Genomic DNA, 325355 nt, shown 5'->3' with positions numbered 1-325355 from the left:
GATCTGACTCCCAGCCGCGGGAGGTGTCATAGAGGCTGGGCACCGACAGCTGGGTTTTCGGTGCGACACGCTCAGGGGAGGCGGACGAGGACGGCTTCCCCGTGCCGGTCCGGGGTCCGTGCGACCCTCCCGAGTCATCGCTTCCCGCACCTCCTCCGCAGGAGGTGAGAAGGCCGACAGCCGCCATTGCCGCAAGTACGCACCTGGGCCGATTCACACGAATCCTCCATTCAGCAGAACGCATCGGTCGGTTCGACTGCCGAGATCGCCGCGAAGTTCGGCGACGTTCTCGACCTGAATAGGCCGTGGATCTGGCATGGTCGCTCTCATCAATTGCCTCCCGTACGAACGCGATCAATCCCTGATGGCTGTGACGCACTCGCCACTGGCCGGCCGCAGCACCTGAGCCAGTCGACGGTGCGCCGGTAGGCCTGATCTTCGGCCTTGAGCCCGGTGTGCCAGATGTACCTGTGTCCCCCGCCGCTCAGGTTCCAGGCTTCGGTCCAGTTCCAGACGGGCTTGTTGCCCCAGCAGTAGCCGTGGAACTTGGCGCCCTTCTTGGCACCCGGTAGCCAGAGCTGAGGCTCTTGCGCCTACGGATCTCATGACTGGAAATGTAGGTCTACAGGTGTTGAGGATATGTTGAGAATCCGTTGAGCTTCCTGGACTGGGCCGCACGCTCGAGGAAGACGCCGTCTACACAAGGCTCTAGACGCCTCCGGCCGCACCCGCGCCGACGGACTGGATGCGATGGCGGGCTCAGCCCACGCCATGCTCGGCCCGTCCTGGGCCGAACTCCTCACGGAGAGCCACGGGGGCAGACTCCGCTACCTGTCTTGGTCCGCCGAACGCGGACCAAGATACGCGTTCATCCAGCGGTCCAGCTCGGCGAACACCTGCTTGCGCACCGGCTCCGCCGACAGCACGAGATCGTGGATGCCGTCCGGGATGCGCACGCACGTGACGTGCGGACCCAGCGCGGTGGACCAGCGGGCGATGTGCTGCGGATCGAGCACGACGTCGGCGGAGCGGGCCTCCGGCACGAAGTCGCGTACCCGGAGCCCGTTGGCGGAGGCGAGCACGAGCACCGGCACGTCCACCGCGAGCCCCGCGTGCAGCCGCCGCTGCGCCCTGCGGATGGCGGCCAGCCACATGGCGTGCACGGAGAAGCCCTCCAGCGGCTTGAGCGTCAGGTCGTAGTCCCACTCGCCGCCCTCGCTGCGGTGCAGCGTCTGCCCGTAGACGGTGCTGATGCCCAGCGGGAGCGCCCTCATCGTGTACGACAGCGGCGTCTTGAGCAGGTCGGCGGCCAGGCGCAGCGGGGCGGGCACGTTCAGGTCGAAGAACGGGCTGTTGAGCGCCAGCCCCTGCACCAGCCCCCGGCCGCGGACCCGGTCGGCCCACAGGGAGGCGACGAGGCCGCCGGTGGAGTGGGCGTTGATCGTCAGCTCGTCGTGGTCCTGCCGGATCAGACGGACGGCCTCGTCGATCTCGGGGAAGTAGTCGGTGACGCTCCTGATCAGGCCCCTGGTCTGGTGCGGCAGCAAAGAGCGCCCGTACTTTCGCAGGTCGAGCGCGTAGAAGTCGATGCCGCGCTGGAAGTAGTGATCGGCCAGATGGTCCTGGAAGAAGTAGTCGGTGAACCCGTGCAGGTAGAGCACCGCCCTGCGGGATCCGACCTTCCTGGAGACCAGCGTCGCGACGACCTCGCCCTCGAAGTCGTCCGGCATGGGCAGCACGGTGATCTCGTACATGCTAGACACCATAGGGGCACATGTTAGACATCGTCGGCGTCGGCGAGGTCAAGCGACTCGATCAACTGCCCGCGCATTGCAAAGGTGACGGCGTTCAGCCGCTCCGGACGGTTCAATGTGACGGTGGCGATCTCGGAGATCACTGTTCGGCTACTGATGTTCATCCTCCGATAAAGACATATTTCGTATTTGGTGCATAGGCTGCCGCCTCTATTGATGCCTGAGGTGGGCCTCGCCTAGCGCTGGTAACGGCCTCGATCGGGCCTATGTGGTGGAGCTCGGGGAAACGGGGAAGGCGTGCGGCAGGCGAAGGAACCGGCGAGTGCAGGAGCGGTCCTCGGCTGGCTGGTGCTGGCGGCACTGGCGCCCGGGGCCGCTCATCTGCGTGCCGGTTGGCGCAAGACCGGCCTGGTCCTGCTCTCCTGCTACGTCGCCGGGCTGCTGGCGCTGCTCGCGCTGGCGCTGACCACCGACAACCTGATCGGCTCGCTGACCGAGAACTCCTGGCTGACGGCGATCCTGGTGGGCGCCGCCGTGCTGGGGGTGGCGTGGTTCGCCCTGATCGTGCACTCGTTCGTCGTGCTGCGGCCAGGGCGGCTGCCGCAGTCCGGGCAGATCCTCAGCGGCACGCTGGCCGGGCTGCTCGCCGTCGTGGTGGTGTTCCCGTTCGGCTGGCTGTCGCAGGCCGTGTGGACCTCGCGGCAGACGCTCAACGACATCTTCCAGGAGACGCCGTCCGACTCGCCGTCCGCCGCGGCGGCGGAGAAGCCGGAGGACCCGTGGGCGGGGCGGCAGCGGGTCAACATCCTGCTGCTCGGCGGCGACGCCGACGACCACAGGATCGGCGTGCGTACCGACAGCATGAACCTGGCCAGCGTCGATGTGAACACCGGCAACACCGTGCTGTTCAGCCTGCCGCGCAACCTGGAGAACGTACGCTTCCGCCCTGGCACCCCGATGGCGCAGCAGTTCCCCAACGGCTTCCGGCTCCCGACCGACCCCGGCGGCGGGCGCAGCGACCTGCTCAACAGCGTCTGGGAGTACGCCGACGCGCACCCGGAGATCTTCGGCGGCAAGCAGCACCAGGGCGCCAAGGTGCTGATGGACACGATCGGCTACACCCTCGGGGTCAAGGTCGACTGGTACGCCCTGGTCAACATGTGGGGGTTCGCCCGGCTCATCGACGCCATCGGCGGCATCACGATCACCGTCGAGCAGGACGTGGTGTTCGGCAAGTACAACGAGGGCCTGGTCAAGGCCGGCACGCGCAAGCTCAAGGGCGCCGACGCGATGTGGTACGCCCGCTCGCGCACCTACAGCGACGACTACACCCGGATGCGCCGCCAGCGCTGCGTGCTCGGCGCGCTGCTCGACCAGGCGGACCCGGCGACGGTGCTGTCCAGGTTCAACCGGATCGCGCTGGCCACCAAGGAGCTGATCAGGACCGACATCCCGCGGTCGATGCTCAAGAACCTGGTGCCGCTGGCGCTGAAGGTCAAGAACGCCAAGGTGACGAGCGTGCAGTTCGTGCCCCCGCTGATCAGCACCGGCTATCCCGACTGGGAGAAGATCCGCGTCATCGCCGACAAGGCGATGCGCGACTCGGCTCGTGGGAGCTCCCCGGTCGCCGCCTCCGCGAGCCCGTCACTCTCGCCATCCGCCACCGCCTCGCCCTCGCCGTCGCCCTCGTCTTCGCCCTCGCCGAAGAAGTCGGCCGTCAAGAAGAACGGCCAGAACCCGGCTAAGGGCCTCATGGAAGGCTGCGGCGGCCCACTCTGACCGACCGGATCAGGCCGGCCAGCGCGGACCGGCGGGATCACGCAGGCTTCGCGACGATCCGGCCCACCGGGACGCCGCCGCCCAGCACGTCCACCCGTTCGAAGGCCGCTGCCGGCGCGACGTCGCAGCCCATGCGGCGGAGCACCGCCAGCGCGATGGCCGTGGTGGCGCGGGGGCTGCCGTCGATGACCTTCACCGCGACCGAGTGGCCCGACTCCATGGCCACCACCAGCACCCCCTCGGCGCCTCCCTTCGCCAGGGCGCCGGGGAGGGCTCGCATCAGCTCGGTGTTCTGGTGGCCGGTCCCGCCCACGTACTCGGGTTGCGCGCGCATCGCGTCGGCGACCTGGCGTGGTGCGGTGCCCGGCGCGGCCAGGACCAGGCCTTGAACGGCCCGGGCCAGTCCGGTCAGCGACAGGCCGAACAAGGGCGCGCCGCAGCCGTCCACCGCCACGTGAGCGGCCTTCTCCCCCGCCAGTTCCTCGGTGACCGAACGCACCTGGAGCTGCAGGGGATGGTCGGCCGACAGGTACGAGGGCACGTCCCAGCCGTTGGCCACGGCGGCGGCGAGCATGGCGGCGTGCTTGCCCGAGCAGTTCATGCGCTCGCGGGAGGGCTCCGCGCCCTGCCGGATGAGCCCGTACATGGTGGGGCTGTCCTCGGGCCACGACGGCGGGCAGGCCAGCGCGCCGAAGTCCAGGCCGTAGTCCTCGAGGATCTCCTGCACCAGCCGCACGTGGAAGTCCTCGCCGGTGTGGCTGCCCGCCGCGATGGCCAGCCGCGGCCCGGCCAGGGCCGCGCCCGCGGTGAGGCAGGCCAGCGCCTGGAACGGCTTGGCGGACGAGCGCGGCAGCACCGGCGCATCCACCTTCCCGAGCCTCACCTCGGCACGCCCGGACGGGTCCAGGCCGACGGCGCTGCCGTAATGGACACTCTCCACGAAGCCGGAGCGGATGACCTCGGCTAGCGCGGCGTAGTCAGGCACGTGCGGCTCTCCTTCTCAGTGATGCTGACTGGCGGGCCTCCAGCGTGCGGGCCAGCTTGGACAGCGACGCGTTGACCACCAGGTAGACCAGCGCGACGACGAGGTACGTCTGGATGAGCAGGCCGTTGTAGGCGGCCAGGACCTTGCCGCTGTAGAGCAGCTCGCCGTAGCTGACGACGAATCCCAGCGAGGTGTCCTTGAGCAGGCCGACGGACTGGCTGACGATCGACGGCAGCACGCGGCGGATCGCCTGGGGCAGCACGATGAGGCGCATCGTCTGGAACCGGGTGAGCCCCACGGCCAGGCCCGCCTCGGTCTGGCCGCGTTCGACGGAGTTGATGCCGGCGCGGAAGATCTCGGCGAAGGCGGCCGCGTTCGACGCCGTCAGCGGCACGCACAACTTCCAGAACAGCGGCAGGTCCAGGCCGTAGCGCGGCAGCGCGAACAGCACCACGTACACCAGCAGCAGCGCCGGGATGACCCTGACCACCTCGACGTAGGCGGCGGCCGGGAGGCGCAACCACCGCCGGTCCGAGAGCCGTCCGAGTGCCAGGAGCAGGCCGAACGCCATGGACAGCGCCGCCGACACGACCGCCGCCAGGAACGTGGACCACAGACCTGTCAGGAGATATCGCCACATGGGCCAGGTCGCGTACGGCTGCCAGCGGGCGGCGTCGAGCTGCCCGTTCGCCGCGAACTGCCGCACCGCCAGAGCGACGAGCGCGACGGCGGCCAGCGTGCCGAGCACGGTCGCGACGCGGATGCGCCTGCGCGCCTTGGGCCCTGGCTCGTCGAAGAGCACCGTCATCGGAGGATCACCAGCCTGCGTTCGAGCCTGCCGGTGACGAACCCCGCCACCGAGGCGATCAGCGCGTACGCCAGGCCCGCCCCCACGAAGATCGGGATGGGCTGCGCCTCGATGAGGTTCACCCGGTTGGCGGCGGCCGTAAGGTCGACGACGCCGACCGCGGCGGCGAGCGCGGTGTTCATGGTGGTCGCGATGAAGATGTTGCCGAGCGGCTGGACGACCGTGCGCAGCGCCTGCGGCAGGATGACGTGCCTGAGCGACTGGCTGAACGTCAGCCCGATCGCCCGCGCCGCCTCGCCCTGCCCCTTGCCCACCGAGTTCACGCCGGAGCGCAGAGCCTCGCCGACGTACGCGGCCTCGTACACGGCGATGACCACGATGGCCGTGACCAGCGGCTCGGCCTTGACGCCGATCTCCGGCAGGCCGAAGAAGGCCAGGACGAGCAGCACGAGCAGCGGCAGGTTCTGGAACGCCTCCACGTACGCCGTGCCGATGGCGCGCAGCACCTTTACCGGGCTGACGCGCAGGGCGCACACCAGCGCCCCCAGCACCGCCGCGCCGGCGAACGACGCGGCGGTGAGCTGGAACGTCACGATCAGCCCCTGCCACAGCTCGGGCAGGTGATCGAGCAGTACGGACATCAGGACCCCGGCACGGAGCCGATCTGCGGCGGCTGGGGAGCCTCGCCCGTCACAACGGTGCCGATGGACTTCTTCCAGATCCCCTGCCAGACACCGGCATCCTGGGTCTTCTTCAGCCAGTCGTTGAGGAACTTCTTGAACTGGTCGTCACCGTGCTTGAGCCCGATCCCGTACGGGTCCACGGTGAACGGCTTGGTGACGATCTCGATCGACGGATCCTTCTGGGCGTTCGCGATCAGGAGCGTCTCGTCCTGCACGTAAGCCACGCCCCGGTCCTGCTTGAGCGCCTGCATGCACTCGGGGTCGCTGCCGAACGTGATGATCTCCGCCTGCGGCGCCAGCTTCTTGATCGCGGGGATGGCCGGGGTGTTCGCGCCCGCCAGGACCTTCTTGCCGTTCAGGTCCTCCGGCTTGGCGATGCCCGAAGTGCCCTTCTTCACGGCGATGGTGAGCCCCGAGGTGTAGTACGGGCCCGCGAACGACACCTGCTTCGCCCGCTCCTCCGTGATCGTGTACGTCTGGAAGACCACGTCCACGGTGCCGTTGGCCAGCAGCGCCTCCCTGGTCTCCGACGCGGAGTTGACGATCTTCACCTTGGGCTCGCCCAGGATGTACTTGGCCAGCGCCTTGCCCATGTCCGCATCGAACCCCTCGACCTCGCCGGTCACGGGATTCTGCTGGGAGAGCAGAGGCGCGTCCAGCGAGCCGCCCACGAGGAGCTCACCGCGCTTCTTGATCTTCTCCATGGTCGAGCCGGGCAGGATGTCGGCCGCCGCCGCGACGGGTGCCTTGGCGAGCACGTCGGCGCCCTTCTGGGACGGCTCCCCGGGCACGGCGGGGCTGCTCGACTCACCACAGGCCGCCAGCCCTAAGACCGAGGCGGCGACAACGGCGACAAGTCTCTTCATGAACGGTCACTTCCTTCGATTTCGAAGATAGGCCGGACCGTAGTGGGTGATTTCGTAGCAAGTCAATACGTTGTCGTCGTAAGTCCGGACATGGTAGGTATCTCACATGAATCAGCGGCTGCCCGTGCAGGGGGCACAGGGCGACCTGCTGCGACTCGTCGCCACCGGCAAGGCCGAGTCACGCGCCGACCTGGCCCGCTTATCGGGCCTGGCCGCGTCCAGCGTGTCGCTGCGCGTGGAGGAGCTCATCGACGCGGGCCTGCTCGCCGAGGAGGGCTCGGGCACCTCCCGTGGCGGCCGCCGCCCCCGCCGCCTCCGCCTGTCCCCGGACGCCGGCGTCCTGGCCGTCGCCGATCTGGGCGCCCACCACGTACGGCTCGGCCTCCTGGACCTCAGCGGCACGCCGCTCGTGATCGAGGAACGCGGCTGCGAGATAGCCGACGGCCCGCAGCTCACCCTGGACCGCATCGCGGACGCGTTCGACGAGCTGCTGGCCGCCCACGTCCCCTCCTCCGTCCCGCTCAGGGGGGTCGGCACCGGCATCCCGGGCCCGGTGGACCCGTCCAGCCAGCGCGTGGTGACCCCGTCCCGCATGCCCGGCTGGAACGGCTTCCCGGTCGCCGACCACCTGGCCACCCGCTACGACCTGCCGATCCTCGTGGAGAACGACGCCAACCTGATGGCGGCGGGCGAGGCGAGGTGGTGGCCGGCCAGCGAGAACCTCATGGTCGTCAAGGCCGGCACGGGCATAGGCTGCGGCGTCATCGTCAACGGCCACCTGCACCGGGGACGGGGCGCGGCCGGCGACATCAGCCACGTGCGGGTCCGCTCGGACTCCTCGATCGTGTGCGCCTGCGGCCACCCGGACTGCCTGGAGGCGTACGCGAGCGGCGCCGCCCTGATGTCGGCCCTGCAGGAGTCCGGCCTCGAGGTGAGCCGCCCGGCGGACATCGTCACCCTGGTCGACGACGCCATCCCGGAGGCCACCAGCCTGGTCCGCACGGCCGGCCGCCGCATCGGCGAGGTCCTGACCGTCCTGGTGAACTTCTTCAACCCGGACGTGGTGGTGGTGGGCGGCAGCCTGTCGGCGGCGGAACCGCTGATCACCTCGATCAGGGCCGCCGTCTGGGAACGTTGTCTCCCGCTTGCCACGAGAGACCTGGAGATCGCCCCGGCGCGGGCGGGGCGGGACGCGGCGCTGCTCGGCGCGGGCACCCTCCTCCTGGAGGCCGCCCTGAAGGTCACATCTTGAAGATCGAGGTGTCCAGCTCGAAGTCGACAGGGGCGGGCAGCATGATCGGTGCGCCGATCTGCTCGGTGATCGCCACTTGATAGGCGTCATCTTTGATCTCGCTGAACACGGTCACGCTCGGCTCGTCGGCGATCGGATCGATCAGCACGTAGATGGGCACTCTGCCCAGCGCGTAGGTTCGTCGCTTCTCCACGCGGTCTGTGTAGACGCTGCTGGGTGACACCACCTCCGCCACCATGACCACCCCAGACGCCAACAGCTCCCATTTGCCCCACCGGGGGCAGTCGCTAGGGGCTAGGACATAGTCCGGCGCGGGAGAGTCTCGTGGCCCTTCCACGCAGATGTTCAGGCCCATCGCTCCCCGCCATCCTCGCTGCTTTAGCAGCGGCGAGAGGGCGTTGTGCAGCTCTGTGGCCATCCAGGCGTGCTCTGGACTGCCCATAGGACTCACAAGCATCTTCCCTTCGATGACCTCAACCCGGAGATCCGGGATGGGGGGTAGGGCATCGAACAGCTCACGAGCGGTCATCCCTGTACGCGTGAGCTTCGCGTAGGTGGATTCCGTCTGGTGCTTCTCTTCCGTCATGGCGACCATGACATCTTTCCCTTCGTGTTCGAACGGACACTCTAAGTATCCAATCTTCAAGGAGCGTCCGCCACCAAAAACCAATTGCCGTAACGGGCGCGGCCGGTCGAGGATGGGCGGCGATGAGCAGGACGAAGATGCACGCCGACGAGGTCCAGACCGACACCGAGCTCGTTCGCCGGCTGCTCGCGGGACAGTTCCCGCAGTGGGCCGGACTGCGGATCGAACCCGTCGACTCCTACGGCACAGACCACGACATCTACCGACTCGGCGACCACCTGTCCGTGCGCATGCCGCGCATCGCCTGGGCCACCGACCAGGCGGCCAAGGAGGCGCGGTGGCTGCCGAAACTGGCACCGCACCTGCCGCTGGCCGTTCCGGTGCAGCTGGCGATGGGTGATCCGGCCGAGGGCTATCCCTTCAGATGGTCCGTGTACGAATGGCTGCCCGGCGCGAACGCCAACGGCACGATCGCGGACCTGGAGCAGGCGGCCGTCGATCTCGCCGCGTTCGTGAAGGCGCTGCGGAAGGTCGACCAGACCGGAGCACATCCGCGTCCCCGCGGCGCTCGCGGCGGTCCGCTGACCGAAGGGGACGAGTTCGTCCGCCGGTCGATCGCCCAGCTCGGCGACCGCATCGACGGCGCCGCGGCCCTGCGCTCATGGGAGGAGTCGCTCGACGCGCCCGCGTGGGACGACCCGGAGGTCTGGGTGCACGGCGACCTGCTGCCAGGCAACCTGCTCGTGGTCGACGGCCGCCTGTCGGCGATCATCGACTTCGGCGGGCTCAACGTGGGCGACCCCGCCTGCGACCTCCAGCCGGCGTGGAACGTGTTCGCGGGCGAGAGCCGCCGGCGTTTCCGTGCCGAGCTGAGCGTCGACGACGCGTCGTGGCTGCGCGGCCGCGGCTGGGCGCTCTCCCAGGCCGTGAACGCGCTGGCCTACTACTGGGACACCAACCCGGGGATGATCCGCCAGGCCTCCAACGCGCTGGCACAGGTCCTCGCCGAGAACCCGAAACCCTGAGCCCGGGAGCCTGCCCGAGAACCGGAACCCCAGAATGCCGTCCGGAGTCGAGGAACCACGAGCAGGTCGCCCAGTCTCGCATCGTGCGATGCGAGGGCGATCCCATCCGCAGCCGCACGGCTCCCGGCGGGCGGTTCAGCATCTTGACATGCCGACGGCTGAGTGGATCAATTACGGACTTGTGCGCATCCTTGCCGGAACACTGGTGGTCGCCACCATGGTCGCCGGGTGCTCGAGCGACCCCGTCGACGCGGCACCACCGGTCGCGCTCGCGCTCCCGTCCGCCACGGCCGCGAGCCCCGAGCCGCGTGTGGAGACCTTAACTCCTTCGCCGCGGGCGACGCCGAGCCCGGCGCCGCTGACCCTCGATCAGGCGGCCCGGCGTTATCTGGGCATCGTGCGACCGTACAACATCGCGCTCGAGCGACTCGAGCAGGCGATCAACGGCAGCCAGTCTGTCGCGGTGCTACGCCGCCGAGCAGCGCAGGTCGCCACCTCGAACAGGACGCAGATCGGCCAGTTGACCGACACCGCCTGGCCCAGGGCGCTGCGCGGGCCGATGCGGCAGCTCAAGGCCGAATCGCTCAAGGCGCAACGGCACTGGCTCCTGGCCGCGCGTGCCCGTGACCGCGACGCGCTCATCCAGGAGGTGCTGAACGCCGCCCGCCACGACGGGAAACCGGCGGTGGGAAAGATCCGTACCCTGCTCCACCTGGAGCAGTACGACGAAGACGACTACTCATGATCGTCCCGTGCCCCTGCGCGCATTCGACTGGCCCCAGGCCGGGGGGTCGCCCTGAATCGGATGGACTGACGCGAACGCGAGCAGGGCGGGACCGGCGCCTAATGAGGGCTCCGCAGCTCCCGGTACGCCTCACGAAGCTCTCTTGCTTCGGGGATGTGACGTTCTTCGATGGCGTTGATCACTTCACGCGCTCTCCAGTGGTGGGACGGAACCAGAGACTCACTCGTCAGGGCGGCGAGTGTGACCTGTCCCGCCTCGTCCGGCTGATCGGCAGCGAGCAGGGATAGAGCGAGATCAAGGCGCGCCGTGACCGTCCTTCGCGGCCGGGCCAACCCCTCCGCGGCGGACTCCAGGCGGGCCAGCACCTGCCGGGCGTACCGCTCGGCGGCCGGATCTCCGAGCCAGGAAAGCGTCGTGGCGACGTAGGCGTCTCTCTTGGAGGGGTCGTACCGGTAGTGGTGCTCTGGATGGGTGGGCATCTGCAAGGGGTCCACCAGGCGGTCAACCCGGTGCAGCGCGTCACGGGTTTCCGGCCCGGCACCGAACCGTGCCCATATCCGACCTTCCTGCGCGGTCGCCTGGATGTAGACAGAACTACCGCGCGGTGCGATCCTCTGAGCCCCCTGCGCCAGGGTCAGCGCATGGCGGTAGTCGCCGGTGGTGACCGCCTGCCATGCCTCGGTCTCCAGGCACCATGCCGCGATCTCGGAATGCCCAGCATGGTCGGCCAGTTGGGAGGCCGTCTGCAGCCACGTTGTGGCGGCCGGGAACTGGCGCAGATCGATATGGCAGGTGGAGGCAAGAAGTGAAAGCCAGCCACCCACCGTGAGAAGGCGCCGATGCTCGTGGAGCGTCTTCTTCGCATCGAAAAGCCGGGAGACATACGACAGGTGCCGGCGTATGCGTCCAAGCAGTTCCGCTGGTGGAGTCACCGGATATGCCATCGCGAGGTCGTCGACGGCCGCCTCCAATCGCTCAAGCGTCTCGGCTCCGACATCGCTGGCAGCCACCCGGCGGGCCAATTCCAACGCCCCGATCTCGTCATCGCCAGATGAGGCGTCACGGATGACACGATCAGGGTTCGTACCGAACAGCTCGGTTTCCTCCATCCCGAAGACCCGGCAGTAGAGCACCCGGTACGGATCCTTGGGCTGATGCCTGCCCGCCTCCCAATCTTTGATCATCCGGGTTAGCGATTCCCGCTCGGGGAGCCGGTCGCGGGTCCAGGGGTCGAGGCCGAGGCTTAGGTCGTCGAGGGCGCCGTTGTAGGTGTCGAGGTTGAGGAATCGGTTGAGGCCCGGGTTGTAGTCGCGGAACCCCATGTCGTACATGCCGGTGGAGTTGTCCCAGCGCTTGGCGTTGAAGCGGTAGGGGTTGTACTCCTCCTTGGCGGTGGGGTCGACGGGGTCGGGCTTGTCGACGTTCGGGCCGACGACTTCACCTACCGACGGTCAAGGTCACTGTCGGTAAACACAGCAGGTCACCTCGGCCCGACCGCCGGCTGAGGCATGAGCGACTCCCAGAAAACTCACAGCAATCACTGAGGCACAGCAAGCCCCCTCGACACCACGAAGGCCGGTGCGGGCCAGCGGTTCCTCGTGGGCTCTTGACCGGTGTGACCATCTATGTGTAGATCGAAAAGGTTTGCCGCTGCCCACCCCGCACCCCCAGGAGGACAACCCATGCCCGCGGCCGGAACACCCGCACGGTGACGACCCAGCCTCGCGAGACGATGACGGTGCAGCGGCGCAGCCGTGGACAGGCGATCCGAATCGCCACCGTGCTGGCCGGCTTCCTCCAGCTCGTCCTCGCCGCCCTCCTGATCGGCATCCCCGCCGGCTCCCCCACCCTGGACGAAGTGCCCGCCCCCAAAGGCGACACCACCACGCCATCCCCGGCGGCCCTGGCCGCCCACGCCACCGCCACACCGGTCAGACCGACGCCACACGCGCACCCGGCCACCGGCCCCACCGCTGGTGCCCCACGTAGGACCCCCACCGCACGGCCAAGCCGCGCCACACCGCCCGCTGCGGCCCCCATAACTCCGGCGCGACAAAAGCGAGAAACCGCGGCCGTTGATGCTCCCAAGACAACGAAATCCGCCACCAGCGAAATACCATCGCCGTCACCCAGTGCGTCTCCGGAACCGAGGCGGCAGCATACTCCGCCTGGCCAAACCCTGGAACCACCGAAACAAGTGGAGCAATCACCGCAGGGGTCCAAAGATGAGCACCCTGCTCAGCAGGCAAACACTCCGCCGGGCCAGACGCAGAAATAACATTGCCACGGCACAATTGGCAGGATTTGCGGCACCGCCGCTGGTGCCGCGCTCGGCGCCGCGGCCAGCAGTGATGGTGCCACGGTAAACACCATCGCGAACGCTCGATCTGGAAGGCTTTGATGGATTATCGCTACCTTGCAAGTTCGACATAAATACTGGCGAAGAACTTGCCTCATCTACAAAGTGGCATGCTCTCGCTCGATGGATGCCCGAAAGGCATCCCGGTCCGGGGTGGGCTCCGCAGGCCAAGCCGGTAACCAGTCAACGGGCGGGCTCCGATTGGACGCCGGAGGCGTCGTCGCGCCGGAGGCGCGCCTTAATGAAAAGCGCCTGAGCCACGAGCGCGGAGCGCTCCTGCGGCGAAGCCCCTTTGTTCGGGGCGGGTGTCAGCAGGCCCACCACCCAGATGGGCAACGGGTGGGTGGCTTCGGCTCACCTACTGGCTGCCCATACGGCCGCCGGGGTCAAGGGCATGTCGATGTGGTCCACGTCGAGGGCGTCGCAGACGGCGTTCACGATGGCGGGTGGGATGCCGATGCAGCCGGCCTCGCCTGCGCCCTTGGCGCCCAGAGGTGTGTTGGGGTTGGGGGTGGTGGTCTGCAGGAGGGTGATCGGGGGCATGTCGGCGGCGGTCGGGAGGAGGTAGTCCAGGAGCGTCGTGGCGTACGGCAGGCCGTTCTCGCCTATGACCGCCTGCTCGTACAGGGCCTGGCCGAGGCCCTGGGCGATCGAGCCGTGGCTCTGGCCGCTGACGATCATGGGGTTGACGACCACGCCGTAGTCGTCGACCGCCACCAGCTGGTGCACGTGTACGGTGCCGAGGTCCGGGTCCACCTCCACGACGGCGACGTGCGCGCCGTACGGGAAGGCCTGCGGTGGGGCGACGATCTCGTCGGCACGTAGGGGGCCGGTGCGGGCGACCAGTTCGCCGATGGGCAGCCCCGGCAGCGGCCCCGCCGCGACACCGGCCGTAAAGGCTTCCGCTCCTGGGCTGAGCGCGAAGGCCTCCCCCTCGAAGCCGGCCACAAAGGCCTCCGCCTCGAAGCCGGCCGCGACGTCCTCCGCCTCCGGTCCCGGCGCCCCGGGGACAGGCTCCTCGTCCACCTGGCGGCGGGCGCACGTGTCGCCTCCCACCACCAGGCGGCCCGCCGCGTACGAGACCTCCTCCTCCCCCACCCCGAGGAGCTCCGCGCAGCGGCGGCGGGCCGTGGCGACGAGGGACTCGGCGGCGCGCCACAGCGCCGCCCCGCCCACCTGCATGGAGCGGCTGCCGAACGTGGCGAAGCCGTAGGGCACCTCGCCGGTGTCGCCCTCGACGACGCGGACCCGGTCGACGTCCACGTCCAGGACCGAGGCCACTACCTGCGCGAACGCGGTGAAGTGCCCCTGCCCGGTCGAGGTCGAGCCGACGCGGGCGATGAACGTGCCGTCCGGGCAGGCCTGCACGCTGCCGAACTCGTCGCTGTCCGGCGGGCCGCCCGAGCGTTCGACGTACGTGGCGATGCCCACGCCGATCGGCGGCTCGCCCTCCTCGCGGCGGCGGGCCTGCTCGGCGCGGACCTCGTCGTAGCCGACGGCGGCGAGGGCCTTGTCGAGCGCGGCGGCGTAGTCGCCAGAGTCGTAGGTGCGACCGGTCGGCGTCAGGTACGGGTACTGGCCGGGGCGGATGAAGTTGCGGCGGCGCAGCTCGGCCGGGTCCATGCCGAGCCGGTGGGCCAGCCGGTCCACGGTGCGTTCGAGGGCGTAGGCGGCCTCCGGGCGGCCCGCGCCGCGGTAGGAGGTGGTCGGGGCGGTGTTGGTGAGCACGCAACGCACCCGGGTGTGCACCCGTGGGGTGCGGTACGCGCCGGTGCTCATGGCCCCGGTCATCATGGGGACGAAGGCGCCTGTGTGCGGGTACGCGCCGATGTCGGCGTCTATCAGGAGTTCGTACGCGAGGAAGGCGCCGTCCTCGTCGGCCGCCAGCCGTACCCGCTGGGTCTGGCCGCGACCGCGCGGGCCGGCCAGCATGGCCTCGGCGCGGTCCTCGCACCAGCGGAGCGGCCGGCGCAGGTGTATGGCCAGCAGGGCAGCGACCACGTACTCCGGGCAGGTCTGGCTCTTGGCGCCGAACGCGCCGCCGGTGGCCGGGACGATCACCCGGATCCGGTCGCTGTCGAGGCCGAGCGCCGCCGCGAGCGAGTCGCGCAGCCGGTGCTGGGCCTGGTGCGAGGCGTACACGGTGAGGCGGCCGTCGCGCCCCGGGTCGACCAGTACGGCCCTCGGCTCCAGGGACGTGGGGAGCAGGAGCTGCTCGCGGTAGGCGGCCTCGACCACGACCGGGGCGCTCGCGAACACGTCGTCGGCCGGCGCGCCGAAAGTGCGCTCGACCGCCACATCGTCACGGCCGGCACCGGGGGCGAGGGTGAAGGGCAGTGGTTCGAGGTTCAGGCGGACGGCTTCGGCGCCGTCCTCGGCTTGGGCGCGCGTACCGGCGGCGACCACGGCGAGCGCCTCGCCCGGGTAGCGGACGCGGCCGGTGGCGAGCAGCGGCCACGACGGCACGCCGTCCTCGCCCGGCATGTCATGGGCGGCGAGGTACGGCAGGTCGCCGGCGGACCACGCGCCCGCCACCCCCTCCTCCTTGAGCGCGGCCGCGACGTCGACCCCGCGGATCAGCGCGTGCGGAACCGGGCTACGGGTGAAGGCTAGCTCGAGCGTGCCGGGGAGCTCCAGATCGGCGACCCTGCGTGCCTGGCCGGTGACCAGGTCGCGATCCTCACGCCGCGCGAGCGGCATCCCGATGTACCGCAATGTTTGGACACCCCCGCTTTCGGTACCAACGTCGATATCGGATTCCCGGGATGGGGGACATGAAACCGGCACAATTCGACTACGTCGCGCCTGCCTCCGTGCCGGAGGCGGTGGCCGTGCTGGCCGAGCGCGGGGCGGAGAGCCGGGTGCTGGCCGGCGGCCAGAGCCTGCTCATCGAGCTGCGCTACCGGACCGCGCGCCCGGCTCTGGTGGTGGACGTCAACCGCATCCCCGGACTGTCGGAGGTCACGGTCGAGGACGGCTCCGTCCACGTCGGCGCGCTGGTCCGGCATGCCCAGCTGGAGCGCGCCCGGTTCGACGACCCGCTGGCCGAGCTGTTCCGCCAGGTCGCGCCGTACGTCGCCCACCCGCCCATCCGCGCGCGCGGCACGTTCGCGGGCAGCCTGGCGTGGGCGCATCCGGCGTCGGAGTGGTGCGCGCTGGCCATCGCCATGGGCGCGGGAATCGAGGTGGAAGGCCCGGCGGGACGGCGTACGGTGCCCGCGGACTCGTGGTTCCGAGGGCCGTTCACCACAGCCTGCCTGCCGGAGGAGCTGGTCACCGGCGTCCGGCTGCCGCGCCCGCCCGCCGGGGCGACGGCGGCGTTCGCCGAGCTCCGCCGCACCCACGGCAGCTTCGCCCTGGCCGCCGCCCTGATCATGCTGCGGCTGGCCGGTGGCCGCGTCGACTGGGTACGGATCGGCCTGGCGAACGCGGCGGACGTGCCGCTCCGCGCTGTCGATGCCGAGCGCCTCGTCGCGGGCGAACTCCCGGAGCCCGAACTGCTGGCGGAGACCGCGTCGCGGGCCGCCGCCGAGGCGGACCCGCCCGACGAGCCGCACGCGCCGGCCGCCTACCGCAGGCACGCGCTCGCCACCCTGGTACGGCGCTGCCTCACCCGGGCCGTTCAGCAGGCCGGCACCCCATGAACGTCGAGCTCACGGTCAACGGCCGGACCCACCGGCTCGACGTCGAGCCCCGGACCACCCTGGCCGACGTGCTGCGCGACCGGCTCGGGCTCACCGGGACCACGCTGGGGTGCGAGCACGGGGTGTGCGGCTCGTGCACGGTGCTGATCGACGGCACCGCCATCCGTTCCTGCCTCGCCCTGGCCGTCCAGGCGCAGGGTGCCGGCATCCGCACCGTCGAGGGGCTGGCCGACGGCGACCGGCTGCATCCCCTGCAGGAGGCGTTCGCCGCCGAGCACGCGCTGCAGTGCGGCTTCTGCACGCCCGGCTTCCTCATGCTGCTCGCCGGCGCGCTGGCCGAGGAGCCGGAACTGGACAGGGACGAGCAGCGGCTCGACGAGGTCCTCGCCGCCAACCTGTGCCGCTGCACCGGGTACGCGGGCATCCGCCGGGCCGCGGTACGCGCCGCAGCCCGCCTGCGCGGGGAGACCGGCTGAAGCAGGGAGACCGGCTGAGACGCGGGGAGACCGGCTGAGGCTGAGCCGCTACACGGGAGCGGCGAGGCTGCCCAGCAGTTTCAGCGCCTCCTCAGAAGGACTGCCCGGCTGGGCCAGCAGGGTGATGAGCTGGAGGCCGTCGGAGCCGTTCACCGAGAAGACGTCACAGGTCAGCTCCAGCTCTCCGACCTCCCGGTGGCGCATGCGCTTGACCTCGCCCACCTTGTTCGCGACATCGTGGCGGGCCCACAGCCGCCGGAAGTCGGGACTCTTGACGGAGAGCTCGCCCACGAGCCCGGTCAGGCGGGGGTCGTCGAGATGCGAACCGGCGACCAGGCGCAGGTGGGCGACCTTGGACCGGGCGGACCTCTCCCATTCGGGATAGAACTCGCGGGCCGCCGGATCCAGGAAGATCAGGCGGAGCAGGTTGTCGCGGTGCTGGAACCCGCCGTACAGGGCGTCGGCGAGGGAGTTCACGGCCAGGATGTTCATGAGGTCGTCGCAGATCAGCGCGGGCGTGCCGGGCCAGCCGCCGATCAACGTACGCAGGTCGGCACTGACCCGCCGGGCGGCCGGGCGCCGGGGCTGGAGCATGGGATGGGCCAGCGCGTGCATGTGGGCCGTGGCCTCCGGGGTCAGGCCGAACACCCGGGCGAGGGCCCCGAGCACGCGCTCGGACGGGTGGCGCTCCCTGCCCTGTTCGAGGCGGATGTAGTAATCCGTGCTGACGTGGGCCATCATCGCCACCTCCTCGCGCCGCAATCCCGGCGTCCGGCGTGGGCCCCCGTCCACAAGCCCCGCCTGCGCGGGCGTGGTGACCTCTCTCCGCGCGCGGAGGAACTCCCCCAGCAACTTGTTGCTGTCCATTTCGTCACGATATGTCGGTATTTGATAACCAGGGTGGTTGTGTCACTACCAGCCTGAGACGGCATCGCCGCACCCGTCGGCGTTCCTCCAGGTGTGCGAATTTCCTGGGTGTGACACGTCCACCCTCCTCGCATCGTCCCGCCTTACTGTCGGCATGACAGGAAGGAGACGACGATCGTGATTGCGTACCCCCGATCCATCCGGGCGCGCTCCGCCCTGGCCGCGTCGCTGCTCGCCCTGATCGCGCTCGCGGTCGTGGGCGTCACCTCCTCGCTGGCGATCCGCTACCGCGTCCAGGACGACGCCTTCAACCGGGTCGAACAGGTCGCCAGCCGATGGAGTGCGGCGGCCCGCGCCGGGACGATCCCGGTGGTGATACCGGCCTCGGGCGACGTCGATCTCATCCAGCTGGTGGACGCGCGCGGCCGGGTCCTCGCCGCCAGCCACTCCGCGCGGGCACGCCCGGCGCTGAGCACGCTGCGGCCACCCGCCGACGACCGCGTCCAGCGGCGGACCGACGGGCGCCGCCTCCTGGTGGCCATCCGCATCACCACGGCGGCCGACGCCCCGGTCGTGCTGGCGGAGCGCCGCGAGCCGGCCCTGCTGCGCGGCCACAACCTGGAGTACGCGCTCACGGCGGCGGCGCTGGCGCTGCTCGCCATCGTGGCCTGGACCTCCTGGAGAACGGTGGACCGCACGCTGCGGCCGGTCGAGGCGATCCGCGCGCGCCTGGCCGAGATCACCGTCAGCGACATCAGCCTGAGAATGGCCGTGCCGCCGGGCGACGACGAGGTCGCCATGCTCGTCCGCACCGCCAACCAGACCCTGGACCGGCTCGACGAGGCGGTGGCGCAGCAGCGCAGGTTCGCCGCCACCACGTCCCACGAGCTCAGGAACCCGATCGCGGGCCTGCGGCTGCAACTGGAGGAGGCGCTGCTCCATCCCGGCGAGGTGGATCCGCACGAAACCATCCGCTCGGCCCTGTCGGCCGCCGACCGGCTCGACGCCATCGTCAGCGACCTGCTGGTGCTCGCGCGACTGCGGGCCGGCGACCCGGCGCCGCCCGAGCTGGTCGACCTCGGGCGGCTGGTGAGCCAGGAGGCGCCGCGCGCGGGTCGCGTGCCCGTACGGGTGCACGCGGCCCCGGAGGTCTGGGTCTGCGGATCCCGCATCCAGCTCGTCCGGGTGCTCGCCAACCTGGTGAACAACGCGATCCGGCACGCCGACAGCGCCGTGGACGTCTCCGTGGCCGCCTCGGGCGGGCAGGCCGTGGTGACGGTGACCGACGACGGCGCGGGCATCGCGCCCGCCGACCGCGAGCGCGTCTTCGAGCGGTTCACCCGCCTCGACGACGGCCGCCGCCGCGACGCCGGCGGCAGCGGGCTGGGCCTGGCCATCTCCCGCGACATCGCCCAGAGCCACGGCGGGACGCTCAAGGCCGAGGACTCACCGCGCGGCGCCAGGTTCGTCCTGCGGCTCCCGCGCCTCGACAGCCCTCCCGCCGAACGGGTGGAACGGCTGAGCGCCGTGATCTAGACGCGCCCGCGCGGGACCTCTCCTCCAGAGCACCCTGAGGTCGGCCATCGCGTCCCGCTCCACGCACGCCCCCGCGGGCGCTGGCCGTTCACCGTCCCCCTGATGGTGATCTCATGCGTCACGCGGGCCGGTGGAAGGTGGCGCGCCAGCGGTGGCGCTCGCCGTCGCGCAGGTCCTCGACCTCCACCGTCTCCAGCCCGCCCGCCGCGAAAGCCGCGATCTCGGACGGGGTCAGCGGCCACGGCGGCGCGAACACCGGCCCGCCCTCCTCCCGGCCCGACGCGATCACCAGCAGCGTGCCGCCGGGCCGTACGAACTCCGCGACCGCGGCGATGGCCCGGGCGTGCAGCGGCTCCGGCAGCGCCTGCACGGTCATGACCTCGACCACCAGGTCGAACGCCTGCCGCCACGCGGCGGGCGGATCCAGCAGGTCGGCGGCCTGGTAGCGGACCCTGCTCCCGGGGAAGCGCTCCTCGGCGAGCCGGACCGCCGACTCGCTCACGTCGAACGCCACCGTCTCGTAGCCGAGCCCCGCCACGTGCTCGGCGTCGTCACCCAGCCCCGCGCCCACGACCAGCGCCCGCCCCTGACCGGCGCGGGCCCACTCCACCAGCAGGGGATGCGGGGAACGCGAGTCCCACGGCACGATCGCGTCGCCGCTCGCCGACTCGGCGTAGAGCCGCTCGAACCACCCGGTCGGGTCGCCTTTGCCCAGCGATTCGGCGGCCAGTCTGATCGCGTCGGCATCGGGGTCTCGCTCCGTCATGAGTCCTCCCCCCAGGGTCCATCACCCGCCTGTTGATCGGGTAGGAACCTTACGCGTGGAATGACTCCTTCGCCAGCCTCCGCAGGCGCACCTCGTCGATGTCGTGTCCCAGCCCCGACTGGGTGAGGGGCACGGCGATGACCCCGGCGTTCGCGCCCACGATGGGCTTGACGATCTGGTTCTGGCGGGGCGGCTGTGTCACGTCGCACGGCAGCGTGCAGCCGGGCAGGCTGGCGACCGCCACCGTCGCCGCCCTGGCCAGCCCCGCGCCGTGGCCGCCCGCGCACTGGATGTCCCAGCCCGCCGCCGCGGCGCGGTCGTGCGCCCGGCGGGCCTCCGACAGCGAGCGGAACAAGGCGGGCCGCAGCAGCAGAACCTTCGCCGCCCGCAGCGTCAGGTAGTCGTCCAGCTCGGCGGTGGAGGCGACCTCGACCGCGACCGAGGCGGCCACCTGGTCCTGCAGCGAGGCGTGCGCGTAGGTGTCGCCGGCGGCGAAGGGCCGCTCGATGACCTCCAGGCCGTAGGAGTCGAGGGCGACGAGCTGGCCGAGGTCGGAGTAGGCGTTGCCGCAGTCGACGGCCAGGGTCAGGGCCGGGTACGCCTGCCGCACCGCGCGTACGGGCTCGACGTCCCAGCCGGGCCTGACGTCCAGCGTGACGTGCCCGTACCCGGCGCAGACCTGCTGATTGACCCGGGCCACCAGGCTCTCCACGGACGCGTCGGGGGTCAGCCGCACGGTGGCCATGAGGGAGGTGCGGGTGCCGCCGATCGCCTCGGCGAGCGGCACCCCGCGCATCCTGGTCCACAGGTCCCAGCAGGCCATGTCGACCGCCGGGTCGCCGCTCTGCACGGCGTCGGGATGTTCCCAGTCGACGCCGATCAGCAGCGCGGCCAGCGTCTCCTCCAGCTTCGTCCACGTCTTCGGCCGGGGGGAGGTGGTCTCGCCCCAGCCGGTCATGCCGCCGTGGTCGGTGAGCTTCACGAGCAGGGTCTCCGACCTCCTGCCGTACGGCAGGACCAGCCGGAAGACCTCAAGCTCCCGCACTCGCGGCATGTACCCCCCTTTTATGACGCGGCTCCCTCCATAGTGCCTGCTGCGCGGTGCTGGACAAAACGCGGGGCGATCAGGAAGGCCAGGAGCGCGAGCGCGACGGTGAAGGACAGGCCGACGGCGTAGCTCTCGCCGGTGGCGGTGAACAGGGCGCCGCTGATCGCGACGGCGACCACGGTGAACACCGACTCGCCCACGCCGACTGCGGCGCTGTTCTGGCCCTCCTCGCCCTCCCTGGACATCTCCAGCACCAGCACGGACACCGTCGGGTGCATCGCGCCGATGCCGAGCCCGGCGACGGCCATGGCGAGGTACGCGACCGCGATCGGCAGGGAGTCGACGAGCACGAGCATCACCAGCGCGATGCCGGTGGCGACCATGGCGGCGCCGCCGCGGATGGCGGTCATGTGGCTGATCGTGCCGCGGCCCTTGATCCAGGAGCCGGTGGACCAGCCGAGGGCGCCGATGGTGAGCACGATGCCCGCGCCGGTGGCGGACAGGCCGCGCTCGTTGATCAGCATGAGCGGGATGAGCACCTGGGCCGCCGTCAGCGAGCCGAAGGCCAGGCCGCGCAGCACGGGCGCGGTCGGCAGGCCGGGGGCGGCCCTGAGGGAGCCGGGCAGCAGCAGCCTGGGCAGGGCCACGACCAGCAGGACGACGCCTGCCAGGAGCAGCGGCAGGCCGGCGAGCTTGAGCGCGCTGCCGTACTGGATCAAGGCGGCGGCGACGGCGGTCAGCGTGGCCCAGACCAGCTTGCGGCCGAGGCCCGGCGCGGGCTCGGCGGCGCCGTTCTCCACCTCGCGGCCCGAGGTGCCGCGCCAGAGCAGCAGCGCCGACGGGATGACGATCAAGGCGACGCCGATGAAGACCCACCGCCAGTCGGCGTTCTCGACCACGAAACCGGCGATGGCCGGACCGACCATGGACGGCACCACCCATGCGGCCGAGAACAGGGCGAACACCTTGGGGTGCAGGGCTGCCGGATAGACCCGGGCCACGACCACGTACAAGGAGACCTGGATCAAACCTCCCCCGAGCCCCTGCAGGAACCGGCCCGCGACGAACACCTCCATGTTCGGCGCGATCCCGGCCAGCAGCAGCCCGGACACGAAGCCCGCCACACCTGCCGCGATCGGCTGCAGCGGGCCCCGCACGTCGCTCCACCGGCCGCCCAGCACCGTCGCGATCACGCTGGCCGCCAGGGTGGCGCTGAAGGCCAGGTTGTACAGATGCATGCCGTCGAGCTCGCGGGCCACCACCGGCATCGCCGTGGCCACCGCCATCGCCTCGAAAGCCACCAGCATGACCAGCGCGACCAGCCCGATGCTGAGCGCCCGGTATTGTGCGGACACCACGCCCGCCGTAGATCTCTCAACTGTCGTCGTCATATCCGGCAAGCTATGGCGAACCCGCACGTCACCACATCGGGCGCGGGGCCTAGGCATTTGGGCCTAGGGCATGCGCGCCTCGATGCCGTCGAGGATCAGCTCGAGGCCGTAGCGGAAACGGTCCTCGCCGTCGTCGGCGATCAGCTCGTCCACGTACTTGCTGATGTGCGGGAACCGCTCCGGCGGCAGCGCCCGGTAGTAGCCGGCGATCTGCCCGACGAAGTGCTCGAAGTACTCCCGCGGGTTGTCCAGCCCGGCCGCGCGCATCCTCGCCCAGTGCAGGGAGCCCTCGTACGCGTCGCCGGTGATGTAGAGGGAGAGCCGGTCCATCGACAGCGACGCGTCCCTCGGGGACATGCCGGCCTCGATCAGCAGCCCGAAGACGAACTCGCCCGCGCGGATCGAGTTCTCCCCCGACGGGATGTTGGCCAGCGCCACCCGCGCCACGTCGGCGTGGATGGACAGCACCCGGTGCGACTCCATGGCGTATGCCCGGAGCTGCTCCTTCCAGCGGCTCGGATCACGCTCGGGCAGCTCGATCTCGCCGAGCACCCGTTCGTAGATCAGCTCGAGCAGCTCCTCCTTGTTGGCCACGTGCGCGTAGAGCGAGGCGGGGCCCGTGTCGAACTCCTGGGCGACGCGTCTCATGCTCAGCGCGTCGAGCCCCTCGGCGTCGACGATCCGCAGCCCGGCCTCGACGATCAGGTCCTGGCTGAGCTGCCGCCTGAGCGGTGCCGGTTTGCGTGACTTGCGCCACGGGGGCGTGGGGACGTCCTCCGATCCTGCCATGCCAACCATCATACGAACACTGTACTTGACACGAACACTGTTCGGCCATAAAACAGTGTTCGTAACGAACAGCGTTCGTCCATAGAACACCGTTTTAAGGAGTCCCCCATGACAGTCACCGCCTCAGCGGAGACGACCGAGGCCCAGCCCTATCGCTGGCGCTGGGCCGCCCTGTTCGTGATCCTGGCCGCCGAGGTCATGGACCTGCTCGACGCGCTCGTGACCACGATCGCCGCCCCGAGCATCCAGAAGGACCTGGGCGGCAGCGACAGCATCGTGCAGTGGCTCGGTGCCGGTTACACCCTGGCCATGGCCGTCGGACTGATCACCGGCGGACGGCTCGGCGACCTGTTCGGCAGGAAGCGCATGTTCCTGATCGGCGCGCTCGGCTTCACCGCCGCCTCGCTGCTGTGCGGCGTTTCGACCGGCCCTGAGATGCTGGTCGTCAGCCGGGTGTTGCAGGGCCTGTTCGGAGCCGTGATGCTGCCGCAGGGCCTCGGGCTGATCAAGGAGATGTTCCCGCCGCAGGACCTGGGCAAGGCGTTCGGCATGTTCGGGCCGGTCATGACCATCTCGTCCGTGGGCGGTCCCGTGCTGGCCGGATGGCTGGTCGACGCCGACTTCTTCGGCACGGGCTGGCGCATGATCTTCCTGATCAACCTGCCGATCGGCCTGGCCACCGTGCTGGCCGGGATGCGTTTCCTGCCTGAATACCGCCTCTCCAACGCCACCAGGCTGGACCTCGTCGGCGTCGCGCTCGTCACGACCGGCTCATTCCTGCTGATCTGCCCGCTCATCCAGGGCCGCGAGCTGGGCTGGCCCGTGTGGACGTTCGTGTCGATGGCGGCCTCGCTCGTGGTGTTCGCCGTCTTCGCCCGCTACGAGTCCCGCCGCGCCGCGTCCGGCAAGGACCCGCTGGTCACGCCCGGGCTGTTCCGCAAGCGGGCCTTCACCGGCGGTCTGGTGGCCGGGCTCGCGTTCTTCTCCGGCATGATGGGCCTCGGCCTGGTCTTCAACCTCTACACCCAGCTCGGCCTCGGTTTCACGCCGCTCCAGGCCGGCCTCACCGGCCTGCCGCAGGCGATCGGCGGCGTGATCGGCTTCGGCCTGGCGATGTCCGGGCTGCAGGAGAAGCTGGGCCGCGGCCTGCTGCAGATCGGCACCGCCGTCATGGCGGCGGGCGCGGCCGTGCTCGCCGTGACCATCCACCTCGCGGGGCTCGACGTCAGCGGCTGGCAGCTGGCTCCCGGGCTCGCCCTCGTCGGCATCGGGATGGGGCTGACCATGGCGCCGTTCTTCGACATCGTGCTCGCGGGGGTCGAGCCGCACGAGTCGGGCTCCGCCTCCGGCGCGCTGACCGCGACCCAGCAGCTCGGTGGCGCGCTCGGCACCGCCCTGCTCGGCACGCTCTTCTTCCAGCTGCTCGAGGACCAGTGGGGCTTCGGCCCGTCGATGCAGGTCACGGTGTGGGTCGAGGTGGGGCTGCTGGCGCTGACCTTCGCCCTGTCGTACCTACTCCCGCGCAAGGCCAGGGCAGATGGACCTACCCACTGACCGCGATGTGACGTTCCGCCCACTGTGCGATGTCGCGCCGCTCGATCGCGGCGGCCATCAGGTCGGGGAAGGCGTCGGGTGTGCACGCGAAGGCGGGCACGCCCATCGCGGCCAGCGCGGCGGCGTTCTCGTGGTCGTAGAACGGCGCGCCCTCGTCCGAGAGCGCGAGCAGCACGATCACCTGGACGCCCGCCTGCGTCATCGCGGCCACCCTGCGCAGCATCTCCTCCCTGACGCCGCCCTCGTACAGGTCGCTGATCAGGACGAAGATCGAGTCGGTGGGCCGGGTGATGAGGCCCTGGCTGTAGGCGATGGCCCGGTTGATGTCGGTGCCGCCGCCGAGCTGGGTGCCGAACAGCAGCTCCACGGGGTCGTGCAGCTGGTCGGTGAGATCCACCACCGCCGTGTCGAACACCACCAGGGACGTCTTGAGCGAGCGCATCGACGCCAGCACCGCCCCGAACACGCTCGAATAGACCACCGAGGCCGCCATCGACCCGCTCTGGTCGATGCAGAGCACGACCTCGCGCTGCACCGACCGCTGCCTGCGGGCGTAGCCGACGAGCCGCGAGGGGACGACCGTGTTCCTGTCCGGCAGGTAGTTCTTGAGGTTCGCCCGGATCGTGCGGTCCCAGTCGATGTCGGCCACCCTCTTGGGGCGATGCGTCCTGGCCGAGCGGTCGAGCGCGCCGGTCACGGCCGCCCTGGTCTTCTGGGCCAGCCTGCGTTCGAGCTCGTCCACCACTTTGCGCACCACGGCCCTGGCTGACTCGCGAGCCTGGTCGGGCATGACGCGGTTGAGCGCCAACAGGGTGCCGACGAGGTGCACGTCCGGCTCGACGGCCTCGAGCATCTCCGGCTCCAGCAGGAGCCGGGTGAGGTTCAGCTTCTCGATGGCGTCCTTCTGCATGACCTGGACGACCGTGGAGGGGAAGTACGTACGGATGTCGCCCAGCCAGCGCGCCACCCGGGGCGCGGACGCGCCGAGCCCGCCCTCTTTGCCGCCCTGGTCGTAGACGGCGGACAGCGCGGCGTCCATCCGCGCGTCCACGCCTTCCAGCCCGCACCCGGTGCCCTCGGCGTCGCCGCCGCCCAGCACCAGCCGCCACCTGCGCAGCCGCTCGTCGGTCTCGGTCATCCGTCCGCCTTTCCGAGGATCGTGAGCACCGTCGCGACGGCCGCCGCCGCCCGCCGCTCGTCCACGTCCTGCTCCCCTCGCCGCTCGCCGCCGCCCCCTGCCGAGCGGACCCGCTCGCCGATCGCTCTGCGCTCCGGCGCGGCGAACCCGCCGAACGTGCGGCGCAGCAGCGGCAGCACGTCGGTGAACTGCTGGCCGGAGAGCCCGGTGAGCCACCCGTCCACCAGGCTCAGCAGCCGGGGATCGTGCACCAGCAGCAGCCCGCCGCCCGCCAGGAACCCCTCGACCCACGCGGCCGCCCGCGCCGGGACCTGCCCCCTGGACATGGCCCTGGCCATGCGGTCGCCCGCGTCGTCGAGCTCCCCCGAGTCCAGCAGGATCCTGGTGAGGCGTCCTTCGATGAGGCCGTGCAGGTCCTGCCGGTCGCTGACGCCGCGCAGAGTGACCAGCCACCGGCTGCGCGGCGACGCGCCGCCGTCACTGTCACCGCTGTTGCCGCTGTCGTCGCTCAGGAGGGCCACGGCCGCGTGCACCGCGTCGACGTGTTTGAGCAGGCCGGCCGCCGCGTCGTCGTCCAGCCCCGCCACCGCGACCGGCAGGCCGACGCAGATCCGGTCCAGCATCGAGCGTACGATCACCGCCAGCCCCTCGGCCGAGGTGCCGCGGACGTCGCCGTACCGGTGAGCGCGCACCATCGCGGGCAGCGCCGCCATCAGGTGCGTCACGTCCGTGTCGAGCGCCGCCTTGGCCGACAGCGCGGCCAGCACCTCGGGCAGCGCCTCCGGCAGGTCGGCCAGCAGGCACTGCTCGACCAGCGACGTCAGGTCCGCCAGGGCCGCCTTGTCCGTCGCGGTCAGGTCCCTGGCCCGCTGCGCCGCCGCCCCGGCCACCGTGGTGCCGAGTGCGGCCTGCTCGATGAGCGCCAGGTCGTGCTCGGGCCGCCACTGCAGCGTCCAGATCTCCCTGAAGGTGCCCTTCCCCCGCGACTCGCCCGGCGTGCCCCAGCCGACGCCGAGCAGCCTGAGCCGGTGCAGCAGGTGGCTGCGCTCGAGGTCGAGCGGTTTGCGCAGGTCGAGGTCGATCTCGCGGTCGAGCGCCTCGGGCTTGAGCCGGAGCCGGCGCTGTTGCTCGCGCAGGTCCCGCTGGAGCGGCACCATCGGCGTGCCGTCGGTGACGTGGCCGAGCCGGTCGCCGACGACCATGCGCCGCTGGATCAGCTCGACGGCCAGGTCGTCGCCCTCGCACAGCACGGCCCTGGCCGCCTCGGTGACCTCGCCGAGCCCGGCCAGGGGCCGGCCGCGCAGGGCGGCCAGGCTGTGCGCGAGGCGTACGGACTCGATGACGTGCGCGGACGACACGGCCAGCCCCTCGTCGCGCAGCACCGCGGCGGCCTCGGCCAGCCACCGCTCCACGGGTCGGTCGGGCGCGCCGAACAGGTGGTGGTACCAGCCGGGCGAGGTGATCCCCGCGCCGTAGCCGCTCCACGAGGCCAGCCGCCCGTACGTCCACGGCACCCACGTCAGCTCGGCCTTGACCTTGGGCAGCCCGCGCAGGATCGCGTTGTCCTGCGCGGCGGCCGGCAGCTTGCCCGTCAGCGCCGGGACGTGCCAGGCGCCGCAGATCACCGCGATCCGGCCGTAGCCCTGCTTGACGGCCGCGCGGAGGGTCTTGCGCATGTACGCCTCGCGCCTGGCCTCCCGCCCGTCCGGCTCGTAACCCTCGCGTACGGCTGCCATGGCCTCGGCGATCACGTCGAAAGGGGTGTCGCCCCGGTGTTCGACGACGTCCTCCCACCAGCGTTCGGGATCGTCGTATCCGGCCGCCGCGGCGAGGCTCCCGATGGGGTCGGCCCGCATGCCGTCCTCGTGCTCTTCGTCCTCCGCGGCCAGCGAATGGGCCGCGGGCAGGTCGCAGAAGCTCACCGGGATGCCGGCGGACGTGCCGTACAGGATGGCCTGCCACTCGGGCGAGAAGGCGGCGAACGGCCAGAACGCGGCCCGCGCCGGGGCTCCCGGCACGTGGGCGAGCAGCGCGACGGGCGGCTCCAGCTCGGGCGCGAGCGACACGAGCGCGTCGGCCTCTGGCGGCCCCTCGATGAGGATGGCGTCGGGGCGCAGGCGTTCGAGCTCCCGCCGCACGGCCCTGGCCGAGCCCGGCCCGTGGTGCCGCACCCCCAGCACAAAGACGCCGGCCCCGCCCACGACCAGCGCACTCGCCGCGTCATCTGCCAGGCCGGGCACCGATGACGCGCCGCGGGTCGGAGGGGTGCTCATGAGACCTCGCGGCAGGCGCGGTAGAAGTCGCGCCAGTCGGGACGCTCGCGGACCACCGTCTCCAGGTATTCGCGCCACACCACCCGGTCCGACACCGGCTCCTGCACCACCGCCCCCACGATCCCGGCGGCCACGTCGGAGGGGCGCAGCACCCCGTCGCCGAAGTGGGCCGCCAGGGCGATGCCGTTGGTGAGCACCGAGATGGCCTCGGCCGTGGACAGGGTGCCGCTGGGCGACTTGACCTTGGTACGCCCGTCCTCGGTGACGCCCATGCGCAGCTCGCGGAAGACCGTCACCACCCGCCGGATCTCCGCCGGCCCCGTCGTCGTCTCGGGCAGCTCCAGCGCGCGCCCGAGCTGGGTGACGCGGCGCGAGACGATGTCCACCTCCTCCTCGGCGGTGGCCGGGACCGGCAGGACGACGGTGTTGAAGCGGCGGCGCAGCGCGCTGGACAGCTCGTTGACGCCGCGGTCGCGGTCGTTGGCCGTGGCGATGACGTTGAAGCCGCGCTCGGCCTGGACCTCGCGGTTGAGCTCGGGGATCGGCAGCGTCTTCTCCGACAGCACGGTGATCAGGGCGTCCTGCACGTCGGACGGCATGCGGGTGAGCTCCTCGACCCGGGCGACCCGGCCCTCGGCCATGGCGCGCATCACGGGCGACGGGGTCAGCGCGTCGATCGAGGGGCCCTCGGCCAGCAGCCTGGCGTAGTTCCAGCCGTACCGGATGGCCTCCTCCGCGGTGCCGGCGGTGCCCTGCACGAGCAGCGTGGAGTCGCCGCTGATGGCGGCGGCCAGGTGCTCCGACAGCCACGTCTTCGCCGTGCCGGGCACGCCGAGCAGCAGCAGCGCGCGGTCGGTGGCCAGCGTGGCGACGGCGACCTCGACGATGCGGCGCGCGCCCACGTACTTGGGGGTGATGCGGTCGCCGTCGCCCAGGATGTACGTGGTCACCGCCCACGGCGACAGCTTCCAGCCGGGCGGCCTCGGCCGGTCGTCGTCCTTGGCGAGGACGGCCAGCTCCTCGGCGTACTGGTCTTCCGCGTGCGGGCGCAGAACGGTCATGGGTGAAGCTCCTTGTACATGTCGGCACGGAAACGCAGCAGGGCGGCCACCTGCTGGATGGACTCCATGGGCGAGTAGCTCAGGACCAGGGGGAACAGGGCCGGGTCGATGCGCTCGCCCGCCAGCTTGACCAGCTCCCCGAGATTCCAGGGCTGCGTGGTGGCCACCTTCACGATCTTGCGGAGGACGGCTGTGGCCAGGCCCTCGCGCCAGTGGGACGACACTCCGCCCAACACCATGATCAATTGGCTGTCCAAGTCATGCTTTTTTACGAAATCGGCGGCAAGTTCCTGCTGCTCGTCGGGCGGCAGGGACTCCAGGAGGTCGGCGATCGGGTCCCACCCGAACATCGCCCGCGCCCACTCGGGATCCTTCTGCAGGATGGCGGCACGCACCCAGGCCGCCTTCACCTCGGCGTCCCAGTCGGGGATCCGCATCTCGAGCAGCCGCGCGGGCGGGCGGCCCCAGACCCCCAGCGGCGCGCGGGCGAGGACCTGCTGCAGCCACCAGGCCCGCTCGCCGATGCCCCTGGGCGGTTTGGGGCGGATGCCGTCGCGCTCCATCGCCTTGTCGCAGGCCTCGGGCGCCTCGACGGCGATGACGTTCCCCGCGATGGCGACGCAGGCGCGTGCCCGTTCGGCCATGCGCTGGGACATGCGCGACTCGGGGAGACGGGTGAGGAGGTTGGCGGCAGCCTGGCGCACCTCTCTGCGCCGGTCGTCGAGCGCGTTCTCCAGGAACGGCTCGTCGTCCATGCTCAGCCCGTCGGCCAGCACCTCCACGAACTCGGCTCGATCGTCGGGCGTCTCCCGCTCCCACGTGCTCTCCAGCAACCCCCTGGCCTGGGCGGGATCGGCCTTCCTGAGGGCACGCAGGTGCTCGCGCCGGTCCGCGGCGCCGCCCAGCTCCCACGTCTCCCCGGTCGGCTCCTCGAGGAGGTAGGCCCAGTCGGGGTTGAGGCCGGCCAGCCACCGCCCCCGCTGCCCGGCCAGGACCCCGAGATGCACCCGGATCGAGCGGTCGCGCCGCCCTCTCTCCAGGAGCTCGGGCAGCACGTACGGCGGCACCCTCCTGCCGCTGCCGGCGGCCGCGGCCAGCCATTCGGGGAGCAGCCTCTCGTGCTCGCCACCCATGATCCGCGCCAGCCGCTCGGCCGCCTGCCTGCCCACGGCCGCCCGCTCCTCGGGGGGCGCGGGCTCCTGCCGCTCGGCCTCACCGGCCCTGCGCCCGGCTCTGCGCCGCGCCACCTCGACGGCCGCGGCTTCGAGCAGATCCCCCTGGTACGGCCTGCGATCGGTGCCCACGAGCGCCGCCGAGGCCAACTCCTCCCAGCCGGTCACAGGATCACCGCCGTTCCTTCGTCGTCCCAGGTGGTCAAGGGCCGCAACCCGCGCGGAGTCCATTCGGCGGCGACGGTGAGCGGGCGCCCTCCGGAGACGGCGATCAGCCGCCACGGATCGCGCGCCACCGGATGGAGCGGGAGGCCGCCGAGCGAGGCCCGCCCGGGCACCACCCCGGCCAGCACGAGCGGCCACGACTCGGTCCACGGGTCCTCGGCCAGCGCCCCGGCCACCTCGTCGAGCGCCTCGTCCGGCGACACCCCGGGCGGCGCTCCCTTGGAGACGTCGCCCTCCCCCGCCCGCACTCCCCTCGAGAGCTCGTGCTCACCTGAGTCGTGGCGGGCGGCGACGAGCGCCCTCAGCGGGGCGGCGCCCGGGTAGAAAGCGAGATCGGCGTCGATCGTCGTCCCGGTGACCAGGGAGGCGTCGAGCGGCTGCCCCTGCGGCGCGAACGACAGCACCAGCGCCGGCCGTCCGGTGTGGCGCCCTCGCAGCCACACCCGCCGGGCGGTCAGCCGGTCCTGCACTTCGTCCCGCCTCCCCAGCACGTCCCACTGGTCGCGCACGCAGGCCCCGGCCAGCACCTCTTCCCGGTTGACGGGGAACCCGACCCTGCTCAGCACGGTTTCGGCCAGCGCCGCGGGCAGCTCCGCCCGCCGCCGGTAGGCGACGGCGAGCAGGTGGATCAGCGCGTACTCCGCCAGCAGCCGCCCCGGCCAGTCGTCGTACGCCCGGACCCGGGCCAGCCTGGACACGACCCCCGCCACACCCGGTGCCTGGGCGTCGATGAGCCGCTTGGCCAGCCCTTCCCATTCGTGCTCGGCGGCCCCCGCCAGCCCCTGTCGCACCTGGTCGTCGAGCCACCGCTCCAGCTCGGCCAGCCCGGCGGCGACGCGACCATGCCGCACGGACTCCGGGCGCCCCTCAGCCGCCCCCGCGGCGCGCGAACGCCCGCCTCCGGAGCCGGCGTGCCCGGCCTCGTCCGGATCCGTCCGCTCCGCCGCGGCATCGCTCTCCGCGGCCTTCTTGGCGCGGGCAGCCTCGATCTTGGCCGTCGCCTTGGCGGCCCGCTCGGCGCGCGCCTCCACCCACTCGGTCACCCACTGCGGCATGCCCTCCTCAACAGGCACGTCGTCAGCGGACCACATGAGCAGCAGCCCCAGCGCGTGCTTGCACGGGAACTTCCGGCTCGGGCAGCTGCACCGGTACGCGGGCTCGGTCAGATCGACGCAGGCAAGGTAGGGCCTGGCCCCGCTGCCCTTGCACTCGCCGTACAAGACCGTGCCTGTCGTGCCGCGCAACGACCATTTCCCGGGCGCCGCCACCCCTTGAGCCGCCTTCTGGGACGACGCGTCGGGGGCGAGGGCGAGCACCTGATCACGGCTCCACCGTTCGATCACCTGCCGCAGACTAGCCACCTCGACCGACATTTCGTGTTAGGTCGGCGAGATGCCCAGCAACCATGCAGGCATCACCCACATCGTCCTGATTTATTGGCATAAACTGTGCCAAGTGGAGCTGCGCACGTACCCCGACGGCCCGTCCATAGAGGTGTCCGACGAGGCGGCGGCCCTCGCCAGCCCGCTCGGCGGGCAGCTCGTCCTGGACGGCAACCGCTTCCTGCGCAGAGACGTCACGGGCGCCCCTGTGGCGTTCGTCGAGCGCCCGCCCATCGCCGAGGCCCTCGACCTGCTCCCCCACCCCGAAGGCGGCTGGTTCAGGGAGACGTGGAGGACGGCGGTCACGTTCCAGCCGGACGGGTACGCGGGACCGCGGGCCAGTGCCACCGGCATCTACTTCCTGCTGAACCCTGGCGAGCAGTCGGTGCCGCACATGGTCAGGTCGGACGAGGTCTGGCTGTGGCACCGCGGCGGCCCGCTGAGCCTGACGATCGGCGACTCCACGCTCACGCTCGGGCCGCTCGTGGAGGAGGGCCAGGTGCCGCAGGCGGTCGTGCCCGGCGGCGTATGGCAGTCGGCCCGCCCTGCCTCCGACGAGCCGGTGCTGGTGAGCTGCATCGTGTCACCGGGCTTCGACTACGCCGACTTCACGGCCTAGCAAGGCGTCGTCGCGAACGGCTGAGGTAACGTCGGCTCTCTCCCCGCACGATCAAGCCGCTCGATCAAGGAGAGACCCATGGTCCACAAAGCCGTCATCCCGGTGGCCGGTCTCGGCACCCGGCTGCTGCCGCTGACCAGGGCGCTGCCCAAGGAGATGTTGCCGATCGGCGACAAGCCCGTCATCGAGCACACCATCCGCGAGCTCGTGGACTCCGGCATCGACGAGATCACCATCGTCACCTCACCCCGCAAGGACCTCATCCAGCGGCACTTCGCCCCCGACGCCGACCTCGAGCTGCAGCTGCGCGCCGCCGGCAAGGACGATCTGGCCGACGCGGTCGCGGAGCTGTCGTCGCTGGCCCACATCACGTACCTGTACCAGAACGGCCCGTACGGCAACGGCACCCCCGTGCTCAACGCCGCCCGCGTCATCGGCGACGAGCCGTTCATGGTGCTGTGGGCCGACGACGTGTTCGTGGCCGAGGTGCCCAGGGCCAAGCAGCTCAAGGCCGCGTACGAGGCCACAGGGGCACCCGTGCTGGCCCTGATGCCGATGGCGGTCGAGGACGCGTCGCGCTACGGCGTGCCGATCGTCAAGGAGGACCTCGGCGGCGGCCGGCTGCTGATCTCCGGGCTGGTGGAGAAGCCGTCCCCCGAGGAGGCCCCCTCGCGCTACGCCGCCATCGGCGGGTACGTCGTCACCCCCGGCGTCGTCGAGGAGCTCCAGGAGCAGACGCGCAGGTGGCACCAGAACCCGCAGGGCGAGATCTACCTCACCGACGCCCTGCACAGGCACGCCGCCGGCCACCCGGTGTACGGGCAGGTCATCGACGGCACCTGGTGGGACACGGGCTCGCCGCTCAACTACCTCAAGGCCCAGTTCGCCGCCGCGCTCGCGCACCCGGAGCACGGCCCCGAGCTGCGCAGGCTCGCCCTGGAGAGCGGCTGACGCCTTGGGTTTCTTCCGGCGAGATGATTGTCTGAGCGAAAGAACTACGAGGAGGGCACCGGTGAGCCGTCAGATCGTTTCCATAGTGGGTGGCAAGGAGGCGGGCACCACCGCCACGTACGAGTCGACCAACCCCGCGCGCACCGGCGAGATCGTGGCCCACGTCGGTCTGGCCGACGCCGGCACGTTCGCCGCCGCCTGCCGCGCCGCCAAGGAGGCCCAGCGCGAGTGGGCCAAGGTGCCCGCGCCCGTGCGCGGCCGGGTGATCGCCTCCATCGGGCGGCTGGTCGAGGCCAACGCCGAGCGGCTGGCCCACCTGGTGACCGAGGAGATCGGCAAGCCGTACGCCGAGGCTCTGGGCGAGGTGCGGGAGATCGTGGACACGTGCGACTTCTTCCTCGGCGAGGGCCGCAGGTTGTACGGGCAGACGGTCCCGTCGGAGATGCCGGACAAGAACCTGTTCACGTTCCGGAACCCCATCGGCGTGGCGGCGGTCGTCACCGCGGGCAACTTCCCGGTCGCCGTGCCCTCGTGGTATCTGGTCCCGGCGCTGCTCTGCGGCAACGCCGTCGTCTGGAAGCCCGCCGAGTACGCCGCCGCCTCCGCGCACGCCATGTTCCAGCTCTTCGTGGCCGCCGGGCTGCCCGACGGCGTGCTGAACATCGTCTTCGCCGACGGCGCCGAGACGTTCAAGGGCCTGGAGCAGGCTCTTGAGGAGGGAAGCGTGCAGAAGGTCGGGTTCACCGGCTCCAGCGAGGTGGGCAGGAAGATCGGCGAGCTGACCGGGCGGCACCTGCAGTCGGCCTGCCTGGAGCTGGGCGGCAAGAACCCGATGGTGATCATGCCGGACGCCGACCTCGACCTGGCCGTCGAGGGCGCGCTGTTCTCGGGCTTCGGCACGGCGGGCCAGCGCTGCACGAGCCTGGGCACGGTGATCGTGCATGAGAGCGTGCACGACGAGTTCGTCGAGCGGTTCGCGCGGGCGGTGCGCGAGGCGCGGATCGGTCACCCGGAGCAGGAGGTGCTGGCGGGCCCGCTGCTCGACCAGAAGTTCGCCGACCGGTACGAGGAGTTCCTGACCTGGATCCAGCCCCACCACAAGGTCGTGTCCGGAAATATCGGGAAAATCACGAAGGACAACCCGCACGGCGACTTCGACGGCGAGCAGGGCCTCTACTACCACCCGGTCGTCGTGGACGGCGTGCAGCCCACCGACCGCCTGTTCCTGGAGGAGACGTTCGGCCCGATCGTCGGCGTGACCACGTTCACGACCCTCGACGAGGCCATCGAGCTGGCCAACCTGCCCGGCTACGGCCTGTCGAGCTCCATCTACACCACCGACCCGCAGCACGCCTTCCGCTTCCGCGAGGGCATCTCGGCGGGCATGGTCAGCGTCAACAACTCCACCTCGGGCGCCGAGGCCCACCTCCCGTTCGGCGGCAACGGCAAGTCAGGCAACGGCAGCCGCCAGTCGGGCATGTGGGTGCTCGACCAGTTCACCCGCTGGCAGGCGATGAACTGGGACCATTCGGGCCGCCTGCAGAAAGCCCAGATGGATGTCGCGGAAATCGAGCCCGATCTGGCCTTCCGCCTGCCATAATCGTCTTGTCTCGATGCAAGAACGGGCCCCTCGGAGACGAGGGGCCCGTTCGTTTTCCGAGCGAGGGTCAGACCTGGCCGGCCTTCTCCAGGGCCGCGCAGCAGGTGTTCACCAGCAGGCGGGTGACCACGTACGGGTCGACGTTGGCGTTCGGGCGGCGGTCCTCGATGTAGCCCTTCTTCTCCACCTCGACCTGCCACGGGATGCGCACGGACGCGCCACGGTCGGACACGCCGTAGCTGTACTTGTTCCACGGGGCGGTCTCGTGGGCGCCGGTCAGGCGGCTCTCGACGCCCGCGCCGTACTGCGTGATGTGCTCCATCGGCTTGTCGCCCTCACCGAGCGCCTCGCAGGCGGTGATGATGGCGTCGTAGCCCTCGCGCATGGCCTTGGTCGAGAAGTTGGTGTGCGCGCCGGCGCCGTTCCAGTCGCCGCGGGCGGGCTTGGCGTCGAGCGTGGCCTCCACGCCGAACTCCTCGGCCGTGCGGTAGAGCAGCCAGCGGGCCACCCACAGGTGGTCGGCGACCTCGAGCGGGCCGGCCGGGCCGACCTGGAACTCCCACTGGCCGGGCATGACCTCGGCGTTGATGCCGGAGATCGCCAGACCGGCGGCGAGGCAGCGGTCGAGGTGCAGCTCGACGATCTCGCGGCCGAAGATGGCGTCGGCGCCGACACCGCAGTAGTACGGGCCCTGCGGGGCGGGGAAGCCGCCCTCGGGGAAGCCGAGCGGACGGCTGCCCTTGAAGAAGGTGTACTCCTGCTCGATGCCGAACCAGGAGTCCTGCTCGGCGTACTTCTCGGCGATCGGGCGGAGCAGGGCGCGGGTGTTGCTGACGTGCGCGTCACCGTTGATCTCCTCGACCTCGGAGAGGACGAGGACGTTGTCACCGCCGCGGATCGGGTCGGGGCAGACGAACACCGGACGGAGCACGCGGTCCGACGAGTGGCCCTCGGCCTGGTTGGTGCTGGAGCCGTCGAAGCCCCAGACCGGCGGCTCGGCGCCGTCGGCGAGGATCTTCGTCTTCGAGCGCAGCAGAGCGGTCGGCTCCGTGCCGTCGATCCAGATGTACTCAGCCTTGTAGCTCACGGCGGTCCTTTTCTCGGGGTGTTACACAGCCACGCCGAGTCTTACGGACAGCCGTTTCCCGATTTTTGCCCATATGTGAACGCCGTGTTAATCAGGCCAGATCTGTGTTAACGCTCGACGACGATGACGGGGTGCTGTGGCACCCCGTCATTCTTTCAGGTACGGCCCTCCGTGCCGTTGCCGTCGTAGCCCAGCAGGCGCATGGCCGTGTCCGGGTCCATCGCCGCGGCCAGGAGCTGGGCCCGGGCGTGGGCCTGGTCGCGTTCGCGTTCGGCCTTGGCCTGCGCGGCGCGTACCCCCCTGATCGCGACGAGCGCGAGCCCAGCGCCCACGATCACCGCGACGACCACGACGAACAGCAGGAGCAGCAGCCCGGGCGAGGCCACGGCCGAGGCCGTCGCGTTCGGGCCGCCGCCCGCCACCGTGCCCGTCACCGCGAGCGCCGCGATGATGGCCAGCGCCACCAGCCCCAGCAGGCTCGCGACGACCAGCCAGACCCGGCCCGCGCGCCGGCGCGGGGCGGGAGACGGGGCGGAGGGCGGTGCGGAAGACGGGGCGGGCGTCCCCACGACGACGGGCCGCGCGGGCGGAGTCACCGCCGCCCACGGCACGAACTCGGGCCGGTCGGACGGCTCGGCGTGCCCGCCCTGCGCGGCAGGAGCGGTGGCAGGAGCGGTGGCCGCCGCGGGCGGCGCCTGGATCACCGGGGTCGGCGGCGCCGTCAGCTGGACGGCCTTGACGCCGGGACCGCCGTAGGAGACCGGCGGCAGCTCCACCGGCTCCTCCGCCGGTCCTGGGAGGTCCCGCTCGATGTGGCTGTGCTCCTTGTGCGCCCTGGCCGCGTCGCGATGGTAGTCCTCCAGCTCCTGGTAGAGCTCGTCGGAAGCGTAGATCGTCCCGTCGATGAGCGGGCCGGGCTCCCTACGGATGATCGCCACCACGTCGTCGCCGTTGAGCGTCTTGTGCGTCTCCAGCGCGTGCGCCACGCAGAGCACCTCCCTGCGGTGCTCCTGCAGCAGCTCCTCGGTCTTCTCCAGCAGCCGCACCAGGTTGAACTCGATCCGCTCCCCCAGCACGTCGGGGGTCAGGTCGGGCTCGCGCCTGACCGGCTCCCTGTCGGTGATGCCGATGGCGCCGCCGCCGCCGGGGCGGGACTTGCGCACCGCCTTGCCGCCCATGATCTCCAGCTCCTGGAGCGCGGGCAGCGAGGTGACTCCGGAGCCCATGCCCCAGTACGACTCCATCATGGCGGTCAGGTACGTGGCTGAGTACAGGTCGCCGGAGACCCCGGAGGAGTTGTCCTCGCCGAAGAACATCCGCTCGCCGGCCAGCGAGGCCAGGGAGACCATGATGTCGGCCTCGTGCTCGGACTTCCACCTGGTGAACTGGTCCTCCGGCTTGATCGAGGCGACCATGCCCAGGTAGTCGGCGCCCTTCTCGATCGTGGCGATGTCGATCTCGAGGTGGAAGCGGGTCACGTACGCCACCACGGCGTGGCAGGCCTCGTGCACGGCCACGGCGTGCCGCTCGCGCTCGATGTACTCGACGTCCTCGGGCGGGCCGAGCTGCTTGAGCCGCTTGGCCCGCAGCACGTCCGACCAGGTGATGACCTCGCGGCCGTCCCTGATCGCGGTGATCAGGGACTCGTTGACCAGGTCCTTGATCGTGGCGCCGGTGGCGTACGGGGTGATGGTGGCCAGCTTGTCGATCTGCTCGGGGGTCAGCTCGTGCCACACCTTGTCGAAATAGCCCTGGTACGTACGCACCCGGCCCGCCTTGGACGGGTAGCCGACCTTGTAGATGCGGTCGATGCGGCCCGGCCGCAGCAGCGCCTCGTCGAGCGCGTCGGGCCGGTTCGTGGCCATCATGACGAGGATGCGGTACTTGGGCGGCGGCTTGGGCCGCATGCCGAGCAGCCGTCGTACGAGCCGGTTGAAGAACCCGCGCGGCTTCTTGAGCCCGGACAGCTCGGTGAGCAGCGCCTGCAGCGTGCCGGGGTCGCCGCTGTTCATCATGCCGCCGCCCATGATGAAGCGGTTGCGCCGCCCCGGCTCCTCACCGGCGTCGCGGGCGCCGCGGAAGGCCAGCACCTGGCGGGTCTCCTCGGACAGGTAGTTGAGCCCGTGGCAGCCGTTGAAGCCCGACAGCCCGGAGAAGCCGCCCTGCCCGGGCGGCCCCTGCTGGGCGAGCCGGCCGCGCTTGCCGAGGGAATCGGCCTCGTCGAAGAAGACGATCACGCCGCCGTACCTGAGCGCCAGTTTGCGCAGCTTCCTGAACAGCGACTTGACCTTCAGGATGCCGATGCCCATGAACATGTTCGTGAACGCGCCCGGATCCACGAACACGTACGGCTTGCCGGTCTCGCCGGCCACGGCCTCGGCCATGAGGGTCTTGCCGGTGCCCGGCGGCCCCCACAGCAGCAGGCCGCTGGGGACGTACCCGCCGCGCCGCTCGATCTCGTCGGGCCGCTCCAGGAAGACGATGTTCTCGCGGACGCGCTCGACCACGTGGTCCTGCCCCCACACGTCGTGGAAGCGGGTCTTGATGTCGTCGGGGAAGTACGTCTCCACGCCGCCTCTGGACAGGAACCAGAACAGGCCCACGAACTGGATGATGATCACGAAGAACAGGAAGATGATCTGGATCAGGAACGGCATCGCCTGCCAGAGCAGCGCCGGCGCCTGCATCACCGCCACGAACGGGCTGACGTCCATGACCGCGCCCAGCACCAGCGCGATCAGCACGACGAAGAAGGTCACTTTGAGCGCCCGCGAGAGGCGGTATCTCGTCCAGTCGTCGAAGCGGCGGTGCGTCCAGCGCTCGAAGCCGCCGAAGACCTTCTGGCTCCAGAAGCGGTGGTAGGCCGACCAGTGCTCGCTGACCAAGAAGTGCAGCTGCCGCACGACCTCCACGCCCAGCAGCCAGAAGATCCACTGGTACGCGTTCGCGATCACCAGTGCGGCCTCGTGGAACATGACGATGCCCTGGAAGTCGGCCATCACCTTCCACGTGAGGATGAGGTAGGCGAGCACCAGGGCGATGAGGAACTTGCTCCGGTCCCAGAACTGCATCTTCTTCCTGGTCACGGATTCGGGATCGGAGGGCCCGCTGCCAGGGGCACGCAGCCCCTCGTGGTGAACGGTCGTGGTCAATGGTGCTCCCTCATCCAGGCAGCCGGAGCAGCTTGAACGTACTCTCGATCTTGTCGAACTCGGCGGCGCGCTTCCTGAAGCAGATGGACTGGCAGCCGATGAGCATGACGGAGACCGTGGCGCCCTTCTCGTCGAGGATGGCGGTGTGGTCGAACGTCTGGACGTCGTTGCCGATCTGGTAGTTGAAGCGGACCCGGACCCCTCTGGCGCCGTCGTCCAGGGTCAGCACCTCGTCCTTGAGGAGTTCGAAGTTCCGGAACATCGGCGGCTGGCCCGTCGCCATGGCCTGCTGCGCGTAGAGCTCGCGCACCTGGCTCGTCACCGGCAGCACGAAGTCGCGCAGCCGGTTGAGCGAGATCGCGTCCCGCTGCTCCTCGGTGAGCTGGTGCACGGTGGCGTAGACGAACGGCTCCGCCGAGCCGAGCAGGTGGTTGACCGACGGCTCCGCGGACTGGTCGAAGGCCGTCGACCAGACCCGCTGGGCCCGGAGCAGGGCCGCCTCCGAGTTCGGGTGGTCGCCGGACAGGTACAGCTCGATGGGCTGGGCGTTGAGCTGCGTGAACGAGTACGGCACCTTGAAGTAGGTGGTGCCGGCCTTGTCACGTACGTAGTGGAAATCGGGCTGTCCGACGCACGCGGACAGCATCAGGACCGCGACCGTGACCGCGATCAAACCCCGTGCCGTTTTCACCAGGGCTTACCTCCGCTTTACGGACCAACGGAGTTGTTGTGCCCGCTTTCAGGCGGAATGAGCCCAGCGCACGGTTAAAAATCTTGACCAAATCTTGGCCGTGCATTGGCTTTACTTGTTACAGATCGACTACGGCCGGGTATCGGCGGTGTCGCGCTCCGTGACATGGGGCTACTACAACGTTCATGCAACCCCCATTGGTTCAACTCAGGAAGTAGCGAAAGATATGAGGATCCCTTCCGACCGCCCCGGGAGCGCACAATGTCAGAGCCCGCGATGGAGACCGTCGATTCTTTCGGCATGACTGCGGAGCGGCAGTTCGCCGACGTCTGGTCGAGGCCGGCCCTGTCGATGAGGGAGCGCCGCCTGATCCTGCTCGGGCTGCTCGTCGGCCAGGGACTCCACGAGCAGACGGACGTCCAGCTCGACGCCGCGCTGCGGACCGGCGAGCTCACCGAGACCGAGCTGCGCGAGGTGGTCGTCTTCCTCACCCACTACGCGGGCTGGGCCCGGGGCAGCCAGCTGAACGACCAGGTCGAGAAGCTGATCGAGCGGGTCAGGAAGGCTCGATCCGATAGAGAGGGCCCCTCAGGCTGAGCGCGTACAGCTCGCCGTCGTGGCCCTCGCCGAACGACGAGAGCTGCTCGACCTTCCCGACCTCGGCCGCGTCCGCCGGCCGGTCGGCGCGCGCGGCCTTGATCCATCCGGCGCAGAAGTCGCCGTAGAGGAACCGGCCCCGCAGCCAGGGGATCTTCTTGCCGCGGTAGACGTGTCCGGCGATGACCGAGCAGTTGCCGCCCTCGTTCAGCGGGTAGACGATCGCCGGATCTGCCATCCCGCGCTCCTTCGCGCCCCGGTAGCGGCTCTTGCCCTCGCGGGCGTTCCAGCCGTAGTTGTCGCCGCCCCGCGACCCCGCCGGCTGGTGGTCGACCTCCTCCCACGCGTTCTGGCCGACGTCGCCGATCCACAGATCGCCGGTGTCGCGGTCGAAGCTGAACCGCCAGGGGTTGCGCAGCCCGTAGGCCCATATTTCCGGCTTGGCGCCTTCCTGGCCGACGAACGGGTTGTCCTCGGGCACCTTGTACGGCCGGCCGCCGCGCGGATCGATGCGCAGGATCTTGCCGAGCCAGGTCTTCAGGCTCTGGCCGTTGCCGTGGGGGTCGCCGGCGCTGCCGCCGTCGCCGAGGGCTATGTAGAGGTGGCCGTCGGGCCCGAACGCGAGCTGGCCGCCGTTGTGGTTGGCGTACGGCTGCTCCTGGGTCAGCACGTCGCGCCTGCCCGTGGCCTTCGTGCCGTCGAAGGCCCACTCGGTGACGTGGGTGTCGCCCTGCGCGTCGGTCCAGTCGAGGTAGACCCAGCGGCCTGAGGGATGGAACGCCACGCCGAGCAGGCCCTGCTCGTTGCCGCCGCTCACCTCGCGGGACAGGTCGATCACCGTGTCGCCGTCGGAGGTGCGCAGCCTGCCGGTCTGCTCGGCGACGTAGAGCCGGTCGTCGCCCTTGCGCACGGCGAAGGCCACCGGCTGCTCCAGTCTTGCGATCTCCTTGAACCGCAGCTCGCCACGCTCCGGCGGTGTCGTCTCCGCCGGCTCCGGCGTCACGGTGACGCTCGACTCCGGGGTGTGCGGGGCAGGCGGGGGCCGCTCGCCGGTGCAGGCGGGGAGGGCCACGAGGAGGAGGGCCACGGCCACGACGCGTCGCACGACGCCCATCCTCGCACGGCGCTAGGGTTCAGGCATGCCAACCGCATTGATCACCGGCCCGGCCACCGGCATCGGCGCCGCCTTCGCCCGGCGCCTGGCCGCCGACGGCTTCTCGCTCGTCCTGGTCTCCCGTGACGAGCGCCGGCTCTCCGAGAGCGCCGGCCAGCTCAAGCTCAGGTACGGGGTGGCCGCCGAGGTGCTGCCCGCCGACCTGGGCACCGAGGAGGGGCTCGCCAGGGTCGAGTCCAGGATCGGCGACGGCGTCGACCTGCTGGTGAACAACGCCGGGTTCGGACACGCGGACCGCTTCCCCGAGGTGCCCGTCGAGGACGAGGCACGCATGCTCAGGGTGCACTGCGAGGCCGTGCTCAGGCTGACGCTGGCCGCGCTGCCCGGCATGAGGGAGCGTGACCGGGGCGCGATCGTCAACGTGGCGTCCGTGGCGGCGTTCTTCACGCGGGGCACCTACAGCGCGTCGAAGGCGTGGGTGGTGAACTTCAGCGAGTCCGCCGCGAACGAGGTGGGAAACCCGCGCATCAAGATCATGGCGCTCTGCCCCGGCTTCGTGCGGACCGAGTTCCACCAGCGGGCCTCGATGGACACCTCGGGGATCCCCCAGTTCCTGTGGCTGAAGGCCGACGACGTGGTGCGGGAGGCGATGCGCGACCTGGCGCTGGGCAAGCGGGTGTCCGTGCCCGACCTGCGCTACAAGGCCATCGTCGCGCTCGGCAAGTTCGTGCCGCGCAGCCTGCAGTCCCGCGTGTCGGCGGGCATCGGCCGCTGAGTCCGTAGTCCGTACCGGGGAGTGCGCACAGGAACGGGCCCCCGCCGCGGGAGGGGGTCGCGGTGGGGGCCCGAGCGGCCGTGAGCTGGGCTCACGACCGGGAACCAGGAGACAGTGGCGGCTAGCGGTTGGCCTCGTGGCCGATCGCCAGGCCGCTGGTCGGGTCGAAGAAGTGCAGGTTGTGCGTGTCGACGACCAGGTCGATGTTCTGGCCGGGACGGACGTGGCTGCGGGCGTTGACCCGGGCGGTCCACAGGGACTTGTCGCCCACCAGCGGCAGCGCCGCCTCGTCGTCGTCGTTGTCCTGAGCGGCCGTGGTGTCGGCGTGCTCGACCGGCGGGGCGTCGATCAGGAACAGCACGTTGATCTCGGAGCCCAGCTCCTCGGTGACCTCCGCCTTGACCGGCAGCGTGGCCCAGCCGTTGGCGTGGTTGCCGGCGGAGGCGGCGTCCTCGAAGTCCGACGGGCGGATGCCGAGGATGATCTTCTTGCCGATGTACTGGTCGAGGCCCGGCTTGTCGGAGAAGGTCGAGTCGGGGATCGGCAGCTTGATGTCGGCGAAGGTGACGGCGGCGCCGCCGTCGCGGACGAGCTCGGCGGTGACGAAGTTCATCGAGGGCGAGCCCATGAACCCGGCCACGAAGAGGTTGACCGGCTTGTCGAACAGGTTCTGCGGGGTGTCGACCTGCTGCAGCAGACCGTCGCGCAGCACGCAGACGCGGTCGCCGAGGGTCATGGCCTCGACCTGGTCGTGGGTGACGTACACGGTGGTGACGCCGAGGCGCTCGTGCAGGGTGTTGAGCGAGGCGCGCATGGAGACGCGGAGCTTGGCGTCGAGGTTGGACAGCGGCTCGTCCATGAGGAAGGCCTGCGGCTCACGCACGATGGCGCGGCCCATGGCGACACGCTGGCGCTGACCACCGGAGAGAGCGGCCGGCTTGCGCTTGAGGTACGTCTCCAGGCCGAGCATCTTGGCGGCCTCGTTGACGCGCTTCTGGATCTCCGGCTTGGGCATCTTGCGGAGCTTGAGGCCGAAGGCGAGGTTCTCCTCGACCGTCATGTGGGGGTAGAGCGCGTAGTTCTGGAAGACCATCGCGATGTCACGGTCCTTGGGCGGCAGGTGGTTGACCACCTTGTCGCCGATGGCGATCTCGCCGCCACTGATGTCCTCGAGGCCCGCGATCATCCGGAGAGCGGTCGACTTACCGCAACCGGAAGGGCCGACCAGCACCATGAACTCGCCATCCTTGATCTCAAGGTTGAGCCCGTTCACAGCCTTTACGCCACCGGCGTAGACCTTGTCGACGTTCGTCAGAACGATGGATGCCATGACATTCCTTCGCGCTCCAGGGCGGGGGTGCCCGGATGTTGTTGCCGTGACCCACTCACGTGGATACGTTTTCAAGCATCTCACCCGAAACGGACATCGGTGTCAAGGGTTGCCGCGTGACCAGCCGTTGTCGATTCGGGAGTCTTCCGATTTTCCGGAAACCATGATGGAATCGTTTCCATGGACAAGCGGGCGACCATCAAGGACGTGGCCGAGGCGGCGGGTGTGGGCGTCGCGACCGTGTCCCGGGTGCTGTCGGGCGGCTCGGCCAGCCCGGCGACCAGGGAGCGCGTCCTGGCCGTCGCCGCCCAGCTCGACTACCGCCCCAGCGCCCTGGGGCGCAACCTGCGCCAACGCCGCACGGGCGGCATGGGGCTGCTCGTCCCCGACCTGACCGACACCTTCTACGGCCAGCTGGCGGAGGGCGTGCTCGCCTGCGCCCGATCGGCCGGCGAGCCCGTCATGCTCGGCTCCACGGGCGGCGACCCCGAGCAGGAGGCCGACCTGATCGGCATGCTGCTGGAGCAGAGCGTGGACCGCCTGATAGCGGTGCCGTCGGGGGACGCGGAGACCTGGGCCCCCGCGATCCGCGCGGGCATGACGGTGGTCTTCGCCGACCGCCTCCCGGTCCAGCCGTCCCACGACGATGCCGGGGCGGCGGCCATCGCCGACCTCATGGCCCTCGACGGCCTCTCCCCCGCCCCGCAGACCCGCCCGCTGGACGTGCCCGCCGTGGTGGCGGACGACCGGGCCGGCATCCGCACGGCCGTGCGCTACCTGCGCGGCCTGGGTCACAAGCGCATCGCGTTCCTCGGCGGGCCGGGACACGACCGCCGGGTGGCCGCGTTCAGGGAGGCGGTGGGGTCGCCGGTGGACGAGGAGCTGGTCGTGTTCGGCACCGGCAGCCGCGACTCCGCCTACGCCGCCGCCTCGGGCCTGTTCCAGAGCCGCCCCGACCTGTCCGCCGTGGTCGCCGGGGGCAACGTGCTCGGGGAGGCGGCGGTGCTGGCGGCCAGGGAGCTGGACCTGCGGGTGCCGAGGGACGTGTCGCTGGTGATGTACGACGACGTGCCCTGGGCCGAGCTGTGCTCCCCGCCCCTGACGGTGATCGCCCAGCCGGGGAGGGACATGGGCTACCGGGCGGCTGAGCTCGTGCTCCGGGCGGGCGGCCGGAGGCCGCGGAGCGTGGTCCTGCCGACGGAGCTCATCATCAGGGGCAGCTGCGGCCCACGCCGGTGACCGGGGTCAGCGGTCGAACCACCGTGCCGCCGGCGGCGTGAGCAGCGGGATGACGACCGCCAGCGGGAGGAGCACGCTCAGGGAGAGCAGGCTGGTCCAGCCGAAGTCGCCGTCGATCGCGACAAGCGTGAGGTGAGCGCCGACCGAGGCCACCTCGATGGCGACGACGCCCCAGCGCACCGGCTTCCTCCGCGACATCCAGCGGGAGAGCGACCAACCCTCGAGCGCCGTGATGGCGCCCTGAGGGAGCAGCGGCAGGATGGCCGCCGAGCTGGGTTCCAGAACGCAGCACCCGATCACGAGACCCAGCGGCGGAACCCTCCCTCGGAGTTGATCACCTGCCCGGTGATCCACGCCGCCTCGTCGGAGGCGAGCCAGCGGACCAGCCGGGCCACCTCCTCCGGCTGCCCCCAACGGCCCGCCGGCAGTGCCCGGCCGACGTGCCGGGTGAGCTCGGGATCGGCCCAGCCGGTGTCGACCGGTCCCGGGTTGACCGTGTTGACGGTGATGCCCCGATCCGCGAGCGCGTCGGCCAGGCTGGCCGTCATCTGCTGGATCGCGCCCTTGCTGATCGCGTACGGCAGCTCGTCCGGCATCGGGGCCAGATGCTGGCCGGAGGTGAACAGGATCACCCTGCCGCCCGGACGCCGGTCGTCGTGCTGGGCCGCGAACGCCTGCGTGAGCAGCGCGCTGGCCCGGGCGTTCACGGCCCACGACAGGTCCAGCTCGGCGGCCGTCAGCTCTTCCAGCGACTGCCTGCAGCTGCGCGCGTGGTTGGCGACCAGCACGTCCACGTGCCCGAACCTGGCGACCGCCTGCTCCATCACCCACGCCGGCGCCGCCGGATCGGCGAAGTCCGCCTCGACGTGGTGCAGACGCTCGCCGACGCCGCCCAGGGATTCGAGCACGCCGTCCATGCCCGCGGGATCGCTGCCCCACGGCTGCTCGGCGTCGTGCGGGGTCCACGACTGCACCAGCACTTGGGCACCGGTCGCGAGCAGCTCTCGCGCGATGGCGTAGCCGATGCCGATCCGCCTGCTCACCCCGGTCACCACGGCAACCCTCGACTCCATCCGATCATCTTTCCGGATGGCCGGTTCCCGCGTCGAAGGGTTTTCCTGCGCCGGCAATACAGTGTTCTGTTGTGCTTTACGGCAGAACGGCGGAAATCGCCGCACTCGACGACGTGATCGCCCGGGCGCTCGACGGCCGGGGGGCCGCTCTGGTGCTGCGCGGCGAGGCGGGCGTGGGCAAGACGGCGCTGCTGGATCTGGCGGCCGCACGGGGCGGGGCCATGCGGGTGCTGAGGACCACCGGCGTGGAGCCGGAGTCGGACCTGGCGTTCGCAGCGCTGCACCAGTTGCTGCGGCCGGTGGTGGGCCTGCTGGACACGCTGCCGGAGCCGCAGCGCGAGGCCGTGCGCGGCGCGCTCGGGCTGGCGGCGTCCGGCGACCGGTTCCTGCTGGCGGCCGGGGTGCTGTCGCTGCTGGCCGAGGCGGCGGTGCCGGACGGGCTGATCTGCGTGGTCGACGACTTCCAGTGGGTGGACCGGGCGTCGGCCGACGCGCTGCTGTTCGCGGCCAGGCGGCTGGGCGCCGAGCGCGTCGCGATGCTGCTCGCCGTACGCGGGGACGCGCCGGTGAAGGGCCTGCCGTCGGTGAACGTCGGCGGCCTGGACGACGCCGCTGCCACCGAGCTCCTCTCGGCGCAGGCCACGACGGGCGGCGGCGCCGGGCGGGAGGAGGCCGGCAGGGCGGTCTCGGAGCGGGTCAGGCGCGACCTCGTCGGGCTGACCGGGGGCAATCCCCTGGCCCTGCGCGAGACGGTCAGGCGGATGACGCCCGGACAGCTCGCGGGGCGCGAGCCGCTCCCCGACCCGCTGCCCGGCGGGAGGCAGCTCTTCGGCGAACAGGTGGCCGCGCTGTCCGGACCGGCGCGGCTGCTGGCCCTCGTGGCCGCCGTCGAAGGCGATCTCGATCTCGTGCTCCGCGCCGCCGACCGGCTGGGCACGAGCCGGACGGCGCTGAGCGAGCTGGAGGCCGCCGGACTGGCGACGGTCTCGGGTGCACACGTACGTTTCCGCCACCCCCTCATCCGATCGGCGGTGTACGAAAGCGCGGCCCCCGCCACCCGCCGGGAGGCGCACGCGGCCCTGGCGGAGCTGACGGACGGCGACCGCCGGGCCTGGCACCTGGCCGGGGCCGCCCTCGGCCCTGACGAGGTCGTCGCCGCCGCGCTGGCCGAGAGCGCGACGCGGGCCCGCGACCGCGGAGGCTACGGCGACGCCGCCACCGCCCTCGCCAGGGCCGCCGAGCTCACCCCCGCGCCTGCCACCCGAGCAGGACGCCTCAAGGACGCCGCCGTGAACGCCTGGCTCGGCGGCCGGCCGGGCCAGGCGGAGTCGCTGCTGGCCGAGGCGCGCGAGCACGCGGGCTCGAGCACCGCGCTGGCGATGGAGCTCGCCCAGCTGCGTGGCCGGTTCGAGCTCAATTCCGGCGACGCCGCCGAGGCCGTGCGGATCCTGCGGGCGGGCGAGAGCCTGGGCATGCTGGCCGACGCGGCGGAGGCGGCCTCGTACGTGGGAGACACGGCGGCCATCGTGGAGATCGGGCGGCGGGCGGCGGCGTTCCCCGAGGGCTTCCTGCGCGACGTGCTCGTGGGGATCGGCGCGATGCTCGACGGCACCGGCGGGCACGAGCTGCTCAGGCGGGCGCTCGGGCAGGTGGCCGAGCTGGGCGAGCCGGCGGAGTTCATGTGGGCGTCGGCGGCGGCCAGCTATCTGGGCGAGGCCGACCTGGCGGCCGAGCTGATCGAGCGGGCCGGGCGGCTCGCCAGGATGTCGGGGATGGTGGGACAGCTTCCCGTGGTGCTGGAGTTCGTGGCCACGGCGGAGCGGATCGCCGGACGGCTGGCCGAGAGCCAGGCGATCGCGGAGGAGGGGCTCGAGCTGGCCCGCGAGGCCGGATACACCAACACGGTGGCGGCGCACCTGGCCAACCTCGCGGTCGTGGCGGCGCTGCGCGGCGAGGAGGAGGCCTGCCGCCGGTATGCCCAGGACGCGCTGGCCATCGCCATCCCCCATCGGGTGGGCATGCGCGCAGGGACGGCCGCGTACGCGCTGGCCATGCTCGATCTGGGCCTCGGCCGGTACGCCGCGGCGCACGAGCGCTTCACCGCGATCGCAGCCGCCGGTCCCGGGGCCGGGAATCCGAGCGTGGTGTGGCGTTCGACGCCCGACCGCATCGAGGCCGCCGTGGGCGCGGGCGACCCGGACGCGGCGAAGGCGGCGCTGGAGGCGTACGAGCGCTGGTCGGCGCACGCGGGCACGCCGGAGGCTCGCGCGCTCCTCGCCCGCTGCCGCGCGCTGGCGGCGGACGGCGCCGATGACGGGGCGCCGGCCGCCTTCGAGGAGGCGTTGCGGCTGCACGCCAACCCCTTCGAGTCGGCCAGGACCGGGCTGTTGCTGGGCGAGCGGCTGCGCCGGGCGCACCGGCCAGGGGAGGCACGCGGGCACCTGCGGGCGGCGTACGAGACGTTCCAGCGGGCGGGCGCGGAGCCGTGGGCACGGCGGGCGCAGAGCGAGCTGCGGGCGGCGGGCGAGAGCGCGCAGGCTCCGCACAACGCGGCGCTCGACGCGCTGACGCCCCAGGAGCTGCGGATCGCGGGCCTGGTCGCGGACGGCCTGTCCAGCAAGGAGATCGCCGCCCAGCTCTTCCTCAGCCCCCGGACGGTCGAGTACCACCTGTACAAGATCTACCCGAAGCTCGGCATCGGGACCCGTACTGAACTGGCGCGCCTAGTAGTTCTACGGAAGGCGCCAGTGGCTTCCCAGGACATGCTTTGAGCATGCAACCGAGCATCTGGAGTGAAGAGTTCGGCGCCGCGACCGACGCGCCGATCGTGCTGGTGATGGGTTCGATGTCGCAGGGCGTCCTGTGGCCGGACGAGTTCGTCGGCAGGCTGACCGCCGGCGGGCGGCGGGTGATCAGGTACGACCACCGCGACACCGGCCGGTCCGGCACCGTCGACTTCGAGAAGGAGCCGTACACATGGGACGACATCAAGGACGACCTGCTGCGCGTGATGGACGCGCATGGCCTGGAGAGCGCGCACCTGGTGTGCCATTCGGCGGGCGGGCTGCTCGGGCAGCTGATCGCGGTGGAGCGGCCGGAGCGCGTGCGGACGCTCACCGTCATCGGCTCCTCGCCGCTCGGCGGCGGTGAGGGCGGAGTGCTCATGCGGGCGCTGATGGGCGAGCCTCAGCCGGAAGGCAGCCTGCCGGAGCCCGCCCCGGAGTTCGTGGCGTTCTACCGGGGGCTGTTCACCGCCCCGCCGCCCGGCAACCGGCGCGAGCAGATCGACCGGATGATCGCGGAGCAGCGCGTGCTGCACGGGACCGGGCTGCCGTTCGACGAGGACGCCGCCCGCCGCCTGCAGGAGCGCGTCCACGACCGGGCCCGCGACCTGGCCGCCGTGGCCAACCACCGCCTGGCCGCCATGGCCAGGCGGGACTTCGAGCCGGTGGGCGTGCTGGACCGGGTGAAGGCGCCGACCCTGGTCATCGAGGGCACCCACGAGCCCGTCAAGCCGGGCCACGGGGCGATCATCGCGGACCGGATCCCTGGGGCGCGACTGCTCATGGTGGCGGGGATGGGGCACACCCTCCCGCCGGAGGTGCACGAGGAGCTGGCCGCGGCCGTCCTCGCGCACACGGCGGACTAGCCGCGCGGTGATGGGCGCGCGTGCCCTCAGAGCAGCTTCTCGATGGCCGACGTGATCGCCGGGTCGTCCGGGGCGGTGCGGGGGCGGAAGCGCGCGACCGCCCTGCCCTCCCGGTCCACGAGGAACTTCTCGAAGTTCCACTGCACGTCGCCCGCCTCGCCCTGCTCGTCGGGGGTCTGCGTCAGCTCGGCGTAGAGCGGGTGCCGGTCGGGGCCGTTGACGTCGGCCTTCTCCAGCAGCGGGAAATCCACCCCGTACGTGGCCGAGCAGAACTCCTGGATCTCCTCCGCCGTGCCCGGCTCCTGCCCGGCGAACTGGTTGCACGGCATGCCCACCACGGTGAAGCCGCGCGGGCCGTACTGCTCCTGGAGCTTGACCAGCGCGCCGTACTGCGGGGTGAGGCCACATCGCGAGGCCACGTTGACGACGAGCACTGCCTGGCCGGCCGCCAGCCGGCCCAGGGTGGTGGGGGTGTCGTCGAGGGTGCGGAGCTGGATGTCACTGATGCTCATGTCCCGACCCTACAGAAGGCGCCCACGCGGCGATGTTCGTCACAGACGTCCGGACCCTGTTCACATCAGCGGAGGGTGGAGTTAGCCTGATCTTGGTGTGATTCCAGGTGCGGCGGTGACAGCCCGCCGGTTCCGCCCCCGGCGGAACGACCCGGCGCGATTCCGGGGCCACGCGGTGATACCCCGCCTTCTCTCGGGCCCGTTCTCGGGCCCCTGACGTACCGGCCGCGATGCACGCGGCCGTGCTCGTTGCGGAGAAGGGGTTGATGGCTGGATGTTCAGCGGGCGTGTCCATGAGATCGGGCAGATCGAGTCGGTCCTGGGTGGACGGGTCGTCCTGCGGGCGCCCAAGAGCGTGGCCGAGGTCCGTCCCGGCGGATCGCTGGCCGTGGCCGGGGTGCGCGTCACCGCGGAGGAGGCCGCCGGCGGCGCGGTGAGCGCCACGGTGAGCGAGGAGACGCGGCGGCGTACGACGTTCGACGAGCTGAGCGCGGGGCGCCGGGTCAACGTCGAGCTGCCGCTGACGGTGGGCGACCGGCTGGACGGGCACCTGGTGCAGGGGTACGTCGACGCGGTGGGCAAGATCGTCGGCGTGGAGGACCAGGGTCCGGGCCGCCGGGTGTGGATCAGGCCGCCGTCCCGGTTCATGTCGCGCGTGGTGGCCAAGGGGTCGATCGCGGTCGACGGGGTCAGCGTGACAGTGGCCGAGGTGGTGCGGGACCGGTTCTCGGTGGTGCTGATCCCGGCCACGTTGTCCAGCACGACGCTGGCCGAGCTGGCGGTCGGCGGGCGGGTGAACCTGGAGTCGGACCTCGTCGGGCGGCTGGCCTCGGCCCGGCCCGCGGCGGCGGCCGCAGACGTGGGGCGGGCGGTGGCCGCGCTGGGCTGGGCGGGGCACGTGACCGGGCGCGCCGGCGTGGACAAGGCTGTCACCCAGATCGCCGCCGGCGGGGCGGTGGTGGTCTGGGATCCCGATCGTGAGACGGAAGGCGATGTGATCTTCGCCGGGGCGATGCTGCGGCCGGACTCGTTCACGTTCCTGCTCACCCAGTGCTGCGGGCATACCACCGTCCCCTGCGCTTCCGAGGTGCTGGAACGGCTGGAGATCCCGCCCGTCCCGGGCGCGGGCGACCGCCACGGCACCCGCCCCCACGTCCCCGTGGACCTGGCGGAGGGGAGCGGGACCGGCGTGTCGGCCGCCGAGCGCGCCGCCACCGTACGCAGGCTCGCCCACCCCGAGGCGCGCCCGGCGGACTTCCTGCGGCCGGGACACGTGTTCCCGCTCAGGGCCCGCCCCGGCCTGCTGGGCGAGCGGGCGGGGCACACGGAGGCGACCGTGGCGCTGTGCGTGGCGGCCGGGCTGCCGCCGGTGGGGGTGTGCTGCGAGGTCATGCGACCGGACGGCGCCATGGCCGGACCCGCGGACCTGGAGGCGTACGCGCTGCGCTGGGGCCTGCCCTTGATCGACGTCCGCGACCTGGGTGCCTGGCTCTGACCTGGGCTATCGACTCTTGATCGCTACGTAGCGTGACCGGTTACCCGCTGTTCGCACCTGGCTAAACCTCATACTTTGTCGCGCCTTTCGGCAAGAGAGGCTCAGGTACCGGGCGGGGCGGGCAAGGGCGGTGCAGCGAGAGGGGGTTTTGTGCGCAACGATCACGCAAACACCTCTCCACCGCGTGTCGAGATGTATGACCCACGGTGACCGTCCGTAATAGGAATCGTGCTAGAGGACACGTCGCGGTGCCCTCCGGGCCGCCCAGCGTGATCGGGCGGTGCAAGGTTCCCGGAGGGCCGCGCGGACCCTCCGCGTTCGAGCCACGGACGCGGACCGGCATGGGCGCCATTTGAGAGGCGCCTGTCCGCACGCGACCCGACAGCAAGGATCGACTTGGACAGCAAACGCGCCCTCAGCGGCACAATCATCTTCGTCACCACGTTCACTGTGATCAACGCGATCGACACCCCGGCAGCCTGGGCCAAGCGCCCGCCCGTGGTCAGGACCAAGACGTGGACGACCTCGGCGGAGCCCCGGATCCCGGTGACGACGCCCAACAAGAACAAGAGGATCGCGCTGGACCAGGTCGTCCAGCGGTCGTGGAACCTTCAGGAGTTCCGCTGCCTGGACAATCTGTGGACCAGGGAGAGCAACTGGAACCACCGGGCATACAACCGCTCGTCCGGGGCGTACGGCATCCCACAGGCACTGCCCGCGGGCAAGATGCGGGGCGCCGGCAGCGACTGGAAATCCAACCCGGAGACGCAGATCCGGTGGGGACTCGCATACATCAAGGGGAGGTACGGCAGGCCTTGCGGCGCCTGGGGACACTGGAGATCACACAACTGGTACTGAGCACGAGAACCGGAGGGCAACCGGGCCGTACACTCGCCGGTTGCCCTCCCCTATCCCCCCGTCGTGCGCCGAGGGCGGCTACCGCGTGCCCTCCCGGCGCCCCGTGTGCACCGAGATCGCCTGGATCAGCAGCTCGAGCCCGAACTCGAACTCCGCCTCGTGATCGCACTGGTCCAGCAGCGGCGCCAGCGAGCTGACCTCGGGGAACAGCGCCGGATCGACACTCTCGGCCTTGACCAGCCGGTTGTGGACGGGCGCGAACGTGGGCGTCACCCCGACCTCCCGCAGCAGCGAGCCCACGATGTACGCGATGAACATCCGCAACATCCTGACCGCGTCCGCCCCGTCGAACCCGGCACTGCGCAGCGTCGCCAGCGCCCGCTCGACCGGCAGCAGCCCCGCCGTGGAGTGGAGCTGGCGGCTGACCACGAGCATGGTGGAGCGCGGATGGTCGTGCGCGATCTGCCGGAACGCCCGCGCCTGCACGCGCACCCGATCGGTCCAATGGGCGTCCGGGTCGTCGGTGAACTCGATCTCGCTCAGCACCGCCTCGGCCACCCCGTTGAGCAGGGCGTCCTTGTTGGGCACGTGGTTGTAGAGGGACATCACGCCGACGCCGAGCTCGGCCGCTATGCGCCGCATGGAGACCGCGTCGGCGCCCTCGCGCTCGATGAGTTCGATGGCCGCGGCGACGATGCGGCTCCGCGACAAAGGCTCCGTGGGCATAGCCCATTGTATTGACGCACGTACGGCGTACGTGCAAGTCTCACAACGTGGACGTACGGTGTACGTAGCCCCCCTCGGAGGTCCCCCCATGTCGACGCACGATCTTTACACCATCCCCGCAGAGCTCTCCACCTGGGACGTCGAGATGTCCGGCGCGAGCCGGTTCACCTGGGAGTACGACGACGGCAGGGATCGCATGCTGGCGCTGTACCAGAAGGGCAAGGACAAGCAGTGGGACTCGGCCAAGCGCATCGACTGGGATCTCGAGGTCGATCCGTACAACGTCCTGGGCGTGCCCGACCAGACCATCGCCATCCACGGCACCCCGCTCTGGGAGCGGATGAGCGAGCAGACCCGTAACGAGGTACGCCGGCACGGCGCGGCGTGGCAGTTCTCCCAGTTCCTGCACGGCGAGCAGGGCGCGATGATCTGCTCGGCCAAGATCGTGGAGTCGGTGCCGGACCTCGACTCGAAGTTCTACGCGGCCACGCAGACGATGGACGAGGCCCGCCACGCCGAGACGTACGCGCGGTTCCTGCAGGAGAAGGTGGGCCTGGCGTACCCGATCAACGAGCACCTCAAGGCCCTGCTCGACAGCACGTTGAGCGACTCGCGCTGGGACATGCCCTATCTCGGCATGCAGGTGCTGATCGAGGGGCTGGCGCTCGCGGCGTTCGGGGTGATGCGCGACATCACCACCAAGCCGCTGCCCAAGCAGATCCTCGCGTACGTGATGCAGGACGAGGCGAGGCACGTGGCCTTCGGCCGGATGGCGCTGCGCGACCACTACCGCAACCTGTCGGAGACCGAGCTGCGCGAGCGCGAGGACTTCGTCATCGAGGGCTGCTACCTCATGCGCGACCGGCTGCGCGGCCGCGAGACGTGGGAGAACCTGGGCCTGTCGAAGTCCGAGGTCGAGGAGGCCATGGAGGCCACCGAGCACTCGGAGTACCTGAGGCTGTTCAGGTCGCTGCTGTTCAGCCGGATCGTGCCGTGCGTGAAGGACATCGGGCTGTGGAGCCCCCGGCTGCAGCAGGCGTACGCGGAGATGGGCGTGCTGGAGATGGCCGGCCAGTCTCTGGAGGCGCTGATGCGGCAGGACGAGGAGATCGCCGACAAGCTCGACGCGGACCGGTTCGCGCAGGAGGAGGCCGAGCGGCACGCCGAGGTGGCGCAGACCATCGAGCTCGGCAGGTCCTGAGGTCGCCCGGTGCGTCGCGAGCGCTAGTCGCGGGGCAGTCGCAGGACCATCCGGGTCCTCGGCCCTCCGTCCCCGACTTCCAGGGTCCCGCCGTGGGCCCTGGCGATGTCGCGGGCGATCGGGAGCCCCAGCCCGCTCCCCCCGGCGTCCCGCGACCGGGTCTGATCGAGCCGGGTGAACCGCTCGAACACCCGCTCCCGCATCTCCACGGGAATGCCGGGTCCGTCGTCCAGCACCTCCACCACGGCCTCATCCCCCTGGCCGCGCACGGAGACCCACACCCGCGAGTCGCCGTACCGGTCGGCGTTGGCCAGCAGGTTGGTCAGCACCCTGCAGAGCCGCAGCCGGCTCCCCCGGACGAAGAGCCCCGGCTCCACGTCCATGGTCAGCGGCAGCCGGCTCGGACGCCGCGCGACCTCCTCCTCGACCAGCGCCCCCAGGTCGAGCCGCTCCTTGTCCGTCTCCACCCCCGCATCCAGCCGGGCCACCAGCAGCAGGTCGTGCACGATGTCCGACAGCCGCTGCGCGTCGTCGAACGCCGCCTGCCAGTCGGCCGCGTCCGGGTTCTCCATGCCCGCCTCCAGCCGTACCATGAGGCCCGCGATCGGCGAGCGCAGCTCGTGGGAGGCGTCCGAGACGAAGCGCCGGTTGCGTTCCACGGCGTCCTCCAGCCGCGCCAGGGTGTCGTTGACCGTGACGGCCAGCTGCGCGACCTCGTCCCCCGTGCCGGGCACGTCGACGCGCCGGCTCAGGTTCTGGGCGCTGATGCATTCCAGTCCCCACCGGATCCGCTCCACGGGGGCCAGCACCCGGCCGGTCCCGTACCAGGCGCCCCATCCCAGCAGCGCCACCAGCACCACCGCCGAGCCGGACAGGAGCAGGGGCAGGAACGGCGATCTGAGCAGGAACGGCTCCCGCAGGGCCGCGTAGGCGACGGCGGGCCCGTACACGCTGTCGGGGTGGCTCATCCCCACCACGATCAGGCATCCGTCAGGCAGGCACACCCGGTCCTGGACCCGCGAGTAGCCCTCGGTGGGCCGTGCCCGGGTGAGGGGCGGCCGACCCGTGAGTCCCGCGTTGGCGGCCACCACCCGTCCTTCGCGGTCCATGACCTGCATGAGGAAGACGCCCTTCCTGGGCGGGATCGGGCCGGTGAACCGCTGTCTGCTGATGAGCATGGCGAGGTGGCGGCTGGCTTCGTCGGCCTGGTCGATCAGGTCGGCCCGCGCCCGCGCGGGGTACGTCAGCAACATCATCAGAACCCAGGCGAAGAGGACGGCGCCGAACACCACCACCGTCGCGATGGTCATCCGGGCCCTGATGGAGCGGCCGAACACCATGGTCCGTACTTTGTCACGGACCGAACAAACCGCAGGTAAAACGGCATACGCCGTCAGCTGCGGAAGCGCCGCCTGTGCAGCTCGCGGACCTCCTCGGCCAGCTCCGGCACCGGGCCCTCGACCACCACGCCGGGCGCGACCTCGTGGATCGGGAGCGTGCGTACGGGCGGCGGCGGAGCGCCGAGCTCCGACAGCCACGAGGCGAGCTGCTGCGACGACGACACGTACACGATGCGGCCCAGCCCCACCCAGGCATGGGCGGCGGCGCACATCGGGCAGTGCTCCCCCGAGGTGTAGACGGTGGCGGCGGCCCGCTCGGCGGGCGTCAGGTGCGCCGCGGACCAGCGGGCCAGGGCGAACTCCGGGTGCTGCGTGTTGTCCCCGGAGGCCACCCGGTTGTGGTCCTCGGCCAGGACGGCGCCGTCGCCCGACACCAGCACCGAGCCGAACGGCTCGTCGCCCACCTCCAGCGCCCGGGTGGCCAGCTCGACACAGCGCCGCAGGTGCGGCATTTCCGATTCTGCGATCATGAGGCACTCATCCTAGAGGTGGCGAAGGGGAGCACGGCCGCGCAGACTAAGACGATTCCCGCACAAATCACAACGAACGTAACGGTCCTCCGAAAATTCATGATGTTTCACTGTTTCCGCACGTCACGGACAGAAAACCTCGCGGCGAGGCTACTGAAAATCGGTTGATCCCACGTATTAGCCTAGATGGGATGCCTCCCGATACGCACATACCTCGCCGTCCCCTGCTCTCCTCCAACTCCCTGTGGCGGATGAAGTCCTACCTCCGCCCGTACGCCGTCAGGCTGATCCTCATCTGGCTGACCGCGGTCGTCGGCATCGCAGCCGGCATCGCCATGCCCCTCGTCAGCGAGAAGGTCATCGACGGCCCCGTCCTCCACGGTGATCATGGAGCGTTACTCCCGCTCGGGCTCCTGGCACTGGGCGTGGGCGCCGTCGAGGCGTTCCTGATCTTCCTCAGGCGCTGGTCGCAGATCACGCCCGTGCTGGGGCTCGAGACCCGGATCCGAGACGACCTCTACGAGCACCTGCAGCGCCTGCCGATGGGATTCCACGGCGACTGGCAGTCCGGCCAGCTGTTGTCGCGCGCCACGACCGACCTGTCGACCATCCGCCGTTTCCTCGGCTTCGGCATGCTCTTCCTGGTCATGAACGTGCTCCAGCTGATCACGGTGACCGTGCTGCTGCTGAACAAGTACTGGCCGCTGGGCCTGCTCGTCGCCGCCTCCGCCGTGCCGATCGTGTGGGTCTCGCTCCGCTTCGAGAAGCGTTACATCAAGGTGTCCCGCCAGGTCCAGGACGAGCAGGGCGACCTCGCCACGCTCGTCGAGGAGTCGGCCATCGGCATCCGGACGATCAAGGCGTTCGGCCGCCGCCACCACGTCTACGACACCTACGACGACGCCGCGCTCAAGGTCTACGGCACCTCGATGGACAAGGTGCGCCTGTCGGCGAAGTTCTTCGCCTTCCTCGAGGTGATCCCCAACATCACGCTCGCCCTGGTGCTGCTGCTCGGCGCGCTGGCCGTCGGGTCGGGCGAGCTCACGCTGGGCGGGCTGGTCGCGTTCACGACGCTGATGCTGCAGCTCGTCTGGCCCATCGCGAGCCTCGGCTACATCCTGGCCATGGCCCAGGAGGCCATGACCTCCGCCGACCGGGTCATGGAGGTCATGGACACCGTGCCGGCCATCGAGGGCGGCACGCAGACCATCGACCGGCCGCACGGCCACCTGCGCTTCGAGGGCGTCGGGTTCCACTTCCCCGGCTCCGGCCAGCCGGTGCTGCACGACGTCTGGCTGGACGTGCGCCCCGGTGAGACGGTCGCCATCGTGGGGGCGACCGGCTCGGGCAAGACCACCCTGACCGCGCTGGTGCCCCGGCTGATCGACCCGACCGAGGGCCGCGTCACGATCGACGGCCACGACGTGCGCGACCTGACCCTGCCCGACCTGCGCTCGGTGGTGGCCACCGCGTTCGAGGAGCCCACACTGTTCTCGATGAGCGTGCGGGAGAACCTCACCCTCGGCCGGCTCGACGCCACCGAGGAGGAGCTGGCCGACGCCATCCAGACCGCGCAGGCGATGTTCGTGTACGACCTGCCGTGGGGCCTCGACACCCGCATCGGCGAGCAGGGCCTGTCGCTCTCCGGCGGCCAGCGGCAGCGGCTCGCCCTGGCCAGGGCCGTGCTGAGCAACCCGCGGATCCTCGTGCTCGACGACACCCTGTCCGCGCTCGACGTGGAGACCGAGGCGCTGGTGGAGGAGGCGCTGCGCCACGTGCTGCGCGACGCCACCGGCATCGTGGTGGCTCACCGGGCCTCCACCGTGCTGCTCGCCGACAAGGTGGCGCTGCTGCGCGACGGCACCATCACGCACGTCGGCCACCACCACGAGCTGCTGGCCGACGTGCCCGAATACCGGGAGCTGCTGGCCCAGGACGCCGACTTCGACCCCACGGAAGGAGCGCTGCGTTGACCGCCACCACCACGACGACCTGGCGCGGCGTCGCCTCCGAGGATCAGGACGAGCTGCCGGAGAAGGTCTCCGTCTTACTGCGGGAGCGTTCCCGGAGGCTGCTGGGCGACCTGCTCTCGCCGTACCGGAAGCAGATCGCGCTGCTGACGGCGATCATCGTCGTCTCCAACCTGGCGGGACTCGCGATCCCCTACCTGGTCAAGGTGGGCATCGACGCGGGCATCCCGCCGATGCTGCGCGGCAGCGGCCCCGCCACGCTGCTCACCGTGGTCGGGGTCATCCTGGCCGCCGCGGTGACGCAGGCGCTGACCAGGCAGGCGTTCCTGCGGCTGTCGGGGAAGATCGGCCAGAGCATCCTGCTGGAGCTGCGCAGGAGGGTGTTCGACCACTTCCAGCGGCTGTCGCTGAGCTTCCACGAGAAGTACACCTCCGGGCGGGTCATCTCCCGGCTCACCTCCGACATCGAGGCCATCGCCGAGTTGCTCCAGTCGGGGTTCGACGGGCTGGTGACGGCGGTGCTGACGATGTTCGGCACGGCGGCGCTGCTGCTGGTGCTGGACGTCCACCTCGGCCTGGTGGCGCTGATCCCGCTGCCGCTGCTGCTGCTGTTCACCAAGTGGTTCAGGCGGCAGTCCGCGATCGTCTACCGGCGTACGCGGGAGACGGTGGCCCTGGTGATCGTGCACTTCGTGGAGTCGATGACCGGCATCCGCGCGGTGCAGGCCTTCCGCAGGGAGCCGCGTAACCAGGAGATCTTCCAGCAGCTCAACGACGACTACCGCGACGCGAACGCCCGCAGCATGCAGCTCATCGCGGTCTTCATGCCAGGGATCAAGCTGATCGGCAACATGACGGTCGGCGGCGTGCTGATCTACGGCGGCTACCTGGCCTTCAACCAGGAGGTCACGGTCGGCGTGCTGGCCGCCTTCCTCCTCTACCTGCGGCAGTTCTACGAGCCGATGCAGGAGATCAGCCAGTTCTACAACACCCTTCAGTCCGCGGGCGCGGCGCTGGAGAAGTTGTCGGGCGTGCTGGAGGAGGAGCCCTCCGTGGCGGAGCCGCGCGAGCCGGCGGCGCTGCCGCGGGGAAGGGCGCGCGGCAAGGTGCGCTTCGAGGGCGTCAGGTTCGCCTACGTCGAGGAGATGCCGATCCTGCCCCGTCTTGACCTGACGATCCCAGGCGGGCAGAGCGTGGCGCTGGTCGGGGCGACGGGCGCGGGCAAGACGACCCTGGCCAAGCTGATCTCCCGCTTCTACGACCCCACCGACGGCCGCGTGCTGCTCGACGGCGTCGATCTGCGCACGCTGGACGAGCCGACGCTGCGCCAGGCCGTGGTCATGGTGACCCAGGAGAACTTCCTGTTCAGCGGTACGGTCGCCGAGAACATCAGGTTCGGCCGGCCCGAGGCCACCGACCGTGACGTGCGCGAGGCGGCCAAGGCGATCGGCGCGCACGACTTCATCTCGAGCCTGCCTGACGGCTACGACACCGAGGTGGGCAAGCGCGGCGGCCGCATGTCGGCCGGGCAGCGCCAGCTCGTCGCCTTCGCCAGGGCGTTCCTCGCCGATCCGGCCGTGCTGATCCTGGACGAGGCCACCTCCAGCCTCGACGTGCCGAGCGAGCGGCTGGTGCAGCGCGCGCTGCGGACGATCCTGGCCGACCGGACGGCGCTGATCATCGCGCACCGGCTCTCGACGGTGGAGATCGCCGACCGGGTGCTGGTGATGGACCGGGGCGAGATCGTCGAGGACGGGCCGCCGGACCAGCTCATCGCCGCCTCCGGCCGCTTCGCCGGGCTGCACCGGGCGTGGCTGGAGAGCCTCAGCTAGCCCCTAGTGGTGTGCCACGGCCACGGCGTTGGCGTACAGCTCGTAGCCGACGAACACCGCCAGCGGCACCCCGAGCGCGATCAGCAGCCGGCTGGGCAGGCTCGTCCGCGGCGCGGACAGCCTGCCCGGCTCACCGGCCGCAGGCGCGAAGACCGGCGCGGGCTCCGGCTCGGGATCGGGCAGGAGTTCGGGATGTCGGGGCAGGTATCCCGAGGGGAAGGACGTCGCGTGGTACGCGCCGCAGTGCGGACAGCACGTGTCCGACCAGGGCGGCGGCACAGCCACGCCCGAGCTGAGCCAGATCTCGACCTCGTTGCCGTGGACGTCGGTGAGGTGTCTGACGACGAAATCCTCTTCCCAGACGTACAGGCAACGAAGGCATTCGAAAGGCCACGTCTCGCGGGTCTCGAACCCGTCGGCCACCAGGACCACCCCCGGTTCCCTATCGGCGTTCGATCCCGAGTGTCCGCCCGATCCCGCACGCCCGCAAGACGGGCTTGTGACACTTGTCGCTATTAAATGCTTACCAAGTGTCAGGAAATCCGCTCATAGAAGAGCGGATACTTGACCGGGCTGCGCAGTGGCGTCTCGTCGGGCGCCGGGGGCGTGGCCGGCGGGATCAGCTCCGGATGGTGTGCCAGATAGCCATCCGGGAACGTCGTGGCCTGCTGACTGCCGCAACGCGGGCAGATGATGGCGCCCGGCGACGGCGGCGGCACCGGCAACCCGCCGCGCAACCAGATGTCTCGCTCGTTTCCGTGACGATCGCTGAAGTGCCTGACGACGTATTCCTCTTCCCAGACATGCCAGCAACCGCGGCATTCGAAAGGCACGTTCCTGTGTTCCTCTTCCAACGAGGTCACCCCCTTACCTTCGAGTGTGTGCCCCCTTCTCCGCCTCCCGCAACCTGCGTCACCGAACCACGAACACAAAGGTGAGAGCACCTGCCACCACGCTCAGCGTGCCGAGCCAGGCGAAGAACACGTCGAGCCCGGGGGCCAGGGGCCTGCCGCCGTGCAGGGCCTCCTGCACGCGGCGCCACCGCGCCCTGGTCCTGATGAGCAGCACGCTGCCGCAGAGCGCGGCCAGCGCGAAGGCCGCGACGGCGGGCACGGGCAGTCCCTGCCTGAGTGACAGCCCGGCGGCGCCGAGGCCGCCGGTGCACAGCGCCACGGCCGTGCGCACCCAGGCCAGCCGCGTGCGCTCGCTCTGCAGCCCCCTGTCCCAGATCTTCTCTTCCGGGGCCATCTCGACGCCGCTCAGGCCGCCAGGATGATCAGGATGAGGGCGATCACCGCCACCGCCGCCACGCCGTACCCGAAGACGGCGGCCAGCGCGGGCGGCGGCAGCGGCGCCTGCTGGCGCAGGGCGCGCTGGATCTGGCGCCAGCGCGGGTAGGCCATGCCCGCCGCCAGCGCGGAGAGTGTCACGAGTACGACGGCCAGCGCCGTACGGATCCACGGCACGAACACGTGTGGCGGCACCGCCGCCATGGCCACCCCACCCGCGCTGAGCGCCAGCGCCGTGCTCAGCCAGGTGAGGAAGGTTCGTTCGTTGGCCAAGGTGAAACGCGGGTCCGGCTCCATAGGAAAAACGGTAGTTCGTCCATATTTCCCCTAGAGAAGCCGGGATTCAGCCGGTGCAGGCCTTGGTCACCTTCTCCACGTAGGCCGCGCTCTCGGTGGCGACCTTCTGGGCCGCGTCCACGGCGTCGTTGACGTTCTGGACGTTGATCCCGCTCAGCGTCTTGGCCAGGTCGTCGGAGGCCTGCTTGATCGTGGTGTTGGCGGCCTTGTCGGCGACGTCGTTGAGCTTGGTCGCGGCGTCGTCGAGGGCCTTGTCCATGGCCTTGGGGTCGTCGGTGAGCTTGGTGACCTGCGCACCCAGCTCGGTGACGATCTTCGGGGCCTCGAGGCACGCCTGGGCCTTGTCGATGGTGTTGTTGACCTCGCCACATCCCGCGGCGAAGACGCACACGGCGAAAGCTGTCAGGGGAAAGAACCGGCTCTTGAGGAGTCGCATTCTTCGACCCTACCCGCGCATCCGGCGCGGGCGGCGGTGCCGGCGCCGGCACGGCCGACCGAACGGCTGCAGCGGCGCTGACCTGGCCTCATGACGAAGTAGATATCGCTCCCTTCGCGATATCGCTATTAGACATGACGTGATCACATCTGCTTTGCTCCTTGCCCACTGACGGACGACAGAAGGACCAGACATGCGAAACCGCCGCTTCACGGCAGTGACCACGTTGACGATCTCCCTCCTGGCGGGCGGCGCCCTGCCGGCGAGCGCGGCTCCGGCCGCGACCTCGGTGCAGGTGATCTCGGGCGAGGCCCAGGCCCGCAAGGAGCTGCGCGCGCTGGAGGCGTCCTTCAAGGGCCGCATCGGCGCGTACGCGATCGACACCGCCACCGGCAAGACGATCGCGTACCGGTCGGGCGAGCGTTTCCCGCTGCTGTCCACGTTCAAGGCGATGGCCTGCGCGGCCGTGCTGCACAAGGCCCGCACCTCCGACCCCGGCCTGATGGACAAGGTCGTGCGCTGGACGGCCGACGAGGTCAAGCCCAACTCCCCCACCACCGAGAAGCACGTGGCGGACGGGCTGACCGTCAGCCAGCTGTGCGAGGCGGCCATCACCCTGAGCGACAACACCGCGGGCAACATGGTGCTCAAGCAGCTCGGCGGACCGGCCGGCCTGACCCGGTACTTCCGCACGCTGAAGGACCCGATCTCCCGCCTGGACCGCTGGGAGACCGAGCTGAACGACTGGACGCCCAAGGACAAGCGCGACACCACGACGCCCGCCTCCATCGCCCGCGACCTGCGCGCGGTCACGACCGGGAACGCGCTGGACGCCAAGGACCGGCAGCAGCTCAACGCCTGGCTGCTCGCGTCCAAGACGGGCGGCGCCCGCATCCGCGCCGGCCTGCCCAAGACCTGGACGGTCGGGGACAAGACCGGCACGAACTCCGCGTTCGGCGGCGCGAACGACATCGCGGTCGTCTGGCCCGCCAAGAACGCCGCCCCCATCATCATGGCGGTCTACACCAACCGGGCCGCCGGCGAGGCCGGCGACGACACGGCGCTCGCCCGCACCGCCACCATCCTCGCCCGCGGCCTCGGCAAGCTCTGACGGGCACGCCGCGGACCACCCGCGCTAGGAATCGCGCGAGACAAGAACGGTGGGGTCGATGATCCGGATGCGCGGATCGCCGGGCCCGTGACGCAGCCGGGCGACGAGATCCGACGTGCCGCCGGGCCCGTCGCCAGGCTTGCCGTCCCACACGATGACGGCGCGGGGCTCGGAGTCGAGTCTCAGCGCCTCCTCGATGAGTACGCGCATATCGTTCAGGGCGTCGCGTAATCCGGATGGGCCGGTTGGCGGGCGAGCCAGGTGGTCGGATGCTGGCGAATCTGGTCGATGGAGGTCAGGGCGGCGCCGATGACGGCGGCGTCCGGGCCGAGCAGGGCGGGCCGGACGGTGATGGGCGCCCAGGCGGCCGTCAGGACGCGCCGGTCGATCTCGGCTCTGGCGTTCGCGGTGAGCCAGGACGCCAGGAGGGAGAAGCTGCCGCCCAGCAGGACGGTGTCGATGTCGAGGATGTTGACCATGTCGGCCAGCGCGATGCCCAGCGCGGTGCCTGCGGTGTCGAGCGCGGCGATGGTGGCGGGATGGCCCGCTTCGGCCCGGCCGGTGACGGCGGCGTCGGGAGTGGTGCCGGCGGGCGCGGGCTCGTCGCCGAGGATGGTCTGCAAACTGGCGTACGCTTCCAGGCAGCCGCGCGAACCGCACGGGCAGGCGTCGCCGTCGGGATAGACGCTCACGTGCCCGAGCTCGCCGCTCCAGCCGCGGGCGCCGCGCATGAGCTGCCCGTCCAGGACGATCCCCGCGCCGATGCCGAGCCCGCCGGAGACGTAGACGAAGCTGTCTAGCGTGTTGTCGCTGGCGTAAAGCTCGCCGAGGGCGGCCAGGTTGGCCTCGTTGTCGACGGTGATCGGGAGGTCGAGCGGCTGGATGGCGCCGCGCAGCAGGGCCTGGGCGTCGACGTTGCGCCAGCCGAGCTCGGGTGCGGACTGCACGATGCCGGCCTGCACCGGGCCGGGGACGGCGAGGGTCGCGGTGACGACGGTGAGGTCCTCGGCCACGATGGCGTCGATCGCGACCCGGGCCATGCGCGCCAGGTGCGCGACCACGTCAGAAGCGTCCTGCCCCGGGTACGCCGCGGGGTCGAAGGCCATGTGGCGCACGGTGCCGGTGAGGTCGACGACGCAGGCCGCCAGGCCGTCCGCACGGATGTCGAGGCCGAGCCCGGCGGGCCCTTTCTCGGACAAGGTCAGGCCGACGCGGGGACGGCCCGCGCGCCCGTTGTGGGAGAGGCCGGTCTCGGTGATGAGCTTGCCGGCCAGGAGCTCCTCGGCGATGCGGGTGATGGTGGGGCGGGTCAGGCCGGTGGCCGTGGCGAGTTCGGTGCGGGAGATGGGGCGCGCGGCGGAGACGATGTGGCGGAAGACCAGCTCCAGGTTGAGTGTGCGCAGGTTCTCCTGCCGTACGGGCTGCTCCGGCTGCCGGGGGCTGCTCGGCCGGACATGCGCCGTCATGCGGCCGACCGGGCTCTGTCGGCTAGCTCGGCGGCCGTGGCGGAGGAGATGACGCCGTCGATCACCACGGCGGCGACGTGCCTGCCGACGGTCTCGCCGGGCGCCAGCAGCAGCGGCTCGTCCCAGGCGAGCGATGAGCACACGCCGAGGTAGTCGCGGGCGCGGACGAACCATCTGTCCCGCGCGGTGGTCTCGTCCGCGGGGGTGAAGAGCACCGTCCAGGGGCGGTCGTCGCGGTCGGCGCCGCTGACGGCGACCCAGGCGGCGGGGTGTCCGTGGACGTGCTGGACGTCGGCGCCGACCGGGCTGAGCACCCGGGCGGTCCCGGCGAAGGCGGGGCCGCGCCAGAAGATGCCGCCGTAGCCGGCGCCGACCCGGCCCAGCGCCGCCGGGGTGCGCCACGGCAGCGGCCGGTCGGTGGCGTTGGTGAGCCGGGTGCGGATGCTCAGCGCCCACGCGGTCTCGTTCACCGGCCTGCAGGTGATCGAGCGCTGCTCCCGCAGCAGCGTCGTCTCACGCGGGCCGGTCCATTCGAGGGTGTGCGCCAGCTCGGTGTCAGTGCGGCGCAGCCACCGTTGATGGCGCTGCGTGCCGTGGTTGTCCAGCCAGGCCGGGCCGTGGCCGGCGACGAAGGTGCGCCCGCCCCAGAAGTTGCGCCCGTCGACGTCGGGGGCGGCCACGCTGATGCCGAACTGGTGGGGATGCGAGTCGGGGGCCGCGTCGGTCACGGTGACGCCGGCCAGCGTGCGCACGGGATGCAGGTGGGGGCGCGGGGACGCGGACAGCGGCAGGTCCGGCTCCCACACGTACTGGGCGACGTCGTGCCCGTGCAGCCGCAGCACGGCGACGCCTCGCCGCCGGTCGGCGTGCGCGGGAGGTACGCCGGGGGCGTGCATGGTCGAATCGCCGCCTCTCTTGACCTCGACGAGGCCGAGGATGTCGCTCCAGGATCGCTGCGCTCTTGAGCGTACGACACTTCCCGGCTTCCCCCGTTTCGAGATCGGCACATGCCCGGGCGAGGGGCCTCAACGGGCGCATCGCCGCCCTGGTCCTAGGATTTCTCATATGGCAACTTGCGAACATCTTTCCCAGGCCAACGACCCGGCGGCGAAGACGCCTGAGGGCTGCGAGGAGTGCCTGGCGGTCGGCGGCCGCTGGGTGCACCTGCGGCGCTGCCTGGAGTGCGGCCACATCGGCTGCTGCGACTCCTCGCCGGGCAAGCACGCCACCAAGCACTTCCACGACACCAGCCACCCCGTGATCCAGTCGTTCGAACGCGGAGAGGAATGGCGGTGGTGCTTCGTCGACAGCCAGATGGGCTAGCGCTCCAGAATCGCCTCTTCGAAGTCGAGCTGGGCCATCACTTCGCGCAACACCTCGTCGTCGAGGCGGCGCTCGTCGCGCAGGCGCACGAAGACCTGCCGCTCGGCCTGGAGCATGTCGCGGCGCAGACGGCGATAGAGAGCGCTGGGCGTCTCCGCGCCGCCCGGCCCCTGGCCGCCGCCCAGCCGCTCCCACGCGGTCAGCGAGCGGCGCCACGACTTCTCCCTGAGCTGGTCGATGACCTGCTTCTGGATCTCGTCGGGCTCGCCCTGCTCGCGCACCAGCCGGTCCAGCTCCGCCAGGCCCGCCTCCAGCGCGGCCTGCTGGGCCGCCGCCTCGGCCAGGCGGTCCTCGTACTGCTCCTGCTCGCTCGACACACCCAGCCGCCTGATCAGCGCGGGGAACGTGGTGCCCTGGATGAGCAGGGTGCCGATCACGGTCGTGAACGTCAGGAAGAGCAGCATCGCCCGGTCCTGCTCGGGGACCGCCGGGTCGATGGCGAAGGCGGCCGCCAGCGACACCACGCCCCGCATGCCGGCCCAGCCGAGGATCACCATCTGCGGCACGCTCGGCTGCTCACGGCCCCTGCGCACCAGCTTGGTCAGGTAGGACACCGTGAACACCCACACGAACCTGCTGGCGATCGTCACCGCCAGCACGGTGGCCGCGTACCCCGCGACGGCCCACGGGCTGTAGCCGGAGATGCCCTGGACCACGGTCGCGAGCTGCAGCCCGATCAGGGCGAACACGATCGTCTCGAGGAAGAAGTCGGTGACCTTCCACACCGCGTCCGACACCAGCCGCGTCCCGAACCCCTGCAGGTGCATGCGGTTGCCCAGGTAGAGGCCCACGATCACCACGGCGATCACGCCGGAGGCGTGCACCGACTCCGCCGCGAGGTAGGCGGCGAACGGGATCAGCAGCATCAGCGTGTTCTCGACCAGCGAGTCGCGCGTGTGCCGGAACAGCCAGGCCAGCGCGAACGCCAGCGCCAGCCCGATCGCCACGCCGCCCGCCGCGGAGTACAGGAACTGGCCGACGCTGTGCCACAGGTCCACGGTCCCGCCGACGGCGGCCCCGATGGCCACCCGGTACGCCGTCAGCGCCGTGGCGTCGTTGAACAGGCTCTCCCCCACCAGGATCGTCAGCGTCCTGCGGGGCAGGCCCAGCCGGCGGCCGACCGCGACGGCGGCCACGGCGTCGGGCGGCGCGATGATGGCGCCCAGCGCGAACGCCAGCGCCAGCGGCAGGGCGGGCAGCAGCAGGTGGACGACCAGCCCGACGACGGCCGTGGTGAACAGCACGAGCCCGACCGACAGCAGCGCCACGGGTCGCTTGACCTCACGCAGGCTCAGGTAGGAGCTGTCGAGCGCGGCGGAGTAGAGCAGCGGGGGCAGGAACACGTACAGCACCAGCTCCGGCTGCAGCGGCACCGCCGGCACCAGCGGCGACACCAGCAGCCCTGCGGCCACCAGCAGCAACGGGGCAGGCCAGCCCCTGCGGCGCGCCACGGCCGCGACGCCGATGGCGCCACCGGCCACCAGCAGCAACTGCAGGCCCACGGTCGGATTCACCAGCGCTCCTTTCCGCCTCGGCCCGATACCTCGCCAGAGAGTACCTGCCGGGCTTCAGGAGCGTGTCACCACTCCCTGCGGTCGCTCCGCTCGTGGTAGTCCGGCTGCTGCTCCGGACGCAGGCGCTCGCCCGTGGAGAACATGGGGTCCCCGACGTAGGGGCGGGACAACGGCTCCGGCTGCGGGTGCTCCGGCCGGCCCATGGCCAGCAGCGGATCCACGGGGTTCGGCTGGCCCTGCTGGTAGGAGGCGTAGTCGTCGCGGACCGGCTGGGGCGCGGAGCGGCGCCGGCCCGCGCCCGGGATGCCGTGCATGGGCGTGCCCAGGCCCGCCGCCCCCTGGCTCTGCTGGGGCTGCTGGTAGGCGTCAGGCCGCCTGGCGTAGGGGTCGGAGGGGTACGGGTCGCTCGGGAACGGGTCGGCGCGGTGCTGGGACGGGGCCGCCTGGGAGGGGAAGCCGAGGGGGTCGGTGCTCACCGGCGACGGGCCGCGCTGGTCTCCGGGCATCTGGTAGACGGGCGCGGTGTCGGAGTACTGGGGGCCGGTGAAGGGCTCGGGCTGGGCGTGGCCGGAGTACTGGGGCGACTCGGCGGTGTATTGGGGCCCGCTGAAGGGGTCGCCCGTGTATCGCTGCTGGGGAGCGGTCGCGTCCACGTATTGGGGTCCGGTGAAGGGCGCGCGCTCGCCGTAGGCCGGAGCCTCTCTGGTGGTCTCGCCGTAGACCGGAGCCGCCTCTCTCGGGGGCTCACCGTAGGACGGAGCCACCTCCCTGGGGGGCTCGCCGTAGGACGGATTCGCCTCCCTGGGGGGCTCGCCATAAGCCGGGGACATGCTGTCCCGGGGCACCGTGGTCTCACTGTACGAGGCCACCAGCTTGTCCTGGTGGGCGGCGGGGGCGCCCCTGGCCACCAGGACGTCATTGGGCGACAGGGCGGCCGTGGGCCGGTCGTCGGGCTGGTGCTGCGGCTGCGGAGGCTGCGGCGGTTGCTGTGCGTGCTGGGGCGGCCGGTGGTACTGGCCGGTGCCTGGAATGACCTCGGTTCCCGGGTCGTGCGCGGGCACGGCGGGCTGCTCGCCCGTGGCCTCGGCGAAGCCCTCGTCGAGCGTGTCGAGCAGGCGGCCGACGTCCTCCATCGGCATGCGGAAGCTCGCTGTGCACATCTCCCCGCGCCAGAGGCTGAGGACCAGCGTGCCCTCATGCCACGTGACACGGAGACACCGCTCCTGACCTCGCGCATCGAAGAACACTTCGCCGAACGACGGCAACGGGACAACTTCCGACATGGCAGACATACTGCTTTAACCAGCCTTTATCCGTCCACTCAACCCCGGAAAACCCTCTGGAAACCGGCCTTTCCATCTACACCGGGAACCTCTCTGGTCACACCGCGTGAAGATCTCTCGCCCGGTTGGATTCCCGGTCGCCCAGTGTGCCATGGGAGCCGCCGCGGGCGTCCGGGGAACGCCGGGATGCGTCTGGCCGATCACACCGCGTTCGGCACGGCGGCCCCGGAATGCGGGTAGCGTTTACTGCCGTGCCGGACTCCCATCTCCCGTCAGTGGACGAACTGCTCAAGGTCGCGGTAAACGCTCTCGGAGGGAGCGAACGGCAGGGCCAGCTCACCATGGTCCACGCCGTGCAGCAGGCCATCGACGACGAGGAGCACCTGGCGGTCCAGGCCGGCACGGGCACGGGAAAGTCGCTGGCTTATCTCGTCCCGTCGATCCGCCACGCGATGGACAGCGACTCGCCCGTCGTGGTCTCCACGGCCACGATCGCGCTCCAGCGCCAGCTCGTCGACCGCGACCTGCCCCGGCTGGCCGAGACGCTGGGCAAAGAGCTGCCGCACGAGCCGACGTTCGCGATCCTGAAGGGCCGGCGCAACTACCTGTGCCGCTACAAGGCGACGGCGGGCTGGCCCGAGGAGGACGAGCAGGACCAGCTGTTCGACCCGCGCGAGGTGAGCGCGACCGGCCGCATGGTGCAGCGCATCCAGGAGTGGGCCGAGGAGACCGAGACCGGCGACCGCGACGAGCTGGTGCCGGGGGTGAGCGAGCAGGCGTGGCGGCAGTTCTCGGTGAGCGCGCAGGAGTGCCTCGGGGCCAGTCGTTGCCCGAGCGGGGCCGAGTGCTTCGCCGAGCTGGCCCGCGCCCGGGCGGGCGAGGTGGACGTCGTGGTGACCAACCACGCGCTGCTGGCCATCGACGCCATGGGCGACCTGCCGGTGCTGCCTGAGCACGAGGTCGTGGTCGTGGACGAGGCCCACGAGCTGGTCGACCGGGTGACGTCGGTGGTGACCGGCGAGCTGTCGGAGCTGACCGTGTCGCTCGCGGTGCGCCGGGTGGGCAGGCTGATCGAGCAGGGGATCGCCGACCGGCTCCAGGAGGCGGGCGAGGACCTCAAGGCGCTGCTGGCCGCCGCGCCGCCCGGGCGCATCGACGAGCTGCCGCAGGTGCTCGGGCTGACGCTGGCGCTGGTGCGCGACACCGCCTGGCGCTGCATCACGGCCCTGGGGCCGCGCGGCGCCGACAAGGACGACCCCGACAAGGCGGGGCAGCGCAAGGCCGCGTTCTCGGCGCTGGACGAGGTGCACGACACGGCCGTGCGCATGCTGGAGGCGTACGGCCACGACTCGGAGACCGACCGGGCCGAGGTGGTCTGGCTCGACGCCGGCACCGACCGGCGCCCGCCCATGCTGCGGGTCGCGCCACTGACGGTGAGCGGGATGCTGCGCGACAAGCTGTTCGGGGAGCGCACGGTGGTCCTCACCTCCGCCACGCTGGCGCTGGGGGGCACGTTCGACGGCCTCGCCGCGCAGTGGGGGCTGGGCGGCGAGGGCAAGGGCTGGCAGGGCATCGACGTGGGCTCGCCGTTCGACCACCCGCGCGCGGGCATCCTGTACGTCGCCAAGCACCTGCCCCAGCCCGGGCGTGACGGGCTGCCGCAGCAGTACCTCGACGAGATCGTCGAGCTGATCGAGGCGGCCGGGGGGCGCACGCTTGGGCTGTTCTCGTCGATGCGGGCGGCCAAGGCGGCCACCGAGGCGCTGCGCGACCGGCTGGACGTGCCGCTGCTGTGCCAGGGTGACGACTCGACGATGCTGCTGGTCAAGCAGTTCGCCGAGGACGAGCCGACGTGCCTGTTCGGCACCCTGTCACTCTGGCAGGGCGTGGACGTGCCCGGGCCCTCGCTGCGACTGGTCATCATCGACCGGGTGCCGTTCCCGCGCCCCGACGACCCGCTGACCTCGGCCAGACAGCGCCACGTGGCGGCCAAGGGCGGCAACGGCTTCATGGCGGTCGCGGCTAACCACGCCGCGCTGCTCCTGGCCCAGGGGGCGGGCCGGCTGCTGCGGGCACAGGACGACAAGGGCGTGATCGCGGTCCTGGACCCGCGCCTCGCCACGGCCCGCTACAGCGGTTTCCTCCTGGGCTCCCTGCCCCCGTTCTGGCGCACCACGGACCCGGCGATCCCCAGGGCGGCCTTGAAGCGCCTGGCGGCGGAGTCGGCCGGCTGACGCCATCCTCGCCGCGCGCCCCGCTTCGTGGCGCGTGAGTTGCGGCCCGGAAGCTCTGCGGCGGGCGCGCCATGCACACGGGCGCCACGCACACGGACTCGCCACGCACACGGACGCGGGGCGCACACGGACGCGGGGCGCGTCGCGGGTGAGGACGTTCCCGGGCGCGGGTGCGGCGGGGCTCGGCGCGACGCGTGCGCCGAGCAGGAGGCGCGTCAGCCGAAGTGCGGCCGGAAAGGCGAGGTCAGGACCAGGGCGTGAGCTCGGGGCGCTTGGGAGAGAGCCCGTCGCCGGAGGAGACGCCGCGCAGACGGCGGGACATCCACGGCACCAGGTGCTCGCGGATCCATTGGGCGTCCTCGCGCCGCCGAGCCCGCGGATCGACGCTCTGCGCCGGCCAGTCCTTGCGCCAGTCCTCGAACGGCACCCCCAGCACGTCAAGCACCCGCGCCGCCACCAGCCGGTGCCCGTCCTCGTTCATGTGCAGCCGGTCCGCGCTCCACGCCCGCCAGTCGCGCAACCCCTGCATCGACCACTGGTCCACCAGGCGGCACCCGTACAGGTCGGCGATGGAGCGCACGTGCAGGTAGAAGACGGCGAAGCGGCCGCGCAGCCGGCGCATCAGCGGCGTGTCGCGCGGGTCCACCCCCGTGAACAGCAGCACGTCGGCGCCCCCGGCTCGCAGGTCGCGGACGGCGCGGGCGAGCTGCTTGGCCATCTCGTCGGGGTCGCTGCCCGGCCTGAGCAGGTCGTTGCCCCCGGCGCAGAAGCTGACCAGGTCAGGTGCCATCTCGACGGCCAGGGGCACCTGCTCGGCGACGATCTGGTCGAGGAGCTTGCCGCGTACGGCCAGGTTGGCGTAGCGGAAGCCGGGCTCGTCGGCGGCGAGCCGTTCGGCGACCCGGTCCGCCCAGCCGCGGTAGTGACCGTTGTGGCCGGGGTCGTTCAGTCCTTCCGTGAAGCTGTCGCCGACAGCGACGAAGGACTTGTAGTGCCTCATGAGGTGGTGTTCATCTCCACGATCGCGTGCAGCGCAAGGACGTACGACTGTAGTCCGAAGCCCGCGATCGTGCCCGACGCCACCCCGGCGACGACGGAGTTATGGCGAAACTCTTCCCTCGCGGCGGGGTTGCTGATGTGCACCTCGACGAGCGGGGCCGTGCGCTGCTTGATGGCGTCGCGCAGGGCGTAGGAGTAGTGGGTGAACGCGGCCGGGTTGAGCACCACCGGGATGCGGCCGTCGGCGGCCTCGTGGATCCAGCTGATCAGCTCGGCCTCGTCGTCGGTCTGGCGCACCTCGACGTGCTCGCCGAGCTTCCTGCCCGTGTCGCGGCAGAGCGCGGCCAGGTCGTCGAACGTCTCCGCCCCGTAGACGTCGGGCTCGCGGGTGCCGAGCCGGCGCAGGTTGGGCCCGTTGAGCACGAGGATCATGCCGAGATCTCCTTGTAGGCGGCTTCGAGCAGCTCTTCCGCGGGGTCTTCGAGTCGGCCCGGCTTGGCCAGGCCGTCGAGCACGACGAACCGCTGCTTGGCGCCGCGGTTCTTCTTGTCCAGCCGCATGTGGTCGCGCAGGGACCGCCAGGCGTCGGCGCGGTAGGTGATGGGCAGCCCGACGCTCGTGAGGATGGAGCGGGTGCGCGCCACGAGGTCGGCGCGGCCGGAGAGCCTGGACAGCTCGGCGGCGTAGACCATGCCGATGGCGACGGCCTCGCCGTGGCGGATGGCGTAGTGCTCCTCGCGTTCGATGGCGTGGGCGAGGGTGTGGCCGTAGTTGAGGATCTCGCGCAGGCCCGCCTCGCGCAGGTCGGCGCCCACGACGTCGGCCTTGACCTGGATCTTGCGCTCGATCAGCTCACGGGTGTGCGGGCCGTCGGGCCTGGTGGCGGCCTCCGGGTCGGCCTCGACGAGCCGGAGGATCTCCGGGTCGGCGATGAAGCCGCCCTTGATGATCTCGGCCAGGCCGGCGACGTAGTCCCTTTTCGGCATGCCGGGCAGCGTGGCCAGCTCGCACAGCACCCCGGCTGGTGGCAGGAAGGTGCCCACCAGGTTTTTGCCCTCGGGTGTGTCGATGCCGTTCTTGCCGCCGACCGCCGCGTCGACCATGGCCAGCAACGTCGTCGGCACGAGCACGACCTGCACGCCGCGCAGCCACGTGCCCGCCACGAACCCGGCCAGGTCGGTCGTCGCGCCGCCGCCCACGCCCACCACGGCGTCGGAGCGGGTCACGCCGTGCCGGCCGAGCGCCGACCAGAGCCCGGCGGCCACCTCGACGGTCTTGGCCTGCTCCCCGTCGGGCACGGGCAGCTCGACCACCTCGTAGCCGGCCTCGCGCAGCGCCGCGCCGACCGGGGCGGAGATCTCGGGCAGGGTCTGCGGATGGATGACGGCGACGGTGCGCACGCCGGGCTTGAGCAGCGTCGTCAGCTCGGCCAGCACGCCGGTGCCGACCACCACGTCGTACGGGCTGTCACCGCGTACGGCGATCCTGGTCGCGCTCATGAGGGCAGCCCCTTGATGATCTCGTCGGCGAGCTCCTCCGGCTCCCGCTTGTCGGTCACCACGGTGACCGCCGCCAGCCGCTCGTAGACCGGCCGCCGCTCCTCCATCAGCTTCTTCAGCTGGCTGCGCGGGTTGAGCACGAGCAGCGGCCTGGCAGAGGCGAGGCCGACCCGCTGGACCGCGTCGGACAGCCCCACCTGCAGGTAGACCACGTGGTGGCCGGCGAGCAGGGCCTGCGTCTCCTCGTTGAGCACGGCGCCGCCGCCGAGCGAGAGTATGCCGTCGTGCTCTGCCAGCGCCCGGCGCACGGCCTCGTGCTCCAGCTCGCGGAAACGGGCCTCGCCGTCCTCGACGAAGATGTCGGAGACGGGCTTGCCCACCACGGCCTCCACGTCGGCGTCGGTGTCGCGGAACCCGACGCCGAGCCGCTCGGCGAGCAGCTGCCCGACCGTGGTCTTTCCGGACCCCGGCGGGCCGATCAGCACAGCGAGAGTCATTTGATCACCATCGAAGACAGGTAGCCGGACAGGTTGCGGGCGACTTCCTCGACGGAGTCGCCGCCGAACTTCTCGAGCGCCGCGTCGGCCAGCACCAGCGCGACCATCGCCTCGGCCACGATGCCGGCGGCGGGCACGGCGCACACGTCGGAGCGCTCGTGGTGGGCCTTGGCCGCCTCACCGGTCTTGACGTCGATGGTGGCCAGCGCCCTGGGCACGGTGGAGATCGGCTTCATGGCGGCGCTGACGCGCAGGATCTCGCCGTTGGTCATGCCGCCCTCGACGCCGCCCGCGCGGTTGGTGATGCGTCGCACGCCGTCTTCCGCGGTGTATTCGATCTCGTCGTGGGCTCGGGAACCGGGCCTGCGCGCGGTCTCGAAGCCGTCGCCGACCGCGACGCCCTTGATCGCCTGGATGCCCATGAGCGCACCGGCGAGCCGGGAGTCGAGCCTGCGGTCCCAGTGCGTGTAGCTGCCGAGGCCGGGCGGCAGGCCGTAGGCGAGGACCTCGACGACGCCACCGAGCGTGTCGCCGTCCTTGTGGGCCTTGTCGATCACGGCGACCATCGCGGCGCTGCCCTCGGGGTCGGAGCACCGCACCGGGTCCTCGTCGATCCTGGCCAGGTCGCCCGGGCCTGGCAGGGTCTCGGACGGGTTTTTCGCGCCGCCGATCTCGGTGACGTGGCTGACGATGTCGACGCCCAGCGCCTGCTTGAGGAAGCGCCTGGCGACCTCGCCGAGCGCGACGCGGGCGGCCGTCTCGCGGGCGCTGGCCCGGTCGAGCACCTGCCTGGCGTCGTCGAACCCGTACTTCTGCATGCCTGCCAGGTCGGCGTGGCCGGGGCGGGGGCGGGACCTGGGCGCGTTGCGCGCGAGGCCCTCGAGCTCGGCCGGGTCGACCGGGTCGGCCGACATGACCTTCTCCCACTTGGGCCATTCGGTGTTGCCGACGCGGATCGCGACAGGGCTGCCCATCGTGCGGCCGTGGCGGACGCCGCCCACGATCGTGACCTGGTCCTGCTCGAACTTCATCCGGGCGCCGCGGCCGTAACCGAGCCTGCGGCGGCGCAGGGCCTCGTCGATGGCGGCCGTGGTCACCTCCACCCCGGCCGGGAGGCCTTCGAGGATGGCGACGAGTTCGGGGCCGTGGGACTCTCCGGCGGTCAACCAGCGCAACATGCGTACAAGTCTTCCACGTGCTGCCTAGTGAGATGTCCCGCGTTCACCAGCCGAGACAGAGTGTGGCGAACGCGCCGAGCAGCATGAAAGGCCCGAAAGGGAACTGGGTGTGCCTGTTCCCGCGCCCGGTCAGGAGGAGGGCCAGGCCGTAGAGTGCGCCGAGCAGGTGCCCGCAGAACGCCGCGACGATCCACGCCTGCCAGCCCAGCGCCCCGGCGGCCATCCCGATGAGCCCGGCCAGCTTGACGTCCCCCAGCCCCATCGCCTCCGGTCTGACGAACCAGAGCACCCCGTACACCGCCGTCAGCGCCACCGCGCCGGCCAGCGCCCTGGGGAGCTCTCCCGTGGGCGCCAGCGCCAGGGCCATGATCGGGTACGCCGGGAGCGTGATCGCGTCGGGCAGCAGGCTGGTACGCCAGTCGACGACCGCCAGGGCGGTGCCCGCCAAGGCGAACGGCACGTACGGCAGCCCGACCCGCCAGGCGACGAGCGCGGCCACGGCGGCGCTCACCACCTCCACGGCAGGAAACCACGCGGACAGGCGGTCGTAGTGGACCGGGCCCTCGTCGTAGGCGTCGGCCAGCGCCCCGATGCGGCGTCCGCAGATCAGCCCGGCGAGCGCCATGAGTGCGACCACGAGCCGACCCTAATGCGCCCCTCCCGCGACCGGCGTCGTATTGCGGATGTCAGCGGCCCTTCCTCGAGAACCACCGGCGTCGTATTGCGGATGTCAGCGGCCCTTCCTGGAGAACCACCGGCGACGCCGGGCGGGCTCCACCCTGGCCACGGTCACGCCGCCGAGCCGATCGACGGTCCCCGACTCGACCGCCGCGAGCGCCTCCAGCACCGCTCCCTCGATCACGAACTGCACCGGCCCCGCCACGTCGACCACGACCGCCGCCGCCTTCTCCTGCACGGCGGCCTGGCACACCCGCAGCGCCGTGGCCTGGATCGGCCGGGCGTCGGGCCGCCACCTGGCCAGCGCGTCGGCGCCGGTGAAGGCGAGCACCGCCTGCCTGCCGTCCGCCCCGACGAGCTTGGGCAGCGCCATCTCGCTCTCCTTCTCCTGCCGCAGCCCGTGCGCGCCGACCTCGCTCTCGGTCAGCAGCGCCACCACGGGCACCAGCAGCCTGGCCCCGCTGAGTGCGTTCAGCACGTCGGCGGCGTCCGCCGTGCCCGCCTGGTAGGAGGCGAGCGCGGCCGCCACGGCGGGCGCGGCGCTGCCGTCGTCGCGGGGATCGAGTGGTTGCGGGATGCTCGGCACAGCCCTCGAGCCTACCGGGCGCTACCCCAGGTCCGAGATGGCCGCCACCGGGCCGCCGCCCGATGGGCCCTGGTGGACGGCGGCGACGGAGACGAAGACCGCGGGGTCGCCCGTGACCGAGGCCGCCACCCCGCCGACCGCGGCCTTGATCTGCCGGTGCCAGTGCACGTCGGAGTCGTCGAGCATGATGTTGCGCCGTCCCCGCACCTGCCCTGACGGGTCGGCCTCGCACTTCATGAACACGTTCACCAGCCGCCCCCCGAGGTCCGAGGGGTGCGGGCGCTCCGGCAGCGGCAGGCCGGAGTCCCTGATGGCCGCCCAGATGCCGTCCGCGTCGAGGGCGTCCTGCATGACGCTGTGGCCGATGCGGTAGCGGCCGCCGATGCCGCGTACGTTGCCCACCAGCACGATCTGCGCCCGGTCCAGCTCCACCCCCGACGAGCACGAGGCCACGGACGAGTACAGCGACAGGTCCTTGTGGATCTGGTCGGCGCGCGGCATGTCGATCTCGCCGAGCGCGACGGCGATGCCGAGGGCGGTGGTGGAGTTGGACAGGTCCATGGAGGGGCCGGTCTCCTCGATGGCGGTGTCCTGGCCCCGGCTCTTGGCGTCGGTGATGGTGGCCAGGGTGAGCAGCGGCGTCTTGGTCTGCACGTAGTGGACGTCGCGCGGGTCGTCGATGCCCGCGATCTTCATGGCCTCGCGCACGCCTGCCGCGACCTTCTCCACCATGGCGGGCCTGCCGATGTCCTCGGGCAGGATCACCTCGCTCATCGCCACGCCCACCGACAGCCGCGGCTCGTCGGAGTGCGGCGCGTCGGCCGTGGTGGCGAAGATGGTGGCGTGCGGGCTGAGCACGCCGTCGGTGCCGCCCGACCACACCAAGGGCACGCTGTCCGGCGACGGATGCCCGTGCTCCGCCAGCACCTCGCGGAAGGCCCGGTCGGCGAGGATGCGCGTGTAGTCGTTGACGCCGCCGTTGCCCTCGGTCTTGCCGATGACGGCGAGCACCCGTTCGGCCTCGATCACCCCGTCGGCGATGAGCCGTGACAGGCCTGAGGCGTCGGTGACGCTCTCGATCGGCACTTTGCGCACTTCAATCGGGTCCGGCATGTGACGCCCCTTCTCCGTTACCGGTTGTCCCCGCCTTGGCGACGCTAGCCGAGCCGGTCGGCGGGACACATGGTCAATGTCTGCCCACGAACGCCGCCGACGATGTCAAGGTACGCTCAGGGCGGCCGCTGAGCGGCTGAGCCGCCCGATCTCATCGGGTCGTAACCAGAGTGTCACGTTTGCGGGCCAGGGTAGATGCGTGTTTGACATGCACGTACATCAGCGCCTGAGCAGGCTGCGGCTGATGGCCCCCTCCATCGGCCAGTGCGCGGTCGGCGCCGCGATCGCCTGGCTCGTGGCCAAGGATCTGCTCGGCCACAGCCGCCCGTTCTTCGCGCCCATCGCCGTCGTGGTCTGCATCGGCGTGGGGCTGGGCCAGCGACTGCGGCGGGTGGTGGAGCTGGTCGCGGGGGTCAGCGTCGGCGTCGGCGTCGGTGACCTGCTGGTGTCGTGGATCGGCTCGGGCGCGTGGCAGATCGCGCTCGTGGTGGCGATGGCGATGGTCGCGGCGGTGCTGCTGGACAGCGGCTCGCTGATCGTCCTCCAGGCGGGCTCCTCGGCCGTGCTCGTCGCGACCCTCCTGCCGCCGAGCGGCGCCGGCGGGCTCGCCAGGATGGTCGACGCCCTGGTCGGCGGCCTTGTGGGGCTCGCGGCGGTGGCCCTGCTGCCCGCCAGCCCGTCCGCGCTCGCGAGGCGGCACGCGAAGGGGATGTTCGGCGCGCTGGCCGACGCGCTGCGGCAGATCGCCGAGGCCATCGAGAAGCGCGACGCGAGACTGGCCTCGGAGGCGCTGGACGCGGCACGGGGCAGCCAGACGAAGGTGGAGGAGTTCCTGCAGGCGCTGGAGACGAGCAGGGAGATCGCCACCATCTCGCCGCTGCACCGCTACCGCCGACTCAATCTGGAGGGGTACGAGAAGGCGGCCGTGCCGCTCGATCACGCGCTCAGGAATGCGAGGGTGCTGGCCAGACGGGCCATCGTGGCGCTCGACGGCTCCAGCCCGCTGCCGCCCTGGCTGCCCGACGCGCTGGGCGAGCTGGCGGACGCGACGCTCATGCTGCGCGACGAGCTGGCCGCCGAACGCTCGCCGGACAAGGTCACCAAGGCGATCCTGGCGGTGGCCTCCCGGCAAGGGTCCGAGCGGTGGGGCTTCTCCGCGGACGTGATGATCGCCCAGCTCCGGTCCATCATCGTGGACCTGCTCCAGGCGACCGGCACCGAGCGGAAGGAGGCGCTGGCGGCCCTGCCGCCGCTTGACGTCCAGGCCCGCGGCAGCCGGACAGCCGAGCCGGACTCCGATGAATAGGACCTAGATGGGGCAAATGTGACCTCAACGTCACAAAGATCCGCCAAGGTGGAAGGGTGCGAACCAGGCTCAGCGATCATGTGAAGGAACGACTGGGCACGTTCGGCCTCATGGCGCCCTCCATCGCGCAGTGCGCGGTCGGCGCAGCACTGGCCTGGATCATCGCCATCGAGCTGCTCGGCCACCCACGTCCGTTCTTCGCCCCGATCTCCGTGCTGATCTGCGTGGGCGTCGGGCTCGGCCAGCGGCTGCGCAGGGTCGCCGAGCTGGTGGTCGGCGTCAGCCTCGGGGTGGGCATCGGCGACCTGCTGGTGTCCTGGATCGGCTCGGGCCCGTGGCAGCTGGCGCTCGTGGTGGCGCTCGCGATGACCGTGGCGGTGCTGCTGAACAGCGGGGCGCTGTTCGTCGCGCAAGCCGGGTCGTCGGCCGTGCTGGTGGCCACCCTGGTGCCCAGCGACGGCGCCGGGGGGCTGGACCGGATGGCTGACGCGCTCACCGGGGGCATCATCGGGATCATGGCGGTCGCCCTGTTGCCCGCCAGCCCGTTCACGATCGCGGCCAAGCACCTGTCCGGCGTGCTCGACGCGCTGTCCACGGTGCTGGAGCGGGCCGCGGAGGCGATCGAGAAGCGGAACGTGGACCTGGCGGCCGAGGCGTTGGAGGAGGCGCGCAGCACGCAGGACGCGGTCGAGGAGTACGAGCACGCGCTGGAGACCGCCAAGGAGATCACGCTGATCTCGCCGCTGCACTGGCACCGCAAGGCCAGCCTGGCGCGTTACGAGACCGCCGCCGTGCCGGTGGACCTGGCGCTGCGGAACGCGCGGGTCCTGGCCAGGCGCACCCTGGCCGCGCTCGGCGAGGCCAGCCCGCCGCCCCCGCCCCTGGCGGAGGCGCTGCGCGAGGTCTCGGAGGCGGCGCTGCTGCTGCAACTGGAGCTCGGGGCGGGCCGGGAGCCGACACTGGCACGCCAGGCGCTGCTGGCCGTAGCGGCCCGGGAACGGCCCGAGGGGCTCGGCTTCTCGGCGCACGTGATCATCGCGCAGCTGCGTTCGGTGGTCGTCGACCTGCTGCAGGCGACCGGGATGGAGCACGAGGCCGCCACGGACACACTGACGCCGCTGGACGAGGCGAGCAACGAGAGCAGCCGGAGCTGAGGCTCCGGCGCCCGCGTGTTCGACCCAGGGGTCAGGTGGACAGGTGCTTGAGGCGGGTCACCGCCTCGTCGATGACCTCGTCCTTCTTGCAGAAGGCGAACCGGACGAAGTGGCGGCCGCGTTCGGCGTGGTCGTAGAAGACCTGGGTCGGGATGGCCACCACCCCGGCGAGGTCCGGGAGGCGGCGCGTGAGCTCGAGGCCGTCCGAGAAGCCCAAGGGGCGGATGTCCGTCTGGACGAAGTATGTGCCCGAAGGCCGCAAGACGGAGAATCCTGCGGCCGAGAGGCCCTCCATGAGGCGGTCGCGCTTGTCCTGCAGGCCCGCGCGCAGGGCGGAGACCCACTCCAGCTCGTGCCGCAGCCCGTAGGCCACCGCCAGCTGCCACGGCGCGCTCGCCGTGAACGTGAGGAACTGCTTGACCGTCTGCACCGCCGTGACCAGGGCGGGAGGGGCGCACACCCAGCCGGTCTTCCAGCCGGTGACCGAGAACGTCTTGCCCGCGGAGGAGATCATCACCGTGCGCTCACGCATGCCGGGCAGCGTGGCCAGCGGGATGTGCTCGACCCCGTCGAACGTCAGGTGCTCGTACACCTCGTCCGTCACCGCGACCAGGTCGTGCTCCTGGCAGAGCGTGGCGATGACCTCCAGCTCGGCGCGGGTGAACACGGTCCCCGTGGGGTTGTGCGGCGAGTTGACGAGGATGGCGCGGGTGCGTGGTGTGACGGCGGCGCGCAGTTCGTCCGGGTCGAACGTGAAGCGGCCCTCGACCGGGCGCATCGTCACCGCCACCAGCCGGGCCTGGGCGAGCGCGATCGACGCCGCGTAGGAGTCGTAGTACGGCTCGAAGGCGATCACCTCGTCCCCCGGCTCGCACAGGGCGAGCACGGCCGCCGCGATGGCCTCCGTGGCCCCCACCGTGATCAGGATCTCGCCCGCCGGGTCGTAGGAGAGGCCGTAATGGGCGGCGCGGTGCTCCGAGATCGCCCGGCGCAGCTCCGGGAGCCCTGGCCCTGGAGGGTACTGGTTCGCGCCCGACGTGATCGCCTGGACCGCGCGGTCGAGCATCGCCGCGGGTCCGTCGGTGTCGGGGAAGCCCTGGCCGAGGTTGATCGATCCGGTCTCGACGGCGAGCGCGCTCATCTCCGCGAAGATCGTCGTGCCGAAGGCGCGCATCCTGGCAACAAGTGGTTCGGTCACGACCCCACACTATTAGTCTCGTCCCGTGATCATCCGGGTTGTGCTCGCCCTCGCCCTGGCCGTTCCCCCCGTCGTGACCTCGCGAGGGGCCGGCCTGCCCGCCTGCGCGGTCGACCTGCCGCCCGACACGACCTGCGGTTTCCTCGAGGTTCCCGAGCGCAGGGACGCCCCTGAGAGGAAGATCGAGGTGGGGTACGCGGTCCACACCTCGACCGCCAAGGACCGGAAACCGGATCCCGTCGTCTACATGAGCGGAGGCCCGGCTTCGGCTTCCCTGCAGCTCATGGGGTTTCTGAGCCAGATGTTCCCCGATCGTGACGTGGTGACGGTCGAGCAGCGCGGCAGCAAGTACTCCGAGCCGGCCCTCGGCTGCCCCGAGACGGCCGAGGCGCTGCTCGGGCAGCTCAGGCAGCCGCCCGCCGACCTCGCGGCGGCCGCCGGCCAGTGCCGGGCGAGGCTCCGGGAGGAGGAGGGCGTCGACCTGCGGGGATACAACACGAAGGAGATCGCGGCCGACGTCGTCGCGTTACGCGAGCACCTCGGGTACGACTCCTGGAACCTGTTCGGCGTCAGCTACTCCACCAGGGTCATGATGGACGTGGCCGCCGCCGACCCCGAGGGGGTGCGGTCGGTGGTGCTGGACTCGTACCTGCCGGAGAGCGTCAACTGGTACGACGACGCCGCCAGGAACCTGGCGGACACGGTGGCCGCGCTCGGCATGAAGGACGCGTTCGACGCCGCGACCGCCCGGCTCAACGCGAATCCCGCCCAGGTGACCGTGACCGATCCGATCCTCGGCAAGACGTTCCCGGCGCGCATCAGCGGCGACGACCTGGGCGCGATCATGGCTGAGGCGCTGCACGAGGCGGACGTGGCGGCGGTCGCGCCCGCGATGGTCGGCGCGCTGGCCAAGGGCCACGACGAGCTGCTGCAACCGCTGGCCGACGCTGTGGGCGGGGGGCTGGTGTCGCACGAGTTCGGGCTGTATCACGCGGTGCAGTGCCAGGACGAGGTCCCGTTCAACACATTCACCCCAAAATCCCGACTTTTCACCATAAATGCGGACAAGGCGGTGTGTGATGCCTGGCAGCTGCCCAAGGCCAAGCCCGTCAACGCCACCACCAAGGCCCCCGTGTACGTGCTGGGCGGGCAGTACGACCCGACCACCCCCACCAGGACCAGCAGGCCCGCGGCCGAGGCGCTCCCCGGCGCCCGCTTCGAGGAGTTCCCCCGCGCCTCCCATGCCGTCTTCCTGTCCAGCGCCTGCGCCCGCCGCAAGATCGTCGAGTTCCTCGCCGCCCCGGCGGGCAACGCGGCCTCACCGTGCCTCGACGACACGAGCGGGCAAGTGGGCGACCTGCACGTGACCGCCGCCCCGTACCAGATCTCGAAGTCGCCCTGGCTGGCCGCGCCCTTCATCCTGTTCGCGCTCGTCTCCCTCATCCAGCTGATCGCGGGCGCGCTCAAGGGCAGGGCACTGGCGGCCTTCGGCGGGCTGGCCGGCGTGGCGTTCGCCGGGCTGGTCGGCCAGTCCGTCTACGCCCTGGCCGGCAGGAACGAGACCGCGCTGGCCGTCGGCGTGCCCGGCGCGGTCGTCGGCTACACCTGGATCGCCGCCGCCTCGGCCGTGCTGACCGCCGCGGCGCTCCTTCGCGACCGCCGGTGGCCACAGGGCGCGGCGGCCGCCATCGGCGCCGGATTCCTCGTATGGTGGTTCATCTGGTTCCTGTAGCGCGCATCCGTGAGCTCGACGCCCTACGCGGCTTCGCGGTGGGCGGGATCATGCTGGTCAACACCTGGCAGCACACCGACAAGAGCGCGCGCAACGGGGTCGACTGGACCGTCGAAGCCCTGTTCCAGAGCCGGTTCTACCCGATCTTCTCGCTGCTGTTCGGCATCAGCTTCATGCTGTTCCTGCGCGGCAACAGCCGCCGGGCGCTGGTGAGCAGGCTGTTCTGGCTGTTCTGCCTCGGGCAGGCGCAGCACCTGTTCTACGAGGGCGAGGTGCTGACCGACTACGCCGTCTACGGCGCCGCGGTGCTGCTGCCTGCCTCTTTTCTGGCCGGCGGTCTGCCGGTGCTGCTGCTGGGGCTGGCGGCGACGGCCTGGGGGCTCAAGGTGGGCGGCGGGCCCTATCTGATCCCCGGTCTGTTCCTGCTCGGCATGGGGCTGTACCAGCTGCGTCCGCCCAGGTGGCTGTTGCTGCCCTCGTTCGCGGTCACGGGGCTGGCCACCGTGCTGCTGACGTACGCCTGGGCGAGCATGCGCGCCGAGGAGGCGAGCGGGCACGCCCAGGCGAGCCCGTACGCCTGGATCGTCTACAGCGTGGCGGCGCTGGCGGGCGCGGCGGCGTACTCACTGGGGCTGCTGCTCGTCCTGCGGCCGTGGCTGTCGGCGGTGCTGGAGCCGCTGGGCAGGATGGCGCTGACCAACTACGTGTCGGGCACCGCGGTGATCGCCCTGGCCGCCCCGCTGCTGAACGCCGACCCGACCCGCTGGTCGGTGGTGGCGCTGGCGGCGGTGACCGTGGCCGGGCAGGTGCTGCTCAGCAGGTGGTGGCTGAGCAGGTTCAGGTACGGCCCCCTCGAGTGGATCTGGCGGTGCCTGACCTGGTTCCGGCCGATGCCCAACCGGCTAGAGTCGAGCCGTGACCGCAATCGCCCTCTGCCAGATCCCCGTCTCACCTGACCCGTCCACCAACCTCAAGCGGGCCAGAGAGGCGCTCGCCAGAGCCGAAGGGGCCGACCTGGCGATCTTCCCCGAGGCCACGCTCACCCGTTACGGCAGGCGCATCACGGACCTCGCGGAGCCGCTGGACGGCCCGTTCGTGTCCGGTCTGGCCGAGGCCGCCAGGCAGCACGGGCTGTCGGTGATCGCCGGGGTCTTCGAGCCGGGCGAGGGCCGGGTGCACAACACGGCGGTGGCCATCGACGCCCAGGGCGCGGTGCGGGCGGCATACCGGAAGATCCACCTGTTCGACTCGTTCGGCGCGAAGGAGTCCGACCTGGTCGCGCCCGGCGCGGAGCCCGCCGTGGTCGAGCTCGCGGGGCTCAAGATCGGCCTCATCACCTGCTACGACGTGCGCTTCCCCGAGCTGGCCAGGGCGCTGGTGGACAAGGGCGCCGAGCTGTTCGCGGTGATCGCCGCCTGGGGCTCGGGGCCGCTCAAGGAGGACCACTGGGTCACCCTGGTCAGGGCCCGGGCGCTGGAGAACACGATGTGGACCGCCGCCGTCGGCCAGGCGCCCAACCCGGCCGAGTCGTCCGACGGCTTCGGCGTGGGCCGCAGCATGCTGGTCGATCCGCTGGGCGTGATCCGGGCCGATCTCGGCACGGCGCCCGGCACGCAGGTCGTGCGGGTGGACCACGAATGGACGGCCGCCGCCAGATCCACCCTGCCGTGCCTCGAACACCGGGTCCTCTGAGGGTCAAGCGATCGTAAAGTAGTACCGTGAGCGGAACGCAGATGCAGAAGGTTGTCCCACCCCGTCTGCTCGTGCCATATCTGTCGGGCAAGCGCACGGTCATCTCGGGTTACGTCTACCGCGTGCAGGACTGCGTCAGGCTGACCACGCCTGAGTCGCTCTACTTCGGGCTCGACCTGTCGTTCGACGGGTCGGAGCTGTTCGCCGAGGTGCCGGAGCTCTACGTCATGCGCTGGTACGCCCGCGACGTCGACACCTACGCGGTGCCGTACGGGCCGCACATGGGTGGCGACTGGAGCGACGCGGCTCCGTTCGCGGGCAACGGTTTCACGACGTCGTCGGATCACGTGGTGCCGCAGTTCCACACCGTCCCGATGCCGATCCCGGCAGGGGCGGAGATCGTGCACGTCACCGCCGACGGCGAGCGGCCCTTCGCCGAGTACGACGGACTGACTTGGCGGCGCGCGGCATGAGTGAAGAGATCACCCCGGTTGCGTCCGGCTTCGTGGCCCGCTTCGGCGATCGCACGCTGCCCGCCGCCCTCGGTCCCGACAGCGACCAGGTGGTGCTGTTCAGCGAGGCCGAGCTGGAGGGGTTCGAGCCCGCGTCGGGCTACTGGCGGCGGGTGGTGGCCAGGTCGCAGGTCGAGTGGCTGGTGCTGATCCGCACGGTGGGGGCGTTCGGCGGCGAGCCCTGCATCGTGCTGGACGAGGACGACGACGGGCTGCACATCGCCTACACCGGCCACAGCGGGATGAAGGCGGAGGCGCTGGGCTACTGGATGGTCGACCACGGCGCCTACGAGGTCGTGGTGCCCCGCGAGGAGGTCTTCTCGATCCGCGTCGAACGGATTCCGGTCCCCTAGTCAACCGGCCGCCGTTCCGGGTGTCTTCTATGGCGTGACCGAAACAGCGACCATGGCGCAGCCGTCGTTCGCCGACCTGTTCGCGGCCCAGTACCAGTCCCTGGTACGCCTGGCCGGGCTGCTCGGCGCGGACGACCCCGAGGACATCGCCCAGGAGGCGTTCGCCCGGCTGCACACCAGGCGCCTGCGCGAGGACAGGGCCGCCCTGGCCTACCTGCGCGCGACCGTCTGCAACCTCACCCGTAACCGCCTGCGCCATTTAAGGCTCGTACGGCTGCGCCGCCCCGACCCCCCGGAACCGGCCCGCAGCAGCGAACACGCGGTCATCGTCTCCGAGGAGCACCGCGAGCTGCTGGCCGCCGTGGACCGCCTGCCGCGCCGCCAGCGCGAGGCCCTCGTCCTGCGTTACTGGCTGGACCTGTCGGAACGCGAGATCGCCGAGGCCATGGGGGTCTCGCCTGGATCGGTGAAGACCCACGCCAGCAGGGCGCTGGCCGCCCTGGGCAAGGCGCTGAAGGAGGAGGACGCGTGAACGACCTGGAAGAGCGCCTGCGGGCCGCGCTCGACGCCCGCGCCCGGACCTTCGAGGCCGGCCCGCACGCCTGGACGCGTGTCATGGAGCGCAGACCGCGCCGCCACCCGGCCCGGTGGCTGCTGGCCGCGCTGCCGGCGGCGCTGGTGGCCGCGTTCGTTCCTGTCCTGCTCAACGGGGGCCTGGGCAGGAACACCGCGACCGACCCGACCGGGATCTACCAGCAGCTCATGAAGGAACGGACGCCCCTCGGCAAGGAGGTGACCGTCGACAACCCCTCCGAGGGCAGGCCGCTGCGGATCTGGTTCGCCAAGGCGAAGCTGGGCCATCCCGAGGTCTGCTACGCGGTCGAGCAGGCCACGGCCGAGCCGTACGGGGCCTGCGTCAACGCCGTCGACTGGCTGCACGCGGACGCCTGGTTCGTGGGCAGCACGCTGCGGGACGGTGCGGCGACCGCGATGGACTGGGGGCTGGCGCGCCAGGACGTGGGCGCGGTGGCCGGGGTCACGAAGGGCGGTCAGGAGTTCCCCGGCACGGTGCGGAGCCTGGACGGCGCGCCGTACCGGCTCTGGACCGTGACCTACCCGGCTCAGGAGGCCATGTCCATGATCCGAATCGCGGATGTGAAGGGCAAGAGCCTCGGACAGTGGTCCCGCGACGGTATGGCGCCGCCGACCGGGCAGCCCATCAGCGCGCCCATGGAGCTGCCGCAGGGCGTCTCCGTGCGGCCCTACCGGTCGAAGGAGGGACCTGAGCTGATCTGGTCGCGCCACGGTGCGCAGGTCGGCCAGCACGTGCTCACCGCGGCGGGCCCGGTGGTGGGCACGACCATGCAGGAGGGCCTGATCATCGGCTCCGCCCGCAAGGACGTCGCCAGGATCGAGCTCTCGTTCGACGGCGGGAGCACGGCGAGCATCGGGACCAGGCCCGATCCCTGGAACCTGGGCGTCACGCTGTTCGCCGCCGCCAACCCGTCCGACGACCCGGCCGAGGGCTACCGCATCGCCGCCTATGACGCGTCGGGCAAGGAGGTCTGGCGTCACGACGAGCCGGCCAAGAGGCGGCCGGACGAGGCCGATCAGGTGGTCGGCGAGGTGATGACCGTGCCGGGCACCGAGGGCTCCGGCCGCCCTGTGCGCGTCTGGTTCAGTCAGAGGTCCGGCGAGGAGAGGGCGTTCTGCTATGCCGGCGGTTCCGGGCCGGGCAACTGGGGCGTATCCGGCTGTTCCATCAGCTACCTGCAAGGCTCTTACCCCATCCCCTTTCAGCAGGCGACCACCTATCTGCCGGACCCCGGCGCCGACACCTACTTCGGCCCAGCCCTTGAGGATTGGGAGTCGGTCGACGCGGTGCTCTACGACGGGCGGCGGGTCCGCGCCTCGTTCCTGCGCGGCACGGGCACGCCGGACCCGGTCTGGCACGTCAGCGTCCCGCTCGGCACCCAGGTCGGGGGCTTCATCGTGAAGGTGAAGGGCAAGCCGGACAAGCAGGTCCCGAATTACGAGAAGGGCTGCGCGAGGCAGGCCGCGAGGTCCGAGACCGCCCCCCAGACCCTGCCGGTGGGCATCACCGCTCTTCTCGTGCCCGGGTGCGCGGCCTTCTGGGAGAACGGCGAAGTCGCGCCGGCGCTGCCCGGGCCACTGCCCGGCGGGCGGCTGAGCGATCTGCTGGACGCCGAGCGGCCGGTCCGCTGGGTCAGCGGCAAAACGGCCTGGTACGGCTATGCGCCCGCGGGCACGGCCAAGGTGGAGATCCGCATGAAGGGCGGCGCCACTGGAACCGCCGAGGCCGTCCCGGATTCGTGGGGGCAGAACGTGACGCTGTTCGCGGCCCCGGCTCCCAAGGGAGGCGACGAAACCGTCGCACTCACGGGCTACGACGCCGGCGGCAAGCAGCTGTGGCGGTACGCGGTCCCCGGGCCGCGCGCCATGGCGACGGTCACGCCGGCCCCGCGTTCCTAGCCGAGGTTGCGGAAGCGGGCCTGGCGGGCCGAGAAACGGTCCGCCGGGCTCAGCTCCAGGAGCCGCGCGATCTCGTACTCCAGCGCCCGCCCCACCCGCTCGCAGAACTGCCTAGGCTCGTACGCGGCGTCGGGCAGCTCCGGGATGACGCGGTCCACGATGCCGTCCTGCCGCAGGTCGGTGGCGCGGATGCGCTGGGCCTGGGCGATCTCGGGCGCGAAGTCCACCGAACGGTAGAGGATGGCCGAGGCGCCCTCCGGCGGCAGCGGCGACAGCCAGGCGTGCTGCGCGCACAGCACCCGGTCGCCGGGCAGCAGCGCCAGCGCCGCGCCGCCGGCGCCCTCGCCGAGCAGCAGGCACACGGTCGGCGCGTCGACCATGACCAGCTCGGCCAGGCAGCGGGCGATCTCGGCGGCCAGCCCGCCTTCCTCGGCCGCCTTCGACAGGTCGGCCCCGGCCGTGTCGACCACCGTGATCAGTGGCAGGCCCAGCTCGGCCGCCAGCCGCATGCCGCGCCTGGCCACCCTGAGCCCGGCAGGGCCGAGCGGCGAGTTGGCCCGCTGGACCCGCCGGTCCTGGCCGAGCACCACCGCCGGCGCCGTGCCGAACCTGGCCAGCGCGAGCAGCAGCCCCGGCTCGTTCTCCCCCTCGCCGCTGCCGCTGAGCGGCGTCACGTCGGTGGCGGCCAGCTTGAGCAGCGCGCGCACGCCGGGCCGGTCGTCGCGGCGGGAGCGGGTGATCGCCTCCCACGGCTCGACGGGCCGCAGGTCCTCCTCCGGAGGGGCGCCGGCCACGACGCCCGACCTGTCGTCGGCGAGCACGCCGAGCGCCTTGATCGCGATCTCCCGCGCCTCCTCGGCCGGCACCACCGCGTCGAGCAGCCCCTTGCGGTGCAGGTTCTCCGAGACCTGCACCCCCTCGGGGAACGGGTAGCCGTGCAGCGACTCGAACACCCTCGGCCCCAGGAATCCGATCAGCGCCCCCGGCTCGGCCAGCGTGACGTGCCCGAGCGAGCCCCAGGACGCGAACACCCCGCCCGTCGTCGGATGCCGCAGGTAGACCAGGTAGGGCAGGCCCTCGGCCCGGTGCGCCTGGATCGCGGCGGTGATCTTCACCATCTGGACGAACGCGGGCGCGCCCTCCTGCATGCGCGTGCCGCCCGAGGCGGGCGCGGCCAGCAGCGGCAGCCGCTCGCGGGTGGCCCGCTCGACCGCGGCCGTGAACCGCTCGGCCGCCGCCACCCCGATCGAGCCCGCCATGAACGAGAACTCGCAGGCCGCGATGGCCACCCTGCGGCCGCCGAGCAGCCCCTCGCCGGTGATGACCGCCTCGTCGTAGCCGGACTTGACGCGGGCCGCGGCCAGCTCGTCGGCGTAGGAGGAGCCGGGCTGCGCGGGGTCGGCGGGCGGCGCGTCCCACGATTTCCACGACCTCCGGTCGAGGATCGTGTCGATCAGTGTGCGCGCGTCCGGACGGCTCACTATCGCTCCCTAGATGTCAGCCACGTTGCAATGTTGACGCATGAAGAGGCCGTCCGGTGCCACGAAATGCGGATCATCGTTCGCGCTCTTCCAGCCAGGCGAGCACCGCGTCGCCGTCCTGGCCGAGCGCGGGCGGCGCGGTGTGCGCCGAACCGGCCAGCCCGTCGAAGCGCAGCGGCGGTCCGGGCAGCTCGATCTTCCCCAGCACAGGGTGATCCACCTCGACGACCAGCCCCTGCGAGCGGGTCTGCTCCCAGGCGTAGACCTCGTCGAGCGACCTGATCGCACCCGCCGGCACGCCCGCCTCCCCCAGCCTGGCCAGCCAGTGGGCGCGGTCGTGGGCGGCCAGGGCCTTCTCCATGTCGGCGATCAGCTCGTCCCGGTGCGCGAACCTGTCCCGGTTCGTGGCGTATTTCGGCTCGTCGGGATCGAGGTCGAGCAGCGTGGCGACCTTCCGCCACTGGCCGTCGTTGGCCGCGGCGATCTGCAGCATGCCGTCGGCGCAGCGGAAGGCGCCGTAGGGGGCGATGGAGGCGTGGTGGTTGCCCCCGGCGGCCGGCACCTTGCCGCCGACCGTCCAGGCGGTGCCGTGGTAGGAGTGCACGCCGGTGATCGCGGCCAGCAGCGAGGTGCGCACGACGCGGCCCTTGCCGGTGCGCTCGCGCTCGTAGAGGGCGCTGACGACGCCGTACGCGCCGTGGATGCCGGCCAGCAGGTCGGCGATGGACGCGCCGACGCGGTACGGCTCGTCGGACGACGGGCCGGTCAGCGACATCAGGCCCGCCTCACCCTGGGCGATCTGGTCGTAGCCGGGCCGTCCCCCTTCCGGGCCGTCGTGGCCGAAACCGGTGATCGACAGGATGACCAGGCGGGGGTTGAGCTCGTGGAGGCGCTCGGCGGAGAAGCCCAGGCGGTCGAGCACGCCGGTGCGGAAGTTCTCGATCAGGACGTCGCTCTGGCGCACGAGGCGCTCGATGAGCCGCTTGCCGTCGGCGGACTTGAGGTCGACGGCGACGGACTGCTTGTTGCGGTTGGCTGCCAGGAAATAGGTCGAAATATCGTGATCTGGCCCGACGAACGGCGGTCCCCAGCCGCGCGACTCGTCGCCCCCGTCCGGATGTTCCACCTTGATCACCCGAGCGCCCAGGTCACCGAGCATCTGCGCTGCGTGCGGCCCGGCCAGGGCCCTGGACAAGTCGAGCACGACAATGTCGCCGAGGGGTCCGAGCAAGATCAACCTCCTGCATGCGTTCGGGGCGAAAGAACATTCTCTCAGTTGCACGTACCCGCTCCTCTACCCTGGGTCCGTGAATCACCTGGCCGAGCGCATCATGAGCCTGCGGCCGTCGTGCGGCCCCGTCCGGCTGGTGGCGGTGGACGGGCCTGCGGGGGCGGGCAAGACGACGTTCGCGGTCCGGCTGGGGGCGGCGCTGGGCTGCCAGGTGATCCACAGCGACGACTTCCCCGTGCCGTGGGAGGGCGGTCCCGGCGGCTGGTTCCACGCGCTGGAGTCGCAGGTGCTCCTCCCGCTGCGAGGCGGTCAGTCCGGGAGTTTCCGCAGGTACGACTGGGTGCGCGGGGAGTACGCCGAGCACGTGACGGTCCCGGTCGCGCCGGTCCTGGTCATCGAGGGCGTCGGCACGGCCCGCGCCTCGATCTCCGGTCTGCTGGCGTTCACCGTCTGGGTGGAGGCTCCTTGGGAGCTGCGCTTCGCGCGGGTCATGGAGCGGGACGGGGCCGCGCTGGAGCCGCGGTGGCGGGAGTGGTTCGCGGCCGAGCAGGAGTGGTTCGACGAGGACCGGACCCGGGACCGGGCCGACCTCGTCGTCCCCACCGGCTAGAGATGCGCGACGTCGTTGAACCGGACGAGCCCGGAACGGTCCCAGACGGACACTGAGCCGTTCAGCACCGGCGCGAACTCCAGGACGGCCGCCAGGTCCGCGTCAGGACCGCCCGCCATGACGTGGCGCAGCCCCAGCACCACGGAGTCGTGGGCGACGATCAGCACCCGCCGCCCCGCCGCGTGCCCGCGCAGGTCGGCGAGGAGGTCGCGGAGCCTGACCACCACGTCGGCCAGGGACTCGCCGCCGGGCGGCCGGTAGGCGTAGGGGCCCTCGGCCTCCCGCCGCGCCAGCTCCTCGGGGAATTTCTCCCTGATCGCCGCCAGGTTGTAGTGCGCGAACGCCCCCGACTCCTGGTCCCTGAGCCGCTCGTCCACGGTGACAGGAAGCAGACCGGCGCCCCACGCCTCCAGGGCCACCCGCCACGTGTCGAGCGCCCGCAGGTAGGGCGAGCACCACACCACCTCGGGGGTCTCGGCGGCGGGCATGCCCGCCAGTAACCGCCCGAGCGCCGCCGCCTGCTCCCTGCCCAGCTCGGTCAGCGTCACCTCGTGGTCGCCCGGCTCGTAGTGCAGCGGCCGGTCGCCCGCCTGCTGGTGGGCCAGGTTCGCCGAGCTCTGTCCGTGTCGTACCGCGATGATCCGCTCCGGGGGCATTCCAACATCTTGTCACGGACCCGCCCGCCGGATTACGGTCAAGCCCGTTATATAGCCTTCGGAGGTCGTGCGTGCGCACCTGCCTGCCTGCCTGAGAGCACCTTGGCGAGAGCCTCGGCGACGTCGGCGGCCGCCTCCAGGGCGTCCATGAGAATCGCCTGGCGGACCCACACGACGGTCCTGGCAGCCTCCTCGGCGGCCGGGCAGGGCTCGGCGCGGGCGCCCTCGGCGGTGAGGGCCGCCATGGTGCCGAGCGGCGGATACCCGGCGTCGAGCGGCACGCCCTCCGCGACCATGGCGGCGAGCACGAACTCCCGGTCCACGCCGGGATCGAGGCGGAGCATGAGGAGGTGGCGCGAGTCGCGGGTCGTGCCGTCCGGCCGGGGCACCACGCTCACCTCGGGGACGGCGGCCAGCTCGCGTTCCAGGGCGGCGCAGAAGGCGTTCCTGCGGTCGATCTCCTCGTCGAGGCGGTCCAGCCAGGGCAGCAGGAGTGCTGCCTGGATCTCGGTGAGGCGCAGGTTCCAGCCGACGGACGGGTGGCCGTACCAGCGGCCGCCGAGCTCGCGGCCGACGTTGCAGGCCGACCAGATGCGGCCGTGCACGGCCTCGTCCCGGCAGACGATCAGGCCGCCCTCGCCCGCGGTCATCGCCTTGCTGGCCTGGAAGCTGTAGACCCCGGCGTCGCCCAGGCCGCCGACGGGCCGGTCACGGTACGTGGCGCCGTGCGCCTGGGCGGCGTCCTCGACGACCGCCAGGCCGTGGCTCGCGGCCAGGGCGTTCAGCTCGTCCATGGCCGCGGGGCTGCCCGCCAGGTGCACGGGCATGATCGCGGCCGTCCTGCCGGTCAGGGCGTCCCGTACGGCCCGCGGAGACAGGTGCAGGTCGGCCGGGTCCACGTCGGCGATCACGGGGGTGGCGCCGGCCAGCAGCACGGCGGTGGCCGACGCCACGAACGTGTACGCCGGGACGATCGCCTCGTCGCCCCTGCCCACGCCGAGACCGCGCAGCGCGGCGAACAGGCCCAGCGTGGCGTTGCCGACCGCGACACCGTACGGGACGCCGGAGAGCCGGGCGAACGCGGCGGTCAGGTCCGCGACCACGCAACCGCCCTGCGTGGCCCCCCAGAGGCCGCTCTCGAGCACCTTGGTGACGAGCTCGCGCTGCGCGGGGTCGAGGGGCGGCGGCCAGGCGGGCCAGGGGGCGGAGCGGACGGGGGTGCCGCCGTGGATGGCGAGCGTCACGGTCGTCCCTTCGTGAGCGGGCCGGTCGCGCCCGCCACGTGCGCGGGCGGGCCGGACGGGGGGAGGCCGAGGAGGCGGGCCAGGTTGGCGCCCTGGATGAGGGCGCGGTCGGCCTCGGCGAGCGGGGCCAGGGCGACGCGGCCGTAGCCCGTACGCAGGTCGAGGAAGCACGCGTCCGAGCCGAACAGCACCCGCTCGGGGCCGGCGAGTGCGGCCAGCCGGGCGATCCAGCGGCCGGTCATCTTCGAGCCGCACGTCTCCAGGAACACGTTCGGGTGCTCGGCCACGAGCCGGGCAGCGCGGCCGAACCCGTACGGCCAGAGCCCGGTGTGCCCCATGATCAGCCGCACGTGCGGATGCCGCGCGGCGACGGCGGCGAACTGAGCCGGGTCGCTCCACGGCGAGTCCGTCTGGCCGTGCGCGAGCACCGGCAGGCCGAGCCGCCAGACCGGCTCGTACAGGGGGTCGTCCAGGCGGCACTGGTGCACGTCGGGGTGGAGCTTGACCCCCCACACGCCGTCGCGGGCGAGCGGGGTGCGGTGGTGCGGGTTGTAGACCTGCCACACCCCGAACCTGCCGGGGAAGCGCTCGGCGATCTCCATGGCCAGCTCGTTGCCGCGCACGGCGTCGGGGCCGACGGCGAGCAGGTGGCTGATGCCCATCGCGGTGACGCCGATCCGGTCCATGGCGGCGACGAGGTGCTCTGCGGTGGGATGCGGGATGAGGAAGTCGGGCCAGGTCCCGACGTGGCCGTGGGCATCGAGGATCACAGCAGCTCCTCCAGCGTCCCGGCGGCGATCCGTTCGACGTCCTCAGGCGGCAGGTCGAGGTGGTCGAGCAGGAAGCGCGGGCCGCAGTCGTCCGACACCGGCGCGCCGGTGCCGAACACCAGCCGCTCCGCCCCGAACCGCGCCGCCAGCCACTCGACGCCGCCTTGGGTGTTGACGGTGCCGATCTCGGCCCGCACGTTCGGCGCCTCGGTCATCAGCTCGGCGAGCGCGCGGAGCCTGCGGTAGCCGGGGTTGAGCACGAGGATGGGCAGGTCCGGGAGGAGCTCGGCGAGGTGGCGGAGCTGGGCGGGCGAGGTCTCGTCGAGGTCGATCGCCATGGGCAGGCCGAGCGCGGCCAGGCAGCGCAGCGCGTGGGGCCCGGTGAGGTCGAAGCGGTGGCGCTCGGGGCAGAGCCTGATCATCCCTGCGCCGTGCGACTCTTCCCCGGTCTCCCCCGGCACCACCACGGGCACGGGGATGAGCCGGGGGTCGTCGAGCGCGAGCAGCGCCTCGTTGCCCGCCCGCGGGTCGGAGTAGAGGCTGAGCGTGTGGGTGACGCAGGCGCGGTCGATGCCCAGCCGGCCCATCTCGTCCCGGGGGTCGCTCGGCAGGTCGTCGAACGGCACGGGACCGATGAGCCGGTGGGCATCGATCACATATTTCGGCACAGACCGAAACCTAGTAGAGTCACTGATTGACGGTCAAGGCCGGGCAGCCGGGATCGAGCCTGATCCTGGCCAGCTCCCTGCCCGCGAGCGCCCACGCCCGCCAGGAGCCGGGCTCGAAGTGCAGCTGCGGGTTGGTGTACCACTCGTCGCCGAGCCCGGTGGCCAGGAGCTTGGCCTCGGCGCCCAGCTCGTACGCGTGCCCGCCGCCGAAGAACGTGGACGCGAACACCCTGCCCCGGTGCACGGTCAGCTCGCCGTACCCGGAGAGCTTGCCCTGCCGCACCACCTGCTTGGTGGCCAGGTCCATGGCGATCCAGGTGCCCGAGTCGCGCTTGTAGACGCCGTACAGCAGCCCGTTATGCACCTTGATGTCCTGGAACGTACGAAGTCCCGGGACCGGGTCCACCTGCCAGAGCACCTTGCGGGCGCGCAGGTCGAAGGCGGCGACGGACGCCGACGTCTTGACCGGCGGGGTCCCGCCTCCGCCGAGCACGTCGCCGCCCAGGTAGACGACGCCGCCTCGGGGGTCAAGCGAGAGGCTCATGAGGCTCTCGTCGGGGATGACGCCCTCGTAGACGTCGATGCGGCGGGTGCGGGGGTCGATCACGGACAGGGCGCCGTTCAGCTTGGCGCCGAGCGGGGCGCTGGCGACCACGAGCTTGTCGGTCGCGGGGTCGTACTCGATGTCCCAGGGGCGCTGCTGGCCGTGTCCCAGGTAGCCGACGCTGCGCACCTCGTCCGTGTGCAGGTCGACGGAGACGATCTGCCCGCTCGGGTAGATGGCGGCGTAGATCTTGTCGCCCCGCCGTACGAGGTCCTTCGGCTCGCCGGGCATCCGGAACCTGCGCTTCTCGCCCGTACGCAGGTCGCGCACCTCCATGGAGAAGTGCCCGCCGACGTAGACGGCGCGGTTCGGCACGAGGAGCATGCTCTGCGGGCGCTCCGGACCGCTGGGCAGTCCGGCGTCGATCAGATCGACGAAGGAGGACTGGCCCGTGCGCAGGTCCAGCCACCACACGCCGCCACTGCCCGCGAAGCCGAGCAGGGTGTTCTCGTCGAGCAGCCGCAGCCGCCTGGTCTCGTCGCCCGGCGACGGCGCTTCCGCGACCTTCGTGAAGGCGGTGTCGCCCGTGCGGTAACGGTGGACGGCGCCGTCGGGCCGGGAAGTGGCGTAGACCGTATCGCCCGCGGACACGGTCAGCATGTCGATCGTGCCGCCACTCAGGGTCGTGCGGCGCTCGTCCGTGCCGTCCGCGCGCACGTCGATCAGCACGTCGCCGGCGGCGGCCAGCACCCGCTCGCCGTGCATGGCGATGGCGCCGACGCCGGTCGGGGCGCTCGCGAGCACCTTCACCGTGCCGTCCGCCCGGGTGATCCGGACGAGCTTGCCCTTGTCGAGCAGCCCGGCGTACACGTAGGTGTCGTCGGCGGCGACCGCCCGCACGTACCGCTCGCCCTGGACCAGCAGGCCGAAGTCGCGCACCGCGCCCGTGGCCGGCACGTACTCCCTGACGCGGCCGTCCGGGTAGGTGCCCGCGTAGATCGTGCCGTCGGGCGCGGCGGTGAGGCCCCAGATGAAGCCGCCGTTCTTCCCGAACGACGCCAGACGCTCCACGGCGCCCGTGGCCGGGTCGAAACGGTAGAGGTCGGGCACCGGATACGTGCCGACGTAGATCTTGCCGCCGGACACGGCCGTGGCCCAGGCGCCCTCCGGCTCGCCGGCGGCCGGGCCGTCGGGCAGGGTGACGCTCCTGACGACCTTCCGGGTGGCGAGGTCGATGTCGGCCAGCACGGGCGGCTTCAGGCCGCGGGTCACCACGTAGGCGTGCCCGTCCTGCACGGCCGCGCCCACGATGGCGCCGGTGACCGAGGCCGGGCCGAACCGCTCCACCGCCGGGTCCTCGCAGGCCGCCGCCCGGGCGACCGGGCCGGTGAGGAGCGCGGGTAAGAGCGCCGACAGGATGACGAGGAGTGATCGGAGCATGGGCGCACCTCGCGTTCATTGCTGAGCAATTATGGGCCAGACCGTAACTTTATAAGCACGGTTCGTCAATGGCATGATGTGCGGCATGGCAATAGAGGATCGGACCGGTATGCCGTTCGACGCGTGGCGGCTGGTCGGCGAGCTGGAGGTGGCGCTCGACGTGGACGTGCTGTTCGGGGCGTACCCGGACCGCGACGGGCCGCCCGGCACGCCGGAGTCGGTGCTCGGGGTGCTGGGCGGGCACCGGATCCGGGCGGGGGCGGCGGCGAGCCTGCGGGCGGCGCTGTTCGACGTGCGCTCGGGCAACGACGAGCTGCTCGCGCAGGCGGCACCGGAGGTCGTTCCGGTCGGTGCCGTGGACCTGCGCGACCCGATCGGCGCGGCGCGCGAGCTGGAGCGCCTGGCATCGCGAGGCGTCCGGGCCATCCGGCTGTTCCCCGACGAGCAGGGCGTCGAGGCGGGCTTCCCGTCCGTGCGGCATGTCGCCCGGCAGGCGGCGCGGCTGGGCCTGGTGGTGCTCACCGGGGGCGACGTGCGCAGGTTCTGGCAGCCCTTCGCCGGGCTCGGGGCCACCGTCGTCTTCCTCGACACGCACTTCTACCACCTGGGCGACTTCCTGGTGGCGGCCGCGGACGAGCCCGGCTTCCACACCTCCACCCGCCTGCTCAACTCCCCCGACGCGCTGGAGCTCGCCGCCGCCGAACTCGGCGCGGACCGCCTCCTGTACGGCTCGCGCGCCCCTCACTACGAACCCCTCGTGCCCCTCCTGCGCCTGGCCACGAGCGGGCTGAAGCCCGAAGAGATCGCCGCCGTGGCCGGCGGCAACGCGAGCAGGCTCCTGAGGAGGCCGCAGCCATGATCATCGACGTGCACGCCCACTGGGGCCCGTGGTTCTTCACCATGGACGTGGCCGAGGCCAACCTCGCCACCATGGACCGCTACGGCATCGACCGGGCGATCGTCTCCGCCACCGAGGCCGTCATCTACGACGCCCCGGCCGGCAACCGTGCCCTCGCCGCCTACCTGGAGACGCAGGACCGCCTCCTCGGCTACGTCACGGTCAACCCGCGCCGCCTGCGCGAGGCGGAGGCGGACCTGGAGGCGTACCTGCCGGGCGGCCGGTTCGTCGGCGTCAAGATCCACACCGACTACACGGGCTCGCCCGTCGCCTCCCCGCAGCTCCGCGACGCGCTCACGCTGGTGGCCGCGACCGGCCGGCCCGCGCTCGTGCACACCTGGGGCACGTCGGTGCTGACCCTGGCGGAGGTCTGCGAGGACATCCCGGGCCTGCGGGTGATCGCCGGACACATGGGCGCCGACGGTTTCCGGTACGCCATCGAGGCCGCGAACGCCTGCGACCGCCTCTACCTGGAGCCCTGCTGGTCGCACGCCCCCGCAGGGCGCATCGCCGAGGTGGTGGCCGCCGTGGACCCGGCGCAGCTGCTGTTCGGCACCGACGCGACGCTGATCGACCCGTCGTCGGCGTTCGGCGCGGTCGCGGCGGCGGGGCTCACCGGCGGGACCGCCGAGCGGGTCGCCTGGCGCAACGCCGCGGCGCTCTTCGCGCTGGACATTACGGCCTAGCCCGTTATAGCGTGCGGCCAAACTTCACCAAGGGAGCCCGCGCATGATCCCCCGCCGTCGTTTCCTCCAGGCGGCCGCCGCGACCACGGCGGCCGCCACCTTCACCGCCGCCCCCGCCCGCGCCGCCATCCGCGAGAACACGCAGCCGGAGGGCACCATCACCGACATGGGGCCGGCGAGCGTCGCCAGCCCGCTCGGCAACGGCGAGTTCGTCGGCGGCGTGCTCTACGCGGGCTCGCGCGGCCTGTCGCCCAACGTGGTCGGCGCGTACGACCTCGCCAAGGATTCGGTCACGGCCCATTTCGACATCCCGACGGGCGTGGGCATCTGGGCGATGTGCAAGGTCGGCACCGACGTCTACGTCGGCACCCACGCGAGATCCGACCTCTACAAGATCGACACCGTCGCGAACCAGGTCACCAAGGTCGCCGAATACCCCGACCACTACATCTGGACCATGGCCTCCTCCCCCGACGGCAAGGTCTACCTGGGCACGTCGGAGCCGGGCCGCGTCTGGGAGTACGACCCGGCCACGGGCACGAGCCGCGACCTCGGCCAGCCAGCCCCCGGCGAGGCGTACGTCCGCAGCATCCAGGCCGACGACACGCACGTCTACGCCGGGATCGGCGCCAACGCCCACCTGATCGCGATCGACCGCGCGACCGGCGACAAGCGCGAGCTCCTGCCGTCCGCCGTGGCCGACCGCGACTGGGTCGCCAGCCTGGCCATGTCGGACACCCACCTGGCCGGCGGCATGAACTCGCTGGGCGAGCTGCTCGTGCTGGAGAAGGCCGCGCCGCAGAACCACAAGGTCGTCAAGGCCACCGCCGCCGGCGAGAAGTACATCGTCTCGGTCCTGATCCACGACGGGTACGTCTACTTCGCGGGGCGCCCCTCCGGCACGTTCTACCGCTACCACCTGGCCACGGAGCAGCTGGAGGTGCTCGGCGTCCCGTACTTCGAGGCGGCCACCCACCGCCTCCTGGCCCACGAGGGCCGGATCTACGGCATCCAGGACAGCGCGGTCTTCGTCTACGACCCGGCGACCGGCTCACTCGACTACGTCAACCTCGTGCAGCGCGGCTTCAAGTCGGCTCCGGAGGAGCCGATGTCCGTGCACTCCGACGGGCGGCGCGTCTACGTCGGAGGCAAGGGCGGCGCCGACGTCCACGACATCGCGACCGGCAAGGTCACCCGGCTGGCCATCTCGGGCGAGCCGAAGACGCTGCTCACCGTCGGCGACACCACGTACCTGGGCGTCTACACCCAGGCGGCCCTGTACGCGCACCGCCCAGGCAAGGCCGAGGCCGAGCTGATCGCCCGCACGGGCAACCAGCAGGACCGCCCGCGCGACCTCGCCTACGACAACGCGACGGGCCTGATCGTGATGCCCACCCAGCCGGAGCCCGGCCACATGAACGGCGCGCTCTCCCTCTACTCGCCCGGCACCGGCACGTTCGAGACGTACCGGCCGGTGGTGGAGCGCCAGACCGTCTACTCGGTCGCCACCCGGCGCGGCGTCGCGTATCTCGGCACCCTCATCCAGGAGGGCCTCGGCCTGCCGCCGGTCACGACGACCGCCCGCCTGGCGGCCTTCGACCTCCGCACGCGGAAGCTGCTCTGGCAGACGGAGCCGATTCCCGGCGCCCGGCAGATCTCCTCGCTCTCCTTCGGCAGGACGGACATGCTGTACGGCATGGCGAGCACGGGCGAGGTGTTCGAGTTCGACCTGCGGAGCAGGAAGGTCACCAGGACGATCAAGGTCGGCTCGAAGGGCGGCGAGCTGTTCGTCACCGGCCGGGTGGCTTACTGCACGGACGGCGCCGCGATCTACAAGATCGACCTGGTCGCGTTCACGGCCAAGCCCATCGTGGAAGGGCTGGCCGGGCAGTGGTTCGGCGGCGAGCCCAAGCTGGCGCTCGACCCCTCCCACCGGGCCCTGTACGCGGTGCGCGCCCGCAACCTGGTCAGGGTGGCCATCGCGGGCCGATGACGCCCCCTCGGCGTAGCCCGGCCTGCGGCAGCAGGGCTACGCCGGCTTCACCGAGAAGCAGCGATGACCCCGGCCCGTTCCTCCTCGGGCAGGCGCGGGCCGTACGGGTCACAGGCGTGCGACTCGGGCACGCGGCCCTCGGCGGCGGCCAGCCAGAGCATGCGCTGCACGTAGCCCTCCATGGGCTCGGTGAACGTGGCCTGCGCCAGCCGGTCCAGCCGCCCGGACGCCGCGGCGAAGGCGCTCAGGTCCTTGCCCCCGAACGCCTCCAGGACGGCGGCGGTCACGCCGACGCTCGCCGCCGCGATGCCGACCAGGGCCGCCTCGGCGCCCCACAGCAGGGACGGGCCGAACATGCGGTCCTCACCCGTGATCGCCAGCCGGTCCGCCTCCCTGGTGAGCGCGATGGCGCGCTGGCAGCCCATGGCGTCCGACAGCAGAGCGGTCTTGAGCCCCGCCACGCCGGGGTGCCGCAGGAGCTCGCGCAGCGTGCCGGCGGGGCACGGGCGGGTGTAGAGGTCGAAGGCGATCATCGGCAGGCGGGCCGCCTGCCACACCTCCTCGTGCAGCGCCACCCGGTCTCCGTCCGACGGGAACACTAGCACGCCGTCCGCCCCCAGCCCGGCCGCGACGCTCGCCTGCTCCGCCGGATCGCACGGCCCGCCGCCCACGCCGACCAGCACCGGCACGCCCACGGCCACCGCGCGCTCGATGACTCCGGCGCGGACGTCCGGGGCGAGGTACGGGCCGCGGCCCGTGTGGGCGAGCACCGCCAGGCCGGTGGCGCCGTCGGCCACCAGGCCGGCGAGGTAGCGGGCGACCACGTCGAGGTCAACCTCGCCGGAGGCCGTCATGGGGGTGGCCGCGGCGGCGATCAGCGCGCCGCGGAGCCGGTCCCGAAGGTTTCGTACCGCGATATCCACTCGCAAGACCCTATTTCAGGCCGGTCATCGCGATGCTGTTGACCAGGTACCGCTGCAGCAGGAAGAACACCAGCAGGCACGGCAGCACCGACACGGCCGCCGAGGCCATGAGCACCGACAGCTGCAGCTCCTCGGTCCGCAGCGTGGTCAGCCCCACGGTCAGCGTACGGGTGGCGTCGCTCTGTCCGACGACCAGCGGCCACAGGAAGTCGTTCCAGTGCCACAGGAACACGAACACGCCGAGCGTGGCCAGGATCGGCCTGGTCAGCGGCACCACGATCGTCCAGTAGACCCGCCACTCCGAGGCCCCGTCCACCTTGGCCGCGTCGAACAGCTCGTCCGGCAGCCCCAGGATGAACTGCCGCATCAGGAAGACGGCCTGCGAGTTGGCCAGCGTCGGCACGATCAGCCCCCAGAACGTGTCCACCCCGCCCAGGCTGTTGACCAGCACGAACGTCGGGATGAGCGTGGCCTGGAACGGCACCATCATGGTGGCGAGGAAGGTCCAGAACATGGCCTCGCGGCCGGGGAAGCGCTTCTTGGCGAAGGCGTACCCGGCCATGGACGAGGTGAGCAGGATGATCACCACGGAGACCACGGCGTAGACCAGCGAGTTGACCGTCCACGTGGCGAAACCCGACGACGACAGCACCCGCGCGATGTTGTCGAACGTGAGCGAGTCCGGCCACTGGGCCGGCACGGTGAGCCGGCCCGCCGGTGACAGCGCCACGATGAACATCGCCACGAACGGGCTGACGGTCAGCACCGACAGCAGCGCGAGCAGGGCCACGAGCGGCCACCTGCCCTGCCACCACCGGCGGCGGGCCGCCTGCCGGGCCCGCACCTCGGTGACCGGCCGGGACGCGGTCATCGTCATGTGTTCCCCCGATCCAGGAAGCGGCGCTGGACCAGCGACACGACCAGCACGATGGCGAACAGCACCATGCCCCACGTGGCGGCGTAGCCGAAGTCGAACGACCTGAAGCCGTGGTCGTAGATGCCGTAGATGAGGGTGTAGGTCGCCCTGACCGGGCCGCCGCCGGTCATCACGTAGACGGTGTCGAAGGTCTGGAACGCGCTGATCGTCTCGATCACCACGACGAAGAAGATCGTCGGCTTGAGCAGCGGCAGCGTGATCCGGCGGAACCGCTGCCACGCGCTCGCCCCGTCCACCCTGGCCGCCTCCAGGTACGAGGACGGGATCGACTTCAGCCCGGCCAGCAGGATCAGCATCGAGTAGCCGAAGCCCTTCCACACCGACACCACGGCCAGCGCGGGCAGGACCAGGGCCGACTGCTCCAGGAACGCCACCGGGCCGAGGTCCGCCTTGGCCAGCAGTCCGTTGATGAGCCCGTCGAACTCGTAGATCCAGCGCCAGATGATGCCCGCCAGCACGAAGCTGGTCACGTACGGCAGGAAGAGCATGCCGCGGAACAGCCCGCGCAGGAAGACCACCTGGTTGAGCAGCAACGCCGTGCCGAGCGCCACAAGCAGTGTGAGCGGCACGTAGATCGCCACGTACACGAGCGTGACCCGTAAGCTCAGCCAGAAGTTCACGTCGTCGAGCAGCCGGGCGTAGTTGTCGGCGCCGATGAAGTCCCACTCGCCGCCGATGTTCCAGTTCGTCAGGCTCATCCCCGCCGCGCCCAGCGACGGGAAGATCCGGAAGATCAGGAAGAGCACGAGCACGGGCAGCACGAACAGCAGGCCGGTGACCGGGTCACGCAGGCGTTGACGCACCAGGTGTTTCCTTTCTGGTGAGTGTGCGGGGGCTCAGCCGCCGCTGCCGAGCAGCTGGTTGGCCTCCTTGGCGGCCGCGTCGAGCGCGGTCTTCGCGTCCTCCTTGCCGAGCAGCGCGGCCTGGATGTGCGGCGCGAGCACGCTCATGACATGGCGGGCCTTGGGGTGGGAGTCGCCGGGGAAGGCGTACTGCAGGGACTTGGCGAACTCCTTGGAGGACGCCGACTGCTCGAGCACGGTGACGTCCGTGCGCGCCGGGAAGAAGCCCGACTCCTTCGCCAGCGCGGCCGACACCTCCGGGGAGGCCAGGTAGGTGGCGAGCTTCTTGGCCGCGTCCTTGTTCTCGGAGTGCTTGGCCAGCACCAGGGCTCCGGGGATGCCGAAGGCCACCCGCTTCTTGCCCTCGAGCGGCAGGCCGATGCCGAGGTTCTCGGCGCCGATGGCGGCGGCGAGCTGGTCGGCCTGGCCCGCGGTGGCCGCGTGGTACATGGCCGTCTTGCCGGCGGCCAGCGTGCCGCCCTCGATGTCGTTGCCCTTGCTCGCGGTGTTCTCCGGCAGGCCGCCCGCGGCCTTCAGGTCGAGCAGGAGCTGCAGGCTGTCCACGCCCTCCTGGCCGTTGAACGCGACGCTCTTGCCGTCGGGGGCGAAGACCGAGCCGCCGTTGGCCCAGAGGATCGGGTAGAAGCTCTGGTTGAGGCTGATGTCGGGCTTGCCGGGATAGTCCAGGACGGCGACCTTCTTGGCGGCCAGCTTGGGCGCGGCCTCCTTCAGCTCCGCCAGCGTCTCCGGCGCCTTCTCGACGCCCGCGTCGGCGAACAGCTTCTTGTTGTAGATGGGCGCGGTGATCGTCTGGTAGATCGGGACGCCGTACAGCTTGCCGTTGACGGTGAGGGCGGTCAGGGAGTTCGGCAGGTATGAGGCCTTGGCCGGGGCGACGAGGTCGTCCACCGCCTCGACCGTGCCCTGCTGGGCGTACTGCGGGATCTGGTCGGGACCGAGCACCACCAGGTCGAAGCCCTTCTTCGAGACCAGCGCGGTGGTGACCTTCTCCTGGCGGCCCTCCCAGGGCTGCTGGTCGATCTTGACGTCGATCGTGGGGTTCGCGGTCTCGAAGTCCTTCTCCACCTTGCCCCAGAACGCCTGGCTCTTGGCCTGGTCACCGATGACGGGATACATCCACAGGGTCACGGTGCTCTTGTCCGAGCCGCTGCTGGATCCGCACCCGGCGGCCGCGAGGCTCAGAGCGGCCACGATGCCGACTGCCGCTGCCTTCTTCATCTGCGGCTTCCTTTCGACTAATACCGGTCCTGACCGAAACCTAGTGAGCGCATCTGGCCGGGTCAATGGCTGATACATGAACGTAACTACGGTCGAGCCCGAAATTTCGCCATCTCGGCGGCGATCAGCTCGACGTGCTCGGACGTGTAGTTCTCGTTCCAGTCGATGACGAGCAGCGTCCGGTCCACCATACGCTCGGCCTGCGGGCAGGGGTTCGGCCGGTAACCGTCGAGCGGGTAGCGGGAGGTCCCGTAGATGGCCGCGTCCCACACGGGCGCCCTGTTCAGGGGCTCGCCGAGGTAGCCGGCCCGCGCGGGGATCCCCGCCGCCGCCAGGTGCGCGGCCAGCTCGGGCGCGTCACCGTCCGGGCACATGACCGGGAAGAGCCACCAGGCGTGGCCCTCCGGGCACGGCAGCCGTACTCCTGGGAGGCCTTTCAGTGCGTCCAGCAGCTGCACGGCGGTGCGCCGGCGGGCGGCGAGCACGCCGGGGAGCTTGGCGAGCTGGGCGCGGGCCACAGCGGCCTGGAGCTCGGTCATGCGGTAGTTGAGCCCGAAGGCGGCGTGCGACCGGCCGGCCGCGCGGTCCCAGCCCTTGTCCGAGAACAGCCGCATCCGCCTGGCCAGCTCGTCGTCGTCGGTGATCGCCACCCCGCCGTCGCCGCAGGTGATGTGCTTCCACTGCTGCAGGCTGAGGCAGCCGACCTCGCCCACCGTGCCCGCGAGCCGGCCGTCCGGCAGCTCGGCGAGCCAGGCCTGCGCGCAGTCCTCGATCAGCGCGAGGCCGTGCTCGTCGGCGAGCGCACGCAGCTCGCCGATCCTGGCCGGCGCGCCGAACAGGTGGACCGCCATGATCGCCTTCGTCCGCGGTCCGATGAGCCCGGCCACCGCGCCGGGATCGAGATTGCCGTCCGACGGATCCACGTCCGCGAAGACAGGAACGGCGTTCTGCGCCAAGATGGGGGCCACGGTCCCGAAGTCCGTGATCGGCGTCGTGATGATCTCGTCCCCCGGGTCAGGCGCGGCCGCCACGACCGACAGATGGAGGGCCGCGGTGCCGGAGCTGCAGGCGATCGCGTGGCGGGTGCCGTACACGCGGGCGATCTCGCTCTCCAGCGCCCGCGCCTCGGTCCCCCAGACGGAGTTGAGCATGCCGGAGCGGATCACCCGCTCGGCGGCGGCCACCTCCTCGTCGCCGAGCGTACGGCCGGCCGCCTCTGCCATGGACGGGAACTTCACCGGGCACCTCACAAGTTATAGTTGCGGTCTTGACCGAAAATAGCGAGAGGGAGGCGTGGGTGGGAATCGTCATCGGGGTCGTCGGACCGCATGACCTGGTCGACGACGTCGCGGCCGTCTGCGAGGAGCAGCCCGGCGTCAGCACGCTGCGCCTCGACTACGACCACGAGTCGCAGGCGCCCGCGATCGTCGAGGCGCACGCCTCCGCCGTCGAGGGCTGGCTGTTCACCGGCATAGTGCCCTACATGCTCTCCCGCGACGCCGAGGCGCTCACCCGTCCTGCGGCGTTCGTCGACTACTCGGGCGCGACCCTGCTCAGCGCCCTGGTACGCCTCCAGCGCCAGGGCCAGGACGTCACCCGGCTGTCGATCGACACGCTTTCCGCCGCCGACGTCAACGCCACCTTCGACGAGGCCGGGCTGCCGACCGCCGGCCTGCGCACGCTCCCGTACCGGCCGGAGATGACCTCCAAGAAGGCCGTCGCCTTCCACCGGAAGAGCCCCGCCCACGCGGTGATCACCTGCCTGAGCTCCGTGCACGAGGCCCTCCGCGACGAGCTGAACGTGCTGCGCCTGGTCCCGTCCGTCCACTCGGTACGGGTGGCGCTGCGCCAGCTCATGCTGACCGCCGAGGGACAGGCACAGGAGGACGCCCAGATCGCGCTCGGGCTGATCGAGGTGGCCAACGAGGAGGGGCTGCTGCGCGAGGCCACGGCGCTCGGCGGCACCCTGGCGGCCTTCCGCGGCGGCACGCACCTGCTGGTGACCACCCGCGGCCCGCTGCACGACGCCACGGGCGGCTTCACGGGGCTGCCCATGCTGGCGCGGCTGGCCGCCCAGAACGACCTGGTACGCGTCGGTTTCGGCCTCGGCCGCAGCGCGGCGGAGGCCGAGAGCCTGGCCCGCCGCGCCCTCGCCAGGGCCCGCCGCATCGGCGAGGTCGCCGCGGTCCTGTCGCTGCGCGCGGACACGGACATCGTCCTGGAGTCGGTCACCTCGGCCCCGGCAGGCACGCAGAACCTCCCGGTCATCGCGCGTCGCGTCGGCCTGTCGGTGCCCACGCTGGAGAAGCTCCTGGAGGCTCGGGCGGCGGCCGGGGACGAGCCGCTGACCACCCGCGAGATCGCCGACCGCCTGGGCGTCCAGCAACGCACGGCCCGGCGCATGCTCCACCGGCTGGAGCTGGCGGGACTGGCCGAGCGCACGGGCAACCTCACCAGCGGCTCCAGCGGCCGCCCCCTGACCCTCTACCGCCTCACCATCTGAGCGGGCCCGTCCGGCTCGGGCCTGCCGCGCGAGCGCACCGCCCCGCGCGCCGGCGCCCGCCCGCACGACACGCCCCACCACCGGCACCGCCCACCCGCGCCGGTCAGGCGAGCCAGCGGTCGAGGCCGGCGGCGACGAAGTCGTCGTCCCGGAGCCACGGGTACGCGCCCCAGATCCGGTCGATCTCGTCCAGCTGCCCGGGAGACAGCTCCTCGTCGGGGTCGAGGCACCAGCGCCCCGCCAGCAGCCCCTGGCGGCGCAGCACCTCGTGGATCCCGGGGATGCACCCGTGGAACCCGTTGGCCGAGTCGAAGATGGCCGCGTTGGCGTCCGTCAGGTGGCCGTCCAGCGTGAGCAGCCGCCGTACCGCCGAGTCGTCACCGCCCCGGGCGAGCTTGGCCTCCTCCAGCAGCCCCACGGCCCGCCGCACCCACACCGCCCACTGGCCGAGCAGCCCGCCGACGAACTCGACGTCCACCTCGCGCCCGTCCACCACCACCCGGTGCGTGGTGATGAGGTCGGCCAGGATGTGGTCGTCGTTGCCGGTGTAGAGCGCCACCTCCCCGGCCCGCCCCGCGCGTACGACGCCGTGCAGGACGTCGAGCGTGCGGTACCGGTCGAAGGGGGCGACCTTGATGCCCACCACGGACTCCACCGCAGCCAAACGTGTCCAGAAATTTCGGGACAAGGGGCGCCCGCCCACCGCCGGCTGCAGGTAGAAGCCGATCACCGGCAGCACCTCGCCCACCGCCCTGGCCCGCTCGATGAGCCCGTTCTCGTCGAGCTCCCGGTAAGGGCTGAGCAGCACCATGTGATAGCCGAGCGACCTGGCGAGCTCCGCCTCCGCCACCGCCTGGGCCTTGGGCCCGGTGGCCCCGGCCACCAGCACCACCTCGCGGTCGAACTCCCCGGCGGTGCTCGCGGCCAGCTCGAGCACGGGCGGCAGCAGGCCGGTGCCGTGGATGGCGAACTGCGTCGTGTGGACGCCCACCGCCAGCCCGCCCGCGCCCGCCTCGACGTAGTAGCGGGTCAGCGCCCGCTGGCGGCGCTCGTCCAGCTTCCTGTCCTCGGTGAGCGCGAGCGGGTGCGCCGGGATCACCAGGCCACGCCTGAACAGGTCGCGCACGGACGTCTGCGCCTCTGGAGCCGTGCTGAGCACGTGAGGTCCCCCTTTGGTCATTGGTGAGGCACGCGGGTGACGCCCCGCGTGCCGGAGTCCGATCAGAAGCGGCCGTCACGCCGTTCGAACTTGGTGGGCTTGCCGAGCAGCGGTCCGCCGTCCGCCACCCAGCGCGCGGTGTGCTCGATGAGCTCGGCGGGCGTGAGGTCCGGATAGCCGAACAGGCGGTGGCAGCGCCCCGCGTTCGACAGCAGCGCGGTCGGCGCCTCCTCGCCGGTGAACACCGGCTCCTTGCCCAGCGCCGCGCCGAGGGCCAGCGCGATCTGGCGCACCGAGAGCAGCTCGGGACCGGTGACGTTCAGGACGTACGGCGGCGTGGCGGCCAGCGCCAGCGACCGGAGCGTCACCTCGTTGGCGTAGCCCTGCCAGACCACGTTCACCTGCCCCGTCGACAGGTCGACGGGCTCCCCGGCGAGCACCTTCTGCGCCAGGTCGACGAGCACGCCGTAACGCAGCTCCACCGCGTAGTTGAGGCGGATCAGCGACATCGGCGTGCCGTACGTCTCGGCGAAGTGCGTCAGCACCCGCTCGCGGCCCAGGCAGCTCATGGCGTAGTCGCCCACGGGCCCCGCCGGCGAGTCCTCCGTGCTGCCGCCACTGGTGACAGGGACGAGCGGGTAGACGTTCCCGGTGGACAGGGCGGCGATCCTGCTGTCCCTGAACCGGTCGGCGACCCGCCCTGGCAGGTACGCGTTGGTGAACCAGGTGGCGTGCTCACGCCCCTGCGTGCCGAACTTGGCGCCGACCAGGAAGACGACGTTCGGCGCGTCGGGCAGGTCCCGCAGCGCACGTTCGTCGGCCACGTCGGCGGAGACCACCGTCGCGCCGTCCTTGGCCAGCGCCTCGGCGAGCCCCGGCTCGGAGAAGCGCGAGACGGCGATGATCCGCCGGCTGCCCTGGGTGGCGTTGAGCGCCAGCCGCACCAGGCTCGGCCCCAGCTTGCCGCCGGCGCCCAGGATCAGGATGTCGCCGTCGAGCCCGGCCAGATCGTCCACGAGCCCGGCGCTGGGCCGCGCAAGGCGCTCCTCGAGTTCCGCTGTCGTGCGCACGCGCGTATCTCCTCCGTCCGTTATTTACGGTCCAGACCGTAACTGTGGCGGACTTCGGCTGTCAACGGGTACAGGCAGGACAACTGGGTCAGGCGACCTCGCGGGCGGCGACCAGCACCTCGAGGATGGCCCTCGTCTGCTCCCACGGCACCGGGCTGGGCGCGCCGCGCACCATGGAGAGGAACGCGTCGATGGTGCCCTCGTACCCGAGCCCCTTGAGCGGGTCGTCGCCGCTCTCGATCACGATCGTGTCGGAGCCGTCGCGCCCGTGCAGGGTGACGGCGTAGGACTCGCCTTCGGAGACGCCGAGGATCTCGACCGTCCCCGTGACCCCGCTCCCCCACCGCAGCGCCATCACGCCGGTGTCCTCGGAGCGCAGGCCCTGGTAGTGCCGCTTGGCCCCGGCGGCGCCCACCAGCCGCACGTCCGGTCCCAGCAGCGCGACCAGCAGCTCCACGCCGTGGATGCCCATGGTCACCATGGTCCCGCCGCCCTCGCCCGGCGTGTCCTGCCAGGCGTTGTAGCCGTCGGCCCACAGCCCCACGTCGTGCCGCACGGTGGCCCGCACGGCCAGCACCTCGCCGGGATCGACCCGGCTCCCGGCGAACGCGGGAGCGAACCTCAGCACCGAGCTCGACAGCACCCGCTCGTGGATCGGCAGCCGGTCGAGCGCGTCGAGCTGGGCCCTGCTGGCGGCGGCAGGCTTGTTCACGAAGCAGGCCACGCCGGTCTCCAGCACGCGTGCCAGGGCCTCGGGCACCTGCGGGTTGGGCACGGTCAGCACCACGCCGTCGGGCCCGGTGGCCAGCGCCTCGCCGAGGCTGCCTGCCACCTTCGCCGCCGGATGCTCGTCGGTGAAGCGCCGCAGCCGCTCGGGGTCCTGCTCCCACACCACCAGTTCGGCGTGGCGGGTCAGGGTGCGGGCATCGGTGTACGGATGGCTGGTGGCGAGCCCAGCGAGGACAATACGCACGATTCGGGCTCCTCTACAGGTCGTCCACCTCGGCGAACGCCCGTCCGCCTGACAACTTCGCATACCCCGGCCCCCGGTCGAAGAAGCGGTCGGCCGGAGGGCGCAGGCGGGCGCGGAGCTCGGCGGTGGCCTGCTCGTCGATGCGGTCGCCGTCCAGGACCACGCCGTAGTCCCCCAGCGCGCCCGCGATCGACACCTTCCCGTCCCGCACGTCGGCCGCCACCGCCCGGGGATCCCGGTCGTACGGGGAGCCCCAGCCTCCGCCCCCGGTGGTACGGATGCGGATCAGCTCGCCGGCCTGCACCGGGTGGTCGTCGACCAGCCCCTCCATCTCCTTGCCCGCGATCTCCACCCGGAACGGCCGCCCGGCGAGCCCGCCGTTGACGCCCCAGCAGGACAGGATCGAGCGGTCGGCGATGGACATGTACGAGGCGTCCCTGAGCATCCTGATGTGCTTGTCGTAGCCCAGCCCGCCCCTGAACATCCCGGGCCCGCCGGAGTCGCAGGCCAGCGCCAGCCGCTCCACCAGGAACGGCCAGCGCGCCTCGGCGAACTCCACGGGGATGTTGCGCGAGTCGGGCACGACGTGGATGGTGTCCTCGCCGTCGGCGTACCAGCGCCCGCCGGAGCCGCCCCCGAGGACCTCGCGCATCAGGTACGGCTGCTCGTCGGCGTCGGTGCCGTACACGCCGGTGTAGCGGATGGTCTCCTGGTCGGCCGGCATGCGCCCGCCCGTCGCCTTGGCCAGCACGCCGGCGAGCACGCCGAGCAGGCGCAGGATGACGAACGTGCGGGCGTTCGTCGGGGCGGGGAAGACCGGCGTGAGCAGGGTGCCCTTCTCCGGGAAGATCATCTTGATGAGGGGCACGACGCCCTCGTTGACGTCCAGCTCGGCCATGCGCTCGGGCGTGTCGGCCAGGTTGCGCAGCACCGGGGCCAGCCACTTCTTCAGGAACACTCCGCCCGCGTAGTCGCCCGCGTGGTTGATCGGCCCCTTGGCCTGCGGCGACGTGCCGGTGAAGTCGATCGTGAGCGGAGAGTCGGCCGAGTGGTCCACGGTGAGCGTGATGCGCTGGGCGTGCAGCCGTGGCTCTTCCACGCCGTCGTGCTCGGCGTAGTCCTCCCACACGTACGTGCCCTCGGGGATCTTGGCCAGCAGCTCCCTGCGGAACGTCTCGGTGGTCTTGGAGATGATCGCGTCGAAGCACTCCTCGACGGCCTGCCTGCCGTACCGCTCGAACAGCTCGCCCAGCCGCCGCGCACCCATCAGGCAGGCCGAACACTCGGCGTCGAGGTCGCCCGCGAGCGAGTCGGGCATGCGGGAGTTGCGGGTCATGATGCGCAGCGCCGCCTCGTTCGGCACGCCCTGGTCCCACAGCTTGATCGGCGGCACCATCAGGCCCTCTTCGAAGACCGACCTGGCGTGCGAGGGCATGGAGCCGGGCACGGACCCGCCGATGTCGTCGTGGTGCCCGAACGCCTGCACGAACGCGACGACGGCGCCCTCGTGGAAGACGGGCACGGTCACGCACAGGTCGGGCAGGTGGCCGATGCCGCCCTCGGAGAGGTAGACGTCGTTGTGGAAGTAGACGTCGCCCGGCTTCATCGTCTCGACGGGGAAGTCGCGCACGACCGGCTGGACGAGCGCGCTGTAGGAGCGGCCGGTGAGCTTGCGCAGCCGTACGTCGTGGATGCCCGCGCGGAAGTCGTGCGCGTCGCGGATCATCGGCGAGCGGGCCGTGCGGGCGATGGCCGTCTCGACCTCCTTCTCGACGGACGCCAGCGTGCCCTCGACGATCTCCACCAAAATCGGATCAGTCACGCTTTATCTCCACATTTCCGTACTCGTCCACCTTCGCGGTGAAGCCTGGGTGGATGGGGATCGTCGAGCCGTACTCCTCGATCACCGCCGGCCCCTCGACCAGGGCGCCGGGGCCGAGGGCGGAGCGCTGGTGGATGGGGGTGTCGCGGGTCTCGTCGAAGTGCACCGGGCGTACCGAGGTGGCGCCCTCGCCGGGGCTCTCCAGGCGGCGGATGGCCGGGCGGGTGATGGGGCCGATGCCGGAGACGCGCAGGTTGACCCATTCGACGCCGTGGCGGGGATCATCCCGGTACGCGTACCCGTACAGCTTCTCGTGGGCCTCGTGGAAGCGGTCGATCACCTCGGCCTGCCAGTCGTCGTCGATCTCGCCCGCCGGCGCCGGCACGCTGACCTCGTAGGCCTGGCCGTAGTACCGCAGGTCGGCACTGCGCAGGTAGACCGGGTCGGCGAAGCCCTCCCGGTCGAGGGCCTCGCCCGCCTGATGTTCCAGGTCGTGGAAGATCTCGACCGCCTTGCCGAGCGACAGCTCGCGGGTGACGTACGTACGGACGTAGTCGTTCTTGACGTCCACCGTGAGCAGCCCGAACGCCGAGACGTTGCCGGGGTCGCGGGGGATGACGACGGCCGGCAGGCCGAGGATGTCGATCAGCCGGCACGCCAGCAGCGGCCCGGAGCCGCCGAACGTCACCAAGGGGAAGTCCCGCACGTCGAGCCCGCGCTTGACGGTGAGCTGCCTGATCGCGTTGCTCTGGTTGAACGCGCTGATCTCCAGGATGCCGGTCGCCGTGCGCTCGGGGGTGAGGCCGAGCTTGTCCGCCAGCGCCTCGATCCCGCCGCGCGCGGCGTCGGCGTCCAGCGGGATCTCGCCGCCGAGCAGGTGGGGCGGGATCCGGCCCAGGAACACGTGCGCGTCCGTGACCGTCACCTCCGTGCCGCCCCTGCCGTAGCAGATGGGCCCGGGGTCGGCGCCCGCGGACCTGGGGCCGACCTTGAGCGTGCCCTCGGGCGAGATCCACGCGATCGAGCCGCCGCCCGCGCCGACGGTGATGATGTCGATCATCGGGATCTTGCAGGGATAGCGGCCGACCGCGCCCTCGGTGGTGATGGAGGGCTCGCCGTCGATCACCACGGCCACGTCCGTCGAGGTGCCGCCGCCGTCCAGCGTGATCACCGACTGGTGCCCCGCCGTGGAGGCGATGAGCGCCGCGCCGAGCGCCCCCGCCGCCGGGCCCGACAGGACGGTGGTGATCGGCTGGTTGACGACCTCGCGGGCGGACAGGATGCCGCCGTTGGACTTCATGACCGAGAACGGCTTGCCGAGGCGGTTGGACAGGTTCGCGATGTAGCCGCGCATCGCGGGCTTGACGGCGGCGTCCACGAGGGTGGTGACCGAGCGCTCGTACTCCCGGTATTCGCGCAGCACGTCGCTCGACAGCGAGATCACCGCCTCCGGGTGCTCGCGCCAGAGCACCTCGCGCATGCGGCGCTCGTGCTCGGGGTTGGCGTAGGAGTGCAGGAAGCAGACCCCGATCGCCGTGACGCCCTTGGCCTTGAACCAGCGGGCCACCTCGACGGCCTGCTCCTCTGAGAACGGCCGCACCTCCTCGCCCTGGTGGTCGAGCCGCCCGCCGACGGTCTTGACCAGGTGCGCAGGAACGATTCTCGGCGGCTTGACCCAGAAATAGGAGTTGCCGTAGCCGTCGGGCACGCTCTGCCTGGCGATCTCCAGGACGAACTCGAAGCCCTCGGTCGTGATGAACCCGAGGTTGGAGATCCGGTCTTCGAGCAGCTGGTTCGTGGCCACCGTGGTGCCATGGACGATCGACCCGACGTCGAGGGCGCCGAGCTTCCCGATTCCCGCGACGAACCCGTCCGCCGGGTTGGCGGGCGTCGAAGGGGTCTTGGTGCTGAGGATCTCACCGGTCTCCTCGTCCACCGCCACCACGTCGGTGAAGGTTCCCCCGGTGTCCACTCCGATACGGACGCTATGCATGGCTCCTCGGTTGGCCGGTGACCATTGTTCCTGCTGCTTACTCCAGAGGAGAAATGTCCCACGAGGTCGTGGAACAAGCCAAGCCACTAAGCTGGCCCCCCGTGACCGAACTGTCTGCCTTGTCCGCCGTGCCCTCTGGGGCAAGGGATGCCGTGCTCAAGTTCTTCTTCGGCCCCATGGACTGCGGGAAGTCCACCCTGGCGCTCCAGATGAACTACAACCACGGCCGTCAGGGCAGGCGCGGCCTGGTGCTGACCAAGCACGACCGCTCGGGCGGCCCCAAGGTCACCAGCCGGATCGGGCTCGGTCTCGACGCGATCGAGGTGGAGGACTCGCTCGACCTCGTACGGCTGGTCACCTCCCACGACCGCATCGACTATCTCATCTGCGACGAGGCCTGCTTCTACACCGTCCAGCAGATCGAGCAGCTCGCGGACCTGGTGGACGAGCACGGCGTGGACGTGTACGCGTTCGGGCTGGCCTCGGACTTCAGGTCGGTGATGTTCCCGGCGGCGCAGCGGCTGTTCGAGCTGGCGGACGAGGTGTGCCGGCTGCAGGTCGAGGTGCTGTGCTGGTGCGGGCGTCCCGGGCAGCTCAACGCCCGGGTGGTGGGCGGGGCGATGGCCCGTACGGGCGAGCAGGTCGTGATCGGCGACACCGACGCCTCGCCCGTGCGCTACCAGGTCCTCTGCCGCCGCCACCACCGCTCCGGCCACCTCGGCGAGGGCTCAGACCAGGCGGTCCAGCAGCTGTCTGAGTAGCCGCGCGTCGTCGCCCGGCAGGGCGGCGAGGAACGCCTCCTCGGCCGCCTCCACGGCGCGCGTGGCCCCGTCGAGCACCTCCCGGCCCTGCTCCGTCAGCTCCACCATGTTCTTGCGCCGGTCGCCGGGGTGCGGCCGGCGCCCGACGAGCTTCTTCCGCTCCAGCCCGTCCAGCAGGGCGACCATCGTCGTCCTGTCGATGCCCAGCCGCTGCGCGGCCGCCAGCTGGGAGAGCGGCTCCCGCGTGCCGAGCACCGACAGCACCGCGAACTCACGCCCGTCGATCCCGTACGGCTCCAGCGCCGGGCCCGTCAGCTCCGCCAGGCGCAGGTTGGCGTGCTTGAGCAGGTAGCCGAGGCGGCGACGTCGCGACACGTCATGATTCTCACACGGCGCAGTATCCGTCGTCGTCGCACCCGTCGGCCGGGGCGGCCAGCTGGGTGATCGGCGTCTGGCCGGTCCGCTCCGCCACCTCGTCGATCGCCGCCGCGAAGGCCTCCTCCGGCTGGGCGCCCGACACCGCGTACTTGCCCTCGAACAGGAACAGCGGCACCCCGCTGATCCCGAGCGCCCGCGCCCGGTCGATCTGCTCGCGCACCTGGTCGGCGCCCTCGCCGCCGTCCTCGACCCCGACCTCGGCGGCCAGCTTGGCCAGGACGTCCGGGTCCCCCACGTTGAGCCCGTCGGTGAAGTGTGCCCGGAACAGCCGCTCGGCCATCTCCTTGCCGCGCCCCTGCCGCTCGGCCACCTCGATCAGGCGGTGCGCCTCGAACGTGTTGGCGCTCACCGCGTGGTCGAAGTCGAGCGTCAGCCCGTCGCCGGCGGCGGTGTCGACGACCCGCCGGACCATCTGGCCGGCGTTCGGCCCGAACTTCCGCTCCAGCGAGGGGATCAGCGGCTCGCCCTCCGCCGGGGCGTCGGGATTGAGCTGGTACGGGCGCATCGTCACGTCGATCGTGCCGCCCTTGGCGCGGAACCGTTCGGCGGCCTTGGCGAACCTGGTGTGCCCGATATAGCACCAGGGGCATACGACGTCGGAGAAAATTTCCACCTTCACGCATATGGGCAACCGCCCGGGGCCGCCACTGATTCCTATCCTGCGGCCAGTTCCTCCAGCCGGTAAGGCAGGTACGCCGAGTCGTCCACCAGCGCCGACGCGCCGCGCCACCACCCGAACCACTCGCCGCTGCGCCACATCCAGTCCACCCGCTCGATGGCGGCCACCACGTCGCCGACCGTCTCCCACCGCTCGCCGAGCTGCTCGCGGGTGGCGCCGTGCCGCAACGCCCAGGCACGCAGGATCCCCACGGCGGCGGCCGGGACCTCGCGGGCGTAGGGGTCGGGGTCCTCACCGGGCAGCCGGTGCGGCCCGAGCCCGGCCGCCACGCCCCAGCTCCACTGGGCCTCGGCGGGCCGGGAGTAGCGCAGGGAGTGGAAGTCGAGGTTGGACCCGAGCTCGTCGTCGGGCCGCCGGGTGACGACCGCGTCCAGCCGCCCGCCGGCGTCGAAGTGGACGACCAGCCGCTGCCCCGGCTTCACTCCCGCCGGCAGCTCGAACCGGTCCTCGGCCTGCCACGAATTGAGATCGACCTCGGCGACCGGCCGGCCCCACATCTGGTCGGCGGCGTCGTCGGAGATCCAGGCGGCCAGCATCTCGAGCGCGGTCAGATCGGTCCACGGCTCGATCGCGACCGCCGTGCGCACCACCTCGTCCGGGGCCGGGAGCTTGCCGCCCCTGGACCGGCTCCACCACTCCGCCCCCAGCTCGCGGGTGCCGACGAGCAGCGCGGCGATGGCGGCCAGCTCGGCCGAGCGCCGGGTGAGCGAGGCGCCCAGCGCCAGATCGAGGGTGCGGGCGGTGCGCTCCTCCCCGAGCACCGGGCGCACGTCCGCGATCAGGGTGCCGGCTGTGGGGCGCTCCTCGCCCAGCAGGTTGCGTACGACTCGCCTGGCTTCGGTCCGTGCGTCTTCAGCGTGTGCCTGCCGCATGAAACCACGCTACGCCTGGAGATCCTTTTCCGCGAGAGGCCACCGGGCCCGCACCTCCGCATCGCCGGCCCGCACGCCAAGGGCATGCGCCCGCACGTCGGAAACCCGCACGTCGGAAGCCCGCGCCTCGGTGGTCATGGGCGCGGGCGCCGGGAGGCGCGGCCGAGCAGCCAGCCCACCGCGACGCCCGTGAGCGCGATGCCAGCCCCCATCCCGAACGACGCCAGCATCACCCACGGCCGTGTCTCCGTGTGCCGCTTGCGGGGCCGCTTGGCGGGCCGCTCGTAAACAGCACCCCCCACAGGGCTCACCTCGCCCGCTCGGTCCGCCACACCCGCCTGGGCGGGCGCGTGCACCCCGGCCCCCGCGACCGCCGGGATGCCCGCGCCGGCACCGGCACCAGCGGGCGCGCCCGCACCGGCACCGACCGCCCCACGCAGGTGGTCATCGACGGCCGAGAAGAACTCCCCCGCCGTCCGCCTGGCCACCGAGCCGAGCATGCGCTGCCCGACCCCGCCGATCATCCCGCCGATCACCGCGTCGGCGTCGTAGTCCACCCGGGTCCCGCCCTCGACCTCGCTCAGCCGTACCAGAACGGTGGCGTCCACCGTCCCTGGCGCCCCCTGACCCCGCGCCTTGAGCGTGAAGCTCTCGGGCGCCAGCGGGTCGGCCAGCGCCACCTCCCCCTGGTAGACGCCCTTGATGGACGCGACCCCCGCGTTGACCGTCATCCGGTAGGTGTCAGGCCCGGTCTCCTCCAGGCGTTCGCACCCCGGAATGGTGCGCACCAGCACCGCGGGATCCCGGAGCGCCGCCCACACCCGATCCCTCTGAACGCCGATCACGGCACTACCCGCCACTTTCATGCCGCCACTCTAAGCAGCCGGGACGTCGCGGATAAGGGCAACACCTGACAGAGGAACGGCGCGTCCCGTCCGCGGGCCCTTCCGCGGAGCCGTCCGAATTACCCACCGCCAACCCCCGGACCCCGCCCGGCGTGCGCCCGCGCAAGGGGGAAGTGACCCCGATCGAGCACACCGGCGGCCTCCCGCCGGTGATCAGCTCCATCCCCACCAAGCGCAAGGTCGTCTTCTTGACCATCGACGACGGGTGGGAGCAGGATCCGGGCTTCGTCAGGCAGGTGCGCGACCGGCGCATCCCCATCACCGCCTTCGCCATGCGCGACGCCGTCGAGGCCAGGGGCACCCCGGACCCGGCAGGCGGCCCCGGAAGGTACGTGGGCGCCGGGAAGTGGGGATATTTCCGGCAGCTCCGCGACGCCCACGTACCCGTCGAGAACCACACCCTCACCCACCCCAACCTCCGCCTGCTCGCCCACGACGCCCAGCGCCGCGAGATCTGCGGCGCCTCCCGGATCATCAGGAAGGAACTGGGCGCCAGGCCCACCCTGTTCAGGCCGCCGTTCGGCAACTACAACACCGACACGCTCAGAGCCGCCAAGAGCTGCGGCATCCAGGCGCTCCTCCTCTGGTCCGCCACCGTCCAGCCAGGCGGCAAGATCGCCTACCAGGTGCCCGACAAGCGGCTCCGCCCGGGCGACATCCTCCTCCTCCACTTCCGTCCCAACCTGGCAGGGGACTTCCGGATCCTCGTCAACAAGATCAAGCGCCGCGGGTACGAGTTGGGCAACCTCCAGGCGTACCTGGACGCCGCCACCCGACCCCAGTCGTAGCCATCCGCCCCGGCAGGGTCCGCCCCCGGGCGTACGGATGAATCAACCCGGCGACTGACGCGCCGGACCGGTCCGGCGCGGGATTCTCGGTACGCAGCAACAGCCGGCGGACAGCGATGTGACCAAGCTCGCATCGCATTGCTCTACGACTTGTAGTACTACTTCAAGTAGATGAACTACGGCTTGTAGAGCTCACGGAGTGGGACGGAAGATGGACGCACTTGACCTGGCGCGGTGGCAGTTCGGGGTAACCACCGTGTACCACTTTCTGTTCGTGCCCCTGACCATCGGTCTGGGGATCTTCGTGGCGGGCCTCCAGACGGCCTGGCACCGCACACGGAAGGACCACTACCTGAAGCTCACGAAGTTCTTCGGGAAGCTGTTCCTGATCAACTTCGCCATGGGCGTGGTCACCGGCATCGTGCAGGAGTTCCAGTTCGGGATGAACTGGAGCGAATACTCCACGTTCGTCGGCGACGTCTTCGGCGCGCCGCTGGCCATGGAGGCGTTGCTCGCCTTCTTCATGGAGTCCACGTTCCTGGGGCTGTGGATCTTCGGCTGGGAGCGGTTGCCGAAGAAGGTGCACCTGGCGTGCATCTGGGCGGCCGCCATCGGGTCCAACTTGTCGGCATATTTCATCCTTGCGGCCAACGCCTGGATGAAGCACCCCGTCGGCTACGAGGTCGTGGACGGCAAGGCCAGGATGACCGACCTGTGGGCGGTGCTCACCAACTCCACGGCGCTCGCGCAGGTGCCCCACGTGATCGGGGCGGCGTTCGTCGTGGCGGGCGGTTTCGTGCTGGCCGTGAGCGGCTACTGGCTGCTCAGGACGCGCGCCCCCATGTGGCGCAGCGCCGCCAGGGCAGCGCTGGTGATGACGGCGATCGCGGGGGCCGTCGTCGCGGGCACCGGCGACACGTCCGCCAGGCTGCTGTACGAGCAGCAGCCCATGAAGCTGGCCTCCGCGGAGGGCCTGGAGCGCGACACGGCGGGCGCGGCGTTCTCCGTGGCGCCCGGCATCGAGATCCCCCGCGTGCTGAGCTTCCTGGCCGCCCACGACCCCAACGCCACCGTCCAGGGCACCGAGGACCTGCAGCGCCGCTTCGAGCAGCAGTTCGGCCCGGGCGACTACCGGCCCAACCAGCCGGTCGTGTTCTGGTCGTTCCGCGTGATGATCGTGTTCGGGATGGCCGCGGTGGGCCTGTCGGTGCTCGGCCTCTGGCTGACCCGGCGCAGGCGCGAGTTCCCGAGGTGGTTGTCGCGGGCGATGCTGCTGGCCCTGCCGCTGCCGCCGGCCGCGATGATCGCCGGGTGGCTGCTGAGCGAGATCGGCCGCCAGCCGTGGACGGTCGCGGGCGAGCTGCTCACCGCCTCCAGCGTGTCGCCCGGCGTGAGCCTGGCCGAGGTGGCCACCTCGCTGACCGTCCTCACGCTCCTGTACGGCGTGCTCGCGGTGGCCGAAGGCGTGCTGCTGACCAGGCATGTCCGCAAGGGCGTCGAGGAGCAGGCGCCCGCACCCACGGCCGAGCGGCTCGAGCCGTCGCTGATGTACTGAGCTGATGTTCTGAGGGGTACGACAATGATCGAGTTGTGGTTCGTCATCATCGCCTTCCTCTGGACGGGCTACTTCGTGCTGGAGGGCTTCGACTTCGGCGTCGGCATGCTGGCGCCGATCGTGAGCAGGAGCGCCGAGCAGCGGCGGCAGAGCCTGCAGACCATCGGCCCGGTGTGGGACGGCAACGAGGTCTGGCTGATCACCGCCGTCGGCGCCATGTTCGCCGCCTTCCCCGCCTGGTACGCGGGCGTGTTCAGCACGTTCTACCTGCCGGTGACGCTCGTCCTGGTGGGGTTGATCGTGCGCGGCGTCGGCCTGGAGTGGCGGGGCAAGGTGACCGACCCGCGCTGGTGCGACCTCGGCATCGTGGTGGGCAGCGTCCTCCCGGCGTTCCTGTGGGGCGCGATCTTCGCCGACCTGCTGTACGACAGCCTGCCCGCCGCCCTGCTCGGGGGCGCGTTCACCCTGGCCGTGTGCGCCCTGCACGGGGCCGTCTTCCTGGCACTCAAGACCACGGGTCCGGTACGCCGCCGTGCCCGCGCCGTCGCCCTGGCCGCGAGCGGGGTCGCCATCCCGGTGGCCGTGGCCGCGCTGTCGAGCCTGGGCACGCTCCCGGCACTGGCCGCCATGGGCTCCCTGGCCGCGGCCACGGCGCTCATCTGGCGCCGCCGCGAGGGCTGGGCCTTCACGGCCACGGCCGGCGCCATCGTCCTGACCACCCTGGCGGTCTTCATGGAGCTCCGCCTCCAGCCGCTCCCCGGCCTGACCCTGACCGAGGCGGCCTCCGGCCCGTACACGCTGACGATGCTGAGCTGGATCGGGCTGATCGCGCTGCCGTTCGTGCTGGTCTACCAGGGGTGGACGTACTGGGTGTTCAGGAAGCGGGTCCGGGTGGAGGCGACGCCGCCCGAAAGACCCGTCCAGGTGGTCCGCTCCCACTGACCCACCCAAGCCGCGCGGGGCGGCGTGTCCAATGGCCTGCCCGTCCATACGTCACCCCGCTGCTGATCAGCGAGGCCTGCAACGTCGGATTGACGCCGGTGATCAAGGCCGGAGATGAGGCACTGACGCGGCCGGCTCTCGCACGTGGACCAGAACTACGTGCGCGCCGAGACGCACGCCGCGGCCAACGCGATCGTGATCGAGCACCAGGGCAAGGTGCCGATCGTCGCGGCATGGGGCGGCGGGCTGCTTGCCTCGGTGGACGGGCTGCGCTTCGTCGTCCCGGTCAAGACCATCAACGCCGGGCCCTCACCTGTCTCTTGGCGGGCGCCTGCCTTGGCGGGCGCCTGCCTTGGCGGGCGCCTGCCTTGGCGGGCGCGGCCGCGGACAGCATCGCGTGACGGCGTGGGTCGCTGTCCAGGGGCGTGCCCGCCCCTGGGCGGGCGGCTTACGCGTGGCTGTGCTCGGCCAGCAGCTCGAACAGGCTTGAGAAGCCCTGATCGCCGTGGCCGTCGGCGATCCTGCGGTCCATCAGCTCCTTGACCTCCCGCATCCGTATGGCCTCTACGCCGACGGATCGCCGATGGCTGATCATGTCGTCCATCAGCGCGGCCTGGACGTTGAGCGAACCGAGGTCCGGTTGGTAGTCGCCGCTCTTGACCGCCTGTGCCATCGAAGTCAGCAGCGCCGGGAAGGCGGGCATTGATCCGGCGACGCGCTCGGCGAACTCCACCACGTCGACGCCCTCTGCCTGTACCAGCCGCAGCGCGTGCAAGTAGCCGATGAGCAACTCGTAGGCCACCGCGACCTGCGCCATGAACTCCACGCCGGCCAGACCGGCGTCTTCCCCGTGGTAGGCGACGGTGCCCAGCTCCCGCAGCGTCGGCTCATGGGCGGCAAAGGCGTTGCGGGAGCCGCTGAACGGGAACAGGACGTGCGGCGTGCCCACGTAGGGCGGATCGCCCATGATCTTGCCATCGAGGTATTCGGCACCGCGTTCACGAGCCCAGCGCTCGTTCGCCCGCGCCTGGGCGGGAGAGCCACTGGTGAGGTTCACCAGCACCTTGCCCGCGACCGCGGTCTCGATGGAGCCCAGTACCTGTTCGACCGCTGGGGTGTCGAGCAGGCAGAGCACGACAAGCGGGCTCGCCGCCACCGCCTCTTCGGCCGTCGCGGCCGTCGCGGCCCCGGCGTCGGCCAGTGGCGCGCTCTTGCTCGCGGTCCGGTTCCAGACCATCGTGCGATATCCGCGTTCCAGCAAGGTCCGGGCGATCGCCGAACCCATGGAACCGAGCCCCAGCACGGTGACCTGGGCCGGGCTAGCGGTTGTCGCTGTTGTCGTCATCATGATGATTCCTAATCAGTTCTGGGAGTAAGCCATTCGGCAGACTCCTGGTGGTAGCCGCCGGCAGGTGGGCACTGTGGGGTTCCTGAAATCGAGTCCTGACGAAAGATCGCGCGCCTGCCGGTCGGCCGGAAGAGGTGATTGATGGACGTCGTGCCCGCCCGCCAGGGCGTGAGCACTGCTTGATCAGGTCGCTGATGGTTCTCCCGCGGCTGCTGTAGGTGATCGGCATCGAGAAGGGGGAGGACCGTTGCGCCTGTTCGTGGGCGATGACTGGGCCGTGGAGGTGATGGACGGCTCCGGCCGCCGGCCCGACTCAGGAAGATCGTCCAACAGCAGTCGTCATGCTGTGCTCGCCGGGCCCACGCCCGACAGCTTGTCGGGATTGAGGATGCCGAAGATTTCGTGGATGCGTCCGTCGCGGATGCCGAAGGTGACCAGCTGCCGCTGCCCGCCGATGACGGTCCAGATCGCGGGCTCGCCGTTGGCCTCGATCAGGTGGGCCTCCTCCAGCGGATACCGGGACATCAGCCCGGCCACGAACGCCAGCACCTCAGGACGCCCGACGATCGGGCGCAGGGCGGCGCGCACCTTGCCACCGCCGTCGTTGTAGGCGATCGCGTCCTCCGCCAGCAGTTCCGCCAGCGCCGTCACGTCGCCGTTCTGCGCGGCGCTCAGGAAACGCCTGAGGAGCTCGGTGTGGTCGCCGGCTGCCGGGGTGAACCGGCCGCGCCCCTCGGCCAGGCGTCCCACCGCACGGTGATGCCACTGCCGGCAAGTCGCGGACGGGCTGCCGAGGATCTCGGCGATCTCGTCGTAGGGCAGGTCGAAGGCCTCGCGCAGTACGAACACCGCGCGTTCGGGCGGCGACAGCCGCTCCATCATGTGCAGCGTCGCGTACGAGAGCGTGTCGCGCAGTTCGGCTGTGTCGGGCGGGCCGAACGCCCGGCCGTCCACCGGTTCGGGCAACCACGGGCCGGTGTAGGCTTCGCGGGACGCCCGCGCGGAGCGCAGCTGGTCGAGGGCCAGCCGCGTGACGACCGTCATCAGGAACGCGCGGGGCTCGCGGACCTGCTTCCGGTCGGTGTTCGTCCAGCGCAGGTAGGCATCCTGCACCATGTCCTCGGCGTCCCACATGCTGCCCAGCAGCCGGTACGCAAGGCCGAGGAGGATCCGGCGGTGCTCTTCGAAAACCTCGACAGCGCCGCCTTGCTCGACGGCACCGTTCCGTGCGCCACTGGTCATGTTCGGCTCCCTGGGCTCGGCCGTCGCAGGGCGCCCCGGCGGCGGGCCTGCCGGATGCGCTGACACGCCGCTCATGCGGCCTGGGCCATTCCGCCGGTCGTTCGGCCACCCAGCTCGGCGGCGAACCCATCGGTCACCGACGCGTAGCGGGGACGCCAGTCCAGCCGCAGCCTGGCCCGGGAGTTGTCGGCGCCGCGCAGCTGGTTCATGAACGCCACACCCCAGCTCCCGACCGCCAGCCGGGCCAGTGCGGCGGGCGCCTTCTTCGGCGCCCGGGCGCCGAGGATCGCGGCCAGCTCCGGCAGCCATTCCCGCACCGGTGCGGGCCGGTCGTCGACGATGTTCAGCACGCCGGTGACGTCGGGCTTGTCCAGCGCGGCGGCGACGGCGGTCGCCACGTCGTCGGCGCGGATGAAGGAGAACACCGCGTTGCCACCGCCAACCAGCGGCACCTTCCCGGCCCGCACCTGCCGGACGAACGATCCGTCCGCGGCGTAGATCGAGCCCAGCCCGTACAGGTGGCCCAGCCGCAGCACCAGCCCGCCAGCCCGGGTGGTCAGGTGTTCCAGCTCGACCAGGGCGTCCAGCACGGGCACGAACTGCTTGGGCGTGCCCGTGCGCCACAGCGGGGCGTCCTCATCGGCCAGGCCGTCGCCGGGCTGATAGGTATAGGCAAGGCCCTGGCTGATCAATCGCGCTCCGGGCGCTGCCTCGATCAGGTTCTTCGTACCTTCGGTGCGCAGCCGGTTGGTCAGCGCGAAGTCGCGCGCCAGATGCTTGGGGTCGATCTGGGCGGGGATCGCGGTGAGCATGTTCACCACCGCGTCGGGCGCGGCCTGCCGCACTGCGGTGCGCAGCCCGTCCCGGTCCAGCGCGTCGGCGACCACCACCCGCGCACCCGCCGCCTCCAGCGAGGCGGTGTCACCTCCCGGCCGTACCAGTCCCAGCACCTCGTGTCCCACGACCGACAGCAGTGGCACCAGCTGGCCGCCGATCACTCCGGTGGCTCCCGCGACGAGAACCCGCATGATCACTCCTTGGTCGGTCCCGGCAGCTGCGCCGGGAGTACTTCACTTACGGCTACCAGACGGGCCAGCCCCTCTCGGTGTGACAACCGAGCAGTGATCCACGACACAATCCCAGCGCAGCGTTCGACGACGGTTGCGACGGTGTGGGTTGTCCTTCTGCCTTCGTTCGCTGATGGTTCGGGGAGTCGTGGTCAGGACGGCGTCTCGGCGCGCACCCGGGTTGCCAGGGCGTGCACCGCGCCTGGCGCCGTGGTGTGGGAGGTCTCGTGCTGGTCGCGGAACTGCGCGAGGAAGGGCATGACTGTGGCGTGGGTGAGTTCGGCATGGACGAAGGTGACGTCATCGAGTCCGAGCACGGAGAAGTAGGCGCGCAGGTAGGGCTCGTGGAAGTCGAAGTGCTCGCGGGGAGTGCCGGGCCCGTAGGCGCCGCCGCGCGCGCTCAGCACCACGGCTGACTTCCCCTTGAGCGGCAGCCAGGGCAGGGTGACGCGGTCGATCCACGCCTTGAACGCGGCGGGCACGGTGAAGTTGTACATCGGCACGCCCAGAAGCAGGACGTCGGCCGCGAGGAGCTGCTCCACCAGCGGGCGGGGGGCCGCCCAGCTCCTGGCGTCTTCCACGTCTTCGCCGCGTTGGCGGAGTTCATTCGCGAGCTCATCGTGGAGGGCACGCACGAAGGCCGGAAAACACCGTCTCCTCAATCGCCCGCCTACTCGGCGTCAGCCGCCAGGACCTATTTGGCGGCTGGTGCCACGTTGGTTAACGGCACCCCGACCACGAGCAGCCTCAGCTCAATGCAATCAAGATCCTTCTCAGCGCCAACGGCTGTGCGCCGGTTCCTCAACCCCGAACGACCGTGGTTCCTCCTTACCTGGTGCTGAACCGGAGTGATTTTCGGTGCGTACCTCCGCACATGACGACATTTCCACGTCTGGCCGCTTTCGCGCTGCTGGCCGGACTGGTCGCCGGCTGCTCCTCAGGGGGCTGGGGCGACTACGTCGCAGCAGGCGATAACCAGAAGGCCGCCGCGCCCCTGACCGTCGAGCAGCTGTCCGCCAAGGTCGGCTGCAAGCCGAAGATGCAGGTCGAGGCCGCCGACCTGCGTACCGGCTACTGCAAGACCAAGGCCGGCCAGTTCTTCGTCAACACGTTCGCGACCGAGAAGCTCAAGGACGAGTGGATGGACCGCGCGCCCGAGTACAACCCGCACCTGGTCGGGCCGCGCTGGACGGTGCTGGGGCCGCTCGAGGTGCTGGAGCAGCTGAAGGATCCGCTCAGCGGCGACCTGCACCTGATGGACCACAGGGTCTCCCAGACGCCGGCGCCGAAGTAACCAACCGTTATGGGATGAACCGGGTTCGGGGGGCCCGCGTACCTCCGCACATGACGACACTTCCACGTCTGGCCGCTTTCGCGCTGCTGGCCGGGCTGGCCGCCGGCTGCTCCTCCTCCGGGGGCGGAGGCGGCCATGTCGCAGCACAGCGGGGCGCCGCCGCCCCCCTCACCGTCGAGCAGCTCGCCGCCAAGGTCGGCTGCAAGCCGAAGATGCAGGTCAACGCCGCGGAGATCCGTACCGGTTACTGCAAGACCCCCGACGGCGAGTTCTTCGTCACGACGTTCAAGAGCCAGGCGGGCAAGGACGCCTGGATGGACGCCGCCCCCGAGTACAACCCGCACCTGGTCGGCAAGCTCTGGACGGTGTTGTCCAGCCGCAAGGTGCTCGACCTGCTCAAGGAGCGACTCGGCGGCGACCTCCACCTCACCGATCACCGGACGAAGAAGATGCGGACCATCGGCTAGCGGGAGCGCGCCAGCTCGTACTGGGCCTGGATCTCGCCCGGGGCGGCGACCCTGTCCAGGAACATCAGGCCGTCCATCCGGCAGTCGCAGGGGTTCTGCTCCCTGGTGTTCTGCGGGTAACTGCCGCCGATCTTGATGCCTCTCGGGTCGGTCGCCGAGGTGACGTCGGGTTCGGGATCGCCTTCGACGCCCCACGGGTCGCCGGTGACCGTGTAGAACCCGTCGAGCGGGCGGCCGTTCCTGAACAGCTTCATCGTCGCGGTGTCGAAGTCGAACGTCGCGGCGAGGAAGACCCACTGGTCGCGCGGCAGGATCTCCTGCCAGGGCCGGTTCGCGGCGAAGGTCTGTGAGCTGCTGCCGTCCACGCGCCTGGCGAGCGCCACGACCCGCAGCTCGCCGTTCACCGTGATGAGCTCGAGCAGGGCCCTGACGTCGTGCCCCTGGGAGTTGCCGCTGAGCAGCCCGGCCAGGCCGATCGCGTTGAAGCGGTCGGCCGGGTCCGCGGTGTTGGAGTTGAGCGCCGGCCCGTCGCCCTGCATCTTGAACCAGCCCATGACGGTGGCGCCCTTGACGCCGTTGAACGCGTGCAGCGCCGGCACGCCGTCCGCGCCGTAGACGCCGGCCTTCCAGTCGTCGTTGCCGGCCGTGGCCGGGTTGACCTGGCGGGTCTGCAGCGCGTACGTGCTGCCCCGGTATGCCGGGTCGGCCACGCGCATGGCGGCGCCCCCGTTGACCAGCGTGATGTTCGTGCCCGACCGGCCCTGGTCCTGCTCCTGGGCGGGGTCGCCGGGCAGCGGGTGCTCGAAGTCGTACGCGGCCACCACGTCGTCGCGCAGGGTCGGCAGCACGTCGGGCGGCGTCCAGCCGGCCTTGGCGACCTTCCAGATCTTGCCGTTCGCCTTGGACAGCACGTACAGCTCGCCCGCGCTGTCGCTGCCGAAGCGCAGGTCCACGCGGGTGCTGCCGGCGAGGTCCCGCATGGTCACCTGCTTGCCGGTCGTGTCCACCAGCCGCGGCTGGTAGATGGTGGCCAGGCGGCCGGACCGCTCGTTCATCCGGGCGGCGACGGTGAAGAAGACCTGGCCGTCCACGATGTCGCCGAACAGGTACTTGCCGTTCAGCAGTGGCAGCTTCCGCCCGCGGTAGACGAACCCGCCGGTGATGGCGTGGCCGCTGTCGGAGGTGCAGGAGTGGCCGGGCGGCGGGTCGTGGTCGTAGGCGGCCACCGGGTACGTGTAGCCGTACTGGGCGTCGTCGTCCGGCAGCGTGTAGAGGTGGCAGCGGTCGGCCCTGTTGAACAGGAACGGGCCCTCGCGCTCGCTCCAGCCCAGGTTGTCGCCGGCGCCGACGTCGTAGACGGCCTCGATGGCGTGCTCGCCGATGTGGCCGAGGAACAGCCGGTTGCCGGCCTGCGGGTCCCAGCTGAAGCGGTGGGGGTCGCGCATGCCGTACGCGAAGATCTCGCCCAGCTTGCCGGACTGGCCGGCGAAGGGGTTCGAGGCGGGGATGCCGTACTTGCCGTTCGCGCTGTTCGTGCCCGTGGGGTCGATCCTGAGGATCTTGCCGAACGGGTTCGCCAGGTTCTGCGGGTCGTCGCTGGACACGCCGCGGCCGCCGTCGCCCGAGGCGACGTAGAGCAGGCCGTGGTCCTTGTCCCCACGGCGTGCGGTCGGGTTGAAGTCGATCTGCTGGAGGCCGTGGACCTGGCCGCTGAAGCCGAGCCGCAGCACCTCCCTGCGGGTGCCGGAGAAGAGGTCCGCCTTCGGGTCGGTGGCCGTCCACTCGGTGATGACGCCGTGGAACCTGGTGCCCGGCTGAGGTGTCAGGTCGGGCGTCTTCGTGGTCAGCGCGGCGCCCCACTCGGTGTGGACCGTGTAGAACTTGCCGTTCGTCGCGAAGTCAGGGTGGAAGGCGGCGAAGCCGAACCCGCTGCCCAGGCCGCGGCCAGAGACGAAGTCGGGAGCGAAGGCCGCGCCGACGTCGAGGTATTCGCGCGGCTGCCCCTTGTCGAGGAAGTAGAGCTTGCCGTTGAGGTCGTTGACGAACAGGCGGCGCGAGCCGTCCGGCAGCTCGCCCAGGTAGTTGATCCTGGCCCAGCGGACCAGCCGCGAGTCGGTCGGGGCAGGGGTCGGCTCGCTCTTCGGGAACGAGGCGAACTCCTCCAGCGTCAGCGTCAGGCTTGACGCGGTGGGCTTCTCGGGGATGGGGTCGTCTACGGGGGTCGGCTCGGCCTGCGCGGCTGCCGGCGGCGCGCATAACGCGGTCACCAGCACCGCGGCGATCAGGCACCGGAGGGTTTTCGGCATACCTGTTCACCACCAGGGTGTCGAGGGGGCGTTACTCGGGGAAGATCAGTGCTCAGCGCCGGCGTCGCAGGCCGGGGTGCCCTTGACGGTCATGTCGCGCATCCTGCCGATGTTGTCGAACGAGCCGAAGCCGACCCGGCCCGACGTGAACGTGCGGTCGGTGGCCGTGATCAGCGGGGTCGTGGCGCCGTCCATGTAGACCGCGATGCGGCCGGTGTCCACGCAGTGGGTGACGCGGACGCGGTGCCACTCCATGTCGGTGACCGCGGGCGGTGCGCCTGCCTGGCCGTTCCACTGGTCGTCGATGCGCAGGCGGTCGGCGTTGTTGACGACGAAGATCCCGTTGTGCGGGTAGATGGTGTTGTCCTGAGAAAGGTGGACGTAGTAGAACTCGGTGTCCGACCGGTAGCCGAACACGATGATCACGTCGCGGTTACTGACGCTGGTCGGCGTGTCGAGGCGGACCTCCGCGTCGATCCGCACGGAGCCGAACTCGGGGCCGGTCTTGAGCACGGCGTACTCGAAGGGGCGGCGCGGGCCAGGCCGGGCGACGCCGGCCTCGGCGAGGATCACCTGGTCGCCGGGGAACTGCCATTTGGACGGGGTCACGGGCGCCCAGTTGCGCCCGTCGTTCACGTGCTTGACCTTGACGGATCCCAGGCCGCAGTCCTGACCGGTGGCGGCCTGCGCGGGGATCGGTACGGCCAGGGCGAGCATGGCCGCGAGGACGAGGCTGCGAAAGGCTGACATCCGGGGTCCTCTCGCCGGGTGCGCTGTCGTAAGCGCTTCCGAAAGCGCTTTCATCGACCTTGAAGCGGATCGTAACCCCGGGGATCGGGCTGTCAAGAGCGCGGCGGAGGCTGCCTCAGGATCGAGGCGGTGCCGTGGAAGCCCGTACGACCAGCTCGTGCGAGGTGCGGCGGCGGCGCGGACGGGAGGCGGGCGGCTTGAGCACGAGTTCGAGCGCCTGCTTGCCCATGCCGACCATGGGCAGCCTGATCGTGGTCAGCGCCGGATAGACGTCGCGCGCCACCGGCACGTCGTCGAACCCGGCCACCGAGATCTCCCCGGGCACCCTGCGCCCGTGGCCGAGCAGCCACGACAGCGCGCCCACCGCCATCGGGTCGTTCAGCGCCACGACCGCCGTCAGATCGGGATGCGCGCGCATCAGCCGGGCGGTCGCCGCCGCGCCGCCCTCCCGGGTGAAGTCGCCGTGCACGACCGGGACCGAGCGCCGGTCCAGCCCCGCCGCGCCGAGCGCCGCCCGCAGCCCGGCCAGCCGGTCCTCGACCGTGGTCAGGTTGGCGGGGCCGCCCAGCACGCCGAGGCGGCGGTGGCCCAGGTCGAGCAGGTGCCGCATGAGAGTGGCGCCGCCGCCCGCGTTGTCGGGCAGCACCGCGTCCACGGGCAGGTGATGGCGGCCGATCACGGCCACCCGGCCGCCCGCCGCCGTGAACGAGCGCACCTCGGTGGCGATGTCGGTCTCGGTGCCCGCATCGACGTAGCCCGAGCCGGCCAGCACGATCGAGGTGACCCGGTGCGCCCGCAACGCGCGGATCCTGGCCAGCTCGGCGCGCGGGTCGCGCTCGGTCTGGCTGATCAGCGCCAGGTAACCGCGGCTCTCGGTCTCGCGCAGCACGCCCCTCGCGATCTCCCCGAAATAGGGATCGCCGACGTCGTGCACGATCAGGCCGACCATGGACGCCTGCCCGCCGGCCAGCGCCCGCGCGTGGCTGTTGGGCACGTAACCGACCTGGGACGCGACCGCCTGGACATGGGCGGCGACCTGGGCACTCACCCCCGTGCTGCCTGTCAGGGCCCGGGAGGCCGTCGCCAGCGAGACCCCCGCGGCCTTGGCCACGTCGACGAGGCGGGGTGGATGAGGATGGTCTGCCATACGATGCGAACCCCCCTTGTCCGGGGCTGGATCCCGTGCAATCGTAACCGAAAGCGCTTACGAAAGCGCTTTCGTGGCGCCTCTTCTGACGGGGGTCCCCTCGATGGCAAGAGTTCTCAAGAGCCTGGCGATCATTTCAATCTGCGGTTTAGCTGTGACCGCCTGCGCCAAGACCGACGAGCCCGGCGCGGCGCAGTCGCCTGGGCAGCAGCAGGGGCCGGTGAAGATCGGCATCTCGCTCCCGCTCACGGGCGACTTCTCCGAGCCCGGCAAGGGCATCCAGGAGGGCTATCAGGTCTGGGCCGACCGGGTGAACGCCAAGGGCGGCCTGCTCGGCAGGAAGGTCGAGCTGATCTTCCGCGACGACGCCTCCGACCCCAACCGGGTCAGCTCCGACTACGAATCGCTCATCACACAGGACAAGGTCAACCTGGTCTTCGGGCCGTTCTCGTCGCGGCTGGTGATCCCCGCGGCCAAGGTCGCGGAGTCGTACAACATGCTCTTCGTGGAGCCGGCAGGGGCCGCCAAGGAGGTCTTCGAGCAGGGCTTCAAGTACCTGTTCTACGCGGCGCCCGCGATCGCCAGCGACCACTACAACTACCTGGCCGACTACATCGTCAAACTGCCCGCCGACAAGCGGCCGAAGACGGCGGCGTACGCGAGCCTGGACGACCCGTTCGCGCAGGGCACCGCGTACGGGCTGAGAGACAAGCTGGCCGCGGCCGGGATCAAGACGGTCGTGGACGAGGTGTACCCGCCCGAGACCACCGACTTCGGGCCCATCGCCGCCAAGATCGCCGCCGCCAAGCCGGACATCGTCGTGGGCGGCACCCAGTTCGAGGACTCCGTGGGCCTGGTGCGCGCGCTGCAGGAGCTGAAGGTGCAGCCCAAGCTGGCGGCGTTCTCGACGGGGCCCACCCTGGCGGAGTTCCCCGCCGCGGTGAAGGGGGCCGCCGAGAACATCGTCTCTCCGGTGGGCTGGGCGGTCACCTCGACGTACACCGGCAACGCCGAGCTGGTCAAGCGGTACAAGGAGATGTTCAACGGCGAGGCCAACGAGGACGCGGCCAACGGCTACACCGTCGGCCAGGTCGTCGAGGCCGCCGTGAACGCGGTCAAGTGCGTCGACCCGACCAAGGAGTGCCAGGACAAGCTGGCCGACCACATCAGGCAGGGCACGTTCGACACGGTCGTGGGCAAGCTCTCCTTCGACGACCAGGGCAGGCCAGAGCAGGCGCACATGATCCAGCAGTACGTCGGCGGAAAGGTCGAGATCGTGCTGCCGGAGCAGGCCAAGACCGCCGGCATCGTCTACCCGAAGAAGCAATGGTGAGCCTGCTCCTGCAGGGGCTGGCCCTGGGCGTGCTGACCGGCGGCCTCTACGCGCTGCTGGCCTCGGGCCTGTCGCTGTACTTCGGGGTGATGCGCGTGGTCATGGTGGCGCATCCGGCGTTCCTGTTCCTGGCCGCGTACCTGACCTACACCTTCCACACGACGCTCGGGGTGGACCCGTTCCTGGCGCTGCCGGTGACGGTGCCGCTGTTCTTCGGGCTGGGCGTGGCGGTCCAGCGGCTGCTGGTCGCGCGGCTGGCGCCGGACAACCTGGCGATGATGTCGGTGCTGCTGACGTTCGGGATCGCGCTGACGATCGAGGGGCTGCTCGGGACGTTCTACACCGGGTCCTACAAGTCGGTCAGCATGGACTACGCCACGCGGTCGCTGACGATCGGCGGCGTGCACCTCCCCTACGACAAGATCATCGCCTTCTTGGTCGCGGCGATCACCCTCGCCGTGCTCTTCGCGGTGCTGGTCAAGAGCCGGTTCGGGCAGGCGCTGCGGGCCACGATCCAGCACCGTGAGGCGGCCAGACTCGTCGGCATCCAGACCGAGCGGGTCGCCGGATACGGCTTCGGCGTCGGCCTCGCCACGGCAGCCGTGGGCGGGACCGTGCTCGCGCTGATCACGCCGTTCTTCCCCGCCTCGCACTGGGTGTGGATCGGCAAGCTGATGGCCGTCATCGTGGTCGGCGGGCTGGGCAGCGTGGTCGGCGCGGCGCTGGCCGCCGTCATGCTCGGGGTGATCGAGGGCGTCGTGCTGGTGACCGTGGACGCCACGTGGGCCACGATGATGTTCTACGTCTTCCTCTTCCTGACCCTGCTCGCGCGCCCCCAGGGGTTCTTCGGAGGCCGGCTTGCGCATCGCTTCTAGAGGGATCCCGCTGGTGCTCGCCTGCCTGGCGCTCGCCTACCCGTGGATCGTCCCCAACTACTACCTGGTGTACGCGGGCGCGCTGACCGTCATGTACGCGGCCATGTCGACCTCCTGGAACCTGCTGGGCGGTTTCACCGGTTACGTCTCGCTCGGCCACTCCACGTTCTTCGGCCTCGGCGCGTACGGGACCGGGCTGCTCGTGATCCGGCTGGGCGTGCCGTGGGCCGTGGCCCTGCTGATCTCGGCCCTGGCGGTCACGGCGTTCGCCGTCGGCGTCGGCATCGCGGCCGTACGGGTGCGCGGCGCGTCGTTCGTGATCGTCTCGATCGCGCTCGTGTCGATGATGAACCTCATCGTGCAGGGCTGGCGCTCGCTCACCGGCGGCTCCACCGGGCTGCAGGTGCCCTCGCCCTTCCCCGATCTGCACCGGGGGCAGACGCACATCGTCTTCTTCTACCTGTTCCTGGCGCTGCTCGGGCTCGCGCTGCTGTCCTGGTGGTACGTCTCCCGCTCCCGCTTCGGCGCGGGCCTGCGGGCGATCAGGGAGGACGAGGACAAGGCCGAGTCCCTCGGGGTGCCGACCGGGGCGTACAAGGTGACGGCCTTCGCCCTGTCGGCCCTGTTCGTGTCGCTCGCCGGCGGGTTGTACGCGCTCTGGTTCGGCAGCCTCGACCCGATCTTCGTCTTCTCCATCCTGATCGGGTCGTACATGGTGCTGATGAGCCTGCTCGGCGGGGTCAGGCACCTGTTCGGGCCGCTGCTCGGGGCGCTCATCGTGGCCCCGGCGGGGGAGTACTTCCTGATCGCGCTGGGCGAGACGCAGATCCACCTGACCGCGACGGGCCTGGTGCTCGTGCTGGTGGTGCTGTTCATGCCGGACGGCATCCTCGCCCGGCTCACCAGGAGACGTACCGGGCCCTCCATCCCGGACGAGACGGCCGAGCAGCGGCTCCAGGGGGTGGCCCAATGAGTGACACAGTGACCTCGTTGCGCACGCAAGGGCTCACCAAGTCGTTCGGCGGGGTGCTGGCCGTGGACGGCGCGACCGTCGAGCTGGCCGACGGCAAGATCAACGGCCTCATCGGGCCGAACGGCTCCGGCAAGACCACGTTCTTCAACCTCATCACCGGCATGATCAAGCCGGACTCGGGCCACGTCCTCTACCGCGACCGCGACATCACCCGCCACTCGCCGCACCGCATCGCGCACGCCGGGATCGGCCGCACCTTCCAGCTCTGCCGCGTCTTCCCGCGCCTGACCGTGCTGGAGAACATGCTGGTCGCCGTCCGCCGCACCCGCCTGCGCGAGTTGCTGGCCGGGCTGCGCGACAAGGGCGAGGTCGAACGGGCCCGGCACTGGCTGCGGCGCATGGGCATCGAGCATCTGGAGGACGCCGAGGCCCGCGACCTGTCCTACGGCCAGCAGAAGCTGCTCGAACTGGCCGCCGTCCTCATGGCCGAGCCCGACCTCGTGCTGCTGGACGAGCCGGCGGGCGGGGTCAACCCGGCGCTCATCGACCGCATCGTCTCCCTCGTACGCGACCTCAACGCCGAGGGCCGTACATTCCTCGTCGTCGAGCACAACATGGACATGGTGATGGGCATGTGCGACCACGTGATCGTCTTCGACCGTGGCGCGCCCATCGCGTCCGGTCCGCCCGCCGAGGTGCGGGACGACCCTCGCGTTCTGGAGGCGTACCTCGGTGTCTGAGACCATCCTGTCGCTGGAAGACGTCGAGGCCGGGTACGGCAGGGCGGCGCCGGTGCTGCGCGGCCTGTCCGTCACCGTCCGCGCCGGGGAGGTCGTGTGCCTCGTCGGGCCGAACGGCGCGGGCAAGTCCACCGCGCTCAAGGTCGCCAGCGGCCTGCTCGCACCCCGCTCGGGGCGGGTCCTGCTGGCCGGGCAGGACGTGACGGGCCTGTCGCCGCAGCGGCTGCTCGGGCTGGGGCTGGCGCACGTGCTGCAGGGGCACAGCGTGTTCCGCGAGATGACGGTGGCCGAGAACGTGCGGCTCGGCGGCTTCACCGTGCGGGACCCCGCGAAGCTCCAGGCCCGGATCGAGGCGGTCAAGGAGCTGTTCCCGGTGGTGGCCGAGCGGTGGGGGAGCATGGCGGGGCTGCTGTCGGGCGGGCAGCAGAAGCAGGTCGAGTTCGCGCGGGCGCTCATGCTGGAGCCCTCCGTGGTGCTGCTGGACGAGCCGTCGATGGGGCTGGACCCGCGTAACACGCAGGTGGTCTTCGACCAGATCGACCTCATGCGCCGTACCGGGGTCGCGGTGCTGCTGGTGGAGCAGAACGCGCGCCGGGCCCTGGAGATGGCGGACGTCGGCTGCGTGCTCGACCTCGGCCGCGTCCACATCACCGGCCCCGCCCCGGCCCTCGCCGCCGACCCCCGCCTCGGCCGCCTCTACCTCGGCGGCGCGCCCGCCACCTAGCCTTGGATGGTCGGCCGCAAGTCTGTTCTCTGGCGTCGTGTCTTGCACACCGGGCTTTGTATCCCCTTATCGAACGGTGAGGCAATCACGCTTCGGAGCGTTAACCGGCGACTGGTTGGGATGTACGACGCTAATGCTCCCGTGTCAGCGAGCCCGCCGTGGAAACCGAGCTCAGTGCGTCCCGAGCCGGTCAGCCAGGCCTGACCGCGAGGCGCAAGCCCAGAGCTTCAGCCCTGGGTCGTTGACCGGAGAATGACGCAACCCTGATCGCGGAGCCGGCGCAGCACCTCGGGCTCGCCGTCGAGCTTGTTCCACCGCAGGTCCAGCTTCTCCAGCGGGGGCAGCGTCGCAGGCAGCTCGCGCAGGCGGTTGTTGCGCAGGTCGAGATGCCTGAGCCCGGGCGGCAGCGCGTCCGGCAGCTCCCGCAGCCGGTTGTTACGCAGGTCGAGCACGCGCAGCTCGCCCAGCTCGGCGATCGAGTCGGGCAGCCGGGTCAGCCGGTTGCCCTGCACGTGCAGCTCCCGCAACCGCCGCAGCCCGCCGATGGACTCCGGCAGCGACTCCAGCCGGTTGTTGTACAGCCGCAGCTCCACCAGCGAGGCCATCCGCCCGATGGACTCGGGCAGCCGGGTCAGCTGGTTGTCGGTGAGGTTGAGGTACGCGAGCCGCCCCAGCCGCCCGATCGCCTCCGGCACCTCGGCGAGCTGGTTGTCGCTGAGGTACAGGTAGTCGGTGAGGTCCAGGTCGCCGAGCTCGGGCGGGACGGAGGCGAGCCGGTTGTGCCCCAGGTCGAGCATGCGCAGCCGGGTGAGCCCGCCGATCGCGGGCGGGACCTCGGTGAGCGCGTTCTCGGCCAGGTTGAGCGACTCCAGCCCGGTCAGCTTCCAGAGGGAGGCCGGCACGCCGGTCAGGCCGTTGCCGCCGGCCGCCAGGTGCCGCAGGCGGGGGCTGAGCCGGTCGGGGACCGCGCCGACGCGGTTGCCGTACAGGAAGAGGACCTCCAGGGACGGCGGGCAGTGCGGGAACGACGTCAGCTCGTTGCCGTCCAGGTGCAGGGCGCGCAGCGCGGTCAGCCCGGAGAGGTCGGGCAGCGAGCGCAGCCGGTTGCCGTCGAGCCTGAGCTCCTCGAGCGCGGCGAGCCCGGCCACCCATGAGGGCACCTCGGCGATCTCGTTCCAGGCGAGGTCGATCAGCTGGACGTCGCCGGGGACGGCGGGGAAGGCGGTCAGACCTGCAGCAGGCGCGCGCATGGTGTCAGATCATCGCATACGAGAGCGCAGCTCGAAGAGCTCGGACGGGGAGATGGGCATGCGGTCGATGGAGATGCCCTCGGCGTCCTCGACGGCCGAGGCGATGACCGCCGAGACGGGGATCACGCCGGCCTCGCCCGCGCCCTTGATGCCGAGCGGGTTGAGCGGCGAGGGCGTCTCCAGGTGGGCGGTCTCGATGTGCGGGATCTCGGTGGCGTACGGCATGAGGAAGTCCATGAAGGAGGCGTTGACGAGCTGGCCGTGCGGGTCGTACACCATGCGCTCGTAGAGGGCGCCGCCGATGCCCTGCGCCACTCCCCCGTGGATCTGGCCCTCCACGATCATGGGGTTGATCAGCCGGCCGCAGTCGTGCACGACCACGTACCGCACCACCTTGACCTCGGCGGTCTCCGGGTCGGTCTCGACGATCGCCGCGTGCATGCCGGACGCGAACGTGGACCTGATCGGCGAGTAGTAGCCGCGCCCCTCCAGCCCCGGCTCCTCGCCCTCGGCGACCGGCGGCCGGTCGGGGGACGCGGTGCCGGCGAACTGGGTGGCCTTCGCGGTCTCGTCGTCGAAGGCGTAACGCAGTGGGTTGGCCAGCACCGCCACCGTGGACAGCGGGATGGACGCGGTCGGCGCGCCCGTGACGTGCACCATCCCGTCGGTGATCTCCAGGTCGGCCGGGTCGGCCTCCAGCGCGTCGGCGGCGATCCGCAGCGCCTTTTCACGTACTTTCCTGCAGGCCAGCGCGATGGCGTTGCCGCTGACGACGGCCGCCCGCGAGGCGAACGTGCCCACCGCGTACCCGAACCTGCGGGTGTCGCCGGTCACCACGCTCACCCGCTCGATCGGCACCCCCAGCTCGGTGGCGGCGATCTGCGCGAACGCCGTCTCGTGCCCCTGCCCCTGCGAGGTGAGCCCGGTGGACACGTGCACCCGCCCGTCGGAGGTCACCTGCACGTGCCCGCCCTCGTACGGGCCGACGCCGGTGCCCTCGACGTAGCACCCGACGCCGATGCCCCGGCCAGGGCGTCTCTCGAAGGAGTCCCAGCCGATCAGCTCCTTGACCATGCGGAGCATCTCCGGGTAGTCCCCGCTGTCGTAGATCAGCGGGCGCCCGTCCTGGAACGTCATCCCCTGGTCGTACGGGAACTCGTCGGGCCCGATGAAGTTGGCCTCGCGCACCTCGGTCCGGTCCTTGCCGAGGTATCGCGCGATCTTGTCCATGGTCCGCTCCATGCAGAACACGCCCTGCGGCCTGCCGGCTCCCCGGTAGGGCGTGACCTGCACGGTGTTGGTGTAGACGGCGGTGAACTCGACCCGGTATGCCCCGATCTTGTACGGCCCCAGCAGCTGCGTCGAGGTGACGATCGGCACGATGATGCCGTACGGCGTGTAGGCGCCGTGGTCGTGCAGGATCGTCACGTCCAGGCCGAGCACGCGGCCGTCGTCGTCGAAGCCGACCCGTACGTACTGCACCTGGCCGCGCTCGTGGGCGGACGAGATGAAGTGCTCCCTGCGGTCCTCCGTCCACTTGATCTCGCGCCCGAGCGCCATGGCGGCCCACGGCACCAGCACCTCCTCGGGCCACGGGTGCACGATCTTCACGCCGAAGCCGCCGCCCACGTCGGGCGCGATCACCTCGACCTGCGGCAGCGGCAGCTCCAGGGCGGCGGCCACGGCCATGCGGACGCTGGTGGAGGTCTGGGTGCTGGAGTAGACGCGCAGGTCCCTGCCGTCCCAGCGGGCGTACACGCCGCGCCCCTCCAGGGGCATGCTGGCGCTGCGCTCGATGTCGAGCCGGAAGGCGAGCGTGTGCGGCGCGGTCTCGATCGCCTCCCGCGCGCCGCGCCCGTCGGCCCCCGCGACCTCCTGGACGAGGTGCGCGCCGACGTTGCCCGGCACGTCCTCGTGCACGAGCTGGGCGCCCTGCACCGCCTCCTCCAGGCCGACGACCGGCTTGAGCGGCTCGTAGTCGACCTCGATGAGCGCGCAGGCGTCCTCGGCCGCGTACCTGTCCGTGGCCACGACCATGACCACCGGCTCGCCGACGTGCCTGACGACGTCCCTGGCCAGCGGGTACGCGGTGCGCCCGTGCGTGAGCGCCGGGTGCGGGATCAGCAGCGGCAGCGCCCTGCCGACCCGCTCGGGCAGGTCCTCCCAGGTGTAGATGGCGACGAGCCCCGCCACGTCGAGCGCGGGGGCCACGTCGATGTCCCGGATGCGGGCGTGCGCGTGCGGCGAGCGCACGAACGCGGCGGCCAGCGCGTCACGCCCGAGGTCGTCGAGGTAGCGGCCCTGCCCGGTGAGCAGCCTGGGGTCCTCCCGCCGTTGCACGGGCTCCCCGAACAGCCTCGTCGTCATGCTTCCTCCGCCAGCAGCTCGGCGGCCCGGTGGACGGCCTTGACGATGTTCTGGTAGCCGGTGCACCGGCACAGGTTGCCGGAGATGCCCTCGAGCACCTCCTCGTCCGTGGGCGCCGGGTTGTCCCGCAGCATGGCGGTCACCGTGCACAGGAACCCCGGCGTGCAGAACCCGCACTGCAGCCCATGGCACTCCGCGAACGCCCGCTGCACTGCGCTCATGGCCTCCACTCCGTGGAGGCGGCTCGGTCGCTCAGACCCGTCGCGAGCCAGCCCCTCCACGGTGGTGATCTCGGCGCCGTCCACGCTGACCGCGAACGTCAGGCACGACCGTACCGGCCGGCCGTCGAGCAGCACGGTGCAGCAGCCGCAGACGCCGTGCTCGCAGCCGACGTGGGTGCCGGTCAGGCCGAGGTCGTGGCGCAGGCAGTCGGACAGCAGGCGGCGGGCGGGCACGCGGACCCGCCGCGCGGTGCCGTTCACGACGAGCGTGATCTCATGCTCCACGAGCCTCCGCCTCCCTTGTGGCCTCCCTGGTCGCGTTCCGCAGCGCCCGCTCGGCCAGCACGCCCACGAGGTGGCGTCGGTAGCGGGCCGACGCGTGGATGTCGTCCTCCGGTTCGACCCGTTCCCGTACGGCCCGCGCCGCGTCCGCGGGGCTGTCGGTCACGTCCACGACGACCGGCACGGGGCCGACGCCGATGCAGGCGAGCCTGGCGGCTTCGACGTCGCCGTCCTCGTCGAGCGTCACGACGGCGCAAACCCCCGCCAGCGCGTAGTCGCCGTGCCGCCTGGCCACCTCCTCGAATGCTGCCCCGGTACGCGCCCCCAATGCCGGGAAAAATGCCGACACGGCCAGCTCGCCCGGCTGGACCGCCGACTCCATGGGCCCGACGAAGAACTCCTCCGCGCCCACGTCGCGTACCTGGCCTTCCCAGCGGGCCACTCGTACGGATCCGCCCAGCACGGCCAGCACCGCGGGCAGCTCGGCGGCCGGATCGGCGTGCACGAGGCTGCCCACCACGGTCCCCCGGTTCCTGATCACGGGGTGCGCGACCAGCCTGAGCGCCCGGCTGAGCAGCGGATGCGCCTCGGCCCGCTCCACCTCCGCGTGCCTGACCGCCGCCCCCACCCGGACACCGTCCTCCGTCGTCTCCAGGACCCGCAGCTCCTGGAGGCGGTTGATGTCGACGAGATGCGCCGGTGCCGCCAGCCGCATGTTGAGCATGGGAATGAGGCTCTGCCCCCCGGCCAGCACCTTCCCGCCCACCTCGGCGAGCGTCCTGAGCGCCTCGCCGAGGTCGCGGGGGGCGTGGTACTCGAACGGCGGCGGCTTCACCCGACCTCGCTCCTGACCGGCTCGGCGGAGCGACCGGCGATGGCCCGCAGCAGGTGATATCCGCCCAGCACCACGATGGTGCCGAGCGCGATCCCCTCCAGGGTGAAGTCGCCGCCGATGAAGTGGCTCACAGGTCCGATGGCCAGAATGATGCCCGCGCCGATCGGAACCATGTTCACGGGATCGGCGAAGTCCACCCGGTTCTCGATCCAGATCCTGGCGCCGAGGAGCCCGATCATCCCGTACAGGATGACCGTGACGCCGCCCAGCACGCCGTCCGGCGTGGCCGCGACGAGCGCGCCGAACTTGGGGCAGAGGCCGAAGAGGATGGCGATGACGGCGGCGATGTAGTAGGCGGCGGTCGAGTAGACCTTGGTGGCGGCCATGACGCCGATGTTCTCGGCGTACGTGGTCGTGGGCGACCCGCCGACCGCGCTGGCGACCATGGTGCCCACGCCGTCGGCCACCACGGCCCGGCCCACGTACGGGTCGACGTCGGCCCCGGTCATCTCGCCGACGGCCTTGACGTGCCCGATGTTCTCGGCGACGAGCGCGATGACGGCGGGCAGCACCAGCAGCACGGCCGAGGTCTTGAAGTCGGGGGCGTGGAAGTCCGGCAGGCCGAACCACTCCGCCTTCGCCACGGACCCGAAGTCCACCCGATCATGCGGGAAGGGCGTGGCCACGCAGTACGTCCCCTCGACGGGGCAACTGGCCCCGGCGGCGTCCCGCAGATTGGCCCCAGGCAGCACGGACGTGATGGGCCCCGCGGTCTTGTCCAGCACCCACGAGAGCACGAACCCGAAGACCAGGCCGACCAGGATCGCGATGCGCCCGATGAACCCCTTGAAGAGCACGATCACCAGGAACGTGACCAGCATCGTGACGAGAGCGACCCAGTGGTCCTGCGGCCAGTAGACGTCCGCCACCACGAACGCCAGCCCGAACCCGATCAGCATCACGACCGCGCCGGTGACCACCGGCGGGAAGATACGGTGGATGATCTGCACGCCGAGGAAGTGGATGGCCAGTCCGGCCAGCGCGAGCACGAACCCGGCGACCAGGATGGCGCCGGTCACGATCGCGTCCGCGCCCGCGGTGTCACCGCCCACCGCCGCCCTGATGGCGAACACCCCGCCCACGAAGGACGCGCTGGTGCCGAGGTAGCTGGGCACCTTGCCCTTCACGATCAGCAGGAACAGGATCGTCGCGACGCCTGACATCATCACGGCGACGTTCGGATCCAGCCCCATCACGAGGGGGAAGACGAACGTCGCGCCGAACATGGCGATGACGTGCTGCGCCCCGAACCCCACCATCCTGGGCCAGCTCAGCCGTTCGTCCGGCCTGACCACCTCGCCGGGCGCCAGGTGCTTGCCGTCACCGTGTTTGGTCCATCCCAAAACCATGAGAGCCCCTCTTGTACTGGGCGTTTCGCTGGCGACACGTTCCGTGGCAGATTAGGCCCGCCGGGACGGTGCTACACGGGCATGATCTGCCAAATCTACGCGCAGGACCAGTGAAAAGCTCGCGCACCCGCTACTCCACCCGGATCGAGAACCCCTCCCCGCTGACGACCTGCCCCGCGCGGATCTTGGCCCGTTTGCGCAGCTCCACCTCGCCGTCCACCAGCACAAGCCCCTCGGCGATCAGTTGCTTGGCCATCCCGCCCGTCTCCGTGATCCCGCAGTACTTCAGCAGGTCACACAGCGGGATGTACTCGGAGCGCAGTTCGAATTCCACAGCCCAACCCTAGATCCCCCGCATCCGCAGCACGTGCAGGGCCAGGGTGAGGTTGAGGCGCAGGTGGGGGTCGTCGGTGAAGTTGCCGAGCAGGCGCTCGAGCTTGCCGATCCGGTAGCGCAGCGTGTTGTAGTGGAAGTGCAGCCGCCTGGCCGTCTCCGCCACGTTGAGGTTGGTCTCCAGGAGCACCTGCAGGGTGCGCCGGAGGTCGGCGTTCTCGGCGTCGTCGTCGGAGGCCAGCGGCCCGAGCGTCTCCCGGACGAACGAGTGCAGCTCCTCCGTGTCGTTCACCAGGGACAGCAGGCGGTAGACCCCGAGCTGGTCGAAGTGGGCGACCGCCCCCGGGCCGTGCAGCTGGCGGCCCACCCGGGCCGCCTTCAGAGCCTGCGAGTACGCCTCCGGCAGCGTCTCCGCCCCCGGGCTCGGCCGGGAGGTGCCGGTGGAGAACGTCGCGGGCGGCACGTCGGCGAAGGCCGAGGCCGCGTCCTTGGCCACCCGGGTGGCGTCGATCGCGGCGTCCACCACGGCCACCACCTCGTGCGAGAACCCCGCGACCGCCCCGCGCGGGTCGTGCCGCCGCATCGCCGCCGTCCAGCACGCCACCAGCCGGTCCTGCGCGCTGCGCTCGTCGCCGTCCGGGTCCAGCTCGGCCACCAGCACGGTCACCGGGCGCGACAGATCCCACCCGAACGCCCGTGCCCTGGCCGTGACCCGCTCCGCCGTGCCCGCCCGGCCGGTGAGCACGTCGCGCAGGAAGTCGGCGCGGTACTTGCTCTCGACGGCGTTGACCGCCTCCTGCCGGGTCACGACGAGCGCGGCGACGGTGGCGGCGCGTTCGAGGATGCCGACGTCGCTGTCCCTGATCGTCCCGGACGGGCTGTAGGCGACGATCCTGCCGTGGTGATGGCCCCCGGCGAGCACGGGCACCGAGGCGAACGACCGCGTGCTCATGGCCTCACTCCGTGAGACCGGCTCGGTCGCCCCCGCTGCGGCGGCAGTGAGGGGCGGGCCCTCGCGGAAGATCGACTCGCGCAGGACCGACACGTGCTCGGCGGCGCCCGCGGTGGCGAGCACGCGGCCCGAGCCGTCCACGGCCGCCACCGACACGTCGAGCAGCTGCGCCACCTCGGCGGTCACCTCGTTGAGCCCGCCGCCGGCCAGCACCACCTGCACGAGCGCCCGGTGCGCCTCCTCGGCGCGGGCCAGCACGGCGGCCTGGCGGTTCAGGATGTCCGTCAGCACCTGGTTGAGGATGTCGTCGAACCCGACGTCGTTCGGCAGCAGGATGAGCGGGAAACCGAGCCGGTCGGCCTGCTCGACCATCTCCTCGGGCAGCTCGTCCACGTATCGCCCGAGCTTGATCGCCAGCGCCGCCAGCCCGCGCTCGTCCAGGTCGGCCACCAGCCGCCCGAGCGACTGCGGCGTGTTGCGCAGCGGGTAGCCCGTGGTGAGCAGCAGCTCGTGCGGCTTGACCCAGGCCAGGATGTCGGGCACTTCCATGACGTTCAGCCGCTGCACGATGCGGCCGAGACCGCTCTCCCCCGCGATCAGCCTGGCGTCGGCGAGGGTGGAGACGCCGAGCACCTCTCCCACGGAGACACCGTGAATGATCGTCCCTGTGCTGGCGAGGCGGACGGGGGGTTCCATATGGACGATTGTGACTCCAGAAGCGGTCTGTCAGGAAGAGCCAACCTTCCCGCTGACTGTTGGCAAATTTCTCCGTACGGAGGGTTCCCCGCCCGTTCTACGGTCAGGTCCAAGGTCGGATGGGAGGCCAGGTGACCGTCAGTACTCATGCGAGGCGTACCCGCATCCACGTCACGGGGGCGGCCAGCACGGCGGTACGCCCCGTCCTGGAGTCGCCGCGCCGCCCGGCACGCGTGCTCGCCGCGTTCCCGGCGGGGGTGTATCTCGAGGTCAGAACCGAGCTGGAGCCTTCGGTGATCGCCGTCATCACGGGCGCGGCCACGCGGCTGCCCAACTCCGTGCTGCTGGCCGGCCGGCTGCCGCACGTCACGGTGGGTGACGACGCCTCGGTGGGCGAGCGCACCATCGAGCTGGGCCCGCTGAGCCTGAGCGTCCGCCGCTGGTGGGATCCCGCCCCGCCGCTGGGCCGGATCGATCGGACAGGCCTCGAGTACGCCGTCGCGCGGCTGAGCCACCCGCCGGAACCCGGCGAAAACGCCCTTCCACGACCCGGTCTGACGGGCAATGGGGCTGTCGAGTTGCTGGCCGACAGCTGCGCGAAGGGCTGGCTGCTGGGGGCGGTGACGGCGGCCGAGCAGCTCGTGGGCCTGGGGCCGGGGCTCACGCCGAGCGGCGACGACGTCCTGGCGGGCCTGCTGGTGACGCTGCGCCACCTGGGCGCGGCAGCCGGGGCGGACCGGGCGGTCTGGCTGGCCGACTGGCTGGCGGCGACCGTGACGTTCGACGCGCGCACGCGTACCACTCCCATCTCGGCCACGCTCCTGCACTGCGCCGCCAGGGGCGAGGCCAGTCCCGAGGTGAGCGCGGTGCTGCGCGGGATCGCCGGCGGGCAGGCGCTCGAACCGGCCCTGCGCCGGCTCCACCGCCTCGGCCACACCTCGGGCGCCGACCTCGCCCAGGGCATCGCCATCGGCGTGTCCGCCGTCCTCGCGCTGAGCGGGCCACGATGAGCAGCGACACGGTGCTGGTACGGAAGGGCACGTATCACGACTCGGTTGCCCTCATGCGTATAAGTCGTGCGTTGACCGAAATGTCGGGCGTGGAGGTGGCCATGGTCGCCATGGCCACCGAGCTGAACCTCGGCATCATCCGCGACCTGGGCTTCACCGTCCCGGACGCCGCACCTGGCGACCTGCTCATAGCCGTACGCGCACACGACACCAAGGCCGCCGTCGAAGAGGCCAACCGCCGCCTGACCGCCGTCCGGCACCCGGAGAGCACCCCCGCGGACCAGCCCCCGCTGACCACCCGCTCGGCCACCAGGGCCGGGGCCGACCTGGTCCTCGTCTCCACCCCGGGTGAGCACGCCTTCGCAGAGGCCCAGGACGCCATCCAGGCCGGGCTCCCCGTCATGATCTTCAGCGACGGCGTCCCCGTGGCTCAGGAACGCAGCCTGAAGGAGCTCGCGGAGACCAGGGACGTCCTGGTGATGGGCCCCGACTGCGGCACCGCCGTGATCGGCGGCGTCGGCCTCGGCTTCGCGAACGTCCTCACCCCCGGCCCCGTCGGCGTGGTGGCCGCCTCCGGCACCGGCGCGCAGCAGGTGACGTGCCTGCTCGACTGGGCGGGCACCGGCGTCAGCCACGTGCTCGGCGTGGGCGGCAGGGACCTGTCGGCCGAGGTGGGCGGCCTGTCCACGCTGCGCGCCCTGCGCATGCTGGACGAGGACCCCGCCACCGAGCTGATCGTGCTCATCTCCAAGCCGCCGTCCCCCGAGGTGGCGCGGACCGTACGGGACTCGGTCGCACGGCTGCGCACGCCGGTGCTGTTCGCGCTGCTCCCGGACATGGACCTCACGGAGGCGACCGAGCGGGCCCTGCACGCGCTCGGCAGGCCCGTGCCCGAGTGGCCCGCCTGGCCCGCGTGGTCGGGGAAGCAGAACCGGGCCAAGACGATCAAGGGCGTCTACTCCGGCGGCACGCTCAGCACGGAGGCCGCGCTGGTCGCCGGCCAGGGCGACTTCGTCGACTACGGCGACGACGCCTACACCAGGGGCCGGGCACACCCCATGATCGACCCGACGCTCCGCGTTGAAGCGCTCTCCCGCGCCCACGAGACCGACCTGGTGCTCATGGACGTCGTGCTCGGCCACGGCGCCGACCCCGACCCCGCCGCCTCCCTCGCGCACGCCGTCGCCCGCACCCCCGCCACGGTCGTGATCGCTCTCATCGGCACCGAGGGCGACCCCCAGGACCTGCACCGGCAGGCCGCCGCCTTCAGGGAGGCGGGCGCGGCCGTGTTCACGTCCAACGCCCAGGCCGCCAGGCACGCCAGGAGCCTCCTTTGAGCCTGCTCTCCGCCCAATCACCCGCCGGGCCCCGCGTCATCACGGTCGGCGCGGGCCTGCTCGACGAGGCGCTCCGCGCGCAGGCCGTCCAGACCACCCCGGTCAGCTGGCGCCCACCGCTGCCCGGCACCGCCGAGGCCCTGGCCAAGGTGCTCGCCGACCCGCGCAGGCAGGCCGCCAACGAGCTGGCCGTGAGCAGGCTCACCTCCGCGCGCCCGCACCTGGTCGGGGTGCGGCGGGCGTCGGGGGTGCTGGAGGACGGGACGTTCCTGCACGCGGGACCGCCCATCACCTGGGAGCGCGCGTCGGGCCCGATGCGCGGCGCGCTGATCGGCGCGATGCTGCTCGAGGGCCTGGCCGCCGACGAGCACGACGCCGGGCGCCGGCTGGCGGCCGGCGAGATCGCGCTGCGGCCGTGCCACGAGCACGCCGCCGTGGGCCCGATGGCGGGCGTGGTGAGCCCGTCCATGTGGTTGTTCGAGGTACGCGACGAGGAGCACGGCGGCACCGCGTACTGCTCGCTGAACGAGGGCCTGGGCAAAGTCCTCAGGTACGGCGCCTACGGACCGGAGGTGCTGGAGCGCCTGCGCTGGATGGACACGGTGCTCGGCCCGGCACTCAAGGCGACGCTGGAGCGCACGGGGCCCGTCGACCTGCGCTCGCTGATCGCGCAGGCCCTGCAGATGGGCGACGAGCTGCACAACCGCAACCGCGCCGCCACCTCGCTCCTGCTGCGCGAGCTGGCCCCCGCCGTGGTCGAGGCCGTCCCCGGCGCCGCCGCGGAGATCCTGCGCTTCATCAACGGCAACGACCACTTCTTCCTCAACCCCGCCATGGCCGCCGCCAAGGTCAGCACCGACGCGGCCCGCGACGTGCCCGGCTCGTCCCTGGTCGTCGCCATGGCCAGGAACGGGACGGACTTCGGCGTGCAGGTCTCCGGTCTTGGCGGGCGCTGGTTCACCGGTCCCGCCGGCGTGCCCGACGGGCTCTATCTGGGCACGTACGGGCCGGACGACGCCAACCCGGACATCGGCGACTCCACGATCACCGAGACGTCGGGGCTGGGCGGGTTCGCGATGGCGGCCTCGCCGGCCATCGTGCGGTTCGTGGGCGGCGAGGTGTCCGACGCGGTGCGGGCCACCCGCTCCATGTACGAGATCACGCTCGCCGAGCACCCCGCCTACCAGATCCCGGGGCTCGGCTTCCGCGGCACGCCGGTCGGCATCGACGTGACGCTCGTCGCCAGGACCGGCCTGCTGCCCGTGGTCAACACCGGCATAGCGGGCCGCGTCGCGGGGACCGGGCAGGTGGGCGCCGGCCTGGTCGAACCGCCGGTGGAGGCGTTCACCGCCGCCCTGCTGGCGCTGGCCGAACAAGCCAGTTGAACGGCGATATAACCGCAGGTCAGGACCCTTGTCAGGGCTGATCAGCTTCCCTTGCGCATTTCCCGCCGATATCGTAACGAACCACTTTTATTTGCTGTAGTGATGGGGGCGGGAAGATGGCAGCCGACCGCTTGCTCAGCGGACCCGGCCCGGAGGGCGGCGCCCCCGGCGGCGCCCCACAGAGCCAGGGACGCCTGATCGGCCGGCGGTACCGCCTCATGTCGCCGGTCGGCAGGGGCGGCATGGGCATGGTGTGGCACGCCCACGACGTCCTGCTCGACCGGGACGTGGCGGTCAAGGAGCTGATCCTCCCGTACGGGCTCGACCGCGCGGGCATGCAGGTCGCGCACCGGCGCATGCTGCGCGAGGCCAGGTCGGCCGCGCGGCTGACGCATCCCGGCATCGTGACCGTGCACGACGTGGTCGAGGAGGACGGCCGCCCGTGGATCGTGATGGAGCTGGTCCGCGCGTGGTCCCTGGAGCAGGCCGTACGCCAGAGCGGGCCGCTGCCGGTGATCCAGGCGGCCGAGATCGGCATCCGGGTGCTCGACGCGGTCAGGCACGCGCACGCCGCCGGGATCCTGCACCGCGACATCAAGCCCGGCAACGTGCTGCTGACCTCGGACCGGGTGGTGCTGACGGACTTCGGCATCGCGGCCATCGAGGGCGACGTGACGATCACGCAGACCGGGCTGCTCATGGGGTCGCCCGCGTACATCCCGCCGGAGCGCCTGTCCGGGCAGCCGATCACGCAGGCGGCCGACCTGTGGTCGTTCGGCGCGACGCTGTACGCCGCCGTCGAGGGGCGGCCGCCGTACGAGGGGCCCGACCCCGTGGCGGTGCTCGGCTCGGTGCTCACGCAGGACCCGATCAGCCCGCAGCGGGCCGGCTCGCTGCGGTCGGTGATCGAAGGGCTGCTGCGTAAGAACCCGGCGGAGCGGCTGACCGCCGACCAGGTCATCGAGATGCTGGAGGCGGTGCTGCGCGCGCACGGCTCGGTCCGGCCGCGCCCTGCCGAGACGCTGCCTGCCCAGGGGAACCTGCCGCCGATGGAGCACCCGTCGGGGCCGATGCCCTCGCGGATCGTGGAGACCCCCTCGGGTCCGGTACGCGTGCCGTACGACCCGCTGAACAGTCCATCGGGCGGCCAGCCGATGCCGTACGACCGGCTGAATAGCCCGTCAGGCGGCCAGTCGATGCCGTACGACCCGCTGAACAGCCCGTCAGGCGGCCACCCGATGCCGCACGACCCGCTGAACAGCTCATCGGGCGGCCACCCGATGCCGTACGACGGCCTGACCAGCCCGTCGGGCGGCCACAGGACCGACCAGCCGTCGCCGCCGCCCGGCAGGTTCGACGCGTTCGGCAGCTCCTCGGGGCCGCAGCCCTTCGGCGCGCCGCCGGGGCCGCGCCGGATCGCCGGCGGCCACGAGGACGACTCCGGCCCGCAGCCCGCGCCGATCCTGCCGCTGACCACGGACAGCCGCACGTCCTCCTCCGGCGCGACGCCGTGGCCGCTGGCCTCGGCCGACGACCTGCGCGAGCAGGCGCGTGACCTGTCCCGCGACACCGGCCACAGCCGCCTGGCCACGCTGCCCAGCGCGGCGCCGCGCCCGGGCAAGGGCCGGCGCAGGCCCGACGAGGACGACGGCGCGTGGATGCGCGGCGGGCGGCCGACGCCGCTCCTGATCGTCAGCACGCTCGTGGGGATCGCCGTGGTCGTCGGCGCGGTGCTGGTCGTCCTGTCGGGCGGCTCGACGCCGGAGGCGCCCGTCCCCCAGGCCGCGACCTCCTCGCCCGCCACCGCCCTGAACGCCGAGCCCTCGGTGATACCCAGCGGCTACAGCGAGCGCGGCACGGCCGGGTTCGCCGCCGCCGTACCCGAGGGCTGGAAGCCGGGGACGTCGGGCGGCGTGACCACGTTCAGCGGGCCGAAGGACTCCGGCATCCGGATCATGGTGCAGAAGGCCGCCCCGCAGGCCGACGGGGGGCTGGCCGAGCTGGGCAAGCAGGAGGCCAAGGGCGGCGTGGACGGCTACATCCAGGTGCAGCTCCAGGCCGCCGACTACCGCGGCTGGCGGGCCGCCGACTGGGAGTACACCTACACCACCTCAAGCGGCGTCCCCATGCACGCGCTGACCAGGTACGTCACGATCGACGACGACACCGCGTTCAAGATCACGTTCGACATGCCCGAGCTCAAGTGGGACGACCAGGCGGAGGCCCGCAAGGTGTTCCTGGACACGTTCCGGCGGGCGGACTGACGTATTGCACTACTCGTTCCAAAACGTGCTAACGTTCGGGACATGGGGCGACCGCGGAAGTTCGAGGAGGACCGCGCCATCCAGGCGGCCATGCTTGCGTTCTGGAGCGCGGGCTACGAGGCCACCTCGACACAGGACCTGTGCGCGGCCACCGGGCTCGGCCGCAGCAGCATCTACAACACCTTCGCCAGCAAGCACGACCTGTTCGAGAAGGCGCTGCGCCGCTACATGGAGGAGCGTAACGCCGCACTCGCCGAGCTGCTGGGGGCCGACCTGCCGCTCAAGGAGAAGATCAGGACCGTGCTGTGGTGGGCCGTCGACCCGGATCCCGACGAGCCGCCCGGCTGCCTGGTGGTCAATTCGATGACCGAGCTCGCCCCGCACGACCCGCAGATCGCCGAGCTGCTGCGGCGCGACAACGAACGGCGGCGGGAGATGGTGCGCGCCGCCGTCGAGACCGGTCGCGCCCGGGGTGAGATCGACCCGGGCAAGGACCCGCTCGCCCTGGCGCACTTCGTCTTCGCCACCGTCAGCGGCCTGCGCGTGGCCGCCCGGGGCGGGACGGACCGGGACGGGCTCGAGTCGATCGCGAAAACCGCGCTGGGCGTCTTCTGACTTTTTTGCGCCCTCATTTTGAACTGATCAATCCAAAAGGAGTGTGACCATGCCGTTGGCCGTCTACATACTGGGACTCGCGATCTTCGCTCAGGGCACCTCTGAGCTCATGCTGGCCGGGCTGTTGCCCGAGATGGCCGCCGACCTGCACGTGTCCGTGCCCGAGGCGGGGCTGCTGATCTCGGCGTTCGCCATGGGGATGCTGGTGGGGGCTCCGGTGCTGGCCGTCGCCACGCTGCGCTGGCCCCGGCGTACGGCACTGCTGACGTTCATGGCGGTCTTCGTCCTGTCGCACGTCGTCGGCGCCCTGACCTCGAGCTACGGCATGGTGTTCGCCACCCGCGTCGTGGGTGCCTTCGTGTACGCCGGTTTCTGGGCCGTGGCGGCGAGCACCGCGGTCGGCCTGGTGCCGGCCAACGCCCGCGGCAAGGCCATGAGCGTGCTCGCCGGCGGGCTGACGGTCGCCACCATCATCGGGCTGTCCCTCGGCACGGTCATCGGCCAGCATCTCGGCTGGCGGGCGGCGTTCTGGGCAGTCGCCGCGTTGTCGGTGCTGGCCGGCGTGGGCGTGCTCGCCACCATCCCCGGCGGCCGCCCCTCCGGGGCCGCGCCGAGCGTCTCCGCCGAGCTGCGCTCCATGGCGAGCCCCAGGCTCTGGCTCTCGTACGGCACGACCGCGCTGACCACGGGAGCCCTGCTGGCCTCCTTCAGCTACCTGAGCGTGCTGCTGGTCGACACCACGGGCCTGGCATCGAACTGGGTGCCCGCGGTCCTGGCGCTCTACGGCGTCGGCTCGCTGATCGGGATCACCATCGGCGGCAGGATCGCCGACGCGCGGCCGTTCCCGACCCTGTACGTCGGCGTGGCCGGCCTCGTCGTCACCTCGGCGGCGCTGGCCCTGGGCGCGTCCGTCCCCGTGCTGGCCATCGCGCTGATCTTCCTGCTCGGCGCGTTCGGGTTCGGCACCAACCCCGCGCTGAACACCCGCGTCTTCTCCCTGGCCAAGGACGCCCCCACGCTGGCCGCCGCGGTGAACGTCTCCTCCTTCAACATCGGCATCACCGTCGGCCCCTGGCTCGGCGGGCTGGCCATCGACGCGGGACTCGGCTACCCCTCCGTCGCCTGGATCGGCGCCGCCATCGGCGTGCTCTCCCTGGCCACCGTGGCCCTCTCCGCCGCCCTGCACCGCTCCACGGCCGCGGTGACCATTGAGGTACCTTCTCGCGTATGAAGCTGGCGAGCATCCACTTTTACCCCGTCAAGTCCACCGCTGGACACGAGGTCGGCGAGGCCGAGGTGCAGCCATGGGGGCTGGCCGGGGACCGCCGCTACCTCGTCACCGACGAGCGCGGCGACGTTCTCACCGCCCGCGAGGAGCCCCGCCTGCTGGCCTGCGTCGCCCGGCTGGACGGCGACGGGCTCACGCTGACCGGCCCGCACGCCGCCCCGCTGCGGGTCACGCCGGCCGAGGCGATGTCCACGGTCACCGTGGGGCGCACTCCGGTGGAGCTCACCGACTGCGGCGACGACGCGGCGCGGTGGTTGTCCGGGCTGGTGGGGCGGCCGGTCAGGCTCAAGTGGCTGGACGACCCCACCCGCCGTCCTGTCAACCCCGAGTACGGGCGGCCAGGCGACCGCGTGAGCCTGGCCGACGGCTACCCGCTGCTGCTCACCTCCGGCGCCTCGCTCGCACAGCTCAACGACTGGATCGTGGAGACCGCGCTGGAGCGTGGCGAGCAGGCGCCCGAGCCGCTGCCGATGCACCGCTTCCGGCCGAACGTGGTGATCGACGGGGTCGGCACGCCGTTCGCCGAGGACAAGTGGGAGCGGGTACGCATCGGCGCGGTCGACTTCCGGGTCAGCAAAGGGTGCGACCGGTGTGTGCTGACCACGATCGACACGGCCACGTACACGAAGGGCAAGGAGCCCATCAGGACCCTCTCCCGGCATCGCAAGCGGGACGGGAAGGTGTGGTTCGGCATCAATCTGATCCCGGACACGCCCGGTCGCATTGCTCAAGGGGATTCAGTCACCATTCTCTGATATTTCGTGCTTTGGGGCGGTGTTGGGGGTTATGCGAGACTTCACAGGTGACCAGTGCCCCCACCACACCCGCTGTCTCGTCCTCTGACCGAATTCACCTCGTCCAGCGCCGAACCCTGGCGGTCCTGTCGGCGACGCAGATCGTGGGCGGCGTGGGGGTCGCCGTCGGCCTCGCGCTCAGCTCGGTGGTCGTGGACGAGCTGTCGGGATCCACGGTGATCAGCGGCTTCGCCGGCACGGCCACCGTGCTCGGCGCGGCGCTGCTGGCCCTGCCGACGGCCAAGGCGTCGGGCAGCGGCGGCCGCCGGGCGGGCTTGTCGGTGGCGTACGTGGCGGCGCTGGCCGGCTGCGCGATCTCCGTGCTGGCGATCAGCCTGGGCACCTGGCCGCTGCTGCTGGCGGGGCTGGTGCTGGTGGGCGGCGGCAGCGCGGGCAGCCTGGCGGCGCGTTACGCGGCCACGGACCTGTCGCCGCAGGGCCGCTCGGCCAGGCACCTGTCGCTGGTCGTCTGGGCCTCCACCATCGGCTCCGTCGCCGGCCCCAACCTGGCCAAGCCCGCCGACCAGATCGGCATGCGGCTGGGGCTGGTGGAGAAGGCGGGGCCGTTCGCGTTCGCGGCGCTGGCGTTCGCGCTGGCCCTGATCGTCATCTTCGTCTTCCTGCGCCCGGATCCGCTCAAGCTGGCCCGCTCCCTGGACGACTCCCCGGGCGCCGGCCGAACCCCCAAAGGGACGATCCGCACCGCCTGGCAGACCCTCCGCACCACTGCGACCGCCCGCCGCGCCCTGGTCATGATCGCGGTCAGCCACACGGCGATGGTGTCGGTCATGTCCATGACCCCGGTCAAACTGCATCACGACGGCTCGAACCTGGACGTCATCGGCCTCGTCATCAGCCTGCACATCGCGGGCATGTACGTGCTGTCGCCGGTGGTGGGCTGGCTGGCCGACAAGGCGGGCAAGGTGCCCGTACTGGTGCTCGGCATGGCCCTCCTGCTGGCCGCCGCCGCCCTCGCCGGCACGGCGGGGCACCGGGTGTGGCAGGTGACGGCCGCGCTGGTGCTGCTGGGGCTCGGCTGGTCATGCGGCCTGGTGGCGGGCTCCGCCCTGGTCACGGAGTCCGTCCCGCTCGACCGCCGCCCGGCCGTCCAGGGGCTGTCGGACCTGCTGATGAACGTCTGCGGCGCCACGGGCACGATCGTCGCGGGCGCGATCGTGGGCGTGCTCGGCTACGGCATGCTCGGCTTGGTCGTGGGCGTCATGGTCGCCCTCGCCGGCATCTGGCTCACCGCCACCTGGCGCGCCACCGACCGCTGACCCCGCCCGCACGCGACGCCGCCCCATCAAGCCGCCCGGGTCGCACAGCGCCACGCCGGGCATCCGTAGCGGCCGCCCGCATAGCGGGACACACGTGTCGTGGGACGCCGCGACACCGTGTCGCCGTGTCGCCCTGACGCGTGACGCCATGCGCAAGCCGCGCGTGTCCCGTGGACGCCGTGTCACCTGACGCCGTCGCGCGTGGACGCCGTGTCGCAAGCCGCGCGTGTCCCGCGACACGTATGTGGTGAGCGCCCCGTCGCGACAGCCCCGCGCCCCCGTCAGGGAACCCCGTCACTTCGCGTCGGCGTACGACGAGACCGCCACGGCCTCCATCGGGAAGCGCACCGGCGTGGCCCCGAACAGGAGCCGGGTGGCCTCCGACGCGGCCGACGAGACGGCGGCGATCACCTCCTCCGCCTGCGAGCTCGGGCAGTGCACCATCACCTCGTCATGCTGGAAGAACACCAACCGGGCCGGATCGGGCAGCAGCCCGCGCAGCACCGCCATCAGGGCCAGGGCCCACTCGGCCGCGGTGCCCTGCACCACGAAGTTGCGCGTGAACCGCCCCCGGTCGCGAGCCGCCCGGCCGCCCTCGGGCCCCGACACCAGCTCCTTCCACCGGGGCGAGGGAGGCGGGCTGGTGCGGCCGAGCCACGAGCGCACGAGCCGCCCCTCCTCCCCGGCCTTGGCCGCGTCCTCCACGAACTGGTAGGCCTTGGGGAAGCGCTGCCGCATCACCGCCAGCAGTTTGGGCGCGTCACCGCTGGTCCCGCCGTACATGGCGGACAGCATGGCGATCTTGGCGTTGGCCCGCTCGCCCCCGAACGACTGCGCCAGCGCCGAATAGAGGTCGATCTCCCCGGCGGCCCTGGCCAGCCCGACGTCGCCGGCCATCGCGGCCAGCACCCGCGGCTCGAGCTGGGCGGCGTCGGCGACGATCAGAACCCACCCGTCGTCGGCCACCACCACCCGCCGCATCACCTTGGGGATCTGCAGCGCACCGCCGCCGCTGGTCGCCCACCGCCCGGACACCACGCCGCCCACCACGTATTCGGGCCGGAACCGCCCGCCCCGCACCCACTGGTCGGCCCACGCCCACCCGTGGAAGCTGAACAGCCGGGCCAGCTCCTTGTAGGCCAGCAGCGGCGCCACGGCGGGGTGGTCGATCTGCTTGAGCTCCCAGGACCGGGTGGTCTTCAGCGCCACGCCGGCCCCTTTGAACGCCTTGACGAGCTGCTGCACCGAGTCGGGATTGACCGGATGGCCGAAGGCCGCGGCCACCTCGTCGGCCAGCGCCTGCAGCTTGGCCGGGCGCATGCCGTGCACGGGCCGCGGCCCCATCAGCTCTGTCAGCAGCGCGTCGTGCACGTCGCGCCGCCACGGCATGCCGTCGTGCGACATCTCGGCCGCGATGAGCGCCCCCGCCGACTCGGCCGCCACCAGCAGCCTGAACCTGCCCGGCTCCGGCAGCGCCTCGATCCGCCGCAGCTGGTCGGCCAGCACCTCGGCCACCGCCTCGGCCTGGAGCGGCTCGGGCGCGAACAGCGTGTCGGGCGCGCTCGGCTGCTCCTCGGGCACGGGCAGCCCGTGCAGCCTGGCGTGGGCGGCCCTGGCCGAGCGGGGCTCGCCGTAGCGGCCCTCGTACGCGAGCAGCAGCCCCTCGGTGAGCGCGATGTCGTGGCAGCGCGAGACCCGCACGCCCGCGCTCAGCAGGCCGGGATAGACCTCCCGGGCGTCGGCCCACACCCACCGCGGGCGCTCGGCCGCCTCCAGCTCGCGCACGGCCCCCGCCAGGTCGGCGGGGTGGCGGGCGGGGCCACCGACCGGAAGCAGCGCCTCTCCGGCGACCACTGCATACACGTGGTCAAGAGTGCCAAACGGCTACGACAAAGCGATGCGCACCTCGTCCTCGAGCGGCGGATCGAGCTCCTGCGCCAGGCACCCGGTGGCGGCGAAGCAGCGCAGGGTCAGCGCCTCCGGCGTGACGGACACGTGCAGGAACTGCTTGAAGAACGGCGGGGTGTCCCAGTCGGAAAGCTCCGACAGGTAGCGGTGGAACACCTTGTCCACCGGCAGCCTGAACGGCCACGGCCAGGCCCCGAGCAGCCGCGCCGCCCACCGCATCCTGCGGGTGATCGTCACCGGCCCCTCGGGGGTCCTGACGGGCCGGTTCTTGATCTGGTCGGACATGATGCACAGGGCCTCGGAGGGCGTGAGGCACAGCCACTTCATGCGCAGGCGGCGGGCGTACAGCTGGCTGTAGAAGGACAGCGAGTCGCCCCGCAGCGGGTAGCACTTGAAGTCGTCCTCGTGCACGCCCTTGACGCCGACCCTGCCGATGGTGTGCGTGGCGTGCATGAACGCGCCGCCGCCGCCGGACACGATGTACTGGATGACCCGGTCGCCCACCTTGACCGGATAGCGCTGGTAGTTGTGCACGTCTCCGCCGATGGCCGCGACGTACCGGTGGGCCGGGTCGCGCACGATGTCGTCGATCGTGCCGCCTTCCTCCAGGGGCGACGGCTTGTAGGTGTTCCCGGTGTAGATGGGCTTGCCCGTCACGAGGATCTTCGGCCGCGGATCGAGCGAGACGCGCCGCAGCCACGCGGTCTGCCCCTTGTCGATGACGTTCCTGATGCCGGTGTCGACGCCCACGACCAGCAGGTTGTCGCTCTCGATCGCCCAGTACGGTCCCGGCTGCGTCGCCTGCTGGGACGGCTTGCCCCTGAGCTCACGCGCCTTCGCCAGCCGCTCCTCGTCGATCGTCTCCGGCTTGCGCCACAGCAGCCCGCGCAGCCCGCGGTCCGGCTTCGGCTTGAGCGGCGGCGAGTCGCAGAAGACCCGCATGAACCCGCCGAGCCCGTCGTACCAGTCGTGGTTGCCGGGAACGGCGAAGATCGGGGCGTCATAGTCCTTGTACGGACGGAAGAACTTGTCGCAGTACTCGTTGCCCGATCCGGTCGGATAGATCACATCACTGGCGATGACGGCGAACGCCGTGTCCTCCCCCAGTTTCAGCATCCCTGGAACAACGGCATACTGCGACGCATCTCCCTCTCCCGTATCACCCAGCAGTAGGAAACTGAAATTTCCCCCTGCGGGTAGCTTGATGCGAAATTCGGGATCAATCCCCCGCGCTTCCTGAGCCGCCACCCACCGCGCCCGAACCTGACCTGACGGATCCCCGAACAACCCGGCGAGGATGTCGTTACGCGAGCGCCACAGCGTCGCCAAATTCAACCACGAAAACCCATGTTTATCCGGCCTGAGCTGCGCGAACGTCCCCGTCTGCGTACAGGCCCATCCCGCGCCCTCCTCCGACACCCGTGACGAAAGCTGCTTTCCACGCTCAGCCGCGACTTCCACCATGCCAACATCTTTACCGCGATCTTCACTTCGCGCATCATGAACGCTCCGTACCGCAGGAAACACAGAAGGTTCGCAATGGTGTAGCCTCACCCCCCAAGCAAGCGGTTGGGACCACCGAGGGGAGGCTCCCATGACCCGTAACAGCCCCGACGACGCGACCCGAAGAGGCACTTCCGATGTGGAGGCAATTGAGGGTCTGCTGGCATATGCACAAACCGGCTCCCGGTGGGGCGGCGCGGCACTTCGCAGGGCCCGCGACGCGGTGGCGCGCAGCAGGGCGCTGGCCGAGGAGTCCCCCGAGCACACGGCGCTGCTGGCACGCAGCCTGCGCACGATGGCGGCGCTGCTGCTGAAGCGGGGCCGGGCCGTGGAGGCGCTGCCGGTGGCGCAGGAGGCGGCGGCGCTCACCCGCGCGATGGGCGGCGCGCCGCTGGTGGCCTCGCTGATGCGCCTGGCCGAGGTGTACGAGGCCCTGCACCGCTACAGCGAGGCCGCCGCCGCGATGGCGGAGGCCGACCGGATCCCCCCGCCCGAAGCTCCCTGAACCCGCGCCCTCGTTCTCTCCGGAAAGGGCCCCCACCCGTTCTCTCCGGAAAGGACCCCCACCGCCCTCACCCGACCTTCCGAAAGGACCTCTGCCGAGGTGCGGCGGCCGTCAGGCGCCGGGAGCCGTGCCGTCCGGCGGGACGAGGACGCCGGGGTTGAGTATCCCGGCCGGGTCGAGCCGGGCCTTGACCGCCTGCAGCACGCCGACCCCCACGGGCCCCAGCTCGGCCGCGTAGGCGTCCCGGTGGTCGCGCCCGACCCCGTGATGGTGCGTGATCGTGCCGCCCGCCTCGACGATGGCCGCGCTCGCCGCCGCCTTGGCCCGCTCCCACTGCGCCACGGGGTCGCCCTCCTGCGCGGTGACGACGGTGAAGTAGAGCGAGGCGCCGGTCTCGTACACGTGGGAGATGTGGCACATGACCAGCGGTGAGCCGAGCGCGCCCGCCAGAGCCAGGCGGACCGCGTCGTAGAGCCGCGGCAGGTTCGCCCAGAAGCCGGCGGTCTCCAGCGTCTCGACCGTGGCCCCGGCGGCGAGGAGCGAGTCACGCAGGTACGGGGCGGAGAAGCGGCCGTGCTCCCACGCCTGGCCCGGCTCCGCGCCCAGGGGCTCGCCGCCGGTCCGCTCCAGGACCGCCGAGGCGGCCGCCTGCCGCTCCGCCGCGAACGTGCCTTCGTAGCCCGCGATCAGGAGGCAGCCGGAGCCGCCTGAGCCGAGCGCGTCCGGCTTGGCCAGGCCGATCATGGTCTCGGTCTCGTCCGACAACCGCAGCACAGTGGGGAGCGGCCCTTCCTGGGCGAGCGCGCGCATGGCCGCCGACCCCTCCGCGAACGTCCCGAACCGCCACCCTTCGTACCGGCGCTCGGCGGGAGCCCGCCGCACGCGGAGCCTGAGCGACGTGATCACGCCGAAGGCGCCCTCGGAGCCGAGCACGAGCTGGCGCAGATCCGGTCCGGCCGCCGACTTGGGGGCGCGTCCCAGGTCCAGGGTGCCCGACGGCGTGGCCACCGTGAGGCCCACGACCATGTCGTCGAAGCGCCCGTACCCGGCCGAGGCCTGGCCGCTGGAGCGGGCCGCCGCGAAGCCGCCGAGCGTGGCGTACTCGAAGGACTGGGGGAAGTGCCCCAGCGTCAGGCCGCGTGCGGCGAGCAGCCGCTCGGCCTCGGGCGCCCGCACGCCCGGCTCGAACGTGGCCACCAGGGACTCCATGTCCACGGAGCGCAGCCGGTCGAGCCGGCCCAGGTCGAGCGCGATCAGCCCGGCGAAGCCGGAGCGGGCGGCCGCCAGCCCGCCCACCACGGAGGTGCCGCCGCCGAAGGGCACCACGGCGACGCGCCCGGCGGTGCACACCCGCAGCAGCTCGGCCACCTCCTCGTGCGAGCCGGGCAGCACCACCGCGTCAGGGGCGTCGGAGCCGTCCCCCACGCGTATCCGCAGCAGGTCGGGGGTGGACTTGCCGCGCGTGTGGCGTACGCGGGCCTCGTGGGAGGTCAGCACGTGCGCGGAGCCGACGACCTCGGCCAGCGCGCCGAGCAGCGGCTCGGGCAGGGCGACCGGCGGCAGGCGCACCGACTCCAGGGCGACGGCGGGAGTGTCGGGCGCGCGCACGCCGAGGAAGTCGCGCAGCAGCCGGCGAACCTGCTCGGGCAGCTCGCGGGCCTTGGCGGGGTCGCCCCAGCCGGACCACAGCATCGGTTCTCCAGTCACGCTTACACTGTGACACATGACGTCGAATCGTCACAATGACGGCGTGCTGGACGCGGCCCGTGACTGCGTGCTGGCGTACGGGGTGCGCAGGACCACGCTCACGGACGTGGCACGCAGGGCCGGGGTGTCGCGAATGACGATCTACCGCCGCTGGCCCGACGTGCGCACGCTGGTCGCGGACCTGATGACCAGGGAGTGGGTGCGGGTGGTCGACGGGCTCGACCTGTCTGACCCGGTGCGCGCGGTCGTCGCCGGCGTACGGGGGCTGCGCGCGCACCCGTTGTGGCGGAAGATCGTGGAGGCCGATCCCGAACTGCTCATGCCGTACCTGTTCGACCGGCGGGGCGCGAGCCAGGAGGCCGTGCTCGACGTCCTCGAGCGCGCGGTCGGCGACCCGCGCAAGGCGCGTGCGGTGCTGCTGGTGGCGCAGTCGTTCCTGCTGTCGGCGCCCACGATGCTCGACCCCGTGACCCTGGACGAGCTCGACGACGAGCTCGCCGCCATGCTGGAGGCCTACCTTGGATAGCTCTCGTGGAGGCACCTTGGACAGCTCGCTGAACGCCCGCAGACGGTCCCGTGAGCTCCGCGAGGTCGCGGAGGAGCCGCTTGACGTGCTGGTGGTGGGACTCGGCGCGACCGGCGCGGGCGCCGCGCTCGACGCCGCGTCCCGGGGGTTGAGCGTAGCGGCGATCGACGCGCACGACCTGGCTTTCGGGACCTCCAGGTGGAGCTCCAAGATGATCCACGGTGGCCTGCGCTACCTGGCCAAGGGGCAGGTGGACGTGGCCTACGAGAGCGCGGTCGAGCGCGGCATCCTGCTCCGCACGACCGCTCCGCACCTGGTCTCCGCGCACCCGTACCTGATGCCGCTCACGAAGCAGGTCTCGCGGCGGCAGGCGGCCCTGGTGATGAGCGGCTACCGGCTCGGCGACAGCCTGCGGGCCACCGCGCGCACGCCGCGCAGGCTGCTGCCGGGGCCCACGCGGCTGAACGCGGCCCGCACCCGCACGCTGGCGCCCGTGCTCGACGGCGACGGACTGCGCGGCGCGCTGCTGTCATGGGACGGCCGGCTGCTGGACGACGCCCGCCTGGTGGTGGCCCTCGCGCGGACGGCCGCCGCGCGAGGGGCCCGCGTGCTGACCCGCTGCCGCGCGCTGCGGCTGACGGACCGGGGCGCGGTGGTACGCGACGAGCTGACCGGCGAGGAGTTCGACGTCCGCGCCAGGGTGGTGATCAACGCCGCCGGGGTGTGGGCGGGAACGCTGGACCCCGAGGTGAGGCTGCGGCCGTCCCGCGGCACCCACCTCGTGCTGGCGCCGGGCACGCTCCCCGGGCTGATCGCCGGCATGCACGTGCCCATTCCCGGAGAGACCAGCCGATTCGCGCTCGTACTCCCCCAGCGTGACGGCCGCGTCCACGTCGGCCTCACGGACGAGCCGGTGGACGGGCCGGTGCCCGACGTTCCAGAAGTGCCCGAGGAGGACGTCAGAACGCTCCTGGAGGTGCTGAACGGCGTTCTTGAGACTCCGGTGACCAGAGAGGCGCTCGCGGGCGCGTACGCGGGCCTCAGGCCCCTTCTGGCGGCCGATGGCCGCACGGCGGACATCTCCCGCAGGCACGCCGTCCTGTCACATGACCGGCTCGTCACGGTCGTCGGGGGCAAGCTGACGACATATCGGCGCATGGCCGAGGACGCGGTGGATCGAGCGGTCTCGTCCGCGAAGCTGCCCGCGGGGCGGTGCCGTACCAGGAAGATCCCGCTCGTCGGGGCGGGACCGCGGCCGTCAGGGGTGCCGCACCGGCTGGCCGAGCGGTACGGCAGCGAGGCGGAGGCCGTGCACGAGCTCGTCAAGGCACACCCGGAGGAGGTCGGGCTCGGCGTCACCGAGGGCGAGCTGATCTGGTCGGTGCGGCACGAGGGCGCGCTCGACGAGGGCGACCTGCTGGACAGGAGAACCAGGATCGGCCTGGTCAAGCAGGACAGGGAGCGCGCGCTGGCGGCGACACGGGAGGTTCTGGACCGAACGGGCCGCCTCTGACCCCGCCAATCCGTTAGGTTAGTCTTACCTAATTCGGATCGGGGAGGGAGAGCGGGCGTTGGCGAGGGGCTGCGAGCATCCGGTCGGGTGCCACACCGGAGGTGTTCCCACCTTGGCCAGCGCCACCGTGGGAGCCAGGCTCTGGTTGCTCATCGAATACACCGGCGCCTGGCCGTCACATCTGGAAAGCTTCGAACTTCCTGAAGAAATCTCCGAACTCGTGCGCCGGGCGCTCGAACGCGGTATCAGACCCCAGTTGATCCGCCGGCCAGGAAAGCGAACCCGCCCGCGGGAGCAGGGCATCCGCGTGCTATTGGCGTACGCGGTTGGGGAACGCCCCTGGTTGGCCAGCGGCGTCATCGCAGGTCCCGACGATCTTGACCTGGACGCGCTCGCGGCGGGAGTGGTCCCGGAGTCCTGCATACTTGAAGACGAGCCGGTATTTCTGGTCTGCACGCACGCCAAGCGCAATGCGTGCTGCGCCCGCATTGGACTACCCCTCGCTCGGTCGCTGGCCGATTCGTTGCCGGACAGAGTGTGGGAAACGTCACACGTTGGCGGCGATCGCTACGCCGCCAACCTCGTGTGCTTGCCACACGGAATTTTCTACGGCAGCATGTCTCAGGCTGCTGCACTGGCAGCGGCTAACGCGTACCGGTCGGGCGAGGTCATCCTCGACCGCTACCGGGGACGCGCAGGCATCCCTGAGCCATTGCAAGCCGTGGAGCACTTCGCCCGAGCCCATACGGGAGAGTGCGCCGTCGGCGCGGTGGCCGTGGAATCCTCCAGGTCGGACGGCGACGTCACCGAAGCCATCGTGCGCTGCGGCGACGTCCGGTTCCAGGTTGTGGTTGAGCCATCGGCGTTCACAGCGCCGTGTGGCACGGTTTGCGCCGAGAAGATCACCACCTACCGGCTGGTTTCGCTGGACAGGCTCACGCCTGTGCGGTACGCCACGCCCGTCCTTGCCTGAACAGGGAACATCGCGGCCCTACCTTGCGTTGGAACAGTGACGCCAAAAGCGTCCAATGCGGCTCAATTACCGAAATACCTCTCACGAAGGTGGTTTTCTCATGTCTCAGGTACGTCGGCAGCTCGCCCGCCCGCGCCCCAGCTGGGGTTGGCAGGATGATGCCGCGTGCCGGGGTGAGGACCTCGTGCTCTTCTTCGGCCCCGACGGGGAGCGGCAGCCCGAGCGTGACGTACGTGAGCGGAAGGCCAAGGCGATCTGCGCCCAGTGCCCCGTCCGCACCGAGTGCCTTGACTACGCGCTGTCCCGTCCCGAGAAGTACGGCACGTGGGGCGGTCTCAACGAAGACGAGCGCGCCTCCGAGCGTCGTCGTCGCATGCGCCGCGCGGCCAGCGCCGGCATCTCCGCCGCCTGACACACCCGGCAGCTCACCATCATAGCGTGATCATGCAGTTGTCCCGATGAACCGGAGCCTGGCCCTCCACGCCCAGGCTCCGGCGAACCCGGTCGGGACAACTGCCTGATCAGGCGCCACATCCCTACCCCCGAAACCGGAAGCCCGGACGCTCGCCGCCGCTACCGCGAGCGTCAGAGCGGCACTCAACCTTGCCGGAGCCAGTTCACTGTCGGCTCCGGCTTCTCCGTCTCCGCCTCGTCCGGCTTTCTGCGCGCGTCAGCCGCCTGGTGCTGGCAGTCGCACCAGGAGCCGCCACGGCAGTCCTCGTGACGTTTCTCCTTGCAGCTTTCGCAGATCACGCCTGCATTATTCTCCTAGAACGTTGTTCGGGTTACGCTGGCGCGCGTGGACCTCATGGCCGAGTTACTCGACGACCTGCGTGCCGAGACCGCGTCCTTCGAAGCGCTGCTCCAGCCGTTGCGCGACGAGGACTGGGAGCGGCCCACCCCCGCCGAGGGGTGGGCGATCCGCGACCAGGTGAGCCATCTGGCCTGGTTCGACGACGCCGCCGGCCTGGCGGCCACCGACCCCGACGCCTACCGGGCGTCCCTGAAGGATTTCCGCTCCGTGGACGACATCGCCCTGGAGTCCCGCGGGATGTCGCCGACCGAGCTGCACGAGTGGTTCCGTGCGGCGCGTGCCCGCAGCCTGGCGGCGTTAGCCGCGCTCGACGCGCGCGAACGGGTGCCGTGGTTCGGGCCCGCGATGTCGGCCGCCTCGTTCGTGACCGCCAGGCTGATGGAGACGTGGGCGCACGGCCAGGACGTGGCCGACGCGCTCGGCGTCACCCGGGAGCCCACGGCCCGGCTGCGGCACGTGGCCACGATGGGGTTCCGCGCCCGCCCCTACAGCTTCGCCGTGCGCGGCCTGCCCGTGCCCGCCGACCCCGTACGCGCGGAGCTGACCATGCCCGACGGGACGCTGTGGACGGCCGGTCCCGGCGACTCCGGCAGCGCCGTACGCGGCCCGATCCTGGACTTCTGCCTGGTCGTCACCCAGCGCATCCACCTGTCCGACACCGTGCTCGAGCTGACCGGCGAGCCCGCGCGGGCCTGGATGGCGATCGCCCAGGCGTTCGCCGGGCCCCCGGGGAAGGGCAGGGCGCCCAGGTCAGGGTGAAGTCAGGGACTTGCCGGATGACGCGTACGGCGCATCCGGTGACATGCTGTGAACATGCGCACAATCCTGAACGTCATCTGGCTGGTCTTCGCGGGGCTCTGGCTGGCCATCGGATACGCGGTGGCCGGGGTCATCTGCTGCATCCTGATCGTCACGATCCCGTTCGGCATCGCCTCGTTCAGGATCGCCGCGTACGCGCTGTGGCCCTTCGGCAGGACCGTGGTGCGCGACCCGGGCGCGGGCGCGTTCTCCCTGATCGGCAACGTCATCTGGTGCGTGGTCGCCGGCGTCTGGCTCGCCATCGGACACGTCGTGACCTCGATCCCGCTGTTCCTGTCCGTCATCGGCATCCCGATGGGCGTCGCGAACCTCAAACTCATCCCCGTCTCCCTGCTCCCGCTGGGTGCGCGCATCGTGGATAACGACTAAGGCAGTTCCCCAACGTAAGCTGTGCCGAAGAGTCACTGCGAATACCGTTGGGTGCCATGACGTCCACCGATGCGCCTTCCCGGCCGAAAAGGGGACTCGTCTCCAACGCCCGGGCCAGGCTGAGCTGGGTGCTCGACACCAAGTCGTGGGCGATCGTCCGCGCGTCGACCAACGCCGGCGTCGCCTACCGGGTGACCGGTCTGGCCGGTGAGGCGGCGTTCTTCGCGCTGCTGTCGCTGCCGCCGTTCGTGCTGGGTCTGATCGGCGTGCTGGCCAAGCTCGGCACCTGGCTGGGCTCCACGGTGGTCGGGCAGGTCAAGACGTGGGTGATCGAGCAGTCGGGGCTGCTGTTCACCGACGAGGCCGTCAACAAGGTGATCAACCCGCTCATCACCGACGTGCTCAGCGACGACGCGGGCAAAGTGTCGATCATCTCGCTGGGCTTCCTGCTGTCGCTCTGGTCGGGCTCCAGAGCGCTCTACGTGTACGTGGACCTCATCTCCGTCGCCTACGGGCTGGGCGAGGAGCGCGGCATCATCCGCACCAGGCTGATGTCCTTCGGCCTCTACATCGTCGGCCTGATCATCGGCATCATCGTCATGCCGATCCTGGTGATCGGCCCGACCCTGCTCAGGGACGCCCTGCCGGGCCAGTACGGCGGTCTCATCGACATCCTCTACTGGCCGGTCGTGATCATCGGCTCGGTGCTGTTCCTGACCGTGCTCTACCACGTCAGCGTGCCGGTGCGGACGAAGTGGTACCGGGAGCTGCCCGGCGCGATCCTGGCGCTGATCCTGTGGATCGTGTGCGCGGCGGTGCTGCGGGCCGTGCTGGCCGCGTGGTTCTCCCCCGTCTCCGTCTACGGCTCGCTGGCGGCGCCCATAGCCCTGCTGCTCTGGCTCTACATCACCGCGCTGGCCGTGCTCATCGGGGCGATCCTGAATGCCGAAGTCGATCGCCTATGGCCGGGTGTGAGCCGTACCAAATAAAGTCCTGCCGATGTGACTCCTCCGCTCCCCGAAGGGAGTGGCTTCTCGCTAGACCGCTTCCGCGACATCACGAAGGGCAAGCCCTGCCCTGAGGATGTTGACCGCCGCGTCCACGTCGGCATGTGCGGTATGACCGCAGGCCGTACCTCGGAAGGCGGCTTGGGTGAGGCGGTTCTCCTTCGCTTCGTGCCCGCAGCAGGATCGACTTGCTCAGCCCGGATTTGGCTGTGGCGCCGTTGGGCAGGTAGCCGCCCGCGCCGTCTGGCTCGGGCGCTGTGCGCCGGGTCATATTCGTGATCCGCGGGTCCTCGTGAACGATGACGTCGTAGGCGCGGACCAATTCCGGTGTGCGGTGGCTGGCATGTCGGCGGTCGCAGCCAGATGGCGTGGGTTGGCGACGCACTCACCGTCGCTGGTGGTGACCAGCGATGCCACTCCCATATCGAGACCTACACCCTCGCGCGCTGGCTCGGCGCGTGCGGCATGCCGCAGGATGTCGAGCCGGCCCGGCTCGGCGTCATCAGGAACGTGGCCGTCACCTCGTCATGACACCAGCTGATCACAGCGAAAAGGGCCCTGTGACATCCGCTATCGTCTAGTGGGAGACGCGACTGGCGCATTGGGTGGGATCGACCACCAGGGAGCGAAAGGAGCGGAGGCCGTGCGCCTGGGTCTTCGCAGATTGTCAACGATGACAGGAGAGTCATGAGTTCTCTCGCTAGCGTCGACCCGCAGATCGCCGAGCTCGTCAAAGCGGAGGAGCGGCGCCAGGCCGACACCGTCAAGCTCATCCCGTCAGAGAACTACGTGTCCAAGGCCGTGCTGGAGGCCACCGGCACCGTCCTGACCAACAAATACTCCGAGGGCTACGCGGGCAAGCGTTACTACGAGGGCCAGCAGGTCATCGACCAGATCGAGAGCCTGGCCATCGAGCGGGCCAAGTCGCTGTTCGGCGTCAACCACGCCAACGTCCAGCCCTACTCGGGATCGCCCGCCAACCTCGCCATCTACCTGGCCTTCATGCAGCCTGGCGACACCTTCATGGGCATGAACCTGCCCTCCGGCGGCCACCTCACCCACGGCTCGCCCGTGTCGGTCTCCGGCAAGTGGTTCAAGCCCGTCTCCTACAACGTGCGCAAGGAGACCGGCCGCGTCGACATGGACCAGGTCCGCGAGCTCGCCCTGGAGCACCGGCCCAAGGTGATCTTCTGCGGCGGCACCGCCATCCCGCGCACCATCGACTTCCCCGCCTTCGCCGAGATCGCCCGCGAGGTGGGCGCGATCCTGGCCGCCGACATCGCCCACATCGCGGGCCTGGTCGCGGGCGGCGCCCACCCCTCGCCGGTCGGTCACGCCGACGTCATCTCCACCACCACCCACAAGACGCTGCGCGGCCCGCGCGGCGCGATGCTCATGGCGGACGACGACGAGAAGGCCACCGCGCTCAACAAGGCCGTCTTCCCCGGCCTGCAGGGCGGCCCGCACAACCACACCACCGCCGCCATCGCGGTGGCGCTGCACGAGGCCGCGCAGCCGGAGTTCAAGGCCTACGCCCACCAGGTGGTCGCCAACGCCAAGGCGCTGGCCGAGGAGCTGTCCGGTCGCGGCTTCGACCTGGTCTCCGGCGGCACCGACAACCACCTGATCCTCATCGACCTGACCTCCAAGGGGGTCGCGGGCAAGCCCGCCGCCAAGGCACTCGACCGGGCCGGGCTGGAGACCAACTACAACACGGTCCCCTTCGACCCGCGTAAGCCCTTCGACCCGTCCGGCATCCGCATCGGCACGCCCTCCGTCACCTCCCGCGGGATGGGTGAGGCGGAGATGCGGCAGATCGGCGCCTGGATGGACGAGGTCGTCACCGCCCTGGCCAAGGGCGACGCCGAGGACGTCATCACGCGCGTCCACCGCGAGGTGAGCGAGCTCACCGCCCAGTTCCCGGCTCCCGGCCTGTAAAAACCAAGAGCGCTTCCAGGGTCACGGCCCACAGCGCGCCGTCACGGCGCGCTGTGGGCCGTGACCGTTGTGAGGCGGCTCTCCTTGATCGTCCGGACCTGTCCCCTTCGACACGCTCCAGGCACCGGGACGGGAGCGAGGAGCAGTGCGGGCGCGCGGGAACGCCCCGCCGCACGGGCTCTAGGTGCGGCGGGGCGTTCTGGCGAGCGGGGCGGGCCGGAGTGCCTCGCTCGCCGTGGTCGACCGGCGGCCCGGGGGACATGGACCGGGGGCGACCGGGGAAGGCCTGCCGAGGGGACGGGACCGAAGCGTCCCCTCGGGAAGCCAGGAGCCGGAAGCCTCAGCCGAGGAAGAGGTAGTCGGCCCCGTACGGGACCTTGGCCTCGGAGCCGGGCGTGCAGGAGCCGGACGGGGCGACGCCGCCGGTGGTGTTGAGTCGCAGGATCTGCGTGGCGTGCGCGAGCAGCCCGCTCTCCTTGCCCGCCTGGGCGGCGTCGAGCACCAGCTCGGGGATGTTGCCGTCGCCGTTGGGCGTCTTGGTGACGGCCGAGCCGCGCACCGCGCTGCCGTCTGGAGCGATCCACTGCGGCGGGCCGGCGGCGGGCGTCACGAAGGAGTGGTCGATCCCGCGCCGCAGCTTGGCCGACACGCCGAGCTGGGTGAAGGCGTGCCCGCCCGACGGCTGCGCCGTGCAGGAGTAGATCTGCGAGCCGCGCAGCACCTCGGCCGTGAGCGCGCGCGGGTGGGTGAACGGCCGGCCGGACAGCTGGCCGCGTACGGCACCGCCGTCGAAGTCGAGCGTGTGCAGGTTCGAGTAGTAGCGGCCGGGGTTCGCGGCGATGCGCTTGACCACGGCGGCGGCGACCGGCGCCTCGCCGGCGACGCCGGTGAGGTTCCCGGGCAGGGCGCCCGCGAACAGGTCCGCGACCACCGGGCCGTTCCTGCCGGTCGCGCCCTTGTGCAGGTGGCCGTCGGTCACCTGGCCGAGCCCCGACCAGAAGGCGGTGTAGGCGATGGACAAGCCGTTCGGGCGCAGCCACCAGCCGGCCTGGCCGTCCTGGTCCCCGCGCTTCTTGCCGTCGTTCTCCCGCACCTCCTGCGCCGCGTCGGCACGCGCCGAGAGCGTGGCCTGGTTGCTGCCCTGCAGCACGCCGTTGAGGTCGACCGGCTTGCTCAGCCGGTGGAACTGGCCGCGTACGGCGCCCTTGGGGTGCTTGGCGTCGTGCAGGTTGGCGTAGAAGCCGCCGGGGTTGTCGATGAGCGACCTGACCAGCTCGTTGTCGGCCTTGACGGTGCCGGTGACGCCGAGCACGGTCGCGGGCAGCGGCTTGGTGAAGAACTCGAGCCTGACATCCCCGTTGACGCCCTTGGCACCCAGGTGGACATGGCCGGCGGTGGGCGGGTCGATCTTGTTCCAGCGGACCGCGAACGTGACCTCGTTCCCGCTGATCTTGAGCACGACCGTCGAGCGGCCGTCGGCGTCACCCTTGGCCCCCACCTCGTTCGCGCCGCGCAGCCCGGCCGCGAGATAGACCTCGTCACCGGAGGCGTGGGCAGGCGCCGGCGAGGCGAGCAGGGCGGCGGCGAGCAGCGTACCGGGAATCCCGAACTTTCGGATGAACATGGCTAAACCTCTTAAACGGTTTGATATTCCGGCGGGTACGGCAGGCAGTACGCGGCCGGGACCGACGGAGGTTCAACCCAGGAATCCGTAAATTTACACACAAGGGGGTAGGCCCAAAAAAGCCCTCCCACCAGCGGCGGGAGGGCTCGGAACGCCTGGCGGTCAGGCGTTGATGGTGAGCAACTTCTTACCTGTCGAGGTGACCACCTCGAAGTGGTCGACGTCCTTCAGCGGCGTCGCGCTGCCGCCGTGCATGTAGAGCGGATCGGGCGAACCCGGCACTCCGTACCCGGCTGGAGGTACGGACCACCCGGTCATGACCCGCCGCTCGCCCGACTTGCCGACCGAGACCAGCTCGCACTCGAGCGGGCCCTTCACCCCGGCCAGCTTGAGCGCCGCGTGCGTGCCCCAGGCCTTGGACTCGACCACCAGCCCGCCGGTCACCCCGTCGACGCCCTTCCCGTCGATGGGGACGCCGTCGGCGTAGAACTGCTCGGCGGGCCCCATATGGTCGCCGTGGCCCTGCGCGATCGGGGGCGCGGAGTCCGCGCTGAGCTGCGTGCCGACCGTCAGCCCGCCGGCCACCAGCGTGACCGCCGCCGCCATCCCGATCACGAACGTCCCCCTGCGCGTCCGCCGATCGGCCGCCTTCTTGCGCTGGAGCAGGTCGATCACCGGCTCGGGGGACGGCACGTCGTACTCCTCCACCGGGCCGATCCCGCTCAGCACGCTCGCCATGCCGGACAAGTCGGATAGCTCGAAGCGGCAGGGGGCGCAGCCGAGGAGGTGGGCCTCGAAGGCCTGCCTGTCATCCTCCTCCAGCAGGCCGAGCGCGTACGCGCCCACATCCGTGTGCTCGACTCTCGAAGTCACGCCGTCACCCCCCTCTCCTCAAGTGCGATCCGCAGCGCGCGAACGGCGTAATAGACCCGGGATTTCACGGTGCCGACCGGGATGCCGAGCGCCTCGGCGGCGTCGTTGACGGACCGGTCCCGCAAGATCGTCTCGTTCAGGATCTCGCGATGTGCCGGTGACAACGCCTTCAGCGCCTCTGACACGACCACCTGGTGCAGCAGTCCCTCCATCTCGTCAGGCACGGGCATGCTCTCCAGCGGCCCGTCACCCGACTCCTGAGGGCGGGCGTCCCGGCGCCGCCGGTCATCGATCACGATACGTCTGGCGACCGTGGCTAGCCAGGGCATCAGCGAGACCGACTCGGGGTCCAGTTGCTCCGCACTGCGCCAGGCCCGGATCATGGTCTCCTGCACCACGTCTTCCGCCCACTGCCGATCGCCCGCCGTCAACCTGATCACGAAGGCCAGGAGCGGCCTGTGATATTCCCGGTAGAGCGCGGACACTGCCGCCTCGTCATTTGGCACCCCGTCATCCGGCCGCACGCGGCGGATCCAGTGTCGAAAGCGCGGTTTGCCCATGGGGGCGGCTCCCTCGGCCGAGGGCGGGGGATACGTGCTGGTGTGCATCATTCCCCTTTCTCGCGTCCGTCGGCAGGTGGTACGGCCGGCCGCCGTGGCACGGTTCAACAGATCGCGATACTTAATCCGATTGCAGCCCTGCGGACAGGGTGCGTAGAGTCGCTGCTGCAACCGATCGAGGAGGTGAGGACTATGCGGGTCGTGCTGTTCGCCGTGCCGTTCGTCCACCTCCGGGGGCTCCGCTGAGCTGCCCGGCTCCTTCTCGATCAAAGGGTTTTCACTCCGTTGTCTCACGATCTTTCCCTGCTCGGCTGGACCGACCTGCGCGTCGCCGAGCTGCCCGCTGACACCGTCCCCGCCCGCGTGGCCCGCGTCGACCGCGGCGCCGCCGAGGTGACCGCGGCGGACGGCCAGCATCACGTCAAGTACGGCGCCCGCGTCCGCAGGGCGTCGGCCGCCGATCCCGTCGCGCTGCCCTGCGTCGGCGACTGGGTCGCGCTCCGATGGCTGCCCGAGGGGCGGTACGAGCTCGACGAGGTGCTGCCGCGGACGACCGCGTTCATCCGGGGCGGCGTGAGCCGCGACTCGGTGGGCGGCCTGTCGGGCGACGGCCAGGGCCAGGTGCTGGCCGCGAACGTCGACATCGTCTTCGTGGCCGAGCCGTCCATGCACTCCACGGACTTCGCCGACCTCGGCCGCATCGAGCGCCTCGTCGCGCTGGCCTGGGACTCCGGCGGCACGCCCGTCGTGCTCATCACCAAGTCCGACCTGTTCGAAGACGGCCTCGACCAGCTCCTCGCCGACGTCCGGACGGCCGCGCCCGGCGTCGACGTGCACGCGGTCTCGTCCCTGCACGGGGACGGGGTGCCGCTGGTCGCCGACTACCTCGGCGGCTCCCGTACGGCCGTCATCCTCGGCCCGTCAGGCGCCGGCAAGTCCACCCTGGTCAACGCGCTCGCCGGCGACCACGTCATGGAGACCCAGCAGGTACGCGCCGCCGACGGGCGCGGCCGGCACACCACCGTGCACCGGGAGCTCATCCCGCTGGCCGGGGGCGGGCTGGTCATCGACACGCCCGGGATCCGGCGCATCGGCCTCTACGACATGGCCGAAGGGGTTGACCGGGTCTTCTCCGACATCGACGCACTGGCGGCGCAGTGCCGCTTCGGCGACTGCGGGCATTCCAGCGAGCCCGGGTGCGCGGTGCTGGCCGCCCTGGAGAGCGGGGAACTGCCGGAGCGGCGGCTGGAGAGCTGGCGCAAACTGCAGCGGGAGGCGGCGTGGATGGCCTCCCGCACCGATGCGCGGCTGCGCAAGGAGCAGGAGAACCGGTGGAAGCTCATCACCAAGGAGATGCGCCGCTCATCCCGCAACCGCCCCTGACGCCCTTGACGTGAGAACGGCTGTTCCGGCACCCTTCGTGCGCTTGTGCGCGCTCGGAGGGTGCCGCCCCCTCCTGCGTCCCGCGCGTGAGGGCGCCGGATGGGGACCGTCGAAGTCACGTCCCCCCGTTTCGGCGCCGCGTCGGTGGCTGGTGTGCGATGTCGCCGTCCACCTCCGTCGCGCCGCCGTGGGGGTTCGGCGGCGAGGGCGAGGTGAAGAGGCGAGGAGCGCGTGTGAGCGGGTAGGCACAGGTCATGGAGCTCTTCCGAGACCGGGCCGAGGCAGGGGGGTTGCTCGCCGAGCGGCTGAAGGACGCGCACGACGCCGTCGTGCTCGCCCTGCCCCGCGGCGGCGTGGCGGTGGCCGAGCCCATCGCGCGCAGGCTCGACGTCCCCCTCGAGGTCCTCGTGACCAGGAAGATCGGCTATCCGCCCACCCCGGAGCTGGGCGTGGGGGCGATAGCCGAGGGCGGTGAGCCGGTGTTCGACCACACGTTGCTGCGCCGCCTGGGCATGACGCCCGAGTCCGTCGCCGACGTGGTCGAGAGGGAGCGGGCCGAGCTGGCCCGCAGGGTACGCGCCTACCGCGGCGACCGCCCGCTGCCCCCGCTCGAAGGGCGGGAGGTGATCGTGGTCGATGACGGTCTGGCCACCGGCGGCACCGCACGCGCCGCGCTCAGGGCGGTCCGCGCGGCCAAGCCGGCCAAGGTGACGCTGGCCGTGCCGGTGGGGGCCCGCGAGACGGTCACCTCACTGCGGCAGGAGGCCGACGAGGTGGTCGTGCTGCGCACGCCGGTCGACTTCAGGGCGGTCGGCCAGTGGTACGAGCACTTCGACCAGCTCAGCGACGCCGACGTACTGGAGTTGTTGAGCAAGGCGGGGCGCTGACGGGGACGGCGTCAGTCGGCGAGTACGGCCCAGACCAGCTTGCGGGCGCCGCCAGGCGACAGCCAGCCCCAGGCGGTGCAGAGGGCGTCCACCAGCCGCAGCCCCCGCCCGAACTCCGAGAACACGTCGGGCGCCGCGGCCACCGGCACCGTGCGGCTGTGGTCGGTCACCACGCACGCCAGCTCGGCCTCATGCGACAGGAGCCGCAGCTGCGCCGCCCCGCCGCCGTGCCGCATCGCGTTCGTCACCAGCTCCGACACCACGAGCTGCGCGTCATAGGCCAGTCCCAGCACGTCCCACGCGGCCAACGTCTGGTCGACGAACCGCCGGGCCGTCGCCACGCACGCCGGCTCCAGGGCGACGCGCTGATGGAAGGGGAACACCGCGTCGCACTCCCAAGCGCGTCCCTCCACCAGGATGGAGGAGAGCCATCCTGGTGGCCGGGAACCGATGGCGGCTTGCGGCCGAGCGTCGAAAGTCGTCATCCTGGCCCCCGAAGCGCGGTCTGGTGATCCAATGCCCATCTTTACGGGGAGTGCTTACCGATGCAAGACTTTTCGTCGTTTACGGATGCGAATCGCATCTGCACGTGCAGATGATCTAGGAGCGGTGCGGTGAGCGCAGAGCGCGCGGAGGGGAAACTCCTCAGCCATTCGCCGGGAAGCCCGACGGTGCTGCGGATCCTGCTCGGAACCCAGCTGCGCAGGCTCCGCACCGAGAAGGGTATCTCGCGCGAGGACGCCGGATACTCGATTCGCGCATCTCACGCGAAGATCAGCCGGTTGGAGCTCGGCCAGGTCAGCTTCAAGCAGCGGGACGTGGCCGACCTGCTGACCCTGTACGGCGTCACCGACCCCGCCGAGCGCGAGCCGCTGCTCGCCCTGGCCAAGCAGGCCAACGCCCCGGGCTGGTGGCACAAGTACAGCGACGTGCTGCCGTCCTGGTTCGAGGTCTACATCGGCCTCGAGGGCGCGGCCTCCGGCATGCGCACGTACGAGAACCAGTTCGTGCCCGGCCTCCTCCAGACCCCCGCCTATGCCAGGGCCGTGATCGAGCTGGCCCACGAGAAGGCCCCGAGGGCGGAGCTCGACCGGCGCGTGGCGGTGCGCACCACGAGGCAGAAGCGGCTGGAGAACGGGCTCATGGTCTGGGCCGTGATCGACGAGGCCGTCGTGCGCCGCACACTCGGCAGCCCCGAGATCATGCGCGAGCAGATCGCCCATCTCCTCCACCTCACGGCGGAGCGCAACGTCACCATCCAGATCATGCCGTTCGACCGCGGCGGCCACGCCGCTGCGGGCGGCCCGTTCAGCATCCTGCGCTTCCCCGAGCCCGAGCTGCCCGACGTCGTCTACATGGAGCAGCTCACCAGCGCCCTCTACCTGGACAAACCCGCCGACTCCGACCACTACATGGAGGTCATGGACCGGCTCAGCCTGCAGGCCGAGGAGCCGAAGGCGACCAGGCGCTTCCTGGAACGCCTGCTTTCCCGATGAGCTGCTGATATCGCTGTGAGCCAGCCAATACAGGGTTTTTTGGTCGTCCGCTATATGGAGATCCACGCGTTACCGTATTGTCTCCTCGCAAACGCGGATGCACGTGCATCCGTAAGATCGCGAGGAGCTGCCCCCCATGCATGAGTTCCGGAACGGAACGCCCGCCGGCCGCCTTCCTGTCGTCTGGCGCAAGAGCAAGCGGAGCAACCCCAACGGCAACTGCGTCGAAGTCGCGAACTTGCCCACGGGGGAGATAGCCATGCGTAACTCACGTTTTCCCGAAGGTCCCGCGCTGGTCTACACGCAGGCGGAGATCACCGCGTTCGTCCTCGGGGCCAAGGACGGCGAGTTCGACGACCTCATCGCCTGAGGCGCGCGCGGCCGTGACCCCTACGGCCGCGGCGCGCTGTACCAGCGCCATTCGGTGAGGCGCGGGCGGCCGGGAAGCTCGGCCCGCCCGGTGGCCCACAGCAGGGTCGTCCACGGATCCGTGTCGCGCGGGGCGTCGGGGAACAGCCGGGCCAGCACCCGCGCGCACATGCCCGCCGGTGGAGCCCAGGTGAGACCGAGGCCCTCGGCCAGGTCGTGGGTGTGCACGAGCGTCTCCACGATGCCCATCGCGGCCGAGCCCTCGCCGTCGGCCGCGCCGAAGCCATGGTGCGCGCGGATCTGCGGCGGCGCGGTGCGTACCATCGCGACCAGCAGCGCGCCGCACGCCTCCAGCACCTGCAGCAGCCCGGCCGGCCCGGCCTCGCGGTCGGCGTGGATGGTGTTAGCGGGGCCCTCCGGCGTGCGGGCCTCCAGGACGAACGGGACGTAGGTGTCCACCGGAGGCGTCCTGAGCCCGAGCTGGGCGGCGTAGGCGAACAGGTCGTCCGCCAGGTGCTCGACCGTCTCCCAGCACGTCCACTCCAGCGATCCGGCCTTGCCGTCCCAGGCGCTCTCGGGCGCCTCCCGCAGGGTGGCGACGGCCAGCCGTACGGCCTCGTCGAGGTCTTCGGCGGTCACGGGCGACGGCGCGGCTTCGGGCATGCCCGGCACTCTACCGGCTTGCGAACGCCATGAAACGCCACGAAACACTGGACAGTCCCACACTCTGGACCCCGTCTTGGACATACGGGACGGCCCGAGTATCTTCTTAGGTATGCCAGCGGACCCCATGCTCGTCGGTCGACGCCACGTCGACCTCCAGCGTGTCCGCAGTGCCATCTGTTGCGACGCCCGCCTGTAACCCCATCCTTTTCTACCGCTGAGCGCGTCGCACACCTCCTCTCCACCCCTGCCCTCGACGACGAGGCAGGAGGAACCCTGCGCGCGCCCATGATCCTAAGGACGCGCAATGAGCACCCCTGCCAGCCGCACACCTGCCAGCAGGCACCACAAGCGCCCGCGCGGCGAAGGCCAGTGGGCTCTCGGTTACCGTGAGCCGCTCAACAAGAACGAAGAGAACAAGAAGAACGACGACGGCCTCAACGTCCGCCAGCGCATCATCGACATCTACTCCAAGCGGGGCTTCGACTCGATCGACCCGGCCGACCTGCGTGGCCGCATGCGCTGGTACGGCCTCTACACCCAGCGCAAGCCCGGGATCGACGGCGGCAAGACCGCCATCCTGGAGCCGGAGGAGCTCGACGACCGCTACTTCATGCTGCGTGTGCGCATCGACGGCGGCCAGCTCGACCTCGCCCAGCTGCGCACGATCGCGGACATCTCCAACAAGTACGGCCGCGGCACCGCCGACCTGACCGACCGCCAGAACATCCAGCTGCACTGGATCGAGATCGAGTCGGTGCCGGACATCTGGGAGCGTCTGGAGGCCGTGGGCCTGTCCACCACCGAGGCGTGCGGCGACACCCCGCGCGTCATCCTGGGCTGTCCGCTGGCCGGCATCGACGCCGACGAGGTGCTCGACGCGACCGAGCAGATCCGCGAGGTGCAGGACCGGGTCGTGGGGAACCCGGCGTACTCCAACCTGCCCCGTAAGTTCAAGTCGGCGGTGAGCGGCTGCCCGGCCCACTGCACGGTGCACGAGATCAACGACGTGGCGTTCGTCGGCGTGGTGAACGAGCAGGGCGAGGCCGGCTACGACCTGTGGGTCGGCGGCGGTCTGTCGACCAACCCGATGCTGGGCAAGCGGCTCGGCGTGTTCGTCCGGCCGGACCAGGTGACCGACGTCTACGAGGGCGTCGTCGGGATCTTCCGTGACTACGGGTACCGGCGGCTGCGCCACCGGGCCCGCATCAAGTTCCTGGTCAACGACTGGGGAACGGAGAAGTTCCGGGAGATCCTCGAGACCGAGTACCTCAAGGCGCCGCTGCCCGACGGGCCCGCCCCCGAGCAGCCGCGCGGCAGCCGCCGCGACCACGTCGGCGTCTTCCCGCAGAAGGACGGCAACTTCTACGTCGGCTTCGCGCCCAAGGTGGGCCGGCTCGACGGGGACAAGCTGCACCTGATCGCCGACATCGCCGAGCGGCACGGCTCCGGCAGGGTCCGCACGACGGTCGAGCAGAAGATGGTCATCCTCGACGTCGCGCCCGGCCAGGTCGACTCGATCGTGGCCGAGCTGGAGGCCAACGACCTGCAGGTCAAGCCGTCCACGTTCCGCCGCCAGACGATGGCCTGCACCGGCATCGAGTACTGCAAGCTGGCCATCGTCGAGACCAAGGCCACGGCCGCCGATCTGATCGACGAGCTGGAGCGCCGGTTGCCGTCGTTCGCCGAACCGCTGACCATCAACGTCAACGGCTGCCCCAACTCCTGCGCCCGCATCCAGGTCGCCGACATCGGCCTGAAGGGCCAGCTCGTGGTGGACGAGAACGGCGACCAGGTCGAGGGCTTCCAGATCCACCTGGGCGGCTCCCTGGGCGTCAACGCCGGCTTCGGGCGCAAGGTCCGCGGGCTCAAGACCACCGCCAAGGCGCTGCCCGACTACGTGGAGCGCGTCGTCAAGCACTACGACGCCCAGAAGAAGGAAGGCGAGTCGTTCGCCGACTGGGTGCAGCGAGCCGACGAGGCGGACCTGAAATGAGCGAGCGAGCGGTCCCGTTCCACTGCCCCTACTGCGGCGACGAGGACCTCGAACCCTACGAGGGCGAGCTCAATGTCGCCGGGTCCGCGACGACTCTGGATGTCGCCGGGTCCGCGACGGGTGGCGGCTGGTACTGCCGCGCCTGCGCCCGCGCCTTCAAGCTCAAGTTTCTCGGGATCGGAGTGAAGATATGACGCTCGTGGACATCGAGGTCGGTCTGAAACAGCAGCGCGGCACGCTCGACCTGCAGGACATCGTCGAGTCCGCCGCGACGTTCCTCGAGGGCGCCCCTGCCCGCGAGATCATCCGTTGGGCGGCGGCGACGTTCGGCGACCGGCTGTGCCTGACCTCCTCGATGAGCGACGCCCTGCTGATCGACCTGGTGAGCAGGGTCAAGCCCGGCGTGGACGTGCTGTTCATCGACACCGGCTACCACTTCGCCGAGACGATCGGCACGCGTGACGCGGTGCGCCAGGTCTATGACGTCAACGTGATCGACATCAAGCCGTCGCGGACGGTCGAGGAGCAGGATCGCGACCTCGGCCCGCGCCTGTTCGGCCGCAACCCCGACCTGTGCTGCTACCTGCGCAAGGTGGAGCCGCTCAACCGGGCGCTGGAGCCGTACCTGGCGTGGATCTCCGGCATCCGCCGCGACGAGTCGCCCAGCCGCGCGGACTCCAAGGTCGTCGAGTGGGACGCCAAGCGGCAGATGGTCAAGGTCAACCCGATCGCGGCCTGGACCCAGGAGGACGTCGACAACTACATCGCCGACAACGGGGTCCTGATCAACCCGTTGCACTACGACAACTACCCCTCGATCGGCTGCGCGCCGTGCACGCGGCAGGTCGCGGAGGGCGAGGATCCGCGCAGCGGACGCTGGGCGGGCCTGGGGAAGGTCGAATGCGGCATTCACCTGTGATCCCCAGCAGGGGACCTGTCCCGTTGGCAGGCGGGACGGCCCCCGGCCGCGTGCCACTGGTGGCGGTGGCGCACGGATCGCGAGATCCGCGTGCCGCCGCCACCGTGGCCGCGCTGCTCGACCAGGTGCCTCTGGACGTGCGCGTGGCGTACCTCGATCATTGCGCCCCCACGCTCTCGCAGGCCCTGAGCGGCCTGCGGGAGGCGGTCGTGCTGCCCCTGCTGCTCACGGAGGCCTACCACAGCCGGGTGGACCTGCCCGCGGCCCTGAACGAGGTCCGGGCCCGCGAGCCGCGGCTGCGCGTGCACTACGGCGCCACGCTGGGGCCCCACCCGCTGCTGCTGTCGGCGCTGGAGCGGCGGCTGGCCGAGGCCGGCGTGCCTGCGGGGGATCCGGACACGGCGGTGGTGCTGGTGTCGGCGGGTTCGAGCGACGCCAGGGCCAACGCGGTGATCGCGGACATGGCGCGCGCGTGGCGGCGTTCCGGCTGGTGGACGGTGTCGGCCGCCTATGCCTCGGCCGCCGGCCCCACCCCCGCCGAGGCGGTCGCCGCGCTCAGGCGGGCGGGCGCCCCGAAGGTGGCCGTCGCGCCGTACCTGCTGGCGCCCGGCTTCTTCGCGGACAAGGTACGGCGCAGCACGCTGGAAGCGGGCGCCACGGTGGTGTCGGACGTCCTGGGCCCGGCTCCGGAGCTGGTGGACGTGCTCCTGGAACGTTACGAGGCGGCCCAGCAGTCGACGCGGCGGCAGCCGGTGCCGCTGGCCGGCTGAGCCTCCTCAGTAGCCCCTTCTCGGGTCGCGGCGCTCCTCGCGGAGCTGGTCGCGCATCTGCCTGCCGAGTTCGCGGCCCTCTTGCCGCATCTGCCTGCCGAGGGCCCGCCAGTCCTCGCCGTGCAGTCGCTGCCAGTGTTCGCGCCAGGCCGCGAACCCGCGCCGCAGCGGCTTCGCCTGCGAGTCGCCGATCACCTTGACGTCGCCCATCACCGCGTACGCGTGCACGCGCACCACGGGGACGTTCATGCCGGGGGCCGCCTCCAGGACGTCCACCTTCTTGTTGCCCATGATGGCCATGCCGTCGAGGTCCACGTTCACGCCGTCGGGGACGATGATCTTCACGTCGCCCATCACGGAGACGGCGGTGATGTCCACCGTGTCGGTGCGCACCTCGGCCTCGCGCAGGTCGAGCAGCACGTCGCCCATCACGGCGACCGCGCCCAGCTCCTGGTCGATCCGCCAGGTGCCGCGCCGCTTGGTGTCGCCCATGACCCCCACGAACCAGCGCCGCTTCCGGCCTTCGCGGTGCACGGGAGCGGGCGCGGGCATGGCTCCGGACGGCAGGTCCTGGATGAGCAGGGCCAGCTCCGCGTGCGTGGTCGCGGTATAGGCGGCCTCCGTGCGATCGGTCAGCTCGGCGAGCGTGAGCCTGCCCTCCACCGAGGCGACACGGAGCTGCTCGACGACGGCCTCGCGCTCGGCGTCCGAGGCGCGGAGCTCACCGGGATCAGTCATAGTCGCAACATATCGCGTTTGCCCGGGGTTTCAGCTCCTCCCCCGGGAGGAAAACCTGTCATCCCTTGGAGGTGTTTGAACCCGGACGGGGCTTTGGCGCGTACCAAGCGATGACACGGGGCCCTGACATGGTCCGGGGCGCGGCCGGACCAGGTTAGGGTCCCTGTCATGCATGAGGAACAGCTCTACCGTGCGGCGTTGAACGGCGAGTCCGAGACCGTGGGCAAGCTGCTGGCCGGCGGCGCCGACCCCAACAGTGAGAGTGAAGAGGGGCTGCCGCTGTGTGCGGCCGCCGCGTGGGACCGCGTCGAGGTGGCCGAGGTGCTGCTGACGGCCGGGGCCGACGTGAACGGCCGGGAGTCCGGCGGCTGGACGGCGCTGCTCTGGGCCGCCACCAACGGCCACGCCGCTGTCGCCAGGGCGCTGATCGAGGCGGGGGCCGAGCTCGACGCGGCCAACGACGACGGCGACACCCCGCTCACGCTGGCCGCCAGGCGCGGCGCGCTGGGCGTGGTCCAGGTGCTGCTGGAGGCCGGCGCCGATCCGGCCAAGTACGACGGCGACGGCGACACCCCGCTCGACATCGCCACCTCCTGGGTGGGCGTGCACCTGGAGAGCGCGCTGCTCGACCAGATCCAGCAGGAGGGCTGGGAGTACGTCGTGGCCCGCCAGTACGCCAAGGACGGCACCGAGCTCGTCACGGTGGCCGGGCGCTCGGCCGACGGCTCCGAGACCGAGCAGGTGCAGGCCCAGCGCGGCCACGCCGCCGTCGCGACCCTGCTGGAGGACGCCGAGGGCACGTACACGCCGGTGGAGCAGCTGGTGGCGCGGGCCGTGGCGCACCGCGACGTCGACGAGGACGCCGAGACCTGGTGGGTCGTGGCCGACACGCTGGGCAAGCGGGCGGACGAGGAGACCTTCGAGGCGCTGGCCCGGCTGTGCGCGAGCGAGGACGCCAGGGAGCGGGAGTTCGGGGTGGACGCGATCGCCCAGTTCGGGTTCGCGGAGGGCGAGAAGCCGTACCTCGAGAGGACTCTGCCGCTGCTGCAGAAGATGGTCACCACGGAGGGCAATCCGCAGGTGCTCCGGTCGGTGCTGGCCGCGCTCGGCCACCAGGGCGACCCCAGGGCGCTGCCGTACGTGCTGGACGTCATCGGGCGTCCCGGGCACAAGCGCACGATGACGGACGCGATCGCGCTGGCCGACGTGCTGCCGCCGGACCACGAGGAGGGTCTGGCGCTGCTGATCGGGATGACGGAGGACGAGGACGCCGAGGTCCGCGACTGGGCCACCGCCGGGCTCGCCGGGCTGTCGGCCGACACGCCCCGGATCCGGGAGGCTCTGGCCGCCCGCCTCACCGACTCCGACCTCCGCACGGTGGCCGAGGCCACGCGCGGGCTGCTGGTCCGCGGGGATGAGCGGGCGTCGCGAGGGGTGGAGCGGGTGCTGGCGGAGAGCGACGACGAGTACGCCAGGGACCTGGTCACCCAATCGCCCACCGACTGATCACGTCACCTGCGGCCACCCCGCCGCTCGGTCGCCGGGACGCCCTCCCTTGAGCGCTCCGAAGGCCGAGAGGCGGGCTCGCCACACCGCAGGGCCGTGGCGGCGCACCGCAGGGCTCCGCCGGGGCGGGGCGGCGGGTGGGCTCAGTCGCCGTTGAGCACGCGCGTCACCCATTCCAGGGTCCCCGTGCGCAGGGCCTCCTCGGCGAGGCGCTTCCCGGTCGGGGTCGTGATCGCGGCCAGCGAGCTGTCGATCCACCCCTGGACGTTCTGGTGTCCCTGCTCCCGGTATTCGACGGCTTGGATGAGGCATTCCAGCTTGTCGGCGTCCCGGGCGCAGACGGCTTCGAGGCTGGCCTTCTCCTCGTACTCCCCCACCGCGTCGGCCACCATGTCCGCCACCTCGGCGGGCACGCCCCGCACCTGGTCGGCGGTGACGTCCTCGTTGGAGGCGGCTTTGAGATAACGCTTGCCGATGTACGGGATGTCGGTGATGCGGGTCTCCTGCGTGTCGTGGAAGAGGCTCATGAACGCGGCCCGCTCCGGATTGCCGCCCTCGAGCCTGGCGATCATGCCGGCGATGACGGCCGCGCGGAACGAGTGGTCGGCGATGCTCTCCGGATCGCGCACGCCCGCGACCAGCCACCCGGTGCGCTTGTACCGCTTGAGCAGCCCGAACTCGTACAACAACCCCGCCAGCCCCGTCACCTCGTCCTCCACGGTGACCCCCTCTCCTCTATGTGCCGAGCCCAGACGAAGCCCGGGCGAAATTCCACGGTACCGGCCGGCGACAAATGCCGTGACCAAATAAATGGTCACGGCATTTGCCGGCTACCGCCGTCGAAAATGCTCAAGCGTTTTCCCGCCCGGCGGCGGCGCGGGACCGACTTCACGTGCGGGACGTAACCGGCGTCCGCCCGGCCGGCGGGGTAGACTTCGCTGTCCTGGTCCATGTGGTGGTGCTGGCGGTTTCCGACTTTCAGGATTCACGCGCATTCGTTTCTGTCCATCGGTAGATCGGCCAGAAATCCGGTGCCCGCTGTCCCGGCAGGCGCTCGGACACAATCAGGCCTACCCATGCGCTTATTCTCGCCTACCTCCTCGAACCCAAACAACGCGTCAAGTCCTGCAGGCGCCCTTCCGGCATTTCCGGTCAAATTACGCGAACACTCAATCGTCGAGCGCCGCGTACGCAACCGTCCAGAAGTCCTGGAACACGCGCGGCGGCCGCGGCGAGTCGAGGGCCCGCTGGGTGAGCAGGATGCCCACCATGTCCTCGGCAGGATCGACGGACATCGTGGTGCCCAGGCCGCCGCTCCAGCCGAACCGCCCCGGCTTGGCGGCCAGGTCCTCCCGGCGGCCGTTGATCCCGAACCCGAACCCCCAGCCGCCGCCCGAGCCGAAGAAGATCTCGTTGCCCGCCTTCTGCTCCGGCGTGAGGTGGTCGGTGGTCATGAGCTCGACCGACGCCCGCGACAGGAGCCGGCCGCCGTCGTACCGGCCCTTGGCGAGCAGCATGCGGCAGAAGGCCAGGTAGTCGTCGGCGGTCGAGAGCAGGCTCGGCCCGCCGCCGCCGGACGGGAAGGCCGGTGGACGGTCCCAGGCCCCGTCCCGAGGGCTCTCCCGGCGCACCAGCTTCCCCGTCGCGGGGTCGGCGGCGTATGACTCCGCCATCCGGCCGAGCTTCGCCGCCGGCAGGTGGAAGCCGGTGTCCCGCATCCCGAGCGGCTCGAAGACCCGCTCGCGCAGGAACTCGTCGAACGGCCGCCCCGCGGCACGCGCGATCAGCACGCCGAGCACATCCGCCGAGGTGTGGTACATCCACGCGGCTCCCGGCTGGTGGACGAGCGGCAGCGCGCCGAGCCGCTTGATCCACTCATCGGTCCCGAACGGCGGCCCGTCCGGCCCGACCCCGAGCCCGGCCTCCTCGATCGCCCGCTGGATCGGGTAGCTGCCGGGAGCCGACATGATCGCTCCCAGACCGAGGCGGAAGGTCAGCAGGTCGCGCGTGGTGATCGAGCGCTCGGCGGGCACGGTGTCGTCGATCGGCCCGTCGATCCGCCGCAGCACGCGCCGCCCGGCCAGCTCGGGGATCAGGTCGTCCACCGGGTCGTCCAGCCGCAGCCGGCACTCCTCGAGGAGGATCATCGCGGCCACGGCGGTGATCGCCTTCCCCATCGACGCGATGCGGAAGACGGTGTCCCGCCGCATGGGAGCCGCCCCGCCGACCTCCGTCGTGCCGTGCTCGCTCACGTACGTCTCGCCGCGCCGATGCACGAGCGCCACCAGCCCCGGGACGTCACCGCGCGCGACGGCGCCGTCGAGCACCTCCCGCATCCGACCGAGTCCGGCCTGGGACAGCCCACCGCTCATCGTGACTCCCTCGTGTCGATCCGGCTCGCGTTCTCACCAGGACAGACCCGCGGGCGCCCCGGAACTCATCGGTGTCAGGGGCCGGAAAGTGCGGGTGCCGTGGTGAGGACGTCCCTGGCCAGCGAGAGGTCGCCGGCCAGATCGGCGGGGAACTCGGCCGGGTCTCCCCGGCCGCCCAGCAGGAAGCAGAACTTGACCACGTCCGCCGTTATGTGCGCGTCCGGCGTGCCGGGCCCGGCGTCCTCCACGCCCAGCGGGATCTGCCACTCTCCCCCGCCCTCGCCGGTCAGGATGAGGTGGAGGGTGCGGCCGGAGCCGTCGAGGCCCGACAGGAGCATCGTCCAGGGCAGCAGGCGGGCGCACAGGTCGGCGGTCGGGCGGATGTGGCCGGCGACCGGGTCGGGCAGGCGGATCCGGGCGGTCTGGGCGGCGTCGGCGGTGTGGATCCAGGTCTCCAGGCACCTGGCCAGGATGTGGTCCCGCACCGGCACCTCCATCCCGTCCAGCGTCGCGGGGGTCGTGGGCGGCAGATCCGTCAGGTGGCGGCAGAGGGCGTCCGCCTGGGCTCGCCAGTCCCTTCTCGTCTGCTCGGGGCTGCGGGTGCGCTCGTAGGCCTGCACGTCGTCCGTACGTCCAAGCGAGTCCGCCGCGCCGATGGGCGGGCCCAGCACGGGAGCTCCCACGGAGGCGGCCAGCAGTCCGTCCTTGGCGGCCAGATGGGCGACGAGCTCCTGGAGGGTCCAGCCCTCGACGATCACGCGCGACCAGTCGTCGTCCTCGGCGGAGGCGAGCAGCGCGTCCATGGCGGCCACCCGGCCCGCGTACGGCTCCGCCCAGGGCGCGGTGGGGGCCGCGGGCCTGCGCCGGGCCCGCGCCCCGGCCAGGAGCTGGGGCCGCAACGAGCGGGCCGGCACCCCGGGGTCCTCCATCATCGCGTCCAGGTAGAGGCGCTCGACGGGGTCCATTACACCTCTTCCTCCGCAAGCGCGTCCGCCAGGCGTCTCAGCGCCAGCCGGATGCGCGATTTGGCCGTGCCCTCGGGCACGCCCAGTTCCTCTCCCACCTGCCGGTAGGTCCTGCCGCCGAAGTAGGCCAGCTCCACCGCCTCCCGGAGACCGTCGGGCAGCGACGTCACCGCCTGCCGCACCCGCGCGGCCTCGTCGGCGGCGAGCACGGTGTCCTCGAGTCTCGCAGGTTCGCGCTCGAACAGCCTCGGTCCCAGCGCCGACACCCGCCGGCGCTCCTCGGCGCGCACGTGGTCGACCGCGCGCCGGTGCGCGATCGTGGCCAGCCACGCGCGTAAGGTGCCGCGCTCGGGGTCATAGGCCAGCGGCCGCTCCCAGAAGATCAGAAAGACCTCCTGAGTGATGTCCTCGGCGATCACCCGGTCCCTGGTGACCCGCAGAGCGAGACCGAAGATCAGCGGGGAGAGCCGATCGTAGACCTCACCCAGTGCGGACTCGTCGCCGCCGACCACCCGCTGGTGCAGCAGGCGGTCGTCGTACGGTGCCTCCACTGGCACCACGCTCCCGTGTAATCCGGACCAAGGCGGCGGGTGCGCCGCGACCCGAGCATGTCATTATTCGCCGGAAAAGTAGAGCCGGATGACCGGCGAACCGCACTTTGCCTGCTCGCGATAAGGTCGGAGGACCACCACGGAGGGAGCAAACGTCATGGCCACCACCCGCACCGCCACCACGCAGTGGAAGGGCGCTCTGCTCGACGGCTCGGGCACCGTCTCGCTCGACACCTCGGGCGTGGGCACGTTCGAGGTCTCCTGGCCGTCGAGGGCCGAGGCGGCGGGCGGCAAGACGTCCCCAGAGGAGCTCATCGCGGCCGCCCACTCCTCCTGCTTCTCGATGGCGCTCGCGCACGGGCTCAACGGCGCCGGCACTCCGCCGGAGTCGCTGCAGACCAGCGCCGACGTGACGTTCCAGCCGGGTGAGGGCATCACGGGCATCGTGCTCACGGTGAAGGGCCACGTGCCGGGCATCTCGGCCGAGCAGTTCCAGGAGGCGGCCGAGACGGCCAAGGCCAACTGCCCGGTCAGCAAGGCCCTGACGGGCACCACGATCACGCTCAAGGCCGAGCTGCTCTGACGGTTCCACGCTTGCCGACACGCCCGCGGGCGCCCCTTTGCCACGCGTTGGGGTGCCCGGTGCCCAGAGCCGGAAACCCCCTGTACGAAGGGCGATCGGGTTATTGAGAGACCAAGAGCACGTTCGCATGCGACAATACGGTCACATGCGTGAGGTCTGGCCGGGCGAGCCCTATCCCCTCGGCGCTACCTGGGATGGCGTGGGCACCAGCTTTTCGGTGTTCTCGGAGGTCGCCGAGCGGGTCGAGCTGTGCCTGTTTCACGATGACGGCACCGAGGAGCGGATCGATCTGCCCGAGGTGGACGGGTTCGTCTGGCATGGCTATCTGCCAGGCATCCAGCCGGGGCAGCGGTACGGCTACCGCGTGCACGGCCCGTACGACCCGTCCCACGGTCATCGGAGCAATCCCGCCAAACTGCTCCTCGACCCCTACGCCAAGGCCATCGACGGCGAGCTGACCTGGAACCAGGCGCTGTTCCCCTACTACTTCACCGACCCCTCCAGGCGCAACACCGAGGACAGCGGCCCCTACATGCCGAAGAACGTGGTCATCAACCCGTTCTTCGAGTGGGGCAACGACCGGCCGCCGCGCACCCCGTACCACCAGACCGTGATCTACGAGGCCCACGTGCGCGGGCTCACCATGCGCCACCCCGACGTGCCGCCCGACCAGCGCGGCACGTACGCGGCCATGGGGCACCCGGCGGTCATCGAGCACCTGCTGTCGCTCGGGGTGACGGCGGTCGAGCTGATGCCGGTGCACCACTACATCCCCGAGCACTTCCTGGTGGCCCGCGGTCTGACGAACTACTGGGGCTACAACACCATGGCCTACCTGGCGCCCCACGGCGGCTACTCCAGCGCGGGGACGCGGGGGCAACAGGTGCTGGAGTTCAAGGCGATGGTGCGCGCGCTGCACGAGGCGGGCATCGAGGTCATCCTCGACGTGGTCTACAACCACACCGCCGAGGGCGACCACATGGGGCCCACGCTGGGGTTCAGGGGGATCGACAACGCCGCCTACTACCGGCTGCACGACGGTGATCGGCGCTACTACCTCGACTACACCGGCTGCGGCAACTCTCTCAACGTACGCTCGCCGCACGCGCTGCAGCTGATCATGGACTCGCTGCGTTACTGGGTGCTCGACATGCACGTCGACGGGTTCCGCTTCGATCTGGCGTCGGCGCTGGCCAGGGAGTTGCACGATGTCGACCGGCTGAGCGCGTTCTTCGACCTGATCCAGCAGGACCCGGTGATCTCGCAGGTCAAGCTGATCGCCGAGCCGTGGGACGTGGGTCCCGGCGGCTACCAGGTCGGAAATTTCCCGCCATTGTGGACGGAGTGGAACGGGAAATACCGGGACATCGTGCGAGATTTCTGGAGGGGTACGCATTCCGCCCTCCCCGAGTTCGCCTCCCGCCTGACCGGCTCCGCCGACCTGTACGAGTCCTCCGGCCGCCGCCCGGTCGCCTCGATCAACTTCGTGACCTGCCACGACGGGTTCACCCTCGCCGACCTGGTCTCGTACGACCACAAGCACAACGAGGCCAACGGCGAGGACAACCGCGACGGCACCAACGACAACCGCTCCTGGAACTGCGGCGCGGAGGGCCCCGTCGAGGACCCCGGCATCGTCCAGCTCCGCCGCCGCCAGCGGCGCAACTTCCTGGCCACCCTGTTCCTGTCGCAGGGCGTGCCCATGCTCTCCCACGGCGACGAGCTCGGGCGCACCCAGCGCGGCAACAACAACGCCTACTGCCAGGACAACGAGCTGGCCTGGGTCGACTGGTCGATGGTGCACACGGAGCCGGAGCTGCTGGAGTTCGTCAGGGCGCTGTCGAAGCTGCGCCGCGAGCACCCGGTCTTCCAGCGCCGCCGCTTCTTCCATGGCCGCCATCCCGATGACGGCAAGCGCGACCTGGTCTGGCTCACTCCGGGCGGCAAGGAGATGACGGCGGGCGACTGGCACATCGGCTACGCCAAGTCGCTCATGGTCTACCTGAACGGCGAGGCCATCACCGAGCCGGGGCCGAGGGGCGAGCGGATCGTGGACGACTCGTTCCTGCTGCTCATCAACGCCCACCACGAGAACATGCCGTTCACGCTCCCTGGCGAGGAGTTCGGCACGGGGTGGGTGCCCGTGCTCGACACCAGCCACGACACGATGGAGGAGGCGTTCCTGGACGAGGGGTGGCAGGCGGCCGACCTCGTGGCCGTCACGGCCCGCTCGCTCCAGGTCCTCCGCCAGCCCCGCCGCGCCCGCTAGCCGTTCAGAACACGCGAGTCGCGCTGGCGGCGAGCAGCACCAGCGCGAACGTCGCCACCCCCGCCAGCCCGTGCAACGTCACCGCCAGGACCGGGAACCCGCGCCCGGCCACCTGGTGCCGGCCGCCCCCGAGCCATCGCGTGAACATCGCGAACCCCAGCAGCGTCGCCGCGGCCAGCCCCCCGAACGCCACCCACGTCAGCACCCGGCTCCCCGTGGCCAGCCCGGCCACCCAGCACACCAGCGCCGACATGGCCAGCGTCGGATGGGAGAACACCAGCGCGGCCGGGAACCGGGTCACCTTGGCCCGGCGCAGGCCGCCTCCGGACAGCCAGAAGTAGAGCAGGTACACCCCGGCGAAAGCGGCGATCGTCCACGCGGCAGCGGTGACCAGACCCACTGGGCCTCCCTCCCCATCCCTGCCGTCACGGTAAGCACATGAACGCCCGTACGTCCTCGGAATGCGCAAAAGCGCTATATGTCCTGAAACCATCCCCCTTGGCGGTCAGTCCGGGGAGGGTGGGCGGTGCTCGGCTCCCCAGTCCCACAGGGCCTGCAGCACGGGCCCGAGAGCGCGCCCCTGCCGGGTCAGCCGGTATTGGGTGCGGGGCGGCCAGCCGGGCTGACGGTGCCGGGTGAGGACGCCGGCCTGCGTCAGGTGCGCCAGCCGGTCCGACAGGACCTTGTCCGACAGCACGGGCAACGCGTCCCGGAGTTCGGTGAACGTACGCTCGCCCCGCAGGAGCTCGCGCACCACCAAGGTCGTCCAGCGCCCCCGCAGCACGGCGAGAGTGATCTCCACCGGGCAGCCGGGGTCGGGTTCGGTGACGGCCGCCAACGGGTCGTCAGGCAGCCCCGGCAGGACCGTATGGCCAACCGTTTGGTGAGTCACGATGGCGCCTCCTAGCGTTGCCGCATCTCAGGTGTTTCTACCTCACGGAAGGGACGGACGATGCGGGAGCTTGCGGAGCGGCCGCAGGACGTGCCGGCGGTGTTCGCCGAGCGGTTCAACAGCGGTGACCTGGCGGCGCTGGCGGAGGTGTACGAGAGCGGGGCGGTGTTCGTGCCCGAGCCGGGCGTGCCGCTGACCGGAGCGGAGGCCCAGACCGCCAACGCCGCGTTCGCCGGCCTCGGGGTGCCGATCAGCGTACGCCCGCGGCACGTCTACTCGAGCGGCGAGCTCGCGCTGCTGATCGTGGACTGGACGATCGACGGGACGAACGGCGACGGCGAGCACGTCCACATCGAGGGCACCGCCACCGACGTCGCCCGGCGCGGGCAGGACGGGCGCTGGCGGTACGCGATCGACAACCCGTTCGGCGTGCTGCGCCCGTGACGTCCGGGAGCCGCTGATGCGAGCTCCCGCCTTCGCGCAGGTGTGGGCTCCCGCAGGTCAGGGGCCGTTGTGGGGTTAACCCCACTGCTCGGCATGGGGCCGGCGGATGGCGATCGTGGAGGCTTCTCGACAGCCTTCGTCGCACGCTCTCACAAGACTGGAGTCAGGAAAGCGAGAGAATGCGAGAGCACCATGTCCCACCACCTCGATTCGCCCATCTCCCGCCAGGACCCCCGCCTGGACATCACGGACCTGTACGTCTTCCGCGGAGAGCGGGGGACCGTGTTCGTGACGAACCACAGTCACTCGCTCGCCGGCGAAGACATCCCGCGCGGACTGCACCCGGAGGGCCGGTACGAGTTCAAGATCGACGGCAACGGTGACGCCGTCGAGGACCTCACGTACCGCTTTACCTTCTCGAACGCCGACGCCGGCGGGGCCCAGGACTACGAGCTGCGCCGTCTGGCCGGACCGGAGGCCCGCGACGCCTTCGCGGCCGGCACGGTGATCGCCCAGGGCCGCACCGGCGAGACCGTCGAACTCGCGGGAGGTGGCCGGGTGTGGGCCGGCAGGGCGGGCGACCCGTTCTGGATCGAGGCGGACGTGCTGCACGCTGTCGGCCACGCGTTCCAGGACGGAACCATCATCGATCTGTCCTCCTGGAACCCCGCCGAGGCGAAGAACCTGTTCGCCGGGCACACGGTTCATTCGATCGTCCTGGAGCTCGCCGACGAAGAGCTGCTGCCGGTCGCGGGCAAGGACCACCGGATCGGCGTGTGGGGCCTGGCCTCGCTGGCCACTGACGCCGGCGGGTGGCGTGCGATCAACCGGGCCGGCCTGCCGATGATCCACCCGCTGTTCACCCAGTTCGACGAGGACCTCGGCGACCGCCTCAACATGAACGTCCCGGCCGACGACATCCAGATCCATGGTAAGCAGCTCACCGCCATGGTGGCGGGCGTGGTGCGCGCCTACGGCACCGCCGAGGACCCGGAGTCCTACGCCCGGACCGTCGTCGACAGGATCCTGCCCAATGTCCTGCCGTACACCGTCGGGACACCAGCCGCCTTCGGCTTCGCGGGGTGGAACGGCCGTTCGCTGACCGACAACGCCCCGGACGTCATGTTCTCCTTCGCCGCCAACACCCCCGTCACCCTGGGCATCGGTAAGGAGGCCGTCCCGGTCAAGCCGTCCTCGGTCTTCCCCTACGTGCCCTCCGCCTCCTGACCCGGCGACCCTGCGGCGGTGCGGCGTGAGCGCCCCTCCGCACGGCCGCCGTGGCTGCGGAGCCGCGACGTACTCCGGGCGGCCTCGACGAAGTCGCTGACGAGCGTGGACCGCCGTGCGTCGTCCCAGGCGAGGGCCACCTCGCCGGGCGGTACGTCGGTCACCGGGACGTAGGCGATGTCGGGGCGCGGGAAGAGGGCGGCGACCGGTTCCGGTACGAGAACGACGCCGCGCCCCGCTGTGACGTAACCGAGGAGTTCTTCCATGTCGTGGAAGGCGGGTCCCGGTGGCGGCCGGGTGCCGTCGGGGCGCGGCACGGCGTTCCAGACGGCCGCCCAGGCGGGCGTGGCGTCGGCGTACTGCAGGACCGGTTCGCCGGCGAGGGCGGTGATGCGAATCCCGCTCTCGCCGGCCAGGGGGTGCCGGGCAGGCAGGACAACGCTGAGCCGCTCCGGATACAGCGGCAGGACGCCCAGCCCGCCGGAGTCGACGGGCAGCCGTACGAAGCCGACCTCGACGGTGCCGTCCAGGAGCGGCTGCGCCTGGTTCCACCAGCGAATGCGGACCAGTTCGATCGGCACGTCGGGGTGGCCGGCGGAGAACGCGTTCAGCGCGGCGGTGACGTCCGTGCCGAGCATGAAGCCGACGGTCAGCGTGCGCTCGCCGGCACCGATGCGGCGGGCACGGTCCTGAGCGGCCCGTCCGGCGGCCAGCAGTCCCCTGGCGTCATGGAGGAACTGTTCACCGGCTGGGGTCAGCTTCACCTCCCTGCTGGTGCGGCTGAAGAGCACGACCCCGAGGTCGCGCTCCAGCTGCCGTACCTGGCGGGACAGTGCGGGCTGGGTGACGTGCAGGGCGAGTGCCGCCTGGCCGAAGTGCAGCCGCTCGGCCACGGCCACGAAGTACCGCAGCTTGCGCAGATCGAGATCCCTCGGGCCATCGAGCATCCCACTCCCACCCCTTCCTGCACTGATGCCCTGTGGTTATCGAACGCACCACAAGAGGAATTGGACCTGCCCATGTCAGCGGCTGAATACTCTCATTGAGCGTCTGGTACTCAGCACGGTGACGGGCGCTGGTATGCGCCGCGCCGTCCGGACTGTCCCGCTCAGCAGAGCGCCCAAGTCGCTGTAGGGGGAACGACGTGGTCAGGGTGCGGAGTCGTACGATTGCGCCGGCAGATCCATCGCTGGGCGGGGTATGAGGGCACGACGAGGGCACACGCGTCCGCGACTGGGACTTACGAGCCTCACGATTGCGGCGAGCGGCCTGCTTGCCCTGTTGATAGGTGTCGCGTTCGCCGTCCTGCTGTGGGTGATCGCTGACGCGAACAGCTCCACGTCGGCGAGACGCGCCTCCCGGACGGCCCTCGTCGAAGCCGGCAACCTGCAACAACTGGTCCTCGACCTCGAGACGGGGCAGCGGGGCTTCGTGATCACCAAGCGCGAGGAGTTCCTCCAGCCCTGGCAGGCGGCGCGAAAGGAGCTCGCTGCGGAGGCGCAGAGGTTCACAGAGACCGCTACCTCTCCCGAGCAACGGCGCGTTGCCGGGCAGATCACGCAGGGCATTGACTCTTTGCTGAACGACTACTCGGTTCCGCTGGTGGAGGCGGTTCGGCGGGGGGATTCCGCCGGGTCCAGTCTGGCGGCGACGGCCGAGGGGAAGCGGCGCGTCGATGCCTTGCGGGCCCAGTTCGACCAGTACACGGCGGACGAACGCGCCAAGCTCGCGGCGCGCGAGGACACCGCGGGGGCCAACGCGCGGCGGGCGGTGATCGCGGCAGGTGCGGGGCTGGCGGCATCGACTGCGCTTGTGGCGGCTTTCACGGTGCTCCAGCACCGCGCCGTCGTGCGGCCCGTCCGTGGGGCGGCGGCTGCGGCGGGGCGATTCGCCGGCGGCGACCTCGGCGTGCGGATCGTGCCCAGCAAGGTGGCGGAGATCGGTGCGCTGGGTGCGTCCTTCAACACCATGGCGGCCTCGTTGCAGGACAGCCGCAGGCGCATCATGGAAAGCGTCGAGGCGGTCCACCGGCGAACGGCCCGAGACCTGCACGACGGGGCACAGCAACGACTGGTCAGCCTGTTGATCGGGCTCCGGCTCACCCGGGAGCTGATCGCCGATGCGGACTCGACCGCGACGGATCTGCTGGACCAGTCCATCGCCGACGCGCAGACGGCGATCGACGAGCTGAGGGAACTCGCATGGGGTATCTACCCGTCCTCGCTCACCTTGAAGGGGCTGGGGGCGGCCGTGCGGGAGCTGGCGTCCCGGTGCCCGATACCCGTCGTCGTCACCGGCGACTGTGACAAGAGAATCCCCTCTGCCGTCGAATCGAACGCGTATTTCGTCGTGGCGGAGGCCGTGACGAACGCGGTCAAGCACGCCCAGGCGTCACAGATCGACATCTCCCTTGAGCTTGGGGAGATCCTGCGGATCCAAGTCGTCGACAACGGTGTCGGCGGTGTGGGCGCCGCCACGGCGGGCAGCGGTCTGACCGGGCTGGCGGAACGGGTGGCCGCCTTCGACGGGACGTTGACCATCGAGTCGCCCCCGGGCGGCGGCACCACGATCCTGGCGCAGATCCCGATACCGGCCTGAAGGTCCTGAGGACGAACTGTGGGGTTGGCCCCATGGCCCGCGGGTCATGCGATCGAGGATGCTGGTCATATGTCAGTCAGCGTTGTGGTCGTCGACGACGACCCCGGCTTCCGTCGCATCGCCAGGACACTGCTGGCCACGCGCGGGCTGCGGGTGGTGGCCGAGTCGCCGGACGGTGCGTCGGCGATCACGGCGGTTCGTGAGCACCGCCCCGACGGCGTGCTGCTCGATCTTCACCTTCCGGACGGGGACGGCCTCTCCGTCGCGCGAGAGCTCACCCGAGAGGGACACCCGCCGAGGATCGTCATGACCTCTACCGACCCTTCGTCGTGGTCGGACGAGGAACTCGCCGCGCTGGGAATCCTGTGTTTCGTGGCCAAGGACCGGCTGTTCGACGCCGACTTGAACGCTCTTTTCTCCCCTACCGCTTGAGGTAGTGCAGCACGGCGAGAACGCGGCGGTGCTGTGAGGATTCGGCCTGCTGCAAGCCCAGCTTGAGGAAGATGCCGGTCACGTGGCGCTCCACCGCGGGGACCGTCACGACGAGCTTTTCCGCGATGCCGGAATTGGAATGCCCCTCAGCCATCAGCGCGAGGACCTCCCTCTCCCGGGGGGTCAACCCGCTCAGCGGGTCCGCCGCGCGCTGGCGGCCGACAAGAGTCGAGATGACGTCCGGGTCGAGTGCCGAGCCGCCGGCGACGACCCGTTGAACCGCGTCCCTGAGGACCTGCGGGCTGGCGACCTTCTCCTTCAGCAGGTAGCCGACTCCACTGGGATCGTCTCCGACCAGATCGAGAGCGAACGAGGCATCCAGGAACTGGGACAGCACGATCACCGGTGTGCCCGGCCGCTCCGCCCGGATCCGCAGCGCCGCCTGAAGCCCGTCGTCGGCGAGGTTCGGCGGCATCCGGATGTCTGTGATCACCACGTCCGGCTTGTGCTCCGCGGCGGCCCTGACCAGCTCCACAGCGTCGGAGACGGACGCCACGACCTCGACGCCGGACCGCTCCAGCATGGCCGTGATGCCCTCACGGACGATGGGCTGGTCTTCTCCGAGCACTGCGCGCAGCGGCTCACTCATGAATGCATCCTAGTCGGCGGCGCCGAGCCGGCCGGATCGTGCGGGGGATGCCGTTTCCCGAGGGCGGACCGTGGGGATTTCCCCACGTACGGCCTGGGGGCGGCCGACACAGGCTTTGAAGGCGGCTCGACAGCCGTCCGGGCGGCCCGTGACCAGACTGGAAGACATCCAGGGCGGCTCCCCGCAGAGCCTCCGTTCAGCCCTCGCCCTTCAGTGGAGAAGCATCATGTCCGAGACGTTCACGCCGGTCACGCCCGTGCTGGAAGCGCCCGCGGCGGCGTTTGCCGAGGCCACGTCGCAGCCGCCGTTCCTCTACCAGATGCCCCCGGCCGAAGGCCGCAAGGCGGTCGACGAGGTCCAGTCAGGAGAGATCACCAAGCCCGCCGTCGACGAGGAGTGGATCACCATACAGGGCGGGCCGACGGGGAGCGTCCGCGCCCGCATCGTCAAGCCCGCCGGGGCCGCCGGCACACTCCCGGTCGTCCTCTACATCCACGGCGCGGGCTGGGTGTTCGGCAACGCCCACACCCACGACCGGCTCGTGCGCGAGCTCGCCGTGGGCGCCGGCGCCGCCGTGGTCTTCCCCGAGTACGACCTGTCGCCGGAGGCGCGCTACCCGGTCGCCATCGAGCAGAACTACACGGTGGCCCGGTGGGTCGTCACCGACGGCGCCGGCAAGGGCCTGGACGCCTCCAGGATGGCCGTGGCAGGCGACTCGGTCGGCGGCAACATGGCGGCCGCGATGACCCTGATGGCCAAGGAGCGCGACGACGTGCCGCTGAAGTTCCAGCTGCTGTTCTACCCGGTCACCGACGCGAACTTCGACACCGGCTCCTACCGCCAGTTCGCCGAGGGATACTTCCTGACCCGCGAAGGCATGAAGTGGTTCTGGGACCAGTACACGACCGACGAGCAGGAGCGCGCCCAGATCACGGCTTCGCCGCTGCGCGCCACCGTCGAAGAACTCGCCGGCCTGCCGCCGGCACTCGTCATCACCGGCGAGGCGGACGTCCTGCGCGACGAGGGTGAGGCGTACGCCAACAAGCTGCGCCAGGCCGGCGTTCCCGTGACCGCCGTCCGCTACCAGGGCATCATCCACGACTTCGTCATGCTGAACGCCCTGCGCGGCACCCATGCCGCGGAGGCGGCCATCCATCAGGCCGTCGCCGCTCTGCGCACGGCACTCGCCGTCTGACCGGAACGCTACTGCCGCTGCATGGGGTCCTGACCGGGCTCGCCTGGCCCGTCCTCGGCGGCGACACGGTCCAGCCACTCTCCGAGCAGGGCGCGTTCCCCTGAGGTCAGGGACCGCACCCCGTCGCGCATCAGGGATTTGAGAGCGACGGCGTGCACGGCCGCATGGTGCGCTCCCGCCTCCTGCGGGCCGCCTCCGTCGCCGGCCGGGGCCAGTACGCAGGCCAGTACGGCTTCGCGGACGTTGTCGGACAGTCCTTCATAGTGTGCAAGCCTGTCGTCGGCCTGGGCGGCGATGAGGGTGAGCGTCACCCCCATGCCGGAGGAGTGGATCATTGCCGCGGCCGCCTCGACGCCCGTCCGCAGCCGACCCGCCTTGGCCACCCGTTCGACGATCCGCAGCAGCACCTGGTGGGCCTCGCCGGTCACCGCAAGCTGCTGGCCGGGCCGCGGTTCGGTGTACAGCAACCGGTACAGCGCGGGATTGGCCAGTCCGAACGCCACATGCATGTCCCAGCCGCGGCGCAGCTGCGCCACCGGATCGCCGTCCTGGTCCTGCGCCTGTTTCTCGGCCAGGTAGGACGCGTACCCTCGCCGGGCCACCTCGTCGAGCAGCCCCTGCATGTCGCCGAAATGCCGGTAGATCGTCTGTGCCTGCACGCCGGCGGCCGCGCTGACAGCGCGCGTGGACACCGCTTCACGCCCGCCCTCGGCGAGCAGGTCCGTCGCCGCCCGCAGGATCCGCTCGCGGGGCTGCGCTGTCGTCGTCGTTTCAGCTCCTGACATACATCGACGATAACACTTGTGCGACATCGATGATGTGTTATCGTTGATGCATCGAAGTGGTTAGCACTGATGTATCAGTTGGCAGCCGACGTCTAAGGAGAACCGCGATGACCATCGCCACCCGGAAGCTGGGCGCAAGCGGCCCCGAGGTGTCCACCATCGGACTGGGGGCCATGGGGATGTCCGACCTGTACGGGCCCGCCGACGACGCCGAAAACATCGCCACCCTGCATGCCGCCCTCGGCGCGGGCCTGAACCTCATCGACACCGCGGACTTCTACGGCTCGGGCGCCAACGAGATGCTCATCGCCCGGGCGCTGAAGGGGCGCAGGCGCGAGGATGTCGTCCTGAGCGTCAAGTTCGGCTCGCGCCGCACCCCCGACGGCGGCTTCCAGCCCGTGCCCTACGACGTGTCCCCTGCAGCGGTCAAGGACCGCCTCGCCTACTCCCTGCGGCGACTGAACACCGACTACATCGACATCTACCGCCCCGCTCGCCTCAATCCCGACGTCCCCGTCGAGGAGACCGTCGGCGCACTAGCGGAGATGCAGCAGGCCGGCTTCATCAGGCACATCGGCCTGTCCGAGGTCGGGGCGGACACCATCCGCCGCGCCGCGGCCGTCGCACCCATCAGCGACGTACAGATCGAGTACTCGCTGCTCTCCCGCGGCCCGGAAGCCTCCGTCATCCCGGCGCTGCGTGAGCTCGGCATCGGCCTGACCGCCTACGGCGTGCTCTCCCGCGGCCTGCTCAGCGGCCACTGGACGGCCGCGCGGCACCTGGGCACGGACGACTTCCGCGCTCACAGCCCCCGCTTCCAGGGCGAGAACCTCCAGGCCAACCTGCGCCTCGTCGAAGCACTGGGACGTGTCGCCGGGCGCCTCGGCGCCACCACCAGCCAGATCGCCATCGCCTGGGTGGCCGCCCAGGGCCAGGACATCGTCCCTCTGGTCGGCGCCCGCCGACGAGAGCCCCTGGCCGAATCCCTCGACGCCGTCGGTCTCGTCCTGGACGCCGACGCCCTGGCCGAGATCGAAGCGGCCGTTCCCGCCGGGTCCGCCGCCGGCGAGCGCTACGCGGCCCCCCTCATGGCCACCCTCGACAGCGAACGCTGACCCTCACCTGACCCTGCCCGGCTCACCCACACGGCTCCAACGAACACCTCACCGAAGGACGGATCACCATGACGGACACCACCACCCGCGTCGCCCTGGTCACCGGCGGCTCCGGCGGCATCGGCCGCGCGGTCGTCGAGCGCCTCGCCAGGGACGGCATCGCCGTCGGCGTGCACTACGCCGGCAACAAGGCCCGTGCCGACGAGACGGTCGCCGCGGTCACCGCGGCCGGCGGCAGGGCGATCGCGGTCGGCGGCGACGTCGCCGACGAGCACGCCATGGCGGAGGCGTTCGACGCCGTGGAGCGGGAGTTCGGCGGCATCGACGTCGTCGTCAACACGGCGGGCATCATGCTGCTGTCGCCGATCGCCACGCTCGACCTGGACGACCTGGACCGGATGCACCGCACCAACATCCGCGGCGCCTTCGTGGTCTCCCAGCAGGCGGCCCGGCGGGTGCGCCGCGGTGGCGCGATCGTCAACTTCTCCACGTCGGTGACCCGCCTGCAGTTCCCGACCTACGGCGCCTACGCGGCCAGCAAGGCCGCCGTCGAGGGCATGACCCTGGTCCTAGCCCGCGAACTGCGCGGCAAGGACATCACCGTCAACGCCGTGGCCCCCGGCCCCACCGCCACTCCCCTGTTCCTCCAGGGCAAGGACCAGGCCGCGATCGACAACCTTGCCAAGGCCGCCCCGCTCGAGCGTCTGGGCACACCGGAGGACATCGCCGAGGCGGTCGCGTTCCTCGCCGGCCCGGCCCGCTGGATCAACGGCCAGGTCCTGTACGCCAACGGCGGCGTGGCCTGAGCGGCCTCCCCTTCTCCACGCCCTTCCTGACACCCGTCGCGTGCCTCCTTCTTCAGCGCAGGCAGCGAACCATCCCAAAGGAGAAGAACTCCCATGAGCAACATCGTTGTGATCACCGGCGCCTCCAGCGGCTTCGGCGCCCTGACCGCCCGTGCCCTCGCCGACACCGGCAACACCGTCTACGCCGGCATGCGGCAGACCACGACCCGGAACGCCCACCAGGTCGAGGCCGCCGCCGACTACAGCGCCCAGCACGGCGTCGACCTGCGCACCATCGAACTCGACGTCAACTCCCAGGAGTCCGTCGACGCCGCGATCAACCAGGTCATCGCCGAACACGGCCGCATCGACGTCCTGATCCACAACGCCGGGCACATGGTCACCGGCCCCGTAGAAGCCTTCACCCCGGAGCAACTGGCCGAGTTGTACAACGTGAACGTGCTCTCCACCCAGCGCGTCAACCGTGCTGCCCTCCCGCACATGCGCGCGGCCGGCGAGGGACTCGTGATTTGGGTGTCCAGCTCCAGTGTCAAGGGCGGAACCCCGCCGTACCTGGCGCCTTACTTCGCCGCCAAGGCCGGCATGGACTCCCTCGCCGTGAGCTATGCCGCCGAGCTCGCCCGGTGGGGTGTGGAGACGTCGATCGTGGTCCCGGGCTCGTTCACCAGCGGCACCAACCACTTCGCCCACTCCGGCCACCCGGCCGACCGCACGATCGAGGCGGAGTACGAGACGAAGTATCCCGGCCTCATGGACCAGGTTGCCCAGAAGCTCGCCGCACTGGCCCCCCGGGACGCGGACGCATCCCTGGTCTCCGACGAGATCGCCCGTATCGTCGCGCTCCCCGCAGGGCAGCGCCCGTACCGCGTGCACATCGACCCGGCCGACGACGGCTCCGAAGAGGTCTCGAACGTTGCCGACCGCATCCGCCGCGAGTTCCTCACCCGCGTCGGCCTCGACGACCTGCTCGCCGCACACCGGTAGTACGGTGGCGAGCCTGTGCCTGCAGGGCCCCGGCAGCCGTGATCGGCCGATCCGGAGCACGCGGGCCGGCTCGCCATCGGAATCCCGACCCTAGACAGCGGCAGGGCCGTAGACCCTTTTGCTGTACGCGGCGTATGCGCGCGGACCCAGGTACGGCAGGATCAGCCGTGGTACGAGCGGTGCGGTCGTGAGCATCAGGGTGACTACCGCCGGCTCGGCGATGTCGGCGAGCATACCGAAGATGACCATCAGGTTCTTCTTGGGAAGGCCGTTGATCGCATGCTCGCCGATCTTGTGCCACTCTTCCGCGCTCAGGTACTGGTTGACGATGGTGAGCACCTTCTCTTCTTCGATGGCCAGGTGCTCGGTGAGCTTCCGCCCCAGCAGTTCGATGCAGTCGGCGAGTCTCTCGGCTGTTGCGGCATCAACGGTGTCACGCCATTGCCTGCGGAGCGACGATGAGTCCGCGAGCAGCCGATCGATCTCTTCGTGCTGCTCTTCAAGCAGTGCGAGCGTCGGACGCAGGTCTGATGACCCGCGTTCGATGAGCTTGGGCCACAGGAGTTCGTCTTCACCCTTGTGGTGCAGGTGAAGGAAGTCGTCTATGAGGTCGGCGTGGTCGCAGACGACAGCCGCCCGGTCCGCGTCGCCGGCGGGCACGGCACGCACCAGATCAGGCATTCGACGGTAAGCGTCACGGAATGCCTGGTGAACTACCAGCATGTCGCGGACATCCGCGCCCTGGGTTGCAAGCGGGGACACTACTCTCCCTGTCTCATGAGGTCGTCATATTGGTTTCCAGAGCGTCGCGCGTCGCCGGCCGAACTGCGCAGCCCGGGGTCGGCCTACCGTGATCTCCGGGTGAGGCGTGAAGCACCCACCCATAATGTCGATCTCGGACGGATTGTTCTGTCCGCAAATTGCGGGATGGTCGCCCAGGATTGCCCTTTACGCCGTCAGGCTCGCCGACCCGCCGCCGGGGCCGCGCCGCCGCGCTCACCCTGGTAGCGGAGGCGGAAGTCCGTCGGCGAGACCCCGAAGCGTCGGCGGAAGGTCGCCGCGAACTGGCCCTGACTACGGTAGCCGCACGCCTGGGAGATCTGAAGGACCGGCTGCGCGGTATCGCGGAGCAGGTCTGCGGCCCGCTCCATGCGAAGGTTCACGAGATACCGGTGTGGCGTGAAGCCGGTCGACTTGGCGAACGAGCGGAGCAGGTGGTACTTGCTGACGTTCGTATGCGCGGCGAGATCATCGAGGCTGACGTCCTCGTGCAGGTGCTCGTGCATGTAGGTGATGATGTGCCGTACCGCGGTCGCGCACAGCGCGGCGGGCCCGACGCCGGGCGCGACCGCCGGTTCCGGCCCGTACAGCAGGTGCGTGGCGAGCATTTGCGCGATCGAGTCGGCATACAGCGCCGGCGCACGCCGCCGCAGCGCCCGCCCGAGCGCCAGGCCGGCCGCCGTGACGAGGGGATCGTCCAGCAGCAGCGCGTCCGGCAACCGCCGGGACCACGGGCCTCTGTCGCCGAGCGCGTCAGAAGTCTCCTCGAGCAGGTCAGCGCTGAGATGCATATGCAGGGACTCCAGCCGCTGCCCCGGCGAGGCTTCCCAGCGCAGCACGCTGACGTTGTCTGGTGCAGTCACGCCGACAGAGCCTGGGTGGTAGTTCGCCTGCTGCCAACGCCGCCCTTTGCGGCTCTCGATGGCGAACGTCCCGCTGACGACCAGCACGACGAGCAGGTCGCATGACTGCGCGGTGGTGAACTGTTCTGTCCGCGTCGGGTCGCGGTAGGTGCGGGCCAGGATCCCATGCCAGCCAAGCTCGGTGCTGCACAGGATCCGCCGGGACGGAAGAGAGCGCTCGGCCAGCAGGCTGCGCGCAAATGCCTGTTCCGGTGTCTGCTGCGGCGGTCGGCCCTGCCGCGGTTCCTGGCCAAGATTCCCCGAAATCATCACTGGAAATATAGCCGTTTGCGCCGCTCTGCCCGGCGATCAGCTATCGCTCTCAGCATCACTTCGTGGGCCGAGGGCCGTGGGCGTGAGACGGGGTTGTCGGTGGGGTGTGCCAAGGTAGAGGGGTGCGGCGCATCTATCCCGACATACAGGACAACCCGGACATAGCTCAGGCGTACGCCTACCCCGAGGACCGGCCGTGGCTGCGGCTCAACATGGTCGCCAGCGCCGACGGGGCGGCGTGGCTGAAGGGCCGATCGGGCGGCCTGTCGAGCAAGGGCGACAAGCGGATCTTCCAGGTTCTGCGCGGCCTGTCCGACGTCGTCCTCGCGGGCGCCGCGACCGTGCGCACGGAGGGGTACGGCCCGGTCAAGCCGCGCGACTCGTGGGCCGAGATCCGCGCGGGCAGGCCCGAGGTGCCGCCCATCGCGCTCATCACCCGCAGCCTGGACTTCGACCTCGACCATGAGCTGTTCACCGAAGCCCGCAGCAGGACGATCGTGATCTCCTGCGAGGCCGCCCCGCACGAGCGGCGCAAGGAGGCGGCCAAACGCTCCGACCTGATCGTGGCCGGAGACGAGGGCGTCGACATGCGGCGGGCCGTGGCCGAGCTGCACGAGCGCGGCCTGACCAGGATCCTGTGCGAGGGCGGCCCCAGGATCAACGCCCAGCTCTCGGCGGACGACCTGGTCGACGAGCTGTGCCTGTCGATCAGCCCGATGCTGGTCGGGGGCGGCGCGGCGCGCATAGTCAACGGCGAGCCCGCGCAGGTCGCACTGGGCCTCAGCCAGGTGCTGGAAGAGGAGGGGGTCCTCTTCTGCAAATACACGAGGGAGCATAGCCATGAGCGAGCCGACTGACCGGATTGAGCCCATCGAGGAGCAAGAGCCGGAGCCGGTGCCCAACCTGCCGGTGCGCCCGCCCGTGCCGCCCATGCTGGCCAAGCCGGTCAAGGCCATGCCCAAGCAGAACGGCACGCTGTTCTACGAGCCGAAGTGGGACGGCTTCCGCTGCATCGTGTTCCGCGACGGCGACGAGGTCTACCTGGGCAGCCGTAACGAGCGGCCGTTCACGCGCTACTTCCCCGAGCTGGTCGAGGCGGTCAGGGCCGAGCTGCCGGACAAGTGCGTGGTGGACGGCGAGATCGTGCTGCCCAGGGGGTCGCAGCTCGACTTCGACGCGCTGCAGCAGCGCATCCATCCGGCCGCCTCGCGGGTGAAGTTGTTGTCGGAGCAGACTCCCGCCCAGTTCATCGCGTTCGACCTGCTGGCGCTGGGCGATGAGTCGCTGATGGAGGCGCCGTTCTCGGAGCGCCGCGCGCGCCTTGAAGGGATATTTCCGGAAAAGGGCGAGTCCATCCGGCTGACCCCGGTCACAACCAGCGACGCGCAGGCCGCCGAGTGGTTCGAGACGTTCGAGGGCGCGGGGCTCGACGGCATCATCGTCAAGCCGGGCGACCAGCCGTACATCCCCGACAAGCGCACCATGTTCAAGGTCAAGCACGAGCGCACCGCCGACGTGGTGGTCTGCGGCTACCGCGAGCACAAGTCGGGCCCCATCGTGGGGTCGTTGCTGCTCGGCCTCTACAGCGACGACGGCAGGCTGCACCATGTGGGGGTGGCCGCCTCGTTCCCGATGGCGCGCAGGGCCGAGCTGGTGGAGGAGATCAGGCCGTACATCGCGGAGCTGAGCGAGCACCCCTGGGGCCACTGGGCGGAGCAGGCGGTGGCCAACCTCGGCCAGCCCGCCACCGGGCCCTCGAGGGGCGGGCAGCGGGTGCCGGGCGCGGTGTCGCGGTGGAACGCCAAGAAGGACCTGTCGTTCATCCCGCTCAGGCCGGAGCTGGTGATCGAGGTGGCCTACGACCAGATGGAGGGCGACCGGTTCCGGCACACCGCCCAGTGGCGGCGGTGGCGGCCCGACCGCACCCCTGAGTCATGCACGTACGAGCAGCTCGAACGGCCCGTCAGCTACGACCTCGACGACATCCTCGCTCGCTAGCCGACATTCCCGAATCGCCATCGGGCTCGTCGGAACGTGGACATCTCCAGGTTCAGGCGAGCCAGATGAGTCCGGCGAAGCGGCCGCCCGGCTGCTCTCTGCGGTGCGAGTAGAGCTCCTCCGACTCGATCGTGCAGCGGGCGTCATGGCGTACGTCCCGCAGGCCCGCCGCACGGAGCTGGGCCTCGATCCCGGCCCGCAGGTCGAGCGCGGGTGTCTCCCACGACGTCGTGGACCACGTCTCGGGCACGCGGGAGGCCACCCGCTCGCGCAGCTCGGCGGGCACCTCGTAGCAGCGGCCGCACGCGCCGGGCCCGACCAGCGCAACCATCCGCCCCGGCTCCGCGCCCTTGGCCGCCATGGCCGCGACCAGCGCGCTCGCGATGCCCGCCTCGGTGCCCGGGCGGCCGGAGTGCGCCGCGCCCACCATGCGTGCCACCGGATCGGCCACCAGCACCGCCGGGCAGTCGGCCCCGAGCGAGGCCAGCGCCAGCCGCGGCTCGGTGGTGAACACCCCGTCGAGCGGCGGCGGATCGTCCCCGAACGGCTCGCTCACGTAGGCGACGTCGGCGCCGTGGATCTGGCGCATGAACACGACGGCACGCACGCCCAGCTCGGCCGCCACCCCCGCCCGGTTGGCCCGCACGGCTTCCGGGTCGTCGCCGACCATCCCACCGAGGTTGCGCGACCCGTACGGCGGCGCGCTGACCCCTCCGTGGCGATCGGTGATGGCGACATGCACTCCAGGGGCCAGCTGCATGGCTCGATCCTAGTCGCAGCGCCTGCTGGCAGATCTCAGCGGCCGCGCAAGGCGCATCACGGCACGGCTCGGTGACGGTCCGCTTCGGCGTCGGGACGGGATGGGTTCCAGAGCTCGTCGGCCTGGCCGCGGGCGACATACTCCGCGTAGACGTCGGCCTTGTACCTGATCACGTCCAGGCATTCCTGAAGCTCGCGAATTTGCGCCTCGACCTGCTGCTCATGCTCGCGCAGCAACGCCAGGCGCTCGTGCTCGTTGCCGGCCCCCTGCCGGGTCAGCTCGACGTATCGCCGGATCGCCGCCAGCGACATCCCGGAGGAGCGCAGCTTGGTGCAGCTCGCCAGCCAGTCGAGGTCCTCCTCGTGGTAGATCCGCCGCCCGTTCGCCGTGCGGCGTACGGGGTTGGCGAACAATCCCTCCTTCTCGTAGAAGCGCAGCGCGTGGACACTCAGCCCACTGCGCCTCGACACCTCGCCGATGCTCAAATCCACGAGCGACTCCCGTCACATCGCCGCCGACGCCGCTTGATCTAGAGCCGACTCTAGCTTGTAGCGTCGCGATCCAGCCGATCGAACGAATGGGGAATGACCATGGCTGTTTGGTTCGTCACCGGAGCGTCGCGGGGTCTCGGGGCGGAAATCGTGCGCGAAGCACTGTCCCGGGGGCACAGTGTCATTGCCACGGCTCGGGACTCGGCGGCGGTGCTCACGAAATATCCGGACAAGCCTGCCGGGCTGCTGGCCGTGACCGCGGATGTCACTTCCGAGGAGCAACTGCAGGCCGCGGTCGATGCGGGACTGGCCGAGTTCGGCCGGATCGACGTCGTGGTGAACAACGCCGGGTACGGGCTGGTGGGCGCGGTCGAGGAGGTGTCCGACAAAGCGGCACGCGACCTGTTCGACGTCAACGTCTTCGGCGTGCTGAACACGTTGCGCGCCACGCTGCCCACGCTGCGTGCCCAGCGATCCGGGTACGTCCTCAACATCGGTTCGGTGGCCGGGTTCGCGACGGCCCCGGGCACGGGCCTGTACGGCGCGACGAAGTTCGCCCTCGAGGGCATCTCCGAAGCGCTGCACGGCGAGCTGGCACCGCTCGGTGTGCGGGTCGTCATCGTCGAGCCGGGCGGCTTCCGCACGGACTTCCTCAACGGCGCGAGCCTTCAGGTCCAGCCCGCAGCCATTTCTGACTATGACGCCGGCGCGGGCCCGATCCGCGCGGCCCTGGCCGCCAACGACGGCCGTCAACCAGGCGATCCGGCGAAGGCCGCCACCGCGATCGTGGACGTCGTGGAGGCCGGCGAGCCTCCGCTGCGCCTGCAGCTCGGCGCGGACGCGGTCGAACGGGTGGCGGCCAAGCTCGATCTCGTCCGCCGGGAGCTGGACCAATGGCGGCCCATCGCCCTCTCGACCGGCTTCTGAGCGCCCTTTCACCGGGCCGGTCGCGAGGTCAGCGGCCCTGCCAGGTGACCTTCTCCTTGGCGAGGAAGGCGGGGACGGCGGCGTGGAAGTCGGCGCTGCCGAAGACCGCGGCCACGATGTCGTCCCCGTCCGGCAGGCCGGCCACGCGCAGCCTCCTGACCGCCTCCTTCGCCGCCCACATCGACAGCGGCGCGTGCGACAGCAGCCGCTCCTCCACCTCAGCTTGCCGCGCGGGCAGGTCGTCGAGCGGGCACAGCTCGGCCACGAACCCGGCGGCGTGCGCCTCCTCGGCCGTGTACATACGGGCCCGCAGCAGCATGTCCAGGGTGCGGGCCGGGCCGAGGTGGTGCACGAGCAGCGAGTACGTGTTCATCGACAGGCAGTTGCCCAGCGTCCTGGCGATGGGCGCCCCGAACCGGGCACCCGGTACGGCCAGCCGCAGGTCGCAGGCGGCGGCCACGACCAGGCCCCCGCCCACGCAGTACCCCTGGACGACGGCCACGGTGGGCACCTTGACGCGTTCGAGCCGGTCGATGATGCGCTGGACCTTGCGCTCGTAGGCGATGCCGTCGTCGCCGTCGGTGAAGGCGGCGAACTGCGAAATGTCGGTCCCGGCCACGAACGCCCGCCCGCCGGCCCCCGACAGCACGAGGAGCTTGATGGCGGGGTCGGCGTCGGCGCGCTCGCAGGCGTCGTACAGGCCGTCCCACATCGCCCAGGTCAGCGCGTTGTGCTGGTCCGGCCGGTTGAACGTCACCCGCAGCACGGGCCCGTCGGCGGTGACGAGAAGCTCGCTCACACCGTCTCCTTCACTCTCCACGGAACGATCTTCAGCAGCGACGGCCCGGCCAGCAGCAGGGCGGCCAGCACGAGCACCACCAGCGCGATCGGCCGGGTGAGGACGATCGTCAGGTCGCCGTCCCCCATCGCGGACGTCTGCACGAGCGCCTTCTCGAACAGCGGCCCGATCACCAACCCGAGCACGAGTGGCGCCATCGGCAGATCAAACTTTTTCATGAAATATCCGGCCAAACCGGAGGCGAACACGATCCACACGCTGAACATGTTGTTGTCGATCGAATAGGCCCCGACGAAGCTGGTGACCAGGATCAGCGGATACATGTACCCGTACGGGATCCGCAACATCTGCGCGAACAGCGGCGCCAGGGGCAGGTTCAGCACCAGCAGCAGCACGTTCCCGATGAAGAACGAGGCCAGCAGCCCCCACACCAGCTCCGGCTGCTCATCGAAGAGCAGCGGCCCCGGCTGGATCCCGTACATCATGAAGGCCCCGAGCAGCACGGCGGTGGTCGCGCCGCCCGGGATGCCCAGCGCGAGGGTGGGCACGAAGTTCGCGTTCGCGGCGGCGTTGTTGGCGCTCTCCGGCGCCGCGACACCCTCGATCGCGCCCTGCCCGAACTCGTCCTTGTTCCGTGAGACCCGCTTCTCCACCCCGTACGCGAGGAAGGACGCCAGCGTGGACCCGGCGCCGGGCAGGCAGCCGAGCAGGTAGCCGATCAGGCTGCCCCGGGCGATGGCCCCCTTGGAGCGGGACAGCTCCTCCCGGGTGATCATCAGGTCCCTGAAGCGGGCCCTGATGGGCTCGGCCGCGCCCTGCCTGATCTGGTAGAGCACCTCCCCCACCGCGAACAGCCCGATCATCACCTGGACGAACGGCAGCCCCGACAGCAGATCCACGTCCCCGAACGTGTAACGCGGCAGCCCGGTGGCCGCGTCCACGCCGACGGTCGCGAGCAGGATGCCCAGCACGGCCATGGCCAGGCCGCGCAGCCGCGCTCCGCCGGAGAAGCTCACGATGGTGGTGAGTCCGAGGATCATGACTGCCAGGTTCTCCGGCGGCCCGAAGTCGAGCGCCAGCTTGGCGAACGGCGGCGCCATCGCCACCAGCAGCACCAGCGAGACGATGGCCGCCACGAACGACCCGATGGCCGCGATCGACAGCGCCGCGCCGGCCCGGCCCTTGCGGGCCATCTGGTAGCCGTCGATCGCGGTCACCACGCTGGCCGCCTCGCCGGGCGTGGAGATCAGCACGGAGGTGATCGTGCCGCCGTACTGGGCGCCGTAGTAGATCCCGGCGAGCATGATGAGCGCGGTCAGCGGCTCGAACGACAGCGTCAGCGGCAGCAGCACGGCCACGCCGGTCGTGCTGCCCAGCCCGGGCAGCAGGCCGATGACGGTTCCGGCGAGCACGCCGACGAAGCACCAGAGCAGGTTCGCGGGCGTGAGGGCCGCGCCGAAGCCCATGACCAGGTTGTCCAGCATCAGCCGTCACCTCCGACGCCCAGCAGCCCACCGGGCAGCGGCACGCCCAGGAACAGCACGAACACCGCGTAGATCACCAGCGTGGCGGCGACGGCCACGCCGGCGGCCGACACCACCCGCTGCTTCTCCACGAACGCCGACACGGCGAACACCAGCAGCCCGAACGCCACCAGGAACCCGGTCAGCGGCACCAGCAGCAGCGCGACCAGCAGCATGGCGAACACGGTCCACAACGTCCTGACGCGCTGGGGGTCGCCCTCTGCCGAGGCGGGCGCGGCACCGCGTACGGACCGCAGGAGGCAGGCGGCCGAGAGCACGGCCAGTGCCACGCCGCTCACCAGCGGCAGGAACCCGGGCCCCACCTGCCCGCCGTCCTTGATGATGCCGTAGCCGAACGAGGCGGCGGCCATCGCCACCGACAGGCAGACGAGCACCGCCCAGACGACCGACTCGCCGCGGAGCAGCTGCCTCATGACGGCTTCTTCAGCACCGGCGCGAGCGCCGTGTCGAGCTGTTCGAGGTATTTGCCGAAGTCGTCGCCGTACAGCTCGGCCTGCTGCAGGTAGTTGTCCTTGAGCCACTTCTGGAACTCGGCGGTCCTGGTCACGCCCTTGGCCGCCTGCTCCCAGTACGCCTTCTCGCGCTCGTCCAGCCCGCCGGGCCCGATGAATCCCCTGAACTGGACATACGAGACGTCGATGCCCTGTTCCTTGGCCGTGCCCAGGGAGGCGAACTCCGGGTAGGTGTAGCGCTTGTCGGTGGTGACGCAGAGACCTCTGAGGTCACCGGACTTGAGCTGGCCGATCACCTCGCCGGGGTTCAGCAGGGCGACCTGGATCTGGCCGCCGAGCACCGCGGGCACCAGCTCGCCGCCCGACTCGAACGGCACCCGCTGGAACTTCACGCCGGTCTTCTGCTCGATCATCGTGAAGATCACGTTGTCCACCCCGTACGCGCCCGACATGCCCACGCTGACCCGGCCGGCCTTGGCCGCGTCGACCACGTCCGTGCAGGTCTTGAACGGCGCGTCCTTCTTGACCACGAGGATGCCGCCGTCCTCGGCCAGCTTGGCGACGGGCGTGAAGTCCTTGCGGCTGAACGACACTTGCCCGCTGATCGGCAGGGACAGGATGGCGTTCTCGGTGGCGAGCAGGTAGTTGCCGTTGCCCTTCTTGCCGAGCAGGGCGGAGTAGCCGACCGCGCCGGAGCCGCCCTCGCGGTTCTCCACGGTGACCTTCAGCCCGGGCTGGGCCTTCTCCAGCGCGGCGGCGATGGCGCGACCCGCCAGGTCGCTGCCGCCGCCCGCGGAGAACGGCACGATCATGCGTACGTCGCCGCGCGGCTTCCAGGCGCCGCCCCCGGCGTCCGCGGTGCCGCCGCACGCGCTCGCCAGGAGCAGGGCGAGCGCCGCGATGGCCGCCCTCATGACTCCAGCTCCTTGAGCTTGGCGGCGAACTTGTCCAGGTTGATGATGAAGCGTTCGTGAGTACCCTCGCCGACCTTCCCGTTGGCGTCCTCGGCGACCACGGCGAACGTGACGCGCCGCCGGTCCACCTCGGTCACCGTGGCGGTCGCGGTCACTTTCCCGCCCTTGAGCGTGGGCGCCACGTGCGCGATCTCGACCTTGCTGCCGACGCTGCCCTCGCCGTCGGCCAGGTAGGGGGTCAGCGCCTCGATCGCGGCGTCCTCGATCAGGTGGACCAGGTTGGGGGTGGAGAAGATGTCGTGGTCGCCGCGGCGGGTACAGTGCCGCTCCGCCACGACCCAGGTGAGGCCGGCGCTCACACCGGGGGCCAGCTGGTCGCTCATGAACTCTCCAAGGGGGTGGGGGATTGGGCCGCCGCGCCTTCGGCGAGCAGCCGGTCGATCTCCTGCTCGGTCAGGCCGCACTCGCGCAGCACCTCGACGGTGTCCGCGCCGAGCAGCGGCCCGGCAGGCCCGCGTGTCGTCGGCGTCGCCGAGAAGCGCATGGCCGAGCCGAGCTGGCGTACGGGGCCGATCTCGGGATGCTCGGCATCCCAGTAGAACCCGCGCTGGTTGAGGTGCTCGTCGTTGAACACCTGGGCGTAGTCGGAAATGGGGGCGCACGGCACGCCGTGCTCGTCGAGCGCGGCCACGACCTCGGCCGTGGTGCGCAGGGTGGTGGCCGCCTCGATGGCCGGGATCAGCTCGTGGCGCAGGCCGTGCCGGTCGTGCGCGTCCGCGTACCGCTCGTCCTCGAGCAGGGCGGTCAGGCCGAGCGCGACGCAGAAGCCGTGCCAGGTCTTGGGGGTGACGGCGCCGACCGTGCACCAGCCGTCGGAGGTGCGGATCGCCTGGTACGGCGCCGTGCTCTGGTGTGCGGAGCCCAGTGGCCTGCCGACCTCGCCGGTCGCGAAATACTTGCCGGCCTCCCAGATCGCGAACGACACGGCCGACTCCAGCAGCGACACGTCCACGTGCTGGCCCTGACCGGTCAGCGCGCGGGCGTGCAGCGCGGAGACCGCTCCAAGCGCGCCGTAGAGCCCGCACACCAGGTCGGCGATGGGCACGCCGACCTTGACCGGGTCGCCGTCCGGCATGCCGGTGACGCTCATCAGGCCGCCTCGGGCCTGGGCCATGATGTCGAGTCCTGGCTTGTCCGCGAGCGGGCCGTCCTGGCCCCAGCCGGAGGCCGAGACGTACACGAGCCTGGGGTTGAGCTCGTGGAGGTCGTCGAAGCCGAGGCCGAGGCGGCGCATCGCGCCGGGGCGGAGGTTCTCCACCAGCACATCGGCGCCCGCGACGAGACGGCGGAAGGCCGCCACGCCCGCCTCCGACTTCAGGTCCAGCGCGATCGAGCGTTTGTTCCTGTTGAGCCTGGCGAACGGGGAGCTGTGCCCGGCCGTGAACGGGCCGATGGCGCGGACCCCGTCGCCTCCGTTGGGGTTCTCGACCTTGACGACGGCGGCGCCCAGGTCTGCGAGCTGCATGGTCGCGAAGGGCGCAGCCATGAACGCGCCGACCTCGACGACCCGGATGCCGGACAGTGGAGTGGTCATATGTTTCGAAAACCTCACTTCAGGCCGAGTTGGTCTATTGTCTACAGAAGACAAGTGAGCTAGACAAGGGTTCTGCCGGAAGTTCTTCGGCACTATGGCGGCAGACAAAGATCGCCTACGACAAGAGAGACCACGATGCGCATCGAGGCACCCCCCAGCATGGTTCAGCTCGCCACCGAGGCGCTGATGCGCATGCTGCTCAGCGGCAAGCTGCAGCCGGGCGACCGGGTCGTGGAGAACCAGCTCACCCAGGAGCTGGGCGTCAGCAGGCCGCCGCTGCGCGAGGCCATGCGGGTGCTGGAGCAGCAGGGGCTGATCACGCAGCAGCCGCGGCGGGGCGCGTTCGTCACGCAGCTCACGCTGCACGACATCTACGAGATCCTCACGTTGCGCCGCGAGCTGGAGCGGATGGCCGTGGACCTGGGCGTTCCGGTACGCGAGCCCGCCCGGCTCCAGCGCTGCCACGCCGCGCTCGACCGCCACGAGGCCGCCGCGCGATCCGGCGACTGGCTGGGAGTGCTCGAGCAGGCCGTCGAGTTCCACAGCTCGGTGATCGGGCTGTCGGGTCACCGGCGGCTGGAGGAGGCGTACCGGTCGATCCAGCTCCAGATGCTGCTCTGCATGGGCATGAACCGGCAGGCCAGGGCGTCCGGCGAATCGCTCGTCGACGACTGGGACCGGCACCGGCGGCTGCTGGAGGTGATCGAGGCGGGCTCGCCCGAGGCCGTGCACCGGGAGCTGGCGGGGCATGGGGACATGGCGTTCCTCGACGGCATCGAGGAGCGGGTCGGCGGCCACACCCCCGAGTCGCTGGCCTGGCTGAAGCGGGTCAGGGAAGGAGACACATGATCGAGGCGCTCCAGGAGGCGGTGGGCTGGACGGGTCCGCTGCGCGAGGACGTCGTCGAGCGGCGGCACCTTGTGTTCTTCCTGCATGCCATCGGAGCCACCGGGGACTTCGGGGCTTCCGGGGACCTCGGGGCTTCCGGGTACGAGGTCCCGCCCACGTTCACGGCGTGCTTCCTCGACGAGCCGCCGTCGCTGCCCGCCGCCGCGTCGTACGGGTCCGGGTGGCTGAACGGAGGCGACCGGTTCGAGTACCACGCGCCGCTGCGGGTCGGCGACGTGATCGTGTCGCGACCGCGGTTCACCGGGGTCGTCGAGAAGAGCGGGTCGGCGGGCTCGTTCGCGCTGCTGACGTTCGAGACGGAGTTCCGCCGGCCCGGCGGCGAGCTGGTGGTCAGGCACATCGGGAGCAGGATCAGGAAATGACCGACATTCCCCCGCTGACGGAGACGACCACGTTGCGGAGGCTCGTCGAGTACGCCGGAGCCTCGGGCGACTTCTACGGGATGCACTACGACCTCGACTTCGCCCGTTCACTCGGCCATTCCGAGCTGGCCGTGCACGGGCTGCTCAAGGCCGCCTACCTGGGCAGACTCGTCACGGAGTGGCTGGACGGGCGGGGCCGGCTGGCCGCGCTGGAGGTCAGCTATCGCGGCATGGACTTCCGCGACCGCGCCCACACGTGCCGGGGCCGGGTGACAGCCACGGATGGAAACCGGGCAGAGCTGGAGCTGTGGGGCGAGGACGATACGGGCCGCCGCACTACGCTCGGGCGTGCCGAAGTGATTTATGACGTGATTTTTGACGTGATTGATGACGAGGAGTCTCGATGACGAACCTTGCCGACCTGCACGATCTGATGGCCCGGCTCGGGCATCCGGTGGTCGAGACCGCCTCCACCGCGCAGTCGCGGTTCGCGGACGGGGCGCCGTACCGGTTCGAGATCCCCAGCGTCGAGGGCCCCGCGGTGCTGGAAGCGGTGGTGGCCGAATCCGACCGGCTCGGCGTGCCGATCGCCAGGACGTCACAGGGCAGCGGCGTGATGATGCTGACGGACGCCGAGATCTCCGACATGGCGAGCATCGGGGCCGAGCGGGGCATCGAGATCAACCTGTTCCTCGGGCCGCGGGCCGCCTGGGACACCGGCGGCCAGGCCAAGCTGACGCAGGCCGTCGGCGCCGCGGCGCGGGGGAACGCGATGGTGGCGGCCTGCGTGGCGGACGCGCTGCGGGCCTGCTCGCTGGGCATCCGCAGCCTCCTCGTGGGCGACCTCGGCACGCTGGAGGTGCTGCGCGCGCTGAAGGCGGACGGCACGCTGCCCGCCAACCTGGTCCTGAAGACGTCCGTGCTGATGCCGCTCACCAACGGGCCGACCGCGGCGATCCTGGAGCGCCTGGGCGCGACCACCGTGAACGTGGGCACCGACCTGACCGTGCCGCACCTGGCCGAGATCCGGGCCGCGACCCGGCTGCCGATCGACCTCTACCTGGAGGTGCCCGACGACCAGGGCGGATTCGTGCGGTTCTACGAGGCGGTGGAGATCGTACGGGCCGCCGCGCCCGTCTACCTGAAGATGGGGCTGCGGAACGCGCCCAACATCTACCCCTCAGGGTCGCACCTCGGGGCGGTGCCGCGGGAGCTGGGACGTGAGCGGGTGCGGCGGGCGGCGCTGGTGCAGCGGCTGATCGAGCAGCTCGACCCCGCGCTCGGCAAGCAGGCCGGCGCCGGACCCGCGCCGGACCTGGGCGTCCCGGAGATCTAGACGCCCAGCCCGGCCCTCCACCCGCCGCACTTGGGGCGCCCGGCCCTCCTCACCCTTCCCCGAAGGGACCTCCACCGAAGTGCGGCGGAGGAGACGCGTGCGGGCGGGCAACCGTCACGTGTGCCGGCGGCGGATCGTGAGTGGTCACCGGCTCACGCGCGCAGGCGGTGCACGGTCAGCGGGCCGCCGCCCCAGCGGCCGATGGCCTCCTCGTCGGCGAAGGCCAGGACCCGCATCATGTTCCCGCCGTCGCTGAGCTCCACGTTGCGGCGCAACCTGCGCACCAACGGGCGGGGCAGGCGGGTCGTGCCGGCCTCGACCGTGTCCCCGTAATGGGGGGCGAAGGCGACGCCCGCGAAGCCGGTACGGCCCAGCAGCGTGCGGATGGTCTGCGACGAGTAGAACATCAGGTGGTTCTTGGTGAAGCCGCTCCACGCCCGCCCGTACGCCTTGAGCAGCAGCGACCGCGCGTTCACGGTCAGGATGAGCAGCACCCCGCCGGGCGCCAGCAGCCGCCTGAACCTCGCGAAGTCGTCCAGCGGCCTGGGCAGGTGCGCCAGCACCGACCAGAGCGTGATCACGTCGAACCCGCCGGCGGCGATCTCCGGCACGTCCTCGGGCGCGCCGAAGTACGTACGCGCGGTGCTCAGCCGCTCGTTGGCCTGGACGACGGACTCGGGCGACAGGTCCACCCCGCAGGCGTCGAACCCGCGCCGCTCCGCCAGCTCGAGGAACAGCCCGACCCCGGAGCCGAAGTCGAACAGCCGCCGCTCCTTGCCCTCGTCGAACACCGGCGAGAACGCCTGCATGGTCAGCTCGTAACGGCGTTGCCGGTTTGCGGCGTAGTTGCCGGTCAGGAAGGTGCTGTAGCCGTTGGCGTACAGGTCGCCGAGGCGCTCTGGACGGATGTTGGGGTTGCGGTAGAGAAAGCCGCATCCCGGACAGCGGACGACGTGGTAGCGCCATCCGTTGCCCCCGGGCGAGAAGAGCGGCTGCTGGCGGGACTCCCCGCACATCATGCAGCTCAGGAACTCCTCTATCTCCTTCAGCGTCCTGAGCTGCCGGTAGTCCGCCAGCTCCATGACCGGAGCCCGCCTGGTCAGCAACCGCCACTGAGCCTCGCGGATCAGCCGCTCCCCTGGACGGACGTAGACGCGCTGACCCCAGGGAACGCGGTCATATCGGGAGCCATAGGCCAACCGGCCCAACAGTCGAGGTGCCATGCGAAGCGTCTTGCCCGCCCGACTTGATAGCCATGCGTAGGTGTTCGCGTACTTTACGTGACCTTAGGTGTTCGAGACTGTCGAGCAAGCGTATGCTTGGGCGCGTGCCTGACTATCGCAATCTCATCGGCGGCGAACTGGTCCCCGCAAGCGACGGCAGAACCCTCGATTCGGTCAATCCGGCCACCGGGGAGGTGTGGGCGCGGATCCCGGCCGGCGGGCCCCGCGACGCCGAGGCGGCCGTGGCGGCGGCCCGCCGCGCCTTCCCCGCCTGGTCGGCGCTGCCCGCCCTGGCCAGAGCGGGCTACCTGCGCAAGGTGTCGGAGGTGTTCGCCGGGAACGCCGAGGAGCTGGCCAGGCTGGAGACGCGCGACAACGGCAGGATCCTGCGTGACACGCTGAAGAAGGACCTGCCGGGGATGGCGTACCTGTGGCAGCTGGCCGCCGGGCAGTGCCTCGACGCGGCCAAGGGCGACACGGTCATCCTGGGCCCCGACACGCTCGGGATGACGCGGCGGGAGCCGTACGGCGTGGCGGTCTGCATCATCCCGTGGAACTCCCCCATCTCGACCTTCTCCGCCAAGGCGGCGTACGCGTTGGCGGCCGGCAACACGGTGATCGTCAAACCGGCCGAGCAGGCGAGCGCGTCGGTGCTGCGGCTGGGCGAGCTGCTGGCGGAGGTGTTCCCGCCCGGGGTGCTCAACATCGTCAGCGGTCTGGGCGAGGAGGTCGGAGACGCGCTCGTACGGCACCGCGACGTGGCCAAGATCAGCCTCACCGGCTCCACGGCCACCGGCCAGGCGATCACCCGGGCGTCGGCGGACGCGCTCAAGCCGCTGACGTTCGAGCTCGGGGGCAAGTCGCCCAACATCGTCTTCCCCGACGCCGACCTGGACGCGGCCGCCCAGGGCGTCACCGTGAACTCGATCTACACCGGCAACGCCGGACAGGTGTGCGTGGCGGGCTCCCGCATCCTCATCCACCGCTCGATCTGGGACGAGATGCTCGGCCGCATCGAGCGCGTCTGCGCGGACCTCGTCCTGGACGACCCGCTGGACCTGCGGACGACCATGGGCCCGATCGTGTCGTCGGCGCAGTACGACCACGTGAAGTCGTACCTCGAGCTGGCGGAGAAGGAAGGGGCGAGCCTGGTATTCGGCGGCCGGACGGGGGCCGAGGTGGCGCCCGGCCTCCCGGGCGGCTACTGGGTCGCCCCCACGCTCTACACGACCACGGACAACTCGCTCCGGATCTGCCAGGAGGAGATCTTCGGCCCGGTGGCCGTGGCCATGCCGTTCTCCTCCGACGAGGAGGCCCTGGAGATCTCGAACGACTCCCGCTACGGCCTGGCGGCCGGCGTCTGGACGCGTGACCTGGGCCGGGCGCACCGGTTCGTGCGCGATCTCCAGAGCGGTACGGTGTGGGTGAACACGTTCCGCCAGATGCCGCCCGGGCTGCCGTTCGGCGGCGTCAAGGACAGCGGGTACGGGCACGATTCGGTCCTCGAGTACACCCGCGAAAAGGCAGCCATAATCCAGATTTAGTCAGATAGATTTACCCCTCATGAGCGAGGGGATCAAGGACCAGCCGGGCCTGTCGGAGGCAGCCGCCCAGTCCCGTGCGTCGGTGCTGCGCAGCCGCGCGGAGTCGTACATCGCCCTGTCCAGACACGACGCCGCGATCGCGGATCTGACGGAGTCGATCGCGCTGGCGCCCGACAACGCCCGCGCCTGGCGGCTGCGCGGCGAGAGCCACCGCGTCATCGAACGCTACGAGGCCGCGCTGGAGGATTTCGACGAGGCGCTCAGGCTGGAGCCGGACAGCGCGTACGCCCTGGGCTCGCGCGGCCAGACGTACGCCGCGATGGGCCGTTTGGAGGACGCCATGACGGACTTCGAACACGCCCTCACCCTCGCCCCCGACTCGCTGTGGATCCTGGAGGCGAAGGCCGACGCCCTGGTGGACCTGGACCGCCTTCACGAAGCCCTTGAGGAGCACGGGAAGATCATCGCCCTGAACGAGGAGCTGCCCTATTCCTGGGTGGCCCGCGGCGACCTGTACCAGCAAATGAACCTTTACCCCGAGGCCATCGACGACTACACGAAGGCGTTGGAGGTCAACCCGGAGTACGTACGCGCGCTGAGCCGTAGGGGCGAGGCGTTTCGCATGACGGACCGCTACGAGGAGGCGTTGGCAGACCTCAACCGCGCCCTGGAGCTGGACCCGGAGAACGACCGCGCCTATGGCAGCCGGGGCGCGGTGCTGAGCGAACTGGGCGACAATGAGGCGGCCCTGAACGATCTGAACAGGGCGATCGAGCTGGACCCCGAATACATTTGGGCGTTCCGGGTACGCGGGGAAATCCTCCAGGAGCTCAACCGCCACGAAGAAGCGGTCTCCGACTTCACCCAGGCCCTCCACCTGGAATTCGGCGACTGAACAGGAAATGGGTAGGTGGGCCGGGCTCCACCCACCCCTTGCCCGTCTGAGTGGTCATGCCCCTGACACCCGCCCCGAGCGGTGCTCGCTTTCGCTCGCGCGCCCTCCCAGGCGGGCTGACGCCCGCCCCCTGCTCGACCTCGCTCCGCTCGGACGCCTTCCTAAGACGCTTTCGCCCCTCCATGACCATCCACCCAGAGTGCAACCCTGACCGGCTGTCCGCGGAAAGCCGTATGGCAAGGACCACCACCCGAGACGGGGTCGGCTCGAGGGCGTTGTCGGGCCAGTGGAGCCGGCCTGCCCCGACTCCCGAGGGCAAAGGATTTCTACTTGAATGAAAAATCTTCCACCTGAGTAACAAACGAGAACGTCTGAACCACCCCTAAGGTGCGCAGTCCTCGGTCCCCGAATCGCTCACCTCACCCCGAAGCGGCCCGCAACAGGCGAAGCTGACCAATCTCAGTGACGTTCTTCATCAGCTCGGAATTCACCCAGGCGACCATATGGGCGACGGTGTGCTTGGAGTCCTTTGGCCATGGGAAGGCGGGGGCCGTGGCGTCCAAGTCGGCGTCGGTGAGGCGATCCAGCACCGCCAACCAGTCCTCACGGAGGCTGCGCAACCACTCGATGGCGGTCCTTCCATCACCTGGCCAAGCGATCTCGGCCCTCTCCCGCGGTGTCCGGCCCTGAGCGTGATCGATAGTCACGCTCCACCACCAGCCGATGTGCCAGCTCACCCAACCGATCGTGGGAACCGGGACGGGGTCGGGCTCGATCTCCGCCCAGTCAGGCGCCCAGGTCCCCTCGACGTCCGGACGCACAGTCCAGCAGCGGGAAGCGGGCTCCCACAGGAAGTCCGCGGGCTCCAGCCGCTCCAGATGGTAATCGAACAGCGACCAGGTGAAGTCGAACTGCCAGCGCAGCAGCTCGCATCGGGATACATGCATTGGTTGATCATGACAGAAATTACAGTCCATTGCAAAGAAATAGTCGACTTAAGATTTACAGTAGCCTCCACTTATGCAGGAAGGACTGCGGGAGCACAAGAAGCGGCAAACTCGGCAGCGTATCTCCGAGGTGGCCATCGGCCTGTTCGTGGAGCGCGCCTTCGAGAACGTGACGATCGCCGAGGTCGCGTCGGCCGCCGAGGTGTCGGTCAACACTGTCTACAACTACTTCGAGTCCAAGGAGGATCTTGTCGTGCCGCGGGAGGAGGCCTCCCCGCAGCGGCTGGCCGACATCGTGCGGCAGTGTCGGCCTGGGGAGTCCGCGGCGGGCGCGGTGCTCCTGCTGAGCGCATGTGCATCCGCAAAGGCGCAGCGTGGGGCTCTGCCGGAAAAGGACGGCACGATGCCCAGAAACAATAGCGCCGCCCGCCGCGAACAAGCCCGCGCTCTCGCGGCCGCCGAAGGAATCTCCTACACCCAAGCCCTCCGCCGCTTTGACGAGGCCCGAACCGCTGTCGGCGAGGCCGACGGCGAAGAGGCTGCCCCGGTAGTCCAGAAAAGATCGGCCTTGATCCGGTCGGGCTGGATCAGCGTGCCGTCCAGCACCAGGTAATGCAATCCGTCGCGCTTGGCCTTCCGTAACGCCTGCCCAGCTTGAGCGAGCGAGCCGGCAACAGCTTGACCGTCTCCTCCACATACCGCCACGCGGTCGCCGTGGACACTCCAAAGCCGGCGCCAAGTTCGGTATAGGTCTCGCCTTTGCGCACGTAGACCGGCATCAGCAGGGCCTGCTGACCGAGGTTCAGCCGCCGCCGGACCGATCTGATCGCCTAACGGTGGCGCCGGATCACTCCGGCGACGTCACCGGCGAACGCCGGCATCGCGATCGTGCTGTGACCAGGGCGCCCATCTGGGGGATTGGAAACGGTTCATTGACTGTCTGGGAGCAGACCGGCAAGACCACCGATCGTCACGATCTACGCCGTCACAGTCTCCCGGTAGGCCGGGCACCCCACGCCCCAACTCGCCGCACTGGTCCGCGGCCACTGGACGATCGAGGCGCTCCACCACATCCGCGGCGTCACCTACTGCGAAGATGCCACGAAGATCCGTAATGGTGCTACACCTCGGATCATGGCCGGCTTCCGGAGCCTGGCCATCGGGTTGGCGCGCCTGATCGGCTGGACCGACACCGCCGCCGCTGACCACTACCGCAGCCATCCCTCAGACAGTCTTCAGCTACTCGTTCTCGTGACGTGAGAACGCTTCAGCCCTGGGCGAAGACCACGTCATCGAAATCCGGCGGCACAAGAGCACCGTCAGCTCCAGAACCTGACACCAACCATCCCGCACCCACACTGATCACAAGCGACGATTTAACAGATCAGCAACGGAGCCTTGAAGGCAGGTGAGCAAGTCGACTCTGCAGGAGCACCACCCGAGATGGATGGGCTCGGGGGCGTTGTCGGGTCAGTGGAGCCGTCCTGCCCGGTGTAGCTCGTCGAAGACGATCTGATCCACGGCTGACACGCGATGACGGTCGGCGTAGGTCAACCAGGCGATCTCTTCGATCTCCTTGCTGGGCGTAGGTGTCCCGTGGTGATCGGCCGTGTAACAGGCCATCTTCACGATGACACCCGCGGCGTGGCCGTGTGCCTGTGCCTGGTAGGTCCCCAGGTGGGCGGCGGTGGCGGGGACGATGGCGACGGACAACTCCTCATCGATCTCGCGGACAAGGGTGTCGAGATCGGTCTCGCCGAGTTCGCGTTTGCCGCCCGGGAGGTAGTAGACGTCCTTACCGTACGATCGAGTGCTGAGGATCTTGCCGTCCTCCAGGTGAATCCATGCGATCTTGTCAATGTCGGCGGCCACCGCGATCTCCTGTCCGTATGAGGGCGGTACGTTACACCATTCCGGGCAGATCCCAGCTTTTGGTCGCTGCTCCTCAGGGCAACCAAGAGGGGAGCAACAATGCGAGGCTCGACACGAACGATGAGCGGCTGACCAGGTAAGCGCACCGCAGACCGTCATGCCGACGGAAGACCTGCGCCGGGCCAAGCTCCACGCCATCGCCCGGGCGGCACGCGAGAGCGGCGGATCCGCCTCGGCGTCGTCAGCCTCCGGGAGCGGTGGCGTGCGCGTCTGCAGGCCACAGGAATACCAGGCCGGCGGGCGACCCTGACGATGGAGGACCTTTCTGCTCCGGGCATGGGACCTGGCGTGTTCGACACCACCAGCCCCGGTAGCTCCCCCGGCGCGCTGCCTGCGAACGGCGGGCGGCCTCGCGCCGGGTGCGAGGTCCTACGACCAATGCTGTACGGCAGACCGGGCTGTGGCCGGAGGCGGCAGCGGGCGAGACCGCCGTAGCGTCAACGCCATGAAGATCGGAATTCTCGGAACGGGCAACGTAGGACGGGCACTGGCCGTCGGCTGGGCCGGTGCGGGTCATGACGTCGTCCTGGGCTCGCGGCGGTCGGACGACCTGGAATTGCGCGCGGAACTGGCGGCTGTGCTGGGAGAGGGCGTACCGGTCGTTGCCCCCTCCTCAGCCGTCGCGGGAGCGGAGGTAGTGGTCAACGCGACGCCCGGCACCGCATCCGTGCCGCTGCTCGCCGAGATAGGCGCCCCGGCCCTGGCGGGGAAGGTGCTGCTCGACGTGTCGGTCGGCTTCACGGAGGACGGCGCTCTCTCCCATCCCGGAGAGAGCCTGGGAGAGGAGATCCAGCGAACGTTTCCGGACACGATGGTCGTCAAGACGCTCTGTACCGTCGACGCACGGCTCATGGGCGCGCCTGACTCGTTGGAGGGCCCGAGCACGGTCTTCCTCTCGGGGGATGACGCCGAGGCCAAACGCACGGTCGGCGGGCTACTGAATGAGCTGGGCTGGCCCACGGAGTCGCTGCTCGATCTGGGAGGCATCACCACGGCTCGGGGCCAGGAGCATTACAGCTTGCTCTTTCTGGGGATCGCCGGCGCCATCGGCTCGTACGGTTTCGGGATACGGGTGGTTCCTCCGACCCGGGGCTAGGTGGCAGTCTTCAACTCTTCGCGTTGGCTTCAGAAGGCCACGCCGCAGCGCAGGATGACGTTGGCGTACGGCCGCGCCTCGCCGGTGCGCACCACCAGCTTGCTGGCGGAGGAGAGCTGCTTGAGCCGTTCGTGCGGCACGTACGCCAGCCCCGGCAGCCGCTCGCCGAGCAGCGCGTGACAGGCCGGGTTGGCCGCGCGGACCTCCTCGGCCGCCGTGGCGCCCTCGACGACGATCTCGGCGAGGATGCCGTCGAGCACGTCGGCGAACGACGGGATGCCCGCCACGAACGCCAGGTCGACCACCTGCGCGCCCGGCGGCAGCGGCATGCCGCTGTCGCAGATCAGCAGCTCGTCGGTGTGCCCGAGCCGGGCCAGGGCGCCCGCCAGGGCCGCGTTGATGACGCCGCCGCGCTTCACCGAATACCTCCGAGGATGCCCCGGCCTTCAGGCCGGGCAGGAATTGGACTCCTGCGGAGCAGGACAGGAACGGCTGATGCGCTCCCAGGGCGGATCAGCGTCCGGTAGAGTCGCGTCCGCGGGGTGCGAGAACCAAGCCTCCCCCGCGTGCTGATCGAGAACCAAGACAGCACATGCGTTTCCAAGCTTGCCGTACCAAACCGGGCAGGTTCCGTCCCGGCTGGTGTTGATGGAGTAAGACCTTGCTGGTCGCTGACCTGCAGGGCTTCCTGAGCCAGGAATCCCCCTGCTTCAGCAGCTGGGGGAGGGTTCAAAGGTCCTCCACTTCCGCCATCGTCGGGTACGAATCCTGGGCTCCCGGTCTGCGCACGGCCGCGGCGCCCACCCTGGCGGCGAACGCCGCGGCGTCCGCGAGCGGCTCGCCCGCGGCCAGGCGCCAGGCCAGCGCCCCGGCGAACGCGTCGCCGGCTCCGGTGGTGTCCACGGCCGTCACGCGGGGACTGGGCACCGCGTGTACGGCGCCGTCCTCGGCCACCACGGCCCCGTCGGCGCCCAGGGTGATGACGACCGAACGGGGGCCCAGTGCCAGCAGATTCTTGGCCTGCCGGTCCGGCTCGCCGGGCGCGCCGAGCAGCAGGGCCGCCTCGTGCTCGTTGACGACCAGCGGATCGCACAGCGCCAGCAGCTCGTCCGGCACCGGAGCGGCCGGCGACAGGTTGAGCACCGCGCGGCGGGCCAGCCGGGCCGCGGCGAGCACCGCCGGCAGCGGGATCTCCAGCTGCAGTGACACGACCGGAGCCGACCGCAGCAGCGGCGCCGCCTCCAGCACGTCCTCTTCGGTGAGCCGGGCGTTGGCGCCGGGGGCGACGATGATGCTGTTGTCGCCCTGCGGCCCGACGGCGATCATGGCGATGCCACTGGCGGCGGGCGTGTCGTGCAGGTGGCCGAGGTCCACGCCGTCGCGTTCGAGCGACTCGCGCAGCAGCCGCCCGTGCCCGTCGGCGCCGACCCGGCCGAGCAGCGCCACCCGCGCGCCGAGCCGGGCGGCGGCCACGGCCTGGTTGGCGCCCTTGCCTCCGGGGTGGACGGCCAGCTCCGAGCCGAGCACGGTCTCGCCCGGCGCGGGATGCCGTTCGACCTGGACGACCAGGTCGGCGTTGGCCGACCCCACCACCACGACATCGAACGGGTGGCGGGGCGGGCCGTCGTGTTCACCAACAGCACTCATGCCCCGGTGAACGTCGTGTTCACCCACAGCGCTCATGCCCCGGTGAACTCGGACAGGTTGTCCTTGGTGGCGACCTTCACCGGCACGTTGACGGTGGCCTGCAGCTGCTCGCCCTTGGCGGCCTTGACCGCGTTCTGCACGGCCTGCTGACCGAGCAGGGCCGGCTGCTGGGCGATGCTGGCCGCCAGCGTGCCGGCCTCGATCGCCTTGAGCCCGTCGGGGGTGCCGTCGAAGCCGGCCACCTTGACCTCCTTGCCGGCCTTGGCGCCAAGCGCCTTGATCGCGCCGAGCGCCATCTCGTCGTTCTCGGCGAACACGCCGGTGATGCCGGGGTGAGACTGCAGCAGGTTCGTCATGACGTCCAGGCCCTTGGCGCGGTCGAAGTCAGCCGGCTGCTGGGCGACGACCTTGATGTTGGGGAACGCCTTGATGCCCTCGGTGAAGCCCTGGCCGCGGTCGCGCGAGGCCGAGGTGCCGGGCACGCCCTGGAGAACGACGACCTCGCCCTTCTCGCCGATTTCCTTGGCGAGCTGCTCCGCGGCCAGCTTGCCGCCGGCCACGTTGTCAGAGGCGACGGTCTGGGCGATCTTGGCCCCGTTGACGCCGCGGTCCACGGCGATCATGGGGATGCTGGAACGTTCCGCGATCTTGACTGCCGGCGCGGCCGCGTCGGAGTCGACCGGGTTGATGATGATCGCCTTCATGTTCTGGCTGGTGAAGTTCTGCACCTGGTTGACCTGCTGGGAGGCGTCGTTCTGCGCGTCGGTGACGGTCAGCGTGACGCCCAGCTTCTTGGCCTCGGCCTCGGCGCCGTTGCGCAGCTGCACGAAGTAGGGGTTGTTCAGGGTGGAGATCGACAGGCCGATCTTGATGTCGCCGCCGGAGGCGGCTCCCGTCGAGCCGGAGGAGGAGGACGTGCCGGAGGAGCCGCAGGCGGTCAGGCCGAGGGTCAGTGCGGCGCCCGCCGCGATGAGGGCGTGGATGCGCATGGGGGAGGAACCTCGCTACTTCTTACTGGGGGTTTTACTGGGGGTTTTACTGGGGGTTGCGGTGATGTCAGCGGCCGCTTCGGCGGCGCAGCGTGTCGAGGAGGACGGCCAGGGCGATCACCACGCCGATGACCACCTGCTGCCAGAAGGCCGACACCGACAGCAGGTTCAACCCGTTGCGCAGCACGGCCAGGATGAGTGCGCCGACCAGCGTGCCGAGCGCCTTGCCCTTGCCGCCCGACAGGCTCGCCCCGCCGATGACCACGGCGGCGATCGCGTCCAGCTCGTAGCCGGAGGCGGCCTGCGGCTGGGCCGAGGCGAGCCGGCTGGCCAGGACGATGCCGGCCACGGCGGCGAACGCGCCGGACAGGGCGTAGGTGACAAGCTTCTGCCTGCTGACGGCGATGCCGGACAGCCGGGCGGCCTCCTCGTTGCCGCCGATGGCGTACATCGCCCGGCCGGAGTAGGTGCGGTTGAGCAGGACGGCGGCGACCACGCCCATGAGCGCCATCACCAGCACGGGCACCGGCAGGTAGCCGCCGACGGTGTCGCCGAGGTGGGAGACCGCCTCCGGCATCTCGATGGGGCTGCCCTGGGAGACCACCAGGGCCAGTCCGCGCGCCACGCCCAGCATGGCCAGCGTGGCGATGAACGGGGGCAGCTTGCCGTACGCGATGAGCGCGGCGTTGACCAGGCCGCACCCGACGCCGACGGCGAGCGCGACGAGCGTGGCCAGCGGCCACGGCAGCCCGGTGTCGGCGGCCGTCCAGGCCAGCGCGATCGCCGACAGGGCGGCCACGGCGCCGACGGACAGGTCGATCCCGCCGGTGATGATGACGAACGTCGAGCCGAACGCGAGGATCGCGGTGACCGCCGCTTGGACGCCCACGTTGAGCAGGTTCGTGACGGTCAGGAAGTCGCCGGACAACAACGACAGCGCCACGACGAGCACGACGAGCGCCGCGAGCGAGCCGTTCTCGGCCAGCAGGTTCCTGGCCGGCGGCCGTCCGGCCAGCACGTTAGTGGACACGGGCATCCTCCACCTCGGTGACGGCCAGCGCCATCACGGAGTCCTGGTTCGCCTCGGCGGCCTCCAGCTCGCCGACGAGCCTGCCTCTGGCCATGACGAGGATGCGGTCACTCATCCCGAGGATCTCGGGCAGATCACTGGAGATCATGAGGACCGCGTGGCCGGAGGCGGTGAGCGAATTGATCAACTGGTAGATCTCGACCTTGGCGCCGACGTCGATGCCGCGCGTTGGCTCGTCGAGAATGAGCACGTTGGCGTCGGCGAGCAGCCACTTGCCGATCACGATCTTCTGCTGGTTCCCGCCCGACAGGGTGCGCACCTCCTGGCCGAGGTGGCTCATCCGCACGCCGAGCTGTGCGGCCACCCGTGCTGCGGCCTCGCGCTGCCCGGCCCGGTCGACGAATCCGCCGCGGCTGGCGCCGCGCAGGGTGACCAGGCCCAGGTTCTCGGCGATGTCGGCGCCGAGGACGAGTCCCTGACCCTTGCGGTCCTCGGGGACCAGGCCGAGCCCGGCCTCCATGGCGGCGCGCACGTCGCCGCCGGGCAGCCGCCGGCCGCGCACCAGCACCTCGCCCGAGTCGTGGGGGTCGGCGCCGAACACCGCCCGGGCCACCTCGGTGCGGCCCGCGCCGACCAGCCCAGCCAGGCCGACGACCTCGCCGGCGCGCACCTCGAACGACACGCCGGAGAACGCGCCGTCCCGGCTCAGGTCGCGTACCTGCAGCAGCGGCTCGCCGGCCCCGGCGGCCTCGCGCGGGTACTGCTGGTCGATGGGCCGGCCCACCATGAGCCGGACCAGCTCCTCCTCGGGCGTGCCTGCCGGCACCTGCGCCACGGAGCGGCCGTCGCGCAGCACGGTCACCCGGTCGCCGATCTGGGCGATCTCCTCCAGGTGGTGGGTGATGAACACGACCGCGACGCCCCGCTCGCGCAGCTGTCCTACCAGGTCGAACAGGCGCCGCACCTCGCTGGTGGTGAGCACGGCGGTGGGCTCGTCCATGATGAGTACGCGGGCGTTCAGCGCGAGCGCCTTGGCGATCTCGACCATCTGCATCTGCGCGATGCCGAGGTCGGCGACGCGGGTGCGCGGGTCGACGTCGATGCCCACCAGGTCGAGCATGCCGCGGGCCTGCTCGTGCATGCGCCGCGTGTCGACGAACCCGAAGCGGCGAGGCGGCCGGCCCAGGGCGAGGTTCTCGCCCACGGTCAGCTGGGGGACCAGGTTGAACTCCTGGTAGATCGTCGCGATGCCGAGCCGCTGGGCGTCGGCGGCGGTCCTGATGGCGACCGGCTCGCCGTCGACGAGGATGCGGCCGCTGTCGGGCTGGTAGGCGCCGGACAACATCTTGATGAGCGTGCTCTTGCCGGCGCCGTTCTCGCCGAGCAGGACGTGCACCTCACCCTCGCGCAGGTCCAGGTCGACACCGTCGAGCGCGACCACGCCGGGGAACCTCTTGCCGAGTCCCTCCACGCGCAGGATCTCCCGTGCCTGGCTCACGAGCCGTCCTCCTTCCATGTGCCTGACTCTCCGCACGACTCGCGCACCACGAGCGTCGCGGGCAGCACCACCGACTCGGCGGCCCGGCCGCTCAGCACGTCGAGGATCACCCGGACCGCGCGCCTGCCCAGCTCAGCGGTGGGCTGGCTGATCGCGGTGATGCGTGGATGGACGTGGTTGAACCACGGCACGTCGTCGAACGAGGCCAGCGCGACGTCGCCGGGGATGTTCAGGCCGCGCTCGCGGACCTCATCGAGCGCGCCCAGAGCCATGAGGTTGTCGCCCAGGAAGATCGCCTGCGGCGGTTCGGGCAGGTCGAGGAGTTCGGCGGTGATCCGCTGGCCGCTGACGGCGCGGAAGTCGCCGACGCGCACGTACGTTTCCGGAACCTCCAGGCCGTGCTCGGCCGCCGCCCGCAGGAAGGCCTCGGTCCGCTCGCGCCCGGTGGACAGGGTGCTCGGCCCGGACACGAACGCGATCCGCCGGTGCCCGAGGGCGCGCAGATGGGCGACCAGCTCGGCGATGGCGGTGCTGCCGTCGGCCCGCACCGACGGCACCTCCACGCCGCTGAGCGTCCGGTCGAGGAAGACCAGCGGCCGCTCCCCCAGGCTGACCTCCTCCACCAGGGGCGTCACCTCGGCGGTAGGGCAGATCAGCAGCCCGTCGACCCGCTGTTCCAGCAGGGTGCGCACGTAGTGGTCCTGCTGGTCGGCACGCTCGTCGGCGTTACCGATGATCACGGTGTAGCCGGCCTCGCGGGCCTCGTCCTCCACGGCCCGCGCCAGCTCGGCGAAGAACGGGTTGAGGATGTCGCCGATGATCAGTCCGAGTGTCCTGGTGGCCTCGGTGCGCAGGGACCGGGCGACGGCGTTGGGCCGGTAGTTCAGCGCGGCCATCGCGTCGTGGACCCGGCTGCGCGTCTCCTCGGTGACGGAGGGGTTGTTGTTGAGCACCCGGGAGACGGTCGCGACGGAGACGCCCGCCTGCGCGGCGACATCTTTGATACGAGCCACCTGACCTCCATGTAATCGGTTACATGAGGGTATGTAATCGGTTACATGATTAGAACCGGCAAACAATGTGATTCAGGTCACATTTTGCGGGCGGGGCCGGCCACCGCGTACGCAGCCTGCGCCGCACCGGGACGTCGCCCGACCTGCCGCGCGACGGGGTTGATCAGACGTGCGCACGGAGCCAGTCGAGCGCCGTCGAGGCAGAGCGGAGGACCGAGATGTGGCCGTCGTCGGGGAACGTCCGTAGCTCTGCCGAAGGGCAGTGCCGGGCCAGCCACCTGCCGTGTGAGCTGGGTATGACGCGGTCCTGGTCGCCGTGCATGAGCAGCGTCGGCGCCGTGATCTGCGCGGGGTCGCATCCCCACGGGTTCACGTATGCGAGGTCGTCGTCGATCGGCCCGCTCTGACCACCCTCCAGCGCCGGGCCGACGACACTGCCGAACCAGGACCAGTCGCCCTCCAAGGCGGCGTGATCAACCGGGGCGAACATCTCCGGGTCGAACTCGGCCGACGCCTCGTACCGCTCCTTCGCCGCGCGGCCCTCGACGGCGGCGCGCAGTGACGCCTGGCCGGAGGTGTACATGCCCGCGAACCAGTCAAGGCCCTCCGCGCCGTACGGAGCCGGCCCGGACACGCTGACGACGGCCAGCACGCGCTCCTGGAGCAGGGCGCCGCAGGCCAGGGCGTGTGAGCCGCCGCCGGAGTGGCCCATGACCGCGAACCGGTCGATGCCCAGCGCATCGGCGACCCGGGACACGTAGCCGGCCGCCGACGCCAGGTCCCTCCCCAGCGAAGGTGTGGAGCCGCCATACCCGGGCCTGTCGTACGACACCCACCGGATGCCGAGCCGCTCGGAGACGGGGAGGAGCGGCTCCGGCGGCGTGCCGATGTTCGGCGTGCCGTGGTGCCAGAAGACGGCCGGCCGATCAGGGGCATCGTCCGGGCCGGTGTCGTAGACGTGCAGCGTACGGTCGTCGCCGAGGTCGAGATCGAACTCCTTCATCACGCCGCGAGCCTAACCATCGTGACTGACAACTCACCATGTACGACATCCCGGGCGTCTTCCATCACATCCGACCACACCCCCAAAGGGCTGCTGCGCAGCGACGACCCACGCGCTGCCACCAGATGACCAGCCCCACGCCGACGACGCCCGGCCTCTAGGGTGAGGGCTTGGACTACGCCGCGTGGTGAAGTGGTACGTATTTTCTTATAGCGACTCCAACAACCTCTTCCGCAGATACGAACCCGTAGTGCCGAGAATCTGTGGATGCAGAGGGATTTTCGCCAAGTACGACTATTTTGCCGGGTGGTACAACGTCGGCATTCCCGCAAGCGTGAACAACCTCCTTGGGGATGGTGTCACCGGGGATGGCCACGGCCCGCTTCGCCATCAGTCGAGGCGCACTTGGCAGGAAGTCCGGCACGCCGGCTTTGCTCGTGGGCGGTGGCGCATCCATGGACAGCATCAGGCCCGTCGTGACGGCGAAAACCACGACGTCGCCTCTTCTCACTTTTTCCACTGCACCGCGCCGCACAAGGATCCGGTCACCGTCCTGCAATGCGGGAATCATGCTCGTTCCATGGATCGCTATCGCGAGATAACGACTACGCACCCAACAGTATCCCCCGACGAGTACGGCAGCCACCGCCGTCGCCGTGAGCACCACAGCATTCATCAGAGAATCCCTGGAAAGGCGAGATCCGCAGATGACCGGCGATCCGCGGAAGCAACATATCCTCCGGCCTGCAACGCGAACAGGCGCCGGTAAACCCCATCGATGTCGAGAAGCTCGGCATGACTGCCCTCTTCTGCGACCACACCATCGCTGATGACGACGATGCGGTCGGCGTCCCGGACCGTCCCCAGCCGGTGCGAGATGAGCACGCTTGTCCTCCCTTTCCGTATCTGGTTGAGTCGGCTATGCATATCGTGCTCGGCCTCGGCGTCCAAGCCCGAACTCGGCTCGTCCAGAATCATCAGATCTCTATCCGCTCGCAGGAAAGCCCGGGCAAGCGCCACCCGCTGCCACTGCCCGCCGGACAGAATGACACCTGCCTGTACGTCCCCGTCCGTGAGGTCATTGAAGAAGCTCCGGGTCAGCAAGGTCTCATAGCCGAAGGGCAGGTTCATCATGTGATCATGTACGCCGGCTTGACGGGCCGCCGATTCCAGGCGCTCGGGATGGTCCAACGCGGACAGGTCGCCGACCGCGATGTTGTCCCCGGCGGTGAACTCATACGACATGAAATCTTGGAACACCACGCCCAGGCGATCACGTAGATCGCGGGCCGGGACCGTGCTGATGTCGACCCCGTCCCAGTGGATGCTCCCGCGAGTGGGTTCGTAGAAGCGGCACAGGAGCTTGACTATCGTGCTCTTCCCGGCGCCGTTCTTCCCGACCAGGGCGGTCGCCTGCCCCGCTGGAATGAACAGGCTCATGCCTTGCAATATCCAAGGGTGGTCATCGCTGTAGCGGAACCAAACATCCCGGAACTCGACACCTTGCTGCAGAGTCGAGATGGAATGCCCCTCCTGAGGCTCCGGGGATTTGGTGGCCTCCTCGAGGATGCCGACGTAATGAGCGAAGAGAAGAAACTGCTGGTGCGAATTGGCAGCCCCGCCGACGATCCCGTTGATGCCCGCCTGGATGCTGGCGACGGAGGCAATGAATATGGAGATGTCGCCGATACTGACCGCGCCTCCGTAAGCGCTTGTCATCACCCACATCAACCCGCCGCCGGAGACCAGCGTCGCCAGCAAGGCCAGCACTCCTTGCAGGATGAGGTCTTGGCGATCCATTTCCCGGCGAGCTGAATTGGCCGCTTCGAGCTCGTGCCTCATCCTCCCGCGCAAGAACGCGCCGAGCCCGAACAGCCGGATCTCCTTGGCCGCCGCCACGCTGCTGAGCAGCTGGCGGTAGAAGAATTGCCTCCGGTCCACAGGGCCGATCTTCCACAACATCGCGGCTCGCTGGCGCGAGAGCCGCAACTCGATGATGAGTGCAGGAATCGCGGAGACCAGCACGATCACGGTGAACCAGGGGTTGATCACTGCAAGCGAACCTGCGAAGCCGAGCACAGAAATGCTCTGCCGGCCCACTTGAGTCGCCTGATCAACGAGGTTGCCCGGCATGGCCGCGCTCTGCTGGGCGAGCCGCAGCCGATCCAGGAAGTCCGGATTCTCGAATTCCGACAAGCCGGTCAGCCGGTCGAGCGCGGCGAACAGTTCTTCGTTCGCTCGAAGACCCGCCCGGCGGTCGATCTCGCTCCGCAGGTAGTACCCCACCTGGGGGAACAGTGCCCCCAGCATTCCCGCCACCGCAAGACCTGCGGCCAGCCCCACGAGGATGGCCAGCGGGCCAGGCGAGACCAGTTCGTCGAGTGCCAGCTTCGTGAACCAGGCGACCACGACCGGTGCCACCGCCGACAGCAGGGCAGTCATCAGAAAGACGACGATGTGAAGGGGCGCAGCCCGCCAGATCAGGCTTGCCATATGGCGGGCGACCAGGAGCATCGATCGTTTTTCTGAAGGCCGTGCGGACTCATGCATGTTCAACGCGCCGAAGCTTTGAACAGGGCATGGAAATCTTCACCGGCCGCGGTGATGATCCCTTCGGGATCGAGCGTGAGATACACCGGGAACTTTCGCACCCGGAAGGACTTGGTGACATGAAGCTGGAAAGTGTCCGACACCACCTGAGCCACAGGGTTGAGTGCGGCTATCATGTCCGCCTTGTCCGCGTCATGGCCGTTCACAAAGGCAAATATATTCTCCCGCCTCCCATTCTTGGCCCAGTTTATGATATCCGGGATACGATCATGACAGGAGTCACAGCTCGCGTCGAGAAAGATAACGGTTCCACCGAAAACACGCCGATGGTCGATGATGGCACCGTCAACGGTTTCTGCGGTGAATTCGTCGATCAACTCGCCGATGCCGGGAATGGGGCTGGGGAGTCGCCATTGCGGATCATTGCGCACGGACATGTCGCGGATTCGGCTGTCCTGTTCGCGAAGTCGGCGAATTACGCCCAGCATCAGCAGAAGATTGAACAGCGACAACAGGGAGACAACCGCTGTTATCGAGATGTGTGTCACGCCTGGCTCACCTTCAGGTATGCATGGCTATAGACGGGCCCTAGGTTTGAAAAGATCGACCAGGTCGTCGAACCGGATGAGGACAAGGGCTGTGACCAGTGCCGCGAGGACTGGTACGAGCAGTGCTTGGGGCGAGGCGGTTACGGGTCGCCCGGCGCCCAGCACAAGGCCCGTGATCGCCGCGACAGACAAGATGCCGTTGCGAACCAGGTGCGGCACGCCCAGTGGAGTTGTCGACCGTCCGAAACACGCGCATGACATACGCACCCCACGGTGTATGGCGGCGGCGATTGCGCAGCTGAACATCAGCAGCGCCACCAGAGCGGTCCCGAAGCCCAGACGGGCGAGGGACGGGATGGCGAGGGCAAATGGAACAGCGAGTTCCATCGATATCACGGCGAAACCCGTGGCCTTTGTCGCCGATCGCGTCGCCCACGGCTGGCCGGCAAATATCCGCAGCAGCCTCCGAATGACGCCGAAGAATTCTACTGCAGCTGCGCGGCTTGTGATCTTACTTGCGGCCGACAGGAGAAACACCACACCGATCAGGCCGCGGCAGGCAATACTCACGTGGTCCATGTCGTCATCCGTTACCCTGCGTTTCGTCGATTTTCTGACGGCACGGTCGGCTCCCCGAGCTTCCTTGGGGAGCCGACCGTGCCATCTCTGGGTCAGCAGCTACCGCAGCCTTCGCGGTACATGAACTCCCAGCCGGAGCCGCAGTTCCGGTAATGGCAGACCGCATAGGCACGGGAGCCGGCGCATCGGTCCTCGCAGGGCTCCCAGTAGACGCATCCGGCATCGGCGGACGCCTTCGGCGCCACAAACGAGAGCATCCTGTCGCTGATACGCTCGATGAGTAGAGTCATCTCGCCTCCTTGAAGTGGCCAGGGAGTATGCCTGGCAGAATGTTTCTTACGCATGACATGGCTCTGGAAATGGTTGTGTGTTTGGCTCGCCGAGGCTCAGGGTTCGCGCCTTTGAATACCGCGGATTGCGCTGATAGTGCACCATGACCTACGGACGGCCCCATCCTCAATGCGGTGATCTTGTCAGATGAACTGCTGCCGCTCGGGGTCATAGTGGCCGGGGCTCGGCGATGTCGAACGCGAACGGCATTGCCATGAGGTCCCCTTCTGTGTGGTCGGAAGTGCTCGCTTTCGCCATCATCGCCGCTGTCACCGCAGGGTTCATTGGCCAGGCGCGCATCGTCGATGGTCTGTTTGCGCAGCAGGCTTGCCGGGCTGTAAGGCGGACAGGAGACGCGGGCGCGGCGGGCTGGCAGCGGCTTTACCGTGGGGCCCGCGATGACCGGGATGCGGTGAGATGCGTGTCCCGGTAGTGCCCGGGAGGGCTGCCGAAGGTTCGGGTGAACACCTTGGAGAAATGCCCGGCATCCGTGAAGCCCCAGCGGGCTCCGATCGTCGCCACTGGCTCCTGCACTCGGGCGGGGTCGAGCAGGTCGACCCGGCAGCGTTCCAGCCGTCGGCGGCGGATCCAGCCTGCAACCGAGTGGCCCTCGCTTTCCAACAGTGCCTGCAGCCCGCGCAGGGAGATGTGGTGCGCGGCGGCCACCTTGGCGGGGGTCAACGAGGGATCGGCGAGTCGATGCTCGATGTGAGCGTAGATGCGGGTCAGCAAGGCGTTGCGGGTGGTGTCCGCCGGCGGGCTCTGCTCATGGTCGAGCCGGCGGGCCAGAAACACCGTCAGCAGGTCCACGATGGTGGCGGTCACCCGGGCGACATCAGATGCTTCCAGCTCATCGACGTGCACGGCGAGTTCGCGCATCATGCGGCAGATGAGCGCGCCTGCCCCGGAGCGACCGGAGAAGGCCGTCGCCAGAAGCTGAGCGCTTTGTTCAGCGGAGAAGGGAAGCAATGAGTGCGGAATGAGCATCGCGACGAGGTCGTTCTGTTCATCCAGGAATGACCATCGGCCGGGACGAGTGAAGTCGATCAGTACGAAGTTGCCGGGCTTCACCACCGCCTGGCGGCCGGCTTGCTCGGTGACCAGTGTGCCGCGAGTCATCAAGTCGATTTTGTAGAGTTCGCCCTCGGCCTGCCCGTCAAGTATGTCGGTGAGGCGCACATGGCTTTCCGGCGCGCTGAGTTCGACCAGATGAGCCGCGCCCAGACTGGCTGTGCGCAGCTGCGCCTGAAAAAGGGAATCGGGGCAGGAGCCGAAGCGAAGGCAGAGCTCTGTGACCGTTCGTCCCTTCATGGTCCTCCATCGGCGGGTTTGGACAACCTGTCATTGACGATCAGTGGCATGGCACCAGCCAGAGCAAGATCATGATGTGGCGGACCACCTCATCGGCCAGCGCTCGACGCGCCGGGCTCTGGCACGGTGCCCAGTCGAGGCACAGGCCGACCTCGATGAGCTGCACCGCGACGTGCTGAGCTTGCCCCTGGCCCCGGTCTGCCTGCCCTTCGAGCTCGAGGAGGTGGTGATGGCTCCCGAGAACCACCGCAGGTGTGGGCGAAGAGGCGCTTGCTGCGGGCACTCAGGGGAACGGCGGCGCTTGTCGTGGTGTCTTCTCCCCGTACGCCATTGACGGTGAGGCGGCCGCCCAGTGCGGAAACAGTCATCGCTGGAGCCATGCCTGCTCGGAGGTGATCTTGCAAGGCCACTGGATCGCCTTCTTGCCCTTGCGCTTCTCGCCGCTCCCGATGGCGAGGCACATGTCGGTGGCCAGGTTCTGGAGCCGATGCAGTTTCCTCTCGTTGTAGACCCACTGCTGCGCCAGTCCGCCGTCCGTGCAGGGCCACTGGATCGCGACCTTGCCCTTCTTCTTCACGCCGCGCCCGATGGCCAGGCACAGCCCGGTCTTGGCGTTCACGAGCCGGTGGTCGGGCCGGAGAATCCAGCGCTGCTCCTTGCCTCCGTTACAGGGCCACTGGATCACCGGCTTGGCCGCCTTCACCTCTCCCCGGCCCACGGCCAGACACATGCCGGTCGCGCCGTTGACGTACGCCCGGCCAGGCCCGGCGGAGGCCACGGCGGCTTGTGCCGAGGTGGTGGGCGGCAGCGACAGCACGGTCAGGGCGGTCATGACCACGGCGGCGGTCTTGGAGCTCGTACGCATGGATGTCCTTTCTCAAGGGGTCGATCAAGAGGGGATGGGATCACGAGACCGGTCGCGCTCATCAGCAGGCCGCTGAATCTGATCTGCCAGCAGGCCGGCGCGGGTCGCGCGTGCGTGTGCCGGCGTGGTTGGCAGCCGCAAGCGGTCCCGTGACCGCTTGCCCCCGAGGGCTGTGGCACCAGGATCGTGGCGACAAGATTGTTCGGCACCCCCCGATCAGGCAGGCAAACAATGCTTTTCTCGGCGAATCGCTCGTGTGGGCGCACGGGCAGGCCTGCAACACACGAGAACGGGCGAGGCGCGATCAAACGGTTGACGTGATCGGTGAGCGCGTCTGAACCGTCTTCGTCGTCCAGCGCTGTGACCGGAGACGATCATCGGTTGCTGGACTGAGAGCAGTATTCTCATCCGGTGATTGATCACGGGATTCTCGACGGAACTGGCCGGCGCGTCACGCTGCGGGAGGTAGACGAAGAGAACTGGCGTGCAGTCGCTGACGTCGCGCCTCTTGACGAGCAGCGACGTTATGTCCCCGCCATGGCAGCCCGCTATCTGTTGCTGTCGATGCGTGAAGACAGCTGGAACTCGCTGGCGGTCTACGCCGACGACACGGTCGTTGGACACGTCATGTGGGGGGTGGACGAGGACGGCTCGCACTGGATCGGGGGAATGATGATCGATGGCTCAGAGCAGGGCAAGGGCCTCGGCCGCGCCCTCCTGCGCACCATGACAGCCTGGTTGGCGGCGCAGGAGGGCTGTTGGACGATCCGGCTGGCATATCAGCCGGACAACATCGTTGCTGGACGGCTCTACGAGTCGCTGGGTTTCGTGCCGACGGGAGCAGTTGACGGCGAGGAGGTCATCGCGGAGCTGGCACCAAGCCGGCTTGGTGATCGCTGAGAGATGACAGGGACGGCTGACCTGGCCCGATCATGCTGCGGCTGACAGGGATCGGCCGCCCCAGCGGATGCCTTTCTCGCTGCGGACTCGGGCGCGTTCGCGGCGTTGGGCAGCCAGGACATCGAGGTGGCGGGCGTGGGCGTTGCGCCAGCGCAGGTAGGCGTGCAGCGCCCGGGTCTGGACGGTGTGGTTGGCGTGGTCGGAGTTGGCCAGGGTGAACTGCCGCAAGGGTCCGAAGTGCGCCTCGATCGGGTTGGCCCACGAGGCGTAGGTCGGGGTGAACACCAGTTCTTGTGCCCCGACAGGTTGTCCAGAATGACGTAGATCGGTGCCGCGCATGCCGTGGGTGCGGCGATAGGTGGCCGGCAATCGGTCAGGCTCACCCGCGGGCGCCCAGCCCGTCCCGGCGGTGGGCCGGATGCCGAGCGGGCCGAACCCACAGCACCAGCGGATGGAGTCCCGTAACCGTGGTGGGCCGTCGCGAAAGTCCGGTGGACCCGGCAGCGGGACCGCGAGATGCCGCAGGCCGGCACATCGGGAGCTTCCTGGCGCCACGTCGAGATCTTCCCTTCGCCGGAACGGAAGCGAGTGACCGTCGGTGACGATGCCGGGGCCTCGGCGACGGGACATCGCCACGGTCGGCGATTTGCGATTTTTGCCATAAATGCCCTTCTTTGTCGATAGTCCGCCTGTCGCAGAACTCATCCCACCAGCGATTTTTTGTCACCCCAGGAGGGGGAAACCGCACCCCGATCCCTCCCGTCGATCAATACGATCTTGAACCGGTTGCCACCATGTACTCACTGGCAGTGGGACCCCGTCGTCAGGACATGGGGTCCTTCCGACTAGCGCCAAGGCCGGGGACATGGATATTGAGGCGGCGATTAGCGAACTGAAAAACCGTTTGGCAGCCCTCGAAGCGATAATGCGTTCCGACGACACGGCCTCCGGCCGTCCCAACGTCCTGTATGAGCACTTCCCGGCAGAGGGCAGCACGCCTGAGGAAGGCGTCATCGCATGGGAAGTCGCCATTGCCGAGGTGCGCGCCGACGTCGCCGATCTTCACATGAGGGTGGGGCAGGACTTCGCAGTCCTGCGAGACGAACTGGCAGGCCTCCGACGGCAGCGCAACGAGCAATTCGCCTCAGCTCGCAGCAAGATCCTCGGAACCTGTGAGGCGCTGCGGCGCGACATGATCGCCTTGGGCGGCAGGCTCGATCGTTTGCTGGAGAAAAGGCGGGCTTGACGTGCTCCTCGCCATCCGGGCACGCAACCGGCTCTTGAACGTGGGGCGCCCGGCCGGATGGCCTCGTCGCACTGGGCCGGCGACGCGAACCGGCCCTGGCGGAAGGTGAAGAACTCGTGCAGCAGGTTTCACACCGCGCGCGCGTTGTGCGCCTGCCCGTCCAATGTGGGTCAGGCCCTTGTTCTGGCCGCCACCTCCAGAGTTGCATCTTGCGCAGATGGTCGAGGAGGGGCGAAAGCGTCTAAGGGGCCGTCCGAGCGGAGCGAGGTCGAACAGGGGGCGGGCGTCAGCCCGTCCGGGAGGGCGCGCGAGCGAAAGCGAGCACCGCTCAGGGCGCGTGTCAGGCGCATGACCACCCAGACGGGCAAGGGGCGGGTGGGACCCGGCCCACCTACCAGGCTTCTCGCCGGGACCCGTTTGTGGCGGGTCCCGGCGAGGAGTGGGCTAGAGGGTGAGCAGGGCGTTCGTTCGCAGGCGGGGGTTGGACAGCGGGCGGATGGCGATGCGGAGCAGGGCCAGCGCGTTGTCGTCGCCCGCGATGCGGTTGGCGCTGAGCTCGCCGCAGGACTGGCAGTGATGGATGATCAACCACTCGCCGTCCTGCCGGACGGTGACGCTCAGCGCCGCCATCCGGCCCCGGCAGGCCGCCCGCCGGTCCCCCGGGATCCGGTGGTCGACGTGCAGGCTCGTCAGGCAGTGCGGGCAGTGGTTGCGGTGGGCGGTGCCCGGGGCGATCATCGGCACGTCCAGCCGGCATCCGACGCAGCGGAACGTGTCCCCGCGTTCGCCGTGCCACGTGCTCTTGCGCCGTTGGGGCCGTTCCCGGCCCGGTTTTCTCCTCGGCATGTCACAGGTCGCCGAACGCCTCGAGCGGGAACGGCGGCTGCGCCAGCGGCCGTACGGCCATGCGCATGAGGATGAGCTGATTGTCGTCCCCGCAGATGGGGTTGGACGTCAGCTCCCCACACCGGGTGCAGCGATGGATCACCATCCAGTCGCCGGTGCGCAGGACCGCGATCGAGATCGGGATCATCCGCGCCCCGCACTCCGATGGGCCGCCTTCCACCCGGTCGAGGACGTGCTTCGAGTGCAGACAACTCGGGCAGTGGTTGCGGCGGGTGCCGTCCGGCGCGGTCGCGGTGACGGTCAGGCCGCAGCGCACGCATGGGAAGGTGTCGGTGTTCACGACGGAACGGGGTTTGCTGTTGGTGGACAACCTGGGTACTCCTTGCCGGAATGGTCAATTCAGGGCAGCAAGGGAGCGCCGAGCGAGCCTCGCGGCGTACGCGGGCATGCTGGTACGGCGGGCGGTCCGGCCGATCAGGTCTGAGGTCTCAGAGGCAGGATTCGCCCACGGCACGGCGAGGCGCGCAAGGCGCGGTGCCAGGCATCAATCCACCCCTTTCAGGGCATGGCTGCCCGAATGTTCCACCGTCAGGACACCAGGGAGCGTAACCGGGTGAGGCCGCGGGCGGCCAATGGTTTTTGACCGAATCATCTTCTACGTTCGGATGTATGGGTATCGGGCTGACCGAGGAACACCGGGCGCTGGCCGCCTCCGTGCATGGGCTCGCCGGGCGGGCGCCCGACCACGCGGCCCTGGCCGAACAGGGGATCCTGGGGCTGCATCTGCCTGAGGAGTGCGGCGGGCAGGGGTACGGGCTGCTGGAGCTGTGCGTCGCGCTGGAGGCGTTGGGCGAGCGGCGCGTCGCGGGGCCGTACCTGCCGACGGTCCTCGCCTCGGCCGTCCTCGCCTGGCCGGGGTACACCACCGGTCCCGCGTGGACGGGGTACTCCACCGGTCCCGCCTGGCAGAGGGACTCGGCCGGTCCCGCCCGGCACGGCGACTCGGCCGGGCTCGCCGACGGCGGGAAGGGACTGGTGCCCGGGCTCGCCGACGGCGGGAAGGGACTGGTCCCCGGGCTCGCCGACGGCGGAAAGGGGCTGATCGCCGGGCTCGCCGACGGGTCCTTGACCGCGGCCGTCGTGCTGGGCGGGGCGGAGTCGAACGGCGCCCTCGCCCAGGGCGAGCCGGAGCCGAACAGTGCCCTCGCCCAGGGCGGGCCGGAGAACGGCGTCCTCGCTCTGGGGGCGCCGGAGGCGGATCTCTTTCTTGTGCCGGTCGACGGCGGCGCGTGGGCGGTGCTCGATCGTGCCGACGTCGTCGCCGAGCCCGCCGACGGTGTGGACCTCGACCGGTCACTCTGCTCCGTCGCCACGCGCGCCGTCCCCGCCGACCGGCTGCTGGGCGAGGTGCCGGTACGGGAGATCGCCGCCGTGCTGCTGGGCGCCGACGCGTGCGGCGTGGCGGCGTGGGCCGTGGCGACAGCGGCGGAGTACGCCAAGGTACGCGAGCAGTTCGGGCGGCCGATCGGGCAGTTCCAGGGGGTCAAGCACCGGGTGGCCGCCGCGTTCGTGGTGCTCGAACAGGCCCGCGCCGCCGTGTGGGACGCCGCCAGGGCCATGGACGAGCACGCGTCGCCCGAGGAGGCGGGCCTGGCCGCGGCGGTGGCCGCGGTGCTGGGGCCCGATGCGGCGGTGCGATGTGCGGCGGACACGATCCAGGTGCTCGGCGGCATCGGATACACCTTCGAGCACGACGCGCACCGCTACTACCGCAGGGCGCTGTCCGGCCGGATGCTGGCCGGGGACCCGGGGCCGTGGGCCGAGCAGGTGGCGGGATCGGCGGTGGCCGGGACGCGGCGGGTGATGGAGCCGGACCTGCCCGAGGAGTCCGCCGCCGTCAGGGACGCCATCAGGGCGGCGGCCGAGTCGCTGCGGGCCGAGGAGCCGGTGGCCAGGCTGGAGAGGTTCGCGAGGGAAGGGTGGATCATGCCGTATCTGCCCAAGCCGTGGGGCAGGGCCGCCTCACCGCTGGAGCAGGTGATCATCCATCAGGAGTTCCGCGACCTGAAACGGCCGAGCCTGGGCATCGCGGCCTGGGCGGTCCCCTCCATCGTCCGGTACGGGACGCGTGAGCAGCAGGAGCGTTTCCTGCCGAAGACGTTCACCGGGGAGATCGTGTGGTGCCAGCTGTTCAGCGAGCCCGGCGCGGGCTCCGACCTGGCCGGGCTGGCGACGAAGGCCACGAGGGTGGAGGGCGGTTGGTCGCTCACCGGCCAGAAGATCTGGACGTCCCTCGCGCAGTACGCCCATTGGGGCATCTGCCTCGCCCGGACTTCTCCCGAAAAATCGAAACATAGCGGCATCACGTACTTCCTGGTGGACATGGCGGCCAAGGGAGTCACCGTCAGGCCACTCAAGGAGATCAACGGGGACGAGGTGTTCAACGAGGTCTTCCTCGACGACGTCTTCGTACCGGACGACCTGGTCGTCGGCGCGGTGGACGAGGGCTGGCGGGTGGCCCGTGACACGCTCTCCCACGAACGTGTCGCGCTCGGCGACTCCTGGGGTCCGGGCTCGCAGCACACCGACATGGCCGAGCTCATCGCGACGCTGCCCCCGCTCCGCCAGTCGCAACGCGAGCAGGCGGGCCGCCTGTGGGCGGAGGGCCAGGCCATCTCGGCGCTCGGCCTGCGCATAACGCTCTCGCAGCTGTCCGGGGCCGACCCCGCGACCGCGTCCAGCGTGCGCAAGCTGCTCGGCATGCGCCACGCCCAGGCGATCTCGGAGTTCTGCTGGTCGCTGGCGCCGGCGAGCCGCCGCTGGAGCCGTACGATCCTCGCCACCCGGGCGTTCACCATCGGCGGCGGCACCACGGAGGTGCAGCTCAACATCATCGCCGAACGCGCGCTCGGCCTGCCGCGCGACCCGTGATCAGCTCTTGGGATAGTACGGCGCCGCGAGGTGGGCGTACACGATCGTGTTGTCGAGGTAGCTGTGCGCCTGCCGGTCGAACGTCCCGCCGCAGGTCACCAGCCGCAGCCCCGGATAGGTGAGCTTGGCGTAGACCTTCTTGACGGGGAAGTTCCGCTTCGGCGTGTGCTCGACCTTGTCGACGACGAACACCGCCACCGAGCGGTCGGCGCGCAGCACCTGGATCTGGTCACCGCGTTTGACGTTCTTGAGGTTGGCGAAGACGGCGGGGCCGCTCCTGGTGTCCAGATGGCCGGTGATCACGGCGGCGCCGCGCTGGCCGGGTACGGCGCCGTAGCGGTACCAGCCCGCCTGGTTCGGCGGGTCGAACGGCGGGTTCTCGATGGCGCCCTGCGCGTCCAGGCCCAGCTCCATCAGCGGGGCGGCCACGCCGATGGACGGGATGTAGACGGCCGTGGGCTTGACGGCCTTCATGGGCGCGGCCACCTTGCCGGACGGCACGCCCGGGACCGACGGCGCGGGGCTCGTGGCCGCGACCGGACCCGGCTCGGGCTCGTCGGTGAAGATGCCGCTGACCCCGAGCCCGACCAGCAGCACCCCCGCCAGCGAGACGACGACTGCCCCGGTCCGGAGCAGCCGCTGCTCAGGCGACACCCTTGCGGCGCCGTACCGCGAGCCCGGCCAGCCCGGCTCCCGCGAGCAGGGCGGCACCTCCCACCGCGAACGGCCACACCGGGTCGTCCGGTACGAGCCCGCCGCCACCGGTCTCCGGATGCCCCCTCGGCACCCGGCGCTCGTCCTCCGCCGCGGGCCGCCACGGCTCCTCCGCGTGCTCCTCCGGGCCTGGCCAGGCGTGCTCCGGCTCTGGCTCGGCATGGGGAGGCGGGCTCGACCAGGACTCCTCGGGCGAGGGCTGCTCGTCGCAGAGCAGCGGCAGCGGAAGGAGGCAGGTGGGCAGCTCGACCGGCAGGTCAGTGCCGGAGGAGGCGTACGCGGGGGGCGCGGCGAGGGCCACCCCTCCGACCACCAAGGCGGCCACGGCAGCCGCGAGACGTGCTCTTGCCATGAGAAGGCTCCAGACTCGTTCGTCGCCCCCGATGCACAAGAGAGCCTTGCGAATTATTAGATTACGAGTCAAGTAATGTGACCGAAGTGAAATTAGGCAGACACGGAGGGTTTAAGCACGTCCCAATGTGGCAGGAAATAACGGCATAAAGGGGGACAAATGCCATGAGCAATCCACAGCAGCCCGAGATTCGCAGATCAGGCAAATCGCCCACCGAGTTCAAGTCCGCTCACCTCACGCCCCAGACGAAGCAGGGAGCCAAGCGTTCCGCCCGCCCCCACGGCATGGACAAGGGCGGCAAGGGCGGCGGCCAGGGCGGCGGCGTGCCTCCGGGGCAGCGCCCGCCCTACCCGGGGTGAACGGAGGTGAAAGGAAGCCTGCAGTTCATCGGCAACGCGACGACGCTGATCCGCTACAACGGCCTCACGCTGCTGACCGATCCCAACTTCCTGCACCAGGGCCAGCGGGCGTATCTCGGCTATGGCCTGTCCACCCGCCGCCTCACCGATCCGGCCATGGAGATCGAGGACCTGCCACCACTCGACGGGGTGGTGCTGTCGCACCTGCATGGCGACCACTGGGACCGGGTCACCCGCAAAGGCCTGGACCGGGACACCCCGGTCATCACGACCACCGCGGCGGCCCGCCGCCTTCGCCGCCACGGCTTCAGCCGGAGCGTGGGGCTGACGGAATGGCACACGCACGAGTTGCGCGGCCCGCACGGCACGGTCAGGATCACCGCGCTGCCCGCCAAGCACGCGCCCGGCCTCGCCGAGGCGCTGCTGCCGCCCGTGATCGGCACGATGCTGGAGTTCTGCAACCCGGACGATCGGGTGGAGCTGCGTATCCACGTCAGCGGTGACACGCTGCTCGACCGCCACCTCGACTCGATCCCGCGCCGCTTCCCCGACATCGACCTGGCCCTGGTGCACCTGGGCGGCACCCGGCTGCTCGGCCTGATGCTCGTCACGATGGACGGCGAACAGGGCGCGTCGTGGGTGGACCTGATGAACCCGCACGCGGTCGTACCGGTGCATTACGACGACTACGCCGCGTTCACCTCACCGCTGGACGACTTCCGCCACCACATCGAGCAGAACGGCCTGGCCGACCGGGTGGTCTACCTCAAGAGGGGCGAAACCCGCGAGCTCGCCCCCCATCACCTCGTGCGCTAGACGTCTCGACTACATCCCGACGGGCTGGCGTTCCCGCTCGCGGATCTCCTCTCGAGCGCTGACGGCGAGCTCTTCGCGGGTCTCCTCCAGAGCCAGCGCCACCCCCAGCGCGAAGCAGGTGGGCGCCCACTCGCCGACGAATATCCCCCACCTGTCGGCTCGGGCGAGACCTTCGCTCTCGTACTGCTTCGACATCAGCCAGGACGTGAACGACGCGGCGATGGACAGCATGCCGGCGGTGTACATGTGGCTGGAGCGTACGCCCATCGTGTGCAGCCGTCTGATCATTTCTCTTTCCCCCCGTTGAGATGTGTTCCCCTGGGCTGGCTACCCGGCATCTCAGGACGTAATCGCAGTTCAGTCGCCCCCGTGGCGCCGGCTCAGCTTGAGCCGTTCTCCTTGGTCACCGCCCTCGCCCTGCTGGGTTGCACGCGCATCGGCTCGCCCGGCATCTTGGGAGTGCCTGTGCCGTGAACCGTGTGCTAACCAGGGCTTGAGCAGATCATCTACGAAGTGAACGAAGCTGAGTTATCCGGCGAGTTTGGGAGCCTCAATGTAGGCGGGCCTACCCGGTGCGGGAACACCGAGCAGGCCCTTGATCACCACCTGTCTAGCCAGGAGGCGACCCAAGGTGTATTTCACCACGCCCAACGCCATGGCGCGCGGCCAAAAGGCCGTCACTGATGCCGCCAACCTCGACGACAGCGAGTTCCTGTCCAAGCGCGAGACGTCGCTTGTCTTCCACCTGGGGGCACTCTCGACGGTCGTCCTCGCCGACGAGCTGAACATCGACGTCCGCGAGTTCGACTACAGCCAGGCCGCCAAGCTGCTGTCCGCGCAAGAGCTGAACGCGCTCGTGCTGTTCATCCGCGACCTGGTCGCCGCCCGCATGGCGGGTGCCGCGTGAGCGAGCAGAAACGACCCCGCCGGCGGAACCTCGACACGGTCGTACACCTCGACGACTCGGCAATCCTGTTCGAGGTCAACATCCAGACCGGCGACGACTCCCACATTCAGGTGATGTACACGGACGCGAGGGGCGAGACCCACAACGTCCGCTTCACCGCTGAGCAGGCCTGGTTGGTCGGCGACATCATCCACAACTTCGACAGGCGCGCTGTACGCGAGTTCGGCCAGCTGCTGTTCGAGGGCGTCCACGAGATCACAGCAGAGGAGGCCGGCGAATGAGCACGTTCACCGAGAGGACCTACAGGCCCAAGACTCACCGCGAGGCGATGGCCGAGCTGTGCCTGACTCTGCCGCGCACGCCTGGCTGCCACCCTTGGTGCACTCTGCACTGCCAGATCGACGAGACGACGACGTTCTGTATGGGGCCAGACGTCCTCACTCCTGTGACGCCGAACGGGTACGTCGGCCTGTCCTCGTGCGCCCAGGAGCGCGGCGGGCAGCCGATGATCGACCTGGGCGACGGCCTGGACCACGTGACCGTCGAGCAGGCGGAGGAGTACGCCCGCGCGATCCTGCGCCAGGTGGCCAGAGCTCGCGGACAGGAGGTTTCCGCGTGACCGTGATCCACGATCCCGTCTACCTGGCCGCCAGAGCCGTACGCAACGCTGACCGCGGCTGCCCGGCATGGTGCACGGGCATACACGAGGAGCCGAACGAACCCCACTACGGCGACCTCAGCGAGTACTTGATTCACGTCGACGGTCTCAATTCCGGCGCCGACGCCACCCCGGACATCCTCGGTATTGGCCTCGACCAGATGGAGGCTGGCGGCGAGGTGATGATCTCGATGGGCAACACCTTCGGCACGATGTGGCTGTCGCTGTCGGAGGCGAAACGGCTCGCGATCCGCCTCTTGCAGCTCGACCTCGACGCGGCAACCGAGGGCAGGTGTTGAGCCGCACCCGCGGCAACGAGCGTCCTTCGTCCCTCCCCTTCCGGGGAGATGGGCGGAGGGCGCTTCCGTACATGCCGCCTCACGTGCCTCACAACGCCCGGCTCGACACTCTGAGCGATTCTGCTACAGTCGAAAGCAAATCCGCGCGGAGCGGACACACTCCTGTTGAGCGAGCCGGCGCGACCACTCGCCTTGGAGCTAGGGCCTACAGCCCGAGCCGCAGCAGGCACGACGCCCTCCGTAGAAGGTCAAGGACGCCGGAGCTCCCCGCCCGCAAAGGGTGGAGGGTTAGGAGCCACCACCTCCTTGCATGTCATGTTCGTCATGGCCATGCAAGGGAGGACCCGTCTGTGGCCATCAGTCCTCAAGTCGCTCAGGCTCGCGCACGCATCGCGGCTCTCAAGCGGCACCACCCCAACCGGCCCGAACTGGTCGAGAACGAGCAGCGCAGGCTCAAGGCCGTAGGCGCCGAAGAGTACATCGTCCGTCTGCTCTCGACGTCGCCGGCGCTCACGTTCGACCAGCGTGCCCGTCTCGCCGCCCTCCTTACGAACGGGGGGCAGGTCGCATGATGACGCCCGAACAGCGGGTACTCCGCGCGCAGATCGCCGCGCATGTGCGGTGGTCCAAGACACCGAACGCCGCAGAGGCTACCGCGCCGGCCCGCAAGGCGTTCCACGACCGGTTCGAGCGCCAGGTCGACCCGAACAACGAGATGGACCCAGTGGTACGCGCCAAGCTCGCCGAACACGCGAAGAAGGCGTACTACAAGCAGCTCGCGCTCAAGTCCGCGCGCGCTCGAGCTGCGCGTAAGACGGGTGGTGACCGGGATGCCGCCTAACAAGCGAAGCGGCCCCCAGGCCACGACACCCGGGAGCCGCCAGAAAAGCTCAGTGCCTACCAGCACCACCAACGCCACCACGGTACAGCGTGGGCGCCGCGGATTCGAGGCAAACCGGGTTCCGTCCGCATTCGCCAGCCAGTTCCCGCCAGACGGCGCCGGCCGCAGCTGGTGGTGGCTCGCCTACAGGTGCCCGCACTGCGAAGCCTCCCACCTTGGGCGTTCTCGAGACCGCGTCACAGACGGGCTACGCCGCTCGAGGTGCGGACGCCCCGTCTGGCTTGTCATCGCCCGCACCTACCGACCCGGACGGTTGCAGGTGAGCGCGTGATGACCGAAAGCAAGATGGCCGCCGCACTGGCCTACGCCGAGCGCGGATGGCCGGTGTTCCCCTGCATCCCCGGAAGGAAGGCACCGATAGGCAAGCTCGTCCCGAACGGTCTGTACGGGGCAACCGCCGACATTGAGTTGGTAGCGCGCTGGTGGACGTCCTACCCCGACGCGAACATCGCAGTGCCTACCGGCCTGGCCACGTTCGACGTGCTCGACGTCGACCAGAAGCCGGACGGCACCGGGTGGCCGGCATTCAACCGGCTCAAGGCCGCAGGGTTACTGCCGGAGCCGTTCATGGTCGTGTCGACGCCATCGGGGGGTTTGCACGCCTACTACGTCGGCACAGACCAGGCGTGCGGGTCGCTGAAACGGCATTTCCTCGACTTCAAGAGCGCCGGCGGATACGTCGTCGTCCCGCCGAGCGTGGTCGACGGCACGCCGTACGGGCTCATCTCAGAGCGTCCCCACACGCGAAGCCAACTCAATTGGTCTGCGGTGCGGGAGTTCCTCGACCCGCCCAAGCCCGTCCAGGTCATGCCCAAGCGTGCAAGCAACGGCACAGGCATCGACCACCTCGCCGCGTGGCTGGCCGACAAGACAAAGCCGGGCAGGAACCAAGCCCTGTTCTGGGCAGCCTGCCGAGCCGCGGAGAACGGCGCCAGCGAGGCAGAGCTGCATGAGCTGTACCACGGCATGCAGTTCGGCAACGGGTTCGACGAGCGGCAGGCCGCCCGCACGGTGCTCGACGCGTTCCGCACGGTCAATCGGAGGAGCGCATGAAGAACTGCACACGGTGTGGCGCACCGATCGTCATTCGCCGACACCAAGTGGCGACCTTGGGCACCTTCGAGGCGTGCGAACGCTGCGGCACACGCCCGGTGTACTGCCGGTGTGAGCCGCTGGGATCCTTCAAACCCGCCGTGTTTCTGACAGTGTCAGATTCGGATACGCGTCATGACCAGGCAAAAGGACAATCTGACACTTCTGACGCGGGTCTGCTGGGCGGTCTACGTACAGGCAAGTGGCTCGACGAGCAGGAGTTCGAGCCGATCCATGAGGTAGTGCCTGGTCTAATCCCCGCGGGCCTGGTGTTGTTCGTTGGCAAGCCCAAGATCGGTAAGTCGTGGGCGATGGGCAATATCCTGCTGTCCGCCGCCGCCGGCGGGTTGGCGCTCGGAGGCATCCCCACAGGCGAGCCCCAGACCGTCATGTACTTCGCCCTCGAGGACGGCGACAGGCGCATGCAGACCCGCTGCTGGGCCATCCTCGGTGAAGGCGTGCCGATCCCCGAGCGGTTCAACTACCTGACAGTCGTCCCGCCCGGTCTGATCGTCCAAACCATCGAGGCGTACCTATCGAGTTACCCCGAAACGACGCTGCTCGTGCTCGACACGCTCGGCAAGGTGATGCCGAACGCCGCCCCCGGAGAGAGCGCCTACCAGCGCGACTACCGGATCGGTAGCCAGCTCAAGCGCATCGCCGACGAGTACCCCAAGCTTGCCCTCGTGGTCATCCACCACGACCGCAAAGCAGAGTCGGGCGACTTCATCGACGCCGTGAGCGGCACACAGGGACTCGCCGGCTCCGCAGACACAATCATCCTGCTCACACGCAAGCGGAACACGACCGATGGCCTGATCCGGGTCACCGGCCGAGACGTGGCCGAAGGCGAATACGCCGTCACCATGAAAGAGGGCCGATTCTGGACCCTTGACGGCAACGACCTGACCGAGGCCGCCGCCAACGCCCGCAAGCGAGAGCAGGCAGGCAATCTGTCCGAGACATCCGCCGGCATCCTGGAGTTCGTCGCCGAACACCCTGAGGGCGTACAAGCCAAGGACGTTGCCGAGCGATTCGGCAAGGACGCATACAAGTACCTCAACCGCCAGGTCGAGGCTGGCCGACTCGTGAAGCCCAAGCGCGGACTCTACCTCGTACCACCCCTGTCAGAAGTGTCCGAAGTGTCAGAACCGCAGGTCAGCGACCATGATCAATCGGACACTGTCAGAAACGAGGAAGGCGTAAACCCGGGCCAACTCCAGGTGCCCGACACTCCCCCAGCGGAACGGCCACGGGCCACCAGTCGCAAGCCCGCAAGGAGGCTGCCCAAGCAGCGGTGCGAGCACTGCCGCAAGACCTACACCCCGGTCAAGCTGCCGTCGAAGTACTGCAGACCCGCATGCCGCACCGCGGCCTACACCAAACGGAAGAACGCCACGTGAGAGGGAGGGGCGGGAGGAAAGTCTCGCCCCCAACCCTCGTGACCCGTCGCCCCGCTCCGTTTTCACACCCGCGAAATTCTGAAATCGGGCCTGATCTGTGCCATATCGCGGGAGGGGGCCGTTGGATCTTGAGCGGTCCCGTCTCGCGACCCTCGACGCAGGTGGCTCTTTTTCTGTACGGTTCTCAGCTTTTTTTCTTCCACGTTCATCTCACTTCATGGAGGCATCATGACCAGCGAATACGCTGCAATCCACGCTCGTACGGTCGCTCTCGTACAGCACCACCGCCGCCAGGACTGGCCGGCCGTGTCGACGCTCCTTGCCGAGCTCACCACGCCTGAGATGGCCGGTATGACCCTCGCGAGCATGCTCAAGGTGCTCGACTACTTCCTCGACCGCGTCCCGGACGCTGACCGGTTCCTGGCGGAAATGTCGCTCACTCTGGCCGCGTATGACGGGAATGTCGCCGATGGCCAGTAGAGTGGATCTCGACGGATCGCAGTCGGCACGGAGTGGCCGGCGCCCGTCTGTGCCGTGGTCTCACCCGCGCCAGAGCTGCGCAGGGCAGACGACGAGGAGCGCCAGAGTCGCGTTCCCAGTCGCCGAGACGCTCGGGGTTCTCACCCGTGCATCGACGACGAAGGGAACGTCGTGAACATCCTTGACCAGCTCCGGGACATGCCCCAGATGGACATCCTGTACGCGAGCTCTGACGATCTGCTCTCCTGGAAGGAACAGCTCCGCTCGGTTCAGAGCAAGTCTTTCGAGGACATGAAGCGTATCCGGGACGCTGCTGGCAGCCGCGCCCTGACCCGTTCTCAGGAGGCCGACTTCAACGCGGCCGAAGCCAACACCCGCGAGGCAAGCACGCTGCTCGAGCAGGTGGACGACGCCATCGACCGCAAGGCGCTCGACCGGTCGCAGATCATCGTCACCGGTTCCGACCGGCCCGCCACCTCAACCCGGTTCGCGGACGGGGTTCCGCTGCGGCGCGACGACCGCGTGACCGACTTCGTCCAGGCGCGTGGCCTGGAGTGGCGCCGCGGCGACGAACAGCTCGACCTCGGAAAGTACCTGCGCGGCCTGGTGCTCGGCGAATGGGAAGACGCCGACGCTGAACGGCGCGCCATGTCGGAGGGCACGCAGTCAGCCGGCGGCTACATGGTGCCTACCCTGCTGTCCGCCCAGATCATCGACCTGGCGCGCAACCAGACGCGCGTTCTGCAGGCCGGCGCCCGCATCGTGCCGATGGCGAACAAGACCGTCGACATCGCGAAGTGGACCGGCGACCCCACCGCGGCCTGGCACACAGAGAACGCAACCATCTCCCCAACCGATGCCACGCTGGGCAAGGCGACGCTGACGGCGCAGGCACTGACGTCGCTCACGGTCGTGTCGCGGGAGCTGGTCGAGGACGCTCCGAACGTCGGTGACGAGCTGGCGCAGGCGTTCGCCGCACAGTTCGCGCTCACCCTCGACCGGGCGGCCCTGTACGGCTCAGGCACCGCCCCGGAACCGCGCGGCGTGAAGAACACGTCCGGTATCACGACGCAGCTCTTCAGCGGCGCCAACGGCGGCACGCCCACCAACTACGACTTCCTCATCGACGCCGTGGGCGCGCTCGAGGACAACAACGAGGAGGCGACCGGCGTCATCTACGCGCCGCGGACCAAACGCGTTCTCGGCAAGCTCAAGGAAGCCACCACGAACGCCTACCTGGCGCCGCCGGCCATCATCGCGGGCCTGCCGCGCTACGACACCAACCAGGTACCGATCAACCTGACGGTCGGCACGTCCACCGACACCAGCGACGCGTTCGTCGGCAACTGGCGGCAACTGTACGTCGGCGTGCGCACCCAACTCATGATCAAGCCGCTGGAAGAGAGATACGCCGACAACGGCCAGCTCGGGTTCCTGGCCTGGTGGCGCGGTGATGTCGTAGTCGCGCGAGCCAAGGCGTTCACGGTCGTGACGGGACTGCGCGGATGAGCGCGTTCTGCGAGCACAACCGGCTTGCTGACCATTGCGAGGACTGCGCCCTCATACAGGCGAAGGAACGCGGCTACCGGCCGCCTGAGCACCCGCAGGCGCCGGCTACCCCTGAGCCTGAGATCGCCGAACAGACCGTGCTCATCGAGACCGGCCTGAACACGTACACGCTTGTGATGGCCGGCGACGACATCCCCCATTCGCTGCGGAACCTGCCGCGCCGCGACCGGGACACGATGAAGCTGCTCAAACCCAAGCGCAGCACCTGAGACCAGCGGGATCCGGCGTCAAACGGACCGTGAGCCCTCCTCGGAGGGCTCGCCTCCTTCCCGCAAGGACAGCCAAGACGCAGGCAGGGCATGCTGACATGCCGAGCTGTACCTGCGCCGGATCCCGCCCCAACAGGGGGCATGCAAAAGTCGAAGGGCACCCCCTCGTGACCCCGCCGATAGTCAGCTTTTTTCCTGTAGGGGTTCCGACTGATTTTTTGGCCTGCATGGGCTTGAGGACCATGCAGGGGGTGGCCCCGCCCACGGGAAGCCCTCCAAGGTCCCGGGCGGGGCCACCAGTCCTAAGAGCTGCGGCGCTCAACGATCTCGGCGGCACTCACGCCGTGAACGTGTTCGACGTACCAAGCCCGCTCGTTGGCCGCTGAGTAGCCGTCGAACTGTGGTTTCAGGGTGGCCGGCATGTCGTAGGGGGCATTGACCCGAGCCGGCCGCCTGGCGGCGAGTAGGCGCAGGTTGTCAGGGTCGTAGCCGAGCGGCCATGTCGCGAAGTCGCCGCCGACGACCGGAATGGCGTCGAGCACGATACGTACGCCGCCGCTGCCGAAGATGTATGCCTTGATGACGGCCAGGCCGCACCGGTCGCATGGGTATGGAGCGATCGAACTCACGGCAGATCACCGGTGGTGAGCTCAGGATCGGCCGGCGGCTTGTGCACGGTAATGCGCCGCATCTCGGGCGCGGGCAAATCGCTCCCACGGGAACGGTTTGCAAGGTCGCGGTGGGCCTGCTCGAGGCGGATTAGCTCGTCTTCGGGTGCGGCGTGACGTACGTGCTCGTCGTCGCGAGGGGTCTTGGAGGGCATGCCCGGATCGTATGACGCGGTATAGAGCGGTGTACAGCGGCATGCCGCTACCTACACGTTTATGCAGGTGAGGGCCGTTCTATGGTGCTCAGGTGAGCGATGAGCAGGAGTTCGACCCCGAGAGCGTCGTAGGCGAGTACGTGTACGCGGCGGCGGCCGACTACCTCGAGGCCCGTATACGCGACGGTCGGATCCCACCCGGCGCCGCACTGCCCGGCGAACGTGCTCTCGCCGAGCAGCTCCATGTCGCGTTGGGGACCGCGCGGCGGGTCATCAAAGAGCTACGGGACCGCGGACTCGTACGGACGTTGCCGGCGAAGGGATCGTTCGTGGCACCCGCGGACCAGTGGCCGCCCGCCGCCAACGCTGAGTGACCGCCGTAATGTCCCGCAGCCCCTCTCGGTTATTGTCCCCAGCCCCTCCCCCATCGCCCCCTATATGGAGGATCTGACGGGACACAAAGACATTCCTGCCCGACGCCTCGAAAGTCGCAGTCTGTGACGGGCAGCGCCCTCGCCAGTGAGTACCCTCTAGCCCGTCTAGGAGCCCTGTTTCCCTGGTCGCTGGGGTCTAGCTTCCTAGAGCAGCTGTCTAGGTCCTAGGCTCTCTGGCTCTATTCCTAGACCCTCGCTAGACACCTGCTAGGGCGCTAGGAGCCACGTAGACGCGCCGTTCGGCTCTTGGCGAAGGTGCTAGGCCTCGCGGGCGTGGCGCTAGGTCTCGCGGCTTCCTAGCGGCTCTACGCGCGGATGCGTTACGTAACGCGCACGGCCGCGTAACGCGCGCGCGAGTGTACGACGCACCAGGGACCCGCACAGGGAGGTAGGGAGTTCTCCCTACGGGCATCCCTGGTGCGCCTCCCTGTGCGTGAGCAGCGAACCTCCCTCTAAGGGAGGCCAGGGGAGGCCAGGTTACGCACCAGTGCGCACCCCTCGAAAACGCGCTCTGGAGGCCGTTGCAGCCTCCCTCCCTAACATCTAACCCGGTTAGCTCCACTTAACCCGTACCTAACTCGGCCACCACCGACAGAAGAAGCTGTCACGCGCGCCGCGTGTACGCGCGCCGCGCATTATGCACGCGCGAGGCTGATCCGGCACATGAAGATGAAGATGTCTCGTTGGCCGGTACACCCTCGGTACCCCTCCGGTACAGGGCAAACGCTCAAGATCAGTACACCCTCAGTACAGGCGTCTGGACCGGCCTCGACCTGACTAGAGCTGGTCGCCGAGCTTCATCCGCTTGTGCGCCTGGCGGGCTCGCTCGTCTGCCGCCGATGCTCCGTACCTGCCGAGCATCTCCGACGACCGCCACCCGGCCAGACGCATCAGATCCCGCTCCTGGCCGCCGCTCACCAACCAGCGGTGCGCAAACGTGTGCCGGAACCGGTGAGCGTGTACGTCCTCGATGCCCGCTTTCTTCGCCAGGTTGCGCAGCAGGTCATCAATGCCGTCTGTCGAGTAGGTGCCGCGCTGACTCAGCCACAGTCCGGGCAGGTCCGCGTTTTTGTGCTGGCGCCGAGCTCGGATGTATCGGTCGAGGGCGCGCGCCGTCTTGGCGCCGAACGGGACGGCTCGCGGTCGTCTCCCCTTGCCAGTGACAAAGATGACCTCGTGGTTGAAGTCGACGTCATCCAGTTGGATTCCGGCCAGCTCGGAGATGCGGATGCCAGTGTCGAAGAAGACTCGCACGATGGCCTCATTGCGCCGGCCGAGAAAGTCGGTTCCTGCCGCGGCCTTGATGAGCGCGGCGACCTCCTCATCGGTGAAGATCGGTACGGGCGTCTCTGGCGGCTTGGGCGGCTCGACGTTGGCCAGCGGGTTCGAGGTGATTTCCTCCTCCGCCAGGAGCCACCGCACGAACCGGCGCATGCCACGGAACCGCGTGAGCACCGTGGAGGTGCTGTTCCTCGCGGCGAGGTGCCCGAGCCACGCCACAAGCTCAGGCTTGGTCAGCGAGTCGAGTGTGGTGGGCTTACCGTTCTCCTCCAGCCATTCCTTGAAGAACCGGATGGACTGGAGGTAGATCGTGATTGTCCGCTCTGCCTTATCGGACGCCCTGAGGTCACGGGCGAATGATGCTGCGAGGTCATCAAGTAACTCGGCCACAGGGCTAGGTTATCTGGAGTTCAAGCGTTATGCTATGCGTCGAGGCAACCTACTCCGGATTGTTTCCGCTGGTAGATGACCTAGCTCGACTTGGTTGGACGCGCATCGGCTCGCCCGGCATCTTGGGATAGTTGGGCGGGTACGGCATGTCGCCCCTGTCGTCCTTGGCGTAGAGCTCCAGCAGCGGCTCGATCGAGTGCGCCACGCCGTCGATGGCCGCGTGCACGTCGCCCACCTCGGCGAACCGGGCAGGGACCGTGCGGATGTCGAAGTCGCGCGGGTCGGCGTCCGCCAGCTCGTCCCAGGTCAGCGGGGTCGAGACGGGAGCGTGCGGCTTGGCCCTGACGGAGTAGGCGCTGACCACCGTGCGGTCCCGGGCGTTCTGGTTGAAGTCGATGAACACCCGCTCGCCGCGCTCCTCCTTCCACCACGCCGTGGTCACCAGCGCCGGATCCCGCTCCTCGACGGCCCTGGCCAGGGCGATGCCGGCGTGGCGTACCTGGATGAAGTCCCAGCGCGGCTCGATGCGCACGGCGATGTGGATGCCCCGGTTGCCGGACGTCTTGACGAACCCGGTCATCCCGAACTCGCCCAGCACCTCCCTCGTGAGCTGGGCCGCCTTGCGGACCTCGGCGAAGTCCAGGCCCGGCTGCGGGTCCAGGTCCACGCGGAGCTCGTCGGGGTGCTCGACGTCGGAGGCCCGCACCTGCCAGGGGTGGAAGTCGACGGTGCCGAGGTTCGCGCAGTAGGCGATGGCCGCCACCTCGGTGACCCTGAGCGACTGGGCCGTACGGCCGCTCGGGAAGGTCACCGTCACGGACTGGAGCCAGTCGGGGTGCTTGGGCGGCATCCGCTTCTGATAGATCGCCTCCGTCTGCACACCGTCGGGGTGGCGCTTGAGGTTGGTGGGCCGGTCCTTGAGCGCCCGCAGCGCGCCCTCGCCGACGCTAACGTAGTATTCGACCAGCTCCCGCTTGGTGGCGCCGATCCCAGGAAAGTACACCTTGTCGGGGTTGGTGACCTTGACGGTCCGCTCCCCCACCTCGAGCTCTATGTACGGCGATGCCATGCCCCCGAACCTACCTCGATGGCCAGACAACGGCACTCCTGCGTCCATGGCCTCACTCCGTGAGGCGGGCTCGGTCGCTGGGGAGCCGTCGCCTTCCCTCGTCGCTCTGGTCGCTACGCTCCCGGCGCTCCTCAGTCCAGGCGACGGCGCTCCCTCGCGCGAGGTGGGCCCGTCCCGGAGCCTCCTCGGTGGCGGGACCGAGGGCTCGACAGGACGGGCCGCTAGACCATCCGCCGCCGTTCCGGGCGCTGGCGCGCCACCCGGCCGGCCGTTGCGACCCCCGGCGGCTCCAGCACGGGCGTGGGCTGTGCCGCTCGCCGGGGTCTGCGGATGACCTCACCCCTTGGCAGGAGGCGATGACACCCCCTTGCCTACAAAGACGCGAATTCACCCCAGAACGGATGCTTCACCCTTCGGAGATCTCTTTTTGCCTGATCTCGTACTCTGTAGATATGGAGAAGGTGGTCAAGAGCGAGGCCGAGTGGCGGGTTCAGCTCTCGCCTGAGGAGTTCCACGTCCTCAGGGAGGCCGGGACCGAGCGCCCGTTCACGGGCGAGTACGTCGACACCAAGACCGAAGGCGTCTACTCGTGCCGCGCCTGCGGGGCCGAGCTGTTCCGGTCGGACACGAAGTTCGAGTCCCACTGCGGCTGGCCGAGCTTCTTCGCACCGGCCGACTCCGACGCGGTGCGGCTGATCGAGGACCGCAGCCACGGAATGGTGCGCACCGAGGTGCGGTGCGCGCGGTGCGACTCGCATCTGGGTCATGTGTTCCACGGCGAGGGCTACCCGACACCGACCGACGACCGTTACTGCATCAACTCGATCTCCCTTAGTCTTGAACCCAAGGGGTGATCGGCTAACGACAGCGCGTACCGATCGTCTGCCTCGGGTAGGAGATTCGTGTGCGCTTTGTCCATCTTCGTCACCGCTGGGTGACGATTGAGACCATCGGGCGAGTCGTGACGCAACAGTGCGAGGTGTGCTCGAAGACGCGGGTACGAGTGCGATAGCGGGTCTCGATGGCATCAGCCGGGTTCGGGGTGGGTGACCCGGCAGCTGGTGTCGGAGGCGCCGAGGATGTTGGCGAGCACGGGGTTCCCGTTCTCGCCGAACTCGGCCTGGACGAACACGACCGGGTTCGCCACGCCGAGGGAGCGCAGGTATTCCAGGCCGCGTTTGCACAGCGTGATCGCTTGGGATGAGTTGTCCGCCGATTCCGGCAAATCCGTATAAATGCGCAAATATCCGCCGATGCTGCGGACGTCCTTGAGGCGTTTCAGCGCCGCGTCGTCCGGCCCCCAGTGCGTACGGAAGTACTCCGCCGCCTGCTGGTCGGTGTGCCGCGACGGCCCGTCCGCCTTGTAACCCTCCGCGTCAGCGGGGTCGGGGCCGCCCGCCAGCAGGTCCTCCGGGTTGGTGCTGCCTTCCACCCGACCGGGCTCCACCGCGCCCGCGGTGGCCGCGCCCGCAGCGGCCTTGGGCGGCTCTGACTTCGGCAGCTCGCGCGCCCTGGCCTGCGCGCTCGCCCCCGCGCCGGTCTCGGCCCTGCCGGACAGCGCCGCGGATCCGTTCTGCCGCTCAGCCTGGGCCGGTGGCCCGGACGCCACACCCGGCTGTTGAACGGAGGTGGCGGTCAGCGGCCCGCTGAAAGTCCCGTTCGCGCCGAGCACCGCGGCGACGCCGCCGGCCAGCGCCACCGCTCCGACAGCCCACCGCAGCCTTCCGGTACGGCGCCGCGCATGCCGCGAGCGCCCCGCCCCATGCCGCGAACGCCCCGCACCATGCGGCGAACGCTCCTCCCCATGCGGCGATTGTCCCGCTGCCTGCGGCGAGCGCCCCGCCACATGCCGCCCGGCCGTCCGCCGCCGGCTCCCCCGTCTGCCCGATCCGTCCATCACCCCGCCCTCCCCGCCGCCTGGAACGTGCCACCGCGAGCACGCCCGTACGAGCGAAGGGTTTCCCTGATTGTGACAAAGGGGATAGATCAAGTCCGTTGGATCGCCAACTTGGGCCTGGCTTCTTTCCCCTGAGTCCCAGGTCGAGGTGCCGGCCGTTGAGCTAGGGCAGAGCCGCCACCAGCTCCCGCACCGGCTTGCGCGCGCCCGTGTAGAACGGGATCTCGACGCGGGTGTGGCGGCGGGCCTGCGCGCCCCGCAGCGTGCGCATCAGGTCGACGATCCGGTGCAGCTCGTCGGCCTCGAACGCCAGCATCCACTCGTAGTCGTTGAGCGAGAAGCACGCCACCGTGTTGGCCCGCACGTCGGGATAGGGGCGCGCCAACCTGCCGTGCTCGGCCAGCATGGCCCGGCGCTCGGAGTCGTCCAGCAAGTACCACTCGTAGGACCGCACGAACGGATAGACGCTCACGTAAGCGCGCGGCTCCTCCTCGGCGAGGAAGGCGGGGATGTGCGACTTGTTGAACTCGGCCGGCCGGTGCAGCGCCATCGCCGACCAGACGGGCCTGCTGTGCCGGCCCAGCTCGGTGCGGCGGAACCTGGCGTAGACGTCCTGCAGGTCCTCCGGCGTGGGCGCGTGCCACCAGAACATGTAGTCGGCGTCGGCCCGCAAACCGGCCACGTCGTAGACCCCCCTGGTCACGACGCCCTTGCCGGCGGCCTGGTCCAGCAGCTCCTCGACCTCGCCCGCCAGGCCGTCGCGGTCGGCGGGACACGGCTCGGTCACCTGGAAGACCGACCACATGGTGTAACGGATCACCTGGTTGAGATCGCGGGCCTTGAGCCGCGGCGCAGCCTCTGTCATGTCGCCTATTCTCCTCGTTGAGACAGGTGGTCCAGAATCCGGGCGGCGGCCGTACGCGCCGTGCCGATGCAGGCGGGGATGCCGATGCCCTCGTAGGCGGCGCCGCAGACGGCCAGCCCCGGCTCCACGGCCACCGCGGCGCGCACCCTGGCCACCCGGTCGAGGTGGCCCACGTTGTACTGCGGCAGCGCACCGCCCCAGCGCGTGACCCTGGTGTCGATCGGCAGGCCGCTCACGCCCATCACGTCGGCCATCTCGGCCGCGGCCAGCGACACCAGCTCGGTGTCGTCCCGCTGGAGCAGGTGCTCCTCGCCGATCCTGCCGATCGAGCAGCGCAGGATCACCATGTCCTGCGCCAGGTGCGGCCACTTGACCGAGCTGAACGTGACCGCCTTGACCGGCCGCCCCTCGACGGGCGGCACCAGGTAGCCGCTGGAGGTGGGCGGCTCGGGGAAGGCGCCGACCGGGTACGCGAGCGTGACGATGGCCATGCTGGCGTACTCGATCCTGGCCAGCTCGCTCGCCGCCTTGGGCACCTCGGCCTTGAACAGCCTGCTGGCCGCGGGCCCCGGCGTGGCCACGATCACCGCGTCCGCCTCGACGACCTCGGGCTTCGGGACGGGGCCCGTGACCAGCCGCCAGCCGTCGCCGGTCCGGTGCAGCTCGCGTACGGTGACGCCGGTCCTGATGTCCGCGCCGGACGCCTTGGCGACCGCCTCGGGCAGGCCGCCGAGGCCGGTCTTGAGCGAGGTGAAGACGGGGCCCGCGTCCTTCGGCGCCTCCTCGACGAGCTGCCTGGCCCCGGTCAGCAGCGAGCGCTCGGAGCGTGCCACCGCCGCCACGCGCGGCATCGTGGCCTCCAGCGACAACATGTCGGAACGGCCCGCGTAGACGCCGCCGAGCAGCGGCTCGATCAGCCGCTCGACGATCTCGCCGCCCATCCTGGCGCGGACGTAGGCGGCCACCGACACGTCGGTGCGTACGAGGGTGGCCGGGAGGATCTGGTCGAGCGGCACGCGCAGCAGGCCGCCGGGCGAGACGATGCCCGACTTGGCCAGCTCGGCCAGGTCGGCGGGCACGCCCATGACCTGGCCCTTCGGCATCGAACGCAGCACGCCCCTGCTGTAGATGGCCGAGCTCGTGGTGCCGGGGAGGACCAGGTCGTCACCGAGGCCGACCGCCCTGGCCAGGTCCTTGCCCTCGGGCCGCCTGGCCAGCATGGCCTCCGCGCCCGCGTCCACGTTCACCCCGGCGACCTCCGAGGCGTACAACTTGCCGCCGATCCGCGGCCCGCCCTCGAGCACGGTCACCTTGACCCGCTCGCCCGCGCCCTGGCGGAGATACCACGCGGCGGCGAGACCGGAAATCCCTCCACCGACGACGACCACGTGCGCCCGATTCCCTTCCACGCCTCCTGACGCTACCGCCTCACCGCAGTGCCCGGCTGCGCGGGACCGGCGTTGCAACACCGTGATGCCCGTTCTCAAACCGCGGCTATCCGGTGGCCGTCTTAGGGGCATGAGGAGAATCCGGTACGGAGTCGCACTCACTGCCACCTGCTCGGCCCTGCTCCTGGCGGGCTGTGGCGGCGGTATGGAGGCCACCAGCCAGTCGTCGGGCGCCGCGCCCGCGCCGGCCGTGGCGGCCGACCAGGAGGCCGCCAAGCAGTCGAGACCACAGCAGGACAAGAGCGGCCTGGTCTCGAACGTCAAGCTGACCCAGCAGGATCGCCAGGTCATCTACACCGGCGACCTGACGGTGCGGGCCAAGCAGGTCACCACCGCCGCCCAGCAGGCCAAGCAGATCGTGACCTCGGCGGGCGGCTACCTGTCCAAGGAGCAGAGCAACTCGGCCAGCGACACGGAGGACACGGCCACGCTGGAGTTCAAGATCCCGCCGGACAAGTACGCCGCCGTGCTGGGCCGGCTCGGCAAGGAGCTGGGCAAGCAGTTGTCCATGAACCAGGGCACGCAGGACGTCACCATGCAGATGGCCGACGTCAACAGCCGGCTGAAGTCGGCGCAGCAGTCGCTGGAGTCGCTGCGCACGCTGCTGAAGAAGGCCGACACCATCGGCCAGGTGCTTCAGGTGGAGCGGGAGATCTCCGCACGGGAGTCCGATCTGGAGTCGCTGCAGGCGCAGCAGAAGGAGCTGGCCACGCAGGTGGCCATGGCCACGCTGACGCTGCGGCTGGTCGGGCCGGTCGCGGTCGTCGAGGACCCTTCCGACGAGCCGGCCGGGTTCTTCGGCGGGCTGAAGGCGGGCTGGGACGCGTTGGTGTCGTTCGCGAAGGTGGCGGTGACGGTGTTCGGCGCGGTGCTGCCGTGGCTGCTCGTCTCGCTGCCCCTGCTCGCGCTGGTGATCTACCTGGCCCGGCGTGACCGCGCCAGGCGCCCCCGGACCCCCGTGCCCCCGCAGGGGCCCCGGCCCGGCGACCCGGACCCGGAGGCCGCCTGACCCGTCAGCCGGCCTCGTGGACGAGGTCGGTGAGGCGCTTGAGCTGGTCGGGATCGGTCGAGGGCAGCACGCCGTGCCCCAGGTTGAACACGTGCCCCTCGGCCGCCCGCCCCTGGCGCAGCACCTCGCGCGCCTTGCGCTCGACCACTTCCCACGGCGCCAGCAGCACGGCCGGGTCGAGGTTGCCCTGCAGCGCCTTGCCGGGGCCGACCCGGCGGGCCGCCTCGTCGAGCGGCACCCGCCAGTCCACGCCCACCACGTCGGCTCCCGCCTCGCCGAGCACGCCGAGCAGCTCGCCCGTGCCGACGCCGAAGTGGATGCGCGGCACCCCCGCCACGCCCTCGAAGATGCGACGGGTGTGGGGCAGGATGAACTCCCGGTAGTCGGCCGGCGCCACCGCCCCGACCCAGGAGTCGAAGAGCTGCACGGCCGAGGCGCCCGCCGCGATCTGGATGCGCAGGTGCTCGAGGACGATCGTGGAGAGCCGTTCCATGAGCGCGTGCCACAGCTCCGGCTCGCCGTACATCATGGCCTTGGTCCGGTCGTGGTTCTTGGACGGGCCGCCCTCGATGAGGTAGGAGCCGAGCGTGAACGGCGCCCCGGCGAAGCCGATCAGCGGCGTGCCGCCCAGCTCTCCGGTCAGCGCCTGGATGGCCTCGGTGACGTACGGCACGTCGTCCGGCTCCAGCGGTCGCAGCGCGCCGACGCCCTTGGCGTCGCGGATCGGGTCGGCCACGACGGGGCCGACGCCCGGCTTGATGTCGAGGTCGACGCCGATGGCCTTGAGCGGCACCACGATGTCGCTGAAGAAGATCGCGGCGTCCACGCCGTACCGGCGCACCGGCTGCATGGTGATCTCGACGATCAGGTCGGGCGTCGCGCAGGCGGTGAGCATCGGCACGCCCTCGCGAACCCGCAGGTATTCGGGCAGCGACCGACCGGCCTGGCGCATGTACCAGACCGGGGTGTGCGGGACGGGCTGGCGGCGGCAGGCACGCAGGAACGCTGAGTCGGCGAGGTTCACTCCACAAGGGTGCCACGTACGGGTGCCGGTCATGACACGGGAGCGACGTGTCGGGAAAAACATCGATTGGACACCCCAAAGCATGATCAGATAGCCAGATGAAGGTTTACCGGTCTGCTCGGCATCGGCGCCGCACTCGGGTCGAACACACCCCATGCCCGGCCAGAGAGCCGGTCTCGACTGGGCCAAATGTTCGCCAACCCACCGCGCGGCATCGATTCAGAGACCACTTTCGGGACACGCCGAGCGCGTTGCGGGGAAATGTCAGCGGCTCGTGCCAACGTCGGAGCCACGACCCGAAGAAAGGCCCCGGTTCGATGACTCGTGCGATGACCGCGTTGTGGAGTTCCCCAGAGCGCCGCAGTGAGCGTTGCCCTTCCTGCGCAGGTGAGCGGCCGTTCGAGCAGCCGCCGTGCCTTGACGGGCACGAGCCCGGCCACTGCCCCGAGTGGGCCTGCGTCGAGTGCGGTCACGCGATCATCCTCGGTACCGCCGAATCCCTCCGACCGAATCGCCAGCTGGTTACGGCAGCGGCTTGATCACCAAGGATGAGCACCCCCGTGGTCCCCTTCCGTCCGTCTTCGACCTACGCTTCCGCTATGACACTCGGTGACCAGCCTCCTCCTCCCGCCGCGTTCACGCGCGCGGCGGAGAGCATGCGGCTGTCCGAGGTCAGGCCGGAGATCGAGCTCGAGGACCTTCCCGCGCCGCAGCGGCTGGCCCCCTACTCGGCCGCCATCGGCGCGTCGGTCTACCGCGACGACGACGAGCTCGCGGTCGGCCGGCTGATCCTGCTCTACGACCCTGAGGGGCAGCGCGGGTGGGAGGGCCCGTTCCGGCTGGTGGCCTACGTCAGGGCCGACATGGAGCCGGAGATCACCTCCGATCCGCTGCTCGGGCCGGTCGCCTGGAGCTGGCTGACCGAGGCGCTGGACGCGCACCAAGCCGACTACTGCGCCGCTGGCGGTACCGTGACAAGAGCCGTGTCAGAGGGGTTCGGCAACAAAGCCGAAGACCCGGTCACGACCGAGCTCGAGCTGCGGGCGTCCTGGTCACCCGCGCAGGAGGATCTCTCCGGCCACGTCGCCGCCTGGTGCGACCTCATGTGCCTGGCGGCGGGGATCCCGCCGCTCCCGCCCGACGTGGCCGCCCTTCCCCGCCGCCGAAATGATCCGGAGAGTGACCGTACGAAGTGAGGGCACCAGTCAAGACAGCACCAGCGTCATGAGGTCGGTGAACTCATGACAGAAGAACGCACCGTCGAGCCGCTGCTCGAGCCGCGCGAGGGCATTCCTCCGGTCATCGCGGACGCCACCGCGCTGGCTGAAATCGTTTCGCGTTTCGCGGCGGGCACCGGTCCCGTGGCGGTCGACGCCGAGCGCGCCTCGGGATACCGCTACGGCAACCGCGCCTACCTCGTGCAACTGCGCCGCGCCGGGGCGGGCACCGCGTTGGTCGACCCGATCGCCTGCGCCGACCTGTCCGCGCTCGACGCGGCCGTGGCCGACGCGGAGGTCGTGCTGCACGCGGCGTCCCAGGACCTGCCGTGCCTCATGGAGGTGGGGTTCAGGCCGCGGCGGATGTTCGACACCGAGCTGGCGGGGCGGCTGCTCGGCTACGAGCGGGTGGGGCTCGGCACGATGGTCGAGACCGTGCTCGGGCTGCGGCTGGAGAAGGGCCACTCGGCCGCCGACTGGTCCACCAGGCCGCTGCCGGAAGACTGGCTGCGCTACGCGGCGCTGGACGTGGAGGTGCTGGTCGAGCTGCGTGACGCGCTCCATCAGGAGCTGGCGGAGAGCGGGAAGCTGGAGTGGGCGCGCGAGGAGTTCGCCGCCGTGCTCAACACGCCGCCGCCCGTCCCCCGGTCCGACCCCTGGCGGCGCACCTCGGGCATTCACAAGGTACGCAACGTGCGGTCGCTGGCGATCGTGCGGGAGCTGTGGACCATGCGCGACCGGATCGCCCGGGAGGCCGATCTGGCGCCCGGCCGGGTGCTGCCCGATTCCGCCATCGTGACGGCGGCGCTCGAGGGGCCCCGTACCAAGAAGGCCTTGACCGAAATATCGGCATTCACCGGGCGCAGCGCGCGCAGGCACATGAGCGACTGGCTCGCCGCGGTGACCCGCGCCCGCCAGCTGCCCGACAGCCAGCTCCCCGCGCCCAGCACTCCCGGCGAAGGGCCGCCGCCGCCCAACCGCTGGGCCGACCGCGACCCGGCCGCCGCCAAACGCCTGGCCGCCGCCCGCGCGGTGGTGGCGGGGCTGGCCGAGCAGCACCACATGCCCACGGAGAACCTGCTGCAGCCGGATGCCGTACGCCGGCTCACGTGGGAGCCGCCGGCGGAGATCAGCGAGGAGACGGTGACCGCCCGGCTGCGCGAGCTGGGAGCCCGTGAGTGGCAGCTGTCCTTGACAGCCCACCCCATCACCAAGGCCCTGTCCCGCCTCGAAACCCGCGGCGGCGACCAGTAACTCCGCGCCGCCGCCCGGCCCAGCGTCACATCGCGACCCGCGGGTCGCCGGGCTTGGCGCCGTGCGCGTTGCGCCGATCGCCGCTGCACACATCCCGCTGACGCGGCGCTCCGGTGGGGGCGCGAGCGTGGATGGACAGTCGCGCCGCGGGCGTCGCTACTTGACGTGGTCGGTGGGGCGGCCGTACGGTTCGGGAAAGCGCTTTCCCCGTGTTTGTCCTGAAGGGATCCTCAATGAGCGTGCGCACCATCGGCGTCGTGATGAACGGCGTCACCGGACGGATGGGCTACCGCCAGCACCTGGTCCGTTCCGTCCTGGCCATCAACGAGCAGGGCGGTGTCACGCTCTCGGACGGCAGCAGAGTGAAGCTCAAGCCCGTACTTGTCGGGAGAAATGCCGAAAAATTGGCAGATATCGCGGCGAAGCATGGGATTGCGGATTACACCACGGAGCTGGACTCCGCCCTCGCCGACGACGACAACCTGATCTACTTCGACGCCCAGGTCACCAGCGCCCGCGTCAAGGCCGTGCTTAAGGCCATCGAGGCGGGCAAGCACATCTACGCCGAGAAGCCCACCGCCGAGTCGACGCAGGAGGCCGTCGCGCTGGCCGAGGCGGCCACAGCCAAGGGCGTGAAGAACGGCGTCGTGCAGGACAAGCTGTTCCTGCCCGGCCTGCTCAAGCTGAAGCGGCTGATCGACGGCGGGTTCTTCGGCCGGATCCTGTCGGTGCGCGGCGAGTTCGGCTACTGGGTGTTCGAGGGCGACTGGCAGGAGGCGCAGCGCCCGTCGTGGAACTACCGGGCCGAGGACGGCGGCGGCATCGTGCTCGACATGTTCCCGCACTGGCACTACGTGATGGAGAACCTGTTCGGCCGCGTCCAGTCCGTCTACGCCCGCGCCGTGACGCACGTCCCGTCACGGGTGGACGAGCAGGGCAACACGTACCAGGCCACCGCGGACGACGCCGCGTACGGGATCTTCGAGCTCGAAGGCGGTATCGTCGCGCAGATCAACTCGTCCTGGACGGTTCGCGTGAACCGCGACGAGCTGGTCGAGTTCCAGGTGGACGGCACGCACGGCAGCGCGGTCGCCGGGCTGCGCAACTGCCGGGTGCAGCACCGCTCCGCCACCCCCAAGCCCGTCTGGAACCCCGACCTGCCCGCCACCGCCCGCTTCCGTGACGGCTGGCAGGAGGTGCCGGACAACGCCGAGTTCGACAACGGGTTCAAGGTGCAGTGGGAGGCGTTCGTCAGGCACGTGCTGGAGGACGCGCCCTTCCCGAACGACTTCGCCTCGGGCGCCCGCGGCGTGCAGCTCGCCGAGCTGGGCCTGCGCTCGAACGCCGAGGGCCGCAGGATCGAGGTGCCGCAGCTGTGACGACGATCGACCTGCCCGGGATCGGCGCCTACGAGCTGCGCGAGCCCGTGACGTGGCCGGTGCCGGACAAGCCGCCCGCCGGCCGCATCGTGTACGCCGCCGCCCACGTGGTGGCCGACCCGCTCGGTGACAACACGCCCGGCTCCCCCGCCGCCGTGGACTGGGACGCCACCCTGCGCTTCCGCCGCCACCTGTGGTCGCACGGCCTGCGCGTCGCGGACGCCATGGACACCGCCCAGCGCAACATGGGCCTGGACTGGGCGGCGACCAAGGAGCTCATCCGGCGCAGCGCCGCCGAGGCCCGCGCGTACGGCGACCCGGCGACGCTGGTCGCCTGCGGCGCGGGCACCGACCACGCGCCCGAGGCCGCCGACCTGAACACGATCACCGCCGCGTACGCCGAGCAGATCGAGACCGTCCAGTCGGCCGGCGCCGGTGTGATCGTCATGGCCTCCCGCCAGCTCGCCAAGGTGGCCGACGGCCCGAAGGACTACCACCAGGTGTACGCCAAGCTGTTCGGCCTGGCCGACCGCCCGGTGATCCTGCACTGGCTGGGCGAGATGTTCGACCCGCAGCTGGCCGGCTACTGGGGCTCGCGCGACGTGGACGCCGCGACCGAGTCGTTCCTGGAGTTGATCCACGCCCACGCCGCGGCGGTGGACGGCGTGAAGGTGTCGCTGCTGGACGAGGAGCACGAGGTGCGGCTGCGCGCCGCGCTCCCCGAGGGCGTCAAGCTCTACACGGGCGACGACTTCAACTACCCGTCGCTGATCAAGTCGGGCTCGCACGCGCTGCTGGGCATCTTCGACGCCATCGCCCCGGCGGCGGCAGCGGCGCTGCACGCGCTCGACGCCGGCGACCTGGACCGCTATGACGAGATCTTCGCCCCCACCGTCCCGCTGTCGCGGAAGATCTTCGAGACGCCGACGTATCACTACAAGACCGGCATCGTCTTCCTGGCCTGGCTGAACGGCCACCAGGACGCGTTCACCATGGTCAACGGCGCCCAGTCGGCCCGCACGCTGCTCCACCTGTCGGAGGTGTTCCGCCTCGCCGACCAGGCCGGGCTGCTGGCCGACCAGGAGCTGGCCGTACGCCGGATGAAGGCGCTGCTGGCGGTGAACGGGCTGTGACACTTTCACTGAACCAGTGGACGACCAGGCGCTGGTCCGTGGCCGGGGCCGTGGACGGGTGCGTGCGGCACGGCCTGGAGGCGGTCGGGCTGTGGCGGGAGAAGGTCGCCGAGCAGGGTCTCGCGGAGAGCGTGAAGCTGGTGCGCGAGGCCGGGCTGCGGGTGTCGTCGCTGTGCCGGGGCGGCTTCCTCACGGCCGGCGGGCTGCCGGGCGAGGAGGGGCGTCGCGCCTTCGCGCAGGCGCTGGAGGAGAACCGGCGGGCCATCGACGAGGCGGCCGAGCTGTCGGCGGCGTGCCTGGTGATGGTGGTCGGCGGCCTGCCCGGCGTGAAGCCGGGCGAGCCGCTGCCCGCAGGCGGTTTCTCGCGTGACGTGGCGGGGGCGCGCGAACGGGTGGCGGAGGCGCTGGCGGAGCTGGCGCCCTACGCCGGGGAGCGCGGGGTCAAGCTGGCCCTGGAGCCGCTGCACCCGATCTACTGCCCAGACCGGGCGGTCCTGTCCACCCTGGGCCAGGCGCTCGATCTGAGCCTGGCGTACCCGGAGGAGCAGGTCGGAGTGGTGGTCGACACGTTCCACGTGTGGTGGGACCCGCGGGTGTTCGAGGACATCGCGCGGGCCGGCCGCAGGATCGCCTCCTACCAGGTGTGCGACTACCTGCACCCGCTGCCGCAGGACATCCTGCTCGGGCGGGGCATGATGGGCGACGGCGTGATCGACTTCCGGCCGATCACGCGGGCGGTCCTCGACGCCGGCTACGCCGGGGACGTCGAGGTGGAGATCTTCAACGCCGACATCTGGGCCGCCGACCCCGACGAGGTGGTGGCCACGATGAAGGCCAGGTACGAGGACGTGGTGCTCGCCTGACCTGCCCAGGTCCGGGGATCACGACAAGGTGACCGTTCCCGCGGCGCCGTTCACCGTGATCTCCTGGCCCGTGGTGATGCGGTGGGTGGCGTCGGGGACGCCCACGACGGCCGGGATGCCGTACTCCCTGGCCACCACCGCGCCGTGCGACATCGCGCCGCCCATCTCCATCACCAGCCCGCCCGCCGTCAGGAACAGCGGCGTCCAGCCGGGATCCGTCGAGGGGCAGATCAGGATCTCGCCGGGCTCCAGATGGGCGCCGATCGGGTCGAGCACCACCCTGGCCACACCTGTGACGGTGCCCGCCGAGGCCGCTGTTCCCGTCAGCGCGCCGTCCGTGGCGGCGGACGCGAGGGCCTCGGGCTCGGTGCCGTCGGACAGCAGCACCCTGGGCACGTGCCTGCGCCGCGACTCCTGCTCGTACAACGCCCGCCGCTCCGCCACGACCTGGCGCAGGTCGCCCCCGCCGAGCGCGGCCCTGGCCTCCCGCAGGTCCAGGAAGAACACGTCCCGCGCCGAGTCCAGGACGCCGAGCTCCACCAGGCGCTCCCCGACCACCAGCATGCTCCTGCGCACCCCGGCGAGGGTCTTGACCAGGTAGAACTTGGGCAGCTCGCGCAGCCCCGCGAACTCCCGGGTGCGCCGCAGCCCGAAGCGCACCACCGCGGCCCGCCACCGGCCCTTGCGCCGGGCCGCGGCCGCCACCTGGGCGATGGCCGCCCGCGCCTCCTCGGCGCCCTTGGCGAACAGCGCGGAGGGCGCGAGGCCGGCGCCGCCGTCCATCCGCAGGTAGTTGGCCAGCACGCCGAGGATGTGCGCGGGCTCCTCGGACCAGCGCGGCACGCCGAGGTCGATCTCCGCGACGCCGCGGTGGCCGTACTTGTCCAGGAACGCGGTGATCTCCCGCTGGGCGACCGGCGGGAGCCGCCCGGCTTGGTAGAGGCGGACCAGCTCGGCCACCGGCTTCTCCTTGAACGGCTCCGGCTCGATGCGGGTGGTCAGGTCCCACAGCTCCAGGTCCATCTCCGTGGTCGGGTTGTGGGGGACGCTGCGCAGGATGTCCTGCATGTCGTTCAGCGGCACGCCGGAGAGCTTGGCGGCGAGCGCGAACAGGCCGTAGCCGACGACCGCGACGGGCATGACCGAGACGATGACCGGGAAGGTGCCGGCGAGCATGCGCTCGGCGTGGTCCAGGCGCTGCTCGGGGGTGGCCGACTCGGGCACCAGCAGGCGCCTGTCCAGCTCCTCGCCGAGGCGCGCGGCGTACTCGAGGGCTTTGCGCGGCCTGGTCAGCGCGAGCATGGCCCGGGAGGGGGCGTGTATCCGGCGGGCGAACCGGCTCAGGCCGCGCAGGACCGGGCGGGGGGAGGTGTGCACCACCGACAGGCGCGGATCCCGCGCCAGCTGCTCGAAGAGCGGAACGGCGCGGGCCTCGCCGAGCGTGAGCATGCGCGGCAGCAGGACGCGGCCGAAGCGGCTGCGGACGGCCGTGGTCAGGTCGAGCCACATGCGCTGCCCCGACACGGCCGCGAACGGCGCGCCGTCGAGCGGGTCGGCCGGTCCGTAGCCGAACAGCCTCGCCGCTCCCCCGCTGACCAGCTGGAACGCCGACACCCCCATCGGGGTGAAGGGCGCCATGACGCCCTGGGCCACGTTGACCGAGAAGTACACCCGAAGGCCGGGCCTGGCCCGCTCCGGCAACGGGTAGAGAGTCGTGATCGGCCTGGCCTGGGTGAGCCAGATCTCGCCGTGCTCGTCGATGGCCCACTCGGTGTCCTGGGGCGCGCCGTAGTGGTCCTCGACGCGCGAACCCAGCCCGGCCAGCGCGCGCACCTGATCGTCGGTCAGGCAGAAGTCCTCGTGGGAGGTCTCGACGCGTTCGGTGCCGCCGCCGGGCAGCGAGCGGATGGTCAGGCGCTTGTCGCCGGCGTGGCGTTCGAGGATCTCGCCGCCGTACACGACGAAGCGGTCGGGGTTCACGGCGCCGGAGACGACGGCCTCGCCGAGGCCGGGGTTCGCGTCGATGACCGCCTCGCGCCGCCGTCCCGTCACCGGGTTGGCGGTGAACATCACGCCCGCCACCCGCGCGTCCACCATCACCTGGACGACGACCGCGAGCCGCACGGCGGCGTGGTCGATGCCGTTGGACTCGCGGTAGGCGACCGCGCGGTCGGTCCAGAGCGAGGCCCAGCAGCGGCGTACGGCGTCCGCCACCGCCTCCGCGCCGACCACGTTGAGGAAGGTGTCCTGCTGCCCGGCGAAGCTGGCGAACGGCAGGTCCTCGGCCGTGGCCGAGGAGCGCACCGCGACGGGCACGTCGTCGCCCAGAGCGGTGTAGGACTTCACGATCGCCTCGTGCACGGCCGCCGGCACCGGCGCCTCGAGCAGGTGCCGCCCGGCCCGCTCGGCGAGCCCGTCGCCGCTCGTCTCGAGGCCCTGCGCCACCTGCCGGTACGCCTCCGTGGTCAGCACCCATCCCGGCGGGACGGGCAGGCCGGCCCGGGTCAGCTCGCCGAGGTTCGCGGCCTTGCCACCCACCTCGGCCAGCATCCCGGCGTGGACCTCGGAGAAGCCCAATGCCATGTTCATCGAATGCTCCTCTGCCGGTAAGCGTCCTGTCACACAGTCTCACGCTTCCCCGGCAGAAATTCAACACATGATGAAAAGATCCTCGCCGTCCAGGCCCCAAGCGGGGTCGGTCGCTATGCCCAGCACACCCAAGGCCGTCGGCCCCACGTCGACCAGCCGGGGCCCGCCGAGCGAGCGGCCGCCCAGGTCCTCCCCCAACCGGTTCGCGATCACGAACACCGTGCGCTCCTCGTCCGACGTGCCCCCGTGACCACCCCCGTCCACGTGCCCGTGGTCGGTCGTGACCAGCACCGTCCATCGCTCATCGGGGTACGTGGCCCGCGCGCGGACGGCGTCGAGCAGGTAACCCAGGTAGGTGTCCTGCACCTGGAGCGCGGCGGAGTACTCCGGGCAATGGGGGCCGAGGTCATGGGCCACCTCGTCGGTGTCGCCCAGGTACACGAAGACGGCGTCGGGGTCGGCCGTCGCCAGGTGCCGCTCGGCGGCCAGGGCGATCTGCTTGTCGGCGGCGGCCCAGGAGCCCATCCCGTACCCGTCCAGCACGAGCCGGTGGTCGATCGCCCGGCTGAAGGCGCCGTGCTCGTCGAGCGCCGTCCAGGAGAAGAACGCGGCGGTGCTCAGCTCCGGCCGGGCATTCTTCGCACGAGTCAGGAAGTCCGGAAATTTCGTGAAGTTGGGGTTGGCGAAGCCGTTGTCCACTACGCCGTGCTTGTCCGGCCAGACCCCGGTGGCGATCGACGACCATCCGGGGCCAGAGTCGGTACGCGACGCGATGACCCGCCCGCCCGGCTCAGGACTCTTGGGCACGACCTCGCCGGGCGACTCCGTACGCGGCGTGCCCGCCTCACCGTAGGGGAGCTTGCTGGTGCCGTACGCACCGGAGGACATCAGCCCGTCCAGCACGGGCGCGCCCAGGGCTTGGAGCCGGTCGAACCGCAGGCCGTCCATGCCGACGACGAGCACCTTGTTCCGCTTAGAAAGGGGCATCCCCCTATCTAAGCGGCGAAAGTCACCTAGAGGGCGAAGCGCCGCACCCAGTCAGCCGCCCCCGGCAGGATGTCCTCGACCGGGGCGACTTGCGGATACCAGGTGCGCTCCCACTCCAGGGACACCCACCCGTCGTAACCCGCACCGCGCAGCAGCTCGCCGCACTCCTCCAGCGGCACCGACCCCGTCCACATGGGCACCGGCGTGGTCTCCTCGGCCGAGACGGCGTCCTTGACCTGCACATAAGTGAGGTACGGGCCCAGCGCCGCGAGCGTGTCGGCCGGGGACTCGCCGTGGCGCCACGGGTGCAGCAGGTCCCAGATCGCGCCGGTGGTCTCGGGGCAGCCCGCCTCGGCCAACAGCCCGGCCACCGCCGCGCCGGTGGCCATGAGGTCGTGCGTCTCGACGAGAACGTGCGTGCCGAGCGCGGAGGCCGTACCGGAGACTGCTTTGAGCCTGCGGGCGCCGACGGCGGGATCGTCGCCGCGCGGGAACACCCGCACGCCGGGCGCGCCCAGGTCGGCGGCCAGCTGGAGGTCGGCGGCCAGCGCCTCGATGACCGGTTCGTCGGCCCCAGGCTCACAAATGCCGACATATCCGGCGAGCGCGGAAATTTCCAGGCCTGCCCGCTCCACTCGCTCCCGCACCGAGCGCCGCCCGGCGGCGTCGAGCCCGCTGTGCACCCCGGTGTCCTCGTGCAGGCGAAGCTCGAGACCCTGGCAGCCGCCTCCGGCTGCGATCTCGATCGCCCTGTCGAGCCCGTCGCCGGGCATCCCCAGCGTGCTGACCGCCAGCTTCACGCCAGCCTCCGTACACTCTCCCGCAGCACGACCTCGCCGGCCACCTGCTCGACCACGACAGCGTCCTCCTCGCCCAGCGCCAGCTCCAGCGCCCGCGCCCCCATGTCCTTCAGCGGCAGCCGCACGGTCGTCAGCGCGGGCACATGATCGCGAAGCGTGACGATGTCGTCGAACCCGGCGACCGAGACGTCCTCCGGCACCCTGACCCCGCGCTCCCTGTAGGCCGCCAGCGCCCCGACCGCCATCACGTCGTTGACCGCGAACACGCAGGTCGCGTCCCCGACCTGCTGGGCCGCGGCATAGCCGCCGTCGCGGTCGAACGGTCCGTTGATCACCTGCGGCGCGGGCAGCCCCAGCTCCTCCAGCGCCTCGACGAATCCTGCACACCGGTCGGCCGCCGTGACCAGGTGCGGCGGCCCGGCCAGCACCGCGAACCGCGTGTGCCCGAGCCCGGCCAGCGCGCGGGCCAGCTCGGCCGCCCCTTCCCTGTTGGCGGGCGCGACGGTGTCGACGCCGAGGAGGTCCTGACCCACACAGGCGGCACGGCCGCCGCCCGCCTGGTATCGGGCCAGCTCGCCGCGGAGCCGCCCGGTGACCGCCGGGTCGGCGACGCGCGAGCCGACCAGCAGCACCGCCCGGACACGCTGGGCGTTCAGCGTGGCCACGTAGGCGATCTCCTGCTCGGGGTCGCGATGCGTGGTGCCCACCATGACCAGCAGGCCCTCGGTGGCGGCCGCCCGCATCGCCCCGTCGGCCAGGGCCGCGAAGTAGGGGTCGGTCAGGTCGTGCACGACGATGCCGATGACGTTGCTCGCCCCGCGGGCGAGCGTCTGGGCTGCGATGTTGGCGCGGTAGCCCAGCTCGTCGGCGGCTTGCTCGACGCGCGCTCGCAGGGCCGCGCCCACCTGGCGGGTGCTGCCGTTGAGCACCCGCGAGGCGGTCGCGAGCGAGACGCCCGCCTGCCTGGCGACGTCTTCAAGCGTGACCACGAGACCTCCCCGGAAAGCGGTTTCCAAGTCTGCCAGACCAGTACGTGGATCCGCATCCCCGGTGAGCACCCTAGTGTGGCTCAGGCCCAGGGGAACAGGATGTCGAGGATTCCCTTGCTCTCCTTCGTCGGCGTAGGCGCGGGCGCCTGGGTCTGCGGCGCCTGGGTCTGGGGCGCCTGGGTGGTGGGCCTGGACTCCGGCGCCTTGGTCTGCACCGTGCTGTCGGCGGGGTCGTCGATGTCGTTGCCGGTGTTCGGCGTCTGGTCCTGCGGGGCGCGGGTGGGCCTGTTGCTCGCCTTCGACGTGGGCTGTCCGATGCGCGTGTGCGTCGGACGGGTCGAGGGCTCACGCGTGGGCCGCGCCCGCTGCGTCGGCGGGGTGGACGGGACCGCGGACTCGGTGTCGGTCGGCTCAGGAGCGTCCGATTCGGTGGGCTCCTCGGTGTCCTCCTCCGCGGCGGTGTCCTCGGGGGCCGCGCTCTCCGACGGGGAGGTCACCTCGCCCGCGCTGGCGCACTGGCCGCCCGTGCAGGGGTCGTCGGAGGAGTTGCCGGTGAGCAGGAAGCCCGCGCCCACGCCGACCAGCACCACCGCCGCGGCCGCCACCAGCAGCTTCCTGGTACGGCGGCGCACCTCGCCGTCGCCGTCACCGGAACGGCCACGGCCCTCGCCGTCACGGCCACGACCATCGCCGTCACCGGAACGGGCGCGCGGACGCGCATCTTCCGAGTCGTCCGTCCAGCCCGAGCCGAGGAAGCCGCGCTTGGGCTTGTCGTCATCGTGGTCGTCGTCGAAGCCCGAGTCGTAGCTCCGGTCGAGCGGGAGGTACGGGTTGTCGTCCTCGACGCGGTGCGGGCCGCTCGGCTCACCGAGCACGTCACGCGCGCCCGTGCCGGGCTCATCGAACACGTCGCGCGTACCGCCCGCGCGAGGCTCGTCGAAAACGTCGCGCGTACCGCTCGTGCCGGGCTCGTCGAACACGTCGCGCGCGCCGCTCGTGCCGAGCACGTCGTGCGCGCCGCTGGGACCGCCGAGGTCATGGGCGCCCAGCACGTCATGCGAGCCGCTGGAGCCGCCGTACAGGTCGCGCGAGCCGCCGGAGCCGCCGAGCACGTCGTGGGGACCGTCGTCGAGCAGGTCACGGGGCTCGATGAGCTGCGGCTCGCCCTTGTCGAGCGGGAGGATGTAGGTCTCGTTGCCGACCACCTGGATGGCAGGCTGCTCGTCGGTGTCCTCAGTGCTCCACCGTGGGGAAAGCACGTCACCCGTCATCTCAGGGTTTAACGACCTCCCCTGCCCATCCTCGTAAGGCCTGTCGTTCTCGTCGCGCGCCACGATGGAACCTCTCTAGTACGAATTCGGACCGCGCCCTTTCCTAGCAGACTAAACCTCCCCTTGTCCGGAAATTTCACATGTTTCACTAAAAACACTCTCTGTAACATTCATCACTTTCCGCAACACCAGCGCTGCGGCCTGCTTCTGAAAGCACGCAAACGGCCGGATGGGCGCTACGGATCGACGCCGGACGCACCCGAGGCGTCACCGGCGGCCCAACCCCGGGCGGGGCTTACAGACAGGGGTTGGTGTTGGAGTCGACGACCTTGTCCTTGAGCGAGTCGGGGATCGCCGAGACCACGCGCACCCCGGGCCAGTCCGCCCCGATGACGAGCTGGACGATCGGCCCGTCCGGCGTCTGGGCGGCCGGCGACTTGTACGGCTCCGTGTTGACCGGCCGGACCTTGCCCGCCACCGGCGTCTTCTTCTCCTTCGACAGCCGCGCGGCCACCGCGTCCGCGTAGGCGGGCCCGTCCGTGGTGTCCTTCTTGGCGTACCGGATGGAGGTGGTCGCGGTCGTGGCGGCGTTGCCGACCCCCATGATCACGAAGCCCTGCTCGGCCAGCTGGTCGGCCACCTGGAGCGCCTTGCCCCGCTCCCCCGTGCCGTTGAGCACCTGGACGCGTACCTGCTTGTTCTCGATCTTGGGTCCGGCGGCCTTGCCGGGCGTGGGGGTCGCGGTGACCTCGACGTCGTTGCGCACGCTCTCGAAGAAGTCCCCGGCGGCCGGCTGGCTGAACTGGACCCGGTTCTTGTCCTGCGGATAGGGCTCGGTGGGCACGGTGACGCCCTTGAGCTCCTTGGCCGTAAGCCCCTTGACGCTCTTGGCGATCTCCACCATCCGCTCCAGCGTCAGCCCGCTGTCCACGGTGACGGCCGCGACGGCCGACTCCAGGAACGCGTTCAGCTTGACCGGGTTGGTGAGCAGACCGGCGCTGGTGACCGTGTCCAGCACCTTGGTGAGGAAGACCTGCTGCCGCTGGATCCTGCTCAGGTCGCTGCCGTCGCCCAGCGCGTACCGGGTCCGTACGTAGCCCAGCGCCTGCTCGCCGTTGACCACGTGCTTGCCCGCGCCGAGCACCAGCTTGGACCTGGGGTCGTTGACGGGCTTGGGCAGGCAGATCTCGATGCCGCCGATGGCGTCGACGATGCCCTTGAAGCCGGTGAAGTCCACCTTCACGAAGTGGTTGATCTTGATGTTGGTGAGCGACTCGAGGGTCTTGATCGTGCAGTTGATGCCGCCGTCGTTGAAGGCGGAGTTGATCTGGCGCAGACCTCCTGGGAGCACCGCGCCGGTACGGCTCGGGCACTCGGGGATCACCACCATGGAGTCACGAGGGAAGCTGATCATGGTGGCCTTGTCCCGGTTCGGGGAGATGTGCAGCAACATGATCGTGTCGGTGCGCTCGCCGAGGCCCTGCGACTTGGCGCCGTACTGCTTGTTGTCGCCCTCGCGGGAGTCTGAGCCGACGAGCAGGACGTTGAGCGCGCCGGTCTCCGGCGGGCGGCTCGGGCCGACGTTGATGTCCTCGCGGGGGATCTCGCTCTCGAGGCGCCGGTAGTACGCGTACGCGCCGAGCGAGACGGCCACCAGCACGAGTGTCAGCCCGATGCTGACCCATCCCAGCACGGAGACCCGCCGTCGCGGGACAGCCTCGCGGCTCCGCCGGACTGGAGCTTCCACCGGGTATTTCGCGCTCTGTCTCACACGCCCCCCTCCGCAGAAGAGAAACGCGTTCCTCTTCCGGTGACGCGCAGTGTACTGAGAAAATCCGCGGCCCAAGGAAATGTCGCGCCATTCAGCCGGCCGCGGCAATCCACCGGGCTGCCACTCTTCCGTGCCAGCGAGGGCTCCATCCAAAGCCCGCGAATCGGGGGCGTCGCTACGCGCGGTGACGCCATCATGACAGTCATGCTGTTGACCGAGATGGCGCCCCCTCCAGGCGCTCAGGGACTGGCCGAGATGCGCGCCAGGGCCAGGACCGCCCGCCGCCGGGCCTTCATCGCACTCTCCGCCGCCATCGCGCTGCTGGCCACCGCCCAGGTGCTCGCCGACCGGGCGCAGAGCGCCGAGCAGACGCTGCCGCTGGCCGTGTTGTCACTGGCGGTCTTCCTGATGGCGCTGCCCGCGCTGGCGATCACCCAGTACGTCTGGGGCGCCCATGCCCGGCTCGTCCGCCAGAAGGAGCGAGAGCTCTACGCCGTCGCCCGCTCGGGACGGGCACGACCACTCAGCAGGCTGGCGGTGGCCTGCGGCTGGGCGGTGACGCTGCTGCTCGGCTGGACGGCGCCGCACTTCTTCCGCGAGGCCGCCCGGTACGCCTTCGCCGACGCCCTGCGCTGGGCCGCCGAGGCGCTGGCGGTGATGAGTGTCGCGGCGGGAGTGTTGTTCGTCCTGTGGTGGGCACGTGACGCGGTGGGGATGCTGGTGCGTGCCCTGCGGTCGGGCGGATCACCTGGCGATCCATGGGACCCCGGCCGCGGCGCGCGCCCGCGAGAGGGCGCGGCGCTCTGGACGGGCGCGGCCATGGCGGTCGCGGCCCTGGTCGGGGCCCGCGCCCATCTCTGGGAGCCGGGCACGGCCGTCGTTTACGCATTGCTGACCGCCGCCCTCGTCTGCGGAGTAGTTACTGGCGAGTAGCATAGGCACGGAACCCACTCTCCAACGAGGAGCGAATTCGTGCCTTCCTCTCGTGACGTCGTGTTCGTCGACGGCGTGCGCACGCCTTTCGGCAGGTCAGGACCGAAGGGGCTGTACGCGGAGACCCGCGCGGACGACCTGGTCGTCCGCGTCATCCGCGAGCTCATCAGGCGCAACCCCAACCTGCCCCCCGAGCGCGTGGACGAGGTCGCCGTCGCCGCGACCACGCAGATCGGCGACCAGGGCCTGACCATCGGCCGGGCGGCGGCGGTGCTGGCCGGCCTGCCCAAGAGCGTGCCCGGCTACGCCATCGACCGCATGTGCGCGGGCGCGATGACCGCGGTCACCACGGTCGCGGGCGGCATCGCGTTCGGCGCGTACGGCGTGGCCATCGCGGGCGGCGTCGAGCACATGGGCCGCCACCCGATGGGCGAGGGCGTCGACCCCAACCCGCGGTTCCTGTCGGAGAAGCTGGTCGACCCGAGCGCGCTGGTCATGGGCATGACGGCGGAGAACCTGCACGACCGCTACCCGACGATCACGAAGCAGCGCGCGGACGCGTACGCGGTGCTGTCGCAGGAGCGGGCGGCCAAGGCGTACGCCGACGGCAAGATCCAGCCGGACCTGGTGCCGACCGCGATCAGGACGGCCGAGAAGGGCTGGGGCCTGGCGGTCGAGGACGAGGCGCCGCGACCCGGCACCACGCTGGAAGGGCTGAGCACGCTCAAGACGCCGTTCCGGCCGCACGGCAACGTCACGGCGGGCAACTCCTCCGGCATCAACGACGGCGCCACCGGGTGCGTCGTGGCCGCCAAGGAGGTCGCGTACGAGCTGGGGCTGGGCGCGAAGATGCGGCTCGTCTCCTACGCGTTCGCGGGCGTGGACCCCGAGGTCATGGGCGTGGGGCCGATCCCGTCCACGGAGCGGGCGCTCCGGCTGGCCGGCCTGGACATCTCGGACATCGGGCTGTTCGAGATCAACGAGGCGTTCGCCGTACAGGTGCTGGCCTTCCTCGACCACTTCGGGATCGCCGACGACGACCCCCGCGTGAACCAGTACGGCGGCGCGATCGCCTACGGCCACCCGCTGGCCTCCTCGGGCGTGCGACTGATGACGCAGCTCGCGCGGCAGTTCGGCGAGCGTCCCGACGTGCGGTACGGCATCACCACCATGTGCGTCGGCATGGGCATGGGCGGCACTGTGATCTGGGAGAACCTGGCATGAGCGAGATCGAGACCTGGCGGGGCCTGCTGAGCGAGCGCAGCAGCGACGAAGTCGTCACCAAGGCGCTGGTGCGTGACGTGCAGCTGCCCTACGGCGCGGGCACGATGGCGCTGATCACGCTGGACAACGGCTTCGACCACACCAAGCCCAACACGTTCGGCCCGCGTGGCCTGTTCGCGCTCAACGGCGCGCTGTCGGAGATCGCCGAGCGCACCGACCTGGCCGCGGTGGGCGTGACGGGCAAGCCGTTCATCTTCGCCGTCGGCGCCGACCTCAAGGGCGCGGCGGCCCTGACCACGCGCGAGGAGGCCCTGGCCATCGGCGCGCTGGGCCACCATGTCTTCCGCAGGCTGGGCGAGCTGCCGATCCCGTCGTTCGCGTTCGTGAACGGCGCCGCGATGGGCGGCGGGCTCGAGGTGGCGCTGCACTGCGCGTACCGGACGATCTCCTCGGGCGTGCCCGCGGTCGCGCTGCCCGAGTGCTTCCTCGGCCTCGTGCCGGGCTGGGGCGGCACGCAGCTGCTCCCCCACCTGATCGGCCCGGCGAACGCGATCAAGCTGATCATCGAGAACCCGCTCTCGCAGAACCGCATGATCAAGGGCAAGGAGGCGTACGAGCTGGGCGTGGCGGACGCGATGTTCGAGCCCGCCGACTTCCTGGAGGAGTCACTGCGCTGGGCCGCCCGCGTGGTCAAGGGCGAGCTGGCCGTGGAGCGGCCCTCCCACGACGAGGACTGGGACAAGACGGTCGCCGACGCGCGCTTCCTGGTGGACATGAAGCTGCGCGGCGCCTCCCCCGCCCCCTACCGCGCGCTCGACCTGATCGCCCAGGCCCGCACGGCCTCCCGCGACGAGGGCTTCGCCGCCGAGGACCAGGCGCTGGCCGACCTGCTGATGGGCGACGAGCTGCGGGCCGGGCTCTACTCGTTCGACCTGGTGCAGCGCCGTGCCAAGCGGCCCGCGGGCGCGCCCGACCGGTCGCTGGCCCGCAAGATCACCAAGGTCGGCGTGGTGGGCGCGGGGCTGATGGCCTCGCAGATGGCGCTGCTGTTCGCGCGCCGCCTCGAGGTGCCGGTCGTGCTGACCGACCTCGACCAGGCCAGACTCGACAAGGGCGTCGGGTACGTGCACGCGGAGGTCGACAAGCTCCTCGGCAAGGGCCGCGTCTCGGCCGACCAGGCCAACCGCCTCAAGGCTCTGGTGACCGGCTCGCTGACCAAGGACGCCTTCGCCGACGCCGACTTCGTGATCGAGGCCGTGTTCGAGGACCTGGCGGTCAAGAAGCAGGTGTTCGCCGAGGTCGAGGCCGTGGTCTCGGCCGAGTGCGTGCTGGCCACGAACACCTCCTCGCTCTCCCTGACCGAGATGGGCGCCGATCTGGAGCATCCCGAGCGGCTGGTCGGGTTCCACTTCTTCAACCCGGTGGCCGTCATGCCGCTGCTGGAGATCATCCGCGGCGCCGCGACGGACGACGCCACGCTGGCCACGGCGTTCGCGGTGGGCAAGACGCTGAAGAAGTCGTCGGTGCTGGTCAAGGACGCGCCCGCGTTCGTGGTCAACCGGCTGCTGACCTGCTTCATGGGCGAGGTCGTGGCGGCCGTGGACGAGGGCACGCCGCTGGAGGTGGCCGAGCACGCGCTGGACGGGCTCGGGCTGCCGATGACGCCGTTCGCGCTGCTGCAGCTCGTCGGCCCGGCCGTCGGCCTGCACGTGGCCGAGACGCTGCACGAGGCCTTCCCCGACCGGTTCGGCGTCTCGGAGAACATGGCCAAGCTGGTCGCCACGGGCAAGCCGGGCGTGTACCGCCCGGACTTCACGCTCGACCCCGAGGCGGTGGCCCTCTTCTCCGGCGGCTCAGCGTCCACCGCTGGGCCGTCCACCGCCGAGCAGGTGCGCGACCGCGTCCTGGCGGCGCTGGCCAGGGAGATCCGCATCATGCTGGACGAGGGCGTGGTCGCCGCGCCACAGGACATCGACCTGTGCATGATCCTCGGGGCCGGCTGGCCATTCCATCTGGGCGGGATCACCCCGTACCTGGACAGGACGGGCATCGCCCAGCCGCGCTTCCTCGTCCCGGGAATCGCCTCGGTGCCTGCCTGACCCTTTTAAGGAGGCCCGCCCGGCGGGCCTCCTTACTCCACATCCACCTCCGTCGTAACGTTTCGTACGTTCCTACGAACGGAGAGTAGTTATCATGATCCGAGCACTAGGCACCCTCGCGCTCTGCGGCCTCGTCATGCTGGGCACCTCGTCGCCCGCCATGGCCGCGCGCCCGAAGGCCCAGCTCAAGATCGCCGTAGCGGTGAAGGGCGGGGCGAAGAAGACGGTCCGGCTCCACTGCGGGCCCGCCGGGGGCAGCCACCCGAACGCGCAAGAGGCCTGCGAGCTGCTGGAGCAGGTCCACGGGGATCCCAAGCAGCTCAACGTCTCACCGGACGCCGCCTGCACCCGTGAGATGCAGCCGCACGCCGTCGGGGTCAAGGGCCAGTGGTACGGCAAGCCGGTGCGCTGGGGCAAGGTCTTCGACAACGGCTGCCTGGTGGAGGCCGTGACAGGGGCCGTTGCCGCCCTCTGAGACGACTCCGGGGGGTGGGGTCGCGCCCGCCCCCCTCAGTCGTCGCTCTTGACCCAGGGGGCCGCGGTCCTGCTGTGGCGGTAGCCGTAGACGAAGTAGACGATGACGCCGATGAGCATCCAGACCAGGAACCTCACCCACGTCTCCACCGGCAGGTTGAGCATGAGGTAGAGGCAGGCCAGCACGGACACGATCGGCAGCAGCGGCACCAGCGGCGCGCGGAAGGCCCGGGGCAGGTCAGGTCGCGTGCGCCTGAGGATGATCACGCCGATCGACACCACCACGAACGCGAAGAGCGTGCCGATGTTCACCAGCTCGGCCAGCGCGCCGAACGACACGAACCCGGCCAGCGCCATCGCCACCACTCCGACGACGATCGTGAGCCGGGCGGGCGTGCCGAAGCGGGGATGAACCTGCGCCAGCGGGCGCGGCAGCAGCCCGTCGCGGCACATCGCGAACAGCACCCGGGTCTGCCCGAGCAGCAGCACGAGCACCACGGTCGTCAGGCCGGCGATGGCGCCGATGCTGATGATCGTGGCCAGCCAGGCGAAACCGACCGAGACGAACGCGTCGGACAGCGGCGCCGAGGTGCTCAGCTGGTCGTAACGCTGCATGCCGACGACGACCAGCGAGACCGCGACGTAGAGAGCCGTGCAGATGGCCAGCGAGCCGAGGATGCCACGCGGGACGTCGCGCTGCGGCTCGATGGTCTCCTCCGCGGCAGTGGCGACGATGTCGAAGCCGATGAACGCGAAGAACACGATCGCCGCGGCGGAGAAGATGCCGAGCACGCCGAACGCGACGGGCGTGACGCCGAACAGCACCTGGAAGAGCGGCGCCTTCAGCCCTTCCACCCGCGGCGTGGACACCGCCTCGGGGATGAACGGGGTGTAGTTGGCGGCCTTGACGAAGAACAGCCCGGCCACGATCACCAGCAGCACCACCCCGATCTTGGTGATCACGAGGATGAGGTTGACCCGCGACGACACCTTGATCCCGGCGACCAGGATGGTGGTGAGGAGGAGGATGATGGCGATCGCGGGCACGTTGACCACGGGATCCTCGCCCGCGATCGCGCTGGGCAGGTGGATGCCGATGGAGGAGAGCATCGAGGCGAAGTAGCCCGACCAGCCGACCGCCACCACGGCCGCGGCCAGCGCCAGCTCCAGGGTCAGGTCCCAGCCGATCACCCACGCCGGGAACTCGCCCAGGGTGGCGAAGGCGAAGGTGTAGGCCGAGCCGGCGACCGGGATCGTGGAGGCGAACTCGGCGTAGCACAGGGCCGCCAGCCCGCAGACGATGCCCGCGACGACGAACGACACCGCCACCGCGGGGCCCGCCACCTCCCTGGCGACCTCTCCCGTGAGCACGAAGATCCCGGTGCCGACGATCACGCCGATGCCGAAGACCGTCAGGTCGGTGGCGGTCAGACGCTTGCGCAGCTGGTGCTCGGGGGCTTCGGTGTCGCGGATCGACTGCTCGACACTCTTCGTGCGAAAGATCTCCACAGCATCGATCCTTCCCACACCCTTTCGTGATCACGCCTGATCACGAACGGCGCCACCCGCGAACCGCTGACTACCCGGCGTCACAGCACCTCAGCCGCGGCACAGCGCCCGGCCACGGCACCGCACGCCAGGGGAGGCAAGGCGCGATCGGCAACGCCCTTTGCCAGCACGCCACACGGTGCCCTTTGCCAGCGCGCCGGGCGGCTGTGGGCTGGGCGTTGGGCGCCGTGACGGGGATCAGCGCCGCGGTGGGTCAGCGGCGGGCGGGCTCCTCGTGGGAGGTCCGCTTCGCGACCGCCTCGGTGATCTGCCGCGCGAGGTCCTGCGCGGTCAGGCCGATCCGGCTGAGGATCGCCGCCCGCTTGGCGTGGTCGAGGAACTCCTGCGGAATCCCGTACGTACGCACAGGCACGTCGACGTCGGAGTCGCGCAGCAGGCGGGCCACGGCGTCGCCCACGGCGCCCACGCGGCCGTTGTCCTCGACGACGGCCACCAGCTTGTGGGCGCTCGCCGCCAGCACCAGCGCCTCGTCGAGCGGCTTGACCCAGCGGGGGTCGACCACGGTGGCCGAGATGCCCTGGGCGTCGAGCAGGACCGCGGCGTCGATGCAGACCTGCGCCATCGGGCCGACGCCGACCAGCAGCACGTCGGGCTCGCCCGCCGGGGCGCGCAGCAGGTCCATCTCGCCCAGCTTGCCCACCGCCTCGAGCGGCTCGGCGACCGGGCCCTTGGGGAAGCGCAGCACGGTCGGCCCCTCGGTGACCTCCACGGCCTCGCGCAGCAGCTCGGTCAGCCGGTCGCCGTCGCGCGGCACCGCGATCCGCAGGCCCGGGACGACCTGGAGTATCGACAGGTCCCACATGCCGTTGTGGCTGGCGCCGTCGTCGCCCGTGACGCCCGCCCGGTCGAGCACCACGGTGACGGGCAGCCGGTGCAGGGCGACGTCCATGAGGAGCTGGTCGAAGGCCCGGTTGAGGAACGTGGCGTAGACGGCCACGACCGGGTGCATGCCGCCGAGGGCCAGCCCGGCGGCGCTGGTCAGCGCGTGCTGCTCGGCGATGCCGACGTCGTAGATGCGCTCGGGGAAGGCCTCGGCGAACGCGTTGAGGCCCGTCGGGTGGAGCATGGCCGCGGTGATCGCGACGAGGTCCTCGCGCTCCTTGCCGAGCCGGACGAGCTCCTCGCTGAACACGTTGGTCCAGATGCGCCCCTTGGGCTTCTCCGCGCCGGTGGCCCGGTCGAAGGCGCCGGGCGAGTGGAACTGGTCCTCGTCGTGGTTCTCCGCGGGCGTGTAGCCGCGGCCCTTCTGGGTGAGCGCGTGCACGATGACCGGGCCGCGGAAGTCGCGGGCCTTGCGCAGCGCGGCCTCCATGGCCTGCTCGTCGTGGCCGTCGATGGGGCCGACGTATTTCAGCCCGAGGTCCTCGAACATGACCTGCGGCGCCAGGACGTCCTTGACGCCCTTCTTGAAGCCGTGGAGCGCGTCGTAGAGGACGGGAACGTTCCCCAGCTTCTCCTTGACGTATTCGAGCATGTCCTCGTACCTGCGGTTGACCCGCAGCGAGGACAGGTGGGAGGCCAGGCCGCCGATCGTGGGCGAGTAGGAGCGGCCGTTGTCGTTGACCACGATCACGACCGGCAGGTCCTTGGCGGCGGCGATGTTGTTGAGCGCCTCCCACGCCATGCCGCCGGTCAGCGCGCCGTCGCCGATCACCGCGACAACCGTGCGGTCGTGCTCGCGGCGCAGCTTGAACGCCTTGGCCAGGCCGTCGGCGTAGGAGAGCGCGGTCGAGGCGTGGGAGTTTTCCACGAAGTCGTGCTCGGACTCGGCCTGGCTCGGGTAGCCCGACAGGCCGCCCTCCTGCTTGAGCGCCTGGAAGCCCGCGGCCCGTCCGGTCAGCAGTTTGTGCACGTACGCCTGGTGGCCGGTGTCCCAGACGACGGGGTCGTCCGGCGAGTCGAAGACCCGGTGCACGGCGATGGTGAGCTCCACCACACCCAGGTTGGGTCCCAGGTGTCCGCCGAACCTGGCGCACGAGTCGACGAGCAGATCACGGATCTCCCCCGCGAGTTGTGGCAACTCCTCGACAGCGAGCCGTTTGACGTCGTGCGGTCCCTTAATCGAGCCCAGCAACCCGCTCACGGATCCGACTCCCCTCTGCTCTTGTGCGCCGACGTCCCGAGTCTAGTTCGCTGAAGCCTCACTGACTCCATCGAGTCAAATCCACCCACATATGTCCGATCTTGACCTAGTCTTTCGGGACATATGAACTCCGTCCCCAAAAGTAAACTCGCGGCACTGGCGGTCGCCATGCTGGCACTTGCCCTGGCAGCGGCCGGTTTAGTGCTGGTGCTGGCCGACGTGGCCACCACCTCGACGGAGCCGCAGAACGAGGCCCAGCAGCTCGCCTCTCCCCCCGCCAAGGTCTCCAGCCAGTCGAACCAGGGCCCCTCGATCGGCAGGGCGGTGGCGACGGCCAACCCGCTCTACAAGACCGGGCGCCTGACCGACGTGAACTGCGCGCCCGGCAACCTCCCGGCCGGGAGCATGATCGCGTACCGGCGCTTCCTGACCCGCGTCACCAACTGCCTCAACAAGGCGTGGGGCGCCCAGTTCCGCAAGGCCGGGCTGCCGTTCGCCAAGCCGCGGCTGCGCATCATCACCACCAAGGTCAAGACGCCCTGCGGCGCGTGGAACGCCGGCGCCGACGGCGTCTACTGCTCCACCGACCGCACGATGTACCTGATGATCAGCCGGGACCAGTTGCGGAACCCGTTCCCGCTGGGCATCACCCGCCTGATCGCCCACGAGTACGGCCACCACGTCCAGCAGATCTCCGGCATCTGGAACTACTACTGGGCCGCAAGGACCGTGGCGGCGAAGGCCAAGCGACTGCAGCTCTCGCGCAATTCGGAGCTGCAGGCCGAATGCTTCTCCTCGGTCTTCATGAGCACGATGAAGGGGACGGAGCTGGTCACGGACGCCGACTGGGCGTACACCGTGGACTGGTTCAGGAAGAACGGCGCCAAGGGGTGGCCGCAGAACGACCACGGCAGGGGACCGACCCAGGCCGCCTGGATGACGCGCGGCTTCAACCGCGGGACTCCGGGCGCGTGCAACACTTGGTCCGCCTCACCCAGAAATACACTTTAATGTTCCTTTACCTGGAACTCCCTCTTTAATAGGGTGCCTTCTCATGCGTATCCACCGATTGGCGCTCATGGCAGGCGCCCTGGCGAGCCTGCTCTTCGCCGGCACGGCCCACGCGGCCACCGTCTCGGCGCCGGCCTTCAAGCCGGTCCTGACGAAGAACCCGCTGTACAAGGCGGGCAAGCTCGGCATCCAGACGTGCGAGGAGCCGCCGGTCAACCACGGGTCCGTCGAAGAGGCGGAGGTCTATTTCTCCTCCGTGATGGACTGCCTCAAGCAGGCGTGGGCGCCCGTGGTGAAGAAGGCGGGCTACCGCTTCAGCACCCCCAAGCTCACGGTGATCACCAGGGTGGGCACGAAGACGGCGTGCGGGAAGTTCCCTGAGGGCGCGCAGGCGCTCTATTGCCCGAACAACAAGTCCATCACGTTCCTGCTGAGCCCGGAGATCGTCGAAGAGCCGCGCAACCTGGCGCTGATGCAGGTGCTGGCCCACGAGTACGGGCACCACGTCCAGCAGCTCACGGGCATCGGCAACGCCACGGAGACCTTCTACGCCGGCAGCAGCGCACGGGCGCTCGACGGGGTCCGTCGCTCCGAGTTGCAGGCGCAGTGCCTGTCCGCTGCCTTCGTCGGCCGCGTCTGGGACTCGCTGGGGCGCGGCGACGCCGAATGGGACGCCATCCTCAAGTCCACCCACAACTTCCTCGACCTGAGCTCCATCGGCGTGAAGGTGCGCAGCGGCGCCGACCAGACCCACGGCAAGGACGCCAACAACGCCTACTGGCTCCAGCGCGGCTTCAAGAGCGAGTCGGCGAGCGCCTGCAACACCTGGGCCGCGCCGAAGGCCAAGGTCCTTTAGCCCGAATCGCTACTAAGTAATCTAAGATCCGCGATCATGCGCATTTCCCTCTTAGCGGGCATGGTCGCGGGTCTGCTCCTCTTCTCCGAGCCGGCCTGGGCGGCGTCGAGCATCGCGCGGGCCGGCCTGTCGGGGGCGATGGGCGGACGCGTGGCCGCCCAGAGATGCGCCGTCCCGCAGATCCGCGCGGGAAGCGTCGCCTCGCTCAAGTCCTTCCACCGCGCGATGGCCGAATGCGCCGACCGCTTCTGGGCCGATCGGTTCGCGGCCGCCGGGCTGACGTACACCTCGCCCGAGGTCACGATCACGACGGGGAGCGACTCCGTCTGCGGGAAGATCACCAGCAACGGCGCGCAGTACTGCCCGGTGCAGCGCACGATCGCCATCCGCATCATGCGCCACGACCTGGGCGACCCGTTCAGGATGAACATCGCGCACTCGGTCGCCCACGAATGGGGGCACCACGTGCAGCAGCTCATCGGCGTGCTGGACGTGCAGAACGCGCTGTACTGGCCCGCTTCGGACAGCGCGCGGGCCCTGCTGAGCCACCGGCTGGAGATGCAGGCCGAATGCTTCGCCGGCGTCTTCTACAGCGCCACCCTCAAGTCGATCAACCCCGGGATCGAGTGGGACGACTGGATCGACGCCGTGCGCAGGGCGGACGAGAGCAAGATCCACGGAAAGCCGCGCAACCTCGCCTTCTGGCAGGACCGCGGCTACCGGGGCGGCGCCACGGGCTTCTGCAACACGTGGACGGCCACCAAGTCCAAGGTCGCCTGACCCTCGGTCAGGCGTTGGCGCGGGCCAGGACCTCCAGGGGGTCGGCCAGGACGTGGGCGAAGGCCAGCTCGGCCGCGCCGACCAGCGTGGCGGCGTCCCCCAGCGACGACGTGCGCAGCCGCAGCCTCTCCCGCTGCGGCGCCATCGCGTGCAGGGCGAGCTGGGTACGCACCTGCGCCGCCGACCCGAGGTAGATCTCCCGCAACATCCCCCCGAAGATCACCATTTCCGGGTTGAAGATGTTCACCAGGTTCGCCACGCCGAGGCCGAGCCAGTCGCCGACCTTGCTGAGGGCGTCCTGTGCCTCGATGTCGCCCCGGTCGGCGGCCTCCACCACGGCACGCACCGCGTCCCGCCCGTGCTGCCCGGGACCGACGCGGCCCGCGGCCTCCAGCAGGGCCCGCTCCCCCACCTCCGCCTCGAGGCACCCGTGCGAGCCGCAGCCGCAGGCGCGGCCCCCCGGGTTGACGACCATGTGGCCGACCTCGCCGCCGTAACCGTCGTGGCCGCCCAGCAGATGGCCGCCCGCGATGATGCCGCCGCCGATGCCCACGTCACCATGCAGGTAGATGAGGTCCCTGACGGCGGCGCCGACGCCGCGGCTGTGCTCGGCGAGCGCGGCCAGGTTGGCGTCGTTGCCCACGCTGACCGGCAGCCCCAGGCCCAGCCTGCGGCCCAGCTCCTCGCCGAACGGCACCTCCTCGGCCAGCAGGTTGGGCCCGAACCGCACCACTCCGTCCGCCTTGCGCACGCCGCCGGACACGGCCGCCGCCGCCCCGACGCAGACGGTGTCGTCCCTGGTCTTGCGCCGCATCTGCCTGGCGAAGCCGGCCAGCGTCCCGGCCAGCTCGTCCAGCTGGAACGGGCCACGCTCGCGCGCCGTCTCGCGGCGGTCGAGTATCACCCCGCCCAGCCCCACGCGGGCGACCGCGAGCCGGTCGGGGCCCACGTCGAAGGCGAACACGTAGACCCGCGCCGACTCCGGCCGCACCACGAGCGAGGGCCGCCCCGCGCGGCCCGTCTCGCGGGGCAGCTCCTCGCGCACCAGCCCCGCCGCGGTGAGGTCGGAGGTCAGCGCCATGATCGTGCTGCGGTTGAGCCCCATCTTCGTGGTCAGCTCGGCACGCGAGATCGGCCCGCCCAGGTGTACATGGCGAAGCAGCGCGCCGAGATTGTGGCGCCTGATGTCCTCCTGGGAAGGGCCGGCACGCATCGTCTGGGGTTCCTTCAAGGGGGGCTGTGAGTCGCTGATCACCTTAGACCAGCGGCAGCCGCCCGCTTGCGCGCCAGGGCGTCCACCCCCGCGGCAAGCAGCAGCACAGACCCCGTGACCAGGTACTTCACACTGGCTCCATACCCCATCAGGCCCATGCCGTTCTCGATCACCGCCACCACGGCGCCGCCGAGCACGGCGTCGAGCACCCTGCCCTTGCCGCCGAACAGGCTCGTGCCGCCGATGACCGCCGCGCCGACCGCGTACAGCAGGACGGAGCTGCCGCCCGTGTTCGGGTCGACGGAGCTGGCCCTGGACGCGGCCACGATCCCGCCGATCGCGGCCATCGAGGAGCAGATCACGAACGCGCTGATCCTGATCCTGTCGACCGGGATGCCCGCCCGCCGCGCGGCCTCGGTGTTCCCGCCGACCGCGTAGAGGTGACGCCCGAACGCGGTACGGCGCAGCACCATCGTCCACACGACCAGCAGTACCAGGATCAGGGGCACCACGATCGGCACCCCGGTGAGCGAGACCAGCGCCGGGTTGCGGCTGCGCTCCAGGTTGAGCACGTACACCGCGAGCCCGGCAAGCACCGCCAGCGCGCCCACCCGGGCGGCGATCAGCGACAGCGGGTCTGCCACCAGCCCGCGCTTGGTGCGCTTCCTGGCCCGCAGGAGCTGCACGGCGGCGAAGACCGCCACGCAGACCGCGTAGAACGCCCAGCCGAGCGAGGGCGGCAGGTTCTTGTTCGCGATGGCCACGATCACGCTGTCCCTGATCGAGATGTTCGTGCCCTCGTCGACCAGGACCAGGACCAGGCCCTGGAAGGCGAGGAAAGCGGCCAGCGTGACCACGAACGACGGGATGCCGACCTTGGCGACCAGCGTGCCGAGCGCGGTGCCGATGACCACGCCGGTGACGATGGCGGCCAGTGCGCACACGTACCAGGGCAGGCCCATGCCCGTGAGCGTGACGGCGAGCACCGCCGCGCACACGCCGCTGGCGAAGCCGGCGGACAGGTCGATCTCACCCAGCAGCAGCACGAACACCAGGCCCATCGCGATCAGGGTGATCGCGGCGCCCTGCGTGAAGAGGTTCGCGAAGTTGATCGAGGTGACGAAGGCGGGCCGGGCGACGGCGAAGACCGTGCAGAGCACGATCAGGCCCAGCACGGCGGGCAGCGCGCCCATGTCCCCGCCGCGCACCCGCTCGACGTAGGCGAGGAAGCTGTTGCCGATCGACGGGGACTGCGTCGCGGCGGCGATGGCCTCGCCAGGGAGTTCCTTGACCTTGCTCATGGGGTGACCCCGTTCTTGAGGCCGAGATCCCCGCTGCGGCCTGAGGTGATCAGTTCGACGACCTGGGCGTGCGTCACGTCGGCGGTCCTGACCTGGGCGGCCATCCTGCCGAGGTAGAGCGCCGCGATCCGGTCGGAGACGGCGAAGACGTCGTTCATGTTGTGCGAGATGAGCACGACGGCCAGGCCCGTGTCGGCCAGCCGCCGCACCAGCTCCAGGACCTGCGCGGTCTGGGCCACGCCCAGGGCCGCGGTCGGCTCGTCGAGGATGACGACCTTGCTGTTCCACAGCACGGCCTTGGCGATGGCCACAGTCTGCCGCTGCCCGCCGGACAGGCTGGAGACCTGCTGCCTGATGGACTTCACCGTGCGCACGGACAGGCTGCTGAGGGTCTGCGCGGCCAGTTCCTCCATGCTGTCCTCGTCGAGCAGGAGCCCGTTCTTGCGCTCCCTGCCGAGGAACATGTTCTGGACGATGTCGAGGTTGTCGCACAGGGCCAGGTCCTGGTACACGATCTCGATCCCGAGCTCGCCCGCGTCGCGCGGGCTGTGGACCTGCACCTGCCGGCCGTCGAAGAGGATCTCGCCGGCGTCGATCGGGTAGATGCCGCCGATGCACTTGACCAGGGTCGACTTGCCCGCGCCGTTGTCGCCGACCAGGGCCGTCACCTCGCCGGCGTACGCCGCGAACTCGACCTTGTGCAGCACCTTCACCGGGCCGAAGCTCTTGTCGATCCCGCGCACTTCAAGGAGGGGGGTCATGGGGCTCCCTAAGAGGGGCGCGGCCGGACCTGGCCGCGCCCCTCGGTCTTATTGAATGCCGGCCTCGGTGCACTTCTTGGCGAAGTCACCCGTGCACAGTTCCTCCTTGGTCACGTAACCGTCGGCCACCACGTCCTGGACGTTGTCGAGGTAGATGGCCTGCGGCTCCATCAGCTCGGAGGGCACGTCCTGACCGGTCTCGGGGTCCTTGACGCTGCTGCTCGCCGTGGGCTTCTCGCCCTTGGCCAGCGCCACCGCGAGCTTGGCCGCGGCGTCGGCCTCCTTCTTGACGGCCTTGTAGACCGTCATGCACTGGTCGCCGGCGAGGATGTTCTGCAGGCCCTGGACAGTGGCGTCCTGGCCGGTGACCGGCACCTTGCCGTTGAGGTTGTTCTTCTTCAGCACGGTGATGGCGGCGTTGCCCAGGCCGTCGTTGGCGGCCAGCACGCCGGCGATCTTCGGCTGCTGGGTCAGCATCTGCTCGAAGATCGTGCCTGCCTGGGTGTTGTCCCAGTCGGGCACGGCCTGGTCGGGGCCCTTGACGTACTCGCCGGAGTCGAACTTCGGCTTGAGCACCCCGTCGTAGCCGTTCTTGAACAGGGTGGCGTTGTTGTCGGTGGGAGAGCCGTTCAGGTAGGCCACGATCGGCTTGCTGACCTTCTTGTCGGCCAGGCACTTGCTCAGGCCCTCGCCCTGCAACGTGCCGACCTTGGTGTTGTCGAAGCTGACGTAGTACGCGGCGCCGCCGCCGAGCGTCAGCCGGTCGTAGTCGATCGTGGCCACGCCCTGGGACTTGGCCTTGTCGATGACGGCCTTGCCGCTGCCGCTGTCCAGGTTCACGATCATCAGGACGGTGGCGCCGTTGGTGACCATCTGGTCGGCGATGGTCTGGAACGCCGTCTTGTCGTTCTGGGCGTTCTGGATGTCGTACTCGACGCCGGCGGCCTTGAACGCCTCTTCGAGGTACTTGCGGTCCGCCGTCTCCCACCGGGCCGAGGACTTGCTGTCCGGCAGGATGACGCCGATCTTCCCGGCCTTCGCCGCCGGGGCCGAGGCCGACGTGGTCGACGTGGTGGTCTGACCGCTGTTGCCCCCGCAGGCGGTGAGACCGAGGGCGAGCGCCGCTGCCGTGGTGGTCAAGCTGAGGATCCCCTTGCGCATGGTGCAGGGTCCTTTCTTCCGGAGGGGCCCGGATGAATGTTGTTTGCGGCAACGTATTCCGGGATGGCCTGCTTTGGAAGACCCTGTGGGCCGGGAGTTTGTTGTATCCGGTAACAATCCAGAAACACCACCTCAACCTTGCGTTGGAATCAGCTGCCGCCATGGCGAACCCGGACACCGGTCGCGCGCCATCGGCCACTCGCTTCGACTGCGGCGCCGGCGCTATGGTGGCCCCTAAGCGGACTGATGTCCACTACCGGGCTGCATCGGACAGTCATGGCAAAGGGTTTGGACGTGAGCCCGGAAGGAGCGGGAGTGGAGCCCAGGAACGACGGGCCTCAGCGCTCGGACGCGCAGCGCAACCGGGAGCGGATCCTGGAGGTGGCACTGGCCGAGTTGTCGCGTGCCGCAGATGTCCCGCTGAGTGTGATCGCCAAGAAGGCGGGGGTTGGGCAGGGCACGTTCTACCGCAACTTCCCCAACCGTGAAGCGCTCGTCCTGGAGGTGCACCGGCACGAGGTGCAGCAGCTCACTGGCGCCGCGGCGGAGCTACTCAAAACCCTGGCGCCCGACCAGGCCCTGCGTGAATGGATGGACCAACTCGCCCGCTTCGCCGTCGCCAAGGCCGGCCTGTCGGACGCGATGCGGCAGATCGTCGGCACGACGGACGGCCCGGCGCAGCCGGGATACGCGCTGGTGGTCGAGGCGATCGAGACTCTGCTCACGGCCAATCACGAGGCCGGCACCATCCGTCCGGGGGTGACCTTCGACGACTTCATCCTGGCCATCGCCGGCGTCTGGCAGCTCGATACCCGTGGGGACTGGCAAGCCCAGGCCGCTCGACTCCTGGACCTTGTCATGGACGGGTTGCGCGCGGGGGCGCCCGGGCGGGGGTGACGATCAGGAGGTCCGGGCTGGTCGGGGCGGACGGCCTCACCTACCGGCCGAGACCGGCTCGGCATCGGGACTGGCGGCTGGCGTGGCGGCGCTGCGCAGCGGGACCTGGCGGATGAAGAGGGCCACGACGATGCCGACGGCGGTCACGGCCGCGCCCCAGGCGAACAGGGTGGTGATGCCGTCGGTGACGGCCTGCTGGAACAGGTGCTGGGCTGCCTCTGGCAGGGCACGCAGCGCTTGCGGGGTCATCGAGGCGGCGGAGGCGGCCACGCTCTGCGCGGCCGGCCCGGCGCCGGCCAGGGAATCGGCCAGTTGGCTGGTGTAGACGGCGCCGAGCAGGGAGACGCCGAGTGAGCTGCCCATGTTGCGCAGGAAGGTCGACACCCCGGTGCCCGCGCCCATGTCGCGCAGGTCGAGGCTGTTTTGGGCGATGAGGGTGCCGGTCTGCATCAGCGCGCCCATGCCGGCGCCCAGGACCACCATGTAGAGGGTCGTCATCGTGGTGGTGGTGTCGACGTGCATGGTGGCGAACAGTGCCAGGCCGGCGGTGACGAGGATGGTGCCGGCGATGGGGAACGATCTGTAGTGCCCGGTCCTGCCGATCAGCGCGCCGGCGGCCAGGCTGACGATCATGGAGGCGATCATCATCGGCATGAGCAGCAGGCCGCTGCTGGTGGCCGAGGAGCCCTGGACGAACTGCTGGAACTGCGGCAGGAAGCCGATGGCGCCGAACATGGCGAAACCCGAGATGAAGGCGACGGCCCCGGACAGGGAGAAGTTGCGGCTCTTGAAGACGCGCAGCGGCATGATCGGCTCGGCCGCCCGCCGCTGGACGATCACGAAGGCGACGAACCCGGCCACCGCCAGCGCCGCCAGGCCGAGGATCTGCGGCGAGCTCCAGTCGTACTGGGTGCCGCCCCAGCTGGTGATGAGCACCAGCGCGGTGATCCACACCGTCAGCAGCGCGGTGCCCCACCAGTCGATCACCGCCTTGCCGGTGCCCTTGGGCAGCTTGGCCAGGGTGATCCAGCACAGGATCAGGGTGACGGCGCCGAGCGGCAGGTTGACATAGAAGGCCCAGCGCCAGGTGAGGTTGTCGGTGATGAAGCCGCCGATGAGCGGGCCGCCGATCATCGCCACCGGCATGGCGGCCATGATCACGCCCTGGTACTTGCTGCGATCCCGCGGCGGGATCATCTCCCCGACGATCGACAGCACGCCGACCATGAGGCCGCCCGCTCCCAGGCCTTGCAGGGCGCGGAACCCGATCAGCTGCGCCATGTCCTGTGACATCCCGCACAGGACCGAGCCGAGCAGGAAGAGGGCGACGGCGGCGACGAAGGTGATGCGCCGGCCGTACAGGTCGCCGAGCTTGCCCCAGATCGGCGTGGCCACGGTGGAGGCCAGGACGTAGCCGGTGGTCACCCACGCCAGGTGGTTCAGGCCACCCAGCTCGCCGACGATGGTCGGCAGCGCCGGAGCGACGATCATGTTGTCGAGCATCGCCAGCAACATGGCGATGACCAGACCGCTCATCGTCACGAGGATCTGGCGGTGGCTGAACCCCAGTCCGGCCTGGCGCCCCGCCGTCGGGGGACTTGTCGCGCCTTTCGCGCTGTCATCTGCCATCACGTGGGCTCCCGCCACTGCGAAGAAAACTTACCTGCCGGTCGGCAAGCAAATGATGAATGAGGTGTGTTGGGCGGCGCGGAGGCCGACCTTCCGGCCGATCCGTGAGACCTCGCCCTGGCCTGCCATCTGCAGCAGGCCAGGGCGGTTTTACCGGGTCAGGCGTCGGCGCCGGTGACCCGCAGGCGTTCACCTGGGCCACGCGACCAGAGCGATGTCCTCGACGCCGACGCGGTGCATGCGGGCCGGCGGCCCCTCCCCGCCGGCATCATCGGCCGTCGAGGTCGCTCATCCGGGCCCGCATGTCGGCCGTGGTGTTCTCGTGCGGGAACGGCTCGTCGGGAACCGGGAGGTCGAGTGCGGCGCACAACGGCTCCCAGCCGTCGGACGGCTGCCATTCCAGCAGCCGGTGCGCCGGTACGGTGGCACGGACCTCGGCAAGGTGCCGCTCGTAGGCCGCGATGACCTTGTCGCGGTCGTGGGGGTCGCCGAACGCGCCGCCGAACAGGGCACGAATCATCTCCTGCGTGGCGTGAGCCTGCTCGGGGGTGACATGGGCAAGCATCGGCGGCCTGCCGGCGAAGTCTCCGCGCGTCAGGTGGCGTGCCCCTTCCAGCACCGTCCGGTCCATGCTCTGGTACCAGCGCTCGGCGCTTTCCCGCCGAGACAGCAGCACCAGCGCGTCCGGGTACGCGGCGGACAACTCCCGCCAGAACCACGACACCGGCCAGTCCACCCCGGCTGCGTATCCCGCGAGGAATCCGTCCCAGTCCGGCATGACTCCCGCGCAGGCGTCACGCCAGACCGCGGCGTCGTCCGGCCGCTCGAACAACTCCTGCATGTGATAGCAGGGCGCCCCGAGCAGCCGCTCCAACGCCGCCTTCAGCGACGTCGTCCCCGTACGCGGAAACCCCGCCCCCACAACTCGCAAAGCCATACCGGCCCTTCCTGTCTCGATCACGGCGATCGGAGTCGCCTTCGGCCATGTCAGGTCGGCAGACGCTCGGTGACGCGCGGATCGCCTTCATCGGTGTCCTCGTGCAGGGGACCGCCTGACCGCGATCACGGACTTTGTCATGGCCACCTTGCCTACCGGTCGGTTAGTAAGGTACTTGCTGACCGGCCGGTAGGCAAGTGGGGGTAAACTTCTGAGCGGAGCTGAGCTTGGGAGCAAGGAAGAGCGATGACAGAGACGGAACGGATGACGGCCCCGCGGCGCAAGGGCAGCGAGACGCGGGCCGACATCCAGCAAGCCGCGCTGACGCTCTTCACCGAGCGCGGCTACGACGCCACTTCGATGCGCGAGATCGCCGAGCAGATCGGCATCACCAAGGCGGCGCTCTACTACCATTTCGACAGCAAAGAGGCGATCATCCTCAGCCTCTTCCAAGAGAACATGCGCGCGCTCGACGACCTGCTGGACTGGGCCGCGGGCCAGTCACTCACTCCCGAGCTGTCAGCCGAGTTCCTGGGCCGCTGGATTGCCCTGAGCGCCAGGCAGGGACTGCGGACCATGCGGTTCGCCGCCGCCAACCACGCCGCGCTGCGTACGGTGATGCCGCTGCGGCACGGCGGTCCACTGGAACGGGTCGACAGGGCGGCACAGCTTCTCCTCGGCCCCGACGCGCCGATGACGGACCGGCTGCGCATCCGCATGGCCCTGCTCAGTGTGCACAACGCCGTGATGGCCGCCCAGGGCACCGAGGCCACAGACGACGACATCCTCACCATCGCCACGCAGGCGGCGACGCTGCTGGTCGGTGACCTGTTCCCGGCACCGCGGCTCCCCGCCCCCGAGTAAGCGCGCAGGACTTGGCGGCCAGTTCCTCGATCTTGCCCGGGCGGGAATCGATCAGACGGACGCGGTGCATGATGGAGCAGCGCCGCAGCTAGTCGCGTGAGGTGGGAATCGGGGTTCTTCCTCAGTCCGTGATGACGGCGTCGCGGTGGATCCACTCGGGGCTGTGGGCCGCCTTGTACATGAAGTCGGCGACGTCCGCGCGGCTGATCGTCGGGTTGCCCTTCATCGGGAGACGGTCGCCGGCCAGGTAGGTGCCCTTGGCGGGGCCCTTGGTGAGCATGGTCGGGTAGACCAGCGTCCAGTCCAGGCCGCTGGAGCGGATCTTCTTCTCGGAGATCTCCTTGTTCGCGTAGATGTTCCGAAGGAACGTGCGGTACATGACCTTCTGTACGGCGCTCGCCGACCGGTAGGTGTCACCCACGCCGAACGACGACAGCCATACCAGGCGGGAGACGCCCTTTTCCTTGGCCGCGCCGATCACGGCCGCCGCGGCACGGGCGAACAGGCCATCGGCGCGCACGGATGCGCTCCTGCCGAGGGCCGAGATGACGACGTCCTGTCCGACCATGGCCTTCGCGACATCGTTGTGCGAGGTGGCGTCTCCGGCGACCACGGTGACCTGATCTGCCAGGTCGCGCAGCGCCTCCGGCCTGCGTGCCAGGACCGTGACCCTGTCGCCGGACCGCAGGGCCAGGTCGACGACGTGGCGACCGGTGGGGCCGGTCGCACCCAGGATGAGCAGATTCATGGCAAGGGAACCCTCCGTGTGCGTGGGCAGGTGCGGGGAATGCCTTCCGTCACTGCCGACGGCGTTCGTGGCGTAACACAAGACCTAAGCGGACATCTGTCCGGTACGACGCAACGTACCGGACAGTTATCCGGTTAGCAACCGGACCTGCGGTCGCGGGCTCGCCGGCTCAGCTCTCGGCGGTTTCACCGTCACCATGCCGAGCGAGTCCATGGAGCCGACGATCAAGAAGGGGGCAAGTCTGTCGGCCCGGCGGACCAGCGACTACACCCCCCGTCTCGGCGACATCGTCGTCTTTCGCACGCCCGAAGGCTGGTCCAACACCACAGCGGGTGACGAGCGCGTGGGGCGGGTCATCGGCCTGCCGGAAAGCACGGTGAAATGTTGCGACACCAGGGGGCGGCTGGAGTTGAACGGCAAGGCACTCGACGAGCCGTACCTGGCGCTCCCTTCCGCCTCCCACGTGACATTCGACGTCCAGGTCCCGCGCGGCCGGCTCTGGATCATGAACGACAACCGCCACGTCTCCCGGGACTCCCGCGCTTACCGGGACGCTCCCGATGGCGGAACCATCGGCATCGCAGACGTAACGGGCGTGGTCGACGCACCGGCCCGATAACTCTGCTTTTCGGTGCGCTCCCCTCTCACGGGTTCCTGCGGCTCGCCGGCGCATAACTGAAACTCGTATTGCTATTCGACTTTCGATGCTAGGGTGGCCGTCAAAGACGCGCCAAGGAGGCATTGCGATGCTGAGGCCACGTGCCACCGCCACCCGTGAGCTGGTCAATCTGGATGGTTTGTGGCGGTTCGCCGTCGATTCCGCCGTCGGCGAGCGGCCGTGGAGCGGGACGCTCGACACCCCGCTCGAGGCCGCGGTGCCGGCGAGCTACAACGACCTGTTCACCGACTCCGCGATCCGCGATCATGTCGGCTGGGTGTGGTACCAGCGGACCGTGCGCGTGCCGCGGGGCTGGGCGGGCGAGCGGGTGTTCGTGCGCGTGGACGCCGCCACGCACGAAGGGCAGGTCTACGTCGACGACGTCCTGGTCGCCGAGCACGTGGGCGGCTACACGCCGTTCGAGGCCGACATCACCGAGCACGTGGCGGCGGGCGCGGAGTTCAGGCTCACCATCGGCGTGAACAACGAGCTGACCAACCTCACCATCCCGCCCGGCACGATCACCGTCACGCGGGACGGGCGGCGGCAGCAGACCTACCTGCACGACTTCTACAACTACGCCGGGCTGGCCCGCTCGGTGTGGCTCTGCAGCGTTCCCGGCGTGCACGTCGAGGACATCACGATCGTGACCGGCGGCGAGGCGGGCACCGGGACGGTTGCCTACTTCGTCCAGACCAGCGCCCCCGCGGACGTCCGGGTCCGCGCCCTGAACGCCTCGGGAACGGAGGTCGCCAGAGCCGAGGGCGCGAACGGCGTGCTCCGGATCGAGAACGTGACGCTGTGGCGGCCCGGCGCGGCCTACCTCTACGACCTGGTCGTCGAGGTGCTCGACGGTGACCGGGTGGTCGACACCTACACCGAGCAGTTCGGCGTGCGCACCGTCGAGGTCCGGGGCACACAGTTCCTCATCAACGGCGAGCCGTTCTACTTCACCGGCTTCGGCAAGCACGAGGACACGCCCGTGCGCGGCAAAGGCCACGACGACGCCTACCTCGTCCACGACTTCCAGCTCATGGACTGGATCGGCGCCAACTCCTTCCGCACCTCGCACTACCCCTACGCCGAGGAGGTGATGGAGTTCGCCGACCGGCACGGCATCGTCGTCATCGACGAGACCGCCGCCGTGGGGCTCAACCTGGCGGTGCAGGGCGGGCTCACCGGCGTACCGCCTCAGCCGACCTTCTCCCCGGAGACCTTCGGCGAGGCCACCCGCGAGGCGCACGCCCAGGCGATCCGCGAATTGATCGCCCGCGACAAGAACCACCCCAGCGTCGTCATGTGGTGCATCGCCAACGAGCCGTCCTCCGCCGAAGAGGGCGCCCGCGAGTACTTCGAGCCGCTGGTGGAGCTGACCCGCAAACTCGACCCCACCCGCCCGGTCTGCTACGCCGCCGTCATCTTCGCCACGCACGAGAACGATCGCCTCGCCGACCTGTTCGACGTCCTGTGCATCAACCGTTACTACGGCTGGTACATCGCCACCGGCGATCTCGCCACCGCGGAGACCTACCTGGAGCACGACCTGCGCGGCTGGGCGGAGAAGTTCGGCAAGCCGATCATGATGAGCGAGTACGGCGCCGACACCATGCCCGGCCTGCACTCGGTATGGGACACCCCGTGGACCGAGGAGTACCAGCAGGCCTACCTCGCGATGCACCACCGCGTGTTCGACCGGATCGAGGCGTTCGTCGGCGAGCACGTGTGGAACTTCGCCGACTTCCAGACCTCCCACGGCATCCACCGCGTGGACGGCAACAAGAAGGGCGTCTTCACCCGAGACCGCAAGCCCAAGGCCGCGGCCCACGCGCTGCGGGCGCGCTGGAAGCCGCTCGCGGGCCGCAAGCCGTCGAGCACGCCGTAGCCGCGCCGTAGCCGCGCAGTAGCCGGCCGGACGCCGCAGGTCTCGCCAGGAGTTCGACGCACGGCGCCATCACCGCGGGCGGCCAGCCGCGCGCGGCCCCATCACCGCGGGCGGCCTACCCGCGCACCGCACCATCGCCGCGGGCGGCCAGCCCGCGCACGGCGTCCGGTTCGGCCACCACGTCCACGCCTTCGGATGGGCCGAGCCGCCCGACGGCGCCCTCGCCTTCAACGTGCTGTGGGGCCTACTCGAGCTGTATCGGGTCACCGTGACCGCCGATGCGGGGCAGTGGCCTCCGTACGGCGATGCCGGCATCGGCCGCGTCCAGTACCCAGCGTTGATCACGGCGCGGGTCCGCGGCCGGACGGGCAGTCCTCGGGCTGGTCAGGCGGTGTCGCCGCCGTCGGCGAGCAAGGTGCTGCCGGTCATGAAGGCGGACAGGTCCGAGGCGCAGAACAGGACGACGCGCGCGATGTCATCAGGAGTGCCGACCCGGCCGATCGGGCTGTTCAGCATGAGGTCGGTCGGCGGGACGTCGTCGAGGTTCACGCCCGCGGCCGCGGCCATCATCATGTTGCCTTCCGTGGGGACGAAGCTCGGCGCCACTCCGAGCACGCGGATGCCCAGCGGAGCGAGTTCGAGTGCCAGCTCGCGGGTGAGGCCGCGGACGGCGTGCTTCGAACCGACGTAGGCGGCCAGTCCCGGCGCGCTCCCGCGGAAACCGGCGGTCGAGACGATGTTCACGATGACACCGCCCGTGCCCGCGGCCGACATGCGACGTGCCGCCTCACGCGCGCCGACGAAGACGCCACGCGCGTTCACGTCGAACACCTGGTCCCACGTCTCCTCGCTCATCTCCAGCAGGGGGACGGCCGGGAAGATGCCCGCGTTGTTCACCCAGACCTCCAGGCCGCCGAGCGCGGCGACCGCGCGGTCGGCCGCCGCCGCCACGGCCGCCGCGTCAGTGACGTCCATGGCGACGCCGATCGCGCGCACCCCGTGGCGCTCGGCGAGCTCCTTGGCCGCGGTCACGGCGGGCCCTTCGTCGATGTCGCCGATCAGCAGGTCGGCTCCCGCCTCTGCCAGGCGCGCGGCGATGGCCTTGCCCAGCCCACGGCCGCCTCCGGTCACGACCGCACGCCGCCCTCGCAGAGAGACGAGCTCGGCCAAGGGCTTGCCCGACACATCGGGAATGGGCATGAATGATCTCCTTCAGAGGGGACGGCGCCGGGAGAAACGACCCGGGCCGGTGTGGAACGTGCTGCCGTCCGTGAACCGGATCTCCGCCTCGGAGCCTCCGGGCACGTCGACCGAGATGGTCAGATGACCGTCCTCGACGCGCCAGGCGACGGCGATCCGGCCCTGCGGACTGTCGAAGGTGCCCTCGGCCCAGGTGATCGCCTTGGTGAACGCCGGTGCGACGACGAAGGACTCCCAACCGGCGGAATCCGCCGCCTGCCGCAGGCCGAGGGTGTGGGTGTGCAGGAAGCGGACGACCGCGCCCTTGCTGTAGTGGTTGAGCGAGGCGGTCGCGGCGCCGTCCTCTGACACGCCGTCCCAGTCCTCCCAGATGGTCGTCGCGCCCCGGTCGAGCATGCCCAGCCAGGACGGGGAGGTCCGCCGGCACAGCACCGAGTAGGCGACGTCGGCATGGCCGGAGTCGGCGAGGACGGGCAGCAGGTCCGCCGTCGAGAGGAAACCCGTGCCGAGGTAACCGTCGGCCGCGTCGATCAGGTCGACGAGGTGGCGGGCCGCCTTCTCGCGCAGCTCCCCGGGGACCAGGTCGAAGGCCAGGGCGCGCACGTAGCTCGCCTGCGTGCCCGCCTTCGTCCGGCCGTCGGCGTCCAGGAACTCCGTCTGCCAGGCCTGGCGCACCCGATCGGCCGTCTCGCGGTAGCGGGCCGCGTCTCCGGCATGGCCGAGCACGTCTGCGACGGCGGCGAGGGTGCGGGCGGAGCGGTACAGGTAGGCGGTGCCGACCTCGCCCTTGTCTGCCGTGTACCAGGCGATGGGGTCGCTCATCACGGGGTCGATGAGGGTGCCGTCCGCCGCGCGCCGCTTCGGCTCCAGCCATTCTCCCCAGTGGAAGGAGCCGTCCCAGATGAACTCCTCATGGGGCAGGGGCTCGGCCGACCGTTCGGCACGGGAGGGGTGCCGGGAGTCGCGCGCGGTCGTGAGCGCCCATTCGACCCAGCGGCGCATCGCGGGCCAGTTCTCGGCGAGAGCGGCGGTGTCGCCATAGGTCTCGTACAGCACCCACGGGACCAGGACGATGGCGTCGCCCCACCCGGCCGAGCCGGTGATCGCGTCCGCCATCGGATCGTCGTGGATCTTGAGCCGGTTGGCGTCCGGTGAGGAGTTCACCACGCGGCCGTCGGCGAGCTGGTCGTCGCGGACCGAGCGCAGCCATTTGCGGCTGAAGCCGTCCACGTCGAACAGGCGGGCGGCGGTCGGGGCGAAGATCTGGTAGTCGCCCGTCCAGCCGAGCCGCTCGCGTGTGGGGCAGTCGGTCGGGATGTCGACGGCGTTGCCGCGGAAGCTCCAGCGGGCGGCCTCGTGCAGGCGGTTGAGGTCGTCGTCGCTGCAGGCGAACGTCGCGGTCGGGCGCAGGTCGGTGTGCACGACCCGCAGCACGATGCCGTACGGGTCCAGGTCGCCGCCGGCGCGGCGGACGCGGGCGTAGCGCAGGCCGTGCACCGTGTGCCGGGGCTCGAACACCTCGCCGGCTCTGCCTGAGGAGACGACCTCGTCGCGTTGCACGAACGGGATCGCGGCCTCGCCCGGCTTCTGGCTGTCCAGGTGGGCCGTGGTGAGGTCTCCGGCCGGGTCCAGGTGCTCGCCGTGGTCGATCACCGTGCGGGTGCCGGCGGGGCCGAGGTCGGTGAGGGTGATCCAGCCGGAGGCGTTCTGGCCGAAGTCCACGATCCACGTGTCGTCGCCGTGCCTGGTCACCGAGCGTGGGGCGAGCTGCTCGACCCGGCGCACCGGCGGGGCCGGCGACCAGGAGATCGGCGGGGCGTCGACCGCGTCCACGAGGACCGGCCGGGCAGGGCCGGGCGGGGCGGTGAAGTCGGTCGTCTGGCCGTTCATGAGGTCGGCCGCGACGATGTGGCTGCGGCGCGAGGTCCAGCTCTCACCGGTGACCGCGACCGTCTCGGTGCCGTCGGCGTAGCGGACGTGGAGCTGGAGCCGGGCCGCGGTGGCCGTGCCCCAGCAGTCGCGTTTGCGCCAGGTGCCGACGCTGCCCCGGTACCAGCCGTCCGAGAGCAGGATCTCCAGGTCGTTGGCGCCGCCGCGCAGCAGCTCGGTGACGTCGGCGGCCTGGGCGTGGAGGGTGTCGCCGTAGGAGGTGGAGCCCGGCGTCAGCTCCGCCGTGCCCACTCGCGTGCCGTTGACGAACGCCTCGTAGACGCCGAGCGCGGTGGCGTACAGCCGGGCCTGGGCGATGGCGTCGCGCAGGTCCACACTGCCGGCGAGGACGTAGGCGGGACGGGCGTCCTCGCCGTCCTCCTGCGGGGAGATCCAGCGGGCCGACCAGTCCCGGTTCAGCAGGCCCGACTCGAAGGCGTGCCAGGACGACCAGTCCGAGTACTGCTCGCCACGTCGGATGCGGACCCGCCACTCCACGGACTGGCGGCTGCGCAGCGGCGGCAACGGCCATGCGACGAACAGGTGCCAGGCGGAGGCGACGCCTGCCAGCGCCCGCTCCTCGCCGTCCACGCGGAACTGCAGGTCGTAGCCGTCCTGTCCGCTCCACGCCGGTGGCAGCTGCCAGGACAGCGGCGGCCGCTCCTCGGAGACCGGGAACTGGTCGCCGCCGGCGGCGATCCGAAGGTCGTACGGCGCGCTCATGCTCAGCGCACCCCCTTCACGCGCGTGAACACCAGCAGCCCGCCGATCAGCGCCAGCGCCGCCCCCGCGAGGTAGAGGAGCGTGTAGTTCTTGTCGCCGCCGCTCGCGCCGATGCCGATGAGGAACGGCGCGATGAGCGGCGCCATCGCGCTCGGGAGCTTGTGCGCGAACGACACCACCGCCATGTACCGGCCGGCCTCCTCCCGGCTGGGCAGCACGGCGAGCACGATCGCCTGGTCGACGGCGCTGAAGAACGCGATCGCGAGCTGCATCAGCACGGACCCGATCATCAACACCGGGAAGGAGTACGCGAAGGCCTCGACCAGCCCGCCCGCGACGAAGAACAGCGCACCGATGAGGGCGAACAGTTTCCGCCGGCGCAGCTTGTCCGACAGGAAACCACCGCCGATCGCGCCGAAAGCCGCCGCGACGACGCCGAGGACTCCGATGACGGCCACCGCACCCGCGACCTCCCGCACCGGCAGGTCCAGGCGCTGGGCGTAGAAGAAGGTGGTGAACGTCGTGTTGAGGTACAGCCCCATGAAGAACATCAGGCGCCCCAGCCAGTTCCAGCCGAAATCCGGGTACTTGCGGGGGTTGAAGACGTAGCTGGACGCCAGCGTCCGCATCGACACGGGCGTCGTGTGGACGGCGCCATGCGTGTCGTCCTCCTTGCCCACGACGAGGAAGACCGCCAGCAGCGCCGCGCCGATGAGACCGGGCAGGACGAAGACGAGGAATGTGTTGCCTGTGACGGCGGTCGTGATGCCGACCCCGATGATGGGGGCGATCTGGCCGGTCAGCCCGGTGAAGCCGCCGATCTTGCCGCGTTGGGCGTCGGGGATGCGGTCGGCCTGCACGTTGAGTATCGCCTGTGAGGCGGTCGCCCAGCCCAGCATCGCGAGGATCCAGCCGGCTCCCACGAGCAGCAGGTTCGGCGCGACCGCGATGCCGACCAGCGCCACGAGGCCCAGGACCAGGCCGGCGAGCATGAAGGGGCGGCGACGGCCCAGCCGGGTGCGGGTGCGATCGCTCCACACGCCGAGCAGAGGGCTGAGCACGAGGTAGATGGTCTGCGCGGTGCCCGTGACGTACCCGAGCACCTCCTCGTGTCCGGGGGCGAGTTCGTCGATCCGCACCGCCAGCGAGAACGACAGCGGGACCACGAATGCCATGGAGATGCCGAAGTTGGCGGGCCATCATCCAGAAGATGTAGCCCGCGCTTGCCCTCGGCAGGTCGTCGGATGCCTCGGTGCCGAGCGGTCCGAGAGAGGGGGGAGTGGCCATGAACACCCTTCCTTAAAGAAGTCAGGGCCAGAAGAAACTGCAGCTCGCTACTTAAGCGCATTAGTAACTTACCGTTGGCTGACGTCCAGGTCGCAAGACATCTCCCCGTAACGACTGCGCAACGAGACGCCGTTCACATATGTGGCCGGCAATCTTCTACGATGAGCCGACATGACTCGTCCTGCGAAGCGGACCACCATCGCTGACGTCGCCCGTACGGCCGGCGTCTCCGGAGCGACCGTGAGCTTCGTGCTCAACGACACGCCAGGGCAGTCGATCCCCGAAGAGACCAGGCAGCGCGTCCTGGAGGCGGTCAGGCAGCTCGGCTACCGCCCTCGCGGCTCGGCCCGCGCGCTGGCCTCCGGGCGCAGCGACGTCGTCCTGCTGTCCATCCCGCACCTGTCGATCGGCCCCGGGATCACCCGCTTCGTCGAGCAGTTCGCCACCTCGCTGGCACACGCCGGCCTGACCTTGGTCACCCACCTGGCCGGGGCACCCGGGCGGTCGCTTCCCGACGTCTGCGCCGCCATCGACGCCTCGGTGGTGGCCAGCCTCGATCCGCTGGACGACGAGACCGCCCAGGCCCTGCGCGGCGCGGGCGCGGACATCGTGTTCACCACCGAGTTGGCGGCCCACTCCATCATGCGGCGCACCGGCCGTCGCCAGGCCGAGCACCTCATCGCGCTCGGCCATCGGCGCCTCGGGTACGCCCTGCCCCAGCATGCCCTGCTTCGCAAGATCGCCGATGAGCGGCTGCACGGAGCTGCCGACGCCTGCGCGCAGGCCGGCCTCGAACCCCCGCTGGCGCTCGAGACCAAGCTCGACACCGCCGCCACGGCACGCGCCGCCCGGCGCTGGCGACGCGAGGCGGTGACGGCGGTGTGCGCCTACAACGACGAGATCGCGATCGCCCTGCTGGCGGGCATGCGCCAGGCCAGGCTCACCGCTCCCGGCGATCTGGCGGTCATCGGCGCCGACGACATCCCCCTCGCCCAAGTGGCCGATCCGCCGCTCAGCACGATCGCCTTCGACCTGGAGAAAGTGGGCCGGTCCCTGGCGGACGCGGTGGTGGCGAGCCTGTCGGGACGCGAACCTCAGCCGGCGCCCGCCTCGCTGGAACCGCACGTCATCCAGCGCGCTTCGACCTGATCCCGGGCCGAAGCGCTTACGCGAGCCCGCCACGGCGGGCAACCTCGCCCAGCCAAGCCAGGCTCGGCTTGGGCTTGCGCTCGAACGTCTCGCGGTCCACGGCCATGAGCCCGAACGTGGGCCCCCAGTGACCCCACTCGAAGTTGTCCACGGCGGTCCAATGGAGGTAGCCGCGCACGTCGATGCCCTCGTCCATGCAGTCGAACAGGTGGCGCAGGGCCTCGGAGGTGTAGGCGATGCGGCGGGTGTCGTCGGGGGTGGCGATGCCGTTCTCGGTGATGAGGATCGGGGTGTGCCCGGTCGCCTCCCAGGCGTGGCGGACGGCGATGGCGATCGCGTCGGGCCGGTAGGCGTTGCCGGTCATCGTGTTGTCCGGGCTCTGCGGGTGCGGCACGACGCCGTTCTCGTCCACGGCCTGGCTGGAGTAGGACTGCACGCCGATGAAATCGTCGCCGCGGGCGGCCTCCAGGTAGAGGTCCTCGCGGATGTACCGCAGTTCGCGGAGCTTGTCCTCGTTGCCCGGCGTCGCGGTGAGCGCCTGACAGGCCACCGTCCAGCCGACCGACGCGGAGGTCTCCTTCTTCAGGACCTCGCGGGCGGCGTCGTGTGCTTCGGCCAGGCGGTGGCCGACCTCCGGGTCGGGGTTCGGCAGCACCGGGCGGGCCGCGCCCTCCACGGTCGGGCTCATCCACGACTTGGCGTCGCCGGACTGCGCGACCCTGCTCATGGTCACCATCAGGGCCAGCATGTTCGGCTCATTGATCGTGCAGACCCACTCGACTCCGTCGAGAATGCCCGCCACGGCCTGGACGTAGGCCCGGAAACGCTCGATCGCCCGCTCGCCCATCCAGCCCTGCTCCTCGGCGAACCAGCGCGGGTTGGTGAAGTGGTGCAGGGTGATGACCGGAGTGAGCCCCAGGTCGAAGGCGGTGTCGATCATCCTGCGGTAGTGGGCCAGCTCGGCCCGGGAGAACTGCCCCGGAGCCGGCTCGATGCGGGCCCACTCGATCCCGAAACGGTAGGTGTCGAGTCCGGCCTCCGCGAGCAGGCGCATGTCCTCGGCGTAGCGGTGGTAGCTGTCGCACGCGTCGCCGCTGCGCTCCATGCCCGGCATACGCTGCTCGAGAACCCACCAGTCGCTGTTGACGTTGTTCCCTTCCACCTGGTGTGGCGCGGTCGCTGCTCCCCAAAGGAATCCGGGTCGGGTCATCGGTCGATCCTTGCTCGAGACTGCTGAGTCGGCACACAGTAACATCGAAACTCGAATCGCGATACTATTTTGAGCGCCGAGGGGGCCTCTCAAGCGATGCCTGCCTCAGCGATCAGAAGGAGCGGGCGGCGCGGACCCCCGGGGATCGCACGCGATGCCCGAAAAGAGGAGCAGCCATGCCCGCTCAGCGGTCTCGCGCCGTTCGGCCGCCGGTATCTTGGCCAGCAGCGCCGCGATCATGCCCATGGCCGTGACCAGGTCCTCGGTGGTGACGTACGCGCGCACGCGGCCGGCCTCCCTCGCCTCGGCGAGCAGGTCGCGCAGCAACGCCGCCACCCGGTCGCGCACCCGGGCGATGCGCGGGTCGACGGGAGCGCTGACCATGCCGACGAACGCGGTCGAGGCGATGGCCTGCTCGGTCATCAGCGCCAGCATGTCGTCCAGGGTGGTTCCGGGTTCGGCGGCGAGCGCCTCCAACTCCTTGACACCTTCCTCGAAGACGGCCAGCGCGAGGCTGGCGCGGTCGGGGAAGTGCCGGTAGAGGCTGCCCTTGCCGACACCGGCCGTACGCGCGATCGAGGCGAGAGGCGCGTCGTATCCGTCTGCGGCGAACCATTCGCGGGCCGCAGCGATGAGCGCCGCCCGGTTCTCCGCCGCCGCGCTCGGTCCTCTGTTGGGCCGCCGGGTGTGGGACATGGTGGCTACGGTAGCAACCGGACCCCATAGTCCGGATTTCTGTGGCATCCGCTCGACATGTGCCGATGGCAGCGGCTACGGTGCATCCGGACCCCATAGTCCGGTAGCGGTGCCATGTCACCGCCATGCCCCGGAACTCCCTCTCGAGCGCCGCCGTCGCCGATTGACCCCGAAAGGACCTGCATGTGACCACGCAAACCTTTGACGACCGCGTTGCCCTGGTCACAGGAGCAGGCTCGGGAATCGGCCGGGCGATGGCCGTCGCCTTCGCCAAGGCGGGCTCGCGGGTCGTGGTCTGCGACATCCACGCCGACAGCGCCGCGAGCACCGCCGCCGACATCGGCGACGACCTGGCCGTCGCCGTACCCGCCGACATCGCCGACCAGGACTCCGTGGCCGGGCTCGTCGACGCGGCGGTCAGCGCGTACGGCCGTATCGACGTGCTGTGCAACAACGCCGGGATCATGGACACGATGGCGCTGCCCGCCGACGTCACCGTCGAGCAGTGGGAGCGGGTCCTGCGCGTCAACCTGACCGGCACGTTCCTGGTCGCTCATGCGGTCCTGCCGCACATGCTGCGCCAGGGCGGCGGCGCGATCATCAACACCGCCTCCGAGGCCGGGATCAGGGGCGGCGCGGCGGGCGTCGCCTACACCGCCTCCAAGCACGGCGTCGTCGGCCTGACCCGCAACATCGCCTGGGCGTACGCCAAGGACGGCATCCGCTGCAACGCCATCCTCCCCGGCCCGACCATGACCGGCATGGCCGCCACCGCCACCTTCGACGAGATCGGCCTGACCCGTCTTGCTCCGGTGCTCGCCCTCGGCGAACGCATCGCGCAGCCGGAGCAGATGGCCGAGGCCGCACTCTTCCTCGCCTCCGACGCCGCCTCGTTCGTCAACGGCGCGATCGTGCCCGTGGACGGCGGCTGGTCCGCGGCCTGAACGCCGTCGGGCGGGCCTCGCACCACTCATCCAGCAACCTGACAGCGAAACACCACTTCCGAGGAGAAGTCGAATGAGCCAGAGCGAGCAAGTCCTGGACTATCCGATCCCGGCTCCGGCGGCGCTGGAGCCGCCCGCGGAGTGGGCCGAGTTGCGCGGTACGTGTCCGGTGGCGCACGTGAAGCTGCCCAGCGGCGACCAGGCGTCTCTGCTGACCCGGTACGAGGATGTCAAGCAGGTCCTGGCCGACCCGCGCTTCACCCGGCTGCTCAACGCCCCCGACGCGGCCCGCCTGTCGGCCACCGACGACGGCGGGCTGTTCAGCAGCGAGATGGCGGCGATCATCCCCGACGGCGGGGAGGAGCACCAGCACTGGCGGCGGCTGGTCGGCAAGTGGTTCACCGCCAAGCGCATGAACGCGCTGCGGCCCCAGATGGCGCAGATCGCCGCCGACCTGATCGACGACATGGTCGAGCGGGGCCAGCCCGCCGATCTCAAGGCGAGCCTGGGCTTCCCGCTGCCGGTGTACGTCATCTGCGACATGCTCGGCGTGCCCGCCGAGGACCGGGACCGGTTCTCGTACTGGTCGGACACCCTGCTCAACCTCACCCGCTACGGCAAGGAGGAGATCGAGGCCGCCCAGGCCGAGTTCTTCCAGTACATGTCCGAGCACCTGGCCGCCAAGCGGGAGCAGCCCGGCAGCGACCTGCTGAGCGAGCTGATCGCGGCGGGCGGCCCCGAGGACGGCGGCCTGTCCGACATCCAGCTCCTGGTCACCGGCATGGCGCTGCTGGTCGCGGGGCACGAGACCACCGCCAACATGATCGGCAAGATGGTCGCCATGCTGCTGGCCGACCGCAGCCGGTGGGAGGCCCTGCTGGCCGACCCGTCGCTGATCCGCACCGCCGTCGAGGAGTCGCTGCGCCTCGACGCCAACTCCGGCTTCGGCCTGCCCCGCTACCTGAAGGAGGAGACCGAGGTCAGCGGCACGCACCTGCCCAAGGGCACCACGGTGGTGTGCAGCATGGCCGCCGCCAACCGCGACGAGAGCGTCTTCGGCAACGCGGCAGAGCTGGACCTGACCCGCACCCCGAACCCGCATCTGGCCTTCGGCTCCGGCGCCCACTCCTGCCTGGGCCAGGCGCTGGCCCGTACCGAGCTACAGGTCGTCCTGGAGGTGCTGCTGCGCAAGTTGCCGGGCCTGGACCTGGCCGTGCCGGTGGAGGAGCTGGAGCGGGTCGAGGGGCTGGCCGTCGGCGGCCTGCGCACGGTCCCGGTCCGCTGGTGACATCGCAGAGAGGGATCACCATGAAAGTCATCGTCGACGAGGACAAATGCTGCGGCGCGGGCCAGTGTGTGCTGCTCGCCCCGGAGGTGTTCGACCAGCGTGACGACGACGGCATCGTCATCCTGCTGGAACCCGAGCCGGCCGCGGACCGGCACGCCGCCGTCCGCGAGGCCGCGGCCGTCTGCCCTGCCGCCGCCATCGAGGTGAGCGAGCAGGCGTAACCCGTTCCACACCCGGCCTGGCGAGCAATCCGCGCTCGCCAGGCCGGCGGCGCGATACCATAAAACCCGAATAGGAGTACGAATTTAAAATCCCTGCCGGAGGAAGCCGTGACCCAGAGCACCAGCCGCGGGCCCTACGCCAAGACGGCGGCCATCCGCCGCCGGGTCGTCGAAGCCTGCGTGGATGCCTTCGGCCAGACCGGTTTCTACGGCGCGACCATGAAAGACATCGCCAAACGCGCCGGCATCAGCTACACGGGCCTGCTGCACCACTTCTCCAGCAAGGAGGAGCTGCTCGCGGCCGTGCTGGCGCTGCGCGACGAACGCGGCACCGCCTACCTCGAATCGGCACACGCCCTCGACCCGACCGCCAACCCCGTCGAGAGCCTCAGGGGCATGCTCTCCGTCATCGTGGACAACGAACTGCAGCCCGGTCTGATGGAGTTGCACTGTGTCGTGTCGGGGGAGGCCACCTCTCCCGACCATCCGGCGCACGCCTACTACGCCGAGCGCTACCGCATGCTCCGCCGCTTCTTCGGCATGGCCTTCCAGTCCCTGGCCGAACGCGGAGAGCTGCGCTCGTCCAGCGATCCCGAGACGCTCGCCACGATGACCATCGCGCTCATCAACGGCGTGCAGGCCCAGTGGCTCTTCGACCGCGACTCGGTTCAGATGGAGCGCGCGATCCGCGAGTTCCTGGTCGCCGCCGTCCCCGCGCTCGGCACGAGCCGAAGCGCCGACGCGCTGCCCTGACCGCGTGGGCGCAGCGGTAACCGGCTTGGTCACAGGTTCAGCCGAACGTCAGGTGAGCAACCCGGTCATCACGGTCTGCACGATCAGCGCCAGCGCCGAGGCGGCCGCCACGACCAGGACGGCCACTCGCACCTTGCCGCCGTCGAGGAAACGCCGCAGCGGCCCCGATGCCAGGAAGCCCAGCAGCATGGGCACGATCAGCGCCGCCCCCGTCATCAGCGCCCGAGCCGGGAGCTCGTCCACGACCGCGAGGACGACCAGCGACTGGGCGGCGCTCAGGAAGAAGAACATCGCCAGCGTCGCCCTGATCTGCGGCCCCTTGGCGTGCTGGTAGACGAGCCCCATCGGCGGCCCGCCGATGCCCGTGGCCGTCCCGGTGATCCCCGAGACGAATCCGGCGGAGGCGATCGTCAGCCCGTTACGCGGCACGCTCAGCGCCCTGGCCGTCAGCGCCACCGCGATGAGCACCATGACCGCGACGAAGACACCCCTGGCGTATACGGAAACGTAGACAACGACGACTGCACCGACCACACCCCCGGGCAGCCTTCCCAGCACCGCGAAACCGAGCCCGCGCCAGTCCACCGTCCGCCACTCGGCGGCCAGCGTGAACAGCGGCAGCGTCATGTTGACGACCTGCATGGCGCCCGGCATGAGGTCGGGGCCCAGCATGGTGAGCACGGGAGCGGCGACCAGCCCCAGCCCGAAACCCACACCACCTTGGACAATCGCCCCGACGAAGACCGCCAGACCGCCAATAATCAGCACCGATGCCGCATCAGTCATGGACGAGAGTCAATCACCCTTACTCTCTGTTGTGATTACTACCGCGAGAGTGACATCGAGCGTGTAACCTCTTCCCACGACGCCGACGTAGTGTCAGGAGTATGCCGATGAAGCCCAAAGCGACGAGCATACGCGTCAGCGTCAAGACCAGAGACAAGATCGCAGCACTCGCGAAGAAGGCAGGTGAACCCATGACCGCGATCATCGACCAGGCCATCCGGGAGATGGAGAAGAAGCAGCGCTGGCAGCACGTCGCGGAGCAGATGGAGCAGACACGACGAGAAGATCCGCAAGCCTGGGCCGACTACCTCGCCGAATCGGAGGTGGTTCAGGGCAAGCCGTCACGCTCCACCCGCATCGCACCGGAGTGGGAGGGGCTCATCACGTTCCCCGAGGAGAGAGATGAGGGTGATCCAGGGCGAGCTCTGGCTCGCTGACCTGGGCGAACCCGTCGGCCGCGAGCAGGGCTTCCCCCGCCCCGTGCTCGTGGTCAGCAACGACGAGTTCAACGCCGCAGCCCCAGTCAAGATTGTCGTGCCGCTGACGACGACCGACAGGGGATGGGACAATCACATCCACATCGGCTGCGCTGGCACCGGTCTGGAGAAACCCAGCTGGGCCATGGTCGAGCACGTGCGCAGCGTGTCCCCGCAACGGTTCACGAAGAGGATCGGGATCGCTCCCGACGACGTCGTCCGCGAAGTCACTGACTGGATCGTCGACTCAATCTAGTGAGAGTTTGCCGCCCGGCGAAATAGCAGTTCGCCGGGTGGCACTCTCATCGTGCCACACGTCGCCGATTGTTAAGCGCAATCCTCCCGCTCCAGCACCCGGTGCCCGCGAGGCCGATCTGGTCGGTGGCGATCCTCGCGGGATTCATACCGCCGGCCACCCACCGCCACCGGACGACGCCCCGATGACGAAGAGCCGCCCGGCGGGGGGTGTCCCGCCGGGCGGCTCTCCTCTGTGTCGGGTGGTTCCCCCGATACGGGCGCGTGAGGATCGCGCCCAACCCCGGCTCAAGAAAGCCAAGGGCTCCCGGCCCACGCGCGGCTCATGACCGCGCGCGAGCCCGGGAAGTCACTTCGCGAGCAACGAGCGAAGAACGTACTGCATGATCCCGCCGTGACGGTAGTAGTCGGCCTCGCCCGGCGTGTCGATGCGCACCACCGCGTCGAACTCCACCTCGCCCGCCTTGACGTGGACCGTGCGCGGGATGCCGCCCGAGTTGAGCTCCTCGACGCCCGTGATGTCGAACGTCTCCTCGCCGGTCAGCCCGAGCGCCTCAGCCGATGCCCCCTCGGGGAACTGCAGCGGCAGCACGCCCATGCCGATCAGGTTGGAGCGGTGGATGCGCTCGTACGACTCGGCGATGACCGCGCGCACGCCCAGCAGCGCCGTGCCCTTGGCCGCCCAGTCGCGCGAGGAGCCGGAGCCGTACTCCTTGCCTGCCAGCACCACCAGCGGCGTCTCAGCCGCGGCGTAGTTGACCGAGGCGTCGTAGATGAACGACACCGGCCCGTCGGGCTGGGTGAAGTCGCGGGTGTAGCCGCCCTCGGTGCCCGGCGCGATCTGGTTGCGCAGGCGGATGTTGGCGAACGTGCCGCGGATCATCACCTCGTGGTTGCCGCGCCGCGAGCCGTAGGAGTTGAAGTCCTTCACCTCGACGCCGTTGGCCTGCAGGTATTGCGCGGCCGGGGTGCCGACCTTGATGGAGCCGGCCGGCGAGATGTGGTCCGTGGTGACCGAGTCGCCGACCTTGACCAGCACGCGGGCGCCGGTGATGTCGGTGACGGGCTCGGGCTTGGACGGCATGCCGTCGAAGTACGGGGCCTTGCGCACGTACGTCGAGTCCAGGTCCCACTCGAACGTGTCGCCCGTCGGGATCGGCAGCGAACGCCAGTGGTCGTCGCCCTTGAACACGTCGGCGTAGTCACGCTCGAACATGTCACGGCCGATGGAGGAGTTGACCACCGCCGAGATCTCCTCCGGCGACGGCCAGATGTCCTTCAGGTAGACCGGCTGACCGTCGTTGCCGATGCCGAGCGGCTCGGTGTCGAGGTCGATGTCCATGGTCCCGGCCAGCGCGTACGCCACCACGAGCGGCGGCGAGGCCAGGTAGTTCATCTTGACGTCGGGGTTGATGCGGCCCTCGAAGTTGCGGTTGCCCGACAGCACGGCCGTGACCGCGAGGTCGTTGGCCTGGACTGCCTCGGAGATCTCCGGCGGCAGCGGGCCCGAGTTGCCGATGCAGGTGGTGCAGCCGTAGCCGACGAGGTTGAAGCCGATCTTGTCGAGGTACGGCTGCAGCCCCGAGCGCTCGAAGTAGCCGGTGACCACCTGCGAGCCGGGGGCCAGCGAGGTCTTGACCCACGGCTTGCGGGTCAGGCCCTTGTCGACGGCGTTGCGGGCCAGCAGCGCCGCGCCGAGCATGACGAACGGGTTGGAGGTGTTGGTGCACGAGGTGATCGCGGCGATCGAGACGATGCCGTGGTCGATCTCGAACGAGGTGCCGTCGGCCAGCGTGACGGGCACCGGCTTGTGCGGCCGGCCGCCGTTGGCGGCGGCGTTGGAGGCCGGCGCGTCGGAGGCCGGGAAGGTCTCCTCACCGGCCTCGTCGACCCCGTCGGTCACGTAGTTCTGCACGTCGTGGCGCCAGGTGGCCTTGGCGGCCGACAGCGCGATGCGGTCCTGCGGGCGCTTGGGACCGGCGATCGACGGGACGACGGTGCCGAGGTCGAGCTCGATGTACTCGGAGAAGACCGGCTCGGGCGCGGACGGGTCGAGCCACAGGCCCTGGGTCTTGGCGTACGCCTCGACGAGCGCGATCTGCTCCTCGGAGCGCCCGGTCAGCCGCAGGTAGTCGACGGTCTGGCCGTCGATCGGGAAGATCGCGCAGGTGGAGCCGAACTCGGGGCTCATGTTGCCGATCGTGGCCCGGTCGGCCAGCGGCACGGACGCGACGCCCTCGCCGTAGAACTCCACGAACTTGCCGACCACGCCGTGCTTGCGCAGGATCTCGGTGATCGTCAGCACCAGGTCGGTGGCGGTGGCCCCGGCGGGCAGCTTGCCGCTGAGCTTGAAGCCGACCACGCGCGGGATGAGCATGGAGATCGGCTGGCCGAGCATCGCGGCCTCGGCCTCGATGCCGCCGACGCCCCAGCCCAGGACGCCGATGCCGTTCTCCATGGTGGTGTGGGAGTCGGTGCCGACGCAGGTGTCGGGGTAGGCCTTGCCGTCGCGGGTCATGACCACGCGGGCCAGGTGCTCGATGTTGACCTGGTGGACGATGCCGGTGCCGGGCGGGACGACCTTGAACTCGTCGAAGGCCGTCTGGCCCCAGCGCAGGAACTGGTAGCGCTCGCGGTTGCGCTCGTACTCGCGCTCGACGTTGCGCTGGAACGCGTCCGGGTGGCCGAAGTAGTCGACGATGACCGAGTGGTCGATGACCATCTCAGCCGGCGCGAGCGGGTTGATGCGGGCCGGGTCGCCGCCGAGGTCGCGTACGGCCTCGCGCATGGTGGCCAGGTCGACCACGCAGGGCACGCCGGTGAAGTCCTGCATGATCACGCGGGCGGGCGTGAACTGGATCTCCACGCTCGGCTTCGCGTTCGGGTCCCAGCCGCCCAGCGCACGGATGTGGTCGGCGGTGATGTTCGCGCCGTCCTCGGTGCGGAGGAGGTTTTCCAGCAGGATCTTCAGGCTGTACGGGAGGCGTGCGGCGCCCTCGACGGCATCCAGCCGGAAAATCTCATATGCCGCGTCACCGACGCGTAGCGTGTCACGGCTGCCGAAGCTGTTCGCGGACACGGTGATTCGCCTCCTCCATCAGAAAGGTTTCACAGCAAATCCTGCCGCACTCCTCGGACGGGAACCACGTTAGGTGACCCTAAGTCCGCGAGCGTCACGGCGGATGTCTCGACGTCAAGGTATCTCTAGGATATCTCGACATCAAGTTAAGCAGGGACCAGCCGCCAGAACAGCAGCCCGACGATGGCCACGGACAGGACCGGAGCCAGGATCTTCTGCTCGAACTTCTTGCCCGTCTTGATGCCGATCTTCCACGGCAATAGGAACTTGGCCCCCAGCGGCCACAGCACCGGACATCCCCGCTCGGTCATGCAGTCGCCCACCACATGGATGAAGCAGCCGATCCCGACCGCCAGCCCCAGCCAGGCGTAACCCACCTGGAGCGAGAGGAAGACGGCGTACAGCCCGGCGGTCAGCCCGATGTTGATCAGCGCGGAGCCCACCTTGTTGCCGGGGATGCCGACGCCGATCGCCCGCAGGGCCAGGCCGATGAGCAGCACGACCATGATGTCGCGCCCGATGGGATAGGTGTTGGCCAGCCAGTGCGCCCCGAACCCGAGCGCCACCGCGAACGCCAGCGAGTGGGTGGCCCCGCGGTGCCCGCCGCTGATCCAGGACACGGCCTTACTGAGCACCCACGTGACCGGCCCGAACGTCTGCGCGATCGTCGCGCTCGGATGGTCGAGGTCGGGCAGCATCGCGGCGCCGGCGCAGATGATCGCCCCGGCGATCAGTTCGGCCGGGCTGAGCGCGCCCGCCATGATCCCGGTCTCGATGAAGCGGGAGGACTCGTTCACCAGTGGAAGTGCGGCGAGGGGCGGCGCCAGCCCCAGCCAGGCGATGGCCCCGGTCATCGCGTGAGTGTGCCCCATCATGATCCGGACTGTACGGCAAAGAAGTCCTTTACGCGCCGAGACCCGCCCAGCGGGCCTTCACGATCGCATGGGCACGCGGGTCAGCGTCCGGAATCATCCGGGCAATCTTCCGGGAAACGCAGACGAGGTCGTCTCCGCGGCGACAGCACCCCCCAGCCCTGCCGACGCGGAACGACCTCGTCTGCTGTGAATAACGAGCCCCTCCCCCATCCTGTTCCCGGATTCCGCAACTTTTTCGTGATCTAGCTCACTCAACCCTTAGCCTTGCGAACGACATAGTATCGATATATCGTTGACACATCGAGAACAGATCACGATATAGGGGGAAAGAATGACTTCCGCACAAGCAGCAGGCGGCCAATGGCCCGGCGCGCGCGAGTACCGGCAGGCGGCCCGAGAGGCCAAGCAGGCCGCCCGCGAGGCGTTCAGGGCCATGTCCGAGGCCTTCGGTGAGGGCCACCGTCACCATCACGAGCGTCACGAGCACCGGCAGCGCGGCCGTCGCGGTCCCGGCCCGTTCCCGTTCGACTGGGGCCGCGGCCCGTGGGGCGGCCCCGGCGGGCCGCCGTGGGGCGGTCCCGGCGGCCACCGCGGCTGGGGCAGGGGCCGCAAGGCCAAGCGGGGCGACGTGCGCGCCGCGATCCTGGCCCTGCTCGCCGAGGAGCCGCGCAACGGCTACCAGATCATCCAGGAGATCGCCGAGCGCAGCGAGGGAGGCTGGAAGCCCAGCCCCGGTGCCGTCTACCCGGCATTGCAGCAGCTCACCGACGAGGGCCTGGTGATCTCCGAGGAGAACGAGGGCCGCAAGACCTTCCGCCTCACCGAGGAAGGGCGCAACTACATCGAGGCGCACGCGGACGAGGTCCGGGCCCCGTGGGACGATATGCGGCCGGACATCGACGACAACACCGCCGATCTCTGGCACATCGCCCGGCAGTCCGCCTTCGCGATGATGCAGGTTCTCCAGACCGGGAACGACGCACAAATCCGCGAAGCGCGTAAGACTCTTGTTGAGACCCGGCGCAAGCTCTACCAGATCCTGGCCGACGGCGAACCGGGCGAGGAGTGACCATCACCTTCCGGGAGGGCTTGGGCATGGACCCGAAGGAACTCCGCATCGGCGATGCCGAGCGGGAGCAGACGATGGCCGCACTGCGCGAGCACTTCGCGCAGGGCCGCCTGACCCACGAGGAGCTCGATGAGCGACTCGACCAGGCGCTGGCCTCGAAGACGGCCCGCGACCTCGCGAAGGTGACGGCGGACCTGCCGGGCTCGCCGCAGCCGATGCCCGGCTACGGCGAGCCCGCGGTCCCCCGCTACGACATGGACGGCTGGCGGGACGCGATGGGCGCGCACCGGCGGCAGATGCAGTCCATGCGCCAGGCTCACCGGGACATGCGGCAGTCCATGCACGAGCAGCACCGGGAGATGCGGCGGCAATGGCACCACCACGGCCACCCGTGGCGGCGCCACCGGGGGCCGCACCCGTTCCTCGGCGTGCTGTTCGTGTTCATGGTGCTGGGGCTGATCTTCGGCGGGTTCGGGATCTTCAAGGCGCTGTTCGTGGTGTGGCTCGGGGCCATGCTCTTCAGCGTGATCCACCGGCGCTTCCACTACCGCCGCTGAGGGGTCCGCCCAGCTCGTCAACAGGTCTCGAGCTGGGCGCACGCCACGAAATGGCCGGGCTCGGCCTCCAGCAGTCCCCCGACGGCACCGCGCTGGTGGTACCGGCAGGTGTCCACGGGCGCGGCGTCGTCCCACTCCTCGTGCAGGCGCGGCACGGCCGACAGCAGCTCGCGCGTGTACGGGTGCAGCGGGTCCCCGAAGACCTTCTCCGTCAGGCCCATCTCGACCACGCTCCCCCGGCGCAGCACCACCGTGCGCTCGGCGAGGTAGTTGCCCAGGGACAGGTCGTGCGTGATGTAGAGCACGCCGAGCCCCCTGGCCTTCAGCTCGGCCAGCAGGTTGAGCACGTCGATGCGGGTGGAGGCGTCCAGCATGCTGGTGATCTCGTCGGCCACCAGCAGCTTGATGTCCAGCAGCAGCGCGCGGGCGATGAGCAGGCGCTGGAGCTGGCCGCCGCTGAGCTGGTGCGGGTACTTGCCGAGCACCTGGTCGGGGTTGAGCCGCACGTCACGCAGGGACCCGGCGACCCGGGCGGCCCACTCGGGATCGGGGACGGCCGGGTAGTACGCCTCCTTGATCATGGCGAACACCCGGTCGGCCTTGAACACCGGGTTGAACGAGCTGAACGGGTCCTGGAAGATGCCCTGGATGTGGCGGTAGTACTCCTTGCCGGCCCGGACGGGCCGCCCGTCGAAGGTGATCGAGCCGCTGGTGACCGGGTTCAGGCCGAGGATCATCCGGCCGATCGTGCTCTTGCCGCTGCCGCTCTCGCCGATCAGGGAGACGACCTCGCCGGGCACGACCTCGAAGCTCACGTTCCTGACGGCCGTGACGCTCTTGCCGCCGAAGGCGCCGATCCTGAATTCCTTGGTGACCTCGTCGAGTTTCAGCATCAGGCCTTCCAGCAGGCGACGTGGTGGCCGGGGGCGAGCTCGGCCACGGGCGGGTCCTCGGCGCACTCTTGTCCGGCGATCGGGCAGCGGTCGCGGAAGCGGCAGCCGGTCGGCGGATCGAGCAGGGACGGCGGGCTGCCGGAGATGCCCGCCAGCCTGCGCTCTGCGTAGCGGACACCGACCTCCGGCAGGGAGTCCAGGAGCAGCCTCGTGTACGGATGGCGGGGCGCCTTGACGATCACGTCGGCGGGCGCCTTCTCGGCCAGCTTGCCCGCGTACATGACCATGATCGTGTCGGCGATCTGGTGGGTCAGCGCGATGTCGTGGGTGACGAAGATCATGCTCTTGACGTAGCCGCTCTCGCGGAAGCCGAGCAGGGCGCGGGCGACGGCCTTCTGGGTGGAGACGTCGAGCGCGGAGGTGACCTCGTCGGCGATCAGCAGGGACGGGTCGAGCAGCGTGGAGATGACCATCACCATGCGCTGCTTCATGCCGCCGGACAGCTCGATCGGGTAGCGGTCGAGCACCTCGCGGGGCAGTCCGACCTGGGCCATCCGGCGCTCCAGCTCCGGGGTGTCCACCTGCTCGCCCCTCGACCTGAGCAGCTCGCCGACCATCTTGCGGATCTTGCGGGTGGGGTTGAGCGCGCTCATGGCGTACTGCGGGATGAGGGAGACCTGTTTGAAGCGGAAGTCGTTCATCCGGCGGTCGTCGGCGATGGGCAGCTCCCGGCCGTCGAGCACGACCCGGCCGCCGGCGTGGCGCATGCGGCCGTCCATGCGGATGAGGCTCTTGCCCAGCGTGCTCTTGCCGCAGCCGGACTCGCCGACCAGGCCGAGGATCTCGCCGTCCGACAGTTCGAAGGACATGCCGTCGAGCGCCCGGACCTCGCCCCTGAGCGTGCGGTAGTACACCCTCAGCTCGCTGACCTGCAGGCTCATGTCTCCCTCAGTTTCGGGTTGAAGACCTCGTCGAGGCCGACGTTGGCCACGTACAGGGCGCCCACGATGGCGGTGATGGCCGCGCCCGGCGGCACGAACCACCACCACATGCCGAGCTGGAGCGCGCTCCACTGGTTGGCGTTCTGCAGCATCAGGCCGAGCGAGACGCCCTCGGTGGGGCCGAGGCCGATGAAGTCGAGCGAGGAGGCGATGAGGATCGCGCCGCCGAACAGCAGGATGAACGTCATGAACAGGTAGGAGCTCATGTTCGGCGCGATCTCCCTGGTGATGATCTTCCAGGTGCCCGCGCCGCTCATCCGCGCCAGGTCCACGAACTCGCGGGTACGCAGCGAGAACGTCTGTGCCCTGATCGCCCGCGCCGCCCACGGCCACTGCGTCAGGCCGATGAACAGGCCCTGCACGGCCACGCTCCTGATGCCCAGGTACGCGTTGATGATCAGCAGCACGGCCAGGGTGGGGATGACCAGGATGACGTTGGTCAGCATGTTGAGCACCTCGTCGACGATGCCGCCGCGGTAGCCGGCCACGAAGCCGACGAGCATGCCGATGGCCGCCGCGATGCCGCCGCCGACCACGCCCACGGCGAAGGTGCTGCGCAGGCCGTACCCGAACTGGAGGAAGATGTCCTGGCCGAACGTGGTGGTGCCGAACCAGTGCTCGGCCGAGGGCGGGCTCATGGGGCGGGGGCCGTACTCGTTGGGGGTGCCGCCGGTCAGCACGGGCCCGATGAGGCCCAGCAGGAGCAGCACCAGCACGAGGCCGAAGCCGAACATCAGCTTGCCGTTGCGGACGGCGAAGTAGAGCGCCTCGCGCCGGATCCCGGCGCGCTCGCGCGGGGCGACTTCCTGGAGTGCCGTCATGCCTGCGCACCCGCCATTCCCGCCCTGGTACGCGGATCGACCACGACGTAGACGATGTCGATGATGAAGTTGGCGATCAGCACGCCGAGCACGATGAACAGGAACGTGCCCTGGAGCAGGAAGAAGTCCTTGTTCTTGATGGCGTTGAGAATCAGGCTGCCCAGCCCCGGGTAGGCGAAGACGATCTCGGTGACCAGGGCTCCGGCCACGATCACGCCGAGCTGCAGTGCCAGGCCGGTGATCTGGGGCAGGACGGCGTTGCGGAAGGCGTACCTGCGGATGAGCCTGGCCGGCGCGCCGAGCGCGGACAGGTAGTTCGAGTAGTCGGACTCCAGCTCATAGATGATCATGTTGCGCATGCCGATGGCCCAGCCGCCCAGCGCCACCAGGAACAGCGACAGGAACGGCAGCGTCCAGTGGTGCAGCAGGTCGAGCAGGAACGTCCACGACCAGTTGGGCCGCATCGAGAAGCTGTAGCCGCCGGCCACCGGGAACAGGCCCGTGATCACGCCGAGCGCCCACGCCAGGAGCACGGCCAGCCACATGTACGGCATCGCGGTCAGGACGTACCCGACCGGGAGCACGGTGTTGTCGAGCAGCTTGCGCCGGGCGGCGTACGCGCCGAACCGGTTGCCCACCACCCAGCTCAGCAGCACCGACGGGATGATCAACCCCAGCGTGTACGGCACCGCGTTCGTGATCACGGTGCTGACCGGGGTCGGGAACAGCCAGATGCTGATCCCGAAGTCGCCCCGCAGCAGCGCGGCCCAGAAGTTGAGGTACTGCGTGATCAACGGCTGGTCGAAGCCGAAGAGGTTGTTGTAGTAGGCCCGCATCGCCTCCGCGGCGGCGGGCTGGGTGACGTTGGCCCTGGCGACCATGCTCGCCACCGGGTCGCCCGGCATGAAACGCGGGATCATCCAGTTGACGGTGACCGCGACGAAGAAGGTCAGCCCGTATATGAGCAGTTTTCTGCCGAAATATCGACGCACGTGATGGTTTCTCCGTGAGTGCCGTGAGAGCCGTGAGAGCCGCGAGAGCCCCCGCTCCTGGCCGGAGCGGGGGGCGATGGGGTCAGGAGCCGGCGGGCTGAAGCTGCGTGAGGGTCTCGAAGCCACCCAGCTCGAACCAGTTGTGCCACATCACGGCCGGGGTCTTGGGCGTGCTGCCCGCCGCAGCCGGCCAGTTCTTCCAGACCTGGTTGCTCGACTGCGCCCACAGGCCGTTGTACCAGAGCGGGATCACCGGCAGATCGTCCAGGTGGATCTGCTGGAGCTGGGAGACGATCTTCTTCATGCCCTCGACGTCGTCGGTCTTGACCTGGTCGAGCTGCTTGGTCAGGTCCCAGGCCTGCTTGTTCTCGTAGCGGGCGAAGTTGACGGTGTTCTGCTGTTTCTGGATCGGGAGCTGGAAGATGTACTCGTAGTAGGTGTACGGCGAGTTCGACAGCTGCCGCTCGTTGTTGATCAGCAGGTCGAAGTCGCCCTTGCTGCGCTTCTCCACCAGGGCGTTGAAGTCGGGGAAGTCCGGGGTGACCTGGATGCCGGCGGTCTTGGCGCTGGCGGCGATGGACCTGGCCGACTCCATCCAGTCCGTCCAGCCGGACGGCACGATGACGGTCAGGCTGAGCTTGGAGCCGTCCTTGTTCTCGACGTAGCCGTCGCCGTCGGTGTCCTTGTAACCGGCGTCGGCCAGCATCGTCTTCGCCTTGGCCGCGTCGAAGGCGAACCCGGACTTGCCCACCACGTTCTGGTCGACGTACTGCTCCCACTGCGGCAGCAGGCCGGTCGGGCTGGCGGCCTTGACGAGGTTGCCGTACACGCCTTCGACGATCTTCTTGACGTCGATCGAGGTGGCGAGCGCCTTGCGGAAGGCGGGGTCGTCCAGCGGCTTCCTGGTGGTGTTGGGCACCAGCCACGCGGTGTTGGCCGACAACATGTACGGCGGCTCGTTGTAGTAGGTCGTCAGGCCGAAGTTGCCCTTGACCAGGTTGGCCACGCCGGGCAGGAAGTTGTTGCTCAGGTCCATGCCCTTCTGCAGCAGCAGGCCGAGCGCGACCTCGTTGCTCGGGGTGGCGATGTCCACGATGTAGCGCGGCTTGGGCTCCATGTTCAGCGCGCTCTTGCCCCACCAGTCGTCACGCCGCCGCAGCACGACGCGGTCCTGGTCCTTGGCCATGAACGTGTACGCGCCCGTGCCCACCGGGTTCTCGTTGATCCCGTCGAGCACCTCCTTCTCCGAGCGGCCCTTCCAGATGTGCTCGGGGACGATCGACCGGTTGAAGAGGTTGAAGTCCCACTGCTGGTAGTTGGCCGTGGCGAAGGTGAACTTCACCGTCTGGTCGTCCACGGCCCCGACGCTCTTCAGCCAGGTCCACAGGTTGTGGTACGGGATCGTCTCCATCTTGCCGAGCTCGAAGGAGAACACCACGTCCTTGGCCGTCAGAGGCTTGCCGTCGGACCACTTGACGCCCTGGCGGAGCTTGGCCTGGTAGGTCTTGTCGTCGGCCCACGAGCCGCTCTCGGCCAGCCAGGGAGTCAGCTTGCCCGCGGTCGCGTCATAGTGGAACAGCGTCTCGTACACCAGGCCCTTCGTGCCCGTGGCATGGTCCCATTCCCTGATGGGGTTGAAGTTGGCGGGCGGGCCCCACTGGGTGCCGGTCGTGTAGAGCGTCTCGTTGCGCGGCAGCGAGTCAGGGTTGGCGGGGGCCGCCGCACCCTGGCTGGCCTGGCCGGCCGGCGGGGTCGGCGTGGCTCCGCCACCGGTGCAGGCCGCGGCGAGCAGGCCCGCCGCCACGAGCGGAATCATGATCCGAGCCCGGTTACGCATCGCTTCTCTCCTTCCTCCGCGCCAGGCGCGAAGGTTCGCACGTCTTGTCGACACCCCGATGGGCCGGCTGCTCTCGAAACGGACCGCGTGCTCCGACTAGCTGGGAGCGCTCCCAGGCCAGTCACAAAAACGCTCCCGCCTTGGCGCCGGTGAGCGATCACTCTTCAGTAGTCGCAGGTCGCCGGACCTGCTGAACCGGATAAGTAACGTGACCGTAAAATCCTGAATCAGTGCCGTCAATAGCCGTAACGGTTTCGAGACGTGCTGCCCGCAAACGCTCTCACGGCCGGAAATGCGGGCTGCCCAGGCAGAACGTGAGCGAGCCGGCTAACCGGTTCAACGTGGGCACCGAAGCCGGCGGGCCCTACCACCGCGCGAACCCGGGCACGGACGCCTGCCCTCTGAACCGGACGCCACCCCGGTGCGTACCTTCAGGCAACCGTGACGGAGATGGTGGCTCGCGAAGCCCGATGGCGCAGGAGTTCCGGGCCTGCGCCGCGGCGACGCAGACGCCTCAACGATCACTTTGGTTTACCCGAGTCTTGTGGCAAATGCCCCAATTTGATGACAAAACGGTCTCAACCCGACAGAATGCCTAGCCATCCAGCGTCTATCGCAACTGGAGGCAACCCCCTATGCGTGGACCCCTTGGGGTATTCGGCGGGCTCGTGAGCCTGGCGGCGCTCTCCGTGGCCGGCTGTGCGGCCGAGCCCTCGGCACAGGGCGCGGCACAAGCACCGGCCCCGCCGGCGGCGCAGGGCACCACTGCGGCGCCGGGCCCGGCGGCACGCGGCTCGGCGGCGTCGCGGGGCTCGGAAGTGTCGTCGGAGGCCTCGTGCCGTGTGCGCGTGGCCAAGCCCCGGCTCGGCGCCAAACGCAAGATCACGTCGTTCGCCACCCGTCGCGGCTGCGCCGATCCGGCGCTGCTGCGTATCCGCATCATGCGCGCCGTCCCCGGCACCGACCCCGTCGTCAAGAGCGGGGCCACCAAGAACGACCGCATCAACCTCGCACTCCCCTGCAAATCGGGCACCTATTACGCGTTCGCCACCGACTACCGCGGTCGCACCGCCAAGTCCAGGGCCGCCAAGCTGACCTGCGCCCCCGCGGTCACGCCCGCGCCCACCGGCACGTCCACGCCCGCCACGGTCCCGTCCCCGAGCGGGGTCGGCACGCCCCAGGAGAACGAGGTCCTCAGGCTGACCAACGCCGAGCGGGCGAAGGGCGGCTGCGCGCCGCTCAAGTTCGACCCGCTGCTCCGCAAGGCCGCGTTCGGCCACTCCGCCGACATGGCGAAGCAGAACTACTTCGACCACGACTCGAAGGACGGCCGCGATTTCATGGACCGGGTCAGGGCCGCCGGCTTCACCGGAGGGAACGCCTTCGCAGAGAACATCGCCTTCGGCCAGCTCACCCCGGCCTCAGTGGTCCAGGGCTGGATGGACAGCCCGGGTCACCGGGCCAACATCATGAACTGCAGGTACAACCTCATCGGCGTCGGCGCGGCCAAGAACTCCCAGGGCCGGATCTACTGGACCCAGGACTTCGTCGCCAAGTAGCCGCGCAGGCGGCCCATCTCGCCGGCGATGGTGGCCAGGGTCCAATGGGCGTTCAGCCCGCTGGGATTGGGCAGCACCCAGACCCTGGCTCCGCCGACGAGCTCGTCCTGAGGGCCGATGCGGGCCTTGGGGCGGGCGAAGGCCGTCCGGTAGGCCGAGATCCCCAGTACGGCGAGCATCTTGGGCGCCACGTCGGCCACCTTCGCCGCCAGCGCCAGTCCGCCCTCGATCAGCTCCTGCCTGGTCAGCTCCGATGCCTTGGCGCTGGGGCGGGCCACGACGTTCGTGATGCCGAGGCCGTACGAGGGGAGGAGATGCTGCTCGGCAGGCGCCAGCAGGCGCGGTGTGAAGCCGGACAGGTGCAGCGCGGGCCAGAAGCGGTTGCCCGGGCGGGCGAAGTGGTGGCCGGTGGCCTCGGACATGAGGCCGGGGTTGATGCCGCAGAACAGCACGTCGAGCCCGGGACCCAGGACGTCGTCGATCACATGCCGGAGATTAGCCCATGTCTTCGAGTTTGCGGCCCTTGGTCTCCCGCACCCACTTGATGACGAAGAGGAACGACAGCAGCGCGAAGAACGCGTACATGGCGTAGGTGGCCGGCAGGTTCCACTGCGCCAGCGCCGGGAACGACACCGTGATCGCCCAGTTCGCGAGCCACTGCGCTCCCGCCGCGACGCCCAGGGCGGCGGCGCGGATGCGGTTGGGGAACATCTCCCCCAGCAGCACCCAGACCACCACGCCCCAGGACAGCGCGAAGAACAGCACGAACACGTTGGCCGCCACGAGCGCGATCGGCCCCTGCGGGTCCGGCAGCGTGACCGACTTCCCCACGACCTGGGCGGCGCTGAACGCCCACGAGGCGGTGGCAAGGGCGACCGTCATCCCGGCCGAGCCGATCAGGAGCAGCGGCCGGCGCCCGATCTTGTCCACCAGCGAGATCGCGATGAACGTGCCCACGATGTTGATGATCGAGCTGGAGAAGCTGATCAGCAGCGAGTCGGCCTGGTTGATGCCGACCGACTGCCACAGCACGGACGAGTAGTAGAAGATCACGTTGATGCCGACGAACTGCTGGAACACCGACAGGGTGATCCCGATCCAGACGATCGGCAGCAGCCCGAACGCCGGCCCGCGCAAGTCCTTCATCGTCGGCACGCGCTGGGTGCGCAGCACGTGCTGGATCTCCGCGATGCGGGTGTCGAGGTCGACGTCCTCGCCCTCCACCTCGGCCAGCACCTCGCGCGCCCTCCTCGTGCGTCCGGCCATGATCAGGTAGCGCGGCGACTCCGGGATGGTCAGGGCGAACACCAGGTAGAGCACGGCGGGCACGAAGCAGGCGCCCAGCATCCACTGCCAGGCCTGCAGGGCGCCCAGAGGGTTGTTCACGTTGCCGCCGGCCAGCTGGACGATCAGGTAGTTGACGAGCTGCGAGACCGCGATGCCGAGCACGATGGCCAGCTGCTGGAACGAGCCCAGCCGGCCCCGGTAGGCGGGCGGGGCCACCTCGGCGATGTACGCGGGGCTGATCACCGACGCCATGCCGATCGCGAAGCCCGCGACCACGCGCCAGAACGCGAGGGCCCAGACGGAGAACGGCAGCATCTGCCCGATCGAGCTGATCGCGAACAGCAACGCCGCCACCTGCATCGTCCTGGTGCGCCCCAGCCGGTCGGCCAGCCCGCCGCCCGCCCACGCCCCCACGGCGGATCCGAGCAGCGCGATGGCCACCACGACACCCGTCTCGACCGGCCCCACGCGGAAGTACTTCTGGATCCCGACGACCGCGCCGTTGATGACTGCGCTGTCGTAGCCGAACAGGAACCCGCCCATGGCCGCGGCCGCCGTGATGAACACCACGTGGCCGAGATGCTCGTGCTGGGTGTGGTTGGTCGCCATGCAGGTCCTCCCCCGAGGTGGGGGAGATACCCGCAGGCCAGGCCGTTAAAGCCGCGGGTCGACCGGCTCGGACTCCAGGGCCAGCACGGCGAAGACCGGCTCGTGCACCCGCCAGCCCGCCTCCCCGTCGGCCAGCCGCGACAGCGCCTCCAGCCCCAGCGCGTACTCGCGCAGCGCCATCGAGCGCTTCTTGCCCAGGAAGCGCCTGCGCAGCACGTCGAGCGACTCGGTGTAGTCGGGGCCGTAAATGATGCGCAGGTATTCGCGCCCGCGTACCTTCACTCCCGGCTGCACCCGCCCGGGCGCGTAGGCGGCGGGCTTGACCACCATGCCCTCGCCGCCCGCCGCCGTCATCGACTCCCACCACGCGGTCGCCTCCGCGCGGGACTCCGGCGAGTCGAGCGTGACGAAGACGTGCTCGGTACGGGTGATCAGCGGCGAGTCGAGCAGCGCCAGCGTGGACAGGTGCCAGGCGTGCGGCTCCAGCGCGGTGGCCCGCCCCTCGCAGGCCAGGATCTGGAACGGCGCCAGCCGGACGCCCTCCAGACCGTCGACCGGCCAGCAGTACCGTGCGTAAGCGTCGCGGAAAAGGGCAGCGTTGTGGGAGCGGCGGCGGGTG

Annotated in this window: 315 protein-coding genes and 5 pseudogenes (1 of these 320 only partly in view); 145 read left to right on the top strand and 175 right to left on the bottom strand. The window is 70.3% G+C overall.

Annotated elements, in window-relative coordinates; translation table 11 throughout:
• Positions 1–827: 827 nt before the first annotated feature.
• A complete protein-coding gene (locus ACIBVN_RS06015) occupies positions 828–1754 on the bottom strand; it encodes an alpha/beta hydrolase (protein ID WP_397133156.1) in 927 nt (308 codons plus the stop codon).
• A 297-nt stretch (positions 1755–2051) separates the two neighbouring features.
• Between ACIBVN_RS06015 and ACIBVN_RS06010 the strand changes: the two genes are divergently transcribed.
• Positions 2052–3533: an LCP family protein gene (locus ACIBVN_RS06010; RefSeq protein ID WP_397133154.1), complete on the top strand. Its 1482-nt coding sequence runs from the start codon at positions 2052–2054 to the stop codon at positions 3531–3533.
• Positions 3534–3570: 37 nt separating this feature from the next.
• Here the strand turns inward: ACIBVN_RS06010 and ACIBVN_RS06005 are convergent, their stop codons facing one another.
• From ACIBVN_RS06005 to ACIBVN_RS05990, 4 genes are read right to left on the bottom strand one after another with little or no spacing between them, the layout of a single operon-like run.
• On the bottom strand, positions 3571–4518 hold the full coding sequence (locus tag ACIBVN_RS06005; RefSeq protein WP_397133152.1) for an asparaginase: 948 nt from the start codon (positions 4516–4518) through the stop codon (positions 3571–3573).
• Positions 4511–5326, bottom strand: coding sequence for an amino acid ABC transporter permease (locus ACIBVN_RS06000; RefSeq protein ID WP_349453211.1), 816 nt, complete (start codon positions 5324–5326; stop codon positions 4511–4513). Before ACIBVN_RS06000 ends, ACIBVN_RS06005 begins: the two co-directional genes overlap by 8 nt.
• Entirely contained in the window at positions 5323–5967 is a 645-nt protein-coding gene (locus ACIBVN_RS05995; RefSeq protein ID WP_397133150.1) for an amino acid ABC transporter permease, read from the bottom strand. Before ACIBVN_RS05995 ends, ACIBVN_RS06000 begins: the two co-directional genes overlap by 4 nt.
• On the bottom strand, positions 5967–6875 hold the full coding sequence (locus ACIBVN_RS05990) for a glutamate ABC transporter substrate-binding protein (protein WP_397133148.1): 909 nt from the start codon (positions 6873–6875) through the stop codon (positions 5967–5969). Before ACIBVN_RS05990 ends, ACIBVN_RS05995 begins: the two co-directional genes overlap by 1 nt.
• A 106-nt stretch (positions 6876–6981) precedes the next feature.
• Between ACIBVN_RS05990 and ACIBVN_RS05985 the strand changes: the two genes are divergently transcribed.
• Entirely contained in the window at positions 6982–8127 is a 1146-nt protein-coding gene (locus ACIBVN_RS05985; protein ID WP_397133146.1) for an ROK family transcriptional regulator, read from the top strand.
• On the opposite strand, the gene ACIBVN_RS05980 is transcribed toward ACIBVN_RS05985, so the two are convergent.
• Complete coding sequence (locus tag ACIBVN_RS05980; RefSeq protein ID WP_397133144.1) at positions 8117–8713, bottom strand: Uma2 family endonuclease; 597 nt, start codon at positions 8711–8713, stop codon at positions 8117–8119. The two genes, ACIBVN_RS05985 and ACIBVN_RS05980, sit on opposite strands and share 11 nt — an antisense overlap.
• Positions 8714–8835: 122 nt before the next feature.
• Between ACIBVN_RS05980 and ACIBVN_RS05975 the strand changes: the two genes are divergently transcribed.
• Positions 8836–9738 carry an aminoglycoside phosphotransferase family protein gene (locus tag ACIBVN_RS05975; protein ID WP_397133142.1) on the top strand — a complete coding sequence of 301 codons (903 nt, stop codon included), beginning with the start codon at positions 8836–8838 and terminating at the stop codon, positions 9736–9738.
• A 148-nt stretch (positions 9739–9886) separates the two neighbouring features.
• Positions 9887–10483 carry a hypothetical protein gene (locus tag ACIBVN_RS05970; RefSeq protein WP_397133140.1) on the top strand — a complete coding sequence of 199 codons (597 nt, stop codon included), beginning with the start codon at positions 9887–9889 and terminating at the stop codon, positions 10481–10483.
• Positions 10484–10581: 98 nt separating this feature from the next.
• On the opposite strand, the pseudogene ACIBVN_RS05965 reads toward ACIBVN_RS05970, so the two are convergent.
• Together ACIBVN_RS05965 and ACIBVN_RS05960 are read right to left on the bottom strand one after the other, a co-directional pair.
• A pseudogene (locus ACIBVN_RS05965) lies at positions 10582–11856 on the bottom strand (hypothetical protein); the annotation flags it as partial.
• Positions 11857–13196: 1340 nt separating this feature from the next.
• Positions 13197–15557, bottom strand: coding sequence for a xanthine dehydrogenase family protein molybdopterin-binding subunit (locus tag ACIBVN_RS05960; RefSeq protein ID WP_397133138.1), 2361 nt, complete (start codon positions 15555–15557; stop codon positions 13197–13199).
• Positions 15558–15616: 59 nt separating this feature from the next.
• Between ACIBVN_RS05960 and ACIBVN_RS05955 the strand changes: the two genes are divergently transcribed.
• Both ACIBVN_RS05955 and ACIBVN_RS05950 read left to right on the top strand, forming a co-directional pair.
• Positions 15617–16486 (top strand): FAD binding domain-containing protein, encoded by an 870-nt coding sequence (locus tag ACIBVN_RS05955; protein ID WP_397133136.1) that lies wholly within the window; start codon positions 15617–15619, stop codon positions 16484–16486.
• Complete coding sequence (locus ACIBVN_RS05950) at positions 16483–16962, top strand: (2Fe-2S)-binding protein (protein WP_397133134.1); 480 nt, start codon at positions 16483–16485, stop codon at positions 16960–16962. Before ACIBVN_RS05955 ends, ACIBVN_RS05950 begins: the two co-directional genes overlap by 4 nt.
• Positions 16963–17010: 48 nt before the next feature.
• Here the strand turns inward: ACIBVN_RS05950 and ACIBVN_RS05945 are convergent, their stop codons facing one another.
• Positions 17011–17829: a helix-turn-helix transcriptional regulator gene (locus ACIBVN_RS05945; protein WP_397133132.1), complete on the bottom strand. Its 819-nt coding sequence runs from the start codon at positions 17827–17829 to the stop codon at positions 17011–17013.
• Between the two features lie 177 nt (positions 17830–18006).
• On the opposite strand from ACIBVN_RS05945, the gene ACIBVN_RS05940 reads away from it, so the two are divergent.
• Positions 18007–19365 carry a sensor histidine kinase gene (locus ACIBVN_RS05940; RefSeq protein WP_397133130.1) on the top strand — a complete coding sequence of 453 codons (1359 nt, stop codon included), beginning with the start codon at positions 18007–18009 and terminating at the stop codon, positions 19363–19365.
• 118 nt (positions 19366–19483) lie between these two features.
• On the opposite strand, the gene ACIBVN_RS05935 is transcribed toward ACIBVN_RS05940, so the two are convergent.
• The 4 genes from ACIBVN_RS05935 to ACIBVN_RS05920 form a co-directional block, all read right to left on the bottom strand.
• Positions 19484–20131 (bottom strand): class I SAM-dependent methyltransferase, encoded by a 648-nt coding sequence (locus ACIBVN_RS05935; protein WP_397133128.1) that lies wholly within the window; start codon positions 20129–20131, stop codon positions 19484–19486.
• Positions 20132–20180: 49 nt separating this feature from the next.
• Positions 20181–21185: an enolase C-terminal domain-like protein gene (locus tag ACIBVN_RS05930; RefSeq protein WP_397133126.1), complete on the bottom strand. Its 1005-nt coding sequence runs from the start codon at positions 21183–21185 to the stop codon at positions 20181–20183.
• Positions 21186–21196: 11 nt separating this feature from the next.
• Complete coding sequence (locus ACIBVN_RS05925; RefSeq protein WP_397133124.1) at positions 21197–22570, bottom strand: MFS transporter; 1374 nt, start codon at positions 22568–22570, stop codon at positions 21197–21199.
• A 63-nt stretch (positions 22571–22633) separates the two neighbouring features.
• Complete coding sequence (locus ACIBVN_RS05920) at positions 22634–23359, bottom strand: TetR/AcrR family transcriptional regulator (RefSeq protein WP_397133122.1); 726 nt, start codon at positions 23357–23359, stop codon at positions 22634–22636.
• Positions 23360–23467: 108 nt separating this feature from the next.
• On the opposite strand from ACIBVN_RS05920, the gene ACIBVN_RS05915 reads away from it, so the two are divergent.
• Positions 23468–24913 (top strand): MFS transporter, encoded by a 1446-nt coding sequence (locus ACIBVN_RS05915; RefSeq protein ID WP_397133120.1) that lies wholly within the window; start codon positions 23468–23470, stop codon positions 24911–24913.
• Here the strand turns inward: ACIBVN_RS05915 and ACIBVN_RS05910 are convergent.
• The 5 genes from ACIBVN_RS05910 to ACIBVN_RS05890 are packed head-to-tail and all read right to left on the bottom strand — an operon-like array spanning position 24903 to position 32125.
• Entirely contained in the window at positions 24903–26051 is a 1149-nt protein-coding gene (locus tag ACIBVN_RS05910; RefSeq protein WP_397133118.1) for a VWA domain-containing protein, read from the bottom strand. The two genes, ACIBVN_RS05915 and ACIBVN_RS05910, sit on opposite strands and share 11 nt — an antisense overlap.
• Positions 26048–28324: a DUF5682 family protein gene (locus ACIBVN_RS05905; RefSeq protein WP_397133116.1), complete on the bottom strand. Its 2277-nt coding sequence runs from the start codon at positions 28322–28324 to the stop codon at positions 26048–26050. Before ACIBVN_RS05905 ends, ACIBVN_RS05910 begins: the two co-directional genes overlap by 4 nt.
• Complete coding sequence (locus tag ACIBVN_RS05900; protein WP_397133114.1) at positions 28321–29385, bottom strand: AAA family ATPase; 1065 nt, start codon at positions 29383–29385, stop codon at positions 28321–28323. The genes ACIBVN_RS05905 and ACIBVN_RS05900 overlap by 4 nt, the downstream gene beginning before the upstream one ends.
• Complete coding sequence (locus ACIBVN_RS05895) at positions 29382–30725, bottom strand: DUF5691 domain-containing protein (protein ID WP_397133112.1); 1344 nt, start codon at positions 30723–30725, stop codon at positions 29382–29384. Before ACIBVN_RS05895 ends, ACIBVN_RS05900 begins: the two co-directional genes overlap by 4 nt.
• Positions 30722–32125 (bottom strand): SWIM zinc finger family protein, encoded by a 1404-nt coding sequence (locus ACIBVN_RS05890; protein WP_397133110.1) that lies wholly within the window; start codon positions 32123–32125, stop codon positions 30722–30724. The genes ACIBVN_RS05895 and ACIBVN_RS05890 overlap by 4 nt, the downstream gene beginning before the upstream one ends.
• 112 nt (positions 32126–32237) lie before the next feature.
• On the opposite strand from ACIBVN_RS05890, the gene ACIBVN_RS05885 reads away from it, so the two are divergent.
• The 3 genes from ACIBVN_RS05885 (at position 32238) to ACIBVN_RS05875 (ending at position 35334) form a co-directional block, all read left to right on the top strand.
• Entirely contained in the window at positions 32238–32783 is a 546-nt protein-coding gene (locus ACIBVN_RS05885) for a cupin domain-containing protein (RefSeq protein WP_397133108.1), read from the top strand.
• A gap of 78 nt (positions 32784–32861) precedes the next feature.
• Positions 32862–33734, top strand: a complete 873-nt coding sequence (locus ACIBVN_RS05880) for a UTP--glucose-1-phosphate uridylyltransferase (protein WP_397133106.1) — start codon at positions 32862–32864, stop codon at positions 33732–33734.
• A gap of 61 nt (positions 33735–33795) precedes the next feature.
• Positions 33796–35334: an aldehyde dehydrogenase family protein gene (locus tag ACIBVN_RS05875; RefSeq protein ID WP_397133104.1), complete on the top strand. Its 1539-nt coding sequence runs from the start codon at positions 33796–33798 to the stop codon at positions 35332–35334.
• A 67-nt stretch (positions 35335–35401) separates the two neighbouring features.
• On the opposite strand, the gene glnII is transcribed toward ACIBVN_RS05875, so the two are convergent.
• The 3 genes from glnII to ACIBVN_RS05860 form a co-directional block, all read right to left on the bottom strand.
• Positions 35402–36421 (bottom strand): glutamine synthetase, encoded by a 1020-nt coding sequence (glnII, locus tag ACIBVN_RS05870; RefSeq protein WP_397133102.1) that lies wholly within the window; start codon positions 36419–36421, stop codon positions 35402–35404.
• A gap of 155 nt (positions 36422–36576) precedes the next feature.
• Positions 36577–39573, bottom strand: a complete 2997-nt coding sequence (locus tag ACIBVN_RS05865; protein ID WP_397133100.1) for an AAA family ATPase — start codon at positions 39571–39573, stop codon at positions 36577–36579.
• A 10-nt stretch (positions 39574–39583) separates the two neighbouring features.
• Positions 39584–40264, bottom strand: coding sequence for a hypothetical protein (locus ACIBVN_RS05860; protein WP_397133098.1), 681 nt, complete (start codon positions 40262–40264; stop codon positions 39584–39586).
• Positions 40265–40525: 261 nt separating this feature from the next.
• Between ACIBVN_RS05860 and ACIBVN_RS05855 the strand changes: the two genes are divergently transcribed.
• Positions 40526–40861, top strand: coding sequence for a carboxymuconolactone decarboxylase family protein (locus tag ACIBVN_RS05855; protein WP_397133096.1), 336 nt, complete (start codon positions 40526–40528; stop codon positions 40859–40861).
• On the opposite strand, the gene ACIBVN_RS05850 is transcribed toward ACIBVN_RS05855, so the two are convergent.
• On the bottom strand, positions 40821–41966 hold the full coding sequence (locus ACIBVN_RS05850) for a PQQ-dependent sugar dehydrogenase (protein WP_397133094.1): 1146 nt from the start codon (positions 41964–41966) through the stop codon (positions 40821–40823). The two genes, ACIBVN_RS05855 and ACIBVN_RS05850, sit on opposite strands and share 41 nt — an antisense overlap.
• A 34-nt stretch (positions 41967–42000) precedes the next feature.
• Between ACIBVN_RS05850 and ACIBVN_RS05845 the strand changes: the two genes are divergently transcribed.
• Complete coding sequence (locus ACIBVN_RS05845) at positions 42001–42750, top strand: SDR family NAD(P)-dependent oxidoreductase (protein ID WP_397133092.1); 750 nt, start codon at positions 42001–42003, stop codon at positions 42748–42750.
• 121 nt (positions 42751–42871) lie between these two features.
• Here ACIBVN_RS05845 and ACIBVN_RS05840 read toward each other — a convergent pair whose 3' ends face one another.
• Positions 42872–44080: an ABC transporter ATP-binding protein gene (locus ACIBVN_RS05840; RefSeq protein WP_397133090.1), complete on the bottom strand. Its 1209-nt coding sequence runs from the start codon at positions 44078–44080 to the stop codon at positions 42872–42874.
• A gap of 180 nt (positions 44081–44260) precedes the next feature.
• Between ACIBVN_RS05840 and ACIBVN_RS05835 the strand changes: the two genes are divergently transcribed.
• Positions 44261–45319, top strand: coding sequence for a LacI family DNA-binding transcriptional regulator (locus tag ACIBVN_RS05835; RefSeq protein ID WP_397133088.1), 1059 nt, complete (start codon positions 44261–44263; stop codon positions 45317–45319).
• Positions 45320–45325: 6 nt separating this feature from the next.
• On the opposite strand, the gene ACIBVN_RS05830 is transcribed toward ACIBVN_RS05835, so the two are convergent.
• Positions 45326–45619 (bottom strand): hypothetical protein, encoded by a 294-nt coding sequence (locus ACIBVN_RS05830; RefSeq protein ID WP_397133086.1) that lies wholly within the window; start codon positions 45617–45619, stop codon positions 45326–45328.
• On the bottom strand, positions 45616–46392 hold the full coding sequence (locus ACIBVN_RS05825; RefSeq protein ID WP_397133084.1) for an SDR family oxidoreductase: 777 nt from the start codon (positions 46390–46392) through the stop codon (positions 45616–45618). Before ACIBVN_RS05825 ends, ACIBVN_RS05830 begins: the two co-directional genes overlap by 4 nt.
• Before the next feature lie 71 nt (positions 46393–46463).
• On the opposite strand from ACIBVN_RS05825, the gene ACIBVN_RS05820 reads away from it, so the two are divergent.
• Positions 46464–49163, top strand: coding sequence for a LuxR C-terminal-related transcriptional regulator (locus ACIBVN_RS05820; RefSeq protein ID WP_397133082.1), 2700 nt, complete (start codon positions 46464–46466; stop codon positions 49161–49163).
• A gap of 2 nt (positions 49164–49165) precedes the next feature.
• Positions 49166–50041 (top strand): alpha/beta fold hydrolase, encoded by an 876-nt coding sequence (locus tag ACIBVN_RS05815; protein WP_397133080.1) that lies wholly within the window; start codon positions 49166–49168, stop codon positions 50039–50041.
• Positions 50042–50067: 26 nt separating this feature from the next.
• Here the strand turns inward: ACIBVN_RS05815 and ACIBVN_RS05810 are convergent, their stop codons facing one another.
• Positions 50068–50553, bottom strand: coding sequence for a glutathione peroxidase (locus tag ACIBVN_RS05810; protein ID WP_397133078.1), 486 nt, complete (start codon positions 50551–50553; stop codon positions 50068–50070).
• A 274-nt stretch (positions 50554–50827) separates the two neighbouring features.
• Between ACIBVN_RS05810 and ACIBVN_RS05805 the strand changes: the two genes are divergently transcribed.
• Entirely contained in the window at positions 50828–52048 is a 1221-nt protein-coding gene (locus ACIBVN_RS05805) for a riboflavin synthase (protein ID WP_397133076.1), read from the top strand.
• A gap of 396 nt (positions 52049–52444) precedes the next feature.
• The gene (locus ACIBVN_RS05800; RefSeq protein ID WP_349453172.1) at positions 52445–52906 is read left to right on the top strand and encodes a lytic transglycosylase domain-containing protein; all 462 of its coding nucleotides are present in this window, start codon (positions 52445–52447) and stop codon (positions 52904–52906) included.
• Positions 52907–52984: 78 nt separating this feature from the next.
• Here ACIBVN_RS05800 and ACIBVN_RS05795 read toward each other — a convergent pair whose 3' ends face one another.
• The gene (locus tag ACIBVN_RS05795; protein ID WP_397133074.1) at positions 52985–53632 is read right to left on the bottom strand and encodes a TetR/AcrR family transcriptional regulator; all 648 of its coding nucleotides are present in this window, start codon (positions 53630–53632) and stop codon (positions 52985–52987) included.
• A gap of 88 nt (positions 53633–53720) precedes the next feature.
• Here ACIBVN_RS05795 and ACIBVN_RS05790 point away from each other — a divergent pair, with 88 nt between their 5' ends.
• Positions 53721–54833 carry a ferritin-like domain-containing protein gene (locus ACIBVN_RS05790; protein ID WP_397133072.1) on the top strand — a complete coding sequence of 371 codons (1113 nt, stop codon included), beginning with the start codon at positions 53721–53723 and terminating at the stop codon, positions 54831–54833.
• 23 nt (positions 54834–54856) lie between these two features.
• Here the strand turns inward: ACIBVN_RS05790 and ACIBVN_RS05785 are convergent, their stop codons facing one another.
• Together ACIBVN_RS05785 and ACIBVN_RS05780 are read right to left on the bottom strand one after the other, a co-directional pair.
• A complete protein-coding gene (locus tag ACIBVN_RS05785) occupies positions 54857–56173 on the bottom strand; it encodes a sensor histidine kinase (RefSeq protein WP_397133070.1) in 1317 nt (438 codons plus the stop codon).
• A 53-nt stretch (positions 56174–56226) separates the two neighbouring features.
• Entirely contained in the window at positions 56227–56703 is a 477-nt protein-coding gene (locus ACIBVN_RS05780; RefSeq protein WP_397133068.1) for a nucleoside deaminase, read from the bottom strand.
• A gap of 191 nt (positions 56704–56894) precedes the next feature.
• Here ACIBVN_RS05780 and ACIBVN_RS05775 point away from each other — a divergent pair, with 191 nt between their 5' ends.
• Positions 56895–58676: an ABC transporter ATP-binding protein gene (locus ACIBVN_RS05775; protein WP_397133066.1), complete on the top strand. Its 1782-nt coding sequence runs from the start codon at positions 56895–56897 to the stop codon at positions 58674–58676.
• A complete protein-coding gene (locus tag ACIBVN_RS05770) occupies positions 58673–60505 on the top strand; it encodes an ABC transporter ATP-binding protein (protein ID WP_397133064.1) in 1833 nt (610 codons plus the stop codon). The genes ACIBVN_RS05775 and ACIBVN_RS05770 overlap by 4 nt, the downstream gene beginning before the upstream one ends.
• 3 nt (positions 60506–60508) lie before the next feature.
• On the opposite strand, the gene ACIBVN_RS05765 is transcribed toward ACIBVN_RS05770, so the two are convergent.
• From ACIBVN_RS05765 to ACIBVN_RS05745, 5 genes are all read right to left on the bottom strand, one after another.
• The gene (locus ACIBVN_RS05765; RefSeq protein ID WP_397133062.1) at positions 60509–60937 is read right to left on the bottom strand and encodes a hypothetical protein; all 429 of its coding nucleotides are present in this window, start codon (positions 60935–60937) and stop codon (positions 60509–60511) included.
• Between the two features lie 101 nt (positions 60938–61038).
• Entirely contained in the window at positions 61039–61368 is a 330-nt protein-coding gene (locus ACIBVN_RS05760) for a hypothetical protein (protein ID WP_397133060.1), read from the bottom strand.
• Between the two features lie 49 nt (positions 61369–61417).
• The gene (locus ACIBVN_RS05755) at positions 61418–61753 is read right to left on the bottom strand and encodes a DUF202 domain-containing protein (RefSeq protein ID WP_397133058.1); all 336 of its coding nucleotides are present in this window, start codon (positions 61751–61753) and stop codon (positions 61418–61420) included.
• A gap of 11 nt (positions 61754–61764) precedes the next feature.
• Positions 61765–62091: a YidH family protein gene (locus ACIBVN_RS05750; RefSeq protein WP_397133056.1), complete on the bottom strand. Its 327-nt coding sequence runs from the start codon at positions 62089–62091 to the stop codon at positions 61765–61767.
• 46 nt (positions 62092–62137) lie between these two features.
• Positions 62138–62527 carry a hypothetical protein gene (locus ACIBVN_RS05745; protein WP_397133054.1) on the bottom strand — a complete coding sequence of 130 codons (390 nt, stop codon included), beginning with the start codon at positions 62525–62527 and terminating at the stop codon, positions 62138–62140.
• A gap of 193 nt (positions 62528–62720) precedes the next feature.
• Here ACIBVN_RS05745 and bla point away from each other — a divergent pair, with 193 nt between their 5' ends.
• Positions 62721–63638 (top strand): class A beta-lactamase, encoded by a 918-nt coding sequence (gene bla / locus ACIBVN_RS05740; protein WP_397133052.1) that lies wholly within the window; start codon positions 62721–62723, stop codon positions 63636–63638.
• Between the two features lie 24 nt (positions 63639–63662).
• On the opposite strand, the gene ACIBVN_RS05735 is transcribed toward bla, so the two are convergent.
• Genes ACIBVN_RS05735 through ACIBVN_RS05725 form a run of 3 tightly spaced genes read right to left on the bottom strand, consistent with a single transcriptional unit; the run spans position 63663 to position 66000 of the window.
• Complete coding sequence (locus tag ACIBVN_RS05735; protein ID WP_397133050.1) at positions 63663–63848, bottom strand: hypothetical protein; 186 nt, start codon at positions 63846–63848, stop codon at positions 63663–63665.
• Between the two features lie 5 nt (positions 63849–63853).
• Complete coding sequence (locus ACIBVN_RS05730; RefSeq protein WP_397133048.1) at positions 63854–65104, bottom strand: ROK family protein; 1251 nt, start codon at positions 65102–65104, stop codon at positions 63854–63856.
• Positions 65101–66000 (bottom strand): PmoA family protein, encoded by a 900-nt coding sequence (locus tag ACIBVN_RS05725; RefSeq protein ID WP_397133046.1) that lies wholly within the window; start codon positions 65998–66000, stop codon positions 65101–65103. Before ACIBVN_RS05725 ends, ACIBVN_RS05730 begins: the two co-directional genes overlap by 4 nt.
• Positions 66001–66169: 169 nt before the next feature.
• Between ACIBVN_RS05725 and ACIBVN_RS05720 the strand changes: the two genes are divergently transcribed.
• On the top strand, positions 66170–66427 hold the full coding sequence (locus ACIBVN_RS05720) for a UBP-type zinc finger domain-containing protein (RefSeq protein ID WP_349453155.1): 258 nt from the start codon (positions 66170–66172) through the stop codon (positions 66425–66427).
• Here the strand turns inward: ACIBVN_RS05720 and ACIBVN_RS05715 are convergent.
• Entirely contained in the window at positions 66424–68001 is a 1578-nt protein-coding gene (locus tag ACIBVN_RS05715) for a Na+/H+ antiporter (protein WP_397133044.1), read from the bottom strand. The genes ACIBVN_RS05720 and ACIBVN_RS05715 overlap by 4 nt on opposite strands.
• Before the next feature lie 65 nt (positions 68002–68066).
• Entirely contained in the window at positions 68067–69284 is a 1218-nt protein-coding gene (locus tag ACIBVN_RS05710; RefSeq protein WP_397133043.1) for a hypothetical protein, read from the bottom strand.
• Between the two features lie 230 nt (positions 69285–69514).
• Between ACIBVN_RS05710 and ACIBVN_RS05705 the strand changes: the two genes are divergently transcribed.
• Positions 69515–71518, top strand: a complete 2004-nt coding sequence (locus ACIBVN_RS05705; protein WP_397133042.1) for an ATP-dependent DNA helicase — start codon at positions 69515–69517, stop codon at positions 71516–71518.
• A 244-nt stretch (positions 71519–71762) separates the two neighbouring features.
• Here ACIBVN_RS05705 and ACIBVN_RS05700 read toward each other — a convergent pair whose 3' ends face one another.
• The 8 genes from ACIBVN_RS05700 to ACIBVN_RS05665 form a co-directional block, all read right to left on the bottom strand.
• Complete coding sequence (locus ACIBVN_RS05700; protein WP_397133040.1) at positions 71763–72518, bottom strand: SGNH/GDSL hydrolase family protein; 756 nt, start codon at positions 72516–72518, stop codon at positions 71763–71765.
• A complete protein-coding gene (gene aroQ, locus ACIBVN_RS05695) occupies positions 72515–72949 on the bottom strand; it encodes a type II 3-dehydroquinate dehydratase (protein ID WP_349453150.1) in 435 nt (144 codons plus the stop codon). The genes ACIBVN_RS05700 and aroQ overlap by 4 nt, the downstream gene beginning before the upstream one ends.
• Entirely contained in the window at positions 72946–74016 is a 1071-nt protein-coding gene (aroB, locus tag ACIBVN_RS05690; protein WP_397133037.1) for a 3-dehydroquinate synthase, read from the bottom strand. The genes aroQ and aroB overlap by 4 nt, the downstream gene beginning before the upstream one ends.
• Positions 74013–74513, bottom strand: a complete 501-nt coding sequence (locus ACIBVN_RS05685; protein WP_397133035.1) for a shikimate kinase — start codon at positions 74511–74513, stop codon at positions 74013–74015. Before ACIBVN_RS05685 ends, aroB begins: the two co-directional genes overlap by 4 nt.
• On the bottom strand, positions 74510–75691 hold the full coding sequence (gene aroC / locus ACIBVN_RS05680; RefSeq protein ID WP_397133033.1) for a chorismate synthase: 1182 nt from the start codon (positions 75689–75691) through the stop codon (positions 74510–74512). The genes ACIBVN_RS05685 and aroC overlap by 4 nt, the downstream gene beginning before the upstream one ends.
• A gap of 43 nt (positions 75692–75734) precedes the next feature.
• Positions 75735–76328 carry a prepilin peptidase gene (locus ACIBVN_RS05675; protein ID WP_397133031.1) on the bottom strand — a complete coding sequence of 198 codons (594 nt, stop codon included), beginning with the start codon at positions 76326–76328 and terminating at the stop codon, positions 75735–75737.
• Between the two features lie 93 nt (positions 76329–76421).
• The gene (locus ACIBVN_RS05670; RefSeq protein ID WP_397133029.1) at positions 76422–76955 is read right to left on the bottom strand and encodes an SseB family protein; all 534 of its coding nucleotides are present in this window, start codon (positions 76953–76955) and stop codon (positions 76422–76424) included.
• A gap of 21 nt (positions 76956–76976) precedes the next feature.
• Positions 76977–78068: a ring-opening amidohydrolase gene (locus ACIBVN_RS05665; RefSeq protein WP_397133027.1), complete on the bottom strand. Its 1092-nt coding sequence runs from the start codon at positions 78066–78068 to the stop codon at positions 76977–76979.
• 244 nt (positions 78069–78312) lie between these two features.
• On the opposite strand from ACIBVN_RS05665, the gene ACIBVN_RS05660 reads away from it, so the two are divergent.
• Positions 78313–79374, top strand: a complete 1062-nt coding sequence (locus ACIBVN_RS05660; RefSeq protein ID WP_397133025.1) for an aromatic acid exporter family protein — start codon at positions 78313–78315, stop codon at positions 79372–79374.
• Between the two features lie 56 nt (positions 79375–79430).
• On the top strand, positions 79431–80528 hold the full coding sequence (locus ACIBVN_RS05655) for an aromatic acid exporter family protein (RefSeq protein WP_397133023.1): 1098 nt from the start codon (positions 79431–79433) through the stop codon (positions 80526–80528).
• A gap of 31 nt (positions 80529–80559) precedes the next feature.
• Here the strand turns inward: ACIBVN_RS05655 and ACIBVN_RS05650 are convergent, their stop codons facing one another.
• Positions 80560–81726, bottom strand: coding sequence for a pyridoxal phosphate-dependent aminotransferase (locus ACIBVN_RS05650; protein ID WP_397133021.1), 1167 nt, complete (start codon positions 81724–81726; stop codon positions 80560–80562).
• A 25-nt stretch (positions 81727–81751) separates the two neighbouring features.
• Here ACIBVN_RS05650 and ACIBVN_RS05645 point away from each other — a divergent pair, with 25 nt between their 5' ends.
• The 7 genes from ACIBVN_RS05645 to ACIBVN_RS05615 are packed head-to-tail and all read left to right on the top strand — an operon-like array spanning position 81752 to position 88508.
• Entirely contained in the window at positions 81752–83458 is a 1707-nt protein-coding gene (locus tag ACIBVN_RS05645; RefSeq protein WP_397133019.1) for an alpha/beta hydrolase, read from the top strand.
• Positions 83434–84414 (top strand): DUF418 domain-containing protein, encoded by a 981-nt coding sequence (locus tag ACIBVN_RS05640; protein WP_397133017.1) that lies wholly within the window; start codon positions 83434–83436, stop codon positions 84412–84414. Before ACIBVN_RS05645 ends, ACIBVN_RS05640 begins: the two co-directional genes overlap by 25 nt.
• On the top strand, positions 84374–85150 hold the full coding sequence (locus ACIBVN_RS05635) for a carbon-nitrogen hydrolase family protein (RefSeq protein WP_397133015.1): 777 nt from the start codon (positions 84374–84376) through the stop codon (positions 85148–85150). Before ACIBVN_RS05640 ends, ACIBVN_RS05635 begins: the two co-directional genes overlap by 41 nt.
• Before the next feature lie 26 nt (positions 85151–85176).
• A complete protein-coding gene (locus ACIBVN_RS05630) occupies positions 85177–85623 on the top strand; it encodes a hypothetical protein (protein WP_397133013.1) in 447 nt (148 codons plus the stop codon).
• Complete coding sequence (locus tag ACIBVN_RS05625; RefSeq protein ID WP_397133011.1) at positions 85620–86015, top strand: hypothetical protein; 396 nt, start codon at positions 85620–85622, stop codon at positions 86013–86015. The genes ACIBVN_RS05630 and ACIBVN_RS05625 overlap by 4 nt, the downstream gene beginning before the upstream one ends.
• A gap of 34 nt (positions 86016–86049) precedes the next feature.
• Positions 86050–86547 (top strand): sigma-70 family RNA polymerase sigma factor, encoded by a 498-nt coding sequence (locus ACIBVN_RS05620; protein ID WP_397133009.1) that lies wholly within the window; start codon positions 86050–86052, stop codon positions 86545–86547.
• Positions 86544–88508, top strand: a complete 1965-nt coding sequence (locus tag ACIBVN_RS05615; protein ID WP_397133007.1) for a hypothetical protein — start codon at positions 86544–86546, stop codon at positions 88506–88508. The genes ACIBVN_RS05620 and ACIBVN_RS05615 overlap by 4 nt, the downstream gene beginning before the upstream one ends.
• Here ACIBVN_RS05615 and ACIBVN_RS05610 read toward each other — a convergent pair.
• Positions 88505–89989, bottom strand: coding sequence for a carboxyl transferase domain-containing protein (locus ACIBVN_RS05610; RefSeq protein WP_397133005.1), 1485 nt, complete (start codon positions 89987–89989; stop codon positions 88505–88507). The genes ACIBVN_RS05615 and ACIBVN_RS05610 overlap by 4 nt on opposite strands.
• 73 nt (positions 89990–90062) lie before the next feature.
• Positions 90063–91220 carry a CaiB/BaiF CoA transferase family protein gene (locus tag ACIBVN_RS05605; RefSeq protein ID WP_397133003.1) on the bottom strand — a complete coding sequence of 386 codons (1158 nt, stop codon included), beginning with the start codon at positions 91218–91220 and terminating at the stop codon, positions 90063–90065.
• Positions 91221–91296: 76 nt separating this feature from the next.
• On the opposite strand from ACIBVN_RS05605, the gene ACIBVN_RS05600 reads away from it, so the two are divergent.
• The gene (locus ACIBVN_RS05600) at positions 91297–91830 is read left to right on the top strand and encodes a uridine kinase (protein WP_397133001.1); all 534 of its coding nucleotides are present in this window, start codon (positions 91297–91299) and stop codon (positions 91828–91830) included.
• On the opposite strand, the gene ACIBVN_RS05595 is transcribed toward ACIBVN_RS05600, so the two are convergent.
• Genes ACIBVN_RS05595 through ACIBVN_RS05575 form a run of 5 tightly spaced genes read right to left on the bottom strand, consistent with a single transcriptional unit; the run spans position 91827 to position 97152 of the window.
• Positions 91827–92486, bottom strand: a complete 660-nt coding sequence (locus tag ACIBVN_RS05595) for a histidine phosphatase family protein (protein WP_397132999.1) — start codon at positions 92484–92486, stop codon at positions 91827–91829. The genes ACIBVN_RS05600 and ACIBVN_RS05595 overlap by 4 nt on opposite strands.
• A gap of 47 nt (positions 92487–92533) precedes the next feature.
• Complete coding sequence (locus ACIBVN_RS05590; RefSeq protein WP_397132997.1) at positions 92534–93730, bottom strand: DegT/DnrJ/EryC1/StrS family aminotransferase; 1197 nt, start codon at positions 93728–93730, stop codon at positions 92534–92536.
• On the bottom strand, positions 93727–94500 hold the full coding sequence (locus ACIBVN_RS05585; protein ID WP_397132995.1) for an amidohydrolase family protein: 774 nt from the start codon (positions 94498–94500) through the stop codon (positions 93727–93729). Before ACIBVN_RS05585 ends, ACIBVN_RS05590 begins: the two co-directional genes overlap by 4 nt.
• The gene (locus ACIBVN_RS05580; RefSeq protein WP_397132993.1) at positions 94497–95168 is read right to left on the bottom strand and encodes an amidohydrolase family protein; all 672 of its coding nucleotides are present in this window, start codon (positions 95166–95168) and stop codon (positions 94497–94499) included. The genes ACIBVN_RS05585 and ACIBVN_RS05580 overlap by 4 nt, the downstream gene beginning before the upstream one ends.
• A gap of 19 nt (positions 95169–95187) precedes the next feature.
• On the bottom strand, positions 95188–97152 hold the full coding sequence (locus ACIBVN_RS05575; protein ID WP_397132991.1) for a hypothetical protein: 1965 nt from the start codon (positions 97150–97152) through the stop codon (positions 95188–95190).
• An 85-nt stretch (positions 97153–97237) separates the two neighbouring features.
• On the opposite strand from ACIBVN_RS05575, the gene ACIBVN_RS05570 reads away from it, so the two are divergent.
• The 3 genes from ACIBVN_RS05570 to ACIBVN_RS05560 are packed head-to-tail and all read left to right on the top strand — an operon-like array spanning position 97238 to position 100729.
• Positions 97238–98011 carry an amidohydrolase family protein gene (locus ACIBVN_RS05570; RefSeq protein WP_397132989.1) on the top strand — a complete coding sequence of 258 codons (774 nt, stop codon included), beginning with the start codon at positions 97238–97240 and terminating at the stop codon, positions 98009–98011.
• Positions 98008–98736 carry an amidohydrolase family protein gene (locus tag ACIBVN_RS05565; RefSeq protein ID WP_397132987.1) on the top strand — a complete coding sequence of 243 codons (729 nt, stop codon included), beginning with the start codon at positions 98008–98010 and terminating at the stop codon, positions 98734–98736. Before ACIBVN_RS05570 ends, ACIBVN_RS05565 begins: the two co-directional genes overlap by 4 nt.
• A 43-nt stretch (positions 98737–98779) precedes the next feature.
• The gene (locus tag ACIBVN_RS05560; RefSeq protein ID WP_397132985.1) at positions 98780–100729 is read left to right on the top strand and encodes a hypothetical protein; all 1950 of its coding nucleotides are present in this window, start codon (positions 98780–98782) and stop codon (positions 100727–100729) included.
• Between the two features lie 47 nt (positions 100730–100776).
• Here the strand turns inward: ACIBVN_RS05560 and ACIBVN_RS05555 are convergent, their stop codons facing one another.
• The 5 genes from ACIBVN_RS05555 to ACIBVN_RS05535 all read right to left on the bottom strand — a co-directional run bounded on the left by ACIBVN_RS05555 (position 100777) and on the right by ACIBVN_RS05535 (position 105908).
• Positions 100777–101652 carry a dihydrodipicolinate synthase family protein gene (locus ACIBVN_RS05555; protein WP_397132983.1) on the bottom strand — a complete coding sequence of 292 codons (876 nt, stop codon included), beginning with the start codon at positions 101650–101652 and terminating at the stop codon, positions 100777–100779.
• A 10-nt stretch (positions 101653–101662) separates the two neighbouring features.
• Positions 101663–102529: a carbohydrate ABC transporter permease gene (locus ACIBVN_RS05550; RefSeq protein ID WP_349453116.1), complete on the bottom strand. Its 867-nt coding sequence runs from the start codon at positions 102527–102529 to the stop codon at positions 101663–101665.
• Positions 102526–103392 carry a carbohydrate ABC transporter permease gene (locus tag ACIBVN_RS05545; RefSeq protein ID WP_397132980.1) on the bottom strand — a complete coding sequence of 289 codons (867 nt, stop codon included), beginning with the start codon at positions 103390–103392 and terminating at the stop codon, positions 102526–102528. Before ACIBVN_RS05545 ends, ACIBVN_RS05550 begins: the two co-directional genes overlap by 4 nt.
• A 33-nt stretch (positions 103393–103425) precedes the next feature.
• Positions 103426–104670 (bottom strand): ABC transporter substrate-binding protein, encoded by a 1245-nt coding sequence (locus tag ACIBVN_RS05540; RefSeq protein WP_397132978.1) that lies wholly within the window; start codon positions 104668–104670, stop codon positions 103426–103428.
• Positions 104671–104756: 86 nt separating this feature from the next.
• Entirely contained in the window at positions 104757–105908 is a 1152-nt protein-coding gene (locus ACIBVN_RS05535) for a DegT/DnrJ/EryC1/StrS family aminotransferase (protein ID WP_397132976.1), read from the bottom strand.
• 29 nt (positions 105909–105937) lie between these two features.
• Here ACIBVN_RS05535 and ACIBVN_RS05530 point away from each other — a divergent pair, with 29 nt between their 5' ends.
• Positions 105938–107173 (top strand): hypothetical protein, encoded by a 1236-nt coding sequence (locus ACIBVN_RS05530; protein WP_397132974.1) that lies wholly within the window; start codon positions 105938–105940, stop codon positions 107171–107173.
• A 103-nt stretch (positions 107174–107276) separates the two neighbouring features.
• Here ACIBVN_RS05530 and ACIBVN_RS05525 read toward each other — a convergent pair whose 3' ends face one another.
• From ACIBVN_RS05525 to ACIBVN_RS05505, 5 genes are all read right to left on the bottom strand, one after another.
• Positions 107277–108332, bottom strand: coding sequence for a dihydrodipicolinate synthase family protein (locus tag ACIBVN_RS05525; protein ID WP_397132972.1), 1056 nt, complete (start codon positions 108330–108332; stop codon positions 107277–107279).
• 62 nt (positions 108333–108394) lie between these two features.
• Positions 108395–109402 (bottom strand): NAD-dependent epimerase/dehydratase family protein, encoded by a 1008-nt coding sequence (locus ACIBVN_RS05520; protein ID WP_397132970.1) that lies wholly within the window; start codon positions 109400–109402, stop codon positions 108395–108397.
• Positions 109403–109490: 88 nt separating this feature from the next.
• Positions 109491–110375, bottom strand: coding sequence for a Gfo/Idh/MocA family protein (locus ACIBVN_RS05515; RefSeq protein WP_397132968.1), 885 nt, complete (start codon positions 110373–110375; stop codon positions 109491–109493).
• Positions 110376–110388: 13 nt separating this feature from the next.
• Entirely contained in the window at positions 110389–112197 is a 1809-nt protein-coding gene (locus ACIBVN_RS05510; protein WP_397132966.1) for a hydantoinase B/oxoprolinase family protein, read from the bottom strand.
• A complete protein-coding gene (locus ACIBVN_RS05505) occupies positions 112190–114190 on the bottom strand; it encodes a hydantoinase/oxoprolinase family protein (protein WP_397132964.1) in 2001 nt (666 codons plus the stop codon). Before ACIBVN_RS05505 ends, ACIBVN_RS05510 begins: the two co-directional genes overlap by 8 nt.
• 101 nt (positions 114191–114291) lie before the next feature.
• On the opposite strand from ACIBVN_RS05505, the gene ACIBVN_RS05500 reads away from it, so the two are divergent.
• Entirely contained in the window at positions 114292–114951 is a 660-nt protein-coding gene (locus tag ACIBVN_RS05500; RefSeq protein ID WP_397132962.1) for a thymidine kinase, read from the top strand.
• On the opposite strand, the gene ACIBVN_RS05495 is transcribed toward ACIBVN_RS05500, so the two are convergent.
• From ACIBVN_RS05495 to ACIBVN_RS05480, 4 genes are all read right to left on the bottom strand, one after another.
• Positions 114919–115326 (bottom strand): MarR family winged helix-turn-helix transcriptional regulator, encoded by a 408-nt coding sequence (locus ACIBVN_RS05495; RefSeq protein ID WP_397132960.1) that lies wholly within the window; start codon positions 115324–115326, stop codon positions 114919–114921. The two genes, ACIBVN_RS05500 and ACIBVN_RS05495, sit on opposite strands and share 33 nt — an antisense overlap.
• 10 nt (positions 115327–115336) lie before the next feature.
• Positions 115337–116008 (bottom strand): DsbA family protein, encoded by a 672-nt coding sequence (locus tag ACIBVN_RS05490; protein WP_397132958.1) that lies wholly within the window; start codon positions 116006–116008, stop codon positions 115337–115339.
• A 35-nt stretch (positions 116009–116043) separates the two neighbouring features.
• Entirely contained in the window at positions 116044–116940 is an 897-nt protein-coding gene (locus ACIBVN_RS05485; RefSeq protein ID WP_397132956.1) for a hypothetical protein, read from the bottom strand.
• A 134-nt stretch (positions 116941–117074) separates the two neighbouring features.
• Complete coding sequence (locus ACIBVN_RS05480) at positions 117075–117806, bottom strand: carbon monoxide dehydrogenase subunit G (RefSeq protein ID WP_397132954.1); 732 nt, start codon at positions 117804–117806, stop codon at positions 117075–117077.
• A gap of 152 nt (positions 117807–117958) precedes the next feature.
• Between ACIBVN_RS05480 and ACIBVN_RS05475 the strand changes: the two genes are divergently transcribed.
• The 4 genes and pseudogenes from ACIBVN_RS05475 to ACIBVN_RS05460 form a co-directional block, all read left to right on the top strand.
• Complete coding sequence (locus ACIBVN_RS05475) at positions 117959–118633, top strand: polysaccharide deacetylase family protein (RefSeq protein WP_397132952.1); 675 nt, start codon at positions 117959–117961, stop codon at positions 118631–118633.
• Positions 118634–118844: 211 nt separating this feature from the next.
• Complete coding sequence (locus ACIBVN_RS05470) at positions 118845–120188, top strand: cytochrome ubiquinol oxidase subunit I (RefSeq protein ID WP_397132950.1); 1344 nt, start codon at positions 118845–118847, stop codon at positions 120186–120188.
• A 24-nt stretch (positions 120189–120212) separates the two neighbouring features.
• The gene (gene cydB, locus ACIBVN_RS05465) at positions 120213–121130 is read left to right on the top strand and encodes a cytochrome d ubiquinol oxidase subunit II (protein ID WP_397132948.1); all 918 of its coding nucleotides are present in this window, start codon (positions 120213–120215) and stop codon (positions 121128–121130) included.
• Positions 121130–121445: pseudogene (locus ACIBVN_RS05460) on the top strand (Tn3 family transposase); the annotation flags it as partial. The gene cydB and the pseudogene ACIBVN_RS05460, both read left to right, overlap by 1 nt.
• A gap of 133 nt (positions 121446–121578) precedes the next feature.
• Here the strand turns inward: ACIBVN_RS05460 and ACIBVN_RS05455 are convergent.
• The 4 genes from ACIBVN_RS05455 to ACIBVN_RS05440 form a co-directional block, all read right to left on the bottom strand.
• On the bottom strand, positions 121579–122478 hold the full coding sequence (locus ACIBVN_RS05455; protein WP_397132946.1) for an NAD(P)-dependent oxidoreductase: 900 nt from the start codon (positions 122476–122478) through the stop codon (positions 121579–121581).
• A 339-nt stretch (positions 122479–122817) separates the two neighbouring features.
• Positions 122818–123720 carry an RNA polymerase sigma-70 factor gene (locus tag ACIBVN_RS05450; RefSeq protein ID WP_397132944.1) on the bottom strand — a complete coding sequence of 301 codons (903 nt, stop codon included), beginning with the start codon at positions 123718–123720 and terminating at the stop codon, positions 122818–122820.
• Positions 123721–123791: 71 nt separating this feature from the next.
• Positions 123792–124748 (bottom strand): NAD-dependent epimerase/dehydratase family protein, encoded by a 957-nt coding sequence (locus tag ACIBVN_RS05445; protein ID WP_397132942.1) that lies wholly within the window; start codon positions 124746–124748, stop codon positions 123792–123794.
• A gap of 191 nt (positions 124749–124939) precedes the next feature.
• Positions 124940–125368, bottom strand: coding sequence for an FMN-dependent NADH-azoreductase (locus ACIBVN_RS05440; protein ID WP_397132940.1), 429 nt, complete (start codon positions 125366–125368; stop codon positions 124940–124942).
• Between the two features lie 293 nt (positions 125369–125661).
• On the opposite strand from ACIBVN_RS05440, the gene ACIBVN_RS05435 reads away from it, so the two are divergent.
• On the top strand, positions 125662–126081 hold the full coding sequence (locus tag ACIBVN_RS05435) for a hypothetical protein (RefSeq protein ID WP_397132938.1): 420 nt from the start codon (positions 125662–125664) through the stop codon (positions 126079–126081).
• Positions 126082–126131: 50 nt separating this feature from the next.
• Positions 126132–126548 (top strand): hypothetical protein, encoded by a 417-nt coding sequence (locus tag ACIBVN_RS05430; RefSeq protein ID WP_397132936.1) that lies wholly within the window; start codon positions 126132–126134, stop codon positions 126546–126548.
• Here the strand turns inward: ACIBVN_RS05430 and ACIBVN_RS05425 are convergent.
• The 3 genes from ACIBVN_RS05425 to ACIBVN_RS05415 form a co-directional block, all read right to left on the bottom strand.
• On the bottom strand, positions 126545–128854 hold the full coding sequence (locus ACIBVN_RS05425; protein ID WP_397132934.1) for a PQQ-dependent sugar dehydrogenase: 2310 nt from the start codon (positions 128852–128854) through the stop codon (positions 126545–126547). The two genes, ACIBVN_RS05430 and ACIBVN_RS05425, sit on opposite strands and share 4 nt — an antisense overlap.
• Before the next feature lie 45 nt (positions 128855–128899).
• Positions 128900–129604 carry a hypothetical protein gene (locus tag ACIBVN_RS05420; protein WP_397132932.1) on the bottom strand — a complete coding sequence of 235 codons (705 nt, stop codon included), beginning with the start codon at positions 129602–129604 and terminating at the stop codon, positions 128900–128902.
• Positions 129605–129719: 115 nt separating this feature from the next.
• Positions 129720–130751, bottom strand: a complete 1032-nt coding sequence (locus ACIBVN_RS05415; RefSeq protein ID WP_397132930.1) for a LacI family DNA-binding transcriptional regulator — start codon at positions 130749–130751, stop codon at positions 129720–129722.
• A gap of 103 nt (positions 130752–130854) precedes the next feature.
• Between ACIBVN_RS05415 and ACIBVN_RS05410 the strand changes: the two genes are divergently transcribed.
• Genes ACIBVN_RS05410 through ACIBVN_RS05390 form a run of 5 tightly spaced genes read left to right on the top strand, consistent with a single transcriptional unit; the run spans position 130855 to position 135396 of the window.
• The gene (locus ACIBVN_RS05410) at positions 130855–132084 is read left to right on the top strand and encodes an amino acid ABC transporter substrate-binding protein (RefSeq protein WP_397132928.1); all 1230 of its coding nucleotides are present in this window, start codon (positions 130855–130857) and stop codon (positions 132082–132084) included.
• Entirely contained in the window at positions 132078–132959 is an 882-nt protein-coding gene (locus tag ACIBVN_RS05405; protein ID WP_397132926.1) for a branched-chain amino acid ABC transporter permease, read from the top strand. The genes ACIBVN_RS05410 and ACIBVN_RS05405 overlap by 7 nt, the downstream gene beginning before the upstream one ends.
• The gene (locus ACIBVN_RS05400; protein WP_397132924.1) at positions 132943–133932 is read left to right on the top strand and encodes a branched-chain amino acid ABC transporter permease; all 990 of its coding nucleotides are present in this window, start codon (positions 132943–132945) and stop codon (positions 133930–133932) included. The genes ACIBVN_RS05405 and ACIBVN_RS05400 overlap by 17 nt, the downstream gene beginning before the upstream one ends.
• Complete coding sequence (locus ACIBVN_RS05395) at positions 133929–134672, top strand: ABC transporter ATP-binding protein (protein WP_397132922.1); 744 nt, start codon at positions 133929–133931, stop codon at positions 134670–134672. Before ACIBVN_RS05400 ends, ACIBVN_RS05395 begins: the two co-directional genes overlap by 4 nt.
• The gene (locus ACIBVN_RS05390) at positions 134665–135396 is read left to right on the top strand and encodes an ABC transporter ATP-binding protein (RefSeq protein ID WP_397132920.1); all 732 of its coding nucleotides are present in this window, start codon (positions 134665–134667) and stop codon (positions 135394–135396) included. The genes ACIBVN_RS05395 and ACIBVN_RS05390 overlap by 8 nt, the downstream gene beginning before the upstream one ends.
• Positions 135397–135623: 227 nt before the next feature.
• Here the strand turns inward: ACIBVN_RS05390 and ACIBVN_RS05385 are convergent, their stop codons facing one another.
• The 7 genes from ACIBVN_RS05385 to ACIBVN_RS05355 all read right to left on the bottom strand — a co-directional run bounded on the left by ACIBVN_RS05385 (position 135624) and on the right by ACIBVN_RS05355 (position 143741).
• On the bottom strand, positions 135624–136646 hold the full coding sequence (locus ACIBVN_RS05385) for a leucine-rich repeat domain-containing protein (protein WP_397132918.1): 1023 nt from the start codon (positions 136644–136646) through the stop codon (positions 135624–135626).
• A gap of 9 nt (positions 136647–136655) precedes the next feature.
• On the bottom strand, positions 136656–139013 hold the full coding sequence (gene cutA / locus ACIBVN_RS05380) for an aerobic carbon-monoxide dehydrogenase large subunit (protein ID WP_397132916.1): 2358 nt from the start codon (positions 139011–139013) through the stop codon (positions 136656–136658).
• A complete protein-coding gene (locus tag ACIBVN_RS05375) occupies positions 139010–139519 on the bottom strand; it encodes a (2Fe-2S)-binding protein (RefSeq protein WP_397132914.1) in 510 nt (169 codons plus the stop codon). The genes cutA and ACIBVN_RS05375 overlap by 4 nt, the downstream gene beginning before the upstream one ends.
• Positions 139509–140351, bottom strand: a complete 843-nt coding sequence (locus tag ACIBVN_RS05370) for an FAD binding domain-containing protein (RefSeq protein WP_397132912.1) — start codon at positions 140349–140351, stop codon at positions 139509–139511. Before ACIBVN_RS05370 ends, ACIBVN_RS05375 begins: the two co-directional genes overlap by 11 nt.
• On the bottom strand, positions 140348–141760 hold the full coding sequence (locus ACIBVN_RS05365; protein ID WP_397132910.1) for a uracil-xanthine permease family protein: 1413 nt from the start codon (positions 141758–141760) through the stop codon (positions 140348–140350). The genes ACIBVN_RS05370 and ACIBVN_RS05365 overlap by 4 nt, the downstream gene beginning before the upstream one ends.
• A 130-nt stretch (positions 141761–141890) precedes the next feature.
• A complete protein-coding gene (locus ACIBVN_RS05360; protein WP_397132908.1) occupies positions 141891–142094 on the bottom strand; it encodes an RNA-binding S4 domain-containing protein in 204 nt (67 codons plus the stop codon).
• A gap of 9 nt (positions 142095–142103) precedes the next feature.
• Positions 142104–143741 (bottom strand): PucR family transcriptional regulator ligand-binding domain-containing protein, encoded by a 1638-nt coding sequence (locus ACIBVN_RS05355; RefSeq protein WP_397132906.1) that lies wholly within the window; start codon positions 143739–143741, stop codon positions 142104–142106.
• A 131-nt stretch (positions 143742–143872) separates the two neighbouring features.
• On the opposite strand from ACIBVN_RS05355, the gene ACIBVN_RS05350 reads away from it, so the two are divergent.
• The 8 genes from ACIBVN_RS05350 to ACIBVN_RS05315 all read left to right on the top strand — a co-directional run bounded on the left by ACIBVN_RS05350 (position 143873) and on the right by ACIBVN_RS05315 (position 153711).
• Complete coding sequence (locus tag ACIBVN_RS05350; protein WP_397132904.1) at positions 143873–144751, top strand: DUF2877 domain-containing protein; 879 nt, start codon at positions 143873–143875, stop codon at positions 144749–144751.
• Positions 144752–144831: 80 nt separating this feature from the next.
• Entirely contained in the window at positions 144832–146088 is a 1257-nt protein-coding gene (locus ACIBVN_RS05345; RefSeq protein ID WP_397133178.1) for an FdrA family protein, read from the top strand.
• A complete protein-coding gene (locus ACIBVN_RS05340) occupies positions 146085–147473 on the top strand; it encodes a DUF1116 domain-containing protein (RefSeq protein ID WP_397132902.1) in 1389 nt (462 codons plus the stop codon). Before ACIBVN_RS05345 ends, ACIBVN_RS05340 begins: the two co-directional genes overlap by 4 nt.
• A 116-nt stretch (positions 147474–147589) precedes the next feature.
• Entirely contained in the window at positions 147590–149737 is a 2148-nt protein-coding gene (locus tag ACIBVN_RS05335) for a protein kinase (RefSeq protein ID WP_397132900.1), read from the top strand.
• Between the two features lie 42 nt (positions 149738–149779).
• Positions 149780–150352, top strand: coding sequence for a TetR/AcrR family transcriptional regulator (locus tag ACIBVN_RS05330; RefSeq protein WP_397132898.1), 573 nt, complete (start codon positions 149780–149782; stop codon positions 150350–150352).
• Between the two features lie 49 nt (positions 150353–150401).
• Positions 150402–151583, top strand: coding sequence for a Cmx/CmrA family chloramphenicol efflux MFS transporter (locus ACIBVN_RS05325; RefSeq protein ID WP_397132896.1), 1182 nt, complete (start codon positions 150402–150404; stop codon positions 151581–151583).
• Entirely contained in the window at positions 151580–152395 is an 816-nt protein-coding gene (locus ACIBVN_RS05320) for an MOSC domain-containing protein (protein ID WP_397132894.1), read from the top strand. The genes ACIBVN_RS05325 and ACIBVN_RS05320 overlap by 4 nt, the downstream gene beginning before the upstream one ends.
• 47 nt (positions 152396–152442) lie before the next feature.
• The gene (locus tag ACIBVN_RS05315; RefSeq protein ID WP_397132892.1) at positions 152443–153711 is read left to right on the top strand and encodes an MFS transporter; all 1269 of its coding nucleotides are present in this window, start codon (positions 152443–152445) and stop codon (positions 153709–153711) included.
• A 294-nt stretch (positions 153712–154005) separates the two neighbouring features.
• Here the strand turns inward: ACIBVN_RS05315 and ACIBVN_RS05310 are convergent, their stop codons facing one another.
• Both ACIBVN_RS05310 and ACIBVN_RS05305 read right to left on the bottom strand, forming a co-directional pair.
• On the bottom strand, positions 154006–155574 hold the full coding sequence (locus ACIBVN_RS05310) for a bifunctional 3'-5' exonuclease/DNA polymerase (protein WP_397132890.1): 1569 nt from the start codon (positions 155572–155574) through the stop codon (positions 154006–154008).
• 21 nt (positions 155575–155595) lie between these two features.
• The gene (locus ACIBVN_RS05305) at positions 155596–156867 is read right to left on the bottom strand and encodes a metallophosphoesterase family protein (protein ID WP_397133176.1); all 1272 of its coding nucleotides are present in this window, start codon (positions 156865–156867) and stop codon (positions 155596–155598) included.
• Between the two features lie 346 nt (positions 156868–157213).
• Here ACIBVN_RS05305 and ACIBVN_RS05300 point away from each other — a divergent pair, with 346 nt between their 5' ends.
• On the top strand, positions 157214–157627 hold the full coding sequence (locus ACIBVN_RS05300) for a hypothetical protein (RefSeq protein ID WP_397132888.1): 414 nt from the start codon (positions 157214–157216) through the stop codon (positions 157625–157627).
• Between the two features lie 111 nt (positions 157628–157738).
• Here ACIBVN_RS05300 and ACIBVN_RS05295 read toward each other — a convergent pair whose 3' ends face one another.
• Positions 157739–159319, bottom strand: a complete 1581-nt coding sequence (locus tag ACIBVN_RS05295; RefSeq protein WP_397133174.1) for an FAD-binding oxidoreductase — start codon at positions 159317–159319, stop codon at positions 157739–157741.
• Between the two features lie 31 nt (positions 159320–159350).
• Between ACIBVN_RS05295 and ACIBVN_RS05290 the strand changes: the two genes are divergently transcribed.
• From ACIBVN_RS05290 to ACIBVN_RS05260, 7 genes are all read left to right on the top strand, one after another.
• Complete coding sequence (locus tag ACIBVN_RS05290; protein ID WP_397132886.1) at positions 159351–159860, top strand: TetR/AcrR family transcriptional regulator; 510 nt, start codon at positions 159351–159353, stop codon at positions 159858–159860.
• Positions 159861–159876: 16 nt separating this feature from the next.
• A complete protein-coding gene (locus ACIBVN_RS05285) occupies positions 159877–161373 on the top strand; it encodes a glycerol-3-phosphate dehydrogenase/oxidase (protein WP_397132884.1) in 1497 nt (498 codons plus the stop codon).
• A gap of 112 nt (positions 161374–161485) precedes the next feature.
• Positions 161486–162346, top strand: a complete 861-nt coding sequence (locus ACIBVN_RS05280; RefSeq protein ID WP_397132882.1) for a sucrase ferredoxin — start codon at positions 161486–161488, stop codon at positions 162344–162346.
• Positions 162347–162446: 100 nt separating this feature from the next.
• Complete coding sequence (locus ACIBVN_RS05275; protein WP_101784355.1) at positions 162447–162758, top strand: WhiB family transcriptional regulator; 312 nt, start codon at positions 162447–162449, stop codon at positions 162756–162758.
• 396 nt (positions 162759–163154) lie between these two features.
• Complete coding sequence (locus tag ACIBVN_RS05270) at positions 163155–163919, top strand: TIGR03084 family metal-binding protein (RefSeq protein ID WP_397133172.1); 765 nt, start codon at positions 163155–163157, stop codon at positions 163917–163919.
• Positions 163920–163973: 54 nt separating this feature from the next.
• Complete coding sequence (locus ACIBVN_RS05265) at positions 163974–164348, top strand: YccF domain-containing protein (RefSeq protein ID WP_397132880.1); 375 nt, start codon at positions 163974–163976, stop codon at positions 164346–164348.
• A 56-nt stretch (positions 164349–164404) separates the two neighbouring features.
• Positions 164405–165337 (top strand): YihY/virulence factor BrkB family protein, encoded by a 933-nt coding sequence (locus ACIBVN_RS05260; protein ID WP_397132878.1) that lies wholly within the window; start codon positions 164405–164407, stop codon positions 165335–165337.
• Positions 165338–165385: 48 nt separating this feature from the next.
• On the opposite strand, the pseudogene ACIBVN_RS05255 reads toward ACIBVN_RS05260, so the two are convergent.
• Positions 165386–165526, bottom strand: a pseudogene (locus ACIBVN_RS05255) (zinc ribbon domain-containing protein); the annotation flags it as partial.
• 192 nt (positions 165527–165718) lie between these two features.
• Between ACIBVN_RS05255 and ACIBVN_RS05250 the strand changes: the two are divergent.
• The gene (locus ACIBVN_RS05250) at positions 165719–165886 is read left to right on the top strand and encodes a hypothetical protein (protein ID WP_397132876.1); all 168 of its coding nucleotides are present in this window, start codon (positions 165719–165721) and stop codon (positions 165884–165886) included.
• A gap of 156 nt (positions 165887–166042) precedes the next feature.
• Positions 166043–167293: a serine hydroxymethyltransferase gene (gene glyA, locus ACIBVN_RS05245; RefSeq protein ID WP_397132874.1), complete on the top strand. Its 1251-nt coding sequence runs from the start codon at positions 166043–166045 to the stop codon at positions 167291–167293.
• 340 nt (positions 167294–167633) lie between these two features.
• On the opposite strand, the gene ACIBVN_RS05240 is transcribed toward glyA, so the two are convergent.
• From ACIBVN_RS05240 to ACIBVN_RS05230, 3 genes are all read right to left on the bottom strand, one after another.
• Entirely contained in the window at positions 167634–168917 is a 1284-nt protein-coding gene (locus ACIBVN_RS05240; RefSeq protein WP_397132872.1) for a CHRD domain-containing protein, read from the bottom strand.
• Positions 168918–169079: 162 nt separating this feature from the next.
• The gene (locus ACIBVN_RS05235) at positions 169080–169790 is read right to left on the bottom strand and encodes an anti-sigma factor family protein (protein WP_397132870.1); all 711 of its coding nucleotides are present in this window, start codon (positions 169788–169790) and stop codon (positions 169080–169082) included.
• Positions 169787–170350 carry a sigma-70 family RNA polymerase sigma factor gene (locus tag ACIBVN_RS05230; RefSeq protein WP_397133170.1) on the bottom strand — a complete coding sequence of 188 codons (564 nt, stop codon included), beginning with the start codon at positions 170348–170350 and terminating at the stop codon, positions 169787–169789. Before ACIBVN_RS05230 ends, ACIBVN_RS05235 begins: the two co-directional genes overlap by 4 nt.
• 285 nt (positions 170351–170635) lie before the next feature.
• Here ACIBVN_RS05230 and rsgA point away from each other — a divergent pair, with 285 nt between their 5' ends.
• Together rsgA and ACIBVN_RS05220 are read left to right on the top strand one after the other, a co-directional pair.
• Positions 170636–171733: a ribosome small subunit-dependent GTPase A gene (rsgA, locus tag ACIBVN_RS05225; protein WP_397132868.1), complete on the top strand. Its 1098-nt coding sequence runs from the start codon at positions 170636–170638 to the stop codon at positions 171731–171733.
• 254 nt (positions 171734–171987) lie between these two features.
• On the top strand, positions 171988–172620 hold the full coding sequence (locus tag ACIBVN_RS05220; RefSeq protein ID WP_397132866.1) for a phosphoribosyltransferase: 633 nt from the start codon (positions 171988–171990) through the stop codon (positions 172618–172620).
• Positions 172621–172631: 11 nt separating this feature from the next.
• Here ACIBVN_RS05220 and ACIBVN_RS05215 read toward each other — a convergent pair whose 3' ends face one another.
• Entirely contained in the window at positions 172632–173033 is a 402-nt protein-coding gene (locus ACIBVN_RS05215; protein ID WP_397132864.1) for an ATP-binding protein, read from the bottom strand.
• Positions 173034–173234: 201 nt separating this feature from the next.
• On the opposite strand from ACIBVN_RS05215, the gene ACIBVN_RS05210 reads away from it, so the two are divergent.
• Positions 173235–174116 (top strand): helix-turn-helix domain-containing protein, encoded by an 882-nt coding sequence (locus ACIBVN_RS05210; protein WP_397132862.1) that lies wholly within the window; start codon positions 173235–173237, stop codon positions 174114–174116.
• Positions 174117–174252: 136 nt separating this feature from the next.
• On the top strand, positions 174253–174486 hold the full coding sequence (locus ACIBVN_RS05205) for a DUF397 domain-containing protein (protein ID WP_349451649.1): 234 nt from the start codon (positions 174253–174255) through the stop codon (positions 174484–174486).
• Positions 174487–174506: 20 nt separating this feature from the next.
• Here the strand turns inward: ACIBVN_RS05205 and ACIBVN_RS05200 are convergent, their stop codons facing one another.
• Positions 174507–175148 (bottom strand): hypothetical protein, encoded by a 642-nt coding sequence (locus ACIBVN_RS05200; RefSeq protein ID WP_397132860.1) that lies wholly within the window; start codon positions 175146–175148, stop codon positions 174507–174509.
• Here ACIBVN_RS05200 and ACIBVN_RS05195 point away from each other — a divergent pair.
• The 5 genes from ACIBVN_RS05195 (at position 175147) to ACIBVN_RS05175 (ending at position 178833) form a co-directional block, all read left to right on the top strand.
• Positions 175147–175347, top strand: coding sequence for a putative leader peptide (locus ACIBVN_RS05195; RefSeq protein ID WP_397132858.1), 201 nt, complete (start codon positions 175147–175149; stop codon positions 175345–175347). The two genes, ACIBVN_RS05200 and ACIBVN_RS05195, sit on opposite strands and share 2 nt — an antisense overlap.
• Positions 175348–175455: 108 nt before the next feature.
• Positions 175456–177144: a nitrite/sulfite reductase gene (locus ACIBVN_RS05190; protein WP_397132856.1), complete on the top strand. Its 1689-nt coding sequence runs from the start codon at positions 175456–175458 to the stop codon at positions 177142–177144.
• Entirely contained in the window at positions 177141–177338 is a 198-nt protein-coding gene (locus tag ACIBVN_RS05185; protein ID WP_397132854.1) for an Insertion element protein, read from the top strand. Before ACIBVN_RS05190 ends, ACIBVN_RS05185 begins: the two co-directional genes overlap by 4 nt.
• The gene (locus ACIBVN_RS05180; RefSeq protein WP_360708060.1) at positions 177335–178063 is read left to right on the top strand and encodes a phosphoadenylyl-sulfate reductase; all 729 of its coding nucleotides are present in this window, start codon (positions 177335–177337) and stop codon (positions 178061–178063) included. Before ACIBVN_RS05185 ends, ACIBVN_RS05180 begins: the two co-directional genes overlap by 4 nt.
• Positions 178045–178833 carry a sirohydrochlorin chelatase gene (locus tag ACIBVN_RS05175; protein ID WP_397132851.1) on the top strand — a complete coding sequence of 263 codons (789 nt, stop codon included), beginning with the start codon at positions 178045–178047 and terminating at the stop codon, positions 178831–178833. The genes ACIBVN_RS05180 and ACIBVN_RS05175 overlap by 19 nt, the downstream gene beginning before the upstream one ends.
• Before the next feature lie 6 nt (positions 178834–178839).
• Here the strand turns inward: ACIBVN_RS05175 and ACIBVN_RS05170 are convergent, their stop codons facing one another.
• The gene (locus ACIBVN_RS05170; RefSeq protein ID WP_397132849.1) at positions 178840–179571 is read right to left on the bottom strand and encodes a DUF1707 domain-containing protein; all 732 of its coding nucleotides are present in this window, start codon (positions 179569–179571) and stop codon (positions 178840–178842) included.
• A 168-nt stretch (positions 179572–179739) separates the two neighbouring features.
• Between ACIBVN_RS05170 and ACIBVN_RS05165 the strand changes: the two genes are divergently transcribed.
• Complete coding sequence (locus tag ACIBVN_RS05165) at positions 179740–181077, top strand: ankyrin repeat domain-containing protein (protein ID WP_397132847.1); 1338 nt, start codon at positions 179740–179742, stop codon at positions 181075–181077.
• A gap of 143 nt (positions 181078–181220) precedes the next feature.
• On the opposite strand, the gene ACIBVN_RS05160 is transcribed toward ACIBVN_RS05165, so the two are convergent.
• From ACIBVN_RS05160 to ACIBVN_RS05145, 4 genes are all read right to left on the bottom strand, one after another.
• Positions 181221–181796 carry an HD domain-containing protein gene (locus ACIBVN_RS05160; RefSeq protein ID WP_360700564.1) on the bottom strand — a complete coding sequence of 192 codons (576 nt, stop codon included), beginning with the start codon at positions 181794–181796 and terminating at the stop codon, positions 181221–181223.
• Positions 181797–182246: 450 nt separating this feature from the next.
• The gene (locus ACIBVN_RS05155) at positions 182247–183449 is read right to left on the bottom strand and encodes a serine hydrolase domain-containing protein (protein WP_397132844.1); all 1203 of its coding nucleotides are present in this window, start codon (positions 183447–183449) and stop codon (positions 182247–182249) included.
• 74 nt (positions 183450–183523) lie between these two features.
• Positions 183524–184414, bottom strand: coding sequence for a maleylpyruvate isomerase N-terminal domain-containing protein (locus ACIBVN_RS05150; protein ID WP_397132842.1), 891 nt, complete (start codon positions 184412–184414; stop codon positions 183524–183526).
• Positions 184414–184965, bottom strand: coding sequence for a sigma-70 family RNA polymerase sigma factor (locus tag ACIBVN_RS05145; protein ID WP_397132840.1), 552 nt, complete (start codon positions 184963–184965; stop codon positions 184414–184416). Before ACIBVN_RS05145 ends, ACIBVN_RS05150 begins: the two co-directional genes overlap by 1 nt.
• A gap of 157 nt (positions 184966–185122) precedes the next feature.
• Here ACIBVN_RS05145 and ACIBVN_RS05140 point away from each other — a divergent pair, with 157 nt between their 5' ends.
• Together ACIBVN_RS05140 and glgX are read left to right on the top strand one after the other, a co-directional pair.
• A complete protein-coding gene (locus ACIBVN_RS05140; protein ID WP_397132838.1) occupies positions 185123–185548 on the top strand; it encodes an OsmC family peroxiredoxin in 426 nt (141 codons plus the stop codon).
• 145 nt (positions 185549–185693) lie between these two features.
• Complete coding sequence (gene glgX, locus ACIBVN_RS05135) at positions 185694–187817, top strand: glycogen debranching protein GlgX (protein ID WP_397132837.1); 2124 nt, start codon at positions 185694–185696, stop codon at positions 187815–187817.
• A 4-nt stretch (positions 187818–187821) separates the two neighbouring features.
• Here glgX and ACIBVN_RS05130 read toward each other — a convergent pair whose 3' ends face one another.
• Entirely contained in the window at positions 187822–188217 is a 396-nt protein-coding gene (locus ACIBVN_RS05130; RefSeq protein WP_397132836.1) for a hypothetical protein, read from the bottom strand.
• A gap of 105 nt (positions 188218–188322) precedes the next feature.
• Positions 188323–188709 (bottom strand): winged helix-turn-helix transcriptional regulator, encoded by a 387-nt coding sequence (locus tag ACIBVN_RS05125; RefSeq protein WP_397132835.1) that lies wholly within the window; start codon positions 188707–188709, stop codon positions 188323–188325.
• 60 nt (positions 188710–188769) lie between these two features.
• On the opposite strand from ACIBVN_RS05125, the gene ACIBVN_RS05120 reads away from it, so the two are divergent.
• Together ACIBVN_RS05120 and ACIBVN_RS05115 are read left to right on the top strand one after the other, a co-directional pair.
• Complete coding sequence (locus ACIBVN_RS05120) at positions 188770–189153, top strand: YybH family protein (RefSeq protein WP_397132834.1); 384 nt, start codon at positions 188770–188772, stop codon at positions 189151–189153.
• Between the two features lie 192 nt (positions 189154–189345).
• A complete protein-coding gene (locus ACIBVN_RS05115) occupies positions 189346–190380 on the top strand; it encodes a DUF4331 family protein (protein ID WP_397132833.1) in 1035 nt (344 codons plus the stop codon).
• On the opposite strand, the gene ACIBVN_RS05110 is transcribed toward ACIBVN_RS05115, so the two are convergent.
• A complete protein-coding gene (locus ACIBVN_RS05110) occupies positions 190359–191327 on the bottom strand; it encodes a LysR family transcriptional regulator (RefSeq protein ID WP_397132832.1) in 969 nt (322 codons plus the stop codon). The genes ACIBVN_RS05115 and ACIBVN_RS05110 overlap by 22 nt on opposite strands.
• Positions 191328–191661: 334 nt before the next feature.
• Here ACIBVN_RS05110 and ACIBVN_RS05105 point away from each other — a divergent pair, with 334 nt between their 5' ends.
• Together ACIBVN_RS05105 and ACIBVN_RS05100 are read left to right on the top strand one after the other, a co-directional pair.
• The gene (locus ACIBVN_RS05105; RefSeq protein WP_397132831.1) at positions 191662–192978 is read left to right on the top strand and encodes a CHASE3 domain-containing protein; all 1317 of its coding nucleotides are present in this window, start codon (positions 191662–191664) and stop codon (positions 192976–192978) included.
• A gap of 69 nt (positions 192979–193047) precedes the next feature.
• Complete coding sequence (locus tag ACIBVN_RS05100; RefSeq protein WP_397132830.1) at positions 193048–193410, top strand: response regulator transcription factor; 363 nt, start codon at positions 193048–193050, stop codon at positions 193408–193410.
• Here ACIBVN_RS05100 and ACIBVN_RS05095 read toward each other — a convergent pair.
• The gene (locus ACIBVN_RS05095) at positions 193400–194059 is read right to left on the bottom strand and encodes a response regulator (protein ID WP_397132828.1); all 660 of its coding nucleotides are present in this window, start codon (positions 194057–194059) and stop codon (positions 193400–193402) included. The two genes, ACIBVN_RS05100 and ACIBVN_RS05095, sit on opposite strands and share 11 nt — an antisense overlap.
• A gap of 226 nt (positions 194060–194285) precedes the next feature.
• Between ACIBVN_RS05095 and ACIBVN_RS05090 the strand changes: the two genes are divergently transcribed.
• Positions 194286–195254: an alpha/beta hydrolase gene (locus tag ACIBVN_RS05090; RefSeq protein WP_397132826.1), complete on the top strand. Its 969-nt coding sequence runs from the start codon at positions 194286–194288 to the stop codon at positions 195252–195254.
• 8 nt (positions 195255–195262) lie between these two features.
• Here the strand turns inward: ACIBVN_RS05090 and ACIBVN_RS05085 are convergent, their stop codons facing one another.
• Positions 195263–196039: a TetR/AcrR family transcriptional regulator gene (locus ACIBVN_RS05085; RefSeq protein ID WP_397132824.1), complete on the bottom strand. Its 777-nt coding sequence runs from the start codon at positions 196037–196039 to the stop codon at positions 195263–195265.
• Between the two features lie 107 nt (positions 196040–196146).
• Between ACIBVN_RS05085 and ACIBVN_RS05080 the strand changes: the two genes are divergently transcribed.
• The 3 genes from ACIBVN_RS05080 (at position 196147) to ACIBVN_RS05070 (ending at position 198944) form a co-directional block, all read left to right on the top strand.
• Entirely contained in the window at positions 196147–197154 is a 1008-nt protein-coding gene (locus ACIBVN_RS05080; RefSeq protein WP_397132822.1) for an aldo/keto reductase, read from the top strand.
• A gap of 68 nt (positions 197155–197222) precedes the next feature.
• A complete protein-coding gene (locus tag ACIBVN_RS05075; RefSeq protein ID WP_397132820.1) occupies positions 197223–197960 on the top strand; it encodes an SDR family oxidoreductase in 738 nt (245 codons plus the stop codon).
• Between the two features lie 93 nt (positions 197961–198053).
• On the top strand, positions 198054–198944 hold the full coding sequence (locus tag ACIBVN_RS05070; protein ID WP_397132818.1) for an SDR family oxidoreductase: 891 nt from the start codon (positions 198054–198056) through the stop codon (positions 198942–198944).
• A gap of 90 nt (positions 198945–199034) precedes the next feature.
• On the opposite strand, the gene ACIBVN_RS05065 is transcribed toward ACIBVN_RS05070, so the two are convergent.
• Positions 199035–199706 (bottom strand): hemerythrin domain-containing protein, encoded by a 672-nt coding sequence (locus ACIBVN_RS05065; protein ID WP_397132816.1) that lies wholly within the window; start codon positions 199704–199706, stop codon positions 199035–199037.
• Positions 199707–199900: 194 nt separating this feature from the next.
• Entirely contained in the window at positions 199901–200896 is a 996-nt protein-coding gene (locus tag ACIBVN_RS05060; RefSeq protein WP_397132814.1) for a helix-turn-helix domain-containing protein, read from the bottom strand.
• A 125-nt stretch (positions 200897–201021) separates the two neighbouring features.
• Between ACIBVN_RS05060 and ACIBVN_RS05055 the strand changes: the two genes are divergently transcribed.
• Together ACIBVN_RS05055 and ACIBVN_RS05050 are read left to right on the top strand one after the other, a co-directional pair.
• On the top strand, positions 201022–201756 hold the full coding sequence (locus tag ACIBVN_RS05055) for a pyrimidine reductase family protein (RefSeq protein WP_397132812.1): 735 nt from the start codon (positions 201022–201024) through the stop codon (positions 201754–201756).
• On the top strand, positions 201740–202897 hold the full coding sequence (locus ACIBVN_RS05050; protein ID WP_397132810.1) for an ATP-dependent DNA ligase: 1158 nt from the start codon (positions 201740–201742) through the stop codon (positions 202895–202897). Before ACIBVN_RS05055 ends, ACIBVN_RS05050 begins: the two co-directional genes overlap by 17 nt.
• Before the next feature lie 52 nt (positions 202898–202949).
• Here the strand turns inward: ACIBVN_RS05050 and pgeF are convergent, their stop codons facing one another.
• Positions 202950–203657, bottom strand: a complete 708-nt coding sequence (gene pgeF / locus ACIBVN_RS05045; protein WP_397132808.1) for a peptidoglycan editing factor PgeF — start codon at positions 203655–203657, stop codon at positions 202950–202952.
• Positions 203658–203713: 56 nt separating this feature from the next.
• A complete protein-coding gene (locus ACIBVN_RS05040; protein WP_397132806.1) occupies positions 203714–204148 on the bottom strand; it encodes a MerR family transcriptional regulator in 435 nt (144 codons plus the stop codon).
• Between the two features lie 99 nt (positions 204149–204247).
• Here ACIBVN_RS05040 and ACIBVN_RS05035 point away from each other — a divergent pair, with 99 nt between their 5' ends.
• Positions 204248–205075 (top strand): oxidoreductase, encoded by an 828-nt coding sequence (locus tag ACIBVN_RS05035; protein WP_397132804.1) that lies wholly within the window; start codon positions 204248–204250, stop codon positions 205073–205075.
• 28 nt (positions 205076–205103) lie between these two features.
• On the opposite strand, the gene ACIBVN_RS05030 is transcribed toward ACIBVN_RS05035, so the two are convergent.
• From ACIBVN_RS05030 to ACIBVN_RS05005, 6 genes are read right to left on the bottom strand one after another with little or no spacing between them, the layout of a single operon-like run.
• On the bottom strand, positions 205104–205874 hold the full coding sequence (locus tag ACIBVN_RS05030) for an enoyl-CoA hydratase/isomerase family protein (protein ID WP_397132802.1): 771 nt from the start codon (positions 205872–205874) through the stop codon (positions 205104–205106).
• Positions 205871–207358: a tripartite tricarboxylate transporter permease gene (locus tag ACIBVN_RS05025; protein WP_397132800.1), complete on the bottom strand. Its 1488-nt coding sequence runs from the start codon at positions 207356–207358 to the stop codon at positions 205871–205873. The genes ACIBVN_RS05030 and ACIBVN_RS05025 overlap by 4 nt, the downstream gene beginning before the upstream one ends.
• Complete coding sequence (locus tag ACIBVN_RS05020) at positions 207358–207831, bottom strand: tripartite tricarboxylate transporter TctB family protein (protein ID WP_397132798.1); 474 nt, start codon at positions 207829–207831, stop codon at positions 207358–207360. Before ACIBVN_RS05020 ends, ACIBVN_RS05025 begins: the two co-directional genes overlap by 1 nt.
• Positions 207828–208784: a tripartite tricarboxylate transporter substrate binding protein gene (locus ACIBVN_RS05015; protein WP_397132796.1), complete on the bottom strand. Its 957-nt coding sequence runs from the start codon at positions 208782–208784 to the stop codon at positions 207828–207830. The genes ACIBVN_RS05020 and ACIBVN_RS05015 overlap by 4 nt, the downstream gene beginning before the upstream one ends.
• Positions 208781–209167 carry a thioesterase family protein gene (locus ACIBVN_RS05010; protein ID WP_397132794.1) on the bottom strand — a complete coding sequence of 129 codons (387 nt, stop codon included), beginning with the start codon at positions 209165–209167 and terminating at the stop codon, positions 208781–208783. The genes ACIBVN_RS05015 and ACIBVN_RS05010 overlap by 4 nt, the downstream gene beginning before the upstream one ends.
• Positions 209164–210378 (bottom strand): CaiB/BaiF CoA transferase family protein, encoded by a 1215-nt coding sequence (locus ACIBVN_RS05005; protein ID WP_397132792.1) that lies wholly within the window; start codon positions 210376–210378, stop codon positions 209164–209166. Before ACIBVN_RS05005 ends, ACIBVN_RS05010 begins: the two co-directional genes overlap by 4 nt.
• Before the next feature lie 135 nt (positions 210379–210513).
• Here ACIBVN_RS05005 and ACIBVN_RS05000 point away from each other — a divergent pair, with 135 nt between their 5' ends.
• Genes ACIBVN_RS05000 through ACIBVN_RS04985 form a run of 4 tightly spaced genes read left to right on the top strand, consistent with a single transcriptional unit; the run spans position 210514 to position 212985 of the window.
• Complete coding sequence (locus tag ACIBVN_RS05000; protein WP_397132790.1) at positions 210514–211227, top strand: GntR family transcriptional regulator; 714 nt, start codon at positions 210514–210516, stop codon at positions 211225–211227.
• Entirely contained in the window at positions 211224–211649 is a 426-nt protein-coding gene (locus ACIBVN_RS04995) for a MaoC family dehydratase N-terminal domain-containing protein (protein ID WP_397132788.1), read from the top strand. Before ACIBVN_RS05000 ends, ACIBVN_RS04995 begins: the two co-directional genes overlap by 4 nt.
• Positions 211646–212056: a MaoC/PaaZ C-terminal domain-containing protein gene (locus ACIBVN_RS04990; protein WP_397132786.1), complete on the top strand. Its 411-nt coding sequence runs from the start codon at positions 211646–211648 to the stop codon at positions 212054–212056. The genes ACIBVN_RS04995 and ACIBVN_RS04990 overlap by 4 nt, the downstream gene beginning before the upstream one ends.
• The gene (locus tag ACIBVN_RS04985) at positions 212053–212985 is read left to right on the top strand and encodes a hypothetical protein (RefSeq protein ID WP_397132785.1); all 933 of its coding nucleotides are present in this window, start codon (positions 212053–212055) and stop codon (positions 212983–212985) included. Before ACIBVN_RS04990 ends, ACIBVN_RS04985 begins: the two co-directional genes overlap by 4 nt.
• Positions 212986–213137: 152 nt before the next feature.
• Here ACIBVN_RS04985 and ACIBVN_RS04980 read toward each other — a convergent pair whose 3' ends face one another.
• Positions 213138–214208: a class I SAM-dependent methyltransferase gene (locus tag ACIBVN_RS04980; RefSeq protein WP_397132783.1), complete on the bottom strand. Its 1071-nt coding sequence runs from the start codon at positions 214206–214208 to the stop codon at positions 213138–213140.
• Between the two features lie 104 nt (positions 214209–214312).
• On the opposite strand from ACIBVN_RS04980, the gene ACIBVN_RS04975 reads away from it, so the two are divergent.
• Together ACIBVN_RS04975 and ACIBVN_RS04970 are read left to right on the top strand one after the other, a co-directional pair.
• Complete coding sequence (locus tag ACIBVN_RS04975; RefSeq protein ID WP_397132781.1) at positions 214313–215752, top strand: aldehyde dehydrogenase family protein; 1440 nt, start codon at positions 214313–214315, stop codon at positions 215750–215752.
• 19 nt (positions 215753–215771) lie between these two features.
• Positions 215772–216647, top strand: a complete 876-nt coding sequence (locus ACIBVN_RS04970; RefSeq protein WP_397132779.1) for a tetratricopeptide repeat protein — start codon at positions 215772–215774, stop codon at positions 216645–216647.
• 419 nt (positions 216648–217066) lie between these two features.
• On the opposite strand, the gene ACIBVN_RS04965 is transcribed toward ACIBVN_RS04970, so the two are convergent.
• Positions 217067–217594 (bottom strand): DinB family protein, encoded by a 528-nt coding sequence (locus ACIBVN_RS04965; RefSeq protein ID WP_397132777.1) that lies wholly within the window; start codon positions 217592–217594, stop codon positions 217067–217069.
• A gap of 73 nt (positions 217595–217667) precedes the next feature.
• Between ACIBVN_RS04965 and ACIBVN_RS04960 the strand changes: the two genes are divergently transcribed.
• Positions 217668–218207 (top strand): TetR/AcrR family transcriptional regulator, encoded by a 540-nt coding sequence (locus tag ACIBVN_RS04960; RefSeq protein ID WP_397132775.1) that lies wholly within the window; start codon positions 217668–217670, stop codon positions 218205–218207.
• Here the strand turns inward: ACIBVN_RS04960 and ACIBVN_RS04955 are convergent.
• Positions 218156–218475 (bottom strand): annotated as a pseudogene (locus ACIBVN_RS04955) (transposase family protein); the annotation flags it as partial. The gene ACIBVN_RS04960 and the pseudogene ACIBVN_RS04955 sit on opposite strands and share 52 nt — an antisense overlap.
• Before the next feature lie 253 nt (positions 218476–218728).
• On the opposite strand from ACIBVN_RS04955, the gene ACIBVN_RS04950 reads away from it, so the two are divergent.
• A complete protein-coding gene (locus tag ACIBVN_RS04950; RefSeq protein ID WP_397132773.1) occupies positions 218729–218854 on the top strand; it encodes a hypothetical protein in 126 nt (41 codons plus the stop codon).
• A 210-nt stretch (positions 218855–219064) separates the two neighbouring features.
• On the opposite strand, the gene ACIBVN_RS04945 is transcribed toward ACIBVN_RS04950, so the two are convergent.
• Entirely contained in the window at positions 219065–219466 is a 402-nt protein-coding gene (locus tag ACIBVN_RS04945; protein WP_397132771.1) for an NUDIX domain-containing protein, read from the bottom strand.
• A gap of 505 nt (positions 219467–219971) precedes the next feature.
• Between ACIBVN_RS04945 and ACIBVN_RS04940 the strand changes: the two genes are divergently transcribed.
• The gene (locus tag ACIBVN_RS04940) at positions 219972–220622 is read left to right on the top strand and encodes an NADPH-dependent F420 reductase (RefSeq protein WP_397132769.1); all 651 of its coding nucleotides are present in this window, start codon (positions 219972–219974) and stop codon (positions 220620–220622) included.
• Positions 220623–220651: 29 nt separating this feature from the next.
• Here the strand turns inward: ACIBVN_RS04940 and rbsD are convergent, their stop codons facing one another.
• From rbsD to ACIBVN_RS04870, 14 genes are all read right to left on the bottom strand, one after another.
• On the bottom strand, positions 220652–221041 hold the full coding sequence (gene rbsD / locus ACIBVN_RS04935; RefSeq protein WP_397132767.1) for a D-ribose pyranase: 390 nt from the start codon (positions 221039–221041) through the stop codon (positions 220652–220654).
• Between the two features lie 310 nt (positions 221042–221351).
• Positions 221352–222269 carry a ribokinase gene (locus ACIBVN_RS04930; protein WP_397132765.1) on the bottom strand — a complete coding sequence of 306 codons (918 nt, stop codon included), beginning with the start codon at positions 222267–222269 and terminating at the stop codon, positions 221352–221354.
• Between the two features lie 32 nt (positions 222270–222301).
• Positions 222302–223258 carry a D-ribose ABC transporter substrate-binding protein gene (locus ACIBVN_RS04925; protein WP_397132763.1) on the bottom strand — a complete coding sequence of 319 codons (957 nt, stop codon included), beginning with the start codon at positions 223256–223258 and terminating at the stop codon, positions 222302–222304.
• A gap of 67 nt (positions 223259–223325) precedes the next feature.
• Positions 223326–224294, bottom strand: a complete 969-nt coding sequence (locus ACIBVN_RS04920) for an ABC transporter permease (RefSeq protein ID WP_397132761.1) — start codon at positions 224292–224294, stop codon at positions 223326–223328.
• A complete protein-coding gene (locus tag ACIBVN_RS04915) occupies positions 224278–225804 on the bottom strand; it encodes a sugar ABC transporter ATP-binding protein (RefSeq protein WP_397132759.1) in 1527 nt (508 codons plus the stop codon). The genes ACIBVN_RS04920 and ACIBVN_RS04915 overlap by 17 nt, the downstream gene beginning before the upstream one ends.
• Positions 225783–226799 carry a LacI family DNA-binding transcriptional regulator gene (locus ACIBVN_RS04910; protein ID WP_397132757.1) on the bottom strand — a complete coding sequence of 339 codons (1017 nt, stop codon included), beginning with the start codon at positions 226797–226799 and terminating at the stop codon, positions 225783–225785. The genes ACIBVN_RS04915 and ACIBVN_RS04910 overlap by 22 nt, the downstream gene beginning before the upstream one ends.
• Before the next feature lie 163 nt (positions 226800–226962).
• Positions 226963–227802, bottom strand: coding sequence for an alpha/beta fold hydrolase (locus ACIBVN_RS04905; RefSeq protein ID WP_397133168.1), 840 nt, complete (start codon positions 227800–227802; stop codon positions 226963–226965).
• Positions 227803–227977: 175 nt separating this feature from the next.
• A complete protein-coding gene (locus tag ACIBVN_RS04900) occupies positions 227978–228478 on the bottom strand; it encodes a S26 family signal peptidase (RefSeq protein ID WP_397132755.1) in 501 nt (166 codons plus the stop codon).
• A complete protein-coding gene (locus tag ACIBVN_RS04895) occupies positions 228478–230316 on the bottom strand; it encodes an ABC transporter ATP-binding protein (protein ID WP_397132753.1) in 1839 nt (612 codons plus the stop codon). Before ACIBVN_RS04895 ends, ACIBVN_RS04900 begins: the two co-directional genes overlap by 1 nt.
• Before the next feature lie 38 nt (positions 230317–230354).
• A complete protein-coding gene (locus ACIBVN_RS04890) occupies positions 230355–230900 on the bottom strand; it encodes a hypothetical protein (RefSeq protein WP_397132751.1) in 546 nt (181 codons plus the stop codon).
• A 27-nt stretch (positions 230901–230927) separates the two neighbouring features.
• Positions 230928–231479, bottom strand: coding sequence for a MauE/DoxX family redox-associated membrane protein (locus tag ACIBVN_RS04885; RefSeq protein ID WP_397132749.1), 552 nt, complete (start codon positions 231477–231479; stop codon positions 230928–230930).
• 92 nt (positions 231480–231571) lie between these two features.
• Complete coding sequence (locus tag ACIBVN_RS04880; RefSeq protein ID WP_397132747.1) at positions 231572–231769, bottom strand: hypothetical protein; 198 nt, start codon at positions 231767–231769, stop codon at positions 231572–231574.
• A 421-nt stretch (positions 231770–232190) separates the two neighbouring features.
• The gene (locus tag ACIBVN_RS04875; RefSeq protein ID WP_397132745.1) at positions 232191–233120 is read right to left on the bottom strand and encodes a helix-turn-helix domain-containing protein; all 930 of its coding nucleotides are present in this window, start codon (positions 233118–233120) and stop codon (positions 232191–232193) included.
• Positions 233121–233484: 364 nt separating this feature from the next.
• Positions 233485–233985, bottom strand: coding sequence for an RICIN domain-containing protein (locus ACIBVN_RS04870; protein ID WP_397132743.1), 501 nt, complete (start codon positions 233983–233985; stop codon positions 233485–233487).
• Between the two features lie 411 nt (positions 233986–234396).
• On the opposite strand from ACIBVN_RS04870, the gene ACIBVN_RS04865 reads away from it, so the two are divergent.
• Positions 234397–234885, top strand: a complete 489-nt coding sequence (locus ACIBVN_RS04865) for a GNAT family N-acetyltransferase (RefSeq protein ID WP_397132741.1) — start codon at positions 234397–234399, stop codon at positions 234883–234885.
• A gap of 30 nt (positions 234886–234915) precedes the next feature.
• Here the strand turns inward: ACIBVN_RS04865 and ACIBVN_RS04860 are convergent.
• Positions 234916–235320 (bottom strand): annotated as a pseudogene (locus ACIBVN_RS04860) (IS630 family transposase); the annotation flags it as partial.
• A 430-nt stretch (positions 235321–235750) separates the two neighbouring features.
• On the opposite strand from ACIBVN_RS04860, the gene ACIBVN_RS04855 reads away from it, so the two are divergent.
• The gene (locus ACIBVN_RS04855) at positions 235751–236131 is read left to right on the top strand and encodes a hypothetical protein (RefSeq protein WP_397132739.1); all 381 of its coding nucleotides are present in this window, start codon (positions 235751–235753) and stop codon (positions 236129–236131) included.
• A gap of 444 nt (positions 236132–236575) precedes the next feature.
• On the opposite strand, the gene ACIBVN_RS04850 is transcribed toward ACIBVN_RS04855, so the two are convergent.
• Positions 236576–236977 (bottom strand): RNHCP domain-containing protein, encoded by a 402-nt coding sequence (locus tag ACIBVN_RS04850; protein ID WP_349451609.1) that lies wholly within the window; start codon positions 236975–236977, stop codon positions 236576–236578.
• A gap of 1 nt (position 236978) precedes the next feature.
• Entirely contained in the window at positions 236979–237347 is a 369-nt protein-coding gene (locus ACIBVN_RS04845; protein WP_397132737.1) for an RNHCP domain-containing protein, read from the bottom strand.
• Positions 237348–237646: 299 nt separating this feature from the next.
• Between ACIBVN_RS04845 and ACIBVN_RS04840 the strand changes: the two genes are divergently transcribed.
• A complete protein-coding gene (locus ACIBVN_RS04840; protein ID WP_397132735.1) occupies positions 237647–239908 on the top strand; it encodes an acyl-CoA dehydrogenase family protein in 2262 nt (753 codons plus the stop codon).
• On the opposite strand, the gene ACIBVN_RS04835 is transcribed toward ACIBVN_RS04840, so the two are convergent.
• Both ACIBVN_RS04835 and ACIBVN_RS04830 read right to left on the bottom strand, forming a co-directional pair.
• Positions 239909–240562, bottom strand: a complete 654-nt coding sequence (locus tag ACIBVN_RS04835) for a class F sortase (protein WP_397132733.1) — start codon at positions 240560–240562, stop codon at positions 239909–239911.
• On the bottom strand, positions 240552–240974 hold the full coding sequence (locus ACIBVN_RS04830; RefSeq protein ID WP_397132731.1) for a hypothetical protein: 423 nt from the start codon (positions 240972–240974) through the stop codon (positions 240552–240554). Before ACIBVN_RS04830 ends, ACIBVN_RS04835 begins: the two co-directional genes overlap by 11 nt.
• Positions 240975–241138: 164 nt before the next feature.
• Between ACIBVN_RS04830 and ACIBVN_RS04825 the strand changes: the two genes are divergently transcribed.
• Positions 241139–241333 carry a hypothetical protein gene (locus ACIBVN_RS04825; protein WP_397132729.1) on the top strand — a complete coding sequence of 65 codons (195 nt, stop codon included), beginning with the start codon at positions 241139–241141 and terminating at the stop codon, positions 241331–241333.
• Between the two features lie 6 nt (positions 241334–241339).
• Complete coding sequence (locus ACIBVN_RS04820) at positions 241340–242149, top strand: MBL fold metallo-hydrolase (RefSeq protein ID WP_397132727.1); 810 nt, start codon at positions 241340–241342, stop codon at positions 242147–242149.
• Positions 242150–242158: 9 nt separating this feature from the next.
• Here the strand turns inward: ACIBVN_RS04820 and ACIBVN_RS04815 are convergent, their stop codons facing one another.
• Complete coding sequence (locus ACIBVN_RS04815) at positions 242159–242437, bottom strand: hypothetical protein (RefSeq protein WP_397132725.1); 279 nt, start codon at positions 242435–242437, stop codon at positions 242159–242161.
• Between the two features lie 343 nt (positions 242438–242780).
• Here ACIBVN_RS04815 and ACIBVN_RS04810 point away from each other — a divergent pair, with 343 nt between their 5' ends.
• The 11 genes from ACIBVN_RS04810 to ACIBVN_RS04760 all read left to right on the top strand — a co-directional run bounded on the left by ACIBVN_RS04810 (position 242781) and on the right by ACIBVN_RS04760 (position 249667).
• Complete coding sequence (locus tag ACIBVN_RS04810) at positions 242781–243056, top strand: hypothetical protein (RefSeq protein ID WP_397132723.1); 276 nt, start codon at positions 242781–242783, stop codon at positions 243054–243056.
• Entirely contained in the window at positions 243053–243337 is a 285-nt protein-coding gene (locus tag ACIBVN_RS04805) for a hypothetical protein (RefSeq protein WP_397132721.1), read from the top strand. The genes ACIBVN_RS04810 and ACIBVN_RS04805 overlap by 4 nt, the downstream gene beginning before the upstream one ends.
• The gene (locus tag ACIBVN_RS04800; protein ID WP_397132719.1) at positions 243334–243675 is read left to right on the top strand and encodes a hypothetical protein; all 342 of its coding nucleotides are present in this window, start codon (positions 243334–243336) and stop codon (positions 243673–243675) included. The genes ACIBVN_RS04805 and ACIBVN_RS04800 overlap by 4 nt, the downstream gene beginning before the upstream one ends.
• On the top strand, positions 243672–244013 hold the full coding sequence (locus tag ACIBVN_RS04795; RefSeq protein ID WP_397132717.1) for a hypothetical protein: 342 nt from the start codon (positions 243672–243674) through the stop codon (positions 244011–244013). The genes ACIBVN_RS04800 and ACIBVN_RS04795 overlap by 4 nt, the downstream gene beginning before the upstream one ends.
• A 350-nt stretch (positions 244014–244363) precedes the next feature.
• Positions 244364–244585, top strand: coding sequence for a hypothetical protein (locus tag ACIBVN_RS04790; protein WP_397132715.1), 222 nt, complete (start codon positions 244364–244366; stop codon positions 244583–244585).
• Positions 244582–244854: a hypothetical protein gene (locus tag ACIBVN_RS04785; protein WP_397132713.1), complete on the top strand. Its 273-nt coding sequence runs from the start codon at positions 244582–244584 to the stop codon at positions 244852–244854. The genes ACIBVN_RS04790 and ACIBVN_RS04785 overlap by 4 nt, the downstream gene beginning before the upstream one ends.
• Positions 244855–245184: 330 nt before the next feature.
• Positions 245185–245967, top strand: a complete 783-nt coding sequence (locus tag ACIBVN_RS04780; protein ID WP_397132711.1) for a bifunctional DNA primase/polymerase — start codon at positions 245185–245187, stop codon at positions 245965–245967.
• 56 nt (positions 245968–246023) lie between these two features.
• The gene (locus tag ACIBVN_RS04775) at positions 246024–247409 is read left to right on the top strand and encodes an AAA family ATPase (protein ID WP_397132709.1); all 1386 of its coding nucleotides are present in this window, start codon (positions 246024–246026) and stop codon (positions 247407–247409) included.
• Positions 247410–247637: 228 nt separating this feature from the next.
• Entirely contained in the window at positions 247638–247889 is a 252-nt protein-coding gene (locus tag ACIBVN_RS04770; RefSeq protein ID WP_397132707.1) for a hypothetical protein, read from the top strand.
• A 171-nt stretch (positions 247890–248060) separates the two neighbouring features.
• The gene (locus ACIBVN_RS04765) at positions 248061–249398 is read left to right on the top strand and encodes a phage major capsid protein (RefSeq protein ID WP_397132705.1); all 1338 of its coding nucleotides are present in this window, start codon (positions 248061–248063) and stop codon (positions 249396–249398) included.
• Positions 249395–249667, top strand: a complete 273-nt coding sequence (locus ACIBVN_RS04760) for a hypothetical protein (protein ID WP_397132703.1) — start codon at positions 249395–249397, stop codon at positions 249665–249667. Before ACIBVN_RS04765 ends, ACIBVN_RS04760 begins: the two co-directional genes overlap by 4 nt.
• 302 nt (positions 249668–249969) lie before the next feature.
• Here ACIBVN_RS04760 and ACIBVN_RS04755 read toward each other — a convergent pair whose 3' ends face one another.
• The gene (locus ACIBVN_RS04755) at positions 249970–250296 is read right to left on the bottom strand and encodes a hypothetical protein (protein ID WP_397132701.1); all 327 of its coding nucleotides are present in this window, start codon (positions 250294–250296) and stop codon (positions 249970–249972) included.
• Complete coding sequence (locus tag ACIBVN_RS04750) at positions 250293–250490, bottom strand: hypothetical protein (RefSeq protein WP_397132699.1); 198 nt, start codon at positions 250488–250490, stop codon at positions 250293–250295. The genes ACIBVN_RS04755 and ACIBVN_RS04750 overlap by 4 nt, the downstream gene beginning before the upstream one ends.
• A gap of 92 nt (positions 250491–250582) precedes the next feature.
• Between ACIBVN_RS04750 and ACIBVN_RS04745 the strand changes: the two genes are divergently transcribed.
• Positions 250583–250864, top strand: a complete 282-nt coding sequence (locus ACIBVN_RS04745; protein ID WP_397132697.1) for a winged helix-turn-helix domain-containing protein — start codon at positions 250583–250585, stop codon at positions 250862–250864.
• A gap of 837 nt (positions 250865–251701) precedes the next feature.
• On the opposite strand, the gene ACIBVN_RS04740 is transcribed toward ACIBVN_RS04745, so the two are convergent.
• Together ACIBVN_RS04740 and ligD are read right to left on the bottom strand one after the other, a co-directional pair.
• The gene (locus ACIBVN_RS04740) at positions 251702–252595 is read right to left on the bottom strand and encodes a tyrosine-type recombinase/integrase (protein WP_397132695.1); all 894 of its coding nucleotides are present in this window, start codon (positions 252593–252595) and stop codon (positions 251702–251704) included.
• A 49-nt stretch (positions 252596–252644) separates the two neighbouring features.
• On the bottom strand, positions 252645–253664 hold the full coding sequence (gene ligD / locus ACIBVN_RS04735; protein ID WP_397132693.1) for a non-homologous end-joining DNA ligase: 1020 nt from the start codon (positions 253662–253664) through the stop codon (positions 252645–252647).
• Positions 253665–254116: 452 nt separating this feature from the next.
• Between ligD and msrB the strand changes: the two genes are divergently transcribed.
• Complete coding sequence (gene msrB, locus ACIBVN_RS04730) at positions 254117–254518, top strand: peptide-methionine (R)-S-oxide reductase MsrB (RefSeq protein ID WP_349451601.1); 402 nt, start codon at positions 254117–254119, stop codon at positions 254516–254518.
• Positions 254519–254691: 173 nt separating this feature from the next.
• Here msrB and ACIBVN_RS04725 read toward each other — a convergent pair whose 3' ends face one another.
• The 3 genes from ACIBVN_RS04725 to hemG all read right to left on the bottom strand — a co-directional run bounded on the left by ACIBVN_RS04725 (position 254692) and on the right by hemG (position 257835).
• On the bottom strand, positions 254692–255363 hold the full coding sequence (locus ACIBVN_RS04725; protein ID WP_397132690.1) for a hypothetical protein: 672 nt from the start codon (positions 255361–255363) through the stop codon (positions 254692–254694).
• Positions 255364–255724: 361 nt separating this feature from the next.
• Complete coding sequence (hemQ, locus tag ACIBVN_RS04720; RefSeq protein WP_397132688.1) at positions 255725–256426, bottom strand: hydrogen peroxide-dependent heme synthase; 702 nt, start codon at positions 256424–256426, stop codon at positions 255725–255727.
• 5 nt (positions 256427–256431) lie between these two features.
• Positions 256432–257835, bottom strand: a complete 1404-nt coding sequence (hemG, locus tag ACIBVN_RS04715) for a protoporphyrinogen oxidase (RefSeq protein WP_397132686.1) — start codon at positions 257833–257835, stop codon at positions 256432–256434.
• Between the two features lie 109 nt (positions 257836–257944).
• On the opposite strand from hemG, the gene ACIBVN_RS04710 reads away from it, so the two are divergent.
• On the top strand, positions 257945–258883 hold the full coding sequence (locus tag ACIBVN_RS04710; RefSeq protein WP_397132684.1) for a DUF4349 domain-containing protein: 939 nt from the start codon (positions 257945–257947) through the stop codon (positions 258881–258883).
• A gap of 4 nt (positions 258884–258887) precedes the next feature.
• Here the strand turns inward: ACIBVN_RS04710 and hemE are convergent, their stop codons facing one another.
• The gene (hemE, locus tag ACIBVN_RS04705; protein ID WP_397132682.1) at positions 258888–259940 is read right to left on the bottom strand and encodes a uroporphyrinogen decarboxylase; all 1053 of its coding nucleotides are present in this window, start codon (positions 259938–259940) and stop codon (positions 258888–258890) included.
• 566 nt (positions 259941–260506) lie between these two features.
• Between hemE and ACIBVN_RS04700 the strand changes: the two genes are divergently transcribed.
• The 5 genes from ACIBVN_RS04700 (at position 260507) to ACIBVN_RS04680 (ending at position 265753) form a co-directional block, all read left to right on the top strand.
• Positions 260507–261103, top strand: a complete 597-nt coding sequence (locus ACIBVN_RS04700) for a DUF3000 domain-containing protein (RefSeq protein WP_397132680.1) — start codon at positions 260507–260509, stop codon at positions 261101–261103.
• 45 nt (positions 261104–261148) lie between these two features.
• Positions 261149–262378, top strand: coding sequence for an HRDC domain-containing protein (locus ACIBVN_RS04695; protein ID WP_397132678.1), 1230 nt, complete (start codon positions 261149–261151; stop codon positions 262376–262378).
• A 233-nt stretch (positions 262379–262611) separates the two neighbouring features.
• Complete coding sequence (locus ACIBVN_RS04690; protein WP_397132676.1) at positions 262612–263757, top strand: Gfo/Idh/MocA family protein; 1146 nt, start codon at positions 262612–262614, stop codon at positions 263755–263757.
• A complete protein-coding gene (locus ACIBVN_RS04685; RefSeq protein ID WP_397132674.1) occupies positions 263754–264890 on the top strand; it encodes a dihydrodipicolinate synthase family protein in 1137 nt (378 codons plus the stop codon). The genes ACIBVN_RS04690 and ACIBVN_RS04685 overlap by 4 nt, the downstream gene beginning before the upstream one ends.
• On the top strand, positions 264887–265753 hold the full coding sequence (locus ACIBVN_RS04680; RefSeq protein WP_397132672.1) for a sugar phosphate isomerase/epimerase family protein: 867 nt from the start codon (positions 264887–264889) through the stop codon (positions 265751–265753). The genes ACIBVN_RS04685 and ACIBVN_RS04680 overlap by 4 nt, the downstream gene beginning before the upstream one ends.
• An 18-nt stretch (positions 265754–265771) precedes the next feature.
• Here ACIBVN_RS04680 and ACIBVN_RS04675 read toward each other — a convergent pair whose 3' ends face one another.
• From ACIBVN_RS04675 to ACIBVN_RS04650, 6 genes are all read right to left on the bottom strand, one after another.
• Positions 265772–268342: a PEP/pyruvate-binding domain-containing protein gene (locus tag ACIBVN_RS04675; protein ID WP_397132670.1), complete on the bottom strand. Its 2571-nt coding sequence runs from the start codon at positions 268340–268342 to the stop codon at positions 265772–265774.
• Positions 268343–268402: 60 nt separating this feature from the next.
• A complete protein-coding gene (locus ACIBVN_RS04670) occupies positions 268403–269329 on the bottom strand; it encodes an alkaline phosphatase family protein (RefSeq protein WP_397132668.1) in 927 nt (308 codons plus the stop codon).
• Positions 269330–269355: 26 nt separating this feature from the next.
• Positions 269356–270129 carry a sugar phosphate isomerase/epimerase family protein gene (locus ACIBVN_RS04665; RefSeq protein WP_397132665.1) on the bottom strand — a complete coding sequence of 258 codons (774 nt, stop codon included), beginning with the start codon at positions 270127–270129 and terminating at the stop codon, positions 269356–269358.
• Positions 270126–271118 carry a LacI family DNA-binding transcriptional regulator gene (locus ACIBVN_RS04660; protein WP_397132663.1) on the bottom strand — a complete coding sequence of 331 codons (993 nt, stop codon included), beginning with the start codon at positions 271116–271118 and terminating at the stop codon, positions 270126–270128. The genes ACIBVN_RS04665 and ACIBVN_RS04660 overlap by 4 nt, the downstream gene beginning before the upstream one ends.
• A gap of 80 nt (positions 271119–271198) precedes the next feature.
• Positions 271199–272377 (bottom strand): hypothetical protein, encoded by a 1179-nt coding sequence (locus ACIBVN_RS04655; protein ID WP_397132661.1) that lies wholly within the window; start codon positions 272375–272377, stop codon positions 271199–271201.
• A gap of 307 nt (positions 272378–272684) precedes the next feature.
• The gene (locus ACIBVN_RS04650; protein WP_397132659.1) at positions 272685–274082 is read right to left on the bottom strand and encodes an LCP family protein; all 1398 of its coding nucleotides are present in this window, start codon (positions 274080–274082) and stop codon (positions 272685–272687) included.
• Between the two features lie 282 nt (positions 274083–274364).
• On the opposite strand from ACIBVN_RS04650, the gene ACIBVN_RS04645 reads away from it, so the two are divergent.
• The 4 genes from ACIBVN_RS04645 to ACIBVN_RS04630 all read left to right on the top strand — a co-directional run bounded on the left by ACIBVN_RS04645 (position 274365) and on the right by ACIBVN_RS04630 (position 278891).
• Positions 274365–275093, top strand: coding sequence for a hypothetical protein (locus ACIBVN_RS04645; RefSeq protein ID WP_397132657.1), 729 nt, complete (start codon positions 274365–274367; stop codon positions 275091–275093).
• Positions 275094–275153: 60 nt separating this feature from the next.
• The gene (locus ACIBVN_RS04640; protein ID WP_397133166.1) at positions 275154–276317 is read left to right on the top strand and encodes a thiolase family protein; all 1164 of its coding nucleotides are present in this window, start codon (positions 275154–275156) and stop codon (positions 276315–276317) included.
• Entirely contained in the window at positions 276314–278416 is a 2103-nt protein-coding gene (locus ACIBVN_RS04635; protein WP_397132655.1) for a 3-hydroxyacyl-CoA dehydrogenase NAD-binding domain-containing protein, read from the top strand. Before ACIBVN_RS04640 ends, ACIBVN_RS04635 begins: the two co-directional genes overlap by 4 nt.
• 94 nt (positions 278417–278510) lie before the next feature.
• Positions 278511–278891, top strand: coding sequence for an SSI family serine proteinase inhibitor (locus tag ACIBVN_RS04630; RefSeq protein WP_397132653.1), 381 nt, complete (start codon positions 278511–278513; stop codon positions 278889–278891).
• A gap of 35 nt (positions 278892–278926) precedes the next feature.
• On the opposite strand, the gene ACIBVN_RS04625 is transcribed toward ACIBVN_RS04630, so the two are convergent.
• The gene (locus ACIBVN_RS04625; RefSeq protein ID WP_397132651.1) at positions 278927–280399 is read right to left on the bottom strand and encodes an amino acid permease; all 1473 of its coding nucleotides are present in this window, start codon (positions 280397–280399) and stop codon (positions 278927–278929) included.
• Between the two features lie 253 nt (positions 280400–280652).
• Positions 280653–282533, bottom strand: a complete 1881-nt coding sequence (gene dxs, locus ACIBVN_RS04620) for a 1-deoxy-D-xylulose-5-phosphate synthase (RefSeq protein ID WP_397133164.1) — start codon at positions 282531–282533, stop codon at positions 280653–280655.
• Positions 282534–282665: 132 nt separating this feature from the next.
• Between dxs and ACIBVN_RS04615 the strand changes: the two genes are divergently transcribed.
• From ACIBVN_RS04615 to ACIBVN_RS04605, 3 genes are read left to right on the top strand one after another with little or no spacing between them, the layout of a single operon-like run.
• The gene (locus ACIBVN_RS04615) at positions 282666–283553 is read left to right on the top strand and encodes a neutral zinc metallopeptidase (RefSeq protein WP_397132649.1); all 888 of its coding nucleotides are present in this window, start codon (positions 282666–282668) and stop codon (positions 283551–283553) included.
• A gap of 43 nt (positions 283554–283596) precedes the next feature.
• Positions 283597–284409 (top strand): neutral zinc metallopeptidase, encoded by an 813-nt coding sequence (locus ACIBVN_RS04610; RefSeq protein ID WP_397132647.1) that lies wholly within the window; start codon positions 283597–283599, stop codon positions 284407–284409.
• Between the two features lie 36 nt (positions 284410–284445).
• Positions 284446–285189 carry a neutral zinc metallopeptidase gene (locus ACIBVN_RS04605; protein WP_397132645.1) on the top strand — a complete coding sequence of 248 codons (744 nt, stop codon included), beginning with the start codon at positions 284446–284448 and terminating at the stop codon, positions 285187–285189.
• A gap of 7 nt (positions 285190–285196) precedes the next feature.
• On the opposite strand, the gene ACIBVN_RS04600 is transcribed toward ACIBVN_RS04605, so the two are convergent.
• Genes ACIBVN_RS04600 through ACIBVN_RS04585 form a run of 4 tightly spaced genes read right to left on the bottom strand, consistent with a single transcriptional unit; the run spans position 285197 to position 289625 of the window.
• Complete coding sequence (locus ACIBVN_RS04600) at positions 285197–286402, bottom strand: ROK family protein (protein ID WP_397132643.1); 1206 nt, start codon at positions 286400–286402, stop codon at positions 285197–285199.
• A 38-nt stretch (positions 286403–286440) separates the two neighbouring features.
• The gene (locus tag ACIBVN_RS04595; RefSeq protein WP_397132641.1) at positions 286441–287703 is read right to left on the bottom strand and encodes a sugar ABC transporter permease; all 1263 of its coding nucleotides are present in this window, start codon (positions 287701–287703) and stop codon (positions 286441–286443) included.
• Positions 287700–288464, bottom strand: a complete 765-nt coding sequence (locus ACIBVN_RS04590; protein WP_397132639.1) for an ATP-binding cassette domain-containing protein — start codon at positions 288462–288464, stop codon at positions 287700–287702. Before ACIBVN_RS04590 ends, ACIBVN_RS04595 begins: the two co-directional genes overlap by 4 nt.
• A 48-nt stretch (positions 288465–288512) precedes the next feature.
• Positions 288513–289625 carry a sugar ABC transporter substrate-binding protein gene (locus tag ACIBVN_RS04585; protein ID WP_397132637.1) on the bottom strand — a complete coding sequence of 371 codons (1113 nt, stop codon included), beginning with the start codon at positions 289623–289625 and terminating at the stop codon, positions 288513–288515.
• A gap of 315 nt (positions 289626–289940) precedes the next feature.
• Between ACIBVN_RS04585 and ACIBVN_RS04580 the strand changes: the two genes are divergently transcribed.
• Positions 289941–290522 (top strand): TetR/AcrR family transcriptional regulator, encoded by a 582-nt coding sequence (locus ACIBVN_RS04580; protein WP_397132635.1) that lies wholly within the window; start codon positions 289941–289943, stop codon positions 290520–290522.
• Positions 290523–290558: 36 nt separating this feature from the next.
• Here ACIBVN_RS04580 and ACIBVN_RS04575 read toward each other — a convergent pair whose 3' ends face one another.
• The gene (locus ACIBVN_RS04575; protein ID WP_397132633.1) at positions 290559–292151 is read right to left on the bottom strand and encodes an MDR family MFS transporter; all 1593 of its coding nucleotides are present in this window, start codon (positions 292149–292151) and stop codon (positions 290559–290561) included.
• A 268-nt stretch (positions 292152–292419) separates the two neighbouring features.
• Positions 292420–293088: a sulfotransferase family protein gene (locus ACIBVN_RS04570; protein WP_397132631.1), complete on the bottom strand. Its 669-nt coding sequence runs from the start codon at positions 293086–293088 to the stop codon at positions 292420–292422.
• 246 nt (positions 293089–293334) lie between these two features.
• Here ACIBVN_RS04570 and ACIBVN_RS04565 point away from each other — a divergent pair, with 246 nt between their 5' ends.
• Positions 293335–293952, top strand: a complete 618-nt coding sequence (locus ACIBVN_RS04565) for a TetR/AcrR family transcriptional regulator (RefSeq protein ID WP_397132629.1) — start codon at positions 293335–293337, stop codon at positions 293950–293952.
• Positions 293953–294073: 121 nt separating this feature from the next.
• Here the strand turns inward: ACIBVN_RS04565 and ACIBVN_RS04560 are convergent, their stop codons facing one another.
• Positions 294074–294700, bottom strand: coding sequence for an NAD(P)-dependent oxidoreductase (locus tag ACIBVN_RS04560; protein ID WP_397132627.1), 627 nt, complete (start codon positions 294698–294700; stop codon positions 294074–294076).
• 196 nt (positions 294701–294896) lie between these two features.
• Between ACIBVN_RS04560 and lepB the strand changes: the two genes are divergently transcribed.
• A complete protein-coding gene (gene lepB, locus ACIBVN_RS04555) occupies positions 294897–295319 on the top strand; it encodes a signal peptidase I (RefSeq protein ID WP_397132625.1) in 423 nt (140 codons plus the stop codon).
• A gap of 127 nt (positions 295320–295446) precedes the next feature.
• Positions 295447–297240, top strand: coding sequence for a beta-glucuronidase (gene uidA, locus ACIBVN_RS04550; protein WP_397132623.1), 1794 nt, complete (start codon positions 295447–295449; stop codon positions 297238–297240).
• 384 nt (positions 297241–297624) lie between these two features.
• Here uidA and ACIBVN_RS04545 read toward each other — a convergent pair whose 3' ends face one another.
• From ACIBVN_RS04545 to ACIBVN_RS04535, 3 genes are read right to left on the bottom strand one after another with little or no spacing between them, the layout of a single operon-like run.
• On the bottom strand, positions 297625–298440 hold the full coding sequence (locus ACIBVN_RS04545; protein WP_397132621.1) for an SDR family NAD(P)-dependent oxidoreductase: 816 nt from the start codon (positions 298438–298440) through the stop codon (positions 297625–297627).
• Positions 298441–298452: 12 nt separating this feature from the next.
• On the bottom strand, positions 298453–301092 hold the full coding sequence (locus ACIBVN_RS04540; RefSeq protein WP_397132619.1) for a family 78 glycoside hydrolase catalytic domain: 2640 nt from the start codon (positions 301090–301092) through the stop codon (positions 298453–298455).
• Between the two features lie 2 nt (positions 301093–301094).
• Complete coding sequence (locus ACIBVN_RS04535; RefSeq protein ID WP_397132617.1) at positions 301095–302267, bottom strand: MFS transporter; 1173 nt, start codon at positions 302265–302267, stop codon at positions 301095–301097.
• A 283-nt stretch (positions 302268–302550) separates the two neighbouring features.
• Between ACIBVN_RS04535 and ACIBVN_RS04530 the strand changes: the two genes are divergently transcribed.
• Positions 302551–303528 (top strand): LacI family DNA-binding transcriptional regulator, encoded by a 978-nt coding sequence (locus tag ACIBVN_RS04530; protein WP_397132615.1) that lies wholly within the window; start codon positions 302551–302553, stop codon positions 303526–303528.
• Positions 303529–303544: 16 nt separating this feature from the next.
• Here ACIBVN_RS04530 and ACIBVN_RS04525 read toward each other — a convergent pair whose 3' ends face one another.
• Both ACIBVN_RS04525 and ACIBVN_RS04520 read right to left on the bottom strand, forming a co-directional pair.
• Positions 303545–304738 carry a family 1 glycosylhydrolase gene (locus tag ACIBVN_RS04525; RefSeq protein ID WP_397132613.1) on the bottom strand — a complete coding sequence of 398 codons (1194 nt, stop codon included), beginning with the start codon at positions 304736–304738 and terminating at the stop codon, positions 303545–303547.
• A gap of 105 nt (positions 304739–304843) precedes the next feature.
• The gene (locus ACIBVN_RS04520; RefSeq protein ID WP_397132611.1) at positions 304844–305434 is read right to left on the bottom strand and encodes a TetR family transcriptional regulator; all 591 of its coding nucleotides are present in this window, start codon (positions 305432–305434) and stop codon (positions 304844–304846) included.
• 185 nt (positions 305435–305619) lie between these two features.
• Between ACIBVN_RS04520 and ACIBVN_RS04515 the strand changes: the two genes are divergently transcribed.
• The 4 genes from ACIBVN_RS04515 (at position 305620) to ACIBVN_RS04500 (ending at position 308640) form a co-directional block, all read left to right on the top strand.
• Positions 305620–306378, top strand: coding sequence for an SDR family NAD(P)-dependent oxidoreductase (locus tag ACIBVN_RS04515; protein ID WP_397132609.1), 759 nt, complete (start codon positions 305620–305622; stop codon positions 306376–306378).
• Between the two features lie 73 nt (positions 306379–306451).
• Positions 306452–307666, top strand: coding sequence for a cytochrome P450 (locus ACIBVN_RS04510; protein ID WP_397132607.1), 1215 nt, complete (start codon positions 306452–306454; stop codon positions 307664–307666).
• Positions 307667–307686: 20 nt separating this feature from the next.
• The gene (locus ACIBVN_RS04505) at positions 307687–307887 is read left to right on the top strand and encodes a ferredoxin (protein WP_397132605.1); all 201 of its coding nucleotides are present in this window, start codon (positions 307687–307689) and stop codon (positions 307885–307887) included.
• Between the two features lie 108 nt (positions 307888–307995).
• A complete protein-coding gene (locus ACIBVN_RS04500) occupies positions 307996–308640 on the top strand; it encodes a TetR/AcrR family transcriptional regulator (protein WP_397132603.1) in 645 nt (214 codons plus the stop codon).
• Positions 308641–308688: 48 nt separating this feature from the next.
• On the opposite strand, the gene ACIBVN_RS04495 is transcribed toward ACIBVN_RS04500, so the two are convergent.
• Entirely contained in the window at positions 308689–309426 is a 738-nt protein-coding gene (locus ACIBVN_RS04495; RefSeq protein ID WP_397132601.1) for a TSUP family transporter, read from the bottom strand.
• Between the two features lie 101 nt (positions 309427–309527).
• Between ACIBVN_RS04495 and ACIBVN_RS04490 the strand changes: the two genes are divergently transcribed.
• Together ACIBVN_RS04490 and ACIBVN_RS04485 are read left to right on the top strand one after the other, a co-directional pair.
• A complete protein-coding gene (locus ACIBVN_RS04490; RefSeq protein ID WP_397132599.1) occupies positions 309528–309863 on the top strand; it encodes a hypothetical protein in 336 nt (111 codons plus the stop codon).
• Positions 309835–310158 carry a type II toxin-antitoxin system PemK/MazF family toxin gene (locus ACIBVN_RS04485; RefSeq protein ID WP_397132597.1) on the top strand — a complete coding sequence of 108 codons (324 nt, stop codon included), beginning with the start codon at positions 309835–309837 and terminating at the stop codon, positions 310156–310158. Before ACIBVN_RS04490 ends, ACIBVN_RS04485 begins: the two co-directional genes overlap by 29 nt.
• Before the next feature lie 348 nt (positions 310159–310506).
• Here ACIBVN_RS04485 and acnA read toward each other — a convergent pair whose 3' ends face one another.
• A complete protein-coding gene (acnA, locus tag ACIBVN_RS04480; protein WP_397132595.1) occupies positions 310507–313236 on the bottom strand; it encodes an aconitate hydratase AcnA in 2730 nt (909 codons plus the stop codon).
• 146 nt (positions 313237–313382) lie between these two features.
• On the bottom strand, positions 313383–314111 hold the full coding sequence (locus ACIBVN_RS04475) for a metal-dependent hydrolase (RefSeq protein WP_397132593.1): 729 nt from the start codon (positions 314109–314111) through the stop codon (positions 313383–313385).
• 331 nt (positions 314112–314442) lie between these two features.
• Here ACIBVN_RS04475 and ACIBVN_RS04470 point away from each other — a divergent pair, with 331 nt between their 5' ends.
• Together ACIBVN_RS04470 and ACIBVN_RS04465 are read left to right on the top strand one after the other, a co-directional pair.
• Entirely contained in the window at positions 314443–315180 is a 738-nt protein-coding gene (locus ACIBVN_RS04470; protein WP_397132591.1) for a PadR family transcriptional regulator, read from the top strand.
• Between the two features lie 26 nt (positions 315181–315206).
• Complete coding sequence (locus ACIBVN_RS04465; protein ID WP_397132589.1) at positions 315207–315737, top strand: DUF1707 domain-containing protein; 531 nt, start codon at positions 315207–315209, stop codon at positions 315735–315737.
• Between the two features lie 17 nt (positions 315738–315754).
• Here ACIBVN_RS04465 and ACIBVN_RS04460 read toward each other — a convergent pair whose 3' ends face one another.
• The 5 genes from ACIBVN_RS04460 to ACIBVN_RS04440 form a co-directional block, all read right to left on the bottom strand.
• A complete protein-coding gene (locus ACIBVN_RS04460) occupies positions 315755–316630 on the bottom strand; it encodes an ABC transporter ATP-binding protein (protein ID WP_397132587.1) in 876 nt (291 codons plus the stop codon).
• Entirely contained in the window at positions 316630–317571 is a 942-nt protein-coding gene (locus ACIBVN_RS04455) for an ABC transporter ATP-binding protein (RefSeq protein WP_397132585.1), read from the bottom strand. Before ACIBVN_RS04455 ends, ACIBVN_RS04460 begins: the two co-directional genes overlap by 1 nt.
• Entirely contained in the window at positions 317568–318452 is an 885-nt protein-coding gene (locus ACIBVN_RS04450) for an ABC transporter permease (RefSeq protein ID WP_397132583.1), read from the bottom strand. The genes ACIBVN_RS04455 and ACIBVN_RS04450 overlap by 4 nt, the downstream gene beginning before the upstream one ends.
• Positions 318449–319444 carry an ABC transporter permease gene (locus ACIBVN_RS04445; protein ID WP_397132581.1) on the bottom strand — a complete coding sequence of 332 codons (996 nt, stop codon included), beginning with the start codon at positions 319442–319444 and terminating at the stop codon, positions 318449–318451. Before ACIBVN_RS04445 ends, ACIBVN_RS04450 begins: the two co-directional genes overlap by 4 nt.
• Before the next feature lie 82 nt (positions 319445–319526).
• Entirely contained in the window at positions 319527–321281 is a 1755-nt protein-coding gene (locus ACIBVN_RS04440; RefSeq protein WP_397132579.1) for an ABC transporter substrate-binding protein, read from the bottom strand.
• Between the two features lie 635 nt (positions 321282–321916).
• Between ACIBVN_RS04440 and ACIBVN_RS04435 the strand changes: the two genes are divergently transcribed.
• A complete protein-coding gene (locus ACIBVN_RS04435) occupies positions 321917–322840 on the top strand; it encodes a CAP domain-containing protein (RefSeq protein WP_397132577.1) in 924 nt (307 codons plus the stop codon).
• Here the strand turns inward: ACIBVN_RS04435 and mug are convergent.
• The 3 genes in view from mug to ACIBVN_RS04420 are tightly spaced (at most 45 nt apart) and all read right to left on the bottom strand, a layout consistent with a single transcriptional unit that may run on beyond the window.
• Positions 322810–323325 (bottom strand): G/U mismatch-specific DNA glycosylase, encoded by a 516-nt coding sequence (mug, locus tag ACIBVN_RS04430; RefSeq protein WP_397132575.1) that lies wholly within the window; start codon positions 323323–323325, stop codon positions 322810–322812. The two genes, ACIBVN_RS04435 and mug, sit on opposite strands and share 31 nt — an antisense overlap.
• Positions 323326–323335: 10 nt before the next feature.
• On the bottom strand, positions 323336–324736 hold the full coding sequence (locus ACIBVN_RS04425) for a sugar porter family MFS transporter (RefSeq protein ID WP_397132573.1): 1401 nt from the start codon (positions 324734–324736) through the stop codon (positions 323336–323338).
• Between the two features lie 45 nt (positions 324737–324781).
• On the bottom strand, positions 324782–325355 hold the final stretch of the coding sequence (locus ACIBVN_RS04420) for a polynucleotide kinase-phosphatase (RefSeq protein ID WP_397132571.1). 1886 nt of this gene lie beyond the right edge of the window; 574 of the gene's 2460 nt are visible here — the last part of the coding sequence; its start codon lies off the right edge, out of view; its stop codon occupies positions 324782–324784.

Source organism: Nonomuraea sp. NPDC049400 (assembly GCF_044466425.1).
Classification (GTDB): Bacteria; Actinomycetota; Actinomycetes; order Streptosporangiales; family Streptosporangiaceae; genus Nonomuraea.
This window is presented reverse-complemented; position numbering and strand designations above follow the sequence as displayed.

What these genes read in the sequence shown, in the direction of transcription:
- ACIBVN_RS04815 (WP_397132725.1), bottom strand. Translation starts at nt 242,437, where the DNA reads ATGATCAGACGGCTGCACACGATGGGCGTACGCTCCAGCCACATGTAC.
- ACIBVN_RS05780 (WP_397133068.1), bottom strand. Translation starts at nt 56,703, where the DNA reads ATGATCGCAGAATCGGAAATGCCGCACCTGCGGCGCTGTGTCGAGCTG.
- ACIBVN_RS05805 (WP_397133076.1), top strand. Translation starts at nt 50,828, where the DNA reads ATGTTCAGCGGGCGTGTCCATGAGATCGGGCAGATCGAGTCGGTCCTG.
- ACIBVN_RS04760 (WP_397132703.1), top strand. Translation starts at nt 249,395, where the DNA reads ATGAGCGCGTTCTGCGAGCACAACCGGCTTGCTGACCATTGCGAGGAC.
- ACIBVN_RS04475 (WP_397132593.1), bottom strand. Translation starts at nt 314,111, where the DNA reads ATGATGGGGCACACTCACGCGATGACCGGGGCCATCGCCTGGCTGGGG.
- ACIBVN_RS05955 (WP_397133136.1), top strand. Translation starts at nt 15,617, where the DNA reads ATGAAACCGGCACAATTCGACTACGTCGCGCCTGCCTCCGTGCCGGAG.
- ACIBVN_RS05750 (WP_397133056.1), bottom strand. Translation starts at nt 62,091, where the DNA reads ATGGAGCCGGACCCGCGTTTCACCTTGGCCAACGAACGAACCTTCCTC.
- ACIBVN_RS05735 (WP_397133050.1), bottom strand. Translation starts at nt 63,848, where the DNA reads ATGCGCGTACTCATCGAGGAGGCGCTGAGACTCGACTCCGAGCCCCGC.
- ACIBVN_RS04595 (WP_397132641.1), bottom strand. Translation starts at nt 287,703, where the DNA reads ATGAGCAAGGTCAAGGAACTCCCTGGCGAGGCCATCGCCGCCGCGACG.
- ACIBVN_RS05010 (WP_397132794.1), bottom strand. Translation starts at nt 209,167, where the DNA reads ATGAGCGACCAGCTGGCCCCCGGTGTGAGCGCCGGCCTCACCTGGGTC.
- ACIBVN_RS05935 (WP_397133128.1), bottom strand. Translation starts at nt 20,131, where the DNA reads ATGACGGAGCGAGACCCCGATGCCGACGCGATCAGACTGGCCGCCGAA.
- aroQ (WP_349453150.1), bottom strand. Translation starts at nt 72,949, where the DNA reads ATGATCCTCGTGCTCAACGGGCCCAACCTGCGCCGGCTCGGCACCCGC.
- ACIBVN_RS05470 (WP_397132950.1), top strand. Translation starts at nt 118,845, where the DNA reads ATGGACGCACTTGACCTGGCGCGGTGGCAGTTCGGGGTAACCACCGTG.
- ACIBVN_RS05275 (WP_101784355.1), top strand. Translation starts at nt 162,447, where the DNA reads ATGTCTCAGGTACGTCGGCAGCTCGCCCGCCCGCGCCCCAGCTGGGGT.
- ACIBVN_RS05705 (WP_397133042.1), top strand. Translation starts at nt 69,515, where the DNA reads ATGCGGGTAGCGTTTACTGCCGTGCCGGACTCCCATCTCCCGTCAGTG.
- ACIBVN_RS04610 (WP_397132647.1), top strand. Translation starts at nt 283,597, where the DNA reads ATGCGTATCCACCGATTGGCGCTCATGGCAGGCGCCCTGGCGAGCCTG.
- ACIBVN_RS05710 (WP_397133043.1), bottom strand. Translation starts at nt 69,284, where the DNA reads ATGTCGGAAGTTGTCCCGTTGCCGTCGTTCGGCGAAGTGTTCTTCGAT.
- ACIBVN_RS04450 (WP_397132583.1), bottom strand. Translation starts at nt 318,452, where the DNA reads ATGACGGCACTCCAGGAAGTCGCCCCGCGCGAGCGCGCCGGGATCCGG.
- ACIBVN_RS05050 (WP_397132810.1), top strand. Translation starts at nt 201,740, where the DNA reads ATGAGCGAGCCGACTGACCGGATTGAGCCCATCGAGGAGCAAGAGCCG.
- ACIBVN_RS05195 (WP_397132858.1), top strand. Translation starts at nt 175,147, where the DNA reads ATGCCCGGCACTCTACCGGCTTGCGAACGCCATGAAACGCCACGAAAC.
- ACIBVN_RS04645 (WP_397132657.1), top strand. Translation starts at nt 274,365, where the DNA reads ATGCTGTTGACCGAGATGGCGCCCCCTCCAGGCGCTCAGGGACTGGCC.
- ACIBVN_RS05970 (WP_397133140.1), top strand. Translation starts at nt 9,887, where the DNA reads ATGCCGACGGCTGAGTGGATCAATTACGGACTTGTGCGCATCCTTGCC.
- ACIBVN_RS04670 (WP_397132668.1), bottom strand. Translation starts at nt 269,329, where the DNA reads ATGCCCCTTTCTAAGCGGAACAAGGTGCTCGTCGTCGGCATGGACGGC.
- ACIBVN_RS05060 (WP_397132814.1), bottom strand. Translation starts at nt 200,896, where the DNA reads ATGATTTCGGGGAATCTTGGCCAGGAACCGCGGCAGGGCCGACCGCCG.
- ACIBVN_RS05730 (WP_397133048.1), bottom strand. Translation starts at nt 65,104, where the DNA reads ATGACGGCGCATGTCCGGCCGAGCAGCCCCCGGCAGCCGGAGCAGCCC.
- ACIBVN_RS05230 (WP_397133170.1), bottom strand. Translation starts at nt 170,350, where the DNA reads ATGGGCAAACCGCGCTTTCGACACTGGATCCGCCGCGTGCGGCCGGAT.
- ACIBVN_RS05035 (WP_397132804.1), top strand. Translation starts at nt 204,248, where the DNA reads ATGGCTGTTTGGTTCGTCACCGGAGCGTCGCGGGGTCTCGGGGCGGAA.
- ACIBVN_RS05790 (WP_397133072.1), top strand. Translation starts at nt 53,721, where the DNA reads ATGTCGACGCACGATCTTTACACCATCCCCGCAGAGCTCTCCACCTGG.
- ACIBVN_RS05320 (WP_397132894.1), top strand. Translation starts at nt 151,580, where the DNA reads ATGAAGCTGGCGAGCATCCACTTTTACCCCGTCAAGTCCACCGCTGGA.
- ACIBVN_RS05855 (WP_397133096.1), top strand. Translation starts at nt 40,526, where the DNA reads ATGTCAGAGCCCGCGATGGAGACCGTCGATTCTTTCGGCATGACTGCG.
- ACIBVN_RS04600 (WP_397132643.1), bottom strand. Translation starts at nt 286,402, where the DNA reads ATGCGTGCCGGCCCTTCCCAGGAGGACATCAGGCGCCACAATCTCGGC.
- ACIBVN_RS04505 (WP_397132605.1), top strand. Translation starts at nt 307,687, where the DNA reads ATGAAAGTCATCGTCGACGAGGACAAATGCTGCGGCGCGGGCCAGTGT.
- ACIBVN_RS04615 (WP_397132649.1), top strand. Translation starts at nt 282,666, where the DNA reads ATGAACTCCGTCCCCAAAAGTAAACTCGCGGCACTGGCGGTCGCCATG.
- ACIBVN_RS04570 (WP_397132631.1), bottom strand. Translation starts at nt 293,088, where the DNA reads ATGGCTTTGCGAGTTGTGGGGGCGGGGTTTCCGCGTACGGGGACGACG.
- ACIBVN_RS05365 (WP_397132910.1), bottom strand. Translation starts at nt 141,760, where the DNA reads ATGGTTTTGGGATGGACCAAACACGGTGACGGCAAGCACCTGGCGCCC.
- ACIBVN_RS05300 (WP_397132888.1), top strand. Translation starts at nt 157,214, where the DNA reads ATGACCCGTAACAGCCCCGACGACGCGACCCGAAGAGGCACTTCCGAT.
- ACIBVN_RS05410 (WP_397132928.1), top strand. Translation starts at nt 130,855, where the DNA reads ATGGCAAGAGTTCTCAAGAGCCTGGCGATCATTTCAATCTGCGGTTTA.
- ACIBVN_RS04925 (WP_397132763.1), bottom strand. Translation starts at nt 223,258, where the DNA reads ATGCGCATCCACGCCCTCATCGCGGCGGGCGCCGCACTGACCCTCGGC.
- ACIBVN_RS05835 (WP_397133088.1), top strand. Translation starts at nt 44,261, where the DNA reads ATGGACAAGCGGGCGACCATCAAGGACGTGGCCGAGGCGGCGGGTGTG.
- ACIBVN_RS04970 (WP_397132779.1), top strand. Translation starts at nt 215,772, where the DNA reads ATGAGCGAGGGGATCAAGGACCAGCCGGGCCTGTCGGAGGCAGCCGCC.
- ACIBVN_RS05165 (WP_397132847.1), top strand. Translation starts at nt 179,740, where the DNA reads ATGCATGAGGAACAGCTCTACCGTGCGGCGTTGAACGGCGAGTCCGAG.
- ACIBVN_RS04770 (WP_397132707.1), top strand. Translation starts at nt 247,638, where the DNA reads ATGACCAGCGAATACGCTGCAATCCACGCTCGTACGGTCGCTCTCGTA.
- ACIBVN_RS05810 (WP_397133078.1), bottom strand. Translation starts at nt 50,553, where the DNA reads ATGAGCATCAGTGACATCCAGCTCCGCACCCTCGACGACACCCCCACC.
- cydB (WP_397132948.1), top strand. Translation starts at nt 120,213, where the DNA reads ATGATCGAGTTGTGGTTCGTCATCATCGCCTTCCTCTGGACGGGCTAC.
- ACIBVN_RS04535 (WP_397132617.1), bottom strand. Translation starts at nt 302,267, where the DNA reads ATGGCATTCGTGGTCCCGCTGTCGTTCTCGCTGGCGGTGCGGATCGAC.
- ACIBVN_RS05660 (WP_397133025.1), top strand. Translation starts at nt 78,313, where the DNA reads ATGGCCCCCTCCATCGGCCAGTGCGCGGTCGGCGCCGCGATCGCCTGG.
- ACIBVN_RS05155 (WP_397132844.1), bottom strand. Translation starts at nt 183,449, where the DNA reads ATGAGCGGTGGGCTGTCCCAGGCCGGACTCGGTCGGATGCGGGAGGTG.
- ACIBVN_RS05880 (WP_397133106.1), top strand. Translation starts at nt 32,862, where the DNA reads ATGGTCCACAAAGCCGTCATCCCGGTGGCCGGTCTCGGCACCCGGCTG.
- ACIBVN_RS04540 (WP_397132619.1), bottom strand. Translation starts at nt 301,092, where the DNA reads ATGAGCGCGCCGTACGACCTTCGGATCGCCGCCGGCGGCGACCAGTTC.
- ACIBVN_RS06000 (WP_349453211.1), bottom strand. Translation starts at nt 5,326, where the DNA reads ATGACGGTGCTCTTCGACGAGCCAGGGCCCAAGGCGCGCAGGCGCATC.
- ACIBVN_RS04525 (WP_397132613.1), bottom strand. Translation starts at nt 304,738, where the DNA reads ATGACCCGACCCGGATTCCTTTGGGGAGCAGCGACCGCGCCACACCAG.
- ACIBVN_RS04470 (WP_397132591.1), top strand. Translation starts at nt 314,443, where the DNA reads ATGACTTCCGCACAAGCAGCAGGCGGCCAATGGCCCGGCGCGCGCGAG.
- ACIBVN_RS05845 (WP_397133092.1), top strand. Translation starts at nt 42,001, where the DNA reads ATGCCAACCGCATTGATCACCGGCCCGGCCACCGGCATCGGCGCCGCC.
- ACIBVN_RS05565 (WP_397132987.1), top strand. Translation starts at nt 98,008, where the DNA reads ATGATCATCGACGTGCACGCCCACTGGGGCCCGTGGTTCTTCACCATG.
- ACIBVN_RS05925 (WP_397133124.1), bottom strand. Translation starts at nt 22,570, where the DNA reads ATGACGACGACAGTTGAGAGATCTACGGCGGGCGTGGTGTCCGCACAA.
- ACIBVN_RS05640 (WP_397133017.1), top strand. Translation starts at nt 83,434, where the DNA reads ATGGTGGTTCATCTGGTTCCTGTAGCGCGCATCCGTGAGCTCGACGCC.
- ACIBVN_RS04995 (WP_397132788.1), top strand. Translation starts at nt 211,224, where the DNA reads ATGATCGAGGCGCTCCAGGAGGCGGTGGGCTGGACGGGTCCGCTGCGC.
- ACIBVN_RS05900 (WP_397133114.1), bottom strand. Translation starts at nt 29,385, where the DNA reads ATGACCGTTCTGCGCCCGCACGCGGAAGACCAGTACGCCGAGGAGCTG.
- ACIBVN_RS05100 (WP_397132830.1), top strand. Translation starts at nt 193,048, where the DNA reads ATGTCAGTCAGCGTTGTGGTCGTCGACGACGACCCCGGCTTCCGTCGC.
- ACIBVN_RS04785 (WP_397132713.1), top strand. Translation starts at nt 244,582, where the DNA reads ATGATGACGCCCGAACAGCGGGTACTCCGCGCGCAGATCGCCGCGCAT.
- ACIBVN_RS04545 (WP_397132621.1), bottom strand. Translation starts at nt 298,440, where the DNA reads ATGCCCATTCCCGATGTGTCGGGCAAGCCCTTGGCCGAGCTCGTCTCT.
- ACIBVN_RS04920 (WP_397132761.1), bottom strand. Translation starts at nt 224,294, where the DNA reads ATGCCCGTGTCCACTAACGTGCTGGCCGGACGGCCGCCGGCCAGGAAC.
- ACIBVN_RS05905 (WP_397133116.1), bottom strand. Translation starts at nt 28,324, where the DNA reads ATGAGCACCCCTCCGACCCGCGGCGCGTCATCGGTGCCCGGCCTGGCA.
- lepB (WP_397132625.1), top strand. Translation starts at nt 294,897, where the DNA reads ATGCCGAGCGAGTCCATGGAGCCGACGATCAAGAAGGGGGCAAGTCTG.
- ACIBVN_RS04585 (WP_397132637.1), bottom strand. Translation starts at nt 289,625, where the DNA reads ATGCGCAAGGGGATCCTCAGCTTGACCACCACGGCAGCGGCGCTCGCC.
- ACIBVN_RS05220 (WP_397132866.1), top strand. Translation starts at nt 171,988, where the DNA reads ATGGAGCTCTTCCGAGACCGGGCCGAGGCAGGGGGGTTGCTCGCCGAG.
- ACIBVN_RS05150 (WP_397132842.1), bottom strand. Translation starts at nt 184,414, where the DNA reads ATGGACCCCGTCGAGCGCCTCTACCTGGACGCGATGATGGAGGACCCC.
- ACIBVN_RS04690 (WP_397132676.1), top strand. Translation starts at nt 262,612, where the DNA reads ATGAGCGTGCGCACCATCGGCGTCGTGATGAACGGCGTCACCGGACGG.
- ACIBVN_RS05795 (WP_397133074.1), bottom strand. Translation starts at nt 53,632, where the DNA reads ATGCCCACGGAGCCTTTGTCGCGGAGCCGCATCGTCGCCGCGGCCATC.
- ACIBVN_RS05170 (WP_397132849.1), bottom strand. Translation starts at nt 179,571, where the DNA reads ATGACTGATCCCGGTGAGCTCCGCGCCTCGGACGCCGAGCGCGAGGCC.
- ACIBVN_RS05240 (WP_397132872.1), bottom strand. Translation starts at nt 168,917, where the DNA reads ATGTTCATCCGAAAGTTCGGGATTCCCGGTACGCTGCTCGCCGCCGCC.
- ACIBVN_RS04440 (WP_397132579.1), bottom strand. Translation starts at nt 321,281, where the DNA reads ATGCGTAACCGGGCTCGGATCATGATTCCGCTCGTGGCGGCGGGCCTG.
- ACIBVN_RS05785 (WP_397133070.1), bottom strand. Translation starts at nt 56,173, where the DNA reads ATGGTGTTCGGCCGCTCCATCAGGGCCCGGATGACCATCGCGACGGTG.
- ACIBVN_RS04700 (WP_397132680.1), top strand. Translation starts at nt 260,507, where the DNA reads ATGACACTCGGTGACCAGCCTCCTCCTCCCGCCGCGTTCACGCGCGCG.
- ACIBVN_RS05345 (WP_397133178.1), top strand. Translation starts at nt 144,832, where the DNA reads ATGTCGGGCGTGGAGGTGGCCATGGTCGCCATGGCCACCGAGCTGAAC.
- ACIBVN_RS04885 (WP_397132749.1), bottom strand. Translation starts at nt 231,479, where the DNA reads ATGGACCACGTGAGTATTGCCTGCCGCGGCCTGATCGGTGTGGTGTTT.
- ACIBVN_RS04880 (WP_397132747.1), bottom strand. Translation starts at nt 231,769, where the DNA reads ATGACTCTACTCATCGAGCGTATCAGCGACAGGATGCTCTCGTTTGTG.
- ACIBVN_RS04905 (WP_397133168.1), bottom strand. Translation starts at nt 227,802, where the DNA reads ATGAAGGAGTTCGATCTCGACCTCGGCGACGACCGTACGCTGCACGTC.
- aroC (WP_397133033.1), bottom strand. Translation starts at nt 75,691, where the DNA reads ATGTTGCGCTGGTTGACCGCCGGAGAGTCCCACGGCCCCGAACTCGTC.
- ACIBVN_RS04490 (WP_397132599.1), top strand. Translation starts at nt 309,528, where the DNA reads ATGCCGATGAAGCCCAAAGCGACGAGCATACGCGTCAGCGTCAAGACC.
- ACIBVN_RS05560 (WP_397132985.1), top strand. Translation starts at nt 98,780, where the DNA reads ATGATCCCCCGCCGTCGTTTCCTCCAGGCGGCCGCCGCGACCACGGCG.
- ACIBVN_RS04590 (WP_397132639.1), bottom strand. Translation starts at nt 288,464, where the DNA reads ATGACCCCCCTCCTTGAAGTGCGCGGGATCGACAAGAGCTTCGGCCCG.
- ACIBVN_RS05175 (WP_397132851.1), top strand. Translation starts at nt 178,045, where the DNA reads ATGCGGCATTCACCTGTGATCCCCAGCAGGGGACCTGTCCCGTTGGCA.
- ACIBVN_RS05665 (WP_397133027.1), bottom strand. Translation starts at nt 78,068, where the DNA reads ATGCCGGACCCGATTGAAGTGCGCAAAGTGCCGATCGAGAGCGTCACC.
- ACIBVN_RS05570 (WP_397132989.1), top strand. Translation starts at nt 97,238, where the DNA reads ATGGCAATAGAGGATCGGACCGGTATGCCGTTCGACGCGTGGCGGCTG.
- ACIBVN_RS05425 (WP_397132934.1), bottom strand. Translation starts at nt 128,854, where the DNA reads ATGCCGAAAACCCTCCGGTGCCTGATCGCCGCGGTGCTGGTGACCGCG.
- ACIBVN_RS04605 (WP_397132645.1), top strand. Translation starts at nt 284,446, where the DNA reads ATGCGCATTTCCCTCTTAGCGGGCATGGTCGCGGGTCTGCTCCTCTTC.
- ACIBVN_RS04695 (WP_397132678.1), top strand. Translation starts at nt 261,149, where the DNA reads ATGACAGAAGAACGCACCGTCGAGCCGCTGCTCGAGCCGCGCGAGGGC.
- ACIBVN_RS04850 (WP_349451609.1), bottom strand. Translation starts at nt 236,977, where the DNA reads ATGCCGAGGAGAAAACCGGGCCGGGAACGGCCCCAACGGCGCAAGAGC.
- ACIBVN_RS05110 (WP_397132832.1), bottom strand. Translation starts at nt 191,327, where the DNA reads ATGCTCGATGGCCCGAGGGATCTCGATCTGCGCAAGCTGCGGTACTTC.
- ACIBVN_RS04940 (WP_397132769.1), top strand. Translation starts at nt 219,972, where the DNA reads ATGAAGATCGGAATTCTCGGAACGGGCAACGTAGGACGGGCACTGGCC.
- ACIBVN_RS05725 (WP_397133046.1), bottom strand. Translation starts at nt 66,000, where the DNA reads ATGCACGCCCCCGGCGTACCTCCCGCGCACGCCGACCGGCGGCGAGGC.
- ACIBVN_RS04990 (WP_397132786.1), top strand. Translation starts at nt 211,646, where the DNA reads ATGACCGACATTCCCCCGCTGACGGAGACGACCACGTTGCGGAGGCTC.
- ACIBVN_RS05450 (WP_397132944.1), bottom strand. Translation starts at nt 123,720, where the DNA reads ATGACCAGTGGCGCACGGAACGGTGCCGTCGAGCAAGGCGGCGCTGTC.
- cutA (WP_397132916.1), bottom strand. Translation starts at nt 139,013, where the DNA reads ATGACGACGAGGCTGTTCGGGGAGCCCGTGCAACGGCGGGAGGACCCC.
- ACIBVN_RS05250 (WP_397132876.1), top strand. Translation starts at nt 165,719, where the DNA reads ATGGCGTGGGTTGGCGACGCACTCACCGTCGCTGGTGGTGACCAGCGA.
- ACIBVN_RS04675 (WP_397132670.1), bottom strand. Translation starts at nt 268,342, where the DNA reads ATGAACATGGCATTGGGCTTCTCCGAGGTCCACGCCGGGATGCTGGCC.
- ACIBVN_RS04465 (WP_397132589.1), top strand. Translation starts at nt 315,207, where the DNA reads ATGGACCCGAAGGAACTCCGCATCGGCGATGCCGAGCGGGAGCAGACG.
- ACIBVN_RS05755 (WP_397133058.1), bottom strand. Translation starts at nt 61,753, where the DNA reads ATGGCCCCGGAAGAGAAGATCTGGGACAGGGGGCTGCAGAGCGAGCGC.
- ACIBVN_RS05625 (WP_397133011.1), top strand. Translation starts at nt 85,620, where the DNA reads ATGAGTGAAGAGATCACCCCGGTTGCGTCCGGCTTCGTGGCCCGCTTC.
- ACIBVN_RS05000 (WP_397132790.1), top strand. Translation starts at nt 210,514, where the DNA reads ATGCGCATCGAGGCACCCCCCAGCATGGTTCAGCTCGCCACCGAGGCG.
- ACIBVN_RS05685 (WP_397133035.1), bottom strand. Translation starts at nt 74,513, where the DNA reads ATGACTCTCGCTGTGCTGATCGGCCCGCCGGGGTCCGGAAAGACCACG.
- ACIBVN_RS04840 (WP_397132735.1), top strand. Translation starts at nt 237,647, where the DNA reads ATGGGTATCGGGCTGACCGAGGAACACCGGGCGCTGGCCGCCTCCGTG.
- ACIBVN_RS05575 (WP_397132991.1), bottom strand. Translation starts at nt 97,152, where the DNA reads ATGCTCCGATCACTCCTCGTCATCCTGTCGGCGCTCTTACCCGCGCTC.
- ACIBVN_RS04985 (WP_397132785.1), top strand. Translation starts at nt 212,053, where the DNA reads ATGACGAACCTTGCCGACCTGCACGATCTGATGGCCCGGCTCGGGCAT.
- pgeF (WP_397132808.1), bottom strand. Translation starts at nt 203,657, where the DNA reads ATGCAGCTGGCCCCTGGAGTGCATGTCGCCATCACCGATCGCCACGGA.
- msrB (WP_349451601.1), top strand. Translation starts at nt 254,117, where the DNA reads ATGGAGAAGGTGGTCAAGAGCGAGGCCGAGTGGCGGGTTCAGCTCTCG.
- ACIBVN_RS05595 (WP_397132999.1), bottom strand. Translation starts at nt 92,486, where the DNA reads ATGCCCCCGGAGCGGATCATCGCGGTACGACACGGACAGAGCTCGGCG.
- ACIBVN_RS05480 (WP_397132954.1), bottom strand. Translation starts at nt 117,806, where the DNA reads ATGAAAGTGGCGGGTAGTGCCGTGATCGGCGTTCAGAGGGATCGGGTG.
- ACIBVN_RS05505 (WP_397132964.1), bottom strand. Translation starts at nt 114,190, where the DNA reads ATGCATAGCGTCCGTATCGGAGTGGACACCGGGGGAACCTTCACCGAC.
- ACIBVN_RS05185 (WP_397132854.1), top strand. Translation starts at nt 177,141, where the DNA reads ATGAGCGAGCGAGCGGTCCCGTTCCACTGCCCCTACTGCGGCGACGAG.
- ACIBVN_RS04560 (WP_397132627.1), bottom strand. Translation starts at nt 294,700, where the DNA reads ATGAATCTGCTCATCCTGGGTGCGACCGGCCCCACCGGTCGCCACGTC.
- ACIBVN_RS05775 (WP_397133066.1), top strand. Translation starts at nt 56,895, where the DNA reads ATGCCTCCCGATACGCACATACCTCGCCGTCCCCTGCTCTCCTCCAAC.
- ACIBVN_RS04520 (WP_397132611.1), bottom strand. Translation starts at nt 305,434, where the DNA reads ATGTCCCACACCCGGCGGCCCAACAGAGGACCGAGCGCGGCGGCGGAG.
- ligD (WP_397132693.1), bottom strand. Translation starts at nt 253,664, where the DNA reads ATGGCATCGCCGTACATAGAGCTCGAGGTGGGGGAGCGGACCGTCAAG.
- ACIBVN_RS05995 (WP_397133150.1), bottom strand. Translation starts at nt 5,967, where the DNA reads ATGTCCGTACTGCTCGATCACCTGCCCGAGCTGTGGCAGGGGCTGATC.
- ACIBVN_RS04435 (WP_397132577.1), top strand. Translation starts at nt 321,917, where the DNA reads ATGCGTGGACCCCTTGGGGTATTCGGCGGGCTCGTGAGCCTGGCGGCG.
- hemQ (WP_397132688.1), bottom strand. Translation starts at nt 256,426, where the DNA reads ATGACAGAGGCTGCGCCGCGGCTCAAGGCCCGCGATCTCAACCAGGTG.
- ACIBVN_RS04635 (WP_397132655.1), top strand. Translation starts at nt 276,314, where the DNA reads ATGAGCGAGATCGAGACCTGGCGGGGCCTGCTGAGCGAGCGCAGCAGC.
- ACIBVN_RS05700 (WP_397133040.1), bottom strand. Translation starts at nt 72,518, where the DNA reads ATGAGGCACTACAAGTCCTTCGTCGCTGTCGGCGACAGCTTCACGGAA.
- ACIBVN_RS04575 (WP_397132633.1), bottom strand. Translation starts at nt 292,151, where the DNA reads ATGGCAGATGACAGCGCGAAAGGCGCGACAAGTCCCCCGACGGCGGGG.
- ACIBVN_RS05945 (WP_397133132.1), bottom strand. Translation starts at nt 17,829, where the DNA reads ATGGACAGCAACAAGTTGCTGGGGGAGTTCCTCCGCGCGCGGAGAGAG.
- ACIBVN_RS05115 (WP_397132833.1), top strand. Translation starts at nt 189,346, where the DNA reads ATGTCCCACCACCTCGATTCGCCCATCTCCCGCCAGGACCCCCGCCTG.
- ACIBVN_RS04960 (WP_397132775.1), top strand. Translation starts at nt 217,668, where the DNA reads ATGCAGGAAGGACTGCGGGAGCACAAGAAGCGGCAAACTCGGCAGCGT.
- ACIBVN_RS05330 (WP_397132898.1), top strand. Translation starts at nt 149,780, where the DNA reads ATGGGGCGACCGCGGAAGTTCGAGGAGGACCGCGCCATCCAGGCGGCC.
- ACIBVN_RS05385 (WP_397132918.1), bottom strand. Translation starts at nt 136,646, where the DNA reads ATGCGCGCGCCTGCTGCAGGTCTGACCGCCTTCCCCGCCGTCCCCGGC.
- ACIBVN_RS05140 (WP_397132838.1), top strand. Translation starts at nt 185,123, where the DNA reads ATGGCCACCACCCGCACCGCCACCACGCAGTGGAAGGGCGCTCTGCTC.
- ACIBVN_RS05550 (WP_349453116.1), bottom strand. Translation starts at nt 102,529, where the DNA reads ATGACGATGACCGCGTCCCGGCCGGTCACCGAGGTGCGGGCCCGGCAG.
- ACIBVN_RS05025 (WP_397132800.1), bottom strand. Translation starts at nt 207,358, where the DNA reads ATGCTGGACAACCTGGTCATGGGCTTCGGCGCGGCCCTCACGCCCGCG.
- ACIBVN_RS05290 (WP_397132886.1), top strand. Translation starts at nt 159,351, where the DNA reads ATGACGTCGAATCGTCACAATGACGGCGTGCTGGACGCGGCCCGTGAC.
- ACIBVN_RS04630 (WP_397132653.1), top strand. Translation starts at nt 278,511, where the DNA reads ATGATCCGAGCACTAGGCACCCTCGCGCTCTGCGGCCTCGTCATGCTG.
- ACIBVN_RS05325 (WP_397132896.1), top strand. Translation starts at nt 150,402, where the DNA reads ATGCCGTTGGCCGTCTACATACTGGGACTCGCGATCTTCGCTCAGGGC.
- ACIBVN_RS05405 (WP_397132926.1), top strand. Translation starts at nt 132,078, where the DNA reads ATGGTGAGCCTGCTCCTGCAGGGGCTGGCCCTGGGCGTGCTGACCGGC.
- ACIBVN_RS05540 (WP_397132978.1), bottom strand. Translation starts at nt 104,670, where the DNA reads ATGAAGAAGGCAGCGGCAGTCGGCATCGTGGCCGCTCTGAGCCTCGCG.
- ACIBVN_RS05270 (WP_397133172.1), top strand. Translation starts at nt 163,155, where the DNA reads ATGGCCGAGTTACTCGACGACCTGCGTGCCGAGACCGCGTCCTTCGAA.
- ACIBVN_RS04800 (WP_397132719.1), top strand. Translation starts at nt 243,334, where the DNA reads ATGAGCACGTTCACCGAGAGGACCTACAGGCCCAAGACTCACCGCGAG.
- ACIBVN_RS04425 (WP_397132573.1), bottom strand. Translation starts at nt 324,736, where the DNA reads ATGGCGACCAACCACACCCAGCACGAGCATCTCGGCCACGTGGTGTTC.
- ACIBVN_RS04510 (WP_397132607.1), top strand. Translation starts at nt 306,452, where the DNA reads ATGAGCCAGAGCGAGCAAGTCCTGGACTATCCGATCCCGGCTCCGGCG.
- ACIBVN_RS05455 (WP_397132946.1), bottom strand. Translation starts at nt 122,478, where the DNA reads ATGATGACGACAACAGCGACAACCGCTAGCCCGGCCCAGGTCACCGTG.
- ACIBVN_RS04930 (WP_397132765.1), bottom strand. Translation starts at nt 222,269, where the DNA reads ATGAGTGCTGTTGGTGAACACGACGGCCCGCCCCGCCACCCGTTCGAT.
- ACIBVN_RS04455 (WP_397132585.1), bottom strand. Translation starts at nt 317,571, where the DNA reads ATGAGCCTGCAGGTCAGCGAGCTGAGGGTGTACTACCGCACGCTCAGG.
- ACIBVN_RS05990 (WP_397133148.1), bottom strand. Translation starts at nt 6,875, where the DNA reads ATGAAGAGACTTGTCGCCGTTGTCGCCGCCTCGGTCTTAGGGCTGGCG.
- ACIBVN_RS05910 (WP_397133118.1), bottom strand. Translation starts at nt 26,051, where the DNA reads ATGACCGAGACCGACGAGCGGCTGCGCAGGTGGCGGCTGGTGCTGGGC.
- ACIBVN_RS04565 (WP_397132629.1), top strand. Translation starts at nt 293,335, where the DNA reads ATGACAGAGACGGAACGGATGACGGCCCCGCGGCGCAAGGGCAGCGAG.
- ACIBVN_RS04495 (WP_397132601.1), bottom strand. Translation starts at nt 309,426, where the DNA reads ATGACTGATGCGGCATCGGTGCTGATTATTGGCGGTCTGGCGGTCTTC.
- ACIBVN_RS05980 (WP_397133144.1), bottom strand. Translation starts at nt 8,713, where the DNA reads ATGACGGAAGAGAAGCACCAGACGGAATCCACCTACGCGAAGCTCACG.
- ACIBVN_RS04530 (WP_397132615.1), top strand. Translation starts at nt 302,551, where the DNA reads ATGACTCGTCCTGCGAAGCGGACCACCATCGCTGACGTCGCCCGTACG.
- glyA (WP_397132874.1), top strand. Translation starts at nt 166,043, where the DNA reads ATGAGTTCTCTCGCTAGCGTCGACCCGCAGATCGCCGAGCTCGTCAAA.
- bla (WP_397133052.1), top strand. Translation starts at nt 62,721, where the DNA reads ATGCGAAACCGCCGCTTCACGGCAGTGACCACGTTGACGATCTCCCTC.
- ACIBVN_RS05435 (WP_397132938.1), top strand. Translation starts at nt 125,662, where the DNA reads ATGACGACATTTCCACGTCTGGCCGCTTTCGCGCTGCTGGCCGGACTG.
- ACIBVN_RS05070 (WP_397132818.1), top strand. Translation starts at nt 198,054, where the DNA reads ATGAGCAACATCGTTGTGATCACCGGCGCCTCCAGCGGCTTCGGCGCC.
- ACIBVN_RS04965 (WP_397132777.1), bottom strand. Translation starts at nt 217,594, where the DNA reads ATGCATGTATCCCGATGCGAGCTGCTGCGCTGGCAGTTCGACTTCACC.
- ACIBVN_RS04950 (WP_397132773.1), top strand. Translation starts at nt 218,729, where the DNA reads ATGGCCGGCTTCCGGAGCCTGGCCATCGGGTTGGCGCGCCTGATCGGC.
- ACIBVN_RS05825 (WP_397133084.1), bottom strand. Translation starts at nt 46,392, where the DNA reads ATGGAGTCGAGGGTTGCCGTGGTGACCGGGGTGAGCAGGCGGATCGGC.
- ACIBVN_RS04750 (WP_397132699.1), bottom strand. Translation starts at nt 250,490, where the DNA reads ATGCCCTCCAAGACCCCTCGCGACGACGAGCACGTACGTCACGCCGCA.
- ACIBVN_RS04710 (WP_397132684.1), top strand. Translation starts at nt 257,945, where the DNA reads ATGAGGAGAATCCGGTACGGAGTCGCACTCACTGCCACCTGCTCGGCC.
- uidA (WP_397132623.1), top strand. Translation starts at nt 295,447, where the DNA reads ATGCTGAGGCCACGTGCCACCGCCACCCGTGAGCTGGTCAATCTGGAT.
- ACIBVN_RS05090 (WP_397132826.1), top strand. Translation starts at nt 194,286, where the DNA reads ATGTCCGAGACGTTCACGCCGGTCACGCCCGTGCTGGAAGCGCCCGCG.
- ACIBVN_RS05295 (WP_397133174.1), bottom strand. Translation starts at nt 159,319, where the DNA reads ATGCTGTGGTCCGGCTGGGGCGACCCCGCCAAGGCCCGCGAGCTGCCC.
- ACIBVN_RS05085 (WP_397132824.1), bottom strand. Translation starts at nt 196,039, where the DNA reads ATGTCAGGAGCTGAAACGACGACGACAGCGCAGCCCCGCGAGCGGATC.
- ACIBVN_RS05005 (WP_397132792.1), bottom strand. Translation starts at nt 210,378, where the DNA reads ATGACCACTCCACTGTCCGGCATCCGGGTCGTCGAGGTCGGCGCGTTC.
- ACIBVN_RS05200 (WP_397132860.1), bottom strand. Translation starts at nt 175,148, where the DNA reads ATGCCCGAAGCCGCGCCGTCGCCCGTGACCGCCGAAGACCTCGACGAG.
- glgX (WP_397132837.1), top strand. Translation starts at nt 185,694, where the DNA reads ATGCGTGAGGTCTGGCCGGGCGAGCCCTATCCCCTCGGCGCTACCTGG.
- ACIBVN_RS05120 (WP_397132834.1), top strand. Translation starts at nt 188,770, where the DNA reads ATGCGGGAGCTTGCGGAGCGGCCGCAGGACGTGCCGGCGGTGTTCGCC.
- ACIBVN_RS05335 (WP_397132900.1), top strand. Translation starts at nt 147,590, where the DNA reads ATGGCAGCCGACCGCTTGCTCAGCGGACCCGGCCCGGAGGGCGGCGCC.
- ACIBVN_RS04830 (WP_397132731.1), bottom strand. Translation starts at nt 240,974, where the DNA reads ATGGCAAGAGCACGTCTCGCGGCTGCCGTGGCCGCCTTGGTGGTCGGA.
- ACIBVN_RS05020 (WP_397132798.1), bottom strand. Translation starts at nt 207,831, where the DNA reads ATGAGGCAGCTGCTCCGCGGCGAGTCGGTCGTCTGGGCGGTGCTCGTC.
- ACIBVN_RS04980 (WP_397132783.1), bottom strand. Translation starts at nt 214,208, where the DNA reads ATGGCACCTCGACTGTTGGGCCGGTTGGCCTATGGCTCCCGATATGAC.
- ACIBVN_RS05190 (WP_397132856.1), top strand. Translation starts at nt 175,456, where the DNA reads ATGAGCACCCCTGCCAGCCGCACACCTGCCAGCAGGCACCACAAGCGC.
- hemE (WP_397132682.1), bottom strand. Translation starts at nt 259,940, where the DNA reads ATGACCGGCACCCGTACGTGGCACCCTTGTGGAGTGAACCTCGCCGAC.
- ACIBVN_RS05950 (WP_397133134.1), top strand. Translation starts at nt 16,483, where the DNA reads ATGAACGTCGAGCTCACGGTCAACGGCCGGACCCACCGGCTCGACGTC.
- ACIBVN_RS05205 (WP_349451649.1), top strand. Translation starts at nt 174,253, where the DNA reads ATGCATGAGTTCCGGAACGGAACGCCCGCCGGCCGCCTTCCTGTCGTC.
- ACIBVN_RS05395 (WP_397132922.1), top strand. Translation starts at nt 133,929, where the DNA reads ATGAGTGACACAGTGACCTCGTTGCGCACGCAAGGGCTCACCAAGTCG.
- ACIBVN_RS05430 (WP_397132936.1), top strand. Translation starts at nt 126,132, where the DNA reads ATGACGACACTTCCACGTCTGGCCGCTTTCGCGCTGCTGGCCGGGCTG.
- ACIBVN_RS05355 (WP_397132906.1), bottom strand. Translation starts at nt 143,741, where the DNA reads ATGGAACCCCCCGTCCGCCTCGCCAGCACAGGGACGATCATTCACGGT.
- ACIBVN_RS05840 (WP_397133090.1), bottom strand. Translation starts at nt 44,080, where the DNA reads ATGGCATCCATCGTTCTGACGAACGTCGACAAGGTCTACGCCGGTGGC.
- ACIBVN_RS04900 (WP_397132755.1), bottom strand. Translation starts at nt 228,478, where the DNA reads ATGAATGCTGTGGTGCTCACGGCGACGGCGGTGGCTGCCGTACTCGTC.
- ACIBVN_RS05095 (WP_397132828.1), bottom strand. Translation starts at nt 194,059, where the DNA reads ATGAGTGAGCCGCTGCGCGCAGTGCTCGGAGAAGACCAGCCCATCGTC.
- ACIBVN_RS05815 (WP_397133080.1), top strand. Translation starts at nt 49,166, where the DNA reads ATGCAACCGAGCATCTGGAGTGAAGAGTTCGGCGCCGCGACCGACGCG.
- ACIBVN_RS04780 (WP_397132711.1), top strand. Translation starts at nt 245,185, where the DNA reads ATGACCGAAAGCAAGATGGCCGCCGCACTGGCCTACGCCGAGCGCGGA.
- ACIBVN_RS04825 (WP_397132729.1), top strand. Translation starts at nt 241,139, where the DNA reads ATGAGCAATCCACAGCAGCCCGAGATTCGCAGATCAGGCAAATCGCCC.
- ACIBVN_RS04460 (WP_397132587.1), bottom strand. Translation starts at nt 316,630, where the DNA reads ATGCTGAAACTCGACGAGGTCACCAAGGAATTCAGGATCGGCGCCTTC.
- ACIBVN_RS04855 (WP_397132739.1), top strand. Translation starts at nt 235,751, where the DNA reads ATGGATATTGAGGCGGCGATTAGCGAACTGAAAAACCGTTTGGCAGCC.
- ACIBVN_RS05445 (WP_397132942.1), bottom strand. Translation starts at nt 124,748, where the DNA reads ATGCGGGTTCTCGTCGCGGGAGCCACCGGAGTGATCGGCGGCCAGCTG.
- ACIBVN_RS05260 (WP_397132878.1), top strand. Translation starts at nt 164,405, where the DNA reads ATGACGTCCACCGATGCGCCTTCCCGGCCGAAAAGGGGACTCGTCTCC.
- ACIBVN_RS05485 (WP_397132956.1), bottom strand. Translation starts at nt 116,940, where the DNA reads ATGCGGCAGGCACACGCTGAAGACGCACGGACCGAAGCCAGGCGAGTC.
- ACIBVN_RS04875 (WP_397132745.1), bottom strand. Translation starts at nt 233,120, where the DNA reads ATGAAGGGACGAACGGTCACAGAGCTCTGCCTTCGCTTCGGCTCCTGC.
- aroB (WP_397133037.1), bottom strand. Translation starts at nt 74,016, where the DNA reads ATGAGCGCGACCAGGATCGCCGTACGCGGTGACAGCCCGTACGACGTG.
- ACIBVN_RS06015 (WP_397133156.1), bottom strand. Translation starts at nt 1,754, where the DNA reads ATGTACGAGATCACCGTGCTGCCCATGCCGGACGACTTCGAGGGCGAG.
- ACIBVN_RS05415 (WP_397132930.1), bottom strand. Translation starts at nt 130,751, where the DNA reads ATGGCAGACCATCCTCATCCACCCCGCCTCGTCGACGTGGCCAAGGCC.
- ACIBVN_RS05265 (WP_397132880.1), top strand. Translation starts at nt 163,974, where the DNA reads ATGCGCACAATCCTGAACGTCATCTGGCTGGTCTTCGCGGGGCTCTGG.
- ACIBVN_RS05930 (WP_397133126.1), bottom strand. Translation starts at nt 21,185, where the DNA reads ATGCCGCGAGTGCGGGAGCTTGAGGTCTTCCGGCTGGTCCTGCCGTAC.
- ACIBVN_RS05975 (WP_397133142.1), top strand. Translation starts at nt 8,836, where the DNA reads ATGAGCAGGACGAAGATGCACGCCGACGAGGTCCAGACCGACACCGAG.
- ACIBVN_RS05745 (WP_397133054.1), bottom strand. Translation starts at nt 62,527, where the DNA reads ATGCGACTCCTCAAGAGCCGGTTCTTTCCCCTGACAGCTTTCGCCGTG.
- ACIBVN_RS05080 (WP_397132822.1), top strand. Translation starts at nt 196,147, where the DNA reads ATGACCATCGCCACCCGGAAGCTGGGCGCAAGCGGCCCCGAGGTGTCC.
- ACIBVN_RS05915 (WP_397133120.1), top strand. Translation starts at nt 23,468, where the DNA reads ATGACAGTCACCGCCTCAGCGGAGACGACCGAGGCCCAGCCCTATCGC.
- ACIBVN_RS04915 (WP_397132759.1), bottom strand. Translation starts at nt 225,804, where the DNA reads ATGGAAGGAGGACGGCTCGTGAGCCAGGCACGGGAGATCCTGCGCGTG.
- ACIBVN_RS05075 (WP_397132820.1), top strand. Translation starts at nt 197,223, where the DNA reads ATGACGGACACCACCACCCGCGTCGCCCTGGTCACCGGCGGCTCCGGC.
- ACIBVN_RS05420 (WP_397132932.1), bottom strand. Translation starts at nt 129,604, where the DNA reads ATGTCAGCCTTTCGCAGCCTCGTCCTCGCGGCCATGCTCGCCCTGGCC.
- ACIBVN_RS04895 (WP_397132753.1), bottom strand. Translation starts at nt 230,316, where the DNA reads ATGCTCCTGGTCGCCCGCCATATGGCAAGCCTGATCTGGCGGGCTGCG.
- ACIBVN_RS04870 (WP_397132743.1), bottom strand. Translation starts at nt 233,985, where the DNA reads ATGCGTACGAGCTCCAAGACCGCCGCCGTGGTCATGACCGCCCTGACC.
- ACIBVN_RS05015 (WP_397132796.1), bottom strand. Translation starts at nt 208,784, where the DNA reads ATGAGGGCGGCCATCGCGGCGCTCGCCCTGCTCCTGGCGAGCGCGTGC.
- ACIBVN_RS05920 (WP_397133122.1), bottom strand. Translation starts at nt 23,359, where the DNA reads ATGGCAGGATCGGAGGACGTCCCCACGCCCCCGTGGCGCAAGTCACGC.
- ACIBVN_RS05985 (WP_397133146.1), top strand. Translation starts at nt 6,982, where the DNA reads ATGAATCAGCGGCTGCCCGTGCAGGGGGCACAGGGCGACCTGCTGCGA.
- ACIBVN_RS05720 (WP_349453155.1), top strand. Translation starts at nt 66,170, where the DNA reads ATGGCAACTTGCGAACATCTTTCCCAGGCCAACGACCCGGCGGCGAAG.
- ACIBVN_RS05180 (WP_360708060.1), top strand. Translation starts at nt 177,335, where the DNA reads ATGACGCTCGTGGACATCGAGGTCGGTCTGAAACAGCAGCGCGGCACG.